This window comes from Pseudomonas sp. R9.37, from assembly GCF_963878885.1.
Taxonomy (GTDB): domain Bacteria; phylum Pseudomonadota; class Gammaproteobacteria; order Pseudomonadales; family Pseudomonadaceae; genus Aquipseudomonas.
Genome location: NZ_CAWNZA010000022.1, coordinates 225,114 through 684,087, shown reverse-complemented (window position 1 = coordinate 684,087; position 458,974 = coordinate 225,114). Strand labels below are relative to the sequence as shown.

The following is a 458,974-nucleotide window of genomic DNA, read 5'->3' as shown; positions in this document are numbered from 1 at the left end:
GGTTGCCCAAGCGATTTGGGCATTTCTCCATCGAGATTCTGGAAGAAAAAGGCTTGCAGGCATTTATGCAGGCGGCGTTTGCTTGAGCGGCGTTGCATTACCCCTCTACATGAGGATTACTGTAGGCCGTGCCTGACTCAGAGATCGCCGCCATGTTTGAACTCGCCTCCCTCGTCACCTACGTCGCCGTGGTGATCGGTCTTTTCCTGATCCCCGGCCCTTCGGTGCTGTTGGTGCTCACGCGCACGATTCAAGGCGGGCGTAAGGTGGGCATCGCCACCGGGCTGGGGGTGGCTTGCGGTGACTTGATTCACACACTGTGCGCGGCCTTGGGGTTGTCGGCGATCTTGATGACCTCGGCGGCGGCGTTTAATGCGGTGAAGTGGGCCGGTGCGGCGTATCTGATCTACCTGGGCGTGCGGGCCTTCATGGCTAAAACCGGCACGCATGCGCGCCTTGAGTTACCGGCGGTGACGCCGCGCCAGGCGTTTTTCCAGGCGATCGGGGCCGAGGTGCTGAACCCGAAAACCGCGATCTTTTTCCTGGCCTTTTTGCCGCAATTTGTTCATCCAGAATCCGGCTCGTCGCTGGTGCAGTTTGCGGTGCTGGGTTTGATTTTCTCGGTGCTCAGCGCGATTTACACGAGCTTGCTGGCGATCTCGATTCGCCCGTTGAGTCGCGGGATAAAGGGGCTGTCAAAGTTGCGGCGCTGGGAAGGCAAAATCATCGGCACGCTGTTTATGGGGCTGGGGCTCAAGGTGGCCTTTCAGCAGCGATAGGCGGGCGCGATGAAATTTCACGGTTTTGTACTCGGGCATATAGAGGTTGAGGTCGAAGGACGCGCCTGTGACCTGCACAATTTCTATGTCGCCAGCGACATCCATTACGCGCTGTCTGAGCGCACGCTGTCGCTCAGGTTTACACGACGGACCAAGGACTGGGTGCCGCCCGAAGAGCCACGGGAAATTACCATCACCTTCCATGGCGTGAGTCATTTTTCGGCCGAAGGGCGCCATGACAGCCCGATTGAGGACGACACGGTGCTTCACGCCATCGGCATTGTGGCGGCCGACGCCGAGACAGAAACGTTCTACCTCTGCGACACCTTCCCCGCCGACCATCACGTGGTTGTGTGCTTCGCATCGGGGCTGACCTTGCGGCTGCACGCCGTTGAGGCGTGGTGTGACATTCAGGTCTAAGGCCTTTCACTTTGAGCTGATGGAAACACCTGCTAACCCGTGAATACGGGCCGGATGATGTGATGACTTTTTTTGAATCTCAGGACCTTTGATGCCCCTAACCAAACGCGACACCGCCCGCCTCGAACGCCGCCTGGTCGCCACGCTGACCGAAGCCTGCGAAACCGCCAAGGCTGAAATCCCGGGCTTCGAGTGGCTGACTCACACAGTTGATTACGCCGCGTTCCCGCAAAGCCTGCGGGTGATTTGGGTGTTCGATACGCGGGCCAATAAGGAGCTGGCCCTGGCAAACGGCGCGGGCCAACGTATGCGCGAACTGACGGCTGCTGCGTTGCACGACGCCGAAGTGGCCCCCGTGAAAATCGAGCGCTGCGTGCGCTTTGATTGCGAAGAAGCCTGCAACCTCCAGCATGGCGGTGATTGGCGGGCACGCCTGGCCTGACGCGGCTCTACTGTGGGCGCTGGCTTGCCTGCGATAGCCCTGGATATCTACACAAGTTTGGAAGGTAGCCCATTTCTCCCAGTGGCGAGCAGGCTTGCCCTGCGTTGGGCTGCGAAGCAGCCCCAGTAAAGGCACTGCAATTTTCCTGAAAGAACTCAGCGTCTGGATTTGGGGCCGCTTCACAGCCCAACGCAGGGCAAGCCTGCTCGCCACAACAGCCCACTCTATGCTGCGATAGCGGTAGATCAGTGGCATAGGCTTACGCTGATACACCGTCATCGCAGGCACGCCAGCTCCCACAGTTGATCGTTGTTGCCCGCCGAAGCGCTGGGGGCGCTGATCATTCCAGTGGCCGCAATGCCGAGGCCACCAGCAAATCCCGCGTATACGCATGCTGCGGCGCCTCAAACAGCTGCTGCGTACTCCCCGCCTCCACCACCACGCCGTCCTTGACCACCATCAAGTCGTGCGCCAACGCGCGTACCACGGCCAGGTCATGGCTGATAAACAGGTAAGTCAGGCCGTGCTCCTCCTGCAACCGACGCAACAGGCTCACCACTTGTTTTTGTACGGTGCGGTCCAGCGCCGAGGTGGGTTCGTCGAGCAGGATCAGGTCGGGTTTGATCACCAGCGCGCGGGCGATGGCGATGCGTTGGCGTTGCCCGCCGGAAAACTCGTGGGGGAAACGGTGACGGGTGTCGGGGTCTAGGCCGACGTCGCGCAGTGCGCTGATGACGTCGGCTTCACGCTGGGCGGCAGTGAGGTCGGTGTGCACGCGCAGGCCTTCTTCAATGATTTGCTGCACGCTCATGCGTGGGCTGAGGCTGCCGAACGGGTCCTGGAACACCACTTGCAGCTTGCGCCGCCATGGGCGCAGCGCCTTGCCTTTAAGGGCGTCGAGGGCCTGGCCCTCAAAGCGGATACTGCCCTGGGCGTCCACCAGGCGCAGGATCGCCTGGCCCAGCGTGGACTTGCCCGAGCCCGACTCGCCGACAATGCCCAGGGTTTTGCCGCGCTGCAAACGCAGGTTGATGCCGTCCACCGCCTTGATCGGCGGCTTACGCCGCAGCAGGCCGCCTTGGGCGAACCAGACTCTCAGGCCGTCCACTTCCAGCAGGTTGCCGGCCGGCGCGCGTTCAAGCGCACGCCCGTCCGGCTCGGCTTCCAGCAACTGGCGAGTGTAGGCGTGCTGCGGCGCAGCAAACAGGGTCTGGCACTCGGCCTGTTCAACGATCTGCCCCGCGCGCATTACCGCCACGCGCTGGGCAATGCTGCGCACCACGTTGAGGTCGTGGCTGATCAACAACAGCGCCATGCCCAGGCGGTGTTGCAGGTCTTTGAGCAGCATGAGAATGCGCCGCTGCACGGTCACATCGAGCGCGGTGGTAGGCTCATCGGCGATCAAAAGAAGCGGCTCACACGCCAGCGCCATGGCAATCATCACTCGTTGACGCTGGCCGCCGGAGAGTTGATGCGGGTAGGCATTCAGGCGCTGGCGCGGCTGCTGGATGCCCACCAGTTCGAGCAATTCCAGGACGCGCGCGCGTGCGGCCGCACCGCCCAGGCCTTTGTGCAGCAGCAGGGTTTCGGATAGTTGTCGCTCGATGCTGTACAGCGGGTTGAGCGAGGTCATCGGCTCTTGAAAGATCATGGCGATGCGGTCGCCACGAATCTGGCGCAGGCGCGCAGGCGGCGCGCCGAGCAGTTCTTCGCCCAGGTAGCGAATGCTGCCCTGGGTGCGCGTGGTGTGCGCGGGCAGCAATTGCAGGATCGAATGCGCGGTCACCGACTTGCCGGAGCCCGACTCGCCCACCAGCGCCAGGCATTCGCCGGCGCGAATATCCAGGTCAATACCGCGCACCGCCTTGTGCCCCTCGAACGCCACCTGCAGGTCACGAATTTCAATCAACGCATCAGTCACGGCACGGCTCGCATATCAGGATCGAGGGTCAAAGGCATCGCGGCAGGCTTCGCCGATAAACACCAACAGGGACAGGATCAGCGCCAGCGCAAAAAAAGCCGTCAGCGCCAGCCACGGGGCTTGCAGGTTGTTTTTACCCTGCCCGATCAACTCACCCAGCGAGGCGCTGCCGGTGGGCATGCCGAAGCCGAGAAAATCCAGCGCGGTGAGCGTGGATATCGCGCCGGTGAGGATGAACGGCAGGTAGGTCAAAGTCGCCGTCACGGCATTGGGCAGGATGTGCCGCAGCATCACCGCAAAATCGCCCACACCGAGGGCGCGGGCGGCCTTCACGTATTCCAGGTTGCGCCCGCGCAGGAACTCGGCGCGCACCACGTCTACCAGGGTCAGCCAGGAAAACAGCGCCATGATCCCCAGCAACCACCAGAAGCTCGGCTCGACAAACCCGGACAGGATGATCAGCAGATACAGCACCGGCAGCCCGGACCAAATCTCGATCAAGCGCTGCCCCAACAGGTCGACCCAGCCGGCGTAATAGCCTTGCAGCGCGCCGGCGGCGATACCGATCAAGGCGCTCACCACGGTCAACGCCAACGCAAACAACAGCGACACCCGCGTGCCGAAAATCACCCGCGCCAGCACGTCCCGCGCCTGGTCGTCGGTGCCCAGCCAGTTCTGCGCGCTGGGCGGCGTGGGCGATGGCGCGGTGAGGTCGTAATTGACCGTGTCGTAGCTGAACGGCACCGGCGCGAACAGCATCCAGCCGCCCTGCCCTTCGATCAGCTCGCGCACGTAAGGGTCGCGGTAGTCCGGTTGAAACGGCAGCGTGCCGCCGAAGTCCTGTTCGGTGTAGCGCTCGAATGCCGGGAAATACAACGCGCCCTGGTAAGACACCAGCAAAGGTTTGTCATTGGCCAGCAGCTCACCGCCCAGGCAAGCGACAAACAACGCCACAAACAGCCACAGCGACCACCAGCCCCGGCGATTACGTTTGAAGTGCAGCCAACGGCGGCGTGTGGTCGGGGAAAAAGCCTGCATCAATGCGCCCTCGCAGAAAAATCCAGACGCGGGTCCAGCAGCCGGTAACACACATCACCCAGCAATTTGATCACCAGCCCCACCAAGGTGAAGATAAACAGCGTGCCGAACACCACGGGATAATCCCGCGCCACCGCCGCTTCGTAGCTCAGGCGGCCGAGGCCGTCGAGGGAAAAAATCACTTCAATCAGCAGCGAGCCACCGAACAGCATGGCCGTAAGCGCCTGGGGCAGCCCGACCACGATCAGCAGCATGGCGTTGCGAAACACGTGCTTGTACAACACCTGCTTTTCGCTGAAGCCCTTGGCCCGTGCGGTCACCACGTACTGGCGGCTGATTTCATCGAGAAAGCTGTTTTTGGTGAGGATGGTCAGGGTGGCAAAGCCGCCGATCACCAGCGCCGACACCGGCAGTACCAGGTGCCAGAAGTAGTCGACCACCTTGCCCGCCCAGGACAGCTCGGCGAAGTTTTCCGAGACCAGGCCGCGCACCGGAAACCAGTTCAACAAGCTGCCGCCGCCGAACACCACGATCAGCAGCAATGCAAACAGAAACGCCGGCATGGCATGGCCGATGATCACCGCCGCACTGCTCCACACATCAAAGCGGCTGCCATGACGCACGGCCTTGCGAATGCCCAGCGGGATCGACACCAGGTAACTGATCAGCGTGGCCCAAAAGCCCAGCGATAAGGTCACCGGCAGTTTTTGCAGGATCAGGTCGGTGACCTTGGCGCCGCGAAAGAAGCTGTCGCCAAAATCCAGCCGCGCGTAGCTGCTGAGCATCAGCCACAGGCGTGCGCCCAAGGGTTTGTCAAAGCCGTATTGGCGCTCGATATCGGCCACCAGCGCCGGGTCCAGGCCACGGGTGGTGCGTGATTCAGTGCTGCCCGTTTCCACGCGGGTGCCCGCCGCGGAGGCCTGGGTGCCGATGCCTTGCAGGCGCGCGATGGCTTGCTCCACCGGGCCACCGGGGGCGGCCTGCACGATAAAAAAATTCACCAGCAAAATGCACAGCAGGGTCGGCACGATCAGCAACAAACGGCGCGCGCTATAGGCCAGCATGTTGGCTCACCTCGGTCAGTTCACGCATTTGCGCGGTGGTCAGCGGCGTCGGGCTCAGCTCCCACCAGGTGTCGATGCCCACTTCATTGAGCGGCGCCGTGCGCGGTCGGCCGAAACGGTTCCACCACAGCGACGACGAGCCTGGCGGGTAGTAGTTGGGAATCCAATAGAAGCCCCACTGCAAAACACGATCGAGCGCGTGGGCGTAGCGCACCATGCTCGGACGGTCGTTGGCGCGCACCAGGCCATCGATCAATGCGTCTACTGCGGGGTTGCGCAGCGCCATGTAGTTGTTGGAGCCCGGGTCGTCGGCGCTTTCGGAGCCAAAATAGTTGATCAATTCGCGGCCCGGCGATGGGCTGACCGGGTAGCCCACAACAATCATGTCGTAGTCCCGGGCGCGCACGCGGTTGGTGTACTGGGCCGAGTCGATCATGCGAATGTTGAAGCCGATGCCGATCTGCGCCAGGTTGCGTTTGTACGGCAGCAGCAAACGCTCGAAACCTTTCTGGCTGTTGAGGAAGGTGAATTGCAACGGCGTGCCTTCGGCATTCACCAGTTGGTCGCCCTTGGGTGTCCAGCCCGCCGCCTCAAGCAACTTCAAGGCTTGCGCCTGCTGGGGCCGAATGCGGCCGCTGCCGTCGGTGTGCGGCGGTTGATACACCGCATCGAACACCGCATCCGGCACCTGGCCGCGCCAGGGTTCGAGGATCGCACGCTCCTGGGCGTCGGGCAGCTCACTGGCCGCCAGCGGGCTGCGCGAAAAAAAGCTGCGCTGGCGCAGGTACATGCCGTGCATGATCTGGCGGTTGCTCCAGTCGAAATCCCACAGCAAGCTCAGCGCCTCACGCACGCGGCGGTCCTGGAACTGCGGTTTTTGCAGGTTGAACACAAACCCCTGGGTGCCCTGCACCGCATTCGGGGCCAGTTGTTCGCGCTGCAGGCGCCCGTCGCGCAGGGCTTCACCGTCGTAGCCCACCGAGTAACTGGTGGCAGAAAACTCGCGGTTGAAGTCATAGCCTTGGGCTTGCAGGATCTGGCGCGACACGTCGGTGTCGGCGAAAAATTCCAGGCGCAGGCTGTCGAAGTTGTACTGCCCTTGGGTCACCGGCAGGTCTTGCCCCCACCAGTCCTTGACCCGCTCGAAGGTGACGCTGCGGCCGTTGTCCACTGCGCTGATGCGGTACGGGCCGCTGCCCAGCGGCGGTTCAAAGCCGCCGCCGTTGGCAAAGTTACGCCCGCGCCACCAATGCTCCGGCAGCACCGGCAACGAGGCGATGTCCAGCGGCAAGGTGCGGTTGTCGGCGCTTTTGAAGGTGAAGCGCACCTGAGTCGGTGATTCCACCTGCACCTCATCCACGTCGGCAAAGGTTTGGCGGTACGCGAGGCTGCCCTGGGTGGTGAACAGCTTGAAGGTGTAGGCCACGTCTTGGGCGGTGATGGGCGTGCCATCGGCAAAACGCGCCTTGGGGTTGAGGTAGAAACGTATCCACGAATGGTCGTCGGCCAGCTCCAGGGTCTGCGCCACCAATCCATACACGGTGTAGGGCTCATCCTGTGAGCGGTACGCCAGCGGGCTGTACAGCCAGCCCTGGATCTGCGTGATGCCGGTGCCTTTGTCGACATACGGGATCAGGTGATCGAACGCGCCGCCTTCCATGGACGAGCGGCGAAAACTGCCGCCCTTGGGGGCGTTCGGGTTGACGTAGTCCAGGTGCTTGAAGTTTGCCGGGTACTTGGGGGCTTCGCCGTAAACCGTTAATGCATGCACCGGTTGCGCCAGCAGTGACGGCACCCAAAGCCCCAGCAGCAGCGCTGCCAGGATGAAACGACACAGGATCACAAACGCGGCTCCTTTTTTGAAAACACTGAAGATCACGTGTGGGCGCTGGCTTGCCTGCGATGAGGCCCTGTCAGTCAGTATTTCATCGACTGATCCACCGCTATCGCCGGCAAGCCAGCGCCCACCGTTGACGTGCTTTGTTCCTGAGGCAGTACCTCACCCTCAGAAGTTGTAGGAAACCCGGCTATACAACGTGCGGCCAAACGGGTCGGAGTAACGCGGGTCGTAGCCACTCTGAAAGGTCGAGGTCTGGTTGCTGAACGGTGGTTCGCGGTCAAACACGTTCTGCACGCCCACCGTGACCTGCGCGGTGTCACGCCAGGTGTAGGTGCCGGCCAGGTCCCACACGCTCCAGGCGCCGACCTTGTCGTGGAAGGCGCGGTTGTAGTCGTTGTAGCCACTGGTGTAGCGGTTGGTCAGCGAGGCGCCGAGCGGGCCTTTGTTCCAGGTGCCGGTCAGGCTGTGACGCCAGCGGGCGACGGCGCCGGCCGAGGCAAAATCGCCGCCGCGAAAGTCGCCGGCCTTGTCGATGTAATCGCCCTTGAGCTGCTGCTGGTACACGTAGCGATCCACGTAAGTGCCTTGCAGGTTGGTGCCGAACTGGCCCAGCCGGGACTCGGGAAAGCGGTAGTCGAGGCTGACGTCGACGCCGTTGGTCTTGACCTTGCCCAGGTTGGCGAGCCCGGTGACGATGTGGTCGATGGAGCCATCGGCCTTGCGCACGATGCGGTCCGAGTACAGGTCAGGCTGTTCGAAGACCGCCGACTCCGGGAACTCGGCGATCTGATTGGCGATCTTGATCCACCAGAAATCCAGGCCCACCGACAAGTTGGTGATCGGCTGATAGACAAAGCCCAAGGTCACGTTGCGCGCGGTTTCGGGGCTCAGGCTGGTGTTACCGCCACTGCGGCTGAAAAACTGCTGCGCACAATCGCGGTTAGCCAGGCCACCGTTGCTCGGCGAGCCGCCAGCGCACAGGCGCGGGTCGTTGTAGTTGGCCACGGTAAAGCTGGTGAAGTTGGGGTTGTAGAGTTCATACAGAGACGGCGCACGGAAGCCTTCGCTGTAGGCGCCACGCACCACCAGTTCGCGGAACGGCTGGAAGCGGAACGAGTATTTGGGGTTGGTGGTGTTGCCAAAGTCACTGTATTTGTCGTGACGCAGCGCTGCCGACAGCTCGAGGCTGTCGATCACCGGCACGTTGACCTCGGCGTATTGCGCCGACACCGTGCGATCCCCCGCCACCGTCGCGGCCGGGTCGACGCCCAGGCTTTGCACGTTGGCGGCAAAGTCGGCGAAGTCCTGGTGGAAGTCTTCCTTGCGGTACTCACCGCCCAGCGCCAGGGCCGACGGGCCTGCGCCGAACCAGTCGCCGATGTCGCGGCTGATACGGCCATCGATGCTTTTGACACGGCCGACGGCAGAGCCGTAGTCGCCGTCTACCCCGCTGGCGCCGAGCAACGCACTGCCGGCCGCCGTCTGCGGACCGAACGGGTTGATCACGCCGGTGTTGATGCCGCTGGCAACCACACGGTCGTCCACATAACCGCTTTTGATCGTGTTGGTGACTTTGTTCTGGTTGTAGGCCGCGCCGACGTTGTAATCCCAGCCCGCCAGCGTGCCTTCGAAGGTCAGCAGCAGGCGCTGGCCGACGTTATCGTCTTCATGCTTGCGTGGGCCCACTTCACTTTCGCGCCAGTTCACATCGACCGGCTGCGTCGGGTCGAGGGCAAACTGGGTCGGGCCCGGTGTGATGCCGTTGCCTGGGTAGAACGGCGTGCCCGGTTGCACTTGCAGCCCTTGCAGCAAGCCGGGGCCGATCTGGGTACGGTTGAGGTTGCGTGCCCAGAAGTACTCGAGGCTGACGGTATGCTCGTCCGCCAACTTGCCGCTGGCTTTGCCGAAGAACGAAGTCTTTTCGGTTTCTGGCACCAGGTCCAGGTAGCTCCACAGCGATTGGCGGCAGATGCCGCTGCGGGAAATCAGCCCCGGTGCATTACAGCCGGACGCCGCCAACGGGTTGCTCGCGTTCGCGCCCTGGCTGTAGTTGGCCGGTGAGGCGATGCCCGATGAATAATCCAGGCCACGGCCCGGCTGGTAGTTGTAGGTGTAGTCGCGGTCTTTGGCCTTGAGGCTTTGCTGTTTGTCGTGGCTGACCACGCCGAACACGTTGAAGCGGTCTTCTTCCAGGTCGCCAAAACCCCAGCTGCCACTGAAGTTATTGGTTTCACCGCCACCGGAGCGGGTTGGCGTGCTGCCGCCCAGGGTCAGTTGGCCGTCGGTCACGCTTTTTTTGGTGATGAAGTTGATCACCCCGCCGATGGCGTCCGTGCCATACAACGCCGACGCGCCGTCGCGCAGCACTTCCACGCGGTCGATGGCGGCAAACGGGATGGTATTAAGGTCTACACCCGAGCCGTTGATTGCACTGGTGGCGTTGTTGGCCAGGCGCCTGCCGTTGAGCAGCACGAGGGTTTTGTTCGGGCCGATGCCACGCAAGTCGGCATAGGCCGCCCCCCCGCTGCTGGAACCGATCGAGCGGCCGGAGCCTACCGAGGACTGGTTGGCGGAAATACGGCTGATCAATTGCTCGGTGGTGGTGACGCCCTGTTTTTTCAGCTCTTCGGTGCGCAGGATGGTCACCGGCACGGCGGTTTCCGCATCAACCCGGCGGATCGCACTGCCGGTGACTTCGATGCGCTGCAATTGCGGGATCACCGACGGGCTTTCTACCCCGGCGGTGACCGGCGCAATCGTTGCCTCGCGCGGTGCGGCGCTCAGCACAATGCCGCTGGCGCTTTCGCTGTCTTGCAGGTCGGTGCCCTGCAGGGCGATTTGCAGGGCTTCACCGGCGCTGAGGTCACCCTTGATCGCCGGTGCATTCAGGCCACTGACCAGGCGTTGTTCGAACGCGATCGGCTTGCCGCTTTGCTGGGAAATACTCAGCAGCGTTTTGTCGAGCGACCCGGCGGGAATGTCCAACGGGCTGGCCGCCGCGCTACCGGCGACCAGCGTGGCGGCGAGGCTGAGTAAAAAACGTGTGGGGTTTGGCGTAAGCATGCGTCGAGGGCTCCCTGTCCTTTGTCTGGGTATGCAGGGTTGTGCGTCGATGCCGGTTTTTTTATAGAGCGCCGTTTAGACCGTTAACGCATGTCCTTATGCGTTAGCGACACCTCACTTGCCGAAGTGATAACTCACGTCCAGCCAGACTTGCCGACCATAGGGGTCGTAGTTGCCCACCGGGTAATACGGCCAGGCGGAATCATCATGCTTGTAGGTGTTGAGCAGGTTGTTGACGGTCAGGCCAACGCTGGCCTGGTCATTGACCTGATAACGCGCGCTGGCGTTGAAGGTGGCCCAGGGCGACAGGCGCCCGTCGCCGGCGCCATTGGTCACGCTGCCGTACCGGATGCCGGTCAGGGTGGTGGTAAAGCGTTGGTAATCCCAGGTCAGGCTGGCGTTGACCTTGCTGCGCCAGTCGTAGTTGTTGGTGCTGCTGCGCAGGTTCTGGGTTTGCGCCTCATCCGATTCCTTGAGGTAGTGGGACAGCACCAGGCTGTAGCCAATCACCGAACTGAACGCGCCGTACTCGCCTGCGCCCCAGCGGATATTGCTCTTGAGGTCCAGGCCGCTGGCGCGTTCGCTGGCGGCGTTGATGGCATTGACATACACCTGTTGCAACTTGTTCGGATCGACCGCCGCGTTGCCGGCATTACGCTGCACACGCGCCAGCACATCGGCGCAGGTGGCGGCGTCGAGCAGGCCATTGCGGCACTGGTCTTCCTGTTGCAGCAGGCGGTTGATGTCAACGGTGGTCAGCAGGTCCTTGATCTGCACGCGCCAGAAGTCAGCGGACACATCGAACTGATGCGAGGGCGACCAGACAACCCCATAAGTCCAGGATTTACCGCGCTCCGACTCAAGGTTCGGCGTGCCGCTCTGGGTGTAGTCAACGCGCCCGCGATCACAGGCGCCTTCAAGGCCTTTGCTGCAACCGTAGTAGTCGATCTGGTCCGGTTTGTAGCCTTTGCTGTCGGCCTGATAGAGGTAATTAAGGTCCGGCGCGCGAAAGCTGGTGCCGTAGCTGCCGCGAAACAGCAGGCTGGTGATCGGCCGCCACTCAAGGCCCAGGTTGTAGGTTTTCTGTTGCTCGGAACGGCCACTGAATGTGTATTGGTCCCAGCGCCCGGCGGCCGAGGCCAGCAGCGTGTCGGTGAGCGGAATGCTGAACTCGCCGCCGGCGGCATAACGGTCACGCGAGCCGCCGGAATTGGCCGCCGGCGTGGTGTTGTAGAAGGTGCCGTCATTGAGCTGGTCATCGACATGTACGCTGTAGGACTGGCGCCCGACTTCAGTCACACCGGCAAAGCCGACCGGTCCGGCCGGCAATTCGAACAGGTCACCGTTGATGTTGGCGCTGAAGGTTTGGGACACCGACTTGCTCTTCTGCACCAGGTTGCCGCGAAACTGCCGCCATTGCGCTTCAGTCAAGGGCTGGTCGAGCCGCGACGGGTCCGGGGCAAATACCGGGTGGCCGTCCTGGGTGCCCAGTTGCGGCCCCAGGTAGTAATCGCGGATGCCGCTCAACGGCGTGTAGCGGGTGTTGCGGTCGCTGGTGTACTCGGAGCGGTTGGCGGCGATCTGGTAACCCCAGTCACTGTTGGCGAACTTGTCTTCCAGGCCCAGGGTGCCGGTCCAGGACAGCTCGCGCCATTTGCTGTTGTTGGAGGTCTTGCCGCCAATTTCCTCACTGGCGAAGTTACGCGACCAGCGCTCCAGGTTGCCGGTGTTCTGGTTGATGAAGTCCGGCGAGGTAAAGCTCGGGCCGCGCGTGTTGTTCTGGGTGTGATCAAAGCCAAACATCAGGTCGGCAAATACTTTGCCGCTGTCGCTGAAATGCCAGGTGCCACGGGTGTAGCCGTCGTAGTTCTCCTTCTCGGCCTGGAGGGTCGAGTAATCGTTGTAGTACTGGTTGGTGGTGCAGCGGTTGCCGGTGTTGCCCAGTTTGCCGTTGTAGATGCCGCCATAGGCTGCGCAGCCGGGCCCCAGGTACGCGCCGCTGTCGAGGTTACGCCGGTAGCCGACGTTGACCGCCGGGCCGTCGGTCATGAAGCCGCGCTGGTTGCTCCAGATCGGCTGGCGGTTGGTCAGTTCAAGGCCGAACACACCGTCGAAATCGCCCCAACTGTCGCCGCCGCTGATCTGCAGTCGCTGGTTGTCGCCACCGCCGCGCTCGGCGTAACCGCCGCGCAGGTTAACGTCTACGCCGCTGATTTTGTCCTTGAGGATGATGTTCACCACCCCGGCAATGGCGTCGGAGCCGTACACGGCCGACGCGCCACTGCTGAGGATTTCGATGCGCTCGATCATCACCGCCGGGATATTCGCCAGGTTAGTGAAGTTGACCGCGCCGTCGTACGCCGTGGGGTAGTCGGCCACGCGCCGGCCGTTGATCAGCACCAGTGTGTGGTTGGGCCCCAACCCGCGCAGGTTGAGGGCGCTGGCGGCGGGCTGGAAGGTGTTGCCGTAGTCTTCGCCCTGGGTCATGCCGGTGTTCTGGGTTTGCGAAGCGATGGCGTCGTAGACGTTCTTGTAGCCACGGCTGGTGATTTCTTCGCCGCTGATTACCGTGACCGGCGACGGCCCTTCGACCTGGGCGCGGGCAATGCGCGAGCCGGTGACCACGACTTTTTCCAGGGCCACATCGCCAGGCACTGGTGCGAGGGCGACGGCCGCAGCAGGTGCCGCCTTGATGCTGGCGGCAGGCGCCTTGGCCGCGCGGCGCAGCACCCAGCCGCCGTCGCCGCTTGGCACCGCGTCCAGGGCCGAACCGCGCAGCGCCTGTTGCAGCGCTTGCTCGGTGGTCAGGCGCCCCCGCACCGCGGCACTGGTAAGGCCTTGCACCAGGTCTTGCTGGAAGGCGATGGTCTGCCCGCTGTTGCGCGACAGGTTCAGCAATGCCTGGTCGAGGGGACCGCTGGCGATATCGAAGTCATAGGTCTGGGCGTGCGTGGCCGCTGCCGGCGACGGCGACTGGCCGAACGCCAGGGCGCCATGCCCGGCCAGGGTCACGCCAAGGGCCAAAGACAGCGCCGCCAGCGATGAGCGATTGCGGTGTTTGAAGTGCATGGTTGAGCTTCCCCATCAGTGTTATGCAGTTGATGGGTTGAACAACCAATCAGCGGTTTTTATAGACGGGCGTTAGGCTAAAAAGGCATGGGTTTATAACAGCAAAAACGGCTGTACGCGGGCTGATAAACCTCTGCCTGCACTGGGTTGTGCAACTGCCATGGGATTTTTATAGGGCGCCGTGCAATGATTTATCGGCGCTCGATACTGACCCAGTACGGGCTGTGGTAGTCGACCTGCACCGGCAACGACTGAGCCAGCAATTGCAGGGCACGCTGGCTGTCGTCCAGCGGGAAAATCCCGCTCAAGCGCAGGCTGGCTGCCTCGGGGCTGATGCGGATAATGCCGCGCCGGTAGTCGCGCAATGCGTCCACCACTTCACCCAGTGAGCGGTCCCGCACTTCCAGCAGGCCTTGCGTCCACGCGGCCTCGCCACCGCTGGCGGCTTCCAGTTTCAAAATGCCCTGCGCGTTGAACGTGGCTTTCTGGCCGGCGTTGATCACCTGCACGGCGCCGCTGCGCGTGGTGATTTCCACTTGGGAATGCAGCATCGTGATTTGTGTCTGGCCGTCGCCCTGCTGCACCTGAAAACGCGTGCCCAAAGCGCGCATGCGGCCGTGCTCGGTCTCGACAATAAACGGGCGCAGCGGGTCCTTGACCACGTCCACCAACAGTTTGCCGTCGAGCAACGCCAGCAGCCGTTGCCGAGCGTCGAAATGCGTGATCACCTTGCTGCGCGCATCCAGGCTCAAGGCGCTGCCGTCTTCCAACGTCAGGTTCAAGCGCTCGCCCGTGCCGGTGCGCAGGCCGTCGGACGGCAGCCAGGTGTCGGACAGCCGCGTGACCAGGCTCGCACAGGAAACGAAGCCCACCAACGCCAGGGTATTGCGCAAAAAGCGGCGACGGCCCGAGGGCGCATTCAAGGTGTGCAACAGGCTCTCGCGCGGCATGCGCCGCAGGTCGTCGTTGCCCAGCGCCGACACGCCACTGCCCATCATATTGATGACCTCGGCCCGCCGTGGGTCGCCCTCGCGCCAACGGCGGAACGCGTGGTGCTCCTGGGCACTGGCATGCCCCGATTGCAGCAACGCCATCCATTGCGCCGCCTCATCGATCATCGCCTCATCGGGCGGGTTGGTGCTCATGGCTGCGCCATCGCCAGGTAGCAACGCTTGAATGCATCGGCCATGTACTGCTGCACCCGGCTCACCGACACCTGCAGCCGTTCGGCAATTTGCGCATAGGTCAGCCCATCCAGTTGGTGATACAAAAACGCTGCCTTGGCCTTGGCCGACAAGCCGTTGAGCAAGCGGTCGACTTCAAGCAATGTCTCGATCAGCAACAAGCGCTCTTCAGGCGACGGATGCACCAACTCCGGCGCCAGGGCCAGTGCTTCCAGATACGCCCGTTCCAGGTCCTGGCGGCGCCAGCCCTCATACATCAGGCGCCGCGCAATGGTGGTCAACAATGCGCGTGGTTCTCGAATGGCCGCCGGGTCCGGCAACGCCAGCACCCGCAAAAAGGTTTCCGAGGCAATATCCTGCGCCCCGTGCGGGCATCCCATCGCCCGGCCAACGCGCGCGCACAGCCAGCTGTAATCGCTCTTGAACATCTGACCAATCAGACCGAAATGCAGGTTCTGATTAACACCCATTGCATGCTCCGTGCGGATAACGGCCATTCAGCCTTGCTGTCGAGGAACGATGGAGATCCATCGCTGGAAAGGCGGACTTTGCATGAAGGCGGTATAGGTTAGGAAAGAATAAAAAATTGCAAAGGGCTTTGTAATTGGCATATGCAGAACGCGTGGCCCAACGCCGCAAGGCGAGGCCCCCGTGCCTGATGCCCATTGTTTTTTCTGCCGTCTTGGCCTCAACTACTGCCCTGCCCTCAGACGCGAGTATCAACCTTGGAACGCTATGAATCGCTGGTCATCGGCCTCGGCGCCATGGGTGCCGCCACGGTGTACCAACTGGCCAAAGCCGGTGTAAACGTTGCCGGTATCGATCGCCATCACCCGCCCCACTCGTTCGGCTCAAGCCACGGCGATACGCGTATCACGCGGCTGTCGGTGGGTGAAGGCGCGCAGTACGTGCCCATTGTGCGCAACTCGCACCGTATCTGGCGTGAGCTGGAGGCGTTGTCCGGGGAGGCGTTGTTCGAGCAGTCGGGGCTGTTGGTGCTGACCTCCCGCGATGACTTCGACCCCAGCGATGAAACCGACTTCACCCGGCGCACCATTGGCCTGGCGCAAACCTATGGCATCGAACACGAGTTGCTGGATGCGACGCAGATTCGCCAGCGCTTCGCGCAATTTTCCCAGGTGTCGGACAGCGCCATTGGCTACTACGAACCCGGCGGCGGCTTTGTGCGCCCGGAGCGGTGTATCGCTGTGCAGCTCAAGCTGGCCGAGCGGCACGGCGCCACGCTGTACAAGGGCGAGACCGTCACCCAGATCAGTTCGGACGCGCACGGCGTGACGGTGACCACCGACAAACGCACGTTGCAGGCCGACAAGCTGGTGGTGAGCGCGGGCAATTGGGCGGGCGGTTTGCTCGGGGCGCCGTTTGATCGGTTGCTCAGCGTTTACCGCCAGCAACTGTTCTGGTTCGCGCTTGAACCGGGTGCCGATCTGGTCGGCAAATCGCCCACGTATATCCTCACGCATGGCCAGGACCAGACCCACTATGGGTTCCCGGCGTTGCCCGGCGAAGGCAGTTTGAAGCTGGCCACGGCGCAATATCACACCACCTGCACGCCGCAGACGCTGGACCGCACGGTCTCGGCGGCGCAAGCGCGCGCGATGTATGAGCAGCAGGTGCAGGGCCGTATCGCCGGGGTGACGGCCGAGGTGGTGAAGTCAGCGGTGTGTGCCTACACGGTGACGCCGGACCACCATTTCATCATCGACGAGCACCCATCGCTGCAGCACACACTGGTGGTGTCGCCGTGTTCGGGGCATGGCTTCAAGCACTCGGCGGCACTGGGTGAAGCGTTCGCGCAGTGGTGCATACGGGGGTCGAGTGACCTGGATTTGTCGTCGTTTTCGTTGAAGCGCTTTGCGAACAGCTGAGAAGCCGTTCTTGGTGGGCTGTAGGGGCTAAGGCGTTGTGAAGCGCGGGCCTGATGTGGCGAGCGGGCTTGCCCCGCGTTGGGCTGCGCAGCGGCCCCAATGGAGCAGAACGCGGTGTGTCAGGCGGTACTCGGCGGCTGGTTTGGGGCTGCTTCGCAGCCCAACGCGGGGCAAGCCCGCTCGCCACATCAAGCCCGTTTGCCACACCAGGCCCGCTCGTCACACCAAGCCCGTTTGCCACACCAGGCCCGCTCGTCACACCAAGCCCGTTTGCCACACCAGGCCCGCTCGTCACACCAAGCCCGTTTGCCACACCAGGCCCGCTCGTCACACCAAGCCCGTTTGCCGCACCAGGCCCGCTCGTCACAGGGGTAACGCCTGCGCTTTTATTGGGCGAAGGCGTACTCGCCGCCCTGCTCCACTGCCTTGCGGTAGGCCGGGCGCGCCTGGAAGCGTTGCACCCACGCGGCCAGGTTCGGGTAGGCCTGCAACTTGCCTTGGGCCTTGGCGATTTCGCCGATGAAGCTCATCTGGATATCCGCGCCGCTCAGCGCGTCACCCACCAGGTATGGCGTATCCGCCAGCACGTCGTTCAGGTAGCCCAGGTAGTTGGCCAACTCCGACTCGATGCGCGGATGCAACGGTGCGCCCGCTTCACCCAGGCGGCCGACGTAGAGGTTGAGCATCAGCGGCAGCATTGCCGAGCCTTCGGCGAAGTGCAGCCATTGCACGTACTTGTCGTAGGTGGCCGTGGCCGGATCGGGCTGCAGGCGGCCTTGGCCATGACGGCGGATCAGGTAGTCGATGATCGCGGCGGACTCGATCAGCACAAGGTCGCCGTCTTCGATCACCGGGGATTTGCCCAGCGGGTTGATCGCCTTGAGTTCGGGCGGAGCTAGGTTGGTTTTCGGGTCGCGCTGGTAGCGCTTGATCTGGTAAGGCAGGCCGAGTTCTTCGAGCAGCCACAGAATGCGTTGCGAACGCGAGTTGTTGAGGTGGTGGACAGTGATCATAAGGGCTCCGCTGAACGAGAGTGGGTATCCAGGTAAGAGACTACGCTGTCGCGGGGGAGTGCCATGGATTAATTCGCAACCATCGCCCACAACGACGCGCCGACCCCGGTGATGCTCTCCCCGGCGATCAATCCGGCCGCCGCGGTAATCGCAAAACGTTCGGTGAGACTCGGCCAGCGGCAGCTCGCCAACCACGTCAGCACCGCGCCGAGGGCCATCATCAGCGACACCGAAGCCGGCAGCACGAAGGCCAGGCCCAAGGCCGCGGCGCTGGGCAGATACCGGGCGCGTCGGGCCGACAAAGTGCTGTCGAGAACGCCCAGCAACACGCCAACCGCACCCGCCAGGCCAATCGCCCAACGAATGCTCACCGACAATGAATCCAGGCCATGGGTCAGGGTTTGCGCCACGGCCTTCCAGGTGGCGACCGCAGGTGCCGGCCACTCTTCGGTGAGCAGCATGCTTTGCGGGTCGGGGATCAATGCCAGGTAGGCAAATACGCCGACGATGCTGCCCACAAAAATCCCCAGAATCTGCGCGATCACTTGCTTGCGCGGCGTGGCGCCAATCGCCTTGCCAACCTTGAAATCGTTCATCAAGTCCGTGCATTGCCCGGCCGAGCCGCCGGCGGTGTTGGCACTCATCAAGTTGATCGGCACTTGCCCCGGCGCAACGATGCCGAAGCTCAGCTGGGACAATTGCCCGATGGCGCCAATCGGCGGAATGCCAGTGGCACCCACCACGCGCGCCGCCACGGCGGCCAGGCAAATCGCCAGGGGAATGGTCAGCAAGGCCATCCACAGGTTGATGCCGAACAACAGCGCCTGCAGGCTCACCACCAGCACAATCGCCAGTGCAAAACCGGCGGCAGGCCCAACCTTGGGCACCGCCCAGGGCGTGCCGCCGCCGGCTTTGGTGGACGTGTGCAAGGCCCACAGACGGATCGCCAGCGAGGCCAGCGTCGAACACACCATCAGGCTCACGCCGGGCCACAGCAACCATTCCACCAACGCGGCAAATTGGGGGCCGCTGCTGTCTGCCGGCAGGCTGACCAGGCCTTGCGCCAACAGCCACGGCCCCAACCCGCCCCAGGCGAGCAAGGCGCCAAGCAGCAGAGTCAGGCCTACGCGAATCCCGATGATGCCGCCAAAGCCCAGCAACAGCAGCGAAGGGTCGGCGGTAAACGTCAGGCGCTCAAACGCCGCGCTGGGCGACCAGCGCGGCAAGGCCCACATAAACGTATCCACCCACTTGACCAGCCCGGACAGCAACGCGGCGCCGAGCAGCACCTTCAAGCGCGTGGCGGCTTCGCGGCCGTGGTTGTAGATGTGCAGCAGGGTTTCCAGGGTGGCCATGCCCTCGGGGAATTTCAGCGCGTTGTCGTTGAGCAGCGAGGGCCGCAGGTACCAGGCAATCCAGATCCCTAGAAAGCTCACCGAGAACACCCAGGCGATCATCGGCAAGGCGTCCAGCGTGTGGCCGGTCAGCAAGGTGTAGGCCGGGATCGGCGCCACCAGCCCGCCGGAGATAATCGAGGCGGCGGCCGAGGCAACGGTCTGGTTGATGTTGCTTTCGTGCAGTGTCCACGGCAGTTGCCCGGGGCTGCGCCTGGCCAGGCCCTGCCAGATGGCGTAGCCGACCAGCAAGGCGATGATCGACATGTTGAACGACCAGCCGATCTTGAGCCCCGCGTACACATTCGAGGGCGTGAGCAGGATGCCCAGCACGACCCCGGTAATCACCGCGCGCAGGCTGAGTTCGCGTTCCACGGGGGCGGTCAGGTCGGGTGATGGCGGGGTTGAAGGCATGCAGATTCCTTTCGGCAACGGAACAGGGTGTCTTGATAAGTGAGCCCTGTTGGCGCTGAAGGTTCATCTAACGCGCGGTGCTTTCATTCAGAGCGCACCGCGTTGAGGGGGCGCAGCAGGCTCAATTAGAGCGATGGGGTTTTTCTGATAGTCCTCGTTGTCTGGGTTTGGGGCCGCTTCGCGGCCCGACGCGGGGCAAGCCCGCTCGCCACAGGGGGGATGGTCAGTCCAGGCGAAAGCGCGCGGTGTTTTCACTCAGGGCGCGGCTGCCTTTGCTTAAGGTGTCGGCCGCCTGGTTCACCGCGCGCGCGCCGTCGAGCAAGCGCCCTGCGGCCTGATCGACCTGCTGGATATTGCCGCTGACTTCATCCGCCGTCGTCGCCTGTTCTTCCACCGCCGCCGCGATCTGCGCCAGGGTGTCGGTGACGTTTTGCACCGCGCCGGCAATTTCGCCCAGGCGTGTGCCCAGGCCGGTGACGGACTCGGCGTCAGTCAGCGCCTGGTCGCAGGCGGCGCCCATCAGCGTGACCGCCTGGCTCACCGTCGCGCGCAGGCTGTCCACCGTGCCGGCGATCTGCGCCGTCGAAGCCTGGGTGCGTTGCGACAGGCTGCGCACCTCATCCGCCACCACGGCAAACCCGCGGCCTTGCTCGCCTGCGCGGGCGGCTTCGATGGCGGCGTTGAGTGCGAGCAGGTTGGTCTGTTCGGCAATGCCGCGAATGGTGTCGACCACCGACTGAATCTGCTGGCCCTGCTGGCTGACTTGTTCCAGCGCATTCGCCGTGTCGGTCAGGCGCTGGTTGAGTTGCTGGATACTCGCCGTGGTGCGCTGGCTGTCGCGGCTGCTGTCTTCGGCGATACGCCGGGTTTGCTGGGCGCTGCCGGAAGCCTGTTCGCAGCTTTTGGCGACGCCCATCGAGGTGGCCGCCAGTTGCGTGGCGGCGGCGGCGATCTGGCTGATCTGGTGTTGCTGGTCTTCGACTTCGGTCAGGGTGCTGCCCGATTGCGCGTTGAGGGTGAGCACCGCCGAGCCCAGTTGCTGGGTCTCGTGGTTGACGCCCAGCAGGCTGGTGCGCAGCTGCACCACGGCGACGTTGAGCGCGGTGCTGATTGCCGCCAGTTCATCGCGACCTTCCACCGCCACTTCGACGCACAGGTTGCCGTCACGCAGGGACTCGGCGAGCGTGGTGATGCCACTGGCACTGCGACGAATCGAAGCCTGCAGGCAAATAAACAGGTACAACGCCGCCAACGCCAGCAGGCTGAACGTGGCCACCACCGGAATGAACTCCCTGAGCGAGCGGTCACGGTAATAACTCAAACGTTCATCCAGCGAGTGCAGCGACTGGCTGCGCAGTGCGCCCAACGCGCCGAGGATGCTGTCGACACTGCGATCAAAGCCTGCGGTGTCGAGCTTGATGGTGCCGCCAAACACGCCGTCGTCCAGGCCTTTGAGTTCGTTATCGAGCAATTGCAGGCTGGTGTCGTATTGCGCCGTCCACGGTTCCATCCCGGCGTATTGCTTGGCTTTGAGCGACGCGGCGGCCTTGACCAACTGGTCACGTGCATCGCCGATTCGGCCGCGCAGGTCGCGCATCTGCAAGCGGCTTTGCAAGGTGAATTGCCCGGAGGCAATCGAGGACTGGCCGACGCTCGCGGTGCGGCCGATACGCTCGATCAGGTCCGGCGTGTGCTGGGTGGAAATCTGCATCAGCAAGTAGGTTTCCAGCCACGGGTCGAGGATCAGGCCGGCGTCCAGGGTGATCTGCTCGCGCAAGGTTTGCATCGCAGTCAGGGCGGCGGTGAAGCGGTCATAGCCGTCCGGCCACCAGCCCACGGTGCGCAGCGATTGGGTATCCATGCCCTTGACCGTCGCCTGCAACGCCTCAAAACGGGCCAGGGTGTCGGCGCTGGCGTTGTGGGTCTTGAGCGCATCGCCCAAGGCTTGCAGGCTTTGCACAATGGCCGGGTTGCCGGCATCGACGTTGTCCATCGCCGCCTGCGCGGCGGGGGTTGGGGTGTGCAGAATATCCAGCGCTTTCCAGCGGGCAGCCAGGTTGCGTTGTGCGGTCAACTGCCCATCCAGGGTGTCCAGGGCCAGCAGTTGGCGCACGCCGGACTGCTCGCTGGAAATCACCGCTAATTTGTCGCGATAGTCCTGGCCGATCAGCCACAGGCTTCCGGCCAGGGGCAGCATGAACAGGAAAAACAGGATCTGGAACTTGCGCGCAAAACCGAAACGGCCAAGCAGGCGGATACCCGGTGATAAAAGACTGTGCATGGCCGACCCACTCCCCCAAACAACCTGGATATGACTAGAAGCAAAATGCCATGTCATTGATTGGGAAGGTACTAGCAAGATACGGGCCGTTGGTGGCGGGTCGCGAAATAGGCGGCTTGGCGAGGTGACGGCGCTGTGGCATGCGCGAAAATGGGGCAAAAGCACTCAGTGTGCAGAGTGGAACGGTAACCCGGCTTTCCAGGGAGGCTGGCTTGCCCTGGAGGGCTCTGGGCACTGACCTGCCCGACCTGGCGTGCAAGGGCATCTGAAACAGCCATGGATATCCATCGGCTGCTGAAGAAAGGGCAACTCAACGTACAAGAGCAAGTGGAATCGGTGCCGACGAGCTATTTGACCAACATGTACTGACTGAAATTATTGATGTGATCATCCAGATTGTCCTCAAGCATCATCCGGTACTGGTCACAGAAATACTTCAGCATCGCTTCCCGCGCATCGGCCATTTCGGCGCCGGACTTGAAATTGCGTGCACTGGCCCAGGCGTTGAAGCGCGTGGTGCCGAACATCATCGAGGCGCTGACCTCGCCGAGGTTTTCACAGGTTTTGAGTTGTTCGTTCGACAGTTCGATGTGTGCGTCTGCACGGTCGTAGAAGGCTTGATCGGTGGTGTCGGCCATGGCGGGGTTCCCGGGGTGAGCAAAGGGTGGCGGCTATTGGAGCATATCCGGCGGCCGGATAGGAGACGCCTCCGGGTGGAGGCGTCCTTGCACATCACGCCAACGCAAGCACCAGACGCTCAAGCCCGATGCCGAACCCGGCGCCTTCGCGGTATGCACCGCCGCCCACCACTTGTTGCTGAGCACCCAACGCGGGGCAACGCACCTCGAAGCCATTGCCTTGCAGGTAGTAACTCAACCCGCGTTTGACGGCCAGATTAAGCTCATAGTCAAGGTCCAGCGTGTCGAGAAAACCGGTGCACAGCGCTTGGCTGCGCTGCAACGCCAGCGCGGGCTCAGGGCTGAGAATTTCCAGCCCCAACTGAGTGAACTCCCGGTAGCGCCCAGCTTGCGGCCGCTCATACCGGTAACACCGCGCCACGTAGAAAAACATCGCCTCCGCGCGCGCGCCAAGCAATTGCGTGTTGCGCTCCTGGAACAGCGCGGTGGCTTCCGGGATCAGGCAACACTGACGTCCGGCCTTGTCATCGAAGGCCCACATCTGCCCGATGATTTCACTGCCGCCGGCTTTTTCGATAAACGTGTCCTGGCCCCACAGGGCCGGCACGATGACTTCTTCAGCGCCCGCGTCGATGAAGATAGCTCCGAAAACGCGCCTCGATCTCACGCATTGTCGCGGCTTCTTTGCCCGTCACTATTCGGGTACCCCGTAGCATTGTCATCTGTTGAATCTCCCTTTTTACAAGCAATAAAAAAGGCGCCATCGGCGCCTTGGGTGGTGGTTCATCGAGTGATCAGAGGTTCTGGTCAATCAGTGAGCGCAAGCAACCGCGGCACCTTGGGCAAGCTCCGTGGGGGTGATGGCGGTTGCTTTGCGAAAATTCGGTCATGGGCGATCCTTGCACAGGTGGGCGACGCGTGACAAGCCGGCGTTAAACCAGCGGCGTCAACTGACTCAATTGCTCAGGCGTTGGAAAACCCAGCGTGCGATAGCGCGCCGGGTACAGGCTCGCCGGCGCCAGCAGGTCGCCCAACTTGGCCTCAAGCTCAGCCCATTCGACCACTTGGGTCTGGGCGGTGCCATCGGGCTGGATCTGCACCAGCGCCACGCGGTCGGTCTTGGGCAGCAAGGTGTCGACGGTTTCCGTCCAGCTACAGAGCGAGAAGGTCTTGCCGTGACTGTCCTTTAACTCGAACAACGTGTAGGTCGCGACAAACACGTCGATCTTCTGCTCATCGTGAAGGATGTCGAGCTGCTCTTTCTGCGTGTGGTAGTTGCCCTGCAGCAGCATGTGTTCGAGGCTCGCCATGCGCGCCTTGAGCGCTTCATCCTGGCTGATGAAAGGCACGATCCGTTGATCGTCATAGGTGTAGACCTGGCTGGACACCGCGCGCCCGCTTTCCATGGCCTTGAAGCTGATCTCGACCATGTGCCGAATGCCCGCTTCATCCTTGTCACCGGTCACCATCAGGATGTCGCGGGTCGGGATCATGAACACGGGGCGGCCCTTGATGGCCGCACGCTGCAGGACATCCGGCAGCAGCACGCGGCTGGTGTCATAGCCGTCATTCCAGCGGCCGAGGTAGAGGCCGGGCACGATTTCGTCAAACGCGTCCTGGGTCGCTTCACGCAGATTGCTCACCGCCACCGCCAATGCCTCGTCCAGGCTCACGCCCCACTGTGGATCAGGCCCCTCGGTCAGGGTGGACGTAGTCTCGGGGTAGTCCACCGCCAGCAGGGTCACGCAGTCGGTGCCCAGCGCCTGGTGGACGGCGGTGTACGGCGCATCCCAGCCCTTGTTGCGGACGTGATGAAGGCGCACTTCTTCGAGCATCGCCAGGTTACGAATCACCGGCCGCAACAGCGGCCTGACGCCTTCGAAGGTTGGCGGGGCTGGCTTTTTGTAGCCGAGCAGGGTCGATACATACCCTTTCAATACGTCAGATTTGTGCGCTTTTTCGGCGCTCTGATAGTCATTGAATGCGTTATGCAGGTTGAAGTAGCTACCGTCGCCATGCTTGAGGCGGAACTCTTTGGGCACGTACTCAAGAGGTTCGCTGAAACCCGCTTCGCGAGCCGCCTTGATGACTTTCTCGGCGAACGCGTCTTCAGTCAGCGGGCGATTGAAAAGTTTGTCGAGCAGGGAGCCAAACATACGCAGCGTCCTCCATGGGTGCGAGCCGTCCATCATGGGCGGCGCAAGAGACCGGGTAAAGCGCCGGTCTGGGATGTGTGACCCTGTTCACTGTTGCCAGTTCAAGCCAGCAGCTGGGTGATCCAGCGCGCCTGCTGTTCAATCTCCTGCACCTTGTGCTGGGGCACCGCCTGCCGGGCCTGCTCGAAGCTGGCCAGGGTCTTGTGTTTCTGACGCAACATGCGTTGCCACTTGCCCAGGAACTGCGGGCTGCGCGCCTGCATCTGCAGCGGACCGAAGTACAGTTGTTGCGCCGTGTAGACCAGCGGCTCAGCGCGTTCGGCGACGATGATTTCGTAGTAAAACCGGTTCTCCTGCAACAGCTCCTCGCGCACGATCCGGTAGCCGTTGTCCATCAGCCATTGGCGCAAGGGTTGTTCGCCGCCATTGGGTTGCAGGATCAGGCGTTCCTGACCGCTCAAGTGCGCCCTGCCGCTGTCGAGGATGTCGCGGATGGTTTCGCCGCCCATGCCGCACAGGCTGATCGCGGTGATTGCGTCCGCCGGTTCAATGGCCGCCAAGCCATCAGCCAGCCGCACGCTGATGTGCTGCTCCAGAGCGTTGTCGCGTACCGTGCGTTCGGCCGCGTGAAAGGGCGTGGCCGCCACCTCACCCGCCACCGCCGCTGCGATCGCGCCGCGACGCATCAAGGCTACCGGCAGGTAGCCGTGGTCCGAGCCGATATCGGCCAGGCGCGCACCCGCCGGCACGTTTGCCGCCACGCGCTCCAGGCGCATGGACAATGTGTGTTCGTTCAACGGTTGTTCCTTATCAGCACAACATTACACACCCGAAAACCGATCCCGGCTGTTGGTCAGGTGCAGCACCATGGCCGCGCGCGCGGCGTCCGGGTCCTGGCGCTTGATGGCATTGAAGATCGCTTCGTGCTCCAGGTTTGCCAACTGACCGAGCTTGGCAAAATCGGCGCCGCCGCGCTCGGCGCCCTTGACCTGCGTGCGCGGGATCATCGCATTGCCCAGGTGCAGCATGATTTCAGTAAAGAAGGTGTTGCCGGTGGCCTCGGCGATCAGTTGGTGAAAGCGCTTGTCCTCCTCCACGCAACTGTCGTTGTTCGCCAGCGAAGCCTGGTAATCATCCAGCGCTTCGCGCATGCGCACGAGTTGCTCGTCACTTCTGCGCACAGCGGCCAGCGCCACCGCTTGTACCTCCAGGCCCAGGCGCAGCTCGAGCATATTGCGCACGCTGGCGACGGTGTCCACATGCAGTCGCAAGCCCTGTTGCGCAGGTTGCTCCAGTACAAAGGTGCCGATGCCGTGGCGAGTCTCTACCAGGCCTGACGCCTGCAACTTGGAAATCGCTTCGCGCACCACCGTGCGACTCACCCCATGCTCAAGCACGATGGTGGATTCGGACGGCAGTTTTTCACCGGGCTTGAGCTGGCCGAGCAGGATGCGCTGGGTCAGCGCATCAACCACGCCCTGGGCCAGGTTATTGGAACGTCTACGGACCAGGGTTGCGTTTTCAATGGGCATCGCTAGGGTCCACGGTTGGGCTGGACGGAGCTTAACACCCCGCTTGGCGGCAACGTTGAGTTGATTCAAAAAATGCCTAACTTGTATGACAACTAAACTCGCTATCCCTTAGCCCAAAGGGCGTCGGTGTCGCTTGGCGGGTGGCGCTCACACCGTCTCGACACACCCTAAACGGCGCAACAACCCAATAAACGCTGAGCAAATAACCAAAACACCTATTAAATTCTCTCGCTTATAAGAACAAATACACCCCACGCCGCATTGCGAAAAAAAGAAAGTAACTTGTATGATGTCTATCAACAAAACCCGCAAACCCGCATAAAAATAAATCAGGGGAGTTTTGAATTGTGACCAATTCAAACCATGCATCTGCCGCTTCACCCAGCGACTCAGTACTCACGCGCGCCGTGAGCAAAGTGAAGGGCCATGTGCTCCCACTGTTCGTGATCATGTTCATCCTCAACTACATCGACCGGGTCAATATCGGCTTCGTGCGCACGCACATGGAGCATGACCTGGGCATCGGCGCGGCCGCCTATGGCCTGGGCGCCGGGTTGTTCTTTATTGGCTATGCGCTGTTTGAAGTGCCCTCCAACATGCTGCTGCAAAAGGTCGGTGCGCGGATCTGGCTGACGCGCATCATGTTCACCTGGGGCATCGTTGCCACGCTGATGGCGTTCATCCAGAACGAAACACAGTTCTACATCCTGCGCTTTCTGCTGGGCGTGGCCGAAGCCGGGTTTTTCCCTGGGGTGATCTACTACTTCACTCGTTGGTTGCCGGGTGTGGAGCGCGGCAAAGCCATCGCAATCTTCCTCAGCGGTTCAGCGGTCGCCTCGCTGATTTCCGGCCCGTTGTCGGGCGCACTGTTGCAAATCGAAGGCTTTGGCTTTCACGGTTGGCAATGGATGTTCGCCATTGAAGGCCTGGCCTCGGTGGCGCTGGGGTTCTTCGTGTGGTTCTGGCTGGACTCCAAACCCCACGACGCCAAATGGCTGACCCGCGAAGAGCAGGACACACTGGTCGGCGCCATCGACCAGGAACAACGTGAGCGAGAAGCACTGACCACGGTCAAACCGACCATTGGCAAACTGCTCAAGGACCGCCAGATCCTGCTGTTCTGCGCCCTGTACTTCTGCATCCAGCTGACGATCTACGCGGCGACCTTCTGGCTGCCGAGCATCATCAAAAAAATGGGTGACCTGAGCGACATACAGGTCGGGTTCTTCAACTCGATCCCATGGCTGATCTCGATCATCGCCATGTACGCCTTCGCCTCGCTGTCGGGCAAGTTCAAGTTCCAGCAAGCCTGGGTCGCCGCCGCGCTGTTGATTGCCGCTGCGGGCATGTTCATGTCCACCACCGGCGGGCCCATCTTCGCCTTCGTGGCGATCTGCTTCGCGGCAATCGGGTTCAAGTCCGCCTCGTCGCTGTTCTGGCCCATTCCCCAGGGTTATCTGGATGTGCGCATCGCCGCGGCCGTGATCGCGTTGATCAACTCCATCGGCAACCTGGGCGGTTTCGTGGCCCCGACCACGTTTGGCTTCCTGGAACAAACCACCGGCTCGATCCAGGGCGGCCTCTACGGCCTGGCCGGCACCTCGGTGCTTGCCGCGATCCTGGTGTTTTTTGCCAAGACGTCACCCTCGGCCGTATTGACCTCTGCCAGCGCTGTGCCAACGGGCGCCGCCATCAGCAAACCTCTTTGAGCTTACTTAGGACATTGCCATGAACACTCCTGTAGTCACCCATTTGCAAGTCATCCCGGTGGCAGGCCACGACAGCATGCTGCTCAATCTGAGCGGCGCCCACGGGCCATTTTTTACCCGCAATATCGTGATTCTCAAGGACAGCGCCGGCAACACGGGCGTGGGCGAGGTGCCCGGTGGCGAGCGCATCCGTGAAACCCTTGAAGATGCGCGCAGCCTGGTGGTCGGCCAGCCGATTGGCCAATACCAACGCGTCCTTAACCAGATGCGCAGCACCTTTGCCGCTCGCGACGCCGCCGGTCGCGGCCTGCAGACCTTTGACCTGCGCATCACCATTCACGCCGTCACCGCCATGGAAGCTGCGCTGCTCGACCTGTTGGGTCAGTTCCTGGAAGTGCCGGTGGCGGCGCTGCTGGGTGAAGGGCAGCAACGTGATGCGGTAAAAATGCTCGGCTACCTGTTTTATGTCGGCGACCGCACGGCCACCTCTCTGGCCTACCGCAACGAGGCCGACGCCGATGATGATTGGTTGCGCCTGCGTCATGAGCAAGCCATGACCGCCGAGGCCGTGGTGCGCCTGGCCGAAGCCGCCAAGGCCAAATACGGTTTCAATGACTTCAAGCTCAAAGGCGGCGTGCTGAGTGGCGATGAAGAAATCGAAGCCGTCACTGCCCTGGCCGAACGCTTTCCAGATGCACGCATCACCCTTGACCCCAACGGTGCGTGGTCACTCAAAGAAGCCATCCGCCTGTGCCGTGACCAACACCACGTGCTCGCCTACGCCGAGGACCCCTGCGGTGCAGAAAACGGCTACTCGGGTCGCGAAGTCATGGCTGAATTCCGCCGTGCCACCGGGCTTAAAACCGCGACCAACATGATCGCCACCGACTGGCGCGAAATGGGCCACGCGATCCAGCTGCAATCGGTCGACATTCCGCTGGCCGACCCACACTTCTGGACGATGCAAGGCTCGGTGCGTGTGGCGCAGATGTGCAATGAATGGGGCCTGACCTGGGGTTCGCATTCCAACAACCACTTCGATATTTCCCTGGCGATGTTTACCCAGGTGGCCGCCGCCGCACCGGGAGACATCACCGCCATCGACACCCACTGGATCTGGCAGGACGGCCAGCACCTGACTAAGGCGCCACTGAAAATCGAAGGCGGCTACGTAAAAGTGCCCACCCAGCCTGGCCTGGGCGTGGAGATCGACATGGATGCAGTGGCCAAGGCCCATGAGCTGTACAAAGGCATGGGCCTTGGAGCGCGGGATGACAGTGTGGCGATGCAGTTCTTGATTCCGGGCTGGCGCTTTAATAACAAGCAGCCTTGCCTGGTGCGTTAAGACTTAAGGACAACGGCGATCGAGGTGGGAGCGGTCGAGCTTCAGCGAGGCTACGAAAGCTCGACCGCTCCCACATTTGATCGTCGTGATTCGATATCAGGGCTTACCGGCTGCCACCGGCTTAGCCCTTGTCGCCTGATTGACAGCAATCGGTTGCACAGTGAGCTCAACGCCTAACGCCAGCATCAGCTTCTGGATCGTCTCATAGCGAGTCTTCGAGCCGCCTTTGAGGGTTTTGTACAGACTCTCCCGGTTGACCCCTGCCGCCTCAGCCACCTTGTTTACGCCTTGGGCTTTGGCAACCTCGGCAAGCGCCTTCATGAATATTTGCGGATCTTGCGCCTTCATGCTTTGCGCGAGATAGGCACTGATAACTTCCGGGCTGTCGAGAAAGCGCGAAGCCTCATAAACACGGGTGCCGGACGTATCAAGATCGAGGATCGGCATGTCCTCGGGTTTGAATTTCGATTCGCTCATTTCATTAACCTCTGAGGGCATCGAGGATCTCTTTTGCCCGTGTGATTCCCCGCTTCTGGTCGGTTTTATCGCTGCCCCATAACATCAGGTAAGCGGTAATGCCCGTCCGTACAAAGTAAATTCTGTAGCCCGGCCCGACGAAAACACGCATTTCGCTCAGGCCTTCACCGACTGGCTCGCAATCGCCAAAATTGTGTTCTTCGGCGCGGTCCAGGCGCGTCAGAACAGCCGTTCTTCCCCAGACATCCTTCATGCCGTCGAGCCATGTATCGAACTGCGGCGTCCTGCCGATCAAGTTGGTCACAGATTCACATGTAGCCTACTGGCTACTCCTCGCTGATGCTAGTTAATTTTTTGTCCCGGTGCGCACCGGAATAAAAAACCTAGCCCAGCCCAGGCATAATCAGCTTGTCGATACCATTAGCGCTTATTCCCGTTACGTTTAAAGTGCCCGATCAAACAGTGGCGTCACGTCATACCGCTGCTTCAGCATCTGTGCATCCACCAGGAAATCCGCCGTGGCCTGGGCTTCGCTGACAATCGTCGGCGAGATCGGCAGTACCTTGATCGCATCACGCTTGAACCACACTTTGGCAATCTCCGGCGCCGACTGGTTGGCCTTCGACCACGCCTCGGCGTACTCATCGATATGGCTGTTGCTCCACACCCGTGCGCGGGTAAGGCGCGCGACAAAGTCTTTGATGATCGCGCCTTTCTGCGCCAGCGCCGGCTCATACGCAACGATGTAGGTCGGCGCGCTCATCAAGCCCTTGGCGTTGCGGATCAGGCGGCTGCCCTCTTTCTCCTGCAGCGACACGTAGGGTTCCCAGGTGCCGAACGCATCGATGTCGCCCTGTGTCAGCGCCAGGCTGGCCTCGGCCGGCAGCAGGTATTTGAAGGTCACGCTGTTGCGCGGCACGCCGGCTTCGTCGAGGGCTTTGTAGGCCAGTTGCTGGCTCCACGAACCGTTCCAGATCGCGATGGTTTTGCCTTTCAGATCGGCCACCGACTGGATGCCTTTGCGCGCTACGATGCCGACGCCGTCAAGGCTGGTCTGGGTGCTGGCGACCACTTTCACCGGCGCGCCATTGGCCGCCAGGCTGATCACCGGCGTGTCACCGACAATGCCCACGTCCAGCGCGCCGCTGGCGACCGCCGAAGCCACTGGGGAGCCAGTATTAAAGCGCTTGAAGTCGATTTTGTAGGGCAAGTCCTTCAACTCGCCTGACAGCTCCAGAACAATGCGATTGGAGAAAAACTGATCGCCCACGGTGAGCGTCAGCGGCTCTGCCGCCTCGACCGAAGGACCGTGCAGCGTAAGCGCGGCCAAGCCGAGCAGGGCAAGCAAGTGTCGACGATTGATCATGAATGCACTCCACACACGTGAGGGCTGACTCAACCATCTGTGGGCGTGCAGTCTGGTGATGAGAAAAGGGTTTGGAAGGTCGCCAAGAACGGCGCCCGTAGAAGCTAACGCAATAAAAGCACGGGGTTTAATACTGTTGCGCACTATCGATAGAACCGCCGCGCAGCTCCATAGCTATTTTTCGTATTAAAAACTTTGCGAACCGTGGGTTAGGGTGGCGGCACCAGACCACTGGACCCCAGCACCTGAGCCACTTTCTGCAAGGTCCATTGCATGTCGATTTGCGCGTTGAATATCTGGGGCGCTGCGCCCTCCTCCCGTTACGAACAACTGGCTGCTCCCTTTCGCCCGCTCTTTGCGCAGATCCTTGCGCAAGCCGCAGAGGCAGATCAGACACGCGCCAGCCTGGCACTTGTTATCCGCCAGCTCAACGAACTGGGACTGCCCCGCTGGCGCTTGCCTGTGAGCCACGGTGGCCAGGGCGCGACCTTTGCCGAACTGCTTGCGCTGCTCACCGAACTGTCCGCCGCCGACTCCAACATCACCCAGGCCCTGCGCGGGCATTTTGGTTTTTGCGAGGACGTCCTCTGTGCCAAAGACCTCGACTGGCGCGCCAAATGGCTGGACCGGCTCGGCCAGGGCGCGCTGCTCTCTCCCGGCAGCACCGAGGTCGGCAACCAGACCCGCGGCGACTTCGAAACCCGTCTGCACCGCGATGCCGACGGCACCCTGCGCATCAGCGGCAGAAAGTTCTACACCACCGGCGCGCTCTACAGCGACCTGATCAACACCGTCGCCACGGGTGAGGATGGCACGGTGTATTCGGTCGTCGTCGACCTCAAGGCCCCTGGCGTGCACATCGTCGATGACTGGAATGGCTTCGGCCAACGCCTCACCGCCAGCGGCACCTGTATTTTCGACAATGCCCCGGTGGAGGACGACCTGCGCCCTACCCATCAACGCTTCGGCTACGGCCAGTCGTTCTACCAGATCTACCACCTCAGCACCCTCGCCGGCATTGCTCGCCGCGCGGCGCTGAGCGGTGCGCAAGAACTCAGCCAGCGCGCCAGAACCTTCACCACCGGCAACGCCGACACCGCAGCGCAAGACGTGCAGTTGCTGCAAGTCATCGGCGAAGTTGCCAGCCAGGCCTACGCCGCGCACGCCATCACCCAGCAAGCGGCGCAGCGCCTGGAGCAGACGGCGCAGTCTGTGATCGCCCACAAGCAGGCGCTGCACGACGATGACCCGCACGTGGCATTGGCGGAGCTGGAAGTGTGCCTGGCAGTCAACCCGGTGGTGGACGCGACACTCGCGGCAACCACCGCACTGTTTGACGCGCTGGGCGCCAGTGCCACGGCCAGCAACAAAGCGCTGGACCGGCTGTGGCGCAATGCGCGCACGTTGGCCAATCATAATCCGCGGGTCTACAAGTCGCGCATTGTGGGCAACTACCTGGTGAACGGTGCGCTGCCGCCGGCGCAGTGGCGGGTGGGTGTGGCTAACGCCTGAGCAAACAACACAGAGCAAATGTGGGAGCGGGCTTGCGTGGGAGCTGGCTTGCCTGCGAAGGCATCACCTCGGTTTAACTGCAAGACCGGGGCGCCTGCATCGCGGGCAAGCCCGCTCCCACATTGGATAGGGGGTGGCCTTACTGGCTCACAAACGCCACCACCCGCTCTAACATCCGGTCACACGCCGCCAATTGTTCCAGGCTGATGAACTCGTCGGGCTTGTGGCCCTGCTCCATGCTCCCCGGTCCGCAGACCACGGTGGGAATCCCTGCCTGGTCAAACAGCCCGCCCTCAGTCCCGAAAGCCACAGTGCCGTAGTCGCGCGAGCCGCAAAATTGCGCAATCCACTCAGCCGCCTGGCTCTGCAGCGACGTCGCCAGGCCCGGGTAGCTGGATAACTCGCTGAAGCTGATCGCACACTGCGCGCTCACTGCCTGCATTGCCGGCAGCAGCGTGTGTTCGGCGTAGCGGCGTAACTGGTCCGCAACCTGCCAGGGGTTCTGATTCGGCAACGCGCGCACTTCAAAGTCAAAACTGCAATCCTGCGGCACGATGTTCAAGGCCTTCCCGCCGCTTATCACGCCGGTTTGTACGGTGGAAAATGGCGGGTCAAATCGCGCATCAAGGTGCTGCTCAGCCGTGAGCGTTTCACCGAGCCGCACCAGCTCACTGATCAACCGCGCAGCGTATTCGATAGCGTTTACGCCCGACGGCGCATAGGCCGAATGGCACGCCGCGCCGTGAATTTGGCAGCGCATGCCCAGCTTGCCCTTGTGGCCCAGCACCGGCTTGAGCTCGGTGGGCTCGCCAATCACGCACAGCAGCGGCTTGACCGGTTGCGCGTGAAACCTTTCGATCAACGAGCGCACACCCAGGCAGCCGATCTCCTCGTCATAGGACAGCGCGATATGCACCGGCATGCGCAGCGGCGCCTGCACCAGTGCCGGCACGCAGGCCAACACACAGGCGATGTAGCCCTTCATGTCCGCCGTGCCACGCCCGTACAACTTGCCGTCCTTTTCTGTCAGGTCAAACGGCGCCACCGTCCAGCGCTGACCGTCCACCGGCACCACATCGGTGTGCCCGGACAGCACAATCCCCGGCACGCCGGCCGGGCCAAGGGTTGCCAGCAGGTTGGCCTTGCTTTTTTGCGCGTTGAACACCAACTCGCAGGCCACGCCGTGGCCTTGCAAATACGTGCGCACGAAGTCGATCAAGGCCAGGTTGGATTCGCGGCTGGTGGTGTCGAAACGCACCAGTTGCGCCAGCAGGTCGCGGCTGTTGCTCATCGGTCATCTCCCGGTACCGCATAGCCCGGTGCATGTTGAGGGTTGATGGCGCGGTCAATGTAGTCCTGCAGTTGGCTGCGATAGGCCTGCCACAATTGGTCGAGGGCGCCGATCGGGTCGTCATCGGCCCAGTCCACGCGCAAATTGACGATGGGCCACAGCAGGTCATCGACCACCACGAGGGCAGCCGAATGCACCGGGCCGGCTTCACCGCCTTTAGCCTGGCCCGCCTGCATCGCGGCAAGCAATCGGTCGGCCAGGTGCCCGGAGGCATTTTCAAACGCCTGCACCATGGCCGCGATCACGCCGGGATGGGCGAGCATATTCCCCGCCGCCACGCATTGCTCACCACTCAGCGCCGCATGAAGGCCAAGGGTCTGCGCGCCGCTGAAATGCGCCGTGCGGCCTTGGTTATCGATCACCGTCACCTGGCGGTACTGGCTGTGATCCTGCCCGGCCAGCACCGTTTCCAGCGCCTCATTCGGCGCCAAGCCCTGCCCTAAGCTGTCCAGGATGTGCGGCCCCAAACTCGGCAAGGTGATGTTCTGCGACGCCACCGCGCCCACACCGGGGCGCAGCCACGGGCAGCGCGCACCGACGGCAATGCTTGAAGAGCTGATCGCAATGCCCAGCTGGCCGGTCTCGGCGCAGCGAGCGACAACGGAAAACGTCATAAAAAGCCCTCAGTCGAGTACCGAAGGGTCGGCGTCGATCATCAACTGCTTCATTTCTTCAAAGTGCTGCTGCGAAAAGTCCGCGATACCTTCCCAGCCGCGTGCGGTTTTCTCCGCCACCTCATCCGACAACACCCGCAGCGGCTGCCCGGTGGACCACGCCGTCACCAGGATCTGGCAGGCACGCTCCAGGGTCCAGATATCGTCAAAGGCCTCACCAATGGACGCGGCCGTGACCATCACGCCATGGTTGCCCATCAGCAGGCGGCTCTTGCCGTCGAGCAGCGCGGCCAGGCGCGCGCCTTCGGCTTCGGTGTCAGCCATGCCGCCGTACAGTTCGTCCACGGCCACGCGGTTGAAATAGCGCGCGGTGTTCTGGTCAATCGCCGGAATGTGCGGTGTGGCCAGGCACGCCACCGCCGTGGTGTAAACCGGGTGCAGGTGCAGCACGGCGCGGGTTTGCGGCAGCAGTCGGTGGATCTGCCCGTGGATCGACCAGGCGGTGGCGTCCACATGCGGATGGTCGGCGCAGGCCGGGTCGTCGGCGTTCAACAGCAACAGGTCGCTGGCGCGAATGCGCGAAAAATGCTTCCACTTCGGGTTAAGCAAAAACTGTTTGCCGTCGGCCGATACCGCCGCGCTGAAATGGTTGGCCACCGCCTCGTGCATGCCCAAGTGGGCAATGATGCGAAAGGTTGCCGCCAGGTCGATGCGCGCCTGTTCTTCAAGGGATAACGCCATGAATCTGTCTCCGCAAGGCGCGACCGCAGGGCTGCGGTCGCGCAATAGGCTTACTTGGGCATCAGCGCGGCGATGTCGGCATCGGTCGGCGCTTCAAAGTTGTACTTCTTGAGCAAGGCCGCGTATTCCGGGGTCGCGCGGTACTTGTCCAACCCGTCGAGCAGGGCTTTTTTCACCTCGTCGTTGCCCTTTTTCACGCCGAAGCCGTTGAGGACCGGGTAGATCAGCGTGTCGGACGAAATCACCACGCGGCTGCCGAGCTTGTCGACCACACCCCGCGCCACGGCGGCATCGGTGATCTGCGCTTCAACGGCGTGGGCCAGCAAGGCCTGGGTGGTTTGCGGGTCGGTGCTGTATTCACTGATCGCAATCGGTTTCAAGCCTTTGGCCACGCAGTACTCATCCGACAGTTTGTGCATCTGTGCCAGCCAGGACGTGGCGCCCATGGAGCCGATCTTGTGGCCGCAGAACTCTTCCGGTTTCTTGGGTTGGAACGCACTGTCCTTGAGGGTCAGGATCGACTCGCCGCTTTTCAGGTAAGGGATCATGTCGATGACTTTGACCCGCTCCGCCGTGATGTACATCGACGAGTTCGTCACATCGAACCGCCCGGCCTGCAGGCCGGTGATCAGGTTGGGGAAGCGCGTGTCGAGGGTTTCGACCTTGCGCCCCATGACCTTGCCCAGGCCGTCCATGAATTCGATATCAAAACCTGCCGGCGTGTTGTTATCCATGTACTCGTACGGGAAGAAGGTCACGTCGGAACCGGCGATGATCTTGCCTTCCTGCTGGAACGCCGAAGCCGCCAACGAGGTCAGTGCAACCGCGGCGCCCAACAGGCACACGGCAAGAGGTCGAAGACTTTTTTGAGACGCTGTCATGGTCATTACCTGCAAGGGTTTTAGGGGGGTTAGGCAGTCGCGGAGTCTTGGCCGGCCTGTTGCACAAAGAACGAGGCGCCACGGGGTTTCTGCGGCAAGCGCAGGTGGTTGTCGGTGGAACGCACCAAGCCACTTTCTTCACCGGCTACCAGCAGGCCGGCGTGTGCACTGGGCAGCGGGTTTTCGCCGAATGGCAGCGCGTCTTCAGCGGCGTAGACGCTGATGAACAGGGTGCGCGGCAGTTCGGTCTCGTTAGGGCTGGAAGCATGTAAAAGGCGCGTGTGCATAAAGCACACGGAGCCGGCCGGGCCGTAGCAGGCGACCGGTTGCCGGCAATGTTCTTGAACCACGGCATCGTCCACCGAACCGGTAAAACGCTGGTCCTGCCAGTGCGACCACAACGGGCCTTTGTGGCTGCCGGGGATCACATTCAGTGGGCCGTTTTGCGGGGTCACTTCGCTGACCATCAGCAAGGCAGTGACGATGTCGTCGTTGCTGTGCGGCGTGAACAGAAAGTCCTGGTGCCACTTCACCTGCGTCGCGGTGTGCGGCAGTTTCGAGTTGATCTTGCTGTGATGAAAACGCGCGCCGCCAGCGCCCACCAACTGCGCGGAAATCGCCGCCATCCGCGAGTGCAGTGCCACGCGCTCATACGCCGGGGAAATCTCGGTGGGCGAACTCACCCGCCGCAACGACGGGTGATCGGCGCGGTGGTCGCCTTCCAGGTCGAAACGCGCGCGGCCATCCACGGTGGCACCCCAGCCCTGGTCGTGGCTGCGGCTCTCCTCCACCCACTGGTCGAAGTCATGTTGCAACGCGGCCACTTCGTCCAGCGACAACACGCCCTCCACCACCAGGAAGCCGTCGCGCTGGAATTGTTCGATTTGAGCTTGCTCGATCATTTTTAGTGAGTCCTGAACATTGAAGAGATCACGCCAGCGAGACGTCCTTGAGGAACGCCTCCACGCGTGGGTTGTGGCCGCTGCGCAGGGCCTGGGGCGTGTCGTCGCAAACCACGCGGCCCTTTTCCATGAACACGATGCGGTCGGAGACCTTGAAGGCGAAGTTCATCTCGTGGGTAACAATCACCATGGTGATGCCCTCCCCGGCCAGGGCTTCGATGACCTGCAGCACTTCGTTGACTTTCTCGGGGTCGAGCGCCGAGGTGGGCTCGTCGAACAGCATGATCTGCGGGCGCATCATCAAGGCGCGGGCGATGGCCACACGTTGCTGCTGGCCGCCGGACAGCTGGTGCGGGTACTTCCAGGCGTGGTCGAGCATCCCAACCTTGTGCAGCAGCGCGTAAGCCTGTTGCTTGAGCTCATCGGTGCGCCCCAGGCGATGGTATTTCGGCGCCATCAGCAGGTTGTCGAGCACGCTCAAGTGCGGGAACAGGTTGAAGCTCTGGAACACCATGCCGATGTTCAGGCGGTGCTCGGCGTGCTCAATAAATTGAGGTTTCTGCGCGCCGACCTTATGCAAATGAATGAACGGCAGACCGTTGATATGAATCTCGCCGTTGTCCAGTTGCTCCAGGCCGTTGAGCAGGCGGATCAACGTGGTTTTACCCGACCCGGACGGCCCGATCACCGACACCACTTCACCCGGCTGCACCTGCAGGTTGACCGAGCCCAGCACTTCAATGTCGTTGTAAGCCTTATGCAACCGGGCAGCTTGCAGCGCGGCGACGCCGGTGTTGGCCGGGCGCGCCGGCGCCGTGCGTTGTTGGGTGGCCAGGGCCAGCACTGCGGCATCCGGTACGCGGGACACATTGCGTTGGTTGACGTCGAGAAAGCGCTCCAGGCGTTTGAGCAGAAAGTCGAACACGGTGACGATAAACACGTAGAAAAACGCCACCGCCGCCATGGTTTCGATCACCAGGAAGTTCTGCGAATACAGGCGTTGGCCGACCATCAAAATCTCGGTCAGCGAGATCACCGACACCAGCGAGGTGAGCTTGACGATGGAGATGTACTCGTTGGCCAGCGACGGCAGGGCCACACGCAACGCCTGGGGAATCACCACGCGCCACTGGGTGCCAAAGAACCTCAAGCCCAACGCCCGCGCCGCTTCCCCCTGGCCTTTGGGAATCGAGAGCAAACCACCACGGTGGATTTCGGCCACGTACGCCGTCTCGCAGATCACCAACGCCAGCAGGCCGGACCAGAACGGGTCGGCCAGCACGGCCGAGGTGCCGGGCAGCGCCTGGGGCAGGTTGTAGATAAAGATCAGCAGCACCAGCAGCGGCAGGCTGCGGAACAACCAGATATAGCCACGGGCCGGAACGCTGAGCAGCCCATGTTTGGATTGTTTGGCCAGCGCCAGCAGAAAGCCCAGGGCGATGCTCAGGACCCAGGTCAGGGTGCTGAGCTTGATTACCGTCCACGTCGCCCGCCAGAACTCGGGATCGGCGAGCAAACCAAACATGTAGTGCCAGTCGAATGTCATCGTCGCGGTGCCTTGCTGAAAAGAAATTGATCTGCATCGATGGGATGAGAGTCGTGGGGACGGGGGTTCAGGGTCAATTCGTAAAACCCGGCCCACTGGGTAGGCAGAACCTATGCAGTGATAACCGGCCAGGGGAAACCATGAAGATCAAATGTGGGGCCTTTAGTGTTTCCGGGATTGTTGGCTCCGGCCAAAAGGGTGCACCGCCGAGCAAGTGGCGCAGCCCGCGCCACCTTTTGGTGCAATCTCAGCTCACACCACTCAAGACCCGCACCGCATGCGGGTCAAAAAAGCTCGGCGGGGCCATGCCGGGGATGTACTGGTCGGACACAAACATGCGGCAGCGCTCGGCGAACGCCGACACCACTCGCGACAGCTGGGTGTTGCTCGCCGTGGCGTAGCCCAGCCGCATCGGTCGGTGCGAGCCGGCCAGGCGCAGGCGAATCACGCGTTTGCCATCCTGGGACACATTGGATTTGGGCCGCGCATTCGCGAAGGAATAGCCAATGCCATTGCCGACCATCGCGCGCACCGTTTCAAGGTTGGTGGAGCGCATGATGATGTTGGGCGTGGTGCCCGCCTGCATGAACAGGCTGAGGAAATAGTCGCGGCTCCAGGGCGTGTCGAGCAGCACCACCGGATAAGCTTCAAGGTCTTGCATGCTCACCGCAGGCGAGCTCGCCAGCGGGTGATACTCACCGACCATCACATACGGCGGCAGGTGCGCCAGGGCTTGGAAATCGATATCGGGGCTGGTCACCAGGTCGTAGGTCAGGGCGATATCCAGCTCGCCGCTGCGCAGTTTTTCCAGCAATTCCTCGTGGTTGCCTTCGGCCTGGGTCAGCCGCACGCCGGGGAATGCGCGGCCAAAACCAAACACCAGTTCGGGCGTGATCATCGGCGCCAGCGACTCCAGGCAACCCACTTGCAACGGCCCGCGCACAGAGTTCAACGACTCCGAGGCGATGGTGTAGAGGTTGGTCATCTGTTCCAGAATCAGCTTGGCTTCCTGCATCACCTGGCGCCCCACTGCCGTGAGCGAAATGCCCTGGGCGTGATGGCGGATAAACAGCTGGATGCCCAGCTCGGCTTCCATATGGGTGATGGCGGCCGAGATCGACGGCGATGACACATGAATGCGTTCAGCCGCAGCACTGATGCTGCCCGCCTCTCCCGACGCCACGAAATACTCCAGTTGACGCTGAGTAATACGACTGAGCATTACGCCTGCCCCTCAACAATGACTGTACGCGAGGTGTTGCAGGGTTCGTGCCGGGTCAGGCGCGAGCCGATGACCTGCAAGGGCTTCGGTTTTTCCTAAGCACTACCGCGCGCAAATGCTGGTTTCGCAGGCGTCTGGGCAATGTGAAGCTCAACCCATCCCGCTTCCGATGAGTTGCCCGCCATGCCCACCCACACCCGCATCCGCATGTTCAACACCAAACAGACCTACCCCAACCAGGCGCTGGACAACGACCTGTGCCAGGCCGTGCGCGCCGGCAACACCCTCTATGTGCGCGGCCAGGTCGGCACCGATTTCGACGGCAACCTGGTCGGCCTCGGCGACCCGCGTGCGCAAGCCGAGCAGGCGATGAAAAACGTCAAACAACTGCTTGAAGAGGCCGGCTCCGACCTGTCGCACATTGTGAAAACCACCACTTACCTGATCGACCCGCGTTACCGCGAGCCGGTGTATCAGGAGGTGGGCAAGTGGCTCAAAGGCGTGTTCCCGATCTCCACCGGGCTGGTGATTTCCGGCCTGGGCCAGCCGGAATGGCTGATGGAAATCGACGTAATCGCCGTTGTGCCGGATGACTGGACCGTATGAAGGCGGTGATTGCCCGTGAGCCGGGCGGGCCTGAGGTGCTGCACGGCGTGGAGCGCCCGGTGCCGACACCCGAGCCGGGCGAGGTGTTGATTCGCGTGGCGGCCGCAGGCGTCAATCGCCCGGATTTGATGCAACGCAGCGGCGCACCGATTGCGCCTGGCGTCACCGACGTGCTCGGCCTGGAAGCGGCGGGCATTGTGGTCGCCACAGGCCCTGGCGTAGACGAGTTTGCCCCTGGCGACCGCGTGATGGCGCTGCTCAACGGCGGCGGCTACGCCGAGTACTGCGTGGCCCAGGCCGCGCACTGCCTGCCGGTGCCGGCGGGGTTATCACTTCAGGAGGCCGCAGGCGTGCCGGAAGCGGCGTTTACCGTGTGGCACAACCTGTTTGAACTGGGCCGCCTGCGCAGCGGCGACAGCGTGCTGATCCACGGCGCCGCCAGTGGCGTCGGCAGCTTCGCCGTGCAGTGCGCGCACGCCGCCGGGGCGCGGGTAATCGCCACCGCCGGCGGCGCGCAGAAAGTCGCGATGCTGCAAGCGCTCGGCGTGTGGCGCGCGATGGATAGACACACTGAAGATTTTGTCGAGGTGGTGAACGACTGCACCGAAGGGCGCGGCGTGGACGTGGTACTGGATAACGTCGGCGGCCCTTATGTCGCATGCAACCTCGCAGCCATGGCAATGGGCGGGCGGCATGTGAGTTTGTCCTTCCTGCAAGGCGCAAAAATCGAGTTGGATTTACAGGTCTTGATGCGCAAAAACCTTAGCCTTACCTCTTCTACCTTGCGCCCCAAAAGCCACGCCGAAAAAGCCCGTTTGGCGGTGTGTATTCGCTCGCGTTTTTTACCCTGGCTCGCCTCCGGCCTGGTGCGTCCGCAAATCCACACGCAGTTGCCCCTGCTTCAAGCCGCCGAGGCCCATCGGCTGCTGGAGGCCAACGCCAACGTCGGCAAAGTCGTGCTGACCGTCGCGCAATAACTGGAGCGCAAGCCATGTCCCACCGCGTGTTTTTCCTCAATGGCCCTAACGCCAACCTTTACGGCCTCGACAAAGACGGCACCTATGGCAGCGAAAGCTTCGCCAGCATCGAAGCACGCTGCCAACGCCACGCCGCTGAGCTGGGCCTGAGCCTGGACTTTCGCCAGAGCAACCACGAAGGCGTGCTGGTGGACTGGATACAGGAAGCGCGACTGAACGCCGACGCCATAGTGATCAATGCCGCCGGGCTCACCTACAGCTCGGTACCGATCCTCGACGCGCTGCTGGCCTTCGACGGCCCGATCATCGAAGCGCACATGAGCAACATCTGGAAGCGTGAGAGCTTTCGGCATCACTCCTACGTGTCCAAGGCGGCTACCGGCGTCATCGCAGGGCTTGGGGCGCTGGGTTACGAGCTGGCGCTTACGGCGGTGGCCACGTTGTTGAAAACCCAATGAACCGCCTCACCGCAGATCAACGGTGGGAGCTGTCGAGCTTTAGCGAGGCTGCGAAGGGATACTGTTCAACCTGATGAACCAGCGCGGGCGGCGTATTTCTCGAAAAGATCATTAAAAAAAATAGTGCTTACGATGATCGGGTAGTCCGAACACACTTCTTTATCTACCAGTGGACGCACCGTCAGCTCGTCCTCTACAGACTCGTCCATGGGAAAGAACCACGCACCAAAATGACGAAAGTCATCCAGGGTCAGCTCATACACTTGCTTATCTAGAGTGCATCAGTGATGCATCGATAATGACGCGGCTGGCGACTGCCCCATGGGGTTTGGATTTTCCTAACCTCTGCCTTCAAAAAGCATAATTTCGCTCCTTCCACTGCGTGATCACACTGAGGCTGTCGATGCTTGCGCGTCGCCCAAACCGACCGAGGTCGTTCACTTTTAGGAAACGCACATGTCAGTGGAAACAATCAACACCCTGGTAGTGGGCGCAGGCCAGGCCGGCGTCGCCATGAGCGAGCACCTTTCCCTGATGGGTGTGCCGCACTTGGTGCTGGAGCGCAGCCGCATCGCCGAACGCTGGCGCTCGGAGCGCTGGGACTCGCTGGTCGCCAACGGCCCGGCCTGGCATGACCGCTTTCCCGGGCTGAAATTCGAGGGCATTTCCCCCGAAGCCTTCCCGCCGAAAGAGCGCATGGCCGACTACTTCGAAGCCTACGTCGAGAAGTTACAGGCCCCCGTGCGCACCGGCGTGGAAGTCCAACGCGTGGAACGCCACGTGGGCCGCCCCGGCTTCAAAGTCACCACCTCCGCGGGCATCATCGAAGCCGCGAATGTGGTGGCGGCCACCGGCCCGTTCCAGCGCCCATCGATCCCCACCATCGTCCCGGCCACCGCGCCCGTGCACCAACTGCACTCCTCCACCTACAAAAATCCCGCGCAATTGCCCGAAGGCGCCGTGCTGGTGGTAGGCGCCGGCGCGTCCGGCTCGCAAATTGCCGAAGAACTGCAAAAGGCCGGCAAAACCGTGTACCTCTCGGTGGGCGAACACTACCGCCCGCCCCGCGCCTACCGCGGCCGCGACTACTGCTGGTGGCTCGGCGCGCTGGGCCTGTGGGACGAAGTCAAAATTCAGCCGAAGAAAAAGCACGTGGCCTTTGCCGTCAGCGGCTATGAAGGCGGTAAGACCGTGGACTTCCGCCGCCTGGCGCACCAGGGCATCCACCTGGTCGGCGTCACCCGCGAGTGGAACGAGGGGGTCATGACTTTCGAACCGGGCCTGGCCGACAACGTGGCCGAAGGTGACCGCGCCTACTTTGATGTACTGCGCGACGCCGACGCCTACATCGAAGCCAACGGCTTGCCGTTCCCATTGGAGCCCGACGCCTGGAAATTGCTGCCCGACCCGGAATGCCTGGTTAACCCGACCCTCAGCCTGGACCTGGCCGAGGCCGGCGTAACCACTGTCCTTTGGGCGACTGGTTTTAAATTCGATTTCAGCTGGTTGAAAGTCGATGCGTTTGACGAAAAAGGCGAGCCATTCCACAAGCGCGGCATCTCGGCGCAGAGCGGGATTTACTTCCTGGGCCTGCCGAATCTGGTGAACCGCGCGTCGTCGTTTATCTACGGGGTTTGGCACGACGCGAAGTACGTGGCCGACCATATTGTTTTGCAGAATAAGTACATGTCCTACACCAAGCCCTGAAACAGCACAGTCCGAGGCGACGGCGCCTTGCTCCGTTGCCTACGCTTGCGTCAGAATCCGCCGGCTTGTGTGCTTGGGTGGGCGTCTCTAAGGTTGCTCGGTCGCTGAATACTCAGTGATCGGGTTTAGTAGCTCGGGGTTATTCCAGTCAGCGCACAAGCTTCATCTGTCGGACGGTCTAGTCCGTGCTCGATGGTGGCTGTGTGCAGGGCGTCCTCGGGCGCGCCGGCTTTCTTGGAATTCCCCGGTCTACTAACCTGCGCACAGCTGCCACCCCTTTGTTTAGTAGCTCAGAGGTGAAGGCCCTAAAGTGGGAAATTCCAAGATATGTTCAAAGTCACACCCAACCCTCCGAACGAGCCGGACCTGAAGCTGAATCAGACGGCGCATCGCGCGATTGATCGCTATCTCAACCCGGAAACTGACTCACCATCGCCGCCGGGCCTGTTCAGCGTTGCCGCCGACGCCAGCAACGAAGCCCTGATCACCAACAGCTATGAAACTTTTTCCTCGGTAACCGCCTTGCTGCTTGACCTGTCGGAGGACCTGACCGGGAAACAGCGCGACGTGGCGCTGGCGATTCACCAGTTGAGTGAGCTGGGGGTTTTGTTGATGGACAGGCTGATGGAGCGGGAGGCTGCTGTAGCGGGTCGCTGAGTTTTCAACTGCATGAGCCGAATAAACAACCGGGTTTACTCGCGAAGACGTCGGGCCGGCAATTATGAGATCGACTGACCCACCGCTTTCGCGGGCAAGCCCGCTCCCACAGGGGGCTCGGCGCTTCACTGATTGGTAGTGGGGAACAGGCCACCTTTAAAGGCGTGGCCTGCCGCCTGCTCTGTCTAACTCAACCGAATACACGGCAACCGATACCTCACCTCGACCAGCTGCACACCGCCCCTCTCAAGCGTGCGCTCACTGCCCGCCTCCTCAACACAGCCTGCCCGGCGATAAAAGCGGATAGCTCGTTCATTACGGGCCAACACCCACAGCGTTAACTGTTCAAACCCCTGTTCAGCCAAATACTGTAAGCCCGCGTTCCACAACGCCAGCCCGACACCCGTGTGCCAGTGCTCGGCGACAACGTAGATGGCCATCACTTCACCTACGTTCTGCGCAGCAGCATCCTCATCACGGCTGGCGCCGACGGACACCCAGCCGACTACCTGCTTGCTCACCTGCGCCACCCAGACTTTTGATTCGCCCGATTCAATCGAGGCCATCCAAAATGACTCGCGCCTGGCCAAGGTCGAGCTCAACGCACCCAAGTAGTCGGCGGGCATCAGCTCGCGATAGGCGTCCTGCCAACTGCTGATGTGCACCTGGGCAATCGCCCTGGCGTCTGCGGGTGAGGCGTGACGAATCATCGAAGCGTTCCTTGTTCGGATATCAAGTGGTCAGGGTAAGCCGGCCTCAATTACGATTTTGCGATGTTGTTGAATTTTCCATGTTCTGAGGTGCCAGGCACCTTATGAGTGCGGGGATATAAAGGAAGGACGTCATCGCCTGCATCCTCGACGGTTACTGGCGTAGCGATTCAGCCATTCGGGCCGACACTGAGGTTGGACCGCAAGTGAATGGCTATTCACTGATGTCTTCCATCCCCGGACTATTTAGGTAACCTCACGTATTTGCACGGCATACGGGGTCGCGAACATGGACATCAGCTGCCTCACGTTCCAACAAATGCTTCGCCCTGGAAGCGACTTAAAAGGTTGCACGGTGGCCGAGCGTTGTTCAATTGATTTTCTGATTAATCAGCGTTCGTTGCTCGATACGCTCGTCACCGCGGGCGGTGACCACGCAGACTATATGAGCTGTTTCGTCAAAGGCTTCTGCGTGGCAAACAGCCGGTCCTGCGCTCGCCTGCTGTTGCGCGAACCCGCCGGAACGGAAAGTGGACGTGTCCTCCTGTACGCGTGCCCCGAGTGCGGCGACATCAGTTGTGGCGGCTATTCAGTGCATGTCAGTCAAACCGATAACCGCTTTACGTGGCACGCCTTTGCTTACGAGAACGGGTATGAAGAGCCAGTCATCATCGATGGCGTTGGCCCCTATACCTTCGAGAAGCAGGCCTATGAAGCAACCCTGAACAAGGCCGAATGGCTGATGAAGGAGTAGTCGTGTGGCGCGCTTTTCTATTTAAAGCGGTCTGACTCTGGTGGCCACTCAGCACTTGAACATGGAGATCCGCCCAGGGCGATCGGTTGATTCAGCATGAGTGCCGCACAAATCACCGCGATCAGTCTGGTTTATGACTGTCTGCGCAAACGGAAGAAGGTGTAAAGACGGCGATTCGCGAGAAGCAATGCATAGGGCTCACATCATTTCACCCGACGGGCTAGGCACGCCGCGCGCCGTAAGGTGCTGACGGACATAATAATTGTCGAACTCACTGCTTTCGACGAATTGGAAACCATGGCGGGTATAAAACCGGTTCGAGGCGCTTTCTTTGAGAGCACCTACTTTGATCGGCAGTGCAGCGGCATCTGCTTCTTTGAAAATCTGAGCAAGCACCGCAGCACCTACCCCTGCCCCTTGCGCACTCGGCCTCACGTACAGGTGGTCGAGCACGAGTTGATCGGGCTCGTGCTTGACCACGACAAAGCCGACCCGGTCTCCAGCGACCTCAATGTAACGGGTGCTGTGGGCTTCGAAGCCGCTGACGAACCGCTCACGCGCCCGCACCGGATCAAATCGCCCGACACGCTCCAGACTGTCGCGCATCGCCTCGATTCGAATGGCAACCAAATCGTCCACGTCGCCGGGTTGAGCGAGGACTAACTTCACTGGGGTGGTTTGATCGCGTTTGATGGGCATGACGTTGCACTCTACTTAGGCGCAGGAGTAAGACCACGTTCATAGGTTTCCCGAAGCGTGGTCTACCTTGTTTTTCGAGCGCAGCTCAGGCTCAGGCGCGCTTGGGCAACTTCCAGTTCGGCCGGATGAAGTGGCAGGTGTAGCCATTGGGTATGCGCTCCAGATAATCCTGATGCTCCGGCTCCGCTTCCCAAAACGGCCCTGCGGGTTCTATTTCAGTCACCACACGGCCTGGCCACAACGTGGAGGCATCCACGTCGGCAGCAGTGTCTTCGGCGATGTCGCGTTGCTGTTCGCTCAGGAAGTAAATCGCTGAACGATAGCTGGGCCCAAGGTCATTGCCCTGGCGGTTAGGCGTGCTGGGGTCGTGGATCTGGAAAAAGAACTCGAGAATCTGCCGGTACGTGATCACAGCAGGATCAAACACGATCTCAATCGCTTCAGCATGATTGCCGTGGTTGCGATAGGTGGCGTTCGGCACATCGCCGCCGGTGTAGCCGACTCGCGTGCTGAGGACGCCGGGGTAGCGCCGCAACAGGTCCTGCATGCCCCAGAAGCAGCCGCCGGCGAGGATCGCGGTTTCGGTTTGGTTGGTCATGGTCTGCCCTTGTGCTGAATGAGTACTGGGATAGTTATGGGGCTGTGCTGGGCAATAGCAAGGGTGAACGTCGGGTTGCGCTCGCCTCACTGATAAAAATCCCCGGCCAGCAAAATGGCCGCACAGCGCTGCGCAGCCGTGAGGCAATGGTTCATACACCCCTGCGCGCTGACATCCGCATGACTTCAAAATGCCGCCATGGCGTCATATTTCTGCAATGAAACCATGCGATTTTTGTCGACGGAAATAGGACATAACAGTCAGTTTTAGCCCGCTAAACCGCTGTTTTTATTATGGAAAATGGATTTTAAGGAAAGTCGATGTCGATGTTTTGTCAGATTATGGATAAATCTGAGAGTGGTGGGTGCGGGTGCAAGATCCCATCCAGCGTGTTAACGAAGATTCTGTCGCAAACTGCAGCAGCCAATACGGTCTCGGATGACAAAGTGGTATTGGGCTTTGAGTCTTCTGACGATTGCGCCGTCTATGACGCAGGTGAAAAATACCTTTTATTCACCACCGATTTTTTCTCCCCGATAGTTAACGATCCTTATGTCTTCGGCCAACTGGCAGCCAGCAATGCTGTCAGCGATATCTTTGCTTCCGGCGGAAGTCCACTGATTGCCAACTCGATCATGGCATTCGACCCGGAACTGGTGTCGGCCGAGCAAGTAACGCAGATGATCCTGGGCGCCCAGTCGGTGATGAACAAGTTCAACGTCAGCATCGTCGGTGGCCACACGATCAAGAACAGCCAGCCCTTGTATGGCTTCTCGATCATTGGTGAGGTGGAAAAGCACCGCTTGAAGAAAAACAACACGGCCAAGGCCGGTGATTGGCTGGTCATGACGCGTCCGATTGGTGTCGGCATCCTCGCCAATGCCCTGAAGACCGGCGTGATTGAACACGAGGATATTGCTGCGTCGACGCTTGCCCAGATCACCGGCGACAACGCGTTTGGGCGCACGCTGAGCGAAAGCCCTGAAGTCAGCAGTTTGACTGATATCACCGGGTTCGGCCTGATCGGCCATATCAGTGAGATGGTCGGGCTGGGGCAACTGGATGTTGACCTCGATACAAGCGGTCTGGTTTTTTATGACGGTACAGAGTCATTGGCAGTGGCGGTGACGTCGGCTGACAGCGGTATTTTTTCTAACATTAAAAAGTACGCGCAGCACGTGGAGTACCTGGCTGATATTCCCTTGGCTAGAAAGTTTCTGTTGCATGACCCGCAAACGAATGGCGGGTTGCTGTTCACTGTGAGTGCCGAAGGGTTTGAAACGAACCGTCGGACGTGGCAGGCGCTTTGCCCTGATCTGATTGTTATCGGTCGGATGACGCAAGGGACCGGCAAGATCAAGGTCTGCTGAGATGGTAGCCATGACAATCTACCCGGTTATGGTCGGTGTGGGCGTGATGGCGGGTTTCATGTCAGGCCTGTTCGGTATCGGTGGGGGCATCATCGTGACGCCCCTGTTGGTGCTGGTTTACCCGATATTGTCCGGTCAGAAAATGCCAATTGAAGTCGTGACGGGGTTGTCTTCCGCGCAGGGCTTCTTTTCGTCCCTCGTGTCGTTCGCGCTGCACCGCATCAAGTTTCAGCCGGATTGGCGAGTGATCAGAAGCTTTGCCGTACCGATGGCTGTCGCCAACTTTTTTGCCTCGCTCCATGCCGATGCCTTCAGCGAAAACTTCATCCTGTTCGTCTTCGGCCTGCTGGGGTTGATGTCGTTGTTGGTCACGTACCTGTTCCGTAAACCGGTGGCCGTGTTGTGCAACCATCAATCGCTGTCGTTGCCACTGATAGGGCTGGTGCTTGGCGTACTGTGCGGGCTGGTTGGACAGGGCGGCGGGTTCATCTATCTGCCTGTACTGATCAGCTTGTTTGGTCTGCAGATAAAGCAGGCCATTTCGACCTCGGCGCTGATCGGTATCATCGGAGCAAGTGGGGCGTTATTCGGCAGAGTGGGCTCAACCATGGATTTTCTCGGCTACACCGGTGAGTTGGTACTGGGGATATTGGTGGGGGGTTTGCTCGGAGCCATGCTTTCTCATCGGCTGGATTCGAGGCATCTGAAGCAGGCGCTGAATGCTTTCGTTTTGCTGTGCTCGCTCCAGCTCATCCTGCGCGTGCTTATTTGACCTGTGAGCCTCTGTTCGCATCTGCGAGCAGCATCCTGAATGACATAAAAAGAAAACCTGGAAGTGTTTGATATGGATATTGCTGTGGATGCAGTTTATGCCGACGTCTGTGGGTCGGCTCCGGTTTCAATGGGTGTCAGCAACATGCTTCAGGCGTTGTTTTCGACCCGCCAATGCGCCAACCCCAATGCCAATCACGCCCTGGGCGTTCAGTTGCTCGAACGCGTCGAACGGGCGCGTGGCAGCATCGCCAGCCTTTTGAACGTGGACGCCGACTGCTTGATTTTCAACAGCGGCTCCAGTGAGGGCTGTGCTCAGGTGTTTCATGGTTTTTTCGAACGTTACAAACATGAGCAACCCTTGGTGTTGTACTCAGCGATCGAACACGCCTGCACCCTGCAGAACATAAACCGCTACGGCCTGGAAGGCCTGCAGGCCATAGCAATCGGGCATCAAATGAACGGACTGCTCGACACCGAACAATTGGAGCAGTTGCTGCGCGCCCATGCCGGTCGCCCGACGTTGGTTTGCGTTATGGCCGTGCATAACGAAACCGGCGTGATTCAACCGATCGAAGACATCGCCCGACACGTGAAGGCTGGAGGTGGTTGGCTGTTTTCGGACATGACCCAGGCCATCGGCAAAATCCCTGTAGACCTGCACGCATCCGGCGTTGATTTCGCCATTGCGTCAGGACACAAGTTCGGGGCGTTGCCCGGTGCAGGTTTTCTGTACGCCAGAAGCCGCTACGGGTTGTCGCCATTGATTGTTGGCGGCGGCCAGGAAGGTGGGTTGCGCGGTGGTACTCAGAACTATCCGGGCATTCTTTCGATTGAAACCGCGTTGCAGGAGAAACAACACACCTACGGCACCGGCAAAGTCGCGGTACAACAGAGCCGGGAAACGTTTGAACGTACGCTGCAAGCGATGCTGGGCGAAGTGGTCGTGATCGGTCAGCAAGCGCCGCGTGTGCCTTGTGTGAGTTTTGTTGCATTGCCAGGGGTCAATACAAAAAAACTGCAGTGGGCCTTGAACACGCAGTCGATCTACATCACCGGTGGGTCGGCGTGCTCGGACAAGCAACGGAGCCTGTCCAACACGGTTACACAACTGGGGTATTCCGACCGGATCGCCGGGGCCACGGTGCGCATTTCCATCGACGAAGCACAGTGTCAATTGGTGTATGAGCGGATTCTGGCGGGTATCGCCCAAGCGCTGAAGCTGTCTTCGACTGTCCCGGCAGCTTGCGCTGTGACCCACGTGTCATGAGGGTGGTGACCTCAGGCTCGGCGTACCTGGACATCGACGCGTATGCCTGTTGCATTGCGTACGCCGAGCTATTGAATCACCTGGGCATTGATGCTCGGGCCGTCAGTAGCGCCCCGCTCAATGTCAGCATCTCCAGGACCGTGCTCGGATGGCAATCATCGCTGGACGATTATCGGCCGAGAGCGGGTGATGAGTTCGTGTTGGTGGATGTCTCCGACTACCACCATTTCGACCCGCTGGTGGTGCTTGAACAGGTGGTGGAAGTCATTGACCATCACCCAGGCTTTGAAAACCATTGGGCGCAGAAGCTCGGACCCGCGGCAGACATCCTGCCGATCGGCGCAGCGGCAACGCTGATTTTTCAGCGCTGGGAAGCGGCAGAGTTGTTGCCGCTGATCAGCGAAACAAGTGCCGCGTTGCTGGCCACGGCCATTCTGGACAACACCCTGAATTTCACCGGGCAGTTGACCACCCACTCGGATATCCGGGCGTATGAAATCCTCGCAGAGCGGGCGAAACTGGAAGCCGATTGGCCCGAGCGGTATTTCTCCGAGTGTCAGGCCACTGTCGAATCAGACCTGATTGGCGCGTTGGCGGTTGATGTGAAGCGGCTGAAAGCCGAGAGCAACCTGCCGCAGGTTTTCGCGCAGCTGGCGGTATGGGATGCCAGTGCGCTCATCCGAACCCATCGTGCAACGATGGGACACTGGCTGGCGGCGCAGGGTGAAGACTGGCTGTTGAACGTCATCAGCATCCGCGAGTGCAAAAGCTACTTTCTGGCTGAGCCCTTGGTCAGCCAACAAAAGTTGAGCCATTTACTGTCGATCGAATGGCAGGCCGCAATGGCGGTGCTGGAGCCCGCACTGCTACGCAAGGAACTGTTGAAGTTGGGGTTGGCCGCGCCTGCGTTGTGAGTAAACCGTAGCTGGTTTTGTAGCCGCGTTGAAGGGCTGGTTTTGGCCGACTTCTGCCAGTCAGTGAGACCTCAACGTGCGCCAGCAAAATACTCGCTTTCCTCAGGGGCATTTTTCCAGGATTCAAGAGCATTGATCACGTCTTGGCTGACAAGGGTGCCATTGTCCGCGAGGCACAGCACTTCTGAAGCGACAGCCTTGTTTTGAGGGATAGTTCCGAGTTGGTAGCCTGGGAAGTAAGACCCTGCGCTTGCAAAGCGAGGACGGATGTTGACTACGATGAGTGGCGCGATCACGACGCTATTGGTCTCGTCGTGGAGAACCTCAAGCTTGATCAAGAAAAGAGATAGCCCATTAGGATCTGAGTCATAGTCAGTCTCTAGGCGGAATGTGACTCGCTCCGTCTCCTGAGGCTTCACTTCGTGGTGGACCTTTATGCGCGAAACTGTCCCTTCCTCTTTGTATATCTTCAGGTCGTACGTTGCCGAGATAGGTACAAGACTATGGTGGTGATCCGTCAACGTTTCCCAGTGCTTGAGCGTGGTTGCCCTGACTTCTTTTATAAAAGTGACTTGCGTACCGCGATTGACCAGCTTCAGTTCTAAAGAGGTGATGTAGTCGCCGTTTTCGCCGCTGCAGCTTTCAACTTCATACAAATCAACAATCTTGAGACCCGGAGCAGTATCCACCAGATGCTTTGGCACCGGGTTCAAGATTGAAGCGGCGAGCAGTTGTTTGTAAAGCCTCAACGCTTTTCGATCAATGATGTCCGCGTGCGCCATTTTATGATGTTTGTCGCAGAGAACGATTAGGTTGCTTGGATCGTTATTCTCACGGTTGTGATCGATATGGTGAATTTCCAGGTAAGTGTGCTCAGTACACTGATTAATAGCGCAGCAATGACCACTCTCAACTTTAATTGCTCTGGCAACCTCTGCCGCAATGGTGGGGCGTTTCGTTGTGTAGATGCTATCCATGCTCTTACTCGCAGATATCTGAGTTGATTTTTTTATCGAGAAATTCCAGCAAATCAGTGAGTTGCTCAAGATCGACTACCGGGTGCGGTGCACCCCAGCCAAGAAAGCTTCCCTGGTCGACCAGCAAGGCCCCTGCCATCGCAGCTCCCTTCAAAGCCGGTACGTCCTATAGCCAATTGACCTTTCGTTCCAGCTTCGAGTGAAAACCCTCTTGGTCGTCCGGACCAAGTTTGCCAACAATATCAGTTAGTTTGCTCTTTGAGAAAGGCTGCGTGAGCACCTTGCATTCAAGTAAAACGGAGAAAAACGGGGTCAGACCACAATTACTTTAACGGTGGTCTGACCCCGTTTTTTCTGGCCAAGAAAGCTTCCCTGGTCGACCAGCAAGGCCCCTGCCACCTCAGCTCCCTTCAAAGCCGGTACGTCCGATAGCCAATTGACCTTTCGTTCCAGCTTCGAGTGAAAACCCTCTTGGTCGTCCGGACCAAGTTTGCCAACAATATCAGTTAGTTTGCTCTTTGAGAAAAGCTGCGTAAGCAGCTTACATTCAAGTAAAACGGAGAAAAACGGGGCAGAAAAACGGGGTCAGACCACAATTACTTTAACTGTGGTCTGACCCCGTTTTTTCCATGGCATTTTGATTTCCCCTCGTGTACCTTCGTATCAATAAAAAAGTGCTGATGGATGAGGAGTACAAAATGGATAATTATTTTCAAGATACAATCTCAAAAATCTATGGCGATGATGATGACTTTGTCGTTATTGGATTGACCGGCCGTACTGGGAGTGGTTGTTCTACAGTGGCAAATATTCTCTCAAGCAAGAAACACGAAATTAGACACTCTCTATTTTCAGGTCACAACCCAAAAGATAATGTTCAAAGAAAGCAAAAAGTTGTATTCAATTGTTTCAAGCATAATTGGGAGCCTTTCATAACCATCCAAGCCAGCACCGTTTTGCTAATGATGCTCTCCGAAGTAAGCATCGGAGATTCGGGAGTTTTTATAGGTCGCTCAGGTGACTTGGAACCTGATGCTGCCAAAAAAACCACTGATATCCTAAAGTCTATCCGAGACCAGAAATTTGATTTTACTGATATCAGCTCATTGCGAAGTTTTTATACTGAATTTCTACCGGAGAAAAACTCCGAGCTAAAAACTGTGATGGGTGGGGCAGCATATGTAAAACTATTTCAGCTTATTGGAAATAATTTGCGAAACTCCGGCGACGTTACTTCAGGCGAGGTAGTTAGTGGCAAATTATTTTCGTTGGCAGAGCGAATCAATATAATAATCAAGGAGATTCGTAAAGCGAGAGTGGATGGTGACAAAACATTTATAGTGATCGATGCAATAAGAAACCCGTTTGAGGCTATATATTTCCAAGATAGATACTCATCATTTTATCTGATGGCTGTTTCTTGCAATGACGACGAACGTAAGCGGCGATTGCGGGGGCTCGGCTATACTGACGCTGAAATAGATGTTGTTGACAAAGAAGAGTATGGCAAGTTAGATGCGACCAATCAAAAAGCTTATGTTAAGCAAGACATCAAAGCCTGCCTGCAGCGAGCCGACTTACATGTGAGCAACCCAGACTCGGGAAATATGGTCTCGCATTTTAACTCTTTAGCTGACCAGTTGTTGACATTTGTCGCGCTAATGATTAGGCCCGGACTAGTAACGCCTACTCCTTTAGAGCGATGCATGCAAATTGCTTATACCGCAAAACTAAACTCTGGGTGTATCTCAAGGCAAGTAGGTGCTGTAGTAACCGATGTCAATTTTTCAGTGCAGTCTGTTGGTTGGAATGATACACCGTTTGGACAAGTTCCGTGCAGCCTACGTAATCGGTTTGATTTAACGAATGGACATGACCAAGATGCTTATTCAGAATATGAAAAGCTTGATGTCAAATTCATAAGTGCCGCTCTGGCGGGAAATGAAAAATTCTTAAAAGTCGCAAGTACAGGGAGAAACATTTCCTATTGCTTTAAGGATGAGTACAACCAGCTTACAGGAAAGGACAATCAAGTTCACACAAGGTCACTTCACGCAGAAGAAAATGCTTTTCTGCAAATTGCAAAGTATGGTGGAAGAGGCGTTGAAGATGGGAAATTATTCACGACAGCTAGTCCCTGTGAACTATGTTCAAAAAAAGCTTATCAATTAGGGATCAAAGAGATTTATTACATTGATCCTTATCCAGGGATTGCGATGAGTCATATTTTAATGGGAGGTAGTAAAAATCCAAAGCTCATAATATTCTCCGGCGCTATAGGCAGGGCTTTTCATAACTTATACTCTCCTAAACTCTCATTCAAAGATGAGCTTAACGCTCTCTCTCTTTGATTTGCTCTTTGATGCGAGTCGAAAGCAGACCGAGTCGAACGTCTGCTTCTGGCCGATTGCTGCCCTCCGTAAAGGGCAGCTTAGGGTCGAGAGCAGCCTATCTCGCAGCGCATAACGCCATAAAAACCGGGTCAGGCCACCCTTTATAACAGTGGTCTGACCCTATTTTCTCGAGGAGCTATCCTTGAAGACCGTCCAGCGTGTCTCTGCGTATGCTTCAAATTTATTAGCCCCCTGTTCTTCCCGTTTTCACAGTGGCGTGAAAAACTGCGCGCACTTTGCCGCTCACCTTTTTGTCTGTTTCGATGGAACTGCCGATGGACATCATGGATACCCAGCAAGAAAACAACCTCGAAAAATCACTCCGGCTGGCGGCGAATGAACCGGCCCATCGTCCAGACTTTTTCAAGACTCTGTTGAATTCCTCCGTCTACGTCCTCGGCACTGCCGGCATTGGCGAAGGTCAAGTCAACATCGAGTCTGGTAGCAACATCAGCATTGCGCACTGGCAAAAACCTGACGGCTGCGCAGTCATCCCGTTTTTTTCTTCGTTGCAAACACTCCAAAGATCCATAGATAGCAAAGAATCCTACATAGAGATCCCGGCCAGATCGCTGTTTGAAATCACACTAGGCACCCCTCTTTTCCTCAATCCAAAGTCTGCTTACGGCAAAGAGTTTTTCCCGGAGGAAGTGCGCCATCTGCTCTCTGACGGGTTCGGCCAGGAGCCCGTGCAGCGCACAGTAGAAAAAGACACCAACGTGCTGCTCGGACAGCCGTCGCACTATCCGTCGAAGATGGTCAACTCGCTTACGCAATTACTCGCCAAACATCGCAACGTAAAGCGTGCATTTCTGGCGTTGATGCATGACGCATCGTCTGATCAGAAGCCTCATCTGATCATTGGTATTGAAGCGGATGGGGATATTGAACGGGTCATGCGCGAAGCCGGTAACGTTGCCGGGGATAGCGCTCCGGATGGCGAACCCGTTGACCTCTATCGCGTTCACGCGGGGGAATCAGGCCTTAGCGATTACTTCCTCACACAAACCGCACCCTTCTATGAACGAAAGTCGGCAGGCTGGCTGCGTTCATTGCTTGGCTTTGGCAAAGCGTGACAAGGATCAACTCCTTGCTAACCGCAGAGCAGGCCTGCGAAATCGTGCTTAGCCTGTTTGACGGCGTCATGAGAGATGGCAAACCTGAGCGTTTTGTCATTCAGTCATGTGAGCTTTCCGCCAACTGTGATTACTGGGTTATTCGCAGTAACAGTGAGGATTACGTCGTCCACGGCATGACGGAGTTCTGCTACGTCGGCGTTAACGCGCACTTGATCAACGTCATGACGGGAGAGCGTGAGACGGTCATCAGTTGCATGAGTGTCGATGAATATCTGCAAGACAAATACGATCTGGAGGCAGCGTCGGGCAACAAGTATGTACTGACCCCGGCAATTGACCGAGGCGACAAACCGGCTCTGGTCAATTTGCGTCGAAAGCTGCAGTGCACTTACCCGCAAACCCTTGCGTTGCTGACGGGCAAACAACGCTATTGGCTCACAGGTAAACGCAGGCTGCTTGAAGACGCGCAGCGACTGCTTTTCGAACAAGCCATAGCCACCCAAATTGAGTTAGTGCTTGATGCCGGCGAAGCGGTCGCCATCGGCGTCGAAACCTGGCACATAGAAGCGGTATTGAGGGCTGTGCGCGAGAGGTTGTGCTGAATGATTGGCGAACAATGAGCGAGGTGAAAATTCAGCGAGTCCCATTCTTTGTCGGTGGAACATGCGTTTCGTGATTTGACCATATGGGGTCTAAAGCCGGCTATCTCGCAGCGCATACCACCATAAGCCAACAGCCCCCCGTGAAGCCAAAGCACCTCGACCAGATACCAAACGCTTCACACCTATAAAGCTGGTAAAAACACGCCAACCAAACCCCATCTTTCTCGGAACCTCGCCATGCCGCGCCTTCGCCCCCTTCTGCTCTTGCTTTTACCCAGCCTGGCCCACGCCCTCCCCGCCCTGAAAGACACCACGCTCTACACCACCACCGCCCACGACTGCGTGGACGTCAACCTGGCCACCTGGCAGCACCCCACCCGCACGTTACTGGAGAAGAACAACTTCCAGCTCGAACGCATCCAGCTGTGCAACGGCGGTCATTACCCGATTTTCCAGGTGCAAGCGCCCTACGACCCACGCGGTCAGACCAAGGATTTTTTCCTGCCGTTGTATGAGCACATGCGCAAGGCCAACGGTAAATGGCCTTACGCGTTGGTCGACAGCAGCGACGCGGTGGTGGTGTACGTCAGCTATCCGAAAGACGATGAGATCTCCCTGGATTACGAGGGTTTCGAAGCACCGTAGAAGCGCGTTTCAAGCGTTGCAGGTGACCCGGCAGGGGATGCATTGCGAGGGCATTTCAGGTAATGATGCGCCACCCACATCAAGGACGATAAAAACAATGAAAACCGCGCTGCGCGCCCTGTTGCTGCTGTGCCTGTCTACGCCCGCCTTCGCGGCCGAAAGCCCGGTGGGTTTCAAGACCGCCACGCTGCCCGATGCCACACACCAGCGCCCGCTGGAACTGGTGGTCTGGTACCCCGCTACCTCCACAGCCCAACCCAAGCTGATCGCCGACAACGCGGTGTTCATCGGCGCCCTCGCCGTGCCCGACGCGCCACCGGCTGCCGGCGAGCATCCGTTGGTGGTGCTGTCCCACGGCTACGGCGGCAATTGGGGTAAACAGGTGTGGCTGGCCAGTGCCTTGGCGCACCAGGGTTATATCGTGGCTGCGGTCAATCACCCCGGCACCACCACCAAAGACCGCAGCCCCCAAGCTGCCGCGCAACTGTGGCTGCGCCCGGCCGACCTGAGCCGCGCTATCGACGCGGTCCTGGCTCAGCCGCAGCAATTTGGCGCGGTTGCGCCTACCCGGATTGCTGCGGTGGGCCACTCCCTCGGCGGCTGGACCGTGATGGAAATCGCCGGTGCACGCTTCGACCCCGAGCTGTTCAGCCGCGACTGCGCCGAACACCCGAAGTTGGGCGGCTGCATCGGCTACCAGCAGATGAACCCCGCCGCCACGCCCGCCGGCAAGGCCCAGTTGGCCGCTGACTTGAGCGACAAACGCATCACCGCAGTTGTGTCACTGGACCTGGGCTTGTCGCGAGGCTTCACCAGCGCCAGCCTGGCCGCACTGCCGGTGCCGGCGCTGGTGATCGCCGGGGGCGTGCCAACCGAGGACATGTCGCCCGAATTGGAGTCCGCCGACATGGTCAAGCGCATGCCAACATCCTCCACGCAGTACGTGGAGATCAGCGACGCCACGCACTTCAGCTTTATGCCGATCTGCAAGCCGGGTGGCATGGCATTGATTGAAGAAAGCTCGCCGGGCGATGGCATGATTTGCCGGGATGGCGAAGGGGCGCGGCCACGGGCGGTGATTCAGCAGCAAGTGGTGGCGCTGATCAGCGGGTTTCTGGCCAGGGCAAGCACGCCGGGTCAAAAAACCACCGAACGCTGACAGGCCGATGTCGCCACGATCTTCCCGCGTTTGAGCACCATCAACCGCGTCGGTAAATCGAGAATCACATCACTGACTGCGCGCGTATCCAACAACACCAGGTCAGCAGCCTTACCCACTGCCAACCCGTAGTGCTTCAAGCCCAGCGCTTTGGCCGGGCTTGTGGTGAGCATCGACAACACCGTGGCCTGGTCGTCCGCCCCGCCCAGGTGGCAGGCAGGAATTGCCAGTTGCGCAATATTGAGCAAGTCGCCGGTGCCAAACGGGGTAAAGGCGTTGCGAATATTGTTGGTGGCCAGGCACACATTCACGCCGCCATCACGCAGGGCCCGCACCGGTGTCAGCGTGCGGCGCACGTTATGACTGTCGCCGCGCGCACCGAGGTGCAGGTCGGTGGCAGGCAGGCACATGACGCTGATGCCAGCCTCGCGGATCAGCGCAATGATCTCGTGCTGTTTGTGCGGTGGCACGGCGCCCAGGCTTGTCAGGTGGCCGACACACACGCGGCCTTGATAGCCTTCCTGAAGGGTCTTGCGCGCGAGGTACTCAATGGTCATGTGTTCGGCGTGGTCGGCGAAGTCCTGGTGCAAATCGATGTCCTTGCCGTAGCGCTTGGCCAGGGCGAACACAAAGTCGATATGTTCATGCGCCGAGTCATCGTTGTAGGGAATGCCGCCCACCACATCGGCGCCTTTTTCCATGGCCTCGACCATCATTTCCCGCATCCCTGGCAGCTTCAGGATGCCTTCCTGAGGAAAGGCGACCACCTGAATATCGATGACGTCGCGAAATTTCTCCCGCAGGTCCAGCACCGCATCAAACCCGGTGAAGCCTTGTACCGGGTCGAACTCGGCGTGGGCACGCACATGAGTAGTGCCGGCTTGCACCAGCGCACGTAAGACCTGGGTGGAGCGCTCCAGAATGTCGTCGCGGGTCAAGCTGGGTTTGAGTTCGGCGGTCACTGCAATCGCCTCTTTCAACGTGCCGGAGCGATTGGCCTTGCGGTGCATGACATGGGCTTTTTCCAGGTGCAGGTGGCCTTCGACAAAACCGGGTATCAGCACGTTGCCGTGACCCTGAATTTCCTGCTGGGCATGCGCTGAAATGCGAGGCGCAATTTCAATGATTTTGCCGTCGTGCACCGCCACATCCATCAGCGGTTGTGCGTCGTCGACGCGTACATTGCGAAAGATTAAATCCATGGGTATGGCCCTCAAGTTGCTGCCCTCAGGCGCACCGGGCGCAGCGGTAAAAAACAAACAATGGGTGGCTTAACCGTTGGAACAGCCGTTACCCATCACGTGGTATTCAAGAATGTGCTGCTGGCCCTTCGAGTCTTCATAAGTCATGCGCACAGGCACCACTGCGCAGACGTCTGCAATGTCGCTGATGGAAATGACGTGGGCGATGTCCAGGTGCTGGGCATAGCTGTATTGCTCAACCGGAAGCAGCTGGTCGGCCATCGCCGCGCTGCAAAAAACCCCAACCACCAGTGCAAGTAACGCTTTTATGCTCAGATAACCTCTTCGACATCGTGAGGAGAGTGGAGCCCGGCGACCAGGCGCCGCCGGGCCCTTTGCGGACGTGATCAGAACGGTTTGGTCGGCAGGTATTTGCCATCCAGGGTGATCACCGCGCGCGAGCCGCCGTCCGGGTCTTCAACCTTCTTGACGTCGAGCTTGAAGTTGATCGCGCTGATAATGCCGTCGCCAAACTTCTCGTGAACCAGTGCCTTGAGCGTGGTGCCGTAGACCTGAATCATTTCGTAGAAACGGTAGATGGTCGGGTCGGTCGGGATGCCGTTGCCGATGCTGCCGCGCACGGGGATGGTTTGCAGCAGCAGCACAGCGTCCACGTCGAGGCCCAGGGTGTCGGCAACGGTTTGGGCGGCGTCGGCCGGCAGCGGGTGTTGGCCGAGCAACGCAGCGGTGACGAAGGCTTCGTGCAGGCCGGTGCCCTCGGCGATCTGGGCGAACGACAGGTCTTTGCGGGCCTTGGCCAGCAGGATGACGTCGGTCAGGGCAAGGCGAGTGTTCTGGCTGATGTGTGACTGGATCATGGGGTTATCTCCGTGAGTAAAAACAATGGGTAAAACGGTTGATGGGGAAAGCGCCAACTATCAACTGTGGAAGCTGGCTTGTCGGATCGCCGCACCGCTGCGATGCAGACACCGCGGTGCATCAGGCAGGGTAATCGGCCAGTGGCACGAAGGTGCCGGTGCGGCTATCGAAGGCCTGGATACAGCCGCTTTCGATGTCGTAGACCCAGCCATGCAGGGTCACGCGCTTCTCTTCGAGTGCCAGGCGTACCGAGGGGTGCGTCTGGATATTGGCCAATTGCGCGATCACATTTTCGCGGACCATGGAGGCGACTTTGGCGGGCTGGTCGACATGCTGGCGAGCCTCGTTGACCACCCGGCCGGAGTCGGCGTAGCGCAGCCAGCTGGCCACGGCGGGCATGTGGTCCAGGCATTTGCAGGTGGCGATGGCGGTCATGGCGCCGCAGTCGGAATGCCCGCAGATCACGATGTCGCGAACCTGCAAGGCCGCGACGGCGTATTCCACTGACGCCGACACGCCGCCCGGCTCCGGGCCGTAAGAGGGCACGATATTGCCGGCGTTGCGGATGACGAACAGGTCGCCCGGCTCACGCTGCGTGACCAGCTCGGGCACCAGACGGCTGTCGGAGCAGGAGATGAACAGCGCCCGTGGGCTCTGCTGGTTGGCCAGGTCTTTGAACAAGCCGGCGCGCTCAGGGAAGGCACTGCGCTGGAATTTCAGGAAACCGTCGATGATGTCTTGCATGGGTAACTCCTTTGAATCGCGATGCGATGGAGCAAAGGTTACGGAGCCCGTGCAATAAGGTAAAAGTCTCATATATGATCCAGCACATTAGATAATCTTATGAGTACAAACATGCTGGCACGCCATATCCACTACTTCCTGGCCGTTGCAGAACACCAAGGCTTTACCAAAGCGGCGGCGGCCCTGCATGTCTCGCAGCCGGCACTGTCCCAGCAAGTGCGGCAGTTGGAGGAGAGCCTCGGTGCCCAGTTGTTTGATCGATCCGGTCGCCAGACGCGGCTGACCGATGCCGGCGAGGTGTACCTGCGTTATGCGCTGCGGGCGGCGCAGGAGCTGCAGCAAGGCAAGCGCGCGATTCATGACGTGGGCGACCTGAGCCGGGGCACGCTGAGGATTGCCGTCACGCCGACGTTCACCACCTACCTGGTGGGGCCGCTGGTGGAGGCCTTTCACGGCCGCTATCCAAACATCACGCTGAACGTGCGTGAGGTTGCCCAGGAACAGATGGAAAACCTCCTGCTGGCGGACGAACTGGACGTGGGGATCGCGTTTGATGAGGTGCACGCGCCCGACATCGACGCCACGCCCCTGCTGGTCGAAACCCTTGCACTGGTAGTCGGCAAGCAGCACCCGCGGGCTGAGGAGCGGGTTATTGGGCTGGAGGCGTTGGACGGTGAATCACTGATTTTGCTGGGCAAGGAATTCGCCACCCGCGAGCAGATTGACCGCTATTGCAGCACGCATGGCATTCGCCCACGCGTGGTGATGGAGGCCAATGTGATTGGCGCGCTGATTGAGGTGGTGCGCCGGACTACGCTGTCGACGCTGCTGCCCGCCGCGATTGCGCGGGCGCATCCAGAGTTGGTGGCCATTGAGCTGGGCCCGCAGCGGTTACAGCGCACCGCCGTGTTGATGCAGCGCAAAGGGGGTTATCAGCCTGCGGCGGCGCGGGCGTTTTTGGCGCTGGCCAAGGACGTCGCCGAGGGGCTGACCTGACAAGGCCAACGGGCCTACTTACCAGGCCCCCAAACAATGGCCTGAGCCACCACGACGTACTCGCCGTTGAAGGTGGCCGCTGGCGAGCCATATAACTGATAACCCAGCGCAAGGGCTTCCGAGACGCGGTGACAAAACGCGGCGTCATCCTTGCCCGTCAGTAGCCGGTAAACAGGTAATCCATCGGGCGGCGAGGTTTGCATGGTGTGGTTTTCCTGCTCGACATGAAAGTATCAGGCCCCAACGCATCGTACGGCCCGTGAACGAATCGACAGCAGCATCCATGATTTCCTGCTTCGGCTCAAATCTGCAATCCGATAAGCACAGCGGCGCGCGCGCTCGTCAGGAATGTTAAGGGTGCACGGCTTGATCATGGAGGGCTGCCGTTGAGTTCCGTATCACATCGCCTTGAGTAATACTGGCCCGGCCCCAACCCCGATGTATTCCCCGTGTAACCTGGTCGAGTAGCGCGAGTAGTCATGGATAGAACTAAACACAGCGCGTTCGCCTATCAGGCGGTGTACCGCTACCTGGTCGAGTTGATCGACGCCGGCCCGCCAGACGGCGAACGCAAATTGCCGTCTCTGCGCCAACTGGCCGAGCGCCTGGGTGTGTCAGTGTCGACCACCAAGTACGCCTACGCGCTGCTTGAAGATCAAGGGCGGATCTACGCCAAAGCCAAGTTCGGCTACTTCACCCGATCGCTACCGGCGCCGTTATTGACTGAAGGCACATCAAGCCTGCTCGACCAGGTGTTTGCCACGGCCCGCCAGCCCGGGATGCTGGCGCTGAGCAGCGATGCCCCGGCGATGCTGCTGTCGCTGGAAAACCCGCTGCTGATGCTCGAACGCGAACTCACCCGCCAACACCCGCGCTCGCTGGCGCCGCTGTACCTGCCGTTCGGCGAGCCCGAGTTGCGTGCCGCATTGGCCGAGCGCTACACCCAATCTGCCGAGCGTTACTGGCAGGCCGACCATGTGTTTATCGGCTCGGACTTGCACGCGGTGTTGGACGCAGCGCTCAACGCGCTGGACCTCGCCGGCACGGTGGCGTTGGTGGAGTCGCCGTGTTCGTGGGCGATCCTGCGTCAGCTGCAGGCAGCGAAGATCCGGGTGATCGAGTTGCACCTGAATGCGCACGGGCGGTTCGACCTGGCCGCGCTGGAAGGAGTACTGAAGCGGGCGCCGATTCGATTGGCGGTGCTGTCGTCGACGGTGAATATCCCCCAGGGTGGCGTGATGCCCGCGCAGGACAAACAGCAGATTTGCCGCTGGCTGGCAGAGCGGGATATCTGGCTGTTCGAAAACGACACCTACGGCGAGTTGTATTTCGAGCCGCGACCGGCGCGCTATCGCGACTTTGCCGACCCGCAGAAGCTGTTGGTGTTTTCGACCTTCGACAAAGTCATCGGCGCGGAAGCGCCTTATGGGTACGTACTGAGTCGCGGGCAAGGCTCGCAGTTGCAGCGCGAGTTTCTCAAGCGCGGGTTCCGCCTGTCGCCTATCCGTCAGAAGGCGATCGCCAAACTGTTCACGTCCAAGCGTATCGACCCACATTTGAAAGCGCTGCGGGCACTGCTGCTCAAGCGCATGACCCAACTCGACGCGCTGCTGAGCGAACACGATCAGTGGCAGGTACACCGCCCCCACGGCGGCGCGAGTTTCTGGCTTGAGGCTTCGCCCGCCGTCGACATGCGCAAGGTATTCGAGCGTCTGCGGGCCGAGCGCATCGTCATTGCGCCAGGCGAACTGTTCAGTCAGCAAGGCGCCTGGCGCCATCACCTACGCCTGAGCTACACCCTCGACTGGGGCAAGGATATCGCCCAGGCCGTAAACCTGCTGGTCCAGGCGATGCGTCAAAGCCCGTAGCAATGCCGCGCCTCGGGGAAACGCCCGTGGCGTACGTCATCGGCAAAGCGCTCGCAGGCATCGCGAATCACCGCGCCGACATCGGCGTACTGTTTGACGAAACGTGGCAGGTGCTCACCGCTCAGGCCCAGCACGTCCTCGGTGACCAACACCTGACCATCGCAGGCAGGCGAGGCGCCGATGCCGATCGTCGGCATTTTCGCGTCCTGGGTGATCTGCCGGGCCACACCTTCGGCCACGCCTTCCAGCAGCAGGCTAAAAGCGCCCGCCTCCAGGTTGGCACGCGCATCTTCAGCGATCACCGCAGCGGTTTGAATCGTGAGGCCCTGCGCCTTGAAACCGCCCATCACATTCACAAACTGCGGCATCAGCCCCACATGGGCCATCACCGGAATGCCGCGCGCCACCAGAAACTCAACCGTGCTGGCCAAGGCCTGGTTGGCTTCCAGCTTGACGGCGTCGCACCCGGTGCGCGCCAATACCTGGGCGCAGTTGCGAAACGCCTGCTCGTGGGATTCCTGGTAGCTGCCAAACGGCATGTCGGCGATGACACAGGCCAGGCGCGTGCTATCGACCACTGCGCGAGTGTGGCCGATGATTTCTTCGAGCTGCATGCTCAAGGTTGAAGGCCGGCCATAGCCGACCATGGCCGTGGAATCACCCACCAGAATGAAGTCGACCAACGGGTCGATCAGCGTGGCGATGGCGCTGGAATACGCCGTCAGGGAGACGATTTTCTGCTGGCCTTTCATCGCGACCAGTTGCGGGACGGTGATGCGTTGGGTGCGGGTATGGGTGCTCATCAAATGCCTTCCGTTTGCGCTGAATACCCGGCCTGATTATTGGCAAATCAGCCGGTGATTCAATGCACAGATCGGCGCTGAAAAGCGACCCAGATGCCAAGACGTTCCGTTGTGGCGAGGGCCGTTGCGCGTTCGCCAACAGCACCGGGGTCACGCAGAGGGGTTTATTTGCCCTCGATCAACCGCAGCGCCAACGGCGCGCTGAACGTGCCGGCCGCCGGCCCACCATGGCAGTCGGCGATGGGTGAAGAGGCGCCGTCCGAGTTGCCCGGCAGCTTGATCCACAGCGCCAGCAGGTTGGGCGTGACGGCGTGCGGCAGCATGCCCAGCTTGCGTGCAGGCGGGTTGCACCAGTCGCCAGGGACGGCGCCGTTGCCGTTGCGGCTGGTGTCGACGACCACGGCTTTTGTGTAAGCGTGATTGGCAAAGAGCCTGGCGTTGATCCGGTCGGCGTAGTCACGGGATTGATCGAGCGTGTAGAAATTGGAGACGTTCAGCGCAAAACCGTGTGCGTTTTTTATCCCGGCCGCATGCAGGGTATCGGCCATCTGCGCGGCGGGCTTCCAGTGCGCGTTACCGGCGTCCAGGTACACGTCGGCCTGGGGCGCGCGTTGCTTGAAAGCTGCGACTGTGTAGTTGAACAGCGCCAGGCGCTCGTCTCGCTGAGACTGACTGAGGCACTGCATGTCCGGCAAGGCATCGGGCTCCAGGATGATGATCGCCGGTTTGCGGCCAACGCCGTTGATCAGGTGGTCGATCCAGGCGCGATACGCTGTCGCATCGGCCGCGCCGCCTGCAGAGGCGCCGCCGCTGCAGTCACGGTGCGGCAGGTTGTAGGCGACCAGAATCGGTGTGGCGCGGGCCGTGGCGGCGGCGGATACGTAGCGCTTCACACGCGGCTCAAGCTGATCGCTGCCCTGGCTGCTGCCGGTCAGCCACAGCGCACTCGGCACCTGGGCAATGGCCACACGGATGATTGCCGCATCGGCCGCCTGCGGGTTGTGTTTTACCCACTGGGCAGCGGTCGATTCAGGATTGACGTAGAAAGCGTCGCCGGCGTGCGCAGCCGGTAGCACCGCTAACACCACCAGACTGGCAACCCCAACGATGAACCTGAGCATAGGTTGACTCCACAAGGCCGAGGCCTGACGCACTGCCTCAAGCTGATATCATGCGAACACTTACCCGCTGAGTAGCACACCATGAACCGCCAGAAAAAACTGCAGCAGCTCTTCAAGGCCAAAGCGAAAAAAGCCAGCGCCAAATTGGCCCCCAAGAGCAAAGATAAATACATCAGCAAAGCCGACCGCGCCAAACTCGAAGCCCAGGACGATCAAGCGTCAACCACCACCGACACGCCCAGCTGACGGCGTCCCCGCTTCATATTTGCCCCAGATACGCCGCAGATGCCGCGCCGAACCAAAGCCCGCGCGCTCGGCGACGGTTTCAATGTCCAGGGTCGATTCAACCAGTAATTCACGCGCCACGGTTAAACGCAGGGTGTGCAGATAATCCAGCGGACTGATGCCGACGTGTTCGTGAAACAGTCGCGCCAGGTGCCGGGTGCTGGTGCAGGCCAGGCTGGCCATACGCGCGACGGTCCACGGCTCACACGGGTCTGCGGCGACGGCGTCCTGCACCCGATGCACGGCGGGATGCAGGTGGTTGCGCCCGGCGATCCAGGCCGACAGCTGTGGATCGGCGCCGCTGCGGCGCATGTACACCACCATGTCCCGTGCAACCGCGCAGGCCAGTCGCGGCCCGGCCAGCTCGGCAACCCAATGCAGCATCAGGTCGATGCCGGCAGTGACGCCGGCACTGCAACTGATGTTGCCATCGGTGACGTACAAGCGGTTTTCCAGTACTCGAGCCTTGGGCGCCAGGGTTTGCAAAGCGGCGCACAGTGCGTGGTGCGTGGTGCATTGGCGTCCGTCCAGCAGCCCGGCGCGGGCGGCGCTCAAGGCCCCCGCACAGACGCAAACCAGCTTCTCGCCAGACGGCGCGAACACCGCCTGCAGCCACTGGGTCAGCACGCTGCTGGCCGCTTCAAATGCCTGCTGCCCCGCCTTGCTGACCTTCGATGTAGAGCCCACCAATACCACCAGCGTGCCCGGCGCCAGGGTTGGCGGAAGCGGCGCCAACCCGGTCAGGGGCAAGCCGATGGACGTTTGCAGCGTTTCAACCGGGCTGACGTATTGCAAGTCGAACTCAACGGCCGTCGAGTCCTCGACCTGAGTGGCCAGGCGCAGCACTTCGGCGGGACCGGCCAGGTCCAGCATCAGCACGTTGGGCAGCAGTACAAACAGCACCGGCACGCTCACGGGTCAATCCTCCAATGCCTGGGCGACCGTGACGATGCGCGCAAAGCGGCCTTCCAGCACCAGCTCCGTACGCTCGCGTATTTCGGCTGCGGTATAGACCCGGCCGCTGCGCACGTGGGTCATCGGGAAGGTCAACGTCGCTTCGCTGACAAACTCCACACTGAGGCCACTGTCCGACGCCTGCCGCGTGGTGGTTTCACAGCACTGTTCGGTGCGGATGCCGCTGATGATCACTGTGGTCACTCCCATTTCCGTGAGCCGCGCCGCCAAGGGCGTGCCGGCGAACGCGCTGTGAAAGCGCTTGTGAATGACCTGGTCAGGGTTGATCGACAACTCGCTCAATGCCCGAACATTGCCCGAGGCCAGCGAAAAATGCCCCTGGTCTTCCACATGGAAGACTTGTATCACCGGGATGCCCTGTTGAACACACCCATCAATGAGGGCCTGTTGCTTTTCCAGGTAACCCGGCAGGTCATTTTCGGACCAGTAGCTTGAATGGCGGAACGAATGCTGGGCATCGATAACAATAAGGGCTTTGCGGCTCATGAGGTGTCCTGTTGGCGTGCAGTTCAGCGAGTGATGCAAGCCATACTAGGCAGTGCGGCACGCGAGCGACAGGCACATGACGGACCACTTGCGGACGTATTCGGACATTCATTTTCAGCGACGCAAAGCGCCTTGGGAGGTTTCACGCAAGGTGGTCAAGGCAATCAGCGCACAGACCGCCGCGCCGGCCATGAAAAACCCCGGGATCAGCAAATTGCCGGTCGAGCCGATCAGTGATGTGACGATGTAAGGCGTGATCCCGCCGCCCAGGATGGCGCCCAGATTGATGCTGATGGCCATGCCGGTGTAACGAACCCGAGTAGGAAACTGCTCGGCATAGGTCGGGTAGCCCACCGACTGGATCACCGGCATCGGCAGCGTCGCCACAAAAAACGCCAGGACCGCGATGAACAGGCTGCTGTTGTTCATCAACACCATCATCGGAATCACCAGTACCGCATAACCGACAAAGCCGATGGCCAGGGCTTTCTTGCGCCCGATACGATCCGACAGCCCGCCCCAGAACGGCATCAGCGCGGCCATGCACAGGCTGACGCCGGCGATGACCCAATAGATCTTGGACTTCTCGAAATGCAGGTAGGTGGTCAGGTAGATGTTCATGAACACCAGGCCGATGTAGTAGCCGGCGTTCTGTGCAAAGGCGAACACCACCACGCGCAGCACCGCCGGCAGGTTCTGCGTGAGCACTTCCTTGACCGGCGCGGTGGGCGGCTTTTCCACGGCAAGAAAGGCTTTGAACTCAGGCGTCTCCTCGACGTTGTGGCGCATGATGCACGAAAAGATCACCAACGGAATCGCCAGGAAAAACGGGATACGCCAGGCCCAGGCTTGCAGCTGCTGCGCATCGACAAGGCCGGTGGTGATGCCGCAGATGATCGCTGCCATCGACCCGCCAATCGCAACCCCCACCGGCGTGAACGCACCGTAGAAGCCACGGCGGCCCTTGGGTGAAGACTCGGCCAGAAAAGCCGCAGCCCCAATCACCTCGCCGCCGGCGAAAAAGCCCTGCGCCAGCCGGATCAGCACCAGCAGGATCGGCGCGGCAATCCCCACGTGGGCGGCCGTCGGCAACAGCCCGATCATCGCGGTAGCGGTGCCCATTCCGATGACGGTGCTCAGCAATACTTTGCGCCGACCGATGCGGTCCGCCAGCCGCCCGAGCAGAATGCCGCCCAATGGCCGGATCAAGAATGCGCTGCCAAACACCGCCAGCGTGGCCAGCAATGCGGCGGCGGCGTTATCGCTGGGAAAAAACAACGGCGCGATAATCGTCGCCATAAAGCCGTACACACCGAATTCGTAATACTCCACTGCAGTGCCCGTCGCGGCAGCGATGGCTGCCCGCTTGGCGATCCTGGTGGCGCTGCTGTCAGCGGTCTTGTCGAACTCGCCCAAACGCGGCGATGGGATGGGAGTAGCGATCACGCGAGACATAAACACCTTCCACTCTGACCGTTGGTCATTTGAGTTATTGAGGTGGACAGTTCCACCCAGAAGTAAACCCGTCAGGTTGCGAGGGGTTTTAATGCTCGACAGTAAGAAATGTGAACGTGGGCTTAATCATCTAGCGCTCCTGTTTTTATTATCGGTAGCGATGGCTTTTGCTCAGTGGGCGGCCTCCAGTCGTTCCAGCGCGTGTGCACGCGCCACGAACAACGCTTGAGCCGTGGGTAAATCAATCAGCGAAAATCGAATCTCATCGCCGGGCAACAATTGCGCCAGCCTGGGTAAATCCACACTGGCCACCTGGGCGATGCGCGGGTAGCCACCGGTGGTTTGCCGGTCGGCCATCAGCACAATCGGCTGACCGCCGGCGGGCACTTGCACGGTGCCGAAGGCCACGCTTTCGGACAGCAGCTGGCGGGGCTGCGTCAGGTCCAGCGTGGCGCCGTCCAATCGATACCCCATGCGATCCGAGGCAGCGGTCAGCTGATAGGGCTCATGCAGGAAGTCATGGCGAGCTGTTTCGGTGAAGTCGGCCCATTCGCGCCCCGGCAGCACCCGAATGGACGCTGGACGTGTCGGCGCGCCAAGCCGCCAGCCCGCAGGAATATTCAACCGCACGGGGTTTGCGAACGATGAGCAAATGGGGATCACATCGCCGGCTTGCAGTGCGCGCCCCGACAGCCCGCCAAACCCTCCCCGGCTATACGTGCTGGCGCTGTTCATCACCGGCGTGAGCAGATAACCGCCGGCCACGGCCAGATAGGCCCGCGCGCCGTACTCACGCGTCTCGAAGCGAAGCATCGCGCCCGGTTTGATGCGCACGGCGTGCCCGGGTTGCAGCGCAACACCGTCCAGGCGCGCGCCCAGGTCAGCCCCGGCCAGGGCGATCAGCGCCTGTGCCTGAAAGCACAAGACCGGGCCTTGAAGGGTGATTTCCAGGGTCGCAGCGGTGGCCGGGTTGCCCACCAACAGGTTGGCCAGCGCATGCGCGTCCTGGTCCATGGCGCCGTTGACCGGCACGCCCCAATGCTGGAAGCCCACGCGGCCGGTGTCTTGAAAGGTGGAAAACAGACCGGGCCTGATCACTTTGATGGTCATCGCTGCGCTCCGGCCAGTTGTTCAAATTCACGGGCGGTGATGGGCACGAAGCGCACCTGATCGCCACCGCTCAACAGGCACGGCGGCTGATTGGCCGGCGAAAACATCGACAACGGTGTGCGGCCTACGATGTTCCAGCCACCTGGCAAATCAGTGGGGTAAATCACGCTCTGACAATTGGCCAGGCCGACGCTGCCGCGCGTGACCAGCGTGCGCGGTACGGCGCGGCGCGTCAGTTTCAACGCAGGCTCGTGCATGCCGATATAGGGATGGCCCGGTGCGAAACCGACCATCAATACGTCGACCCACTGCCCGCTGTGTGCGGCGATGACTTCGTTGGGCGTGATGGCGCAGGCGTTGGCGATGTCCAGCAGATCCGGCGCGTAGTCGCCCTCGTAGCACACCGGGATTTCCAGGCGTTTGGGTGTGATGCGTGCCAGGTTGTGCTGTTGAGTCAGGGCGTTTTCCAACACCTGGGCAATAGCGTCGTAGGGCAACAGTTCGGGGTACAGCCTGGCGATGATAGGCGGGGCATAATGCACGCCCACGGACACCATCGCCGGGATCACATCGGTCACGCCGCCAAGCAGCCCACGCGCCAACAGGTCATGCAGCGTGGCACTGAACGCCACGGCACGGCGGTTGGCCTGCGCGCTGAACAGCGATGCAAACACCACCACGATGCAGCTGTCGCCACACGGCTCGAACTGCCAGCGCTGTTCGGCACGCACAGGCCGAAAATCACAGTCAACGTCAGACATCACGTCACTTCTCTCATGCGGCAGGCATGCAGCTTCACGTCTTATTAACGCCGTCGCTCGGGTGGCGACGGTCGCGCGGGTGGCAACTACTTGGCGAACAACTGGCTCATGTCCTTGAACGCCTTGAACTCCAGCGCGTTGCCGCACGGGTCAAACAGGAACATCGTGGCTTGCTCGCCGACCTGGCCCTGAAAGCGGATGTAGGGTTCGATCACAAACCGGGTTTCACGCGCTCTGAGCCGATCGGCCAGGGCTTCCCATTGGTCCCAGTGCAGGATGATGCCGAAATGCGGGACCGGTACGTCGTGACCATCGACAGGGTTGGAGTGCGCCGATGCCTGGGATTCAGTCTTGGGGTGTTCGTGGATGACCAACTGGTGCCCGTAAAAGTCGAAATCGACCCATTGCGCGCTGGAGCGACCTTCGCGAAGGCCAAACACGTCGCCGTAAAAGTGGCGGGCGGCGGCGAGGTCGTAGACGGGAATAGCAAGATGAAAGGGCGAAAGGCTCACGGTGGCTACCTGCGGGTTCTGTTATTCAGAACTCGATTCTTCACCAGAAAGACCGAGCGATAAAGCGCATATCTTTCGTCCTGAGCCTCAATTTTTTCGATGCTCGCGCCCTACTTCGGCGCACCGAGCACTTCCATGATGCACGCCCTGAATAACGCGAAGAGCGGCAGTTGGCGCTGGGTGTACTTGGTGAGCAAGACGATTTCGCGATAGAAGGTAAGGTCGTCCAATCGCAAAACCCGCACGTCGCTGCCGTGTTCCAGCCACAAGCCGGCCAGTGGCACCAGGGACACGCCGAGGCCGCTGCGGACCATCTTGACGATGGCGTCCAACTCATCAAGCTCAAGCGCCTGCTGGGTCTGGATCTTTTGCTCCTTGAGAAACTGCGTGACCTGGCGGCCACCAAACGAGCCCCGGTCGTATCGCACAAACGGCTGCTCGCGCAGGATCTGCAACGGGTCATCGCCCGGCACGTCCTTGGCGGTGATCAGCACAAAAGGCTCGCGGGCGATGACCTCGACATTCAGGTCCTTTGGCAGGTTGAACGGCGGGTGAATCATGATCGCCAGGTCCAGTTCACCGGCATCGACCTGGCTGAGCAGGTTCAGCGAAACCCCCGGCACCAGTTTGACTTCAATAAACGGCGCCCGCTGTTTGAGGGCCACCAGCGCCTTGGGCAGGATGCCGGTCTGCACACTGCCGATGGCGCCGATGCGCAACGAACCGTGGAAGTTGTTGGCCCTGTCGGGCGTGCCCATGCGCGAGAAAATATCGAGGATTTCCTCCGCCAGCGGCACCGCACGCTGCCCTGCCGAGTTGAGGGTGGCCGAGCGGCCGGTGCGGTCGAACAGCTTCACCCCCAGCGCGTCTTCAAGGTGCTTGATCTGCGCGCTCACCGCCGATTGCGTCAGCCCCACCTGCTGACCGGCAGCGGCAAAAGTGCCGCGCCGCGCGGCGCTGACGAAAGTCCTCAGTTCTCGAATCATGCCGCATACCTCACTGGTTCGCTCAGCAGCCGCTTAACGCCACCTGCGGCCGCTCGCCCGCAAAGAAGAAGGGACGCAACCGCACGCCCACGCTGTTACCGATAAACGCCGCCACCAACCAAACCCAGCCATGCAGGCTGCCCGAAGCGATGCCGCTGAAGTACGCGCCGATATTGCAACCGTACGCCAGACGCGAACCGTAACCCAGCAGCAAGCCACCGATCACCGCCGCCACCAGCGAGCGCGCGGGGATTTTCAGGCTGGGCGCAAAACGCCCGGCCAGGCCGGCCGCCAACAAAGCGCCGAGGACAATACCGATGTCCATCACGCTGGTGATGTCTTCCCACACCGGTGCGGCCAGGGCCTTGGCATTGCCCGGCACCTGCCAGAACGCCCAGCTGGCCACGTCCACACCCAAACCGCTGGCGACCTTGGCGCCCCACAGCGCGAACGCCGAGGTAATGCCCCACGGCCGCCCAGCCAGCGCCAGGGTGGCGTAATTGAGCAGCGCCAGGCCTATCGCGCCCCATACCAAGGGCCACGGCCCGCGCAGGAAACGGCGCAGGCCGGTGTGTTCGCTGGTCACGCCCTCTTCCAGTTGGCCGTGACGGCCCTTCTCCAGGCGCACGGTGACGGCTGCAATGATCGCGAACACCGCCAGGCTCAAGAGCAGCGCCGGTACGACGCCGAAGCTTTTGACCATGGACACCGCCGGGAATGCCGGCAGTGCAAACCACCAATCGACATGGTGGGTGGCGATCAACGAACCGCAAATGAAGAAGAACAACGTCACCAACATGCGCGCATTGCCGCCGCCCACAGTGAACAACGTGCCCGAGGCACAACCGCCGCCCAGCTGCATGCCGATGCCGAAGATGAACGCGCCAAACACCACCGACACGCCGGCCGGCGCCACCAGCCCGACCACCGGCTGACCCAACAGCGTGCCCGCCCCCAGCGCCGGGAAAAACAGCACGACCGCCACCGCCAGCATCACCATCTGCGCTCGCAAGCCGGCGCCACGCCGATCATTGATGAACACGCGCCAGGCGGAGGTAAAGCCAAAGGCGGCGTGATACAGGGTCAAACCCAGTGCCGCGCCGACCACCAGCAACAGCACCTGGCGTGAGCCGACACTGCTTTGCAGGAACACGGCGCCCGCCAACAGGATGATAAAAGCCACCAGCGGCGCGATAGGCTTGCGCGCGGGGGCAAGGGAGAGAGAGGTACTCATCGGGGATCTCGGGTTGTTTGAGTTTGAAGGTTTGCAATGGGGGGCGAGTATAAACCGAGGGCCGTGGTGTGGTGCGCTCGCTTATTTTGGCCAGCGGGCTTCCTGTGGCGAGCGGGCTTGCCCCGCGCTGGGGCGCGAAGCGGCCCTAAAACCTGCCAGCGAGGTCTTACTGGAAAATCGCGTTAACCGAACTGGGGCTGCTTCGCAGCCCAACGCGGGGCAAGCCCGCTCGCCACAGGAAGCCCACTCGCCACAACAAGTAGCCTTTATGAAGAAAAATTTATACAGCCAAACTGTAGAGTTTTCCTGCACGGGTGCTACGGTTAAGGCATGACCGACTCTTCTCCTGGCACCGCCACCCTGGCCGCCGAACTGCGCATCTCACTGGGCAAGCTGATCCGCCGCCTGCGCGAACAGACTCACCCCGATGATTTCACCACCGCGCAAAAGTCGGTGTTGCTGCGCCTGGACCGCGATGGCCCGACGACCGTGTCCGCCCTCGCCCGCGCTGAAAGTGTGCGACCGCAGTCGATGCGCATCACCGTGGCCGGGCTTGAGGCAATGCAAGCTGTCAGCGGCAAGCCGGACCCATCCGATGGCCGGCAGACGCTGATCGAACTGACGCCCGCCCTGCGCAAACACCTGACCCAAAGCCGCGCCGCCAAAGACGATTGGCTGCTGCACGCGCTGCAGGAACAACTGTCGCCCCAGGAACAACACGAACTCGCCGCTGCGGTGAAACTGCTGGAGCGCCTCGCCGACTTTTGAATCACCCGATTGAGGAAATAGCATGGCTGTCACCTCGCTGGATGCAACAACCGCCCTGATCATCGTGGACCTGCAACACGGCATCGTTGGCTACCCTTTTATCCATCCCATTGGCGCGGTGATAGAGCGGTCGCGTGCACTGCTCGACGCCTTTCGCGAACGCGGGCTGCCGGTGGTGCTGGTGAATGTCAGCGGCTTTGCGCCGGGACGCACCGAGCGGCCGCGTCGCATCACTGACCTGCCACCCGATTGGGCTGATCTGATTGCCCAACTCGGCCACCAGCCCAGCGACATTCTGGTGACCAAACGCAGCTGGGGCGCCTTCGCCAACACGGACCTTGAGGCGCAGTTGAAGGCGCTCAATGTCACGCAAGTGGTGATCACGGGTGTCGTCACCGGCACCGGCGTCGAAGCCACCGCGCGGCAGGCGTACGAATTCGGCTTCAACGTGACCCTGGCCATCGATGCCATGACCGACGTCAGCCCCGAGGCCCATGCCTACAGCCTGCAGCACGTGTTCCCCAAGCTGGGCGAATCGGGCACGGCGCAAGCCATCATCGAGTTGCTCGACAACCGGGGGAACTGAAGCCGTCATGAGTTTCCTCGGCACGTTCCGTTCCCTGCGCAGCCCCAACTACCGCATCTGGGCCGCCGGCGCGCTGGTGTCCAACGTCGGCACCTGGATGCAACGCACCGCCCAGGACTGGCTGGTGCTGACTCAGCTCACGCCGCACAACGCCGCCGCGGTGGGTATCGTAATGGCGCTGCAGTTCGGGCCGCAGTTGTTGTTGCTGCCGTGGACCGGGTTTGCTGCCGATCACTACGACCAGCGCAAGCTGTTGATCTTCACTCAGGCGGTGATGGGCTTGCTGGCGCTGACGCTGGGCGTGTTCACCATCACAGGCTTCGTGCAGCTGTGGCATGTGTACGTGTTCGCGTTTTTATCCGGCTGCGCCTCGGCATTCGATGCGCCGGTGCGGCAGATTTTCGTCGCAGAACTGGTGGGCGAGAAGGACTTGTCGAACGCCATCGCACTCAACTCCACCTCGTTCAACATGGCGCGCATGATCGGCCCGGCCGTGGCCGGCGTGACCATCGCGTCGGTGGGCACCGGCTGGGCGTTCCTGCTCAATGGCTCGAGCTTTTTTGCGGTGCTGGCGTCGCTGTTTTTCCTGCGCGTCTCAAGTCAACACACCAAGGTGCGCGCGCTGCGTACCAAAGGCAGCCTTACCGAAGGCATGCGTTACGTGTGGGCGCGGCCGGACTTGAAAGCCATCCTGCTGATGCTGTTTCTGATCGGCACCTTCGGCATGAACTTCCCGATTTTCATCTCGACCATGGCCGTCACTGTGTTCCACGCCGACGCGCGCGGCTACGGGCTGCTGACCTCGACCCTGGCCATCGGCACCATCGCCGGTGCGCTGATTGCCGCGGGCAGCGAACGCCCCCGGTTCAAGTCTTTGCTGACCGGTGCGGCAGTGTTTGGATTTGGCTGCGTGCTGGCAGCCCTGGCGCCCAATTACTGGACGTTTGCGATTGCGCTGGTGGTCATCGGCGTGGGCGCCATGACCTTCAGCAACACCACCAACAGCTTGATGCAACTCACCACCGAACCCGCGATGCGCGGCCGGGTGATCGCCCTGCGCGTCGCCGTCGCCCTGGGCGGCACGCCAATTGGCGCGCCCATCGTCGGTTGGGTCGCCGACCACTTGGGCCCGCGCTGGGCGCTGGTGGTCGGCGCGGTGTCAGGCATCCTGGCGGTGGGCGTGGCGCTCTACACAATCAAGCGCCAGCTGGATCGGCCGCAGGTGATCACGTCCGACCCACCGACCCCGTGACCGGCAGATTGCCCAGCAGCTTCAGCCCGGTACTCTTCACAAACGTTTCGTAGTCCATCGGCTTCTGGATGCGCGTTTCAGCGTTGGGCAGCACATAGGCCCAGGCGCGTTTCGACGAGGCGTCGTACACCAACTTGAACAGGCGCGTCGGCACCCAGACCTTGTTGTCGCCGATGGTGCTGTAGCCCGCGTCGAACAACGGGCCGGTGAACACAAACACATCGCCGCCGGCACGCACGGCAAACTTGCGCACATCCGCCTCGACCTTGCTCCAGATCTTGCGGTTGTTGGTGGGGTCTTGCGGCACCATGTTCGACAGCGCGAAGGATTGCGCCATGGCATTCGCGCTCGGCGCGTCGGCCGCCGGAGACTGATGACCACGGTCCACGGCCGGGTGCTGGCTGCGGTAGTCGCTCAACTCGGCGCGAGCGCCTTTGGGGATGCGCGGGTCTGCGTAGAACTGGTTGGTGCGTTCCTCGCCTTTGGCGTCCTTGAGCTGGGCGGCGTTCAAGCGCTCGACCACCACCAGCGGCGTCTTGCTCGTTTGCGAGTAGAGCACCGCAAAGCTATCGGAACACAACGCCATGGGTTTCATGGTGCTGGGCACGGTGGCGGTGTTGATCGGTGTGGCACCAGGGAACAGATCGGCGCAGCTGGCGAACGAGGGCTGCTGTTGCTTGCTGGAATAAAGGTCGAGGGCCGCGCGCTGGCTGGTCGAGCCTGCGCGTGAGGTGTGTTCCTGGGCGGGTGGCTTGATAAGGTCGAGCAAACCACGGGCATCTGCCCCGGTGGAAAGCAAAACAAGGGCTGACAGCCCGACTGCAATTTTGCGCAGGTGCATGCATGACTTCTTTGAAAGGGAGTAAGGCGGCAGGCTCCGCTGGCGGAGCCAAGTGGATGATCTTGCGAGGTTTATTGACCCTCGAAAGGCATTTTAGTGCGGCCGCTTCACGCGCTTTATCGCGTCAATGTTGAATCATCGGTACAGGTAATGCGAAGGCCACCACGTAGTCGCCTTTGAGCGTGGTGGCCGAGTTGCCACCGGCGCTGATGACCAGGAACTGGCGGCCGGTCTTCGGCGAACTATACGTCATGGGTGTTGCTTCTGCGCCCACCGGCAAACGACCTTTCCACAGTTCATGGCCGGTGCGTACATCAAAGGCGCGCAGGTAGAAGTCCTGGGTGCCGGCCATGAAGACCAGGCCAGTGGCGGTCGTCACCGGGCCGCCGCGCGTTGGCATGCCGATGGGCATGGGCAGATGGGTGGCGAGCCCCAGCGGCCCGGTTTGCTCGGTGGTGCCCAGGGGCATTGACCAGAGCACTTTGCGCGTGGCCAGGTCGACCGCGCTGAGGGTTCCGTAAGGCGGCGCCTGGCATGGGATGCCCAGCGGTGACAGAAAGCGTCCTTGCTCAATGCCCCACGGCGTACCCGCCTGGGGTGCATTGCCTTCGTGCCCGCCGCCGCTGAGCGCTTTTTGATCGTAGACGGCACGCGGGATCATCCGGCTCCAGGTCGCCACGCGCGTGTCGTTGACGATCAGGTAGCCGAGGTTTTCGGCAATCGACACAGAGCCCCAGTTCATGCCGCCCAGCCAACTCGGGTATTGCAGGGTCAGGCGCTCGCTGGGCGGTGTGAACTCGCCCTCGTAACGCGCCCGGCGAAATTGAATGCGGCACATCAACTGATCCAACGGCGTGAGCCCCCACATGCGTTTTTCGCTCAACGGCTGCGTGCCAATCGAAGGCATGCCGACCGAGTACGGCTGGGTCGGCGACGTCCGGTCATCAGCCACACCACCTTGCGGGACGGGTTGTTCCTGCACCTGCGCAATCGGGCGACCCGTGCGTCGGTCAAGCATGAAGATCTGCCCGCGCTTGGTGGTCTGGATCAACGCCGGGAGCGTTCCGGCGTTGCCATCCGGCACGTCGTACAGCGCGGGCTGCGACGGGACGTCGTAATCCCACACGTCGTGGTGCACCGTCTGGAAACGCCAGCGTTCGCGGCCGGTGGCAATGTCGAGGGCAACGATAGAGGAGGAATAGCGGTCGTCGGCGTCGGTGCGATGGCCGCCCCAAAAGTCTGGCGTGGCGTTGCCCGTGGGAAGATAAATCAAGCCCAGTGCCTCATCGAACGCAGGTGTCGACCACACGTTCGGCGTGCCCGCCGTGTAGGTGTGGCCCTCGGGTGGCTCACGGGTAATCGCCGGGTTGCCCAAGTCCCAGGCCCACACCAGTGCGCCCGTACGCACGTTGAAGGCGCGCACCACACCGGAGGGCTCGCCGGTCTTCTGGTTGTCCCAGACCAGCCCGCCGACGACGACAAGATCGCGCACCACGGTGGGCGCGGCGGTGGGGAAATAAAGCGCCTGATCGGCGCTGCCCATGCCGCTGCGCAAGCTGATGCTGCCCGCGTCGCCGAACCCTGCGCACGCTTGCCCCGTGCGCGCGTCCACGGCAATCAAACGCGCGTCCACGGTGGTTGCAATGATCCGCCGCGTGCACGCTTGGTCCGTTGAGGTTGAAGCCTCAGGCGCGGCGTAATACCCCACACCCCGGCAGCGCGGGTAGACGTTGTTCGCCTGCACGTGTGGGTCGTGGTGCCAGATTTCCTGACCGGTGTCGGCATCCAGCGCGAACAATTGGCTGGACTGTGTGCAGCCATACAGCACGCCGTCCACATGCAGCGGCGTGACCACATGCCCCTGGCTGCCGCGGGGAATTTCGCCGGTGCGGTAGGTCCAGGCCACTTGCAGCCCGGCAACATTTTGCGGGGTGATTGCTTCGAGCCGCGCATGTCGGGTTCCCGAGGGGCTTTGGCCGAAGTAGCGCCAGTCGGTCGCCGGCTCCACGTTGCCGACGGCCTTTCCGGCTACCGGCGCCGGCGCGCCCGTAGCCGTTTGAATAGGCTGTGGCTGCAGGGCCAGGTAGAGCGTGGCCGCCAGGCAGAGGCTCACGAGCGCAGCCCCCGCGTAGGCGGCCGGTCGAGCCTTGACGCACAGCTGCGCAGTGGCAAGCAGCACCGGCACCGCCAGCGCCCCAAACGCCATCAAGCGGGAAAACAGCGGCCAGAAATCCAGGCCGACCTCCCACAATGACCACGCGACGGTGGCGGCTGATACGCCCAGGTAAATCACCACACCTTGCAGGCGGCGGCGCATCAACAACACCCCGCTGGCAGACAGGCCAAGGCCCGCGAGCGCGAAGTACCAGGAACCCCCGAGGGCGATCAGATAGCCGCCACCGCCCAACAGGCACGCACCTGCCAGCGCGAGCATGAGGCCGAGCCCGATGAGCATGAGCGCGGCTGTTTTGGAAGAGGCTGATGGCGGCATCGGCTCGGTACTCCTTGTGGGTAATGTCGGGCGCGGCTTGCGTGGCGTAACGCCGGTGCTAGCGCATGACAAAACCCCCGTCCACCGAAATGGACTGGCCTGTGACATAGCTGGAGGTCGAGCTGCTGAGCCAGAGCACGGCGTCGGCGATTTCTTCCGGTCGACCGTGACGCCCCATCGGTATGCTTTTGACCATGCCCGCCAGCGCGTCGCCCTGGCCGGCGGCAACCATCTGGTCAGCCATTGGCGTCCAGATCAATCCGGGGCATACCGCGTTGATGCGGATGTTTCGGGTGGCGTATTCAAGCGCCGCGCTTTTGGTCAGCCCGATCACGCCATGCTTGGCCGCGTGGTAATTGGCGCGCTGCGCCCCGCCGACCAGACCGCCCAAAGAGGAACAGTTGACGATGGTGCCGCTGCCCTGGCGACGCATGTGCTCAAGCTCGAACTTCATGCAGCTCCAGACGCCGCGCAGGTTGACCGACATGACCCGGTCGTAATCCTCAACGCTCGCATCGGCGGTTTCTGCCAGTACGTTCTGGATGCCGGCGTTATTGAATGCCGCATCAAGTCGGCCAAACGTCGCGACGGTTTCCTTGACCATGGCCTGTACCTGGTCAATGTCGCAGACGTCGCAGCCAAGACCAATCGCTTGATAACCGGCGGCCACCAACGCCTCGGCGGCCGCGCGTGCAGCCTGCGCGTTGACGTCGACAATCGCCACGGCTGCACCGGCGTGCGCGAATGCGTTGGCGGTCGCCAGACCAATGCCGGACGCCGCGCCGGTGACCAGCGCGACCTGGTGTTGGAATGAAAAACTCATGGGTATCTCCTCGCTCAAACGTAGCGTCACGCTAAGTGACGCAGCAGAGGATGAATACCGGGTGAAATCGGGATGTACTGATGAGCGCTGCTCAGCAATCACCGAGCGGCTGCACTTCCCGGATCAGGTCGATCAAAAGCCTCAGCCCCATCGGCAATTGCCGATGGCTGGCGTAATACATATGAAACCCGGGGCCCATGCTGGCCCAGTCGTCGAGCACCCGCACCGCCTCCCCGCGCGCCACCAAAGGGGCCATGGCCGGTTCCGGCGCATACATCAGGCCAGCGCCCTGGCGCATCAGCGACAGGCCGACGCGCGTTTCATCCAGGGTGATGGCGCCTGGCACTGCAATCGCCAGGTGCTCGTCGTCTTTTTCGAATTCCCAGTCGTACAGGCAACCGTTGCCCAAACGGATGCGCAGGCAGCGATGGTCGAGCAAGTCATGGGGATGGCGAGGCACGCCATACTGCTGCAGATAACTCGCCGAACCGGCCACCACCCAACGGATATCCGCGGACAACCGCTGAGCGATCATGTCTTCCGGCACCGTACCGCCGTAGCGGATACCCGCATCATGCCCTGCGCCAATGACGTCGACGAGCTGGTTGGTCACGGCCAGGTCGATCTGGATGTCCGGATAGCGCGCGTTGAACAATGGCAACACCGGGCCCAGCAGCAGGTCGGCGGCATCGCTGAGCAGGTTCAGGCGGATGCGCCCGGTGGGCTCGTCACGAAAACGATTGAGCGCTTCGACCGCCTGGCTGATGTCATCCATGGGCTGACTGATGACGCTGTGCAACTCCTCGCCCGCAGCGGTCAACGTGACGCTGCGGGTGGTGCGGTTCAACAGGCGCACGCCGAGGCGGGTTTCCAGACCTTTGATGGCATGGCTCAGCGCCGACGCACTGATGCCCACCTCCAGGCCCGCGCGGCTGAAGCTCTGGTGCCGGGCAATGGCCAGGAAGAGCACGAAGTCGGCAAGGTTGGCGCGGCTGATCTGCATGGCGGGGTCCTGGGCGGTAGTGACGACTGGCCGGAGTTTACCCCGTTACTCAGCAAAGTTAATGAGCGTCACTCAGCAACCAGTCAATGCCCCGCCACGGCGGGCTTGCCCGCCCCGCGCGCGCCGGGCTTGAACGCATGGGTGCGTGCGCGCCAGGCAATCGCAAACGACAGCGTAACCAACAGCGCCATTGCCCAGGGAAATGAGGCAACGCCCCAGGTATCGAGCAGTACGCCGCCCACCACGCCACTGCCGGCGATCGCGCTGTTCCATGCCACCACGTTCAGCGACAGCGCCACGTCTGCGCCGTCACCCGCCGCGTCCGCGAGGGCTGTTTGCAGCAAGGTTGCCGCGCCGCCAAAACTCAAACCCCACACCGCCACGCCGAGGTAAATCACCTGCGGCATATTGCCCACAAAACCGAACACCACGCTCACGGCCGCAAACGTCGCCAGGCTGACCAGCACGGTACGGCGCAACAGCGGCTCGACCAACTTGGCCGTCAGCCAGATCCCCGCCAATGCAGCACTTCCGAACACCAGCAGCACCACATCCACGCGGTCGCCCAAGCCGGCCGGCGCCACGAACGGGGCGATATAGGTGTACAGAATGTTGTGCGCCAGCATCCAACTGATCACCACCGCCAGCACGGGCCGTACACCGGGCGTGGTCAGCACCTTGGCCAGCGACACACGCTGGTGCGCGGCCTGGGGCGGATAGTCCGGGACTTTTACCAGCACCCACACAATCAACATCAGCGTCAGCGCCGACATGAGGCCGAACGTGGTACGCCAGCCCACCAGCCCGCCCAGCCACGTGCCCAGCGGTACGCCCAACGACAGCGCAATCGGCGTGCCGACCATCGCCAAGGCCAGCGCCCTGCCTTGTTGATGCGGCGCGACCATGCGGCGGGCGTAACCGGCCAGCAGGCTCCAGGCCAACCCTGCCGCCACGCCGGCGAAGAAGCGCGCCACCAGGGTCACGCCATAGTGCGACGACAGCGCAGTGATGGAATTGAACAGCAGAAACCCGACGATGGTCAGCAACAGCACATTGCGCCGGCGCCAGCCGCGGGTGGCAATGGTCATGGGGATCACCGCCAGCACCGAACCCAGCGCGTAGGCGGTGACCATCTGCCCGGCCAGCGACGGCGAAATCGCCAGGCCCTCGCTGATCAACGGCAGCAGGCCGGCGGGCAGGGTTTCGGTAACGATGCAGATGAAGCCGGTCATGGCCAGCGCGAGCAATGCGCCGGTGGGCAGGCGTTCGGACGAGGCGGATACGCTGAGTGAGGGTGTCACAGGCAACTCCTTAAAGCTGAGGCGATTTAAATACTGATCGATACAGATGTTGCGTGCAGCGTGAGCGCGTTGTCAATGACTTATGTATCGACTAGTATTTATATCGATCTGCACAGGAGAAACGAAATGGCACAAATGGGCCGCCCGCGTAACTTCGACCGTGAACAGGCCGTGGAACAGGCCATGCATCTGTTCTGGCAGCACGGCTACGACGCCACTTCCCTCGCCCAGCTCAAGGCCGGCCTGGGTGGCGGCATCTCCGCGCCGAGTTTTTATGCGGCGTTCGGCTCCAAAGAGGCGCTGTTCGATGAGTGCGTGCAGCGCTACCTGACGACCTACGCCCAGGTCACTGAATGCCTGTGGGACGAAACCCTGCCGCCGCGCCAAGCCCTCGAAACGGCGCTGCGCCAATCGGCGCGCATGCAGTGTGACAGCGCCCACCCCAAGGGCTGCATGGTCACGCTGGGGGTGATGAGTGCGCCGAGCCCGGAGAATGCACGGGTCACCGACGCATTGACCCACTCACGCGCACGGACCCGGGCAGGGATTGTGGCGTGCGTGGCGCGAGGTGTGAGTGCCGGGCAGTTGCCGGACACGATCAATGTGGCGGCAATGGCGACGGTGTATGACAGCTTTCTGCAGGGTGTTTCCATTCTGGCGCGTGACAATGCGTCGTTTGAAACCCTCAATGCAGCGATCAGCCAACTCCTGCTGACATGGGACATCGCCGCGTCTACGGCGCCGCCCACACGTCCCGATACGCCAGCAAAAAATCCACAAACGCCCGCACCCGATGCGGCACATAGCGCCCGCGGGGGTACAGCAACGTAAACGGTCGCGTGCGCCCGCCAAACGGCTTCAACACCTCCAGGAGCGTGCCGTCAGCCAGTTCGTGTTCGACGATGAACTTGTAGGTCTGAAACAGCCCCGCGCCATGCTTGGCCAAGGTCACGCCGCCCAGCACGTCATGAGAAACGCTGTAACCCGCCTCCCCGGCAAACGCCTGTTCCTGGCCTTGCACCTGGAACAACCAGGGAATGCGTCGGCCATTGCTGGGCAATTCAAACTGAATGCACTCGTGCGACGGCAGATCCTCCAACGTCTGCGGCGTGCCGGCGCGCTGCAGGTAGGCCGGCGCTGCCACCACCACCAATTCAGCGTCTTCCAGCAGCCGTGCGATCAGCGATGAATCGGGCTGGGCGCGCACGCGAATCGCCAGGTCATAGCCTTCGGCAACGAAGTCGATATTGCGGTTGCTGATATGGATGTCCACGGTCACTTGCGGGTACAGCGCGCGAAACGCGGGCAGCAACGGCAACAGCCGATGATGGGCGTAAGTGGTCGGCACGCTGATGCGCAACTGGCCGGACGGCACCGACTGCGCGCCCATGACTTCCTGCTGCGCCTCCACCAATTGCGTCAGCGCCTGGCGGCATTGCCCGAAGAATGTACGGCCGCTGTAGGTCAGGCGAATGCTGCGCGTGGTGCGCACAAACAACTGCGTACCCAGGCGTTCTTCCAGACGCGAAATGCTGCGGCTCACAGCGGCCGGGGTGACCCCGGCAATCTGTGCGGCAGCGGTGAAGCTATTGGCTTCGGCGGCCAGGCAAAACAGCTCGATGCTGCCCAGTTGCACATCTTCGAAATGGCGTTTCATGATCAATGACACCCGGTACCAGCTAGAACGGTTACCGAGCTGTTTATCAGGCTGCGCCGCATAAATACAGCTACCACACCTGCTGCGTGTAGGTGATCAGCACCCGCACCTCGTCCGCATCGCGGCTGAAAGAAGACCGATAGGTCGCATCACGCACGCGCAGCGCGAGGCTTTTGACCGCGCCACGCGGGTTAAGAAGGCTACGACGCTGTGATTCGTGTCTGCCAGACTTTGCCATCGCCACGCACGTGCCGCCAACACGCGGGTGCAAATCCTCAAAGACTGTTCACGCGCCTCTGTTCCCCGAGCAAGCATTAACGCCTGGCTCAACGGCTGAGGCGCACGCGCTCGCAGACCACCTCCCAGGCTTCAGGATTGAGCAAGTGCGGCGGCCGTTCGCCGCGCAGGATCGCGGCAATTTGCGCCGCCGAAGAGCGTGCCACATTGCGCCGCCCGCCGTGGGTGACGCCCGCCGTGTGAAAGGTCGCAACCACATTGGGCAAGCTCATCAGCGGTGCGTTCTGCGCAGGCGGCTCGCACGCCCACACGTCGAGCCCGGCGCCGCTGAGGTGGCCTTTTTGCAAGGCTTCGTACAACGCCGCTTCATCATGAATGCCGCCGCGGGCGGTGGACAAGAACACCGCGCCGGGCTTCATCGCCGCGAACTCGTGCGCGCCCATCAGGTGCCGAGTGCTGGCGTCCAACGGGCAGTGCAACGACACGAAATCACTGCGCCTCAGCAGTTCCGGCAAGGTCACGGGTGTGGCGCCGTGAGCGAGAATCTGTTGGTTGCTCAGATGCGGGTCGTAGGCCAAAACATCCAGGCCAAAACCTTGGGCAATCCGCGCCACACGCCGACCGATTTCCCCCAGGCCGACCAGTCCCATCGTTCGCCCATGAATCTCTTCGCCCATCAGGTCTTCACGGCTGTCGAGCGATACCCAGACGCTTCCCACACGACGCTAAGCAACAAAAATAGCCAGGCCTACGTAGTCAATGCCGACGGCAGTTTTGTGCTCGACTTCGATCTGGTCTCGCGCATCAATGAGGAACGCGCGATCAAGCCCAACGCGCAACGCTCGGTGAGCTTCAACCGCTCGCTGGAAACCGTGGACATCGTGGAGGCCTACACCCAGAAAGCCGACGGACGCAAAGTGCCGGTGGCTGCCGACCAGATCAAGGAACAGCAGGAGCAGGCCTCAGCCGAAGCGCCGATGTTCCAGGACTCACGCGTCAAAGTGGTGATCTTCCCTGACGTAGCCGTCGGTGACCGCATGGTCTTGCGCTACCAGCGCCATCGCACCACCGCGATGTTCCCCGGACAGTTTGAAGACCTCTACGCGCCGGACTTCTACGAGAACCAACAGATCCACTTCACCTACGACATGCCAGCCGACATGCCCTTGTTCGCTGACGTAAGGAGTTTCAAAGCCGCCGAGCCCACCACCGCCAACGGGCGAAAAATCTATCGCTGGGACCTGCAACCCACGGAGAAAAACCGCGTTGAAGTCGGCTCCGTCGCCTACACCGATTACGGGCAACGCCTCGCCGTGTCAACCTTCACTGATTACAAACAGTTTGCCCAGGCGTATGCCGCCAGGGCGCAGGTTGAGGTGACGCCCGCCATTACCCAACTGGCCAGGGAACTCACCGCCAACCTGGACTCCCCGCGCAGCAAAGCACTGGTGCTGAGTGACTGGGTGCGCAAGAACATTCGCTACGTCGCGGTTTACGTCGGCAATGGCGGCGTGGTGCCGCACGCGGCGCAGGCGGTGCTGGATAACCGTTATGGCGACTGCAAGGACCATGTTGCCTTGCTCGAAGCGCTGCTCAAGGCGGTGGCCATCGAAAGCTCGCCCGCGCTGATCAACCTCGGCGACGCCTACCTACTGCCGAAGGTGCCGACCCTGGGTTTGCTTAACCATGCGATCACCTACGTCCCGACCCTCGACCTTTATCTGGACTCCACCGCCACCCCCATCGCCGCCGGCTACTTGATGATTCCGGAACTGGGTAAACCCGTGTTACTGACCCAGAGCGGCGAACTGGCGCGTACACCTTCACACCAATTGGGCAAGGTGGACGGCACGCTGCACTTCAAGATCGACCCGAGCGGCGCGGCGGACTTCACCAACGGCACCACGGTGGAAGGCTGGGCCACGGAACTCAATCGTTTCCTGTTCAAATCCATCATGCCTGCCGACCGTGATCAACTGACCCAGAAAGTCCTCAGCATGTACGGGCAAAGCGGCAGCGGCAAGATTGAAACCGACCCCTTGGAAGGCAATGCCGCCACCTTCACGTCCACGGTCAAAGGGCGTACCGAGAACCTGGTCAACCTGCCCGGCCCCACGGGCGTACCGACGCTCAGCAGCCTCGCGGGCGGCATCGGCCAGAACGTGTTCAGCCTCATGGCGGAACAAGACCGCACGCAGGCCTTCATCTGTACCTCTGGCACGATTGAAGAAAAAGCGCGCTTCGACTTCCCCAAACAATTGAATATCCTCGCGGTGCCCAAGGCTGTAACGCTGAATACCGGTGGATTCAACTACCAGACCACTTACGTCAAGGAAGGCAACAGCGTACTCATCACCCGCAGCTATGCGTTCAGCAACCCCGACGCGCTGTGCAGCCCGCAGGATTTTGTCGCCATGAAGCCGGCGATTGAAGGCATGGTCAACGACCTGAAAAGCCAGATTATCGTGCAGACGTTGTAACCCCGCCTTGCCGAACCTCGCGTGACGGGCTATTGCACCGCCGCGCGAGGATCACAACCGTTGCCTCTAGAACTTCGCCTGCACTCCCACCCGCAGCGTACGCCCCGGCGCCGGCATGAAACTCTGCGCCAGTGGATCCAGGTAGTAGCGATCGGTCAGGTTTTGCAGCGACACGTTGAGGCTGGCGTCTTCCTGCAACTTGTAGTTAAGGAACAGATCGACCAAGGCCACTTCGCGGTAATTCAATTGCGGCGTGGTGGCGCCGGTCTGCCAGGGTTTGTCGGCGGTGACGGTGGGGCCTGAGGTGTAGGTGATGCGCGTACCGAGCGTGAGGCTCTGGTCGAAGAAGCGCAGGCCTGTGGTGAGGTTGCCTGCGAACCGTGGCGGGTTCTGGGTGTTGGTGTAAGAACCCATGAAGCTGCCCGGCGTGCAGTTCGGCGTATTACTGGTTTTCTGGTAGCTGTCACTGGTAGCGCGCAGTGTGGCCGCGAACGCCGCATCGCAGGTTTCGGTCTTCAGGTAGTAGGTGGACGACAGGTCGGCAAATACACGCCCGGCATCGTAGCGGGTTTGCAATTCCAGGCCGCTGGTCTTGTAGCTGTCGGTATTGCTGAAGCGCATCAAGCCCCACAGGCCAGGGCTGGGGTCGTAGTAGCGGGTGATGTAGTTTTTGATGGTGTTGTTGAAGTAGGCCAGCTTGATCGCCGCCGAGTCGTCATCGAACAACAGCCCCTTTTGCAGCGTGCTGGCGCCGATCTCCCAATTGCTCGAACGCTCGGGCTTCAGGCCTTTGCCGGGCACGGTCTGCAACACGCCCTGGCTGGTTTCGAACAGCGAAGGCATACGAAAGCCTTGGGTGTAAGAGGCATACACAAAGGTGTCCGGCAGCACCTCGATATTGATGCCCACCGCCGGGGCAAAGGCGCCGCCGCTGTTGCTCGCCTTGGCGGAATAGTCATAACCAGTAACCACTTCCCCGACCTGGGACGGATAGACCGTGGAATCAACCGCGCCAAAGTTGTTGTACCGAACGCCCTCGAAAGGAAAGTTAGTGTTCTGGAAGACAATGCCATTGTTCAGGCGTGGATCGGTGGCGTCGGTGTAATCGCCGTTCTGGTCAGGGAACCACATCATGTTGCCGGAATTGCCGCCGTTGTAGACGCGCAGGTAGCGCAGGTCTCGCTCCTCACGCCGCGCCGTGGCATTGGCGATGTGGTCTTTGCTGCGATAGTGGGTGTAACGCCCGCCGCCCCATAACGTGAGGCGGTCCACCGGTTTGTACTCCAGCTTGCCATTGAAGCTGAACTCTTGCCGCGACCCTTCGCGCAGCATCCGGTTGGCGTTGATATCGTCCTGATTGGTGACCACGCCTTTTTGCGGACGCAGCTCTTCGAGCTGGAACGAGCCGCCCAGGTCCAGTTTCAAGTCGCCGTAGTCGGTCGCCCAGTTCGAGGTGTTGGCCAGGCCGCCGCCAATACGCTGGTTAGCCTGACGACTCCAGGCGCGGTCCGAGCGATACGCCTGGGACGCCGGCGCGCGTACCGAGGTGAGCTGGCTGGTTTGCGCATCGGTGAGCCACAGGTCGGCAGTCAGGTCCACCAACGGGTTACCCGCAGGCAAGTAGTTGTAACGCGCGGTGTAGGTGTCGATTGTGGTGTGGCCCAAGGGGTACTGATAGATGCCGCCGGTGCCAAAGCGGAAGATATCCGAAGGCATGATCTCGCCGATGCGCCCGTCATAGCGGCGGTAACCCAGGTCGAAAGTATGGCCGTCCGCCGGACGCAGGGTGGTCTTGAGCAGCAAGGATTCGGTCCTCGACGAGGAGTTCAGCACTTCTTCGCCAGCGTTGTAGGTGGTTGCCACGCTGGTTTCTTCATCGCCCCAACGGTCGTAGGTGCGGTAGCGGTCCTGGCCCTTTTTGCCGGCGAAATAATTGCCTTGGTTGCGCTTGGCATAGGCCGCCACGACGTCGAAAAAATCATGGGTATAGGCAAATGCCGCGCTGCCGGCCTGCGCCTCTGAGCCGAACAGCCCACCGCGACTCTGGTGCGGTTCCGAGTACAGGTCTTCGGTCTTGGAATGCGGGTCTCGAGAGGCTGGAGCAACGCCGTTGTTCCACAGGTCGCCCTTGAGGCGCAGGCCGATGGTCTTGCCGTCCTTGAGGATGTCGTCGATCGTGAGGGTGCGCATTTTCACCGTGCCGCCGATGGCACTGGAGGTCAGGCTGGGGCCCTTGTCGATCGTGATGTCGCTGATCATGTCCGGGTCGATGTAACTGCGCTGCTGGGTACCGGCATAACCGCGATAGACATCCAGTGCCTGCTGCGACCCATCCACCGTGACCGCCACCCGGCTCTGGCCCTGGATGCCGCGGATATTCACATCCAGCCCGCCACCATTGCGGCTGTCGCCGACCTGCACGCCCGGCTGGCCCTTGAGCACGTCGCCCACAGAGACCACGCCAAAGCGCTGCATGTCTTCGCCGGAGATGTACACCGATGAGCGCGGCGCGCGGTAGACGTCTTCCTCGTCGAGATTTTCGCCCGTGACCTTTTGCGTCGGCAGCAGGACTGCACCTTGATGCGCACGCAAGACATAGCCGCCGTCGGCCTGGCGCTGATAGCCCAGGCCAGTGCCTGAGAGCAGTTGGGTCAGGCCCGACTCAATGTTGTACTCCCCCTGCAGCCCGTGGCTGGTCTTGTCGGCCGTAAGCAGCGCACTGCCCGCCATGCTGATGCCCGCCTCGGCACCAAAGCGCGACAGGACTTGATCCAGCGGGCCGGCGCTAATTCGGTAAGGGCGTTCGCCGGCGGCAAAAACCAGCTCGCCGTAGAGCGGCTGTAAACTCAAAAACAGCAAGCTGAATGTATGGGTACGCAAGACACGAGCGGGGGAAATCATGCAAGGCTCCTAGGGGTTGAAACCCACCTGTGCCGGTGGGTAATACCTAAAGGCCAAGCCAGATCGAAAAAACTATCGCGCCGCGAAAAAAAACTTCACGCAGGCACCACCGTCACCCAATAACGCGTTCTTCGCTCGATACGCACCGGCAACGTGTGGGCGACCAACGCGAGCGCTGCATCGGTATCGTCCAGCTGGAAACTGCCAGTGATGCGCAGGGCGGCCACCGCATCGCTGCAACGCAATAAGCCTGGGCGATAGCGCGACAACTCAGCCAACAGGTGGTCCAGGCGCATGCGCTCGGCAGGCAGGATGCCGCGCATCCAGGCCTGGGCCAGCACCCGATCGACGGGGCTCGGGCGCCCTGCTCCACGCTCGTCCACCTGCATCTGCCAGCCTGCCTGCAACGGCACCGGCGTCGGCTGACGCCGCGTGCTCACTTGCGCCAGCCCGCGTAACACCGTCACCCGGGTGCCTTGGCGATCATGACGCACCAGCAGGTGGGCGCCATGGCTGTAGAGCACCGCGTTGGGGGTCGGCAGTTCCAGCGACGCAGACCCGGCCGGGGTATCCAGGGCCAGTTCGCCCTCGACCAGCTCCACGCTGCGTTGCCCTGCGCCCAAGTCCAGGTTTACCGCACTGGCGGTGTTTAGCCACAGCGAATAGCCATCCGCCAGGGCCCAGTGCCGCCGCTCGCCCACACGCGTGCGATAGCTCGCCAATGCCGAACGCACCAAACTGGAATCCGCCGTTTGCCAGGAGATCCCACCCAGCAGCCCCAACGCCAGCAAACACTTGAGCACCTGGCGACGACGCTGCGGGTCAGCCCCGGCCGCCTGCAACGCCCGGCGCGCCGTGGCATCGGCTAATAGATCGGCGCCCGGCTGAAGCATCAACGGCAAGCTGCTTACCCGCTGCCACGCATGCTCATGCTCGGCACTCACCTGACGCCACTGCTGCAGCGCTTGATGATCACCGGCGCTCATCAACCCGGACTGGATCCGCACCAGCCAATCGATTGCACGGTCGCGCACGCGCGGGTCAACTGCAGCGCCCCTCATTCAAAGCGACTCGCGTAGCACACACTGAACGCCTTGCTCATGGCCCGCTGCACCTGGGCCACCGTCAGGCTCAATTGCGCGGCGATTTGCGGATAGGTCTGGCCATCGAGCTGGGACAAAAAGAAAATCTGCCGAACCCGCGCCGACAACCCGACCAGCAGCGAATCCAACTGCAACAAGGTCTCGATCATCAGGTGGCGCTCCTCCGGCGAAGGCTCCTCAGCCAGCGGCCGCGCCGCCAGTGCTTCCAAGTACGCCCGCTCGATCGCTTGGCGACGCCAGCGATTGATCAGCAAGCCATTGGCGATGGTGGCCAAAAACGCCATGGGTTGGCGCAACTCGCGCACATCCTCCTTGGAGCGCAACACGCGGATAAACGTGTCGTGTGCCAGGTCTTCGGCATCGGCACTGTGCCCCAGCCGCCGATGCAACCAACCCCGAAGCCAGCCATGGTGATTCGCATACAGCTTGGCGACCGGCGAGGCGATGCTGTCGTCGTGCATGTCAGATCCGCATTAAATGATAATGCTTCTCATCTTATGGCTTTGGGGTGGGCGTTGTATAGGGGTTGGGGTGGCTGCCATCAGTCAAATCCAAGGCAAAAAAAAGCCTGCATCTCTGCAGGCTTTTCTCTATCTGGCTCCACGACCTGGACTCGAACCAGGGACCCAATGATTAACAGTCATTTGCTCTACCAACTGAGCTATCGCGGAATGCGCCGTATGTTACTGATTAAAAAGAAGAAGTCAAGCACTGAGGCATATTTTCCAGAATTACTTCGGTCAACCGCTGTGAACGTCTATACCGGGCTGGCCATTTCCTTGGCCAGGTCCAGCCAGGCGCGGGCGGCGGGCGGCAGGTGCGCACTGGCGCGCCACGCCAGGGCGATGTGCCAATCAGTGTGCGCCTCGTCCAGGGCAATCAAGGCGATGCCGGATTGTTGATGTTTGTGCGCAAGCATGCGCGGCAGGAAAGCGACACCTAGCCCCGCCGCCACCAAGTCGACGATAAAGTCGATCTGGCCGCTGCGGGCCGTCACCCTCGGCGTCACGCCTTTGCGTTCACAGGCGGCAAGGATCTTGGCATTCAGGGCAAAACCCGCTTCGAACAGGATAAACGGCGAATCCGCCAAGTCGTTGAAATCAATGCGTGTGCGTTGGGCGAGTGGATGGCTCATGGGCAGCACGGCCATCAAGGGTTCGTTTCGCACCGACTGATAGTCGAAATCTTCATCCATGGGCAACAGCAGCGCCGCCAGATCGACCTCCCCGGCTTCCAGGCATTCACGCAATTTCTTGCTGCCATACTCGGTAAGCTCGATATCGATATCCGGGTACAGCCTGCGGTAAGCGGCGAACATCGCGGCAAACAACACGCCGCAGCCCACGGGCGGCAAGCCAATGCGCAATACGCCGCGCTTGAGCCCGCGCAGGTCGTTGATCTCGGCCACCAAATCGTTGCGTTCAGCGAGCAACACCAGCGCGCGGCGGTAGGCAATTTCGCCAGCGGCGGTCAGTTCGTTCCTGTGGCCCAGGCGATTGAGCAACGGCGTACCCAATTCATCCTCCAGCGTCTTGACCGCCTTGCTCACGGTGGACTGTGTCAGGGACACCACTTGGGCCGCCTGGGAGAAACCGCCCTGGCGCACCACTTCGACAAAGGCGCGCAGCGTTCTGAGGTTCATCGGTATTCCTTTAGCGACTGGCTGCTAGCGATAAAAGTTGTTTTTATCATGCCAGATATTTCCTTATGCTGAACCCACCTTGCCTTGTGGAGACACTGTTGATGATCATCTCGTCCGCTTCCGATTACCGCGCCGCCGCCAAGCGCAAGCTGCCGCGCTTTCTGTTCGACTACATCGACGGCGGCGCCTACGCCGAGCACACGATGCGCGCCAACAGTTCGGACCTGGCCGAGATCAGCCTGCGCCAGCGTATCCTGCGCAACGTCGACAACCTGAGCCTCAAGACCCACCTGTTCGGCCAGGAACTGGCCATGCCGGTGATTCTGAGCCCGGTGGGGCTTACCGGCATGTACGCGCGGCGTGGTGAGGTGCAAGCGGCAAAGGCAGCGGCGAACCAGGGCATTCCGTTTTGCCTGTCGACGGTGTCGGTGTGCTCGATTGAAGAAGTGGCATCGCAGAGCCCGCAGTCGATCTGGTTCCAGCTCTATGTGCTCAAGGACCGTGGATTTATGCGCAATGCGCTGGAGCGCGCGCAGGCTGCCGGGGTCACCACACTGGTATTCACCGTGGACATGCCGACGCCTGGCGCGCGTTACCGCGATGCCCACTCCGGCATGTCCGGGCCGTTCGCGGCGTCGCGGCGCATGCTGCAGGCGGTCACCAAACCGCAATGGGCCTTCGACGTAGGCCTGATGGGCCGCCCGCACGATCTGGGCAACATCTCAAAATACCTCGGCAAGCCGACTCATCTGGAAGATTACATCGGCTGGCTGGCGAACAATTTCGACCCGTCGATCAGCTGGAAAGACCTGGAGTGGATCCGTGAATTCTGGAAAGGCCCGATGATCATCAAAGGCATTCTCGACCCACAGGACGCCAAGGATGCGGTGAGTTTCGGCGCCGACGGTATCGTGGTCTCCAACCACGGCGGCCGTCAGCTTGATGGCGTGCTCTCTACCGCCAGAGCCTTGCCGCCGATTGCCGATGGGGTTGGCGATGACCTGACGGTACTGGTCGACTCGGGCATCCGTTCCGGGCTGGATGTGGTGCGCATGCTCGCACTGGGTGCCAAGGCCTGCCTGCTGGGACGCGCGACGGCCTATGCATTGGCTGCCGATGGCCAGCACGGCGTTGAAAACCTGCTGGACATCTTCGCCAAGGAGATGCGCGTGGCCATGACACTGACCGGCGTGACGTCGATTGATCAGATTGACAGCACTACGCTGGTTCAATCAGCCAAATAACTGACGTCAGTACCCAACGACTGTTTTTACTCTGTAAAACGGTCGTTGATTTATAAGGAGTTTTATTAAGTTAAACGAAATGGCATGAATCTCGCTCTAATCCCTTTCAAGCAGGTTAAGCGATGACAAGACGTGCGGCAGTACCCAGGGGTTATAACCCCTGGTAAAGCGGTTTAAACTGTTACCAATGTTTTACGGAACTGAAGGAACAGTAAGACGCTTGGCACTCGCCACTCTCACGCAGCCTGTAAGACAGTTAAGTGCTTAGAGGCAGATAGCTTATGAAAACACCGACCCAGACTCACGCAATTGACTTCGACAGTGCCAAATTGCAACGCCTGGGCTTTGGTCAGCCGTCTCTCCTGCCACCCCGTCGACCAGCGTCGTTCGCCCAACTTCGTCAGCAATTGAGCCAACAATTGCAAGTCAGCCTGGAGCCCCAGCGGATCCTTGGGCTGTTCTTTCGCGAGATTCAGCGCCTGGTGCCTTTGGATGCGTTGCAGTATCGCCACGAAGCCAGCGACCTGCGCCTGGAATTTGGCCATCGCGGCCACCACTCGGTGAGCTATGCCTTGAGCCATGAAGGTGAGCACTTGGGCGAGCTGATATTTCGACGCAATCAACGCCTGCTGGAAGACGAACTGGTCCAGCTTGAAGCGCTGCTGGCGACGTTGCTTTATCCGATGCGCAACGCCCTGCTCTACCGCGCCGCCACTCGCAGCGCTCTGCGTGACCCGTTGACCGAAACCGGTAATCGCGTCGCCATGGATCAGACCCTGCAACGCGAGATCGACATGGCCCGGCGGCACATGAACCCGTTGTCTCTACTGATGCTGGATATCGATCACTTCAAGAAGATCAACGACACTCACGGCCATGCAACCGGCGACACCGTACTGCGCGCTGTGGCCGGGGCGATCAAAAGCCAGCTGCGCAATGTCGACATGGTGTTTCGATTTGGCGGGGAAGAGTTTCTGATCCTGCTCTCCAACACCGGCCGGGACGCGGCAGGTATGGTCGGAGAGCGTCTGCGCAAGGCGGCACAAGCTCAGGACTATTGGGCGGATACCACACGGGTCGAGCTGACCGTGAGCCTGGGGTGCTCGACGCTGTTGGCCGCAGAGTCTGCCGAAAGCCTGTTGCGCCGTGCCGACAACGCTTTGTACGTGGCCAAGCGCGAAGGCCGCAACCGCTTGGCAATGGCGGGGTAAACACCCCGCCATCACGCTTACATCACGCCTCGCTGGCGACGCGAACCTGACGCTCGCGAGCGGCCGCAGGCGCCTTTGCTTTTTCGTTCTCCAACCGCATGCAGCTTTCCAAGAACAGATACATGTAGTCGTAGCTCTTGCATACCGCCTGGCGCAGCTCTACCTGCAGGGCTTTGCTGGGGTTCATCCCGGCCAGGGTGCAGATGATTTCCAGCGCTTCCCATGGGTGGGCGTCGTCATACTGCGCGTGCATCTTCAACCACTTCATGGCGCGCTTGCGGTCTTCCTCAGGGAAGGCTGCCGCGTACACACCGGTCGAGCACACCACCGCTGACCACTCCCCGGTTGCACCTTCGATCGCGTAGTTGGTTGCGGCAATCGCGACAATCAACGAATCGGCCGAGCTGGTATGCCAGCACCAATGACTCAGTGCGTGCAGTTCAGGCGGTACGTTCTGCGCTTGCAGCTCTTCGAGGCTGACGCCGTGGGCGCGGGCCCAATGCACCCAATAGTCGGCGTGGTTGAGCTCCACGCGAATATTGCGCATCAACCACCGGCGCGCCATATCCTCCCCAGGATGACGGGCAAACTTGGTCTTGGTCAGGTTTTGTGCCATGTACAAGGCAAACTGTTCCACCACTGGCCAGCCACCGATAAGGTAATGGCGCATGGTCTTGGCGCTGAGCGTGTTGTCACGCATGCGCTGATACAGTTCGTGTTCGACAACTCGGCGCTTGCTCTCGCTACAGTCCTGGATCAATTGCTGCGCCCAGGCGGGGTAACTCGAGGCTTCCATAAGCGGGCCGGTTCTGTTGAATGTGTCGATCACTGTAAGGCTCCTTTTTAAGTGTGATTGTACAGACCAGCAAAGTTTCAGCGGAATGTGCCGGGCGCCTTGAACAACAGAGGCTGCGGCCGCACAGGTCGACACTGCAAGCTATCAAAGGTAAACAATTGCGGGCGTTCAATCAGGTAGCCCTGAGCGTAATCCACACCTATCTCCAGTAACGCCTGTTCGATTTGCGGTGTTTCAACAAACTCGGCAATTGTGCGCTTACCCATGACATGGCCGATGTGGTTGATCACTTCGACCATAGCGCGGTTAATCGGGTCGTCCAGCATATCCTTTACGAAACTTCCATCGATCTTCAGGAAGTCTACAGGTAAATGTTTCAGATAAGCGAATGAGGACATTCCGGCACAAAAATCGTCGAGCGAAAAATGGCAACCTAAGGCTTTGAGTTCATTAATAAAGCGAATTGCACTGCCCAAATTCGCTATAGCGCTGGTTTCGGTTATTTCAAAACAAATCATTTCAGGCGGAATGCTGTAAGCCTCGAATTTTTCACGTAAAAACCCAAGAAAATCGTCATCTCCAATAGTTATCCCTGACAGATTTATCGCACACATGGCCATAGGTCGGCCTGCACGCTCGTGCATGCAACGGGCGATGATCTTGAATACGTTTTCTACCACCCAGCGGTCCAGTGAAGTCATTAAACCGTAACGTTCGGCGGCCGGGATAAAGCTGTCGGGAAGGATAATCCGGCCGGCCTCGTCGTGCAGGCGCAGCAGGATTTCAATATGGCCATTGCCGCCATCGGTTTGGCCCAGCGGTGAGATTTCCTGGGCGTAGAGGCAAAAGCGATTCTCCTCCAACGCCATGTGCAAGCGCTGCACCCAAGCCATCTCGCCAAAACGCAGGGACAACTCCGAGTCATCCGCGTGGTAGACCTGCACGCGGTTGCGGCCCTTTTCCTTGGCCATGTAGCACGCCATGTCGGCGGCTCGCAGAGAAGCTTCCAGTGTGGTCGGGGTTTGCGAAATGTGCACCAGACCAATACTGACGGTGGTCATGAAGGGCCGCCCCTTCCACACAAAATGCAGGCTTTGCACGGTGTGGCGCAGGCTCTCGGCGATCTTTTCCGCCACAGGTGCCGGGCAGTTCTCCAGCAGAATGCCGAACTCGTCCCCGCCCAGCCGCGCCAGCGTGTCGCCCTCACGCAGGTCCGATTGCAGCAGTGCGCAGATGTGGCGCAGCAATTCGTCGCCCGCCGCATGACCGCAGGTGTCGTTGACCAGCTTGAACTGGTCAAGGTCGAGGAACATCAACGCATGCCGCCCGCTTTGCTGGCGCCCTGCCGGGTGCAGCACTTGCTCAAGGCGATACTCGAATTCGCGGCGGTTGGCCAGGCCGGTCAACGCATCGTGGGTCGCTTGCCAGGAGAGGTTGGCAATGTATTGACGCTCCTGAGTCATGTCGTGCAGCACCAGCACCGCACCGCTGACCTTGCCTGCACTGCGGATCGGCGCGCCCACCAGCGTCACCGACACGGTACTGCCGTCCAGGCGCTGGATCAGCTTCGAATGTTCGCTGCCGCCACTGAGCCGGCCCTTGATGATGTGTTCCAGCAGCGTAAAGCCGTCCGGCTCGGCGTTTTCGTCCAGCAGCTTGAACAGCGCCGCCAGGGGCAGCCCCTGTGCCTGCGATGAGCGCCAGTGGGTCAGTGCCTCCGCCGCGGGGTTCATGTAGGCAATGGCGCCGTCGACGTCGGTGGTGATCACGCCGTCGCCGATCGACTCGAGGGTGATCTGCGCTCGCTCCTTCTCCACCTGCAAGGCGTCGGCGAAGGCATGGCGCTGGGTCAGCAACTTGTGGGTGCGCAGCAGGGCCAACGCGATCAGGCCCAGTGCGGTGGCCAGGTTAGTGATCAACAGCAGGCGCAGGATGACCCGCGAGCCCTCGCCCAGGGCATCACTGAAGGCTTTGGCAGCCGGCGTGACCCCGTCGTTGATGGCGTTGATGCGCGTTTTCCAGGCCTTCACGTCGGTGCTGCTGGCCTGGTCAGCGCTGATCGCCCGATGCATCGTGCGCGCCAGGTCATCCAGTTGCACCAGGTAACCATCGCCCACGGTCCACAGCTCGATGGCTTTTTCCAGATAACTGAAATGGCGGAAGTTGAGGTACAACCAGATCAGGCTGGAAACGTCATCAGGGTGGTTGCCGCCCTTGAGGATACCCAGGCGCGCGGCCGTCAGGTCGGGCGTGGGTCGGTCAAGGGCAATGCGCAATTCATGCCCGCCCTGGGGCACGGCGATGGCTTGCTGGTATTTGAGGTAAGTGGCCGGATCGCGGTTGTCGGCATAAAGGGTCAGGTAGTAGATCGCATCTTTCTGACCCTTGGACCACAGGCTTTCACCGGCCACATAACCGCGTACTGCCGAGAGCATGTAGAGGCTGACGCAACCCAGCAATGCCTGGAACAGTACTACCGCGATAAACGGCCAGACGATGCCCAACAACCGAGGCGTACTTAGCGTCGTTCCGAGAGTGCGCTTTTGCTTCATGAGGTCCCTTGCACAAGCACCACCAAAAACAGGCGAGTGATTAACGCTCCTGACAGCACAATCTTGGCTAAATTCGCTCGATCCGCTCAAGGGCGTCGGGTCGATTCAGCGCCTGAACCTCGAACGGCGCAGGAAAGCCGCTATTTCCTGGGGAGACTCTCGTACCTGCCAGAGTCAATCATTGCAAACCCAACGTTACCGAACTTGCTGCAAATGCCCGTAGAGCTTGGCGTACAGGCCACCGTCGGCGATCAACTGCTGATGATCGCCATCCTCGGCGATGTGCCCGCCATCAAACACCAGTACCCGGTCAGCCTGTTTCACCGCTGAAAGCCGGTGCGCGATGATCAGTGTAGTACGCCCACTGAGAAACCGCGCCAGCGCCTGATGCAGGTTGTATTCGGTGGCGGCGTCCAGGGCGGACGTGGCCTCATCCAGAATCACCACTTTGGGCTCGGCCAACACCATTCGCGCGATGGCCAGGCGTTGACGCTGACCGCCGGAAAACCGTACGCCGGAGCGCCCCACTACGCTGTCCAGCCCCAGCGGCAGTGCCTTGACGGTAGCATCCAACTGGGCGATTTCCAGTGCCTGCCAACAGGCCTGGTCGCTGCGGGTACGGCCCATGGTCAGGTTGGCGCGCACGGTGTCGTTGAATAACGCCGGGTGTTGCAGCACCACAGCGACGTTTTCGCGGATGGTCGCAAGCCCGATTTCCTGCTGGGTGGCGCCGCCGAAGCGAATGCTGCCGGCTTGCGGCGTATACAGCCCCAGCAACAGTTGCACCAGGGTACTTTTGCCGCCGCCGCTGGCGCCGACAATCGCGACCTTCTCACCCGGCGCAATGGCCAGGTTCAACTGATCGAGCACCAGCTCGTCGCCGTAGCCGAAATTCAGGCCGCGTACCTCGATGCCGACGGTCTCACGCCCGGTGAACGGGTCTGCGCCGCCGGCATACTGCGGCTCGTCGGCGCGCGCCAGCAGCTCGTTGATCCGCGTCAGCGCCCCGCCCGCCGCGTAGTAAGCGTATTGCAGGTTCAACAGCTGCTCCACCGGCCCGATCATGAACCACAGGTAGCTGAACACCGCGAGCATCTGGCCGATGGACAAGTCGGAAAACAGCACCGTGAGCATCGCCGCAGCGCGGAAGATGTCGATGCCAAACTGAAACAACAGGCCACTGGCACGGCTGGAGGCGTCGGTTTTCCATTGGGAGTGGATCGCATAGTCGCGCACTTCCTGGGCGCGCTGGCCGAGGCGTCCGAGGAAAAAGCCCTGGCGGTTGCCCGCACGCACTTCCTGGATCGCGTCGAGGGTTTCGGTCAATGCCTGGGTAAAGCGCGACGTGCTGTCGTTTTCAAGCTTCTTCAAGTGTTTGACGCGTTTGCCCAGCTGTACCGTGGCGTAGATCACCAACGGGTTGAATAGCAGGATCAGCAGCGCCAGCTGCCAGTGCATCCACACCAGAATCGCCGAAGTGCCGACCAGCGTGAGCATGGCCACCAGGAAGCGGCTGAGGGTCTCGCCGACAAACTTGTCCAGCGTATCCAGGTCGGTGACCAGGTGCGTGGTAACCGTGCCGCTGCCCAGGCTTTCGTATTCGCCAAGGGAAATGCGCTTGAGCCTCTCGATCAGACGCACGCGAATGCGGTAGACAATGTCCTTCGCCAGCCGCGCAAACAGCCGCGCCTGCACCACGTTGAATACCAGTGCGCCGCAACGCAGGCACAGCGTCAGCAACAGCATCAGGCCGATATAACCGGCAGCCTTCTGCCAGCCCAGGGGCAACGCGTTGTTCATCACCTTGAGCGCGGCATCGCCACGGCCCAGCAACACTTCGTCTACCAGCAAAGGCAACAGCAATGGAATCGGCACGCTGCACAAGGTCGCCAGCACAGCGACGCCGTTGGCAATCCACAGCGATTTTTTGTGGCGCAGGGCCAGGCGGCGAATCTCCGCCCAGGTCAGTCGGTCGGTACGGTCGGGCTGGTCATGCACAGGTGGCTCGCTCCAACCAGCGGGCGAGCAATGGCGACAGCTCGGACAGCGGCTGGTAGCCGTTGGTCAACAAGGCCAACTGACCGTTACGCTCAGCCAGCAGGGTCGGGAAACCGGCAATGCCCAGATCCTGCACCCAGGTGAAATCAGCGGCCGTCGCGGCGTGCTGCTCGGCGCGGTCGAACGCGCCGGCAAACTCGATACGCGGGATGCCCGCCTCCTCGGCCAGTTCTACCAGCACGCTGGCCAGGGTCACATCGCGGCCCTCGACGTAAAACGCGCGCTGGATCAGCCCCAGCAGCTTCCACGCGCAATCCGGCGCCAGGCTGCGCGCCGTGACGATGGCGCGGCACGCGGGCTCGGTGTCATAGACAAAACCATCGGGCAGCGCGCCTTCACGCGTGAACGGCTGACCGGTGGCCTCGGTGACCGCCTGCCAGTGCTCAAGGATGTAGCGCCGGGTGGTCGGCTCCAACGCCGCGCCACTGCCGGTGCGCAAACCGCCCACCACCAGGTGCAGCTCCACGCCCGCAGCCTGGGCCTGCTCGACCAACGCCTCGGCCACCGGGGCAAAGCCCCAGCACCAGGAACACATCGGGTCCATCACATAGAGCAGGCGCGCGGGCATGGGTCAGGCCTCGGAAGGGGTTTGCTTATAGTTGAAGCCAATCGGGTGCGGCATATTGCGGGCCTTGGCCAGCTCGATCTGCTTTTGCCGGTCAATTGCGCTGCGACGGGTCTTCTCCGGCAGCTTATCCCAGCAATGCGGGCAGCTGATGCCAGCCACATAGTGCTCGGACGCGCGGTCTTCGACGCTGACCGGTGTACGGCAGGCATGACATTGATCGTAGTCGCCTTCGCTCAAGTCGTGGCGCACAGTCACGCGGTTGTCGAACACAAAGCAGTCGCCCTGCCATTTGGTCTCTTCCTGCGGCACCTCTTCGAGGTACTTCAGAATGCCGCCCTTGAGGTGGTAGACCTCGTCAAAGCCTTCGCTGAGCATGTAGCTCGACGCCTTTTCGCAGCGAATGCCGCCGGTGCAAAACATGGCGACTTTCTTGTGCTTGGCCGGATCGAAGTTGGCTTTGATGTAGTCGGGAAATTCGCGAAAACTGGTGGTTTTCGGGTCAATCGCGCCTTCAAAGGTGCCAATGGACACTTCGTAATCGTTACGGGTGTCGATCAACAGCACTTGCGGGTCGCTGATCAGCGCGTTCCAGTCTTTGGGGTCGACGTAGGTGCCGACTTTTTTGTTCGGGTCGACGCCTTCGACGCCCAGGGTCACGATCTCTTTCTTGAGCTTGACCTTGGTGCGGTAGAACGGCTGTTCATCGCAGTACGACTCTTTGTGGTCGATGTCGTCCATACGTGGATCGTTCTTCAGCCAGGCCATCAGGCCGTCAATGCCTTCGCGGCTGCCGGAAACGGTGCCGTTGATGCCTTCTTCGGCGATCAGCAACGTGCCTTTGATGCCGTTGTCGACCATCGCCTGCAGCAGTGGCTCGCGCAGGGCGACGTAATCTTCGAGGGTGACGAACTTATACAGTGCCGCCACGACAATCGGTTGAGTCATGGGTGTTCTCTCCAGGTGGCTACCCTCGTAAGGGGTGAACCGGATAACGGCAGCTGCGAGTTTTTAGCCGCAAGCTGCAAGTAAAAGCAAAAAAAACGCGCCGACTGGGCGGCGCGTTGGGGATTGTAGCAAGAAGGCAGCTGCGAGGGCTCTAATCTTGTCGCTGGCAGCTGACAACGTGTGGCTGCTTCAATGCCCTCCGGCGCAGGTCGGCGAGGCCGGGGCTGCGTCGATTTTCGCCCATTCTTCAGGCGTGTAGGTATGCAGCGCCAACGCATGAAACTCGCTCATCAGGTCACCCAGCGTGGCGTAGACCGTCTGATGGCGCTTGACGCGGTTAAGCCCCTCGAACTGCTGGCTGACCAGCACGGCCTTGAAGTGGGTCTGCAACCCACGGCTGTGCATATGGCTTTCGTCCAGCACGCTTACGTGTTGCGGGCTCAGGGCGGCGAGCGCCGTTTCGATACGCTGTTGCATGTTCATTCCTGCTTACTTCTTCTTGGCCGGTGCGGCGGCTTTCGGCGTCAGCTCGTTGGTCATGTCTTCCAACAGCTTGTTGACTACCGGCACAGCGCTTTCCAGCTTGGCCTGGGTCATCTGGGCCGACTGCTGGGTCAGCTGCGGCATTTTTTCCAGGACTTTCTTGCCCAGTGGCGACTGGTAGAAGGCAACCAGGTCCTTGAGTTCGGATTCGCTGAAGTTGGTGGTGTAAAGCTTGACCATGTCCGGTTTCAGCTTCGGCCAGCCGATGGCCTGGTCCAGCGCGGCGTTGGCCTTGGCCTGGTAGCTGTCCAGTACGGACTGCTTGGCGGCAGGCGCCTTGGTCTGTTCGAAACGCTGGGCGAACATTTGCTGCACTTGCATGTACACCGGGGTACCCAGCTTGTCAGCGTGGGCCAGGGTAAGGAAGGCTTCGGCACTGGCGTTATGGCTGGCGGTATCGGCAAAGACTTGGCCGCTGGCGCAAACCAGAGCAACCGCGGTACAGATGGCACGAAGACGAGTCATCGAGTTTCCTTTTCTAGCAGGCGAGGTAAGACCCCAAGGGCGACCATTCTGCGCCTAAAAAACCTCGCGGCTCAACCCCAGGCCTTGTTCGGCCTGGATTTGCAGGGCTTGCCTGCGATGAAAAGTCTTTTATGGAACCCCCAAGGCCCATCACGGCCTAAACTGCGCAAACGAACCTGAAGGAGTGTGCCCGATGAGCCGTATCGAAACCGACAGCCTGGGAGAAGTGCATGTCCCGGATGACGCTTACTGGGGCGCGCAGACCCAACGCTCGCTGGTGAATTTCGCCATCGGCGAACAACGCATGCCATTGGCCGTGCTGCACGCCCTGGCCCTGATCAAGAAGGCAGCGGCGCGGGTCAACGACCGCAATGGCGACTTGCCTGCCGATATCTCCCGCCTGATCGAACAGGCCGCCGATGAAGTGCTCGACGGTCAGCATGACGACCAGTTCCCACTGGTGGTCTGGCAGACCGGCAGCGGCACCCAAAGCAACATGAACGCCAACGAAGTGATCGCCGGCCGCGCCAACGAGCTGTCGGGCCAGCCCCGCGGTGGCAAAAGCCCGGTGCACCCGAACGATCATGTCAACCGCTCCCAAAGCTCCAACGACTGTTTCCCCACCGCCATGAGCATCGCGACGGTGCAGGCGATCAACAAGCAACTGCTGCCGGCGATCACCAACCTGTCGGGTGGGCTGGCGGAGCTGTCGGCGCGGCACATGAAGCTGGTCAAGACCGGCCGCACCCACATGATGGACGCCACGCCGATCACTTTTGGCCAGGAAGTCTCGGCGTTTATCGCCCAGCTCGACTACGCCGAACGCGCGATCCGCAGCGCCCTGCCCCCGGTGTGCGAACTGGCCCAGGGCGGCACCGCCGTCGGCACCGGGCTCAACTCGCCCCACGGCTTTGGCGAGGCGATTGCTGCCGAGTTGGCCGCCTTGTCGGGGCTGCCCTTTGTGACCGCCCCGAACAAATTCGCCGCCCTCTCCGGCCACGAGCCGCTGGTAACCTTGCACGGCGCGCTGAAAACCCTCGCGGTGGCGCTGATGAAAATCGCCAACGATCTGCGCCTGCTGGGTTCCGGCCCGCGCGCCGGGTTGGCCGAGGTCAAGTTGCCAGCCAACGAGCCGGGCAGCTCGATCATGCCGGGCAAGGTCAACCCGACCCAGTGCGAAGCGCTGTCGATGCTGGCCTGCCAAGTGCTGGGCAATGACGTGACCATCGGCATTGCCGCCAGCCAGGGGCACTTGCAGTTGAACGTGTACAAGCCGGTGATCATCCACAACCTGCTGGAATCGATCCGCCTGCTGGCCGACGGTTGCAACAACTTCCAGGAACACTGCATTGCCGGTCTTGAGCCGGATGCCGAGCAAATGGCCGAACACCTGGAACGCGGCCTGATGCTGGTGACCGCGCTCAACCCGCACATTGGCTACGACAAGTCGGCGCAGATCGCCAAGAAGGCGTATGCCGAGGGCCTGACGCTGCGTGAAGCCGCGCTGGCGCTGGGCTTCTTGACTGATGAAGAGTTCGACCAGTGGGTACGCCCGGAAAACATGCTCGAGGCCGGCCACTAACCTCGGGCTTTTGATCTGCTTTTGATCCAAGGCGCCCCATTAACCACGCTGGCCGCACGCAGGCTTGAATCCGTGGCTAACCCGGCGGACGCCGGGTTAGCCACGCTGGGCCGAGGATGGCCCAGCGCGGCGGCCCACGGATTCAAGCCTGCGTGCGGGCACACCGAGCCTAGGCGAGGTGCCGAGTGGTGGGGGGAGGACCTTTTGCTTACTTTTGGCTGGGCCGGCATTCCGGTCCTTCCAACAGTGAACCGTGTAAGAGCGCAACCAATAGCAGCCGTTACCGCAGAAATGGATATGAACGCCGACCAATATCCCAGTCAACTGACATACCGCCATCGCAGGCAAGCCAGCTCCCACTTTTAAACCGGTTTACCACCCTAAAGCCGCGGCGGCGACTCGGCCGCCACGCCGGCATCAAGACGCCAGCCGCACCCGCCGAGCCTTGAGTCCCGCCAGCAACGACGGCGCCAGCGCCACCGTCGCCGACCCCAGCACCACCACCAGCGCCCCGACGTAGCCCAAGGCGTTGATCTCTTCGGCCTGCACAAACGCCGGCCATAGCCACGCCGCCAACGCCACCGCCACAAACGTCACCAAGGGCGTCAGCGCCAACGTCGCACTGACCCGCGAGGCCTCCCAATGCGCCAACGCTTCGGCAAACGCACCGTAAGCCACCAGCGTATTCATGCAGCACGCCAGCAACAGCCAGCCTTGCAGCGGGCTCAACTGCAGCGCCTCCAGCGGATGCGCCCACGGCGTGAGCAACGCGGCGCACGACAGGTAGATCACCATCATCACCTGCAGCGAATTCCACACCGTCAGCAACTGCTTCTGGCCCAAGGCGTAAAACACCCAGATGGTGGTGGCGAGCAGAATCGTCAGCACCCCGGCGGTGTAGGTGCCCAGGGACGTGAGCATTTCCACCAGGCGTTGATTGAAGAACAGCCCGAAGCCGATGATCAACACCACCAGGCCAACACCCTGCCCCAGGCTGAAACGCTCCTTGAACACAAACACGCTGGCGACCATCAGAAAGATCGGCCCCATCTGCACCACCAACTGGGCCGTGCCGGGGCTGAGCATTTTCAGGCCTACCAGGTACAACACGTAATTGCCCACCAGCCCGCACACCGCCATGGCTACCAGCCAACCGCCTTTTGGGCCGAGCACTTTGCGGCTGGGCAGGCGTTGGGTGACGGCCAAGTAGATAAACAAGCAGCTACCGGCGACAACCAGGCGAAACCAGGTGACGGTGACCGGGTCCATCACCAGCAACACTTGTTTGAGTTTGATCGGCAGGATGCCCCACAGGAACGCGGTCAGCAGGGTCAAGCCAAAGCCATAAACCCAGCGGCCGGAAGAGATGTGCATGAGTGCCCCGAATGCCTGAGGAAGTGGAGGCAGCATTCTAGGGGCAAGCGCACGAATTGGGATACGACACAATTTAAATGTGGGAGCGGGCTTGCTCGCGAACGCGGTGGGTCAGCCTTGCATGTGTTGACTGATACACCGCTTCCGCGAGCAAGCCCGCTCCCACATTTTTAAGCCGGGTTTCTTCAGTGGGACCTAGCGTACGGCTTCGAAGAGCCCGGTGGCGCCCATGCCGCCGCCCACGCACATGGTGACCACGCCGTAACGCAGGTTGCGTCGTTGCAGCTCGCGCACCAAATGCCCGACTTGTCGCGAACCGGTCATGCCGAACGGGTGCCCGATGGAAATCGAGCCGCCATTGACGTTGTATTTGGCGTTGTCGATCGCCAGGCGGTCGCGCGCATACAGGCACTGCGAGGCAAACGCCTCGTTGAGTTCCCACAGGTCGATATCCGCTACCTGCAAGCCCTTGGCCTTGAGCAACTTGGGCACCGAGAACACCGGGCCAATGCCCATCTCGTCCGGCTCGCAACCGGCCACGGTAAATCCGCGGAAAAACGCCTTGGGCTTGAGCCCCAGCGCCAGGGCTTTTTCCAGGCTCATCACCAGTGTCATCGACGCGCCATCGGACAGCTGCGAGGAGTTGCCAGCCGTCACCGAACCGTCTTCGGCAAACACCGGTTTGAGCCCTTGCAGACTGGCCAGCGTGGTGTCCGGGCGGTTGCAGTCATCGCGATCCACCACGCCTTCAAGGATCTGCACCGCGCCGGTGTGCTTGTCCTCGACCTTGTACGTGACCGTCATCGGCACGATTTCATCGTCGAACAACCCGTCGGCCTGGGCCTGCGCGGTGCGCTGCTGGCTCTGCAGGGCGTAACGGTCCTGCGCTTCGCGGCTGACGTTATAGCGCCGCGCGACGATTTCGGCGGTCTGGCCCATCGGGAAGTAGATGCCCGGCACCTGCTCTTGCAGCAGCGGGTTGATCAGGTTGTCGGTGTTGACGCTTTTGAGGGTCAGGCTGATCGATTCAACGCCACCGGCGACGATGATGTCGCTGCAACCCGAGGCGATCTGGTTGGCCGCGATCGCGATCGCCTGCAAGCCCGAGGAGCAGAACCGGTTGAGGGTCATGCCTGCCGTGCCCGTGCCCAATTGCGAGAGCACTGCCACATTGCGCCCGATGTTGTAGCCCTGCGCGCCTTCGTTGGAACCGGCACCGACGATGCAATCCTCGACCGTCGCCGGGTCGATGCCATTACGGCTCAGCAGTGCATTCACGCAATGGGCCGCCATGTCGTCGGGACGGGTCTGGTTGAACTTGCCACGAAAGGATTTGGCCAGGCCGGTTCGCACACTGTCGACGATCACTACTTCACGCATGGGCTACCTCGATCTTGTCGTTGTTGGGAGACCAACCGAGGATAAATCCACGCCCTCCCCACCGCGATGATCATTCACCCCGCCTATACAAAAGCATGGCGATGAGCAGGCTGGTTCTGCCAAGTGGGATGGTGTGGCGGACACGCTCACTGTGGCGAGCAGGCTTGCCCTGCGTTGGGGCGCGAAGCGGCCCTGATCCAGACGCCGCGTACTTTCATTTAGAACGCATTGACCGACTATGGGGCCGCTTCGCAGCCCAACGCAGGGCAAGCCTGCTCACCACAAAAAGCCTGCCTGCCATAGGTCAGCGCCCGCCAACGCTATTTTTTCTTTTTCTTCTTGTCGTGCTTGTCGGTCTTGTCGAACGCCTCTTCGAGCGCGCGGTTGATGGTGCGCAGCACCTTGACCCGCGCCCAGCGCTTGTCGTTGGCTTCGACCAGCGTCCAGGGCGAGATTTCAGTGCTGGTACGGTCGACCATGTCGCCCACGGCCGCACGGTAGTCATCCCACTTGTCGCGATTGCGCCAGTCGTCTTCGGTAATTTTGAAGCGCTTGAACGGGATGTTCTCGCGGGCCTGGAAGCGCTCCAGCTGGGTGTCCTTGTCAATCGCCAGCCAGAACTTGACCACGATCACACCGGCATCGCGCAACTGCTCTTCAAAGTCATTGATCTCGCCGTAGGCGCGCATCCAGTCCGCCGGGGTGCAGAAACCTTCGATGCGCTCCACCAGCACGCGCCCGTACCACGAGCGGTCGAACACCGTGAACATGCCGCGCGCCGGAATCTTCTGCCAGAACCGCCACAGGTACGGTTGGGCACGCTCGTCTTCACTCGGCGCGGCAATCGGCACGATGTGGTACTGACGCGGGTCCAGCGCCGCCGCCACACGCCGGATCGCCCCGCCCTTGCCCGCCGCATCGTTGCCTTCGAACACGGTGACCAGCGCGTGCCTGCGCATGCGTTTGTCACGCATCAGGCCGGAGAAACGCGCCTGCTCGGTGATCAGCTGTTCTTCGTAATCGTCCTTGTCCAGGCTCAAGGTCATGTCGAGGCTGTCGAGCAGGCTCTTCTGATCCACCGAGGCCAACAACGGCGCCGGGTTCATGCCGCTGGCCTTGCCCTTGGGCAACTTCAGTGCATTTTGCAGGCCCTCGAGCAGGATCTTGCCCACGGTGAGGCTGCGGTAGTGCGCATCGACCCCTTCGATCACATGCCATGGCGCGTAGTCGCGGCTGGTGCGGCGCAGGATGCGCTCACCAAAATGCACAAATTTGTCGTAGGTCTCGGACTGCTGCCAGTCCAGCGGGCTGATGCGCCAGCTGTGCAGCGGGTCATCGGCCAACGCCTTGAGCCGCGCTTTCATCTGTTTCTTGGACAGGTGAAACCAGAACTTGAAGATCAGCGCGCCTTCGTCGCAGAGCATTTTTTCCAGGCGCTCGGCACCGGCGATGGCCTGGTCCAGGCGTGCATCCTTGATCTCGCCGTGCACGCGGCTTTGCAGCATCTGGCTGTACCAATTGCCGAAAAAAATGCCCATGCGGCCTTTGGCCGGCAATTGCCGCCAGTAGCGCCAGGCCGGTGGGCGCGCCAGTTCTTCGTCGGTCTGCTGGTCAAAGGTGCGCACTTCGATCAGGCGCGGGTCCATCCATTCGTTAAGCAGCTTGACGGTCTCGCCCTTGCCGGCGCCCTCAATGCCGTTGATCAAGATAATCACCGGGAAGCGCTTCTGCTGCTGCAGCTCGTACTGCACTTCCAGCAACGCTTCGCGCAGGGCCGGCACTTCGGCTTCATAGGTGTCTTTGTCGATGGCGTGACCGATTTCGGCGGATTCGAACATGGGCAGCTCCGTTTCAAGTTGGATCAAGACTAGCGGATTGGGCAACAACGCGCGGGAGGAAATTCCACGCCAACGTGCCGTGGGTCAATTCAAAGCCCATTGATCGGCTAGAATGGCCGCCTTGCTGTTGCCTGCTGTTATTTTATGAGCCGCCCATGAACCCCATCACCCACGCCCAGCTGGACTGGGACGACCAAGGTCGCCCGCACTCGCGGGTGTTCGACGATGTGTATTTTTCCGACCAGTCGGGCCTTGAAGAAACCCGCTACGTGTTCCTCGAACAGAACCGTCTGCAGGCGCGCTTTGCCGCCCTGCCGGTGAATGGGCGGCTGGTGATTGGCGAAACGGGGTTTGGCACCGGCTTGAACTTTCTGTGCGCCTGGCAGCTGTTCGAACAGCATGCGGTGGCGGGCGCGCGCCTGCATTTTGTCAGCGTGGAAAAGTACCCGCTGAGCCACGCCGACCTGCAACGCGCCCTCGCCCTCTGGCCAGAGCTTGCGCCCTTCGCCGAGCAACTGCTGGCGCACTACATTGCCATCCACCCAGGCTTCCAGCGGCTGGTGCTGGATAACGGCCGCGTGACGCTGACCCTGTTGATCGGCGATGCCCTGGAGCAGTTGCCACAACTGGATGCCCAGGTCGATGCGTGGTTTCTCGACGGCTTCGCCCCGGCAAAAAATCCCGACATGTGGACCGCCGAACTGTTTGCCGAACTGGCCCGCCTGGCGGCACCCGGTTCGACCATCAGCACCTTCACCAGCACCGGCTGGGTACGCCGGTTGATCAACGCCGCCGGGTTCAAGATGAAACGCACGCCAGGCATCGGGCATAAGTGGGAGATCCTGCGCGGTGAATTCCTCGGTTGGCCGGCCGAAACGCCGCCACCTGCCCACAGCAAACCGTGGTTCGCCCGCCCGGCGCCGGTGCCCGGTGAGCGCAGCGCCCTGGTGATCGGCGGCGGCCTGGCCGGGTGCGCCACGGCGGCCAGCCTGGCGGCACGTGGCTGGCGTGTGAGCCTGCTGGAGCGCCACGGCGCCCTGGCACAGGAAGCCTCGGGCAACCCGCAAGGCGTGCTTTACCTCAAGCTCTCGGCTCATGGCACGGCGCTTTCGCAGCTGATCCTCAGCGGCTTCGGCCACACGCGGCGCTTGCTTGAGCACCTGCACCGCGGCGTCGATTGGGACGGTTGCGGCGTGCTGCAACTGGCCTTCAATGCCAAGGAAGCCGAGCGCCAGGCCCAGTTGGCCGCCGCGTTCGCGCCGGGCCTGCTGCACCTGCTTGATCAGGCTCAAGCTCAGGCGCGCGCCGGCGTGGCGCTCGAACACGGCGGGCTGTTTTACCCCGAGGGCGGCTGGGTGCACCCGCCGGCATTATGCCAATGGCAAGCGCAGCACCCGTTGATCGACGTGCGGCCTCATCACGAAGCCCTTGAGTTGCAGCGCGTTGACGGTCAATGGCAAGCCCTGGCCGGCGACACCCTGCTGGCGAGCGCGAGCGTGGTGGTGCTGGCAGGTGCCGCCGAGATCAAGCGGTTTGCGTTCAGTGCCGACCTGCCGCTCAAACGCATTCGCGGGCAGATCACACGGCTGGCAGAAACGACGGCGAGCCAGGCGCTGGCCACCGTGGTGTGCGCCGAAGGCTATGTCGCCCCTGCGCGCCTGGGTGAACACACCCTGGGCGCCAGCTTCGACTTCAAGAGCGACGACCTGACGCCCACTGCCGCCGAGCACGCCGGCAATCTGGCGATGCTGCGGGAAATCTCCCTCGACCTGGCCGACCGTCTCGGCGCCGATGCCTGCTCTGCCGAGCAGCTTGAAGGCCGCGCCGCATTCCGCTGCACCAGCCCCGACTACCTGCCGATTGTCGGGCCGCTGGCCGAACGCGAGGCGTTCGACCAGGCCTACGCGGTCCTGCGCAAGGACGCCCGCCACGTGCCACCCACACCCTGCCCGTGGCTGGACGGCGTGTACATCAACAGCGGCCACGGTTCACGTGGCCTGGTGACCGCGCCGCTGTGTGCCGAGCTGCTGGCGGCCTGGCTGGACGCCGAACCCTTGCCCTTGCCCAGCAGCGTGGCCGAGGCTTGCCACCCCAACCGTTTTGCCGTGCGCGCGCTGATTCGCAGCAACGCCGGCAAGCCTTAGACCTGGCTGAATCACGGCATCACACAGGGCGACAGGTCGCCGAGTTTCAGCGCCTCCTTGGTCAGGCGCTCAGCTTCGCCCTTATGCGCCGCCTGCTGCTCGCGCAGGATCTGGTTCATCTGGTCAAGGTAGTCGGCGTCGTTGAGCGCGGTGCTTTTTTCAAAGACCGCCTGCAGGCGCTGGTCATAGGGCTCGCTCAACGCCTCGAACGATTGGCTGAAGGCGACTTTCAAGTGACTGTCCCATAACGGCAGCTCCACCAGGTAGTTCAAGAGCTTGGTTGAGCGCTCTGCCGCCCGGAGTTGTTCTTCGGCAGTGTTCAGCGCTTCTACCGTGACGCCGCCCAGGCGGGCAAAGCGCATGTGCAGGGGCTGACCGGGCAAATGAAACTTGCTGGCCAGCCCTGTTCGGTAGGCCAGGCTGACCTCCAGCGGGTCAGCCTCCGGGTGCTGCTGACTGTGCGTGCGTGCGTAGCTGTCCAACTGATCCAGACGAAACAGGCCCTTGGCCAACTTCAGCAGCGGCTTGGCGGTCAGCTTGCCCCCTTCGACGCCTTTGGCAGCTTCGTGGATCTCAACCAGCACCTCAAGGTTGCTGAAGTTCAGCGCCGCGCTGTCATCGCAATTGACCGGCGTGGCGGCCCGGTCAAAAATCTCATCGCGCAGCTGCGCGTCATTTCCGGCCGCCTCCAGCACCCGCCAAACGCGTCGTTCCAGGTCCTCCCGCACCAGTTGAGCATCGCCGGTGCCGCCCAGTTCGGCCAATAACCTGAACAGGCTCTCGGACTCTGGCTCATGCTTGAGTCCCGTCCAAACCGTCTCTTTTTGCGTGTAGCGCGCAACCTCGCTATCGGCCAGCCATAACTCCCGGGCTTTCTGCTCGTTGAGGCGAGCGATGTCATCTTCCAAAAAGCCCATGCCTATGCCGGTTTGGCTCCGATAGTCGGCCAGTGTCTTTCGGCTGGCTTCATCCAGCGGGTTGTGGCGCAGGTTGATGGCTTCAGCCACAGGGCGTGGCGCGGTGGGCAACCAGCCAGGCAAAGCGAGGATATCGTTGTCGCGCAGGTCGAGGTAATGCAGGTAAGGCAAGCGCGGTACCCCAGCAGGAAACGCGCGCAGGCGACAATGACGCAGCATCAGCTCACGCAACTCGAACATATGGCCAACGGCAGGCGGATCAACCAACGGGTTGTTGCTCAGGTTCAATACCTGCAAGCCTCGCAGGTCAGCCAGCTTGGCGTGGGTGTGTTCGGTGAGTTGCAGGTGGTTGTCGTTGAGGTACAGGCGTTTGAGCGCGAGCATGTGTGACAGTACTTCCGGCAGGCGTGTCACCTCGTTGCTGCGCAGTTCCAACGCCTCGAGCTGCTTGAAGTGTTTGAGAAAATACGCCACGTCATCGTCGAGCCCCATTCTGTTCAACGACAACTGCCGGATATGGGCAAAGCTGACCGGCGCCGGCAAGGTCGGCAGTCGGCCCACGACCAAGCCATCGAGTACCAGGCTTGGGACCTTTACCCCACTGGCATCGGGCAACAGGAGCCGCTGTCGCCAGCCGTCCTCGATGGCCTGCATCGCCTGATGACGGGCCAGGCGGTAATCCGCCTGGGGATGAGGCAAACCGGCGAGGGATGTCTCGTCATTGCGCCACGCCTTGAGCGCCCGATGCAGGGCCTCGAACTGGCGCTCCAGCGCCTCCACGGCCTGGGCGCGCGCCAGGTGATCGGGGCCTTGCCCGTCCAGGAACGTTGCCACCTGCCGTTCGTCAAAACCGGGATACAGCCTGTTGACCTTGCGCACCAGCGCCACCGGGTGCCGCGTCGAACGCACCATGGCCTGCGCGCACAGCTGCGGCGCCGCCTCAGGGAGTGCACGCTCGGGCCACAGATGGCGTGACAGCACGTGGCGCTCTTGCTCGGCGCACGCCTGGAGCGCGTCGCGTAATCGACTGGCACGCTCTGCCCCCGAGAGGTTCAGTGCTGCCAATTGCGCAGCCGACAAGGTGGCAAGCAGAGCCTGGTAAAACCCTTCAGGGCCTGACGTTTTTTCACCCAGCGGCGCACCTTTATCGTCGAACGCCTGCACCCCATCGCCGGTCTCGACCAGTGTGCGCCGCCACCGTGCATGCTGGCTGCCGGAGGTGCCTATCAGCTCGCCGATCAAACTGTCCCGGCGTACCTGCACGTGCAAATCCTGCGGCCATCCCGCGACCTTCGCCAGCAGGTGCACGGCCAGCCGTCGCGAGGGGGCGCTGGCCAGCTCCGGCAGGTAAAGGCCGATCAGCGCCTGGTCTTCTTCCTGCACCGCCAACGCTTCGCGTGCCCGTTGTGCGAGCAACAGCGGCACGCGCCGGGTGCTGCGAAGTTGCCAGCGATGCACGGTTGACGTCTTGGACAGCAACTCCCAGGCGATGCGATTGGGCACGTTTGGGAAATGCGCCTTGAGCAACCCGTGATCTGAATGGGTAATGCCATCCGCGTCCTGATACAGCTGCTGGAAAACCTCTCGGTGGGTGCGTTTGAGCGAGGCCAGTAACTGGCGCGCAAGCACCGCGCCCTGCTCATCTGGCGCTACCGAGCCCCCCAGCAAGGTGTCGATCTCGTCCGGCGGCAGAACGTCGAGCAGCGTCGCCATCACTGCGCCGTCTTTGAGCGCCTGTTCAGTGATGTGGATGCTCAAGTGTCCATGCTCGAATGTGGCGCTGCCGGGAAAGCGTTCGAGCCGCGCCCCTTGGCGGTCCAGTACCTCGAAAAACCGTCCCTGCGGCCAACCTGGCATCAGCGGCAACGCCAGCAACTGAACGCGCGCGGTGCTTGCATCCGGCCGTGGCTGATGTTCCAGCTGCCAGATCAGATCGCGAACTTGCTGGTTCAAGGCGAAACGCGCCACGCAGTCGTTGAAGCGCTCCGGTAGCGGCCTGTTTTGCAGGGCCAGGGCGTGCAGGCGGGAGGGGCGCATGTCGACAATGCTCGCCACGTAGTCCAATTGCTCGGTGGGCAGCGCGGCCAGGCGCGGGTTAAGCCGAGTGAGAATGTAGGATGGGGAGCCCCACTCCTGGGGGTGTTCGAACGCAAACCGCCAACCGCCCTGGCGGTTGTGCAGCAGGCGCGGACGATAGGCCGTGGTCCGCGTCGGGTGCAGGGCGTGCCAGTAACCCGACCGCGCATCGTAGGCCACCGCGTACACCACCCCCATGATCCTGACATAGGAATGACCGCCGGCCTGGTAGATCCCACGGCTATTGGCCACCGTCAGGGCGTCGACATCCAGCGTCCGGCCGTAAGGCTTGAGCCGCCGACGCCACAAGCGAGGACCGGCATCCGGCAGCTGCACCGCTTCGACTGCCTCGAAGAACTCTGCGGGGTTGGACTTGAACCCCCTGAACACCTTGCCTGCCACCTTCACACCGTCCGCGAACACGGCCATGGCCGCCAGGTTTTCAGCCACATTGACCAAATGTTCCAGGCCCTCGGCCTGGTCGCTGTGAGTCCATTCATCCACTCCTTCGAAGACCTCGGCGAGCATCTGGCCGACGGCGACGCCCAACATCAATTGCCCGAGCACCGGCACCATCAGGCCGGCGATGTTCAGCATATTCAGGCCCGCTTCCAGATAGCCTTGTAGGCGTTTCTGCCGCGCCTCCTCATCCACTTGCGCCGTCGGCACGGCCAATGCAACGGCGTCCAGCTGGATCTTGCGGGTCAAGGCGCCGAAAAAGAACGGTTCCAGGCCGGTGTCCACCGCCACGGGCTCCACGCGTTCGAGTGTCCTGCGTTGGTCAAAACGCTGGAAAAAACCGAACCGCTCGGCCTCATCCAGGTAGCGCGTGAAGAAGCTGCGATAGGCCGGCACCTGAAGCTTGAGCGTCAGGTAGGCGATCAGGTCCCCCAGCGTGGGGTATTCGTACCACGGGCGCCCGGGCTCGCCTGGCATGTACACCAGCAAGGGCCCCTCAGCAAAGCCGTGCGTGGAACCATGGCCGAACACCAGCACGCTCCACAGGCAGGCGCCATGCACATTCATCCCTTGCCAGACCAGCGGCTTTTCATGGAACAACACATGCTGAAGGCTCCGCGCGGGCAAGCGAGCATTGAGCAGGGCTTGCAATGCGGAATAGCCGGACTCGCTGATATCGCCCTTGCCATGGGCAATCTGCAAGTCGATTTGCATGTCCTTGATCTTGCACTGGCCGACCTCGCCGACCACCGGGTTGTAGGCCCGTTCAGCGCCGTCCTCGTCGTCGCTCCCCGCGAGGTTGAACACCTCACGCAGGTGCCGCTGATAGGCCGCGCCCAGGTCCAGTTCGCGGCAGTACCGCGCAAAGGCTCCCGCGCTGAGCGTTGACACGTTCTGGCCTGCCGCACCCGTTCGAATCACCGCGCCTGCGGGCAGCCCACCCGCCTCGGCCTGGTCCAGGGTAAAATTCTGCATGGCCGCCTGCAGCAGGTGGTGCTTGTCCATGGACATCGTCTGCAGCCGTACGCCACGGCCGACGGTCAACGCGGCGAAGTGCCGATTGGGCAACTCCAGCCAGTCACGTTCGACATCCAGCCCGGCATGCCCCTTGGCCGCCAGGAGCGCCTTGAGTCGCTCGGCACAAAATGACCTGAGCGGCGTTATACGGCGCAACAGGCTCGCGGCCCGCTCGCGGGGTTGCTGACTGCTGGCGTGCGCCGCTTCCAGCGCCTGGCGCGTTGGGGCGGCGGCACTTACCAGCCATGGGGGCAGCGTATGCTGCAGCACCCTGGCCTTGTCCAGGTCGCCGGTGATTTCCAGCAGTGCAGCGGTGATTTTCTCTTGAGAGACAGGCGCGGCGGCTTGGCTTACAGCCGGTTGTTGGGTCATCGGCAACAGTCCTTATTGCGTTGAATAATGACCCGGACAATAACCCTCACGCCGGCAATGAAAGGTTCAAATAGGCGCTCGATATCGCGGCGCATCCCCCCACTTTTTGCATCCGTGATTGACCTATCTACCGACCATTGACTGGCGCCCCGGTGGCGCGCGACGTGGCTTGCGGCCACTCAAGGCTCTTTGCCTTATAACGTATTGTTCTAAAACTCCGTGAATCTGCTCGGGTCAGTCTCTGGGTACCCACCCTTTTGGTGCGGTGCCATTTTTGTCTGTCCCCAACGGAAAAACCGGTAAGGAATATATGTGCGGATTAGCTGGCGAGTTACGTTTTGATCACCAACCTGCCGACCTGGCAGCGGTAGAGCGGATCACCCATCATTTGGCACCACGCGGTCCTGACGCGTGGGGCTTCCACGCCCAAGGGCCGATTGCCCTGGGCCATCGACGCCTGAAAATCATGGACCTGTCGGACGGCTCGGCCCAACCGATGGTCGACGCCCAACTGGGGCTGTCCCTGGCCTTCAATGGCGCGATCTACAACTTCCCGGAATTGCGTGAAGAGCTGGAAGCCCTCGGCTACGCCTTCTATTCCGGTGGCGACACCGAAGTGCTGCTCAAGGGCTACCACGCGTGGGGCGAAGCACTGCTGCCCAAGCTTAATGGCATGTTTGCGTTTGCCATCTGGGAGCGCGACGCCCAGCGCCTGTTCATCGCCCGTGACCGTCTGGGTGTTAAGCCTTTGTACCTGTCGCGCACCGGCCAGTGCCTGCGCTTTGCCTCGGCACTGCCGGCATTGCTCAAGGGCGGCGACATCAACCCGATGCTTGATCCGGTCGCGCTTAATCACTACCTGAATTTTCACGCCGTGGTACCGGCACCGCGCACGTTGCTGGCAGGCATTGAAAAACTGCCGCCGGCCAGCTGGATGCGCATCGACGCCAACGGCAAGATCGCACAGAAAACCTGGTGGACGCTGCCCTACGGTCCCCATGACGATGAAAAAAACCTGACCCTGGAAGACTGGACCGACCGCGTGCTCGACAGCACCCGCGAAGCCGTGGCCATTCGCCAACGCGCCGCCGTGGATGTCGGTGTGCTGCTCTCCGGCGGTGTCGATTCGAGCATGCTCGTGGGGCTGCTGCGTGAAGTCGGCGTGCAGGACCTGTCGACCTTCTCCATCGGCTTTGAAGACGCCGGCGGCGAGCGCGGCGACGAATTCCAGTATTCGGATCTGATCGCCAAGCACTACGGCACCCGTCACCATCAACTGCGCATCGCCGAAAGCGAGATCATCGAGCAACTGCCCGCCGCGTTCCGTGCCATGAGCGAGCCGATGGTCAGCCACGACTGCATCGCCTTCTACCTGCTGTCGCGGGAAGTGGCCAAGCATTGCAAAGTGGTGCAAAGCGGCCAGGGCGCCGATGAGCTCTTCGCCGGTTACCACTGGTACCCGCAAGTGGATGGCGCCAGCGATCCCTATGCCGCCTACCGCGATGCCTTTTTCGACCGCAGCTACGACGACTACGCGGCCACCGTTGCCCCCAAATGGCTGACCGCCAACGATGCTGCCGGTGACTTCGTGCGCGAGCATTTCGCCATGCCGGGCGCCGACGCCGCCGTGGACAAGGCCCTGCGCCTGGACAGTACGGTGATGCTGGTGGACGACCCGGTCAAACGCGTCGACAACATGACCATGGCCTGGGGCCTGGAAGCACGCACGCCGTTTCTGGACTACCGCCTTGTCGAATTGTCAGCCCGTGTGCCCGGCAAATTCAAATTGCCCGACGGTGGCAAGCAAGTCTTGAAAGAAGCCGCGCGCCGCGTGATCCCGAGTGAAGTCATCGACCGCAAAAAAGGCTACTTCCCGGTGCCGGGCCTCAAGCACTTGCAGGGCGACACCCTGAACTGGGTGCGTGAACTGCTGCTGGACCCAAGCCAGGATCGCGGCCTGTTCAACCCGGCCATGCTGGATCGCCTGCTGACTGACCCACAAGGTCAACTGACGCCGCTGCGCGGTTCAAAGCTGTGGCAACTGGCGGCGCTGAACCTGTGGCTCAGCGAACAAGGAATTTGATTGATGAAACCTCTTGCAGCGGCTTACAGCCAACGCTTGCTGAAGGGCCAGGCGCCGACCTACGAGCGCCTGCAGGCCCGCCTGGCTGAAGATGGCAGCCCGTTGGGCGCCGAACCGATTGCCGTGCATTGCGGATGGGGCCGGTTGTTGATCGGCCATACCTTCCCGGACCCGGCAAGCCTGGCCCAGGAACTGCTCAAGGAACAGCCTGGCGAGCGTGACATCGCCCTGTACGTGGCAGCGCCCCAGCAGATTCTGGGGATCGACCCGCAGCAGCTGTTCCTCGACCCCTCCGACACCCTGCGCCTGTGGTTCAGCGACTATCGCCCCGCTACCCGCGTGTTTCGCGGTTTTCGGATTCGCCGGGTGCAGACCGAAGCTGATTGGGCGGCGGTCAACGTGCTCTACCAAGGGCGCGGCATGTTGCCGGTCGACGCTGAACGCCTGACCCCGCGCCATCAAGGCGGCCCGGTGTATTGGCTGGCCGAAGACGAAGACAGCGGCGCGGTGATCGGCAGCGTGATGGGCCTGAACCATCAGAAGGCTTTTCACGACCCGGAAAACGGCTGCAGCCTCTGGTGCCTGGCGGTTGATCCGCAGTGCACGCGCCCTGGCGTGGGAGAGGTGCTGGTGCGCCACTTGGTGGAGCACTTCATGAGCCGCGGCTTGAGCTATCTCGACCTGTCGGTGCTGCACGATAACCGTCAGGCCAAGAGCCTCTACGCCAAGCTGGGTTTTCGCGCGCTGACCACCTTTGCGATCAAACGCAAAAATGGCATCAACCAGCCGCTGTTTCTCGGCCCGGGCCCGCAGGCCGGCTTCAATCCCTATGCGCGCATCATTGTCGAGGAAGCCCACCGACGCGGCATCGATGTGCACGTGGATGACGCCGATGCCGGCCTGTTCACCCTCAGCCATGGCGGGCGCCGCGTGCGTTGCCGTGAATCGCTGAGCGACCTGACCAGCGCCATCAGCATGACCTTGTGCCAGGACAAGAGCCTGACCCACAAAGTGCTCAAAGCCGCTGGTTTGAACCTGCCGTCGCAGCAATTGGCGGGCAGTGCCGACGACAACCTGGAGTTTCTCGACGAACATCAGCGCATCGTGGTCAAGCCGCTGGATGGCGAGCAAGGCCAGGGCGTGGCGGTGGATCTGCAGACCATCGAGGACGTGCAGAAAGCCATTGAAACAGCGCGCCAGTTCGACAGCCGCGTGCTGCTCGAGAGCTTCCATGAAGGCCTCGACCTGCGCATTCTGGTGATCGGTTTTGAAGTGGTTGCCGCTGCGATTCGGCGCCCGGCCGAGGTGACCGGCGACGGCCAGCACTCCATCGGCGCCTTGATCGAAGCCCAAAGCCGTCGTCGCCAAGCGGCCACTGACGGTGAAAGCAAGATCCCACTGGACGCCGAAACCCAACGCACCCTGCACGCCGCCGGTTTTGACTACAGCAGCATCCTGCCGCGCGGCCAGACCCTGGCCGTGCGCCGCACCGCCAACCTGCACACCGGCGGCTGCCTGGAAGACGTCACGGCGATTTTGCACCCCACATTGGTGGACGCTGCCGTGCGTGCGGCGCGTGCGCTGGACATTCCCATGGTGGGCCTGGACCTGATGGTGCCTGCCGCCGATCAACCCGAGTATGTGTTTATCGAAGCCAACGAACGGGCCGGGCTGGCCAACCATGAGCCGCAACCGACGGCGGAGAAGTTTGTGGATTTGCTGTTTCCGCACAGTCAGCCGACCGCCCAATAACCTGTGGCGAGCAGATCTCGTAGGGCAAGCCCGCTCGCCACATCAAGCCCGCTTGCCACGACAGGCCCGCTTGCCACCACGAGCCCGCTCGCCAAAACAGGCCCGCTCGCCACACAAATCCGCTCGCCCCCCATTCATCAGGAGTCTTTATGAGCCGAACCATCCCAGAACCGGATCTCACCTACCTGCAGAAGGTGCTGCTGGAAATGCTCGCCATTCCCAGCCCTACCGGCTTCACCGACACCATCGTGCGCTACGTCGCCGAGCGCCTGGAAGAGCTGGGGATCCCCTTTGAGATGACCCGGCGCGGCACGATTCGCGCCACCCTCAAGGGCCAGAAAAACAGCCCCGACCGTGCCGTCTCGGCCCACTTGGACACCATCGGCGCCGCCGTGCGTGCGATCAAGGACAACGGCCGCCTGACCCTGGCGCCCGTCGGTTGCTGGTCCAGCCGTTTTGCCGAAGGCAGTCGCGTCAGCCTGTTCACCGACAACGGCGTGATCCGTGGCAGTGTGCTGCCGCTGATGGCCTCCGGGCATGCCTTCAACACCGCCGTGGATGAAATGCCGGTGAGTTGGGACCATGTCGAACTGCGCCTGGACGCCTACTGTGCCACCCGCGCCGACTGCGATTCGCTGGGCATCAGTATTGGTGACTACGTGGCGTTTGACCCGCTGCCCGAGTTCACCGACAGCGGCCACATCAGCGCGCGCCATCTGGACGATAAAGCCGGCGTGGCTGCACTGCTCGCCGCGCTCAAGGCGATCATCGACAGCGGCGAACCGTTGCTGATCGACTGTCACCCGCTGTTTACCATCACCGAAGAGACCGGCAGCGGCGCCGCCGCGGCATTGCCTTGGGACGTGAGTGAATTTGTCGGCATCGACATCGCTCCGGTCGCGCCCGGTCAGCATTCGAGCGAACACGCAGTGAGTGTGGCGATGCAGGATTCCGGCGGGCCGTACGACTATCACCTGTCCCGGCATTTGTTGCGCCTGGCCTCGGACAACGACCTGCCCGTGCGTCGCGACCTGTTCCGCTATTACTTCAGCGATGCGCATTCGGCGGTCACCGCCGGGCACGACATTCGCACCGCGCTGCTGGCGTTCGGTTGCGATGCAACCCACGGCTACGAGCGCACGCACATCGACAGCCTGGCGGCATTGAGTCGCCTGCTGAGCGCGTACATCCTCAGCCCGCCGGTCTTCGCCAGCGATGCGCAACCGGCGCAGGGTTCGCTGGACCGCTTCAGTCATCAGATCGAGCACGAAACGCAGATGGAGAGCGATACGCGAGTGCCCTCGGTGGACAGTCTGGTAGGTCAGAAGTCCTGAGGCTGGCACCTGATACTGGCAAGACGGGTCCCGGCGCAGTAGCATCGCCGGGATTCTACCTCTGAGGCTTTTATGCTGATTCCCTACGACGCACTTGAAGTCGACACCCTGACCCGGCTCATCGAAGACTTCGTCACCCGCGATGGCACTGACAATGGCGATGAAACGCCCTTGGAGACCCGCGTGCTGCGCGTGCGCCAGGCGCTGACCAAAGGGCAGGCGCTGATTGTGTTCGACCCTGAAAGCGAGCAATGCCAGTTGATGCTCAAGCACGACGTGCCCAAGCATCTGTTCGATTGAGGAAGCTCTAGGGGTTGGTTTCAGGTTGCGTGGCTTGGCGCTCGAGGATTTTCTGATACACCTCGGCGCGGTGCACATTGACCCCTACCGGTGCCTGGATGCCGAATTTCACCTGGGTTCCGTTCAGCTCGAGGATATGCAAGGCGATGTCATCGCCGATGGAAATGATTTCGCCTACGGCGCGGCTTAAGACCAGCATGGCGGTTGTCCTTTTGGAGTGACAGGACCTTGACCATGCGCGCTCGGAGGGGGTGCGACAATGGCTTGCCACTAAATCAGGCGAGACCTACGCGGGCTGGTAATTTGCCTGACAGACATCAGCTGCATCGGTCTGGTCGGGTACCTATCCGTTACCGGGTTGACGCCGGGTGAAGCGCCATCCAGCGGCGCCGCTACCGGCATAACGCCTAGGTACACGCCCAACACTTCAAGCCTTGACCGCCTGAGCCTTGGCCCGCATCTTGTCTGCCATGCTGGTCATCTCGTCATACAGCACCTGCGGATTTTTCTGCTTCAACGCCCAGGCCATGCGCCCCTGCTCGTGGGGCAAAATCATGAATTCGCCCTGTGCCACACGCTGGTAGATATAGTCGGCAATGTCAGCCGCCGAAATGGGCGAACTCTCCAGCAGCTTGCCCACCTGCGCCTTCATCGCCGGGGTCGGCCCGCGAAACGAATCCAGCAAGTTGGTTTGGAAAAACGACGGGCACACCACGTGCACGCCAATTTCCTGATGCTTGAGCTCGACCAGCAAGCTCTCCGACAACGCCACCACTCCCGCCTTGGCCACGTTGTAATTACTCATGGCCGGCCCCTGCATCAATGCCGCCATCGAGGCAATATTGATGATGCGGCCCCTGCTCTTCTCCAACAACGGCAGGAACGCCTTGCAGCCCTTGACCACGCCCATCAGGTTAATCGCGATCTGCCAGTCCCAATCTTCCAGCGACAATTCGGCAAAGAAGCCTCCCGACGCTACGCCGGCGTTGTTGACGATCACATCGATACCGCCCAATTTCACCTCGCACGCCTGTGCAAAAGCGGTGAGCTGGCTGTAATCACGCACATCGCAGCGCTGCACAAACCCATCGCCACCCGCCTCGCGCACCAGTTTGAGCGTTTCCTGCAGGCCCGGCTCGCTGACATCCGACAAGGCCAACTGCCAACCCTCACGGGCCCAGCGCAGCGCGATTTCGCGGCCCAGGCCGGACCCGGCGCCGGTGATCATCATGCGATTTTGCATAGGAAATAAGCCTTGTGGTTCACGTAGGAAGTGATCGGCAGTGTAGCGAAGGTTTTTCCGACACCCACGCACCATCCAATTGATGAATACCTCGGGAAAACCTGAGGCCCGGTGCGAGGATGGCTTATAGCGTAAGTTCAATAATTTTCAACTAAGCGCACGTAATTGCGAACGCATTAAAAGAAATAAGCAACTTTGCAAAATGCTTTAAAAAAGCAGGGAATTTTCTTCGAAGTGACAGAGTCGGAGTTATTAAGGCGTCCGTACTTAAACCCACGGGCCTGTCGTTAATAACCGGTCTTTTCAGAAGGCCCTATAAGGAAAAAAACCATGAGCCTCATTCTGATCATTATCTTGATCCTGCTGTTGGTCGGCGGCCTGCCGGTGTTCCCGCACTCGCGTAACTGGGGCTATGGCCCGTCGGGTATCCTGGGCGTCGTACTGGTAGTGCTGGTGGTACTGTTGTTGCTCGGTCGGATATAAATTCCGCACAAAAAAAGAGGCCTCATTGAGGCCTCTTTTTTTATGCCCGGTTAATTAATCCGGCTTGCCGTCAATCACGCCGGCAGTGTTATCCAACAGGCTCTTGGTGGCCGTCTGCAGGAACGACTCGAGTTTCTGCTTTAGCGCTGCCTCGTCCGGTGACTCGGGAATCACTTTACCGGTCGGGTTCGCGCCCAGTTCATATTCCCACAGCTTGGGTGGCATCTCCTTGGGCAGTACCAGAATGCGGTCCGCGGTAACCAGCGCCACCGTCTGATCGCTACCCGAAGGCTTGATCACGCCAAAGCCCTTGTCGCCTTCTGGCAGATTCAGCAGGTCACGGCCCCAGCACTGGTGCAGGGTGTCGCCACCGAGGCGGCCCATGATGGTCGGCACGATGTCGATCTGAGTGCCCACGGTGTGGTCACGCTCGCCGAACTTCTCCTGCATGCCCGGTGCAATCATCAGCATCGGCACGTTGAAGCGGCCCAGGTCCATTTCGGTGATCTGCTGCTCGTTGCCAAAACCATGGTCGCCCACAATCACGAACAGGGTTTCCTTGAAGTACGGCTCTTTACGGGCCTTTTCAAAGAACTGGCCCAAGGCCCAGTCGGAGTAACGCATGGCCGTCAAATGCTCGTTGAGGCTGCCACGGTCGGTGACTTTCTCGACCGGCAATGGCGTCGGCAACGCGTACGGCGTGTGGTTGGACAGGGTTTGCAGCAGTGCGTAGAACGGCTTGCCGCCTTCGCGGGCTTTCAACTCTTCCAGGCCACGGTTGAACATGTCCTGGTCGGACACGCCCCACGTCGGGTCGGAGAACACCGGGTTGACGAAGTCATTACGCCCGATGAAGTTGGTCATGCCCTGGTTGCTGAAGAAGCCCGACTGGTTGTCCCAGGCGAAATCGCCGTTGTAGACATACACGTCGTCAAACTTGCGCGCGCTGAGCAACTGCGGCAGGCCCGACAGCTTGTGGCTGCCTTCCGGGGTCTGCATCAGGTATTCGAAGCCTGGCAGGTTCGGGAAGCACGCCATGGTGGCGAACATGCCCTGGTGGGTGTGTGTGCCGTTGGAGAAGAAACGGTCGAACAGCAAGCCTTCCTTGGACAACTTGTCGAAGTACGGCGTGATGTTGCCCGGGCGGCCCAGAGCGCCCACCGAGTGACCGGCGAAGCTTTCCATCAGGATGACCACAACGTTCTTGATCGGCAGGGTCTTCTCGGCCGGTGGCGTGTAGTCACGGCGCACGGCGGCGGTGTCGGTATCCACCAGTTTCTCTTGCGGCAGCACCAGCATGTCACGCACGGTCTGGGTGGCCAGCGGCTGGTCCAGGGTGGCCTTCCAGATATTGGAGCGTTCCTCGGAGAAGCGCGCCTTGGCTGCAGCGATCAGCGACAGCGTGCCGTTGAGGCCCAACTGGTTGGCGAAGTTCGATTCGGTGGTGTAGACATCACCCCAACGCAGCGGCGGGCCTTGGCGCAAGGTGCCGCGGATGGCGACCACGGCTATCAACAGGCAGACCACAAACACGGCGATGCGGCTGTACCACGGCGCCACTTGGCGGGTACCGATGCTGCCGCCGCTGAACGGGCCGCGGGGGCGCGTTGCACGGTCGGCACCTTTGAAGGCCATGCTCAGGATCAGCGTGCCCACGGCCCAGGCCAGCAGGTAACGCACAACCGGGAAACCGTACCAGAGCATGCTCATCACGGTTTTCGGGTCTTCCTTTACATACTGGAAGACCAGGCCGTTGAGGCGCTGGTGGAATTCGCGGTAGAAGTCCATTTCCATCAGGCCCAGGAACAGGGCAATGCTGGACGCGACGGTCAACCACAAACGGAAGAACCCGCGTGCCGCCATCGCCCGTACGCTGAACAAGGCCAGCAGCAGCGGGACCAGCACGTACATCACCAGGCGTATGTCAAAACGCAGCCCGTTGGCGAACGCTTCCAGGAACGTCGAGGCCGGCGTGTCGAGGATCATCTCGCGGTTGTAGACCAGCAGCGCCAGGCGCAGCAGGGAGAACATCACCATCATGACCAATGCGCAGAGCAGCGTGTACGCCAGATGGGATTTGACGGTCGGTTGCAGCAGGCGATTTGAAGCTCGCTGCTGACTCAGGGCGTCCGGGTTTGCCATGTCGTTTCAGGACCCATTGGAAGTTTAAGTTGCGAAAAAATGCAGTGGCGTCCGTCCCTCGCCCAGGCTGGCTGGGGTAGGCGGTTAACGCGGTGGCGCAAATGGTGCCCGATCAATGGCATCAACGCTATTAATTACTGAACGTGCGCCGCGCTTGTACCTTTAACGGCACTCGAGATAGAGCCTTGGCAGCGTGATAAAGCCGGCGAATTGTCTTGGAAAAGATGTGAAAATTTCGTGCAGCGAATACTTTCGACACACAAAACGCTAAATACCCTGGAAACGAATGTGGGAGCGGGCTTGCCCGCGATAGCGATGTGTCAGCCCGCACAACTGTGGCTGATAAACCGTTAGCGCGGGCAAGCCCGCTCCCACATTTAGCGTGCCCACTCAGGATCAGAGCGGGCCCAGGCGTCGTCAGATCCGCACGTTACCGCGTGGCCCGGCGATTGCCCAGATGATCAGGCCCAAGACAGGCAGCAACAGGATCAGCAAAATCCACAGCACTTTGGCACCGGTGCTGGCGCCGCTTTTGAACACGTTGATGATCGCCCAGATATCCAGCGCCAGGATGATCAGGCCAATCAAGCCATTAAAGGTGGAACCCATGGTGTCGCTCCTAAGTGAGGGCATGCACTTGTAGGATAGTCAGCCCTGGCAGGGGTTCCGTTTTATTTCAGACGTGGACGGCAACGCGCAGGGCTTCCAGTGACGGCTCGGCCTTGATGCCGACTTCAGCGCACAGTTCCAGCACGCGCGGCAGGTCGTTGCCGTAGACCAGCACCGCCTGAATCTCGTCATCCAGCAACTGACTGAAGTTGAGCAGCACATAGCCACCGTCTTGCGGGCTCAGCGCGCTCATCTGGATCTGGATGCGGTTCAGCGCCGTCAGGTCTTCAGTCTTGGCCAACTGCTTGGGCTTGAGCGTGAACGCCACGCCCGGGCCGAACGACGCGACGATCTGTGCAAACAGGTCGCCGTAGGTGTCGGCTTGAAACAACACCGTGTCCGGCAGGCTACCGACCACGACCCACTCACCCAGAGGAATCGGGAAAGTGTCGTCGTAGTTGATATCCGGGTTGGCCGCCAGAAAAGCAGCCGGGTCCGCGTAGGCCTGGGCCGCTTCCTCGGCGATGCGTGCCACTTCGTCCTCGCCCATGACGCCGGCGCTGATTTTGCTGATGAGTTCGACGAGGGCGGTGTGCATGGGAAAGTCCTGTGGCGAGCTGGTTTTTGAGGGCGCGTAGCCTACACCAGTTTTTGCAACTGCGCCGCCGTATCCGCCGCGCCCATGGTGTGCGCCGCCGCCAGTGCGGTCGCACCCTGGGCATCGGTGGCTTTGGGGTTGGCACCCTGGCCGAGCAGGTAGTCGAGCATTTCGACACGGTTGAACATCGCGGCCATCATCAACGCCGTGCGGCCGTCCGAGGAGGCGCCGTCCACCGGCGCGCCGCCGTCGATCAGCGCCTTGACCACGGGCAGGTTGCCCTTGAACGCCGCACCGGCCATCGGCAGCTGGTTCTTGTCGTTGGCGATCAGCGGGTCAGCCTTGAATTCCAGCAGCACTTTTACTGCGTCGGCGTGACCGTGATAGGCCGCGAGCATGAGCAAGGTGTCGCCATTGTGATTGCGCAGGTTAGGCGACAAGCCTTTGGCCAGCAGTGCGGCGAGCATGGCGGCATCGCCTTTGCGGGCCACGTCGAAGACCTGCTCGGCAAATTCAGCGGCTTCGTCTTCGGTCATTTGTTTAGGCTGGTCTGACATGTGGGGCTCCTTGTCTGGTTGCTTTATAGGCGCCCAGTGTCGCGATGGAGTTCCCCACTGTCATGGCTTTTTTGCCGAAAGCGGTCATAGGCAGAATCAATAGCGCTGCTTTTAATAGCGAAAATGTCCGCCCTGGATCTGCGCCAACAAGTGGCCGGTGACCGGCACGTAGCAATCCGACCCCGGCAGCCAGGCATACACCGGGTCATTGCCGGCCTTGCCCGGGTCGAAGGCCTCCTCCTTGAGGCGCACTTTCTGATACTTGAAGGTGCCGGTGGTTTCCATCTTCACCTTGATCCGCAGGAACAACGGCACCGCGTAATGCGGCAACTGGCCGTGGGCGAATTGCAGCAATTCACGCATGTCCAGCGAGGCCAGGGATTCACTTGGGGTGATGGCGACCATGCCAGCGCGGCCGTTGGTGTTTTCGATCTCGACACCGTAGGCCACCACTTCGGCAATCTGCGGATGTTGCAGCAGCACGTTCTCCACTTCGGTGGTCGACACGTTTTCGCCCTTCCAGCGATAGGTATCGCCCAGGCGATCGACAAATTGCGCATGGCCGAAGCCAATGCTGCGCAACAAGTCGCCGGTATTGAAATAGCGGTCGCCCTTTTCGAACACGTCGGTCAGCACCACTTTGCGGTTCTTTTCCGGGTCGGTGTAGCCGTCGAACGGTGACTTTTCATCGATCCTGGCCAGTAACAACCCCTGCCCGCCTGTTTGCACCTTGCGCATGAAACCGTCGCTGCCGCGCACCGGTTCACCGCTGTCGTTGTTGTAGTCCACCAGTGCCCAATGCTGCAGGCAAAAGCCGATGGTGTTGTCGAAATTCAGTACGTTGGTGAACCCGATGTTGCCGTCACTGGCGGCATACAGTTCGCAGATATGCTCAACGCCATAACGTTGCTTGAACTGCGCCCACACGCCGGGACGCAGGCCATTACCGACCATCTTGGTCACGCGGTTATCGAGATCCTGAGCGCTGGCGGGCTGATCGAGCAGGTAGCGGCACAACTCGCCGACATAGCCCAGGGTGGTTGCGTTGAATTTGCGCGCATCGTCCCAGAACTGGCTGGCGCTGAATTTACGCCGGATGGCAAAGCCCGAAGCCCCGACAATCGCCGAGCCCCAGCACACGCACAGGCCGGTGGCGTGGTACAGCGGCAACGTGCAATAGAGGACGTCATCCGGGCCCATGTCCAGCGCAATGCTGCCGAAGCTGACGGCGGTTTTGGTCCAGCGCCCGTGCTTCATGATGCCGGCCTTGGGCAAGCCGGTGGTGCCGGAGGTGTAGATATAGAAGCAGGGGTCGTTGAAGAACACTTGTCCGGTACTGGCGGGGTTGTCCACCGAGCCGTCGGCACTGGCGGCCATCAGGTCGGTATAGCCTTCAGGAGGCGTGCTTGACTGCTGATCGGCGACAAACCAGGTCCTGTGCGCCGCGATTGTCACGTGCTCACGCACGCTCGTGTAGGCCGCTACCAACTCTGCGCCCACCACGATTGCCACCGGACTCACCAGATTCAGGCTGTGCACCAGCGCCGCCTGGGTTTGCGACGTATTGAGCATTGCACAGATACCACCCAGCTTGGCCACGGCCAGCACGCTCAACAGCAGTTCAGGGCGGTTTTCGATGAACAACGCGACCACATCCCCCTTGCCGATACCCTGCTGGTGCAGGTGATGGGCGATGCGGTTGGCACGCTGGTTGGCTTGGGCGTAGCTGAGCACACTGTCGCCATATAACAGCGCCGCGCCATCTGGGTTACGAGAGGTGGCCTGTTCGAATTGCCACCCCAGGCCGCAGGGCTGGCTGGGATCGGTGACGTTCGCGGCGCGCATGCCGCGCACCACGCGTGGCAGGGCCCGAACTATCGCCGGCACCTTACGCAGTAGCTTGCCCCAAGTGATCATGTCGTCGTGCGGATGGCTCATGGCGGAACGTCCTTTTTCTTATTCTTCGTATGATCCAGACACCGCATCGGCCCTGTAGGACGAGGACGGATGCCTTGCAGGAAAATACGCCTGCCATTCTTCAGCTGTACATGTGGGATTTGAAAAGTTTTGTATCCCATGCCGCCCAGCATCAAAAAGGGAATTGCGCGGCGCCGACGCGGTCATTAACTGTAACGAGGGAGCGAAATGCCCGGCCTCGATAGCGCAAAATGCAGGATGCACGATGGCCTTTCATGCAAATTGCACGAAAGTGAAAAATCTGAAAAATTTTAAGTGCCTGATTTATAACGATTTTTTAGACAACTCAATACTGGCACAATCACTGCACCTATCACTCCATGCTTGCCAACTTGAGCCAACGGAGCTGATAGACATGAGCCTGATCCAAGATAAATTCGCTTCTGTATTCTCCCAATACGACGTCACCACTCAGCCACGCCCAGACGGCGGGATCCTGTTGACCCTGCGCAACAGCGAAGGCAAACAGGTCAAGCGTTCGATTTCGTACCAACAACTGCACACCGCTGACCAGCTGACCTGGGTCATCAGCGCCATTCGCCGTGACCTGGCCGAACAAGCCAGCGAACTGCCACAGATCTCGATGCTGCAAAGCCAGAATCGCTTTGCCCTGCCGACCTACCATTCGGCCTGAGTAATCTGAGCAAAAAAGGCCGCGACGCCGTTGAGCGTCGCGGCCTTTTTTTGTGCCTTCAACAAAGCCCCTGTCGGGCTGCTGCATTCATCGCCTGTACGCGGTTGGTGACTTGCAGCTTGAGGTAGATGTTGCGCAGATGGAATTTAACCGTGGCTTGGGAGGTGGCGCGAATCTGGCTGATTTCCCAGACGGTCTTGCCTTCCGAGGCCCAGCGCAGGATTTCCAGCTCTGTCGGCGTCAGGGGTTTGCCGCACAGGCTCAGGCGTTTTCCAACGGCGCTCGGCACGGCAAGCGCGCGACACGGCTGCTCTGGGCCACTCATCAATCTCTCTCCTGTATCAGTGGATGCCATACCACCTTTCGGATTCCTGCGATTGACAGGTGATATAAACATTGAGTCGGCAGAGAGTTACATAACGAATGGATTGAAAGCATAAGGCGCCGCATAAACAGCTACGTCTTACATTTAATTGAGTTCCTTCCCACAACAACTTCCAACCTGCCGGGATTGAACCTTTAACTATTCGCGCTTAATCGTCCAAGCCTGGAAAACCAGCGGCACTGTCCTGGTCAGTGAACTGAGGCACACAGCCTTCGGCTGTATGGAATAAACGTAGCGCCACACAGTGCGGATTCTCGCCCACGTCGAGCCAATGCGGCATTCCGGCCGGAACCACCAGCACGTCATTTTTCTCACAACGCACGGCGTAGACATATTCGCCCACGAGCAGGCAGAACAAGCCTTGGCCCGCGATGAAGAAATGCGCGTTGTCGGCGCTGTAGCGACGCGCCTTGAGGCCTTCAGCGCGCAACTCGGCGCGCTGCGGATGGTCGCCCGTTACGTTCAATACCTGAGCAGAGCCGTAGCCGAGGGCATCGATCTGCGACTGGTACGCGGCGATCATCTCTGCGTCACTGGCGCCTTTTTCAATCGGGCTGGGCTGCCAGCGGTCAAAACTCACGCCGTGCTCAACCAGGGTCGAGACGATATCGTCGAAATGGGTCAACACCTTGTTCGGGGTATCGGGTGTGGCGAGCGGATAAACAGCGACATAACTCATTGCACGGTTCCTTTATTCGGCTCTTGCAATCGAAAGCCAATGATGAGGGCGGCGGCCAGGGCCGCGACACTGGCGATGCTGAAGGTCAGGGTCGGCCCCAACAGATTCCAGCTATAACCGGCATACAGCGCGCCCAATGCGCCGCCAGTGCCGGCCAGTGCGGCATACAGCGCCTGGCCCTGGCCTTGCTGGCGGGCGCCGAAGCTGCGTTGCACAAAGGCAATCGCCGCCGCATGAAAGCTGCCAAAGGTGGCCGCGTGCATCACCTGCGCCAGCAGCAGCACCCAGAAAAATTCGGCGAATGAGCCCAGCAGCAACCAGCGCACGGCAGCCAACAGGAAACTTGCCAGCAGCACCCGTCGCACCGAAAAGCGCGTGAGGATGCGGCTCATGGCCAGAAACATCAGCACTTCTGCGACCACGCCCAGGGCCCAGAGCATACCGATCACGCCACGGCTGTAGCCCAGATGTTCGAGGTGCAGGGTGAGGAAGGTGTAATACGGGCCGTGGCTCATTTGCATCAGCGCCACGCAGGCATAAAACGCCAGTACCCCAGGGCTGCGCAGTTGCTTGAGAAAACCGTCACCGGCCAGGCGATTGTCGTGGGTCGCGGGTTGCGCATTGGGTACCCACAGGCTGGCACCGATGATGCCGGCCATGATCACCACGACCACCACCGGGTAAATGTCCAGGCTCAGCCAGTCGAACAGGCGGCCCATGATCACCACGGTGAGGATGAAACCAATCGAGCCCCACAGGCGGATCTGGCTGTAGCGCGAGGTTTGCTTTTGCAGGTGGGCCAGGGTGATCACTTCAAACTGCGGCAACACGGCGTGCCAGAAGAACGCATGCAGGGCCATCACCAGCGCGAGCCAGGCGTAGGTCTTGCTGAAGAAAATCAGTGAAAAGCTGGCCAGCGTGCACACCGCGCCAAACCGGACGATGGCCAGGCGCCGCCCGGTGTAATCGCCGAGCCAGCCCCACAGGTTGGGCGCCACGCAGCGCATCAGCATGGGGATAGCCACCAACTCACCAATGCGTGCGCTGGAGAACCCAAGATGATCGAAGTACAGCGCCAGGAACGGCGCCGTCGCCCCGAGCAGGGCGAAGTAGAACAGGTAGAAGCTGGACAGGCGCCAGTACGGGAGGGTCGGGCTCACCATGGACGGGGCCGCTTCGCGGCCCTGCCTGAGCACGCCCGCCCGCCACAGGCTGTCACAGCTGGCCCAGCACCGGCGTATTCACGCGCACCTCGGCATTTTGCCCGCGGTTGCGCAGCAGGTGGTCCATCAACACGATGGCCATCATGGCTTCGGCAATCGGCGTGGCACGGATGCCGACACACGGGTCATGACGGCCCTTGGTGATCACATCCACCGGGTTGCCGTGTACATCAATCGAGCGGCCTGGCGTGGTGATGCTCGACGTGGCCTTGAGGGCCAGGTGCGCAACGATCGGTTGGCCCGAGGAAATACCGCCCAGGATGCCGCCCGCGTTGTTGCTGAGGAAACCCTGCGGGGTCAGTTCATCGCGGTGCTCGGTGCCACGCTGGGACACACAGGCGAAACCGGCGCCGATTTCCACGCCCTTCACCGCGTTGATGCTCATCAGCGCATGGGCCAGCTCGGCGTCGAGGCGGTCGAAGATCGGCTCGCCCAAGCCAGGTTTGACGCCTTCGGCAACCACGGTAATCTTCGCGCCGACGGAGTCCTGGTCGCGGCGCAACTGGTCCATGTAGGCTTCCAGTTCCGGCACTTTGTCCGGGTCGGGGCTGAAGAAAGCGTTGTCGTCGACGCTGTCCCAGGTCTTGAACGGGATCTCGATCGGACCCAGCTGGCTCATGTAGCCGCGGATCACGATGCCCTGGGTGGCCAGGTATTTCTTGGCGATGGCACCGGCGGCCACACGCATCGCGGTTTCGCGCGCCGAGCTGCGGCCACCGCCACGGTAGTCGCGTTCGCCGTATTTGTGATGGTAGGTGTAGTCGGCGTGGGCCGGGCGGAACAAGTCCTTGATCGCCGAGTAGTCCTTGGACTTCTGGTCGGTATTGCGAATCAGCAGGCCGATGGCGCAACCGGTGGTGCGGCCTTCGAACACGCCGGAGAGGATTTCGACTTCGTCGGGCTCCTGGCGCTGGGTGGTGTGGCGGCTGGTGCCGGGCTTGCGGCGGTCTAGGTCGCGCTGCAGGTCTTCCACAGACAGCTCGAGGCCTGGCGGGCAGCCGTCGACAATGGCGACCAACGCCGGGCCATGGCTTTCGCCCGCGGTGGTGACAGTGAACAGCTTGCCGAAGGTATTGCCGGACATGCAGGGCGCTCCGTGAAATCAGTTGAATCAAGTCAACCGTAATAACTTAAGGCGGCCAGTATACGCAGGCTAACCGACTAGTTCATCCTCGAAACCTTACCGGTAGACGTTGGTCCAACCGGCACCTTCCTGATGATGGCGCGATGATGCTGCGAGTTCTGCTTTTAACCCTCACCCTGTTTTCCAGCCTGGGCTTCGCCGCCTCCCCTGTCGTGCTGCAACGGCCGATCAGCCTGGACACCGGCAACGGCGAGCTGTTTGGCTCGCTTTTACTGCCCCAATCCGACAAGCCGGTGCCAGTGGTGTTGATCATTGCCGGCTCCGGGCCTACCGACCGTAACGGCAACAGCGCCGACGGTGCACGCAACGACAGCCTCAAGCGGCTGGCCTGGGTGCTTGCCCGACACAACATTGCCAGCGTGCGCTACGACAAGCGCGGCGTGGCCGCCAGCCTGGCGGCCACGCCGGATGAACGCAACCTGACCCTGGACGCCTACGTATCCGATGCCGTGGCCTGGGGCAAGCTGCTCAAGGCCGACAGCCGCATGGGCCCGCTGATCGTCCTGGGCCACAGCGAAGGCGCGCTGGTTGCCGCGCTCGCCGCACCGCAACTGAATCCGGCCGGCGTCATTTCTTTGTCTGGCAGTGCGCGACCGGTGGATCAGGTGATCCGCCAGCAGTTGGCCGACCACCTGCCCCCTGCCCTGTTGCTGCGCAGCAACGAGATCCTCGACCACCTCAAGGCCGGCCAAGTGGATGCCGATGTGCCGGGCCCGCTGGAAGGTATTTTCCGACCCAGCGTGCAGCCTTATCTGATCAGCCTGTTTCGCGCCGACCCGTCAGCCGCGTTCGCCAAGCTGAACATGCCGGCCCTGATCATCCAGGGCACCAACGATATTCAGGTCGGCGTCGCAGATGCACGGCAACTGAAAAACGCCAAGCCCGACGCGCACTTGACCGTGATCGAAGGCATGAACCACGTCATGCGCATCGTGCCCAAGGACGTGAAAGAGCAACTGGCCTCCTACAACGACCCGAAACTGCCGCTTGCCGCCGAGCTGGGTGAGCGCATCGTGCGCTTTATCGACGGACTTCAACCCCGTTAAGCGACTATTTACCTCCAGTCCTGAGAAAAACGGCCGATAAGCCCAGGGTCGACAGTAAAAAGACTGTCGACCCGCAGGGCTTGGACAGGATCGCGCCGCATGACAACCACAGAAGCTACACCAGAACCTATTGCCGACACCCCGGCTGAAAAAACCGAGGCCGTCGAAGCAGCGGCCCTGCCGTGGGCGGACGTGCAGGCCGAACATTTCAAGATGCTGCGCCTCGCGCCCCTGGCCACCGACCGTGCCACCGGTGCGCGGCCGTTGCGGTTCGTGCAGTTCGGCTATGCCGAACGCAATGACAAACACCACAGCCTGTTGCGCATGGTCATCCAGTTGCCGGGCCAGCGGGTGCGCCGCGAGCAGAACCACTTGGATATCTGGGTCGATCACGATAAGCACCGCGTGCACTTCGGCCCGGGCAACAGCCTGGAAATCGAACCGGCCAACCGGGGAATCGGTCGCTTCCTCGTCGCTCAAGGCGCGGCGTGGGCGAAAAAGAAGTGGTCACACTACCGCGTCGACGGCGTGGACCTGGCCAATAAAGACGCGCTGAACGAAGCCACGCGCTTGCGTCGCGATCACTTCCTGCGCAGCCAGGGTTTTGATGTGGCCTACGCCGATGTGCAACACCTCAAAGGCAACGTGCAGCCGGGCAAAGTCAGCGCAGTGCTGGACAGCTGGAACACCGAGAAGGTGCAGTTCGTGGAAATCCTCGAAGCCGCGCAGATGCTGCAACAGGCCGAGCAGAACCTGGCCGAGCAGGAAGTGAAACTGCGCAAGGAAGAGGAAAAGGTCACCAAGTTCAAGCGTGAGGACAGCGGGCTGCGCTTTACCATCACCTGTTTGGTGGCGTTTACGGTGTTTCAGGCAGGGTTGTTGATCTGGATTGCCACGCACCGCTAGCCCGTTGGAACGCAATGAAAATGTGGAAGCGGGCTTGCTCGCGAAAGCGGTGTATCAGTCACTGATAAGTTGACTGTCATACCGCATTCGCGGGCAAGCCCGCTCCCACATTCAGGGTCAGTTTCTACAGGTGGGTCGGTTTACACCCGAGCAGCAAATACCGCTTGATGCGCGCGGCACTGCTCGGCCGTCAACATGAACACACCGTGCCCACCGCGCTGGAACTCCAGCCAGGCAAAGTCGACTTCCGGGTACAACGCCTCAACGTGCACCTGGCTGTTGCCAACCTCGACAATCAACAAGCCTTTCTCGGTGAGGTGGTCCGCAGCCTCAGCCAACATCCGTCGCACCAGGTTCAAGCCATCATCGCCGCAGGCCAGGCCCAACTCCGGCTCGTGCTGGTATTCGTCGGGCATATCGGCGAAGTCTTCGGCATCCACGTACGGCGGGTTGGACACGATCAGATCAAACCGCTGACCCGGCAAGCCGTCGAAGCCGTCACCTTGCACGGTGTAGACGCGCTCGTCGACGCCATGGCGCTCGATGTTCTGGTTGGCCACCTCCAGCGCCTCGAAGGACAGGTCGCCCAGCACCACTTCGGCGTCCTGGAACTCGTAGGCGCACGCGATGCCAATGCAACCGGAGCCGGTGCACAGGTCGAGGATGCGCGCCGGTGGCTGAGCCAGCCAGGGTTCGAAGCGGTTTTCGATCAGTTCGCCAATCGGTGAACGCGGGATCAGCACACGCTCGTCGACAATGAACGACATGCCGCAGAACCAGGCTTCCTTCAACAGGTAAGCGGTGGGCACACGCTCATGGATACGGCGGTGCAGCAAGCGCTGCACGTGGGAAATTTCCTCTTCTTCCAGGTTGCAGTCCAGGTAGCTGTCGGCAATTTCCCAAGGCAGGTGCAAGGCGCCGAGCACCAATTGCCGGGCTTCGTCCCAGGCATTGTCGGTACCATGGCCGAAAAACAGGTCTTCCCCATGGAAACGGCTGACAGCCCAACGGATATGGTCGCGCAATGTGCGCAGGCGGGATGTGATCACGGGGGCAAGCTCCTGGAAAAAACGACTGGCGATTCTAACAGCCTTCGCCTGTACCGACGATGTACGAAACCCCTTCGCCATCCGTCGGATTTCATCCAATTTGCCATCGCAGGCTTAAACAAGCCGCCCACTTGACATGGCTGCACGTCAACAACGGCGTACCTTACGATGGTAGCGATTCACAGAACCGCTCAGCCAGTGGACAATGTCGCAAAAGCCCCCCTCACAGGAGCCCCAGAATGTCCGTTCCAAAGACGATGTTTCAACTCAGCGGTCGCGGTTACGCAGCAGCCAACCTGAACCATGCGACCCTCGTGATCATCGACGCCCAAAAGGAATACCTCAGCGGTCCACTCGCCCTCTCGGGCATGGACGCGGCGGTCGAAAACATCAAGCAGTTGGTTGCCGCCGCGCGCAATGCCGGGCGTCCGATCGTGCATGTACGCCACCTTGGCACCGTCGGCGGCCTGTTCGACCCGCAGGGCGAGCGCGGCGAATTCATTCCCGGCCTGGAACCGCTCGGTGACGAAACCATCATCGGCAAACTGCTGCCGAGCGCGTTTCACGGCACAGGACTGGAAAAACACCTGCAGGACCTCGGTTCCCTGGACCTCATCGTCTGCGGTTTCATGAGCCACTCCAGCGTCAGCACGACCGTGCGCGCCGCCAAGAACCTGGGCTTTCGCTGCACCCTGGTGGAAGACGCCTGCGCCACGCGCGACCTGCCTTACAAAGGCGGCATCCTGAGCGCTGAACATGTGCAACAGACCGAAATGGCCATCATGGCCGATAACTTCGCGACCCTCGCGTTGACCAAAGATCTGATCTGATCGACCTTCTGATGAGCGGCGCGGCGTGTTTATTGCCCCGCTCATCCGCAAAACCTTTTCATTTTCTGCAATTGCCTCTGGTACAGGAACAACCTGTGTATCTTCCGGTCGAAGGGCCGATACCCTGGAGGAAAGGTCGGAATGAAGATATCCGATGGTTTTGACGCTCGTCGCTTGCGCCCCAAGGGCCCGAGCAACTGGCGTCTGCGCCTGGTAGCGGGCTTTGCCGCGCTGCTGGCCATTGTAGGTTTGCTGCTGGCAGGTGCCGGCGGCGCCGGTTTTTTTGGTCATTCGCCAGCACTCGGCGAACTGAATGCCAGCCCGGGCGGCTCGGCAATTTTGTTGGTGATCGGCCTGTTGGTACTCTGGCTGGGCGTCTGGTTATGGCGTCGCAGCCGTCGGCGGATGCGTCAGCCGCTGTCGCTGAACATCGCCTCACACCTGATGAAAAAGCACGACTGATGGCGCTTGGATAGCGTTTCCTGCGCCCCGGCCGCCGCGATTTAGGTAAACTGCCCGCCCTTCGCGGAGGCTGACATGCAAGACGACGATTTTTCCCTGTTCAAAAACGAGCTGCGCGGCGTCAAGCCGATCAAGCATGACCGTGCCGACACTGGCAAACCCAAGACCGACCGGGCGCAGATCGCCAAGCTGCGCCAGGCTGCGACCGTGCGCACCGATGCCACCACCGTGGATGGCCTGTCGGACCAGTTCGTAATCGACGTAGGCCCCGAAGACGAGTTGATGTGGGCCCGCGACGGCGTGCAGGAAAGCCAGATGCGCAAGCTCAAGGCCGGCCAGATCCCGTTCGAGGGCAGCCTTGACCTGCACGGCATGAACGTCGAAAAAGCCCGCGAAACCCTCTGGGCCTTCCTGGCCGAAGCGACCAAATTCGAAATCCGCTGCGTGCGCGTCACCCATGGCAAGGCCGTGCGGTTGGATGGCAAGCGGCCGATGATCAAGAGCCACGTCAACACCTGGCTGCGCCAGCATTCCCAAGTGCTCGGCTTTACCTCCTGCCAGGCCCGCCACGGCGGCGCGGGCGCGGTGTATGTGATGCTCAAGCGCACCATGATGGAGGGGCGCGACGAGTAACAAGTGCCATCGTCAGGCTTGCAGCGATGTGTCCGCCACCGTAACCTTGCGCTTTGCGAAAATCCCACAGGTAGTTTCATGTCCCTGGAACAGAATTACACCGCGATCCTCGGCCAACTCGGCGAGGACGTTTCCCGCGAGGGCCTGCTCGACACGCCAAAGCGTGCCGCCAAGGCGATGCAGTACCTTTGCCGCGGCTATGAACAGACACTCGAAGAAGTCACCAACGGTGCCTTGTTCAGCTCCGACAACAGCGAAATGGTGCTGGTCAAGGACATCGAGCTGTACTCGCTGTGCGAACACCACCTGCTGCCGTTTATCGGTAAAGCGCATGTTGCGTATATCCCGAGCGGCAAAGTGCTGGGCCTGTCGAAAGTAGCGCGGATTGTCGACATGTATGCGCGCCGCCTGCAAATCCAGGAGAACCTCAGCCGTCAGATCGCCGATGCCGTGATGCAAGTCACCGGCGCGCTGGGCGTGGCCGTAGTGATCGAAGCCAAGCACATGTGCATGATGATGCGCGGTGTAGAGAAACAGAATTCCTCGATGATCACCTCGGTGATGCTGGGTGAGTTCCGCGAAAACGCGGCCACGCGCAGCGAGTTTCTCAGCCTGATCAAGTAACAGGCTGCGTAGGAAAAAGCCGGCGTTCATCGCCGGTTTTTTTTCGCCTGCAAATTTCAGGTAAGCTGCGGCCCCTTCTTCATGGGCAAGAGGTTTTCAGCCATGTTCGTCAAAGCACTTCGAGTGGGCCTCGGCCACGTCATCATCGCGGGCGACTTCATTACCCGCCCACGCAAAAAGCAGCGCCCCGCCGAACAACAGGCGCAGGTGAACGCTGCAGCCAAGGACCTGACCCTGTATCAGTTCCACGCCTGCCCGTTCTGCGTGAAGACCCGTCGTACATTGCACCGTCTGAATGTGCCGGTGGCGTTGAAGGATGCGAAGAACAATGCGCAAGATCGCCAGACCCTGCTGGAGGAAGGCGGCAAGATCAAAGTGCCGTGCCTGCGCATTGAAGAAAATGGCCAGACCACTTGGATGTATGACTCCAAAGTGATCATTGACTACCTCGACAAGCGGTTCGCCGCGGTCTGATAAACACCGCGGTCAATGTGGGAGCTGGCTTGCCTGCGATAGCATCCCCTCGGTGTAACTGATAAATCGAGGTGTCTGCATCGCAGGCAAGCCAGCTCCCACATTAGTTCGGCATCGCCAATTCGATAGCCAACAAGGCCGAGCCCAGGCACTTGCCGTGGGCATCCAGCGCCAGCGAGCGGGTAACGCCGCCGCGCAAGATCCCCGGCAACACAAAGTTCAGCGCCTGCACATTCGGCAGTTCATAACGCCGCACCGGCGCCGCGCCGGGTTCGCGCAAACCGGCAAAAAACTCGGCGACGCGCTCCGCCGTGAGCTGCTCGCACAGCAGCGGATAATCCTCAGCGCGATAGGCAATGATCGAGATGTTCGAGGTGTCGCCCTTATCGCCGGTGCGGGAATGGGCCAGGGTGTGCAGTTTCATGCTTCGATCCTCGGGTTGACCGCGCTTCGCGCCAGCAATAACGACGCCACCGCTACCACTTGCCGCACGCTTTTGCTCGCGCCGCCGCCGCCCGACGGGCCGTTGGTGTAAAGGGTTTCCACTTCATTGCCGACCCGCACCGCGTCGCTGCGTGCTTCACAGCGCGCGGCCACGCGCAGGCGCACTTCCCAGGGTTCGACGTTGCTGCGTGGGCCGTGCAGTGAATCCATGCCGATCAACTCGGCGCGCACCTCCTGCATGTTGACGCCCATCAACTCCAGCCGCTTGAGCACGATATCCCGCGCCAACTGCGCCCGTGCGACAGCTCCCGGACCGCCGTAGGACATCTGCCCCTCGCCGATCCAACCGTCCAAATAGCCGACGCTGACCTTCAATTGCTCAGGCCGCGCACGGCCATCGGCGCCCAGGGCGCGCACGCGGTCGAGGCCTTCCTCGACAAAACTCACGTGAGAAAAGTCGGCAGTGACGTCCGGCGTCAGGTAGGCCGCCGGGTCATGCACTTCATAGATCAGTTGCTCAGTACAGGTAGCGCGGCTGACCCGCCCGCCAGAACCCGCCACTTTGGTGATCACCGCTTCGCCGTCGGCGTTGATCTCGGCCAACGGGAAGCCCAGGCGCGCCAGGTCATCCACGTCCTTGAAACCTGGGTCGGCAAAATAACCGCCGCTGACCTGACCCGCGCATTCGAGCAAATGCCCCACCAGCGTACCGCGGCCCAGGCGTTGCCAATCGTGCGCGGCCCAGTCGAACTCGAACATCTGCGGCGCCAGAAACAGCGAGGGGTCGGCCACGCGTCCGGTGATCACCACATCGGCATCGGCGTGCAGCGCCTCCAGTATGGCGTCGACGCCCAAGTAGGCATTCGCCGAAATCAGCCGCTCGCCCAACGAGCCGAGGGTCTGGCCGTTGTCCAGCATTAGCTCGGGCTGCAAAACCTGCAGCACGTCATCGCCCACCGCAGCCACGACGTTGAGGTGCAGGCCCAATTCATCGGCAATCCGCCGCACTTCGATGGCCGCTGACACCGGGTTGGCAGCGCCCATGTTGGTGATCACCCGCAGCCGACGCTGGCCATCACGCCGGCCCACAAACGGCAGCACGCGGCGCATGCGTTCACTCAGCAACGGGTCATAACCGCCCTGTGGATCGCTGATACGCACCTGCTGCGCGAGCGCGATGGTGCGCTCGGCCAGGCATTCGAAGACCAGATAATCCAGGTCGCCCCGGCTGGCCAACTCCACGGCAGGTTCGATACGGTCGCCGGAATAGCCGGCGCCGGAACCGATGCGCAAGGTTTTCATCTCAAATCACTCCCAGGAGCAACGCGGTCAGGGTCATCAACACCGACGCGGCAAACAGAAAAGGAATGGTGAAGCGCTGGTGGTCGGCCAGTTCGACCTTGCACAGGCCTACCAACAAAAACGTCGCGGGGGTCAGCGGGCTGACTGGAAAGCCGGTGGTGTGCACGCCCAGCAATGAGGCCTGGGCCACTTGCAACGGGTCGACGCCCAGGGCCTTGCCGACTTCGGCGATCACCGGCATCACGCCGAAATAGTAGGAATCGGGGTCGAACAGCAGGCTCAGCGGCATGGAAATGAAGCCCACCACCGCCGGGATCAACTTGCCGTGGCCGGCTGGAATTTGCGCCACCGCCACTTCGGCCATGGCCTTGAGCATGCCGGTGCCTTGCATGATGCCGGTGAACACCCCGGCGGCAAGCAGAATGCTGGCCATGGTCAGGGCGGTCTTGGCATGCGCATCGATGCGTGCGCGCTGGGCGTCCACATTCGGGTAGTTGATGCACAGTGCCACCACGGTGCCGAGCATGAACATCACCACCGGGTCGACCCAGCCGGCAATCATCACCACCATCACCAGCACGGTGAGCATCAGGTTGACCCAGAACAGGCGTGGGCGACGCAACAGGCTGTCAGCGTCGCTGAGCACGCGTTGCGGCACCGCATCGACCGTGGAACCGGCACCCAGGCCCAGGCGTTTTTCTTCGCGGCGGCCCAGCCACCAGGCACAGGCGAACACAAACATCAGCCCGACGATCTGCACCGGGATCAGCGGCTGGAACAGGTCGGCCACCGGCACGTGCAAGGCGGCCGACGAGCGCAGCACGGGGCCGGTCCAGGGCAGGAAGTTGACCCCGGCAGCCATCGCGCACACGCAGGCGAGGATGCGTTTATCGATGCCCAGCCGTGTATACAACGGGAGCATCGCCGGCACGGTCACCAGAAACGTCACCGCCCCCGAGCCGTCCAGGTGCACCAGCAGCGCCAGCGTCGCGGTGCCGACGACAATGCGCGTAGGGCGCGTCCCGACTGTGCGCAGGATACGGTCGATGATGGGATCGAGCATGCCGGCGTCGGTCATGATCCCGAAAAACAGGATCGCGAACACAAACATGCCCACCACGGGGGCGACGTTCTTGATACCGGTAATGATGAAGGCGCTGGTTTGCAGGCCGAACCCGCCGAGCAAGGCGGCAATGATCGGCAAGGCGATCAGCGCCACCAGTGGCGAGAGGCGTTTGCTCATGACGGCGGCGAGCAGGCACAGGATGGTAATGACACCCAGGGTAGCGAGCATGGGTTACTCCAGAGCGGCCTTGATGGCCGGTTATTGTTTTCCCCGGAGTATTGGAAGCGGGTTAGTCTTTGTAAATTGGAATATTCAGCTGCTCACGTTCGGAAAAACAAAATGAAGCTGCTCCCATGAAAAACAGCATCCAGCATATTCAGGCATTCCTGGCCGTGGCGCGCACCGGCAGCTTCACCAAGGCCGCCAATGAACTGCATCTGTCTGCGTCAGCACTGACCGTACAAGTTCAGCAGTTGGAGGAGTGGCTCGGCGTCGCCCTGCTCGACCGCAGCCCGCGCCACGTGAGCATCACCGCCGCCGGCCAGGAAGCGCGCGGGCCCATGGAAAAACTGCTGCTGGACCTGGACAACATCGTCACCGGCTCGCGCGACCTCGCCGCGTTGCGCCGTGGTGTAGTGACTATCGCCGCCCTGCCCTCGGTATGCGCCGGTGCCCTGCCCCCGGCCTTGCGCCAGTTTCGCGAGCACTTCGCCGGCATCGAGGTCCGCCTGCATGACCTGGTGGCTCACCGTATTCATGCCGAAGTTCGCGCCGGCGAGGTGGATTTCGGTATCGGTGTGCGCGCACGGTTGAGCCATGGCCTGGCGTTCGAGCCGGTGTTGAATGATCGGCTGTGTGCGTTTGTACCGCTGGATCATCCCCTCGCCCGCCATCCTCAACTGACCCTGGAGCAATTGGCGGATCAACCGATCATTCTTACTGGACGCGACAGCAGTGTGCGTGAGCAGGTGGATGCGTTGTTCGACGAGACGCGCCTGAGCATGAACGCCGGCATGGAAGCCAACTATATGTCCACAGTGCTGGCGCTGGTGCGCCAAGGGCTGGGCATCAGTGTGTTGCCGGAGTCGGCGGCGGACAGCCTGGAGGGGTTAAAGCGCATCACCATCGATCATCCCGGGGTGAACCGGGAGATCGGCTTGATCAGGCGCAGCGGCATGGGCTTGAGCCCGGCGGCGCAGCGCTGTTTTGACTTGCTGAAGGATCAACTGTCTGCCACAAGGGACAGCTAAAGGCGGGAGCGGGCTTGTTCGCGAAAACGGTGGATCAGTCCAATCATCAGTGACTGCCCTCCCTTCGCGAGCAAGCCCGCTCCCACCTGTGGGCCTGCGTTCAGTCCAGCATCGCCACATGTTTTGGATGGCTGGCCACACGCTTGAGCCACGCCTGCACCGCCGGGTATGGCGTCAGGTCAAAACCCCCTTCGTGGGCCACGTGGGTGTAGGCATACAGCGCGATATCGGCAATCGAATATCGCTCGCCCACCAGGTAGGGCGTGGCTTGCAACTGACGCTCCATCACCCTCAAGGCCTTGTAGCCGCCCTTATGGGTAGTTTTGTATTCCTCCAGTCGATCTTCCGGCATGTTCAGGTAGAACTGGATAAACCGCGCCACCGCGATATACGGCTCATGGCTGTATTGCTCGAAAAACTGCCATTGCAGCACTTGGGTACGCAGGCGCGGCTCAGCCGGCAGAAACTCGCTGCCGTCCGCCAGGAAGTTGAGGATCGCGTTGGATTCCCACAGGCAGGTGCCATCTTCCAGTTCCAGCACCGGGATCTTGCCATTGGGGTTCTTGGCCAGGAATTCAGCGGTCTGGGTGTCGCCCTTGAGAATATCGACATCAATCCATTGGTACTCGATGCCCAACAGATTGAGCATCAACTTGACCTTGTAGCAGTTGCCCGACTTGTAATCGCCATAAACCTTGTACATGGGGCTCCCCTTATGCCGCTTGCGCGTGCTGTGCTTGACGGACCACCGCGGCCAGGCGCTTGAGACCTTCGTCCAGACGGGCCGGGTCGATATGGCTGAAATTGAGGCGCAACGAGCCGAAGTGTTGATCGGGCTCGGAAAAGAACGGTTCACCAGGCATGAACGCGACGTCCTGATCCAATGCTTGCGCCAACAAGGTGCGGGTGTCGAGCGGTTGTTTCAAGGTCAGCCAGAAGAATAATCCGCCCTGAGGCGTCTGCCAGTCAGCCAGATCGCCAAAATGACGCTCCAGCGCGGCCTGGAATGCATCGCGGCGCTCGCGGTAAAAGCGGCGCAGTTCAGCCAGGTGCTGCTGGTACTTCTGGGTGCCGATCCACTGCATGGCCTGCCACTGGCCGACGCGGTTGGTGTGCAGGTCGGCCGATTGCTTGAGCTTGAGCAGATGCGGGAACAGATCCGGGCTGGCGATCAGGTAGCCGACGCGCAGGCCCGGCAGCAGGGTCTTGGAGACAGTGCCGGTGTAGATCCAACTGGCTTTTTTCAAGCGCCCGGCGATGGGCTGCGCACTGGCGCCGTCAAAGGTCAGTTCGCGGTAGGGTTCGTCTTCGATCAGGGTGACGCCGAACTCATCGAGCATCGCGGCGACGGCAGCGCGCTTGGCCTCGCTGTAGCGTACGGCCGAAGGGTTCTGGAACGTCGGAATCAAATAGATGAACGCCGGGCGATGGCGTTCAAGGAGGGTGCGCAAGGTGCAAAGGTGGGGACCGTCGGCCTCCAGTTGCACGGTCAGGCAATCGGCGCCGAACAGTTGGAAGATCTGCAACGCCGCCAGGTAAGTCGGGCCTTCCAGCAGAACCTTGGTGCCTTTGTCGATATACAGTTTGGCGGCCAGGTCCAGGGTTTGCTGGGAACCGCTGACCACCAGCACCTGGCTCGCCTGGCACGGTACGCCCAACGCGCGGGCCTGGGCGGCGAGCAGTTCGCGCAACTGCGGCTCGCCTTCGCTCATGCCATATTGGCCGATGGTGAGCGGCATGCTGTCCCAATTCAGTGCGGGCAGCATGGCTTCGGCCGGCAGGCCACCGGCGAACGACATCACTTCCGGGCGCTGGGCCGCGGCAAGGATTTCACGGATCAAGGAGCTTTTGAGGCGCGTAACACGTTCAGAGAAGGCCATAAGGTCACCGGTGGCAAAGCGCATGAAAAATACGTCAAACTGCTTGACCGAAATTACGACGACTTGAGTAGATACGTCAATATGCTTGACCTTAAAACCCAGAACAGCCAGCAACAAGCCATGGAAGCGTTCTTTTTCGGCTACCAGGCTTTTACCGCCAAGGCCGACGAGATGCTCGAGCGCCGAGGCTTGAGCCGTGTGCACCAGCGCATCGTGTTTTTTATCGCGCGCTACCCTGCCTTGAGCGTGAAGCAACTGCTGGAGTTGCTCGGCGTGAGCAAGCAGGCGTTGAACATGCCGTTGCGACAGCTGCAGGAAATGCACTTGGTAAACAGCGTGGCCTCCGAGGCTGACAAGCGTAAACGCCTGTTGGAATTGAGCGAGGAAGGCCAGCGCTTCGAGCAGTCCTTGCGCCGTGAACAGGTGAAATTGTTGCAGCGCGCCTTCAGCGAAGCCGGCGAAGACGCTGTGGCGGGATGGCTGGCGGTGAATCAGGCGCTGAGTGCCGCGAATTAGCCTTTCATCTTGTTTCGCACACACAACCGAAAACATTATTTGCTTTATTTGTATACAAAAGCATAATTCGCTTCGTGCGAGTTCCTGACCTGTTGGTCAACAAAACCCGCCAGTACCTCAAAGCGCTGTTGCCCACACCTGTGACCGGCGCTGGAAATAACAATAAAACTCTTGAGGAGTACTCGCTGTGGAAAGCCGCAAATCCGAAGCCCCAACGCTGGACCTCTCCCCGCCGCACGGCGGCTGGCTCGAACGCCTGTTCAAACTGCGTTTGCATGGCACCACAGTGAAGACCGAACTGATCGCCGGCCTCACCACGTTCATCACCATGGCCTACATCATCTTCGTCAACCCGAACATCATGGCCGATGCCGGCATCGACCACGGTGCGGCGTTTGTCGCCACGTGCATCGCCGCTGCGCTCGGTTGCCTGTTGATGGGCCTTTACGCCAACTGGCCCGTGGGGCTGGCGCCGGGCATGGGTTTGAACGCGTTTTTCACCTACACCGTGGTCGGCACCATGGGCTATCACTGGGAAACGGCGCTGGGCGCGGTGTTTGTTTCCGGGGTGTTGTTCATGGGCCTGACCCTGTCCCGTGTGCGTGAGTGGCTGCTCAACAGTATTCCCGTCAGCCTGCGCCACGCCATGGGCGCCGGCGTCGGTCTGTTTCTGGGGGTGATCGGCCTGAAAACCGCCGGCATCATCGTCGACAGCCCGGCCACGCTGATCAAGCTGGGGTCGCTGCACCAGCCCGCGCCACTGCTGGCGGCGGTGTGCTTTTTGCTGATCGCGATCCTCAGCTACCACCGGGTGTTCGGCGCAATCCTCATCAGCATCATCGCGGTCACCCTGGCCGGTTGGGGCCTGGACCTGGTGCACTACAACGGCATCCTCTCCACCCCGCCCAGCCTGGCGCCGACCTGGATGGCCATGGACGTCAAAGGTGTATTCAATGTCAGCATGATCAGCGTCGTGTTTGCATTTCTTTTTGTACACATGTTCGACACTGCCGGTACACTGATGGGCGTTGCGCAACGCGCCGGGCTGGTGGGCGCCGATGGCAAGATTCATAACCTGTCCCGCGCGCTGAAGGCCGACAGTGCCTCCAGCGTATTTGGCGCCATGGTCGGCGTGCCGCCGGTGACCAGCTATGTGGAAAGTGCTGCCGGTGTGGCCGCGGGCGGTCGCACCGGGTTGACCGCCGTGACCGTGGGCGTGCTGTTTGTGGCGGCAATGTTTTTCGCGCCCTTGGCGGGCATGATTCCCGCCTATGCCACCGCCGGTGCGCTGATTTACGTCGCCATGCTGATGATGGCGAGCATGGCCCATATCAATTGGGACGAAGCCACCGACAGCATCCCCGCCATCGTGACCGCGATCATGATGCCGCTGACGTTCTCGGTTGCCGACGGTATCGCACTGGGCTTCATCACGTATGTGGCGCTCAAGGCCGGCACCGGCAAGTACCGCGAGATTTCCATCAGCCTGTGGGTGCTGTGCGCGATTTTCATCGCGAAGTTTATCTTCCTGTAGTTCGCAGGAAACGGCCGAAAACCGCCTCACCTTCGGGTGGGGCTTTTGTACGAATGGAGGACTGCAAATGACCCTGGAAACCTGGCTGCTGTTCAGTGGCGCTGCATTGATCGTGATCCTGATCCCCGGCCCGCTTTCGCTGTTGATGATCAGCAACAGCCTGAACTACGGCCTGCGCCGTTCCTACCCGGCGTTTCTGGGCGGCGTGTTCGCCTCGATCTGCCTGTTGAGTGCCTCGGCATTGGGGCTGGGTGCGTTGCTGTTGGCCTCGGAGCAGTTGTTCAGCGCCCTGAAGGTTGTCGGTGCGCTGTACCTGTTTTACCTCGCCTGGCAGAGCTGGCAGCAATCGCGCCAACCGGCCCAGGGCGCCGTGGTGCCCCAGGCCGTGGCCGCACCGCGTTTTCGCGCCTTGTTCGGTCGCGCATTTGTGCTGGGCGCCAGCAACCCCAAGGACATCCTGTTCTTTGCCGCCTTCTTGCCGCAGTTTCTCAGCAGCGAGCACGCGTTCCTGCCGCAATTGCTGATCATGATTGCCACCTGGACCGTACTCGACTTGCTGTGCAAGCTGGCCTACGGCCTGGGCGCCCATGGGGCAGCGCGCTACCTGCGCAGCGGCAGTGGCCAGAGCTGGTTCAACCGCGTCAGCGCCGCACTGTTCGGCGCCGCTGGCATGGTGTCGCTGATCAAGGCGAGGACGGGCTCACTTTGACAAAGTAGACGCTCGGGCGGGCCGCCGGCGTGGTGGGCCACTGAATGCCGGCAACGATCCGAGCCAGGCGATTTTCGTTCATGGCGCTCTTGACGCCCATCAAGGCAACCGACCGGGGATGTGCGTTGATTGCGGCGTCAAACCAACGGTCCGTCAGCCTGGTTTCCAGCCTCACCGAGCCTTTCTCGATCCAGTGGATGGACACGTAGTACAGCGTGTTCGAAGGCGAGGAAGGATGGGTCGCGATCAACTCATGCGTCGGCTTGCGCCCGTGCCTGAGTTGCAGCTCCTGCACGTTGAACCCCTGCTGCTCCAGCGCGCGCTTGACTGCGGCGCGCTGCGCCAAGATTCGCTGAGGCTTGACCTCACGACCGCCGGATTGCAACGCAGCGTCCAACCCCGCGGCCCGAAAGTCGACCCGCGTGAAGCCCGGGGCCTTGCCTTCGTAACCGATGTGCAGCGACCTGCCCGTCCTTTCAGTGGGCCGTAACATTCTCAGTAAATCATCGGTCTGACCCGGCCCGTTGGGGGTCGAAACCAGCCAATTGTCCAGCGTCGAGCGGATATTGAGCAGGTGCGTGGCCGTCGCCGAGCGCGAAGAGTCGGTCAGTTCAATCAGCCTTGCGGCGGCCAATGTCTGGCTGCGGCGGGTCATGCTGGGAAACGCCTGCCCCACTGACTGCTCCAGCGGCCGGTCAAACAATGGGGCATGCACCTGCCACTCACCCGATACGCTGCGTGATACAGGAATGGGCTGTTCGCCCATCGCAGTGCTGGTCCAACGTTCAATATCAACACGGGCCAGCGAAACCAGCGGCTCATTGCGGGTGATGAACGCGATGCCATTCCAGGGCGCATTGTCGCCCTGATGAAGCACCCTGTAATACCCCGCCCCCGATGCGGCGAGGCTGTCATATTGGGGCCCGATGTAGACCGCGTCGTAGGGAAAGCCCGGCGGCTCCCTGTGCACATGAAACGTGCCGAACGCCGAGAGGCCGGACACGTGCCCCGTCGCATCCTGAACACGCCACTCGAACCAATAGGGGTTGGGCGCCGGTGACCGATAAATGCGGTTTTGCGTGGCGGCGCGCACCGTGGGTGGCTGCCAGTCCGGTGGCGCCTGCACGGGCGCACGCCACGGGCTGAGCACCGTTGAGCTCGACCCCGCCACCGGCTGAGGCGCATCCGCACCCAGTAACCATTCCCTGGGCTGGTGCACGTGCACAATCAGTTCGTCTTGCCCTGGCGCCTGCCGGTTTTTCAGGCGCAACGCGTGTTCGTTGCCACGCCGGTAAAGCGGGTAATGGTGTGAGTCGTCCGCCACGAACAGCTCGCCATCCAGTACATACACGCCTTTTTCACCAACACCTTTCAATGCCACGGTCCCTTGAGGCACACCGTTGATCTTGAAACGCTCCAGCCCCTTGAGTTGAGCCACCGGTGGCGGCGCCAGGCGCTCAAGTCCGCGGGCCGTCATGCGCAGCCGATGGATACGCCCCAGCACTGCCCGCGTGGCCGGCCGCACCATTCGGGCCGCCGCCACCGGCATCCTATTGGGGCCGGGAATAAAGTTAAGCAACACATCGATCGCCAGAAACGTGCTCATAAAGCCCACATCGACCGCAGCGTGGGCGTCGCCAAAGCGGTGATAGCGCCGCGCCATAAGCAGCAGCTCATGGAATTGATTAAAGATCCCGTACAGCGGGCAGAAAAAACCCACCAGCGCCCGCGTACGTGTCTCGCTTTGCTCACCAAGGCGACGGGCCCGATAAGCCTGCAGCGCCTTGCCAGAATGGCTGGCGGCTTGCGTGCGGCGCTGCAGGTCAAGCACGCTGGCGTGGTAGAGCAATGCGCGAGCGTCGCTGTGAGAGGTGGCGACAATCGCCAGCCAGCCCTGCGGGTCACTGGCAATCTGCTCACGGGCCTGGGCTTCAATCTCCTCCAGCAACGCCGTCGGCTCCAGATGCTTGATGCTGAAGGAGCGAATAAAGCCGAGCCCCCGCCAAATCCCCTTCACCATAAAAAATGCAGGCGGCAGATCAAGTGTGCTGAACAGGTGGCCTGGGCTATCGGCGCGGTCCGGATGATGGGTGATTGCCTCAAATGCCCAGCCAGGTGCGACCTGTCGCGCGAGCACTTTGGCGTTATCCGCCGATGCGCCGACACGGTTCAATGCGGCTTGGGCCTGTTGCAGGTCGCTGTACTCGGTGAGGACCCAGGCTTGCGGGGCATCGGGCCAGTAGACCACGCAACATTCGGAGCGCTGGTCCTGCACCACCACAATGCCTGCGACATAGCGGTCGTGCTGCATCGTATGGCCCACCAGATGCACCACGTGCAGTTGCAACTCATGCTGGTTTTTCAGCAAGTCTGGCGGCATGCGGGCCGCCATGGCGGTGCTAAACACACTTTGCGCGTTCGCCGACAGCCCGCCTTGCCGCGCCAGGAACAGGTGATGGTCAACGCCTGCGTGCAACGCGCGATTCAATAAGGGCGGGATGCGTCCTTCGCTGAGCGCGCGGTCGGTGCCGGCAGGCGGATAAAAAGCACGGTTGATCAATGCGTCGTACTGCCCGCCGATGTCCAGCGAAGCGACCATCTGGATCAAATAGCCGGCATTGAGCCGGTGTCGCCATTCAGGTTGCAGAAAGCGGGCGCGGTTCAATCGCCATTGCGTCCAGGGTGCCAGTGGGTCGAGGTTGTGCAGCGCCAATTGCAGCAGACTGAAGGAGGTACGCGTCGAGGTGGCAGTGAGGACAATGCCGCGATTGCCGACCGTGCAGCCGCTTGCCCATCCACAAAAGCGGCCATGAACATCGTCAGGCATTTCAATAAAAGGCTGGTCGATCAGCCACGACGCAGGGACACCGTCCTGCTGCAAACGGGCGGTCAAGGCACGGCGGGCAAACGTGTCCAAATCGGGCAGGTGCTGCTCAAGCCGCGTCTGGAAGGCCAACGCACTGCTGAGGTAAAGACGCTGCGAACGTTTGAAGTCTTTGCGCTGGGCACGCGTGGCGCCCACCCACCCCGCCGGCAATTTTTGCGCGTCAGATGCGGCCTTGCGCAGTAATTCGATGTTCGCCTGGGCCTGGCTCAGGGCATTATTGGCCGGCACCTTGAGCTGTTGCGCCAGCGCCGCCAGCAGCAGCGCGCGACTGAACCCGACCTCCGTCACTTCGCTGAAAATACGCGTGATGTCTTCAGTGCTTTTGTGCAGGCGATCGTAGCAACCCAGCAATTTTTTCAACGCCGCCAGTGCAGGCTTGCCGTCGATGGGAACGTAGCGCACAGCCAAGGTTTCACGCAGCGCATGTGCGCGCAAATCGCTGCGCTTGTCATGCTCGACACAGCGCCACAGCACCGAGCCGTCCCGGCTGCCGAGGCTCGCCTTGACGCTTCGGGTCAAGGCCTCCAGCCCGGCAAAACCGAGTACCCCGCCCTCTTCCCCAAAGGCGTAGAGCACCACGGGGAGCTGACGGGTCGGCACCCTCAGCGCGGCCGCTGTGGTCACCAGCCACACATTATGCAGTGGATAAAAAGCATCGGGCTCACTGCCCACGGCGATTGAAAGCACCTGGGTTTGATTGCCCGGGCGCGCCGAGGGCGGAGGCGGGTCCAGCACGTCGATCATTAGGTCGCGGTGGGCGGTGCCCAGCAGCTTGAGACGGTGTTGCACCTGAACCTCGCAGCGCAGCGCCTCGGTTTGAGCATGCATGAACAACCAGGCACGCCTGGGCGTCTGCGCGCCGCCGGGGCGCGCGGCCCAGAACTTCAGGTCGAGCAGTCGGTGCTCTGCACCCTGCAGCAACGAATTCAGCGCCTGGGCATGCACCGCGAGCTGCCCCTTCAGCGTCATGAATTGCTGATAAGCGAGGGTCTCGGTGCCAGGTTCATACGGATCCAGCAAGGCCAGCAGACCTTTTTCGTAACGCTTGACCTGCTGCTGCGCGGTGCGCAAGGCCAAGCCGGGTGAGGTACTGGCAAAAATTATTTCCGCGCTGCGTCGTTGCTGGTCCCATTTGAGTAACGGCTCGGCAAGAGCGCCAAGCCGGGTGCTGCCGACCCATTGTTTTCGCTCCCCTTCCACCTGCGCGAGTAACGCTGCCACAGCCACCGGCCGAGGCGGTTGTGCCGATAAAACAAAGGGGGGATCGATCCTCACGGCACACGCCAATTCGTTGTTCCATTGCCCGCGCAACAACGCTTGCGCGCCCAGCGCCAACGCATCGTCGAGCACTTCCAGGCCGCGCACAAAACCGCTCGCCGCAGACAACTGCGCGGGCTGGCATAACCCCGTACGACGACCTGACGCCAAGCATTGCCAGAGGACATGCAACTGCGCACGGTCCAACCGCAACAGGCCCTCCTGCAGGGCGGCGAAAGACGGGTACTCGTAGAACGTGCGCGCCACACCCGGCAGGTACACCACCTGCGGCGACTGTGCGGGATCACCCTCACGATAAAGGTGCAATACGCCAGGGATTACCACCGCAGGCGTGCCGGGCCACATCAGTTGCCCTACCCGTACGCTGGCCCAATCCCCGCCTGCACGTTGGCGTGCAGGCGCGGTCGGGGCATCGATCACCGCCTGCACCAGGCGCATGCCCGCCGGTGATAGCTCATCCAGTTGCCGCGCCATGAAGGCCCGGTCAGCGAACAGTTCTGCGTGCAGCTCAACCCAGCGCTCGCGGCGTGTGAGCCAGGAGCCTTGCGCCAATGTGTCCCAATAGTGGTCTGCCGCCTGCGCCAGGCGCTCAAAAAGGCGCATCGCGATGACTCGCTGCAACGCTTGCAAAGGGGTATAGGGCAACCGACGGCTTGGCTGCCCTTTTATGCTGAGCGTGGTGAATTGATTGACATTGATAGGCACCGAGGGCCGCGCCAGCAGGGATAAGGCCCGCTCGGTCAAGCTGTTGATGATCTGCGGTGCGCCCGGGCGCTTGGGCTCGGTAAACAGCAGAGTGTCCGGTTCAATCTCAAATGCTTTGCGCAGTTGAGCACGGACCACGCGCAGGATTTTGGGCGAGCGCCCTATCAGCTGTGCCAGTGCGCGCACCGATTCGCTTAAGCGCCAATCGGCAAGAGCGAGCTGATTGATCAGACGGCTGGGATGGGTAAATCGGTTGATCCGCCGGGTCAGTTGATCTCGAATGGCCTGCAATTGGGCTTCGGCGGCGGCGACAGCGTCAACGTCTTCGGGCACGGAACTGAAAGAGGGCAAAACGCCTGGGTGATCTGGGGACGAGGCCATTTGTGTTTTCTTCTGAGGAAAACGCCAGCCTAGGCATCACCGACATTCAGAGGGGCTAGATAGTTGAACGCGCAACAGGCAAAAAAAAGCCCGCAGTGTGGGCGGGCGAAAAACCAACGAAGAGCTTTGGGGGTGTGAAGCGAGGTGACGCTCAGCTACCGCGATAGGTGGAGTAGCTGTAAGGCGAAATCAGCAGGGGCACATGGTAATGGTCCTGTTCGGCGCTGATGCCAAAACGCAGCACCACCACATCCAGGAAAGCCGGCTCGGGAAGCTGCACACCGCGGGCCCGGTAATAATCGCCGGCGCTGAATTGCACCTGGTACACACCGCTGCGGTAATCGTCACCTTGCAGCAAAGGCGCGTCGCAACGGCCGTCGCTGTTGGTCACGGCGGTGGCGACCAGTTCCAGCTGCGCGCCCTCGACGCGGTACAGTTCGACCTTGATTGCGCTGCCGGGGCAGCCATGTGCGGCGTCCAAAACGTGTGTGGTCAAGCGTCCCATGGCGTCTTTGCGCCTCCCGTAGGCAGTAGAAAAGTGATCCGCACTTTTTCAGGGCAGTGAAAAAGCCGGTGACGGCTGATTAAGACACTTTCTAAAAAAATTGTACACAATAAATTCAACAAATATCCCGCGCCTCGCTGCCGCCGGCTCGCCGACCACAGCGTTGCAGCCGATAAAACCAATTCAGACGATCGCCGGCCAGCCAGCGCCCACCGCTGCGCATCCGAGAAAATCTTTTTAGCGTTTAGCTGACCAGTCAGGCAGGTTTCTTGCAGTAGCTTGAACGCAGGCCGTTCAGAAAAAATGCAGAAATTCGGGCTTACAAAGTCGGCGATAAGTTGTATACAATCACTCATCGCTACTACGACGAACAAGAAGGAAGACTGCAGTGAGCGCTGACTACCCACGCGACCTGATCGGTTACGGCAGTAACCCTCCTCACCCCCACTGGCCGGGCAAGGCACGCATCGCGCTGTCTTTCGTACTCAATTACGAAGAAGGCGGTGAGCGCAACATTTTGCACGGCGACAAAGAGTCCGAGGCCTTCCTTTCGGAGATGGTCTCGGCCCAGCCGCTGCAAGGCGAGCGCAACATGAGCATGGAGTCGCTGTATGAATACGGCAGCCGTGCCGGCGTGTGGCGCATCCTCAAATTGTTCAAAGAATTCGACATCCCGCTGACCATCTTCGCCGTGGCCATGGCCGCCCAGCGCCACCCGGATGTGATCCGCGCGATGGTCGCCGCCGGCCATGAGATCTGCAGCCACGGCTATCGCTGGATCGACTACCAGTACATGGACGAGGCCCAGGAGCGCGAGCACATGCTCGAAGCCATCCGCATCCTCACCGAGCTGACCGGCGAGCGCCCATTGGGCTGGTACACCGGACGCACCGGCCCCAACACCCGGCGGCTGGTGATGGAGGAAGGCGGCTTTCTGTACGACTGCGACACCTATGATGACGACCTGCCCTACTGGGAACCCAACAACCCCACCGGCAAGCCGCACCTGGTGATCCCCTACACCCTGGACACCAACGACATGCGCTTCACCCAGGTGCAGGGTTTCAACAAGGGCGATGACTTTTTCGAGTACCTCAAGGATGCCTTCGACGTGCTGTATGCCGAAGGCGCCGACGCACCGAAAATGCTTTCCATCGGCCTGCATTGCCGCCTGATCGGCCGCCCGGCGCGCCTCGCCGCCCTCAAGCGGTTTCTCGAATACGCCAAGGGCCATGAGCACGTCTGGTTCACCCGCCGCGTCGACATTGCCCGCCACTGGCACGACACCCACCCGTACACGGGAGCGGCGAAATGACTGCGTTCCAGACCTTGAAACCGTCGAGCCTGAGCCGCGAGGCATTCGTGACAGCCTTCGCCGACATCTACGAACATTCGCCATGGGTGGCCGAAAAGGCCTTCGACCTGGGCCAGGACGCGTCGATCGACCAGATCGAAACCCTGCACCAGCGCATGAGCGACATCCTGTTGAGCGCCGATCATGCCAGCCAGTTGGCCCTGATCAACGCTCACCCGGACCTGGCCGGCAAAGCTGCCGTCCAGGGCCAACTGACCGAAGCCAGCACCCATGAACAGGCTGGCGCCGGTATTCACCAATGCTCGAGCGAGGAGTTTTCTCGCTTCACCGAGCTGAACGATGCCTACAAGGCCAAGTTCAAGTTTCCCTTCATCATGGCGGTAAAAGGCAGCAACCGGCACCAGATCCTCGCCGCGTTCGAAACGCGCATTCACAACTCGGTGGACGCCGAGTTCAAATGCGCCCTGGCCGAGATCAACAAAATCGCGTTGTTCCGATTACTGACCCTTTAGCAGACCTGGCCCGAGCGCTCATGACGCCCAGGGCCTGGCGAGCATCCCAAGCCACTCTATTTAAGGCAGACAAGAAGAATGAAAGCTTACGCCGTACCTTTCGAGAAGTTCGTCAACTTGGCCGACGCCCGTCTGGGCACCAAGATCCTTTCGGTGACCGATGACTGGTTCGCTGACGCCAACCGCCTGTTCCAGCCGACCCCGGCTGTGTGGAAGGAGGGCGTTTTCGATGACAACGGCAAGTGGATGGACGGCTGGGAGTCGCGCCGCAAGCGCTTCGAAGGCTACGACAGCGCGGTGATCCGCCTGGGCGTGCCCGGCTCGATCAAAGGCGTGGACATCGACACTTCATTCTTCACCGGCAACTTCCCGCCGTCGGCGTCCCTGGAGGCGTGCTTCCTGGCCTCGGGCGATCCTGATGAAAACACTCAGTGGGTGGAAGTGCTGTCGGCCGTCGAGCTGCAAGGCAACAGCCACCACTACCACGAAATCAACAACGACAAAGCGTTCAGCCACCTGCGCTTCAACATCTACCCGGATGGCGGCGTAGCCCGTCTGCGCGTCTACGGCGTGCCGTTCCGCGACTGGTCGTCGGTGGGCGACAACGAACACGTCGACCTGGCCGCTGCCTTGAACGGTGGTCGTGCGCTGGCCTGCTCCGATGAACACTTCGGCCGCATGAGCAACATCCTCAACCCTGGACGTGGCATCAACATGGGCGATGGCTGGGAAACCGCACGTCGTCGCACGCCAGGCAATGACTGGGTGATCGTCGCGCTGGGTCACCCGGGCGAGATCGAAAAAATCATCGTCGACACCCTGCACTTCAAGGGCAACTACCCGGACACATGCTCTATCCAGGGCGCGTTCGTGAAGGGCGGCACCGACAGCCAGATCGAAACCCAATCGCTGTTCTGGCGCGAACTGCTGCCGGCGCAGAAACTGGAAATGCACGCTGAACACACCTTCGCCGAGCAGATCAAGGCGCTGGGCCCGATCACTCACATTCGCCTGAATGTGTTCCCGGATGGTGGTGTGAGCCGCCTGCGGGTTTTGGGCAAAGTAGCTAAATAAGCGGTGAGCCCATCGCAGGCAAGCCTGCTCCCACATTTGAATGTATTCGCACATCAACAGGTGGGAGCGGGCTTGCTCGCGAAGGCGCCAGAACACACAACACAGAATCCGGATAAGAAGACAGCCATGCGCACACTAGTGATCGAACCCCTGACCAAAGAAGCCTTCGCCCCTTTCGGAGACGTTATCGAAACCGATGGCAGCGATCACTTCATGATCAACAACGGGTCGACCATGCGCTTTCACAAGCTGGCAACGGTAGAAACCGCGCAGCCTGAAGACAACGCGATCATCAGCATCTTCCGCGCCGACGCGCAGGACATGCCGCTGACCGTGTGCATGCTGGAGAGACACCCGCTGGGCAGCCAGGCTTTCATTCCGCTGCTCGGCAACCCTTTTCTGATCGTGGTCGCGCCACTTGGCGATGCACCTGTATCGGGCTTGGTCCGCGCCTTCGTCACCAACGGCAGGCAGGGCATTAATTACCATCGCGGCGTCTGGCACCACCCGGTGCTGACGATCGAAAAGCGGGATGACTTCCTGGTGGTTGATCGCAGTGGCACCGGCAATAACTGCGATGAGCATTTTTTCAAAGAGGATGAGCGGTTGATCCTCGCCCCCCACCAATAAGAGAAGGTCTGATCACTCGACAACAGAGTGACAGGCGAGAGGTAAAGACTGTGGAAGCACATTTGATGGAATGGCTGAACCTGAGCGTGCGCTGGGTTCACATGATCACCGGCGTCGCCTGGATCGGCGCTTCGTTCTACTTCGTCTGGCTGGAAAACAACCTCAATCGCGTCAACCCCAAGGACGGCCTCGCCGGTGACTTGTGGGCGATCCACGGTGGCGGTATCTACCACCTGGAAAAATACAAACTGGCCCCGCCGACCATGCCGGACAACCTGCACTGGTTCAAATGGGAAGCCTATTTCACCTGGATGTCCGGCATCGCGCTGCTGTGCGTGGTGTTCTACGCCAACCCGACCTTGTACCTGCTGGCCCCGGGCAGCAGCCTCAGCGGTCCGGAAGGTGTGTTGCTGGGCCTCGGCTCGCTGCTGGCCGGCTGGTTCATCTACTCCTTTCTGTGCGACTCGGCCCTGGGCAAGCGCCCTGCCCTGCTCGGCCTGATCCTGTTCGTGCTGTTGATTGGCGCTGCGTACGGCTTCAGCAAAGTGTTCAGCGGCCGTGGTGCGTACCTGCACGTGGGCGCCGTGATCGGCACCATCATGGTCGGCAACGTGTTCCGCATCATCATGCCGGCCCAGCGTGCGCTGGTGGCGGCGATTGCCGAGAACCGCACGCCGGACCCGGCCCTGCCGGCCAAGGGGTTGCTGCGCTCACGGCACAACAACTACTTCACCTTGCCGGTGCTGTTCATCATGATCAGCAACCACTTCCCGAGCACCTACGGCAGCCAATACAACTGGCTGATCCTCGCAGGTATCGCGGTGGCGGCGGTGTTGGTGCGGCACTACTTCAACACCCGTCACAACAGCCAGAAGTACGCGTGGACCTTGCCGGTGGGCGCATTGGCGATGATTTGCCTGGCGTACGTGACCGGCCCGAAACCGGTGTCGACTGCTCCGGAGGTGGCCAAGGCTCCGGCTGCCATCGAGTACCAGCCGCTGCCGGAAACGGCACTGGGTGGCGGGCTCAAACCGGCTGCGCCAGCGGCACCCGCACCGGCCCCCGCCGAAGCAGCACCGGCCCAGGCATCGATTGATTTTGACAAGGTGCATGGGGTGATTCAGGAACGCTGCGCCGTGTGCCATTCGGCCAAGCCGACCAGCCCCTTGTTCAGTACCGCGCCGGCGGGCGTGATGTTTGATACGCCGCAGCAGATCCAGCAATTGGCCCCGCGCATTCAGGCGCAAGCCGTCACCAGCCAGATCATGCCGCTGGGCAACATCACCCAGATGACTCAGCAGGAGCGCGACCTGATCGGCACCTGGATCAATCAGGGGGCGCGCACAAACTGACAGCCTGATGCACATCCAAATGGGGGAGCGGGCTTGCTCGCGAATGCGATCGTTCAGTCACTGATGAGTTGAATGACACACCGCTTTCGCGAGCAAGCCCGCTCCCACAGGGGATTTGCGCCGATTTACCGATCGCGTTCCAAATGGCAATTGAATGCCAAACAACACAAAAATAAAAAGATTCGAGGTGTTGCATGTCCCAGTTAGAACCGCAGACTCCTGCCGCGCCCGCCATGGTGCGGCTGCCCCTCTTGCAACTGATTCTGGTAGGCCTGCAACACGTCTTGCTGATGTACGGCGGCGCCGTCGCCGTGCCCCTGATCATTGGCCAAGCCGCCGGTTTGAGCCGTGAAGAAATCGCCTTTCTGATCAACGCCGACCTGCTGGTTGCCGGTATCGCCACCTTGGTGCAGTCGTTCGGCATCGGCCCGGTGGGCATCCGCATGCCGGTGATGATGGGCGCCAGTTTTGCCGCCGTCGGCAGCATGGTGGCGATGGCGGGCATGCCCGGTATCGGCTTGCAGGGGATCTTCGGCGCAACCATTGCCGCCGGGTTCTTCGGCCTGTTGATCGCGCCGTTCATGTCCAAGGTGGTGCGTTTTTTCCCGCCGTTGGTGACCGGCACCGTGATCACCGCCATCGGCCTGTCGCTGTTTCCAGTGGCCGTGAACTGGGCCGGCGGAGGCAGCGCCGCCGCCACGTTCGGCTCGCCGGTCTACCTGGCGATTGCCGCGCTGGTATTGGGCACCATCCTGCTGATCAACCGTTTCATGCGCGGCTTCTGGGTGAACATCTCGGTGCTGATCGGCATGGCGCTCGGCTATGGCCTGTGCGGCATGATCGGCATGGTTGACCTCAGCGGCCTGGCCCAGGCGCCGTGGGTGCAGGTGGTGACGCCGTTGCATTTCGGCATGCCCCGGTTCGAGCTGGCGCCAATCCTGTCGATGTGCCTGGTGGTGGTCATCATCTTTGTCGAGTCCACCGGCATGTTCCTCGCCCTGGGCAAAATCACCGGTCAGGACGTCACCCCAAAAATGCTGCGCCGTGGCCTGCTGTGTGATGCCGGCGCCTCGTTTTTTGCCGGCTTCTTCAATACGTTTACCCATTCCTCGTTCGCGCAGAACATTGGCCTGGTGCAGATGACGGGCGTGCGTTGCCGCTCGGTGACGATCATGGCCGGCGCGTTTTTGATTGTGCTCAGCCTGTTGCCCAAAGCCGCCTTTCTGGTGGCCTCGATTCCACCGGCGGTCCTCGGCGGCGCGGCAATTGCCATGTTCGGCATGGTCGCGGCGACCGGGATCAAAATCCTGCAGGAAGCCGATATCACCGACCGGCGTAACCAGTTGCTGGTGGCGGTGAGTATCGGCATGGGCCTGATCCCGGTGGTGCGTCCGGAGTTCTTCGCGCAATTGCCCTTATGGATGAGCCCGATTACCCACAGCGGAATTGCCATGGCCACCCTCAGCGCGCTGTCGCTGAATGTACTGTTCAACATTCTGGGAGGTGCTGAACGCCCCGTTGTCGCCCACACGCATTGATTCCACCTGTTTTTAAAAACAACAAAAATAATAAACAACAGGAACGACGCACATGCACGCCATCCACCCAGGGCCGGCCACACGCCGCGCCCTATTCTTGCCCCACGCGCTCTCTAACAGCGCACTTGAGCCAAGGCCTGGGAGCCAGTATTCTCCGCGCCCGCTCGAATCGACTCAAAAAAAAACAGCGAATGTAAAAGCTGACTGCAGGGCCAACTTATCCCGGCCCCGCAGTGGCTGCCAAAGTGCGCAAAAGTCCCCGGAATTCGACTGCAGTTTCTGCAGCCGACGGGGATTTTTTGGCTTTTTAAACACCTTGGCGCAGCTCTTGCTAAAAGCATTAAAGCTGACCAGACAGACGATTTTTGCAGCGAACCAAAAGGCGCCACACCAGAGCGCCTGCGTAGAAAAACAACCATAAAACTTTGACTCGGGAGCAACCGAATGAAACCTATGTTGAAAGGCCTGATGCTGGCAGGATCCCTGCTGGCCGGTGGCCAAGCCGTGGCGGGCGATCTGTTGCAGTGGCAAAACAACAGCCTGACGTATCTATGGGGCAAGAACTTCACCGTCAACCCGCAGATTCAGCAGACCGTCACGTTTGAACATGCCGATGCCTGGAAGTACGGCGACAACTTCTTGTTCGTCGACCGCATCTTTTACAACGGCAAGGAAGACGGCAACGTCGGCCCAAGTACCTACTACGGCGAGTTCAGCCCGCGTTTGTCGTTCGGCAAGATTTTCGACAAGGATTTGTCATTCGGCCCGATCAAAGATGTGTTGCTGGCCTTCACTTACGAGTTCGGCGAAGGCGATAACGAGTCGTACCTGTTGGGCCCGGGTTTTGACTTGAACATCCCGGGTTTCGACTACCTCCAGTTGAACTTCTATCAACGTCAAACCGAAGGCAATCGCCCGGGTGATGGCGTCTGGCAGATCACCCCGGTCTGGTCGTACACCCTTCCAGTGGGCAACTCCAACGTGTTGATCGACGGCTTCATGGACTGGGTCGTGGACAACGACAAGAACGCCCGTGGCACTTACCACGCCAACCTGCACTTCAACCCGCAGGTTAAATACGACCTGGGCAAGGCGCTGCACTGGGGCGAGAAACAGTTGTATGTGGGTTTTGAATACGACTACTGGAAGAACAAGTACGGGATTGAAGATTCCGGCGCGTTCAAGACCAACCAGGACACCGCAAGCTTCCTGGTCAAGTACCATTTCTAAAGGTTGACTGCGATCCCCTGTGGGAGCTGGCTTGCCTGCGATAGCGATGTGTCAGCCACTACATTTGGCACAGATATACCGCTATCGCAGGCAAGCCAGCTCCCACATTTTTAGATCGGCGACAGGCCCAAGAACCTCGACAGTTCCGCGCGCTTGGCCAACGCATCCTTCCTGCCCAACTCGATCAACTCGCTGCAATACCCCGCCTCGAACAACAGGTAACTCAGCACCCCTGCCCCGCTGGTTTTGGTCGCGCCCGGCCCGCGCAGGAACAGGCGCAACGCCGCCGGCAATTCCTGGCGATGCCGCGCGGCGATCTCGTCGATCGGCTGGCTCGGCGCAATCACCAACACCTCCACCGGGGCCAGGCCCTGGATCGCCGCATCCACCGGCAACACGTGGCTGAACTGGTTCAGACGCTCGAGCAATTCGATATCGCTCTCCAGGCTGTCAATGAACGTGCTGTTGAGCATGTGCCCACCGATCTGCGCCAGGGTGGGTTCCTGGCCGGTGTAGGTGCGTTGCGTGGAAGGCTCATTGCCGCGCGGATTGCCACTCACGCCCACCACCAGCACCCGACTGGCGCCCAGGTGCAAGGCCGGGCTGATCGGCGCGGATTGGCGCACCGCGCCATCGCCGAAATACTCCTGATCGAGTTTGACCGGAGCAAACAGCAAAGGGATCGCCGAACTGGCCAGCAAGTGTTCAACCGTGAGTTGGGTGGGTATGCCGATACGCCGATGGCGCAGCCACGCATCGATAGTGCCGCCGCCCTGATAGAACGTCACTGCCTGCCCGGACTCATAGCCGAAAGCCGTGACCGCGACCGCGCGCAGGTGGTTGTTACGGATGGCCGCATCGATGCCGTCCAGGTGCAGTTTGTCTTTGAGCAATGCGCGCAACGGCGTGCTGTCGAGCAACGCGACCGGCACCTGAGCCCCCAGGCCGAGCAAGCTGTGGATCAAGAAACGACTGGCCTGGCGGATAACCCCGGGCCAGTCGCTGCGCAGCACCCGATGGCTGCGAAAGCCCTGCCAGAAGGCCGTGAGGCGCTCGATGGCAGCGGTGAAATCAGTCGCGCCGCTGGCAAGACTCACCGCATTGATCGCCCCTGCTGACGTGCCGACGATCACCGGAAAGGGATTGGGCGCCCCTGGCGGCAGCAATTCGGCAATCGCTGCCAGAACCCCCACCTGATACGCCGCTCGCGCCCCGCCGCCGGAAAGAATCAAGCCTGTGACCGGTTCAGTTGGGCGCATTGCATCACTCCATGTGGGGCAGAAAGCGTTATCGACGGCGTTTTTCGTACAGCTTGGGTTCACCCGGTGGCCGGCTCTTGAAGCGCCGATGGGTCCACAGGTATTGCTCAGGGCATTCGCGAACCGACGCCTCGACCCACTGGTTGATGCGCAGGCAGTCGATTTCATCGGTTTCGCCCGGGAAGTCGGTCAACGGCGGGTGGATCACCAGGCGGTAACCACTGCCATCGGCCAGGCGTTCCTGGGTGAACGGCACCACCAGCGCCTTGCCCAGGCGGGCAAATTTGCTGGTGGCGGTGACGGTGGCGGCCTGAATGCCGAACAGCGGCACAAAGATACTTTGCTTGGCGCCGTAGTCCTGGTCGGGTGCGTACCAGATGGCGCGGCCGGCGCGCAGCAACTTGAGCATGCCGCGCACGTCTTCGCGTTCTACCGCCAGGGAATCGAGGTTATGCCGCTCGCGGCCACGGCGCTGGACGAAGTCGAACAGCGGGTTGCCGTGCTCGCGGTACATGCCATCGATGGTGTGTTTCTGGCCGAGCAGCGCCGCGCCGATTTCCAACGTGGTGAAGTGCAGAGCCATAAGAATCACACCCTTGCCATCCAGCTGCGCCTGCTTGAGGTGCTCCAGCCCTTCGACATGGGCCAGGCGTGCCAGGCGCTGACGTGACCACCACCAGCTCATGGCCATCTCGAAAAACGCGATGCCGGTGGAGGCGAAATTTTCCTTGAGCAGCTTCTTGCGCTCTTTGGCGGATTTTTCCGGAAAGCACAGTTCCAGGTTGCGCGCGGCGATGCGGCGGCGTTCGCCAGCCACGCGGTACATGCCCGCGCCTAATAAACGACCAATGGTCAACAACGCGCGGTATGGCAACTGGGTGATCAGCCACAGCAGGCCGAGCCCCAGCCATAGCAGCCAAAAACGCGGGTGAAAAAATACAGCTCGAAAACGCGGGCGATCCATTACAGATTCCGGTAAAGACAGGGCCGCGCATTCTACAACGTTCGACTCGGCTTGCGGCCCGTGGATGTTCTCGTTATAAGTCTCGACACTTTTCGTGACAAGCCGCTTTTGCCGACCATGAGCCAAACCGAACCGCTAGACCAAGATCCCGTGTTCCAGCTGAAAGGCAGCATGCTCGCCATCACCGTGCTGGAACTGGCCCGCAATGACCTCGATGCCCTGGACCGCCAACTGGCCGCCAAGGTCGCCCTGGCGCCGAACTTCTTCAACAATGCCCCGCTGGTATTGGCCCTGGACAAACTCCCGGCCGGCCAGGGCGCGATTGATTTGCCCGGGCTGATGCGCGTTTGCCGCTCGCATGGTTTGCGCACCCTGGCGATTCGCGCCAGCCGTATTGAAGACATCGCTGCGGCAATCGCTATTGAACTGCCAGTACTGCCGCCGTCGGGTGCCCGCGAGCGACCGCTGGACCCGAGCGAAGGTGAAGTGAAGAAAAAACCGGAGAAACCGCCGGAGCCCACCGTCAAGCCTACAAAGATCATCACCTCTCCCGTACGCGGCGGGCAGCAGATTTACGCCCAGGGCGGCGACCTGGTGGTGATCGCGCCTGTCAGTCCGGGCGCGGAACTTCTCGCCGATGGCAACATCCATGTATACGGCCCGATGCGCGGACGTGCCCTCGCCGGCATCAAGGGTGATACCAAGGCGCGTATTTTTTGCCAGCAGTTGACCGCTGAGCTAGTGTCCATCGCAGGTCAGTACAAGGTTTCAGAAGATTTGCGCCGTGATCCGCTGTGGGGGGCCGGGGTACAAGTCAGCCTGTCGGGCGATGTGTTGAACATCATCCGTCTTTAACGGATACTGCCGCATTTTCCAAGCATCTCTAGACTCTGATAGCACAGCGAAACCGGCAAGATTTGCGTAGGAATATTCGAAGTTGGCGTTTCCCCTTGGGAAACCACATCTTTTCCTACAAAGGCTGTCCGCCTGCAGCGAGTTCCAAGAGATGTTTTTCAGGGGCTGAAAAGTCCTTTTTCCTTAGGGGTGAAACACCTTGGCCAAGATTCTCGTGGTTACATCCGGCAAGGGTGGTGTGGGTAAGACCACCACCAGCGCCGCTATCGGTACCGGCCTCGCTCTGCGCGGCCACAAGACAGTCATCGTCGACTTCGACGTCGGTTTGCGTAACCTCGACCTGATCATGGGCTGCGAACGCCGCGTGGTGTACGACTTCGTCAACGTGGTGAACGGCGAAGCCAACCTGCAACAGGCTTTGATCAAGGACAAGCGCCTTGAGAACCTGTACGTACTGGCCGCCAGCCAGACCCGCGACAAAGACGCGCTGACCAAAGAAGGCGTAGGCAAAGTACTCGCCGAACTCAAAGAAACTTTCGAATACGTGGTATGTGACTCGCCGGCCGGTATCGAAACCGGTGCTCACCTGGCGATGTACTTCGCCGATGAAGCCATCGTGGTGACCAACCCGGAAGTCTCCTCGGTACGTGACTCGGACCGCATGCTGGGCCTGTTGGCCAGCAAGTCCAAGCGCGCCGAAGAAGGCCAGGACCCGATCAAGGAGCACTTGCTGCTCACCCGCTACAACCCTGAGCGCGTCAGTAACGGCGAAATGCTTGGCGTTGAAGACGTGAAGGAAATCCTCGCAGTGACCCTGCTGGGCGTGATCCCGGAATCCCAGGCCGTCCTGAAGGCTTCCAACCAGGGCGTTCCGGTGATTCTTGACGACCAGAGCGACGCCGGCCAGGCGTACAGCGATGCCGTTGATCGCTTGCTGGGCAAGACCGTGGAACATCGCTTCCTCGATGTTAAGAAGAAGGGATTCTTCGAGCGTATCTTTGGAGGCAACTAAACAATGAAATTTCTCGACTTCTTTCGCGCCAACAAAAAGCCAAGTACCGCGTCGGTAGCGAAAGAGCGTCTACAGATCATCGTGGCGCACGAACGCGGCCAACGCAGCACCCCGGACTACCTGCCAGCCTTGCAGAAGGAACTGGTCGAGGTGATCCGCAAGTACGTCAATATCGGCAACGATGACGTGCATGTCGCCCTGGAAAACGACGGCAGCTGCTCGATTCTGGAACTCAATATCACCCTGCCTGATCGTTAATCGAACAGGCGGCCGCCACGGCGGCTCGGTCACCTTGATCCCTGTTGGGGAGCCGGGTGGGCGAGCCGCCGTTGGCGTTTGTTACGAGGCTGTTTAATGCCGCTGTCCACTATCCATATCCTGCACCAGGACGACGCTGTCCTGGTGGTGAACAAGCCGACCCTGCTGCTCTCGGTGCCCGGCCGTGCCGATGACAACAAGGACTGCCTGATCACCCGACTGCAGGAAAACGGCTACCCCGAAGCCCGTATTGTCCATCGCCTGGACTGGGAAACCTCGGGGATCATCCTGCTCGCGCGGGACGCCGATAGCCACCGCGAACTGTCGCGCCAGTTTCACGACCGCGAAACCGAAAAGGCCTACACCGCCCTGGCGTGGGGCCAGCCGGCACTGGACAGCGGCAGCATCGACCTGCCCCTGCGCTACGACCCGCCGACCAAGCCACGCCACGTGGTCGACCACGAGTTCGGTAAACACGCGCTGACCTTCTGGAAGGTATTGGAGCGTTGCGGCGACTGGTGCCGCGTCGAGCTGACGCCGATCACCGGGCGTTCGCATCAGTTGCGCGTGCACATGCTGTCGATCGGGCATCCACTGCTCGGTGATGGCCTGTACGCCCACGAACAAGCGCTGGCCGCCTGGCCACGCCTGTGCCTGCACGCGAGCATGCTGAGCTTTACCCATCCGCAAAGTGGCGAGCGTTTGCGCTTCGAGTGCCCTGCACCGTTCTAAAGTTGGCAATGCATTAAATGTGGGAGCGGGCTTGCTCGCTCCCACATTTGTTATGTGCAGTTCTCGCCATCGAACGGTAAACTCCGCGCATTGCTGTCTGGAGCTATTTATGCGCGAAGCGTTGAATCAAGGCCTGATCGACTTCCTCAAGGCCTCCCCTACTCCTTTTCATGCCACTGCCGCCCTCGCCCAGCGCCTGGAAGCGGCCGGTTATCAGCGTCTCGACGAGCGCGAAACCTGGACCACCGAGGCCAACGGTCGTTACTACGTGACCCGTAACGATTCGTCGATCATCGCCTTCAAGCTCGGTCGTCATTCGCCGCTGCAAGGCGGGATTCGCCTGGTCGGCGCCCACACCGACAGCCCGTGCCTGCGCGTCAAGCCCCAGCCGGAGCTGCAACGCCAAGGCTTCTGGCAATTGGGCGTGGAAGTCTACGGCGGCGCGCTGCTGGCGCCGTGGTTCGACCGCGACCTGTCGCTGGCTGGCCGCGTGACCTTCCGCCGTGACGGCAAAGTCGAAAGCCAACTGATCGACTTCAAGCTGCCCATCGCCATCATCCCCAACCTGGCCATTCACCTGAACCGTGAAGCCAACCAGGGCTGGGCGATCAATGCGCAGACCGAGCTGCCACCGATCCTCGCGCAATTTGCCGGTGACGAACGCGTGGACTTTCGCGCCGTGCTCACCGAGCAACTGGCGCGTGAACATGGTTTGAACGCCGACGTGGTGCTCGACTACGAGCTGAGCTTCTACGACACCCAGAGCGCCGCGGTGATTGGCCTCAATGGTGACTTCATCGCCGGTGCGCGCCTGGACAACCTGCTGTCGTGCTACGCCGGCCTGCAAGCCTTGCTCACCAGCGAAACCGACGAAACCTGCGTGCTGGTGTGCAACGACCACGAAGAAGTCGGCTCCTGCTCGGCGTGCGGTGCCGATGGCCCGATGCTGGAACAGACATTGCGCCGCCTGTTGCCTGAGGGTGATGAATTCGTACGCACCATTCAGAAATCACTATTGGTGTCAGCGGACAATGCTCACGGTGTGCACCCCAACTATGCCGAGAAACACGACGCCAACCACGGCCCGAAACTCAACGCGGGTCCGGTGATCAAGGTCAACAGCAACCAGCGTTACGCCACCAACAGCGAAACCGCCGGCTTCTTCCGCCACCTGTGCATGGCCCAGGAAGTCCCGGTGCAGAGCTTCGTGGTGCGCAGCGACATGGGCTGCGGCTCGACCATCGGCCCGATCACCGCCAGCAACCTGGGCGTGCGCACTGTAGACATCGGCCTGCCGACGTTTGCCATGCACTCGATCCGTGAACTGTGCGGCAGCCACGACCTGGCGCACCTGGTGAAGGTGCTGGGCGCGTTCTATGCGAGCCGCGATCTGCCCTGATCTGACAGGCTGAACGCAGTCAAAAATGTGGGAGCGGGCTTGCTCGCGAATGCGGTACATCAGTCAACAGATTCAGTGACTGACGCTGCGCATTCGCGCGCAAGCCCGCTCCCACATTTGGTCAGGCACAAACCTGACCCATATCACGCCCACTTCTAGCAATCCGACCTAGACTTGTCAGTATTCCCACTCTGACAAGGCCGTCGCCCCATGATCTCCATGTCCTCCTTCCACGCCATGCTCATCCCGATCATCATCGGCATGATCCTGCTGACCGTCGGCTTCAACTTTCGCGACAAGCCGGTCGGCGTGTTTGGCATGTGGATTGGCATGCTGCTGATCCTCGGCACCGTGGTGTACAAGATCCTCGCCAAACTGGCGGAATGACAAATGCACTCGCATTGGGCATAACGGCCTCGTACACTCGGTCAATTCGTCGTTTTCAAGGTTGACCGCCTCGTGCTCTCGCGTCTTTTTGCTCTGCCCTCTTACTGCCTGATCGCCCTGCTGATGTTGCTGCCAATAGCGCCTGCCCAAGCCGTGGGCTTGCCCGGCCTGCTTGGCAGCGCCAACAAGACTCAACCCCAGGCCGATGTGCCGCTGGGGCAGTCGCTGGACGAAGTGATCAAGACCCTCGAAAACGACCAGCAGCGCACCCAGCTGTTGAGCGACCTGAAGAAACTGCGCGAAGCCACGCAAAAAGCCCAACCCGCCGCCGAACAAGGCGTGCTCGGGTTGATCGGCAGCACGCTGTCCGGCCTCGAGCAGCAGTTCTCCGGCGCCGACAGCCCGGTGCAACGCTGGTCCAACGAGGTCGACCTGGCCAAGGATGAACTCGGCGCCCTGATGCTGCCTGCCAGTGAATGGCTGCCAATCATTTTCGGTTTTGCCGTGATCCTGGCGGTGTGGAGCCTGCTGGCCGCGGCGCTGATCTGGCTCAGCCACCGTGTGCGCGAGCGCTTCGGGCTGCCCGAGGAACTGCCGCAACACCCGCGCACCTGGGACATGCTGCGCTTCGCCCTGCGCAAACTGGGGCCGTGGTTGATCGCGCTGGTGATCACGGTGTACCTGAGTTACGCCCTGCCATCTTCGCTGGGTAAATCCTTGGCGATGGTGCTGGCTTACGCGCTGGTGGTCGGTACCTGCTTCTCGGCCATCTGCGTGATTGCCTTTTCGGTGCTCGACGGCCCGCACCGCCACCGCGCGCTGTACATCCTGCGTCATCAGGCCTTTCGCCCGCTGTGGCTGATCGGCAGCTTTGCCGCTTTTGGCGAGGCGCTGAGCGACCCGCGGATGATGCAGGCCCTCGGTCAGCATCTCGCCCACACGGCGGCGACCATCGCCAATGTGATGGCCGCGCTGTCCACCGGCGTGTTTATCCTGCGGTTCCGCCGGCCCATCGCTCACCTGATCCGCAACCAGCCATTGTCGCGCCGCCTGACGCGTCGTGCCCTCACCGACACACTCTCGATCATCGGCAGCTTCTGGTATTTGCCGGCGCTGCTGCTGGTGGGCATCTCGCTGTTTGCCACCTTCCTGTCCGCCGGCGACACCAGCACGGCCCTGCGTCAGTCATTGTTGTGCACGGTGTTGCTGGTGTTGTGCATGGTGATCAATGGCCTGGTGCGTCGTCACGCGCTCAAGCCGCAGCGTGGGCACAAGCGCCATGCGCTGTACTCCGAGCGCCTGAAAAGCTTCGTTTATACCCTGGCCCATCTGGTGGTATGGCTGGTGTTTATCGAACTGGGCCTGCGCGTATGGGGCTTGTCGCTGATCCGGTTTACCGAAGGTGACGGCCATGAAATCAGCGTCAAGCTGTTCGGCCTCGGCGGCACGCTGCTGTTTGCCTGGCTGATCTGGATCCTCAGCGACACCGCCATCCACCATGCCCTGACCCGTTCGCGAAAAGGCCTGGCCAACGCTCGCGCGCAGACCATGATGCCGCTGATCCGCAACGTGCTGTTCGTGACCATCTTTATCATTGCCGCCATCGTCGCGCTGGCGAACATGGGCATGAACGTCACGCCCTTGCTGGCCGGTGCCGGTGTGATCGGCCTGGCCATCGGTTTCGGTGCGCAGTCGCTGGTGGCGGACTTGATCACCGGCCTGTTCATCATCATTGAGGACTCCCTGGCGATTGATGACTACGTGGACGTCGGTGGCCACCTCGGCACGGTCGAGGGCCTGACCATCCGCACCGTGCGCCTGCGCGACATCGACGGCATCGTGCACACCATCCCGTTCAGCGAAATCAAGAGCATCAAGAACTACTCGCGTGAATTCGGCTACGCGATCTTCCGCGTGGCGATCCCCTACAACATGGAAATCGACGACGCGATCAAGTTGATGCGCGATGTCGGCCAGAAAATGCGCAACGACCCACTGCAACGCCGCAACATCTGGTCGCCGCTGGAGATTCAGGGCGTGGAAAGCTTTGAATCCGGCAGCGCGATCCTGCGGGCGCGCTTCAAGACTGCGCCGATCAAGCAGTGGGAAGTCTCGCGGGCCTTCAACCTGTCGCTCAAGCGCCATCTGGACGAGGCCGGGCTGGATCTGGCCACGCCGCGCTTGAGCGTGCAGGTGGTGACCGCAGGCTCCGTGCAGGAGAAAGATCCACAACAATAAAAAGGAAGAGCTGCTTATGCGTTTGAATGGTCTGACACACCCCTGGGTTTTCGGTGCACTGTGCGCGGTCGCCAGCAGCGCCGTGATTGCCGCCAGCAGCGGCCAGGACAGTGCCCGGGAGGAAATCGCCGCCCAGGCCAAAATCCTCGAACCGGCCCTGCTGGAAACGCGCCGCGATATCCACGCCCACCCCGAACTGGGCAACACCGAAACGCGCACGGCCCAATTGGTTGCCAAGCAACTGCGCGACCTGGGCCTTGAGGTAAAAACCGGCGTGGCCCGCACCGGCGTCGTCGCCGTCATCAAAGGTGCACTGCCCGGCCCCACCGTCGCCCTGCGCGCCGACATGGACGCGCTGCCGGTCAAGGAAGTCGCCGACCTGCCCTTCGCCTCCACAGCCAAGGGCACCTACCTGGGCAAGGAAGTCGACGTGATGCACGCCTGCGGCCACGACGCCCACACCGCAATCCTGCTGAGCACGGCGAAGATTCTCACTGGCATGCGCGACCGTCTGCCGGGCACGGTGGTGTTTTACTTCCAGCCGGCCGAAGAAGGCCCAAGCGACTTTATCCCCGACGGCAAAAACACCTGGGGCGCGAAGATGATGGTGCAGGAAGGCGTGATGCAAGCGCCCAAGCCCGACGCCGTGTTCGGCCTGCATGTATGGGCCGGCGTGCCTGCCGGGCAAATCGCCTACCGCCCGGGCCCGACCCTGGCCAGCTCCGATGACCTGCGCATCAAGATCCTCGGCAAACAGACCCACGCTGGCCGCCCGTGGGACGGCATCGACCCGATCACCGTCGGCGCGCAGACCATTGTCGGCCTGCAAACCGTGGTCAGCCGTCGCACCGACATCTCGTCATTTCCATCGGTGGTGAGCATTGGCACCATCAACGGCGGCACGCGCTACAACATCATTCCCGAGTCGGTGGACATGACCGGCACCATCCGCTCCTACGACTACGGCATTCGTCAGAAGCTGCACGCCGACGTGCGCCAGACGGTGGAGAAAATCGCCGAGAGTGGCGGCGCCAAGGCCGAAGTCACGATCATCGAGAAGTACGACCCGACCATCAATAACCCGGCGCTGACCGAGCGCATGCTGCCAAGCCTGCGCTGGGCGGCCAGGGATGATGTGGTGCAGGCCCCATTGGTGGGCGGCGCAGAGGACTTTTCGTTTTATGCCAAGCAAGCGCCGGGGCTGTTTGTGTTTCTGGGGGTGACGCCGAGGGATCAGGACATGAGCAAAGCGGCGCCGAATCATAATCCGGGCTTCTTTGTGGATGAGTCGGCGCTGGTGGTGGGGGTACGGACGTTAGCGTCGTTGGCGACGGATTACCTGTACACCAACCCACCGCAATAACGCTTTATGTGGGAGCGGGCTTGCTCGCGAATGCGGCAGGCCAGTCACTGAATGGGCCAGCTGATACACCGCATACGCGAGCAAGCCCGCTCCCACATTGGATTTACAGCGGGTCAGCCCGCCAGCGCAGCGCCATCCATCTTCTGGCGCAGGCTCAGCGGGCGCATGTCGGTCCAGACTTCCTCGATGTAAGCCAGGCACTCTTTCTTCATGCCGCTCTTGCCCACGGTGCGCCAGCCTTCCGGCACGGCCTTGTAGTCGGGCCAGATGGAATACTGCTCTTCGTGGTTGACCACTACCTGAAACAGGATGTCGTCGCGGTCAAATACTGAGGTCATTGCTGTTCTCCATCGCTCATAGAACTGGCTGCGCACCACGCGCAGCGCTGATATCTGTAGAAACGTACCAAGCGTGCGAAAAATTAGAGGGTGGCGACCGCTGCCGCCAGGGCGCGGCCGAAGATCTCGGCAACGCGGTCGATTTCGGCGGCGGTAATTACCAGCGGCGGCAGGAAGCGCACCACACTGCCGTGCCGGCCGCCCAGCTCCAGAATCAGGCCACGCTTGAGGCATTCGCGCTGCACCAGCGGCGCCAGTTGGCGATGCACAGGCGGATGGCCCTGGATATCGACTGCGCCGCTCGGGTCTACCAGTTCCACGCCGAGCATCAGCCCACGCCCACGAATATCCCCCAACTGCGGGAAGTCGCGCTGCAGAATGCGCAAGTGCTCGCCCAGGCGTTCGCCCATGGCGGCGGCGTGGCCGGCCAGGTCGTGTTGCTTGAGGTAGCGCATCACCGCCGAGCCCGCCGCCATCGCCATCTGGTTGCCACGGAATGTTCCGGCGTGTGCGCCCGGCAACCAAGTGTCGAGCCAGTCGCGATACACCACCACCGCCAGTGGCAAGCTGCCGCCGATGGCTTTGGACATCACCACCACATCCGGAATGATGCCGGCGTGCTCGAAGGCAAACATCTTGCCGGTGCGCCCGAAGCCGCTCTGGATTTCATCGACGATCAGCGCCACACCGGCTTGCTCGGTGATACGGCGCAGGCCGCGCAGCCAGTCGAGATCGGCGGGGATCACGCCGCCTTCACCCTGCACCACTTCGACAATCACTGCCGCCGGCAACAACACGCCGGCTTCCGGGTCACTGAGCAGGTTTTGCAGGTAATGCAGGTTGACCCGCACGCCTTCGGCGCCGCCCAGGCCGAAGGGGCAACGGTAGTCGTAAGGGTAAGGCAGAAATTGCACGCCATTGCCGAGCAAAGCGCCCAAGGGCTTTTTCGGCCCCAGGCTGCCCATCAGGCTCAGCGCGCCTTGGCTCATGCCGTGATAACCGCCCTGGAAAGACAATACGGTGCTGCGCCCGGTGGCAGTGCGCACCAACTTCAGTGCGGCTTCGACGGCATCGGTACCGGTGGGGCCGCAGAACTGAATTTTTGCTTCACGTGCCAGTTCGGTGGGCAGCAGGCCGAACAGGTCTTGCACGAACTGGTCTTTCACCGGAGTGGTCAGGTCGAGGGTGTGCAGCGGCAGTTCGTCGCTCAGTACCTGCTGAATGGCGTCGATCACCACCGGGTGGTTGTGGCCCAACGCCAGGGTGCCAGCGCCGGCCAGGCAGTCGATAAAACTGCGGCCTTCGACATCTTCCACATAGATGCCCTTGGCGCGCTTGAGCGCCAGCGGGATACGCCGAGGGTAGCTGCGGGCGTTGGATTCCTGCTGGCGTTGGCGGGCCAGTATCGGGGTTTCTTCGAATTGGTAGAGTGTTTCTGCGGACGCCGGGCTGGCGTGCACGGGGGCGTCTTCGATACGGCTGGTAGCGACTGACATCTCTCGATCCCTCAATACGCGGGTGGGGTGACCAAACTGGCGATCCGCGCGCGCGCGGATTTCATGTTCTGGAGACGCACCAGGCGGTGGGGGATTTAGGCTTGTTATGGTTTTTTGAGGTCGGGGTATATCCGGCTTTTTGGTAATGGCGGATAGGGGTTCCGCTCTTACGGCGGCCTTGTGGTTAGATCAAAAGCGAAAGCGAGGCGGCCTGATCTTGAAGGCTGAACTCAGTCAAAAGTGGGAGCTGGCTTGCCTGCGATGGCATCAACCCGGTGTACCTGACAAACCGAGGTGCCTGCATCGCAGGCAAGCCAGCTCCCACAGAAAAGCAAAAGCACTGCGGTGCTGGCAGCTGAACTCGGTCAACTTGTGGGAGCGGGCTTGCTCGCGAAGGCGGTGGGTCAGTCAGCTCATGTGTCGCTGACACACCGCCTTCGCGAGCAAGCCCGCTCCCACATTTGGATCGCAGTGCATCAGATAGAGGTGCGTTGCTGTGCTGTTGATTCGCTTCTGCTTCAACCACTCAGGTCGGCTACTAGGCCGCCGTGCTTTGCTTTTGACTTTGATCTGACAGGCCCCGTCAACCACGCTGGCCGAACGCAGGCTTGAATCCGTGGGTAACCCGGCAGGACGCCGGGTTAGCCGTGTTGGGCCATGGATGGCCCGTCGCGGCGGCCCACGGATTCAAGCCGGAGTGAGGGCACACCGAGCCTAAGCGAGGTGCCGAGTGGTGGGGCAAAGACCTTTTGGTTACTTTTGGCTGGGCCGGCATTCCGGGCGTTTGCCAAAAGTGACCCGCTGTAAGAGCGGAACCCTAAGTGGCCGTTACCGCAGCAACGGATATGTACAACCCCCCCAAAAAAACGCACTCAAAGCCCCCGATACCGATCATTCAACGCATACAAAATCGCACACGTCTCCCCATCCAAAACCCCACCATAATCCCGACTCCGAAAGTGCATCTGAAACGCCCGCGTCCTCAGCTCAAACGCCCGGCGATTCTGGGCCGGCTTATACCCATACCGCTGAAACGCCCGCTCCACCTCAACCTCCGGCGGCAACCCAAGACAAAACCGCCGCTGATACATGCCCCGCGTCGTCTCATCAAACCAGGCCCCGACCCCAGCCTCGAACAAACGCTGCCAAGGCAACCGAGGCCCCGGATCGCTCTTGCGCCAATACGCAACATCCGAATGCCCGAGCACATCGGCAGGCCCAATCTGCGGATAGCGCCCAAGCACATCGCGAACCAACGCAATCAGCACATCAACCTGTTCTTCGCCATACGCTGGAAACGTAAACACGCCCCCCTCATCCCGCGCCAGATTAACAACCTCGACACCAATCGACCGGCTATTGAGATCATCCCGCCCACCCCAATGACTGACCCCGGCGTGCCACGCACGCTTATCCTCGTCCACCAGCCGAAACACCCGCAATTCGTCATATCCGGTGGCGCGGTAGCCAGGGTCATCCGGATCCGGCAGCAAGTAGTGAGCGCTGACACCGTCTTGCGTGAGCGTACGCAGGGATGAAGCAAAAGGCGCTGCGGTGTAATGCAAAACCACGTGCCGCACGGGCTCAGCGTTACGCTCATTGAAACCCCTGGCAGGGAAACTGCTATCGACCACCAACATAAGAACCGTCCTTTTCAGTACAGGCCGAGTCATTCAGCCCGCTCAAGCGCAAAAAAATTACCGCCATCCTGAAGGGAAGAATGTCAGGCAGGCGGTAACTATTTGGTGCTTGAAGAAAAGTACTCAGCGCCGCAACGGCATCCCCAGATCGACCCGCAAACCATCCGCCTGGCTGTCGAATTTCAGCGAGCAGGAACAGCGCTGCACGATCGCTTGAACAATCGCCAGACCCAGCCCGCAGCCCTCACTGCTGCCGTTGCGCCAGAAGCGTTGGGTTAGGTATTGCAGGTCCTCACTGGAAATCTGCTTGCCATGATCACGCACGCGGAACACCACCGTGTCGGCAGTGGTGAACACACTCAGTTCAACACGGGTATCAGCCGGCGTATGGCGCAGCGCGTTATCCAGCAGGTTGCGCAAGGCCGCGACCGCCAGGGCCACCGGCATTTCCACCGGCGTCTCGGTGAGGTTGGCCGACAGGATCAGGTCGATACGCCGGTTGTCGCCAGCGTTGGCGTCCTGGATCGCCAGCCGTGCGACTTGTTCAGCGCTCGATTGCAGGCCGTCATCAAACGACAGGCTGCCTTCCACCCGCGCCAGCAGCAGCAATTGCTCAAGGGTGCGGTGCAGGCGGTCGGCGCCCTCCTCGGCGTGGGCCAGGGATTGGTCGCGCGCCGCGCCGTCGGTCATGCGCGCCACTTGCAGGTGGGTCTTGATCGCCGTCAGCGGGCTGCGCAACTCATGCGCGGCATCACCAGTGAGGCGGCGCTCACGCTCGATGGTCTTGGCGATGCGCTGCAACAGTTGGTTCTGGGTGTCGAGCAGCGGTTTAAGCTCGCTGGGCAGGGGGTGAATCTGCAAGGGTTCGAGCGAATCGGCACTGCGGCGCATCAACGCGTCACGCATGCGGTTGAGCGGCAACAGACTCTGGCCGATACCCAGCCACAGCAGGCACAGGCAGCCCAACAAGGCCACGCCGACCGGCACCGAAGCCGCCAGCAGGATCGACAGGTTCAGCGCCTCGCGCTCCACCTGGCGGTCGGCCGTGGTGATCAACAAGTCACCCCGGGACAGGGTGAAACTGCGCCAGCCGACGCCGTCGATGACTTGATCGCGAAAGCCACTCTTGCGCGACTCCAGGCCTTCATCCGGGGTCATGTGGCTGCGCGCCAGAATTTCCCCACGCAGGGAGCTGACCTGGCAGGCCATGCCCCCCGGCACATTCAATTGCTCGGTGCGCAGGTGCGTACCGCCACTCACACTGGCCAGGCCCGGCATCTGCTCGGTCAGCCCCGCGACCATGCGCGCCGACGCCACCAGACGCTGGTCGAGGGAAAACATCATCTGGTTGCGCAGATCGTTGAGCATCCAGGCCGCCGCCAGCAGCCAGATCAGCACGAAAGCAGCGCCCAGCTTGAACGTCAGGCGCAGGCGGAGGCTCATCACGAGGCGTGTTCTCCATCATCGGCCACGCCACCGTCGGCCGTGCCCAGGCGATAACCGAGGCCGCGCACGGTCTCGACGATGCCGTTGCCCAATTTGCGCCGCAGGTGATGGATATGCACGTTGAGGGCGTTACTTTCCAGTTCGTCGTTGAAACCGTAGACGCTGTCCTTGAGCTGTTCGCTGGACAGCACCCGGCCTTTGTTATGCAACAAGGCCTGCAACAACGCTTGTTCGCGACGGGAAAGATCCACCGGCTCGCCGCCCAGGAAGGTTTCGCGGCTGCTGGGGTCGTAGGCGAGGCGGCCGTGTTCGATCAGGTTGACCCGGCGCCCCGCCACCCGCCGCAGCAGGGTTTGCAGGCGGGCGGCAAGCTCGCGCAGGTCGAAGGGCTTGAGCAGGTAATCGTCGGCACCGGCTTGCAGGCCGTCGACACGGTTGGTCACAGAATCCCGCGCCGTCAGAATCAGCACCGGAATCTCCAGTCCCTGGCTGCGCTGTTGTTGCAGCAGCTTGAGGCCGTCTTCGTCGGGCAACCCGAGGTCGAGCACCATGATGTCGAACGTGGCCGCCTTGAGCATCGCCCGCGCAGCCGCGGCCGTGGCCACGCGTTCGACGGTAAAGCCCTGGGCGCCAAGGCCGGCCACGATGCCGCTGGCGATCAGTTCGTCGTCTTCACAGACCAGTACGTGCATGGTGAACCCTTCATGAAAGATGGGGAGAATTAAAGGTGCAGCGGATTAAGCGCCGATTATGCCGTGAAAAGAGGCGCGCTCAGACACGCCCTTCACTTTAGAATAGCCCCCGGTTAATCATCGGTTAATCAACGCCACACATTGTGTCCCTAACTTGCACCAAACTAAGGCTTGACCATGCGGCATCTGTTTACCTTTCTACTGGTAATGTTCGCGGGATTCGCCCAGGCCGCGCCGGGCAACCCTTTTGAAAGCAAACCCGATTTCCTCCCGGTGGGCAAAGCCTTCACCTTTACCTCCGAACGCCTGGAGTCTGGCGAAATCCAGCTGTATTGGCAGATTGCCGACGGTTACTACCTGTACCAGCAACGCATGAAGTTCGACGGTCTGGCCGACAAACCGGCGTTACCGCCGGGCGAAGCCCACAGCGACGAGTTCTTCGGTGAGCAGCAAGTGTATCGCCAGGGCCTGGAAGTGAAGATTCCGGCCGGCGCCACCGGCCAGGTCAAACTCGGCTGGCAGGGTTGTGCCGATGCCGGCCTGTGCTACCCGCCACAGTCGATCACCGTGGACCTGGGCGGCAACCCCGCCGTCGCCGCCACCGCACAAGCCCAGGACCAGAGCCTGGCCAGCGGCCTGCAACAGCGCAGCCTGGGCTGGAGCCTGCTGGTGTTCTTTGGTCTGGGCCTGCTGCTGGCATTTGCCCCGTGTTCGCTGCCGATGCTGCCGATTCTGGCAGGCCTGGTGGTCGGCAGTGGCGCGAGCCCGCGTCGTGGTTTCGCGCTGGCCAGCAGCTACGTGATATGCATGGCGCTGGTATATGCAGCGCTGGGCGTACTGGCCGCGCTGCTCGGCGGCAACCTCGCTGCATGGCTGCAAACGCCTTGGATTCTTGGCAGTTTCGCCGCGCTGTTTGTGATCCTCGCCCTGCCAATGTTTGGTTTCTTCGAACTGCAATTACCGGCCTTCCTGCGTGATCGCCTGGACAACGTCAGCCGTCAGCAAAGCGGTGGCAGCCTGGTGGGCGCCGGCATTCTCGGTGCGCTCTCCGGCTTGCTGGTGGGGCCGTGCATGACTGCGCCACTGGCCGGCGCGCTGCTGTATATCGCCCAGAGCGGCAATGCGTTGCACGGTGGCCTGATCCTCTTCGCCATGGGCATCGGCATTGGCATCCCGCTGTTGCTGCTGGTGACGGTGGGCAACCGCTTCCTGCCGAAACCGGGCACCTGGATGAACGTGCTCAAGGGCGTCTTCGGCTTCCTGTTCCTGGGCATCGCGGTGCTGATGATTCGCCCGGTGGTCGGCGAAAGCCTGTGGCTCGGCCTGTGGGGCGTATTGGCCCTGGTGATGGCTTACTGCGGCTGGGGCCTGGCGCGCGAATACGGGCTGGCGGCCAAAGTGTTTGGCGCCGGCTCCCTGGTGCTGGGCCTGTGGGGCGCAGTGCTGGTGGTGGGCGCGGCCGGTGGCAGCGACGACCTCTGGCAACCGCTGAAGGTCTACGGTGGCTCGCGGGTTGCCGCTGCACCGAGCGCCCATGACGCGTTCATGACCATCAGTGACCCGGCCGTGCTGCAAGCCCAGCTCGACAGTGCCAAGGCCCAGGGCCAATGGGTGCTGGTGGATTACTACGCCGACTGGTGCGTGTCGTGCAAGATCATGGAAAAACAGGTATTCGGCCAACCTGAGGTGATGGACGCCCTGAAAGATGTGCGCCTGCTGCGCCTCGACGTCACCGCCGACAACGCTGCCAGCCGTGAGCTGCTCGGTCGCTACAAGGTGCCGGGGCCACCGAGCTTTGTGTGGATCGGCCCGGACGGTGAAGAACGCCGCGCCCAACGCATCACCGGCGAAGTGGATGCCGCCGCCTTCCTGCAACGCTGGACGCAAACCCGAGACGCACGCTGATGCTGACCCTGACCATCGGCACCTTCGCCATCGCCCTGAATCACATCCTACTGATCAGCGCGTTGATACTCGCCACCCTGGTGGGCTGGCGGGTGGCCAAGCGTGGCGGCGAAAACCCCGAATCGGTGCTGTTCACCCTGTTCCTGTTGGGCATGCTGGCCGCGCGCGTCAGCTTTGTCGTGATGTACTGGAGCGATTACAGCCGCGATCCCCTGCAGATGGTCGACCTGCGCGACGGCGGTTTCCTCGCCTGGCCCGGCGTGATTGCACTGGTACTCGGCGCGCTGTTATACGGCTGGCGCCGCCCTGCCCTGCGCAAACCGTTGAGCGCCGGCGTGGTCACCGGCTTAGTGTTCTGGGGCCTGACCAGTTTATCGCTGAGCCTGTACGACAAAGGCGCGCAACTGCCGGACATCACCTTGCGCAACGCCAATGGCGACGTGGTGCAACTGGCCGACTACAAAGGCGGCCCGCTGGTGATCAACCTCTGGGCCACCTGGTGCCCACCGTGCCGCCGGGAAATGCCGGTACTGGAGCGCGCCCAGCACCAGCGCCCCGACGTGACCTTCCTGTTCGTCAACCAGGCCGAAAGCATGCAAAGCGTCAGCACCTTCCTCGCGACCCAAGGCCTGACCCTCGACAACGTGCTGTTTGACGCCAGCGGCCGACTCGGCCAGGCCGTGGGCTCCATGGCCTTGCCGACCACGCTGTTCTACCAAGCCGATGGGCGCCTGATCAACAGCCACCTCGGTGAGCTGTCCCAAGCCAGCCTGGCCCGTGCCATGGAACCCTTCGACACCGCCCCTGAAAGGAAACCGACATGCCAAGCCTCCGCCACCTGCTGACCCTGCTGCCGCTGACGCTCGCGGCCACTCTGGCCCAGGCCGAAGACTGGCCGGCACCGATCAAACAGATCGAAGCCAAAGGCGCCAAGATTCTTGGCAAGTTCGATGCGCCCAGCGGCCTCACAGGCTACGCCGCGCAGTACCAGAACCGTGGCATGGCGCTGTACCTGACCGCCGACGGTAAAAGTGTGATTGCCGGCAACCTGTACGACGCCGAGGGTAAAGACCTGAGCAGCGCGCCCCTGGAAAAACTGGTGTACGCGCCGATGGCCAAGGAAGTCTGGGCCAAGATGGAACACAGCAACTGGATTCAGGACGGCGATAAAAACGCGCCACGTATCGTCTACCTGTTCAGCGACCCCAACTGCCCGTACTGCAACATGTTCTGGGAACAGGCACGGCCGTGGGTAAAAGCCGGCAAGGTGCAGTTGCGCCACATCATGGTGGGCATTATCCGTGAGGACAGCCCGGGCAAGTCAGCTGCGCTGTTCGCCGCCAAAGACCCGCAAAAAGCCCTGGAAGAACACGAAGCCGCCGGTAAAGGCAGCAAATTGCAGGCGCTGGACAAGATCCCGGCGGACATCGAAGCCAAGCTCGATGCCAACATGAAGTTGATGGAAGAGCTGGAATTGTCGGCGACGCCGGCGATTTTCTATCTGGATGACAAGGGCGGGTTGCAGCAACAGCAAGGCGCGCCGTCACCGGACAAACTGGCGAAGATTCTGGGGCCGAAGTAATCGGCGTTTCCCTGAGAATGTTTCAGGCTTGCCGCAACATAAAACGAGCAACGCAAATTCATAAAAAACTGATGAAGACTTGAGCCTTGACGCAGAAAATCCGATGCCCAAACAGGCATCGGATTCTATTTCGTAAAGCCAACGATCAGATCATAAACACAGCTGGTTGAGATCAGGCACGTCTGCCAGATATCTCTTTGCGCTACCGCCGATTGGCGACGTCGAGATCCGCCTCATCCTCACCGAGGCCAGACAGATGAGTGCCTTGGATCAACGGCCCATAACGGCGGCTGAATTCCCAGTTGTAGGGCACATGGTCTTTGCTGATCCCATTGTCCCAATTCACCGACCATGTCATCAGGCCCTTGATCGGCAACCCTTTGTCGTACAAACGCTTGAATGCATTGGTCACGGCTGCAGGGTTGATCACATAACCGGTGGCGGCTGCGTCGACGTTGGCCGGCAGACCAATGACGAACTTGTCCGCCGGGATTTTGATAAACCCTCGCGTTCCGCTCACCAGACTCTCGGTCAGGTAAAACAGGAAATCCTCTTTCATCGCGTCGTTGTTCTGGGCAATCCAGGCACCGTTGCCGTTGTTGACCTCCTGCACCCAGATCCCGTCGCCCCCCTGGTTGTAATACTGCGGGGCAATGAAGTCGTAATAGCCTTCCAGCGCCTGGATGTAACCGACGTATTTGCCGGCGGTGGTCAGGTAAGGAAACTCCGGCGCCATGCTGATAATGAAGTGTTTGCCTTCACTGGCGTAATGGTCCTTGACCAGTTTCAACGCGGCGGGCAGGACAGTCTTGTTGTCGGCGAAATCAATCGCACTCTGTTCAAGATCGATGTCCAGGCCATCAAAGCCATAGGTTTCCACCAGGCGGATAATCTCGTTGGCCAGTGGCTGTTCGTTGCCTTTATGCAGCTCGATGTGTGCATCGGCGCCGCCAAGGGAAATCAGCACCACCCTGCCCTGGCTGTTTAGCACGCCCACCTGACGGCGGAACTCGGCGTCGGAAAGGTTGTACGGCTTGAACGTCGGGATACCGTTGCCTTTCATGAAGGCCACGGCCACCACGTTGTAATCCTTCGGCACGTCCGACAGGTTCATATTGGCGAATTGGCCACGCTGGTAGCCGTCGCTCGCTCCGGCAGGCCAGTTGTGCCAGAAGCCCATGAGGATCTTTTTGCCGGCAATGCTCGGCATCAGCGAAGCGACATCGTTCAGCGGCGATTTCAATAAGGTGAAGTCAATCTTGGTCATGTTCTAATCCTTCAGAACGTATGGGTTTAACGGCGCGGGCTTATTTGAAGTCCACGTCGAAGGCTTGATAAAACGCGTTGCCGGTGTTGGCGACGATCCACATCAACACGATCACATGCTTGCCCTTTTTGTTGGCCGGCAGTTTCACTTCGTGATTGACCTTGGCCTTCAGTTCACCTGCATGGCTGAAGTACGGCACCTGGGTGTAGAAGTCTTCGGCGAACGGCTGGGTTTCCAGTTGTGCGCGGGTGATGCGCTGTTTCGGATCCCAGCCATCCTTGGTGATCAGCCAGCGATAGCCACGGGTAGTGTGCGGCGCGGTGTATTCCCAGGTGACCTTGAAGGTCTGACCCGGGTCGACATTGAGCAGCGGCCAGGTGAAGGCGCGGTTGAGTTTCTTGGCCATTTCCTCGTTGGTGAAGTTGACGCAGTCACGCGCATCGGTCTTGCCGCCGCTGAGGATGAAGCCGTCGGCTGGTGGGGTGACGCTGTCACTGTCGGTTTGATAAGGCGCCGGGAACGGACCGGCAATCAGTGCCGGAAAGTTCTTGCCGCCTTCCATTTCATTGACCTGCCAGGTAGCCAGCAGGCCGAGATCCACGGCGACGGCGCCACGGCTGGAAGGGGACGTGACACGACCATGACGAAGAGGTGTCTGGGTGTGTGGTTGGTTCATTTTTGACTCCATTGATTTGATTAAGAACTCTCCTTTCTTGAAGGAGAGAACCTCAAACTAACGAAGCTGCTTTTTTTTTCCACCGGCCCGTTTCTCGCTCATTTTCTTCTGATGAGACGACCACCCCCAAAACACTGTATATAAAAACAGTATTATGGAAATAACCTACGTAACTAGAGGGCAATTTCCTACAAATCAAGGCGCAAATAACCACACTTTCGATCAAAATCGCCTTTGCCCTCTCCTAAGGGATGCTCGTGTGCATGTGATGAGGCATTGGCCTGGCGGCGCGAAAGTTCGGTGCCCGCGCCAAGGCACCCTCGTCGATGCCGCAATTATTCATGCTCCCAACTCACCCAAGAATGCGGCAGGCCAGCGTGATCCTGAGAGGCAGCATACCCACGTGCCACCTGGCTAAAGGCCCCTATCGGCGCCGATGTGGATGCAGCGTTGAGCAATGCTGAAAGTCGTTTTCGTTTCGACTCACAGCACGCTCACCGCCAGGGGCTCCAGGTTTCCTTACAGCCCCTCCAACTCCGCCATCAAATCACTCAACCGGTCCACCTTCTCGGCGCTGATTTCATTCGCCGCCAACCCCTCGATGTACTCGGCCAACTCCGCCACCGTGCTGCACTCGAACATCGCCCGCAACGGTACATCCCGCTGCAGGCTTTTCTGCACCCGAGAGGCAATCTGTGTGGCCAGCAACGAGTGCCCACCCAGCTCGAAGAAGTTGTCCTGTACGCCCACCCTGTCGACTTTCAGCACCTCGGCCCAGATAGCCGCCAACGTGGTTTCCAGTGCGTTGCGCGGCGCCAGGTAGTCCTGGCTGTGCAACTGGCCGATCTCCAGGGTCGGCAAAGCCTTGCGGTCGAGTTTGCCGTTGGCGTTCAGCGGCAGGCGCTCGAGCCATAACCAGTGCAGTGGCACCATGTATTCCGGCAGCTCAGCACGCAGGCGTTGCTTGATGCGGTCCAGGCGATCGCTCGGGTTGAGGCTTTCATCCCCCGCCACCAGGTAACCCACCAAGTGCTTGCCGTTGACGCCCTCTTGTACCCCCACCGCGGCGTCACGCACCTGCGGCTGTTCATGCAGACGCGCTTCGATTTCACCCAGCTCGATGCGGTAGCCGCGAATCTTCACCTGGTGGTCGATACGCCCCACATATTCCAACACGCCATCGCTGCGCCGACGTGCCAGGTCGCCGGTGCGGTAGAGACGCGCGCCCGGTGCGCCAAACGGGTTGGGCACAAACACCTGCGCCGTGCGCAACGGGTCGCTGACGTAACCACGGCCCACGCCGGTACCTGCCACACACAGCTCGCCGACCGCGCCCTGTGGCACCAACTCCAGTGCGCCATCGAGCACGTATAACCGGTTGTTGTCGGTCGGGGTGCCAATCGGCAAATAAGTGCCTTGGGTTGACGCCAGATCGACGCGGAAGAACGCCACATCATCCGAACATTCCGCCGGGCCATAAGCGTTGACCAGGCCTATGTCTGGATAACGCAGCAACCATTGGTGCGCCAGCTCCGGCGGCATCGCTTCGCCCGTCGGCAGCATCCAGCGCAGGCCGTCCAGGCTCATGCGTTCCTGGACGAGCATGCCCTGGATCAGCGACGGTACGCTTTCCAGCACAGTAATACCCTGGGCCTGTACATGGGCCAGCAAACCTTGCGGGTCATGGGCAAGGGTGTTCGGCACGATATCGATCCGCGCGCCAAACAGCGGCGCAGCGAGGAACTGCCACACGGAAATATCGAAGCTTTGCGAAGCGGTCTGGGCGATCACATCCGTCGGGCTCAGGTCCAGATAAGGCACCTTGCTCAACTGGTTATTGAGCATGCCGCGCTGTTCGACCATCACGCCCTTGGGCAGGCCGGTGGAGCCCGACGTGTAGATCAAGTAGGCGAGGTTGTCCGGGCCACTGTAGACACCTGGATTTTCCCCACGCCCCGGCACTTCCTCCCACACCAACAGCTGGCAGTCGGTACCGTCCAGCAGCTCAATCGCCTGCTCGCGGCACGCCTCGGTGCACACCAGCAACGGCGTACGGCTCAAGTCGATAATCCGGCTCAAGCGCTGGCTGGGCAGGCCTGGGTCCAGCGGCAGGTAACCGGCGCCGGCCTTGAAGCTGCCGATGATCATGCCCAGCAGGTCGAGGTTACGCTCGGCCAGCAACGCCACCGGCTGGTCCAGGCCAACGCCTGCTGCGATCAGCGCGTGACCCAAACCGTTACTGCGCCGGTTCAACTCGGCATAGGTCCATTGCTGGTCAAGGCAGCTGGCGGCGATGCGCTGCGGATGCTCGGCCACCTGCGCCTCGAACAGCTCGACATAGCTGCGCTCCAGCGGGTAGTTATGCGCGCTCTGGTTACACCCCTCCAGCAGGAATTCACGCTCTTGCTCGCCGATCAGCGGCAGGTCGGCCATGTCGCCATGAAAGCCCTGCACCAGCGCCAGCAGCAAGCGCTTGAACTCGCCGAGCATGCCCTGCACGGTGCTTTCGTCGAAGTAACGCTGGTCGTAGGACAAGTGCAAACCGAGGTCATCGCCCGGGTAGCACACTGCGGTCAACGGGAAGTTGGTGTGGGTGCGGCCGGAATCCGAGGTGGCATTCAGGCTTTGCGCGCGGTCCAGCACCGAGACCTCCACCGGCGCGTTCTCGAACACGAACAGGCTGTCGAACAGCGGTTGGCCCTTGGGCAATTCGCTGTGCTCCTGAATGGTCACCAGCGGCAGGTACTCGTACTCGCGCAGCTGCATGTTGCTGTCTAGCAAGCCGCTCAACCACTGGCGCACGCTGCAGCGCTGACCGTCTTCAGGCAGTTTCACCCGCAGCGCGATGCTGTTGATGAACAGGCCGACGGTGCGTTGCATCTCGGGCATGTCCACCGGGCGCCCGGCCACGGTAACGCCGAACAACACGTCACGCTCGCCACTCAAGCGACGCAGCACCAACGCCCATGCCGCCTGGGCGAAGGTGTTGACGGTCAGTTGATGGGCCTGCGCCAGTTCACGCAGTTGCGCACCGTCGCGTGCCTCAAGGCGGGTGTAGCAGTCGCCCACCACCATGCCGCCGCTGTGGCCCGCATGTTCACGCAGGAACGGCCGGTCGCTCGGGATCGGTGTGGTGCGCTCGAAACCTTGCAGGTTGTGCTGCCACCACTGGCGTGCCTGGGCGAGGTTCTGGCGTTGCAGCCAGGCAATGTAATCGCGATAGCGCGGCGGTGTGGCCAACTGTGCTTCGCGACCTTCGCCCAAGGCCATGTAAATTTCAAAGAAGTCATTCATTAGCAGCGAACGGCACCAGGCATCGATGAGGATGTGGTGGTTGCTCATCATGAACCAGTAGCGCGCTTCACCGACGCGGATCAGGCGCAGGTGAAACGGCGCCTGGTTGAGCAGATCGAAACCGGCTTCCCGCTCGGCCTTGAGCAAGGCTTGCAGACGGGGTTCCTGTTCACTTTGCGGATCGGCGCTCCAGTCCAGGTACTCGATCGGCGTGCTGCCCGGCTTGTGGATCACTTGCAGCATGTCTTCGCCGACGTTCCAGCAGAACGATGCGCGCAAGGCTTCGTGACGCGCGATCACCGCCTGCCAGGCTTGGGCAAACCGCTGCGGGTCGAGCGCGCTGTTGATGCGGTAGCGGTCCTGCATGTAGTAAAGGCCCGTGCCGGGTTCCAGCAGGGTGTGCAGCAGCAGGCCTTCCTGCATCGGCGTCAGCGGGTACACGTCTTCGATGGCGCTGGCCGGCACCGGCAGGCTGTCGAGTTGTGGTTGGGTCAGGTGCGCCAGCGGAAAGTCCGACGGCGTGAGGCCGCCGGCAGCGTCGCTCAGGCAATGCGCGATCAGGCTTTGCAGTTCGTCCAGGTAAGCCTGGGCCAGTTCGCGAATGGTCTGTTGATCGTGGCGCTCGCGGCTGAAGGTCCAGCGCAGCACCAGTTCGCCGCCGTACACCTGGCTGTCGACGCTCAACTCATTGGGCAACGGCGCCTCTGAGTCATGCGCCAGGCCGGCGGGCTCATCCAGCGGGTGGAACAGCGCATCGGCACCGAAGCTCTGGTCGAACTGGCCGAGGTAGTTGAAGGTGATGTCGGCGCTTGGCAGTGCAGCCATGGTCTGCTTGCACAGATCGTCCGCCAGGTAACGCAGCACGCCATAGCCCAAACCTTTGTGCGGCACGCCGCGCAGTTGCTCCTTGATCGCCTTGATCGAGGCGCCCTGCTCTGCTTGCGGGGTCAGGCGCAGTGGGTAAGCACTGGTAAACCAGCCGACGCTGCGGGTCAGGTCGATGTCATCAAACAAGGTTTCACGGCCATGGCCTTCCAGCTGGATCAGCGCGCAATCGTGACCACTCCAGCGGCACAGCACACGGGCAAGAGCCGTCAGCAGCAGGTCGTTGACCTGAGTGCGATAGGCGCTTGGCGCCTGTTGCAGCAACTGGCGGGTATGTTGCGCGTCCAGGCGCACGCTGACCGTGTCGGCATCACGAGTGAGCAGCGAACCGTGTGGGCGATCCACCGGCAATACCGCCGCAGGACCGGCCAACCGGTCTTGCCAGAGGCTCAACTCTTCACGCAGGGATTCACTGCTCGCATAGGCCTGCAAACGCGCAGCCCAATCGCGCAAGGCGCTGGTCTTGGCCGGCAAGCTGACCGATTGGCCGTCGCTCAGTTGGCGATAGACCGTTTGCAGGTCTTCAAGTAATACGCGCCACGACACGCCATCCACCACCAGGTGGTGAATCGCGATCAGCAGGCGTTGCTGACCCTGCGGGCCATCTACCAGTAAAGCGCGCAGCAGCGGGCCGTGTTCGAGGTCAAGGCTGCGTTGGGTGTCGGTGAACAGCGCGGTGCACTGCGCCATATCGCGCACCTGCGCCTGCATCAGCACGCCACCTTGCGGCACGGCCATGTGCTCGGCGTGCCATTGGGCATCGCGCGGCGTAAAGCTCAAGCGCAGGGCGTCGTGGTGTTCCAGTACCGCCAACAGCGCTTGCTCCAGGCGATGAGGGTCGAGCAGTTGCAGCGGTTTGAGCAGCAACGCCTGGTTCCAGTGCTGACGATTCGGCATCGCGGTATCGAAGAACCAATGCTGGATCGGCGTCAGGCCGGAGCTGCCCGTCAGCACCCCTTGTTCGGCGCTGACCCGCTCGGACCGCGTGGCCACGGCCGCCAGGGTTTGCACGGTCTGATGCTGGAACAGGTCGCGCGGGCTGAAGTGAATCCCGGCCTGCCGCGCACGGCTGACCACCTGGATCGACAGAATCGAGTCGCCGCCCAGTTCAAAGAAATTATCGTCCAGGCCGACTTGCTGCACGTTCAACACGGCGCACCAGATCGCGGCCAGGGTGTGCTCCAGTTCGTTGCGTGGCGCCACGTAGTGTTGGCGGTTCGCCTCCGGGTCCGGTTGCGGCAAGGCGCGGCGGTCGAGTTTGCCGTTGGCGGTCAGCGGCATGCTGTCCAGCACGATCAGGTGCGCAGGCACCATGTAGTCCGGCAGTTGCGTCTTGAGGTGTGCCTTGAGCGCGTCGCGCAGCGTGGCGTGGTCGGCGTCGCTGACCAGGTAAGCCACCAGCTGTTTGCCGCTCGGCGAATCCAGTGCCAGCACCACCGCTTCGCGCACCGCTTGGTGTTCCAGCAGGCGGGTTTCGATTTCGCCCAGCTCAATGCGGAAACCGCGAATTTTCACTTGGTGGTCGATACGGCCCAGGTACTCCACCAGGCCGTCGGCGCGTTGGCGCACCAGGTCGCCGGTGCGGTACAAACGCCCGCCATTCGTAGCAAACGGGTCGGCGACAAAACGCTCTGCGGTCATGCCCGGGCGCTGGTGGTAACCCTGCGCCAGACCGGCCCCGCCGACATACAACTCGCCGGTCGCACCTTGCGGCACCAGCGCCAGGTCGGCGTCGAGAATGTAGGCCACGCGGTCGCCAATGATGCTGCCGATCGGCACGCTGCCAGCGCCCTCTTCCAACTGCTCCGGCGCCAGACTGGCCAGCGGCATGACCACGGTTTCGGTCGGGCCGTAGGCGTTGAAAAACACCTCGGGCTGGAAGGCTGCGCGGATACGCTGCAGGTGTTCGCCAGTCAGCGCCTCGCCGCCGGTGATGCACATGCGCACCGGCAAGGTTTGCTGCTGAGTCGCCAGCCACTGCGCCAACTGGCTGCCATAGCTTGGGGTGAAACCGAGGATATTGATGCGATGGGTGCGAATCAGCGCACAGATTTCTTCGGCATCCCACTGGCCCTGGGCCCGCACAACCACCTGCGCACCGCTGAGCAGCGGCACCAGCAAACGCTCGGTGGCGGCGTCGAAGTTGATCGAATAAAAGTGCAGTTCGCAATCGTCCGCACGCATGCCAAAGCGCTCGATCACCGCCTGGCAATGCATGGCGATTTCACCGTGGGACACCACCACGCCTTTCGGCTTGCCGGTGGAACCTGAGGTGTAGATCAAGTACGCCTGATGCTGCGGCAAGCTGATAAAGGGCAGCTCGTCGGCCGGGTAATTGGCGAGCACCGGCAGGTCATCTTCCAGGCACCAGCACGCCACCGTCGCCGGCAGTTCACCGAGGGCTTCGAACATCGCCGCATCACTGAGCAGCAGCCCGATGCCGCTGTCTTCGATCATGTAGTGCAAGCGGTCCAGCGGGTATTCCGGGTCCAGCGGCACGTAGGCGCCACCGGCCTTGAGGATCGCCAACAAGCCAATCACCATTTCCAGAGAACGCGGCAACGCCAGGCCGACGCGCACCTGTGGGCCGACGCCGCGCTCGCGCAGCATCCACGCCAGGCGATTGGCGCGGGCGTCCAGTTCGCGGTAGGTCAGCGTTTCTCCTGCAAAAGTCAGCGCCGGTGCATCGGCACGCTGGATCGCCTGCTGACTGAACAACTGATGGATGCACTGATCGAGGCGATGCTCCCCCGCTTCCACACCGAGGCTGTCCTGCAACACGCGCTGCTCGACGGCGGTCAGCAACGGCAGTTCGCTGAGACGCTGTTGCGGGTTGGCAATCAACGCTTCCAGCAGGTTGCGCCAATGCTCGGCCATGCGCGCAATGCGCGGCGCGTCGAACAGGTCGGTGCTGTAGGTCAGGCAGCAACCCAGGCGATGGTCGAGGTCGGTGACTTCCAGGTTGAGGTCAAACTTGGTCGCGCGCGCATCGTTGGCCAGGTACTCGACGGTCATGCCGGCCAATTGGCGGCTCTGCTGGAATTCCCAGCGCTGCACGTTGCACATCACCTGGAACAGTGGGTTGTAGGCCGCGCTGCGCGGTGGTTGCAGGGCTTCTACCAAATGATCGAACGGCAGGTCCTGATGGGACTGGCCTTCGATCACGGTGTGGCGTACCTGCTCGAACAATTCAGCGACATTCATCTGCCCATTGAGCTGGCAACGCAGCACCTGGGTGTTGAGGAACGCGCCGATCAGCCCTTCGCTTTCCGGGCGAATCCGGTTGGCCACCGGCGCGCCGATGCGCAGGTCGGTCTGGCCGCTGTAGCGGTAGAGCAACACGGCCAGGGTGGCGGTCATGGTCATGAACAGAGTCAGGCCGCGTTCGGCATTGAAGGCGCGCACGCGGGCGGCCAGTTCATCGCTCAGGTCAAAGCGGTACAGCTCGCCCTGATGGCTTTGCACCGGCGGACGCGGGCGGTCGCCGGGCAATTCGAGCAGTGGATGCTCATGTCCAAGCTGCCCGATCCAGTAGTCCAGCTGGCGCTGGCGCTCACCGGACTCCAGCCATTGGCGCTGCCACACGCTGTAGTCGAGGTACTGCACCGGCAACGGCGCCAGCGGCGAGTCGCGCTCGTCGATAAAGGCCTCGTACAGCGCGCTGAGTTCACGCGCGAAGATGTCCATCGCCCAGCCTTCGGTGACGATGTGGTGCAGGGTCAGCACCAGGTAGTGTTCCTGCTCGCCGGCCTTGACCAGACACGCGCGCAGCAATGGCCCGGTTTCCAGGTTGAAAGGCGTATGGGCTTCGTGGTCGGCCAGTTGTTGCAGGCGCAGCTGACGCTCGGCTTCATTGAGCGCCGAGAAATCCTGCCAATCCATGCGCAGTCCGGTTTGCCTGGCGACTTTTTGCTGGGCCACGCCGTCGACGCTCGGGAAGGTTGTGCGCAAGGTTTCGTGACGCATGATCAGGGCTTGCAACGCCGCCTCGAACCGCCCCACGTCCAGCACGCCACGCAGGCGCGCCATGCCGCCGACGTTGTAGGCCGGGCTGTCCGGCTCCATCTGCCAGAGGAACCACATGCGCTGCTGGGAATAGGACAGCGGCACCGGCGCGCTGCGGTCGACCTTGGCGATAGCGGTTTGCTGGTTGCGCTGGCCCGAGGCCTGGATCAGGCCGACTTGCTCGGCAAAGGCGCCCAGCTCGCTGGCTTCGAACAAGGTGCGCAGCGGCAGCTCGACGTCGCAGGCCTGGCGGGTGCGCGAGATGATTTGCGTGGCCAGCAACGAGTGGCCACCGAGGGCGAAGAAGTCGTCGCCCAGGCCAATGCGAGGCAGGCCGAGGACTTCGCGCCAGATCGCCGCAATCTGCTGCTGCAATGGGGTTTGGGGTTCGATGTGTTCACGGGTTTGCCACACCGGCGCCGGCAATGCACGGCGGTCCAGTTTGCCGCTGGGGCTCAGCGGCATCGCATCCAGACGCATCAGTTGCGCGGGCACCATGTATTCCGGCAGCTCGGCGGCCAGGGCGGTTTTTACCTGCTGCTCGTTCAGTGCGGTGCTGGCGGTGTAGTAGCCGATTAACTGCTGGTCACGCACCAGCACCACGGCTTGGGCAATGCCGTCCATGGCCAACAGGCGTGCTTCGATTTCTTCCGGTTCCACGCGAAAGCCACGCAGTTTGACCTGCTGATCGAGCCGGCCGAGGTATTCGAGTACGCCGTCAGCGCTCCAGCGCACGCGGTCACCGGTGCGGTACAGGCGTGTGCCCGCCTCGCCCGATGGGTCGGCGACGAAACGTTCGGCGGTCAGCCCGGCGCGGCCGAGGTAACCGCGCGCCAGGCCGATGCCGCCGATGCACAATTCGCCCGGCACACCGGCCGGCAATGGGTTGAGGTGTTCGTCCAGCACGCGACAGATCACATTGCCCAGCGGCCGGCCAATCGGCGAGCGTTCGCCGTCTTCGGCCTGGCACTGCCAGTGGGTGACGTTGATCGCGGTTTCCGTCGGGCCATAACGGTTGTGCAATTTCACCGCCGGCAACTGTGCCAAGACGCGGTTGCGCAGTTCGGCGGGCAAGGCTTCACCGCCTGAGAACAGGCGGCGCAAGCTGGTGCAATCGGCCACCAGCGGCTCATCGATAAACAGCTGCAACAGCGGCGGCACAAAGTGCAGGGTGGTTACGCCGTGTTCCTGCACCAACTGCGCGATGCGGTGCGGGTCGCGATGCTCGCCGGGGCCGGCCAGCACCAGGCGGCAACCGGTGATCAATGGCCAGAAGCACTCCCATACCGACACGTCGAAACTGATCGGCGCTTTTTGCATCAGCACATCGGTGTCGTTGAGTTGATACGTGGCTTGCATCCACTGCAAACGCTCGGCCAGCGCCGCATGGGTATTGCCCACGCCCTTGGGTTGGCCGGTGGAGCCGGAGGTGTAAATCACGTAGGCGAGGTTGTCGCCATGCAGATGCAAACCCGGTGCCTGGGTCGGCCAGCTGTCGAGGTGCAGGCTGTCCATGGCGATCACGCACACGCCTTCGGGTGCCGGTAGCAACTCGAGCAGTGCGGTTTGGGTCAACAGCAGGTGCACGCCGCTGTCCTGGAGCATGTAGGCCAGGCGGTCGGCGGGGTAATCCGGGTCGAGCGGCACATAGGCGCCACCGGCCTTGATGATCGCCAGCAGGCCGATCAACAGTTGCGGCGAGCGTTCGGCGGCGATGGCCACGCACACATCCGGGCCAACGCCCTTGTCGCGCAGGTAATGGGCCAGGCGATTGGCCTGGGTGTGCAGTTGGGCGAAGCTCAGGTTGCCGTCCTGCCAGACCAGCGCGATGTTGTCCGCGGTGTGTTGGCTGAGCAGCTCGGGCAGCCACTGCTGCGCCGGCGTGCACGGCGCTTCACTCCACGGCTGTTGTTCGTCGGTTTGCATCAGCTGCAAGTCGCCGATGGCCTGTTGCGGTTGCTCGCACACGGCGTGCAGCACGTTGATGAAGTGCTCGGCGAGACGCTGAATGGTTGCGCGGTCGAATAATTCGTCGGCGTAGTCGAACGACAGGCTCAAGCGCCCGTTGCGGTCTTCTTCGCTGTGCAGTTGCAGGTCGAACTTGGCCTCGCGGCTGTGCCATGGCAACTCATCGGCGAGCATGCCCGGCAGGCGGCGCAAGGCACTCAGGTCGCGTTGCTGGTGGTTGAACATGACTTGGAACAGGCCCTGTTCGCGGGCATGGGGGAAGGCTTCCAGCAGTTGCTCGAACGGCAGGTCCTGATGCGCCTGGGCGCCCAGCGCAGCCTGACGGGTGGCCGCCAATAATTGATTGAACGGCAGGCGCCCGTCCAGCTCGGCGCGCAGCACCAGGGTGTTGATGAAGAAACCGATCAGGCCTTGGGTTTCCTGGCGCGGGCGGTTGGCATTCGGCACGCCGATGCGGATATCGCGCTGGCCGCTGTAGCGGTAGAGCAGGCTTTGAAACGCCGCCAGCAGCAGCATGAACGGGGTGGCTTGGTGGTCTTGGGCGGTCTGGCGAATCGCTGCACTGAGGCCGGCATCCAGGCGCACGCTATGGCGCGACGCGCTGTGGCGTTGTTGCGCCGAGCGCGGATGGTCGGTGGCCAGGCTCAGGCTCGGATGCTCCTCGCCCAACTGGGTTTTCCAGTACGCCAGTTGCCGCTGGCCTTCGCCTTCAGCCAGCCATTGGCGCTGCCAGCTGCCGTAGTCGGCGTATTGCAGGGCCAGTGGCGGTAGCTCCAAAGTCTGGCCTTGCGTCGCGGCGGCATACAGGCGCGAGAATTCGTCGATGAGAATATTCAGCGACCAACCGTCGGCGATGATGTGGTGCAGCGTCACCAGCAATTGGTGGTCTTCATCGCCCAGGCGCACCAGGGTCACCCACAGCAATGGGCCTTTTTCCAGGTCGAACTGGGTGCGCGCTTCGTCTTCGCGGATCTGCTGCGCGCGAGCCTCACGCTCGGCGTCAGGCAGGTCGCTGAGGTCGATAATTTGCAGGTCGAATTCGACGCTTGCCTGCACACGCTGGAAGGCCTGACCGTCGCGCTCGTAGAAACGCGTACGCAGGGCTTCATGACGCTCGATCAAGTGCTGGAAGCTGGCGCGCACGGCGCCTTCGTTCAACTCGCCGCGCAAACGCAAGGCGCCAGGGATGGTGTAGGCGCTGCTCTGCGGGTCGAGTTGCCAGGTGATCCACAGGCGGTTTTGCGCCAGGGATTGCGGCAAGTCGTCCTGGCGCGACAAGGCATGAATCGCGCCTTGAGCAACGCCGCCGTCCTGCTGCAATTGCGCAACGCTTGCGGCAAAGCTCGCAAGGGTCGGCGCTTCGAACAGCATGCGCAGGTTCAGCTCCAGCCCCAGGGTTTCGCGCAGGCGCGCGACCACTTGGGTGGCGGTGATGGAGTTACCGCCGAGCAGGAAAAAGTGGTCATCGGCCGCGACGGTTGCGAGCTGTAACTGCTCGCACCAGATTGCGCCGATCTGGCTTTGCAGTTCGGATTCCAACACCGCATCGCTCACGTGCGCTTGCAGCTCGGGGAACTGCGCATAGCTGTCGAGGCTGCCGTCGGCGTGGCGGATCGCGCAGGCTGAACGCTGTACCTTGCCGCTGGACGTCTTCGGCAAGGCGCCGGGGTTGAGCAGTACCACCACGCTCGGGGCTTGTTGATACGCCTCGGCCACGGCCTGGCGGATGGCTTTGATCAGCGCCTCGGGCGGCAGGATTTTCTGCACGCTGCGGCTGATTTCGGCGGCGATGCCGATGCCTTCCAGGCCCTGGTCATTCACTGCAAAAGCGGCGACGCGGCCCTTGCGCACCACTTCCACTTCGCGCTCGATGGTGTGTTCGATGTCCTGCGGGTACAGGTTATGGCCGCGCACGATCAGCAGGTCTTTGAGGCGGCCGGTGATGTACACCTGGCCCTCACGGATAAAACCCAGGTCGCCGGTGCGCAGCCAGGTGCGGTCGGCGTGCTGTACAAACGTCTTGGCCGACGCTTGCGGGTTGCGCCAGTAGCCGTGGGCGATGCTCGGGCCGCTGGCCCACAGTTCGCCGACGTGGTTATCCGGCAGTTCGCTCAGCGTGTGCGGGTCGGCGATCAACACCGCGTGCTCCGGCTGGCTGGTGCCGCAGCTCATGATCGCGTTGCCCTGCCCCGGTTCGGCGCGGTTGGCGGCCAACGCCTGTTCATCCAGGCGCAAGGCCGGGATACCGTGGCCGCGGGTGCCGCCAGCGACGAACAGGGTCGCCTCGGCCAGACCGTAGGAGGCGAAGAAATTGTTCGGGGTGAAGCCACACGTCGCGAATTTCTCGGCGAAGCGTTCCAGGGTATCGAGGCGGATCGGTTCAGAGCCCGAATAGGCCACGCGCCAGGAGCTCAAGTCGAGGCGCTCCAGGGCTGATTCGCTGACCCGCTCGCTGCACAGGCGGTAGGCGAAATCCGGGCCACCGCTGATGGTGCCGCGGTATTCACTGATTGCCTCCAGCCAACGCAGCGGCCGACCAAGGAAGTACGCCGGCGACATCAACACGCACGGCACGCCGCTGAAGATCGGTTGCAGCAGACCGCCGATCAGGCCCATGTCGTGGTACAGCGGCAGCCAGCTGACGATGACGTCATCCGGGTTGAGGTCGATGCCGAAGCCACGACGGATCAGCACTTCGTTGGCCACCAGGTTGCCGTGGCTGACTTGCACGCCTTTGGGCAATGCGGTGGAACCGGAGGTGTATTGCAGGAAGGCGATGTCATCGGCGTGCAGTTCGGGTTCGACCCAGCGCTCGGCGAGCTGTGCCTCCAGGGTGTCGACGCTCAGCACCGGGGGTGCGTTTTCGATCTGCGCCAGGCCGTCGCCGAGGCTGGCGATGGTCAGCAGCACGCGCGGTTCGGCGTCACTGATGATCGACAACAAGCGCTCCTGATGATGCCGGCGCGTGGACTCTGGCGGATACGCCGGCACTGCGATGACCCCGGCGTACAGGCAGCCGAAAAACGCCGCAACGTAGTCCGGGCCGCTGGGGAACAACAGCACCGCGCGCTCGCCCAACGCCACATTGGCCTGCAAGGCGGCGGCGACCGTGCGGGCGCGCTGGTCCAGGTCACGGTAGCTGAGCACAACGTTTTGCTCGGCGCAGTCGGCGAGGAAGCGCAGGGCCACGTGGTCCGGGGTCTGCGCGGCGCGACGTTGAAGGGACTGGACCAGAGTGCGGGGAAGTTCGAAGGCGTCCATCATGGGGTTCCTGCCTGAAATCGGCTTACGGGAAAATCGAGAAATAGAGAGCGCTTAGCCGGCGGCCAGCTGCCGCGCCGCGCCATTGCGCCAGCGTGCGAGGTGCTCCTCGGCGTAGCGCCGCAGGCAACGCAGCACGGCGCTTTCGTGCTGCACGAGAAAGAAGTGGTGGCCGTCAAACATGTCCAGGGAGAAGCCACTGGCGGCGTCAGCCTGCCAGTCAAGCAACTGGTCGGCGCGTACGCTGTCTTGCTTGCCGCCAAACACGTGGATCGGCATGCCCAGCGGTTCGCGCTGGCCGTAGGTGAAGCTGCCGCAGAGCAGGAAGTCGGCGCGCAGTATCGGCAGCATCAACTGCATCAATTCGGGGTTGGCCAGGGCCTCTTCGGCGGTGCCCTGCAGTTCGCGCAGGCGGGCGATCAGTTGTTGGTCAGTTTTTTCAACGGCGTAGTCGCTCACATCACGGCGCGCCGGGCCGGCAGTGCCGGAGGCAAACAACGCCAGCGGCTCAGGCACACCGCGCTCGCGCAGGGCGTGGGCCAATTCGAAAGCGAGCAGGCCCCCGAGACTGTGGCCGAACAGGGCATACGGGCCGTTCAGGTCACGGCTGATTTCATCCGCCAACTGCGCTGCCAAGGCCTTGATGTCGCGCTGCAACGGCTCATCCATACGCATGCCGCGCCCCGGCAATTCCAGTGGGCACACTTGCAACCACTCCGGCAGGGCCCGACGCCAACGCGCATAGACCATGGCGCTGGCCCCCGAATAGGGCAGGCAAAACAGGCGCAGTCGGGTGGCGGCACTCATCGGTTGAGCGCTCTCATCAGGCTGAGGGCGCCCGATAGGCTAAAGGCTCCAATCTGAAACACGCTGTATGCACCGTACAAACCCATGTCGTCCTCCTGCGGGCGCTGATCCTTGGCCGTTTGTTAACGGACCTGTCACCCATGAGAACGGACGGTGCCGGCAAATAATTAGTCTGCGGGCAAGCGCGAGACCGGGTTCACACCTTTCAGAGAGGCATAAGATTAGTTCGTCTTCTCATTTGACAATCATTATCATTAAGCATAATTTGTTGCCCGATGTGTAGGAGGCCTCAGCACGGACGCCCTCCCCTAACCTCTTTTGCGACAAGGTGATTTCCATGACGGAACAAGTATCCACAGGCAGGTGCGACTCACCGCTTCTCCAGGCATTCGTCGACAATCGTTTGATTCTGGTGAAGATCGCGGCACGCATTACCGGCTGCCGCTCGCGCGCCGAAGACGTGGTTCAGGACGCCTACTTCAGACTGCAATCGGCGCCGACGATCACCTCATCGTTCAAGGCCCAACTGAGTTATCTGTTCCAGATCGTGCGCAACCTGGCGATCGATCACTACCGCAAGCAGGCCCTGGAACTCAAGTACTCCGGGACCGAGGAGGAAGGCTTGAATGTGGTCATTCACGGCGCTTCACCGGAAACCTCGCACATCAATTTCAACACCCTGGAAAACATCGCCGACGCCCTGACGCAATTGCCCCAACGCACCCGTTATGCGTTCGAGATGTATCGCCTGCACGGCGTGCCGCAAAAGGACATCGCCAAGGAACTCGGCGTCTCGCCGACCCTGGTGAACTTCATGATCCGTGATGCGCTGGTGCATTGCCGCAAGGTGTCAGGCAGCCACAGCGATACGTTTGCGCGGCGAGTCTGAGTGTGGGGAAAGGGCTCGTTGTGGTGAGCGAGCTTGTTCTGGTGAGCAGGCTTGGTGTGGCGAGCGGGCTTGTTGTGGCGAGCGGGCTTGCCCCGCGTTGGGCTGCGCAGCAGCCCTGAACCAGACACTACGGTCTGACTGAAAAACTGCGGTGGCTTTAGTGGGGCCGCTTCGCAGCCCAACGCAGGGCAAGCCTGCTCGCCACACCAAGCCTGCTCGCCACAACAGCCTCTCAACAAAAAGACTTCAGGACGCGGGCATCACATCAATGCGATACGGCTCGAAGATCTTCAACAGCTGCCCGTTATCACGCAGGCGCTTGAGCATCTCGGCAAACGCCGCCCCGGTAATCGGTGCCTTTGGCCGCAGCAACGCGTAGTGGTGGTACACCTGGTCAATCCGCTCCGAGACCAGGAACTGCCCGGCCATGTCCGCGTTGCGCACCATGAAATCACTCAAGTACGAACGCGTGACCAGCGCGATGTCCGCACGCCCGCGCGCCACCATCAGCAAGTTGCTGTCATGGGAATAGGTCAACGTGGCGTTGAAATGCTCGGTCATGTACTTGGGGTCGGGGTTGAAGTTGGCAAAGGCGTAGTGATAACCGCTGAACACGGCCAGGCGCTTGCCGTTGAGGTCGGCGAAATAGCGCTGATCGCGACCGGGCTCACGTTGGGCGACGAAAATTTCCGCGTCTTCAAGCCCCATGTCCACGGCAGTGTGGGCAATGTTCTGCCAGCCCCAGTCGGGGTTTTCGAAGATGGCCATGTCGACCCGGCCCTGCTCGAAATCGCGAAAACGCCGCGGGATAGACGTCGGCACCAGTACAAATTGGTAATCGCTTTGCGAGGCGTTCAGCGCCTCGACCAGTTGCGGCAGTAAACCGGTGTCGGCACCCTGCTCTGGGCGTACGGTGTAGGGCGGAAAATGCGCGGCGCCGATCCTCACCAATTGCGCAGCCGAAGCCGGCATCCACCCCGCGGTGCCCAGTGCCCATAAAGTTAGTCCTGCAGCCAGCCGCCATGGCGAAAACATTGAGGCACACACCGTTTAATACTCTGATGGCGATAAGCTAGGCGTTTTTGTCAGGTGAGACAACTTTCCATCGGCAAATTAATGGCTTGCGCCTCAATCGGCCTTCAGCACCATCAGCAGGGCTTCTTCGGCCAATTGCTCCAGGGTCAGGCTGCCTTGGGCGCGGAACCACGTGGTGGTCCAGGACAACGCGCCGGTGAGGAAACGCCGGGTGATAAAAACATCGCCCCTGATGTAACCGGCGGCCTTGGCCTCGCCCAGCACCTGCAACCAGATGTCTTCGTACACATCACGCAGCGCCAGCACCTGGGCCTGGCCATCGGCCGACAGCGAACGCCATTCATAAACCAGCACCGCCATGGCTTCGCCGCTGCCGCCCATGATCGACTGCAATTCACAACGAATCAGCGCCAATACGCGTTCACGCACGTTGCTCGCTTCTTCGAGTGAAGCGCGCATCAACGCAGTGTTGTAGTGGATGGTTTCCTCCATCACCGCGCGCAGGATCTCGTCCTTGCTCTTGAAGTGATGAAAGATGCTGCCGGACTGAATGCCCACCGCGCTGGCCAGGTCACGCACGGTGGTACGCTCAAAGCCTTTGTTGCGAAACAGGTGAGCTGCGGTTTGCAGCAATTTGCCCCGGGCACTGTCGGGGTCGGTCAATTGGCCGGCATCGACCATGGTGCGCATCACCCTCAGGGCTTTTTGCTCATCCATGCCTCTCTCCTTCACGTGTGCTGACGTCGTGGGCGGCAATTTAGGCCGTGGCCGCCACCCAAGCAAGCGCTTGGGCAAAACTTGTGCACGGAGTTTACAAACCAAGCGCTTGCTTGGTAGTCTCGACGCCAGCCATTCGAGGACGGATTTCTCATGAGCAAGACGGTACGTATCGGCTGCGCCAGCGCCTTCTGGGGTGACACCTGCACCGCCGCCGCCCAGCTGGTGCATGGCGGCGCGCTGGATTACCTGGTGTTCGACTATCTGGCGGAAGTCACGATGTCGATTCTCGCCGGTGCGCGGATGAAAGATCACCAAGCCGGCTACGCCACGGATTTCGTCGAAGTGCTCACGCCGCTGCTGGGCGACATCCAGCGCCAGGGCATCCGCGTGATCAGCAATGCCGGCGGCATCAACCCGCACGCTTGCGCCGCCGCCCTGCAAGCGGCCTGCGACAAGGCGCAAATCCCGCTGAAAATCGCCGTGCTGCTGGGTGATGACCTGCAACCGCAGCTCAAGCATCTGCACGGCGTCACCGATATGTTCAACGGCGCGCCGCTGCCGCCGATGTGCGTGTCGGCCAACGCCTACCTCGGCGCGCCAGGCATTGCCAAGGCACTTGAGTTGGGCGCCGACATCGTGATCACCGGCCGGGTGGTCGACAGTGCGGTGGTCAGCGCCGCACTGGTGCACGAATTTAACTGGTCATGGCAGGACTATGACCGCCTCGCCCAAGCCGCCCTCGCCGGGCACATCATCGAATGCGGCGCACAGTGCACCGGTGGCAACTTCACCGATTGGCGTGACGTGCCGGACTACGAGCACATTGGTTTTCCCATCGTCGAGGTCAGTGCCGACGGCCAGTTCACCGTCAATAAAGTCGACGGCACGGGTGGGCTGATCAGCGAACTCAGCGTGGCCGAACAGCTGCTGTATGAAATCGGCGACCCGCGCGCCTACCTGCTGCCCGATGTGATCTGCGATTTCAGCCAGGTCAAACTGCAGCAGCAAGGCAAAAACCAAGCGCGCTTGCACGGCGCCAAAGGTTTGCCGCCCACCGATCAGTACAAGGTGAGCGCCACCTACCCGGACGGTTTTCGTTGCACCGCCAGTTGCCTGATCGCCGGGATCGACGCGGTGGCCAAGGCCGAGCGCGTCAGCCAGGCGATCATCAACAAGACTTCGGAACTGTTCAGCCAGCGCGGCTGGGCGCCTTATGCCGAGGTGAATATCGAACTGCTCGGCAGCGAAGCCACCTACGGCGCCCACGCCCAGCGTCAGGACTGCCGCGAAGTGGTGATGAAACTGGCGGTGCGGCACCCGAGCAAACAGGCGCTGGTGCTGTTCGCCCGCGAGATCGCCCAGGCGGCCACTGGCATGGCGCCCGGCTTGACCGGCATCGTCGGCGGGCGGCCGACGGTGTATCCGCTGATTCGGCTGTTTTCGTTCCTGATCGATAAATCATCCTGTGAGCTGGTGATCGACTTCCAAGGCCAGCGTCACGCCATTGAACTGCCCGCCTCTGCGCCACTGGTCACCCCGGCCGCGCCGATTGACCCGCCCAAGCCCCAAGGCCGCGCCGACGCCAATGTGCCGCTGGTAAAGCTGGCCGTGGCGCGCTCCGGCGACAAGGGCAACCACAGCAATATCGGCGTGATCGCCCGCCACCCCGACTACCTGCCGTGGATCGCCGAAGCGTTGACCCGGGAAGTGATCGTCGACTGGATGAGCCACGTGCTCGACCCCCTCCACGGCCGCGTTGAACGCTGGTACTTGCCCGGCAGCCACAGCCTGAATTTTCTGCTGGAAAACGCCCTGGGCGGCGGCGGTATCGCCAGCCTGCGCATCGACCCGCAGGGCAAAGCCTTCGCCCAGCAACTGCTGGAAATTCCCATTGCCGTGCCGCAACACATCGCCGATCAACTCAAATAAAAGGAGCGTTGCCGTGGCCTTCGACTCAATCTTCAAAGTCGACCTGTTCCACGGGCAAACCGTGATCGTCACCGGTGGCGGCAGTGGCATTGGCCGCTGCACCGCGCATGAACTCGCGGCCCTGGGCGCTCAAGTGATTCTGGTGGGGCGCAAACCGGAAAAACTGCAAATGGTGGCCGCTGAAATCGCCGAAGACGGCGGCACGGCCCATTGGCAGGCTTGCGATATACGCGATGAAGAGGCGGTGAAGGCGCTGGTCACGCAGCTCCTCCACGCACACGGGCCGATTCACGGGCTGGTGAATAACGCAGGCGGCCAATACCCGTCGCCCCTGGCCTCGATCAATCAAAAGGGCTTTGAAACCGTGCTGCGCACCAACCTGGTCGGCGGTTTCCTGATGGCGCGGGAAGTGTTCAACCAGTCGATGAGCAAGCACGGCGGCGCCATCGTCAACATGCTCGCGGACATGTGGGGCGGCATGCCCGGCATGGGCCACTCAGGCGCCGCGCGTTCGGGCATGGACAACTTCACCAAGACCGCCGCCTTCGAATGGGGTTATGCCCGCGTGCGCGTCAACGCCGTGGCGCCGGGCTGGATTGCCTCCAGCGGCATGGACACCTACGAAGGCGCGTTCAAGGCGGTGATCCCGACCTTGCGCGAACACGTGCCGCTCAAGCGTATCGGCACCGAATCGGAGGTCAGCGCGGCTATCGTGTTCCTGCTCAGCCCCGCCGCCGCGTTCATCAGCGGCAGCACCTTGCGTATCGACGGCGCCGCCAGCCTGGGCAGCCGCGCCTGGCCGCTGCCCAAGGCGCAACCGCCGAGCGAGCCGTTCAATGGTTTCCACCGCGCCTACCTGCCCGATGTGCTCAAGGCGGAGCAATAAACCATGCCGGCAATTGAAAGCTTGATCGACGCCCACAGCCCGCAGTTCGCGCAAAACCGCGAGGCGATGCTGGCCGCCATCGCGCAGCTGCGCCAGCTGGAGCAGGCCCTGCTCAGCAAGGCGCAGGAAGCCAAACCCAAGTTCGACACGCGCGGCCAACTGCTGCCCCGCGAGCGCCTCAACCTGCTGCTGGACCCTGGCGCGCCGTTCCTGGAGCTGGCCAGCCTGGCCGGCTACAAACTCCACGACGACAAAGACGGCAGCGCGGCCGGCGGCGGCTTGATCGCCGGCATTGGCTACGTCAGCGGCGTGCGCATGCTGGTGGTGGCCAATAACAGCGCGATCAAGGGCGGCACCATTTCCCCCACGGGGCTGAAAAAATCCCTGCGCCTGCAACAGATCGCCATGGAAAACAAACTGCCGGTGGTGACACTCGCCGAAAGCGGCGGTGCCAACCTCAACTACGCCGCCGAGATTTTCGTCGAGGGCGCCCGCAGCTTTGCCAACCAGGCGCGCATGTCGGCCATGGGCCTGCCGCAAATCACCGTGGTGCATGGCTCGGCCACGGCCGGCGGTGCGTATCAGCCGGGGCTGTCGGATTACGTGGTGGTGGTACGCGGCAAGGCCAAGCTGTTTCTCGCCGGACCGCCGCTGCTCAAGGCCGCCACCGGCGAAGTGGCCACCGATGAGGAACTCGGCGGCGCCCAGATGCACGCGCAAACCGCCGGCACCGCCGAATACCTGGCCGAAAACGATGCCGACGGCGTGCGCATCGTGCGCGAGATCGTCAGCCTGTTGCCTTGGGATGAACGCTTGCCGCGTGCGCCAAAACGCGCTTACACAGAACCGCTGTACCCCATCGAAGAATTGCTGGGGCTGATCCCCGACGACCCGAAAAAGCCCTACGACGTGCGCGAAATCCTCGCGCGCCTGGCCGACGGTTCCAACTTCCTCGAATTCAAGGGCGAGTTCGACGCCCACACCGTCTGCGGCCATTTGCACATCCAGGGCCGCGCCGTCGGCGTGATCGGCAATAACGGCCCGATCACGCCCAAAGGCGCGAGCAAGGCCGCGCAATTTATCCAGCTGTGCGACCAGAGCCGCACGCCGCTGCTGTTCCTGCACAACACCACCGGTTTCATGGTTGGCACCGAGTCGGAGCAACACGGCGTGATCAAGCACGGCGCGAAGATGATCCAGGCGGTGGCCAATGCGCGGGTGCCTAAACTCACGGTCGTGGTCGGCGGCTCCTACGGCGCCGGCAACTACGCCATGTGCGGCCGCGGCCTGGACCCGCGCTTTATCTTCGCCTGGCCCAACAGCCGCACGGCGGTGATGGGCGGCGCGCAGGCGGGCAAGGTGCTGCGCATCGTCACCGAGGCCAAGCAATTGAAGGCGGGTTTGGTGCCCGACCCCAAGGTGCTCGACATGCTCGAACAGGTCACCGCGCAGAAGCTCGACAGCCAGTCCACCGCGCTCTATGGCAGCGCAAATCTGTGGGACGACGGGCTGATCGATCCACGCGATACCCGCACGCTGCTGGGTTACCTGCTGGATATTTGCCATGAGGCCCAGATGCGGCAGTTGCAACCCAACAGCTTCGGCGTGGCGCGTTTCTAAAGGAGAACAACCACAATGATTTTTACCCAGGAACATCAGGAACTGCGCCGCACCGTGCGCGCCTTCGTCGATCGCGAGATCAACCCGCATGTGGACGAATGGGAAAAAGCCGGGCGCTTCCCCATTCACGAAATCTTTCGCAAGGCCGGCGATCTCGGCCTGCTGGGCATTTCCAAGCCGGAGCAATTCGGCGGCATGGGCCTGGATTACAGTTATTCCATTGTGGCAGCTGAAGAATTCGGCACCATTCGCTGCGGCGGCATCCCGATGTCCATCGGCGTGCAGACCGACATGTGCACCCCCGCCCTCGCCCGCTTCGGCAGCGATGAACTGCGCGACGAGTTCCTGCGCCCGGCCATCAGCGGCGAGCAGGTCGGCTGCATCGGCGTCTCGGAAACCGGTGCCGGCTCCGACGTCGCCGGGCTGAAAACCCATGCCCGCAAGGACGGCGACGACTACGTGATCAACGGCAGCAAAATGTGGATCACCAATTCGCCCAGCGCCGACTTCATTTGCCTGCTGGCCAACACCTCCGACGACAAGCCGCATATCAACAAGTCGCTGATCATGGTGCCGATGAACACGCCAGGCATCAGCGTCAGCCCACCGCTGGAAAAGCTCGGCATGCACAGTTCCGAGACGGCCCAAGTGTTCTTCGACGGTGTGCGCGTGCCGCAGCGCAATCGCATCGGCCACGAAGGGGCGGGTTTCATGATGCAAATGCTGCAGTTCCAGGAAGAGCGTCTGTTTGGCGCGGCCAACATGATCAAGGGCCTGGAGTACTGCATCGACAGCACCATTGAGTACTGCAAAGAACGCCAGACCTTCGGCAAAGCGCTGATCGACAACCAGGTCATTCACTTTCGCCTGGCCGAGCTGGCCACTGAAATCGAATGCCTGCGCGCGCTGGTCTACCAGGCCACCGAGCAATACATCAAAGGCCAGGACGTGACCCGCCTGGCCTCCATGGCCAAGCTCAAGGCCGGGCGCCTGGGCCGCGAGGTCAGCGACAGCTGCCTGCAATACTGGGGCGGCATGGGCTTTATGTGGGACAACCCGGTGGCCCGCGCCTACCGCGACGTACGGCTGGTATCGATTGGCGGCGGCGCCGACGAAATCATGCTGGGCATCATCTGCAAATTGATGGGCACGCTGCCCGGGAAAAAATCATGAACACCTTGCTGCTCGAACCGCATAACGGTGTGCTGCACATCACCCTCAATCGCCCGGCGCATCGCAATGCCATGAGCCTGGAGATGGTCAACGAACTGCGGGCGGTGTTGGCGCAGCTCGACAGCCAGGTGCGCGCGCTGGTGATCAGCGGCGCGGGTGGGCATTTCTGCGCGGGGGCGGATGTGAAAGACATGATCACCGCCGGCGGCACGGCGCAGTTGCAGGCGCTGAACCGCGCGTTTGGCACCTTGCTGCAAGAAGTTGAAGCGGTGCCGCAAGTGGTGATCGTGGTGCTGCAAGGTGCAGTGCTGGGGGGTGGGTTTGGGCTGGCGTGTGTGAGTGACATTGCGATCGCCGATCACCAGGCGCGATTCGGCTTGCCGGAAACCAGCTTAGGCTTGTTGCCAGCGCAGATCGCGCCGTTTGTGGTCAAGCGGATCGGCCTGACCCAGGCGCGCCGGCTGGCGCTGACCGCGGCGCGGTTTGATGGGCTTGAGGCGCAGCGCTTGGGCGTGGTGCATTTTGCCGAGAGCGATGCGCAGGCATTGGCACAGCGCCTGGATGAGGTGTTGGGACAAGTGCTGCAGTGTGCGCCGGGCGCGAATGGGCGGACTAAAGCGCTGTTGCTCGCCAGTGCCGACGAGCCGCTTGAGGCGGTGCTGGATCGCGGTGCGCAGTGGTTTGCCGAGGCGGTGACGGGCATGGAAGGGATAGAGGGGACGCAGGCTTTTGTGCAAAAGCGTAAGCCAGGTTGGTGCAAATGACGCCATCGCTGGCAAGCCAGCTCCCACCGGGAGAACGCCTTTCACATGGTGAGAGCTGGTTTGCCTGCGATGGGGCCAGAACATTCACCCAGTGCGCCAAGGGATAAACCAATGCCCACATTCAGCAAAATCCTGATCGCCAACCGCGGCGAAATTGCCTGTCGCATACAGCGCACCGCCCAGGCCCTGGGCTACCGCACCGTGGCGGTCTACAGCGATGCCGACGCCCAGGCCCTGCATGTGCAGATGGCCGACGAAGCCGTCAATATCGGCCCGGCGCCCGTCCAGCAGTCGTACCTCAACATCGCCGCCATTCTCAACGCAGCCAACATCACAGGCGCCGACGCCATCCACCCCGGCTATGGCTTTCTCTCCGAAAACGCCGACTTCGCCCGGGCCTGCCAACACGCGAACATCACCTTCATCGGCCCAAGCGTTGAGGCCATCGAACTGATGGGCAGCAAACGCCTGTCCAAACTGGCCATGCTCGAGGCGGGCGTGCCGTGCATACCCGGTTACCAAGGCGGCCGCCAAGACGACGCCACCCTGCACGAGCAAGCCAAGCGCATTGGCTACCCTCTGATGATCAAGGCCAGCGCCGGCGGCGGCGGGCGCGGCATGCGCCTGGTGCACGACAGCAGCCAGCTGCTCGACTCACTGCGCACCGCCCGCTCTGAAGCGATGAACGCCTTCGGCAGCGACGAACTGATCCTCGAGCGCGCGCTGATCGACCCGCGCCATGTCGAAATTCAATTGTTCGGCGACAGCCACGGCCAGCTCATCTACCTGGGCGAACGCGATTGCTCGATCCAGCGCCGCCACCAGAAAGTCATTGAAGAAGCCCCCTGCCCCGTGATGACCCCGCAACTGCGCCAAGCCATGGGCGAAGCCGCCCTGAAAGCCGGGCGGGCGGTCAATTACGTGGGCGCCGGCACGGTGGAATTCCTGCTCGACCGCGACGGCCAATTCTATTTCCTGGAAATGAACACGCGCCTGCAAGTGGAGCACCCCGTTACCGAGCTGATCACCGGCCTCGACCTGGTGGCCTGGCAACTGCACATCGCAGCCGGTGAAGCGCTGCCACTCACACAGGCCGACGTGACCTTGAGCGGTCACGCCCTGGAAGTGCGCCTGTACGCCGAAGATCCGGCGCAGGGCTTTGTGCCGCAAACCGGTGACGTGCTGCGCTGGGAGCCTGCCGTCGGCGTGCGGACCGACCACGGCGTACTCGAAGGCCAACGCATCAGCCCGTTCTACGACGCCATGCTCGGCAAGATCATCGCTCACGGCGCCACCCGTGAAGAAGCTCGGCGCAAACTGCTGCGAGCAGTCCAAGACACGGTATTGCTGGGCGTAACGACCAACCAGCGACTGCTCGCCGATCTGCTTGAACACCCGGACTTTATCGCCGGCGATTTCAGCACCGGATTCATCGCCAAGCACTTCAGCGAGATTCCCCGTCAGGCAGCCACAGATGAACAGATCGCCCTGGCCGCCGCGCTGTTTTATCACCACAGCGCCGGTACCCACCACTCAGGTTTAACGGGCTGGCGCAACAACGCCAGCGTGCCTTGGACCTATCGCCTGGATATTAACGACGCACCCCACAAGGTCGCCGTGAGCGTGCTGCACGCCAACCACCTGCAGGCCAACGGCATCGACATTCGCAACCTCAGCACCGATGGCCGCCGGGCCACGCTGGAGATCAACGGCGTGCGCCGCCGCGTCGCCTACCACCTCGACGATGCCCAGCTCTGGCTGCCCGGCGTGCGGGTGATCAACCGTACTCAGCAGGTCGCCAGCCGCCAGGTCGATGCCGGCAGCGGCACCGTCAAGGCGCCGATGGACGGTGCCATTGTCGACATTCGGGTCAGCGCCGGTCAGCGCGTCACCCAGGGTCAATTGCTGCTGGTGCTCGAAGCGATGAAGATGGAGCATCCGCTGACGGCCGGCATCGACGGCGTGATCAAAAACGTGCAGGTGATTGCAGGCGCTCAAGTGCACAATCGCCAGGTTTTACTGGAGATCGAAAAGGCCTAGGCGGAACTACACGGCCCGGCTACGCTCTATCCCCATCAGGAAGGGACGAGTACGGGAACCTGCGCGATGCCTCATTGGCTGATTATTGACCTTGAAGCCACAACGGATGAAGGCGGCTGGCCCGTGACGGAGATGGAAGTCATCGAGATCGGCGCGAGCCTGGTGAACCGCCAAGGCCGTGAACTGGATCACTTCCAGCGCTTCGTGCGGCCGCTGCGTCGGCCGTTGCTGACGCCGTTCTGCCGACAGCTCACCCACATCACCCAGGCCAACATCGACGCCGCCGCACCGATGACCGACGTGTGGCCACTGTTCGAACGCTGGCTGGGCCAGCATCACACGCGCCTGGAAGGCTGGGCCAGCTGGGGCGACTACGATCGCAAGCAGCTTGAACTCGAATGGCAACGCCATGGCCTGGTCAGCGCGCTCGCGCAAACGCCGCATGTGAACCTCAAGCAGCGCTTCGCCAAGGCCCGGCGCCTGGATAAGCCGCTGGGTCTCAACGGCGCGCTGCAATTGGCGGGGATGCAGTTTCAGGGTCAGCAACACCGGGCGCTGGAAGATGCGCGCAACACCGCGCGCCTGCTGCCGTTGATTTTGCCGGTCTAGGCAGCGCGCAAAGGCTTGGGCATACTGGCCGGCCTTTTCCAATATCCTGCTGTTCTGTGGGAGCCGGCGTGCCGGTCATGGCGTGCGCCTGAGCGAAGCCAGGCCCAAGGGCCTCATCGCAGGCAAGCACGTCCATACAGAGCAGGAAGCCTTAATCCACTTTTCGAGGATTCACCCATGTTCAAAGTCAACGAATACTTCGACGGCACCGTCAAGTCGATCGCTTTCGGCACCGCAGAAGGTCCGGCGACCATCGGCGTGATGGCCCCGGGTGAATACGAATTCGGTACCGCCCAGCGTGAAATCATGCACGTGGTGTCCGGCGCCCTGACCGTGAAACTGCCCGACGCCGACTGGGAAACCTTCGCTGCCGGCAGCCAGTTCAACGTACCGGCCAACAGCAAGTTCCAGCTGAAGGTCGCGGTAGACACTGCTTACCTGTGCGAATACCGCGGCTAAGGGTTGCACCGGTCAAAAAAAATGCCCGTCTCGCAGGAGACGGGCATTTTTCATGCGCGAACGTGTTACTCGATGACGGTCACCGGCATGCCCACTTGCAGAAGGCCCAGGTCATCGTTGACCAGGTTCTGGCCGAACAGGGCGCCGTGTTCCGTCTTGCGATAGGCATCGAGCGTGGCGAAGGGTTCGCGATCGGCACTGCGTTCGCCGGTCGCCGGGTCAATCGTGGTGAGAATGCAACGAGCACAGGGCTTGACCACTCGGAACTCAACGTTGCCGATACGCAGGCGCTTCCAGCCATCTTCGGCGTACGCTTGACTGCCCTCGATCACCAGATTGGGGCGAAAACGCAGCATTTCCATGGGCCGGCCAACCTGCCGGGAAAGGTCGTCCAGGGACGCCTGGCCGATCAACAACAGCGGGTAGCCGTCGGCAAACGCCACCTGGTCGCCATCTTTGCCGAAACCGGCCTCGGTGGTGCGTGCACGGGCCAGTGGCATCTGCACCAGCCGCGTGGCTTTGCCGATAAAGTCACTGACCCAGGCCGCCGCCGCATCGCCGGCATCCGGCACACGCAGGGTATCGCGCCAGATCGTCACCCCGCGCAGTTCGGCGTCGCTGCCGGGCAAGGCCACCTCCAGCGGCGCCTTGCCTGGCGTACTCAGGGTCAAGCCACCGGCGCTGTTCCACAACGCCGACAACTGGCTCATCTTCGCCACCGCCCGCTGCGTCAGAAATCGCCCGCTGGCTTCGTCGACCAACATCCAGCGTCGATCCCCGTCCAGCCCGAGTTGATCCAGACCGACCTGCCGCAAGGCTTCGGCCTTGCCAGACTTCAAGGGATAACGGTACAACGCGCTGAGACGAAGCATGAGCCTGCGTTCCTGAGGGGACAAAGCGCCACCCTATAGCAGGCAGCCCCGGAATCAAAGGGCGACGCCCCCACAGTCAACAAGCAGGTGCAACGCGCAGACTCGCCGCGCCCCCAGACTTACCGTGGCGAGCGGGCTTGCCCCGCGTTCGGCTGCGAAGCAGCCCCAAAGCCAGACCCCGCAGTTCTGCTGAGACACCGCAGCGTCCTTAAGGGGCCGCTGCGCAGCCCAACGCAGGGCAAGCCTGCTCGCCACAAAGAGCCGGCTCACCCAACCCTAAGTTCCTCACAAAGAATCAGGCCGGCACTTCATCCAGCATCAGGCGTTGGCGCACCACATCCACCAGCTTGTCGGGCTGGAATTTGGACAGGAAGTTATCGCAACCGACCTTTTTCACCATCGAGTCGTTGAAGCTGCCCGACAGCGAGGTGTGCAGCACCACGTAAAGCCCTCGCAGGCGCGGATCGTTGCGAATTTCGGTGGTCAGGCGGTAGCCGTCCATCTCGGGCATTTCGGCGTCGGTAAAGATCATCAGCAGTTTGTCGGTCATCACCTGGCCGCTGTCGGCCCAGGCCTTAAGCATGTTCAGCGCCTTGAGGCCATCACTGGCGATGTGCATCTTCACCCCAAGCTGGCCAAGGGTGTCGCGCAGTTGCGACAGGGCCACATTGGAGTCGTCCACCAACAGCACTTCGCGGCCACGGGCGCGCTCCAGTACCGGGTCTTCGAGTTTCTCGCGGGAGACCTTGGCGTTGTACGGCACGATTTCGGCGAGGACTTTTTCCACGTCGATGATTTCCACCAACTGGTCATCGACCTTGCTGATGGCGGTGAGGTAATGCTGGCGACCGGCGCTGGCCGGTGGCGGCAGGATGGCTTCCCAGTTCATGTTGACGATGCGGTCCACACCGCCCACCAGGAATGCCTGCACCGAGCGGTTGTACTCGGTGACGATAATCGTGCTGTTAGGCCCCGGCACCAGCGGACGCATGCCAATCGCCTGCGACAGGTCGATCACCGGCAGGGTCTGGCCGCGCAGGTTGACCACGCCACACACAAACGGGTGACGCTGGGGCATCAGGGTCAGCTTGGGCAACTGCAGGACTTCCTGCACCTTGAACACGTTGATCGCGAACAGCTGCCGCCCGGCCAGGCGAAACATGAGAATCTCCAGGCGATTCTCACCCACCAGTTGCGTGCGTTGATCTACCGTGTCGAGAATGCCGGCCATTAAAAGCTCCTGATGTGGTGTGTGCGGCTGGTTCAAGCGGGTCGGGTATCGCGACCCTGCCGACCAACGCGCCGTCTTTGAATTGTTCGCGAGCACGCTTGCGCCTATGCTCGTTATCGGCGGCGATCGCCAGAGCTTGACCCCGGTAAAATGCCACGTAAATTCATTGATGTCACACTGACATCATGGTTTACTGCAACGGCCTCTTCAAACGGCACTCCAGCAACGTCGCGCGACCTTCAAATCGACGCGAGGTTCCGCTGCGTAAGGGAATCCCCTATGCACAATCAGGCCCAACCTGATATTCGCGATATCTAATAGCCATTAATGTGACGCCATTCTCATTGCATGAATGGAGTCACGCTTTTGTTTGCCATCCCAAGCCCTTGGCCCACGGGTCTTTCAGAGATTGCCGTGGCGGCATCCAAAGTTGTGCAAGCGACCCGAATGACCAGGGCCACTCACGGCTATCGTGATCATTCAAATAACAGTCCTACTGGAATTTCGGAAGCAGGCTACAGATTTCAGTCATATTTCAGCGGTAGGTTTACGCCATTCACCCGGTGCGGCATCTCATCACCCGAGCTTATGTTACGGAGACATGCATGATGAATAACGCAAACGAATGGCAAACTGCACTTCCCGAATTCCTGCTCGAGGCCGAGATGCTCCTGGCCAAGTCGCAAGAGTGCTTGAACCACTTGCATCTGATCCGCAACGACAGCGATGCCATCGACTGCATGAAAATCAGTTTGAGCAAACTGGCTGAAAAGGCCGAGGGCCTGGCCCTGCAGGCGATCAGCGAATTCTCTCGGCATATTCAATACCTGATTGCCAATGCCGCCTGCCCCATGGAACTGCATGATCAGGCGCTCAATGCCTTGCATGACTGCCTGACACTGCTGGCCTGGCAACTGGAATTGATCGACACCCGCACCGGCGAACTGGCCCTGGATGAAAGCGAACAAACTAAATTGATCGCGACAGTCACCCTGCAGATCCCGCAAAAAGACTTCGGTTATAAACCGCAGCAACGCTTACATCACACCTCATGAAGGGCGTAGAGGTCGTATTTAATCAGTGAGTTATCTAATAACGACAGCAACATATCAATTAGCCATCAGCGCTAGAACTCTGCCCACCCACTTCCTTAATACAACGGCCTGCTGTTTCAACTCCGGGACCCTTTAACGCGCAGATTAGGGCCCTGGGAGTTTATACGTGGTTAATAACCCATGAGGCGAGTCGCCAGGCGACCAACGGTAATAGTGGTGGTACTATGCCCCGCTCGAAGTGACTCAACTTCATGATGTATAAAAGATGTTTCGGCACCGCATTCCAAACAGAGCCCCGTCAGCCGCCGTGACCGGTCTTCCCGCAGCGAACCTTCATTGGCTCCATCCGCTATGTACGCCAGCCTAAAGTCACTCATCGCAAGAGCCGTGTCCCGCAGCAATGCCCGCCGCATCGTTCTCGCCCTGTGCCTTTGCTCCTTGCTGGTCAGCCTGTGGGCCTATACCCGTTCCGCACCGTTGCCGTTATTGATCCCTTTGCTCAACCTGGCCACGTTGCTGGTGGTGGGCGTGCAACAGTGGCGCTCGCGCAAATCGATAAAATTCCAGCCGCAGGAATTGGCCGATCGCTTGCTGCAAGTGCAAGAAAACGAACGGCATCGCCTCAGCCGCGAATTGCATGACGACATCGGCCAACTGCTCACTGCTGCCAAGCTGCAAAGCGAATGGCTCAAGCGCCGCTTGCCGCCAGACCTGCAAAGCCAGTGCACGGTGCTGTGCAACACCTTGAATGAAACCCTGGCCAAAGTGCGCGACGTCTCGGCCATTCTCAACCCGAGGCAGCTGGCCAGCCTGGGGTTGGAAGCCAGCCTGCGCGCGCACCTGCTCAAGACCCTGGAAAACACCCCGGTGCACTGGAGCCTGGAATGCCAGCAACGGCTGACCGGTATTCCTGAAGAGATGGCCGTGGCGGCCTTTCGGATCACCCAGGAAGCGGTGACCAACATGCTTCGCCATGCCCAGGCGCACAACCTGCTGGTGCGCCTGCAACGCCTGCCCGAAGGTCTGTCGCTGATGATCTGCGACGACGGCCTGGGCTTCTCGCCTGCCATCAACCCCGGCCTGGAAGGCCAACGGGGCATGGCCGGCATGTCCGAGCGGATAGATCAGTTGGGGGGCACTTTGTCCGTCAACAGCCAGCCTGGCAAAGGGACCCGGATCGACGCGCTTTTCCCCTGGGCGCCGCGCGCCCTCGAACGGGCCAGTTCCCCTAAGGTTCTCGAGTGACCTGCAATTTACTTCTGGTGGATGACCACGCACTGATTCGGGCCGGCGTGCGCGCGCTGATCCAGGATATTCCCGGCTACACCGTGATCGGTGAAGCCAGTGACGGCGCGCAGTTACTGGAAAAATTCAGCGCGCTGCAGCCGGATATCGTGCTGCTGGACCTGTCGATGAAGCACGTCGGTGGCCTGGACGCATTGCAGCAACTCAAGACGGCCTACCCCAAAAGCAAAGTACTGATCCTGTCGATGCACACCGACCCGGAGCTGATCATGCGGGCGCTGGAGTCCGGCGCCCATGGCTACCTGCTCAAGGACACCACCGCCAACGAGTTGGAACACGCCCTGCTCGCCTTGCGCAACAACGAGCGCTACCTCAGCCCGGCGATTGCCCACACCGTGATCAATCAGGCGCTGATCCGCAGCCAGGGGCCGACGTCCCCCGTCGCCCACAGCCACAACCTCACGGCGCGTCAGCTGGAAATTCTGCGCCTGATCGTGCGCGGCAAATCCACCCGGGAGATCGCCCACGGTCTGGGCCTGAGCATCAAGACCGTGGAGGCGCATCGCTCGCAAATCATGAAGCGCCTGCAGATATTCGACGTGGCAGGCCTGGTGCTATTCGCCGTTCGCGAGCAGATCATCAGCCTGGACGATTAGCGGCGAGTTCAACGGCAGGTGTACACGCAAGGCCTTGGGCAGTGCAGAGAACCGCAGGTCATCGCCTTTTAACGGTTCACCGTCCAGGTTGATATACAGCCCTTCGGCCACTTTGATCTCGACCCACGGCAGGCGCGCGCGCACGAACATGTTGTCCAGGCCCCAGCCGTCGCTCATCAGCGTCATCAGCGTGCCAACCACCTCCTGAGGCGCCGGCAGAATGCTGATATCCAGCAAGCCATCATCGGCCAACGCGCCAGGGCACAGCACATGCCCGCCGCCCGCCTGGCGACCGTTGCCGATCCCCAGCGCGAGCAGGTCGCCCTTCCAATGGAAGCCCGGCCCTTCCAGCTCGCCATAGGCAGCCTTCAGCTCACTGAAACGCGTCAACCCGGTGAACAGGTAGGCCGCGCCGCCGAGGACTTTTTTCAGGTCTTCGGAGGTGTTGGCCGTGACCTGGCTGCCAAACCCGCCGGTGGCCATATTGAGGAACATTTGCCCGCCAGCCTGGCCGAGGTCGATGGCTCTGGGCGGTACGTCCAGCAGCGCCAGCGCATGCGCAGGCTGCAGCGGCACACCGGCGGCGCGGGCAAAATCATTGGCGGTGCCCAACGGCATCAGCACCAGGCTGGCGTCGGTCTTGGCCAGCGCCATGGCTTCGGCCACATCACGCAACGTGCCGTCGCCGCCGCCGGCGATCAGGTGGGTATAGCCGTCGGCCAGGGCCTCATTGACGATGCGCTGGGCGTCGCCGCCCTCCCAAGTGACCCGTACCGCCAGCTCCCAGCCCTGCTCACGACGGGCCTGCACGGCGGCGCGCACGTCCTCGTTGAGGGCTTGCTTGCCGTGCAGGATCAACAGTGCCTTGGGGGTGGTCATGCGGGGATTCTCCTGGGTTCAAAGGTGCTTGAAGGATGTGGACCTTGGCCGGAGGAAAAAAAGCCATCGGAGACGCAAATTTATTGGCCGCCTGGAAGTTATCCATCGCGTTGCACATCGATACCTTGCCGTTGGGCACAGGTTCTACGGCATCCCATTGCTTGCCGTTGGCAGACAGCGCATGCCGCTGGATTGAACAGTCGGCGCAAATGCTCGCCTGCACTCTCTAATCCGTCCGAGGGCGAGGCACAAATGTCAGATGGCATCTATCGAGTGTGCCTCGTGTACCGAGGTATCCGCATCGCAGGCAAGCCAGCTCCCACAGCAAAGCCTGCCAGCAACGTCGGACAGGTGCAGCAACCTGCGTCAGCTTTTGTGCAACTTACTCATCAATTGCGCTTCAGCCTGGGTCAAGCCACACGACTGCGTCAGCTCATCCACGGTCGCGCCCATGCCCACCAGCTTCGCCGCCTGGGCGAACGACAGGCTCGAAGGGTCGCGTTGTTCGATCTGCGCCAGTTTGTCCGGCAGCGGCCCGAGAATCGCGCGCAGTTCATGCACCTCGTCCCCGACCTTTACCGCAGTCTGCTGGAAGTGATCCACGCGCTTGACCAGGTCAAGAATGCGCCGGTCACGCACGGCATCGCGCTCGGCCTGTTGCTGGGCCAATTCGCGTTGCTGGCGCATATAGCGCAGCAGAAACGCCAAGGTCCCGGCCCACAACAGGGCCAGGACAATCACCGCCGCTTCAAGAAACAATCAGATGTTCTCCAGGTCCTGCCATTCTTCTTCGCTCATCATCTTGTCCAGCTCAACCAGAATCAGCAGTTCGCCGTTCTTGTTGCACACGCCCTGGATGAACTTGGCCGATTCCTCGTTGCCCACGTTCGGCGCGGTTTCGACTTCCGATTGGCGCAGGTAAACCACTTCGGCCACGCTGTCGACCATGATCCCGACCACTTGCTTGTCGGCCTCGATGATGACGATGCGCGTGTTGTCGTTAACCTCGGTCGGCACCAGGCCAAAACGCTGGCGGGTGTCGATCACGGTCACCACGTTGCCGCGCAGGTTGATGATGCCCAGTACGTAGCTCGGCGCACCCGGTACCGGCGCGATCTCGGTGTAGCGCAACACTTCCTGCACGCGCATCACGTTGATGCCGTAGGACTCGTTGTCCAGTTTGAAGGTTACCCATTGCAGGATTGGATCATCGACCAAACCTTGTGCGGATGCTGACTTGTTCATTCCTCGGACCCCTTCAAATACCGTTTTCACGGCGTATGTACTTCGCTGACCGCACTTGCATGCGGGCCTTATTGTTCAATCAACTGCGTTTGTTCTGTGGCATCGCTTTTACCGCGCCGCTGGCGATCAACTCAGCCAGCTCGGCGACGTCGAGCAACGCGCACATGTGTTCAATCACGGTGCCGGCCAACCACGGCCGTTGGCCCCGGTGGCTGCGCCATTTGATTTCATTGGGGTCCAGGCGCAACGAGCGGCTGACTTGATGCACCGCCAGCCCCCACTCGTAGCCCTGAACAGAAATCACATACTGCAAACCCTGGCGAAAATCATCGCGGTAGCGGTCGGGCATGACCCAGCGTGCGGTGTCCAGCACCTTGAGGTTGCCGGCCTGGCTTGGCAGGATGCCGAGAAACCACTCCGGTTGCCCGAACAGCGGCGTCAGCTCCTGGCCTTCCAGCGAATAGATCGAGCCCAGGCACACCAGCGGCACCGCAAGGGTCAACCCGGCGACATCGAACAACAGGCATTCGAACGGCTCGGCGGCCCACGCCGGGCGGCCATCTCCGGTGACTGGCGGCGGGGTGATGCTCGGCGGCAGATGGACTTCCACCACCGGCTCGACCACCACGGGCGCCATCACCGCTGGCGCAATCGGCTCTATCGGCTCAACCACAGGCACCAGGTGCGCATCGCGGGCTTGTTCTTCGAGCACTGCCAACTGGAACTCATCCAGCGTGCTTTCGGCTTCTACCACCGGTTCAAGCAGCAGAATCGGTTCCGGCAGTTGCTCCGCGGTCGCGTCCTGCAGCAAGGCATCCAGGTAGGATTCCAGCGCCAGTTGCGGCCGGGTCTTGAGTTCAACGGGACGGTTCATCACGCCACCTGCGCCACAAGCTGTTGCGACAGCAAATGCTTGAGCAACGCGCGGTACGCCAGCACGCCACGGCTTTTGCCATCGAACTGCGAAGGCGTCAGGCCTGCGCGGCTGGCGTCGCGCAGGCGCGTGTCGACCGGGATGTAGCCATTCCAGATGGTGTCCGGGTAGGCATCGCGCAAGACCCGCAAGGTGCCAAGGGACGCCTGGGTACGACGGTCGAACAACGTCGGCACGATGCTGAACGGCAGCGCCTGCTTGCGCGAACGGTTAATCATCGCCAGCGTGCTGACCATGCGCTCCAGGCCTTTGACCGCCAGGTGCTCGGTCTGCACCGGGATCACCAACTGCTGGCTGGCCGCCAAGGCGTTGACCATCAGCACGCCCAGCAACGGTGGGCTGTCGATGATCGCGTAGTCGAAGTCTTGCCACAGCTGCGCCAGGGTCTTGGCGATCACCAGGCCCAAACCGCTCTGCCCCGGCGACTGCCGCTCCAGGGTCGCCAGCGCAGTGCTGGACGGCAGCAGGGAAATGCTTTCGTTACTGGTGGGCAGCAGCAATTGCCCCGGCAAGCCGGCGGGCACGCTGCCTTTGTGCAGGAACAGGTCGTAGCAGCTGTGTTCCAGCGCATCCGGGTCGTAGCCGAAATAGCTGGTCATCGAGCCATGCGGGTCGAGGTCGACCACGACCACACGCTTGCCCGCCTCGGCCAGCAAGCCGGCTAAGGCGATGGAGGTGGTGGTCTTGCCGACTCCACCCTTTTGATTGGCAACTGCCCAGACTCTCATTCGGTTGGTTCCTCCCGGCAGGCGATGGCGCGACCGAGACATTGCATAAGTTATTGAGCCGGTGACGGAGAATTGACGGCGCTCTGACGAACCGACGGCTTAACGGTTGGCGGTGCAGTTTGTGTGCCAGCCCGCTTCAGTGCCGCATCCGGTGTTGCATTGGCTGTGCCGGTGCCGGTCAGGCTGCGGCGGACATCCAGGTTGCGCGACACCACCAGCACCACACGACGGTTGCGCGCGCGGCCTTCGGCAGTGGCGTTATTGGCCACCGGCTGGAATTCACCGTAGCCCACCGACGCCAGCCGGCCAGGGTTCACGCCCTGCATCGCGAGCATACGCACGATGCTCGCGGCGCGCGCCGAGGACAGTTCCCAGTTGGTCGGGTACTGCGCGGTGGCAATCGGGAAATTGTCGGTAAAGCCTTCCACGTGGATCGGGTTTTCAAACGGTTTGAGGATCGCCGCCACCTTGTCGATGATGGTGAAGGCCTGGTCGCTCGGCATCGCATCGGCGCTGGCGAACAGCAGGCTGGAATTCAATTCGATTTCCACCCACAACTCGTTGCCGCGCACGGTCATCTGGTTGGATTTGATCAGGTCGCCAAACGCAGCGCTGATGTCGTCGGCAATGCTTTTGAGCGGGTCACTGGTGCCACCGATGCCGGCGGCGGTTTCGTCGCTGTCGTTGACCAGCGGCTTGGCTGGGGTCACGGTCTTGGGCCGCTCTTCACCAATGGGGATCGGCTTGAGGGCACGGTCGGCGTCGTTGAACACGCCAATCAGCGCCTGGGAAATGACTTTGTACTTGCCTTCGTTGATCGACGAGATGGAATACATCACCACGAAAAACGCGAACAGCAAGGTAATGAAGTCGGCGTAGGACACCAGCCAGCGTTCATGGTTGACGTGCTCTTCAGGCTCGCGGCGGCGACGGCTCACAAACTCCCTCCTACACAAAGCATGCCCATCAATCCATGAAGCCCTGAAGCTTCAATTCGATGGAGCGCGGGTTCTCACCCTCGGCAATCGACAAGATGCCTTCCAACAACATTTCGCGGTAACGCGACTGGCGCATGGCAATCGACTTGAGCTTGCTCGCCACCGGCAGCAACACCAGGTTGGCACTCGCCACGCCGTAGATGGTGGCGACAAACGCCACGGCAATGCCGCTGCCCAGCTGCGACGGGTCGGCCAGGTTGCCCATCACGTGGATCAAACCCATCACCGCACCGATGATGCCGATGGTCGGCGCGTAGCCGCCCATGCTTTCAAAGACTTTGGCTGCGTTGATGTCGCGGCTTTCCTGGGTGTAGAAATCCACCTCGAGGATGCTGCGGATCGCCTCCGGTTCGGCGCCGTCCACCAGCAATTGCAGGCCTTTGCGCGCGTAGCTGTCGGGCTCGGCATCGGCCACGCCTTCCAGGCCCAGCAGGCCTTCCTTGCGCGCGGTGAGGCTCCAGTTGACCACGCGGTCGATACCGCCTGGCAGGTCGACGCGTGGCGGGAAAATGATCCACACCAGAATCTGCATGGCGCGCTTGAACGAACTCAGGGGCGACTGCAGCAACGCGGCGCCCACGGTGCCGCCAATCACGATCAGTGCCGCCGGGCCATTGGCCAAGGCGCCAAGGTGGCCGCCTTCAAGGTAGTTGCCGCCGATAATCGCGACAAACGCCATGGTGATGCCAATCAGGCTCAAGACATCCATCAGAGGCAGGCCTCCACCAGATGCTTGCCGATGTCGTCCAGGCTGTAAACGGCGTCGGCCAGGTCAGCCTTGACGATGGCCATGGGCATGCCATAAATCACGCAACTGGCTTCGTCCTGGGCCCAAATGGCGCTGCCGCCCTGCTTGAGCAGGCGTGCGCCTTCACGGCCGTCGGCGCCCATGCCGGTGAGCACCACCGCCAGAACTTTGTCGCCGTAGGACTTGGCCGCCGAGCCGAAGGTGATGTCCACGCACGGCTTGTAGTTGAGGCGCTCGTCCCCCGGCAGGATTTTGATCGCGCCACGGCCATCGACCATCATCTGCTTGCCACCCGGGGCCAGCAGCGCCAGGCCAGGACGCAGGATGTCGCCATCCTCGGCTTCCTTGACGCTGATGCGGCACAGCTTGTCCAGGCGCTCGGCGAACGCTTTGGTAAAGGCCGCGGGCATGTGCTGGATCAGCACGATCGGCGCAGGGAAGTTGGCCGGCAGTTGGGTCAATACCCGCTGCAAGGCCACCGGGCCGCCGGTAGAGGTGCCGATAGCGACAAGCTTGTAGGCTTTGCGCTTGGGCGCAGGCGAATGCGCGCTCGGTGCAGCGGCGCGCACCGGCGGCGCCGCAGGGCGTGCCACGGGCGCAGGGGCCGGGCGCGCAAATGACGACGTCGGCGCAGCAGGCGCTGCCACCGGGGCCGGCGCCGGCGCACTGAACAGGCTGCGACGGTTACTGCGCGAAATGCTGTGCACCTTCTCGCACAGCATCTGCTTGACCTTCTCGGGGTTGCGCGAGATGTCTTCGAAATTCTTCGGCAGGAAGTCCACGGCACCCGCGTCCAGCGCATCCAGGGTGACCCGGGCGCCTTCGTGGGTCAGCGAGGAGAACATCAACACCGGAGTCGGGCAGCGCTGCATGATGTGCCGAACAGCCGTGATGCCATCCATCATCGGCATCTCGTAGTCCATGGTGATCACGTCCGGCTTCAACGCAATGGCTTGATCAATCGCTTCTTTGCCGTTGGTGGCCGTGCCGACCACCTGAATCGTTGGATCGGCGGAAAGAATTTCCGAGACGCGGCGGCGGAAGAAACCCGAATCGTCCACCACCAGGACCTTGACTGCCATAAACACTCCGTTAGGCGGGGCGGGCATTACCGCCCTGCCCCACCAGAATCAAATACGCCGTGCGGCGTAACGCTTGAGCATGCTCGGAACATCGAGAATCAGCGCGATCCGACCGTCACCGGTGATGGTCGCACCCGACATGCCCGGGGTTCCCTGCAGCATTTTGCCCAAAGGCTTGATGACCACTTCTTCCTGGCCAACCAGTTGATCGACAACAAAGCCGATGCGCTGGGTGCCCACGGACAAGATCACCACATGGCCTTCGCGCTGCTCTTCATGCTTGGCCGAAGCCACCAGCCAGCGCTTGAGGTAGAACAGGGGCAATGCCTTGTCGCGCACGATCACCACTTCCTGGCCGTCCACCACGTTGGTGCGCGACAGGTCGAGGTGGAAGATCTCGTTGACGTTGACCAGCGGGAAAGCGAACGCCTGGTTGCCCAGCATCACCATCAGGGTTGGCATGATCGCCAGAGTCAACGGCACCTTGATGACGATCTTCGAGCCTTGGCCCTTGGTCGAGTAAATGTTGATCGAACCATTGAGCTGGCTGATCTTGGTCTTCACCACGTCCATGCCCACGCCACGGCCGGACACGTCGGAAATCTCGGTCTTCGTCGAGAAGCCCGGGGCGAAGATCAGGTTGTAGCACTCGGTGTCGGTCAGGCGGTCGGCGGCGTCCTTGTCCATCACGCCACGCTTGACCGCGATATTGCGCAGAATCGTCGGGTCCATGCCTTTGCCGTCATCGGTGATCGACAGCAGGATATGGTCGCCTTCTTGCTCGGCCGCCAGAATCACCTTGCCGTTGCGGGACTTGCCCGCAGCTTCGCGTTCTTCCGGCGTTTCGACGCCGTGGTCGACGGCGTTGCGCACCAAGTGGACCAGCGGGTCGGCCAGGGCCTCTACCAGGTTTTTGTCGAGGTCGGTTTCTTCACCCACCAGCTCCAGGTTGATTTCTTTCTTGAGCTGACGAGCCAGGTCGCGAACCAGGCGTGGGAAGCGGCCGAAGACTTTCTTGATCGGCTGCATCCGCGTTTTCATCACGGCGGTCTGCAAGTCAGCGGTGACCACGTCGAGGTTCGACACGGCCTTTTGCATGGCTTCATCGCCGCTGTTCAGGCCCAGGCGCACCAGACGGTTACGCACCAGCACCAGTTCGCCGACCATGTTCATGATGTCGTCCAGGCGTGCGGTATCAACCCGTACGGTGGTTTCGGCTTCACTGGCAGGCTTCTCGGCCACTGGCGCCGCGGCAGCCCGTGCAGGCGCCGGGGCGGCTGCGGGGGCCGGAGCGGGTTTGGCGGCGGCCGGTGCGGCGGCTTTGGCTGGGGCAGGTTTCGCGGCTACCGGGGTGGCAGTCGCCGCGGCGGCCGGGGCCACTTCGGTGAACTTGCCTTTGCCGTGCAATTCATCCAGCAAGGCTTCGAATTCGTGATCGGAGATCAGCCCGTCGCCAGCCGGTGCTGCCGTGGCAGCAGGTGCGGCGGCGGTGGCCGCGACTTCCGGCAAGGCTTCGGCCGCAAAGGTGCCCTTGCCATGCAACTGGTCGAGCAACGCTTCGAATTCGTCGTCGGTAATGTCGGTGTTGGCAGACGCCGCTGGTGCCTGCGGCGCAGCGGCAGGTGCCACGGCGTCGGCGGCAAACTGGCCTTTGCCATGCAACTGGTCAAGCAGGGACTCGAACTCGGCGTCGGTAATGTCTTCGCTGGTCGGCGCCGCGGGCGCAATGGGCGCAATGGGCGCCTGCGGTGCTTCAGCTTCGGCCTTCACCGCACTGAGGGAGTTGAGCAACTGCTCGAACTCGCTGTCGGTCACATCCGGCTCAGCCTCGACAACCGGCTCAGGCGCCGCTGCCACAGGTGCCGCCGACGTGGCCGGTTCTGCCAGGCGTGCCAGGGCCGCCAGCAGTTCCGGCGTGGCCGCAGTGATCGGCGCACGTTCGCGCACTTCGCTGAACATGCCGTTGACCGCATCCAGTGCTTCGAGAATCACGTCCATCAGTTCCGAGTCGACGTGCCGCTCACCCTTGCGCAGGATGTCGAACACGTTCTCGGCGATGTGACAGCACTCCACCAGCTCATGGAGCTGGAGGAAGCCGGCGCCCCCTTTTACAGTGTGAAAACCGCGAAAAATTGCATTGAGCAGGTTCGCATCATCCGGTCGGCTTTCCAGCTCGACCAGTTGCTCGGACAGTTGCTCTAAAATTTCGCCGGCCTCTACAAGGAAATCCTGAAGGATTTCTTCATCGGCGCCGAAGCTCATGTGGGTGCTCCTTAGAAGCCTAAACTGGATAACAGGTCATCTACGTCATCCTGACCTGACATAACGTCTTCACGTTTATCGGCATGAATCTGCGGACCTTCACCCTTGGCGAGATGTTTTTGTGGATCTTTTTCCGAGAGGATCGCTTCGCGGTCATGTTCGATGCCGGCAAAACGGTCTACCTGGCCGGCCATGAGCACCAGTTTGAGCAGGTTGCTTTCCACTTCGGTGACCAATTGGGTCACGCGCTTGATCACCTGACCGGTGAGGTCCTGGTAATCCTGGGCCAGCAGAATGTCATTGAGGTTGCTGGAAACCGTGCGGTTTTCCTGCTCGCTGCGTGACAGAAAAGCATCAACCCGACGCGCCAACTCACGAAACTCTTCAGCCCCCACTTCACGACGCATGAAGCGGCCCCAGTCAACGCTGAGCGCCTGAGCTTCGGTGGCCATGCCATTGACCAGCGGCGTGGCGTTTTCCACCAGGTCCATGGTGCGGTTGGCCGCCGCCTCAGTCAGCCTGACCACATAGGACAGGCGTTCGGTGGCATCGGTGATTTGCGAAATTTCTTCGGCCTGGGGCATGTGCGGGTCAATCTGAAAATTGACGATCGCACTGTGCAGCTCGCGTGTGAGCTTGCCCACTTCCTGGTACAGGCCGCGGTCACGGGTCTGGTTAAGCTCATGGATTAACTGCACCGCGTCGCCGAACTGGCCTTTTTCAAGGCTTTCGACCAACTGGTGAGCATGCTTTTTCAGGGTCGACTCAAAGTCGCCCTGTGACGTTTCTTTATGCTCCATAGCTCCCCCGTGGCAGCATCAATGACCGATGCGTTCGAAGATTTTTTCGATCTTCTCTTTCAAGGCCAGTGCAGTGAATGGCTTGACCACGTAGCCGTTTACCCCGGCTTGGGCGGCTTCGATGATCTGTTCACGCTTGGCTTCGGCGGTCACCATCAATACAGGCAGGCTGCGCAGTTTTTCATCGGCGCGCACGTGACGCAGCAAGTCGATACCGGTCATGCCCGGCATGTTCCAGTCGGTTACCAGAAAGTCGATGCTCCCGCTGTTGAGGATCGGAATCGCCGTAATGCCGTCATCCGCCTCGACCGTGTTGGTGAACCCAAGGTCACGCAACAGGTTTTTTATGATCCGCCGCATCGTTGAGAAGTCATCAACGATGAGGATTTTCATGTTCTTGTCCAATTCGACCTCCAAGCAGTCTTAAACGCGCCCAGCACCTGGACGCGCCATTTCAATCAACAGGCGTTACACAAAAAGGACTGCCCAGGGCACCACGGTACGAACCCGCGAAGGCATGAAGCCTTCGCGGTAGCGTCTGCAGTGTCCCCACACTGCCTGTCAGCGCGCGCGCCACTCTCCCAATCGCCCCCGCAAGCGGGCTGCGCACTGGCTGTGCAACTGGCTGACACGCGATTCGCTGACCCCCAGGACCTCACCGATTTCCTTGAGGTTCAGCTCTTCGTCGTAGTACAGCGCCAACACCAGTCGCTCACGCTCCGGCAAATTGGCAATCGCTTCCGCCAGCGCACCCTGGAAACGTTCGTCCTCCAGGTCGCGTGACGGTTCGAGATGAGCACTCGCGCCGTCCTCGTGCAGCCCTTCGTGTTCGCCGTCCTGCAACAGGTCGTCGAAACTGAACAGGCGGCTGCCCAAGGTATCGTTCAAAATCCCGTAGTAATCGTCGAGACTCAATTGGAGTTCGGCCGCAACTTCATGATCTTTAGCGTCACGACCGGTTTTTGCTTCAATTGCGCGAATTGCGTCACTGACCATGCGCGTATTGCGGTGTACCGAACGCGGCGCCCAATCCCCTTTACGCACTTCATCGAGCATCGCGCCACGGATACGGATACCCGCATACGTCTCGAAACTCGCGCCTTTGCTCGCGTCGTATTTAGTCGACACTTCGAGCAGACCGATCATGCCGGCCTGGATCAGGTCTTCGACCTGCACGCTGGCCGGCAGGCGTGCCAGCAAGTGATAGGCAATGCGCTTGACCAGGGGCGCATAGCGCTCGATCAATTCGCCCTGGCTGTCACGTGCCGACTTTTTGTAAAGGTTGTAGCCGCTGGATGTCATAGCACAGGTCCCGCGCTCGTCTGATGCACCAATCGCTCGACGAAAAACTCCAGATGCCCCCGAGGGTTGGCGGGCAACGGCCAAGTATCGACCTTCTGGGCAATAGCCTTGAACGCCAGTGCGCACTTCGAACGAGGGAACGCTTCGTAGACCGCACGCTGCTTTTGCACAGCCTTGCGTACACACTCGTCATAGGGAACTGCGCCTACATATTGTAAGGCGACATCCAGGAAGCGATCCGTGACCTTGGTCAACTTGGCGAACAGGTTGCGCCCTTCCTGCGGGCTTTGGGCCATGTTGGCCAGCACGCGGAAGCGGTTCATGCCGTAGTCACGGTTAAGCAGTTTGATCAGGGCATAGGCGTCGGTGATCGAGGTGGGCTCGTCGCAGACCACCAGCAGCACTTCCTGGGCGGCGCGCACGAAGCTGACCACGGACTCGCCGATGCCGGCGGCGGTGTCGATCACCAGCACGTCGAGGTTATCGCCGATATCGCTGAACGCCTGGATCAGGCCGGCGTGCTGCGCCGGGCTCAGGTGCACCATGCTCTGGGTGCCCGAGGCGGCCGGCACGATGCGAATGCCACCGGGGCCTTGCAGCAGCACATCGCGCAGCTCGCAGCGGCCCTCGATCACATCGGCAAGGGTGTGTTTGGGTGTCAGCCCCAGCAGAACGTCGACGTTCGCCAGGCCCAGGTCAGCATCCAGCAGCATGACGCGACGGCCAAGCTCTGCCAGGGCCAGGGACAAATTCACTGACACGTTAGTTTTCCCGACGCCACCTTTGCCGCCGGTCACCGCGATCACCTGTACGGGATGCATGCTGCCCATTTTATTTCTTTACCTTGTCTTGCTTAGACGCAGGCTACATGGCTTGGCCGCGTGAATCGCTTGCAGACCATCGATGTAGATACATTTCATGGTGTTCATCCTGGCCTTAACCGACCCGTTTGGCGGGGTTGTGGTAAAGGTCGGCGAACATATCGGCCATCGCTTCCTCGCTAGGCTCTTCTTGCATTTGCACGCTGACAGCACGGCTGACCAACTGATGACGGCGCGGCAGATGGAGATCATCCGGGATCCGCGGCCCGTCGGTCAGGTAGGCGACCGGTAATTCATGACTGATGGCCAGGCTCAGCACTTCACCCAGGCTCGCGGTTTCATCGAGCTTGGTGAGGATGCAACCGGCCAGGCCGCAACGCTTGTAGCTGTGATATGCAGCGGTAAGAACCTGTTTCTGGCTGGTGGTTGCAAGCACCAGGTAATTTTTTGACTTGATGCCACGCCCGGCCAGGCTTTCGAGCTGCATGCGCAGCGCCGGGTCACTGGCTTGCAGGCCGGCGGTGTCGATCAGCACCACGCGCTTGCGCAGCAGCGGGTCGAGGGCATTGGCCAGCGACTGGCCCGGGTCAACGTGGGTCACTGTCACATTGAGAATGCGACCCAGGGTCTTGAGCTGCTCCTGGGCGCCAATGCGGTAGCTGTCCATGCTCACCAGCGCGATATTCTGCGCGCCGTACTTGAGCACATAACGCGCTGCCAGCTTGGCCAGGGTGGTGGTCTTGCCCATGCCGGCCGGGCCGACCATGGCAATCACACCGCCCTCTTCCAGGGGTTCGATTTCCGGGGTGACGATCATGCGTGCCAAGTGCGCCAGCAACATGCGCCAGGCCTGGCGTGGTTCTTCAACTTCGGCGGTCAGCGCCAGCAGGTCGCGGGACAACGGGCCAGACAGACCGATGCGTTGCAGGCGACGCCACAGGTTGGCTTGTTGCGGCTTGCTGCCTTGCAACTGGTTCCACGCCAGCGAGCCCAGCTGCACTTCGAGCAGCTCACGCAGGCCGTTGAGTTCAAAGCGCATCGAGTCGAACACGCGCTGGTCGACTGCGGCAGCCGGGGCCGGCGCTGCAGGACGTGGCGGTTCTTTGAAGGTCGGTTCAACCAGCGGCTCGGCAGCGGTCAGCGGCAGGCCGGCGAACAACTGGCGGTTGGTGCTGGCATCGCTGTCGCCACGCATGCTCAATTCAGCCTGGGCCGAGACAATCCGCGAGGCCGTCTTGCGCAGCTCGTCTTCGAGCTCCATGTTCGGCACACGCGGCGCCAGCGCCGAGGGGGTGTAATCCAGGGCAGCCGTCAGCTCGACACCGCCGGCAATACGACGGTTTCCGATAATCGCGGCATCGGCGCCCAGCTCATCACGTACCAGTTTCATGGCCTGACGCATATCGGCGGCGAAAAAACGCTTAACTTGCATAACCCACTACCTCAGCCGTTGTGCCCTACTGTCGCGACAATAGTCACTTGCTTGTTGTCAGGAATTTCCTGATAAGCCAAAACGTGCAAATTCGGCACTGCCAGACGTCCAAACCGCGACAACATCGCGCGGACCGGGCCCGCCACCAGCAGAATCACCGGGTGACCCGCCATTTCCTGGCGCTGCGCGGCTTCAATCAATGAACGCTGCAGTTTTTCCGCCATGCTTGGCTCCAGCAGAACGCCCTCTTCCTGGCCTTGTCCTGCCTTCTGAATACTATTGAGCAATATTTGTTCCAACCTTGGCTCCAAGGTGATCACAGGCAGCTCAGACTCAATCCCTACAATGCTTTGCACGATTGCACGGGACAATCCGACCCGCACCGCCGCCACCAGCGCGGCGGTATCTTGACTCTTGGCGGCGTTGTTCGCGATGGCCTCGGCGATGCTGCGAATGTCGCGCACCGGCACCTGTTCGGCGAGCAAGGCCTGCAACACCTTGAGCAATTGCGACAGCGAGAGCACGCCCGGCACCAGTTCTTCGGCCAGTTTTGGCGAGGCTTTGGCCAGCAAACCCATCAATTGCTGGACTTCCTCGTGGCCGATCAGCTCGTGGGAGTGCTTGTACAGAATCTGATTGAGGTGCGTGGCGACCACCGTGCTGGCGTCTACCACGGTGTAACCCAGCGATTGCGCCTGGCTGCGCTGGCTGACTTCGATCCACACCGCTTCCAGGCCAAAAGCCGGATCTTTGGCGGTGATGCCGTTGAGCGTGCCGAACACCTGGCCGGGGTTGATCGCCAGTTCGCGGTCGGGATAAATCTCGGCTTCGGCGAGGATCACGCCCATCAGGGTCAGGCGGTAGGCGCTGGGCGCCAGGTCGAGGTTGTCGCGAATGTGTACGGTGGGCATCAGGAAGCCCAAGTCCTGGGACAGCTTCTTGCGCACGCCCTTGATCCGCGCCAGCAATTGGCCGCCCTGGTTGCGGTCTACCAGCGGAATCAGGCGGTAGCCGACTTCCAGGCCGATCATGTCGATCGGGGTCACGTCATCCCAGCCCAGCTCCTTGGTTTCCTGGGCGCGGGCCGGCGACGGCAGCAGGTCCTGCTGGCGGGCGATCTCCTGCTGGGCCTGCACCTTGACCAGGTTTTGCTTGCGCCAGAACAGGTACGCGCCGCCAGCGGCCATGGCCGCCATGCTCAGGAACGAGATATGCGGCATGCCCGGCACGATGCCCATGATCGCCATGATGCCGGCGGCCACGGCCAGCGCCTTGGGCGAGGCAAACATCTGGCGGCTGATCTGTTTGCCCATGTCTTCGGAGCCCGAAGCACGGGTCACCATGATCGCGGCGGCTGTGGATAACAACAGTGATGGCAATTGCGCCACTAAACCGTCACCGATGGTCAGCAAGGCGTACACCTTGCCCGCATCGCCGAAGCTCATGCCGTGCTGGAAGATACCAACCGCCATGCCGCCGATCAGGTTGATGAACAGAATCAACAGGCCGGCGATGGCGTCACCGCGCACGAATTTGCTCGCGCCGTCCATGGAACCGTAGAACTCGGCTTCCTGCGCCACTTCCAGACGACGGGCCTTGGCCTGGCCCTGGTCGATCAGGCCGGCGTTGAGGTCGGCGTCGATCGCCATTTGTTTGCCGGGCATGGCGTCGAGGGTAAAGCGCGCGCTCACCTCGGAAATCCGCCCGGCACCCTTGGTCACCACCACGAAGTTGATGATCATCAGGATCGCGAACACCACGATACCGACCACGTAGTTACCGCCGATCACCACTTCACCGAACGCCTGGATCACCTTACCGGCGGCGGCATGGCCGTCCTGGCCGTGGAGCATCACCACCCGCGTGGACGCCACGTTCAGCGCCAGGCGCAGCAGGGTCGCAATCAGCAGGATGGTGGGGAATACCGCGAAATCCAGCGGCCGCAGGGCGTACACGCAGACCAGCAGCACGACGACGGACAGGGCAATGTTGAAGGTGAAAAACACGTCGAGCAGGAACGGCGGCATCGGCAACATCATCATTGCCAGCATCACCAGCAACAACAACGGCACACCCAGGTTGCCCCGCGACAGATCAGTCAGGGTGCCACGGGCCGTGTTGAGCATTTGAGAGCGATCTACCACCGGTATTCCTCGTGTTCCTTGAAGCAAAGTTTTGACGCTGAAGCGCGTCCTGAAGGCGGTATTGCAAGAAGCCTTCCAACTTTTGCTTTGAGGCGTAGATCACCTCACAAGCGATCGAGCCTTCCGGGTGTCAATCGATTCAGAAATGTGGGAGCGGGCTTGCTCGCGAAGGCGGTGGTTCAGTTTGAACATTGCTGAATGACACACCGCTTTCGCGAGCAAGCCCGCTCACACATTGGATTTGTGTACATCTGCTGCTATCGAGGAAATTTCCGACACGGTTGTGGGGTTGTCCTAGGAAACTCGCTCTCTAGTCTTCGTACACCGCTCCCCGACCGTATTCTTCACTCTCGCCGACAGCATCAGCACCGAAAACCTGTGCCTAAAGGACTTCAACGTGCTCAGCCTGCGGCCCTTTCGCCCCCTGGGCGACGTCGAATTTCACTTTTTTACCTTCTTCAAGCGTCTTGAACCCCTCACTGACGATGGCCGAAAAGTGAACGAACACGTCAGACCCGCCCCCATCCTGAGTAATGAAACCAAACCCCTTCTCCGCGTTAAACCACTTCACTGTGCCTGTTGCCATTGCCGCTCTCCTTGGATCGGGTTCCATGACCCGCACGGGTCGCTAGATAATCTTGATATGCGCCGCGAAGACGCCCTTGGGCCGATGGATCCTCGCAAATTGCACCCGCAGGCCCTTTTTCAACCAAACCCCGCACGAACTCTTGAGATCCACGTGCACCGGCTCATCGCCGCCATCCAGTGCAATCAAGCCTTCCCCGGTTTTCCGGCTATAGGATTTGATCGTGCCCGTTACCGCTTCCATTACCGCTCCCTCTGCATCTCTACAACGACCTGTGTGCAGTGTGCCGCCATGGAACCGCGAGCAGGCGGCGCTGGCTACTGTCAGAGTTGACAGGTAGACGGGGGTTAACGACGAGTGGTAGCCGATGGCGCGACGAACGTATCGCGGCGAGCAGAAGTTTTTGTAGCGAGCGGGTTTGCCCCGCGCGGGGCTGCGAAGCGGCCCTGAAACCGGATGCTGCAGTGGGTCTGAGGGAATGCGGTGGCCAATTGGGGCGGCTGCGCAGCCCAACGCGGGGCAAGCCCGCTTGCCACAAGAAGCCGCTCGCTAACCATTCAGAATCAGGAATCGCGGCGCAAATCCGGCGGGATCGGCAGATCCTTGAGCGGGTCAGGCCGCTTGCCCTTGCCCGCGCGGTATTGGCGGATCTGATAGACATAGGCCAACACCTGCGCCACGGCCAGGTACAAGCCCGCCGGAATTTCCTGGTCGAGGTCGGTGGAGTAGAAGATCGACCGCGCCAATTCCGGCGACTCCAGCAACAGGATGTCGTTGGCCACGGCAATTTCGCGGATTTTCAGCGCCGTAAAGTCGCTGCCCTTGGCCAACAGCATCGGCGCGCCGCCCTTCTCCGGGTCGTACTTGAGGGCCACGGCGTAGTGAGTCGGGTTGGTGATGACGACGTCGGCATCCGGCACCGCCGCCATCATCTTGCGCTGGGACATTTCGCGCTGCAGCTGGCGAATGCGCTGCTTGACCTCAGGGCGACCTTCCTGGTCCTTGTGCTCGTCACGCACCTCCTGCTTGGTCATCAGCAGTTTCTTGTGGCTTTCCCACAGCTGGATCGGCGCATCCACGGCGGCGATGATGATCAACCCGCAGGCCATCCACAGCGCGCTCCAGCCCACCACCTGCACGCTGTGGATGATCGCCGACTCCAGCGGCTCATGGGCGATGCGCAGCAAGTCGTCGATGTCGGACGACAACACCGTCAGCGCCACAAACAGAATCAGGATGAATTTGGCCAGCGCCTTGAGCAGTTCCACCAGCGCCTTGGTGGAAAACATACGCTTGAGCCCAGGCCCGGGGTTCATCCGGCTGAACTTGGGCGCCATGCTGCCGGCGGCAAAGAGCCAGCCACCGAGGGACACCGGCCCGATCAAGGCCGCCAGCAACAAGGTGATGAGCACTGGCTGCACCGCCAGAATCGCGATCTTGCCCGAGTGCAGCAGGTATTGGCCCATGGCGCCGGGGCTGAGCAGCACCTCGCGCGGCAAGGAAAAGTTGAGCTTCATCAGCTCCATCATGTCCAGTGCCAAACCACCGCCGTAAATCAACAGGCCACCGGAACCGGCAAGCATCACGGCGAGGGTATTGAGCTCTTTGGAGCGCGCAATCTCACCCTTTTCCCTGGAGTCCTTTTTGCGTTTCTCCGTGGGGTCTTCTGTTTTGTCCTGACCACTCTCGCTCTCGGCCATGGCTCAACGCGCCCGTGCCAGATCACGTAAGAACTGCAAGGCGTCGGTCGCCAGCGGTTGATACTGATTGAGAATGTCGGCCATGCCGATCCAGAAAATCCCCATGCCCAGCACCAGGGTCAGCGGGAAACCAATCGAGAAAATGTTCAGTTGCGGCGCCGCGCGCGTCATTACGCCGAACGCGATGTTGACCACCAACAGCGCGGTGATTGCCGGCAACACCAGCAACAGCGACGCGCCCAACACCCAGCTCAGGCGCCCCACCAGTTCCCAGAAGTGACTGACCACCAACCCCGAGCCCACCGGCAAGGTGGTGAAGCTTTCGGTCATGACCTCAAACACCACCAGGTGGCCGTTCATGGCCAGGAACAGCAAGGTCACCAGCATGGTCAGGAATTGCCCGATTACCGCCACCGACACGCCGTTGGTAGGGTCGACCATGGACGCAAAGCCCATGCCCATCTGGATCGAGATGATTTGCCCGGCGATTACAAACGCCTGGAAGAACAATGTCAGCGAAAAGCCCAGCAGCGCGCCAATCAATATCTGCTCGGCGATCAGCAGCAAGGCACTCAGGTCCAGCGCATTCACCGGCGGCATCGGCGGCAGGCCGGGCACGATCACGACGGTAATGGCAAAGGCGAAATACAGGCGGATACGCCGCGGAACCAGGGTGGTGCCGAACACCGGCATGGTCATCAGCACCGCCGTGACGCGGAACATCGGCAAGATGAAAGACGCCACCCAGGTGCTGATCTGGGTGTCGGTCAGTGCCAGCACAGATTGCATGCGGTCAGCCGATCAACTGCGGAATACTGCCGTACAGCTGCAGGATGTATTCCATGAAGGTTTGCACCAGCCACGGGCCGGCGACGATCAAGGTGATCAGCATCACCAGCAACCGCGGGAGGAAGCTCAAGGTTTGTTCGTTGATCTGGGTCGCGGCCTGGAACATCGCCACCAGCAGGCCGACCAACAGGCTCGGCACCACCAGCACGGCGACCATCATGGTGGTCAGCCACAGCGCTTCACGGAACAGGTCGACCGCTACTTCTGGGGTCATGGCGCTAAACTCCGCCGAAACTGCTGGCCAGCGTGCCGATAATCAGCGCCCAGCCGTCCACCAGCACAAACAGCATGATCTTGAATGGCAACGAAATAATCAGTGGCGAGAGCATCATCATGCCCATGGCCATCAGCACGCTCGCCACCACCAGGTCGATGATCAGGAACGGGATGAAGATCATGAAGCCAATCTGGAACGCGGTCTTGAGCTCGGAAGTGACAAACGCCGGCACCAGGATGGTCAGCGGCGCCTGATCCGGCGTGGCGATGTCGGTGCGCTTGGACAAGCGCATGAACAGCTCAAGGTCGCTGGAGCGGGTTTGCGACAGCATGAAGTCCTTGATCGGGCCCTGGGCCTTGTCGATCGCATCCTGGGCGCTGAGTTTTTCCGCCAGATAGGGTTGCAGGGCTTGCTGGTTCACCTTGTCGAACACCGGCGCCATGATGAACAGCGTCAAAAACAAGGCCATGCCGGTGAGGATCTGGTTCGACGGCGTCTGCTGCAGGCCCAGGGCCTGACGCAAAATCGAAAAGACGATGATGATCCGCGTAAAGCTGGTCATCAGCATGACAAACGCCGGAATAAAACTCAGCGCGGTCATGATCAGCAGGATCTGCAGGCTGACCGAGTATTCCTGAGCGCCGGCGGCGTTGGTGCCCAGCGTGATTGCCGGGATCGACAACGGGTCGGCCGCAAACGCCAGTGGCGCGGCCAGCAACAGCATGAGCGTCAATAAAACGCGCATTACTTCTTATCCTTCTGATCCTTGCCCAGCAACTCCATCAGGCGCTGGGCGAATTCTGGCGTGGCGGCCTCGGTCTTGGCCACTTCCACCGGCGACTTGAGCACATGCAACGGGGTGATACGGCCAGGCGTGATGCCGAGCAGAATCTGCTCTTCGCCGACTTGCACCAGCACCAGACGATCACGCGGGCCGAGGGCGCGCGAGCCGATCATCTCGATGACCTGGCCATTGCCCGGGCCGATACGCTGCACGCGGCGCATCAACCAGGCCAGCACGAAAATCAGACCGACCACCAGCAACAGGCCCAGCACCAACTGGGTCAATTGCCCGCCGATGCCGCTGCTGACCACGGGGGCCGCAGCCGCCGCTTGGGCAACCGGCTCAGCCGCCAGGGCGCTCAATGGCAGCGCCAGAAACAGTCCCGCCATCGAATACTTCATATCAGCGCAACTTCTTGATGCGTTCGCTTGGGCTGATCACGTCCGTCAGGCGGATGCCGAACTTCTCGTTGACCACCACCACCTCGCCGTGGGCGATCAGGGTGCCGTTGACCAGCACGTCCAGCGGCTCACCGGCCAGGCGGTCGAGTTCGATCACAGAACCCTGGTTGAGCTGCAACAGGTTGCGGATGTTGATTTCGGTGCTGCCCACTTCCATGGAAATCGACACCGGAATGTCGAGGATCACATCCAGGTTCGGACCGTCGAGGGTCACCGGGTCGTTGTTCTTCGGCACGCTGCCGAATTCTTCCATCGGCAGGCGCTTGCCGGCCGGCGCGGTGGCGGCGTCGGCGGCCAGCAGCGCGTCGATGTCGTCCTGGCCGACATCGCCGGTTTCTTCCAGCGCTGCAGCCCACTCGTCAGCCAGGGCCTGGTCTTCGGCGGAAGTGTTTTCGTGTTCGGTAGCCATTACATGTCCTCGGCGAAGCAAAAATAATTGTTGATCAGCGGCGGTTGATCGGTTCGATCACTTGCAACGCCAGGTTGCCTTTGTGCGAACCCAGCTTGACCTTGAACGACGGCACGCCGTTGGCACGCATGATCAGTTCTTCCGGCAATTCCACGGGAATCACGTCCCCCGGCTGCATGTGCAAAATATCCCGCAGACGTAGCTGGCGACGGGCCACAGTGGCGCTCAGAGGTACGTCGACGTCGAGCAGGTCTTCGCGCAGGGCCTTGACCCAACGCTCGTCCTGGTCGTCCAGGTCGGACTGGAAACCGGCGTCGAGCATTTCGCGCACCGGCTCGATCATCGAGTACGGCATGGTCACGTGCAGGTCGCCGCCGCCGCCATCGAGTTCGATGTGGAAGGTGGAGACCACAATGGCTTCGCTGGGGCCGACGATGTTGGCCATGGCCGGGTTCACTTCCGAGTTGATGTACTCGAAGTTGACTTCCATGATCGCCTGCCAGGCTTCCTTCAAGTCGATGAAGGCTTGCTCGAGCACCATGCGCACTACGCGCAATTCGGTCGGGGTGAATTCACGGCCTTCGATCTTGGCGTGACGGCCGTCGCCGCCGAAGAAGTTGTCCACCAGCTTGAACACCAGCTTGGCGTCGAGGATGAACAGCGCGGTGCCGCGCAACGGCTTGATCTTGACCAGGTTGAGGCTGGTGGGCACGTACAGCGAGTGCACGTACTCGCCAAATTTCATCACCTGCACGCCGCCCACGGCCACGTCCGCCGAACGGCGCAGCATGTTGAACATGCTGATACGGGTGTAGCGGGCGAAACGTTCATTGATCATTTCCAGCGTCGGCATGCGTCCACGGACGATGCGATCCTGGCTGGTGAGGTCATAACTTTTGACGCTGCCGGGTTCGGCAGCCATTTCGGTCTGTACCAGACCATCGTCGACGCCATGCAACAGCGCATCGATTTCATCCTGGGACAGCAGGTCTTGCACGGCCATGTCGTGATCCTACTGCAATACGAAGTTAGTGAAGAGCGCCTGCTCGACCACGACTTTGCCGAGCTCTTTCTGGGCCACTTCCTGCACGCTGGCAGTGACCTTCTGGCGCAGCATTTCCTGGCCGACCGGGGTCGCCAGGCTGTCGAAGCTCTGCCCGGAGAACAGCATCACCAGGTTGTTGCGGATCACCGGCATGTGCACTTTGAGCGCATCCAGGTCCGCCTGGTTACGCGCCAGCAAGGTGATGCTCACCTGCAGGTAGCGTTGACGGCCGTTCTGATTGAAGTTGGCAACAAAGGCCGGCAGCATCGGTTCGAAGATTGCCGGTTGCTTGACGTTACTGGCGGTTTCGGCGGCGGGTGCCGGCTTGCTTGCACTGCTGTGCATGATGAACCAGGTGCCGCCAATCGAGGCGCCGATGGCCAGGAGCAGGCCCAGCACGATCAGCAGGATAAGCTTGAGCTTGCCTTTGCCTGCGGGGGGAGTTGCTGCGTCGTCGCTCTTCGCCATGCCAATAATCCGTCACTATTCTGGGATTCATAGATCTACGGAAAGGCAAGAGCAAGTGTTATGCCAGAGTTGTCAGCTAACCCGGTAAGCGCGAACACCCCATATCAAATGTGGGAGCTGGCTTGCCTGCGATGGCGGTGGCTCAGCTCACATCTGTGTGACTGATACACCACCATCGCAGGCAAGCCAGCTCCCACATCGATCGGGTTTCAACAGGGGTCAGGCGTAGTAATCAACGGCGCTGGAGCCGATCACTGTCTGGGTCACTGGCGCGACCGCTGCCGCCACCTCAGCGTGATCACCGGCATCCCCGCCATCACCCCGCCCGCCGCTGCCACTCACGCCGCGCGCCTGGTTCTGCTGCTGTTGATCCTGGCCCTGCCCCTGCCACCCACGCGACTGATCCGAGACGTTGACGTCGACCTGCCCCATGCCTTGCTGGGCAAACATCTCGCGCAGACGGCCGGACTGGCTTTCCAGTGCTTCACGCACCACGGCGTGACCGCTCATGAACGTGACTTGGGCCTGCTGGTCCGCGGTCATGTTGACCTTGATGTCCAGGCGCCCCAACTCTGCCGGCTGCAACTGAATTTCTGCCGACTTGAGGTTGGCACTGGACAGGTACATCACGCGGTTGACCACTTCCTCGGTCCAGCCGCTCTGGTGCATGGCCAGCGGCGCATTCGCAACCGGTGGCAAGGCATTCGCGGTTTTCGGCGTGGCGGCCTGGGTCAGTGCAGCGAGGCGGTTGGCGAAATCATCCACGCGGGTGTCGCTGCTGGCGTCTTTCAAATCCTTGAGGCCACCTTCGATCAACCCGTTGAAGGCTTTGTCGCCGCCCTGGTCAGTGCTGTCCTTGGTGGCTTGCTGATCGACCATAGTCGCCAGGCCCGCAGCAAAGCTCTGCGCAGCGGTCGGCTGATCCTGCGTGGTGGTCGGTGCGGTTTTCTGCGGCGTCTGGCTACTGGCCGAGACGTGACCGCCCTGCTCCATCGCCAGGCGCACGGCAGGCATCGCGTCCAGCGGATCCGCCTCCGGGTCGAAAGCCGGCTGTTTGGCGTCATCGGTGGCTGCCACAGCGGGCGCGACGACTGGCTGGGCCTTATCGTCCTTGGCGGCTACAGGTGCCGGCGTTTCCACCGGCACCGGCACCGGCACGGGGACCGGTGTGACCGCGGCGACCACTGCCGGGTCAACCACGGGATCGACCGGAGGCTGCTGCGCCACCGCCGGGTCGGCGGTTTTGTCGTCGTCATTGCTGGCGCTGTCGTCGGATTTGGCCGGCGGCTTGGCAGGCAAGGGATTGCCGCTATCGGCAACGGCCGGCTTGCTGGCGGCAGGCTTATCGTTGCCTGCAGCCGGCCTGGATGGGGTGTCCGAGGGCTTGTCACGCGTGACTTTGGCCGGGGCATCGTCGCTCTTGAGCGTCGGTTTCGGGCTTTGGTTTGCAAACACTTGCGCGAAGCCAGGGCCCTTGCCTCGTGGGTCCGCAGCCGCTACCGAAGGGGTGGCGGCCGGCGCTTGAGGCTTGGCCGCAGCGGCAGCCTGAAGAAGCGAATTGGGGGCGACTGGCATAGGTAAGGGTCTCCACTGCACTGGGATCGGGGATGCAGTAACCAGAGGTAGAGCAAGAGTTGGGCCAGGTTTACCTCGAACCCTCAATCACAGCTGAAAACGCTGACGCTCGTGTTCGTACAAAGGCCGAACCAGCGCGAACTCCTGGTCGATTTCGTCTACCAGTTCATCCAGGTCCACGCGTGTCAGTTGCGCAGAGCCGTCTTCGAGCCGGCGGCAAAGTTCTGCCAACCGCACCGCCCCCAGGTTACCGCTGCTGCCCTTGAAGCTATGCGCGATCCGTCCCAGCGCCTTGGCATCGTCGCGAGCCTTGCGCAACGCTTCGACACGCTTCTGCGAATCGTCAAGGAAGGTATCCAGCAGTTTCGGGTACTCGCCTTCCATCACTTCCTGCAAACCCGACAACACATCGGGGTCCAGATGAATCTCAGCCACTTGTTCGCTCCTTGATCAAGAATCGGCGGATTATGCCAGAGCCCCCCAGCAAAACTCCACGCACACACTGCGCCCGCCATCGGACCAGCGTACATCGCTGCTCAACTGGCGCACCAGGCTCAAGCCGCGGCCAGACAGACGGTCGACATCCATCGGCCGCGCCAGCACCTGTTCCACGTCAAACCCCGGACCGCTGTCCTCAATGCGCAGCGTCATTTTGCCGCCCGTGGCGGTCGGCACCACCTGCACATGCACCCGCACGTAACCGCTGTTCAACTGCCCCAGCCGCTCATTGCGCTGGCGGTAATAGTCGGCGAACCCCTGGGCATCTCGCTTGAGGCGCGAATCCAACTCCAGCACACCATGCTCCAGCGCGTTGGAATACAACTCGGCCATCACACTGTAAAGCGCCCCGCTCTGCCCGCGCAGACCGTGAATCTCCAGCAGCAACTGCAGCAGATACGGCAGCGGGTTGTAGCTTTTGAGGGTCTGCGCACGGAATTCGAAACTCACCGACCAATCCAGCGGGCACGACTGCCCGCTGTCGGCGTAGACGGGCTCGGCCGCGCGCAACGGCTGGCCGGCCTGCAAGGTGATTTCCACCATGCTGACGTCATCGCGCGCCTGGCCGCGAAACGCCGCCAGCGCCCGCTCGATGTCTTCGAATAACCGGTCGGGCTCGCGGTTGGCCGCGAACACCTGCTGCAAGCGCTCGGCGCCAAACAGCTGGTCATTGGTGTCAGCCGTGTCGAGCACGCCGTCGGAGAGCAAAAACACCCGATCGCCCAGCGCCATGGGCCAGACCTCGGTGCCGTCATCGAACGCCTGTGCCGACAACACACCCAGTGGCAGGTGCCGCGACACCAGCGGCGTGCGCTTGCCCGTGGCGACTTCATGCACATAGCCTTCGGGCATCCCGCCGTTCCACACCTCCACCACGCGCCGCTGGGCGCTCAGACACAGCAGCGTGGCGCAGCAGAACATGTCCACCGGCAGGATGCGTTTGAGCTTGGCGTTCATCTCGCGCAGGGTCTGCGCCAGGCCGTAGCCCTTGGCGGTCATGCCGTAGAACACTTCCGCCAGGGGCATGGCCCCCACGGCGGCCGGCAGGCCATGGCCGGTGAAGTCGCCGAGCAAAACATGCATGTCGCCGGAGGGTGTGTACGCCGCCAGCAGCAGGTCGCCATTGAACAGGGCGTAGGGCGATTGCAGGTAACGAATGTTCGGCGCCGCATTGATGCAGCCCGAATGCGCCACCTTATCGAACACCGCCTTGGCCGCGCGCTGCTCGTGCAGCAGGTAGTCGTGGTGCCTGGCAATCTGGTCACGCTGCTGCAAGACCGTGGCCTGCAGCCGGCGCAGGCGGTCCATGGCGTTGATTTTCGCTGCCAGGATCAACTGGTTGTAGGGCTTGGGCAGGAAGTCATCGCCGCCCGCGTCCAGGCACTGGGCCAGCGCCTCGCTTTCGCGCAGCGAGGTCAGGAAGATGATCGGAACCAGCGCCTCACCGGCAAGCTGCTTGATGCGCCGCGCGGCTTCAAAGCCGTCCATCACCGGCATCAACGCGTCCATCAACACCAGTTGCGGGCGCTCGCGGGTAAACAGCTCGACCGCTTGCGCGCCGTTGGTGGCGGTGAGTACTTGATGCCCCTGACGCCGAATGATGGTCGACAGCAACAGCAAGTCGGCAGCGCTGTCTTCGGCGATCAGGATGGTCAGCGGTTCCAGGACCGGGGCCAGGCTGCTCAACTGAGATCGAACAGTTTGTCAAAGTTGGAAATGGCGAGGATCTTGCGCACATCGGAGTTGCTGTTGATCACCTGGACTTCGGCATTGTCGCCACCGGCATGGTCACGCAACAGCAGCAACATGCCCAGGGCCGAGCTGTCCATGTAGGTGGTGTCTTTGAGGTCCACCACGTAGACCTCGGGCACCTTGTAGAACCGCTCGTAGGCATCACGAAAGGCCTGGTGGCTACCGAAATCGAATCGCCCTTTGACGGTAATCGTCAATTTTTTCCCGTCCAGGGACACTTCTGACACGACTGACATGCGACTGCTTCCTTGTCATTGGCAATGTGCAACAAGGTTTAGCAGGTGATCGGGGTATGGGCAACACAGCCAATCAAATGTGGGGGGGCTGGCTTGCCTGCGATAGCATCACTGCGGTATGCCTGATCCACCTCGGTGTCTGCCTCGCGGGCAAGCCCGGCTCCCACAGTGGGCCGGTGGTGGCCGTTAGTACTGTGATTGGCGCGGTAGTCGCTGTGACAGCTCGTCGAGCAGCTTTTGTTCGCGCTTGTCTTCAATCGCCCGCGCTTCATCGATGTAGCGCTGCACCAGCTTGCGCAAACCTTCGACCCGGGCAAACGCCGCCTGCCACGCCTCGCGGGCTTTATCGAGGTTGTTCTGGTGCCAGGCCAGGCTCTGGCGCTGTTGGCCTACGGCGGTTTCCAGCTGGTTGAGGAAACCCTGGTAACCCATCAGCCATTGGCCGGAAACGCCCTTGCTGCCGCGCTCGATCCATTGCTGCTGGTATTCGCCGCGAAAGCGCTCCAGGTCGCCGAGCTTGCTTTCCGCCAGGCGCACCTGCCCCTGAAAGTAGCCCAGGCGTTGCGCGGCGGTTTTTTCGGCCTTCTCCGCCATGTCCACCACTGGCGCCAGGCGCGAGGAACGGGTGCTGGCCATGGCTTAACCGCCTGGCGCCGGGGCAAAGATCGAGCCCAGGTGCGCTTCGCTTTCGCCCATGCTGATCTTGTCGTTGAGACCCTGGCGCAGGTAGGTCACCAGCTGCGGTTGCAGGGCAATCGCCAGGTCGGTTTCGCGATCACCGCCGGCCACGTAGGCGCCCACGCTGATCAAGTCGCGGCTTTGCTGATAGCGCGACCACAGTTGCTTGAAATGCTGCGCGCGGGCCATGTGCTCCGGCGTCACCACCGCCGGCATCACCCGGCTGATCGACGCTTCGATATCGATGGCCGGGTAGTGCCCTTCTTCGGCCAAACGCCGCGACAGCACGATGTGGCCGTCGAGCACGCCGCGCGCCGAGTCGGCAATCGGGTCTTGCTGGTCATCGCCTTCGGACAACACGGTGTAGAACGCCGTGATCGAACCGCCGCCGGCCTCGGCATTACCGGCGCGTTCAACCAGCTTGGGCAGCTTGGCGAACACTGACGGCGGGTAGCCTTTGGTGGCCGGCGGTTCGCCGATGGCCAGGGCGATTTCCCGCTGGGCCTGGGCGAAGCGCGTGAGCGAGTCCATCAGCAACAGGACATTCTTGCCCTTGTCGCGAAAATATTCGGCAATGCGTGTGCAGTACATGGCCGCGCGCAAACGCATCAGCGGCGCATCGTCCGCAGGCGAGGCGACGACGACGGAACGCTTGAGGCCTTCTTCACCGAGGCTGTGCTCGATGAATTCCTTGACTTCACGGCCCCGCTCGCCGATCAGCCCGACCACGATAATGTCGGCCTCGGTAAAGCGCGTCATCATGCCGAGCAACACCGACTTACCCACGCCGGTACCGGCAAACAGGCCCAGACGCTGGCCGCGGCCGACCGTCAATAAACCGTTGATGCTGCGAATGCCCACGTCCAGCGGCACGCTGATCGGGTTGCGGTTGAGCGGGTTGATGGTCGGGCCATCCATCGGCACCCAGTCTTCGGCCTTCATGCCGCCTTTGCCGTCCAACGCGCGACCGGCGCCGTCCAGCACGCGGCCGAGCATGCTCATGCCCATCGGCAGGCGGCCGGTATCGGCCAGTGGCACCACGCGGGCGCCGGGGGCGATGCCCGCCAGGCTGCCGACCGGCATCAGGAAAATCTTGCTGCCGGAAAAGCCCATCACTTCGGCTTCGACCTGCACCGGGTGGTAGCTGTCGTCGTTGATCACCAGGCAGCGGCTGCCCATGGCGGCACGCAGGCCTTCGGCTTCAAGGGTCAGGCCGACCATGCGCAGCAGGCGCCCTTCGAGGATCGGCTGGCCGGGCAGTTCGGTGGCTTCGGTGTAGCCGCTCAGGCGCTTGGCGAAGCTGGTGCGTTCAAGGCGCATCGGCGGCGTCCAGGTCCACGCTCATATCAGGCTCGGCCGGGTGCAGGGACTGTTCATGCAATTGATCGAACATTTTCGCCATGATCTGGCTGATGCGGGTTTCCACCGTGGCATCGATGCGGCTGTGCTCGGTTTCGACACGGCAACCACCGGGCAGCAGCGCCGCGTCCTCGACAATACGCCAGGTTTCTTCATGGCGCTCGCGCAGGGCTTTGACCTGTTCGAAATCCTGCGGATTGATGTACAGCCGCACATTGCCGACGCCCAATGGCAGCAGCTTGAGGGCTTCGCGCATCACGCTTTCGATGTGGCTGGAATCAAGCACCAGCTCGCGCTGGATCACTTGGCGCGCGATGTGCTCGACCAGCCCGACCATGGATTTTTCCAACTGCGAATCCTGTTCGGCGATCGGGTCGAACAGGTTGCCCATCAAGCGCTCCAGGCTGGCGAGCTTGACGCTCAGCGCCTCCTCGGCTTCTTGGCGGACTTTGAGGGTGGTGCTGCGAAAACCGTCTTTTTCACCCGCCGCGAAGCCCTCGTTGTAGGCCTCCTGGCGGATGGCTTCCAATTCTTCGAGGGTCAGTGGCTGGACTTCATCCAGCGGCACTTCTTCCATTTCGGCCGGTGTTTCAATCACCGGCTCTGGCTCAGGTTCCGGCACATGCGGATCGAAACTGGGCAACGACCAGATGTCGAACCCGCCGACATCCCGTGCGCGAATCAGATCGCTGGGCGTCTCATCTTTGTTCGACATGGGAGGCGCCTTAGATCATTTCTTCGCCGCCCTTCCCGCCGAGAACGATTTCTCCGGCTTCGGCCATACGGCGGGCAATGGTGAGGATTTCCTTCTGGGCGGTTTCCACGTCGCTGACACGCACCGGGCCCTTGGCTTCCAGGTCGTCACGCAACAGCTCGGAGGCGCGCTTGGACATGTTCTTGAAGATCTTCTCTTTGACGTTTTCGTCCGACCCCTTGAGGGCCAGCACCAGTACGTCGGAAGACACTTCGCGCAGCAACGCCTGGATGCCACGGTCGTCGACATCGGAGAGGTTGTTGAACACGAACATGAGGTCTTCGATCTGGCCGGACAGGGTGTCGTCGATCTCGCGGATCGAGTCCATCAACTGGCCTTCGACCGAGCTGTCGAGGAAGTTCATGATATCGGCCGCGCGCTTGATGCCACCCAAGGTGGTACGCGAGGCATTCGAGTTGCCCGAGAACTGCTTCTCGAGGATGGTGTTGAGTTCTTTCAATGCCGCCGGCTGCACCGTGTTCAGCGACGACACGCGCAGGATGATGTCCAGGCGCACTTTATGGTCGAAGTGGCCGAGTACTTCACCGGCCTGATCCGGGTCCAGGTAGGCGACGACGATGGCCTGGATCTGTGGGTGCTCGTAGCGGATCACGTCGGCAACGGCGCGCGGCTCCATCCATTTGAGGCTGTCCAGGCCACTGGTGTTGCCACCCAGCAGGATGCGGTCGATCAGGCCGTTGGCCTTGTCTTCGCCCAGCGCCGAGGTGAGCATCTTGCGAATGTAGCTGTCGGAGCCGACGCCCAGGCTGGTCTGGTCGCCGACGATCTCGACGAACTCGCTCATCACCTGCTCGACTTGCTCACGGTGCACATTGCGCATTTGCGCCATGGCCACGCCTACGCGCTGAACCTCTTTGGGGCCCATGTGGCGCAGCACTTGTGCGGCGTCGGTCTCACCCAAAGACAGCAGCAACACGGCGGCTTTGTCGACTTTGGTGAGCTTGGCAACAGCGGCTCGATCATTCATCTGCGTTAATCCACTCTTTCACGACCTGAGCCACACGGCCCGGGTCTTCTGCTACCAGACTCTTGATTGCGTTCAACTGCGCGTCATAGCCTTCGCTCGGGCTTGGCAACAGGATGCTTTGCGGGCCGCCAAGGCTGACGCGGTCGTTGGCCAGTTCGCCGTCCAGGCCGCCCATGCCACCCAGCTCGACGTCACTGCCAGCCAATGCCAGCTGCTTCTTGCCATGGCCGGTGATGTTGTTGAGCACCGGGCGCAGCACGCCGAATACCAGCACCAGGATGAACAACACACCCAGCACTTGCTTGACGATGTCCCAGAACCACGGCTGCGTGTAGAACGCCGGGTCGGCGATCACTTCGCCGCGCTCGGCGGAGAACGGCATGTTGATCACACTGACGCTGTCGCCACGGCTGGCGTCGAAACCGACGGCGTCCTGCACCAGGCGGGTGAAGCGCGCCAATTCGTCGGCGCTCCATGGCGCACGGGTGACGGCGCCGTCAGCGGCATTGACCTTGACCTGATCATCGACCACCACCGACACCGACAGGCGATTGATTTTGCCCTGCTGCTGCTTGGTGTGGCTGATGGAACGGTCGAGTTCGAAGTTCTTGGTGGACTGGTTACGCTTGTCCGCCGGGTACGGCGCGAGCATCGGCTGGCCGGTGGCCGGGTCCATGATCTGCTGGCCGTTGGCGTCCAACAGTGGCTGACCAGGCTGAATCGCAGCCGCCGTCGCGGCCGCGCCACCAGTGGTTTGCGGCGCCGTGGCCGGGGCCGGTGGCTGGTTGCTCAGGGCACCCGGCACACCTTGCGGGCCATTGCTGGCGGTGCGTTGTTCGCTGGTCGATTGCTCGCTGCGCAGCGCCGGCTGGTCCGGGTTGAACTGCTCGGAGGTCGACTCGACGGCGCTGAAGTCCACGTCGGCAGACACCTCAGCTTTATAGCGGTCGTTGCCCAGCACCGGCTGCAGAATGTTATGCACACGCTGAGTGAGCATGCTTTCCATGCGGCGGCTGTAGTCGAACTGCTTGCCGGCCTGGGTCAGCGCGGAGTTCTCGGCCTGGTCGGACAGCAGGTTGCCCTTCTGGTCCACCACGGTGATTTGCGACTTGCTCAACTCAGGAACGCTGGTGGCCACCAGGTTGATGATCGCCAGGACCTGGCCAGGCTCCAGGGAGCGGCCGGAAAACAGCTCGACCAATACCGAGGCGCTTGGCTTGCGCTCGTCGCGCACGAACACCGAGCTTTTCGGAATCGCCAGGTGCACGCGGGCACCCTTGACGTTATTCAAGCTTGAGATGGTGCGTGCCAGTTCGCCTTCCAGGCCACGACGGTAGCGCGTGGCTTCCATGAACTGGCTGGTGCCCAGGCCCTGGTCCTTGTCGAGAATTTCAAAACCGATATTGCTGTCGGACGGCGTAACGCCGGCGGCCGCCAGCTTCATGCGCGCACGCGCCACGTCATCGGCCTTGACCAGCAAGGCCCCGGAATTGGGCTCCACGGTGTAGGCGATGTCGGCGGCGGCCAGGGTTTCCATGATCTGCTTGGAATCCATCCCGGCCAGGCTGCCGTACAACGGGCGGTAATCAGGTTGCTGCGACCACAGCACCACGGCAAAACCAATCGCCACGCTGGCAGCCAGGCCGACCATCAGGCCCACCTGACGCAACATGGTCATTTCGGAAAGGTTTTCCAGGAACGACAGGCCAAACAGCGGCGGCTTGCCGTCTGCCTTGGCGGGTACGTTGTCCACGACTGCTTCTGCCATGACTTAAATCTCGTCCTTAAACCGGCATCTGCATGATGTCTTGATAAGCCTGAACCAACTTGTTACGCACTTGAGTCAAGGCCTGAAAGGAAACGCTGGCCTTTTGCGAAGCGACCATCACATCGGTGAGGTCCACGCCGCTTTTGCCGATCTCGAAGGCGGTAGCCAACTGATTCGAGGCTTGCTGGGTATCACTGACTTTGTTGATTGCCTGACCGAGCATGTCGGCAAAACTGCTTTGGCCCAATTCCGGCGCTGGCGCGACGGATTTCGGTTGAGCCATGGCATCCATTTGCATGGAGCGCATATCCAACATCAACCGATTGAACTCAATACCCTGGCTCATGACCTTCTCTCTCCGACGACCCGCAATTTTTTGACACTACGCAGCGGTTACTAGGGGTGGTAGCAACAAGGGTGCCAGCTCCGTGGCTATTCGTAAGAAAAGGCGACAAACCCTGTCAGCCTGAGTATTTCTAAGACAGCGATTTGTCAGGTCGCGAACAGGTAGGCTTCGACATCCATCCCCGCATCGCGCATCTGCGCCAGCTTGTAGCGCAAGGTGCGCGGGCTGATGCCCAGGCGCTCGGCGGCTTCCTTGCGGCGGCCGCGTTCGGCACGCAGGGTGTCGATGATCATCTGGAATTCGCGGCGACGCAGGTCGTCGCCCAGGGCGCCGCCAGACTCGGCTTCAGCCACGACCACCGGTGCCGGCGCCAGGCTCGGCAACGGCGCCGCGCCACTGCCCATGGCCAGGCAGAAGTCCTGCGGCTGAATCAACCCGCCCTGCTGCAAAATCAGCGCGCGCTGGATGGCATTGTCCAGCTCCCGCACATTGCCAGGCCATGGGTAGCCGATCAGGCAGGCCTGGGCTTCGGCCGACAGCCGCGCCTGGGCATGCTTCATTTTTTTGACGTGGTTGTTCAGCAAGCGCTCGGCCAACGGAATGATGTCCGCCGGGCGCTCACGCAACGGGCGCCAGGCCAGCGGGAACACCGAGAGCCGGTAGAACAAATCTTCACGAAAGCGCCCTGCCGCCACTTCACCCGCGAGGTCGCGGTTGGTGGTGGCGACCACGCGGATGTCCAGCTGGATGGGCTTGCGCGCACCGACGCGCTCGACTTCGCGCTCCTGCAGCACCCGCAGCAGCTTGGCTTGCAGGCCCAGGGGCATTTCCGAAATTTCGTCGAGCAGGATGGTGCCACCGTCGGCCTGTTCGAACTTGCCGGCCTGCGCCGCGATAGCGCCGGTGAACGAGCCCTTTTCATGGCCGAACAGCGTGGCTTCGAGCATGTTGTCGGGAATCGCCGCGCAGTTGATCGCAATAAACGGTTGTTTGGCGCGGCCCGACTGCTGGTGAATGTAACGCGCCAACACTTCTTTACCGGTGCCGGACTCGCCGGAAATCAACACGGTCGAATCGCTGCGCGCCACCCGGGCTGCCAGTTCCAGCAACTGCGCGCTGGCCGGCTCGAAGGCAATCGGGCCTTCACCCTCGGCATTCGACACCACGCCCAGCGCATGCCGAGCGACCAGCTCGATCAGCGCCTTGGGCTCGAAGGGTTTGACCAGGTAATCCGCCGCCCCTTGGCGCATGGCGTCCACCGCCCGCTCGACGGCGCCATGCGCCGTCATCAGCAGCACCGGCAGTTGCGGCTGGCGTGCGCGCAACAGGCCAAGCAACTGGTGGCCGTCCATGCCAGGCATGTTCACATCACTGACCACCAGACTGAAGGACTCTTGTTCAACGGCCTCCAAGGCATCCTCGGCAGAACCGACCGCGCGGTAGTCATGGCCCGCCAACAGCAGCGTGTCAGCCAATGCTTCACGCAGGGCGCGGTCGTCTTCGACCAATAAAACCTTGATAGCCATAGTCCTTTTACTCCGCGCTTGCCGCGCTGGAAAACAGCGGCAAGGTCATCAATGCACAGGTGCCACGCCCCAACCGGGAGTGCAGTTGCAATTCTCCCTGATGTGCACGCGCCACTGCCTTGACCACGGTCAGGCCCAGGCCCGTCCCGTTGGTCTTGGTGGTAAAAAAGGGTTCGCCCAGGCGTTGCAGCACAACCGGGTCGATGCCGCTGCCGCTGTCGCTGATGCACAGGCGCAGGGTTTGGTCGCGGGTATAGAGGTGCACTTTGAGCCGCGCACCCGGGCCGCTGGCCTGGGTGGCGTTTTCGATCAAGTTGAGCAAGGCGCCGACCAGCGTGTCGCGGTTGCACAGCAACTCGCCCAAGTGGCTGTCGCACTGCCAGCGCACATTGACGTCCTGGATATGCGTGGCGGCTGCCGCTTGCAGCGACTGCATCAGCGCCGATGGCGTGACGCGGTCGGTCAGCGGCAATTCGCCGCGGGCAAACACCAGCATGTCGCGCACCTGATGCTCCAATTCATGCAGGCGCTCCTTGAGGCGCCCGGCAAATCGCTGGTGGGTGGCGGCTGGCAGTCGCTCATCAGTCAAATGACTGGCGTAGATCAACGCTGCCGACAATGGCGTGCGGATCTGATGCGCCAAAGAAGCGACCATCCGCCCCAGCGACGACAAACGCTCATGGCGCGCCAACTGGTCTTGCAAGTGACGGGTTTCAGTCAGGTCGTTGAGCAGCACCAGTTGGCCGGGCTCGGCGTCCAGGGAACGGGTGGCGATGGACAGGCGCCGGCCATCCTTGAGGGAAATTTCATGGCCGTCGTCTTCGCGTGGCGCAAAGCAGCGTGTAATCACGTGGCGCCACAGCTCGCCTTCCAACGGCTCGCCCAGCAAGTCACGCGCGGCCGGGTTGGCTTCGCGGACACGGCCCATTTCATCGATGACGATTACGCCGCCGGGCAACAGGTCGAGGAGGTTTTGTAGACGGTTGGCCAGACGCTCTTTCTCGGCCAGCTCTTGCATGCGCTGGGCGCTGACCACTGCCAGCTCGCCTTTAAGCTCGGAGACCCGCGCCTCCAGCAGACTGTAGGAGTCGGTCAGCTGGCTCGACATCTGGTTGAATTGCGAGAACGCCTGTTCAAGACCCTGCCGGGTCAACGGCTCTGCGCACGGAACCAGCCCAGGAATAGCAGGGGCTGAAGAAAGTTTGGCGGCGTGGGGCATCATGCTCTCTCGCTGGCTGACCGTCAGTTAAACGGAACGTTGCGAGGGCTGTAGCAATACCCGTGCCGAAAAAAATAGACCTATATATCAGTCAGTTAAAAAACAGGCGTCAATCATCCGCCTGTTCATCACCTTCGCGACGGCTCATGCCGTACTTGCGCATCTTCTCCACCAGGGTGGTGCGACGGATGCGCAGGCGCTCGGCGGCGCGCGCGACAATGCCATTGGCATCGTCCAGCGCCTGCTGGATCAGGCCTTGTTCGAGGCTACCGAGGTAGTCTTTCAAGTCCAGGCCTTCGGGCGGCAGCATGGCGGTGGAACCGAAGTCCGGCGTATGGCCGTTGATGGCCACGCGCTCTTCCAGGTCGCTGCGCAGGCTGTCGACCAACTGCTCGTCTTCGTCGTCGACGTAGCGGAATTTCTTTGGCAGCTCGACCACGCCAATCACCCCGTACGGGTGCATGATAGCCATGCGCTCGACCAGGTTGGCCAGCTCGCGGACGTTGCCCGGCCAGCCGTGACGGCACAGGGACATGATCGCGGCGGAGTTGAAGCGAATCGAGCCGCGCTTTTCGTGCTCCATGCGCGAAATCAGTTCGTTCATCAGCAGCGGGATGTCTTCCACGCGCTCGCGCAGCGGAGCCATCTCGATAGGAAATACGTTGAGGCGGTAGTACAAGTCTTCGCGGAAGCTGCCGACCTCGATCATGCTTTCGAGGTTTTTGTGCGTGGCCGCGATAATGCGCACGTCGACGCTCTGGGTCTTGTTGCTGCCCACGCGCTCGAAGGTGCGTTCCTGCAACACGCGCAACAGCTTGACCTGCATCGGCAGCGGCATGTCGCCGATTTCGTCAAGAAACAGGGTGCCGCCATTGGCCAGCTCGAAACGCCCGGCACGGCTGGTGATCGCCCCGGTAAAGGCGCCCTTCTCGTGGCCGAACAGCTCGCTTTCGAGCAATTCTGCCGGGATTGCCCCGCAGTTGACCGGCACGAAAGGCCCGTCGCGGCGTTTGGAGTGATAGTGCAGGTTGCGTGCGACCACTTCCTTGCCGGTACCGGACTCGCCGAGGATCAATACGCTGGCGTCGGTATCGGCCACTTGCTGCATCATCTGGCGCACGTGCTGGATCGCACGGCTGGTGCCGACAAGGCTGCGAAACAGGTTGGGTTCGCGATGACGACCGCGCTCGCGAGCCTGGTCATACATCTCGCGGTAGACCTGGGCACGGTGCAGGGAATCGAGCAATTTGCTGTAGCTGGGCGGCATTTCCAGGGTGGAGAGCACGCGGCGGCGCTGGTCTTCCGGAAGGTCCACGGAAGAAATATCGCCCATCAGCAACACCGGAAGGAACTCATCCCAGGTTGACAGTGTCTTTAACAAGCCCAGAACTGCGCCAGGAGCGTTTACCGTCCCGATCAACACACAGATGACTTCACGGCTCGACGATAAAGAGCTGACCGCCTGCTGCCAGTCATGGCTACCGCAGGGCAAATTTTCTTCACCAAGAAAATTCAAAATTACCGCTAAATCGCGGCGGCGGACGCTATCGTCATCAATCAGCAGAATTTTGGTTTCACGCCACATGCAATAGCAACTTCCCTAGTAAAACGCTCTGCCCCAGAGTGAGGGCAATCTAGACGTTTGTAAGATTTCTTACCCTACTAGACGTCTGAAATCTGAAAACAGCACTAGTTAAGTCAAAAATGCTGGCACAGTCAAATATATGACGCGCCGTTCGGATTAACTGAGCCCATTCAGCCGAACAGATGGTAAACCTTTGACGCGCTTTCCGCTCGGTTGATCTGCGACATCTCTTCGAAAATCGCCTGGCGTTCGCCAGTCGTCACTTCAAGCAACTGCTGATACACCGCCAGCAAGCTTTCCAGCTTTTCCCGCAGGGCACCCTCGTCCACCGGCGCATTATTAAGCGCCTCATCGATCACCGCACGACACCCCATGTCCAGTTCGCCGATAGCGTCCCAGTTACGGTGTGCCAATGCGTCAACCAGGGCTTCGCGGGTCTCGTCAATCCGTTGCAGGGCGTGGCTCATGACATCATCCTCAGGCCAAAGGCCTACAGTGTTGCAATACCGTCCCAGCCTTCCTTGAGCGTAATCATCAGGCCGGCTACTTCGTCGATCATGGCGACATCGCTTTTGCTGTTTGCTTCCAGCAAGCGTGTGGTCATGTAGGCATACAGGTTATCCAATTGCTGCAACGCGGCCGGATCATCGGTTTTTTCCGGGTTCAGGCCGTCACGCAAACCGATCAGAATGTCGATCGCCTTGCCCAGTAACAGGCCTTTTTGCGCGATATCACCACGAGCCATGGCGCCCTTGGCCTGAGCCATGCGGTCCAACGCGCCTTCCATCAGCATCTGCACCAGACGGTGCGGGCTGGCTTCGGAGATCTGGGCATGGGAATTGACCTTCTGGTATTGGCGAAGGGCTCTCATGGGATTCATGTTTCTACCTCGTGACAGGCAACAGCTAAATTGGATGGGCTCTGACTAATATGTCGACTGGGTCGCAAAAAACTTTAACCCGCAAGTCGGTCGAAGGCGGCACCCGGTGGCGGTATTCACCACCGGGCGGCTTCATCGGGATCAGCTGTCCGAGGACGACTTGTTCAGCGCGTTGAGCGTGCTCATGACACTGGAACGCTGGCTGGTGAGCTGGGCCACCAGGTTGTTCATCGTCGTGTATTTGGCGGTCAGGCTGGTTTTCAGCGCGGCCATGCGCGCGGTCAGGGTGTCCTGCTGGTTCTGCAGGTCCTTGATGTTGGCCGACAGCGTCGACGAACGCGTGGCGAGCACGCCGGTGTTGCTCAGCGCGTAGCTGTCGGTCGCGGTTTTCATGCGCGCCAACAGGCCATTGTCACCGTTGAAAATACCGCCGATGTCGGTAGGGTTGGTCAAGATGGCCGCACCGAACACCTTGTCATCAATACTCAACTTGCCGGTGCCCGAGTCAGTGTTCACTCCGAATTGGGCCAGAGACTTCAAAGTGCCCGTGCCCGTCAACGCGTTCAACTCGCTACGCAAAGCCGTCTGCAGGGAGCGCATGGTGGCATCACCTGTCAGCGCAGCGCGCGTGGTGGAACCGTCCGCGTTGTTAGTCACTGCAGTCTCGGTGTTCATCGCAGTCATCAAGGCGTTGTAGGTGTCGACAAAACCCTTTACCGAGCTTTTGAGGGTGTCGTTGCTGCGGGTGACCGTAATGGTCGAGGCCACACGCGTCATGCCGTCAGGGAGCGCCCCAGTGATCCCGGCCGGCAGAGGCGAGACAGCCGTCAACTTGATACTCACACCACTGATCGCCTCGGTCAGGGTATTACTCTTGGATTCCTGAGCCGTGCCGTCAATGGTGTATTTAGCGTTTTGCGGTGGTTCACCCACAACCGACGAACCCGCTTCCAGGCCGGAGTTACCCCCCAGGGTAATGTCCGTGCCGGCGCCGGTATTGGTCGACGTCATCACCAGGCGAGAACCGGTGGCATCAGTCAGAATGTTGGCACTCAGGCCAGCACTGCTGTATTGCGCGTTGATCGAGTCACGCACTTGCTGCAGCGTCGCGCCTGGCGGAACACTGACCCCGTAACTCTGACCTGACTGGGAAATTTCCAGGGTCGTCGCGGTGGTGCCGGTATTGACGACGGTTTTCGCGCCGGTTGGATAATTCTGGGTAGCAACCTTCGAGGCGGTCGCCAACTGGTTGACTATCAGCTGGTAGCTGCCCGCGGAGGCACCGGCACCCAGGGTAACGGTAGACACGTTGGCATCCGACGTCGTCGCGGTCAGGCCGCCGATACTGGCGTCCTTGGTCATGTTGTCCATGGCACCACGGAAGGCATCCAGCGCGGCTTGAATCTTGCCGATCGAGGACAGCTGGGCAGTCGACGTTTGCGTCTGCTTGTTGATCTGCGACTGCTTCGGCGCCTGTTCCGCGTTCACCAATGCCGTCACGATCTGCTGGGTATCAATGCCCGTAACGGGGCCGCTAACTGATATATCACCCATGATTCTTCTCCTGATCCGGGGCTGGCGCTTTATTGACGGACGACGCCTAAAGCAGCTACAGCAACAAAATTCATGCCAGCTCAGACTTTGGCGTCAAACAACACACTGCTGGCGTCGTGAAGGCTTTGTGCGAGTTTCAATGCCGTTTCCGAAGGGATTTGACGAATGACCTCGCCACTGTCGGTCGCAATGACCTTGACCACCACCTGATGGGTGGAGTCATCAATGGAAAAGTCCAGGTTGCGCTGGGCAGCCTGGACGAATTTGCGAATATCCGTTACCGCCTGTTCAAGGTCGGAGGATTTCGAGTCTTGCTTGGGTTCGCCCGTGGCAACCGTGGGGTCTACCTTGGTTTTCTGCGGGTCGGCTGTCACAGGGGCAGGCGCGCTCTGTGGCGCCGCTGCTGGATAAGACAGGTTCAACTTGACGCTCATGTCCATGTCCAATCTCCTCATCACGCAAAAGACAAAAGGGCACGTAAACGCGCCCTTCCGTCAGTCATCTACCGATGGCTATTACTGAAGCAGCTTCAGTACAGCGGATGGCAGTTGGTTGGCCTGGGACAGGATCGCAGTGGAAGCCTGTTGCAGGGTTTGTTGCTTGGTCAGCTGAGCAGTTTCTGCAGCGTAGTCAACGTCCTGGATCTGACCGCGAGCGGCGCTGGAGTTGTCCGAGATGCTCTGCAAGTTAGCAACGGTGTTGTCGAAACGGTTTTGTACAGCACCCAGGCCAGCACGCTGGGAGTCGATGTCGGAGATCGCTTGAGTGATCACGTCGATCGAGTTCTGTGCGTTGGCAGCAGTGGTGATGTCAGTGTTGTTGACGGTGGTTTTGGTGGAGTTGGCAGCTGTACCGGTAGCTGCGAACAGACCCGTCACGCCAGCGCCGCTCAGCGAGTAGCTGCTGGAGGAGTTCAGCGACACTGCACCAGTGGCGATGATCGGACCGGCATCCAGTGCAACGGCAGTGCCGGCAGTACCGGTACCATCCAGGGTGGCAACCTTGATACCAGCAACAGCACCGGCGTCGCCAGCGTTGAAGGTCAGGTTCTCACCGGTATCGGACTTGACCGACAGCGCTTGAGTGGTCGAATCGTAGTTAACGGTGATACCCAGTTTGGCAGCGTTGGACTTCAGTTGGTCAGCCAGGTCAGAAGTTTTGACCACGCCAGTGAACTGAACCGCAGCACCGCTACCGACTTTCAAGGTGAAGTTGGCGCTGGCAGGGGTTGCAGCAGCGATGGCAGCGGAGTCAACGGTGAACTGAGCAACGGTGCTGGCGGTAGCAGCCAGGCCGCCTACAGCGCCGTTCATTTGCGCAGCGATCTGCCCGGCCGAAGCACCGGCAGCGATGGTCAGGCTCTTGGACTGGCCGCCACCGGTAACGGTGAGTGCGCCGCCAGCAACGCCAGTTGCGCTTGGAGTAATGCCTTGGGATTTCAGCTGCTGCGAACCAATGTTGTTGGCTGCAACGTTACCGATGCTCATGTCGATGGTCTGGTTGGCGTTGGCGCCGACCTGGAACGAAGTGGTACCGAAAGAACCGTCCAGCAGGTTCTTGCCACCGAAAGTAGTGGTGGTAGCGATACGGGTCAATTCAGCAGTCAGTGCTGCGTATTGAGCCTGGTTCGACTTACGGTCGTCAGCGCTTGGCGAGCCGTTGGCGGATTGCAGAGCCAGGGTACGCATGCTTTGCAGGATGTTGGTGGACTGCTGCATGGCGCCTTCAGCGGTCTGAGCAATCGAGCTGCCGTCGTTGGCGTTCTTGATTGCAACGCCCAGGCCGTTGATTTGGCTGGTCAGACGGTTGGAGATTTGCAGGCCGGCCGCATCGTCTTTGGCGCTGTTGATACGCAGGCCGGAGGACAGACGCTGCATGGAAGTTTGCAGGGCGCCAGAAGCCTTGTTCAGGTTGTTCTGAACGTTCAACGAAGCAAGGTTAGTGTTTACTGTTAAAGCCATGACGAAATCCTCGTGGGTGGTGTACTGCGGCTTCCGGCCCTGGCAACCGCCGGGTGTGGCCTAGAGAACCTTCGTAATAGTTATCGTCGTGAATGCAGGTCTCTTGAGGACTTTTTTGATTTTTTTTACTAGCAACGGGCCACCCTTTGTAATTCAAGCATTTACGATAGCCCAAAGCCTCGCATTTGCTGGGTTTTCTGGCGCCAAATAAAAAACGCCCAGGCTTTTTCAAGCCTGGGCGTTTTTGTGTGCGGCGCTATCAGCAGGTCACGGACGATAGAGAATCGCCGAACCCCACGACAAACCGACACCAAAGCCACTGATCGCAACACGCTTCCAGTCGCCATCCATCATGTGCTTTTCCAGCAGCAGCGGAATGCTCGAGGACACGGTATTGCCCGTCTCGACCATGTCCTTGATGAATTTCTCCACCGGTGCGTCTTCAAAACGTCGCGCCACGGCGTCGACAATCGCCGCACTGCCCTGGTGAATGCAGAACGCATCAATCTCGTCAGCCTTAAGCTCAGACTCGTTGAGCAGCTCGTGCAAATGCGCCGGTACTTTGAGCAGGGCGAAGTTGAACACCTGGCGGCCATTCATGAAAAACACGCCGTCGCTGACCTTAAGGTGCGGCGCACCGGAACCGTCGGTGCCGAACTTCGACTTGCCGAGCAACCACGGGGCATCTTCGCCCATCCAGGTGGCGGTGGCGGCGTCGCCGAAGAGCATGGTGGTGTTGCGGTCTTCCGGATCAACGATCTTCGAATACGGGTCGGCGGTGATCAGCAGGCCGTTTTTCAGGCCGGTGGCTTCCATGAAGCCTTTCATCGCGTAGATGCCGTAGACATAGCCCGAGCAACCCAGCGAGATATCGAACGCCGCCACGTGGGTCGGCAGGCCCAGCTTGTCCTGGACGATGGCGGCCGTGTGGGGCAAGCCTTCCTCATCGCCGTTCTGGGTCACGACGATCAGCGCGTCGATGGACTCGCGCTTCAAATCAGGGTTGTTGGCAAACAAGGCGTTGACCGCCTCGACGCACAGGTCGGAGGTTTCCTGCGCAGCATCCTTGCGCGGCAGGAACGCCGAACCGATCTTGCCAATGATGAAATCCTCATCCTTGGCGAATTTGGCGCCCTGGGCGTAGTTATCAACCCCGTCTGCCGGCACGTAACTGGCGATGCTTTTTATGCCAATCATTGTGGCTTCCCAATACTAAATAGCTGGATAACACCCCTCGGGCTACGCCGGGAGCGCTGACAATAAAGGGGATAACCCCGTAAAAATATCGCTGAAAGCCCCCGCGCAAAGACCCTGCGACGACTTATCCTTTTCACACGATACAGTGAAGATGCGCTTTATGACTCACAGGTCACTCAATTTTGTGCGCTTTATGCAAAACCCTGCAACATTCCCGCCCCCAGAAACGACAACGGCCCACCCTGTTGCCAGGGTGGGCCGCTTGTACGCTCGCCGGTTACATACGGCTGAACAGGCTCAACTGGGAGATCTTCACAAACGCCAGCTGCGAAGCCTGCAGCATGGTCTGCTGCAATGTCAGATCAATGGCCGCCTGGCCCATGTCGACGTTCGCCAGCGATGACATGGTGGAGGTGTTGGCCAGCCCCAGGCTGGTATTTTCCTGGCTCTGGATATCCAGCGCGTTCTGGCGCGCACCAATCGAGCCACGCACCTGGTCAATCTGCGCCGAAGCGTTGGTCAGGTTACCGATGGAGGTATTGATCACGTCCTTGAGCTTGTTCATGGCCACCGGGTCGCCATCGGCCGGAGTTTCCAGCGCCTTGCGCAGTTGGCCCAGCGTGTCCAGGGCGTTCATGTTCTTGTTGCTGGTGGCACCCACGGAAAACTGATCACCCGCCCCCGGCGCACCGCTCACATCGAAGGTCACCCCGGCAGCCGTGATCGACGTCGCGCCAGTGGCCATGGTGCCCGTGGCAATCGACTTGCTGTTCGCCGAGTACGGCTGGGCGTACACCTCGTAGTCATTGCCGCTGGTGAACTTGATCACCGCGCCCGAGTTCGGAAAGGTGCTGGCGTAGGCTGCCTGGTCCGTGACCCGGCCACCGGTCAACTGCGCCGTAGACGGATTACTGGCTGTGCGCGAACTGCTGAACGTGTCCGGCTTGCTTTCCAGCGTAAAGGCCTTGCCCGCCACCAGCGCATCAGACGGTGCGCCCGAGGCCACGTCAGACCCAAGGTTCAGGCTGATGTCGAACTTGACCCCGCGCAGGTTGACGCTGGACGCGCCTTCCTTGGTGGAATCAAATGTGCCGTTGCCGGTGATCTCGGACGTAACGTCGTTGCCGTCCTTGTCGGTCACGCTGTATTGGGTACTGCTGGAGAAGGTCAGCTTGTATGGCTGGCCATCGGCAAAGTTCTTCGTGTAAGCGGTGCCCGAGGTGACCAGGCCCGCCGAAATTGCGACTTTGCCGTCGTTGACCGCCGGCGGCAAAATCGTCGCCTGAGTGCGCCCGGTGTTGCCGGAGCTTTCCAGCAGCGTCTTGCCGGTATCGCCCGCCGCAATCGTCAAGTTGCTCGACACTTGCAGGCTCAGCGGCGTCTCATCACCCTGGTAGGTGTAGGTGCCATCGTTGTTACGGCTGTAGGGCGGCGTGTCGGTCTTGGCCCCGGAAAACATATAGTTGCCGCTGGAATCCTTGGTGTTGAGCAGGCCCAATACCTGGTCTTCGAGCGCGCCAACCTGAGCGGCGATGGCCTTGCGGTCGTCGTTGCTGAGCTTGAGGTTACCCGCCTGCAACGCCAGGCCGCTGGCGGTTTGCATGGCCGTGTTGATGCTCGCCAACACGCTTTCCTCGTTGGTCAGCGAGTTTTGCAGGCTGGTGATGTTGCCGTTGTACTGGCCCAGCATGTCTTTTTGCTGTTGCAGCATCAGCAGTTGCGCGGCGGCTACCGGATCATCCGCAGCGGTCTGCACACGCACACCGGAGCTGGCCTGGTCCTGAGCCTTCACCACACCCGAATAGTTATCCTGATATTTGGCGGAGCTGGTGTCGAAATACTGCTGTGTAGAGATACGCATCGTTCCAGACTCCTTTAAAGGGCGTTGATCAGTGTGCTGAAGGTTTCTTGCGCGGCCTTGATGATCTGCGACGACGCGGTGTAGTACTGCTGGAACTTGATCATGTCGCCCGCCTCCTCGTCCAGGTTGACCTGGGACACGGAGTTGCTGGCCGCCTTGTTCGCGGCCAGCAAGGCGCCGGTGGCGGTGCTGTCGGTGTTGGCCTGGGCGGCCTTGGAACCGACTTGGGACACCAGCCGGCTGTTGGCGCTGACCAGGCTCACGCCCGCATTGCCATCCACCGCACCGACCGTCGCCTTGGTCTGCAAACCCAGCAATTGCTGAGCGTTGCGGCCATCGGAGGTGGCGCCACTGTTGAACGAAAAGGTCGTGCTGTCGCCGTTGGCGGGCGTGCCCGCCACGGTGGTGTCGAAACTGAAGCTCTTGCCTGGAATCAACGTACCGCTGGCATCACGCATCGGCACACTGATAGAGACCTTGTTGCCCTGGCCCGGAATGATGCTGCCGGTGCCGATCGGGTTGCCCTGGGCATCGCTCACTGTGTAGGACTGGGTGCCGTCTGCCGCCGGCTTGCCAAACACCATCTTCACCGGCATCGAGTTTTCGATCCCGGTGCGCAACTGCGCGCTGGCAGCGCCACCGTTGATATCGATCGGCAGCGTCAATGTCGGCGGCGTGAACGTGCCGGTGCCGGTGTTGGTAGTGCTGGCATTGCCGGCCAGTGGCGCCGCGAACGCGAGCTTGTTCGGGTCCTTGAGGTCGACGCTGATGTTGCTGGCCCCGGTGGCCGTCGGGCTGACCTTGAAGCTGTCACCGGCAGCCATCGGCCCTTTGCCATCGAGCGCCAACGTGAAGCCGTCGATCACGGGCGGCGGCGTGGTGGTGGTGTCGAACGAGCCCATGGCTTTGCCGTCGGAGCGCACCACGTTGTACTGGTTGCCGCTGGTGAAGGTGACTTTGTAGTCGAAGGTCGAGAGCTTGCTGCTGTCGGCAATCGTCACATTCAGGTTGCCCGAGCCGGCGCTGTTGCCCGAGGCTGCCTGGCTACGCTGGGCAATGGCCGCGGCGCTGTTGATGTCGCTGAACAACGACGAACCGAAATCGCTGTTCAGGTCCAGGCCCTGGCCCAACTGGCTGTTGACGCTGTCAGCGGTGGCAATGGCAATGCGGCCCAGGTCGTTGATGGCCGGTATCAGCGCATCACTGCGATAGCGCAACAGGCCGCCGATGCTGCCGCCGGACACCACGTTGCCGATGTCCATCGGCGTGTCGCCCATGTTGAGCTGAATGGTGTACTGGCTGTTGTCAGTTTTGCTCGGCACGGCCGAAATCGTGTTGGCCACACCGCCTTCTACCAGCGACTGGCCGGTGCCGGTGGTGATGCTGAACTGGCCGTTCTTCTCGGTGGCCGTTACGCCGATCAGCTCGTTGAGCGAACGCACCGCCTCGTTACGCGCATCCAGCAGGTTGGCCGGCGCACTAGTCGACGAGCCCTGGGCAGTTGCGATTTGCGTGTTCAGCGACGCAATCGACGACGTCAGCTTATTGACCTGATCACTCATGGTGCTCAGTTGACTGTTGATGCTTTCTTTTTGCTGGGTCAGCTGAGTCGAGATCGCGTTGAAGCGGTTGCTCAGGGTCTGGGCGCTGGTCACCAGCAGTTGGCGCGCGGACACGTCGCTCGGGGTCGCTGCCGCGGTTTGCAGGGACGCGAAAAACGCGCTGAGCACCGCAGACATGCCGGTGGACTTGTCAGACAGGGTCTTGTCAATCGCAGCCGCCTGGCCCGCGTAGGCGGTGGCGTCGCTGTTGAGGGCCGTGCTGCTCTGGTAAGCGGCGCCCAAGAAATCGTTATAGATGCGGCGCACATCCGCCAGGGTCGTGCCGCTGCCGATGTACACGCCGCCGTACTGATTGTTGGCGCTGGCGTTCTGGGTGGTCTGCTGACGCGAGTATCCCGGGGTGTTGACGTTGGCAATGTTGTTACTCAGGACCGACAACGATCCTTGAGCGGCGTTGAGCCCCGACATCCCGATATTGAGCAAACTCATGATTCAGACCTTATAAATGAGTGGATGCGCCCGCGGCAGCGTAATCCTGGTAACTGTTCATCGTTTTGGCGATCTGCGAAATCTTGCTGGCGTAGTCCGGGTCGGTTGCATATCCGGCTTTTTGCAACTCGCGCACAAACTGTTCCGGGTTGTCGGCTGACTTCACAACTTCTTTATAGCGATCATTGCTTTGCAGCAATGTCACGAGGTCGTGGAAGCTGTCCTGATAGGAGTTGTAGGAACGGAATTGCGCCGTTTCCTTGACCATCGACCCATCACGAAACTCGCTGGTAATTGCACGCGCCTGGCCGCCCTGCCAACTCTGCCCGGCCTTGATGCCGAACAGGTTGTGACTGCTGCTGCCGTCCTCGGCGCGCATGACCGATTTGCCCCAACCGGTTTCCAGCGCGGCCTGGGCCACCAGGTACTTGGGGTCGACACCGATGCGCGCGGCGGCCGCCTTGGCCATCGGCAGCATGGTGGCGACAAATTCATCCTGCGAGCTGAAGGCTTTCTTCGCCGGCGCCAGCGGTGGCTGGGCGATGGCGCGGCCATACACCTGCATGCGCCCGCTCGGTACGGCAATGCTGCGCGCGGTGCTGTTGACCACGTTGTCGGCGGCGGCGCTGTTACGCAGCGGCGCGCTCTTGGCATCGATGGCGACCGGCGCGTTCGGCACGATGCCGGCCAACAGACGGTCAGTCAGCTTGCTCGGCAAGGCGATACGGCGCTGGTTCATCAGCTCCATGTCATTGGCGTGCGCGCTCGCGCCTTCAGGCACGGCCACGCGATAGGCCCACAGCGGACGCTGGCCGTTGGAGCGGCCCAACGGCCCTTCGGCTTGGGTGCCTGCGCCGATTTCAGTCGGCACATCGACCTTCTTCGCTGGCGCTTGCGCCGCCTCCGGGCCCTGCAACGTGGCCGCCTGGGCGTCCACCGGTTTGTTCTTCTGCATCTGGCGCATCAGCACGTCGGCCAGGCCAATACCACCGCCTTCGCGAGACATCGAAACCGCCAACTGCTGGTCGTACATTTCCTGGTATTGCTTGGCCGCCGGCGTATTCAGCGGGTTGTCCTTGCCCAGCGCTTCCGTGGCCGAACGCATGGACTTGAGCATCTCGCTGAGGAACAGCGACTCGAACTCCTGCGCGACTTTGCGCATGTTGCCTTCGCTGTTCTTGTCGGCGCCGACCTTGAGCTGGTTAAGCCGGTTCAGGTCGGAGTAAGACCCCGAATCCGCCGTGCTGCTGATCCCGCTCTTGCGCATATCCATGACCATGGCTCAGATCACTATCAGGTCGGCTTGCAAGGCGCCGGCCTGTTTCAGCGCTTCGAGGATCGCCATCAAGTCGCCTGGGGCTGCGCCCACCTGGTTCACCGCGCGGACAATCTCGTCCAGCGTGGTGCCGGGGCCGAACTTGAACATCGGCTTGGCTTCTTGCTGAGCATTCACCCGCGAACGCGGCACTACCGCCGTCTGGCCGTTGGACAAAGGCCCAGGTTGACTGACGATCGGGTCTTCGGTGATGGTCACGGTCAGGCTGCCGTGGGTCACGGCCGCCGGCGATACCTTGACGTTCTGACCGATCACGATCGTGCCGGTACGCGAATTGATGATGACCTTGGCCACCGCCTGGCCTGGATCGACCTCGAGGTTTTCCAGGATCGACAGGTAATCGACACGCTGGCTTGGGTCCAGTGGCGCGGTAACGCGGATCGAGCCGCCGTCAATGGCCTGGGCCACGCCAGGGCCGAGCATGTCGTTGATCTTGTCGACCACGCGCTTGGCGGTGGTGAAGTCCGAACGGTTGAGGTTCAAGGTCAGGCTGTTGCCCTGGTTGAAGCCGCTGGGTACGGTGCGTTCCACCATGGCGCCGCCCGGGATACGCCCGGCCGATGGCACGTTAACGGTGATCTTCGAACCGTCACGGCCCTCGGCGTCAAAACCACCGACCACCAGGTTGCCCTGGGCGATGGCGTAGACGTTGCCGTCGATACCCTTGAGCGGCGTCATCAGCAACGTGCCGCCGCGCAGGCTTTTGGAGTTACCGATGGACGAGACGGTGATGTCCACCACCTGACCCGGCTTGGAGAACGCCGGCAAATCGGCACTGATGGACACGGCCGCGACGTTTTTCAGTTGCACGTTGCCCGAACCCGGCGGCACCTTGATGCCGAACTGCGAGAGCATGTTGTTGAACGTCTGCAGGGTGAACGGGGTTTGGGTGGTTTGGTCACCCGTGCCGTTAAGCCCCACCACCAGACCGTACCCGATCAGTTGGTTGGAGCGCACGCCGGAAATACTGGCGATGTCTTTCAACCGCTCAGCCAAGGCCCCTGTGCTCAAGGCCAGCAACAACGCGGCAGCCATCAGCTGTTTGAGTTTCAAAGTGGCCACCTAGAAAGGGAACAGCGGGCTAAGGAAGAAACGGTCGAACCAGCCCGGCTGACTCGCATCAGCAAACGAACCTGTACCCGAGTAGGTAATGCGCGCATCGGCAATCCGCGTCGACGGCACGGTGTTGTCGGTGGAAATATCATCGGCGCGAACCATGCCCGCAATGCGCACCAGCTCGTCGCCGGTGTTGAGGGTCATCCACTTTTCACCGCGTACGGCGATGATGCCGTTGGGCAGTACATCGGCGACGGTCACGGTGATCGAACCGGTCAGGCTGTTGCCCTGCCCCGCCGCACTTTTGCCGTTGGTGGCGCGGTCGCCGCTGTAGCCGGCGTCCAGGCTCAGGTCACCGCTGCCCAGCGGGTTATTGGTGTTGGGCACGCCACCGAACAGCGACGTCAGGCCAATGCTGGTCTTGCTGGTCTTGCCGATCTGCGAGTTGGCATTTTTGCTGGCCTGGGTTTTCTCGTTCAGGGTGATGGTGATGATGTCACCCACACGGAACGCCTTGCGGTCGCTGTACAGGTTCTGTTCGAAACCGGCCTGGTAGATCGAGCCATTGTTGGCCGCCGCCGGCAACGGCGTGCGTGGCAACACCGGCGCGTAGTACGGGTCATTGGGTTTTGGCGTCGGGGCGACACAGCCCGCGAGCACGGCGATCCCACTCAATGCCAGAACAGAAACATAGCGATTCATGACCCTTACCTCACGGTGTTGCAGGCGCCGTCGATGGCGCCCCATAGACTTGATTACAGATTCTGCGTTACGAACGAAAGCATCTGGTCGGCGGTGGAAATCACCTTGGAGTTCATCTCGTAGGCGCGCTGGGTGGTGATCATGTTGACCATCTCCTCAACCGTGCTCACGTTGGAGGTTTCCAGGGTGCTTTGCAGCGTGGTGCCAAAACCGTTCAGGCCAGGGGTGCCGATTTGCGGCGCGCCGCTGGAGGCGGTTTCCAGGAACAGGTTGTTACCCATCGCTTGCAGGCCGGCCGGGTTGATGAAGTCGGCGGTTTGCAGGTTGCCGATCACTTGCGAAGCCGGGTTGCCGGCCACGGTGATCGACACAGTGCCGTCGTTGCCGACGGTAAAGGTCTTGGCGTCGGCGGGAACCACAACAGCCGGCTCCAGGGCGAAACCGTTGGCCGTGACGATCTGGCCATTGGAGTCGAGGTGGAACGTGCCGTCACGGGTGTAGGACGTGGTGCCATCCGGTTGCAGGATCTGGAAGAAGCCGCGCCCGTTGATGGCCATGTCCAACGGCTGACCGGTTTGCTGCAGGTTACCGGCGCTGAAGTTCTTCTGCGTGCCAACGATCTGCACACCGGTACCCAGTTGCAGGCCCGACGGCAATTCGCTGTCCTGGGTCGATTGGGCGCCCGGCTGCTTCTTGATCTGATAGAGCAAGTCCTGGAACTCGGCGCGGTCACGTTTGAAGCCCGTGGTCGACACGTTCGCCAAGTTGTTGGAAATGGTGGTCAGGTTGGTGTCCTGGGCGGACAAACCTGTTTTGGCAACCCATAGAGCCGGAAGCATGCTGTTCTCCTTCATGCGCCTGTTTGTTGGCGCTGCGCTGCAAAATTAGTAGTCGGTCAGTAACGCGGCAATCAGCTCATCGCCAGAACGCGGGTCATGGCCTGGTCGTCTTCCTTGGCGCTGTTCATCATCTTGATGTGCAGCTCGAACTGCTTGGAAAGCGACAGCACCGCGGTCATTTCTTCAACGGCGTTGACGTTGCTTGCCTGCAGGAAGCCCGACGTCAGCGTGACGTTGGCGTTCGCCTGGGCCGGCTGGCCATCCTTGGTGTGGATGGTGCCGTCGAGGCCCTTGGTCATGTTCTTGAGGTCCGGCTGGACCAACTTGATGCGGTCCACTTCAGCCATTACCCGCGGGCCTTCGCCCATGGCGCGGATGCTGATGGTGCCGTCGGCACCCACTTCGATTTTCTGCTGCGGCGGCACCGCAATCGGGCCACCGTTGCCCATGATCGGCATACCGTTGCCGGCCCGCAGCACGCCCAGCGCATCCACATTCATGCTGGCGCTGCGCACGTAGGCTTCACTGCCATCGGGGGTTTGCACGGCCATCCAACCGTCGCCGCTGACCGCCACGTCGAGGTCACGACCGGTTTCGATCATGGCGCCCGGGGAGAAGTCGGTGGCTGGCCGCTCGGTCATGGCAAACGCGCGCGCCGGAAAGCTGTCACCAAACACCGGCATCGAACGCGCCTGCTCCAGGTCACGCTGAAAACCGTTGGTGGAGATGTTCGCCAGATTGTTGGCATGGGCCTTCTGCGCCAGTGCATTCTGGCTGGCGCCGGTCATTGCCACATAAAGGTACTTGTCCACGCTCTATCCTCTTTCTGACGGACGCTTGCCGCCCACCGCTGTACTGATGAGGCTTAAGCAATTTGCGAACCAACTTTTAAAAACGAGGAAAAGTCCAGGCGGGACGGGGGTTTGCGCGCAGGCATGGAGATTATGTGGCTGGGCGAGAGTCGAAAAAACGGCGGACTACTGCCGCCTGCGGCAAGCACAGGTCTTTAAGATGACAAATAACAAATGTGGGAGCGGGCTTGCTCGCGAATGCGGTGTATCAGTCTGCACATGTAGTGACTGACACGTCGCATTCGCGAGCAAGCCCGCTCCCACAGTTTTAATCGTGTGTAGACCGCCAGTTATTTATCGGCCTTGAGGATTTCATAATCACGCAGCTTATTGGCGATGGTGGTGTGCGACACGCCCAAGCGCTTGCCCAGTTGCCGGCTGCTGGAATGCTCGGCATATAAGGCTTCCAGCACCGCCTTCTCGAACCGGCCGACGATCTGCTCCAACCCTCCCTCCAACGAGAAATCGCCAAGCGGCTGACGCACCCCATAATCCGGCAAGCGAATATGCTCTGCCTTGACCGTCCCGCCTTCGCACAACGACACCGCCTGAAACAGCACGTTTTCCAGCTGGCGCACATTGCCCGGCCAGTGATAGTGGCTGAGCCGGTCCATCGCAGCCGGTGCCAGCTTGGGCAGCGGGCAACCGATCTGCCGGCTGGCTTGATCGAGGAAATGCTCAACCAACGGCGCCAACCCATCCAGGCATTCGCGCAACGGCGGGATATGCAGCGACAGCACATTGAGGCGGTGATAAAGGTCCTGGCGGAATTCGCCGCGGGCGCAAAGCTCAGACAAGTCCACCTGCGTCGCACAGATCACCCGCACATCCAGGTAGACCTCTTCATCACTGCCCACGCGGCGGAAGCATCCGTCCTGCAGAAAACGCAGCAATTTCACCTGCAGACGTGCGCTCATTTCACCGACGCCATCCAGAAACAACGTACCGCCTGCCGTCAGCTCCAACAGACCCAGCTTGCCTTCGGCCCGCGCGCCTTCAAACGCACCAGGCCCGTAGCCAAACAGCTCGGTCTCGGCCATTGACTCCGGCAAGCCTGCGCAATTGAGCGCCATCAATGGCGACTGCCCACGCGGGCTGGCCAGGTGACAAGCGCGGGCCAACAGCTCTTTGCCGGTGCCGGTTTCGCCTTCTATTAATAGAGGCGCATCCAAAGGCGCCATGCGCCGCGCCTCGCGCACCACGGCCGCCATGACCCTGGAGCTCTGGAAGATGCTGTCGAAACCACGCAGTTCCTGCTTGCGCACGTTGTAGATGCGCTCACCGACGCGGTCGGCGCGGTGCAGGGTCAGCACGGCACCCGCCATGGCTTCGCTGTCATCGTGTTCGGAGGATTGCAGCGGCGCGATGTCCGCCAGGAATACGTCGCCCTTGACCTTGACCCGCAAACCATTGATCCGCGACTTGCTCGCCCGCACCAGTTCCGGCAGGTCGAAGTCCTCGGCATAGCGCGACAGTGGAATTCCCGGCACCTCGTCCACGCGCACTCCGAGCAACTGCGCCGCCGCCCGGTTGGCGGCAACGATGGAGCCGCCCATGTCGATCGACAGCACCGGAAACTCCAGGGCGCCAAGCAGCGCATTGAGCTCCATATGCCGACGTTCGCTGGGCATCAGCCCTACCCGCTTGACACCAAACACCCCGGCAATGGCTTCAAATTGCGGGCGCAGCGCCTGGAACTGCATATTCACCAGGTTGGGGCAAAACAGGTAAATCGCATTGCCATGCTCGCCACCGACCTCGCCCTTGGCGACGTTGACGCCGTACTCCACCAACAGGTTGAGGATGTCCCGCAGGATGCCGATACGGTTTTGGCAGTGCACTTTAATACGCATGAAAAAGCCCGAAAGGTGGGAAGGCGCCGCGTCTTTTTGCCGCTGGGCGCAGATAGTCGTCAAGATTATGTGACAGCCCATGGGCATTTCACAGCCCAAGACAACGATGAGTCGGGCCATCGTAACGAATACTTTACAAAAACCGGTAACATTTCCTACAGCATTAGGCCGCAGCCCGATGGAATCCGGCGCCTTGCGGGTTATCAATAGGCTCATCGCAGGACATAACAAGAACGAATGCCTAGCAGGAGAGCCGTATGAAGCAAACGCACTACGTGGCCCGCGAGCCCGATGCGCAAGGTTTTATCCACTACCCGCCGGAAGAACACGCGGTGTGGAACACCCTGATCACGCGCCAGTTGAAAGTGATCGAGGGTCGCGCCTGCCAGGAATACCTGGACGGCATCGACAAGCTCGGCCTGCCGTTGGACCGCATTCCGCAACTGGGTGAAATCAACCAGGTGCTGGCCGAGACCACCGGCTGGCAAGTCGCCCGCGTGCCGGCGCTGATCCCCTTCCAGACCTTCTTCGAATTACTCGCCAGCAAGCAGTTTCCAGTGGCGACCTTTATTCGTACCCGCGAAGAACTGGACTACCTGCAAGAGCCGGATATTTTCCACGAGATCTTCGGCCACTGCCCGCTGCTGACCAACCCCTGGTTCGCCGAATTCACCCACACCTACGGCAAGCTCGGCCTGGCCGCGACCAAGGAACAGCGCGTGTACCTGGCGCGCCTGTACTGGATGACCATCGAGTTCGGCCTGGTGGACACCCCGCAAGGCCGGCGCATCTACGGTGGCGGCATTCTGTCGTCGCCCAAGGAAAGCGTGTATTGCCTGTCGGATGAGCCCGAGCACCAAGCCTTCGACCCACTCGAAGCGATGCGCACGCCGTATCGGATCGACATCCTGCAACCGCTGTATTTCGTCCTGCCCGAGCTCAAGCGCCTGTTCGAAGTGGCGCAGGAAGACATCATGGGCATGGTCGAGCGCGGTATGCAGTTGGGTCTGCACGCGCCGAAATTTCCGCCCAAACCCAAAGCGGCTTGAACCTTATGTTTTGAGGCCAGGTGAGTCTGTTCCCTGGCCGCGCGTTGCTTTAGGGTGACGCCACTGACGACCGTTTTTCAAACACTCGAATTCAGGACACTTCCCATGACCACCTTGAACCAAGCCCACTGCGAAGCCTGCCGTGCCGACGCCCCGCAAGTCAGCGATGAAGAGTTGCCGGTACTGATCAAGCAGATTCCCGACTGGAACATTGAAGTACGCGACGGCGTGATGCAGCTGGAAAAGGTTTTTCTGTTCAAGAACTTCAAATTTGCCCTGGCCTTTACCAATGCCGTGGGTGAAATCTCTGAAGCCGAAGGCCACCACCCAGGCCTGCTCACCGAGTGGGGCAAAGTCACCGTGACCTGGTGGAGCCACTCGATCAAAGGCTTGCACCGCAACGACTTCATCATGGCCGCGCGCACTGACGAAGTGGCCAAGGACGCCGAGGGCCGCAAGTAATGCATTTCGATGCCATTGGCCGCGTGCCCGGCGACCCGATCCTCGGGCTGATGGACCTGTATGCCCAGGACGGCAACCCGAACAAGTTCGACCTGGGCGTCGGCGTCTATAAAGACGACCAGGGCCTCACGCCGATTCCGCATTCGGTAAAACTCGCCGAACAGCGCCTGGTAGACACCCAGACCACCAAGACCTACATCGGCGGCCACGGCGATGCGGCATTCGGTGCGCTGATCAGCGAACTGGTGCTCGGCGCCGACTCGGCCTTGATCCGCGACCGCCGTGCCGGTGCAACGCAAACCCCAGGCGGCACCGGCGCCCTGCGCCTGAGCGCGGACTTTATCGCCCATAACCTGCCGGGGCGCGGCGTGTGGCTGAGCGACCCGACCTGGCCGATCCACGAAACCATCTTCGCCAAGGCCGGGCTCAAGGTCAGTCACTACCCCTACGTGGGTGCCGACAACCGCCTGGATGTGGCCGCGATGTTGGCCACACTCGCCACGGTGCCCGAGGGCGACGTGGTGTTGCTGCACGCGTGCTGCCACAACCCGACCGGTTTTGACCTGTCCCAGGACGACTGGCGCCAGGTGCTGAAGATTGTGCGCGAGCGCCAATTGCTGCCGCTGATCGACTTCGCCTATCAAGGCTTCGGCGACGGTCTGGAGCAAGACGCCTGGGCCGTGCGACTGTTTGCCGCCGAGCTGTCGGAAGTGCTGATCACCAGCTCTTGCTCGAAAAACTTTGGCCTGTACCGCGACCGTGTCGGCGCGTTGATCGTGTGCGCGGCGGATGCTGAAAAGCTCATGGATGTGCGCAGCCAGCTGGCAAACACCGCGCGTAATCTGTGGTCGACGCCGCCGGACCATGGCGCCGCCGTGGTGGCGACCATCCTTGGGGATGCCGAGCTGAAAAAGCGCTGGAGCGACGAAGTCGAAGCCATGCGTTCACGGATCGCGCAGTTGCGTTCAGGCCTGGTAGAGGCGCTGGCGCCCCACGGGCTGGCCGAACGCTTTGCGCATATCGGTGCGCAGCGCGGGATGTTTTCCTACACCGGCTTGAGTGCCGAACAGGTCAAGCAACTGCGCGAGAAGCACAGCGTGTACATGGTCAGTTCGGGACGGGCTAACGTGGCCGGGATTGATGCGACGCGCTTGACCTTGCTGGCCCAAGCCATCGCCGACGTTTCCCACTGAAGAAACCGAATCAAACTGTGGGAGCTGGCTTGCCTGCGATGGCGGTGTATCAGTCACTGAACAGGCTGACTGAACGACCGCTATCGCAGGCAAGCCAGCTCCCACATGTGAATGGTGTTGGTTTTTAGCCCGCAACCATCTCGGCTTTGATCTGCGCTTCCTTCGCCTGCGCATCCGCCAACCGATACAACTCGATATGCCCGTCCCAGTGCTCGATCAACGCCGTGCACGACTCCACCCAATCCCCGCAGTTGAGGTAATCCACCTCGCCCACCTTGCGGATTTCCGCGTGGTGAATATGCCCGCAGACCACGCCATGCAACTCGCGCTTGGTCACTTCGTGGGCGATCGCCTCCTCAAAGTCGCTGATAAAGCTCACTGCCGTTTTGACCTTGTGCTTGAGGTACGCCGACAGCGACCAGTAGCCGTAGCCATACCGCGCCCGCCAGTGATTGAGCCAGCGGTTCAGCGTGAGGGTGAATTCGTAGGCCGAGTCGCCGAGAAACGCCAGCCAGCGGTGGTACCGGGTGATCACATCAAACTGGTCGCCGTGGATCACCAGCAAGTGCCGGCCATCGGCGGTGACGTGCACCGCTTCGTCGACCAGTTGGATATTGCCCAGCATCAGCTTGGAATAGCGCCGCAGAAACTCGTCATGGTTGCCGGTGACATAGATCACCTCGGTGCCGCGCTTGGCCATGGTGAGCAGGCGGCGGATCACGTTGGTATGGGCCTGGGGCCAATACATGCCGCCGCGCATTTTCCAGCCATCAATGATGTCGCCAACCAGGTACACCTTGTCGGCGTGGTAACCCTTGAGAAACCGCGACAAGTGTTCGGCCTGACAGTCCCGCGTGCCCAGGTGCACGTCGGAAATCCACAAGGTACGAACCCGTTGTTTACGACCGGGTTTGGCGAATTCGGCACGGGTCATGGGCATCCCTCGACGGTGTTTTCGCGAGCTTGCGCCCTGGTGGTTAATAGCCCATGACAGCGGTGCGTCAGTCTGATGACAGCGCCTGGCGCCCGTGAAGCGTTGTAGACTGGCGCCCTGCACCCTCAGGAGACCGCGATGAGACCGACGCTCACGCTGCGCCACTACCTCGAAGAGCCGCTTGCCCACAGCCATGACCATGCGCAGTTGGTGTTTGGCCTGTCCGGGCACCTGGACCTGGAAGTCGATGGCCGGGGCAGCCAGGTGCACGAAAACAGCGTGATGGTGCTGCCCTTCTCCGCCCACCACGCCTGCGGCAGCCGTGATGGCAGCCGTTGCCTGGTGCTGGACGTGCCCACCGAACACTGGGTTGTGCAATCGCTGGGCGAGCATGCCGATGCCAGCCGCCGCCTGCTCGACCAATCGGCACGCCTGACCCTGGATTCGCGGCAAAGCCAACTGGTGCAATGGCTGGCGCACAGCCCGGTGGATGACCCGCTGATCGTGCAGCAAGGCGCGGTGCTGTTATTGGCCAGCCTCAATCACCCGCTGGCCCAACCGATGCCGGGACGACGCCTGCCGTATGCGGCGTTTGATGCGCATATCGAGCGACACGTTGCGCACCCATTGCAGGTCGTGGACCTTGCGCGCATTGCCGGCCTGTCGGTCGCGCGCCTGCACGCGCGCTTTATCGCCGAGTGCGGGCAGACGCCGATGGACTACATCCGCGGGCGCCGCCTGCAGATGGCCTTGAACCTGTTGCGCAACACGCCGCTGCCCATCGGCGACATTGCCGAGCGCGTCGGCTACAGCTCGCAAAGTGCGTTTGCCGCCGCGATGTTGCGCGAATTTGGCGCATCACCGGGCGCATTGCGGCGCTCATCATAGTCTTGCGACAAAAAACGCGAGCCGGACGACAGACGCCCACACCTCCAACCTCTAGACTGCGATTCTGTCACCCCGTTGGTTCAAGGATCGCAATGACTCCCCGCTCAGCCCTCGGCGCCCTGCATATCGGCGCACTGATGTTTGGCCTCACCGGCGTATTCGGCAAGCTGGCGGCGGCCTCGCCCGCCATCATCGTCTTTGGCCGGGCGGCCTTCGCCGTGGTGGCGCTCGCCGTGTTTGCGCGATTCGCCAGCAACACCACCTGGAAAACACTTCAGATGCGCGACTGGCGCCGCCTGCTGATCAGCGGCGTGCTGCTCGCGGCGCATTGGGTAACCTTCTTCATCGCGGTCAAAGTCGCTGGCGTCGCCGTCGCCACGCTCGGGTTTACCGCGTTCCCGGCGTTTACCGTGATTCTCGAAGGGCTGATCTTCCGCGAGCGCATTCGCGCCAATGAAGTGCTGCTGGTGGTACTGGTCAGTGTCGGCCTGATCCTGGTGACGCCAGACTTCAACCTTGCCAGCGCAGCCACCGGCGGCCTGCTCTGGGGCATTGCCTCGGGCCTGCTGTTTTCGCTGCTGTCGCTGAACAACCGCGCCAGTTCCGGGCGCATCCCCGCGGTGCAGGCGGCGCTGTGTCAGAACGTGGTGGTCGCGGCTTGTCTGCTGCCGGTAGCGGCACCCGGGCTGGCGGATGTACGGGCAATTGACTGGTTGTGGATCGGGCTGCTCGGGGTGTTCTGTACCGGCCTGGCCCACAGCCTGTTTGTCGCCAGCCTGGCGGTGATCAAAGCGCGCACCGCCTCGGTGGTGTTTGCCATGGAACCGGTCTACGGCATCACCGCGGCCTGGGTGCTGTTTGCCGAAACCCCGACCCTGCGCATGCTGCTGGGCGGCGCGCTGATCATCGTCGCCATCGTGCTTTCCGGGCTGATGGGCAGCACCAGCCAAGCCAAGGCGCCTGCGGCGGCCTGATGCTCAGGCTGTGCGGTCGTTGTGGCCCAGATCCCGCTGTGGGTCGATCTGGTCACGTACGCGCTGCTTGAGCACCTTGGCTTCGGGGAAGCCGCCGTCGGCCTTGCGCTCCCAGATCTGCACGCCATCGCAGGTGATGCGAAACGCGCCGCCGGTGGCCGGCTCCAGCGCCACACGGCCCAGGTCATCGGCAAACGTACTCAACAATTCCTGGGCCAGCCACGCGGCGCGCAACAGCCACTGGCACTGGGTGCAATAGGTGATGACGATCTCGGGTTTGCTCAGCGACATAATTTGAGAGGTTCCTGGCATAACGGGCTGGGTGAATCGGGTGGCTATAATACCGGCCTTTATTGCCCAGCCTCGAGATTCATGATGCGCCGCCTGTTGTCTTGCCTGTTTCTGTGTTTGCTTCCATTGCTCGCCGACGCCGTTGAAACACCCCGTCCCAAAATCGGCCTCGTGCTGTCCGGCGGCGCCGCGCGTGGCCTGGCGCATATCGGTGTACTCAAGGCCCTGGAGGAGCAAGGGATCCAGATCGATGCGATTGCCGGCACCAGCATGGGCGCGGTGATTGGCGGGCTGTACGCCTCGGGCTACAAGATTGATGAGCTGGAAAAGCTCGCGCTGAATATCGACTGGCAACAAGCGCTGTCCGACGCACCGCCGCGCGAAGACGTGCCGTTTCGACGCAAGCAGGACGACCGCGACTTTTTGGTCAAACAGAAGCTCAGTTTCCGTGACGACGGCAGCCTCGGCCTGCCACTCGGAGTGATTCAGGGTCAGAACCTGGCACTGCTGCTGGAAAGCATGTTCGCCCACAGCAGCAACACGCGTAACTTCGACAAGCTGCCGATCCCGTTCCGCGCGGTGGCTACCGACATCACCACCGGCGAAAAAGTCGTGTTCAACAAAGGCCACTTGCCCCAGGTGATCCGCGCGAGCATGTCGATCCCGGCGGTGTTCGCCCCGGTGGAAATCGACGGCCGGCTGCTGGTGGACGGCGGCATGACCGACAACATCCCGCTGGACGTGGCACGCGAGATGGGCGTCGACATTGCCATCGTGGTCGACATCGGCACCCCGCTGCGTTCGCGCAAGCAACTTGCCACTGTCGTCGATGTGCTCAACCAGTCGATCACCCTGATGACCCGGCGCAACTCTGAAGAGCAACTCAAGGCGCTGCACCCCAAGGATGTGCTGATCCAACCGCCGCTGGCGGCCTTCGGCGTGACGGACTTCGGCCGTGCCAGGGACATGATCGACGCCGGCTACCGCGCCACCCGCGCGCTTGATATACGCCTGGCGCATCTGCGCCCTGCTGAGCCTGTCGACCCGCAACTGATCGCGGCCCGCACGCCCGGCGAGCGCACGCCCGTGATCACCGCCATCAAGGTGGAGAACGACTCGAAGGTCAGCGATGACGTGATCCGCTATTACATCCGCCAAAACCTGGGCGAGCCTTTGAACCTGGGCCGTCTGCAAACCGACATGGGCACCCTGTACGGCCTGGACTACTTCGAGCAGGTGCAATACCGCGTGGTGAAAAAGGGCCAGGACAATACCCTGGTGATCAGTGCTCGCGGCAAACGCAGCGGCACCGACTACTTGCGCCTGGGCCTGAACCTGTCGGATGACATGCGCGGCGACAGCGCCTTCAACCTCGGCGCCAGCTACCGCATGAATGGCATCAATCGCCTCGGTGCCGAATGGCTGACGCGGGTGCAGATCGGTGATCGCCAAGAGCTGTACAGCGAGTTCTACCAGCCACTGGATGTCGGTTCACGCTACTTCGTCGCGCCCTATATCAGTGCCCAGGCGCAGAACGTTGAACTGATTCTGGACAACGATCCCATCTCCGAATACCGTCTGGAGCGCTATGGCTTTGGCTTGAACGTCGGTCGCCAGATCGGCAACAGCGGCGAGATCCGCTTCGGCGTCGGCGAAGCCTGGGGCAAAGCGGACGTGCGCATCGGCGACCGCGACCTGCCGAGCGTGAGCTTCAGCGAGGGCTTCTATGAACTGAAGTACTCGTTCGACTCGCTCGATAACGTGTACTTCCCACACACCGGCGAAGACATCGGCCTGGCGTTCCGCGAATTCGAGCCCGGGTTAGGCTCGGACCAGCGCTATCGACAATGGGAGTTCAAACTGGACAAGGCCATGAGCCGCGGCCCGGACACGCTCATACTGGGCGGCCGTTACGGGCGCACTCTGGATAAATCCGACGTGGTGGTGTCCAGCTTCCTGCTGGGCGGTGCGCGGCAATTGTCCGGCTTTCGCGAAGATGCGATCTCGGGGCAGAACATCGCTCTGATGCGCGCGGTGTACTACCGCCGCCTGACGCCGCGCTCGTACCTGCCGCTGGATTTCCCGCTGTACCTGGGGGCCTCGGTGGAACGCGGCCGGGCGTGGAACAACGACAATCAATTCGATAGCGGTTACATCAACGCTGCGAGTATTTTCCTGGGGTTCGATACCCCGCTGGGGCCGCTGAATTTCAGCTACGGGTTCAATGATGACAATCAGCAGGCGGTGTACCTGAACCTCGGCCAGACGTTCTAGGCACAAAAAAAGTGGGAGCTGGCAAGCCAGCTCCCACTTTTTGATCCCTGGCGAATCCCAGATCAGGACTTTTCCAGATTCGCCAGGATGTGCCCATGCACACGCATGCACACGCGCAGATCCTCTTCATCCACGCCTACAAACAGCTCATGGCGCAACGCTGTGGCAATGGTTTCAATCTGATCGATCAACGGGCGGGCGGTGTCGCACAGCAATATGCGTTTGGCACGACGGTCTTCAAGCACCGCCTGGCGTTGCACCAGACCCTGACCTTCAAGGCTGTCGAGCAGGCGGGCCAGCGTCGGCCCTTCGACGCCAACACTTTGAGCCAGCTCGCGCTGAGTGGGCGCTTCCGCAAAACGGGCCAGGTGCAACAGCACCAGCCAACGCGCCTGGGACAAACCCAGCCCCGCCAAGCGGCGGTCCAGTTCGGCGCGCCAACCTCGGGACATTTGCGCCAACTGCATGCCAAAGCGGTGTTGATCGGTTAAAGGCATAAAAAACTCATGGTTTAGACTGAAAATAAAGTGTGGCTAATTATTAGTCAGCTAAGCATGAGCCATGCCAGGAGGCAAGCGCCGCTCTGTACTGATTCGTTACATTGGCGCAATTGGCACACTAAATTTCGAATTCCGACTGCAAAGCAGCCCGCACACAATACAAAACACCTTCAGGCACACGACCGGTAAACAGTGGCGCGATCTCCGCAACCGGTGGCAATTCGCCCTCTCCGTCGAGGAATGCATCCTGGATTTCACCGAGCAGATCTTCCGGCAAATCAAGGGCCTGCTCCAACGACAACTGCTGCTTGCCGATGGATTCGGCCAGCAGGGTATAGACGTTTTTTTCCGAACATTGCAGTTGGCCGGCAATCTGGATCGGGGTCATGCCGGCACGCGCCAGGCTGATCAATTCGTGGCGAATATCGGCGACTTCCTTCGGCGCCTCGGCCTGGCCGCCGAGCACTTCGAGGAACGCTTGCCCGTAGCGTTCCAGCTTGCGCGCGCCGACGCCGCTGACCCGGGCCATTTCGGCCATGGTGGTCGGCTGCTCGCGCAGCATCTCCAGCAACGTGGAGTCGGGGAAAATAACGTAAGGCGGCACGCTGTGTTCCTGCGCAAGTTTGCGTCGCAGGGTGCGCAAGGCTTCCCATTGCTCGCGCTCTTCGCCACGGACCAACTGGCTGGCCTGGCTGGTGCTGCTCTTGGCCGTGGTCTGCGGTTTGAGGTCGCGACGCAGCTCCAGGCTCACTTCGCCCTTGAGCAATGGCCGGCAACTGTCGTTCAGGCGCAGGCCGCCATACCCTTCCAGGTCGATGTCCACCAGGCCGCGGGCGACCATCTGCCGGAACAGTGAGCGCCACTCGCCTTCAGCGCGGGCTTTGCCGACGCCATAGACGGAGAGTTTTTCGTGGCCGAAGCTGCGCACTTTTTCGTTGTCCTTGCCCAGCAACACATCCACCAGATGGCCCACGCCGTAACGCTGGCCGGTGCGATAGATGGCCGACAACGCCTGGCGCGCCGGCTCGGTGGCGTCCCAGGTCTGCACGCCGTCCACGCAGTTGTCGCAGTGGCCGCACGGCTCGGGCATGTCTTCGTCGAAGTACGCCAGCAGCGTTTGGCGGCGGCAGCGCGTCTCTTCACACAGCGACAGCATTGCGTCGAGCTTGTGTTGCTCCAGTCGCTTGTGACGCTCGTCGCCCTCGGAGTTCTGCAGCATCTGCTTGAGCATCACCACGTCTTGCAGGCCGTAGACCATCCAGGCATCCGCCGGCAGGCCATCACGGCCGGCGCGACCGGTTTCCTGGTAATACGCCTCGAGAGACTTGGGCAGGTCCATGTGCGCGACAAAGCGCACGTTGGATTTGTCGATACCCATGCCGAACGCGATGGTCGCCACCATGATCAGGCCTTCCTCGTTGAGAAAGCGCTTCTGGTGGGCAGAGCGCGTTTCATTGGGCAGGCCCGCGTGGTACGGCAGCGCCGGGTAGCCTTGCTCGCAGAGGAACGCGGCCACTTCATCGACCTTCTTGCGCGACAGGCAATAGACGATGCCCGCATCGCTGCGCCGCTCGGACAGGAACGCCAGCAACTGCTTGCGCGGCTGCTCCTTGGGCACAATGCGGTAGAAGATGTTCGGCCGGTCGAAACTCGACAGGAAGCGCTCAGCGTTCTGCAAATGCAGGCGCTCGACGATTTCTTCACGGGTGCGTTTGTCGGCAGTGGCCGTCAACGCGATGCGCGGGACGTCGGGAAACAATTCCGCCAATTGGCCCAGCTGCAAATATTCGCGACGAAAATCGTGGCCCCATTGCGATACGCAGTGGGCTTCATCGATGGCGAACAGGGCGATTTCCAGGCTCTGCAAAAACGCCAGCATGCGCGGCTGCACCAGACGCTCAGGGGCCAGGTAAAGCATCTTCACTTCACCGCGCTTGATGCGCGCGGCCAGGTCGCGCTGCTGCTCGGCGCTGAGGGTGGAGTTCAAGGAGGCGGCGGCGACACCAAGCTCTTCAAGGGTGGCGACCTGGTCGTCCATCAACGCGATCAGCGGCGACACCACCACGGCCAGGCCGTTACGCAACAGCGCCGGCACCTGGAAGCACAACGACTTGCCGCCGCCGGTAGGCATCAGCACCAGAGCATCACCGCCACTGGCCACGCGCTCAATGATCGCACCCTGGCGGCCACGAAAACTGTCGTAGCCGAAGATGTCCTTGAGGACGCGTTGAGCCTGCTCGAGCATGTAAAACTCCAAAATGGTGCCGAAATCCCTCTGTACAGGCTGGCCGAAAAACCCCGGCTTCACGGGAAATAATCCGTAAGCGAAGTTTTCGCGGGTTGGCGCTTGGCCTGCAGGGGCATCACAAAACGCGGCAGTATACCCGAGCGTCGGTCCGCAAAGGGCGCCACTGACGAACAGCGACTGCTATCTAAAACCTGGCAAATATGCCTTGCAGCTGGCCTGGGGGCTCAAGAAAGCCTAGAATTGCGCATCGTTTATTCCCAAGGTATGCCGTAATGTCCTTCGCTGAGCAACTAACCCGCCTGCAAGCCTTCCTCGACGCCGATGAGCTGCATGACGAGGCGCTGGACTACGTGGCCGCCCACGGCTACCTGACCGCCCTGTCGATCTCTTCCGACATCGTGCCGGACCGTGAATGGATCGACGCCTTGTTCGCCGAAGAGCCGCATTACGCCGATGCCGCCCAACGCGAAGAAATCGAATCCACCCTGCTGGCCCTCAAGGCCCACATCGGTCGCCAACTGGCTTCCGACGAGGAATTCGAGCTGCCTTGCGAGCTGGACCTGGGCGAAGACCCGGATGACTCCGACCTGCGCGGCTGGTGCATCGGTTTCATGGAAGGCGTGTTCCTGCGCGAAGCCGCCTGGTTCGAAACCGCCGAGGAAGAAGTCAGCGAAATGCTGCTGCCGATCATGGTCGGTTCGGGTCTGTTCGACGACCAGCCGGAATTCTCCGACATCGCTTCCGACGCCAACCTGATGGACGACATGATCGTACAGATCCCGGAAGCCCTGACCGCCCTGTACCTGTTGTGCAACGCCCCTGACGAAAAACCGGCGATCCTCAAGCCCCGTCACCACTGAGTCGTTTGCCCGTGTCCCCCATGGGCAATCGCTCGCTACTCCTGCGTTACGCACTGCTGGCCATCGGCTGGTTGAGCGTGGCGCTGGGAGTGATCGGCATCTTCCTTCCAGTACTGCCGACCACGCCCTTCCTGCTACTCGCCGCCGCCTGCTTCGCTCGAAGCTCCCCGCGTTTCTACCACTGGCTGGTGGAACACCCGCGCCTGGGCCCGTGGATCAAAGACTACCTGGACGGCAATGGCATTCCGCTCAAGGGCAAGGTCTACGCACTCGGCTTGATGTGGCTGAGCACTGGTTTCTCCTGCTACCTGGTGCCGCTGCCGTGGGCACGCGGTTTTATGCTGACCAGTGCCGTGCTCGTGACTGTCTATATTCTGCGCCAGAAAACCCTGCCGCCCCGCGAACGGTAGCCGCGGGCCTGGGTGGTAGCCGGGCTTGCCCGCGATAGCGTCGCCACGGTGCAACTGTCACACGGCAGTGCCTGAATCGCAGGCAAGCCAGCTCCCACACTTGCCAGCAGGTACATGAGCCAGATCCTGCACACGACCTTGGTCGACACTGACTAACCCCAAGCATCATGCGAGACTGTCCCACCGGGCCCGGAATGCCTGGGTGTTCTTATGCTCGGAGTTACCATGACGCTGTCCAGCGGGCTGATCGCCGCCGTTGCCCTGGCCTATATGGCCATTATGTTTGCCATCGCCTTTTACGGTGACCGCCGCCATGCGCCGTTGCCGCCGAAAGTACGCGCCTGGGTGTACAGCCTGTCGCTGGCCGTCTACTGCACCAGTTGGACCTTCTTCGGCGCGGTAGGCCAGGCCGCCGAACAGCTGTGGGCATTTTTACCGATCTATCTAGGACCGGTACTGCTGCTTGTGTTGGCACCCTGGGTGCTGCAGAAGATGATTCTGATCAGCAAGCAGGAAAACATCACCTCCATCGCCGACTTTATCGCCGCGCGCTACGGAAAATCCCAGTCGCTGGCGGTGGTAGTGGCGCTGATCTGCCTGGTCGGCGTGTTGCCCTACATCGCCCTGCAGCTCAAAGGTATCGTGCTGGGCGTGAACCTGTTGATCGGCTCCGGCCCCGACACCACTGGCACGCGCGCCCAGGACACGGCCCTTATCGTGTCGCTGGTGCTGGCGCTGTTCACCATCGTGTTTGGTACGCGCAACCTTGACGCCACCGAGCACCACCGTGGCATGGTGCTGGCGATTGCCTTTGAATCCTTGGTCAAGCTGTTCGCCTTTCTCGCTGTCGGCGCGTTTGTGACCTACGGCTTGTATGACGGTTTCGGCGACCTGTTCAGCCAAGCGATGCTGGCCCCGCGCCTTGAGGAATACTGGAAAGAAACCATCAACTGGCCGTCGATGGTGGTGCAAACCGGCGTGGCGATGATGGCGATTATTTGCCTGCCCCGGCAGTTTCACGTCACCGTCGTGGAAAACATCGACCCGCAGGATTTACGCCTGGCCAAGTGGGTGTTCCCGGCCTACCTGATCCTCGCCGCGCTGTTCGTCATCCCCATCGCGCTTGGCGGCAAAATGCTGCTGCCCGGCTCGGTATTGCCGGACTCCTACGTGATCAGCCTGCCCATGGCCGAGGCGCACCCGGCCCTCGCCGTGCTGGCGTTCATTGGCGGCGCGTCGGCGGCGACCGGCATGGTGATCGTGGCCAGCATCGCCCTGTCGACCATGGTGTCCAACGACATGTTGCTGCCATGGCTGCTGCGACGCTCCAGTGCCGAGCGGCCGTTCGAAGTGTTCCGCCACTGGATGCTCTCGGTACGCCGGGTCAGCATTGTGATCATCCTGCTGCTGGCCTACGTGAGTTACCGGCTGCTCGGCTCCACCGCGAGCCTGGCGACCATCGGCCAGATCGCCTTCGCGGCAGTCACCCAGCTGGCCCCGGCGATGCTGGGCGCGCTGTACTGGAAGCAGGCGAACCGGCGCGGCGTGTTCGCTGGGTTGGCGGCGGGCACGTTTTTGTGGTTCTACACGTTGGTCCTACCGGTCACGGCGAAAAGTCTGGGCTGGTCGCTGAGCCTTTTCCCCGGGCTGACGTGGATGCATTCACACCCGTTTGGCTTCTCCGTGACCTCGCTGACCTTGGGCACTGTGTTCTCGCTGGCGGGTAACTTCACGCTGTTTGTGTGGGTCTCGATGCTGTCGCGCACACGGGTCTCGGAACATTGGCAGGCTGGACGCTTTATCGGCCAGGAAATCAGCCAACGCGCCAGCGCGCGCTCGATGTTGTCGGTGCAGATCAGCGACCTGCTCAGCCTGGCGGCGCGCTTTGTCGGTGAAGAACGTGCCCAGCAGAGTTTTATCCGCTTCGCCTATCGCCAGGGCAAAGGCTTCAACCCCAACCAGAATGCCGACAACGATTGGATTGCCCATACCGAACGCCTGCTGGCGGGCGTGCTCGGCGCCTCTTCGACACGCGCTGTGGTAAAAGCCGCAATTGAAGGGCGGGAAATGCAACTGGAGGACGTCGTACGCATCGCCGACGAAGCCTCCGAAGTGCTGCAGTTCAACCGCGCGCTGCTGCAAGGCGCCATCGAAAACATCACCCAGGGCATCAGCGTGGTCGACCAGTCGCTGAAGCTGGTGGCCTGGAACCGGCGCTATCTGGAGCTGTTCAACTACCCGGACGGTTTGATCAGTGTGGGCCGGCCGATTGCCGACATCATTCGCTACAACGCCGAGCGCGGCCTTTGCGGGCCAGGGGAAGCCGAAGTGCACGTCGCGCGGCGCCTGCACTGGATGCGCCAGGGCCGTGCGCATACGTCCGAGCGCCTGTTTCCGAATGGGCGCGTGATCGAGCTGATCGGCAACCCAATGCCCGGCGGCGGGTTCGTCATGAGCTTCACCGACATCACCGCGTTCCGTGAAGCCGAACAAGCCCTGACCGAGGCCAACGAGGGCCTGGAACAACGGGTGACCGAACGCACCCATGAACTGTCGCAACTGAATGTGGCGCTCACCGACGCCAAAGGCGTGGCCGAATCCGCCAGCCAATCGAAGACGCGCTTTCTGGCGGCAGTGAGCCACGACCTGATGCAACCGTTGAACGCGGCACGATTGTTCTCCGCCGCCCTCTCCCACCAGAACGACGGCCTGTCTGCCGAAGCCCGCCAGTTGGTACAGCACCTGGACAGCTCGCTGCGCTCCGCCGAAGACCTGATCAGCGACCTGCTGGATATCTCGCGCCTGGAAAACGGCAAGATCAATCCACAGCGACAGCCCTTCGTCCTTAACGAGTTGTTCGACACCCTGGGAGCAGAATTCAAGGCACTGGCCCACGAGCAAGGCCTGCGTTTTCGCCTGCGCGGCAGCCGTCTGCGGGTGGACAGCGACATCAAGTTACTGCGGCGGATCCTGCAGAACTTTCTTACTAACGCATTCCGCTATGCCGACGGCCCGGTGCTACTTGGCGTACGCCGACGCAAGGGCGAACTGTGCCTGGAAGTGTGGGATCGCGGCCCTGGCATCCCGCTGGATAAACAACAGGTGATCTTCGAAGAGTTCAAGCGCCTGGACAGCCACCAGACCCGCGCCGAAAAAGGCCTGGGCCTGGGCCTGGCAATCGCCGACGGCCTGTGCCGAGTGCTCGGCCATCGTTTGAGCGTGCGTTCGTGGCCGGGCAAAGGCAGCGTGTTCAGCGTGCGTGTGCCGTTGGCGCGTAACCAGACCAGCCCCAAGGTGAAGACTACGCAGGATAACGGGCTGCCGTTGAGCGGTGCCCAGGTGCTGTGTGTGGACAATGAAGAAAGCATCCTGATCGGCATGCGCAGCCTGCTCACGCGCTGGGGTTGCGAGGTGTGGACCGCTACCGACCAGGCGCAATGTGCGGTGTTGCTGGCCGAGGGCGTGCGCCCGCAACTGGCGCTGATGGACTACCACCTGGACCACGGCGAGACAGGCACTGAGTTGATGGGCTGGCTGCGCGCGCAACTGGCGGAGCCGATTCCCGGGGTGGTGATCAGCGCCGATGGGCGCCCGGAAATGGTGGCCGAGGTGCATGCCGCAGGGCTGGATTACTTGGCCAAGCCGGTGAAGCCTGCGGCGTTGCGGGCATTGATCAGTCGGCATTTGCCATTGTAGTAATGACCGAACTCAATCTCCCTGTGGGAGCTGGCTTGCCTGCGATAGCGGTGGATCAGTCACCAAAGCTATCGCAGGCAAGCCAGCTCCCACATTGACCACGTGCTACTCCGGTAAGTGTGCGACGCCGTCCGAGTCGGTCATCGCCCGCTCGAGCAAGTCCGCCGGCAGGCTTTTGCTCGCACGCGCACCCAGCAACCTTAACTGCTCGGTTCGGCTGACCAGATTTCCACGGCCATCCGTCAGCTTGTTTCGCGCCGCGCTGTAGGCCTTATCCAGCTGCTGCAGGCGGTTGCCGACTTCATCCAGGTCCTGGATAAACAGCACGAACTTGTCATACAGCCAGCCGGCGCGCTCGGCAATTTCCCGCGCGTTCTGGCTCTGGCGTTCCTGCTTCCACAGGCTGTCGATCACCCGCAGGGTGGCCAGCAAGGTGGTGGGGCTGACAATCACGATATGGCGGTCGAACGCCTCCTGGAACAGGTTCGGCTCGGCCTGCAACGCGGCGGAAAACGCAGCTTCTATCGGCACGAACAACAGCACGAAATCCAGGCTGTGCAGACCTTCGAGGCGCTTGTAATCCTTACCGGCCAAGCCTTTGACGTGATTGCGCAAGGACAGCACGTGCTGTTTCAGCGCCGCCTGGCCGATCACATCGTCATCCGCGGCAACGTATTGTTGATAGGCGGTGAGGCTGACCTTGGAGTCGACCACCACCTGCTTGTCGCCGGGCAGCATGATCAACACGTCCGGCTGGAAGCGCTCGCCGTCCGGGCCTTTGAGGCTGACCTGAGTCTGATACTCGCGGCCCTTCTCCAGGCCGGCATGTTCAAGCACGCGCTCAAGAATCAGCTCGCCCCAGTTGCCCTGGGTTTTCTGGCCCTTGAGCGCGCGCGTGAGGTTAGTGGCCTCGTCTGACAGTCGCAGGTTCAGTTGCTGCAGGCGCTCAAGCTCCTTGGCCAGGGAGAAGCGCTCGCGCGCCTCATTCTGGTAGCTTTCTTCCACGCGCTTTTCAAACGACTGGATGCGTTCCTTGAGCGGGTCGAGCAACTGGCCCAGGCGCTCCTGGCTGGTTTCGGCAAACCGTTGCTCACGTTCATCGAAGATCTTGCCGGCAAGCTCGGCGAACTGCGCACGCAGCTCGTCCCGCGAGCCTTGCAGGTCAGCAAGGCGTTGTTGATGGCTTTCCTGTTGTTCGCGCAGTTCGGCGCGCAACGCCGAGGACAGCGCATCGAGGCGGCGCAGCTCGGTTTCCTTGGCACTGCGGTCGAGGTTCCAGGCGTGGGCGGCGTCGCGGGCGTTATCGCGGTCGACCTGGAGCAACTCGACTTCACGGCGAACGGCGGCCAGGTCAGCTTGTTTGGCGGCGTTGGCCTGGCTCAAGTCACTGATCTCGTCGCGGCTGGCGTCGAGTTGCGCGGCCAGCCCTTCCTGGGCCAATTGCGCGGTGGCCAGGCGCTCTTCGAGCAGTTCCCAGCCGGTCACGCGCGCGCTCAGCCGCCGTTGAATCTGCCAGCACACAGCCAATAAAGGCACTGCAGCGCCAGCCAGGCCCAAGGCAATACTGGTCCAGTCAAAAGCCATCGCCATTTCTGCCATCACCGAAAAAGAGCAAGGTTAACCAAGCCTAGGGCTTGAGGACAGCTCAGTCTTCGACCTGCCCCAGTTCGCGCTGGGCGCGGCGGTCGCCGGCACGGGCGGCCAGGCGCAACAGGTCATGGCCGATGCGGCGGTCGCGGGCATTGCCGCACTCCCGGCACATCAGCTGGCCCAGGCGACTCTGCGCGGCAACCACACCTTCACGGGCCGGCTGCTTGAGCAAGCGCCCGGCGAAGTGCTTGACGTTGGTACTGTGCCCCAGGCGCGGGCTGTCGAGCAGCCACAAGGCAACTTTCAAGGAGAAACGCTTGGGTGCGGTAACAGTCTGAGGGGTGTCGGTAACAGAAGGTGATACTGAGCGAAACTTCATAAAGCACTGCGGGACAGAACGGAAGGCGCGCCACTCTACTCTTTTTTTCCTACAGGTAAAGCTGAAAAATCCCTGCACGCCCGTTCTAGAGCAAGCGCTTGGGACAATCCACAGAAGCTGTGGATAACTCAGTGGACAACCCACCTTTAACGCGCGCAAAGGCCCATGGAACGGGGGCCGCAGTCAAACTGACGATTTTTTCACCAATAAAAAAAAGCGATATTTTTCATTGACTTAAATTTTCATTGCAGGCAAATGGCGGCGCTTCCAGGCCATAGACAGACTGGTTACATACCCCGCAACTAATGTGCACAAGTACCCACCCACTGGTTATATGGCTGAGGTTTTTTGCTTCGACACGTCCGAAAAATGTTACCGACAGGCCAAGCCAGGCACTTTTCAAATCCGCGCCGGCTCGCCACACTGACCGACTCCCCCACGCAACCTCCTAAGGCTCGATGAAAGGAATCCTCTTATTCGCCGTGTTGCTGCTGGCCATCTGTGTAACCTCATTGGCGGTCAATGCCGCGCTGCCCTCCCCCGACGGTGCGCTGTTTGCCATCGCCATCCTGGTATCAGCCGCGTTTACTGCCGTAACGCTGTGCATAGAGTTGTGTGAAGGCAGAATCAACGACATGCGCGAGGTAATGAACGTGATCGAGACCGGGCGGTCCTGGCGCTTGACCCTGGCGGCCTACGGGCTCGGCTGCTCACTGGCCGCGGCGGCTACCGTGCTGGTCTACCGCGGTTTGTTGGGCAGTTGAATGAAGTTTTTTGGCTAGCACACTTCCCTTCCGTGTTTCAATCCGTTACTATCCGCGGCGTTAGTACCAAGCTGAAAGTCAATTCTGGTCGAACAACTCCCCTGAACAACACGGGATCGACCACCTCGATGGTTTCCAGGTATTCCTTGCGACGACACTGCCTTTGAACAAGCAAAGGGTGTCGCGAAGTTTCAATACTCTGACCGAACCAGCCTGCAAATTGATCAGGATCTTCACCCCGGGCCCAGAACCTTTGCCCCTGTTGTGTTGCCTGCCCTCCTAAGTACCTACCTGCCAGCCCAAGCGCGCCTAACTTATTAGCGCTTCAAACTGGCTGCTTTGTTCCAGTCGGGTTCTTCGTTTGATCAATGGTGATCAACGTTACTGGAACGTTTTAACGTTGCACGGTTCTTAACCGTGTCATTTGTAGGAACACCAATAATATGTCCGCTCAAATCCACACTCAGGATGCCATTCGCACCCTCACCAACGCTTTTGCACCAATGAACTGCCTGATCATGGCCGCTCGCAAAGGCTGCTTCAGCTTCACCCTGGTCAACGAACACGGCATCGCTCGTCACAGCGAACGCCTGTACCCCGATCAATACTCCAGCGCAGAGCCGCTGCAGGCCGTGATCGAGCGTACCCGTCAGGCATTGATTGCCTGATCGACCCGAGTCGCTGAAACCCAAAAAACCCTGCTTGAAACGCAGGGTTTTTTATTGCCCAAAATTCGGCTTTTGAGTACTTGCACTAAGTTCGAATAGGTATAAACGTTATAACTAAATGAAGAAGATGTTTTAAAAACAGTCCTTTACATCACAAATATGACACTACACTTCAACTCAAGCGGCATGATCCGCTTGCGACGAGCCTGAGGTCCGATTCACTGCTGCCAAGCTCCCCTCTCAGGCTTCGTCGACCACTTTCATGGACTGAGGCTCGTATGGGTATCGCCGCCAGCGAATTGTGTCGTTATGTGATCAGGCCGACGTTGATTTACCTCGGCCGCCATAACCCGACAGCCGAATCCCTGTTGCTGGGCATTGCCGCCAGCCAATCGGAACTCGGCTCCGCCCTGCATGATCGGCGCGGCCACGGCCTGTACAGCATCACCGAACCTCGTCATCGCGCGCTGTGGGACGACTACCTCGCCCAGGACCCCGAGCGCGCCAGCCTGGTACGTGGGCTGGCCAGTCAACATGCCTTCCTCAGCGCGCCCCAGCTGGAGCTGACGGTCAACCTGCGCTACGCCACCGCCATCGCCTGGCTGCTGGTAGAACAGCATCGTCCTGCCCTGCCGCCACCGGGTGACGTACTGGCCATGGCGCGTATCTGGAAAGAAATATTTCACCCTCAAGGTCGGCTGCGGGATTTCACCCAAGCCTGGCAAACCTGTGTTTTACCCATGAATCAGGCCATATGTTGATCAGGCGTTTTGCAAGATTCGGCTAAAACCTTCGAATCTGGTCGGATTGTCCTACAAAACCGCTCTATCTCCGACATTACAGCCTATAGCGCTAACTTAAATTTATTGTTACTTTCCGCAGCGGTGATCACCACGGAGTTCTAATAATGAAAAAAGTAATGCTCAAGACCACACTTAGCCTCACCGTTGCCATGGCATCCTCCCAACTGTTCGCAAGCGGCTTTGCCCTGAACGAACAAGACGTCGCCGGAATGGGTACGGGTTTCGCAGGCCGCTCTTCTTCTGCCGATAACGCCAGCACTGTCTACGGTAACCCTGCCGGTATGGCTCGCCTCGAAGGCCAGCAGATTACGGGTGGTGTTGCCGCTATCGATGCCTCGACTGACATCAAAAACGCCAGCGGCCGTTCTTTCGGCAGCAACAAAGGCGACATGGTGCCATTCACGGCGGTCCCGTTTGGTTTCTACACCAACAAACTCAATGATCAGTGGGCCGTCGGCGTTGGTGTCTATGCACCTTTCGGCCTGGTGACCGATTATGAGAGGGGCTTCCAGGGTCGCTCGTTCGGCAGCTACAGCAAAGTGTCGGTTATCACCTTGCAGCCAACCGTCAGCTACGCCTTCAACGACCGGGTTTCCATCGGTTTCGGCCCGACCATCAACCGTATTTCCGGCAAGCTGGAATCGGAGCTGGCCCTGTCGACCAACCCTGCCGTCCCGAATAGCAACGTCACAATCAAAGGTGACGATACGGCTGTTGGCTTCAACGTCGGCGTGCTGGTACAAGCCACCGATACCACGCGCGTGGGCCTGACTTACCACTCCAAAGTCAGCTACAAGCTTGATGGCCACACCGAAGTCACGGCACCGACCCCGACGGCTCCACTGCTGGCAAGCGGCCGCTACGATGCGTCGTTGAGCATTGATACGCCAGAGTCTTACGACCTGTCCGTGACACAGGACCTGAGCGATGCCTGGAAACTCTACGCCGGTTCCACCTGGACTCGCTGGAGCCGCCTGAAAGACATCACTGTCGACAACCAGGGCGTTACCCGAGCCGGCGGCCTTGCCGCTCCGCAGATCGTGGGTACCATCAGCGAGCCACAGAACTGGCATGACACCTGGGCCTATGCCTTGGGTACTTCGTACCAAGTCACCAAACAAGTGGTACTGCGTACCGGCCTGACTTTCGACCAGTCGCCAACCAACAACACTGACCGTTCGCCACGCATCCCTACCGGCGACCGGACCATTTTCAGTGTTGGCCTGGGCTACGAAGTAATGCCGAACATGATCGTCGACGTGGCTTACTCCTACCTGAAGGAAGAGCCAGTCAAGGTCAACAAGGCCAACGCGCTGGGTTCGTCCTACAGCGCCAAGTACGAAAACAGCGCCAACGGCTTCGGCCTGGGCGTGACGTACAAGTTCTGATCCAACGCGTATAAAAAAGCCCCGCTCTCCTGCACAGGAGGCGGGGCTTTTTAATGACCTGCGATCAGGGCTTCGAGGCCAGTGCAGCCTCCACCGCCTTGATCAGGTCCGGGCTGTCCGGCTTGGTCAAACTGGAAAAGTTGGCAATCACCTTACCCTGGCGATCCACCACGTACTTATAGAAATTCCACTTCGGCGCGCTGGTCTGCTGCGCCAGAATCTTGAACAGGTGCACCGCATCCGGCCCCTTGACCGTCTGCGGCTCGGTCATCGTGAAGGTCACGCCGTAATTCACGTAGCAGACTTTGGCGGTCTCTTCACCGGTCTTGGCTTCCTGCTTGAAGTCATCGGACGGCACGCCGATCACTTCAAGACCCTGGCTCTTGTAGCGCTGATACAACGCTTCGAGGCCCTTGAATTGCGGCGCGAAACCACAAAAGCTCGCGGTATTGACGATGACCAGGGGTTTGCCGGCAAAGCGCTGGCACAAATCGATGGATTCCTTGGCCCGTAACTTGGGCAATTGCCCCTCCAGCAAGGGCGGACAGCTGGCGGCCACGGCCACACTGCCTACAGCCATCAGGACGGGTACAGCGAGCCAGCGCATCAGCATGTCGAAAGTCCTTGAGTCAGATCAGACACAGAACTTAACAGATCGACATACCCAGTTGCATCAATGCCAGCCCGCCATGCTGCCAGCCCCACCAGGCCAGCAGCAACAGCACCAGGCCTGCCGAGATCACCAACCCTCTTGCCGTCAAACTCATGCCGCCTCCATCTGCGCCTGCAAGCGCGCCACCGGCCGCTCGCGCACCGGCCAGTTGAGGGCCGCAGCGAGCAGGCTCAACAGAATCGCCACCTGCCAGATCAAATCGTAGTTGCCGGTTCGATCATAGACCACCCCGCCCAGCCAGCCCCCGAGGAACGAACCGAGTTGGTGGAACAGAAACACAATCCCACCGAGCATCGAGAGGTTTCGCACGCCGAACAGCGTCGCGACAGTGCCGTTTGTCAGCGGCACGGTGGACAGCCACAAAAAGCCCATGGCCATGCCGAACAGGTAGGCCGTGACTTCGGTCACCGGCGCCCACAGGAACAGCACAATCACCACCGCGCGCAACAGGTACAGGGCGGTGAGCAAACGCGGCTTGGACATGCGCCCGCCGAGCCAGCCAGCGGTGTAGGTACCAAACACGTTAAACAGGCCGATCAACGCCAGCACCGTGGTACCCACCGTGGCCGGCAGATGCTGGTCCACCAGGTACGCCGGCAAGTGCACGCCGATAAACACCACCTGGAAACCGCAGACAAAAAAGCCGAAGGCCAGCAGCCAGAAGCCGGAGTGCGAGCAGGCCTCTTTCAGAGCTTCACGCAGGGTTTGCTGGCCGACCATCGCCGGCAGCGGTTTGTCCTTGAGCATCGCCACCAACGGCAGGATCAGCGCCACCATCAGGCCCAACGCCAACAAGGCGGCCGACCAGCCCAGCCAGCCGATCAGGCCCAAAGTGCCCGGCACCATCGCAAACTGGCCGAACGAACCTGCGGCGCTGGCAATGCCCATGGCCATGCTGCGTTTTTCCGGCGGCACTGCGCGGCCGACCACACCGAGAATCACCGAGAACGAAGTGCCCGACAGGCCAATCCCAATCAGCAAACCCGCACTGAGCGACAGCGACCACGCCGAATCCGACATGCCCATCAACACCAGCCCCACGGCGTACAGCACCCCACCGACAAACACCGCCTTGGTCGCGCCGAAGCGGTCGGCCAAGGCGCCGGTAAACGGCTGTGCCAGGCCCCAGATCAGGTTTTGCAGGGCGATGGCGAAGGCAAAGGTCTCACGGCCCCAGCCAAATTCCATGCTCATCGGCGTCAGGAACAGACCAAAGCCGTGCCGCACGCCCAACGACAACGCCAGGATCAGCGCACTCCCCACAAGAACCCAGCCACTGGTGCGCCACATCGAGGTCATTTCTTATTCTCCGCTCGCGGGTATATACCCGCTTGTAGTCGAACAAACCCGCGCTCAGGCGAGTTCGTCCAGCAAGGCCAACAAGGTTTCGCGCTTTTCAGCGCCCAACTGATCTATCAATTTCTGCTGCGCCGCCTCCCAAGCCGGCAACGCGGCAGCCAGGCGTTCTTCGCCGGCGACGGTCAACACCACCAAGCGGTTACGCAGGTCATCGCCCTCGACCAACTGCACCAAGCCCTCGCCCTCCAATACCCGCAGGTTGCGCCCCAGGGTACTGCGGTCCAGGCCCATGGCTTCGGCCAGGCTGGAAATGCTCGGTTGATCGAGGCGCTGCAGGTTACACAGCAAAGAATACTGGGCAACGTTGATCCCGAAGCCGTCGAGAGCGCCGTCGTAATGCCTGCTGACGCCACGGGCGGCACGTCGCAGGTTGGTGCATAAACATTGGGAGGCAAGCATGGAGCGTGTATATACCCGCGATTGTGAAAATGCAAGAAAGTGTTACAGCGCCAAGCCGACCAAAACCGCGACTTCCAGCAACTCCAACAATGCGCCGGCCGTGTCACCCGTGGTGCCACCCAGCCGGTCGACCATCAACTGACGCAGCCCGATAAAGCACAGCGCAGCGAGTAAAACAGCGATCCCGCCACTGAAACCGCCGATCAGGACGCAGGCCAGACCGCTGAGGATCAGCACCTGTTGGCCGACGATCCTGGGTAAATGATCCGACAGTGCCTGGCCCAAACCGCCTGCACGCACGTAACGCGTAGTAAGGAACAGCGCCAGCATCGACGCACGCCCGATCAGCGGCGCCAGAATCAGCGCCGTGCCGTTGTGCTGCTCGATCAAGGCCACCAGTGCGGTGAATTTGAGCAACAACACCAGCCCCAGAGTGACCACGGCAATCGGCCCGCTACGCGGGTCTTTCATGATGGTCAGCGTGCGCTCGCGGTCGCCAAAGCCACCAAGCCAGGCATCGGCGCTGTCCGCCAGGCCATCCAGATGCAGGCCACCACTGAGCAACACCCAGGCGGTCAGCACCAGCGCAGCATGCAGCAATAACGGTGCGCCCATCAGGGCTGTGCTCAGGGCCCACAACAGCAGCCCGAACAGCAACCCCACCACCGGGTAAAACAGCAACGAACGCCCCAATTCCTGAGGCTGCGGCATGCCGGGCAGGCGAATTGGCAGGCTGCTGAGAAATTGCAGGGCGATCCAGAACACCAGCATCTTCAGACTCCTTCCTTCAACACACCATCGGCCGTCACCTGCAGGCTGAACAGCCCACCGTGGCCGACCTCGACATTCAGTAGCTGCTCACGCGGCAAACCGCGCGCCTGCGCCAGCAGCAGCCGCATCACGCCACCGTGGCTGATCAACAGCACGCGCTGTGTGGCATATGCCTGATGCAACCGTGAGACGGCGCCGAGAACGCGCGCAGAAAAGTCGCTGACGCGCTCGCCTTCAGGCGGTGTAAAGCTGTAAGGATCGGCCCAGAACCGGCCCAAGCCTTCGGCATCGGTTTCCATCAGCGCCGCCGCGCTCTGCCCTTCCCAGGCGCCGAAGTGCAGCTCCTGCAGATCCTTTTCCAAGCTCACCGGCACCCGCAGCCGTGCGCCCAGCTCGTGGGCGAACAGCGCACAGCGTTGCAGTGGCGAACTGACCAACCGGTCCCACGGCCCCTGCTCTGCCACGGCGGCACGCATCTGCTCCCAGCCTTTGGCGGTGAGCGCGTCGTCCAGGCTGCCGCGCAGGCCGCCGCCCAGTTCGGTTTCGCCGTGGCGCAGCAGGTCCAGGTGCAAGGTCATGCCGGACGGTCTGCCACGGCGGCTTCGGCGAACGTCGCCATCTGCCCGTGCAGCGCGCACGCCAGGCGCAACAACGGCACCGCCAGCGCCGCACCGCTGCCCTCACCCAGGCGCAGGCCCAGTTCCAGCAGCGGTTGCGCGTCAAGGCTGTGCAGCACGTGACGATGACCGGGCTCAGCGCCGCGGTGGCCGAACACCAACCACTCACGGCTCGCCGGATTCAGGCGTGTAGCCACCAGCGCCGCGACCGTGCAGATAAACCCGTCCACCAGCACCACGATGCCTTCCTGGGCGCAGGCCAGATAAGCCCCCACCAACGCGGCAATTTCGAAACCACCCAGGTTGAACAACGTGTTCAATGCGTCGTCACGTTGCGCTGCATGCAAGGCCAGCGCACGTTCAATCACCGCCACTTTGTGGCTGACGCCCTGGGCGTTCAAGCCGGTGCCCGGGCCGGTCAGGTCGCTCACCTGGCAATCGAGCAAGGCGCACGCCAAGGCACTGGCGGCAGTGGTGTTGCCGATGCCCATCTCGCCGCCGATAAACAGCTGTGCGCCGCTTTGCAACGCACGGTGCGCACTGTCACGCCCGGCTTGCAGGGCAAGTCGCCCTTGCGCTGCGGTCATCGCCGGGCCGTTGACGAAGTTGGCCGTGCCGGCGCCGATATTCAAATGACGCACGCCCGGCAGATCCAACGACGGCGTGATGGTCCCGAGGTCGACCACTTCCAGCTGCGCATTCAACTGCCGCGCCAATACACTGATGGCCGCGCCACCGGTGACAAAGTTGTGCAACATCTGGCCGGTCACTTCCTGTGGAAATGCCGATACGCCTTCTGCAACCACGCCGTGGTCACCGGCAAAGATGGCGATCCACACCTGATCCACCGCAGGTTTGACCTGGCCTTGCAAGCCGGCCAATTGCACCGCTATGGCTTCGAGCTGGCCGAGCGAGCCGGCTGGCTTGGTCAGTTGCTGCTGACGAGCCAGCGCGTGTTCATGCGCCGAAGGGTCGACGGCCTTGCAGGGATTGAGCCACCAGGAGTCAGTCATAACGCAGTACCTTTCAAAGTCAGGGGCAGGCCGGCGACGGTCAGGACCACACGCTGACACCGCTCGGCCAAGGCTTGATGCAGCCAACCGGCTTCATCCACATAGCGGCGAGTCAATTCGCCCAGCGGCACGACACCCATTCCGGTTTCGTTGCTGACAAAAATGATTTCACCCGGCAGCGAGGCCAGGGTTTGCAGCAGTTGATCGCGCTCGAACGCCAGGCGTGCCGGGTTCTCCAGCATCAACAAATTGGTGAGCCACAGGGTCAGGCAATCCACCAGCAGGCAGCGGTCGGCGGCGGCGCTTTCGCGCAATACACGCGCCAGCTCGATGGGTTCTTCGATCAGCCCCCAGTGATCGGGACGGCGCTGGCGATGCAGTGCGACGCGCTCGTTCATCTCGCCGTCCAGCGGCTGGCTGGTGGCGATGTAGGTGACAAGCAAGCCACAGTCACTCGCCAGCTTTTCGGCGAGGCGGCTCTTGCCGGAACGGGCGCCGCCGAGGATCAGTTGATACATGGGAAGGCACCTGTGTTGGCCGGCTGACAGTGTGAGGCGGGCACTGGCCCGTGTGGGAGCGGGCTTGCTCGCAAACGCGGTGTGTCAGTCAGCCGATTTGTCACCCAAGCACCGCATTCGCGAGCCAGCCCGCTCCCACCTTTAAGGCGAGGTGCAACAGTTGAACCGGGGTTGGCTGGCCGGGCGCCCTGGCAGGCGAGCCGGCAGCTGATGGGGGATTGGGTGTACACCGTCAGATCCCGCATAGCTTGCGCAACAGTTCAGTGTCCAGATGGTTCTCCACCAGGTCCGCGAGGCGCTCAATGTCGCGCTCGCGCAGGGCGTGATAATCCACCTCTTGTACATCCTGCAGCCCGGCCCAACGCAGTAAAGCACTGCACGCCGCCGGGGTTTCGAACACGCCGTGCAGATAGGTGCCAAGAATCTGACCGTCTTCACTCAGGGCACCGTCACGGCGGCCGTCATCCAACAGCACGGCAGCGTTCGACAAGGCACTGCCGGAGGTCACGCCGGCATGGATTTCATAACCACTGACCTCGGCGTCCTCCAGCAGCAACCGTCCGCGCACATTGCGCAATTGTTTCTCTTGTTCCAGCGTCGTGCTGAACTCCAGTAAGCCCAGAGCCTCGCTGGAACCGGCCAAGCCTTCCAGGCCGAGCGGGTCATGCACCTGCTCGCCGAGCATCTGCAGGCCGCCGCAAATCCCCAGCACCTTGCCGCCATAGCGCAAGTGCCGCGCAATGGCAGTGTCCCAGCCGTTGGCGCGCAAATAGGCCAGATCGCTGCGCACGCTTTTGGAGCCCGGCAGGATAATCAGGTCGGCAGCCGGAATGGCCTGGCCTGGGCCGATAAACTGTAAATCCACCTGGGGATGTAAACGCAGCGGGTCAAAATCCGTGTGGTTGCTGATGCGCGGCAACACCGGTACCACCACCTTGAGTACTTGGGCGGCCTTGTCGATCTGGCGCTGGTCAATGCCGTCTTCGGCTTCCAGGTGCAGGTCCATCACGTAGGGCAGCACGCCCACCACCGGCTTGCCGGTGCGCGCTTCGAGCCAATCGAGCCCCGGCTGCAACAGCGCGATATCACCGCGAAAGCGATTGATAATGAAGCCTTTGACCCGTGCCTGCTCGGTCGGCGACAGCAATTGGAGGGTGCCGACCAGATGCGCAAACACGCCGCCGCGATTGATATCGGCGATCAACAACACCGGGCAGTCCACCGCCTCGGCGAAGCCCATATTGGCGATGTCATTGGCGCGCAGATTGATCTCCGCCGGGGAGCCCGCGCCTTCCACCATCACCACCGGGTAGGCCTCGCTCAACCGTGCATGAGAGGCGAGCACCGCCTGCATCGCGATGGCCTTGTAGTCGTGATAGGCCACGGCGTTCATGCTGGTCACGGCACGGCCATGGATAATCACTTGGGAGCCGGTGTCACTGTTGGGCTTGAGCAGCACCGGGTTCATGTCGGTGTGCGGCGCCAGATTGGCGGCCTGGGCCTGCACGGCCTGGGCGCGGCCGATTTCGCCGCCCTCAGCGGTGACGGCGCTGTTGAGTGCCATGTTCTGTGGTTTGAACGGCACCACGCCAATGCCTTGGCGTACCAACCAACGGCACAGCGCGGTCACCAGCGTGCTTTTACCGGCGTCAGACGTGGTGCCTTGCACCATCAACGTACTCATGCGGCGTCCTTGTAAGCGGCCAGGGCCTCATCGAGTCGCAACCAATCGGCCTCAGTGTCGGGCAGACCAAAGCGCAGGCTGCTGTCGTGGACAAACAGGCGCAGCAGGATGCCGCGCTGGGCCATGAATTCGTGCAGGCGTTCAGCGTGCGGGGTGATCAGCCATTGGAACAACGCGCAGCCGCCCTGGGGCTCAAAGCCGTGCCGCTCAAGCAGCGCGAACAAGCGCTGGCCGGCTTCGATACAGCGATGACGCTGCTCGGCATGCCCGGCCGTATCGCGCAGGCACACCTGGCCAAGCACCCGCGTCGGCCCACTGACTGCCCACGGGCCAAGCTGTTCGGCCAACAGCTTGAGCAGCTTGCGTTCCGCCAGCACAAAGCCCAGGCGCACACCGGCCAGGCCAAAGAACTTGCCGAATGAGCGCAACACAATCAGGCCGACTTGATGGGCCTGGCTGGCGAGGCTCAATTGCGGGGTCACGTCCATGAACGCTTCGTCCACCACCAGCCAGCCGCCGCGCTGGGCCAGCCGTGAGTGCCAGTCGAGCAGGCGCTGCGGCGGCAGACTCAGGCCGGTGGGGTTATTCGGATTGACCACCACCAGCACGTCGAGGCCGTCGAGAAAAAAGTCGACTTCCTGCTCCTGCACTTCGCGCACCACGTAACCGGCGCGGCGCCAGGCTTCGGCGTGTTCGGCATAACACGGCGACAACACGCCGACCTTGCCGGAGCGACGCAAGCGCGGCAGCAACTGAATCGCCGCCTGGGAACCCGCCACCGGCAACACGTGAGCGGCGCCGTAGTACTCGCTGGCGGCCTTTTCCAGGCCGTCGTCGGTTTCCGGCAATCGCGCCCAGGCCCGCAGCGGAATCTCGGGAATCGGCCACGGCCAGGGCGCCAGGCCGCTGGACAGGTCGAGCCAGTCCGCCTCGGCAATCCCGTACTCAATCACTGCCTTACGCAGCCGGCCACCGTGCTCAAGCATAAAATTGCGCCCCCGCGCACAGGATCAACAGCCATAACCATACGCCGCGCTGCACCAGTTGCCAGCCACGCTCGATGGCGTCGGCATCGGCCGCCGGGCCTTCGCCCAACTGCCCACGCTGATGCAGCTCGCCGTGATAAATCGCCGCCCCGCCCAATTCAACACCCAGAGCGCCCGCACCGGCCGCCATCACCGGCCCGGCGTTGGGGCTGTCCCAGGCCGGCGCCTGGGCGCGCCAGCATTTAAGCGCCAGGCGGGTTTTGCCGAGTACCGCGTAGGTCAACGCCACCAGACGCGCAGGAATGTAGTTGAGCACATCGTCGATTTTTGCCGCCGCCCAGCCGAAACGCTCAAAGCGCTCGTTGCGATAACCCCACATGGCATCGAGGGTGTTGCTCAGGCGATAAAGCACCACGCCGGGCACGCCGGCCACGACAAACCAGAACAGCGCGGCGAACACCGCATCGCTGCCGTTCTCGAGCACCGATTCAGTCGCAGCGCGCGCGACTTCAGTGCTGTCCAGTTCGCTGGTCTGACGGCTGACGAGGTAGCTCACGCGTTTACGCGCTTCATCCAGGTCATCGCTGCGCAACGCCTGGGCGACTGGAAGCACGTGCTCGCCAAGGCTGCGCATGCCCAGCGCCATGTACAGCGCCAGAATCTCCAACACCCAGCCGATATACGGCGCCCACGACAGCACGGTGGCCAGCAACGTCAGCGGCACCACCGCGATAAACCAGGCGGTCACGCCATGGCTGCGCCACCCGCGGCCGCCGCTGTTGAAACGTTGCTCGATACGCCCGGCAAAGTTGCCGAACGCCACCAGCGGATGCCAGCGCCTGGGCTCGCCCAGCAGCGCATCCAGCGCCACCGCAGCGACACACAGCAAGGCCACACTCATTGACTCACTCCCCACACATTCTCATACACCATGTCACTCAGCGGCCGAGGTTCGGTCCAGCCTTCGAGTTGCAACATTGGTGCCGGGTAGAACTCGGCCACCGGGCCCAGGCACAACACCGCCAAGGGCTTTGCACCCGCCGGCAGCCGCAGTAGGTCGGCCAGGGCCTGGGGTTCGAACAACGAAACCCAGCCCATCCCAAGGCCTTCGACGCGGGCGGCCAACCACAGGTTCTGGATTGCACAGGATAACGAGGCCATGTCCATTTCCGGCAAGGTGCGCCGGCCAAAGATGTGGCGCTCGCGATCATCCATCAGCGCGGCCACCAGCACTTCGGCGCAGTCATGGATGCCTTCGACCTTGAGCTTCATGAAGTCGTCGGAGCGCTGGCCCAGGGCCTCGGCGGTGCGCACGCGCTCTTCTTCCACCAACTGTTGGATTTGGCCGCGCAGCGCGCGGTCGCTGATTCGGATGAATCGCCACGGTTGCATCAAGCCGACGCTGGGCGCCTGGTGTGCGGCCTGGAGCAGGCGTTGCAGCAACTCGGGGGCCACGCTGCCGCCGATGAAATGGCGCATGTCGCGGCGTTCGGCGATGGCGCGGTAGACGGCGTCGCGTTCGGCTTGGGGGAAGGCGTTGTCCGTCATGGCCTCTTCGCGAGCAAGCCCGCTCCCACATTGGATTGAGTTTCAACTCGGTCAGTTGTGGGAACGGGATTGCCCGCGATAGCGGTCTCAGGGCCAGGCGCAAACAATGCAGCCACCGCCGCCGGATTGGAGGGGAAATAAAAGTGCACGTAGGAAGCCGTCATCCGCCCCTGCCTGTAAACCGCTTCGGCGCCACGCCCGCCATTAGGGCTCAAGCCTCGGGCGATCGGCGCCCATTCGGTGCTGGTCAGCGAATGATGATAGGTATGGCCGCGCAGCACGCCTTCCGGCAACTCGACACTTTGCAAAGCCAGCGCCGCGAGCTTCTTTTGCATCACCGCGTCGCCCTGCAGCAGGCCAACCAATTCGGCACGGGTGCCGTCGACATCGGTCAGCGAGTCCAGCAGGTAGAGCATGCCGCCGCACTCGGCGAGCAACGGCTTGCCTGCCGCGTGATGCGCGCGAATGGCGTTAAGCATCGGGGTGTTTTCCGACAGCGCCTGGTGGTGCAATTCCGGGTAGCCACCGGGCAGGTAGAGGCTGTCGGCCTCAGGCAATTGGCTATCGTGAATCGGCGAGAAGAAGCGCAATTCGGCGCCCATCGCGCGCAGCAGGTCGAGGCTGGCGCCGTAGGTAAACGCAAAGGCTTCGTCGCGGGCCACGGCGATGCGCACGCCCGCCAGCAGCGGCTCGGCCTCGATCACTTCGGGCGCGGCGAACGTCACCGGTGGCGGCACGGCGACTTCGCAGCTGCTGCCCAGGGCTTGGGCGGCGGCGTCCAGGCGCATATCGAGGTCATTCAATTCGCTGGCTTGCACCAGGCCCAAGTGGCGGCTGGGCAACTCGATGCCGGTTTCACGCGACAACGCGCCGTACCAGCGCAGGCCTTCAGTGAGGCTGCCTTCAAGCAATTGCGCATGGCGCAGGGTGCCAACGCGGTTGGCCAGCACGCCGGCGAACGGCAGGTCCGGCTGATAGCGCGCCAGGCCCAAGGCCAGCGCGCCGAAGGTCTGGGCCATGGCGGTGCCGTCGATCACGCCCAGCACCGGCACACCAAAGTGCCGCGCCAGGTCGGCGCTGGAGGGCGTGCCGTCGAACAGGCCCATCACGCCTTCGATGAGGATCAGGTCAGCCTCGCCCGCCGCTTCCCACAGCAAACGGCGACTTTCCTGCTCGCCGACCATCCACATGTCCAACTGGTACACCGGCGCACCGCTGGCGCGCTCGTGAATCATCGGGTCGAGAAAGTCCGGCCCGCACTTGAACACGCGCACCTTGCGTCCCAGGTTGCGGTGCAAACGCGCCAGCGCCGCGGTGACGGTGGTTTTGCCCTGGCCGGATGCCGGTGCGGCGATCAGTACGGCCGGGCAATGACGGGGCTGGTTCAAAGTTCGACGCCCTTCTGTGCCTTGATACCGGCCTGGAACGCGTGCTTGAGCATGCCCATTTCGGTGACGGTGTCGCCCATTTCGATCAACTCGGGCTTGGCGCCACGGCCGGTGACCACCACGTGCTGCATCGGCGGGCGGGCTTGCAGGTCGCTGAGTACCTGGTCCAGATCAAGGTAGCCGTGCTTGAGGGCGATGTTCAGCTCATCCAGCACGACCAGGCCGATCGACGGGTCTTGCAGCAATTGGCGCGAAACTGCCCAGGCGGCTTCGGCGGCGGCGATGTCGCGCTGGCGGTCCTGGGTTTCCCAGGTAAAGCCTTCGCCCATCACATGAAAGCGCACTTGCTCGGGGAAGCGACGGAAGAACAACTCCTCGCCGGTGCTGTTGCGCCCCTTGATGAACTGCACCACGCCGCACTGCATGCCATGGCCCATGGCGCGGGCGAGCATGCCAAACGCCGAGCTGCTTTTGCCTTTACCGTTGCCGGTCAATACCAGCAACAAGCCGCATTCGTTCGGGGAATTGGCGATGCGTTCATCGATCACGGCTTTTTTGCGCAGCATGCGCGCCAGGTGGCGTTCGTCGCGGTCGGGGGAATCGGTCATGGCAGCTCTCCGTTGGGGCTGGACAAAAAACGGCGGGCAGGAAAATAGACACACAGACAGCCAAGCATCGCCCACCGTGATGCTGTTGGATGATCCAGGCCGGTCTCCGGACTCATGAGTGGCGCTTGCTCAGCGGAGCGAGCAGGCCGACGGCGCGCCTTCCCATATCACGCGGATACAGTGGCAAAAGGCACCGTCTTGACTCATTTACCGTTGCGGGGGCAGCGCCGGAATCGCGGCAGCACTGTGTACAAGTGCGCTCACTCACCGGCTTCCCTGTTTCACTCTGTCGACCCACAGGTCACAGAGCACCTGGAACAAGCCGCGAAGGTTAGTGGGTTGGGGGTGGAGCGTCAATTAAAGCCGGCCTTGCACTTGAACGATCGGACCGGCAAACGCCTCTACCCTTACAGGTATCAAGGAGAAAACCATGCATAAAACCAGACTTGCCTTACTGATCATGCTCGCAGGCACCCTCGCCGCCTGCGGTGAAAGCTCTACTCTGCAGGTGTCCGACGGCACCGGGCCTTCACCCAAGCTGCCGGAGCCGAACAAAACCCTGATCCCCACGGTGAACATCGCCCCGGCGATTGGCTGGCCAGACGGCGCGAAGCCGACAGCTGCCGCCGGCACTCAGGTCGCGGCGTTTGCAGAAGGCCTGGATCACCCGCGCTGGCTGTATGTATTGCCCAACGGCGACGTGCTGGTGGCGGAAACCAACGCGCCGCCCAAGCCGGATGACGCCAAGGGTATTCGCGGCTGGGTGATGGAGAAGGTCATGGGGCGCGCCGGTGCCGCCGTGCCGAGCCCGAACCGCATCACCCTGCTGCGCGATGCCGACCACGATGGCGTGGCCGAGACCCGCACCGTGTTCCTGGAGAACCTCAACTCGCCGTTCGGCATGACCCTGGTCGGCAACGACCTGTACGTGGCGGACTCGGACAAACTGCTGCGCTTCCCTTATCAGCCGGGCGAAACCGCGATCAAGGCCGCCGGCACCAAGGTGGTCGACCTGCCGGGTGGCAGCATCAACCACCACTGGACGAAAAACGTGGTGGCCAGCAAGGACGGCAGCAAGCTGTACGTGAGTGTCGGCTCCAACAGCAACGTCGGCGAAAACGGCCTGGCAGCCGAGGAAGGCCGCGCTGCGATCTGGGAAGTCGACCGTGCCACAGGCCAGCACCGTATTTTCGCCTCCGGCCTGCGCAACCCCAACGGCATGGCGTGGGAACCGCAGAGCGGCAAGCTGTGGACGGCGGTCAACGAGCGCGACGAGATCGGCAGCGACCTGGTGCCGGACTACATCACGTCGGTCAAGGATGGCGCGTTTTATGGCTGGCCATTCAGCTACTACGGGCAACACGTGGATGTGCGCGTCACGCCGCAGAACCTGGACTTGGTCGCCAAGGCCATCGCTCCGGACTATGCCGTGGGGCCGCACACCGCGTCATTGGGCCTGACCTTCGCCGAGGGCAGCAAACTGCCGGCGCAGTTCAGCAACGGCGCGTTTATCGGCCAGCACGGTTCGTGGAACCGCAAACCGCACAGTGGCTACAAGGTGATCTTCGTGCCGTTCGAAGGCGGCCAACCCAAAGGCCAGCCGGTGGATGTGCTGACCGGGTTTCTCAACAGCGATGAGAAAGCCATGGGCCGACCGGTCGGCGTGGTGATTGATCAGCAGGGAGATTTGCTGGTGGCCGATGACGTGGGGAATAAGGTGTGGCGGGTGTCGGCAGCCAAATAGCCGATCTCGGGTACAGCGCAAACCAATGTGGGAGCGGGCTTGCTCGCGCAAGCGGAGTGTCAGCCATCAGGCGTATCGACTGATCCACCGCCTTTGCGAGCAAGCCCGCTCCCACATCGGGATCTGCACTCGCCTTACGGGTTGCGCGCCAGATTCGCCGGCAACACGCGCTTGGCGCTCAGGTAGGCATTTTGCCAATAGGCTTTGGACAGCGTATCCAGCTTCACCGTGCCGCCGGTCTGCGGTGCATGCACGAATCGCCCTTCGCCCACGTAGATACCCGCGTGGCTCACTTGTGAACCGCCGCCAGTGGCAAAGAAGATCAGGTCGCCGGTCTGCAGGTTATTTTCGCTCACGTCCTGGGCACGCATCACGATCAATTCACGGGTGGTGCGCGGCAGGCTGATGCCCGCAGCGTCACGGTAGACAAACCCGATCAGGCCGCTGCAATCAAACCCGGAGTCCGGCGTGTTGCCGCCCCAGCGATAAGGCGTACCGACCAGGCCCAGCGCACGGAAGAGCACGTCTTCGGCGGCCGGCGAGAAATTTTGCGTGGAGTAATTGAACACCGGCTTAGGCTTGACCACTACGGGAGCGGGCGGCGGTGGACGGCTTGCGCAGGCGCTGAGGAGCGCGGCGCAAACAAGAAGAATGAGGCGGGCTGAGGTCGACATGGGCAGAACAATCCTGGTCTGGATGCGGCTTTTCGCTGCCGAACGCTGAAAACCAGAACGCGCAAGCAAAGCTCGCGCGAACGGATTACAACAATATCCAGGGATTCTAGCGCTTACACGTCAAACTTCAAGTATCACTTTAACTTTACTTGCTAGCGGTAACTGTCGTCGGGGCCATGGCCAGTGCACGCTTGGCTTCGATGAAGGTTTTGCTCCAGTAACTGTCACCCAGGTTGTCGACGCGGACACCGCCACTGCGACGGCTGCTGGAGTGAATAAACTGGTTATCGCCCAAGTAGATACCGGCGTGGCTGACACGACCACGGCCCGCCGTACTAAAGAAAAGCAGATCACCGGGCTTGAGGTTGTTGCGTGCGACCAACGGTGCATCCACGTTGATCATTTCGCGGGTCGAGCGAGGCAGGTTCATGCCGGCTTCTTCACGAAACAGGTAGCCGATGAAGCCGCTGCAGTCGAAACCGGCTTCAGAGGTACCGCCGAAACGGTAACGGGTACCGATCAGGGACATGCCGCGTTCAAGAATGCTGTCGGCCAGAACTGGAAGCTGGTAAGGCTTGCTCCCGGCGAAGTCGGCGAGTTCTTTTTCAGTTGCAACTTCTTCCTCGTAAACAGTGGAAGACTGCGTTGCAACGAATTTTGCCTGGGACTGTTGTGCTGGTTTTTGCTGCTCAGCCACGTTTTGAGTGTGGGTGGCGCAACCAAACAACAGGGTAACGAGTGCGAGAGGCACGAGGGGTGCGAAGCGATTTAGCATGGGCACGACCGTGGCTGGTATGTAAAGAAGTCGAGACTATGCCCACTATCACATCGATTTGCAAATTCAATCGTGATCTATGTGACTTCTTGTTTGAACGATGACATCTAACCGCTTAACACCCATTACACGCCTTTTGCGTGGCCAAAGCGGCCCAAACGCAGGTTTTCTGGCGCCTGAAATTTGCCGGAAGCCGCGCAATACAAGGGCTGGCTACCAGCCGAGGGTTTCCTTGAGGAAGGGTATGGTCAGCTTGCGCTGAGCCTGCAGCGAGGCCTGATCGAGCTGTTCGAGCAAATCGAACAATGCGCTCATGCTGCGGGTGCCGCGGGTGAGAATAAAATGCCCGACTTCGTCGGTCAGGTGCAGGCCGCGACGGGATGCGCGCAGTTGCAGGGCGCGCAATTTGTCCTCGTCGGACAATGGGCGCATCTGGAAGATCAGTGCCAGGGTCAGGCGCGACTTGAGGTCGGCCAGCTTCACCGGCAGTTCACGCGGCGAGGTAGACGCGGCGATCAACAGGCGCCGGCCACTGTCACGCAGCCGATTGAACAGGTGGAACAGCGCCTCTTCCCAATCCGCCTTGCCGGCGATGGCCTGCAAATCATCCAGGCACACCAGTTCGTATTGCTCCAGGTGATCGAAGATGCCGATACCACGGTCCATCAACTCCGCCAACGGCAGGTAAACCGCCGGCTCGCCCATTTGCTCGAAGCGCAGGCACGCTGCCTGCAACAGGTGGGTACGCCCCACGCCGTGCTTGCCCCACAGATAGATCAGGCTTTCAGTCCACCCGGCGTCGGCTTCGCAAAGCCGCTCGACATAGCCGAGTGCAGCGGCATTGGCGCCTGGGTAGTAATTGATAAAGGTGGCGTCGTCACGCAGACGCACACCCAAGGGCAGCTGAATCGGTTTCATGCTGACTGAACGGCTCCAAACGAACCGTTAGTGGCCTCTGTGTAAAGTTTGCAAAGTTTATACCCGTGACGCCGGGCGCACAATGCAGCAGACCACAAGCAAAATCAAAGGTTTGCGTTAACTTGGGCGATTTGCGCAAATTGTTTGACACCCCGCCCGTAGAAACAACAAACCCGGCCTGGGCCGGGTTTGTGACGAAGCGGTTACAGATCGGGGTCTTCGACCCCGGTGTACACATCCGAATCCTTGTACAGATCATGCACATGGCGCACCAGCACCATGATCACCGCCGCCACCGGCAGCGCCAGCAGGATACCCGTAAAGCCAAACAGCTCACCGCCTGCCAGGATCGCAAAGATCACCGCCACCGGGTGCAGGCCGATCCGGTCGCCCACCAGCAAGGGCGTCAACACCATCCCTTCAAGGGCTTGGCCGACCATAAACACTGCAACAATCCCGAGCATCGGGTACAGGTCGCCGCCAAACTGGAACAACCCCGCCACCAGCGCCGCGCCAATCCCGATCACAAAGCCCATGTACGGCACGATGGCAGCCAGACCGGCAATCAAGCCGATCAACAGGCCCAGCTCCAGGCCGATCGCCATCAACCCCGCGGCGTAGATGATTCCCAGCGCGAGCATCACCAGCAACTGGCCACGCACGAACGCGCCCAGCACCTCATGGCACTCCTCCGCCAGCGAGACGATGCGCTCCTCGTTGTTGCGCGGCAACAGGCTGCGGATCTTGGCCATCATGATGTCCCAGTCACGCAGCAAGTAGAACGCCACCACCGGAATCAGCACCAGGTTGGTCAACCAACCGATCAACGCCAAACTGGACGCCGTGGCCTGACTGAGCACGACACCGACGATGTCGGTGGTCTGGCCCATGTGGTCACTGATGGCCGCCTTGACCTTGTCGAACTTCCAGAAGCCGTCCGCCAACCCCAGCTTGGCCTGCGCCCACGGCATTGCCGTGTGCTGCAGCCAGTCAAGCATCTGCGGCGCCAGTTCATACAGGCGAAACAGTTGCTTGGCCAGCATCGGCACCAGCACCAATACCAGCGCGGTGATGATCAACGTGAACAAGGCAAACACCGCCACCACCCCCAAGGTGCGCGACAGGCCGGCCTTCTCCAGGCGATCCACCACGGGATCGAACAGGTAAGCCAGCAGCAGCGCGACCAGGAACGGCGTCAGGATCGAATGCAGCAAGAACACAAAAACGCACAGCAGGACAATCCCGCCAAGCCACACCCAACGACGCGTATCCGCCATAAACCACTCCATTATTTGCTTCTATCTATATAGGAAGAACAGTTACCACCGAAAACGCAGCTGCGCCTGAGGTTCAGGTGCTGCGGGCGCCTGCGCACCCTCCGCCACCGGCGGCTGAACAGCAGCTTCGCCCGCAGGCACTTCCTGCAACTTGGCCAGGCTCAACTGGGTACGCAATTGATCAGCACTGCCGTTGACGCGGTACACAATGCGAGTGCCGTCGACCAACTGCGGCTGACCACCAAAAGGTTCGAGCAGATGGCCCAGTGCAGCGTAGCGCTCCAGGTTCATGCCCTGCACTTCGAGCAATTGTTCACTGCTCACACCGGGCTTGACCGCAAAGCGTGGCGCCAGCTTTTGGCTGACAGCCAGCAATACGGCGTCGGCCACGGCAGCGGTGTCGGCGCCCTGCGCGGTGCCTTGCTCAGTTTTGTCGCCCAGCCACAGGCGCCATTTGGCCTGCCACTGGTTGCCTTCCTGACGGGCGTGCACCGCGAGCAACGCGTCGGCACCGTAGCGCTCGGAGGCTGCACGCAGTGGCGTGGCATCGGCGCTTTCCAGATTCGGCGCGGTGGCGACGACCTGCTCATCCAGATCACCCAGCGGCAGGCGCAACGGCAAACCCCGGTGTTGCGCCGCACGGCGCAAGGCACCGGCAACAGCTTGACCATCACCCACCAGGCTGCTGCCTTCGGTGGAGTCGTTCAGCCACCAGCCGAGAATCGACGGCCGATTGCTGCCCCAGATCGACAGGCCCGCTGCACGCAGGGCGCGATCGGTGCTCACCGGGTCGAAATCCACTTGCAGGCTCTCTGGTGGGCCAGCGTCGTAGCCATACTGGCTGATGATTTGCTGCGGATCTTTGCGAATCGCCGCCAGGCCCGGGCCTTCGGCAGCTTTGGCGTCGCCAGTCAAACGGATCACCAGGGTTTGCACGGCACGCTGGGTGGCCTGGTCGCGCTCTTGGGGCGACTGGCTGCTGACCGGTTCAAGTACTTGATACAGGCCATTGAGGGTTTCGGCATGACTCGCCAGGCTGACCAACGACAAGCAGCCTACAAAGAAGAATTTACACAGACGCATGGAAGATTCCCGAACGACAAATTTAGCGGCTGGAACAGACCGCGTGAACCCGGCTTGCCAGGCTGTGACCACAGCAGCCGGTAAAACATTCACAGGGTCGCGGTAAGTTTTCGTACTGTCATAACGATAGCGGGTTAAAGGCTATACCTTAATACGCGCCATCACCGAGACGATTAGCAATTTTTTAACCGCGCTTTTTAACCTTTATGGCCCTGCCCGTCGGCCCGAGGATGGCCGCTGCCCCTCAAGCCTGATAAAATCGCGCGCCTTCGCAGACCGTCAACGGCTGGGCCTCTTCACGAAAGCCTTCGCCAGCTCGGTCGTTACCCAGAAATCCCCCCTAAAGGCCTGGATCATGAGCAAGCAACCCTCCCTGAGCTACAAGGACGCCGGTGTAGACATCGACGCCGGTGAAGCATTGGTCGAACGCATCAAGAGCGTCGCCAAGCGCACTGCGCGCCCCGAAGTCATGGGCGGCCTGGGCGGTTTTGGCGCCCTCTGCGAAATCCCGGCCGGCTACAAACAGCCTGTGCTGGTCTCCGGCACCGACGGCGTGGGCACCAAGCTGCGCCTGGCGTTGAACCTGAACAAGCACGACAGCATCGGCATCGACCTGGTTGCCATGTGCGTCAACGACCTGGTGGTGTGCGGGGCCGAGCCACTGTTCTTCCTCGACTACTACGCCACCGGCAAGCTCAACGTCGAGACCGCGACCCAGGTCGTGACCGGCATTGGCGCGGGCTGCGAACTGTCGGGTTGCTCCCTGGTCGGCGGCGAAACCGCTGAAATGCCAGGCATGTACGAAGGCGAAGACTACGACCTGGCCGGCTTCTGCGTTGGCGTTGTCGAAAAATCCGAAATCATCGACGGCTCCAAAGTCGCTGCCGGTGACGCCCTGCTCGCGCTGCCATCCTCGGGCCCGCACTCCAACGGCTACTCGCTGATCCGCAAGATCATCGAAGTGTCCGGTGCCGACATCGAGAACATTCAACTCGACGGCAAGCCGCTGACCGACCTGCTGATGGCCCCGACACGCATCTACGTCAAACCACTGCTCAAGCTGATCAAGGACACCGGCGCTGTCAAAGCCATGGCCCACATCACCGGCGGCGGCCTGCTGGACAACATCCCGCGCGTTCTGCCAAAAGGCGCCCAGGCGATCGTCGACGTGGCCAGCTGGCAGCGTCCTGCGGTGTTCGACTGGCTGCAAGAGAAAGGCAACGTCAACGAGACCGAAATGCACCGCGTGCTGAACTGCGGCGTCGGCATGGTCATCTGCGTGGCTCAAGAGCATGTTGAAACGGCGCTGAACGTTCTGCGTGAAGCGGGCGAGCAGCCTTGGGTCATCGGCCAGATCGCGACTGCCCCGGAAGGCGCAGCTCAGGTTGAACTGAAGAACCTCAAGGCCCATTGATGTCTCAGACCTGTGATGTCGTGGTGCTGCTTTCCGGCACCGGCAGTAACTTGCAGGCCTTGATCGACAGCACGCGCACCGGCGACAGTCCGGTGCGCATCGCTGCGGTGATCTCCAATCGCAGCGACGCCTACGGCCTGCAACGCGCCAGGGACGCGGGCATTGAAACCCGCTCCCTGGATCACAAGGCCTTTGACGGCCGCGAGGCCTTCGACGGCGCCTTGATCGAACTGATCGACGCCTTTAACCCCAAACTCGTGGTCCTCGCCGGCTTCATGCGCATTCTGAGCGCCAATTTCGTGCGGCACTACGAAGGGCGCCTGCTCAATATCCACCCTTCCCTGCTCCCCAAGTACAAAGGCATGCACACGCATCAACGTGCACTTGAGGCCGGCGACAGCGAGCACGGCTGCAGCGTGCACTTTGTGACCGAGGAACTCGATGGCGGCCCTCTGGTCGTACAGGCAGTGGTTCCGGTAGAGTCTGCAGATTCAGCGCAGACACTTGCGCAACGGGTTCACACCCAGGAACACAGGATTTACCCGCTGGCTGTTCGCTGGTTTGCCGAGGGGCGGTTGATTCTTGGCGATCACGGTGCATTATTGGACGGCCAATTACTTGCGGCCAGCGGCCACTTGATTCGAACCTAGGAGATTTTATGCGTCGCGCCTTGCTCTTCGCTTTTGCGCTGTTCGCCTTGCCTGCCGTGCAAGCAGCAGACCTTCACCCTTTCTCCGCCAGCTACACCGCCGACTGGAAACAGTTGCCCATGAGTGGTTCGGCCGAACGCAGCCTGACCAAGAATGACAATGGCACCTGGACCTTGAACTTCAAGGCTTCCATGATGATCGCCAGCCTCACCGAAACCAGCGTGATCCTGTTCGACAAGGACGCACTGCAACCCAAGAGCTACAGCTTCGAACGCGGCGGCCTGGGCAAGGCGAAGAAGATCAACCTGGATTTCGACCACGCGGCCAACAAGGTCACCGGTTTCGAAAACAAGGACCCGGTCAACGTGACGCTCGAAAGCGGCATGCTCGACAAATCGACTTATCAGCTTGCCCTGCAGCGCGACGTCGCCGCCGGCAAAAAAAGCATGAGCTACCGCGTGGTCGAGGGCACCGACGTCGATACCTATGACTTCCGCGTGATCGGCCCGGAAAAGGTCCAGACCAAAGCCGGCGCCATTGATGCGATCAAGGTTGAGCGCGTGCGCGACCCCTCCCAGAGCAAGCGCATCACCCAGATGTGGTTTGCCAAGGACTGGGGCGGCATCCTGGTTGCCCTGCGTCAGGTGGAAACCGACGGTAAGGAATACAACATCATGCTGCTGGACGGCACCGTTGACGGCAAGGCTGTCAAAGGGAGCTGATCGGCTGATGAGCTGAAAAACAAGCCTCGCTGAATGCGGGGCTTTTTTTCGCCTGCAGTTTGTGTGCTGGGCGTTCTACCGCTATCGCAGGCAAGCCAGCTCCCACATTGGAATGCGTTTCCATGTGGGAGCTGGCTTGCCTGCGCTAGCTTTGGAGCAAGCACTACAAGACTAAAGCCTAAGAGGAACATGAAACTTTTGTCATAAAACTCAGGCGCCTGCGACGCAATGTCGCGGATTACACGGCCTGCGGGACAGTTGCAGTTTGTGCAATGAATTGTTGCGTGCAAAATCGGTTTACTTAGCAAGCTAACAAAACATATAAAAGAGGCCTGCGACGACTTGCCGCAGATCAACCAGAGATTGGAGCAAGCAGATGACTGTAAAAGTAACTGAACGCGACGATGCACACATGTCTCACGAAGCACTGGGCCATGGGATTCACATCTGGGATGTCCATCAACAAGACCAACTGGTCGGCATGTTCCACAACGAGAGCGAAGCCCACAATTATAAAAACGAGCTCGAATCTCTAGAGATGAAACGCCAGGCAGAAAGCTCCTGAATACTGAAATCCACTAGGCTCCCCAGCCCCACGCAGCCAGGGTGCCTATAAACACAAACCCCGCCTTTTGAGCGGGGTTTGTGTTTATAGGCTTTGGCGTTGGGCGCGCCTGGCACGCCCGAGTGTTTTAACGCCTTACCACATCAGATCATCCGGGATCTGGTAGGCCGCGTAAGGATCATCCTCATCCGGCACCTGGCTTTCGGTAAGGATATTGAGCTGCACGATACGCTCTGGCGCACGCTCCTGAATCTTCAGCGCTGCCTCACGCGGGATCACCTCGTAACCGCCGCCATGGTGCACGATTGCCAGGGAGCCGTTGCTCAGCTTGTTGCGCATCAGCGTGTTGACCGACAGGCGCTTGACCTTCTTGTCATCGACGAAGTTGTAGTAGTCCTCGGTGGTCAGCTTGGGCAGGCGCGAGGTCTCGATCAATTGTTTGACCTGGGCTGTGCGGGCCTTGGCCTCGGCTTTTTCCTGCTGCTGGCGGTTCAGCTCCTGGTCGCGCTTGACCTTCTCGGCGTGCGCCTCGGCGGCCAGGCGTGCCTGGGTGTCATCCACCTCGGCTTGGCCCTTGTGGACCAGGCGCTGCTGCTTCTGTTTCTCTTTGCCGACCTGCTTGGCCTGCTTTTGGTTGACCAGACCTGCTTTAAGCAACTGGTCGCGAAGGGAAAGGCTCATGGTGCTCACTCACTTAGGCAACTGCTTAACCGCAGCTGGACAGATTCTTTTCCTGGCGTTTGGCTTCACCCCACAGGGCGTCCAACGCTTCGAGGGTGCAATCTTCTATGGATTGGTGCGTATCGCGCAATGCCTGTTCGATAAATCGGAAACGTCGTTCGAACTTGGCATTGGCGCCACGCAACGCAGCTTCCGGGTCAACCTTCAGATGCCGCGCCAGGTTGACCGCTGCAAACAGCAGGTCACCGACTTCATCGGCAATCGCCACCGGGTCGTTATCGGCCATGGCTTCGAGCACTTCATCCAGCTCTTCGCGCACGTTGTCCACCACCGGCAAGGCGGCGGGCCAGTCGAAGCCGACCTGGCTGGCGCGCTTTTGCAATTTGGCAGCGCGCGACAGCGACGGCAGCGCCGTGGGCACGTCATCGAGCAGGGACAGCTGCTGTGGCGCGTCGGACTTCTCCGCGCGCTCCTCAGCCTTGATCTGCTCCCAACGCTCCTTGACCTGCTCTTCGCTCAGCTGAGGAATATCCAGCGGCGCATACAGATCACCCGTGGGAAACACGTGAGGATGGCGGCGAATCAACTTGCGGGTGATGCTGTCGACCACACCGGCAAACTCAAAACGCCCCTCCTCCCGCGCCAACTGGCTGTAATACACCACCTGAAACAACAGGTCGCCCAGCTCACCTTGCAGGTGATCAAAGTCGCCGCGCTCGATGGCGTCGGCAACTTCATAGGCCTCTTCGAGGGTGTGCGGGACGATGGTTGCGTAGGTTTGCTTGATGTCCCACGGGCACCCGTACTTTGGGTCGCGCAGGCGGTTCATCAGGTGCAGCAGGTCTTCAAGTGAATACATCAGTCTCTTTCCGCCGAGGTGAGAACGCTGAAGATCAAATGTGGGAGCGGGCTTGCTCGCGAATGCGGTAGGTCAGCCAATGCACCCGGCACTGACACACCGCTTTCGCGAGCAAGCCCGCTCCCACATTTCAGTCCGCGCTCATCCAGCTGCTCATGGTGTGCGATTCCGCCGCGTTTCAATGATGTTCGGCAACTGAGAAATCCGCCCCAGCAACCGACCCAACGCGTCCAGGCCCGGAATCTCGATGGTCAGGGACATCAACGCCGTGTTGTCCTCTTTGTTCGAGCGGGTATTGACCGCCAGCACGTTGATCCGCTCATTGAGCAGCACTTGCGACACGTCACGCAGCAAGCCGGAACGGTCGTAGGCGCGAATGATGATGTCCACCGGGTAAGTGAGCACCGGCACCGGGCCCCAGCTGACCTGGATGATCCGCTCCGGCTCGCGCCCGCCCAGTTGCAGCACCGAGGCGCAATCCTGGCGGTGAATGCTCACGCCACGGCCCTGGGTGATGTAACCGACAATCGCGTCGCCCGGCAACGGCTGGCAGCAGCCGGCCATTTGCGTCATCAGGTTGCCCACGCCCTGAATCTGGATATCGCCGCGCTTGCCCGGTTTGTAGCCGGTGGCTTTGCGAGGGATCAGCTCCAGCTGCTCGCTGCCGCGCTCCGGCTCGACCAGTTGCTGCGCCAGATTGACCAGTTGCGCCAGCCGCAAGTCGCCGGCGCCAAGGGCTGCGAACATGTCCTCGGCGATCTTCATGTTGGCTTTTTCGGCCAACTTGTCGAAGTCCACCTGCGGCAGGCCCAGGCGCGCCAGCTCGCGTTCGAGCAAGGTTTTACCGGCCGCGACGTTCTGGTCGCGTGCCTGCAATTTGAACCAGTGAACAATCTTCGCCCGTGCCCGCGACGTGGTGATGTAGCCCAGGTTCGGGTTCAGCCAGTCGCGGCTCGGTGTGCCGTGCTTGCTGGTGATGATCTCGACCTGTTCACCGGTCTGCAGGCTGTAGTTGAGCGGCACGATGCGCCCGTTGATCTTGGCGCCCCGGCAGTTGTGACCGATTTCGGTGTGCACGCGGTAGGCAAAGTCCAGCGGCGTGGCGCCCTTGGGCAAGTCGATGGCGTGGCCGTCGGGGGTGAAGATATAAACGCGGTCGGGCTCGATATCCACCCGCAGCTGTTCGGCAAGGCCGCCGATGTCGCCGAGTTCTTCGTGCCACTCAAGCACTTGGCGAAGCCAGGAGATTTTCTCTTCGTACTGGTTGGACCCGGCTTTGACGTCGGTGCCCTTGTAGCGCCAGTGCGCGCACACCCCAAGTTCAGCCTCTTCGTGCATGGCGTGGGTGCGGATCTGCACCTCCAGCACCTTGCCCTCGGGGCCGATCACCGCAGTGTGCAGGGAGCGATAGCCGTTTTCCTTGGGGTTGGCGATGTAGTCGTCGAACTCCTTGGGAATGTGCCGCCACAAGGTGTGGACGATACCCAGCGCGGTGTAGCAGTCGCGCATTTCCGGCACCAGCACGCGCACGGCGCGTACGTCGTAGATCTGGCTGAAGGCCAGGCCCTTGCGCTGCATTTTGCGCCAGATCGAATAGATGTGTTTGGCTCGGCCGCTGATGTCGGCGTCCACGCCGGTGGCCTGCAACTCGGAACGCAGCTGGCCCATCACGTCGGTGATAAAGCGCTCACGGTCGAGCCGCCGCTCATGCAGCAGCGTCGCAATCTGTTTGTATTGATCGGGCTCGAGGTAGCGAAAGGACAAGTCCTCCAGCTCCCACTTGATATGGCCGATGCCCAAGCGATGCGCCAGCGGCGCGTAGATGTCGAAGACTTCGCGGGCTACCCGGTTGCGCTTTTCGTCGTCGGCGGTCTTCACCGCACGGATCGCGCAGGTGCGTTCAGCCAGCTTGATCAGCGCAACGCGCACGTCGTCGACCATCGCCACCAGCATTTTGCGCAGGTTCTCGACCTGGCCCTGGGTGCCCAGCACCATCGACTGGCGCGGGCTGAGGCTGGCACTGATAGCCGCCATGCGCAGCACGCCGTCGATCAGTTTGGCTACCACCGCGCCGAAACGCTGGCTGACCGTCGGCAACGGAATGTGCCCTTCGCGCACGCCGCGATAGAGCACGGCGGCGATCAGCGAATCCTGGTCCAGCTTGAGATCGGCAAGGATCTCGGCGATTTCCAACCCGGTGCGAAAGCTTGACGTGCCCTCCGCCCACAGGTTTTTGGCCGCATTGTCTTGTTGTTCAGACTCACGAGCGAACTCGCAGGCTGCTTTCAAGGCTTCACGGTCCAGTGCCGGGTCGACACTGACGGCATGATCCAGCCATGCCTCGAGATTGATACTGCCGTCGGTGTTGATCGGCTGGTGTGCTCTCACCTGTACCATCTTGCTTACCTTCCCTACGACGCACCTTTAATGCGCCAAAAATCATCGCTGACCTGCTTTACCTGAATAAAGCTTACACACACTCCCTGGCAGGTCACGGCCCTGGAGAATGCAGGCCAGTCGGATTAAACGGGCATCCTAGCCCGCTTCAAATAACGCCATGGCCTCGACATGCGCGGTTTGCGGAAACATGTCGAGGATCCCGGCACGTTTTAGCCGGTAGCCTTGCTTGACCAACTCAACCGTGTCCCGCGCCAGCGTGGCCGGGTTGCAGGACACATACACCAGACGCTTGGCCTTAAGGGTCGCGAGCTTGCGCACAACCTCCAGGGCTCCATCACGGGGTGGGTCCAAGAGTACCGCAGAAAAGCCCTGTTTGGCCCACTCCGCGTCAGTCAAAGGCTGGGATAAATCGGCCTGAAAAAACTGCACATTATGCAAATTGTTGCTGACGGCATTCTGCGCCGCCCGGTCCACCATGGTCTGCACGCCTTCTACCGCGACCACTTCACGCACCTGCCGGGCCAGTGGCAAGGCAAAGTTGCCGAGCCCGCAGAACAAGTCCAGTACCCGCTCGTCGGGCTGTGGCGCCAGCCATTCCAGGGATTGGGCGACCATCGCGGCGTTGACGCCGGCGTTGACCTGCACAAAATCCCCGGGCCGATAAGCCAGCTCCAAATCCCATTGTTCCAACCGATAACCCAAGGCCGAATCCGTCTCGACCGGCTCCGGCTGGCCTTCGCCATGCAGCCACAACTGCGCGTCATGGAAGGTGCAGAATTCTTGCAGGATCAGCAGGTCCGCCTCGGACAACGGCGCCATGTGCCGCAGCAGCACGGCAATCGACGAGCCGCTGAACAACTCCACATGCCCCAGCGCCTGCGGCTTGCTCAGGCGGCGCAGCATGTTCGGCAAACGCTGCATGATCGGTTGCAAGGCTTGTACCAGCACCGGGCAATCATCAATGGCGACAATGTCCTGGCTGGCCACCGCGCGAAAACCCACTTCAAGGTTTTTCGCCTTGGCATCCCAGCGTACGGCCACGCGGGCGCGTCGGCGGTAGCCAAATTCCGGGCCACTCAACGGTGCGGCCCACACCTGCGGCTCGACACCGGCGACGCGAGACAGTTGTTCGGCGAGCATGCGCTGTTTCAGGGCAAGTTGTTCGGCGTGGGGCAAGTGCTGCACGCTGCAACCACCGCAGCGGCCAAAATGGGCGCACGGTGCCGGACGGCGCAGCTCGCTGGCCGTGAACACGCGCTCGGTGCGCGCCTCGACCACTTTGCCGTGGGCGCCCAATACGCGTGCTTCGACCTCTTCGCCGGCCAGCGCGCCATTTACAAACCAGGTGCGGCCTTCAAAGAACACAATGCCGCGGCCGTCGTTGGCCAGGCGCTCGATGGTCAGACGCAGCTTCTTGCCTACCGGAATTTGCGGGGCTCGGCTGCCGCCCGTCGGTTGAAAGCGCAGGCCTCTCTCGTGCTTGGCCATCAGTTGGGTTCGTCGAAAATGCCGGTCGACAAGTAACGGTCGCCTCGGTCACAGATGATCGCGACGATCACTGCGTTTTCCACTTCCCTGGACAAACGCAACATACCGGCCACGGCGCCACCGGAGGACACGCCGCAGAAAATGCCTTCTTCACGCGCCAGACGGCGGGTGGTGTCTTCGGCTTCGCGCTGGGCCATATCGATGATGCGGTCCACACGCGTCGCGTTGTAGATCTTCGGCAGATATTCTTGGGGCCAACGGCGAATGCCCGGGATGGCCGCGCCTTCCATCGGTTGCAGACCCACGATCTGGATCGCCGGGTTCTGCTCCTTGAGGTAGCGCGAATTGCCCATGATGGTGCCGGTGGTGCCCATCGAGCTGACGAAATGGGTGATGGTGCCCTGGGTCTGACGCCAGATTTCCGGACCGGTGGTGGTGTAGTGCGCCTCCGGATTATCACCGTTGGCAAATTGGTCGAGCACCACGCCACGGCCTTCGGCGGCCATGCGCTCGGCGAGGTCGCGCGCGCCTTCCATGCCTTCTTCCTGGGTGACCAGGATCAGCTGGGCACCATAGGCGGTCATTGCCGCCTTGCGTTCGGCGCTGCCGTTGTCGGGCATGATCAATACCATCTTGTAACCCTTGATGGCCGCGGCCATGGCCAAGGCGATGCCGGTGTTACCCGAGGTGGCTTCGATCAGGGTGTCGCCGGGCTTGATCTGCCCGCGCAGTTCGGCGCGGGCAATCATCGACAGCGCCGGGCGGTCCTTGACGGAGCCGGCCGGGTTGTTTCCTTCGAGCTTGAGCAACAGGGTATTGCTGGTTTCACCCGCCATGCGTTGCAAGCGGACCAGGGGCGTGTTGCCGACGCAATCGGCGATTGTAGGGTACTGCAAGGTCATGGCGTATTCGCAATCCAGACTGCGGGGGCGGACATCATACCGGGAAAGGCTGGCGGGCCATATCACGCAAAGTATGGTGCTTATGGCTTATAGGAATAAGTAAACAAGATGTGTCCTGCAACGGCGCTATCGCGGGCAAGCCCGCGCCCGCAGGTAGCCGGAGGTCGGCGCAGAATCTGCGGCGAATGCAGATCAATGTGGGAGCTGGCTTGCCTGCGAAGGCCACGCGTCGGTCACGCTGTTACCCCAACTGCCCGTTGCCATGATTTTTACGAAACACCTCTTCGCCCATCGCAGAAATCTGTCCCTCAATAAGCGCCTCAAACGGTGTGAGCAATGCATCAAAAGACGCCGGCGCCTCCAGCACCTGCAATGCCTGCACAATCGCCTCCACCGTCGACAGCGCCCCCGGCCCTGGCGCCTTGCGCAGCCGGTAGCGGGACACCGCACCCTCGGCCAGGGTGACTCGAGGCAACGCCGCCAGTAATGGATTGAGGTGCAACAATTTGCGCGCCTTGCGCCAAGTACCGTCAGGCACCACCAGCAACATAGGTTCGTCAGTCGATGTGTAGGCCTGCAAAGGCTGCGCATCCTCAGCGGGAAACAACAACCGCGCCTGGTAGCCGGGCGGGTTTAATAAGGTCGGCAAATCCTCAAATACCTCACCCACCACCAATTGCGCATTGTTCAACCCCAACGCCGCCAGCCGCGCAGTATTGAGCGCGTGGCTGACCTCGCTCGGGTGCTGCAGCAGCAACACGCGGGTGCGGCTGTCGAGGCTGGGGATCAGCGCGCACAGGCAATGGGTGACAGGCCGCAGGCAGCGGGAGCATTGGGGTCTGGACATGGTTTCAGGCCTGGTTGAGCTGGGCTTTGAGTAAATCGCGGAAGGTCTGGATCAACGGCTCGCGGCTACGCCCCCGGCGCATGATCATCGAAAATGGTGCCTGATAGCCGAAGGTCGCCGGCAGCAATACGCGCAGGTCGCCCTTGTCGGCCCAGGCCTGGGCGTAATGCTCGGGCAGGTAGCCGATGTAGGCGCCGGACAGCACCAGAATCAACTGGGCTTCCATACTTTCCACCGTTGCCGCGCTGTGTTTGAAGCCGTGGCGCGCCAGTTCGGCCTGGCTCCAGTAGCCGCGCCCGACCATGCGCTGTTGGGTGATCACTTGTTCGGGGATGCGCCGTTCGTTGAACAACGGATGGCGGGTGCTGCAATACAACCAGTGTTGCTCGCGGTACAGCGGCATGTAGATCAGCCCGCTCATGCGGTTGGAAAAGGCGCCAATGGCCAGATCCAGGCGATTGTCCTGCACACCCAGTTGCAATTCGTAAGGGCTCATCACCGAGAGGTGCAAATGCACGGCCGGGTGTTCCTGGCTGTAGGCGCCAATCACCTCAGCGAACGGCAGCGCCTTGTCGCTGACGGTGGAGTCGAGCACGCCCAGCTTCAATGTGCCGCGCAACTCGCCCTTGAGCGCTGCGGCGTATTGCTCGAAGCCTTCCAATTCGCCCAAGAGGCGCAGGGTTTCCTGATGGAACAGCTCGCCCTTGCTGGTCAGGCTGAACCCGCCGCGCCCGCGATGGCACAGCACCAGACCCAACGCCGACTCCAGCTGACTCATATAAGTGCTGATGGCCGACGTCGACAGGTTGAGTTCGTGCTGGGCGTTGGCGAACCCCTGATGGCGCACGACGCTGACGAAGATGCGCAGGAGTTTCAGGTCGGGCAAGGCGTTGGCCATGGGTTCTCCAGAAGCAAACATAAAACCTGTGGGAGCGGGCTTGCTCGCGAATGCGGTGGATCAATCGAAACCGCCGTGACTGACACACCGAATTGGCGGGCAAGCCCGCTCCCACATTTGAGCCGAGTTTACCCCAGGCGTTAGTTTAGAAAAATCTGAACTAAGTATTTGCCCCTGCCGATTCTTCCCGCCCTGGGCTTTTCGCAGAATCGGCCCCTAATAACCACAACAACGATGAGGCACTCCTGTGGACAAGATTTTTCACCAACCACTGGGCGGCAACGAAATGCCGCGCTTCGCCGGCATCGCCACCATGATGCGACTTCCCCACCTGCAAACGGCCAAAGGCCTGGATGCCGCCTTCGTCGGCGTGCCCCTGGACATCGGCACCTCGCTGCGCGCCGGCACCCGTTTCGGGCCGCGGGAAATCCGCGCCGAATCGGTGATGATCCGCCCCTACAACATGGCCACCGGCGCCGCACCGTTCGACTCCCTGTCGGTTGCCGACATCGGCGACGTGGCGATCAACACCTTCAACCTGCTCGACGCCGTGCGCATCATCGAGCAAGCCTACGATGAAATCCTCGAGCACAACGTGATCCCGATGACGCTGGGCGGCGACCACACCATCACCCTGCCGATCCTGCGGGCGATCCACAAGAAACACGGCAAGGTCGGGCTGGTGCACATCGATGCCCACGCTGACGTCAACGACCATATGTTCGGCGAGAAAATCGCCCACGGCACCACCTTCCGCCGCGCAGTCGAAGAGGGCTTGCTCGATTGCGACCGCGTGGTGCAGATCGGTCTGCGCGCCCAGGGCTACACCGCCGAAGACTTCAACTGGAGCCGTAAACAGGGCTTTCGCGTGGTTCAGGCTGAAGAATGCTGGCACCACTCCCTCGCGCCGCTGATGGCCGAAGTGCGTGAAAAAGTCGGCGGCGGCCCGGTGTACCTGAGCTTCGACATCGACGGTATCGATCCGGCCTGGGCACCAGGCACCGGCACGCCGGAAATCGGCGGGCTGACCACTATCCAGGCGATCGAGATCATCCGTGGCTGCCAGGGCCTCGACCTGATTGGTTGCGATCTGGTAGAAGTTTCGCCGCCTTACGACACCACCGGCAACACCTCGCTGCTCGGCGCCAACCTGCTGTACGAAATGCTCTGCGTACTGCCCGGCGTGGCGCATCGCTGATGAGCACGCGCGAGGTGCTGCACGCCGCGGCCGAACTGGTCTCGGCCTTCGCCCGCAATGACCGCGCCGCCTACTTCGGCGCGTTCACGGCCGATGCCAGCTTTGTGTTTTACACCCTCCCCCAGCCGCTGCTCAGCCGCGATGCCTACCAGGCATTGTGGGACAGCTGGCGCCGGGACGAGGGGTTTGAGGTGCTGTCCTGCGCGTCAAGCAACGCCTTTGTCAGCCTGCAAGGTGACGTGGCGATTTTTATTCATGACGTGGCCAGCGAGCTGCGCGTGAACGGGGAGCAATTTTTTAGCCAGGAGCGCGAGACCATTGTCTTCAAACGGCAAGGGTCTGGCACACAACAAAAACAAGGCCTGTGGCTGGCCTGTCACGAACATTTGTCCGCTATGCCGGAAGGGCTGCCGCCCCCTTAGCCAATGTGATCGGAGCTGATCATGAATAATAAAAACAACGATAAAAGTATTCGAACGATAGAAACCAACGGGGTCGAGCAGATCCCGGACCACGAACGTACTGCCGGGCCCAAGGATCTGTTCCGACTGATCTTCGGCGGTGCCAATACCTTTGCCACCGCCGTGCTGGGTTCGTTTCCGGTGCTGTTCGGCTTGTCGTTCCAGGCCGGCGTCTGGGCGATTGTGCTGGGCGTGCTGGTGGGCGCGCTGATCCTGGCGCCCATGGGCCTGTTCGGGCCGATCAATGGCACTAACAATGCCGTGTCGTCCGGCGCGCACTTTGGTGTGCACGGGCGCATTGTCGGCTCGTTTCTGTCGCTGCTGACGGCGATTGCCTTCTTCTCACTGTCGGTGTGGAGTTCAGGCGATGCGTTGGTCGGTGGTGCGAAACGGCTGATCGGCCTGCCGGAAACCGACCTGACGCTGGGCCTGGCCTACGGCCTGTTCGCCTTGCTTGTACTCACCGTGTGCATCTATGGCTTTCGCTTCATGCTGTGGGTCAACCGCATCGCGGTGTGGGCGGCGAGCCTGCTGTTCCTGCTGGGCATCTTCGCGTTTGCGCCAGCCTTTGACAGCCACTTCGCCGGCACCGTCGGCCTCGGCCAGAGCGACTTTTGGGCGGCCTTCATCGGCGCTGCGCTGGTGGCGATGAGCAATCCGATTTCCTTTGGTGCATTCCTCGGTGACTGGTCGCGCTACATCCCGCGTGAGACGCCGAAAATGCGCATCATGCTGGCAGTCGTCCTGGCTCAGATCGCTACGTTGATTCCGTTTCTGTTTGGCCTGGCCACGGCGACCATCGTGGCGATCAAGGCCCCGGACTACATCGCCACCAATAACTATGTCGGCGGTCTGCTGGCGGTGGCGCCTACCTGGTTCTTCCTGCCGGTGTGCCTGATCGCGGTGATCGGCGGCATGTCCACTGGCACCACCTCGCTGTATGGCACCGGCCTGGACATGTCCAGCGTGTTCCCGCGCCTGCTGTCACGGGTCAAGGCCACGCTGCTGATCGGCGTAATGTCGATTGCCTTCATCTTTATCGGACGCTTCGCCGCCAACCTGGTGCAAAGCGTGTCGACTTTCGCCGTGCTGATCATCACCTGCACCACGCCCTGGATGGTGATGATGATCATCGGCCTGATTGTGCGCCGCGGCTTCTACTGCCCGGACGACTTGCAGGTGTTCACTCGCGGTGAAACCGGCGGGCGCTACTGGTTCAGCCATGGCTGGAACTGGCGCGGACTCGGGGCCTGGATCCCGAGTGCGCTGGTGGGTTTGTGCTTCGTCAATTTGCCGGGGCAGTTTGTCGGGCCGCTTGGCAACCTGGCCGACGGCATCGATATCAGCCTGCCGGTGACGCTGGGGTTGGCCTCGGTGGTGTACCTGAGCTTGCTTCGCCTGTTCCCGGAACCGGCGGCTGTTTATGGCCCCCAGGGGCCGCTTCGCAGCCCAACGGGAGCAAATTCCCTGGCCACAAAAAGCGCCTCAATAGCCTAAAAAAATAATCGGAGACCCGCCGTCATGGCTTTGGATTTATTCGTCGTACTCATCTACGCCGCCGGCATGCTCGTGCTCGGCTATTACGGCATGCGCCGCGCCAAGACCCACGAAGATTACCTGGTGGCCGGCCGCAACCTGGGCCCGTCGCTGTACATGGGCACCATGGCCGCCACGGTATTGGGCGGTGCATCCACCGTCGGCACCGTGCGCCTGGGTTATGTGCACGGCATCTCCGGCTTCTGGCTGTGTGCTGCGCTGGGCGCCGGGATCATCGCGCTGAACCTGTTCCTGGCCAAACCGCTGCTGAAATTGAAGATCTTCACCGTCACCCAGGTCCTGGAAAAGCGCTACAACCCGATGGCCCGCCAAGCGAGTGCGGTGATCATGCTGGCCTACGCGTTGATGATTGGCGTGACCTCGATCCTGGCCATCGGCACCGTGCTGCAAGTGCTGTTCGGCCTGCCGTTCTGGGTCTCGGTGCTGTTGGGCGGTGGCGTGGTGGTGGTGTACTCGACCATCGGCGGCATGTGGTCGCTGACGCTTACCGACATTGTGCAGTTTGTGATCAAGACCGTCGGGCTGATGTTTATCCTGCTGCCGATCTGCCTGTACCGCGTCGGCGGTTGGGATCAACTGGTGGCCAAGTTGCCAGCGTCGAATTTCAGCTTCACCGAAATCGGCTGGGACACGATCATCACCTACTTCATGATCTACTTTTTCGGCATCCTGATCGGTCAGGACATCTGGCAACGGGTGTTCACTGCCCGCGACGAAAAGGTCGCGCAGTACGCAGGCACCTTCGCCGGCTTCTACTGCATTCTTTACGGCCTGGCCTGCGCGCTGATCGGCATGGCTGCTCATGTGCTGTTGCCGAATCTGGACAACGTCAACAATGCCTTCGCCGCTATCGTCAAAGCTTCATTGCCGGACGGCATTCGCGGGCTGGTGATCGCCGCCGCACTGGCCGCGATGATGTCCACCGCCAGCGCCGGTTTACTCGCCGCCTCCACCGTATTGACCGAAGACCTGCTGCCGCGTTTGCGCGGTGGCAAACAATCGAGCCTGAACATCAACCGCTTGTTCACGATGCTGACGGGCATTGCCGTGCTGGGTATCGCCCTGGTGGTCAACGATGTGATCAGCGCCTTGACCCTCGCCTACAACTTGTTGGTGGGTGGCATGCTGATCCCATTGATGGGGGCGATTTTCTGGAAGCGGGCAACCACCTCGGGGGCGATCGCATCCATGGCCCTGGGCTTCGTGACGGCATTGGTCTTCATGTTCAAGGACGGCTTGGACGCGAACACGCCGATCTATTACAGCCTGGCGGTTGGGCTGGTGAGTTTTGTTGGGGTGAGTCTGTTGTCGCGACGCCCGCAGGCTGCGGCGGCTAGGGCAATTTAAGGCAGCACCGGCATCAGAGCGGTTTCTTCAGCGGGTGCGACGTCGGATGTCGCACCCGTTTTTTTACCTGCCACAAACAACGATGGGAGCGGGCTTGCTGACGAAGGCGGTGTGTGAGCCAACATGTGCGTTGACTAACAGACCCCCTTCGCGAGCAAGCCCGCTCCCATCTGTTGAATTCTGCTGGAACCCGAGCTTATCTGCGACGGGGCCGGCGCTGCTCGTCATCCGTGCGAATCGGCACCGGTTGCAACGGAGGCTCGATCAGTCCGAGCGCGACGCCAACGTCATGGAGCCAGTTTTGGATTTTCTCTTTCATGGTTGCCCCCTTTGCGGGTAATGCGGGTCGGCGCGAGTTTTGTCGCCTTTTCCTACAGTGATAGTAGTCCTAAGTCCTACGTAATGCTTGAACGAAACCACAACGAACTATTACTGAATTGATTCAAATCCTGACGGATCGTTCAAGCAATCGCGCGCGTGTCCTGCAATAACTCGGCTTTGCCTGCCTGCTGAAGGTCAATCCATGCATTGAGGTTAGCGCCGAGCATACCCTTTCGCCACATCAGCCAGGTCGTTGCGGTCGCAAAAGGCCCCGTCAGGGGATGAACGGACACGCTGTCCTTGCCTGGCAGGCTCTCCAGCATGGATTCAGACATCAATGCCACACCGGAACCGGCGATCACGCAGGCGAGCATGCCCTGATAGGACTCAATCTCGATGGCCCGGCCCATGGCCACGCGCTCGTGGGAGAACCAGGTCTCCAGCCGCGTGCGGTACGCGCAACTGCGGCGAAAGGTGAACACCGAGCGCCCCGCTACATCCTGCGGCCCGCGCACGGGCGGGTGATCAGCCTCGCAGATCAACACCAGGCGCTCTTCGCACAGTGGCACACCGTCCAAGGTCGCGATGGTCAGCGGGCCATCCACCAATGCCGCATCCAGTCGCCCAGTGATCAAGCCTTCCAACAGTTCACCGCTGGGCGCCGACTGCACCTGCAGGTTCACCATCGGATAAGCCTTGTGATAGCGCGCCAACAACCTCGGCAAATGAATCGCGGCAGTGCTGTACATGCTGCCCAACACAAAATCGCCGGCCGGTTGCCCGCCCTGGACGGCGCCGTGGGCTTCATCGTGCAACGCAATCAGGCGAGTGCTGTAGTCCAGCAGCACCTTGCCGGCGGGAGAAAGCTGCAAGCGTTGACGCTCGCGCACAAACAATTCCACCCCCAGTTGCTCTTCCATCTGCTTGAGCCGTGTCGACAGGTTCGACGGCACACGGTGCAGGCGCTCGGCTGCGCGGGTGATGGAGCCCTCTTCTGCCACGGCCTGGAAAATCCGCAATTGACTGAACTCCATACCTTTCTCCAAAACTGAACAAGTTACTCACTATTATTCATTTTTACAGAAAGTCAATTCGCTTTAGCCTGAAGGTCTTCGCTTGCTTGCAGGAAACCAGAACATGTCACCGCTGATTCGCTTACTCGCCAGCTTTGTCGCCCTGATGATGGCCATGGGCATTGGACGCTTCGCCCTCACGCCACAGATGCCGCATCTGCTCAGCGAAGGGCAGATCGACCTGACCGGCGCAGGCCTGATCGCTGCCGCCAATTATTTGGGTTACTTCGTTGGCGCGGTGGATTCGATCTTCGCCCGCAGCCATCACCACGTGCGGGGGCGGATGTACGGCGGTTTGTGGTTGTGCGTACTGCTGACGCTGGCCTCGTACTGGGCGCAAGGGTTTTGGCCGCACCTGCTGCTGCGCTTCGGCACGGGTGTCGCAAGTGCCTGGGCGTTGGTGATGATCACCAGTTTGAGCCAACCGCTGGCAATATCCGCCGGCCGTCCACGCTTGGGAGCCTTGGTTTTCGCAGGGCCGGGGCTGGGGATTTTGCTGACCGGTCTGCTGGCTTTGGGCTCTAACCTGCTGGGACAAAGCTCGGCCACGCTGTGGCTGGTGTATGGCCTGGTGGGGTTGGTCATGCTGCTGGCAATCCTGCCGTTCTTGCCTCAGCCGATGCCCGCCGTCGCACACACTGCCCGTGCCGGCAACAATCAAAGCATCACGCACCTGTGCTGGATCTACTTTCTGTACGGTCTGGGCTACATCATTCCGGCCACCTTTCTGTCGCAGATGGCCAGCGCGCAATTCAACGGCGCCTGGCAGGCGGATCTGTTCTGGCCATGCTTTGGTCTGGCGGCTGCCATTGGCGTGGTAGGCGTGAGCTTGCGCCGCAACAACACGCACACCACCCGCCGCTGGCTGATGACCACCTTGTGGCTGCAAGCGACCGGCGTGTTTGCCTGCTTGCTGGGCAACGGCTGGGGCCTGGCGCTGGGCGTTTTGCTCTGCGGTACGCCGTTCCTGGCGTGCATGATGCTGGTGATGCAGCGCCTGCGCGAGGTCGCGCCCCACGGCTATCAGCGCAGCACCGGGTTGCTGACCGCCAGCTTCGCCATCGGTCAATTGAGCGGCCCGCTGCTGGCCTCGGTGAGCAGCCACCTGAGTGGCGGCCTGCAACCGGCCCTGGTGATTGCCGGCGCGGGCCTGCTGGTAGCCGGCGCGCTGCTGCTGCGCCCTACTGCCGCGGTCAGCCAGCCACCAGCGGCGCCGGTACGCGAACCTGTTCTCGCCGCGCCAGCACCAGGAAGAACAGCCCACCCAGCAAGCACCCGGTAAACCAGGCGAAGTTGGCCATGCCCTGCAACGCCGGGGTGAAGGTGATCGCGACGCCCGCCAGCGTCGCAGGCACCAAGGCTTTGACCGCGGTCCAGTTCACGCCGCCGTCGAAGTAATAGCGCCCGTTTGGGCTGTCATCAAACAAGGCGTCCACATCGATCTTCTGTTTTTTGATCAGGTAGAAGTCCACCAACAGGATGCCGAACAACGGCCCGATAAACGCCGCGAGAATATCCAGCGTGTAGTGAATCATCAGTGGGTTGTTGAACAGGTTCCACGGGGTGATGAAGATCGACGCCACCGCTGCAATCATCCCACCGGCGCGCCAGCTGATTTTGCTCGGCGCGACGTTGGCGAAATCAAACGCAGGCGACACGAAGTTGGCGACGATATTGATGCCGATGGTGGCGGTCACGAAGGCAAAGGCGCCGAGCAGCACGGCCATGCTGTTGTCGATACGTGAAACGGTGGCAATCGGGTCATGCAGCATTTCACCAAACACTGGCAAGGTGCCCGACACAATAACGACGGTGACCAGCGAGAACGCCAGGAAATTCACCGGCAGCCCCCAGAAATTACCGCGGCGCACGTCGTGCATGCTGCGGCAGTAGCGGCTGAAATCGCCGAAATTCAGCGTTGGCCCCGAGAAGTAGGACACCACCAGCGCCGTCGCCACGATCACCTGCCCAAAAGCCTGCCAGCCCGAGAGGGATTTTTCCGCCAGGGTAAAGCTGATATTTGCCCAGCCGGCCTTCCACACAATCCAGCCGGCCAGGGCAAACATCACTGCGTAGACCACCGGCCCCGCCCAGTCGATAAAGCGCCGGATGGATTCCATGCCCGCCCAGAATACGGCCGCTTGCAATACCCATAAGCTAAGGAAACCGAACCAGCCCAGGTAGGACAGGCCTGCAAAATGCGGCTCTGCATATACCGCCATCTGTGGGAAAAAACGCAGCACCACGATGATCAAGGCACTCGACGCCAGGTACGTTTGAATCCCGTACCAGGCCACGGCAATCAGGCCGCGAATCACCGCCGGAATATTTGCTCCGAACACGCCAAAGGCCAGCCTGCAGATGACCGGATACGGCACCGCCGCTTGCTGGCTCGGCCTGGCGACAAGATTGGCAATCAACTGCACGATACAAATACCCGCGAGCAAGGCGATCAGCACCTGCCAACTGGCCAGCCCAAGCGCGAACAGGCTGGCGGCGAACACGTAGCCGCCGACGCTGTGCACGTCACTCATCCAAAAGGCGAAGATGTTGTACCAGGTCCACTTTTGCGGCAGTGGGCCCAGGTCCTGGTTGTACAGGCGCGGGCTGTAGCCTTTGGGCAATTGTTCGGTCATCGCTTGGCTCCTCGAAATACCGGCCTGCGCTGCCGTAGCAGTGTGCATACGGGAGGCGGCGGGGTTTGTATACGAGGTGTTCAGCAGAATGCGTGCCAATGGCACACAATCCCTCTGGAACGGTGTTCCAAAGGGATTTAGGAAGCGCTAGAGGATGGGGCTCCGCTCAGCAACGGTGCACATGAATCGTGTACACAATCATCGTTGCACCCGATGTGCACACAAGTACCCGAGCGTGCAACAAATGCCAGTGAGGACGGTACCCCAGGCCATGTCCATGAGCGCCAACCCAGCAGACCAGCCCTGCAGCGTCGCCCAATTGCTCAGGTCATACGTGCCGTAGGCCACCAGGCCAAGCAGGGCTCCCAGCCGCGCTGCGCGCTGCCAACTGCCGCTTGGCAGGACCACAAACACCACACAACCGATCGCATACAGCAGGTAGAACACCACGGCAGGGAACAGGCGCGGCTGATCAAGCATCAGCGAGCCGAGCAGGGATTTGTAGGTCGGGCCCATGAGGACGCCGAGCCAGAGGCCGTCGAGCACCAGAAACGCAAGCAAGGTGCCGAGGTAAGCGAACAGGGTTTTCTTGGACATTGAAGCGACCTCTGCGAGAGCTGGCTTGCCAGCGATGGCATCCAACAGGACACCACGAAAACCACTGGCCTCGTCGCCGGCGAGCCGGCTCCTACAGAAGAACAAAGCGCACTCAGCTTAGTTCAATGCGATCCGCGTGAATCACAATCTGACCTTGCTTGTAGAGCGCACCGATGGCCTTTTTGAAGTTGCCTTTGCTGACACCGAACAAGTTGCTGATCACCGCCGGGTCGCTTTTGTCGCTGACCGGCAGAGTGCCGTTGTTGTCACGCAACTTGGCGAGAATCTTCGAGTTCAGGCTGGACGCCGCTTCTTGCCCAACCGGCTGCAGGCTCAGGCTGATGTTGCCATCGGCGCGAATCTCTTTGATAAAGCCTTTCTCTTCCTTGCCCGGGCGCAGGAACTTGAACACTTCGTTTTTGTGGATCAGGCCCCAATGCTTGTTGTTGATGATTGCCTTGAAGCCCATGTCCGTGGCTTCGGCCACCAGCAAGTCGACTTCCTGGCCCACCTGGTAGTTGGCCGGTGTCTTGTCCAGGTAGCGATCCAGCCGCGCGGTGGCGGTGATGCGCTTGGTGTGCTTGTCGAGGTAGACGTGCACCACGCAGTATTCGCCCGCGGTCAGTTGACGTTTTTCTTCCGAATACGGCAGCAACAGATCCTTGGGCAAACCCCAATCGAGGAATACACCGATGCTGTTGACTTCAACGACTTTCAAACTGGCGAATTCGCCGACTTGAACTTTCGGCTTTTCAGTCGTTGCGATAAGTTTGTCGTCACTGTCCAAGTAAATGAAAACGTTAAGCCAGTCTTCATCTTCACTGGGAATATCTTTGGGGATATACCGATTAGGCAAGAGGATTTCGCCATCTTGCGCACCGTCCAGGTACAAACCAAAGTTAGTGTGTTTAACCACTTGCAAGCTGTTGTAGCGCCCGACTAAAGCCATTTCCAAATACCCTCGTTACGTGGGCGGCATTCTACCTGAGTTGCGCCCGGCACGCGCGCGCACCTGAAAAATCACGGGCTGGCGTGGCGCTCCAATGGCACTGCCCCACTCGTCAGATCAGATCCTTGAATTTTGCCGCCCGTCAGGTACTGACTCCTCAAGTGGTTTCGAATTAAAACAGTAAGTTAGGCGCCTATTTCACTGGCAAACTTCGACAATTACCGCCTGACCCAACAATTCCCGGAGGATATTTGCCAAGCAATTGTCAAGTATTTCCTGTACGATGCCTGGCCAAGTTAATTTTCTACAGGTTAGTGGCCGCCATGCGCGTAAAAGCATCCAACAGCAAAGCAAAGCCAGCTCCAGCCGTTGAAACCAGCGAATCGATCAACAGCCAGATTGCTGCGTTCCTCAAGTCCGGCGGCGAAATCCAGCAAATTGCCAAGGGCGTCAGCGGCCAGACTTTCGGCCCGTCCAAGCAAATCAGCCTGGGCAAAAAGTAAAACTCGCGCAACATCCGCCTGCGTTGCACCTAGTCCCTAAGCGTCTTGCCCTCAAGGCGCCAGGACTAGAGCTCGAAACACCCTCTGTGCATCACTCTGTAGTGCGTTAATCGACGAACGGGCCTCACCTTCAGGCGTTCGCCGGTATGCTTGCACACGTCTAGAACGGGCATCTGCCCGATTTCCTCTGTCACTGCTCCTCGCTTTTCATGGAGTGAAGCATGCTCAAGCCCTGCTTTTTTCTGATAGCTGCCCTTGCGGCAACCCCTTTAGCGCAAGCGCAGGTTTTCCAGCGTGAACTGGGCGATTTCGACCTGAAACTGGGCACGACGCCCAGCCGTAGCATGGCCCAAGGCCTGGTAAAGCCGACCGCCCCAGGCAGCGGCTCATTTCACGGCGGGTTGGACCTGAGCCATGACAGCGGCCTGTATGTTGGCCAATTCTCACCCAATATGGGGCTGTCGTCGGCCGATAACCTTGAAGTCGATTCTTACCTGGGTTTCAAACGCCCCTTCGACAAAACGCTGGGCTATGAAGTCGGCTTGATTCACTACAGCTATCCCAAGCTCAGCCCTCTGGACAGCCAGGAGTTCTACGGTGGCCTGAACCTGCTGGGCAACCGCTTCGGCGTCTCCTTCAGCAACGACCCTGATCGCCAGGACAGCACGTTGTTTGCCGACCTCGGCGGCACGCAGCCTTTCGGCATCGGCGTCAGCATGAAGTACACCACCCATCAACTGGGCACTCCTGCTTCGGTGGAAGGCGGCTCGATCAGCAGCTTCAGCGATTGGTCGGTGCAGTTCTCGCGTGCGTGGAAAGGCATCGACCTGGACCTGATCTACAGCGATTCCAGCCTCAGCGGTGGCGACTGCTCGGCCTACTCCGGACACAATTCGCAATGCGACGGCCTGTTGACCTTGAAGGCGGCGCGGTCGTTTTATTGACGGGCTGAACTGTCGCACCTCGCTCAGGTTCACATGCATTAACCCCCTCTGCGCAAGGACTTGCCCATGCTGCGTCGGCTTAAATTTCTGGTGGTATTGCTGACCCTCAGCCTAGTGCTCGCCGGCTGCAATCGGGTAGGCCTGGCCTACCGCAATCTGGATGTCATTATTCCCTGGACCCTCAACGACTACCTGGACATGAACGCCGGGCAGAAGAGCTGGTTCAACGACACACTCAAGGAACACCTGGCCTGGCATTGCACCACCCAATTGCCTGGCTATCTGGATTGGCTCGATCGCCTGCAACAGATGGTCGACAACAATCAGGTCACCGACGCCGCACTGCAGGCCCGTACTGTCGAGGCCAAACAGGCGATAGCCGAGATCGCGCGGGAAATCACGCCGTCAGCCATCCAACTGCTGCAAGGGCTGGATGACCAGCAGGTCAAGGACATGAGCGACGCCCTGGCCAAAGACCTGCGTAAACGCCAGGACGAATACCTCAAGCCGCCCTTGGCGCAGCAGATCAAGGAGCGCGCGCAACGCATGAGCAAACGCCTGGACGCCTGGATCGGCCCGCTCAGTGACAGCCAGCAGAACCGTGTGACGGCCTGGTCTATCGCTTTGGGCGAACAGAATCAGGAATGGATCGGCAACCGCGCCCGCTGGCAGGCGCAATTCATCGCCGCGGTGCAGCAGCGCCACAGCGCGGACTTCCCGCAGAAGATGCAGCAATTATTGGTGGATCGCGAAAGTCTGTGGACCCCGGAATACAAGGCTGCCTATGCGCGGACGGAAACAGCGGCGCGCAGTCTGATTGTCGACCTGATGGCGGAAAGTACGCCGCAGCAGCGCATGAAGCTGACGCAAAAAATTGACGGTGTGCGCAGCGACTTCAAGGCCCTCAAATGCCTGAAAGCTACCGCCAACTGAGGTTGGCAAGGGGGACAAGTCCCCCTCGCTCAATTGATCGACGGATTGCCTGTCAGGCAATCTGCGCCTTCGACGCCACTTCATCAAACGTCGCCGGCTCCAGAGCATCCGCCTGGTCATCGAGCACCTGACGCGGGTGGTCATTGCCGGGGATGGAGCTGTCAATCAGCGCCAGCAGTTGCGCGCCGCGCGCGGTCAGGATGAAGTTCTCACCGTTTCCGCCCTCTTCTTCTGGCCGCGACTCAATAAACCCACGCTTGAACAACAGTGCCTCATAGTCCGCGGCGGTCTTTTTCAGCGTGTCCAGGTTACCGGTGGCTTCACCGGCCGTGGCCTTCTCGGCAGCTTCCTGCTCGGCATACTTGCGCGGGGCAAAGCTGCCTTCGCCGTTCTGCACTTCATGCAGCAAACGTTCGATCAAATCCCAATTGTAAGTCGTCATCCTGATGCCTCCTGCAGGCCGGTAGAAAGTAGCCCGTCTACAGGTGTGACATGCCCCGTCACTGGCCGTTCAGCCGGATAGACCGCCGTCATTTCTCTGAACTTTCCAGACGTTCGCCACCTCAACTGAACACACTGCCAAGGAGGTCCGACCATGAAAACCCTGATGAACCTGGCCATCGCCGCCACGCTGCTGACTGCCCTGCCCGCTTGGGCCTGTACGCCTGAAGAAGCCACGGCGAAACGTGAGCAACTGGCGCAGGAAGTGACCAAGCTCACCCAGCAGAACCCCACCAAAGCCAAGGAAATGAATGCAGAGCTGCAGAAAATGGATATGGATACAACCTCTGCCGACCTGCCTGACAAATGCCAATTGATCGATCAGCGCCTCAAAGACCTGGATAAAGCAGCCGCCGAGACAAAAAACTGAAGACCAAAAAAACCGGACATCGTCCGGTTTTTTTATATCGGTGCAGCCTTACTCGGCAGCCGGCGCTTCTGGCTTGCGGCGCTTGAGCGGCGCCATGCCGTCCTTGCTGACGAGCGACAGGTTGTCGGTCTTCGGCCGGTTGGCAATTTTGCGCTTGGTCGGCGACTTGGCACCGGCTTTCTTCTTGTCGCCCTTGGCGTCGACTTTTTTCTTCTTAACGCCAACCGCCTTGCCCGACGCCTTGACCTTCTTCGGCCCGGTGTAGGTGCCTTTGACTTCCTTGATAGTGCGGCGCTCGAACGACTGCTTGAGGTAGCGCTCGATGCTCGACATCAGGTTCCAGTCGCCATGGCAGATCAGCGAGATTGCCAGGCCATCATTGCCCGCACGCCCGGTACGACCGATACGGTGCACGTATTCGTCGCCGCTGCGCGGCATGTCGAAGTTGATGACCATGTCCAGGCCATCAACGTCCAGACCGCGCGCTGCCACGTCGGTGGCCACCAGGATCTTCACGCCGCCAGCCTTCAGCCGGTCGATGGCCAGCTTGCGGTCCTTCTGGTCTTTCTCGCCGTGCAGCACGAACGCTTTGTAATCCTGTGCCACCAGGCGACCGTAGATACGGTCCGCCGCAGCCCGGGTGTTGGTGAACACGATGGCCTTCTGATAGGTCTCGTTGGCCAACAGCCAGTTGAGGATCTGTTCTTTGTGCACGTTGTGGTCGGCGGTAACGATCTGCTGACGCGTGGTGGCGTTCAGGTCGCTGACGTTGTTGACCTGCAAGTGCTCAGGGTTGTTCAGGACCTTGGCGACCATGTCACGCAGGGTCGAGCCGCCGGTGGTGGCGGAGAACAGCATGGTCTGCTGACGATTGACGCATTCAGCCACCAGGCGCTGCACGTCATCGGCAAAGCCCATGTCGAGCATGCGGTCGGCTTCGTCGAGCACCAGCACTTCAACTTCCTTGAGGTCAAGGTTGCCGGCGTTGAGTTGCTCGATCATCCGGCCGGGTGTGCCGATCAGAATGTCCGGGACCTTGCGCAGCATGGCGGCCTGGACCTTGAAGTCTTCGCCACCGGTGATCAGGCCGGATTTGATGAAGGTGAACTGCGAAAAGCGCTCCACTTCCTTCAAAGTCTGCTGGGCCAGCTCGCGGGTCGGCAGCAGAATCAGGGTCTTGATGCTGACGCGGACTTTGGCCGGGCCAATCAAACGGTGCAGAATCGGCAGGACGAAAGCGGCGGTTTTGCCACTCCCGGTTTGAGCCGTCACCCGCAGGTCACGCCCTTGGAGCGCGAGCGGGATGGCCGCTGCTTGCACAGGCGTAGGCTCGACAAATTTAAGCTCGGCCACGGCTTTGAGCAGGCGTTCGTGCAGGGCGAATTGGGAAAACACGGGTGCTACCTCGAAGAAATACAAAATATCAGCTGCATAGGGTAACGGTTTCGGGCGTCCAAACCGAGTTTCTTTACGCGAACGGGGCTAATCAGCTGCTTTTTTGTCAGCTCTTTTGTCTACAACGTCAACTTTGTCGCACTTAAATGCTCTAATCGGCCCGTGTTGTCTTACAGAAGAATCGGTTTCACCCATGGATATCAAACAGTTCTGGCTCAACGTCCAAGACCTTTGGGGCGCCCTCGATCAACACCCGCTGCTGCATGCGAGCCTGGTTTTACTGGTGTTGCTGGTAGTCGCCCTGCTGCTCGGACGGGTCGCGCGCTACCTCATCCTCCACGCCGTCAAATTGCTTGGCCGGCAACCGGCGCTGCACTGGCTCAATGACCTGCGGCACAACAAAGTCTTCCACCGCCTGGCACAGATGACGCCGTCCCTGGTGATTCAGTTCGGCCTGTACCTGGTACCGGACCTGAGCAAAACCGCCACGCTGTTTATCGGCAATGTCGCCCTGGCGTTCACCATCCTGTTCATGACGCTGGCCGTGAGCGCCCTGCTCAACGCGCTGCTGAATATCTACGCACGCACCGAACATGCCCGCACCCGCTCGATCAAGGGCTATGTGCAACTGGCGAAAATGGTGCTGTTCGTGTTCGCCGCAATCATTATTGTCGCCACGCTGATCGACCGTTCGCCGCTGTTGCTGCTGTCGGGGTTGGGTGCGATGTCGGCGGTGATTCTGTTGGTGTACAAGGACACGCTGCTCTCGTTCGTCGCCAGTGTGCAATTGACCAGCAACGACATGCTGCGGGTCGGCGACTGGATCGAGATGCCTCAAGTCGGCGCCGACGGTGACGTGGTGGACATCACGCTGCACACGGTCAAGGTGCAGAATTTCGACAAGACCATCGTCTCCATTCCTACCTGGCGCTTGATGTCAGAGTCGTTCAAGAACTGGCGCGGCATGCAGGCGTCCGGCGGTCGCCGCATCAAGCGCAGCCTGTACATCGACGCCAGCGGCGTGCGGTTTTTGCGTGACGATGAAGAAGTGCGCATGACCCAGGTGCACCTGCTCACCGACTACATCAGCCGCAAGCAGGCTGAGCTCAAGGCGTGGAACGAGGCCCAGGGCAATAGCGCGCAACTCTCTGCCAACCGCCGCCGCATGACCAACCTCGGCACCTTCCGCGCCTATGCACTGGCCTACCTGAAAAGCCACCCGGACATTCAGCCGAACATGACCTGCATGGTGCGCCAGATGCAAACCACCGCTCAGGGCGTGCCGCTGGAAATCTACTGCTTCACGCGCACCACGGCGTGGGCGGATTACGAGCGCATCCAGGGGGATATTTTTGATTACCTGCTGGCGGTGCTGCCGGAGTTCGGCTTGAGCCTGTATCAACAGCCGAGCGGTAATGACTTGCGTGCCGGGATGTTGCCGGCGGTGCTGGGGGCCAGTCATTTGCCGACCCTGGAACCCAGCGCGGTATAACGCCACCGACCTTCTGTGGAAGCGGGCGTGCTCGCGAGAGCGCAGGATCAGTCAACCCATCAATGACTGACCCACCGTCTTCGCGAGCAAGCCCGCTCCCACAAAGGTGTTCAAGATTGGGCTAGCTGTTTACGCACGCCCAACCGGCTGATCCACACCGCCCCCAAAATCACCAACCCGCCCAACGCCAGCCGCCCCAGCGGCTCATGCTGATTCCAGATCAGCAAGTTCAGCAACAACCCCACGGGCACATGCAGGTTGTTCATCACCGCCAAGGTGCCGCCGTTGACCAGGCACGCGCCCTTGTTCCACCAGTTCATGCCCAGCGCGGTGCTGACCAACCCAAGGAACACCAGCACGCCCCACTGCAGCGGCGCTTGCGGCAGAAAGTCGGCCTTGCCGAACAGCAGGAATGCCGGCAACACCACGATCAAGGCGCCCAGGTAGAAATAGCCGAAACGTCGGTAATGCGGCAGATCGCTTGGATAACGCGCCACCAGATGTTTGTACATCACCTGCCCGGCGGCGTAGGTGAAGTTGGCCAGTTGCAACAGCAAAAAGCCGCCGAGAAAGTGCGGCGTGATCTGGTCAAAGCGAATCACTGCCGCACCGCCCACCGCCACCAACGCCGCAATCAGCGCCCAGGGATTGAAGCGACGGTTAAGCGCGTCTTCGATGAGTGTCACGTGCAACGGCGTGAGGATTGTGAACAGCAACACCTCCGGCACCGTGAGCACCCGAAAGCTCAGGTACAGGCACACGTAGGTCACACCAAACTGCAGCGCGCCGATCACCAGCATGCCACGCATGAACCGTGGCTCTACCGAGCGCCAGCGGGTCAGCGGGATGAACACCAGCCCGGCCAGCACCACGCGCACCAGCACGGCGAAATAGCTGTCGACGTGACCGGCGAGGTATTCGCCGATCAAGCTGAAGGAAAAAGCCTGAATCAGGGTGACAACCAGTAGATAGCCCATGCGCGCCTCGTTTCGAATGGGCGCGACTTTAAGGGTTTTCGGAGTTTGAAGAAACTCGAGGCAAAAAAAACCCGACCTCGCTAAAGCGGCAGTCGGGCAGGAGCACTCAGGAGCAACAAGTGCAAAGGGAGGTTCGATACGCGTACTTGAAGGGTTTGCGTGGAGCGATATAAACACCGCGCGATTATGTGACGATTAAACGATCAAGCGACCTGTGCCAGCAGCGCCTTGGCGTGGTTAATGCCTTTTTCCTGGAAGTCCCCGCTCAGGTTCACCCCTTCAGCGTGGATGAAGGTCACGTCGTGAATGCCGATAAAGGCCATGACCTGACGCAGGTACGGTTCCTGGTGATCGGAGCTGGCGCCGGTGTGGATACCGCCGCGTGCGGTCAACACAATGGCGCGTTTGCCAGTGAGCAAACCCTGAGGGCCGGTGGCGGTGTACTTGAAGGTCACACCGGCGCGCAACACGTGGTCCAGCCAGGCTTTGAGGGTGCTGGGGATCGCGAAGTTGTACATCGGCGCAGCCATCACCAGCACATCGGCGGCGAGCAGTTCGTCGGTCAATTCGTTGGAGCGGTCCAGGGAGGCCTGTTCGATGCCGCTGCGCTTTTCGGCGGGTTTCATCCAGCCGCCGAGCAAATTGGCGTCCAGGTGCGGAACCGGGTTAAGCGCCACGTCACGCAGGGTGATCTGATCGGTCGGATGAGCGACCTTCCATTGGCTGATGAACTGTTGGGTCAGCTGACGGGAGATCGAATCCTGTTGGCGTGCGCTGCTTTCGATGATCAGAACATTGGACATGGCTAGGTAGGCTCCATCTGTAAATGCTGTAAGGCGATGGAGAAAAGATTAACCAGGGCTCATTCGATAAAAAAGCGCAAAAAACTGCTACAACCCATCTAGAAATTTGTTTATAAGCGGAGTATTGCTGTGAGCATGCTCCGCTGCTGCTTTATTTTGGGGCACATGCCAGCGCGATACGCATCTTGATAATGGCGCGACTGAACTTGACCGTGGTGTTGGTGCTTTTGCCCGCCGCCACCGTGACCTTGCGATTACGCGGCGATTCCGGGCCGTTGGTGAAGGTTACCGAACACACTGCGTCGTTGGTGCCGTAGTTGTTTAGCCGGATCGAACTGATGTCGCCGTCCACGTCGGACGCGGTGTAGTCCACTTGCACGCCGTCGATCTTTTTCGTGACATCGATAGGGTAGGCAAATGCGCTCATCGGCAGCAGCGCCAGCAACACACAACAGAATTTTCTCATTCGGCAGTCTCCAATAAGGACCGCCAGCTTAGGACAAGAGGAGCTCATCTTGAAAGCGCCCCGCGTTACCCTCGATCAATGGCGCACGCTGCAAGCCGTGGTCGACCACGGCGGCTTCGCCCAGGCGGCTGAAGCGTTGCACCGTTCGCAGTCTTCGGTGAGTTACACCGTCGCTCGCATGCAAGACCAACTCGGTGTGCCGCTGCTGCGCATCGACGGGCGCAAGGCGGTGCTCACCGACGCCGGTGAAGTGTTGCTGCGCCGCTCGCGGCAACTGGTGAAAAACGCCAGCCAACTGGAAGACCTTGCCCACCACATGGAACAGGGTTGGGAGGCTGAAGTGCGGTTGGTCGTGGACGCCGCCTACCCCAATGCACGCCTGGTGCGCGCCCTCACCGCCTTTATGCCGCAAAGCCGTGGCTGCCGCGTGCGCCTGCGTGAAGAAGTGCTGTCGGGCGTCGAAGAGTTGCTGATGGATGGCATGGCCGACCTGGCGATCAGCGGGTTCATTATCCCCGGCTACCTGGGCACGGAAATGAGCGATGTGGAATTTATCGCCGTGGCCCACCCGGACCATTCGCTGCATCGCTTGAACCGTGAACTGAGCTTCCAGGACCTGGAAAGCCAGATGCAGGTGGTGATCCGCGACTCCGGCCGCCAGCAACCGCGAGACGTGGGCTGGCTTGGTGCCGAACAGCGCTGGACCGTCGGCAGCCTGCCCACCGCCGCGACATTCGTCAGCAGCGGCCTGGGCTTTGCCTGGCTGCCCCGACACATGATTGAGCGCGAACTCAAGGATGGCCTGCTCAAGCAGCTACCCTTGGAAAAAGGCGGCAGCCGCAACCCGACGTTTTATCTGTACGCGAACAAGGACAAACCCCTGGGCCCAGCCACACAGATCCTCGTGGAATTGCTGCGCACCTTTGACACCGCCCCCCTGGACGCGCCTTACGCCGCTCCCCAGCAAGCCTGAAACGGAGTTCATGCATGGCCTGGTTCGACCATGAAGGCTGCAGCCTGCATTACGAGGAATACGGCCACGGCAGCCCGTTGATCCTGATCCACGGCCTGGGCTCCAGCAGCCAGGACTGGGAACTGCAGATTCCGGTGCTGGCCCGCCATTACCGCCTGATCGTGGTGGATGTGCGCGGCCACGGGCGCTCCGACAAACCTCGCGAGCGCTACAGCATCAAGGGGTTCACCATCGACCTGCTTGCCTTGATCGAACACCTGAACCTGCCGCCTGCTCATGTCGTGGGCCTGTCCATGGGCGGCATGATCGCCTTCCAGTTGGCGGTGGACGAACCTGGCCGGGTCAAGAGCCTGTGTATCGTCAACAGTGCGCCTGAAGTCAAAGTGCGCAGCGCCGATGATTATTGGCAGTGGGCCAAGCGCTGGAGCCTGGCGCGAGTGCTGAGCCTGGCCACCATCGGCAAGGCCTTGGGTGATCGGCTATTCCCCCAACCGCACCAGGGCGACCTGCGGCGCAAGATGGCCGAACGCTGGGCAAAAAACGACAAACGTGCTTATCTCGCCAGTTTCGACGCGATTGTGGGCTGGGGCGTACAGGAACAACTTTCCCGGATCACCTGTCCAACGCTGGTCATCAGCGCCGACCACGACTACACACCTGTGGCGCAAAAAGAAATCTATGTAAAACTGCTGCCCGATGCGCGACTGGTGGTGATCGAGGATTCCCGCCATGCCACGCCTTTGGATCAACCCGAAGTCTTTAACGCTACCCTGCTCGATTTTCTAAAGACAGTCGAAACCACTACCCAGGATCACTGACCCATGTTGAAAAAAATCGCCTTCTTTGCCGGTTCTGTTTTGTTCGCCGCCAACCTGATGGCCGCCGAGCCCGCCAAGGCGCCTCACGTCCTGATCACCACCACCAATGGCGACATTGAAATCGAACTGGACCCGGTCAAGGCGCCGATCAGCACCAAGAACTTCCTGGCCTATGTCGACAAAGGCTTCTACACCAACACGATTTTCCACCGCGTGATCCCGGGCTTCATGGTCCAGGGCGGCGGATTCACCGCGCAGATGTCGCAAAAACCAACCGAAGCACCGATCAAGAACGAAGCCAGCAACGGCCTGCACAACGTACGCGGCACCCTGTCGATGGCCCGCACCAATGACCCGAACTCGGCCACCAGCCAGTTCTTCATCAACGTCGCCGACAATGCTTTCCTCGATCCGGGCCGTGACGCCGGTTACGCCGTGTTCGCCAAAGTGGTCAAAGGCATGGACGTGGTCGATATCATCGTCAACTCGCAGACCACCACCAAGCAGGGCATGCAGAACGTGCCTATCGATCCTGTTCTGATCAAGTCGGCCAAGCGCATCGACTGAGGTCTGCAGGTAGCTCCGCGCATGGCCCACAAGGCCACGCGCGCATTTGAACAGGAGAGCCCGCCAGGCGGGCGTCAACCTAATGCTCTATCGTCGTTTTGAACAACTGATCGATATTTTCCGCGCTGCCCCCAGCGACGCCCCGCCCGACAAAGTCCTGCCCTTCTACCTCTATTACCTGCGCCAGGTGTGGCCAAGCTTTGCCGCCTTGCTGGTGGTAGGCCTGATCGGTGCGTTGATCGAAGTGGCGTTGTTCAGCTACCTGAGCCGCATCATCGATCTGGCCCAAGGCACACCGCCCGCCAACTTCTTCCAGATTCACAGCGCCGAGCTGATCTGGATGGCCGTGGTCGCCCTGCTGTTGCGCCCGATCTTCAACGGCTTGCATGACTTGCTGGTGCACCAGACCATCAACCCCGGCATGACCAGCCTGATTCGCTGGCAAAACCACAGCTACGTGCTCAAGCAGAGCCTGAATTTCTTTCAAAACGATTTCGCCGGGCGTATCGCCCAGCGCATCATGCAAACCGGCAACTCCTTGCGTGACTCGGCGGTGGCGACGGCGGAGGCCATCTGGCACGTGTCGATCTATGCGATCAGCGCCCTGGTGCTGTTTGCCGAGGCCGACTGGCGGCTGATGATCCCGCTGATCACCTGGATCATCTGCTACAGCCTGGCCTTGCGTTACTTCGTGCCGCGCGTGAAAGAGCGCTCGGTAATCTCCTCTGAAGCGCGCTCCAAACTGATGGGCCGCATCGTCGACGGCTACACCAACATCACCACCTTGAAGCTGTTCGCCCATACGCAGAATGAGCAGGAATACGCCAAGGAAGCGATCATCGAGCAGACCGAAAAAACCCAGCTGGCCGCCCGCGTGCTGACCAGCATGGACGTGACGATTGCCATCTTGAATGGCCTGCTGATCGTCACCACCACCGGCCTGGCCCTGTGGCTGTGGACCCAGTCGCTGATTTCCGTGGGCGCGATTGCCCTGGCCACCGGCCTGGTGATTCGTATCGTCAACATGTCCGGCTGGATCATGTGGGTGGTCAACGGCATTTTCGAAAACATCGGCATGGTGCAGGACGGGCTGAAAACCATCGCAGCACCGCTGGCGGTCACCGACCGCGAGAATGCCCCGCGCCTGAACGTGCCCCATGGCGAAGTACGCTTTGAGCAGGTGGATTTTCACTACGGCAAAAAGAGCGGGATCATTGGCGGCTTGAACCTGACGATCAAGGCCGGGGAAAAGATCGGCCTGATCGGCCCGTCCGGTGCAGGCAAGTCGACTCTGGTCAACCTGCTGCTGCGCCTGTACGACCTGCAAGGCGGGCGCATCCTGATCGACGGGCAGAACATCGCCGAGGTCGCCCAGGAAAGCCTGCGCGCACAGATCGGCATGATCACCCAGGACACTTCGCTGCTGCACCGCTCGATCCGTGACAACTTGCTGTACGGCAAGCCGGATGCGACCGATGAAGAACTGACGGCCGCCATCCACAAGGCCCGCGCCGATGAATTCATTCCGCTGCTGTCGGACGCCGAAGGGCGTACCGGGCTGGACGCCCATGTGGGTGAGCGCGGGGTCAAACTCTCCGGTGGGCAGCGCCAGCGCATTGCCATCGCGCGGGTGCTGCTCAAGGACGCGCCGATTCTGATCATGGACGAGGCCACCTCGGCGCTGGACTCGGAAGTGGAAGCGGCGATCCAGGAGAGCCTGGAAACCTTGATGCAAGGCAAGACGGTGATAGCGATTGCGCACCGGTTGTCGACCATTGCGCGGATGGACCGGTTGGTGGTGCTGGAGAAAGGGCAAATCGCCGAGACCGGCAGCCATGCTGAATTGCTGGCCCACGGCGGGCTGTATGCCAGGTTGTGGCAGCATCAAACCGGAGGCTTCGTCGGCATCGACTGACCGCTTCCGGGGAAAACACCCTCCCACAGTTGATCGCATTGCATCGCAGCATTGGCCCATCGCGCCAGCACCCAAAGGGTTCTGGCGCTTTTTTATGGCCTGGATTTGCCACAAAAGCCTGCTTCAATCAAAGCAGTGCCCAGACGGGCGCTGAAGTAAATCTGCAGGGAGCATCATTGATTTACTGATTGGGTAGAGCGATCTATCAAGGACGTGTTGCATGTCTTTGTTCAAACGTTCAATCACAGAGGGATTGGGTACGTTTTGGCTGGTGTTGGGCGGTTGCGGGAGTGCGGTGTTGGCCGCAGCGTTTCCCGCCGTCGGGATAGGGCTGTTGGGCGTAGCCCTGGCGTTCGGGCTCACGGTGTTGACCATGGCGTTTGCCATCGGGCACATCAGCGGCTGCCATCTCAACCCGGCCGTATCAGTAGGCTTGGTAGTGGGCGGGAGGTTCCCGGCCAGGGAGTTACCGGCTTATATCATCTCGCAGGTTATCGGCGGCACGGTCGCCGCTGCGCTGTTGTACTTCATTGCCAGCGGCAAGCCCGGGTTCGAACTGGCATCGGGCCTGGCTTCCAATGGCTACGGCGAGCATTCGCCGGGCAGTTACTCAATGGCAACGGGGTTTGTCTGTGAGCTGGTGATGACGGCGATGTTCGTGCTGATCATCCTTGGCGCCACTGACCGTCGTGCCCCAGCGGGCCTCGCGCCTATCGCCATTGGCCTGGCGTTGACCCTGATCCACTTGATCTCCATCCCCGTGACCAACACCTCGGTCAACCCGGCCCGCAGTACCGGCCCGGCACTGATCGTCGGCGGGTGGGCGCTCCAGCAGTTGTGGATGTTCTGGCTGGCGCCCATTTTCGGTGCGGTGATCGGCGGCGCGACCTATCGATGGCTGGGCGAGGAGGACCCAGCCTGAGGTCAAGGGTTCAGCCCTGCCGATAAGGCAGGGCTGTCCTCGCCTCTTCGGCATACGCCAGAATCCCTACGCGCTCGCGCTCGAGGAAATCTTCCACGGCATTTTTCAGACCTGGATGGCGCAGGTAGTGCCACGACCGGGTGATCACCGGTTCAAACCCGCGAATCAACTTGTGCTCGCCTTGGGCGCCGGCGTCGAAGCGCTGCAAACCGTGAGCAATGGCGTAATCCATGCCTTGGTAGAAGCAGGTTTCGAAATGCAGGCGGTCGAATTCCGCCAGGCAGCCCCAATAACGCCCGTAGAAGCTGTCGCCACCGATCAGGCTGAAGGCCATGGCAACCGGGCGTGTGCCCTGTTTAGCCAGCACCACGCGAATCGCTTCGGGCATGCGCTCGGCCAGCAGGCTGAAAAACGCCCGCGTCAGGTACGGCGACTGGCGGCGCACGGCGTAGGTGTTGGCGTAGCAGGCGTAGACAAAATCCCATTGCGCCTCGCTCAACTCATGGCCTTGCAGCCATTCGAACTCGATGCCCTGCCCCGCCACTTGCTCACGCTCTTTGCGCATTTGTTTGCGCTTGCGTGAGCTCAAGGCGTCGAGGAAATCCTGGAAGTCGCGATAGCCGCGATTTTGCCAATGAAACTGACAGCCCAAACGCTGCAACCAACCTGGATGCTGCGCCAAGGCTTGGTCGGCCAAGGGGTCAGTGAAGTTGATGTGGGCGCTGGAGAGCCCTTCGATTTCCAAATAGCCCGGCAGGCTGTTCAGCAGCTCGAAAGCGTCTTCGGCGCTCCTGGCCAGCAAGCGCGGCCCGCTGACCGGGCTGAACGGCACTGCCGTCAGCAACTTTGGGTAGTAATCAATGCCTGCCCGCTCACACGCATCGGCCCAACCGTGATCAAACACGTATTCGCCGTAGGAATGCCATTTGCGGTAGCTGGGCATTGCCGCCACCAGGCGATCGCCTTCCCAGTGCAGCAAATGCTCAGGTTGCCAGCCCGATTGCGGCCCCAGGCTGGCGCTGTCTTCCAGCGCGCTCAGGAATGCATGCCGTACAAAAGGTTGGGCCTGCGGCACGAGGGCATCCCATACCTGCGGGGCGATTTCGGACAGGGCGTCCAGGCGTTGCAACGGCATCGGCATCCTCACTACTTCAGGGCGTGAAAGCCTGGCGAGTATCGCTTATCGGTGGCTTTCGCACACGCCCAAATGGCACGACAAAGGCCAACTCAAATAGTTCCTTATTAAATATTTTGTCATCTACATGACATCACTTAGCCACTGTCCCGTCATAAGTGATCGTGATACTGACGCCTGTTTTTTAGAGCGCCTGGTTCTAGCAGGCGGCTATTTTCCGTCCGTCATCGGTCGGTTGTGTCCTGGATGGTTTGCCATCCCTCCTCACTTTCGGAGATTGATATGCGTCTTGCTTCCACTAAAACTGCGGCGGCCCTGTGTGGCGGCCTGTTGCTGGCCCTGAGCGTTCCGGCCAGCGCTGCAGTCGACGCTAAATTGCTCGACATGCTCAAGGCCAACGGCCAGATCACCGCTGCGCAGTACACCGAACTGCAGGCGGAATTAGCCAAGGACCAGAAAGAAAAGCAGATCGCACAGCAAGCTCAACAAGAGACCAACGAGCAGATCGCGGCCACCGCGAAAAAAACCAATGACCTGAGTGTGTTCGACCAGAAACTGGCCTGGGCCGCGCGCACTCAGCTCAAGGGTGACGTGCGCTTCCGTCAGGAAACCGTGAAGATCCAGGGCGAATCCAACAACGGCGGGCGTGACAAGGACCGTCAGCGCATCCGTGCCCGCCTGGGCGCCTACACCGAAGTCAACTCGCAGGTCGACACCGGCATTCGCATTGCCACCGGCAGCAGCGACGACGCGCGCTCCACCAACCAGGACCAGGACAACTACTTCGACAAGAAGTCGATCTGGCTGGACCTGGGCTACATCGACTACCACCCGGACCAGATCAAAAACCTGCACGTGATCGGCGGCAAGATGTTGCAGCCGTGGGTCAACATGGGCGACGTGATCTGGGACAGCGACATCAACCCGGAAGGCCTGGCCCTGACCTACAAATACCCACTGGGCAGCAGCGCCGAGTTGTTCGGCAGCATCGGCAACTACAACCTCAAGGACAACGTCGACGGCGACGGCGTGCAATTTCGTCACGACCTGCGCCTGACGTCCGGCCAGCTGGGCACGCGGTTCTCGCTGACTGACAACTTGAAAATGACCCTGGGCGGCAGCGTCTACGCCTACCAGAACGACAAGGACAGCCGTTGCACGACCACCACCACGCCTTGCGCATTGGCGGTCAACGGCAACTCGGCCGACAACCAGTTCCGCCTGTACGAAGGCTTCGCCCAGGCCGACATCGGCGGCCTGGCAGTGCCGTTGGCGTTCTATGGCCAGTACGTGAAAAACAACGACGCGGTGACCGATCAGGACACTGCCTGGTTGATCGGTGCCAAGTCCAAAGTGTTCGGCTTGAACCTGGACTACAACTACCGCGATATCCAGCGTAACGCCGTGGTGGGTGCCTTCACCGACTCGGACTTCGCCAACGGCACCACCGGCTCACGCGGCCACAAGATGAAGGTCAGCTACGACATCGACAAGAACTTCGCCCTCGGCGCCACGTACTTCCTGACCAAGGCGGACTACGCCAGCCGCACGCAGCGTGATGCCAACACCAACACCCTGCAGTTGGATGCTGAAGCCAAGTTCTAATGGGTGTGCAATAAACCTTGGGCCAGGACGGCCCGAGGTCGTTTCAACAGCCTTGCGTGGGTGGGTCGCCCCTCATCATCCGTTCGCCCCACCCACGCGAGTCTGCATTGTTCGCGCTTTTACTGATCTTTCAGCCGCTCGGCTACCAGCCGGTCAGCCAATGCATCCACGTCCTTTACCGGTTCTTCCGGCATGATTTTCAAAGTCGCCTGCATCAGGCGCATCTGACGGATAAATCGCCGGCAGTTAGGGCAAAACATCAAGTGATGACGCACCAGCAAACGTTCGCGAAAGGTCAATTGCCCATCGAGGTAGTCACTGGAACGTGCCACTTGTTCTTTGCAGGTCAACATTCGCCCGTTTCCTCAAAATGCTCCACCGTGGCGAAGACTTTAAGCCGTGCCCGATGCAACAGCACACGGACATTGGAGAGCGAGAGCGTCAGAAGATTACAAATCTCTTCCAACTCCAGGCCTTGGCGCTCACGCAGCACCAGCACGCTGCTTTGCAGCTCCGACAAACTCAGCAACGTATGCTCCAGGCACTTGCGCAACTCATCCTCGGTCAGCAACGCTTCCGGGGTGTCCTGGTGCCAGGCGTACGGGGCCACGGCCCAGTGGCCATCGTCGGGAACGAAGCGATCGTCACCGATGGTGCCGTGAGGTGAGGGCAAATCGTCGAGCAACACTTCCCGGCGATTTTGTTTATAGCGGCCCTTGGCGGAGTTGGCGGTGATGGTCAGCAGCCAGGTCTTGAGGCTGGAACGCCCTTCGAACCTGGCCAGGTTGCGCACCACCGACAACCACGCGTCCTGCACCACTTCGTCGGCGTGGCGCTGGCCGACAATGGCATAGGCCACTGCCCGCATGGCGCTCTGGTAGGTGGTGACCAATTCCTTGTAGGCCCGCTGCTCGCCCTTGAGCAGCCGTTCCAGCAGGTGCGCGTCGTCGGCTGCTGCCATCGTTTACCTCAATCCTGCTGTGGAAATCCGATACCGGTGGGAGCTGGCTTGCCTGCGATAGCGGCGGTGGCTCCACTATCGTCATCGCAAGCAGCCAGCTACCACATTGACCGCATTCTGCCTCGAGATTAGCGCTTGCGCAGGATTACGCTGCCGATCGAATAACCGGCACCGAACGAACTGAGCACCGCCACGGCTCCTTTTGGCAAGTCGTCCTGGTAGGTGTGAAACGCGATCACCGAACCCGCCGAACTGGTGTTGGCGTAGGTGTCGAGAATCACCGGTGCTTCTTCCACCGAGGCTTCGCGGCCCAGCAGTTTTTTCACGATCAGGTGGTTCATGCTCAGGTTGGCCTGGTGCAGCCAGAAACGCTTCACATCGGCCACATTCAGTTGGTTTTCGTCCAGATGCACGCCGATCAGTTCGGCAACCATCGGGCAGACATCACGGAAGACCTTGCGACCTTCCTGTACGAACAGCTTGTCCGGCGCGCCGATGCCTTCTTCCGCCGTGCGGTTGAGGAAGCCGAAGTTGTTGCGGATGTTGTTGGAAAACTTGGTCAGCAGTTTGGTGCTCACCACATCGAACTGGTGCTCGGAAGTCGCCAGGTCGGCGCGCTCGAGAATCACGGCCGTGGCCGCATCACCGAAGATGAAGTGGCTGTCGCGGTCACGGAAATTCAGGTGGCCGGTGCAGACTTCCGGGTTGACCATCAGGATCGCCCGCGCCTGGCCCAGCTGGATGCTGTTGGCGGCGTTCTGGATACCAAAGGTCGCCGACGAGCACGCCACGTTCATGTCGAAACCGAAACCTTCGATACCCAGCGCTTCCTGGACTTCGATGGCGATGGCCGGGTAGGCGCGCTGCAGGTTGGAGCAGGCCACGATCACGCCGTCGATGTCGGCGGCAGTCTTGCCCGCGCGCTGCAGGGCCTGTTCGGCCGCGCCAACGGCCATCTGGCACAGCACCGACCACTCGTCATTGCTGCGCTCGGGCAAACGCGGAGCCATGCGCTGCGGGTCGAGAATACCGTCCTTGTCCATGACAAAACGGCTCTTGATGCCCGATGCTTTCTCGATAAAGGCTGCGCTGGACTCAGTCAGTGCCTGGACCTCGCCGCGCTCGATGGCGGCGGCGTTGTCAGTGTTGAACTGCTGAACATAGGCATTGAAAGACTGCACCAGCTCTTCGTTGGAGATGCTGTTGGCCGGGGTGTACAGGCCAGTGCCGCTGATGACGACGTTATGCACGGTCGTTCCTCTAAATCTGTCAGGCAGAAGATATTGGTACCGTCGTACCAAACTTTAAGTCGTTCGATTCCGTCCAGCGGGCATCAAACTGGCAACGCTTTATTCCATTGCGCCGCGGCTGCACACCAGCCCATCACGACGATCCCGGCATTTATGACCGCGAAGTTTGCCACAACCTCGGGGATTTGGCGCCATTTCCGGATAAACCCCATGCTGACGGTGGGAGCTGGCTTGCCTGCGACGCAGACACCGCGGTGTATCAGTCAAATCACTGGGATGCCATCGCAGGCAAGCCAGCTCCCACAACCTCGGTAGCCGAGAGGGCTTCAGGCCTCCACCTGGCTCCATTGCTTGCTCAAACGCTTATCGGAAATCGGCACTTTGGTGCCCAACTGCTGGGCAAACAACGACACGCGATATTCCTCCAGCCACCAGCGATACAGCTCCAGCTGAGGGTCGCGCTTGCCTTCCTGGGCATGTTTGTTCAGGCGGTTCTGGTACTGCGCCCACAGGCCGCTCAGCTCAGTGCTCCACACTCGGTCCTTTTGCACCTGGCTGGGCAGTTTCTCCAGGCGCAGCTCAATGGCCTTGAGGAAACGTGGCAGTTCCTTGAACCACTGCGCCGGTGTTTCCCGCACAAAACCTGGGTACACCAGATGGCTCAGCTGCTGCTTGATGTCATTCAAGGCCACCGCCTGGGCCAGGTCGATCTTGCCCTTGAAGCGCTTTTGCAAGCCATGCCACAGCTTCAGCACTTCCAGCGTCAGGCGGGCCAGGCGCTCGGCGTGATCGGTCCAGCTGCCGCGCTTGCGTTCAGCCAGGGCCGCCAAACCTGCACCGTCACGCGGCAAGCTGGCTTCGCCTTCCAGTACGCAGGTGTCGAGACTGGCCAACAGAATGTCTTCAACCAATGCATCGACGCGCCCCAGTTCGCGGTACATCAGGCCCAATTCGGTCAGGCCGGGCAATTTGCCGCGCAGGAATTTCGCCGGCTCGGCCAATTGCTGCAGCAGCAGGCGCTGCAACGCGCGACGATGCTGGAACTCCGCCTCGGCGGCCGTCGAGAACCGCCCTTCCTTGACCGTGCCATTTTCTTCGACCAACGCCGGGTAGACCGTCATCGACAGCCCCGCGATCTTTTGCTGGGTCTTCTCGGCCACCGCCGCAAACACCTTGGCTTGCACCGGTTGCTGGCTTTTGGCGGTTTGCGGCACGGCCAACGCGGCTTGGCTGGCCTCGGCAAAACGCGCGGTCAGCTCGGCCAGGTCGCGCCCTTCGCCGAGGAACTTGCCTTGGCCGTCGACCACTTCCAGGTTCATCTTCAGGTGGTTCTCCACCTGCTGCGCCGCCTCGGCCCAGGCTTCATCGCTGACCCGTGCGCCGGTCATGCGCAGCAGTTCGCGCCCCAGCGCCTGGGGCAGCGAGCCCTGGCCGAATTCGATGCGTTGCAGCGCCGCCTTGACGAAATCCGGCACCGGTACAAAGTTTTTGCGCAGCGCCTTGGGCAGGTTGCGCACCAGGGCAATGCACTTGGCTTCGATCACCCCCGGCACCAGCCATTCCAGGCGCTCCGGCGGCAATGCCGGCAGCAGTGGCGCCGGTACGCGCAGGGTCACACCGTCGCGGGGGTGGTTGGGTTCGAAGTGATAACTCAGCGCCAACTCCAGATCGCCCAGGTGCAAGGTGTCCGGATAATGCAGGGCCGTGACTTCACTGGCCTCGCGGGCCAGCACGTCTTCCTCGCGCATGATCAGCAGTTGCGGGTCTTTCTGGCTGTTGACCTTGTACCAGCTGTCGAACGTCGCGGTCTGGTGGATCTCCGCCGGCAAGCGCGCATCGTAGAAGGCGTACAGGGTTTCTTCGTCCGCCAGGATGTCGCGACGCCGCGCCTTGGCCTCCAGTTCGTCGAGCTGCTCGAGCAGTTGCTGGTTGGCCGCCAGGCACTTGGCCCGCGACTGAATCTCGCCGCGCACCAGGCCTTCGCGGATAAACAGCTCACGCGACACCACCGGATCAATCGGCCCGTAATGCACCGGTCGGCGCCCAACCACAATCAGCCCGAACAGGGTGATTTGCTCAAAGGCCACCACTTGGCCGCGCTTCTTCTCCCAATGCGGCTCGAAGTGGTTTTTCTTGATCAGGTGCCCGGCCAGCGGCTCGATCCAGTCGGCATCGATCTTTGCCACCATGCGCGCGTACAGCTTGGTGGTTTCCACCAGTTCGGCGGTCATCAGCCATTGCGGGCGCTTCTTGCCGATGCCCGAGGACGGGTGAATCCAGAAACGCCGCTGACGCGCGCCGAGGTAATCGCCGTCTTCGGTCTTCTGGCCGATCTGGCTCAGCAGGCCAGACAACACGGCCTTGTGCAGCTTGGCAAAGTCCGCCGGCTCTTTATTGACGGTCAACTGCATGTCGCGACAGATCAGGCTGAGCTGGCGATGGGAATCGCGCCACTCGCGCAGGCGCAGGTAATTCAAGAAGTTCTTGCGGCACCAGTTGCGCAACGGGCTGGCGGTCAGCGCCTGGCGCTGTTCCTCAAAACTGCGCCACAGGTTTACCAACCCGGCAAAGTCAGAATCGGCGTCCTTCCACTGGGCGTGGGCTTGGTCGGCCGCTTGCTGACGCTCTGGCGGGCGTTCACGCGGGTCCTGGATCGACATGGCACTGGCGACGATCAGCACTTCCTGCAAACTGCCGAGCTTGGCGGCTTCGAGCAGCATGCGGCCCATGCGCGGGTCCACTGGCAGGCGCGCCAGTTGGCGGCCCAGCGGCGTGAGCTGGCTGTTGCGGTCGACCGCCGAGAGCTCTTGCAGCAGGTTGAAACCGTCGCTGATGGCTTTGCCGTCCGGCGGCTCGATAAACGGAAAATCGGTGATTTCGCCGAGGCGCAGGTGCAGCATCTGCAGGATTACGGCGGCAAGGTTGGTGCGCAGGATTTCCGGGTCGGTGAATTCCGGACGGCCGATAAAGTCCTCTTCGCTGTACAAGCGGATGCAAATACCGGGCTCGACCCGACCGCAACGGCCTTTACGCTGGTTGGCGCTGGCCTGGGAAATTGCCTCGATCGGCAGGCGCTGCACCTTGGCGCGGTAGCTGTAACGGCTGATGCGCGCGGTGCCGCTGTCGATCACATACCGAATGCCAGGCACGGTCAATGAGGTTTCCGCGACGTTGGTCGCCAGCACCACACGGCGGCCCGGGTGGGATTGGAAAATGCGCTGTTGTTCAGCCGGTGACAGGCGCGCATACAGCGGCAGAATTTCGGTGTGCTTGAGCTGGGCCTTGCGCAGCATTTCGGCGGCGTCACGAATCTCGCGCTCGCCCGGCAAGAACACCAGCACATCGCCAGGGCTGCGCCGCTCGCTGCGTTCATAGGCGGCGATTTCATCCAGGGTAGCGAGGATCGCCTGGTCGACGGTCAAGTCGTCCTCGACGCGGTTGCCCTCCTCGTCCTGCTCCAGGGTCAGCGGGCGATACCAGGTGTCCACCGGGAAGGTACGGCCCGAGACCTCGACAATCGGTGCATCGTCGAAGTGCTTGGAAAAACGCTCCAGGTCGATGGTCGCCGAGGTGATGATGACTTTCAGGTCGGGGCGACGCGGCAACAGGGTTTTCAGGTAGCCGAGCAGGAAGTCGATGTTCAGGCTGCGTTCGTGGGCTTCGTCGACGATGATCGTGTCGTAGCGTTCCAGGTAGCGGTCGTTCTGGGTTTCCGCCAGCAGGATGCCGTCGGTCATCAACTTGATCAGGGTGTTGGAGTCACTCTGGTCTTCGAAACGCACCTGATAGCCGACCAGCGCGCCCAACGGCGTGGCCAGTTCTTCGGCGACGCGGCTGGCGACGCTGCGCGCGGCGATTCGGCGCGGCTGGGTGTGGCCGATCAGGCCGTACTGGCCACGGCCGATTTCCAGGCAGATTTTCGGCAGTTGAGTGGTTTTACCCGAGCCGGTTTCACCGGCGATGATCAACACCTGATGCTTTTGCAGCGCCTCTTTGATCTCGTCGCGCTTGGCGGCAATCGGCAGGCTGTCGTCGTAGCGAATCACCGGCAGGCTGGCACGCCGCGCCGTGACCTGTGCGCAGGACGCCTGCATGCGCGTGACCCACTGCGCCAGCTTGTCCTCGTCGGGCTTCTTGCGCAGCTCGAGCAACTGGCGCCGCAAGCGGTGGCGGTCGGCGAGCATGGCGTGATCGAGGTTTTTGAGCAGTTGGTCGATAGCGGGCGCTTGGTCAGTCATCAGGTACTTTGAAGGTCGTCATTTATGCACGGCCGGCAAGTGTGGCAGAAAAGCCGCTATCAGCGTCAAGCTTCAAGCGGCAAGTAGACGCAAAACCGCTTACCCGTGGCTTGCCGCTTGAGGCTTACAGCTGCTCTTTTCTACGGTACGGGAACACATCGATGACCTTGCCGGCGCGAATCGCTTCCTGCAGGCCTTTCCAGTAGTCGGCGTTGTACAGCTCGCCGTGCAGCTCGTCGAACAGCTTGCGCTGGCCGGCGTCGGCAAACAGGAACGGCGGGAATTCTTCGGGGAACACATCCAGCGGCCCAATGGAGTACCAGGGCTCCGAGGCCATTTCGTCCTCGGGCGTGCGCGGTGCCGGGATGTGGCGAAAGTTGGCTTCGGTGAGAAAGCAGATTTCGTCGTAGTCATAGAACACCACGCGACCGTGGCGGGTGACGCCGAAGTTTTTCAACAGCATGTCGCCGGGAAAGATGTTCGCCGCCGCCAGTTGCTTGATGGCCAGGCCGTAGTCTTCCAGCGCTTCGCGCACTTGGGCGTCGTTGGCGTTGTCGAGGTAGAGGTTGAGTGGGGTCATGCGCCGTTCGGTCCAGCAGTGGCGGATCAACACGGTGTCGCCTTCGACCTCCACGGTGCCCGCAGCGACCTCCAACAGCTCGGCCAGGCATTCAGGCTCGAACTTGCTCAAGGGGAAACGGAAATCGGCGAACTCCTGGGTGTCGGCCATGCGCCCCACGCGGTCGACGCTTTTTACCAGACGGTACTTCTCGATGACGGTGGCGCGATTGACGTTTTTCGACGGTGAAAAGCGGTCCTTGATGATCTTGAACACCGTGTTGAAGCCCGGCAGCGTGAACACGCTCATGACCATGCCGCGCACGCCGGGCGCCATGATAAAGCGGTCATCGGTGGTGGCCAGGTGGTTGATCAGCGCGCGGTAGAACTCCGACTTGCCGTGTTTGTAGAAACCGATTGAGGTGTACAGCTCGGCGATGTGCTTGCCGGGCAGGATGCGTTTGAGAAACCCGATGAATTCCGCTGGCACCGGCACGTCGACCATGAAATACGAGCGCGTGAACGAGAAGATGATCGACACGTCGGCTTCGTCCGTGATCAGCGCGTCGATCTGAATGCCGCGCCCTTCGCGGTGCAGCAGCGGAATCACCAGCGGCCATTGTTCGTCACGGGTGTAGATGCGTCCTACGAGGTAGGCGCCTTTATTGCGGTAGAGCACCGAGGAAAACAGCTCAACATTGAGGTCCGGATCTTTGCACACCCAGTCCGGCAGGTTTTCGCGCAATTGCGCTTCGAGCCGGCGCAGGTCGGTCGCAAGGTCTGCGTAGGGTTCGCTGAACGCGTAATCGGCGAAGACCTGCGCCAGCATCGCCGTCAGGTCGCCCGCCGGCTGATAAACGCGGGTTTGCGCCGCACGCGCACGGCGCAGGCTCGGCCGCGTGGTGTGGATGAACATGCAGGCATCGCTGATCAGGTCGTGACTGAACAGGCTGCAGAAGATCGAGTTGTACCAGGTCTCGGACAATTCATCGTCAAAGCGCAGGTCGATCAGGCCGATGTAGGCACGCTTCACCAGCGGCCACGCGTCCACTTCCAGCAGCGTGGCCTCGTCGAACTGGGCACGCAGGCGCGCCGTTACTTCAGCGACTTTCTCTTCGTACAAGTTGATCCGCGCCGCCGAAGCCGCCTGCCCTTGCTGCCACTGGGCCTTCTCGAAACGTTCACGGGCGCCGTCAGTGATCTGGCGGAAGTGCTCACGGTAATCGTCGAAGCCATCGAGGATCATGCGGGCGATGGCAAGCGCGGACTGCGGCATACGGGAAACCTCGAACGGGCGTCTGGAAGACCTGAGCTTAGCCAGTGAACGGGGGCACGAGAAGGATGATTTTTTGGGTCACGCTGTACAACTGTCGACACATTGTAGGATTTTTTCAAATTTCATAATTCGACCGTGTGGTCAGTAAACGCAGCCAAAGGCGCCAGCACCGTTGGCTACAGGCCTGCAATGCCGTGGCTTGCCGCCTGCCAGGGTAAACAGCAGCGCGCTTGCGCTTCACAACTTATGTAACCGAATTGATACACCGTAAGGGAAACCCTGATTACCTCCTTAGTGGCACTTTGATATATAGCGCGCCCTCTCCCAGCCTAACAAGGTCTGAAGACCGATCCGGGAACAGGTTCTAATCGCCTAAGGAGCATTGAGATGTCATTGAGGAACATGAGGATCGGATTGCGCGCCAGTCTGAGTTTTGCGCTGTTGGCCGGTTTGCTGGTGATTGTCGGCCTGTTTGGCCTGGGCCAGATGGCCAAACTGCGAGAAAGCGCGCTGGTTATCGAAGAGTCATGGATGCCGAGCATCGAGAATATCCACGACAGCGCGGCCTATGTGGCCAGTATCCGCTTGGAGGCCTTGCGCCTGGCGACCACCGACGAATCGCGGATTCGCGACAACAGCAAAAGCCTGATCACCCGCCAGAGCACTGAGCTGCAAACGCTGCTGACCCATCACGAAACCCTGACCAGCGGCGACGAAGAAGCCGCTCTGCTGAAAAAACTCAAAGCCGATGTGGGCACCTATCTCGGCATCGTCGGGCAGATGGTGGCCCTGGTGGACAAGGATCAACAGCAAGATGCCATCGACCTGCTGACCAGCCGCCTGGCACCCCAAGGTACGGTCCTCAACAAGAGCCTGGAGGACATGATCACCTTCAATCAGAAAGGCGTCGAAGACGCGGCCAACGCTGCCGCGCAGATGTATTCCAGCGCGCAGTGGGTGGTCGGCCTGATCATCGTGTGCGCGTTGATCGCCACCTTATTGCTCGCCTGGCTGCTGACCCGCAGTATCACCGCCCCCCTCGGCCAGGCCCTGGCCGTGGCACGCACCATCGCGGGCGGCGATTTGAGCCAGCCTGTGGTGGTGAAAGGCACCGACGAACCGGCGCAATTGCTGACGGCCCTGGCCACCATGCAGGACCAGTTGCGAACCACTATCCATGGCATCAGCGAATCGGCGCAGCAACTGGCCTCCGCCGCCGAGGAAATGAGCTCGGTGATGGAACAGAGCACCCGTGGCCTGCAGGCGCAAAACGATGAAATTGAACAGGCTGCGACCGCCGTCAACGAGATGAGCGCGGCCGTGGACGAAGTGGCGGGCAACGCGGTGTCCAGCGCCGAAGCGTCCAAGGCCTCCGATGAAGACAGCAAGCACGGCCACTACCAGATCAGCGAAACCATCAGCTCGATCCAGAACCTGGTGGACGAAGTGCTTGGCGCTTCGAACAAAGCCGAAGGCCTGGCCGTGCAAGCTCAGGACATCAGCAAAGTGCTCGAAGTGATCCGCGGCATCGCCGGGCAAACCAACCTGCTGGCGCTCAATGCCGCCATCGAAGCAGCGCGCGCAGGCGAAGCCGGCCGAGGCTTTGCGGTAGTGGCCGACGAGGTGCGCTCGCTGGCGCAACGCACCCACGATTCAACCGAGGAGATCGAACAGATGATCACCGGTATCCAGCAAGGTACCCAGGACACCGTCGAAGCCCTCAACAGCAGCGCCGAACACGCCGGCCAGACCCTGCAACGCGCCAACAGCGCCGGCAGCGCGCTGGAAAAAATCACCGCGGCCATCTCGCAGATCAGCGAGCGCAACCTGGTGATCGCCAGCGCCGCTGAGCAGCAGGCACTGGTGGCCCGTGACGTCGACCGCAGCCTGGTGAACATTCGCGACCTGTCCACCCAAACCGCTGCCGGCGCGACCCAGACCTCCGCCGCCAGCCAGGAACTGTCGCGCCTGGCCGTGGACCTTAACGGCATGGTGACGCGGTTTGTCCTGTAATTAGCCATTGTGTCGGCCAGGCCTCTAGGCAACACTCGCCGCCTTATTGAGGTAGGAGTGTTCCGTGAGACCTGTCGACACCCTGTATTTGCTGGGGCTGGCTGCCATATGGGGCGCGAGTTTCCTGTTCATGCGCATCATCGCGCCGGAAATCGGCACCGTGCCGACCGCGTTCTTTCGCGTGTCGATTGCCGCCGCCGGCTTGCTGGTGATACTCGCAGCGATGCGCGTCAACTGGGACTTCCAGGGCAAGTTCAAGACCGTGCTGCTGCTGGGCGTGATCAACTCCGGCATCCCCGCGACCATGTACTCGGTGGCCGCGCAGGTGCTGCCGGCCGGCTACTCGGCGATCTTCAACGCCACCACGCCACTGATGGGCGTGTTGATTGGCGGGTTGTTCTTCAGTGAACGCCTGACGCCGTCGAAAATCGCCGGCGTCAGCCTGGGCCTGCTCGGCGTAGCCGTGCTGACGCGCGCCGGGCCGGTGGCGTTTGACCTGGAATTATTGATGGGGGCGCTGGCCTGCCTGTTAGCCACCACCTGCTACGGCTTCGCCGGGTTCCTCGCACGGCGTTGGCTGGACCAACGCGGCGGCCTGGACAGCCGACTCGCCGCGCTGGGCAGCATGCTCGGCGCCACCCTGTTTTTGCTGCCGTTTTTTGCCTACAGCGCCATCAACCACCCGCCCGCGAGTTGGGGTGGCTGGCAGGTTTGGTCATCACTGCTAGGTCTGGGCCTTGTGTGCACGGCGTTTGCCTACATTCTGTACTTCCGCCTGCTGTCGTCCATCGGGCCGGTGAAGTCGATGACCGTGACCTTCATGATTCCGCCGTTTGGGGTGTTGTGGGGCGCGTTGTTGCTGGATGAGCCGCTGTCGATGGCGCATGTGTATGGCGGCGTGTTGATTGCGGGGGCGTTGTGGTTGGTGTTGCGGGTGGGGAGCGCTAAGTAACTCATGGGATCACTGCAAGCTTCGAAGGCAATGCGCCCTTAAGGATATGAAAAGATATGCGTGGTAAAGGATTCCACTTAAAGGCGGTCGCGTATGGGACACTCAAAAGAACTTAAAATTAAGTGAGTGGTAATTCCTTTCTGATACCCGCCATTGATGGCATGCGAACATGCACGCGAATACTTTCTACTGCGCAACGCCTACTTTGCCACTGGCTGATTATAACAAGCGTGCGCCATTCGTGTGAACACTTGCGCCGCGAGAGTGCATACTCATCTGCATTTAATGAGACGCTCAATCCAGCGGATGCAGGGAAACCATCAATCGCATAAGTTTGGCCAGCATATAGCAATTCAAAACAGGGAATGAAACTTCAAGCGCAAGCGCCGGACATACCATTCAAACAAAAGTGCCTTTGCTCACCCTTGTTCATTATAGCCCTAGACAGTAGCTTTTATTACTGAAAGCAAATTACTTAGTACCCATCAACTGCTAAGCACTCGGAAACCGGGATCACTCTAGTGCTTTTTCCTTAATTTGATTTGCAACTGGCATCATGATCTTTACAGTTATTATCGCACGCTTCAACAGTTAACACAGCTCACACATCGACCCACATGATTATAAACACCTGTCCCACTACCTACTATTACCACAGCCCTAACAGCAATAGATCGGGCTATGGCTTAGAATCGATAATCGCTAGCTTGTATTTTATACACACGACCATTCTCGCCATCACATCTAAGCGTGTCTTCGCCATTCAACACCAGCCTCTTGTAGGATCCATCGCCTTAATCTTTCGCTAGACGGAGCTAGTATCCAACAGCCAATAACCGGCGTAGGCATGGCGTGCCAACTGGCTACATCTGCTCAGCAGCTAACTACCACTTTGCTCAAAGTGTCGTGGGGCGATTTGGGATGGGATTCGATCTCGGCAAAGTGTTTGCGCGGCGATGCTCGTCGTATCCGAAATATTCGTTGCGGGCTTCATATGCCGTGAATATACGAGAGCAGTTGCGCCTGCCGACGAATGCCGATTTTGGCAACCAAGTTTTATGTGCTTCCGCTGCGCAGTGGCCGCGAGAGTAGTTGAGACTCATCACGACGGGTAGCGCCCCGAATTGGTTCGCTACCAGGACCAATCAATACTAATCAGCTCGCTTTAGAAACAACAATTTAGACAGTATAAAAGTCATAGGCACCGTAATGGCTATAGCGACTAATGGAGCGAGACGATCATCAAAGCCGAGTTGCTCTACCCAGACCCAAAGAATCAACAGACTTACAACATATTGCGCCAAGTAAATCAGCGGAAACAACAGAATAGATTTGATACCGTTATGACTTTTGAAAACAAAAAATCGATTTAGAATATACGCAAGTAAAATACCGCTAATGTACGCTATCGTATAACTTATTTTGTAAGGCACCACGTTCAAAAGAAGCAAATAAACTCCATATGTCAGGGCGGTATTGAAACCACCCGACACGAGGAATCTAGCAAAATCTTTTTTAAAGATTTTATCTAAAGCCCGTTGAGCTACAGGACTTATCACGAATTAGCAACCAAGGATTTAAACTCGTCGTAGTTACGAATATAATCGGCTGAATCATAGTAGTGCGAGGCAAATACCATCAACACCGCGTCGTGGGAGTAGCGATATTGAATACCCCACGTCATCGGAGGCAAGTAAATACCCTTGTTTGGTTTATTCAACACAAACTCCTCTCGGTTTTTTCCATCATCCGCGACCACATGAACCGAGCCTTTCACAGCAACCAAGAATTGGTGACAGATGCGATGAGCGTGTTCACCACGGGTTTCCGCAGTAGGCACATCGTAAACCAGAAAGTAACGCTCTGATTTAAACGGGACGGTGCGCTCAAATTCACCGGCAGATAAACTGCCGCGAATGTCTGCGACTTCAGTCATCGTATGCAACGTAACACCGCGAATGGACGTTTCGACTACGCTTGGCGAAGCCGCTGCCTTGTCGGCAGCGTCCTGCTTGGCGCTGACAGGCTTTGCGTCAACGTACCCAATAATCTTCGCAGGGTTCCCTACAACTATGGCATTCGGTGGAATAGAGCGTGTCACGACCGCACCGGCACCGACCATTGCATTAATGCCAACTGTCAGACCAGGCAGAATAGTGCAATTAGCACCAAGCGATGCACCCTTACGAATAATAGTGCGTGCAAACGCTTGCGGGTAAACCTTGCTACGTGGAAAAAGGTCATTGGTAAACGTCACATTGGGCCCAATGAATACGTCATCTTCGATAGTGATGCCATCCCATACTTGAACACCACATTTGAGCGTGACACGGTCACCAATAATTACATCATTTTCGATGAATACGTTGTCGCAAACGTTGCATTCTCCGCCCAGCTTGGCACCAGGCAAGACGTGCGCGAAAGCCCATATACGGGTGTCTTTGCCAATATTTTCGGATTCACACAGCGCATGACTGTGGACGAAATAGTTCTTAGCGCTGCTCATTGTGATCTCCAAAATCTTCTACTCGCATTGGTATAGCTAATGGCCGATTTTTCGTATTTTCGTAGGTTCGCCATGCGTATGAGCCCACTATCCCCAACCCCAAGAGATTCAAACATCCCAGGAAAGTCAGGGTGAGCATAATCATCGCGTAACCGGGCACTTCGATCATGCCATTCAGCTTTGCCAACAACGTAAAAACGCCAAATATAGCTGCCAGCACAGATCCGAACGCGCCTACTCTGGTCAGCAACCGGATGGGCAAGTCGGTGAACGAGAACACGCTATCCATCAAGTAATTGACTTTCTTACGCAAAGTCCACGCGGACTTTCCGTGGATCCTCTCCTGACGCGAATACGTAACAACTTCTCGTCGGTAGCCCAACCAAAAAATCTGTGCAATCAAAGAGCTGTGCCGCTCCTCCAGAGTCAGCAGTGTGTCTCTGAAAGCCTTATTACAGGCAAACATATCGACACCGCCTGGCGGTATCTCTGGGATGACATAACGGCGATACAGCCCCCAAAAAATCCTCGATGCGGTACGGCTCGCCCAAGGATCCTGACGCCCTTCTCGCACACCGACAACCACATCAATGTCCTGGCGCAGTAGCACACGGTTCATTTCGAGCACCAATTCGGGGGGCTCTTGCAAGTCCGCAGCCATCACCGCAAATCGATCACCACTCCCGTTTTCCAACCCTGTACGGATTGCCATGAACGATCCAAAGTTTCTGGACAGCAGTACGAGTTTCGACTGGAAAGGCTGCGAAGGCAGTTTATCTCGAAGTATTTCGTAGCAGCGATCCGGACTACCGTCAACAACGAACACAACTTCTAGGTCGTTCTGAAGTTGTGTATTCAACCCGATAATGGCTTGCAGCAGATCCGGAAGATTGCTTTCGTTGCGATAAACGGGGATGACCAACGTCAGCAAAATTATTGCTCCTTTGAAAAGTAAGCAGTGACTGCCTCAATGACGCGATCAACTTCTTTGTCTGTCAGGCCGGGGAAGCAAGGTAGCGAAATTACAGTCTCACAAGCGCGTTCCGTGACGTCCAGGGAACCCAGTTGATCGACTGCGTATGCAGGCTGTTTATGGTCTGCAATTGGATAATGGATATCTGTGCTGACCGATTTCTCTTTGAGCGATGCGGCAAACTCGGCTCTTGCTTTCACACGTACGACGTAAAGGTGAGCGACGTAATCTTCGTCAGTGGAATACGGCAATTGCATGTCGAGTGTGGCGAACGCCTCACTGTAACGCTTGGCAATGGAGCGACGAGCCTCGTTCCATGCGTCCAAGTGTGGAAGCTTGACACGTAGAATCGCGGCCTGCATTTCATCCAGTCGACTATTACGCCCACCCGGAATCGACACTTGGTACTTTTGTGTCCAACCATACTGCCGCAACTGACGGATACGCTTGGCCAGCTCGTCGTCATTGGTGACAACCGCACCACCATCTCCTAATGCGCCTAGGTTTTTGGTAGGGTAAAAGCTGAAACATGCAATGGTGCCGAAACTGCCCGCCTGCTTACCATTACGGCGAGCACCATGTGATTGGGCGCAATCTTCTAATACAGGTACACCGGCAGCGGAGGCAATACGAACAATCTCTTCGATGTTCGCAAGCTGACCATACAGGTGAGTCACAATGACAGCTGACGGCTTGCTCTCAATGACTGCCGCAAGCGCCTTGGGACAGATCGTGAGGGTGTCTGAATCGACATCAACGTAAAGTGGCTCTGCACCCACCGCGTGGATAGCTGTGCTGCCATAAAAACCGGCATTGGCTACAGCGACTACTTGGTCACCACTCTCAACACCTAGCCCCTTAAGCGCAAGCTCCAGCGCATCAGACCCGTTAGCAACGCTGACGCAGTGGTTGACACCTACATAGCTTGCGAACTCTTCTTCAAACAACTTTACTTCGTTTCCAAGCACGTACCAATGACTATCCAGTACACCACTAATGGCAGTGATAAAGTCTAGCCGAGCATTTACAACCGCAGCAGAAAAAAGTGGTATTTGACTAAAGGACATACTATATACCTTGCTTTAAATTATTTACTCTTAAAATACGAACGGCAACGGACTTCAAGATCTTTGATACTTATTTTTTGATTAGCCGTGACTGGGTCAAATCTGAGCTCAGATTCGAAGCCCTCAGCATTGCTAATAGTAAGGTTCAAGATCTGCGGCTCTTTGGAAGGAGATACAGAAATTGTAGTCGACCGATCTTCGCTGTAGCCAAGGTGCCCCGGTGTCATATAAAACAACTGCGCGATGCTCGCCTCTTCAACCGTCATGGCAGCCACCAAATCAATCGTTCCGCAATGCGCCAGGTCGGATGTAGGCGAAAAAGCCAGGATCAGCCCTGGATCGTTATCCGTCTTGAGATCCAATGTATTTGCCGAGCCTTGTTCACGCGTCGCATTATTGATCTTCACGACGTCTAAGTGTTCTGATAACCGATAAAGCGGAGCAGGATTATTAGTGCCGAGTGCGATAGGCAGAACCGGAAGAATTCTGGCAAAAGAAGCATTCGCCGCTCGTCCATTCTTGATACCTTCAGCTATGTCACCAAGGTCAATATTCGAGCACGTCACTGCACCCGGCTCTTGAATCCTTGCTACGACACATGCAACACCTTCAGAGCGATGTTTCATGGTTGTTTCAAAAAAAGTAGCGTTGCCCATAATAGTTGTAACCATTATAGCGACCGACCATAGCGCAACTGCCATCAGTGTTATAAGCATCGCCACAGATTTCGACGGCTTGCGGTTTTGTAGAGCTTTCAGGCACAACAATATCAGCCACGGCCAAAGCAGTGTCACCCAAAAAAAGTGAAACCTGTAGAAGCCGTAGATAAAAATATCACGTGCGCTAGTTACGTTATCGGGGCGTAGATTAGTACGTCCCGCAGAGATAAGCAGCAGGTATACGAAAATCACCCCAGAAAGGGCCAAAAATATAATGATGGCTTTTTTAGTAGAATCGCTTGCATTAGCGCTGAGCTTAAAAAGACCAACAACAACTAGTATAACTATCATCATCACAGCTAATGCTGTGATCACTAGAGAGAACGTCGGGTGAGACATCGGCAGCATCAACGATCGGCCAATTTTTCCCAACATGAAATACCAAAAATCGGATTCCCAAGGGTATGCCATCGGCGCATCCGCCCGGTGCGTACCATGCTGAACACCTACAATGACCCATAACTGGGCCATCGTTGAGGCCAGTGCGGGCAGTGAAATCGCTAGCCCGGTACTCACAAGATTTTTGCTGTACGGTGACTTGTACATCAGCCCAACAAAGACAAATATAAAACAAAGTGCCAACGCGGAAAACGCACCGCTTATATAAGTCAACCCCGACACCAAGGTGAGAAAGATTACAGCAGCGCAGGTAAGTCTTGAGTTAGGTTTGTCTCGCAATGTAAGTGAGAGTATTCCTAAAAGACAAAGCAGCGGCACGGCTTGGTGGTAAGCAAGATTTTGCCACCCCCAATAAGTATCGGGCTGTAACATCAACAATGTAAATGAGAACGCAACTGCCAGATAGCTTTTATTCGTGATGCAACTGCTCAAAAGCTTCCACTGCAATATCAGCAGTCCGCCGAGAAGCGCAACCATGCTGATAAATTGGTAGGCAACTGTATTACCATCTAGAAAACGAAAAGCAAGCGAATCTAGCAGTAAGCCAACAGTATATAAGGTGTCATTGTGCGGCGTCATCAAATAACGTAAATCAAGCCTGCCCATATCATTTGCATTGTATTGACGCCAATCATCATAAACAGGTATATCAACGCCGTACCTTAGCCACGACCATGCACTTATTACAAGACTGATCACCGGAAGCGCAATGAGCAGCAGGCGAAATAAGTCCTTCAGAGTAGGGGAGAAATGAGCCTTAGGGAGCGCTATTCCTTCGCCACGTGTTTCCTCTGAGCCGTTCTCAACCTCATTCGTCGAATTCATCTTATAACTTAACTCTAGGTGGCCAGGCCAAACCGAAATCTTCATGCTCTAAAGTTAGGTTCGGATTATAGGTATAGTCTTCTTCAATGTTTGGCCAGCGCGACTGCACATAAAGCACTTCGTTGGAAAAACGTTCTTTTTTCTCAGGCGTATCTTCCAATCCACGAGTTGCCGACTCGTGGTGATACAGTTCGGCAAAAGGTGTCCACACGTTGATGTAACCTGCCTCCTGTACTCTCATGCAGAAGTCGACATCGTTGAAGGCAATTTTAAGGTTCTCTTCATCCAAACCACCGACCTGCTCGAACGTTGACTTTTTGATGATCAAGCAAGCAGCTGTAACCGCTGAGAACTCTTGAATCAACGCTGCTCTGCCGAAGTAGCCATAGTCACCTTTTGGCAGATACTTGTGCGAATGGCCTGCTACTCCGCCTACTCCGAGCACCACACCACCGTGTTGCAAGCGGTCATCCGGATACCAAAGGCGCGCACCCACAGCACCTACATTTGGTTGCAGCGCAATAGACACCATCTCACTCAGCCATTCTGGTGTAATGACTTCGATGTCGTTGTTAATCAACCCGATCAGATCACCGCGAGCAATTCCAACAGCACCATTATTCAGCGCGGAGTAATTGAACGGCCCGTCGTCGCGCATCACTCGGATATTGTGTTGTTGATCAAGCCGCGCGAAATACTCAAGTGATTCGGGATCGTCCGACCCATTATCAATCAAAATAATTTCGTAATGCTTGTACGTGGTCAGTCGTTGAATGCTCTCGATGCATTGTTTCACCAAAGCGTAAGCGTTACGCGTAGGGATAATCAACGTGACCAACGGAGCTTTAGCTGGGAGCGTGTAGTGGACTCGGTACAAGCCCATAGGCAGCAGCTCTGTACGGCCTATGTCACCTTTGCGTAGCAAATGCTCGTCCAGCGCCTTAACACCAGCGAGGGCGGCATAGGGCTTTTCATCCCCTGCCATGGCTGTGCTGCCAGCGTGCATGCGCCAGTGGTAGAGAACCCGAGGAATGTGCACGATTTGTGCGCGCTCAAGTTTTTCGGCGCAGCGCAGTGCGAGATCGTAATCTTGCGAGCCTTCAAAGCCTACGCGGAAACCGCCGACTTCCTTGACCAGGTCGGAGCGATACACACCCAGGTGACAAACCATATTCTGCGAACGGAACAGAAACTCGTTCCAGTCCGATTTGAAATAAGGCGAGCTACGCTTCCCCGAGGAATCAATCTTGTCCTCGTCGGAATAGATCATACCGACGTCCGGGTTGTCATGGATTGCGCGAGCAACCCAATACAGTGCGTGTTCCGGAATGAGGTCGTCATTATCCATCAGCGCAATGTACTGACCCGAAGCCAGTTCCAACGCCGAATTACTGGCCTTGGAAATATGACCGTTTTCTTTGCGGAACATGACTTTGAAGCGCTTGTCCTGACTCGACAGCGTCTTGAGATAAGCGATGACTTCTTTATCCGTGGAAGCATCGTCGGCGATGCACAACTCCCAATTCTTGTAGAGTTGGGATTTAACACTGTCAATGGCTTCACGCAGCAAATCGAGCGGTGGATTGTAGACAGGCATGATGATCGAAATCAGCGGCTTGGTTTTCCACGTGCGAATTTCTTCGCTCAGCTTCCAACGGCCGTTGTCATCCAAAGTGTCGTAATACTCGACCCACTTGGAATAATCAAAGCGATCAGATACTTCTCGAGCTTCCTGACCGATGGCGGAAAGACTGCTCGAGGTGGCCACGTACACAACGCGTGCTCTTAAACCGGCCAATCCTTGCTGCCGAGCAACCGTAATGGCTTTGCCCACGGTGCTGCTCAGGCCGCCGCCACGACGAATCACCGCCGGCAACAGACGCACACCCTTTTTTACTTGCCCGACACGTTTCACAAGCTTGCGAAATGGCGCAGTCACCTTCCAGCTGGAAGTGGATTGCATGGCAATTATGTGCAGGTTCAAATTGTGGATATGAGTGTCTTTTTGAACTTGCTGAACACGCATTTGCTCTTCGAGGTTGGCGATGTGAACATCTTTATCCCTCAACGATTCCTGCCAAGTGGCCAGCGTGTTGTGCAACGCTTCGTCTTTAAGCGTGATTTGCTGATTCAGTGTTTCAATTATCTTGAGACGCTCGGCTTCGGAATGTGCGTTTTCCAGTGCCACCGCGGCGATAAACTCACTGATCTGAATGTCCTTTTCATCTAACTCGAGATTTTTCTGTTCGGTCAGAAGCTGAAGGGCAGACTGATGCTCTTCGGTCGCCAACTGCAACTGCTCAACCACCGCCTGAACTTCTTTATCTTTCTCGCGAACAGCTTGAGCGATCATCTCAGCATGCGTGGAGGTGATCGAGGCCTTCAACAGTTCCAGCACATCGCTGATTTCTCTGTTCGAATCAACGAGCTGCTCAAGCTTGACGCTCGAATCAAGTATCTGATCAAGTTTGCTGTTTGAATCGAGAATCTGATCCAGTTTGCTGTTCGAATCGAGAATCTGATCCAGCTTGCTGTTTGAATCAAGAATCTGGTCCAGCTTGCTGTTCGCGTCAAGAATCTGATCCAATTTAGCATTCGAATCGAGAAGTTGATCCAGCTTGCTATTTGAATCGAGAATCTGGTCCAGCTTGCTGTTTGAATCGAGAATCTGATCCAGCTTGTCTTGCAATTCGGAGTTGGGGCGTGTCAGCCCGGATTGATTCAGCACATTAATCTCTTGAGCGAGTTGCTCTTCCGTGAATAAAGTAAGGCTTACTTCCAGCTCAAGCAGGTCGGCGCCACTAAGCATGTCGTCTTTTATAGGAATCGTTACGCTTGGGTCGTCACTCAGCGCTAGATAAAGCGTGTTGCGACCGATCTGGGAAATCCGCATGGCGGAGGCGATGACCAGCGGGTCACTGATGTCATCCTGCCACTCCCAAATCGTTTCGGCGCTAGAGTACACCTTGATAGTGTCAATCGAGAAGCTCTGACGACGATTGATGGGGTCGAAACGCAACACCACACCCTCGGGCAATCCATCGGGCAGGCGAAACTTGATGACTTGGTGCCCGTCATTGACCACCTGGAGCAACGTTGACTCTTCGGAAAAATTTCCCGCCGCATCACTCATATAGAGTTTGGCGTGCGTGGAAGGCAGGTGCACCGCGCCTATCTTGTGAATCATGGCTTCAGGAGACCAGTTGAGAAACTGGTCTGCATCGGCCCCGGTTACCCGTTCTTGAAAGGCTGCTTCAGTCGCAATGTAGCGCGTCAGGTCATCTGCGCTGATATCCATGCCTGCGCTAGCCAACAGCTGAGTCACGAACTCTTGGCGGCTCACCGACGAGCTGCTTGGATAGAAGGGGTTCGCAGCCGCCATAAGCAGCAGCAGGGCTCGCATCATCAGATAACCGAGCTCCACACCCTCATTCATCTCCCACTCGACATCGATAAACTTGGGGATGTTGCTGGCGTCGACGACGATATTTTGCGGAACGGCGTCAATGTAACGACCGGGGAGCAGTGTTTTGGCTGAAAGAAGCTTGATGCCAGCGCCCTCTCCGTCCAACAGGCTCTGCAAACACGCCAGGTATTTCTGCAAAAACGGGGTAAAGCCCTCAATACTCCAATCGCGGCGGGCCGCAACATCGAGGAACTCAAGGCTCAGTACGCTACCTTTCGCGTAGGCATCCACACGCGGAAGCACGTATTTGAAACCGTCGTCAGCAATGGCACTCGACTCATCGACAGCCACATTGCCCAGCTTTCTATACTGAACCTGAATCCCTTCCTCGGTGTTGACGAACAACGATTCCTTGCAGTACCGAGTCTTTCTGCCTGTGCTGTAGTGGTACGCCAGAACGTCACTGTCCAGCGGTTGATCATCGGCACAAGAAGCCACGATCAAAAACGAGTTGGCCAGCTCCATACCCAGGCGGTTGTTGATAACCACCGACCAGGCCTTCTCCAGATTGAAGGTCGTCTGCTCAGGAAGTTGCGGGTCTTTCTTGACGTTCTGCCACGCCAGCGCGGCGGCGTCGAAACCGTCGCACGCAAAACCGCTCTCGGTAATGATCGAATTGGGAAGTTTGTAATCCGGGCTCGGCGCCAGAAAGCTGGACGAGGTGAAACCTGCGCGCGCTATGAGGTCTTCGAGCTCTTTCTTGCCGTAGGTTTTGGGCTGTCCATGCTCGTACCGACCTTCGATACCGTACATGGTGATGCCAACGTGATCTTCTGGCGCGCCGGCGAAGTACTTCAGACCCAGCTGGTTTTCGATGGCGATAAAAAGATGGCCATCAGGCTTCAACAATTGGCGAACGCGCATGAGCATCGCTAAGGCGGGGTCTGCTGCGTTACTGAACATACTGGCGTACTCCAGCACACCAATAAGCGTGACCACGTCGAACTGCTCTTCGATTTTGAAGTCGTCGAAGCGCTCGGCCAACACCGTCACGTTATCCAGGTCCCGTGTACGGCTCGCAGCCATGGCTGCTCGGCGAGGACTTCCTTCCAGACACAATAGATCGGCGCCACATTCGCCGAGGTAGCGGCTGATAGCGCCACAGCCGGCACCAATTTCCAGCACGCGGGATTTGAACAGATGCTCAAAGGGACGCAGGATGTTCGCGCGCGTCGCGCTCAAGTGGTAGAGCTTGGCCCAGTCGGTGCAGTATTGCGGCAGCTCGTCTGATAACACAGAAACGTCGCTGGCGTTACTGATGATCTGGGCGAGTTCGTTTTCTGCATTATCTCCGTCGCTGTACGCGATGCCTTGGAAGTCGGCGCGCACCCAAACACCCGTATCGCTATCCTTGGAATAACCATATTGATCAAGTTTAAACATTAAGGTCTACCGGATCGATGCTCATAGTCGCGGCGAGGTCAATCAACCCCAATAGCTTGGGCGTGGGTTCGACAACAAAGTGAATGGAGTCATAACGCCTGTCATGGGGAATGATGTGCTCGCCCTCTCTGGACGCGATCCCTAGGGATATAAAATAATCGCCAGTGGCCAACTTGTTAGTGAATTTCACACTGGCAGTGGCAACAGTCCCGGATTCGCCCATCGAACGGGTCTCAACACAACCGAGCAAATAAGAATTTGTGCCGTATACCGTGACACCTTCCTTGGTTTTGATAGTGAACCCAAGAATGGGGTTTATGACCGAACGGTTAAATTTAAGCGACAAACCCAGTACGATTTCCTCACCTGGTTCCAGGCTGGTTGGGTACTCTCGACCGCTTGCGCTCAGATGAAAATCCATCAACGTTGCAGCACCGTCACCCCATCGATACTCGTGCGGGTTATAGCCCACGCGCGACGCGTAAACATCGCTTTCCAGCGACAGTTGCACGGTTTGTACGAGGGGCTCGGCCGCTTTATCCGCCTGCACCGGAATGTCTTGCGCTTCGGTGCTTGCGTCGGAATTGCGGCCAAACAGGATGTCGGTGTAACGATTTATAACCGGACGTGACTCTCCGATCATTTCTATTCGACTTTGTTCCAACAGGATCGCGCGCGAGCAATGGGTGACCACTTGCTCACTGGAATGGGTCACCAACAGAATGCTGGTGCCATTTTCCTTAAGCTGACGCAGGCGTTCGAAGCACTTGGCTTGAAAGCGTGCATCACCCACCGAGAGTGCTTCATCCACCACAAGGATTTCAGGATCGACCTGGGCCTGTACCGCAAATGCGAGCCTTACCGCCATGCCACTGGAGTAAGTCTTGACCGGGTGATCCAGGAACTCACCGATATCGGCGAAGCTTGCGATTGCATCAAAGCGATCATTCACTTCGTCGTGCGTCAGCCCGAGGACCGCCGCGTTCAGATAGACATTCTCCCGACCGGTAAACTCCGGGTTAAAACCCGAGCCCAACTCAAGCAGCGCAGCGATGCGGCCGCGCGTCTCGATCTCGCCGATGGTCGGTGTCAGCGTGCCGCAGATAATCTGCAGCAGCGTGGACTTACCCGATCCATTGCGACCGACAATACCGACGGTTTCACCTTTATTGACTTCAAAACTGATGTCACGCAGCGCCCAGAACTCCTTGCCATAGGTGGTGACCTTGTCACCCGCCCATCGCTGGAAACGCGGCACGATCGCCTGCTTTAAACGGTCTCTAGGCTTGTCGTAAGTGTAAAAACATTTGGAGACATTCCGAACGCTGATTACGGCTTGATCAGATGACATCAGCGAACCCTTTACGTGTTTTTTGGAAGAACCAATAGCCGACGGAGGCAATGATTGCTCCAACGATGACAGCAACGCCCAGACTCTCCCAATTGGGTAGATGGCCGAAAAGCAAGACGCTTCGACTCTCCTCAATAATGTAGGTCAGCGGGTTGAGCTTTAACCAAGGCTTATAAACATCAGGCAGCGCCGCTACCGGGTAAAGCACGGGCGAAAGAAAGAGCAGTACCGTGGTGAGCACCGTGATTACGTGTCCCACGTCCCGCAGGTAAACCCCCAGCGACGCCAAAAACCAACTGACCCCCAGCGTGGCCAGAATCAATGGCACGAGAATCAAGGGGAACAGCAGCGCCGTCCAATGCAGTTGTCCCAGGATAAGAAACTGGGCGCCCAACAATACAACCAGGCTGATGCAACTGTGGAACAGCGCGGAACCCAAGGTAATCACCGGCAGGATCTCGAGCGGGAACACCACCTTTTTTACATAGTTACTGTTGGCCATCACCAAGGTCGGCGCACGATTGGCGCACTCGGCAAATAACCCATGCACGATCATGCCGACAAACAGCAGGATCGCGAACCCACCCTTGCCTGTATCGACACCGATCCATCGGGATTTGAAAATTTCTGAAAACACGAAGGTGTATACCGCGAGCATCAGAATCGGGTTGAAGAACGACCATGTCAGGCCCATCACCGATCCACGGTAACGCCCAATGACTTCACGTTTGGTCATTTGTGAAATCAATGAACGGTATTTCCAGAGATTGACCACAAGACTGATTGGACCTGCTGAAGGTCTGCTATGAGGATCCACTAGGCGAACTTCTCAGCGTTGATCAAACTTACGGCATTCGCATCTTTGGCAGAGAGCGTAGGCGGCTCGGTGATCGGCCATTCGATTGCGACGTCTGCGTCATCCCACGCAAGACTGCGCTCATGCTCAGGTGCCCAATAATCGGTGGTCTTGTAGAGGAACTCGGCACTTTCCGAGAGCACCACAAAACCGTGGGCAAAGCCTGGCGGAATCCAGAGCTGCGCTCGGTTGCTGGCACTAAGGTGCACGCCGACCCATTTGCCGAATGTCGACGAGCTTTCACGCAGGTCTACGGCAACGTCAAAGACCTCACCGTGTGTCACGCGCACCAGCTTGCCCTGGGCCTGTTTGATCTGATAATGCAGCCCGCGAAGCACGCCCTTGACTGATTTGGAGTGGTTGTCTTGCACGAAATGAACAGGTCTTCCAACGGCCTCCTCGAAAACTTTTTGATTGAAGCTTTCGTAGAAAAAACCGCGTTCATCCCCGAACACCTTCGGCTCAAACAGAATTACGTCCGGGATGGCAAGTGAGCTGGATCGCATTATTACAATATCTCCAAAGTGTTATCAGGGCCGGCTTCGCGGCGCTACAGATCAAATTATTCTTCAGGCAACAGCTCCGAATACCGCACCGGGCATCGCACTATCAAAAAATCTTTTCGTGCAGCAAACGCTTGAGATACTGACCGTAGCCATTCTTGGAAAGCGGCGCGGCGAGTTTCTCCAACTGCTGCGCATCAATCCACTTTTGCCGAAACGCGATCTCTTCAGGGCAGGCCACTTTAAGCCCCTGACGGTGCTCAAGCGTGGCGATGAAACTACTGGCTTCCAGCAGCGAGTCGTGGGTGCCGGTATCCAACCACGCATAGCCTCGGCCCATGATCTCTACCGACAGCTTGCCCCGCTCCATGTAGATACGGTTAAGGTCGGTAATCTCAAGCTCGCCTCGTGGCGATGGCTTGATGCTTTTGGCGATGTCCACTACGTCCTGGTCATAGAAGTAAAGACCGGTCACCGCGTAGTTCGACTTAGGCTCAAGAGGCTTCTCTTCGAGGCTGATCGCCTTGCCCTGTGCATCGAACTCTACAACGCCGTAACGCTCAGGATCGTTTACGTGATAGGCGAAAACACTCGCACCATCCTGACGCAGCATCGCGCTTGCCAGCAGCTCATTGAAATGATGGCCGTGATAGATGTTATCGCCCAGCACCAAGGCCGACAGGTCGTTGCCGATGAACTCTTCGCCGATGATGAATGCCTGCGCCAGGCCATCCGGGGATGCCTGTACGGCATACGAGATATTCAAACCCCAGCTACTGCCATCGCCCAACAGCTGCTCGAAACGCGGGGTGTCCTGCGGCGTTGAAATGATCAGGATGTCGCGAATACCCGCCAGCATCAGCGTGGTCAGCGGGTAGTAGATCATTGGCTTATCGTAAACCGGCAGCAATTGCTTGGAGATAGCCAAGGTTGCAGGGTGCAGACGCGTGCCTGAGCCGCCAGCCAGGATGATTCCTTTACGTTTGAGCATGTTCATTTCTCTAGTGTTTCTATGAGCATCCGTGCCACACCGTCTTGCCATTCAGGCAAGCGCAATGAGAAGGCATTCTGCAGTTTTTGGGTGTTGAGTCGGGAGTTGCCGGGGCGCTTGGCCGGTGTTGGGTAAGCGGCCGTAGTCAGCGCACCCACGGCATCCGGGGCAACCTTGAGGTGCACACCGGCAGTCTGAGCGTGTTCAAGCACGAAGCGGGCATAGCGATACCATGTGGTCTCGCCAGCTGCCGCCAAGTGATAAACCCCACTCAGTTGGGGGTTCGAATGCATCGTGCGGATGGCATGTGCGGTAACGTCGGCCAACAGATCCGCCCCAGTGGGCGTACCAAACTGATCGTCGATCACGTTAAGGCTGTCGCGCTCTTGCGCCAGACGCAGCATGGTCTTGGCGAAGTTATTACCTCGCGCGGCATAGACCCAACTGGTGCGCAAGATCAGATGCGCGCAGCCGCTGGCCTGGATCGCTTGCTCGCCCTGGAGTTTGGTCGCGCCGTAAACGCTCAGCGGCCCTACCGGATCGCTTTCCTGCCAGGGCGTCTGACCATCACCGGCGAACACGTAGTCAGTGGAGTAGTGAACCAGCAGGGCATTGAGCTTTTGCGCCTCTGCCGCCAGCACGGCCGGGGCCTGCGCATTCACACGCAGAGCCTGGTCCGGTTCGCTTTCGGCTTTGTCGACAGCCGTATAGGCCGCCGCATTGACGATGACGTCAGGCGCAAAGCGCTGCACGGTGGCCGCCAACCCTTGCAGGTCGTTCAGATCACCGCAGTAGTCCTGGCTTTTCGAGTCGAGCGCAAGCACTTGGCCCAGCGGGGCCAAACTGCGTTGCAACTCCCACCCCACTTGGCCATTTTTGCCAAGTAGAAGGATCTTCATGCTGAACGCTCGGCGTAGTTCTTCTCTACCCACTCGCGGTAAGCACCCGATTGGATATTGCTGACCCAATCCTGGTTATCCAGGTACCACTCCACGGTCTTGCGGATGCCGGTCTCGAAGGTTTCGGCCGGCTTCCAGCCCAACTCGCGCTCCAGTTTGCGCGCGTCGATGGCGTAACGGCGGTCATGGCCAGGGCGATCGGTCACGTATGCAATCTGGTCACTGTACGGCGTGCCATTCGCCTGAGGGCGCAGCTCATCGAGCAGGGCGCAAACGGTGTGGACGATGTCCAGGTTTGGCTTCTCGTTCCAGCCGCCGACGTTGTAAACCTCGCCCACGGTGCCGGCTTCCAGTACACGACGGATGGCACTGCAGTGGTCTTTTACGTACAGCCAGTCACGAATTTGCTGACCATCGCCATACACCGGCAGCGCCTTGCCTGCCAACGCGTTGACGATCATCAATGGGATTAATTTTTCCGGGAAATGGTACGGCCCGTAGTTGTTCGAGCAGTTGGTGGTCAGTACCGGCAAGCCATAGGTGTGATGGTAGGCACGCACCAAATGGTCGCTGGCCGCCTTACTGGCCGAGTACGGGCTGTTAGGCTCGTACTGATGGTGTTCGGTGAACGCCGGATCGTCCTTGGCCAAGGAGCCGTAGACTTCGTCAGTCGACACATGCAGGAAACGGAAGGATTGCTGAGCATCGGCGTCCAGCCCTTTCCAGTAGGCACGCACCGCCTCCAGCAGGCGGAAGGTACCGACGACGTTAGTCTCGATGAAGTCTTCCGGGCCATGGATAGAACGGTCTACGTGCGACTCGGCAGCGAAGTTCAGGATAGCGCGCGGCTGATGTTCAGCGAGCAAACGCTGGACCAGCTGGGTATCTGCGATGTCGCCCTGTACGAATACGTGGCGCTCGTTGCCCTCGAGCGAGCTGAGGTTCTCCAGGTTGCCGGCATACGTCAGCTTATCCAGATTAATGACCGGCTCATCCGCCTGGGCTACCCAGTCCAATACAAAGTTTGCACCGATAAAGCCAGCACCGCCGGTTACTAAGATAGTCATTGAGTCAGATCTTTTTCAGTAGTGTTGCAAGAATTAGCCCGAGGTTCCCCATTAAAGTCTGCCGATACAAACCGGCCGACCGGAACCCCAACACTCGTCTAAGTAACGTTTGCCTGCGCGCATGCTTGAAGCGCATAAGAGTCAGTCGTTGCTCTTCGCAAAGACGGTGGGACATCGCTTCGAGGGCACAGATGTTCTGTTCGTTCCATTCGAAGAACCGTCCTTGGAAAATCATTTTCAGCCGTACCAGGCGAGCGGCCCAACTGGAGTTGCTACCAATAAGATTTTCATCGTGCTGGCGGTATAACATTCTCGGCTGGTGATCATAGTGCACGGCGCCTCCGGCCCCCGTTACAAGCTGGTAGATCCACCAGTCGTGCGAGGGCACCTTGACGTTCAAACCCGCCTCGACGATCAATTCACGTGCAGCCCGATTAAAAACCATCGTGTTGCCACCCGCAATACTTTGAACGAGCGCGTTTGAGAAGTGCGGAGGGCGTGGGAAAAGCGGAGAAAAGCCAAGCTTTGCACCCGACTCACTGACTAACTGAGTACGGCCACAGTATAGAGCAGGGATGTGCTCAGGAATGGTCTGCAACCAAGACTGCGCCACCGCCAGCTTATCGTCGTTCCAGATATCGTCCTGATCACACCAGGCAAAATAATCGGCGACGATGTCAGGACGGCAAGTTAACGAGAGAAAATTGGCGACAAACCCTCTTCCGGGACCTGCCACAACCTTGAGACGGTCGCGTCCCCAACGCTGAGCATAGTCTTGGAGAATCGCTGACGTACTATCTCGAGAGCCGTCATCGGAAACGACTAATGACCAGTTGCGATGGCTCTGTCGCTCAATGGAGTCGAGTTGATCCCTGAGGAACGCCTCACCATTGTACGAGCACATCAAAACCGCAACCTTTGCTAAGCAAACGTCGTGCGGTTGGACATTGGATAGACTGCGCGATGCGAAAATAGACACAACATCCCTTTTGCGAGCAAACTGCATACCCTGTAAATACGTAGGATATAGGCCACAATAAGGTCGGAATTATTACAGCATTACTCTGTAAGCACAATCGTACTGAATGCCAGCGGTCGGCTGCCATGAACGTACCGAGTGCTCTGCAATGCGGCATCACGCCACTATCTGAGCGTCTGCCTTAATAGCATGAGTATGGCGCAGACTGTAAATCCTGCGCGAACCCACATTAAACAATGCTTTGACTGGAGCACCCTCATGCGCGTGCTCCAGTCAGCATTGATTCAACAGCTCGCCACGCACTCAGCTGTTACGAAACACAAACCCCAAGCCAACAATGATCAACGCCATCCCCAACACGCTTAACAGCGCAAGCCGATTGCCGAAGATCAGGTAATCCATCACCGCTGTCACCGCCGGCACCAGGTAAAACAGACTGGTGACATTCACCAGATTGCCACGCGCGATCAGACGGTACAGCAGCAGCGTGGCCAGTAACGACACCACCAGCCCCATCCATAGCACCGGCAGGTAAAAGCTGGCGCTTTGTTGAAAGTGGAAAGGTTGGAACGGCACAAATACCGAGCACAGCAGCAACCCGGCGAGGTATTGCACCGGCAGCGTACCCAATGGGTTATCGGTGATGCGCTTCTGCATGATCGAGCCAAACGTCATGCTCGCCAGTGCCAACAGGCCATACAGCATGCCCGCCATCGACATGCCGGACAGACCGATGCCCTGGTAGACCACCATGATCAACCCCGCCAATCCCAGGCCCAGGCCAAACATCCGGCGCCAGGAACGCTGGCGCTCCATCAGCACCACCGTGAGTATCGGCTGCACCCCCATGATGGTGGCCATCACGCCGGGAGTGACTTTAAGGTCCAGCGCCAGCAGATAGAAAATCTGATACGCGCCCAACAGCACGCAGCCGGTCGCCGCCGCATACAGCATGGGCTTGCCAGGACGTGGCGGTTTCAGTTTGAGGACCGGCACCAGGATCACCAGCCCCACGAGAGCGATGGCGAAGCGAATCAGCAGAAAGGCAAAAGGCGAAGCATGGGCCAGGCCCAACTTGGAGAAAATCGCCCCGCTGCTCCACAACAGAACAAACAGGCTCGTCGAGGCCGCCGCGGCCACGGATTGTTTCGAAAAAACAGACATGGATACCACCTGTAATCAGGCAAAAAAGCCGATTCAGCCAAAGCTGAAACTCAGTAGGTTTTTTTCAGGCAGGCAAAAGGGAACAGCGATTCGCTGATCAGCCCGAAATGCCGACACCCGGCGGTGATACGACTGCGTACACCGGCGTGCTACTGACAGGTGGGGGGTAGTGACTGATCTGCACAGGCTGTTTCTTCCCACACGGCACGACCACAGCGCTGACCGCTGAATCGACTACCGCTATGCGCTGGGAAGCTGGCATGTGCTGATCTTTTTTGAAGGGATAACGACGCGCCGACTATAACCAGCCGCCTTTCTGTTTTGCAATCACTTCACCCACGCACCGTGCATAGAAGAGTTTTCATGCCGACGCAGAAAGCCCGTCGCTATAATGCCGGCCAGTTTTTTCCAAGGATTTCACATGATCGCTCTGCCCTGGCTGTACCTGGTGCTTCTTTCGATTGGCTACGGACTGGCCCTGACCTACGGTCAACTGGGCGCTCTGGCGGCCGTGTCGGTGGCCATGCTGCTGATCGCCGGGTACGCCGTGCGCCAGCAACGCAGCCCTTGGGCGCGCTACCTCGGCCACGGCCTGTTCATTGTCCTGGCCCTGGGCCTGGCGATGCACTGGCTGCCGGGTTTCTACAACGGCCGCGGTATTGCGCCGCAGCGTTTTACCCCTGACTCGGTACCGTTCTCGATGTACCTGAACCAGGACAAACCGCTGATTGGCTTCTGGCTGTTGCTGGCCTGCCCATGGATCGTGGCGCGTCGCGCGCTGCGCCTGTCGCTTTGCGTCGCGGCCCTGGCATTGACGCTGACGGCGGTCGCTGCGCTGGGCGGCGCCACATTGCTGGGGATGATCGACTGGGCACCCAAATGGCCGGAACAGACATGGCTGTGGGTACTGAACAACCTGCTGCTGGTGACGCTGGTGGAAGAGGCGCTGTTTCGTGGCTATATCCAGGGCGGCCTGAGCCAACGCTTCAAACACCTGCCCTACGGCGAGCACCTTGCACTGCTGCTGGCCTCGCTGCTGTTCGGCCTGGTGCACCTCGGCGCGGGCTGGCATTGGGTGCTGCTGGCGAGCATTGCAGGCATCGGTTATGGCCTGGCGTACCGCTTCGGCGGGTTGGGTGCCGCGATTGCCACGCACTTTGGCTTGAATCTGCTTCACTTCGGGTTGTTTACCTACCCGATGCTGGCCGGATGATTGTTGCAAAAAATAAGTTAAATAAATGCCTGCAACGGCCGACAACCCATCAAAGCCTTGCGGATTGAACAATCATGCGTAATAACCAACCCGTTACCCAGCGCGAACGTACCTTCCCCGCTCAGCAACGGTTGATCTCCACCACAGATGCCAAAGGTGTGATCACCTACTGCAACGACGCCTTTGTCGAAATCAGTGGGTTCACCCGTGACGAGTTGATCCGTGCCCCGCACAACCTGGTGCGTCACCCGGATGTGCCGTCGGCCGTGTTCGCGCACATGTGGTCCACGCTCAAACAAGGCTTGCCATGGATGGGCATCGTCAAGAACCGCTGCAAGACCGGCGATCATTACTGGGTTAACGCCTATGTAACGCCGGTCTTCGATGGCAACCAGGTGATCGGCTACGAATCGGTGCGCATCAAGCCCACCGCCGAGCAGATTCGCCGGGCCGAAGCGCTCTACCAACGCATCAACCAGGGCAAGTCGGCCGTGCCTCAGCGCGACAAATGGCTGCCGGTGCTGCAAGACTGGCTGCCCTTTATTCTGGTCAGCCAGCTCAGCTTCATGATCGGTGCGTCGCTCAACTCCCACTGGGGCTTTGCCCTGGCGGCGGGGCTGTCGGTGCCGCTGGGCCTGCTGGGCCTGAGCTGGCAGCAACGCGGCCTCAAGCGTCTGCTGCGCCTGGCGGAGCAGACCACGTCCGACCCGCTGATCGCGCAGATGTACACCGACAGCCGTGGCGCACAAGCGCGGCTGGAGATGTCGATTCTCAGCCAGGAGGCGCGTCTGAAGACGTGCCTTACTCGCTTGCAGGATACGGCCGAGCACCTCAACGATCAGGCAGCGCAGTCCAACACCCTGGCGCACAACAGCTCCAGCGGCCTGGAACGCCAGCGCGTGGAAACCGAGCAGGTCGCCACCGCCGTCAACCAGATGGCAGCAACGACCCAGGAGGTGGCCAGCCACGTACAGCGCACGGCGGACGCTACCCAGGAAGCCAATCGCCTGACCGGTCGCGGTCGCGACATCGCCGGGGAAACCCGCGAAGCGATCCAGCGCCTGTCGGTCGCCGTGGGTGAAACCGGTGTAACCGTCACCCAGCTGGCCAAGGACAGTGATGAGATCGGCGGCGTGGTGGACGTGATCAAAGGCATCGCCGACCAGACCAACCTGCTGGCATTGAACGCCGCCATCGAAGCCGCCCGTGCCGGCGAAATGGGCCGTGGCTTTGCAGTGGTGGCTGACGAAGTCCGTCAACTGGCGCAGCGTACCGCCGAGTCCACCGGGCAGATCCATGCCCTGATCGCCAAACTGCAGCAGACCGCCGCCGCCGCCGTGCAAACCATGGACGCCGGGCATCGCCAGGCCGAAGAAGGCGTGGCACGCGTGATGGAGGCGGATCAGGCGCTGGTGGGCATCAGTGAAGCGGTGGCCAACATCACCGACATGACCACGCAGATTGCCGCCGCCACCGAAGAGCAAAGCGCCGTGGCTGAAGAGATCAGCCGCAATATCAGCACGATTGCGCTGTTGGCGGACCAGACCTCGGAGCAGGCGATGAACTCGGCGCAGTTGAGTGAAGAGCTGACGCATACCGCAAATACCCAGTATTCGCTGGTGGAGCGTTTTAACCGTTAAATCGCTTTCGCGAGCAAGCCCGCTCCCACATTGGATGGGGTTCACATATTTCTATTTGTGAATACATTCAAATGTGGGAGCTGGCTTGCCGGCGATGGGGCCCTAAAGGCCGGCAAGAAAGCTTGAAACCTTCAGCGCCGCAGCCCCCAAATGCTGTTCATGACTAAACCCCGAAGCCTTCAACGGCTTCAAATCATGATCCCCCGCCACCAGCCACATCACTTCGATGCTCGGCGACAACGCATACCCCTCCACCGCCGCCCGATTGCCCAGCGCATCGCGCTCGCCCTGCACAATCAACGTCGGCGTCTTCAGACCGGCCAGATGCTCAGTGCGGGGTTTCTCCGGTTTGCCCACCGCGTAAAACGGATAACCCAGGCACACCAACCCGTCTGCACCCAATTCATCCGCCAGCAAACTGGCCATTCGCCCGCCCATGGACTTGCCGCCAACGGCCAGTGGGCCAGCGACATGGCGTCGCACCTCGGCATACACCTCGCGCCAGGCTTGCAATAGTTTCGGCGCCGGATTCGGCGGACGTTTGCCGCCGTCCAGGCGGCGCTGGGCCATGTAGGGGAATTCAAAGCGCAATACGTTCACGCCGTGCCCGGCAAGGCGGGCAGCCACGTCGTTCATAAACCCCGAGTCCATGGGCGCACCGGCACCGTGGGCCAGGATCAGCGTCACCGGCGCACGCGCGCTGGTACCCGTTGCCGCATCCCACAACCAGCCGCGCTCGCGCACACACTGCGCCCATTGATCCCCGTCAATACTGGCCTTGTGCTCTTTGCCCATGCTTGCCTCGCTTTTTAGTCTGCCTATAACTCCAGCCCAAGTGCCGCATTGGCTTGGGTTGAACCGTGGATGGGGAACCATGAACACTACTTTAAGTACCGCCTATAACTACAAGGTGGTCCGCCAATTCACCATTATGACGGTGGTGTGGGGCATCGTCGGCATGGGGCTCGGGGTTTTTCTCGCCGCTCAATTGGTTTGGCCTGCACTCAACTTCGATTTGCCCTGGACCAGCTTCGGCCGCTTGCGCCCGCTGCACACCAACGCGGTAATCTTTGCCTTCGGCGGCTGCGCGCTGTTCGCCAGCTCGTTTTACTCGGTGCAGCGCACCTGCCAGACACAGCTGTTCGCGCCGAAAATCGCCGCGTTCTGCTTCTGGGGCTGGCAGCTCGTCATTCTATTGGCCGCGATCAGCTTGCCGCTGGGCTACACCAGCTCCAAGGAATACGCCGAGCTGGAATGGCCAATCGACATTCTGATCACCATCGTCTGGGTGGCCTACGCCATCGTGTTCTTCGGCACGATCATGAAGCGCAACACCAAGCACATCTATGTCGGCAACTGGTTCTTCGGTGCGTTCATCATCACCGTGGCCATTCTGCACATCGTCAACAACCTGGAAATCCCGGTCAGCCTGACCAAGTCCTACTCCCTCTACGGCGGTGCGACGGATGCCATGGTGCAGTGGTGGTATGGGCATAACGCGGTAGGCTTTTTCCTCACCGCCGGTTTCCTCGGGATGATGTATTACTTCGTGCCCAAGCAAGCCGAACGTCCGGTGTATTCCTATCGCCTGTCCATCGTGCACTTCTGGGCGCTGATCACCCTGTACATCTGGGCCGGCCCGCACCACTTGCACTACACCGCGTTGCCGGATTGGGCACAGTCACTGGGCATGGTGATGTCGCTGGTACTGCTGGCCCCGAGCTGGGGCGGCATGATCAACGGCATGATGACGCTGTCGGGCGCCTGGCATAAGTTGCGCAGCGACCCGATCCTGCGCTTTTTGGTGGTGTCGCTGGCGTTCTACGGCATGTCGACCTTCGAAGGGCCGATGATGGCCATCAAGACGGTCAACGCCCTCTCCCACTACACCGACTGGACCATCGGCCACGTACACGCCGGCGCACTGGGCTGGGTGGCGATGATTTCCATCGGCGCGCTGTACCACATGATCCCCAAAGTGTTTGGCCGCGAGCAGATGTACAGCCTCGGCCTGATCAATGCGCACTTCTGGCTGGCCACCATCGGCACCGTGCTCTACATCGCCTCGATGTGGGTCAACGGCATCGCCCAGGGCCTGATGTGGCGTGCGGTCAACGAAGACGGCACCTTGACCTACTCCTTCGTCGAAACCCTGGTGGCCAGCCACCCTGGCTACATCGTGCGACTGGTGGGCGGTGCAGTGTTCCTCAGCGGCATGTTCCTGATGGCTTACAACACGTGGCGCACCGTGCGCTCGGCGCCATCGCTGCAAGCCGCCGAACCCGCCACCGCCGCGCAAATGGCCTGAGGAGTCCGTGATGAAACACGAAACGATTGAAAAGAACGTCGGCCTGCTGATGCTGCTGATGGTGCTGGCCGTGAGCATCGGCGGCCTGACCCAGATCGTCCCGCTGTTCTTCCAGGACGTGACCAACAAGCCGGTCGAAGGCATGAAGCCCTACACCGCGCTGCAATTGGAAGGCCGCGACATCTACATCCGCGAAGGCTGCGTGCAGTGCCACTCGCAGATGATCCGCCCGTTCCGTGCCGAAACCGAACGCTACGGCCACTACTCGGTGGCAGGCGAAAGCGTGTGGGACCACCCGTTCCTGTGGGGCTCCAAGCGCACCGGTCCGGACCTGGCCCGCGTCGGCGCGCGCTACTCGGACGACTGGCACCGCGCGCACCTGTACAACCCGCGCAACGTGGTGCCGGAGTCAAAAATGCCGGCCTACCCATGGCTGGTCACGGCACCGGTCGACAGCAGCCACACCGAAACCAAGTTGAACGTGATGCGCACCCTCGGCGTGCCCTATACCGACGACGACATCAGTGGCGCCGTTGCCAGCCTCAAGGGCAAGACCGAGATGGACGCGCTGATTGCGTACCTGCAAGTGCTCGGCACTGCCATCAAGAGCAAGAGGTGAGCCATGGGATTTGAATTTGACGCGGGCACCATCCGCGGCCTTGGCACGCTGGTGGTCGCCATCGCTTTTATCGGCCTGTCGCTGTGGGTGTTCAACAACCGGCGCAACGCGGAATTCGAGCAGGCCCGCCTGCTGCCATTTGCCGATGAACCTACTCCATCCGACGCTCAAGAAGAGCCTGCAACAAGGAGCACTCGCCCATGACGACCTTCTGGAGTACATGGATCTGCGTATTGACCCTCGGCAGCCTGATCGGCCTGACCTGGCTATTGATCGGCACCCGCAAGGGCGAAACCAAGGGCAGCGTCGACCAGACCATGGGCCACGCCTTCGACGGCATCGAGGAATACGACAACCCGCTGCCGCAGTGGTGGTTCATGCTGTTCGCCGGCACCCTGGTGTTTGCGGTCGGTTACCTGATCCTCTACCCAGGCCTGGGTAACTGGAAAGGCGTGCTGCCGGGCTATGAAGGCGGCTGGACCCAGACCAAGGAATGGGACAAGGAAATGGCCAAGGCCGACGCCAGGTTCGGGCCGATCTTCGCCAAATTCGCGGCCATGCCGGTGGAAGAAGTCGCCAAGGACCCACAGGCACTGAAAATGGGCGGCCGCCTGTTCGCTTCCAACTGCGCGGTGTGCCACGGCTCGGATGCCAAGGGCGCGTATGGCTTCCCCAACCTGGCGGACAACCTCTGGCGCTGGGGCGGCTCGGCGGAGGCGATCAAAGCGACGATCATGAATGGTCGCCACGCGGCGATGCCGGCCTGGGGTGAAGTGCTGGGCGAAGACGGTGTGAAGAACGTCGCCGCCTATGTGCGCCACGACCTGGCCGGGCTGCCCTTGCCGGCAAACAGCACCGCCGACCTCGCCGCCGGGCAAGCGGCGTTCAGCACCACCTGTGTCGCCTGCCACGGTCCGCAAGGCCACGGCGTGGAAGCCATGGGCGCGCCGAACCTGACCGAGCCTGCCGGCTTCATTTACGGCACCAGCCTGGCGCAGCTGCAGCAGACCATCCGCCACGGCCGCCAAGGCCAGATGCCCGCGCAGGACGTGCTGCAAGGCAATGACAAAGTGCACCTGCTCGCGGCCTATGTGTACAGCTTGTCCCATAACGCTGATGGCGCAACGCCAGAAAGCCCAGCCGAGTAACCGCAGACTGCCGCCCCAACCCGGGGCGGCAGCCCTGTGTCTCTAAGCGACCAAGTGTCGCACCCCTCCCCACCCCAACTTTCCCCTGCTGCCATTCGGGTCTACGCTTGCCCAACAGTGACCGGTTTTGGCGTATCAGGCGACTGCCGTTGCGACCTGAAAAAATTCCTGTCCACTCGATCAGCTTTCGATTTCTGATTTTGTCCTTACGCCAAACATGGAAAGGGCGCAGAATCTGGCCCGGAACGCATTGATACAGGTCAGCCATTGCGTTGCAATGGCCCCTCGGTTTGTCCATACTTGCGGCCGATTTCAACTATAAAAAAACCTAAACCGTGGAACCTTAGAATGAGCACAGCAATCAGTCCGACTGCTTATAACTATAAGGTAGTCCGCCAGTTCGCCATCATGACGGTGGTCTGGGGGATCCTTGGCATGGGGCTCGGGGTGTTCATCGCCTCGCAACTGGTTTGGCCGGAATTGAATTTCGGTTTGCCATGGACGACCTTTGGCCGCCTGCGCCCGCTGCACACCAACCTGGTGATTTTCGCCTTCGGCGGATGTGCATTGTTTGCCACCTCCTACTATGTCGTGCAGCGAACCTGCCAGACGCGACTGATCTCCGACGGCCTCGCCGCCTTCACCTTTTGGGGCTGGCAAGCCGTGATCCTCGGCGCCATCATCACCCTGCCGCTGGGCTACACCACCACCAAGGAATACGCCGAGCTGGAATGGCCCATTGCCATTTTGCTGGCCATCGTCTGGGTGACCTACGCCGTGGTGTTCTTCGGCACCATCGTCAAGCGCAAGACCAAGCACATTTATGTGGGTAACTGGTTCTACGGTGCCTTCATTCTGGTCACGGCGATGCTGCACATCGTCAACCACGCGTCCTTGCCGGTGAGCTGGTTCAAGTCCTATTCGGCCTACGCCGGGGCGACGGACGCGATGATCCAGTGGTGGTACGGCCACAATGCCGTGGGCTTCTTCCTCACCACCGGCTTCCTGGGGATGATGTATTACTTCGTGCCCAAACAGGCCGAGCGTCCGATCTACTCGTACCGCCTGTCCATCGTGCACTTCTGGGCGCTGATCACCCTGTACATCTGGGCCGGCCCGCACCACCTGCACTACACCGCGCTGCCGGACTGGGCGCAGTCGCTGGGCATGGCGATGTCGATCATCCTGCTGGCCCCCAGCTGGGGCGGCATGATCAACGGCATGATGACGCTCTCGGGCGCCTGGCATAAATTGCGCACCGACCCGATCCTGCGCTTTTTGGTGGTGTCGCTGGCGTTCTACGGCATGTCGACCTTCGAGGGGCCGATGATGGCGATCAAGACCGTCAACTCGCTGTCCCACTACACCGACTGGACCATCGGCCACGTCCACGCCGGCGCGTTGGGCTGGGTGGCGATGATCTCCATCGGCGCGCTGTACCACATGATCCCCAAACTGTTCGGCCGTGCGCAGATGCACAGCGTCGGGCTGATCAACGCGCACTTCTGGCTGGCCACCATCGGCACCGTGCTCTACATCGCCTCGATGTGGGTCAACGGCATCACCCAGGGCCTGATGTGGCGTGCGATCAACGATGACGGCACGCTCACCTACTCCTTCGTCGAAGCGCTGCAAGCCAGCCATCCGGGCTACATCGTCCGCGCCCTGGGCGGTGCGTTCTTTGCCAGCGGCATGCTGTTGATGGCCTACAACGTCTGGCGCACCGTGCGTGCCTCCGACCCTGTAGAGGCTGAAGCCGCCGCCAAGATCGCCGTTGTGGGAGCTCACTGATGAAGCATGAAGTAGTCGAGAAGAATATCGGCCTGCTGGCCTTCTTCATGGTCATCGCCGTGAGTATCGGCGGCCTGACCCAGATCGTTCCGCTGTTTTTCCAGGACGTGACCAACAAGCCGGTCGAAGGCATGAAGCCGCGCACCGCGCTTGAACTGGAAGGTCGCGACGTCTACATCGCCAACGGTTGCGTGGGCTGCCACTCGCAGATGATCCGCCCGTTCCGCGCCGAAACCGAACGCTACGGCCACTACTCGGTGGCCGGTGAAAGCGTGTGGGACCACCCGTTCCTGTGGGGCTCCAAGCGCACCGGCCCGGACCTGGCCCGCGTCGGCGCACGTTACTCGGACGACTGGCACCGCGCGCACTTGTATAACCCGCGCAACGTGGTACCGGAGTCGAAAATGCCGGCCTACCCGTTCCTCGTGGAAAACAAGCTCGACGGCAAGGACACCGCGAAGAAGATGGAAGTCTTGCGCACCCTGGGCGTGCCCTACACCGATGAAGACATCGCCGGTGCAGCCGCAGCCGTGAAGGGCAAGACCGAAATGGACGCACTGGTGGCCTACCTGCAAGGCCTTGGCACCATCATCAAAAGCAAACGGTGATCTGCATGGATATCGGGATGATTCGTGGCCTGGGCACCGTTGTGGTGATGGTGGCCTTTATCGGCCTGGCGTTGTGGGTGTTCAGCCCCCGCCGCAAGTCGGAGTTTGACGACGCAACCATGTTGCCTTTTGCGGATGATCCCGAAGCCATCAAGCACGTCGAGCAAGCGTCTAGGAGTAACAAAGAATGACTACGTTCTGGAGTCTGTACGTCACAGTCCTCAGTCTGGGTACCATCTTCGCCCTGACCTGGCTGCTGCTGTCGACCCGCAAGGGCCAGCGCACCGAGCAGACGGACGAGACTGTCGGCCACTCGTTCGATGGCATCGAGGAATACGACAACCCGCTGCCCAAGTGGTGGTTCATGCTGTTTGTCGGCACCATCATCTTCGCCCTCGGCTACCTGGCGTTGTACCCCGGCCTTGGCAATTGGAAAGGCCTGCTGCCGGGCTACAACTACCTCGACAACGACAAGCAAACCCCTTTCGCCAACGGCCAGACCGGCTGGACCGGCGTGCACGAATGGGAAAAGGAAATGGCCAGGTCGGACGCCAAGTTCGGCCCGATCTTCGCCAAATTCGCCGCGATGCCGATTGAAGACGTTGCCAAGGACCCGCAAGCCTTGAAGATGGGCGGCCGCCTGTTCGCCTCCAACTGCTCGGTGTGCCACGGCTCCGATGCCAAGGGCGCCTACGGGTTTCCCAACCTGACCGACGCCGATTGGCGCTGGGGCGGCGAGCCGGCGACCATCAAGGAAACCATCATGAAAGGCCGCCACGCGGTGATGCCAGCGTGGGCCGAAGTCATTGGCGAGCAAGGCGTGGCTGACGTGGCGGGTTTTGTGGTGACCAACCTCGACGGTCGCAAACTGCCGGAAGGCGCGAAGGCCGATGTGGCCAACGGCGCGAAACTCTTCGCCGCCAACTGCGTGGCCTGCCACGGTCCTGCCGGTAAAGGCACGCCGGCGATGGGCGCGCCGGACCTGACGCACCCGGGTGCATTCATCTACGGTTCGAGCTTCGCGCAGCTGCAGCAGACCATTCGTTATGGCCGTCAAGGCCAGATGCCAGCGCAGGAGTTGCTGCAAGGCAACGACAAGGTGCACTTGCTGGCAGCCTATGTTTACAGCCTGTCCCATGGCGACAAGCCGGCTGAAGAGCAGTAAGACACACAAGCAAATGGTACGAGGGGCTTGCCCCCGATAGCGGTGGTTGAGTGACAGTTGTATCAACTGACATGCCGCAATCGGGGGCAAGCCCCCTCCCACATTTGGAGCGCACTGCACTGCCTGCAAATCTGCAACACAGCCAAAACCGACCATACTTCACAAGTCAATTGATCCAGATCACTTACACCATCAATTGATTTCCCCCAACGCGACCAAAGGTCGCACCCGTGCAGCACTGCCGCAGGCGTATCATTACGCCACTGCAAGAGCCTATTTTTGACCCCGGTTGGCACGTACTGGCCGAGGCAAATCTCCACCGCCGTGGGATGCAATGATGAGCAACCAAATACCGGTACATGACGTTACCCCGCCTGCCAAAAACGCCAGTCAGTCCGTCGACCTGTATGCGTCGCGAGAGAAAATCTACACCCGCGCCTTCACCGGCTTGTTCCGCAACTTGCGCATGCTCGGCGGCGCTGGTTTGTTCCTGCTGTACTTCGGCACCGTGTGGCTGAACTGGGGCGGGCACCAGGCGGTTTGGTGGAACTTGCCGGAGCGTAAATTCTTCATTTTTGGCGCGACTTTCTGGCCCCAGGATTTCATTCTGCTGTCGGGCATTCTGATCGTGGCCGCCTTTGGCCTGTTCTTTATCACCGTGTACGCCGGTCGTGTGTGGTGTGGCTATACCTGCCCGCAAAGCGTGTGGACCTGGATCTTCATGTGGTGTGAAAAGGTCACCGAAGGCGACCGCAACCAGCGCATCAAGCTCGACAAAGCGCCGATGGGCGCCAACAAGTTCCTGCGCAAATTCAGCAAGCACACGCTGTGGCTGTTGATCGGCTTTGTCACCGGCATGACGTTCGTTGGCTATTTCTCGCCGATCCGCGAACTGGTGTTCGACTTCTTTACCGGCCAGGCCGATGGCTGGTCGTATTTCTGGGTCGGCTTTTTCACCCTGGCCACCTATGGCAATGCCGGCTGGCTGCGCGAACAGGTGTGCATCTACATGTGCCCGTACGCGCGCTTTCAAAGCGTGATGTTCGACAAAGACACCCTGATCGTTTCCTACGATCCACGCCGTGGCGAAGTGCGTGGCCCGCGCAAAAAAGGCACCGACTACAAGGCCCAGGGCCTGGGCGACTGCATCGATTGCACGATGTGCGTGCAGGTGTGCCCCACCGGCATCGACATCCGCGACGGCCTGCAAATCGAGTGCATCGGCTGCGCTGCGTGTATCGACGCCTGCGACAACATCATGGACAAAATGGAGTACCCGCGCGGCCTGATCAGCTACACCACCGAGCACAACCTGTCGGGGCAGAAAACCCATAAATTGCGCCCGCGCCTGATCGGTTACGCGCTGGTATTGCTGGCAATGATCAGCCTGTTGGTCGGGGCATTTTTCATGCGCTCGCTGGTCGGTTTCGACGTCAGCAAAGACCGTGTGCTGTTCCGTGAAAACGCCGAAGGCCGCATCGAAAACGTCTACAGCCTGAAGATCATGAACAAGGACCAGCGCGACCACACCTACGTGCTCGACGCTTCGGGCCTGCCGGACCTCAAGCTGCAGGGTCGACGCGAGATCAAAGTGGCGGCCGGGGAAATCCTCAGCCTGCCGGTCGAGCTGTCCAGCGCACCAGAGCAACTGCCGTCGAGCACCAACGAGGTGACCTTCATCCTCAAGGATGCCGATGACGACAGCGTCCACATTGAAGCCAAGAGCCGATTCATCGGCCCACAAGTTCGTTAACTAGAGAGCACGACAATGCCCGCAGCTACTGCCGCAAGCCCTTGGTACAAGCACCTCTGGCCGTGGATCATCATTGGGATCCTGACCTGTTCGGTGACCTTGACCTTGTCCATGGTGACCATTGCGGTGAAGAACCCGGACAACCTGGTCAACGACAACTACTACGAGGCCGGCAAAGGCATCAACCGCTCCCTGGACCGCGAACTGCTGGCCCAGACCCTGCAACTGCGCGCCGCGGTGCACCTGGACGAACTGACCGGTGAAGTCGACCTGCACCTGACCGGCAACAGCAACCCGACCACGCTGGAGCTGAACCTGATTTCTCCGACCCAGCCGGAGAAGGATCGCAAGATCAATCTGGCCCGCAGCGACAGTGAGCCGGGCCGCTACATTGGCCAGGTCACCGACAAGGTCGAAGGCCGGCGCTTTGTGGAATTGCTCGGTGTCGAGGGCGACAGGACCTGGCGCCTGTTCGAAGAGGAACAGGTCAGCCACGACAAGGACTTGCTGCTCGGTGATGAGCCGTTGCAGGGCGCTGAAGACCTGAAGAAGTAATAAGCCTGCGCTTCGCGCATCGCGGGCAAGCCCGCTCCCCCACTGGATCGCGATTCCTTGTGGGGGCCGGGCTTGCCCGCGATGAGGCCCTCTCAGCCGACTAAGATCTAAACCCATGAGCACCCCAACCCCCTGCTACCACTGCGCCCTGCCCGTCCCGTCCGGCAGCCGGTTCACCGCCGTGATCCTCGGCGAGCGCCGCGAACTGTGCTGCCCGGGCTGCCAGGCGGTGGCCGAAGCCATTGTGGCCGGCGGGCTGGAAAGCTATTACCAGCACCGCAGCGAAGCCTCGGCCAACCCCGAAGCGCTGCCGGTGCAACTGGTGGACGAGTTGGCCCTGTACGACCGCGCCGACGTGCAAAAACCCTTTGTGCGCCATGACGGTGACCTCGCCGAAACCACCTTGTTGATGGAAGGCATCAGCTGCGCGGCCTGTGGCTGGCTGATCGAAAAACACCTGCGCAGCCTGCCCGCGGTGGCCGAGGCTCGGCTGAACCTGTCCAACCACCGCCTGCACGTGCGCTGGGCCGACGCGCAATTGCCGCTGAGCCAGCTGCTCAGCGAGCTGCGCCATATCGGCTACGCCGCCCACCCTTATCAGGCTGACCGCGCCGCCGAGCAGTTGGCCGGCGAAAACCGTCTGGCCTTGCGCCAATTGGGGGTCGCGGGGTTGCTGTGGTTCCAGGCGATGATGGCGACCATGGCCACTTGGCCCGAATTCAATATCGACCTGAGCCCGGAGCTGCACGTGATCCTGCGCTGGGTGGCGATGTTTCTGACCACGCCCATCGTGTTCTACAGCTGCGCGCCCTTCTTCAAAGGTGCGCTGCGCGACCTGCGCACGCGCCACCTGACGATGGACGTGTCGGTGTCCCTGGCGATAGGCGGCGCGTATCTGGCTGGCATTTGGACCGCCATCACCGGCGTCGGCGAGCTGTATTTCGACGCGGTGGGCATGTTCGCGCTGTTCCTGCTGGCCGGCCGCTACCTGGAGCGCCGAGCGCGGGAACGTACGGCCGCCGCCACCGCTCAACTGGTCAACCTGTTGCCCGCCTCGTGCCTGCGCCTGAAAGCTGACGGCCAGAGCGAACGCATTCTGCTCAGCGAATTGGCCGTGGGTGACCGCGTGCTGGTACACCCCGGCGCGGTGCTGCCGGCAGACGGCGTCATCCTCGACGGCCAGTCAAGCATCGATGAAGCCCTGCTCACCGGCGAATACCTGCCGCAGCCACGCCACGTGGGCGATGTGGTGACTGCCGGCACACTCAACGTCGAAGGTGTGCTGAGCGTTGAGGTCCGCGCCCTGGGCCATGACACGCGCCTGTCCGCCATCGTGCGCCTGCTGGAGCGCGCCCAGGCCGAGAAACCGCGCCTGGCACAAATCGCCGACCGTGCCGCGCAATGGTTTCTGCTGTGCTCGCTGATCGCCGCGGCGTTGATCGGCCTGCTGTGGTGGGAATTGGATCCCTCGCGGGCGTTCTGGATTGTATTGGCGATGCTGGTGGCGACCTGCCCGTGCGCGCTCTCTTTGGCCACGCCAACCGCCCTCACCGCCGCCACGGGTACGCTGCATAAACTCGGGCTGTTACTGACCCGCGGGCATGTGCTGGAAGGCCTGAACCAGATCGACACGGTGATTTTCGACAAGACCGGCACCCTGACCGAAGGCCGCCTGGCGTTGCGTGCGACCCACCCTTTGAGCGTGCTGAACAGCGATGATTGCCTGAGCCTCGCCGCAGCCCTGGAAAACCGCTCCGAACACCCGATTGCACGGGCTTTTGGCCGTGCGCCGCTGGCCGCCGAAGAAGTCCTGAGTTTCCCCGGCCTGGGCCTGGAAGGCCGTGTGGGTGAGCGCCAACTGCGTATCGGCCAACCGGGGTTTGTCTGCGACTTGAGCGGCTGCCCGACTCCCGCCTCGCCGGACGACGCGGGCCAGTGGCTGCTGCTGGGCGATCGTGACGGCGCGCTCGCCTGGTTCGTGCTGGATGACCGTCTGCGCAGCGACGCGCCAGCCCTGTTGGCGGCATGCAAAGCGCGCGGCTGGCGCACGTTGCTGCTGTCAGGTGACAGCTCGCCGATGGTGGCAAGCGTTGCCTGCGAACTGGGCATCGACGAAGCCCATGGCGGCCTGCGCCCCGACGACAAACTGCAGATGCTGCAACAGTTGCACAAGGAAGGCCGCAAGGTGCTGATGCTCGGCGATGGCGTCAACGATGTGCCGGTGCTCGCTGCAGCCGATATCAGTGTGGCAATGGGCTCGGCCACGGACCTGGCAAAAACCAGCGCCGATGCCGTGCTGTTGTCCAATCGACTCGACGCGTTGGTGCAGGCCTTTACCCTCGCGCGGCGCACCCGTCGGGTAATCCTCGAAAACCTGCTGTGGGCCGGGCTGTACAATGGCCTTATGCTGCCGTTTGCCGCGCTCGGCTGGATCACGCCGATCTGGGCGGCGATCGGCATGTCCCTCAGCTCGTTGACTGTGGTGCTCAACGCCTTGCGCCTGACTCGCCTGCCGAGCGCGCCGACTGCCAGTGCCCCCTTAGTAACCCGCCCGCTGCCGGCTTGAGCCGCGTGGGCATGGAGTGCAGATGCCAGCTCTATACGTGATGATTCCAGCGGCGCTGCTGTTAGTCGGCGTCGCTATCTACATCTTCTTCTGGGCGGTGGACAGCGGCCAGTACGACGACCTCGACGGCCCGGCCCACAGCGTGCTGTTCGATGACCAGGACCCAAACCACCTGGCGGCCGTCGACGAAGCCAACGGGCCCGAGCAACCGCCCAAAGACCCGCCCCATGCTTGAACTGGCGCCGCTGCTGGTCTCCGCGCTCATCCTTGGCCTGCTCGGCGGCGGCCATTGCCTGGGCATGTGCGGCGGGTTGATGGGCGCACTGACGCTGGCGATCCCCACAGCGCAACGCAGCCGGCGCTTTCGCCTGCTGCTGGCGTACAACCTGGGGCGCATCCTCAGCTATGCCGCCGCCGGCTTATTGATCGGCCTGGCCGGCTGGGCGGTGGCCAACAGCCCGGCGGCGATGTTCATGCGTGTGCTGGCAGGCTTGTTGCTGATCAGCATGGGCCTGTACCTGGCCGGTTGGTGGAGCGGCCTTACGCGCATCGAAAGCCTCGGTCGCGGCCTGTGGCGCTACCTACAGCCCGTCGCCAACCGTTTGCTGCCGGTGTCCAGCCTGCCGCGCGCGTTGCTGTTGGGCGCGCTGTGGGGCTGGCTGCCGTGCGGCTTGGTCTACAGCACGCTGCTGTGGGCGGCAAGCCAGGGCAATGCGGCGGACAGCGCGTTGCTGATGCTGGCGTTCGGGCTCGGCACCTGGCCGGTGTTGCTGGCGACCGGGCTGGCCGCTGAACGCGTCACCGCCGTGCTGCGCAAACGCAGTGTGCGTGTCGCTGGAGGCCTGCTGGTGATTCTATTCGGCCTGTGGACCTTGCCCGGTCCGCATCAGCATTGGCTAATGGGCCATTAAATCGCCATGTGGCATAGCGCCGCTCCCCGTTGATGCAAATCAACATGCCCTGCCCGGCGCGCCCCTAGACTCGGCCCACTAGCCAATCCGGGGGACCGCCCGCATGCTCGACGCCATTCGTTGGGACACAGATCTGATTCACCGTTACGACTTGGCGGGGCCGCGCTACACGTCCTACCCCACCGCCGTACAATTCGACAGCCAGGTCGGCACTTTCGACCTGCTCCACGCCCTGCGCGACAGCCGCAAGGCCGTGCGCCCCTTGTCGCTGTATGTGCATGTGCCGTTCTGCGCGAACATTTGCTACTACTGCGCCTGCAACAAGGTCATCACCAAGGACCGTGGCCGCGCCCAGGCTTACCTGCAACGCCTGGAGCAGGAAATCCAGCTGGTGGCCTGCCACCTCGACCCGAAACAGCCGGTCGAGCAGTTGCACTTTGGCGGCGGCACACCAACGTTTCTGAGCCACGACGAACTGCGCCAGGTCATGGCACGCCTGCGCCAGCACTTCAATGTGCTCGACGATGATTCTGGCGACTACGGCATTGAAATCGACCCGCGTGAAGCCGACTGGGCGACCATGGGCCTGCTGCGTGAACTGGGTTTCAACCGTGTGAGCATCGGCCTGCAAGACCTCGACCCCGAGGTGCAGCGTGCGGTCAATCGCCTGCAGAGCCTGGAAGAAACCCGCGCCGTGATCGATGCGGCGCGCACCCTGCAATTTCGCTCGATCAATATCGACCTGATCTACGGGCTGCCCAAGCAAACGCCGATCAACTTCGCGCGTACCGTGGAGGAAGTGATCAGCCTGCAACCGGATCGCCTGTCGGTGTTCAACTACGCGCATTTGCCGGAGCGTTTCATGCCGCAACGGCGGATCAACACTGACGAGCTGCCCTCCCCGGCGGAAAAACTGCTGATGCTGCAAACCACCATCGAACAGTTGACCCGCGCGGGCTATCGCTACATCGGCATGGACCACTTCGCCCTGCCGGATGACGAACTGGCCGTCGCCCAGGAAGAAGGGACGTTGCAGCGTAACTTTCAGGGCTACACCACCCATGGGCATTGCGACCTGATCGGGCTGGGCGTATCGGCGATCAGCCAGATCGGCGACCTGTACTGCCAGAACAGCAGTGACCTCAATCACTACCAGAACGCCCTGGCCGGTGCGCAACTGGCTACCAGCCGTGGCTTGGTGTGCACCACGGATGATCGGTTGCGGCGCGAGGTGATTCAGCAGTTGATCTGCACCTTCAGCCTGAAATTCGAGCAGATCGAACAGGCCTTCAACATCGATTTTCGCGGCTATTTCGACGAGCTATGGCCGCAGCTGCAGACGATGGCCGCCGATGGCCTGATCGAGCTTGATGCTCAGGGCATTCGCGTATTGCCCGCCGGGCGCTTGCTGGTGCGCTCGGTGTGCATGGTGTTCGACGCCTACCTGGAGCACCAGAACAGGCAACGATTCTCGCGGGTCATCTAGGCCTGAATTATTTCGACAGCAGCGTCATTGCTTCCATTTGAGCCTCAGGCGATTCATCTTTCAGCGACTTGGCCAGTTGCCCCTGAGCGGTCATCAACCCGGACTGAATTGAAGCAATATCCCCCTGCAAACCGGCGACTTTCGCCTGGCGTGCCTCCGGGCTCAGGGCCGTATCATTCATGGCTGCTGAAAGCTGAGCCATCTTCTCGGCAAGCTGCTTCCTGAGTTCGCGGATCATTTTCAGCAGCTGTTTGATGTTGTCTTTCAGGTTGCTGTCGTCGATGTCCTTGTTGGGGTTGCTACCGGCTTGAGAAGCCTCCATCCCTGCCCCGGATATCGTGACCACCACACCTTCACCGGGCGTGGGTGGCGGCGCAGGTTTGTCATCGACCTTTTTGCCCGCAAGCGCATCAGCGGCCGTCAGCACCTGAGGGGCTTTCGTAGCAATGACAGGGTTATTGAAAGGGATTACCGACATGACCTGAGCTCCAGCTCATAGGGATTCACCTGTGTATCGGCATCGATACAAAAACCTTTATCCACGTGCCGCTTTTTTGTACACGCTGGCCTGATCCACCCTCGGTGCGTTACCCTTACGTCTTATGTGTGTTTTCCCACAAGGATTTAAGAAATGTCCGAGCCAGTCAAACTGCGCGCTCACAGCCAGGCTCACTGCAAGGATTGCAGCCTGGCCCCCCTCTGCCTGCCACTTTCGTTGAATCTGGAAGACATGGAAGCGCTGGACGAAATCGTTAAACGCGGCCGCCCGCTGAAAAAGGGCGAGTTTCTGTTTCGCCAAGGCGACAAATTCGATTCCGTTTATGCAGTACGTTCAGGCGCGCTGAAGACATTCAGCCTCAGCGACAGCGGCGAAGAGCAGATCACCGGCTTCCACCTGCCCAGCGAACTGGTCGGGTTGTCCGGCATGGACACCGAGATTCACCCGGTGTCGGCCCAGGCGCTGGAGACCACATCGGTGTGCGAAATCCCCTTCGAACGCCTGGATGAACTGGCCCTGCAATTGCCGCAGCTGCGTCGCCAATTGATGCGTGTGATGAGCCGCGAGATTCGCGACGACCAGCAGATGATGCTGTTGCTGTCGAAGAAAACCGCCGACGAGCGGATTGCCACGTTCCTGGTCAACCTGTCGGCGCGTTTCCGTGCCCGTGGGTTCTCGGCCAATCAGTTCCGCCTGAGCATGTCGCGCAATGAAATCGGCAACTACCTGGGCCTGGCGGTGGAAACCGTGTCCCGCGTGTTCACGCGCTTCCAGCAAAACGAGCTGATTGCCGCTGAAGGCAAGGAAGTGCATATCCTCGACCCGATCCAGCTGTGCGCGCTGGCCGGCGGCTCCCTGGAAGGTTGATCCAGCCGCTTGCGGCCGCGCCAATCGGCGAGGCCGCAGGTATACTTCGAGTCCGTTTTCCGCTCCCAGGACTCTTCGACGATGACCTTCGATTCGTTCGACATCAAATCCCTGATCCGCCCTGTCATCGACTTCCCCAAGCCTGGGGTTATCTTTCGTGACATCACCCCGCTGTTCCAATCGCCCCGTGCCCTGCGCCTGGTTGCCGACAGCTTTGCCCAGCGTTATGTCGAGGCCGATTTCACCCACATCGGTGCGATGGATGCGCGGGGCTTTCTGATCGGTTCGATCATCGCCTACCAACTGAACAAACCGCTGATTCTGTTCCGCAAACAGGGCAAGCTGCCGGCGGACGTGCTGGCCGAGGGTTATCAGACCGAGTACGGCGAAGCTTTTCTTGAAGTGCACGCAGACAGCCTGTGCGAAGGCGACTCGGTGCTGATGTTCGATGACCTGATCGCCACCGGCGGCACCCTGATCGCGGCGGCCAACCTGGTGCGGCGCATGGGCGCGAGGATTTTCGAAGCGGCGGCGATTATCGACCTGCCGGAACTGGGCGGCTCGCAACGCCTGCAAGACATGGGCATTCCGACATTTTGCCTGACGCAGTTTGGACTGACGGAGCGTTAAGAGGCGTCTGTTATTAGGGCCTCATCGCGGGCAAGCCCGGCTCCCACAAGTGACCGCGTTCCAATGTGGGAGCTGGCTTGCTTGCGAGGCGTGGGAAAGACCACCACCAATCAAAGCCCTATTTGCTTGCTGATGATTTCATTCATCACCTCGCGCGTCCCCCCGCCGATGGACAGGATGCGATTGTCGCGGTACAGCCGCTCCACTAAATTGCCACGCATGTAACCCTGGCCGCCCAGGATCTGCACCGCGTCATAAGTCACGCGGTCGGCGGTGTCGGTCGCCAGGTTCTTGGCCATGGAAATCTCCTTGATCACACTTTTGCCGGCCGCCATCTTCGCCGCCTGGCGGTAGGTGAATTCCCGCGAAACCTCCACCGCCGTGGCCATTTCCGCCAGCCGGTGCTTGAGCACCTGGAATTTGCCGATGGGTTTGCCGAACGCTTCGCGCTGGGTGGCCCATTTGAGGCTCTCCTCCAATGCAAGCTGCGCGGTCATATTGGCCATCAGCGCCAGGGCCAGGCGCTCACTCTGAAAGTTGCCCATGATGCAGGCAAACCCCATGTTCTCGACGCCAATCAGGTTGCCCACCGGCACACGGCAATCGTCGAAGAACAACTCAGCCGTGTCCGACGCCCACCAACCCATTTTCTTCAGCGGCTGGCCGACCGTGAAACCGGGCGTGTCTTTCTCGATGAGCAATAAGCTGATGCCGCCAAAGCCCGGCCCACCCGTGCGCACCGCGACCGTGTAAAAGTCGGCACGCACGCCACTGGTGATAAAGGTTTTGCTGCCGCTCACGCGGTAATGCTCGCCATCGCGGATGGCGCGGGTTTGCAGGTTGGCGACATCGGAGCCGCCACCCGGCTCGGTGACCGCCAGCGCGCTGATCTTCTCACCGGCCAATACCTGAGGCGCAACGCGCTCGCGCACCTCGGGTCGCGCCCATTTGACGACCGGTGGCAGGCCGATATCCAGCGAACCCAGGCCGGCCACCACACCACCGGAGCCGCAGCGCATCAGCTCTTCGCTGGCGGCGACCTTGGCGAACAGGTCACCTTCGTGACTGCCGCCCAGGCTTTCGGGGTAACCGATGCCCAGGATTCCCGCCGCGCCGGCCTTGAGGTACAGCTCACGAGGAAAGCTCTGCGCTTCCTCCCATTGCTCAATGCCCGGCAACATCTCGCGCTCGACAAAACGGCGCACGCTGTCGCGGACCAATTGGTGGCTGGGGTCGAAGTAGTCCTGATAGGCAGGCATCGGCAAGCTCCACAGTGGGGTGGAGCGAACTTACCAAGCGCTTGCTTGGTTTTCAAGATCCCACTTACACCACAAAACCACTGTGGGAGCTGGCTTGCCTGCGATGGCGTTGGATCAGAGACGTCGATGTCGCCTGACACTCCACCATCGCAGGCAAGCCAGCTCCCACATTTTGAACAGCAGTGTGGCTTAGAGGGCGATCGGCTTGCGGCCTGCAAACGAATGCGCCAGCGTCCCGCCGTCCACCAATTCCAGCTCGCCGCCCAACGGCACACCATGGGCAATGCGCGAGGTGATCAAGCCTTTATTGGTCAGCAGCTGGGCGATGTAATGCGCGGTGGCTTCGCCTTCCACCGTCGGGTTGGTCGCCAGGATCACCTCGGTGAATGTGCCCTGCTCTTCGATGCGCGCCACCAGCTGCGGAATGCCGATGGCTTCCGGGCCCAGGCCATCGAGCGGCGACAAGTGGCCCTTGAGCACGAAGTAGCGACCGCGATAACCGGTCTGCTCCACCGCGTACACATCCATCGGCCCTTCCACCACGCACAGCAGCGTGTCGTCGCGACGCAGGTCGGCGCATTGCGGGCACAAGTCTTCTTCGGTGAGGGTGCGGCACTGGCGACAATGGCCCACACCGGTCATGGCCTGGCTCAAGGCCTGGGCCAACCGGGTGCCACCGCTGCGATCACGCTCCAGCAGTTGCAGCGCCATACGCTGGGCGGTTTTCTGACCGACACCCGGCAAGGTGCGCAGGGCGTCGATCAGTTGGCGAATCAGGGGGCTGAAGCTCATGAGCGAATGGTCCGACAAAACAACGAGACGCGGTTTATACCCGCGCCCCGGATTAGCGTCAAATGGTCAATCCTGCGCGACGCGTACCACCAACTTGCCGAAGTTGCGTCCCTCAAGCAAACCGATAAAGGCTTCGGGCGCCTGCTCCAGGCCCTCTACCACGTCTTCGCGGAACTTGATCTTGCCGTCCCGCACCCACGGTGCCATGGCGCTGAGGAATTCGGGCTGGCGATCGCCGTAGTCGTCAAACACGATAAAACCCTGGATGCGCACGCGTTTGGTCAGCAACGTGCGTTGCAACGCGGGCAGGCGGTCGGGGCCGCTTGGGGCTTCATGGGCGTTGTAGCCGGCAATCAGGCCGCACAAGGGAATCCGCGCCTTGGGATTGAGCAGCGGCAACACCGCGTCGAAGACCTTGCCACCGACGTTTTCATAATAGATGTCCACGCCGTTGAAGCACGCCAGCGCCAGCTCATGGGCAAAGTTGGCGCTCTTGTGATCGATGCAGGCGTCAAAGCCCAGTTCGTCCACCACGTAGCGACACTTGTCCGCGCCACCGGCGATGCCCACCACGCGCAAGCCCTTGAGCTTGGCCACCTGGCCCACCACTGAGCCGACTGCGCCGGATGCCGCCGCGACCACCAGGGTTTCGCCGGCCTGGGGCTGACCGATGTCCATCAACCCCATGTACGCCGTCATGCCCGGCATCCCCAGCACACCCAGCGCCATCGACGGGCTGGCCAGGCCATTGGGCACCGGCATCAGGTTGCTCCCGTCGCAGATGCTGTGGCTCTGCCAGCCCGTGGAACCGACGACCAGGTCGCCCACTTCAAATTTTGGATTACGCGACTGCTCGATACGGCTGACAGCGCCACCGGTCATTACCTCGTCGATTCCCACCGGCGCGGCGTAGGACGGTGCGTCGCTCATGCGGCCGCGCATGTACGGGTCGAGCGACAGGTACAGCGTTTTCAAGAGCACCTGGCCGTCTGCCAGCTCCGGCAGGTTCACGCGCTCCAGGCGAAAGTTTTCCGGGGTTGGCGCACCTTGCGGGCGCGAGACCAGAACGATGCGCTGGTTAAGAATAGGTTCTTGAGGCATGAGGGGGGTCCTTTATCGAATGCGTCGGTATAGGGTGCAGACCATGCTTGCCACGCCAGGGTTCGATTGGATCGGCACAAACAAAAATGCCAGGCACTGGGCCTGGCATTTGATGCTAGCCAAGGCTAGACCATCAGAACGGCATCTTCATGCCCGGCGGCAGTTGCATGCCAGCGGTCACGCCGGACATTTTGTCCTGGCTGTTGGCTTCGATCTTGCGCACGGCGTCGTTGACGGCCGCGGCGAACAGCGCTTCAAGCATTTCCAGGTCATCTTCGCTGGTGCCTGGCAATACGCTTGGGTCGATGCTCACGCGCTTGATGTCGTGACGACCGGTCATCACCACGCTAACCATATCGCCACCGGCTTTACCGGTGACTTCGGCGTTGGCCAGTTCTTCCTGCATCTTGGCCATCTTTTCCTGCATCTGCTGTGCCTGCTTCATCAGGCCGGCCATGCCACCTTTCATCATGGGAATCACCTCAAAAGTACGTGGATCAATTAATAGCCCGGTGTCATGACGCTTGGGGCACCGGGGCTTCGACAGGTTCAATAGTATCGTGACGCACGACCGCACCGAACTGTTGCATCATTTGCTGGATGAGCGGATCAGCCTGGATCGAGTGCTCGGCATCACGCTGACGGTTGATGCGTCGGCGTGTCGCGGCCTGGGCGGGGGTTTCCTGCTCGGGCTTGATCAACTCGATGGTGATGGTCAGCGTGCGCTCATGGTACTGGTTCAATGCATCGTTGAGCCGGCGTTGCTGGGTGGCGTTGAACAGCGCGCTGTGCGCCGGGTCCAGGTGCAACAGCCAGTGATCGCCATCGATGGCAATCAAGGTGCAGTTGGCGGCGATGCTGCCGGTCATGCCGGAGATCGGCAACTTCGGAAACAACTCCAGCCATTGCAGCGCCAGGCCGGTGGCCGGGGCCGCAGCGGGTTCCGCCTCGGGCTCGGGTGCAGGCTCAGCGGTGTGTTCGCTGGCCAGGTCATCGAGGTAGCTGTAGGCCGAATCCATGTCCGGTTCGATGTAATCTTCGTCCAGCGGCGGTTCGTCATCGAGGTCGATGCCGGGTGTCGCGGCCTCAACCTGGGCGACGGTCGGCTCTGGAACCGGAGCAGACACCCACTCGGGTGCGTCCGGCACCGCGCTGTCGGGGGTGGGCGTCGGCATCGGCGTCAGTTCGGGCTGCTCACCGCTGGTTTCCAGCACGGGCTCCACGGCAGGTTGCAATTCGACGTCGGGTTCGGCGTCTACCGGGTCATTCCACGGCAGGTCGACCACGGCTTCGGGCTCGGGCTCAGTCACCGGCGCGATGGCCGGCGCAGCCGCCACCGGCTCGGGCGCAGCCACTACGGGCTCAGGCGCGGGAGCCACGGGCGCAGGCGCAGCAACGACTGGCGCGACCACTGCCGCACCAGCCACTGGTTTGGCGGAATCAACTGTGGCCTGGCTGATCCCCACTGGCTTTAGCGGCTGTCTCGGCGCGTCGGCCGAATCCGCCGGTCGGAACGCCAGCATCCGCAGCAGGACCATTTCAAAGCCACCGCGCGGGTCCGGCGCCAGCGGCAGGTCGCGGCGCCCGATCAGGCCCATCTGGTAGTAGAACTGCACATCTTCGGCCGGCAAAGCCTGGGCCAGCGCCAATACGCGGTCGCGGTCGCCATGGCCGTTGTCGACACCTTCAGGCAACGCCTGGGCGATCGCAACGCGGTGCAAGACATTAAGGATTTCCGACAGCACGCCGTTCCAGTCCGGACCTTGTTCCGACAAGTGGCGCACCGCTTCAAGCAACGCCTTGGCGTCGCCCTCGATCAGCGCGTGCAGCACGTCGAACACCTGGCCATGGTCGAGGGTACCGAGCATGGCGCGCACGTCGGCGGCCATCACCTTGCCTTCGCCAAAGGCGATGGCCTGGTCGGTGAGGCTCATGGCATCGCGCATCGAACCATCGGCCGCGCGGCCAAGCAGCCACAGCGCGTCGTCTTCGAACGGTACGTTCTCGACACCCAGCACGTGGGTCAAATGCTCGACCACACGCTCAGGGGTCATGTTTTTCAGGGAAAACTGCAGGCACCGCGACAGGATCGTTGCAGGAAGTTTCTGCGGGTCGGTGGTGGCCAGGATGAATTTGACGTAAGGCGGCGGCTCTTCCAGGGTTTTCAACAGCGCGTTGAAGGAATGGCTGGAAAGCATGTGCACTTCGTCGATCAGGTAGACCTTGAAGCGGCCACGGCTCGGTGCGTACTGCACGTTATCGAGCAACTCGCGGGTGTCTTCGACCTTGGTGCGGCTGGCGGCGTCGATCTCGATCAGGTCGACAAAACGCCCTTCATCGATCTCGCGGCACACCGAACACGTGCCGCAAGGCGTCGAAGTAATACCGGTTTCACAGTTCAGGCATTTGGCGATAATGCGCGCAATGGTGGTCTTGCCCACCCCTCGCGTGCCGGTGAACAGGTAGGCGTGGTGCAGCCGTTGGCTGTCCAAGGCATTGATCAGAGCCTTGAGCACATGGGTCTGGCCGACCATTTCGCGGAACGAGCGCGGACGCCATTTACGTGCAAGAACCTGATAACTCATCGAAAACCGTCGCAACTGGGAAGCGGAAGCCGGTAATGCTAGCGGAGCAAGGGGGAAATTGCATCCGGCACGCTCGTCTAATCTGACTAAGCTCTGCTCAATGGCCCCGCAAAGGCCTGAACCCGGAGTGTGTATGCGCGTAGTCCTGGGCGCCTTATGGATGATTTCCCTTGCCAGCCTCGCGGCACCTGCGCCGTTGCGTTTCTCGGTTTCCGACAGCTGGGCGATGCCCATGGCCCAGGTGGAGGACAGCCAGCCCACCCAGGGTATTTTGTATGACTTGATGGTAAGCCTGGCCACCCAGGTCGGGCGCCCGGCCGAGTTTCACGTGCTGGCGCGGGCACGCATCGCCAACGCCATGGCGCATGGCGACATCGATGTGCGCTGTTATGTCGCCCAAACCTGGGTCGACAGCCTGTCCGGCGACTACACCTGGAGCGTGCCGCTGATGGTGCAACGCAATGTGCTGGTAGGCCGCCACACGGCGCCGCAGCCTGCAGACGTGGGCACGCTGACGCCTCAGCCGATCGGCACGGTGCTCAACTACCGCTACGCTGTCCTCGACCCACTGTTTGCCACAGGCCAGCTCACCCGTGACGACTCGCGCAGCGAAGCCTTGGTGCTGCAAAAGCTGGTCGCCGGGCGTTTTGAATACGCCGTCATTAACGAATGGATACTCGAGCGCTTCAATTTGAACCTGGCGCCGAACGAGCGGCTGCAAAAGGTCGCAATCATCGACGAGCAAAGCCTGGGTTGCATCGTGCGCAACGACCCGAACGTGCCGGTACAGCGGATCTTGCGTACGCTGCTGCAGATGAAGATGTCGGGGGAAATCGACGACATCATCAGCCTGTACACCGGCGAAGGTGCGCGATCACCGCTCACTCCTGACAAGAACTGACAGGGCATCCCCTTAGACTGGGCGCACTTGACCGCCCATTTCCAAGGAGCCTGCATGCCCACCGTCGCCCATTACTTCCTGCTCTACGTCGACAGCCCGGCCACCAGTGCCAACTTCTATAGCCGCCTGCTGGATAGGCCGCCGCTTGAACTGAACCCCACCTTTGCCCTGTTCATGCTCGACAACGGCGTAAAGCTGGGGCTGTGGTCGCGCCACACGGTGGAGCCAGGGGCCCGGATGACCGGCGGCGGCGGCGAAGTGGGCTTTTGCCTGCCAGACCAGGCCGCCGTAGAAACCCTGCACGCTCAGTGGGTGGCGCGTGGCGCAACCATCATTCAGTCACCGACCCCTTTGGATTTCGGCTACACCTTTGTCGCCCAGGACCTCGACGGCCACCGGCTGCGCGCGTTCTGCCTGAGCGACTGACCGCCAGCGGCCCTCCAGGCCGATGGCCGCCACGCTGGCCAGTACCATCACACCGCCCAGCATCACCTGCATGGCAATGTGCTCGCCCAGCAGCGTCGCGGCCATCATCATGGCGACCGGCGGGATCAGGTACATCGCCACCGACGCTCGGCTGACCTCGACGTGTTTCAACACATAGGCCCAGGCAAGGTACGCCAGGGCGCTGGGGAAAATGCCAAGTATCAGCACCGCGAGGTTTTCCGGCGCCGGTGCCTGCTGCACGGCATCAGCCAGGCCTGGCAGGTTCACGCACAGCATCAGGGTGCCCGCCCACACCATGTAACACGCCATGGTCAGCGGGCTGTAGCGATGGGCATAGTGCTTCTGGATGGCGAAATACACACTCCATGACACCGCCGCCAGCACAATCAGCAAACCGCGCGGGTCAATATCGCCCACGCCATGATCGCCCCAGATCACCACCAGCACGCCAAGCAAGCCCAGCAACACACAACCCCAGCGCCAGGCACTGACGCGTTCTTTCAAACACAAACTCGCGATCAGCACGCTGAACAGTGGCGCCGACTGCGCCAGCACGCTCGACGCCGCCGCCGTCACCCATTGCTGCCCATAATTGAGGCTGGTGTGGTGCAAAAACACGCCGAAGAACCCCAGCACCAGTAACCACGGCAGGTCGCGCAAACGCGGCCGGCCAATGCCCACCGCCCATGCCACACCGCCCATGAACACCGACGCAATCAGAAAGCGCAGCAACGCCAACTGGCCGGGGCTGTAGCTGTGCAACCCCATGTGCACGCCAATCGGCGAATAGGCCCAACAGAGGATGACGCCGGCGATGACTAGCGTAAGCTTTGCGGGTGACGGGGTATTCATCGGCGACGTCCGGCAACTGAGTGGGATGCCGTCAGTCTTGGCCCAGGCAAGGCGCAGGACAATTAAGCGTTTCTGACTTCTGAAATCACTGGAACTGAGCAATGGAACTGGCCCAACTGAAAATGGTGCGAGCCGTGGCGCAAACCGGCAGCGTGGCCCAGGCCGCCCTGCAATTGCATTGCGTGCCGTCCAACATCACTACGCGGATCAAGCAGTTGGAAAGCGAGTTGGGCACGCCCTTGTTTATCCGTGCCGGGCGTGGGCTGGCGATCAGTGCCGCCGGGGAAATCTTCCTGGACTACTGCGAACGCATTCTGGCGCTGGTAGACGAATCCAAACGTGCGGTGGATGCCGACGCCATCCCCCGCGGCACCTTGCGCATCGGCGCAGTGGAATCCAGCGCCAGCGGCCGCCTGCCGCCCTTGCTGGCGGAATACCATCGGCGCTACCCGGACGTCTCGCTCGAACTGGTCACCGGCGCCTGGGCGCAGTTGCTGGACGACCTGCAACACCATCGCCTCGATGTGGCGCTGGTGGCCTGTGGTGGCAAACGCGCCAAGCTTGAACACAGCGTGGTCTACAGCGAACGCCTGGTGCTGATCGCCAGCGCATCCAGCGCCCCGATCACCAGCGCCGAAGACCTGGCCGGTCGAACGCTGCTGGTATGGCCAGCGGGTTGCCCGTATCGGGCGGCGCTGGAGAACTGGGTCAAACCGCATGCTTTCAAACCGAGCATCGCCAGCTACGCCAGCTGGGGCACGATCATCGGTTGTGTCAGTGCGGGAATTGGCGTGGCATTGGCGCCGGAAGGCATCCTGGCCCGTTATGAGCAGGCCAATCAGTTGGCCTCCTACCGGTTTGAAGAGCTGCAGGCCGTGGACAACCTGCTGTTCTGGCACAAGGACACCCAGCGGCACTTGGCGCGGGACGCGTTTGCCGGGCTGCTGCGCGAGACTTTTGGCTGACCCGGGCAGCGAATTTCAGTATTCTTCCGCGAAATTAATTCAAAATGTAAGGGACTACCATGAATTACTTCCGCGCGTTGATGGCGGCGGCTGCACTGAGCCTGTCTGCCCTACCTGCCTTTGCTGCCCCTGCGCCCGCGCCCGCCGAAGCCAGCGCGCCGGCTGAAACGGCTGAACACTTCCTCGCCTCACTCAAGCAGAAGACCGGCACGGTCACGCTGCCCAGTGGCATTGCCACGCTCAAGCTCAACGACGAGTTCTACTACCTCGATCCCGCCGACACCGAGCGCCTGTTGACCGATGGCTGGGGCAACCCACCCGGCTTCAAGACCCTGGGCATGATCGTGCCAAAAGCAGTCAGCCCGTTGTCGGAACGCGGCTGGGGCGTGATCGTCAGCTACAAGGCTGACGGGCACGTTTCCGACGAGGATGCGGCGAAAATCGACTACGCCGAACTGCTCAAGCAGATGCAGGAAGAAGACGAGGAAGACAACCAGCAACGCCAGAAACAAGGCTACGCCGGCCTGCACCTGCTGGGCTGGGCCGAACCGCCGCGCTACGACGATACCACTCACAAAATGTACTGGGCCCGCGAGCTGAAAGCCGACGACGCCCAGCAGACCACCCTCAACTACAGCATCCGCGTGCTGGGCCGTGAAGGCGTACTGGAACTCAACGCCGTCGCCGCCATGGCCGACCTGCCCACCATCAAGCAGGAAATGCCCAAGGTGTTGGCCTTTACCAACTTTACCGACGGCAACCTGTACACCGACTTCAACCCCAAGACCGACAAGCTGGCCACTTACGGCCTGGCGGCCCTGGTGGCCGGCGGGATAGCGGCCAAGGCCGGGTTGTTTGCCAAGATCGGCATCTTTCTGCTGGCGGCGAAGAAGTTCCTGGTGGTCGGCGTTGTGGCGCTGTTTGCCGTGATCCGCAAGCTGTTCAACCGCAACAAGGCCTGAACCCCGGGCGTAAAAATGCCGCAACGTGCATGACACGTTGCGGCGCAGGGGTTGGCTCAGTGCTGCGCAGCAGGCTCTGGCTGCTGCGCGCCGAGGCACGGGTTGACGATCGCAAACTCATCCACAGCCGCCATCCCTGGTTTGTAGCCCGGCACCGTTACATAGCGCAGCACCCGATTGCCGGTGAGCTTCACAAATGAGCCCTCGATACCGGTGAACACCTTCTGCTGATGGCTCAACAGGTAATCGAAGATCTTGTCCTTCATCGGGACGTTGATTGCGCCACGCGGGGTGATCGGGGCAAGCATGAAGGCATCATCGTGGGTAAACACGTAGAAGGTTTCGGGTTTGCCGCGCCCATCCGTCACTTTTGCGCACATCACCTCATCGACACGCAGGGTCCTGACTGGCAGGTAGGACTTGTCCTGGTAAAGGCTGAGAATAAAGCCCTTTTTCGTCAGAACTCCCAAGCCCTGGACGGGATGGCAGATCTCCGCAATCCCGTAGGTGTAATAGCACCAGTTGGTCTCGGTGATCCCGATGATATCGGCCGGTGCGATGCCCAGGTCGTGTTCGATCCTGGCTCGGGCTTCAGGGCTTTCATAAGGGATCATCACGCAGCCGGGCAAACAAAACGCCAGCTCGGACAACCAGGCGACGGCAGGAAAACGCATACGGGACCTCCATGTCTACGGGGGGCGCATGCTACCTCAACAGCCGCCTTTGCGTGAGCGTAGAGGGTCGCGGATCAGCTTTTGGGCGCGGTCAGGCGGCTGTATTGATCCTGGCGGATCCAGCCGGTGAACGAGCGGTCCTTGGCATTGGTGAATTCAACCTGGGCCCAGCCATCCTTGTAAGCCAGTACGCCGACCACATCGTCCTTGACGATATACGGATGCTTGCCCGCGTTGTCGCCAGGGGTTTTGAGCAGGTAAGCCTTGTCGGCAGTGACCGTCACCAGGCCGATCCACTGTTTGCGGGCGGTTTGGGTCAGGTCCAGCCCGGTAGCGATTTCCGGCATCAGCACGCTGAGACAACCGGGGTGCTGGCGGCCTTGTTCCACGGTCAGCGTCACGCCGTCGGACGAGGCCGTCACGCTGCCAGGGTAGGCGTCATCGACCCAGGTCGTCAGCGCGTCGGGCGCGCCTTGCAGGTAAAACGTACAGGTGCGGGTTACGCCCTCACCCAACTCCTCCGAGTAGAAACCTTCGACTTGATGCTCAGGGGTGACCGCCAGCATCAGCCCTTCGTACTTGCCTGAGTGCAAGGCTGTTTCGTTTGCACATGCAGGCGCGATAGCGCACAACGACAAAACACCCACTGCCAGAAAACGCATCATCTTATTTCTTCCCTTCCAGTGCTTCGTAGGCCTTCTTGATACGGCGGTCATAGTCGCCGTAATCCTCGCCGTTATAGTTGCGCGCCATGGCCACATAGTCTTTGTCTTTCATGGCTTTGATCAACGCCGGGCTTTTACTGCAAAAACCGAGGAACGCCTTTAATTGGTTGCCGGCATTGATCTTTAATGCCGCGGCGAATTCAAACACGGTCTTGTAACCACAGGAGGCGTAGTTGAACCCCATGATCTGGAACATGCCCCAGGACGCTGACATCAACGCCGCTTCCTGATCCAGCGCAAAGGCGGTGGCCATGGTTTCCCAGGCCTTGGCCTGGTCCTTGTTGTTGACTTGCCACTGTGGCCCGGCCTTCCTCACGTAGATATACGACAGCAGTGGGTGTGCCTGGTCATAGATGTGCTTGGTGTACTTGCGAAACAGGTGCCCTTCAAAAGCGATCACCGGCAACTTGGCCGGCCCGAAACCGGAACGCCCGCCGGACTCCACAGTGGCGAACGCCTTGATGATATTCACCGAAATACCGCTGCCCAACTGCGTGGCGGCGTTCTGGAAGTCGGTTTCGGTGAGCGTCATGCCGCCGTCGCACGTGGGCTGGAGCATCAATTGCCGGTTGCGTCGCTCGGCCTCGACCATCGCACGCATGCGGTCCAGGTACACATTGACCGTAGCCTGCACCGCATCGGCGTTGTTATTGCCGAACGCGTTGAGAAAGCTTGGAATGCGCATCGTCGGAAACGCCTTCACCGGCACTTTCATCGCTTCTTCGATCAAGCTGTTGAACGTACGGCCGGTGGGGTCGATCACCCCATCGGGGTGCGCGTATTTAAGGTGGCGAAACTGATACTGGCTGATGCACTGCACCAACTGGCCATCGCACTTGCCGTTTTCGGCCAGCGGAAAACCCATCTTGGGAATGATCAAATTGAATAAATACTGGATGCACTGAACATCGGCAGGCAAGTTGCGCGCTTTACCCGGCGCGCCCACCGAAGCACTGATAAGACGGGGCAACCCTTGCAGGCTTTTCATCACTGACATCCTTGTAAGTTAAAGAAGTGGTGGCACTTCAATATCAATGCAGCGCTCTTGTTACACCTTGAAACAAGCGGCTGGCGGAAACTAACAAGATGGTTTTGGGTTGTCCAGTGGGCGCTTTGCACGTTGTGAAACAACCGTCATGCACGGCTACTTTTTCCTCTCCAGCGCCTCAAAGGCTTTCTGGATTCGCTTGTCGTAATCGCCATAATCCGCCCCATTGTATTGGGCGGCCATGCCCGCGAAGTCCTTGTTCTTCATGGCCTTGAACAACGTCGGGTTCTTGCGGCAAAAGCCGACGAACGCCATCAGTTGCTGGCCGGCGTTGAGTTTCATCGCGCTGACAAAATCGAAGACGCTCTTGTAACCGCAAGCGGCGAAGTTGAAGCCCATGATCTGAAACATGCCGTACGACGCCGACATCAACGCCGCCTCCTGATTTAACTTGAACGCATCGGCCAGGGTCTGCCACGCCACCGCCTGGGTTTTGTTGTTGGCTTTCCATTGCGGGCCGGCTTTCTCCCGGTAGGCGTATGACAGCAACGGATAGGCCTTGTCGTACTTCTGCTGGGTGTATTTGCGAAAGATGTGGCCTTCATACGCGATCACCGGCATCTGGGCCGGGCCGAAGCCGGATCGCCCACCCGATTCCACAGTGGCGAAGGCCTTGATGATGTTCACCGAAATACCGCTGCCCAGTGCTGTCGCGGCGCTTTGAAAGTCAGCGTCGGTCAGCGTCACACGTCCATCACAGGTGGCTTTTGTAACCAACTGCAGTGTGTCTGCTGGGGCGGGAGCAGGCGCCGGAGGGCGTGGCGGGGTTGGGGCGGCAGCGGCACCGGCCGAGTCGTTGGCCGGGGTCACGGGAATTGCCTGGCGCGCGTCTTCGAGCAGGGTGCTGAACGTTCGGCCTGCCGGGTCAATCACGCCGTCGGGGGTGGCGACCTTCAGACGACTGGATTGATAGTCCCTGATGCGCTGGACCAGCAGCGGGCCGCACTTGCCATCCACCAGCAAAGGCGACGTGGGTTTGGGGGTGATCAGGTTGAATAGATTCTGAATGGATCGAACATCATCAGAATCATTGCGGGCCTTGCCGGGGGTGCCGACGGAACCGCTGATACGACTGGGTAAACCTTGGAGGCTGTGCATGGCAATCATCCTTTCTGATTGAAGGAGTGCCATCACTTCTTTACTACTCCAGCACCACGGTCATTTTTTGAAAAAAACGCATGATTGACGCTAGCAGACGGTCGAAGGTTGTCCAGCAAAAAGCCGTCATCGCTGCACACTACAGATGGGCAGATGACTGAAGAGACATTTTTTGATTTGAAACAGAGGGTGTTGCGGGAGAGCGTTATGGAGGCAACCCCACCAGCCACACCCCGGCACACAATGTTCCCGCTGTGGCTGCTGCCTTCCGGCTCTGACCAGGTTCACGGGTAATCGTTGCGGGGGGACCGATGGGGTCACCATAACGACGCTCGCCTCTCGGCAAGCCGCGCCATTGTACCGATCTCATCGGAAGTTACAACCGTTGGTTCAGGATTAAAAAATCAAGGGGCTCAAGCACTTGTGCCGCTACAGAATCACGGCTTCATCTGCCTTGCCGCCCTCTTCCTGGATGACCAGGTGAATAAAGTGCAGCTTGGCGATCACTGCCGGCGGCAGCACAAAGGGATAAAAATCCGGCTGGCCCATGCTGCGCGACAGTTCGTTGAGCATGCCGGCCAGTTCGATCCAGGCGTTGACGAACGACAGGAACGCCGCACCGCCTGGGTGCTCAGGGTCGTAAAGGGTGCTGAGGGGAAACGGCTGGTAATCCAGGTCCATCTCACGGGCACTCATGCCAAAGCCCAGGGCGGTGTCGACGGCGTCCATCATGTGCAGGTAGTGGGCCCAGGTTTCGGCCCAGTCTTCCCAGGGGTGCATGGTGGCGTAGGCGCTGACGCAGGTTTGCTGCCAGTCGGGGCGCGGGCCGTTCTGGTAATGATGGTCGAGGGCATCGGCGTAGCTGGCGCGTTCGTCGCCGAACAAGGCGCGAAAGGGTTCGAGCCAGTGGGTATCGGCGATCAGGCGGTCCCAGTAGTAATGGCCGACCTCATGACGAAAGTGCCCAAGCAGCGTGCGGTAAGGCTCGCGCATTTGTACGCGGACTTTCTCACGGTGGGCGTCGTCGGCTTCCTTGATGTCGAGGGTAATCAGACCGTTGGCGTGGCCCGTCATGGGAGCATTGCCTTCCAGGTCGACGCCGACAAAATCGAAGGCCAGGCCGTTGTCTTCATCGACGCTCTTGGGCACCACTTGCAGGCCGAGGCTGATCAATTGCGCGACCAAGCGGCGCTTGGCGTTTTCGACTTTGCGCCAGCGCTCATGATTTTGCGCAATCGACAGGTCGGGAATGGTGCGGTTCAGACTGCACGCCACGCACAGCGGCGCCGTACTGTGCGCCGGGATCAGCCAGTTGCAGGCGGCGGGAGTGTCGAGGTTGGCACAGCGACGGAAGGCGCCGGCGTCAAGGTTGTCGTCTTGCAGCCAGGTCCCGACAACCGGGCCCGGCTGTAAAGACGATAGGCGGCTTTGCTGCGGCTGATAACCGAGCAGCGCCTGGCACGCCAGGCACTGGCTGTTGCGAAAGAACAGGGACTGGCCACAGCGGCACTGCCAGACTTTGCTGTTACGAGATGCGCCCGCCGTGAAGGGTGCTGCGATGCGTGAACTGAGTTGCTCAAAGTAGCGGAACATGGCGATCTCTCCCTGGGTGACCAAGACTAGATCATTTCCCGTGAGAGATCGTTCCACAGGCGAGGCGGCTGCGCAGCCCGACGCGGGGCAAGCCCGCTCGCCACAACAAAAGGCTCACTCCCCACACGCGCCATCAGACCGTGATGTTGTGCTTGGCCAGGAATGCCACGAACGCTTCTTCGTCCAACACCTTCAAGCCCAGCTCGCTGGCCTTGGCCAATTTCGAGCCGGCGCCCGGCCCGGCCACCACGCAGTGGGTTTTCGCCGAGACCGAACCGGCCACCTTGGCGCCCAGACTTTCGAGTTTGTCCTTGGCCACATCGCGGCTCATCAGCTCCAGAGAGCCGGTGAGTACCCAGGTGTGCCCTGCTTCGGGCAAGCCTTCGACGACCTTCTTCTCGCTCTGCCAGTGCATGCCGAAGTCCTTGAGCTGCTGCTCAATGGCCAGGGCATGGTTGGCATTGTCCTGGTTATCAAAAAACTCGCGCACGGCCTTGGCCTGCTTTTCAGGCAGTGCCTGACGCATGTCCAGCCAGTCAGCCTCGATCACGCCTTCCAGAGAGCCGAATTTATCCGCCAGTTTCTGCGCAGCGCCCGGCCCAACGCTGGGCACGTGCAGCTTGTCGAGCAAGCCGCCCAAGGTGGTGCTGGCGGCGAACTCGGCACTCAGGTCGCCCTGATCCTGCAATTGCAGGCCGCATTGCTCCGGCGACAGCAGCGCGCCAATCACCTCCTGGTTATGGCTGTCTTCAAAGAAGCTGTGAATCTCGTGCGCCACTTCCAGGCCCACGTCCGGCAAGTACGTCAGCACTTCCGGCAAGGCCTTCTGCACACGCTCCAGAGACGCCAGGGAGCGCGCCAGCACCTTGGCAGTCTCCTCGCCCACATCCGGGATGCCCAAGGCGTAGATAAAGCGCGCCAGGGTCGGGGTCTTGCTGTTTTCGATGGCGGTGATCAGCTTCTTGCTGGAAATATCGGCAAAGCCTTCCAGGTCGATGATCTGCTCGTATTTGAGTGTGTAGAGGTCGGCCGGCGAACCGATGAGTTTTTCGTCCACCAGCTGCTCGATGGTTTTGTCGCCCAGGCCATCGATGTCCATGGCACGGCGCGAGACGAAATGGATAATCGCCTGCTTGAGCTGCGCGCCACAGGCCAGACGCCCGACGCAACGGTACACCGCGCCTTCGCTGACGGTTTCCTTGCCCTTGCTGCGCTTGACCAGTTGCGTGCGCTCCACGTGGGAACCACACACCGGGCAGCTTTCGGGGACCTGCACCGCGCGGGCGTTTTCCGGGCGGCGTTCGGTGACCACCGAGACGACTTGCGGGATCACGTCACCGGCGCGGCGGATGATCACCGTATCGCCGATCATCAGGCCCAGGCGCGCGACTTCATCCATGTTGTGCAAGGTGGCGTTGGACACGGTCACACCCGCGACCTTGACCGGCTTGAGGCGTGCAACGGGAGTGACGGCGCCGGTACGACCGACCTGAAATTCGACGTCGAGCAGTTCAGTCAGCTCTTCCATGGCCGGAAATTTATGCGCGATGGCCCAGCGCGGTTCACGCGCGCGAAAACCCAGCTCACGCTGGGCCGCAATGCTGTTGACCTTGAACACCACGCCGTCGATCTCATAAGCCAGGCCGTTACGCCGCTCGCCGATATCGCGGTAGTAGTCCAGGCATTCCTGGATACCCTTGGCCAGCTTCAGTTCGTGGCTGATCGGCATGCCCCACTTCTGCAACTGCTTCAAGTTGCCGATATGGGTGTCACTGATGTCTGCGGTGACCTGGCCAATGCCGTAGCAGCAGAACTCCAGCGGGCGGCTGGCGGTAATCTTCGAGTCCAGCTGGCGCAGGCTGCCAGCCGCCGCGTTGCGCGGGTTGGCGAAGGTCTTGCCGCCGACTTCCAGCTGCGAGGCATTCAGGCGCTCGAAACCGGCCTTGGACATGAACACTTCGCCGCGCACTTCCAGGGTCGCCGGCCAGCCGCTGCCGTGCAGCTTCAGCGGGATATTGCGCACAGTGCGCACGTTGACGCTGATGTCTTCGCCCGTCGTGCCATCGCCACGGGTGGCGCCGCGCACCAGTTCGCCCTCCTGATACAGCAGGCTGACCGCCAGGCCATCCAGTTTGGGCTCACAGCTGTATTCCACCGCCGCGCCACCGCCGAACAGATCGCCCACCGGCAGGTCGAGGCCTTCGGTGACCCGGCGATCAAACTCGAGCATGGTGGTTTCGTCAAAAGCGTTACCGAGGCTGAGCATCGGTATTTCGTGCTTGACCTGAGTGAACGCCGACAACGCCGCACTGCCGACCCGCTGCGTCGGTGAATCACGCGTTACCAAATCCGGATGCTCGGCCTCCAGGGCTTTGAGCTCGTGGAACAGCCGGTCGTACTCGGCGTCCGGAATGCTTGGCTCGTCGAGCACGTGGTAACGGTAGTTGTGCTGATCCAGTTCAGCGCGCAATTGGAGGATGCGGGTATGGGCGGCGGTCATGGGTGTTCTCTCAGAAAGCAAAAGAGCAGCCGAAGCTGCTCAATATGTTAGTGCGCTTATTCTACTGACAACGCTGAAGACCAATCCTCAGCGTTTCTGTGTCAGGGCGCGACGCTCGAACTCGACGATGCGCTGACGGTAGTGTTCGATGGTCTGGGCGGTCAGGACGCTGCGTTGGTCGTCCTTGAGCTCGCCGTTGAGTTCCTGAGACAGCTTGCGGGCCGCGGCCACCATCACGTCGAACGCTTGTTTGGGGTGACGCGGGCCTGGCAGGCCGAGGAAGAAGCTCACCGCCGGGGTGCTGAACAGGTCGATATCGTCCAGATCGAAAGTGCCCGGCTTGACCGCGTTGGCCATGGAGAACAGCACTTCGCCGTTACCGGCCATGCTTTCGTGACGGTGGAAAATATCCATCTCGCCAAAACGCAAGCCGCTTTCCAGGATGTTCTGCAACAGCGCCGGGCCTTTGAAACCGGCGGCGTCGCGGCAGATCACGCTGATCACCAAGACTTCTTCCGCGGCCGGCTGGTCATTGACTGACTGGCGTGGCGCGCTTTTGGTTGGGGTCTCGTCGGGGAAATCATCATCACGGCTGCTGAAACTCGGGCCATCATCGACGTCAAGGTTCAGGTCGCCCTGATGCGGCTCGGCAACTGCGGCGCTGCCGCGTTTGCCGCGTTTGGAAGACGGTTCACGGGCTTCACGCACCGGCGCGCTCATCGACGGCAAGTCGTGTTCGTCCAGTTGCGGCTCTTTATGGGTATCCAGCACGCGAGGCGGCCCCAGCAGTTCGGCGCTGCCATCATCGTCAGGCAAGTTGGACAGGTTGCGGTCCAGACGGAACTTAAGCTTGCCCTTGCCACCGCGCATGCGGCGCCAGCCATCAAAAAGAATACCGGCAATGACAATAATGCCGATGACGATCAGCCACTCGCGCAGACCGATTTCCATGTAATCCCGTGCCTCTAATAAAAAATGCTGAAAAATAAGGGGTTTAGCAACATCCAAACCGCTTTAAAACGTGGCGCCAACTCTATGTTCTGACTGACGTTTTGCCCACGCATACGAGGAATTGACAATAAACTAGCACGACCTTCGATAACTTTACACAGTTGGCGCGAAATGTGTCGATTTGCCATGTTTTGGCCACATGGAAGAACTCTTGCGCCAGCCGTCAACCGTGAGCCTCAAGCTGCAAGCTTTAAGCCTCAAGCACTTGTAACTAGCAACTCGCCGCTAGGCGTCCACCAGCGCCATCGCCTCTTCCACATCCACCGCCACCAAACGCGAACAGCCGGGTTCGTGCATCGTTACACCCATCAATTGATCGGCCATTTCCATGGCGATCTTATTGTGGGTGATATAGATGAACTGCACGGTCTGGGACATCTCTTTAACCAACCGAGCGTAGCGTCCAACGTTAGCGTCATCCAGCGGGGCGTCAACTTCGTCGAGCATGCAAAACGGCGCCGGGTTCAACTTGAAGATCGCAAATACCAGTGCCAATGCCGTCAGTGCCTTTTCGCCACCGGACAACAAATGGATGGTGCTGTTCTTCTTGCCCGGAGGCCGCGCCATGATCGTTACCCCTGTATCGAGTAGATCTTCGCCCGTCAGTTCCAAGTAAGCGCTGCCACCACCGAAAACTTTCGGGAATAACGCCTGTAAACCGCCATTAATCTGATCAAAGGTATCTTTGAAGCGATTACGAGTTTCCTTGTCGATCTTGCGGATCACATTTTCCAGGGTGTCCAGGGCTTCCACCAGATCGGCGTCCTGGGCATCCAGATAACGTTTGCGCTCGGACTGCTGCTGGTACTCGTCGATGGCCGCAAGGTTGATCGCGCCGAGTCGCTGAATACGCGCGGCGATCCGTTCAAGTTCTTCTTCGGCTTCTTTCTCGTTGGCCTGGGCGGTCAACGTATTAAGCACGCCGTGCAGGTCGTAGCCGTCTTCCAGCAACTGGTCCTGCAGGGTCTTGCGGCGAACCGTCAGGGCCTGCCATTCCATGCGCTGCTGTTCGAGCTGGCCGCGAATCAACTGGGATTGCTGCTCGGCCTGGGTCCGGCGTTTTTCCGCATCGCGCAGTTCGCGGTCGGCGTCTTCCAGGGCGATTTGCGCAGTCTTGAGTTCTTCATCGACGGTCATGCGCTTGTCGAGCAATTCTTCGAGCTTGAGCCGCAACTCTTCCAGCGGCGCTTCGCCCTCCTCCAGGTTGAGGCTCAGTTGCTCGCGCTTTTCGGTGAGGCGTTCGGATTGCATTTCCAGGCGCTCAAGGGCCTGACGCGTGGACGCGTGCTGAGCCTGCAATGAACCGAGGCGCACCGCCAATTGGTGAGCGTGATCTTTGTGCTGGCGCGCTTCCTGGCGCACGCGGTCAAGGCGTTCGCGCAGGCTGTCGCGCTGGGCCAGCAGCAGTTCGCGCTGCTCGGTGTCCAGCGCCATGCTGTCGAGGGCTTCCTGCAGTTGCAGGCGCGCCTCACCGATCTGTTCGTGCTCGAGGGCGCGTTGCTCGCCCATCTCCGCCACTTCTTCGTCAAGACGGGTGCGGCGCAGGGTCAACTGCTCGACCTTGGCCTTGCTCGCCGACAGCTGGGCCTTGAGTTCACCTTGCTGGCGCGCTTCGTCCTGCAACAGGCGGCGCAGGTGTTCGCGGCCGGTCTCTTGCTGGCGCTGGGTGGCGCGCAGGGTTTGCAGTTCGGTTTCCAGGCGTTCGAGGGTGGCTTCGCGTTCCTCGCGCTCGGCGCTCAGGTTGACGATTTCCTGGCCACGGGCCAATACGCCGCTTTCCGCTTCGCTGGCACGGCGCACACGCAGGAAGTGGCGGCCGACCCAGTAGCCGTCGCGGCTGATCAGGCTTTCGCCCGCGCCCAGTTGGCCGCGCTGCGCCAGGGCTTGCTCCAGGGAATCCACCGGTTTGACCTGCCCCAGCCAGGGCGACAGGTCAATCGCCGCCTCAACCTTGTCCAGCAGACTGCCCGGCACGCGCGTGCCATCGGCCGCCGGGCTGAGCAAACGCAGGTCGCCCTGAGTAAAGCCGGCCAGGTCAAAGCCACCAAAATCGTCGACCAGCACAGCCTGCAGGTCGGCGCCGAGCACGGTCTCTACCGCCAGCTCCCAACCCGCTTCAACTTTTAACCCTTCAGCCAGGCGCGGGCGCTCGGCCAGATGCTGGTCGCGCAGCCACTCGGCAGTGCCGGTGCCGGGGTCCAGCGCGGCTTGCTGCAAGGCCTCCAGCGACGCCAGTCGGCCGTTCAACCGCTGCAAATCGCCCTGGGCCTGCTGCTGCGACTGGGTCGCCTGTTGCAGTTGCTGACGCAATTGCTCCAGGCGCTCCACTTGTTGTTCTTCGCTGGCCTCCAGCTCTTCCAGCGTCATCTCGCTTTCGGCCAGTTGCTCGCTCAGCTCCATGATCGCCGCGTCTTCCGGGTCGGCGGCGAGCAACACGCGCTCTTCCTGCAGACGCCGTTGACGCTCGGCCAAACGCTCCATGCTGGTTTCCAACTGCTGGATGCGCGACTGCTGCACCTCAGCCTGGCGGCGCGGCTCGGCGGATTGCAGGTTGAAAGCGTCCCACTGCTCCTGCCAGCCGTGCATGGTGGTTTCGGCTTCTTCCAGGGCGGCGGCGGCTTCTTCGGCGGCGGCGCTGGTGATTTCCTGCTCGGGGGTGAGCATGTCCAGCTCTTCGCCGAGGGTCAGCAGCAAGGTGCGGTCATGGCCCAGGTGCGATTCGGTCTCCAGGCGGGCGCGCTCGGCTTCCTTCAGATCATCTTGCAGCTGGCGCAGACGCTGCTGGCCATGCTGAATGCTCTGCTCGACACGGGCAATGTCGCCGCCCACCGAATAGAAGCGCCCCTGCACCAGATTGAAGCGCTCGGACAGGTCATGGTGACCGTCACGCAGACGCTCGATGCTGGCGTCGGCATTGCGCTGTTCGGCCACCAGCGCTTCAAAGCTGATTTCCTGGGTGCCGATGATCGCTTCGCGCTGGCCGACCTGATCGTTCAGCGCCTGCCAGCGCAGGGCCGAGAGTTGCGCCTTGAGCTGGCGTTCTTCGCCCTTGTATTCCTGATACTTCTCGGCGGCCTGGGCCTGGCGGTGCAGGCGCTCCAACTGGCGCTCCAGCTCTTCGCGCAGGTCGGTCAGGCGGGCGAGGTTTTCGTGGGTGCGGCGGATACGGTTTTCGGTCTCGCGGCGGCGCTCCTTGTACTTGGAGATGCCGGCCGCTTCTTCAATGAAATTACGCAGGTCTTCGGGCTTGGCTTCGATCAGCTTGGAGATCATGCCCTGCTCGATGATCGAGTAGCTGCGCGGGCCTAAGCCGGTGCCGAGGAAAATGTCGGTGATGTCCCGGCGCCGGCACTTGGTGCCGTTGAGGAAGTAGCTGTTCTGGCTGTCGCGCGTCACTTTGCGGCGAATGGAAATTTCCGCGTACGCCGCGTATTCGCCGATCAGGGTGCCGTCGGAGTTGTCGAACACCAGCTCGATGCTGGCCTGGCTCACCGGTTTACGGCTGGTGGAGCCATTGAAGATGACGTCGGTCATCGATTCGCCGCGCAGGTTTTTTGCCGAACTCTCGCCCATCACCCAGCGAACGGCGTCGATGATGTTCGACTTGCCGCACCCATTGGGCCCCACCACCGCCGCCATGTTACTGGGGAAGTTCACCGTGGTCGGGTCGACGAAGGATTTGAACCCCGCCAGTTTGATGCACTTGAGCCGCACGTTTAGGCGTCCGCCAACGCAGCGATGACCAATGAACAACTGCGCTGGCCATAGGCGGACAGCACCAGGCGAATCTGCGCCAGGTCACGCGCCAGCACGGCAGCGAGCAGTTGCTCGAACAGCGCCAGGTACTCGCTCATGGACGCCTTGCGTTGATCCAGCGCCAGGTAATAGGCGCGGTTCATCGCCGGCTGCAGGTTCTCGACGGTTTCCTGCAAATACGGGTTGTTGGCAAAAGGGTACGCGGCGCGCATCACGTTGAAGCTTTCTTCGACGAAGGCGCGGATGTCCTGACGCTCAAAACTATTCACCAGACGCTGCTGGATCTGCAGGAACGGCGCCATGTCGGCCTGCACCTTCCAGCCCTCGGCCACCGCATTGCCGAGCAGAATGTACAACTCGCCCATCAGCGTGCACAGGCTCTGCACCTTGTGCGCGGTGAGCTCGGTGACGTGGGCGCCACGGCGCGGCAGGATCGCGATCAGGTGACGGCGCTCGAGGATCAATAAGGCTTCACGCACGGAACCACGGCTGACATTGAGCGCCAGCGTGACTTTCTGTTCCTGGATCCGCTCCCCAGGCTTGAGATCGCCGCGAATGATACGTTCGGCGAGGTGGTGAGCAATTTGCTCGGCGAGACTGTCCGGCGCCTTGAACGTCATGTTTTCCCTTCAGAATCTTCTATCAGTACAAGCGCGGCAGTGTAGCGCATTGGCCCGCTGATGGCGCTACGCCCACGGTGGCGAATTTGGCATGAAATAAGCAGCGATGAAAAGCCAGAAGCCGTCAAAAACAACGGTTCCAGAAGACTGGACCATAATTGAAAGTGTTGTGACCGCAATTTCTTGACCTTCTGGTCAGAAAATCGTTGACCGAAAAGTCAGACATGACTAGATTCGGCGCAAAGCGGTTAACAACAATAATGAGTCTGCGAGGCCTTCCGTGATCCAGTTTTTACTCAACCAGGAACTCCGTAGTGAGCACGCCCTGGACCCCAACCTGACCGTGCTCAACTATCTGCGTGAGCACCTGGGCAAATCCGGTACCAAGGAAGGCTGCGCCAGCGGCGATTGCGGGGCATGCACCGTGGTGGTCGGCGAATTGCACCACGATGAACAAGGTGCCGAGCAGATTCGTTATCGCAGCCTCAACTCGTGCCTGACCTTTGTGTCGTCGCTGCACGGTAAACAGCTGATCAGCGTTGAAGATCTCAAGCACCAAGGCCAATTGCACAGCGTGCAAAAAGCCATGGTCGAGTGCCACGGCTCGCAATGTGGCTTTTGCACACCGGGCTTTGTGATGTCGTTGTTTGCCCTGCAAAAGAACAGCGACGCGCCCGACAGCCAAAAAGCCCACGAAGCGCTGGCCGGCAATTTGTGCCGTTGCACCGGCTACCGCCCGATCCTGGCCGCCGCCGAACAGGCCTGCTGCAACAAACCCGTAGACCAGTTCGACAGCCGCCAGGCCGAGACCATCGCCCGCCTCAAAGCCATCGCGCCAACGCAGACCGGCGAACTCAACAGTGGCGACAAACGCTGCCTGGTGCCGCTGACCGTCGCCGACCTCGCCGACCTCTACGACGCCTACCCGCAAGCCCGGCTGCTGGCCGGCGGCACTGACCTGGCGCTGGAAGTCACGCAGTTTCATCGCACACTGCCGGTGATGATCTACGTCGGCAATATCGACGAAATGAAGCGCATCGAACGCTTCGATGACCGCCTGGAAATCGGTGCCGCCACCGCCCTCTCCGACTGCTACACCGCGCTGCACCACGAGTACCCGGACTTCGGCGACTTGCTGCACCGCTTCGCCTCCCTGCAAATCCGCAACCAGGGCACCTTGGGCGGCAACATCGGCAACGCCTCGCCGATTGGCGATTCACCGCCGCTGCTGATCGCCCTGGGTGCACAGATCGTGCTGTGCAAAGGCAACGTGCGCCGCACCCTGGCGCTGGAAGACTACTTCATCGACTACCGCGTCACCGCGCGCCAGGACAGCGAGTTCATCGAGAAAATCATCGTGCCCAAGGGCCACACACTGTTCCGTGCCTACAAGGTGTCCAAGCGCCTGGACGATGATATTTCTGCGGTGTGCGCCGCCTTCAACCTGAAGATCGAGAACGGCGTGATCAACGAGGCCCGCGTCGCCTTCGGCGGTATGGCAGCCACGCCCAAACGCGCGAAAAGCTGCGAAGCCGTGCTGGTTGGCGCCACCTGGAACGCCGCGACGGTGGAGAAAGCCTGCGCCGCCCTGGCCGCGGATTTCACCCCGCTGTCGGACTTTCGCGCCAGCAAGGAATACCGCCTGCTGAGCGCGCAAAACCTGCTGCGCAAATACTTCATCGAACTGCAAACGCCGCACATCGAGACTCGGGTGACCGCTTATGTCTAACCATCACGCCGTCGTTAAAACCCAGGCCGAACTCGCCGAGCTGTTCGCCCAGGACCTGACCTCCGGGGTCGGCCGCAGCGTCAAGCACGACAGCGCCGCCAAGCATGTGTCCGGCGAGGCGCAGTACATCGATGACCGCCTGGAATTCCCCAACCAACTGCACCTGTATGCGCGCATGTCCGACCGCGCCCACGCCCGCATCCTCAGCATCGACACCGCGCCTTGCTACGCCTTTGACGGCGTGCGCATCGCGATCACCCACGAAGACGTGCCGGGCCTGAAAGACATCGGCCCGCTGATGCCCGGCGACCCGCTGCTGGCCATCGACACGGTGCAGTTTGTCGGCCAGGTGGTGTTGGCCGTCGCCGCCCGCGACCTGGAAACCGCACGCAAAGCGGCCATGGCGGCGGTGATCGAATACGAAGACCTGGAGCCGGTGCTGGACGTGGTCGAGGCCTTTCGCAACAAGCATTTCGTGCTCGACAGCCACACTCACCAGCGCGGCGACTCGGCGGGCGCGCTGGCCACGGCGAAACACCGTATCCAGGGCACGCTGCACATCGGCGGCCAGGAACACTTCTACCTGGAAACCCAGATCTCGTCGGTGATGCCCACCGAAGACGGCGGCATGATTGTCTACTGCTCCACGCAAAACCCCACCGAAGTGCAGAAGCTGGTGGCTGAAGTGCTGGACGTGTCGATGAACAAAATCGTCGTCGACATGCGCCGCATGGGCGGCGGTTTCGGCGGCAAGGAAACCCAGGCCGCCAGCCCCGCGTGCCTGTGCGCGGTGGTTGCGCGCCTCACCGGCCAGCCGACCAAAATGCGCCTGCCGCGCGTCGAAGACATGCTGATGACCGGCAAGCGCCACCCCTTCTATATCGAATACGACGTGGGCTTTGACGACACGGGTCGCCTGCACGGGATCAATCTGGAACTGGCGGGTAACTGTGGCTGCTCGCCGGACTTGTCGAACTCGATTGTCGACCGCGCGATGTTCCACGCCGACAATTCGTATTACCTGGGCGACGCCACCGTTAATGGTCATCGTTGCAAGACCAACACAGCTTCCAACACCGCGTATCGCGGCTTCGGTGGGCCACAAGGTATGGTCGCCATCGAGGAAGTGATGGACGCCATCGCTCGGCACCTGGGTCTGGACCCCTTGGCGGTGCGCAAGGTCAATTACTACGGCAAGACCGAGCGCAACGTCACGCACTACTACCAGACCGTCGAGCACAACATGCTCGAAGAGATGACCGCCGAACTTGAAGCCAGCAGCCAATACGCCGAGCGCCGCGAAGCCATCCGCCTGTACAACGCCCACAGCCCGATCCTGAAAAAAGGCCTGGCGCTGACGCCGGTGAAGTTCGGTATTTCGTTTACCGCCAGCTTCCTGAACCAGGCCGGTGCGCTGATCCACATCTACACCGACGGCAGCATCCATTTGAACCACGGCGGCACCGAGATGGGCCAGGGCTTGAACACCAAGGTCGCGCAAGTGGTGGCCGAAGTGTTCCAGGTCGACATCGACCGCGTGCAGATCACCGCCACCAACACCGATAAAGTGCCCAACACCTCGCCCACCGCCGCGTCCAGCGGTGCCGACCTGAACGGCAAGGCTGCGCAGAACGCCGCCGAAACCATCAAGCAGCGCCTGGTGGAATTTGCCGCACGCAAGTACGACGTGAGTGAAGCCGATGTGGAATTTCACAATGGTCACGTGCGCGTACGCGACCAAATCCTGACCTTTGAGAGCCTGATCCAGCAGGCGTATTTCGCCCAGGTCTCGCTGTCGAGCACCGGTTTCTACAAGACCCCCAAAATCTTCTACGACCGCAGCCAGGCGCGGGGCCGGCCGTTCTATTACTTCGCGTTCGGCGCAGCCTGCTGCGAAGTGATCGTCGACACCCTCACTGGCGAATACAAAATGTTGCGCACCGACATCCTGCACGACGTGGGCGCCTCGCTGAACCCGGCCATCGACATCGGCCAGGTGGAAGGCGGCTTTATCCAGGGCATGGGCTGGCTGACGATGGAAGAGCTGGTGTGGAACAACAAAGGCAAGCTGATGACCAACGGCCCGGCCAGTTACAAGATCCCGGCAGTGGCTGACATGCCCCTGGACTTACGCGTGAAGCTGGTGGAAAACCGCAAGAACCCGGAGGACACGGTGTTCCATTCCAAGGCCGTGGGTGAGCCGCCGTTCATGCTCGGGATTGCCTCGTGGTGCGCCATCAAGGATGCCGTGGCGAGTGTGGGTGAGTATCGCCATCAGCCCAGGATTGATGCACCGGCCACACCCGAGCGGGTGTTGTGGGGGTGCGAGCAGATGCGGCAGTTGCAGGCGGCAAAGGCTGTTGAGGCTGAAACCGAGATGGCTTCGCTCTAGGACCGAGGTGCTGCCATCGCAGGCAAGCCAGCTCCCACATTTGATGGTGTTCACACATCAAAATGTGGGAGAGGGCTTGCCCCCGATAGCGGCCTGACAGACGCCACAAGAGGTGACTATGAACAACTGGATCAGCGCCCTCGCCGACCTGCAGAACCAGGGTGAACCCTGCGTGCTGGTGACCATCATCGAAGAGCTCGGCTCCACGCCGCGCAATGCCGGCTCGAAGATGGTGATCAGCGCCGCGCAGACCTTCGACACCATTGGTGGCGGGCACCTGGAATACAAGGCGATGCAGATCGCCCGCGACATGCTCGTGCGCGGCCAGCAAAACACCCATCTGGAGCGCTTCAGCCTTGGTGCAAGCCTGGGCCAGTGCTGCGGCGGTGTGACGGTGCTGCTGTTCGAACCCATGGGCCAGGTGCAGGCGCACATTGCAGTGTTCGGCGCCGGCCATGTCGGCCGCGCCTTGGTGCCGCTGTTGGCAAGCCTGCCGTGCCGAGTGCGCTGGATCGATTCCCGCGACCAGGAGTTTCCGGAACACATTCCCCAGGGCGTGCGTAAAATCGTCAGCGAGGAGCCAGTCGACGAAATTGCCGACCTGCCAGTGGGCAGTTACTGCATCGTCATGACACACAATCACGCGCTGGACCTGGAACTGACCGCCGCGCTGCTCAAACGCAACGACTTTGCCTACTTCGGCCTGATCGGCTCGAAAACCAAACGGGTCAAGTTCGAACACCGCCTGCGTGATCGCGGCTTCGACACCGCGCAACTGCAACGCATGCGCTGCCCGATGGGCCTCACCGAGGTGAAGGGCAAACTGCCGGTGGAGATCGCCATCTCCATCGCCGGCGAAATCATCGCCACCTATAACGCCAATTTCGGCCAGCACACCGCGAGCGCCGAACCCATTGCCAAACTGCTGCCGGCCTCGCGCCGCAGCCAAGCTATCAATTGAGATGAACATGCCTTTGACTCGCAAAGCCTACCGTGCCGCCATCCTGCACAGCATCGCCGACCCTGCTGAAGTGGGGATCGAAGCTTCCTATGAGTATTTCGAAGACGGCCTGCTGGTGATCGATAACGGCCAGATCAGCGCCCTGGGCCACGCCAGTGATTTGCTCCCGACACTGCCCGCCGATATCGACATTACTCATTATCAGGATGCGCTGATCACGCCAGGCCTGATCGACACCCATATCCACCTGCCGCAAACCGGCATGGTCGGCGCCTATGGCGAGCAGTTACTGGATTGGCTCAACACCTACACCTTCCCGTGCGAAAGCCAGTTCGCCGACAAGGCTCACGCCGAAGAAGTCGCGGATATCTTCATCAAGGAACTGCTGCGCAACGGCACGACCACGGCGCTGGTGTTCGGCAGCGTGCACCCGCAATCAGTCAATTCATTCTTTGAAGCGGCCGAAAAACTCGACCTGCGCATGATCGCCGGCAAGGTGATGATGGACCGCAACGCGCCGGACTATCTGACCGACACCGCCGAATCCGGCTACCGGGAAAGCAAGGCGCTGATCGAACGCTGGCACGGCAAGGGCCGTTTGCACTATGCGGTCACGCCACGTTTTGCCCCGACCAGCACCCCGGAGCAACTGACGCTGGCCGGGCAACTGCTGGGCGAATACCCAGACCTGTACATGCAGACGCACATCAGTGAAAACCTGCAGGAAGTGGCATGGGTAAAAGAGCTGTTCCCGGAGCGCAAGGGCTACCTGGACGTGTATGACCACTACAAATTGCTGGGTGAGCGCTCGGTGTTTGCCCACGGCGTGCACCTGTGTGATGACGAGTGCGCACGGTTGGCGGAGACGGGTTCGGCGGTGGCGTTCTGCCCGACGTCGAACTTCTTCCTCGGCAGTGGGTTGTTCAACTTGCCGATGGCCGAAAAGCACAAATTGAATGTCGGCTTGGGCACCGACGTGGGCGGCGGTACCAGCTTCTCGCTGCTGCAAACGTTGAACGAAGCCTACAAGGTCATGCAGTTGCAGGGCGCGCGGTTGAGCCCGTTCAAGTCGCTGTACCTGGCCACTTTGGGCGGCGCGCGGGCGCTGCGTCTGGAAGACAAGATCGGCACGTTGCAGCCGGGTACCGATGCGGACTTTTTGGTGCTGGATTACAACGCCACGCCGCTGCTCAGCTATCGCTTGAAGCAGGCCAATAACATTGCCGAAACGCTGTTTGTGTTGATGACGCTGGGGGATGATCGGGCGGTTCTGCAGACCTACGCAGCCGGCAATCTCGTGCACCAACGCTGATCTAACAAACGCCACAAAACAAATGTGGGAGCGGGCTTGCTCGCGAATGCGGTGTGTCAGTCAACAGATACTTAGACTGAACCACCGCCTTCGCGAGCAAGCCCGCTCCCACATTTTTGATCGGGTTTACAGTTTTACGGACGAGCGACCCGGCTTTTTCGTCTGCAACAAATGCGAGAACACCGCATGCAAATCATCCGACGCGCTTTCCTCATCGAGGTTGAGCTTGCTGTCGATGTGATCCATGTGGTGCATCATCAGGTTCACCGCCAACGTTGCATCGCGTGCTTCGATCGCATCGATCAGCTGCGTGTGCTCATCGTAGGAACAGTGCGAGCGGTTGCCGCTTTCGTACTGGGCGATGATCAACGAGGTCTGCGACACCAGGCTGCGCTGAAAGCTGATCAGCGGCGCGTTCTTCGCCGCCTCGGCCAGCTTGAGGTGGAATTCGCCGGAGAGGCGGATACCGGCACCGCGGTCGCCGCGGGAGAAACTGTCACGCTCGTCGTTGACCATCTGGCGCAGCTCGGCCAGCTGTTCGGCCGTGGCGTGCTGCACTGCCAATTCCGTGATCGCCCGTTCGACCAGACGCCGGGCCAGGAACACCTGGCGCGCTTCTTCTACACTCGGGCTCGCCACCACCGCACCACGATTGGGCCGCAGCAGTACCACACCTTCATGGGCCAAACGCGAGAGCGCGCGGCGAATGATGGTGCGGCTGACGCCGAAGATTTCGCCCAGTGCCTCTTCACTCAACTTGGTTCCGGGCGCCAGGCGTTGTTCAAGGATGGCCTCGAAGATATGCGCGTAGACAATATCGTCCTGGGTTCCGCTGCGACCGGCCTTGCCGGCTCGCGGTTGTTTCTTGAGAGGTTGCAACTGTTCGTTCATGGGCACTCGGGTTTGGAGAACGGCGGCGAATTAACGGTAATACGGCAAGCGCGGGTTGCTGGCAAGTATCACCTAAAAACAGGGCACATTGTACACAACCCAATGCGCCAACACACTGTACGGCTGTTTGCTGCGTTGGCTGTATTGCAACGAGTAGTTCCGTTTGAGTTTAGGCTTGAATCTGCGCCTTCACCGGCAAATACCCAGGTAAAAGGAACGCCTCTCCATGAACGACGCCACCCAAGCGCCTTTGCGCCCGTTGGCCGACACTTCTGCGTCGGCCGTCGTCGCCGGCTTCATTGCCATGATGACCGGCTACACCAGCTCGCTGGTCCTGATGTTCCAGGCCGGACAAGCCGCCGGGTTGACCACGGCGCAGATTTCTTCGTGGATCTGGGCCATCTCCATCGGCATGGCGGTGTGCAGCATCGGCCTGTCCTTGCGCTATCGCACGCCCATCACCATTGCTTGGTCCACACCCGGCGCGGCGTTGTTGATCACCAGCCTGGGCGGCGTAAGTTACGGCGAGGCCATTGGTGCCTACATCACCTGCGCCGTACTGGTGACGCTGTGCGGGCTGACCGGCAGCTTCGAGAAACTGGTCAAGCGCATCCCGGCGTCGCTGGCGGCGGCCTTGCTGGCGGGGATTCTGTTCAAGATCGGCAGCGAGATTTTCGTCGCCGCGCAGCATCGCACCGGCCTGGTCCTGGGGATGTTTTTCACGTACCTGATCATCAAGCGCCTGTCGCCCCGCTATGCTGTACTCGCCGCGCTGGTGCTCGGCACTGTGCTGTCGGGGCTGATGGGGTTGCTGGATTTCAGTGGCTTTCACCTGGAAGTGGCAACGCCGGTATGGACCACGCCGCATTTCTCGCTGGCGGCGACCATCAGTATCGGCATCCCGCTGTTCGTGGTGGCGATGACTTCGCAGAACATGCCCGGCGTGGCCGTGTTGCGCGCCGACGGCTACACCGTGCCCGCCTCGCCTTTGATCACCGCAACCGGCCTGGCCTCGCTGGTGCTCGCGCCCTTCGGCTCCCACGGCATCAACCTGGCGGCCATCAGCGCGGCCATCTGCACCGGGCCGCATGCCCATGAAGATCGCAACAAGCGCTATACCGCTGCGGTGTGGTGCGGCGTGTTCTACGGGATTGCCGGGGTATTTGGCGCGACCTTGGCGGCACTCTTCGCAGCATTGCCAAAGGAACTGGTGCTGTCGATTGCAGCGTTGGCGTTGTTTGGCTCGATCATCAACGGCTTGAGCATCGCCATGAATGAGCCGAAGGAACGCGAAGCGGCGCTGATCACCTTTATGGTCACCGCGTCAGGCTTGACGTTGTTTTCCATCGGTTCGGCGTTCTGGGGGATTGTGGCGGGGGTGTTGACGCTGCTGATTCTGAACGGGCGCAAGGCATAAAAAAACGGCGACCCGAAGGTCGCCGTTTTTTCAGTATCACTTAGCCGCGTTGATCGGCTTTTCCGGATACCACACGTCCAGCAACGGGCTGACTTCAGCCTTGGTCAGCTCGGAACGGGTTTTCAGCCAGGCTTCAACGGCAGCACGCTGCTCTTCGGAGACCGAGCCACGCTTCTGCAGGCAAACCAGACCGTAGTCATCGCCGCCGACATAGCCCAGACCGTTGGCTTCCATGGCTTCTTTGATGAATGCTTCGAGGAAAGCGTCGATAGCTTCTTCACTCAGGCCTTCGTTGAAGTCCAGGTTCAGTTCGAAACCCAGCTCTTGAAATTCATCAACGCACAGTTTTTTGCGCAGACGCTGGGAACGGTTAGTCGCCATTGGAACAATCCTCATAAGTAATAACGGGCGGCACTTTAGCAGTTTAAGGCAAGGATTGCCCGACTCTCTGGGACAGGCGGCTATCTGTCTGCAAAAAAACGCGCAATACCAGCTATCGTTCAGCTACAACTGGATCCACCTTGGGGCATAATGCCGACACTTTCGTGACCAATGAGGGATTTTCTTCCATACCCCTCGCCTTTTTCACCCTTCTCAGCAGTAGGGTTTTATTCCTTATGATCAAATCTTTTCGTTGCGTGTTATTGGCCGGCTTTCTTCTTCCACTGGCCTTCTCCGCCGCTGCCGCCCCAATCAACAACACCCTGCCACCCAACGTTGCGCAGGCCCTGCAGAAAGCCAAGCTACAAAATACCGCGTTGTCGCTGGTGATGCTGCCCCTCACCGGCCCCGGTACCCCTACCGTGTTCAACGCCGACGTGTCGGTGAACCCGGCCTCCACCATGAAGCTGGTCACCACTTACGCGGCCCTGGAAATGCTCGGCCCCAACCATCAGTGGAAGACCGAGTTCTACACCGACGGCACGCTCAGCGGTGGCGTCCTGCACGGCAACCTCTACCTCAAGGGCGGCGGCGACCCCAAGCTGAACATGGAAAAACTCTGGCTGCTGATGCGCGACCTGCGTGCCAATGGCGTGCAGCAAGTGACCGGCGACCTGGTGCTCGACCGCAGCTTCTTCAACCAGCCGCAATTGCCCGAATTCAATGACGACGGTAATGACGAGAACAAGCCGTTCCTGGTCAAGCCCGACGCCCTGCTGGTCAACCTCAAGGCCCTGCGCTTCGTGACCCGCAACGATTCGGGCCGCGTGATCGTATCGGTCGAGCCGCCGATTGCCAGCATTCGCATCGACAACCAGGTGAAAGTCTCCAACGCCAAGCAATGCACCGGCGACGTGCGCTACAGCCCGGTCACCGCCGCCGACGGCAGTGTCACCGTGACGGTCAGCGGCCAACTGGGCGATGGCTGCAGTTCGCAGACTTACCTGTCGCTGCTCGACCACGCCACCTACACCGCCGGCGCTGTGCGTGCGATCTGGCAGGAATTGGGCGGCACCATCCAGGGCCGCGATATCCAGGCGCCCGTGCCCAAGGATGCCAAAGTACTCGCCCGTGCCTTCTCGCCGGACCTGGCGGAAATCATCCGCGACATCAACAAATACAGTAACAACACCATGGCCCAGCAGCTGTTCCTGAGCCTGGGCGCGCAATTTCGCAACGATGCCGACGGCGACGACGCCAAGGCTGCGCAACGTGTGGTCCGTCAGTGGCTGGCGAAGAAGGGCATCACCGCGCCGCACCTCGTCATGGAGAACGGCTCCGGCCTGTCGCGCGCCGAACGTGTCAGCGCCCGCGAGATGGCGGCCATGCTGCAAGCCGCCTGGAAAAGCCCGTACGCGGCGGAATACATCAGCTCGCTGCCGATTGCCGGCACCGACGGCACCATGCGTAAACGCCTGAAGACCACCGCCATGCGCGGCGAAGCCCACGTCAAGACTGGCACCCTGAACACCGTGCGTGCCATCGCCGGGTTCAGCCGCGACAACAATGGCAACACCTGGGTGGTGGTGGCGATCCTCAACGATTCGAAACCGTGGGGCGCCTCATCAGTGCTGGACCAGGTGCTGCTGGACCTGTATCGCCAGCCGAAGCTGGCGGCGGCTGCGCCGGTGCTCTAAAAGGCAACACAGATCAAATGTGGGAGCGGGGTTGCCTGTGATAGCGGTGCATAAGTCTCCAATTCGCTGACTGACACGCTGCAATCGCAGGCAAGCCATCTCCCACATGAATGCGCGACGTCTGGAAAAACCTGTCAATCAAGCCCTAAGTCGCTCGGCCTCCACCCGGTCCCTGCCCGCCTGCTTGGCCACATACACCGCCGAGTCCGCCCGCAGCAGCAGCCCATCAATGCCCTCGTCGATCCGCCAGCTGGCCACACCGAAGCTGGCAGTCACGATGCCCACCGTGTCCATCGGCGCACTGCGCAACGACTGCCACAACTCCATCGCCAGGCTGTACGCCTGCTCGCAATCAGTGTGCGGGCACAGCACCACGAACTCTTCGCCGCCCAGTCGGCAAAACACATCCGTGCGCCGCAGGCGCTGACTGATGCGCTTGCACACCTCCTGCAAAACCCCATCGCCTACCGCGTGACCGTACTGGTCGTTGATGCGCTTGAAGTGGTCGATATCCAGCATGATCAACGACAGCGCCCCACAGGCGCGGTTGAGCCTGAGCATCTCGGCCTTGAGGCGATCCTGGAAATAACGCCGGTTATGAATGCCCGTCAGCGAATCGGTGATGGACAGCGCGCGCAGCTCTTCCTCTACCCGCTTGAGGTCGGAAATATCCGACACGTAGCCATGCCACAGCGTACCGCCGCCCGGCAGTTCTTCAGGCGTGGCTTCGCCGCGAATCCAGCGCAGCCCGCGTTGTGGCAACAGCACGCGGTACTCTTCGCGCCAATGGCTCAGCTGCAACGCCGACAAGCGTATCGACAGGCGGACCCGCTCGACGTCCTGGGGATGAATGCGTTCGAAGACCTTGCCCGCGTCCTGGTGCAACACGCCGGTTTCGATTTCATAAATGTCGCGCATGCCATCGCTGGCATAGATGAAACGCCCGTTGCCCTTGGGCTCCAGGGTGAACTGGAAGATCCCGCCGGGCACATGGGCACTGAGTTTTTTCAGCAAACGATCGCGCGCCGCCAACGCCTCGTAGGCGCGTTTCTGCTCGGTGACATCCAGGTAAATCGCCAGATGCCCGATCCACAGGCCATGGTCATCCAGCAATACGGTGCCGAGCATGTTCACCGTCAAGGGGCTGCCATTTTCGCGTAACAGGGTCCACTCGCGCGCCTGGTGCAGGTGGTCCGGGCTCTCCACCAGCATCGCCTGGCTTGGCGGGATACGCTTGCCCATGGCCGCGCTCAAACGGGTGGCGCGCGCCTCGAGTTCAGCGGCCAGGTGCAGGCTTTCCAGGGTCATGCGCCCCAGCACCTGGTCGGATGTGTACCCCAGCATTTGCTCGGCCCCGGCATTGAACGTGTTGATTACCCCGCGCAGGTCAGTGGCGATGATCGCGACTTGGGTGGCCGCATTCAGCACGCTGCGCAATTGCCCGTGCGCACCGCGCAACTCCTGTTCACGCAGGCGCAACTGCACGGTGCGCTGCTCCACCAGTTTCAGCGCGCGCTGGCGTTGGCTGACCACCACATACAACAAGGCACTGAGCAGCAAGCTGAGCAACCCGCCCATGGTCAGGATGGTGCTCATCGAGGAATGGTTGGCCTGATCGAAGACCTGGCTGGCACGCAACGTGAGGGCATACACATGGTCGCCCAGGGTCAGACGGCGCGCGGCGCTAAGGTCGCTGGCGCCCACCGCATTGCTGGAGGCATACAGCACGCGCTGCTGGGTGTCGGAGGTATCGACGATCTGCATCACCAGGTTGTCGCGGTTCGGCTTGGGCAAACCGTCGGCCACCAGCTGTCGCATGCTGATCACCGCCATCACAAAGCCGCTGGGCTCGGCCTCAGCCAGCTTGCTCACCGGCGCCACCAGCAAAACCCCGGCCGCATAGGCTGGCTCCACACCCACCAATTGCATCGGCTGGGATACCGCGGGCGCACCGCTTTTTTGCGCACGCTCAAGAACCGAGCGTCGAAGCGGCTGGGCCAACAGGTCGAAACCGAGCGGCGAGCCCAGCAGGCTTTGGGTTTGGCTATACAACACCGGCACGTATTCATCGCGCTCGGCGGCAGGCGCCAACTCCCCTGACGAATTCAGTTCACGGATGGCAAAGGGCGTGCCGCGCTGGCGCGAGATCTCCTGTTCAAACGGCTTGCGCTGATCGCGAAAAATCCGCGGTGCCCAGGCATAGGCGCGGGCGCGCAACAGCAAGGGTTGAGCAAACCCATCGAACTCGGCGCGGGACACGTCACTTGAGTTGACGAAGAAGCGCTGCAGGCTGGCCAGGCGTTGCTCCTGGTCTTCGAAGCGCTCCTGCAGGCGGCTGTAGCGTTCATTGACCAGCAGCTGAAAACGCTGGCGAACCTGTTGCTGATAGAGATCGGCGGCGGCCCAGGCAACAATCACCGTCAGCGCGCAACCTGCCAATAACACCACCAATGCCACCAGCCAAGCCGACGCCTGCTCACTGATAAAGCCTAGGATTTTGGGGCGTACGGCATGCATCGGCATAGGCAACACTCACAACGCCAGCGTGCGGGGCTGTCACTTTGGCTAGGGCTTAAGTTATAGCCATGAGGCCACTGTTTGACCAGCGCAAAAAAGCCGCAAGCCCGGAATACGCCAGGCTTGCGGCTTTTTTGTTCCAACTGTGTGCAGCAATCAGCGCGCGGTGATTTTCCACGCCCGGTGAATCTTCGCGTTACGTGCAAAATCCGGGTCGAGGGTCTTGTCGCTGATCTCCTCGACCGCATAGCGTTCGCTGAGGTTGCCCTCGAGCACGAACTTGCGGAAGTTGTTCGAGAAGTACAACACGCCGCCCGGTGCCAGACGCGCCATGGCCAGGTCGAGCAACTGCACGTGGTCACGTTGCACGTCGAAGATGCCTTCCATGCGCTTGGAGTTGGAGAAGGTCGGCGGATCAATGAAGATCAAGTCGAACTCATCGCGGCTGGCTTCCAGCCACGCCATGACGTCGCCCTGCTCCAGACGGTTCTTGTCGGAGAAACCGTTGAGCGAGAAGTTGCGACGTGCCCAGTCCAGGTAGGTCTTGGACAAGTCAACGCTGGTGGTGCTGCGCGCACCACCCTTGGCCGCGTGCACACTGGCGGTAGCGGTGTAGCAATACAGGTTGAGGAAGCGCTTGCCGGCCGCCTCCTTCTGGATGCGCATGCGCATCGGGCGGTGGTCGAGGAACAGGCCGGTGTCCAGGTAATCGGTGAGGTTGACCAGCAGCTTCACGCCGCCTTCGTTGACCTCGGTGAACTTGCCCTGGGCACTCTGGCGCTCGTACTGCTTGGTGCCGCTTTGACGCTCGCGGCGCTTGACCACCACGCGGCTCTTGTCGACGTTCAGCGCCTGGGGAATCGCGGCCAGGGCGTCAAACATCCGGGCGGAAGCTTTTTCCGGGTCGATGGATTTCGGCGCGGCGTATTCCTGCACGTGCACCCAGTCGTGGTAGAGGTCGATGGCCATGGAGTATTCCGGCATATCGGCGTCGTACACACGGTAGCAGTCCACGCCTTCGCGCTTGGCCCACTTGCCCAGCTGCTTGAGGTTTTTCTGCAGGCGGTTGGCGAACATTTGCCCGCCTTCGCTCAGGCGCGCCTGCTCAACCACCGGGGCCGGGGCTGGCTTGATCGGGTTACCGTTCTTGTTGTACTGGCGTTCTACCGGCTCGGTCGGGGCCTGATCGTAAGCGGCTTGCTCACGTTCGGCCTGACGCTGTTCCGGGGTGCGGCGCTCGCCAGTGACGAACTGGTCCGGGTTAACCTTGATCAGCAGCAGTTTGCACGGCAAGGCGCCGTTCCAGAACGAATACTGTTTGTGGCTGCGGATGCCCATGCGCTTGCCCAGGTCCGGCGCGCCGGTGAACACCGCCGCTTCCCAACCCATGCAGGCCTGACGCAGACGCTCGCCGAGGTTCTGGTAGAGATACAACAGACTGGCTTCGTCACCCAAACGCTCGCCGTACGGCGGGTTGCAGATCACCAGGCCTTTCTGGTTCTGGTCCGGGCGCGGCTCGAAAGTGCCGACTTCGCCCTGGTACACCTTGATCCAGTGGCTCAAGCCGGCGCGCTCGATGTTATTGCGCGCAGGTTGAATCAAGCGTGGGTCGGCTTCATAGCCTCGCACCCACAACGGCGGCTTGTTCATGCCGATGGCAGCCCGCTCGGTCGCTTCGGTGTGCAGCTTCTTCCACAGCGCCGGAACGTGGCCGAGCCACGTGGTGAAGCCCCACAGTTCGCGATTGAGGTTGGGGGCCATGTCGGCGGCGATCATCGCGCCTTCGACCAGGAAGGTACCCACGCCACACATCGGGTCCGTCAGCGCGCCGCCTTCGGCCGCAATGCGTGGCCAGCCGGCGCGAATCAAAATCGCCGCCGCCAGGTTTTCCTTCAACGGTGCCGCGCCCTGCTGCAGGCGGTAACCGCGCTGGTGCAGGCTGTGGCCCGACAGGTCGAGCGAAAGGATCGCTTCGCCGCGGTCCAGGCGCAGGTGAATACGCAGGTCCGGGTTGATCTTGTCGATGGAGGGGCGTTCGCCGGTCGGGGTGCGCAGTTTGTCGACAATCGCATCCTTGACCTTCAGCGCGCCGAAGTGAGTGTTGTCGATGCCCGAACCATGGCCGCTGAATTCCACCGCCAGGGTGCCATCCGGGACCATGTGGTCGGCCCATTCGATGTCCAGCACGCCATGGTAAAGGTCTTCAGCGTCCTTCATCGGGAAGCGCTTGAGCACCAGCAACACTCGGTTGGCCAGGCGCGACCAGAGGCACAAGCGGTAGGCGGTTTCCATGTCGGCCATGCCGCGCACGGCCGAGGTGTGCTCGCGTGCGTCCTCAAGGCCAAGCCCGACGGCTTCCTCGATCAGCAGGCCTTCGAGGCCCTTGGGGCAAGTGAGGAAGAGTTCAAAACGGTCCGACATGGGGCATTCCAGGCTTTTCAGCAATAAATGAACAGGCGACGCATCGCCGGCTCGGTTTTTAATCAAGCACTTTTCTCGAAGAGTGCTCGCGTGGCACGAATGTGCCGTCCCACCCCGGCTGCCGGGCCTTTGGGCCAGAATTTCCGGGGCAGAGAAATAATTGATTGCAACAAAAAGAAATATTCCGACCCTTCGTCGAATAATAACCGACTGCAACGGGCGGACATTCTCACTAAAGGATTAAACCCATCCTCTATGCAGGGCACATCATAGCTGGCTTTGCCCAATAAAAGGGGCGAAAAGCCATCCCAGCTTATGGCTATAGCATCGTTATCGTTACGTGCTTATGACAAAACGATCATTGAATCCATGTGACCTATTGGTTAGAACTCAACACAGGTTGGCGCCGTAACGACGCCGACACATTGGCTCGCCACGCCGGCAGCGAGCCCACCAACGGCAGAAAAACTCTGCCCGGCCTCAGACGAGGCCGAAGGATATCAAGACAGTCAACAAGTGAGGGAAACACCCTATGAGAAGACTTAAGCGTGATCCGTTGGAAAGAGCATTTTTACGCGGATATCAATATGGCGTTCATGGCAAATCCCGTGAGCTTTGCCCATTTACTCTACCGTCGGTACGCCAAGCCTGGATCAACGGCTGGCGAGAAGGACGCGGCGACAACTGGGACGGTATGACTGGCACTGCGGGAATCCACAGACTCAACGAACTTCACGCCGTCGGCTAACACAGGGCACTTAATCCGACACACCACCTTGAATATGTAACGACTTAACCACGCACGCCCCATCAGGGCGGCGGGCTTCGGCCCAGGGGCTCCTTTAGGGAGCCCTTTTTATTGCTCCGACGGCGACATGGCCTACGCACTCACAGGTGTACTTTTGGCCTGCCATCGCCAACAAGCCGGGCCTACCTTTTTGGCAAAGCCGCTATCGCATCCACCGACTCGCGAATCAGCGACGGTCCCTTATAGATAAAACCGGAATACAACTGCACCAGGCTTGCACCGGCGGCGATCTTCTCGGCCGCGTGCTTGCCTTCGGTGATGCCGCCCACGGCGATGATCGGCAAGCGCCCGGCCAACTCAGCCGCCAGCACCTTGACGATGTGAGTGCTTTTGTCGCGCACTGGTGCGCCCGACAGCCCACCCGCTTCATCACCATGCGCCAGCCCTTCGACACCCACACGGCTGAGGGTGGTGTTGGTGGCGATCACCGCATCCATGCCCGAATCCACCAGCGCCTGAGCGACCAGCACGGTTTCTTCATCGCTCATGTCCGGCGCAATCTTGATGGCCAACGGCACACGTTTGCCATGACGTACGGCCAGGTCTTCCTGGCGCTGACGCAAGGCTTCGAGCAGTTGCTTGAGCGAATCACCGAACTGCAGGCTACGCAGACCCGGCGTATTCGGTGAGCTGACGTTGACGGTGACGTAGCTGGCGTGGGCGTAGACCTTGTCCAGGCAAATCAGGTAATCATCGACGGCGCGCTCTACGGGCGTGTCGAAGTTCTTGCCGATATTGATGCCGAGGATGCCCTTGTATTTCGCGGCTTGAACCCGTGACAGCAGATGATCGACGCCCAGGTTGTTAAAGCCCATGCGATTGATGATCGCCTCGGCTTCCGGCAGGCGGAAGATCCGGGGTTTTGGGTTGCCCGGTTGCGGGCGTGGCGTCACGGTGCCAATTTCGACAAAACCGAAACCCAGTTGCGCAAACCCGTCGATGGCCGCGCCGTTCTTGTCGAGGCCGGCAGCCAGCCCGACCGGGTTGGGGAAGTCGAGTCCCATCACCGATACCGGCATTTTTGCCGGTGCCTTGCATACCAGGCCATTGAGCCCCAGACGACCACCGGCACCGATCAGGTCCAGGGACAGATCGTGGGAGGTTTCCGGAGAGAGTTTGAACAACAGCTGGCGGGCCAGGGTATACATGGGCGGGCTAGACTCGGATGGCGGCGAAAGGTGGCGCCGATTATAGCCGGGGTGGCGCGCCAGGTGCGAGGTGCGCCGTCCAATCGTCAATGACGTTGTGCCACCAACGCCTCATACCGCGCCCATATTTTTTCTGCGTAACGCAAACGCAACGCTTCACGCTCAGGTGCTGCGCCGGCGTTGTAGGAGCCCACGGCTGTCCAGTTGTAACCGAAACGCTGGACAAACCCGGCAAGAATCGAAGCGCCCACCTCGACCGACAAACAGGGCTCACTCAACAACCTCTCTTCGGTAATGCCCTGCTTGGCCAGGCGAGGCAAGTGCATGCTGTTGATCTGCATCAGGCCAATATCCCGGGAGCCATCGCTGTTGAGCGCGTTCACGGCGTGCGCACGGTAACCCGATTCCACGGCGGCGATGGCCTGCAAAAGCTCAGGTTCGAGGTCATAGCGGCTAGCCACCTCTTCCCAGCAATCGGCCCAGGCCTGATGGCTGCCCATCAACAGGCTCAACACCAACGCTTTGCCCAATCGATTAATCATGTGTCACCTGCCCACAAGCCGAGCAGATGCGTTGCACGCGCCCTGGCCCCGTCTGGAGAATTGCGCGCTGCTCGGCTTTCACGGCACAGGTAAAGCGATACCCCCTGCCGTAAATTGTTTTGATAAAGCCCTTGTCCTTCTTAAGCTGCTTGCGCAATGCGTAGATACAGCGCGTCAGCGATTCCTCTGCCACCTCCCCTCGGGGCCAGACCAACTCAAGCAGACGATCCTTGGTCATCAATGCTCCGTCAGACGCCAACAGCAGCCGCAGCACGTGCCACTCCTTGGGCGGCAACTGAATATCCGCGCCCTCGCCGATCAATCGGCCATCGCCCTGCAAGGTCCACCCGGCAAACACCCAGGCAGCCGTCAGCCCATCATTCACGAGGGTCATGCACACCTCTGCACCCGACTACTGACATTGAATTCCTTGTTTCCAGAAACGGCCGATACGCCAACATCACGACTATAAAAACCTGAGCCGCGAACAACGTTAGGAAAAAGCCCATGTAATCGAGGCTTTCGGCGGGCGCCACGTAGGACTTTTCGCAGTCGCCGACCACAAAGCGTTTCAGGGCTCTGACCAACGGGTTATGTCACTCAAGGACTTCACGGCTTTCGCGCACAAACGCACGCTGTACGCGCTCAGATTGGCTAGGGGTCAGCGGCGGCGGGCCGACAGCACCGGCCAACATCCGCGGCTCACTGCCGACCGCCCGCGCCTGGATCACAAAGAGCCGTACCTGCGCGCGTCGACCATGGCGGGGCGCCTCGCCCTCACGGTGGAAACCACCCAGCCACAAGCGTCTGCCTTGAGGTACACGCACCACAGAGCTGACGGCCATTCGCCCCACCGCCCCTGCCGAGCCTGGCTTGAATTGGCTGTCCATCTGACGGCCATCCTCAAGGTTCACCAGCATCTCGATCTGATGCGCTCCGGCAAAGCGCGGGAGCACACTGGCTTCAACGCCATAACGCACGGGCTGCCAATCACCCTTATCGTCGCCAGGCCGTGGCAGGTAAAACGTATGGTTATCCTGGAAAACCGCAGGCACGTTTTCCTGGGTAAGGATGATGGGAAACGCGACGACCCTGGCCTTGCGTCGGCGCTCCAGCACACCGAGCTGTGCCATCAAGCGGTTGTCTTCCAAAGGTTCCAGTACGCGCGTCACGAAAGCCCCGGTATCGGTTTGCTGAGCCCAGGCTGCGCCCATCTTGGCGAATTCACTGCGCTCCACATCCACTTGCCACAGCGACACCTCAATCGGCCGCTTGGGCTTGTCGAGCTCCGCCACCAGTTCCTCGAGCACCTTCACCTGGGCAGGTTTGCCCTTGATCAACAGGCTGTTTGAATCCGGATAGGCCATCACCACCAGGCTCTTGTCGGCCAGTAAACCCGGGGGGCGTTGCGTGTCGTTCTTTTGCTCGCTGGCCAGCACGGCTTCGATCATCGAGGCCATACCCGGAAGGTTGACCTGGTCGTCGCCCATCGAATACGTGCGATCCGCCACGTGGGTGTTGTACACCTGCACCACGCCGAAGGTTTGTGCGCCGACGCGTACCTCAGTGCGCTGCTTGTCCATCAATTGAGTCAGGTGCAATACCTGGTCGACATAGTTAGGTGGCCCGGACACATAGAACATTCGCCCGCCGCTTTCCCTCAGGGGAAAACGCGATTCATCGAGCCCGGAACGGCGCATGAACCCGCGCAGCCTGTCGACCGAGATATGCCGCAGCGCTACTGCCGAGCTTTTTGCTTCACCGGCGTCGTACAGGTACAGCACCTGCCCGTCGCTATACCAGATCAGGCCTTGCTGCTCGGCGACTGTTTCCAGCGTGTGCTGCGCCGCCCCCAGGTCGAATCGGCCGGTGATGGTTTTACGCGCCACCTCGCGGCTGACAACGACAGGCAAGCCCAAGGGCACCGACAGCGCGGTAAAAAAGGTATGCAGGCTTTCATCCCGCGCCTGATAGCTATCCCCCAGGGCGCACGCGTTTGCCAACAGCAATGCACCGCCCACCAGCCAACGGCATAACCTGCGGTAACGGCTCATGGTTGGGGAATTGATAGACACCGTGGATGTTCCTCGCCGCCTGGCGCAAAGAGGCGGCCATACTGGAAGGCGGCTGAGTTTCAATCTTGATGGAAAGCTGACGGCGGACTGCGCCTGGATCTCCGTGGCATGTGCCTTGCTACGGGCTCTGTATCAAAGCCTGCACCAACGTCGGAGCAGGCTTACGGACAATGGCGTCGTTTCCCTGCAATGACTTGCGCTGCCACCCGCGCAACCCTCAAGGGTTACGACGCTTTTTTTTGAGCAAAGGTGAGTGTTGATGAACGATTCGGTCGGCAACAACCCGGTGAACCATTCGCTGGCCTGGGTAAACGGCAGTGACGCCCCGGAAAAGAGCAGCCTCGACCTGGGCTTCATGGCACTGACCGATTGCGCCTCGCTGGTGGTCGCCGCCACCCAGGGTTTCGCGCAACCCTACGGCCTGACGCTGAACCTCAAGCGCCAATCGTCCTGGGCCAACCTGCGCGACAAACTGGTCAGCGGCGAACTGGATGCTGCCCATAGCCTCTATGGGCTGATCTATGCCGTGCACCTGGGCATCGGTGGCGTAGCGCCGACCGACATGGCCGTTCTGATGGGGCTCAACCAGAACGGGCAGAGCATCAACCTGTCCCACGGCCTGCAACAGCAAGGCGTGATCACTCCTGAGGCACTGGACCGCCACGTGCACCAAAGCCGCACAAAACTGACCTTTGCACAGACATTTCCCACAGGCACTCACGCCATGTGGCTGTATTACTGGCTGGCGAGCCAAGGCATTCATCCGTTGCACGACGTCGACAGCGTGGTGGTACCGCCGCCGCAGATGGTCGCGCACCTGCAAGCCGGGCGCATCGACGGGTTCTGTGTCGGCGAGCCCTGGTGTGCCAGCGCGGTCAAGCAAAACCAGGGGTTCACCCTGGCGACCACCCAGGCGATCTGGCCGAATCATCCGGAAAAGGTTCTAGGTTGCACCCAGGCGTTTGTCGATCAATACCCGAACACTGCGCGCATCCTGGTGATGGCGATTCTCGAGGCCAGCCGCTTTATCGAGCAAAGCCAGGAAAACCGCCGCTCCACCGCACAATTACTCAGTGCTCGCGACTACCTCGATGCACCGCTCGACTGCATCGAGCCACGCCTGCTGGGTGCTTATGACGACGGCCTCGGCCACCAGTGGCAAGACCCACATGCCCTGCGGTTTTTCGGCGATGGCGAGGTGAACCTGCCGTACCTTTGCGACGGCATGTGGTTCATGACCCAGTTTCGGCGCTGGGGCTTGCTGCGCGAAGATCCGGACTACCTGGGCGTGGCCCGCCACGTGCAGCAACTGGCTTTATACCGTCAGGCCGCTGCCGCCGTCGGCGTCAATGCAAACGCAGCGGACATGCGCAGCAGCCAACTGATCGACGGCAAAATCTGGGACGGCTCCGACCCCGCCGCCTACGCGCGCAGCTTTCGACTGCACGCCATGGCAGACCACTCCAGCCACCAAGCGCAGCGCTGACAGGACGACCTTTATGTTACGCATCCTGTTGATCAACGATACGCCGCGCAAGGTCGGGCGCCTCAAGGCCGCATTGATCGAAGCCGGGTTCGAGGTGATCGATGAGTCCGGCCTGACCATCGACCTGCCCGCGCGCGTCGAAACGGTGCGCCCGGACGTGATCCTGATCGATACCGAGTCACCTGGCCGAGATGTAATGGAGCAGGTGGTACTGGTCAGCCGCGATCAGCCCCGGCCAATCGTGATGTTTACCGACGAGCACGACCCGAACGTGATGCGCCAGGCCATCAAATCCGGGGTCAGCGCTTATATCGTCGAAGGCATTCAGGCCCAGCGCCTGCAGCCGATTCTGGACGTGGCCATGGCCCGTTTTGAAAGCGATCAGGCCTTGCGCGCCCAGCTCCAGGCGCGCGACCAGCAACTGGCCGAGCGTAAACGCATCGAGCTGGCCAAAGGCATGCTGATGAAAATGAAGCATTGCAACGAGGAAGAGGCCTACACCCTGATGCGCCGCCAAGCCATGAGCCGCCAACAGAAACTGATCCAGGTGGCGGAGCAGATTATCGCCATGAGCGAGTTGCTCGGCTGATCTGGCGCAGCTCTTGCTAAGCATTCACCACAGGTAACCAACGGCGGTTGCCCCTTCCACGACAAAGACGTCGCACATCCGGTTTGCCCTCGCGAGCCCGGTGGCGGCGTTTTTTCGTTTTGGCCCCAGAGCCTGGGGCCGGTGGGGTGGCCTTTAGCCGGCGGCCCCATCACTTGGCCTTCTTACAAGACCCCAACCGTTGAGGTGCGTGATGAAATCAAGCTTCTGGAAATCCGGGCACACCCCGACCCTGTTTGCCGCGTTCCTGTATTTCGACCTGAGTTTCATGGTCTGGTACCTGTTGGGACCGCTGGCGGTGCAGATCGCCGCCGACCTGCACTTGACCACTCAACAGCGCGGACTGGTAGTGGCCACGCCGATCCTGGCCGGCGCGGTGCTGCGTTTTCTGATGGGCATGCTGGCCGACAAACTGTCGCCTAAAACTGCCGGGCTGATCGGCCAGGTCATTGTGATTGCCGCACTGTTCGGCGCCTGGCAACTGGGCATTCACAGTTACGAGCAGGCCCTGCTGCTGGGCATGTTCCTGGGCATGGCGGGCGCCTCGTTTGCGGTCGCCCTGCCGCTGGCCTCTCAGTGGTATCCCGCTGAACACCAGGGCAAGGCCATGGGCATCGCCGGTGCCGGCAACTCCGGCACCGTGTTTGCTGCATTGCTGGCACCGGTACTCGCCGCCGCGTTTGGCTGGAGCAATGTGTTCGGCTTCGCGCTGATTCCATTGGTCATCACGTTGGTTGTCTTCGCCTGGCTTGCGCGCAATGCCCCGGAACGCCCGAAGGCCAAATCCATGGCCGACTACTTTAAAGCCCTGGGCGACCGCGACAGCTGGTGGTTCATGTTCTTTTACAGCGTGACGTTCGGCGGCTTTATCGGCCTGGCCAGCGCCCTGCCCGGCTACTTTAACGACCAATACGGCTTGAGCCCGGTGACTGCTGGCTACTACACCGCGGCCTGTGTGTTTGGCGGCAGCCTGATGCGCCCGTTGGGTGGCGCCCTGGCGGACCGTTTCGGCGGGATTCGCACCCTGCTCGGCATGTACAGCGTGGCGGCGATCTGCATCGCAGCGGTGGGTTTCAACCTGCCAAGTTCTTACGCTGCGTTGGCACTTTTCGTCTGCACCATGCTCGGCCTCGGCGCAGGCAATGGCGCGGTGTTTCAACTGGTACCCCAGCGTTTTCGCCGCGAGATCGGCGTGATGACCGGCCTGATCGGCATGGCCGGCGGGATCGGCGGCTTCGCCCTCGCGGCAGGCATGGGCGCGATCAAGCAAAGCACCGGCAGCTATCAAATGGCCCTGTGGCTGTTCGCCAGCCTCGGCGTGCTGGCCTGGTTCGGCCTGCACGGGGTCAAACGTCGCTGGAGAACCTCCTGGGGTTCGGCTGCCGTGACCGCCGCACGCGTCTGATGGGCTTGCAACTGAGTGTCGCGCAGGCCAGCGCCATTGGCCCTCGGGCCGAAAACCAGGACGCCCTGCGCGTCGTCACCCCCGTGGCGGAGCTGGCGGCGAGTAAAGGTTACCTGTGCGCCATCGCCGATGGCGTCAGCCAATGCGCCGATGGCGGCCTGGCGGCGCGCTCGACCTTGCAGGCGCTGGCGCTGGACTACTACGCCACGCCGCAAACCTGGGGCGTGGCCCAGGCGCTCGAGCGTCTGTTGCTGGCGCAGAATCGCTGGTTGCAGGCCAACGGCGGCGGCCAGCCGCTGCTGACCACCTTGAGTGCACTGGTGTTTCGCGGCCAACGTTTCACCCTCGCGCATGTCGGCGATTGCCGGGTGTATCGCTGGCTGGACGGCGAGTTGCAGCGCATCAGCGAAGACCATGTGTGGGAACAACCGGGCATGCAGCACGTGCTCAAGCGCGCGCTCGGTCTGGACCAGCACCTGGTGCTGGATTTTCTCGACGGTGAACTGCGCGCAGGCGAATGTTTTTTATTGCTCAGCGACGGTGTGTGGGCCGCCTTGGGTGAGCACAGCATCAGTGCGATCCTGCGCGAGCAAACTGACCTCGATGTGGCGGTCAACACGCTGGTCAACGCCGCGCACCTGGCCGCCAGCCAGGACAATGCCAGCGCCCTGCTGGTGCGCATCGACCAGCTCGGCGCCGCCACCCTTGGCGATGCGCTGGTGCAGTTGCAGCAATGGCCGCTGCCCCCTTCGCTCAAACCTGGGCAACGCTTTGAAGGCTGGCAGGTTGAAAGCCTGCTGGCGCAGAGTCGACAGTCGTTGCTGTACCGGGTACATGATGCCCAGCAACAACCCTGGCTGCTGAAAACCTTGCCGCTCAACCGCGACGATGACAGCGATGCCGGCCAAGCGCTGCTATCTGAAGAGTGGTTTTTGCGGCGGGTTGCCGGGCGCGCGTTTCCTGAAGTTCACGCGGCCAGTGGGCGCCAGCACCTGTACTACGTGATGCGCGAATACCCGGGGCAAACCCTTGCTGAACTGTTCCGGCAACAGGGCCCATTGCCCCTGGCGCAGTGGCAGTTCATCGCCGAGCGGCTGCTGCGGGCGATGGGCCTGCTGCATCGGCGACAAATCCTGCACCGCGATATCAAGCCGGAAAACCTGCTGCTGGGCGACGATGGCGAACTGCGCGTGCTGGATTTTGGCCTGGCCTATTGCCCGGGGCTCTCCGAAGACCGCGCTCATTTGCTGCCCGGCACGCCAAGTTTTATCGCACCCGAAGCGTTCAGCGGCGAGCGGCCTACGCCGCAGCAGGATTTATACAGTGTTGGCGTTACCTTGTATTACCTGCTGACCGGGCATTATCCCTACGGCGAAATCGAAGCTTTCCAACGGCCGCGTTTCGCCCAGCCCGTCAGCGCCAGCCGCTACCGTCCCGACCTGCCTGACGGGTTGCCACTGAGTCTGGAACGCGCCGTGGCGGCCTCACCCGCGCAACGTTATGAAACCGCCGAAGAATGGCTGCTGGTGCTGGAGCAGGCCGACCGCCGTGAATTGAGCGTGCGACCACGGCCCTTGCTGGAGCGCGAACCGCTCAAGGTCTGGCAAAGCCTGGCCGCCGTGTCGCTGCTGGTCAATCTGGTGCTGCTGTACTGGCTGTTGCACCACTAGAGGGCAAATCCCCAGGCGGCTTTGACTCAAAGCCCCAATAAACCTGCAGGCTGGCCAACTTGGCACAGCCACTGCATTAGCCTCCCCAACAACACACATACAGCCGCCCCTTCAACGTCGAAGGGCGAGCTTCCCGAGAGAACGGGACCAGGACAAAGGCGTCCTCGCTAGATCACTAGCGGGGACGCCTTTTTTTGTTTGCGCGTAATTGGTCGAGCCATTGCGGAGAACGACATGAAAAAACTCAAATTGGTGATGATCGGCAACGGCATGGCCGGGGTTCGCACCCTTGAAGAATTGCTCAAACTGAGCAGCGACCTGTACGACATCACCGTGTTCGGCGCCGAGCCCCACACCAACTACAACCGCATTCTGCTGTCGCCGGTGCTGGCCGGCGAGCAAACGTTCGAAGAGATCGTGCTCAACGATCTCGACTGGTACCTGGATAACCACATCAAGCTGTTGCTCAACCGCAAAGTGGTGCAGATCGACCGTGTCAAACGCCTGGTCATCGCCGAAGACGGCACCACAGCCGAATACGATCGCCTGCTGATCGCCACCGGTTCGACGCCGTTTATCCTGCCGATCCCCGGTAACACCTTGCAGGGCGTGATCGGCTACCGCGACATCGCCGACACTCAGGCCATGATCGACACCGCCAAGACCCACACGCATGCTGTTGTGATCGGCGGTGGCCTGCTCGGCCTGGAGGCCGCCAACGGCCTGATGCTACGCGGCATGCACGTGACCGTGGTGCATATCGGCGAATGGCTGTTGGAGCGGCAACTGGACAAGACCAGCGGCCAATTGCTGCAAACCGAACTGGAAAGCCGTGGCCTGGTGTTTCGTCTGCGTGAACAGACCCAGGCACTGCACGACGCCGGCAACGGCCGCGTCGGCTCGGTGCAATTCAAGAATGGCGACGTCATCCCCGCTGACCTGGTGGTGATGGCTGCCGGCATTCGCCCCAACACCGAACTCGCAGAAAAATCCGGCATCCCGTGCAACCGCGGGATTCTGGTCAACGACACCTTGCAGACCTACGACCCACGCATTTATGCCATCGGCGAATGCGCCAGCCATCGTGGCATCGCCTATGGCCTGGTTGCGCCACTGTTCGAGCAAGCCAAAGTCTGCGCCAATCACCTGGCGCAGCTGGGCTTTGCCACCTACAAGGGCTCGGTCACCTCAACCAAATTGAAGGTCACCGGTATCGACCTGTTCTCCGCCGGCGACTTTATGGGCGGCGAAGGCACCGAAACCATCACCCTCAGCGACCCAATTGGCGGCGTGTACAAAAAACTGGTGATCAAGGACGACATCCTGGTCGGTGCCTGCCTGTACGGCGATACCGCTGACGGCGGCTGGTATTTCCGTCAGATCCGTGAGAACCATGCGATAGGCGAGATCCGCGACCACCTGATGTTCGGCGAAAACGCATTAGGCGATGTCGGCCATCAAGGCCAGGACAAGGCCATGAGCATGGCCGACAACGCCGAAGTCTGCGGTTGCAACGGCGTATGCAAGGGCACCATCGTCAAGGCCATCCAGGCACACGGGCTGTTCAGCGTTGACGAGGTCAAGAAGCACACCAAGGCCGCCAGCTCCTGTGGCTCCTGCGCCGGGCTGGTGGAACAGATCCTGATCAATACCGTTGGCGGTGCCGCGGACGTCAAACCGAAGAGCGAAAAAGCGATCTGCGGTTGCAGCGACCTCAACCACGGGCAAATCCGCCAGGCCATCCGCGATCAGCACTTGCTGACCATCGCCGGCACCATGAGGTACTTGAACTGGCGCACGCCCAACGGCTGCGCCACCTGCCGCCCGGCCCTCAACTACTACCTGATTTCCACCTGGCCGGGCGAAGCCAGGGATGATCCGCAATCGCGCCTGATCAACGAACGTGCCCACGCCAATATTCAGAAAGACGGCACCTACTCCGTAGTACCGAGGATGTGGGGCGGTGTGACCAATCCGTCAGAGCTGCGGCGTATTGCCGACGTGGCCGACAAGTACAACGTGCCGATGGTCAAGGTCACCGGCGGTCAACGCATCGACCTGCTGGGTATCAAGAAACAGGACCTGCCAGGGGTTTGGAAGGACCTCGACATGCCTTCCGGTCACGCCTATGGCAAATCCATCCGCACCGTGAAGACCTGCGTCGGCAGTGAGTTCTGCCGTTTTGGCACGCAGAATTCGACGCAGCTGGGCATTGAGCTGGAGCATGACCTGTTCAATATGTGGTCGCCGCACAAGGTCAAGTTGGCGGTGTCCGGTTGCCCACGCAATTGCTCGGAAGCCGGCATCAAGGACGTGGGCATCATCGGCGTGGACTCCGGCTGGGAGATGTACATCGGCGGCAACGGCGGGATCAAAACCGAAGTCGCGGAGTTCTTCGTCAAGCTGAAAACCGCCGAAGAAGTCCGTGAATACAACGGCGCCTTCCTACAGCTTTACCGCGAAGAAGCCTTCTACCTCGAGCGCACCGTGCATTACCTGCAACGCGTGGGCATGGAGCACATCAAGAAGGCCGTACTGGAAGACCCGGCTCGCCGCCAAGCCCTCAACGAGCGTCTGCAGTTTTCGCTGTCGTTCGAACAAGACCCTTGGAAAGAACGCCTGGAACAGCCGCTGCTGAAAAAGGAATTCGAGGTCATCCCCGTCAAACAGCTGGAGGTCTCGGTATGAACTGGCTGGATATCTGCGCACTCGATGAAATCAACGCCCTGGGCTCGCGAATCATCAATGGGCCCAAAGGTGATATCGCGATTTTTCGCACCAGTGATGACGAAGTGTTCGCCCTCGATGACCGCTGCCCGCACAAGGGCGGTCCGTTGTCCCAAGGCCTGATCTACGGCAAGCGCGTGGCCTGCCCGCTGCACAACTGGCAGATTGATCTGGCATCCGGCGAAGCCCAGGCACCGGACATCGGCTGCGCGCACCATCACCCCGCCCGCGTGGAAAACGGCCGGGTCATGTTGGCCCTGCGGGACGCGGGTTGATGAACCGCCAGGTCACCGCGTCCACCTGCTGTTATTGCGGGGTGGGTTGCGGCGTGCTGATCGAGCACGACGGCGCGCAGATCCTCGGCGTACAAGGCGACCCGAACCACCCGGCGAACTTCGGCAAGTTGTGCAGCAAAGGCTCAAGTCTGCACCTGACCGGCGACCTGGCGGCCCGCGCGTTGTACCCGGAGCTGCGTCTGGGCAAAGGCTTGGCGCGAGCACGCACCGACTGGGAAACCGCACTGGAGCACGCGGCCAACGTGTTCGCCGAGACCATCAGCGAACACGGGCCGGACAGCGTGGCGTTCTACATTTCCGGGCAATTGCTGACCGAGGACTACTACAGCTTCAACAAGCTCGCGCGCGCGCTGGTCGGCACCAACAACATCGACAGCAACTCGCGGCTGTGCATGTCCTCGGCAGTGGTGGGCTACAAGCGCAGCCTGGGCGCCGATGCGCCGCCGTGCAGTTATGAAGACCTGGAGTGCAGCGACTGCGTAATGATCGTCGGCAGCAACATGGCCTACGCCCACCCGGTATTGTTCCGACGCCTTGAGGAAGCCAAAGCGCGGCGCCCGCAGATGAAAGTGCTGGTGATCGACCCACGCCGCACGGACACCTGCGATTTGGCTGACCTGCACCTGGCCATCCTGCCTGGGACGGATGTGGCGTTATTCCACGGGATTTTGCATCTGTTGTTGTGGGAAGACTGGATCGACCGAGACTTCATCCAGGCGCATACCGATGGGCTGGCCGAGCTGAAACGGCTGGTGCATGACTACACGCCGCAAATGGTCACGCAGCTGTGCGGAATCAGCGTCGAACAGCTGCGCCTGTGCGCCGAATGGGTCGGCACCTCCAGCAGTTTTCTGTCGCTGTGGTGCATGGGGCTCAACCAATCCACCGCCGGCAGCGCCAAGAACAGCGCGCTGATCAACTTGCACCTGGCCACCGGCACGCTTGGCCGAGCGGGTTGCGGGCCGTTTTCCCTGACGGGCCAGCCGAATGCGATGGGTGGGCGCGAGACCGGCAGCTTGTCGAATTTGCTACCCGGCCATCGCGAGGCGGCCAACCCGGAACATCGGGCCGAAGTGGCCGCGTATTGGGGTGTTGAACAACTGCCAGCCAGCACCGGGCTGACAGCCATCGAACTGTTTGAACAGGTACAGGCCGGCAAGATCAAGGCCTTGTGGATCGCCTGCACCAACCCGGCCCAATCTTTGCCCGACCAGAACACCGTGCGCATGGCCTTGGATACGTGCCCTTTCGTGGTGCTACAGGAGGCTTTTCGTACAACCGAGACGGCCCGTTTCGCTGACCTGCTGTTGCCAGCGGCCAGTTGGGGCGAGAAAGAAGGCACGGTGACCAACTCTGAACGGCGCATTTCCCACGTTCGACGGGCCATCGCCCCACCTGGGGAGGCGCGTCCGGATTGGGCAATCACTGTGGATTTTGCCCAGCGCCTGGAGAGACGTCTTTGTCCCGGAAAACCGGGTCTTTTCGCCTTTGAACACCCCTCGCAGATCTTTGATGAGTACAAACTGCTGACCCGCAACCGCGACCTTGACCTGACGGGCATCAGCCATGCCCTGCTCGATCAGATGGGTCCGCAGCAATGGCCGTTTCCCACAGGCGCGCAATCTGGAACTGCGCGCCTGTACACCGACGGCGTGTTCCCCACCGAGAGCGGCCGCGCGCACTTTGTTGCCGACCCCTACCGCGCCGCCAAAGAGCAGCGCGACGCACGCTTCCCGCTGACGCTGATCACCGGCCGCCTGCGTGATCAATGGCACGGCATGAGTCGCACAGGTACTGCAGCCCAGTTGTTTGGGCATGTGAACGAAGCACTGCTGAGCCTGCACCCGGATGAGTTGCGCCGCCATCGCTTCAAGGACGGTGACCTGGTCAACCTCAAGAGCCGTCGCGGCAGCGTGATTGTTGCCATCAACAGTGATGACAGCGTGCGCCCCGGGCAAGCGTTCCTGCCAATGCATTGGGGTGACCGTTTTCTCAAGGGGGGCGTAAATACGTTGACCCAGCCAGCCTTCGACCCTTTGTCGAAACAACCGGAACTCAAACACAGCGGTGTGCGACTGGAGGCTGTGCAACTGCCGTGGCAGCTGTTTGCGTTGATCGAAGGCGATGTGCAGCAACACGTCGAGGCACTGCGCCCACTGTGCGAGGGCTTTGCCTACGTGAGCCTCAGCCTGGCAGGGCGCGAACGGCCGGCACTGGTGGTGCGCGCGGCACACACCGAGGCGCCCGACCTGCAACTGCTGACGCGTATCGACGCCTTGCTGGGGCTCAACGACGGTCCTGTGATGGCGTATGACGACCCGCGCCGCTCGATCGGTAAACGCGTAAAAATCGAACAAGGCCGGATTACCGCGTTGCGCTTGGCCGGCGAAACCCTGGCTCGGCATTGGCTGCAAAGCCTTTGGCTGGAAGGCCGCACTGACGATCAATTGCGACGCTGGCTGCTGGCACCGCTCAGCGCGCCACCGGGCGGTGCGGCAGCCAGCGGCAAGATTGTGTGCAACTGCAAGAACGTCAGCGAAAACGCCGTGTGCGCAGGCATCACTCGCGGCCTGGACCTTAACGGGCTCAAACAGGCGCTGGGCTGCGGCACGCAATGCGGCTCGTGCGTACCGGAAATCAAACGTCTTTTGGCCAGCAACCCGCAGCCAATCGCAATCAGTGTGTGAGGGAAAAACATGAGCGCAAAAGTCTGGCTGGTGGGTGCGGGGCCCGGTGATCCTGAACTGCTGACCCTGAAGGCGGTGCGGGCGCTCCATGAGGCCGACGTGGTGTTGATTGATGACCTGGTCAACCCGGCTGTGCTGGAACACTGCCTTGACGCGCGGATTATCAGCGTAGGCAAACGCGGTGGCTGCCGTTCGACGCCACAGGATTTTATCCATCGCCTGATGCTGCGTTATGCCCGGCAAGGCAAATGCGTGGTGCGATTAAAAGGTGGTGACCCGTGCATTTTCGGGCGTGGCGGCGAAGAAGCGATGTGGTTGCGCGAACGTGGCGTGGACGTGGAGTTGGTCAACGGGATCACGGCGGGCCTGGCCGGTGCGACAAACTGCGATATCCCGCTGACGTTGCGCGGGGTCAGTCGCGGTGTAACGCTGGTTACGGCGCATACCCAGGACAACAGCAGCCTGAACTGGCGTGCACTGGCCGAAAGCGGGACGACGTTGGTGGTGTACATGGGCGTGGCGAAGCTGGAGGAGATCCGTCAGCAGCTGCTGGAGGGCGCCATGGCAGAGGATATGCCGGTGGCGATGATCGAAAACGCATCGCTGCCTCAACAGCGAGAATGCCGTAGCACGTTGGGGCAAATGCACAAGGATGCGCGGGCGTTCGACTTGAAGAGCCCGGCAATCCTGGTCATCGGCAGTGTCGCCGCGGCTGCACAGGCGGCATGCGTGGCCGTATCCGCCAGCGCTTGAAGCAAACGCCAGACGAAAAAAAGCCCGGCCTAAGCCGGGCTTTTTTTTACCACTCAGTAATTACTGAGCAGCTTGAGCTTCTACCGAGGCTTCTACGCGACGGTTGATAGCACGGCCAGCTTCAGTTGCGTTGTCAGCAACTGGGCGGGATTTGCCATAACCAACCGAGCTTACACGGTTAGGAGCAATACCGTCTTTGACCAGAACTTGCTTGACCGCGTCAGCACGACGCTGGGACAGCTTCTGGTTGTAAGCGTCAGGACCGACGGAGTCAGTGTGACCTTCAACAACGGTGGTGGTTTGTGGGTACTGTTTCATGAAGTCAGCGAGGTTTTTCACGTCGCCGTAGCTGTTAGGCTTAACAACCGACTTGTCGAAGTCGAACTTCACGTCCAGCTCAACACGAACAACCTGAGCAACTGGAGCTTCTGGCTCTGGAGTTGGCTCTGGAGCTGGTGCTGGGGTAGGAGCTGGAGCTACTGCGCCAGCGTTACCGCCGAAGTTTACGCCCAGGCCAACCAGTGCGGAGTAATCCCACTTGCCGTTGTCCAGGTTGTAGTCGGACTCAACACCGGCACGTGCGAACAGGTTGTTGGTGAAGTAGTACTTCACACCAGCGCCAGCGATAGCCAGAGTGGACTGGTCGCGACCTTTGTGGCCGTCAACTTCAACGTTGGTACGGCTCTGGTGACCGAAACCACCTTCAACGTATGGACGCAGGGAGTCAACACCAGCCTGACCGAAGTGGTACTGAGCAGTCACGCTGCCAGTGTCACCTTTGATCTTCTGGCTGCCAGTACCGTCGTTCGAACGGGTGTGGTTGGTGGTGTCGTAGTTCAGGTTGATCGACACGTCGTCGGTCAAGAAGTAACCGATGCTTGCGCCAGGGTTGAAGCCGTCTTCGATGTGCTTAACGCTATCGTTGTACTGCTTCTTGTAGAACAGCTGGCCTTCAACTGCGCCTTGGCCTTGTGCCAGAGCGCCGAAAGAAGTGGCAGCAATAAGAGAACCAATGGCAAAGCCCAAGGTGTTTTTCAGTTTCATCCGTTAAATCCCCATCTGGTGATTGTAAAGCAGTCCCACAAACCGGGGGACAACTCGGCGACAAGTCTAACAGAACTTGCCTACACGTAAGAGATATTTGCCACGCACTAAGTTTCAGTCTCGCCCGCAAATTTCTCACGTAATTTATCAAGAGCACGCTTGTAACGCATTTTTGTAGCACTCAAACCCATGTGCATGATGTCAGCAATTTCCTGAAACTCCAGCTCTGCGACAAATCGTAGCACCAAAATTTCGCGGTCAATTGGGTTCACATGCACCAACCAGCGATCAAGTCCGCCCTTTTCCTCGGGTGCTGGCGCCTTTTCTTCAGACGCTTCCTCAAGGGGGTCCAGACTCAAAGCGTCCATCAACCGACGCTTTCGCCGCTCCTTACGATACTGCGTGATGCACTCGTTGTACGTGATGCTGTAGAGCCATGTCTTGAACTTCGATTTGCCCTCGAAGTTCTTCAGGCCATACAGCACCTTGAGCATCACTTCCTGACAGACATCGTCCGCATCTCTATCGTTCCCTAAATACCTTGAACAAACGTTGAACAGAGTGCGTTGATATCTGCGCATCAATTCTTCGTACGCGCGTGTTACGTGAAACAGCTCCGTGTGTGCGCGCGCGACCAACTCCTCATCAGAGAGCTCACGGGGGTCATAGCGCGTGGACAGCGTTTGGGCTTTATTCAAAACAAGTCGTGCCGGCAGTCAGGTCAATGTCCGCTGCAGCCCGGTTACCCGGGTTTGCGGCGGCGTACATTAGCAGGGTTTGCCGGATTAGCGGCTACTGACCTGCTGCTCCAGGAGAATCCGATTGGACAGCGATACCAGCTCACCGTCATCGGTCAGCACGGTCGTCTTGACTGTGCCGATCTCCTCGATTTGCCCTTCGACCTCGCCCACACGCACCTGTTGCCCCACCTGATACAGCTCACGCACATAGATTCCCGCAAGAATCTGACCGGCAATTTCCCGGCTTCCCAACCCCATGGCCAGCGCAACGGCCAGACCAACGGTAATCAAAACAATCACAATCACATGGTTGAGCAGGTCAGTTTTGACCTCGAGCTGGCTGATCGCAACGGAAATACTGATGATGATCACCAGCCCCTGAGCGATCCGCCCCAGGCCCGCAGCATAGTCCAGCCCCACGCCTTCAGCGGCGCCGCGCACCAGCCCATTGGCCAGTTGTGCCAGTAAAACGCCTACGAGCAGCACCAGCGCGCCACCGAAAACTTTCGGCAAATACAGCGCCAGCATGTCGAGCGTAGCTGAAACTCGCTCAAGTCCAAGGGACTGAGCAGCAGAAACCAGAAAAATAAGTAAAACGAACCAGTAAACGATCTTCCCGATGAGGGTCGAGATCGGCACTTGCAGCCCCGCACGACCCAACAGCTTGGTCAGGCCCGTGCCTGCCATCAAGCGGTCCAGGCCCAGTTTTGCAAGCAATTTGGACAGCAGGGTGTCGAGCAGCTTGGCCACGACAAAGCCCAGCAAGACCAAAACCAGAGCACCAAACAGGTTGGGAATGAAATTCGCCACCTTGGTCCACAATGCAGTCATCGCAGTGACCAGGCTCTGGGTCCAGAGATCAAGTTCCATATTCAATCAGCCTTATCAGCAGTGCGAGCAAGAGGTTTTCGACGGGAAACCGGCGATACATGGGCCGAACCATTGTTCAGAGCCATCATCAGCGCCGGCAGCCAGCGACCGAGCAGCCCGAACAGATCTCCCGCACCGACCTGACGGTTGGCGGTTTTCAACACGCGACCCAGGCAGGCGTCGTCGTCACGGTTGGACGGCGAAGCATTAAGCATGTCACGCAAAGACTGTTCGAACGGATCGTGCATAAAGACCTCTCGCAAGTGATTTAAAAGACGAGGGTTAATTTCCTGGGGTCACATATACCCCCTACTACGTTCAGGTCATATTCAGGTCAAACCCAGCGCAATCGTCGAAACAGCCACCATTGTCCCAACGCGACGGCCACCATCATCAGGCACGCAATCATGAATCCGTAGGGGCTGGCGGAGAACGGAATACCGCCCACATTTATACCCAGCAAACCGGTGAGAAAACTCATCGGCAAAAAAATCCCGGTGATGATACCGAAGCGGTACATGGTGCGATTCATCCGCAGGCTCAATCGCCGGTCTTCGGTCTCAAGCACAAGCCCCACGCGCTCTCGAGCCAATTCGAGCTCTTCCAGGTAACGCGTGAGGCTGTTGTGTAATTCGTTCCAGTAGTCAGCATCGTCATCACAAAACCATGGCAATTTGGTTCGCGTCAGTTGGGCAAAAATATCTCGCTGAGGGGCGAGAAAACGTTTGAGCCCTGCCGCGCGCCGACGGATCTGCAGGACGCTGCCATGTTCCGGAGTATACCGTTCGTCGGCATCCAGTTTTTCTTCTTCGATATCGACAACTTCAGACAGGTCGGTAACCAGATCCTGCACTTTGTTGGTCAGGTACTGCGCCATATAAAGGATGAGTTCCGAAGCGGTTTTCGGCCCTTTCCCCTCCGCCAGTTGCACCAGCAACTCATCCGTGGCGCGCAGCGGACGCAGGCGCAAGGAAATCACGCGATCGGCCGCTGCGAAGATACGCACCGACACCATGTCTTCCGGTTCGGCGCCCGGGTTCAGGTTGACCCCGCGCAGAAACAGCAGCAATTGGGCTTCGGGGAGCGGCAACAGGCGCGGACGGGTATTTTCCTCCAGCAGCAAGTCGCAGGCAAACTCGCTCAAGCCGCTGGATTTACGCAGCCAGGTCTGGGTCTGCGGATGGCTGCGATCCCAATGCAGCCACAGGCTTTCCTGAGGCTGCAGTTGCAAGTCGTCGAGCTCAGTCCGGGCAATCGAACGCGCACCGCCTTTACCGTCCAGCACCAGGGCATGCACCAGCCCCCATTGCGCGTTTTCTTCCTCGAACATCCTCACCCCTATCGGCTACAGCAGTTTATTCAGGCATTGTCAGCGGGCTGGGCGAGACGATCACGCCGTTATTGTCCGCATAGATGTACTCACCGGGGCGGAACGTCACGCCGGCGAAGGTCACTGCCACGTTCAGGTCGCCAATGCCGCGCTTGTCGGTCTTCATCGGGTGAGTTGCCAGCGCCTGCACGCCCAGATCGGTTTGGGCAATGACATCGACATCCCGGATGCAGCCATAGATCACCAGCCCTTCCCACCCGTTCTTTGCGGCTTTCTCGGCAATCATGTCACCGAGCAACGCGCGACGCAGCGAACCACCACCGTCGACCACCAGCACCTTGCCGGCGCCCGGCTGATCGGCCTGTTCCTTGACCAGGGAGTTGTCCTCGAAGCATTTGATGGTGACGATCTCGCCGCCAAAGGAATCCCGGCCACCGAAATTACTGAACATCGGCTCAACCACCTGCACCAGCTCCGGGTAGGCATCGCACAGATCGGGCGTCACGTAATGGTTCATCGAGAAACTCCTGTCATCAAAGAAGAGGTCGAACATCCCACGGTGTACATCAGAAAAACGTGTCGCAACAGGCAATCTTTAACGGTTCACCGGTTGGCGGCGGCCATGATCGGACTCACTTCGTCGCAACGCAATAGCGACTGCGCGACTGAATATGACCAGAAGCGTTTAACGCGTCATATCTTAGCCGCAACCGCACACGAGTGAAACGCCCTTGGCAGAGCGCTTGATCAAACAGCCGCCAGTACCTGCGGGTGCGCCCCGGCCAAGGGTGTCAGTGGATCGTTCAACCACCGCGCTACCATTGGCCATACCTCGGCTTGAGCGGCTTTGCTGACCAACATCTCGACATGCCCGAAATCCCCGCTGAAGCCTTGCTGGCGACCCAGACACAAGTATTGGCGGTGCTCGGAGCCGACTTGCTCGAACAACTTGCGGCACGCCCAATCCGGGTCCTGCTGGTCACCGGCGGCACTCACCGCCAACAACGGCACATCGACTTCCGCGAGGCCCTTCCACCAATCCTGTTTCCCATCGCCAAAGCGACCGAACAGGCCGTTCCAACGCATGGCTTCGATCATCACGCCCGCAGGCTCATCCTCCGGACCACGCTTAAGCCGCGCGCCGGACACCTCGCCAAAACGTTTCAGGAGCACACGAGCGGTCCACTCCACCGGGGGAATTTTCAACGGCCAGTGGGTACGGCTGACCTGGCAACCAAACAACGCCACCGAGGCCACCGCTGGCGCCCCCAGGTACTGCCCGCCTAGGGCTGCAGCCAGTGCGGTACCGCCCAGGGAATGCCCGATCCAGTGCGGGATTTGTGCACATTGCTCACGCACAAACGCGCCGATGGCCGGCAAATCGTAACGCGCGTAGTCGGCAACGCGATTGCTCGCGTAGTCATGGTTGCGCTTGGACAAGCCATGCCCGCGCATTTCCGCAATCCACACATCAAAGCCCTGGCGCGCCAGATAGGCGCCCAAACCGATGCCTTTGGGCGAGTACCAGAAACGCCGGTTGGAAAAACTACCGTGCAATAAAATTACCGGCGTGCCCCGGTTTTCCGGGACATCGGCCAGGCCCAAACGCGTTACGGCCAGCTCGACGGTACCGTCGGGGCTGTTGCCGGGTTTGAGGCGGTACACGTCTTCACTCAGGTCGCCGCGACGTTCAGCACTGATCAGGGCGACGGGAAACAGGTTGCTGCTGCTTTGCATAATGCTCTTGCACAAAAAAGGGCGGCGTCCGGAAGGAGTTCCGCCCTGCACAGATAAGAATGCCGGTCACCCTTTGGGAGTGACCGGCACTTTTTAAGTCACGACCTTAGGCGGACGCTTGCCCTTCCGCCAGGAAGAACCAGGTTTCCAACACGGAATCGGGGTTCAGCGAGACGCTCTCGATACCCTGTTCCATCAGCCATTTGGCCAGGTCCGGGTGGTCGGAAGGGCCCTGGCCGCAGATGCCGATGTACTTGCCGGCCTTGTTACAGGCCTGGATGGCGTTGGCCAGCAGCTTCTTGACCGCAGGGTTACGCTCATCGAACAGGTGGGCGATGATCCCCGAGTCACGGTCCAGGCCCAGGGTCAGCTGAGTCAGATCGTTGGAGCCAATGGAGAAACCGTCGAAGAACTCCAGGAACTCTTCGGCCAAAATGGCGTTGGACGGCAGCTCGCACATCATGATGACACGCAGGCCGTTTTCACCACGGCTCAGGCCGTTTTCTGCGAGCAGGTCGACCACTTGGCTCGCTTCGCCCAAGGTACGCACGAACGGCACCATGATCTCGACGTTGGTCAGGCCCATCTCATTGCGCACGCGCTTGAGAGCACGGCACTCAAGCTCGAAGCAATCGCGGAAGGCCTCGCTGATGTAGCGCGAGGCACCACGGAAGCCCAGCATCGGGTTTTCTTCTTCCGGCTCGTAGAGCTTGCCGCCGATCAGGTTGGCGTATTCGTTGGACTTGAAGTCCGACAGCCGCACGATCACCTTTTTCGGGTAGAACGCCGCCGCCAGGGTGCTGATGCCTTCCACCAGTTTCTCGACGTAGAAGCCCACCGGATCGTTGTAGCCGGCGATGCGCTTGTCGACGCTTTCCTTGATGTCCAGCGGCAGGCCGTCGTAGTTCAGCAGAGCCTTGGGGTGCACGCCGATCATGCGGTTGATGATGAATTCCAGGCGGGCCAGGCCCACACCGGCGTTCGGCAACTGCGCAAAATCAAAGGCGCGGTCCGGGTTGCCGACGTTCATCATGATCTTGAACGGCAGGTCCGGCATGGCATCGATGGAGTTTTGCTTGATGTCGAAGCCCAGCTCACCTTCAAAGATGAAACCAGTGTCGCCTTCAGCGCAGGATACGGTCACGCCCTGGCCGTCTTTCAACAGTTGGGTCGCGTTGCCGCAGCCCACCACTGCCGGAATACCCAGCTCGCGGGCGATGATCGCCGCGTGGCAAGTGCGCCCGCCACGGTTGGTGACGATGGCGCTGGCGCGCTTCATCACCGGCTCCCAGTCCGGGTCGGTCATGTCGGACACCAGCACGTCGCCCGGCTGGACTTTGTCCATCTCGGACACGTCCTTGATGATCCGCACCTTGCCGGCGCCGATGCGCTGGCCGATGGCACGACCTTCCACCAGCACGGTGCCGGTTTCTTTCAGCAGATAGCGTTCCATAACGTTGGCAGAGGTGCGGCTTTTCACGGTTTCAGGACGCGCCTGCACGATGTACAGCTTGCCGTCATCACCGTCTTTGGCCCACTCGATGTCCATCGGGCACTTGTAGTGCTTTTCGATGATCATCGCTTGTTTGGCCAACTCGCTGACCTCAGCGTCGGTCAGGCAGAAACGCGCGCGCTCGGCCTTGTCCACTTCAACGGTTTTTACCGAGCGACCGGCCTTGGCCTCGTCGCCGTAGATCATCTTGATGGCCTTGCTGCCCAGGTTGCGGCGCAGGATCGCCGGGCGACCGGCCTCAAGCGTGTGTTTGTGTACGTAAAATTCGTCCGGGTTCACCGCGCCTTGAACGACGGTTTCGCCCAGGCCGTAGGCGCCGGTGATGAACACCACGTCACGGAAACCGGATTCGGTGTCCAGGGTGAACATCACGCCGGCGGTGCCGGTTTCCGAACGCACCATGCGCTGCACACCGGCAGACAGGGCCACCAGCTTGTGGTCGAAACCCTGGTGTACGCGGTAGGAAATGGCGCGATCGTTAAAGAGGGAGGCAAATACTTCCTTGGCCGCGCGGATCACGTTTTCGACGCCGCGGATATTCAGGAAGGTTTCCTGCTGACCGGCAAAGGAGGCGTCTGGCAAATCTTCGGCGGTGGCCGAAGAGCGCACGGCGACGGCCATGTCCGGGTTGCCGGCCGACAATGTAGCGAAGGCGGTACGGATTTCTTCGTTGAGCTTCTCGGGGAACTCGGCGTCCATGATCCATTGACGGATCTGGGCACCGGTCTTGGCCAGGGCGTTGACGTCATCGACGTCCAGGGCGTCCAGCGCGGCGTGGATCTGGGCGTTGAGGCCGCTCAGCTCGAGGAAGTCGCGGTAAGCCTGGGCCGTGGTGGCGAAACCACCGGGCACCGAGACACCAGCGCCTGCAAGATTACTGATCATCTCGCCGAGGGATGCGTTCTTGCCCCCCACATGCTCTACATCATGGACGCCGAGCTTATCGAGGGAAACTACGTACTCTACCAAGGTGATCTCTCCACTTTCTGTGTTGGAAAAGCTCAGGACGCCGGCGGCTCAGTAGGAGCAAACGCCAGCGCTTGTGGCCTGGACCTGGAAAATAAGTGAGAATGCGGCCCACTGCGGGACGGCAAAATCGCGCCTATCATATCCAAGATTCGCCATCAGCTTAAGGCCCAGGGCTCAAATGAAACGATCTGCTTTCTTTATCTCCGACGGCACCGGCATCACAGCCGAAACATTGGGTCAGAGCCTGCTCGCGCAGTTCGAAAACATTACCTTCGCCAAATTCACGCGGCCCTATATCGACAGCGTGGATAAAGCGCGGGCCATGGTACAACAAATCAATCTGGCGGCTGAAAAAGACGGTTTTCGCCCGATCATTTTCGACACCATCGTCAATCAAGACATCCGTGAGATCCTCGCCACCTCCAATGGTTTCATGATCGACATCTTCTCCACGTTCCTGGCGCCCCTGGAACAGGAGTTGAGTGAACACTCCTCCTATTCAGTAGGAAAGTCCCATTCCATTGGCCACAACTCCAACTATATGGAGCGTATCGAGGCGGTAAACTTTGCCCTCGACAACGATGACGGCGCCCGCACTCATTATTATGACAAGGCCGATTTGATCCTGGTGGGTGTGTCCCGCTGCGGTAAAACCCCGACGTGCCTGTATATGGCCATGCAGTTCGGTATCCGCGCGGCCAATTACCCGCTGACCGAAGACGACATGGAACACCTGACGCTGCCGGCCGCCCTGCGCGCGCACCAGCACAAGCTGTTCGGTCTGACCATCGACCCGGACCGCCTCACGGCGATTCGTAACGAACGCAAGCCCAATAGCCGCTATTCCAGCTACGCACAGTGCGAATTCGAAGTGCGCGAGGTGGAAAATCTGTTCCGCCGCGAGAATATTGCGCACATCAATTCCACGCATTTTTCGGTGGAAGAGATTTCGGCGAAGATTCTGGTGGAAAAAGGCGTGGAGCGCCGATTCAAATAACTGGGTTGCCTGGGCCGGCCCCTTTGCAGGCAAGCCAGCTCCCACATTTGCATGCATTCCCGTGTGGGGGCTGGCTTGCCTGCGATGAACGATAACGCGGTAAACCGGCCTACAGGTGAAACCGGCCACCCCCCTGCCCCAACGCCGTCGCCAGCGCATCAAACCCCGCCCGCAACAATTGATCGTCACCCGACGTATTACAGATACTCGCCCGAATAAACTGCGGCACCGCCGTTTGCCCTACGGCAAAGGCCTCGGCCGTGGCGATCAGGTAATTATTCTGCTTGAGTTCCGCTTCGATTTCCGACGCGCGCCATGGCTCCGGCACTTCAATCCAAAAATGCGGACTGTTGAGGTGGGTGCGGTACTCAAGGCCGGTCAGCAGGTCGCGCACCAGGGCTTTGCGGCGGCTGATCTCGTTGATCTGCTGACGTAGCAGGTATTCCGCCGTGCCGTTTTCGATCCACTGGGTCGCCAGCTCCAGGGTGACTGGCGTGGCCATCCAGCACGTCGAGCGCAAGGCCGCCGAAATACGGCTGACCAGCGCCGGTGGCGCGTGCACATAGCCCACCCGCAAACCTGCGGACACCGCCTTGCTCAGGCTACTGATCAAAATCGTACGTTCAGGCGCGAAATGGCTGAGGGGCGGCGGCCGATCTTCTACCAATACGCCGTGGGCTTCGTCTTCCAGAATCAGCAGATTGTGCTCGCGACACACCTTGACCAACGCTTCCCGGCGCGCGACCGACAATACCGCCGTGGTCGGGTTCTGGATGGTGGGCGTGCAATACAACGCCGACACCCGGTGATTACGACAGACTTCATCCAGCGCGCCCGGCAG

At 60.8% G+C, this 458,974-nt stretch carries 405 protein-coding genes, 1 tRNA gene, 1 other RNA gene, 1 pseudogene and 1 riboswitch (2 of these 409 only partly in view); of the genes and pseudogenes, 156 read left to right on the top strand and 252 right to left on the bottom strand.

Annotated features, from left to right (window positions below):
• The 4 genes from AACU78_RS15330 to AACU78_RS15315 all read left to right on the top strand — a co-directional run.
• On the top strand, window positions 1–86 hold the end of the coding sequence (locus tag AACU78_RS15330) for a VOC family protein (RefSeq protein WP_106576646.1). The gene continues 370 nt to the left of window position 1, outside the view; only the last 86 of its 456 coding nucleotides appear in the window; its start codon lies beyond the left edge, outside the window; its stop codon occupies window positions 84–86.
• A gap of 66 nt (window positions 87–152) precedes the next feature.
• Window positions 153–779 carry a LysE family translocator gene (locus AACU78_RS15325; RefSeq protein WP_106576645.1) on the top strand — a complete coding sequence of 209 codons (627 nt, stop codon included), beginning with the start codon at window positions 153–155 and terminating at the stop codon, window positions 777–779.
• 9 nt (window positions 780–788) lie between these two features.
• On the top strand, window positions 789–1,199 hold the full coding sequence (locus AACU78_RS15320; protein WP_106576644.1) for a hypothetical protein: 411 nt from the start codon (window positions 789–791) through the stop codon (window positions 1,197–1,199).
• Between the two features lie 91 nt (window positions 1,200–1,290).
• On the top strand, window positions 1,291–1,641 hold the full coding sequence (locus AACU78_RS15315) for a hypothetical protein (protein WP_106576643.1): 351 nt from the start codon (window positions 1,291–1,293) through the stop codon (window positions 1,639–1,641).
• A 340-nt stretch (window positions 1,642–1,981) separates the two neighbouring features.
• Here AACU78_RS15315 and AACU78_RS15310 read toward each other — a convergent pair whose 3' ends face one another.
• The 8 genes from AACU78_RS15310 to AACU78_RS15275 form a co-directional block, all read right to left on the bottom strand.
• Window positions 1,982–3,562, bottom strand: a complete 1,581-nt coding sequence (locus tag AACU78_RS15310) for an ABC transporter ATP-binding protein (protein WP_106576642.1) — start codon at window positions 3,560–3,562, stop codon at window positions 1,982–1,984.
• A 15-nt stretch (window positions 3,563–3,577) separates the two neighbouring features.
• On the bottom strand, window positions 3,578–4,600 hold the full coding sequence (locus tag AACU78_RS15305; protein WP_177410069.1) for an ABC transporter permease: 1,023 nt from the start codon (window positions 4,598–4,600) through the stop codon (window positions 3,578–3,580).
• The gene (locus AACU78_RS15300; RefSeq protein ID WP_106576640.1) at window positions 4,600–5,664 is read right to left on the bottom strand and encodes a microcin C ABC transporter permease YejB; all 1,065 of its coding nucleotides are present in this window, start codon (window positions 5,662–5,664) and stop codon (window positions 4,600–4,602) included. The genes AACU78_RS15305 and AACU78_RS15300 overlap by 1 nt, the downstream gene beginning before the upstream one ends.
• Window positions 5,651–7,507 carry an extracellular solute-binding protein gene (locus tag AACU78_RS15295; RefSeq protein ID WP_106576639.1) on the bottom strand — a complete coding sequence of 619 codons (1,857 nt, stop codon included), beginning with the start codon at window positions 7,505–7,507 and terminating at the stop codon, window positions 5,651–5,653. The genes AACU78_RS15300 and AACU78_RS15295 overlap by 14 nt, the downstream gene beginning before the upstream one ends.
• A 162-nt stretch (window positions 7,508–7,669) precedes the next feature.
• Window positions 7,670–10,567, bottom strand: a complete 2,898-nt coding sequence (locus tag AACU78_RS15290; RefSeq protein ID WP_256586921.1) for a TonB-dependent receptor — start codon at window positions 10,565–10,567, stop codon at window positions 7,670–7,672.
• A gap of 114 nt (window positions 10,568–10,681) precedes the next feature.
• Window positions 10,682–13,636: a TonB-dependent receptor gene (locus tag AACU78_RS15285; RefSeq protein ID WP_106576638.1), complete on the bottom strand. Its 2,955-nt coding sequence runs from the start codon at window positions 13,634–13,636 to the stop codon at window positions 10,682–10,684.
• Between the two features lie 191 nt (window positions 13,637–13,827).
• Complete coding sequence (locus tag AACU78_RS15280; RefSeq protein WP_106576637.1) at window positions 13,828–14,781, bottom strand: FecR domain-containing protein; 954 nt, start codon at window positions 14,779–14,781, stop codon at window positions 13,828–13,830.
• Complete coding sequence (locus AACU78_RS15275; RefSeq protein ID WP_106576636.1) at window positions 14,778–15,290, bottom strand: sigma-70 family RNA polymerase sigma factor; 513 nt, start codon at window positions 15,288–15,290, stop codon at window positions 14,778–14,780. The genes AACU78_RS15280 and AACU78_RS15275 overlap by 4 nt, the downstream gene beginning before the upstream one ends.
• A gap of 255 nt (window positions 15,291–15,545) precedes the next feature.
• Between AACU78_RS15275 and solA the strand changes: the two genes are divergently transcribed.
• Complete coding sequence (gene solA / locus AACU78_RS15270; protein WP_106576635.1) at window positions 15,546–16,709, top strand: N-methyl-L-tryptophan oxidase; 1,164 nt, start codon at window positions 15,546–15,548, stop codon at window positions 16,707–16,709.
• Window positions 16,710–17,095: 386 nt separating this feature from the next.
• On the opposite strand, the gene AACU78_RS15265 is transcribed toward solA, so the two are convergent.
• From AACU78_RS15265 to AACU78_RS15230, 8 genes are all read right to left on the bottom strand, one after another.
• On the bottom strand, window positions 17,096–17,722 hold the full coding sequence (locus AACU78_RS15265; RefSeq protein WP_106576634.1) for a glutathione S-transferase family protein: 627 nt from the start codon (window positions 17,720–17,722) through the stop codon (window positions 17,096–17,098).
• A 68-nt stretch (window positions 17,723–17,790) separates the two neighbouring features.
• Window positions 17,791–19,530, bottom strand: coding sequence for an OPT family oligopeptide transporter (locus AACU78_RS15260; protein ID WP_106576633.1), 1,740 nt, complete (start codon window positions 19,528–19,530; stop codon window positions 17,791–17,793).
• 223 nt (window positions 19,531–19,753) lie between these two features.
• Entirely contained in the window at window positions 19,754–21,811 is a 2,058-nt protein-coding gene (locus tag AACU78_RS15255) for a methyl-accepting chemotaxis protein (protein ID WP_106576632.1), read from the bottom strand.
• A 347-nt stretch (window positions 21,812–22,158) separates the two neighbouring features.
• On the bottom strand, window positions 22,159–22,449 hold the full coding sequence (locus AACU78_RS15250; protein ID WP_106576631.1) for a DUF3144 domain-containing protein: 291 nt from the start codon (window positions 22,447–22,449) through the stop codon (window positions 22,159–22,161).
• A 94-nt stretch (window positions 22,450–22,543) separates the two neighbouring features.
• On the bottom strand, window positions 22,544–23,116 hold the full coding sequence (locus tag AACU78_RS15245; protein ID WP_106576630.1) for an ATP phosphoribosyltransferase regulatory subunit: 573 nt from the start codon (window positions 23,114–23,116) through the stop codon (window positions 22,544–22,546).
• Between the two features lie 265 nt (window positions 23,117–23,381).
• A complete protein-coding gene (locus AACU78_RS15240) occupies window positions 23,382–24,605 on the bottom strand; it encodes a DUF1444 family protein (protein WP_106576629.1) in 1,224 nt (407 codons plus the stop codon).
• Between the two features lie 101 nt (window positions 24,606–24,706).
• Window positions 24,707–25,402, bottom strand: a complete 696-nt coding sequence (locus AACU78_RS15235; protein ID WP_106576628.1) for a tRNA (adenine(22)-N(1))-methyltransferase — start codon at window positions 25,400–25,402, stop codon at window positions 24,707–24,709.
• Between the two features lie 24 nt (window positions 25,403–25,426).
• Window positions 25,427–26,137 (bottom strand): FadR/GntR family transcriptional regulator, encoded by a 711-nt coding sequence (locus AACU78_RS15230; RefSeq protein WP_106576627.1) that lies wholly within the window; start codon window positions 26,135–26,137, stop codon window positions 25,427–25,429.
• Between the two features lie 347 nt (window positions 26,138–26,484).
• On the opposite strand from AACU78_RS15230, the gene AACU78_RS15225 reads away from it, so the two are divergent.
• Together AACU78_RS15225 and gudD are read left to right on the top strand one after the other, a co-directional pair.
• Window positions 26,485–27,846, top strand: coding sequence for an MFS transporter (locus AACU78_RS15225; protein ID WP_106576626.1), 1,362 nt, complete (start codon window positions 26,485–26,487; stop codon window positions 27,844–27,846).
• 19 nt (window positions 27,847–27,865) lie between these two features.
• Entirely contained in the window at window positions 27,866–29,191 is a 1,326-nt protein-coding gene (gudD, locus tag AACU78_RS15220) for a glucarate dehydratase (protein WP_106576625.1), read from the top strand.
• A 96-nt stretch (window positions 29,192–29,287) separates the two neighbouring features.
• On the opposite strand, the gene AACU78_RS15215 is transcribed toward gudD, so the two are convergent.
• From AACU78_RS15215 to AACU78_RS15205, 3 genes are all read right to left on the bottom strand, one after another.
• Window positions 29,288–29,668 carry an addiction module antidote protein gene (locus AACU78_RS15215; RefSeq protein ID WP_106576718.1) on the bottom strand — a complete coding sequence of 127 codons (381 nt, stop codon included), beginning with the start codon at window positions 29,666–29,668 and terminating at the stop codon, window positions 29,288–29,290.
• A 4-nt stretch (window positions 29,669–29,672) separates the two neighbouring features.
• A complete protein-coding gene (locus AACU78_RS15210) occupies window positions 29,673–29,972 on the bottom strand; it encodes a type II toxin-antitoxin system RelE/ParE family toxin (RefSeq protein WP_106576624.1) in 300 nt (99 codons plus the stop codon).
• Between the two features lie 138 nt (window positions 29,973–30,110).
• Window positions 30,111–31,034, bottom strand: a complete 924-nt coding sequence (locus AACU78_RS15205; protein ID WP_106576623.1) for an ABC transporter substrate-binding protein — start codon at window positions 31,032–31,034, stop codon at window positions 30,111–30,113.
• A 273-nt stretch (window positions 31,035–31,307) separates the two neighbouring features.
• Here AACU78_RS15205 and AACU78_RS15200 point away from each other — a divergent pair, with 273 nt between their 5' ends.
• Window positions 31,308–32,546 (top strand): acyl-CoA dehydrogenase family protein, encoded by a 1,239-nt coding sequence (locus AACU78_RS15200; RefSeq protein ID WP_106576622.1) that lies wholly within the window; start codon window positions 31,308–31,310, stop codon window positions 32,544–32,546.
• 139 nt (window positions 32,547–32,685) lie between these two features.
• Here the strand turns inward: AACU78_RS15200 and argE are convergent, their stop codons facing one another.
• The 7 genes from argE to AACU78_RS15165 form a co-directional block, all read right to left on the bottom strand.
• Window positions 32,686–33,837 carry an acetylornithine deacetylase gene (argE, locus tag AACU78_RS15195; protein ID WP_106576621.1) on the bottom strand — a complete coding sequence of 384 codons (1,152 nt, stop codon included), beginning with the start codon at window positions 33,835–33,837 and terminating at the stop codon, window positions 32,686–32,688.
• Window positions 33,834–34,511 carry a DUF1028 domain-containing protein gene (locus AACU78_RS15190; RefSeq protein WP_106576620.1) on the bottom strand — a complete coding sequence of 226 codons (678 nt, stop codon included), beginning with the start codon at window positions 34,509–34,511 and terminating at the stop codon, window positions 33,834–33,836. The genes argE and AACU78_RS15190 overlap by 4 nt, the downstream gene beginning before the upstream one ends.
• A 9-nt stretch (window positions 34,512–34,520) precedes the next feature.
• Window positions 34,521–35,252, bottom strand: coding sequence for a class II aldolase and adducin N-terminal domain-containing protein (locus AACU78_RS15185; RefSeq protein WP_106576619.1), 732 nt, complete (start codon window positions 35,250–35,252; stop codon window positions 34,521–34,523).
• A gap of 50 nt (window positions 35,253–35,302) precedes the next feature.
• Window positions 35,303–36,133, bottom strand: coding sequence for an ABC transporter substrate-binding protein (locus AACU78_RS15180; RefSeq protein ID WP_106576618.1), 831 nt, complete (start codon window positions 36,131–36,133; stop codon window positions 35,303–35,305).
• A 29-nt stretch (window positions 36,134–36,162) separates the two neighbouring features.
• Window positions 36,163–37,035, bottom strand: coding sequence for a phytanoyl-CoA dioxygenase family protein (locus tag AACU78_RS15175; protein WP_106576617.1), 873 nt, complete (start codon window positions 37,033–37,035; stop codon window positions 36,163–36,165).
• Between the two features lie 28 nt (window positions 37,036–37,063).
• Window positions 37,064–38,581 (bottom strand): amino acid ABC transporter permease/ATP-binding protein, encoded by a 1,518-nt coding sequence (locus AACU78_RS15170; RefSeq protein WP_106576616.1) that lies wholly within the window; start codon window positions 38,579–38,581, stop codon window positions 37,064–37,066.
• A 247-nt stretch (window positions 38,582–38,828) separates the two neighbouring features.
• Entirely contained in the window at window positions 38,829–39,803 is a 975-nt protein-coding gene (locus AACU78_RS15165) for a LysR family transcriptional regulator (RefSeq protein ID WP_106576615.1), read from the bottom strand.
• A gap of 183 nt (window positions 39,804–39,986) precedes the next feature.
• Between AACU78_RS15165 and AACU78_RS15160 the strand changes: the two genes are divergently transcribed.
• The 3 genes from AACU78_RS15160 to AACU78_RS15150 are packed head-to-tail and all read left to right on the top strand — an operon-like array spanning window position 39,987 to window position 41,844.
• A complete protein-coding gene (locus AACU78_RS15160) occupies window positions 39,987–40,409 on the top strand; it encodes a RidA family protein (protein ID WP_106576614.1) in 423 nt (140 codons plus the stop codon).
• The gene (locus tag AACU78_RS15155) at window positions 40,406–41,386 is read left to right on the top strand and encodes an NAD(P)H-quinone oxidoreductase (protein ID WP_106576613.1); all 981 of its coding nucleotides are present in this window, start codon (window positions 40,406–40,408) and stop codon (window positions 41,384–41,386) included. Before AACU78_RS15160 ends, AACU78_RS15155 begins: the two co-directional genes overlap by 4 nt.
• Window positions 41,387–41,400: 14 nt before the next feature.
• Entirely contained in the window at window positions 41,401–41,844 is a 444-nt protein-coding gene (locus tag AACU78_RS15150; protein ID WP_106576612.1) for a type II 3-dehydroquinate dehydratase, read from the top strand.
• A 65-nt stretch (window positions 41,845–41,909) separates the two neighbouring features.
• On the opposite strand, the gene AACU78_RS15145 is transcribed toward AACU78_RS15150, so the two are convergent.
• Window positions 41,910–42,107: a hypothetical protein gene (locus AACU78_RS15145; RefSeq protein WP_106576611.1), complete on the bottom strand. Its 198-nt coding sequence runs from the start codon at window positions 42,105–42,107 to the stop codon at window positions 41,910–41,912.
• Window positions 42,108–42,300: 193 nt separating this feature from the next.
• Between AACU78_RS15145 and AACU78_RS15140 the strand changes: the two genes are divergently transcribed.
• Together AACU78_RS15140 and AACU78_RS15135 are read left to right on the top strand one after the other, a co-directional pair.
• Window positions 42,301–43,551: a flavin-containing monooxygenase gene (locus AACU78_RS15140; protein ID WP_106576610.1), complete on the top strand. Its 1,251-nt coding sequence runs from the start codon at window positions 42,301–42,303 to the stop codon at window positions 43,549–43,551.
• 327 nt (window positions 43,552–43,878) lie between these two features.
• Complete coding sequence (locus AACU78_RS15135) at window positions 43,879–44,208, top strand: DUF6124 family protein (RefSeq protein ID WP_106576609.1); 330 nt, start codon at window positions 43,879–43,881, stop codon at window positions 44,206–44,208.
• A 185-nt stretch (window positions 44,209–44,393) separates the two neighbouring features.
• On the opposite strand, the gene AACU78_RS15130 is transcribed toward AACU78_RS15135, so the two are convergent.
• Window positions 44,394–44,918: a GNAT family N-acetyltransferase gene (locus tag AACU78_RS15130; RefSeq protein WP_106576608.1), complete on the bottom strand. Its 525-nt coding sequence runs from the start codon at window positions 44,916–44,918 to the stop codon at window positions 44,394–44,396.
• A 289-nt stretch (window positions 44,919–45,207) separates the two neighbouring features.
• Here AACU78_RS15130 and AACU78_RS15125 point away from each other — a divergent pair, with 289 nt between their 5' ends.
• Window positions 45,208–45,672, top strand: a complete 465-nt coding sequence (locus AACU78_RS15125; protein ID WP_106576607.1) for a hypothetical protein — start codon at window positions 45,208–45,210, stop codon at window positions 45,670–45,672.
• A gap of 198 nt (window positions 45,673–45,870) precedes the next feature.
• Here AACU78_RS15125 and AACU78_RS15120 read toward each other — a convergent pair whose 3' ends face one another.
• Together AACU78_RS15120 and msrA are read right to left on the bottom strand one after the other, a co-directional pair.
• Window positions 45,871–46,371, bottom strand: coding sequence for a GNAT family N-acetyltransferase (locus AACU78_RS15120; protein WP_106576606.1), 501 nt, complete (start codon window positions 46,369–46,371; stop codon window positions 45,871–45,873).
• 91 nt (window positions 46,372–46,462) lie between these two features.
• Window positions 46,463–46,969, bottom strand: a complete 507-nt coding sequence (gene msrA, locus AACU78_RS15115; RefSeq protein ID WP_106576605.1) for a peptide-methionine (S)-S-oxide reductase MsrA — start codon at window positions 46,967–46,969, stop codon at window positions 46,463–46,465.
• A 320-nt stretch (window positions 46,970–47,289) separates the two neighbouring features.
• On the opposite strand from msrA, the gene selD reads away from it, so the two are divergent.
• From selD to AACU78_RS15095, 4 genes are all read left to right on the top strand, one after another.
• The gene (gene selD, locus AACU78_RS15110) at window positions 47,290–48,339 is read left to right on the top strand and encodes a selenide, water dikinase SelD (RefSeq protein WP_106576604.1); all 1,050 of its coding nucleotides are present in this window, start codon (window positions 47,290–47,292) and stop codon (window positions 48,337–48,339) included.
• Between the two features lie 10 nt (window positions 48,340–48,349).
• The gene (locus AACU78_RS15105; protein ID WP_256586919.1) at window positions 48,350–49,111 is read left to right on the top strand and encodes a sulfite exporter TauE/SafE family protein; all 762 of its coding nucleotides are present in this window, start codon (window positions 48,350–48,352) and stop codon (window positions 49,109–49,111) included.
• A 72-nt stretch (window positions 49,112–49,183) separates the two neighbouring features.
• A complete protein-coding gene (locus AACU78_RS15100) occupies window positions 49,184–50,380 on the top strand; it encodes a cysteine desulfurase family protein (protein ID WP_106576602.1) in 1,197 nt (398 codons plus the stop codon).
• Window positions 50,377–51,294: a DHH family phosphoesterase gene (locus AACU78_RS15095; RefSeq protein ID WP_106576601.1), complete on the top strand. Its 918-nt coding sequence runs from the start codon at window positions 50,377–50,379 to the stop codon at window positions 51,292–51,294. Before AACU78_RS15100 ends, AACU78_RS15095 begins: the two co-directional genes overlap by 4 nt.
• A gap of 71 nt (window positions 51,295–51,365) precedes the next feature.
• Here the strand turns inward: AACU78_RS15095 and AACU78_RS15090 are convergent, their stop codons facing one another.
• Together AACU78_RS15090 and AACU78_RS15085 are read right to left on the bottom strand one after the other, a co-directional pair.
• Complete coding sequence (locus AACU78_RS15090; RefSeq protein WP_106576600.1) at window positions 51,366–52,271, bottom strand: HNH endonuclease signature motif containing protein; 906 nt, start codon at window positions 52,269–52,271, stop codon at window positions 51,366–51,368.
• 4 nt (window positions 52,272–52,275) lie between these two features.
• Window positions 52,276–52,410, bottom strand: a complete 135-nt coding sequence (locus tag AACU78_RS15085) for a hypothetical protein (protein ID WP_256586918.1) — start codon at window positions 52,408–52,410, stop codon at window positions 52,276–52,278.
• A 511-nt stretch (window positions 52,411–52,921) separates the two neighbouring features.
• Here AACU78_RS15085 and AACU78_RS15080 point away from each other — a divergent pair.
• From AACU78_RS15080 to AACU78_RS15060, 5 genes are all read left to right on the top strand, one after another.
• Entirely contained in the window at window positions 52,922–54,622 is a 1,701-nt protein-coding gene (locus tag AACU78_RS15080) for a hypothetical protein (protein WP_339382652.1), read from the top strand.
• A gap of 317 nt (window positions 54,623–54,939) precedes the next feature.
• Window positions 54,940–55,740: an enhanced serine sensitivity protein SseB gene (gene sseB, locus AACU78_RS15075; protein WP_106576599.1), complete on the top strand. Its 801-nt coding sequence runs from the start codon at window positions 54,940–54,942 to the stop codon at window positions 55,738–55,740.
• Window positions 55,741–55,754: 14 nt separating this feature from the next.
• Window positions 55,755–56,345: a hypothetical protein gene (locus AACU78_RS15070; RefSeq protein ID WP_256586917.1), complete on the top strand. Its 591-nt coding sequence runs from the start codon at window positions 55,755–55,757 to the stop codon at window positions 56,343–56,345.
• 237 nt (window positions 56,346–56,582) lie between these two features.
• Window positions 56,583–56,990, top strand: a complete 408-nt coding sequence (locus tag AACU78_RS15065; protein WP_106576597.1) for a hypothetical protein — start codon at window positions 56,583–56,585, stop codon at window positions 56,988–56,990.
• A gap of 97 nt (window positions 56,991–57,087) precedes the next feature.
• Complete coding sequence (locus AACU78_RS15060; RefSeq protein ID WP_106576596.1) at window positions 57,088–58,149, top strand: alpha/beta hydrolase family protein; 1,062 nt, start codon at window positions 57,088–57,090, stop codon at window positions 58,147–58,149.
• Here the strand turns inward: AACU78_RS15060 and AACU78_RS15055 are convergent.
• The 4 genes from AACU78_RS15055 to AACU78_RS15040 all read right to left on the bottom strand — a co-directional run bounded on the left by AACU78_RS15055 (window position 58,128) and on the right by AACU78_RS15040 (window position 60,953).
• Window positions 58,128–59,351, bottom strand: coding sequence for an amidohydrolase family protein (locus tag AACU78_RS15055; protein WP_106576595.1), 1,224 nt, complete (start codon window positions 59,349–59,351; stop codon window positions 58,128–58,130). The genes AACU78_RS15060 and AACU78_RS15055 overlap by 22 nt on opposite strands.
• A 69-nt stretch (window positions 59,352–59,420) precedes the next feature.
• Window positions 59,421–59,660, bottom strand: coding sequence for a DUF2790 domain-containing protein (locus tag AACU78_RS15050; RefSeq protein WP_106576594.1), 240 nt, complete (start codon window positions 59,658–59,660; stop codon window positions 59,421–59,423).
• Window positions 59,661–59,737: 77 nt separating this feature from the next.
• A complete protein-coding gene (cynS, locus tag AACU78_RS15045) occupies window positions 59,738–60,208 on the bottom strand; it encodes a cyanase (RefSeq protein WP_106576593.1) in 471 nt (156 codons plus the stop codon).
• A gap of 121 nt (window positions 60,209–60,329) precedes the next feature.
• Window positions 60,330–60,953 (bottom strand): carbonic anhydrase, encoded by a 624-nt coding sequence (locus AACU78_RS15040; RefSeq protein ID WP_106576592.1) that lies wholly within the window; start codon window positions 60,951–60,953, stop codon window positions 60,330–60,332.
• Window positions 60,954–61,064: 111 nt separating this feature from the next.
• Between AACU78_RS15040 and cynR the strand changes: the two genes are divergently transcribed.
• Complete coding sequence (cynR, locus tag AACU78_RS15035; protein WP_106576591.1) at window positions 61,065–61,949, top strand: transcriptional regulator CynR; 885 nt, start codon at window positions 61,065–61,067, stop codon at window positions 61,947–61,949.
• 14 nt (window positions 61,950–61,963) lie between these two features.
• On the opposite strand, the gene AACU78_RS15030 is transcribed toward cynR, so the two are convergent.
• A complete protein-coding gene (locus tag AACU78_RS15030) occupies window positions 61,964–62,152 on the bottom strand; it encodes a DUF1737 domain-containing protein (protein ID WP_106576590.1) in 189 nt (62 codons plus the stop codon).
• Between the two features lie 276 nt (window positions 62,153–62,428).
• Here AACU78_RS15030 and AACU78_RS15025 point away from each other — a divergent pair, with 276 nt between their 5' ends.
• Window positions 62,429–63,817, top strand: a complete 1,389-nt coding sequence (locus AACU78_RS15025) for an aminotransferase-like domain-containing protein (protein ID WP_106576589.1) — start codon at window positions 62,429–62,431, stop codon at window positions 63,815–63,817.
• Here the strand turns inward: AACU78_RS15025 and panB are convergent.
• Together panB and AACU78_RS15015 are read right to left on the bottom strand one after the other, a co-directional pair.
• Complete coding sequence (panB, locus tag AACU78_RS15020) at window positions 63,805–64,620, bottom strand: 3-methyl-2-oxobutanoate hydroxymethyltransferase (RefSeq protein WP_106576588.1); 816 nt, start codon at window positions 64,618–64,620, stop codon at window positions 63,805–63,807. The two genes, AACU78_RS15025 and panB, sit on opposite strands and share 13 nt — an antisense overlap.
• Before the next feature lie 164 nt (window positions 64,621–64,784).
• Window positions 64,785–65,741 (bottom strand): glycoside hydrolase family 6 protein, encoded by a 957-nt coding sequence (locus tag AACU78_RS15015; protein ID WP_106576587.1) that lies wholly within the window; start codon window positions 65,739–65,741, stop codon window positions 64,785–64,787.
• An 81-nt stretch (window positions 65,742–65,822) separates the two neighbouring features.
• Between AACU78_RS15015 and AACU78_RS15010 the strand changes: the two genes are divergently transcribed.
• On the top strand, window positions 65,823–65,987 hold the full coding sequence (locus AACU78_RS15010) for a DUF2986 domain-containing protein (protein WP_106576586.1): 165 nt from the start codon (window positions 65,823–65,825) through the stop codon (window positions 65,985–65,987).
• Here AACU78_RS15010 and AACU78_RS15005 read toward each other — a convergent pair.
• The 8 genes from AACU78_RS15005 to AACU78_RS14970 all read right to left on the bottom strand — a co-directional run bounded on the left by AACU78_RS15005 (window position 65,961) and on the right by AACU78_RS14970 (window position 73,545).
• A complete protein-coding gene (locus tag AACU78_RS15005; protein ID WP_106576585.1) occupies window positions 65,961–66,941 on the bottom strand; it encodes a GlxA family transcriptional regulator in 981 nt (326 codons plus the stop codon). The genes AACU78_RS15010 and AACU78_RS15005 overlap by 27 nt on opposite strands.
• Window positions 66,942–66,944: 3 nt before the next feature.
• Window positions 66,945–67,487, bottom strand: coding sequence for a cysteine hydrolase family protein (locus AACU78_RS15000; protein WP_106576584.1), 543 nt, complete (start codon window positions 67,485–67,487; stop codon window positions 66,945–66,947).
• 114 nt (window positions 67,488–67,601) lie between these two features.
• Entirely contained in the window at window positions 67,602–68,942 is a 1,341-nt protein-coding gene (locus tag AACU78_RS14995; RefSeq protein ID WP_106576583.1) for an MFS transporter, read from the bottom strand.
• Between the two features lie 171 nt (window positions 68,943–69,113).
• Window positions 69,114–70,052 carry a 5-oxoprolinase subunit C family protein gene (locus AACU78_RS14990; protein ID WP_106576582.1) on the bottom strand — a complete coding sequence of 313 codons (939 nt, stop codon included), beginning with the start codon at window positions 70,050–70,052 and terminating at the stop codon, window positions 69,114–69,116.
• On the bottom strand, window positions 70,049–70,813 hold the full coding sequence (gene pxpB, locus AACU78_RS14985) for a 5-oxoprolinase subunit PxpB (protein ID WP_106576581.1): 765 nt from the start codon (window positions 70,811–70,813) through the stop codon (window positions 70,049–70,051). Before pxpB ends, AACU78_RS14990 begins: the two co-directional genes overlap by 4 nt.
• Window positions 70,814–70,899: 86 nt before the next feature.
• The gene (locus tag AACU78_RS14980; RefSeq protein WP_106576580.1) at window positions 70,900–71,325 is read right to left on the bottom strand and encodes a VOC family protein; all 426 of its coding nucleotides are present in this window, start codon (window positions 71,323–71,325) and stop codon (window positions 70,900–70,902) included.
• A 110-nt stretch (window positions 71,326–71,435) separates the two neighbouring features.
• Entirely contained in the window at window positions 71,436–72,311 is an 876-nt protein-coding gene (locus tag AACU78_RS14975; RefSeq protein ID WP_106576579.1) for a LysR family transcriptional regulator, read from the bottom strand.
• A gap of 22 nt (window positions 72,312–72,333) precedes the next feature.
• Window positions 72,334–73,545 (bottom strand): YeeE/YedE family protein, encoded by a 1,212-nt coding sequence (locus AACU78_RS14970; protein WP_106576578.1) that lies wholly within the window; start codon window positions 73,543–73,545, stop codon window positions 72,334–72,336.
• Window positions 73,546–73,875: 330 nt separating this feature from the next.
• Here AACU78_RS14970 and AACU78_RS14965 point away from each other — a divergent pair, with 330 nt between their 5' ends.
• Genes AACU78_RS14965 through AACU78_RS14955 form a run of 3 tightly spaced genes read left to right on the top strand, consistent with a single transcriptional unit; the run spans window position 73,876 to window position 76,151 of the window.
• Entirely contained in the window at window positions 73,876–74,313 is a 438-nt protein-coding gene (locus tag AACU78_RS14965; protein WP_106576577.1) for a MarR family winged helix-turn-helix transcriptional regulator, read from the top strand.
• A 22-nt stretch (window positions 74,314–74,335) separates the two neighbouring features.
• A complete protein-coding gene (locus AACU78_RS14960; RefSeq protein WP_106576576.1) occupies window positions 74,336–74,899 on the top strand; it encodes an isochorismatase family protein in 564 nt (187 codons plus the stop codon).
• 7 nt (window positions 74,900–74,906) lie between these two features.
• Window positions 74,907–76,151, top strand: coding sequence for an MFS transporter (locus AACU78_RS14955; RefSeq protein WP_106576575.1), 1,245 nt, complete (start codon window positions 74,907–74,909; stop codon window positions 76,149–76,151).
• Here AACU78_RS14955 and AACU78_RS14950 read toward each other — a convergent pair.
• The 5 genes from AACU78_RS14950 to AACU78_RS14930 form a co-directional block, all read right to left on the bottom strand.
• Window positions 76,126–76,992, bottom strand: a complete 867-nt coding sequence (locus AACU78_RS14950) for a DNA/RNA non-specific endonuclease (RefSeq protein ID WP_106576574.1) — start codon at window positions 76,990–76,992, stop codon at window positions 76,126–76,128. The genes AACU78_RS14955 and AACU78_RS14950 overlap by 26 nt on opposite strands.
• A gap of 124 nt (window positions 76,993–77,116) precedes the next feature.
• A complete protein-coding gene (locus AACU78_RS14945; RefSeq protein WP_106576716.1) occupies window positions 77,117–79,447 on the bottom strand; it encodes a membrane-bound PQQ-dependent dehydrogenase, glucose/quinate/shikimate family in 2,331 nt (776 codons plus the stop codon).
• A 94-nt stretch (window positions 79,448–79,541) separates the two neighbouring features.
• Window positions 79,542–80,306 carry an SDR family NAD(P)-dependent oxidoreductase gene (locus tag AACU78_RS14940; protein ID WP_106576573.1) on the bottom strand — a complete coding sequence of 255 codons (765 nt, stop codon included), beginning with the start codon at window positions 80,304–80,306 and terminating at the stop codon, window positions 79,542–79,544.
• A 91-nt stretch (window positions 80,307–80,397) separates the two neighbouring features.
• A complete protein-coding gene (locus AACU78_RS14935; RefSeq protein WP_106576572.1) occupies window positions 80,398–81,309 on the bottom strand; it encodes a LysR family transcriptional regulator in 912 nt (303 codons plus the stop codon).
• 83 nt (window positions 81,310–81,392) lie between these two features.
• Window positions 81,393–82,610 carry an MFS transporter gene (locus tag AACU78_RS14930; protein ID WP_106576571.1) on the bottom strand — a complete coding sequence of 406 codons (1,218 nt, stop codon included), beginning with the start codon at window positions 82,608–82,610 and terminating at the stop codon, window positions 81,393–81,395.
• 126 nt (window positions 82,611–82,736) lie between these two features.
• On the opposite strand from AACU78_RS14930, the gene AACU78_RS14925 reads away from it, so the two are divergent.
• A complete protein-coding gene (locus AACU78_RS14925) occupies window positions 82,737–83,441 on the top strand; it encodes a TetR/AcrR family transcriptional regulator (RefSeq protein WP_106576570.1) in 705 nt (234 codons plus the stop codon).
• Here the strand turns inward: AACU78_RS14925 and AACU78_RS14920 are convergent.
• Window positions 83,344–84,267, bottom strand: a complete 924-nt coding sequence (locus tag AACU78_RS14920) for a LysR family transcriptional regulator (protein WP_106576569.1) — start codon at window positions 84,265–84,267, stop codon at window positions 83,344–83,346. The genes AACU78_RS14925 and AACU78_RS14920 overlap by 98 nt on opposite strands.
• A 326-nt stretch (window positions 84,268–84,593) precedes the next feature.
• Complete coding sequence (locus tag AACU78_RS14915) at window positions 84,594–85,181, bottom strand: NAD(P)-dependent oxidoreductase (protein WP_256586915.1); 588 nt, start codon at window positions 85,179–85,181, stop codon at window positions 84,594–84,596.
• Here AACU78_RS14915 and AACU78_RS14910 point away from each other — a divergent pair.
• Window positions 85,164–86,984, top strand: coding sequence for a DUF3857 domain-containing transglutaminase family protein (locus AACU78_RS14910; protein WP_106576568.1), 1,821 nt, complete (start codon window positions 85,164–85,166; stop codon window positions 86,982–86,984). The two genes, AACU78_RS14915 and AACU78_RS14910, sit on opposite strands and share 18 nt — an antisense overlap.
• A gap of 66 nt (window positions 86,985–87,050) precedes the next feature.
• Here AACU78_RS14910 and AACU78_RS14905 read toward each other — a convergent pair whose 3' ends face one another.
• The 5 genes from AACU78_RS14905 to AACU78_RS14885 form a co-directional block, all read right to left on the bottom strand.
• Window positions 87,051–89,885, bottom strand: a complete 2,835-nt coding sequence (locus AACU78_RS14905) for a TonB-dependent receptor (RefSeq protein WP_106576567.1) — start codon at window positions 89,883–89,885, stop codon at window positions 87,051–87,053.
• 95 nt (window positions 89,886–89,980) lie between these two features.
• Window positions 89,981–90,946, bottom strand: a complete 966-nt coding sequence (locus AACU78_RS14900) for a FecR domain-containing protein (protein ID WP_106576566.1) — start codon at window positions 90,944–90,946, stop codon at window positions 89,981–89,983.
• Window positions 90,943–91,449, bottom strand: coding sequence for a sigma-70 family RNA polymerase sigma factor (locus AACU78_RS14895; protein WP_106576565.1), 507 nt, complete (start codon window positions 91,447–91,449; stop codon window positions 90,943–90,945). The genes AACU78_RS14900 and AACU78_RS14895 overlap by 4 nt, the downstream gene beginning before the upstream one ends.
• Window positions 91,450–91,583: 134 nt before the next feature.
• Window positions 91,584–91,659, bottom strand: a tRNA-Asn gene (locus AACU78_RS14890).
• An 86-nt stretch (window positions 91,660–91,745) separates the two neighbouring features.
• Complete coding sequence (locus AACU78_RS14885; protein WP_106576564.1) at window positions 91,746–92,630, bottom strand: LysR family transcriptional regulator; 885 nt, start codon at window positions 92,628–92,630, stop codon at window positions 91,746–91,748.
• A 101-nt stretch (window positions 92,631–92,731) separates the two neighbouring features.
• On the opposite strand from AACU78_RS14885, the gene lldD reads away from it, so the two are divergent.
• Window positions 92,732–93,874: an FMN-dependent L-lactate dehydrogenase LldD gene (gene lldD, locus AACU78_RS14880; RefSeq protein WP_106576563.1), complete on the top strand. Its 1,143-nt coding sequence runs from the start codon at window positions 92,732–92,734 to the stop codon at window positions 93,872–93,874.
• Window positions 93,875–94,155: 281 nt separating this feature from the next.
• Window positions 94,156–95,085, top strand: coding sequence for a GGDEF domain-containing protein (locus tag AACU78_RS14875; protein ID WP_106576562.1), 930 nt, complete (start codon window positions 94,156–94,158; stop codon window positions 95,083–95,085).
• 22 nt (window positions 95,086–95,107) lie between these two features.
• Here the strand turns inward: AACU78_RS14875 and AACU78_RS14870 are convergent, their stop codons facing one another.
• The 7 genes from AACU78_RS14870 to AACU78_RS14840 all read right to left on the bottom strand — a co-directional run bounded on the left by AACU78_RS14870 (window position 95,108) and on the right by AACU78_RS14840 (window position 103,012).
• Window positions 95,108–95,881 carry a TenA family transcriptional regulator gene (locus AACU78_RS14870; RefSeq protein WP_234452688.1) on the bottom strand — a complete coding sequence of 258 codons (774 nt, stop codon included), beginning with the start codon at window positions 95,879–95,881 and terminating at the stop codon, window positions 95,108–95,110.
• A 77-nt stretch (window positions 95,882–95,958) separates the two neighbouring features.
• Window positions 95,959–98,433: an EAL domain-containing protein gene (locus tag AACU78_RS14865; RefSeq protein WP_106576560.1), complete on the bottom strand. Its 2,475-nt coding sequence runs from the start codon at window positions 98,431–98,433 to the stop codon at window positions 95,959–95,961.
• A gap of 195 nt (window positions 98,434–98,628) precedes the next feature.
• A complete protein-coding gene (locus tag AACU78_RS14860) occupies window positions 98,629–100,431 on the bottom strand; it encodes an ABC transporter ATP-binding protein (RefSeq protein ID WP_106576559.1) in 1,803 nt (600 codons plus the stop codon).
• Window positions 100,424–101,026 (bottom strand): DsbA family protein, encoded by a 603-nt coding sequence (locus AACU78_RS14855; protein WP_177410076.1) that lies wholly within the window; start codon window positions 101,024–101,026, stop codon window positions 100,424–100,426. Before AACU78_RS14855 ends, AACU78_RS14860 begins: the two co-directional genes overlap by 8 nt.
• A gap of 36 nt (window positions 101,027–101,062) precedes the next feature.
• Window positions 101,063–102,004 carry an oxygen-dependent tRNA uridine(34) hydroxylase TrhO gene (gene trhO / locus AACU78_RS14850; RefSeq protein ID WP_106576557.1) on the bottom strand — a complete coding sequence of 314 codons (942 nt, stop codon included), beginning with the start codon at window positions 102,002–102,004 and terminating at the stop codon, window positions 101,063–101,065.
• A 189-nt stretch (window positions 102,005–102,193) separates the two neighbouring features.
• On the bottom strand, window positions 102,194–102,487 hold the full coding sequence (locus AACU78_RS14845; RefSeq protein ID WP_106576556.1) for a BolA family protein: 294 nt from the start codon (window positions 102,485–102,487) through the stop codon (window positions 102,194–102,196).
• A gap of 6 nt (window positions 102,488–102,493) precedes the next feature.
• Entirely contained in the window at window positions 102,494–103,012 is a 519-nt protein-coding gene (locus tag AACU78_RS14840) for a DUF2059 domain-containing protein (RefSeq protein WP_003236690.1), read from the bottom strand.
• 193 nt (window positions 103,013–103,205) lie between these two features.
• Between AACU78_RS14840 and AACU78_RS14835 the strand changes: the two genes are divergently transcribed.
• Complete coding sequence (locus tag AACU78_RS14835; protein ID WP_106576555.1) at window positions 103,206–104,594, top strand: class II fumarate hydratase; 1,389 nt, start codon at window positions 103,206–103,208, stop codon at window positions 104,592–104,594.
• A gap of 417 nt (window positions 104,595–105,011) precedes the next feature.
• Here AACU78_RS14835 and AACU78_RS14830 read toward each other — a convergent pair whose 3' ends face one another.
• From AACU78_RS14830 to pap, 3 genes are all read right to left on the bottom strand, one after another.
• Window positions 105,012–105,968, bottom strand: coding sequence for a DMT family transporter (locus AACU78_RS14830; RefSeq protein WP_106576553.1), 957 nt, complete (start codon window positions 105,966–105,968; stop codon window positions 105,012–105,014).
• Window positions 105,969–106,163: 195 nt separating this feature from the next.
• Window positions 106,164–107,348 (bottom strand): thiolase family protein, encoded by a 1,185-nt coding sequence (locus AACU78_RS14825; RefSeq protein WP_106576552.1) that lies wholly within the window; start codon window positions 107,346–107,348, stop codon window positions 106,164–106,166.
• A 320-nt stretch (window positions 107,349–107,668) separates the two neighbouring features.
• Window positions 107,669–109,186: a polyphosphate:AMP phosphotransferase gene (gene pap / locus AACU78_RS14820; RefSeq protein ID WP_106576551.1), complete on the bottom strand. Its 1,518-nt coding sequence runs from the start codon at window positions 109,184–109,186 to the stop codon at window positions 107,669–107,671.
• 155 nt (window positions 109,187–109,341) lie between these two features.
• Here pap and mnmC point away from each other — a divergent pair, with 155 nt between their 5' ends.
• Complete coding sequence (gene mnmC, locus AACU78_RS14815; protein ID WP_106576550.1) at window positions 109,342–111,330, top strand: bifunctional tRNA (5-methylaminomethyl-2-thiouridine)(34)-methyltransferase MnmD/FAD-dependent 5-carboxymethylaminomethyl-2-thiouridine(34) oxidoreductase MnmC; 1,989 nt, start codon at window positions 109,342–109,344, stop codon at window positions 111,328–111,330.
• An 11-nt stretch (window positions 111,331–111,341) separates the two neighbouring features.
• Here mnmC and AACU78_RS14810 read toward each other — a convergent pair whose 3' ends face one another.
• Window positions 111,342–116,171, bottom strand: a complete 4,830-nt coding sequence (locus AACU78_RS14810) for an NEL-type E3 ubiquitin ligase domain-containing protein (protein ID WP_106576549.1) — start codon at window positions 116,169–116,171, stop codon at window positions 111,342–111,344.
• A 310-nt stretch (window positions 116,172–116,481) separates the two neighbouring features.
• Here AACU78_RS14810 and AACU78_RS14805 point away from each other — a divergent pair, with 310 nt between their 5' ends.
• The 4 genes from AACU78_RS14805 (at window position 116,482) to AACU78_RS14790 (ending at window position 121,640) form a co-directional block, all read left to right on the top strand.
• Window positions 116,482–118,254 carry an N-acetylglutaminylglutamine amidotransferase gene (locus AACU78_RS14805; protein WP_106576548.1) on the top strand — a complete coding sequence of 591 codons (1,773 nt, stop codon included), beginning with the start codon at window positions 116,482–116,484 and terminating at the stop codon, window positions 118,252–118,254.
• A gap of 3 nt (window positions 118,255–118,257) precedes the next feature.
• Entirely contained in the window at window positions 118,258–120,006 is a 1,749-nt protein-coding gene (gene ngg, locus AACU78_RS14800) for an N-acetylglutaminylglutamine synthetase (protein ID WP_106576547.1), read from the top strand.
• Window positions 120,007–120,155: 149 nt separating this feature from the next.
• Complete coding sequence (locus AACU78_RS14795) at window positions 120,156–121,340, top strand: osmoprotectant NAGGN system M42 family peptidase (protein ID WP_106576546.1); 1,185 nt, start codon at window positions 120,156–120,158, stop codon at window positions 121,338–121,340.
• A 72-nt stretch (window positions 121,341–121,412) separates the two neighbouring features.
• Window positions 121,413–121,640, top strand: a complete 228-nt coding sequence (locus AACU78_RS14790) for a YheU family protein (protein ID WP_064453367.1) — start codon at window positions 121,413–121,415, stop codon at window positions 121,638–121,640.
• A 7-nt stretch (window positions 121,641–121,647) separates the two neighbouring features.
• On the opposite strand, the gene csrA is transcribed toward AACU78_RS14790, so the two are convergent.
• Window positions 121,648–121,839, bottom strand: coding sequence for a carbon storage regulator CsrA (csrA, locus tag AACU78_RS14785; protein ID WP_106576545.1), 192 nt, complete (start codon window positions 121,837–121,839; stop codon window positions 121,648–121,650).
• Window positions 121,840–122,067: 228 nt separating this feature from the next.
• Window positions 122,068–122,883, bottom strand: coding sequence for an SDR family oxidoreductase (locus AACU78_RS14780; protein WP_106576544.1), 816 nt, complete (start codon window positions 122,881–122,883; stop codon window positions 122,068–122,070).
• Between the two features lie 330 nt (window positions 122,884–123,213).
• Here AACU78_RS14780 and AACU78_RS14775 point away from each other — a divergent pair, with 330 nt between their 5' ends.
• Window positions 123,214–123,366 carry a DUF3309 family protein gene (locus AACU78_RS14775; protein WP_003236711.1) on the top strand — a complete coding sequence of 51 codons (153 nt, stop codon included), beginning with the start codon at window positions 123,214–123,216 and terminating at the stop codon, window positions 123,364–123,366.
• 54 nt (window positions 123,367–123,420) lie between these two features.
• Here AACU78_RS14775 and AACU78_RS14770 read toward each other — a convergent pair whose 3' ends face one another.
• The 5 genes from AACU78_RS14770 to AACU78_RS14750 all read right to left on the bottom strand — a co-directional run bounded on the left by AACU78_RS14770 (window position 123,421) and on the right by AACU78_RS14750 (window position 129,210).
• Complete coding sequence (locus AACU78_RS14770) at window positions 123,421–125,508, bottom strand: LTA synthase family protein (protein WP_106576543.1); 2,088 nt, start codon at window positions 125,506–125,508, stop codon at window positions 123,421–123,423.
• A gap of 417 nt (window positions 125,509–125,925) precedes the next feature.
• On the bottom strand, window positions 125,926–126,117 hold the full coding sequence (locus AACU78_RS14765; RefSeq protein ID WP_003172956.1) for a PLDc N-terminal domain-containing protein: 192 nt from the start codon (window positions 126,115–126,117) through the stop codon (window positions 125,926–125,928).
• A gap of 67 nt (window positions 126,118–126,184) precedes the next feature.
• Complete coding sequence (locus AACU78_RS14760; protein WP_106576542.1) at window positions 126,185–126,715, bottom strand: hypothetical protein; 531 nt, start codon at window positions 126,713–126,715, stop codon at window positions 126,185–126,187.
• 41 nt (window positions 126,716–126,756) lie between these two features.
• Window positions 126,757–127,272, bottom strand: a complete 516-nt coding sequence (locus AACU78_RS14755; protein ID WP_106576541.1) for an ankyrin repeat domain-containing protein — start codon at window positions 127,270–127,272, stop codon at window positions 126,757–126,759.
• A gap of 111 nt (window positions 127,273–127,383) precedes the next feature.
• Window positions 127,384–129,210, bottom strand: a complete 1,827-nt coding sequence (locus tag AACU78_RS14750; protein WP_106576540.1) for a long-chain-acyl-CoA synthetase — start codon at window positions 129,208–129,210, stop codon at window positions 127,384–127,386.
• A 394-nt stretch (window positions 129,211–129,604) separates the two neighbouring features.
• On the opposite strand from AACU78_RS14750, the gene AACU78_RS14745 reads away from it, so the two are divergent.
• Entirely contained in the window at window positions 129,605–129,883 is a 279-nt protein-coding gene (locus AACU78_RS14745; protein WP_016970113.1) for a DUF3509 domain-containing protein, read from the top strand.
• A gap of 58 nt (window positions 129,884–129,941) precedes the next feature.
• Here AACU78_RS14745 and AACU78_RS14740 read toward each other — a convergent pair whose 3' ends face one another.
• The 4 genes from AACU78_RS14740 to aroC form a co-directional block, all read right to left on the bottom strand.
• Window positions 129,942–130,208 carry a response regulator transcription factor gene (locus AACU78_RS14740; protein WP_106576539.1) on the bottom strand — a complete coding sequence of 89 codons (267 nt, stop codon included), beginning with the start codon at window positions 130,206–130,208 and terminating at the stop codon, window positions 129,942–129,944.
• A gap of 208 nt (window positions 130,209–130,416) precedes the next feature.
• Window positions 130,417–130,947, bottom strand: coding sequence for an acireductone dioxygenase (locus AACU78_RS14735; protein WP_106576538.1), 531 nt, complete (start codon window positions 130,945–130,947; stop codon window positions 130,417–130,419).
• Window positions 130,944–132,110, bottom strand: coding sequence for an MFS transporter (locus AACU78_RS14730; RefSeq protein WP_106576537.1), 1,167 nt, complete (start codon window positions 132,108–132,110; stop codon window positions 130,944–130,946). The genes AACU78_RS14735 and AACU78_RS14730 overlap by 4 nt, the downstream gene beginning before the upstream one ends.
• Before the next feature lie 52 nt (window positions 132,111–132,162).
• Window positions 132,163–133,254 (bottom strand): chorismate synthase, encoded by a 1,092-nt coding sequence (gene aroC, locus AACU78_RS14725; protein ID WP_106576536.1) that lies wholly within the window; start codon window positions 133,252–133,254, stop codon window positions 132,163–132,165.
• Window positions 133,255–133,397: 143 nt separating this feature from the next.
• On the opposite strand from aroC, the gene AACU78_RS14720 reads away from it, so the two are divergent.
• Together AACU78_RS14720 and AACU78_RS14715 are read left to right on the top strand one after the other, a co-directional pair.
• Entirely contained in the window at window positions 133,398–134,360 is a 963-nt protein-coding gene (locus tag AACU78_RS14720) for an alpha/beta hydrolase (RefSeq protein WP_106576535.1), read from the top strand.
• Window positions 134,361–134,459: 99 nt separating this feature from the next.
• Window positions 134,460–135,266 carry a hypothetical protein gene (locus tag AACU78_RS14715; RefSeq protein ID WP_106576534.1) on the top strand — a complete coding sequence of 269 codons (807 nt, stop codon included), beginning with the start codon at window positions 134,460–134,462 and terminating at the stop codon, window positions 135,264–135,266.
• Window positions 135,267–135,406: 140 nt separating this feature from the next.
• Here AACU78_RS14715 and prmB read toward each other — a convergent pair whose 3' ends face one another.
• Window positions 135,407–136,315, bottom strand: a complete 909-nt coding sequence (prmB, locus tag AACU78_RS14710) for a 50S ribosomal protein L3 N(5)-glutamine methyltransferase (RefSeq protein WP_106576533.1) — start codon at window positions 136,313–136,315, stop codon at window positions 135,407–135,409.
• A gap of 239 nt (window positions 136,316–136,554) precedes the next feature.
• Here prmB and AACU78_RS14705 point away from each other — a divergent pair, with 239 nt between their 5' ends.
• The 5 genes from AACU78_RS14705 (at window position 136,555) to AACU78_RS14685 (ending at window position 139,338) form a co-directional block, all read left to right on the top strand.
• Entirely contained in the window at window positions 136,555–137,145 is a 591-nt protein-coding gene (locus AACU78_RS14705; protein ID WP_106576532.1) for a cysteine hydrolase family protein, read from the top strand.
• A 141-nt stretch (window positions 137,146–137,286) separates the two neighbouring features.
• Window positions 137,287–137,607 (top strand): hypothetical protein, encoded by a 321-nt coding sequence (locus AACU78_RS14700; protein WP_106576531.1) that lies wholly within the window; start codon window positions 137,287–137,289, stop codon window positions 137,605–137,607.
• A 75-nt stretch (window positions 137,608–137,682) separates the two neighbouring features.
• Entirely contained in the window at window positions 137,683–138,240 is a 558-nt protein-coding gene (locus tag AACU78_RS14695; protein WP_106576530.1) for a Smr/MutS family protein, read from the top strand.
• A gap of 78 nt (window positions 138,241–138,318) precedes the next feature.
• Window positions 138,319–138,864 carry a GTP cyclohydrolase I FolE gene (gene folE / locus AACU78_RS14690; RefSeq protein WP_003442011.1) on the top strand — a complete coding sequence of 182 codons (546 nt, stop codon included), beginning with the start codon at window positions 138,319–138,321 and terminating at the stop codon, window positions 138,862–138,864.
• A gap of 102 nt (window positions 138,865–138,966) precedes the next feature.
• Window positions 138,967–139,338, top strand: a complete 372-nt coding sequence (locus AACU78_RS14685) for a glutathione S-transferase N-terminal domain-containing protein (protein WP_106576529.1) — start codon at window positions 138,967–138,969, stop codon at window positions 139,336–139,338.
• 103 nt (window positions 139,339–139,441) lie between these two features.
• On the opposite strand, the gene AACU78_RS14680 is transcribed toward AACU78_RS14685, so the two are convergent.
• The 3 genes from AACU78_RS14680 to AACU78_RS14670 are packed head-to-tail and all read right to left on the bottom strand — an operon-like array spanning window position 139,442 to window position 142,378.
• Window positions 139,442–139,762, bottom strand: coding sequence for an AtuA-related protein (locus tag AACU78_RS14680; protein ID WP_106576528.1), 321 nt, complete (start codon window positions 139,760–139,762; stop codon window positions 139,442–139,444).
• Window positions 139,759–141,084, bottom strand: a complete 1,326-nt coding sequence (locus AACU78_RS14675) for an acyclic terpene utilization AtuA family protein (protein WP_106576527.1) — start codon at window positions 141,082–141,084, stop codon at window positions 139,759–139,761. Before AACU78_RS14675 ends, AACU78_RS14680 begins: the two co-directional genes overlap by 4 nt.
• Window position 141,085: 1 nt before the next feature.
• Window positions 141,086–142,378: a CitMHS family transporter gene (locus AACU78_RS14670; protein ID WP_106576526.1), complete on the bottom strand. Its 1,293-nt coding sequence runs from the start codon at window positions 142,376–142,378 to the stop codon at window positions 141,086–141,088.
• Window positions 142,379–142,503: 125 nt separating this feature from the next.
• On the opposite strand from AACU78_RS14670, the gene AACU78_RS14665 reads away from it, so the two are divergent.
• Complete coding sequence (locus AACU78_RS14665; RefSeq protein WP_106576525.1) at window positions 142,504–143,400, top strand: LysR family transcriptional regulator; 897 nt, start codon at window positions 142,504–142,506, stop codon at window positions 143,398–143,400.
• A gap of 100 nt (window positions 143,401–143,500) precedes the next feature.
• Here the strand turns inward: AACU78_RS14665 and AACU78_RS14660 are convergent, their stop codons facing one another.
• Window positions 143,501–144,103, bottom strand: coding sequence for a glutathione S-transferase family protein (locus tag AACU78_RS14660; protein ID WP_106576524.1), 603 nt, complete (start codon window positions 144,101–144,103; stop codon window positions 143,501–143,503).
• Window positions 144,104–144,113: 10 nt separating this feature from the next.
• Entirely contained in the window at window positions 144,114–145,280 is a 1,167-nt protein-coding gene (locus AACU78_RS14655) for an aminotransferase-like domain-containing protein (protein ID WP_106576715.1), read from the bottom strand.
• A gap of 81 nt (window positions 145,281–145,361) precedes the next feature.
• Here AACU78_RS14655 and AACU78_RS14650 point away from each other — a divergent pair, with 81 nt between their 5' ends.
• From AACU78_RS14650 to AACU78_RS14640, 3 genes are all read left to right on the top strand, one after another.
• Window positions 145,362–145,796: a MarR family winged helix-turn-helix transcriptional regulator gene (locus tag AACU78_RS14650; RefSeq protein WP_106576523.1), complete on the top strand. Its 435-nt coding sequence runs from the start codon at window positions 145,362–145,364 to the stop codon at window positions 145,794–145,796.
• Window positions 145,797–145,983: 187 nt separating this feature from the next.
• A complete protein-coding gene (locus tag AACU78_RS14645) occupies window positions 145,984–147,330 on the top strand; it encodes an NCS2 family permease (protein WP_106576522.1) in 1,347 nt (448 codons plus the stop codon).
• 67 nt (window positions 147,331–147,397) lie between these two features.
• The gene (locus AACU78_RS14640) at window positions 147,398–148,039 is read left to right on the top strand and encodes a LysE family translocator (protein ID WP_106576521.1); all 642 of its coding nucleotides are present in this window, start codon (window positions 147,398–147,400) and stop codon (window positions 148,037–148,039) included.
• Here AACU78_RS14640 and AACU78_RS14635 read toward each other — a convergent pair.
• A complete protein-coding gene (locus tag AACU78_RS14635; RefSeq protein WP_106576520.1) occupies window positions 148,014–153,290 on the bottom strand; it encodes a dermonecrotic toxin domain-containing protein in 5,277 nt (1,758 codons plus the stop codon). The two genes, AACU78_RS14640 and AACU78_RS14635, sit on opposite strands and share 26 nt — an antisense overlap.
• Before the next feature lie 151 nt (window positions 153,291–153,441).
• Window positions 153,442–153,795, bottom strand: coding sequence for a hydroxyisourate hydrolase (gene uraH / locus AACU78_RS14630; RefSeq protein WP_106576519.1), 354 nt, complete (start codon window positions 153,793–153,795; stop codon window positions 153,442–153,444).
• Window positions 153,796–154,183: 388 nt separating this feature from the next.
• Here uraH and puuE point away from each other — a divergent pair, with 388 nt between their 5' ends.
• The 7 genes from puuE to AACU78_RS14595 all read left to right on the top strand — a co-directional run bounded on the left by puuE (window position 154,184) and on the right by AACU78_RS14595 (window position 161,446).
• Complete coding sequence (gene puuE, locus AACU78_RS14625; protein WP_106576518.1) at window positions 154,184–155,110, top strand: allantoinase PuuE; 927 nt, start codon at window positions 154,184–154,186, stop codon at window positions 155,108–155,110.
• Window positions 155,107–155,622 carry a 2-oxo-4-hydroxy-4-carboxy-5-ureidoimidazoline decarboxylase gene (uraD, locus tag AACU78_RS14620; RefSeq protein ID WP_106576517.1) on the top strand — a complete coding sequence of 172 codons (516 nt, stop codon included), beginning with the start codon at window positions 155,107–155,109 and terminating at the stop codon, window positions 155,620–155,622. The genes puuE and uraD overlap by 4 nt, the downstream gene beginning before the upstream one ends.
• Window positions 155,623–155,700: 78 nt before the next feature.
• On the top strand, window positions 155,701–156,696 hold the full coding sequence (gene alc / locus AACU78_RS14615; RefSeq protein ID WP_106576516.1) for an allantoicase: 996 nt from the start codon (window positions 155,701–155,703) through the stop codon (window positions 156,694–156,696).
• A gap of 126 nt (window positions 156,697–156,822) precedes the next feature.
• A complete protein-coding gene (locus AACU78_RS14610) occupies window positions 156,823–157,326 on the top strand; it encodes an ureidoglycolate lyase (RefSeq protein WP_106576515.1) in 504 nt (167 codons plus the stop codon).
• A 50-nt stretch (window positions 157,327–157,376) separates the two neighbouring features.
• The gene (locus AACU78_RS14605; RefSeq protein WP_106576514.1) at window positions 157,377–158,678 is read left to right on the top strand and encodes a urate hydroxylase PuuD; all 1,302 of its coding nucleotides are present in this window, start codon (window positions 157,377–157,379) and stop codon (window positions 158,676–158,678) included.
• A 194-nt stretch (window positions 158,679–158,872) separates the two neighbouring features.
• On the top strand, window positions 158,873–160,216 hold the full coding sequence (locus tag AACU78_RS14600) for a nucleobase:cation symporter-2 family protein (protein WP_106576513.1): 1,344 nt from the start codon (window positions 158,873–158,875) through the stop codon (window positions 160,214–160,216).
• Window positions 160,217–160,660: 444 nt separating this feature from the next.
• Complete coding sequence (locus tag AACU78_RS14595) at window positions 160,661–161,446, top strand: outer membrane protein OmpK (RefSeq protein WP_106576512.1); 786 nt, start codon at window positions 160,661–160,663, stop codon at window positions 161,444–161,446.
• Between the two features lie 110 nt (window positions 161,447–161,556).
• On the opposite strand, the gene AACU78_RS14590 is transcribed toward AACU78_RS14595, so the two are convergent.
• On the bottom strand, window positions 161,557–162,705 hold the full coding sequence (locus tag AACU78_RS14590) for a patatin-like phospholipase family protein (protein WP_106576511.1): 1,149 nt from the start codon (window positions 162,703–162,705) through the stop codon (window positions 161,557–161,559).
• 28 nt (window positions 162,706–162,733) lie between these two features.
• Complete coding sequence (locus AACU78_RS14585) at window positions 162,734–163,669, bottom strand: lipid A biosynthesis lauroyl acyltransferase (RefSeq protein ID WP_106576510.1); 936 nt, start codon at window positions 163,667–163,669, stop codon at window positions 162,734–162,736.
• Window positions 163,670–163,786: 117 nt separating this feature from the next.
• On the opposite strand from AACU78_RS14585, the gene minC reads away from it, so the two are divergent.
• The 8 genes from minC to AACU78_RS14545 all read left to right on the top strand — a co-directional run bounded on the left by minC (window position 163,787) and on the right by AACU78_RS14545 (window position 171,913).
• A complete protein-coding gene (gene minC / locus AACU78_RS14580; RefSeq protein ID WP_106576509.1) occupies window positions 163,787–164,524 on the top strand; it encodes a septum site-determining protein MinC in 738 nt (245 codons plus the stop codon).
• A gap of 199 nt (window positions 164,525–164,723) precedes the next feature.
• On the top strand, window positions 164,724–165,536 hold the full coding sequence (gene minD, locus AACU78_RS14575) for a septum site-determining protein MinD (protein ID WP_003175251.1): 813 nt from the start codon (window positions 164,724–164,726) through the stop codon (window positions 165,534–165,536).
• A 3-nt stretch (window positions 165,537–165,539) separates the two neighbouring features.
• Window positions 165,540–165,794 (top strand): cell division topological specificity factor MinE, encoded by a 255-nt coding sequence (gene minE / locus AACU78_RS14570; RefSeq protein ID WP_003175252.1) that lies wholly within the window; start codon window positions 165,540–165,542, stop codon window positions 165,792–165,794.
• A 96-nt stretch (window positions 165,795–165,890) separates the two neighbouring features.
• Window positions 165,891–166,526: an RluA family pseudouridine synthase gene (locus AACU78_RS14565; RefSeq protein ID WP_106576508.1), complete on the top strand. Its 636-nt coding sequence runs from the start codon at window positions 165,891–165,893 to the stop codon at window positions 166,524–166,526.
• 109 nt (window positions 166,527–166,635) lie between these two features.
• The gene (locus AACU78_RS14560; protein ID WP_106576507.1) at window positions 166,636–167,925 is read left to right on the top strand and encodes a M18 family aminopeptidase; all 1,290 of its coding nucleotides are present in this window, start codon (window positions 166,636–166,638) and stop codon (window positions 167,923–167,925) included.
• Window positions 167,926–168,135: 210 nt separating this feature from the next.
• Window positions 168,136–168,312: a hypothetical protein gene (locus AACU78_RS14555; protein ID WP_164487957.1), complete on the top strand. Its 177-nt coding sequence runs from the start codon at window positions 168,136–168,138 to the stop codon at window positions 168,310–168,312.
• Window positions 168,313–168,384: 72 nt separating this feature from the next.
• The gene (locus AACU78_RS14550; protein ID WP_106576506.1) at window positions 168,385–170,550 is read left to right on the top strand and encodes a mechanosensitive ion channel family protein; all 2,166 of its coding nucleotides are present in this window, start codon (window positions 168,385–168,387) and stop codon (window positions 170,548–170,550) included.
• A gap of 16 nt (window positions 170,551–170,566) precedes the next feature.
• On the top strand, window positions 170,567–171,913 hold the full coding sequence (locus tag AACU78_RS14545; protein ID WP_106576505.1) for an amidohydrolase: 1,347 nt from the start codon (window positions 170,567–170,569) through the stop codon (window positions 171,911–171,913).
• 113 nt (window positions 171,914–172,026) lie between these two features.
• Here the strand turns inward: AACU78_RS14545 and AACU78_RS14540 are convergent, their stop codons facing one another.
• The 5 genes from AACU78_RS14540 to AACU78_RS14520 form a co-directional block, all read right to left on the bottom strand.
• Window positions 172,027–172,251 (bottom strand): MbtH family protein, encoded by a 225-nt coding sequence (locus AACU78_RS14540; protein WP_028617283.1) that lies wholly within the window; start codon window positions 172,249–172,251, stop codon window positions 172,027–172,029.
• Window positions 172,252–172,334: 83 nt separating this feature from the next.
• On the bottom strand, window positions 172,335–173,747 hold the full coding sequence (locus AACU78_RS14535) for an aspartate aminotransferase family protein (RefSeq protein ID WP_106576504.1): 1,413 nt from the start codon (window positions 173,745–173,747) through the stop codon (window positions 172,335–172,337).
• Between the two features lie 872 nt (window positions 173,748–174,619).
• Window positions 174,620–175,387, bottom strand: coding sequence for an N-acetylmuramoyl-L-alanine amidase (locus AACU78_RS14530; RefSeq protein ID WP_106576503.1), 768 nt, complete (start codon window positions 175,385–175,387; stop codon window positions 174,620–174,622).
• Between the two features lie 123 nt (window positions 175,388–175,510).
• Window positions 175,511–176,830 (bottom strand): ATP-binding protein, encoded by a 1,320-nt coding sequence (locus tag AACU78_RS14525; RefSeq protein ID WP_106576502.1) that lies wholly within the window; start codon window positions 176,828–176,830, stop codon window positions 175,511–175,513.
• Complete coding sequence (locus tag AACU78_RS14520; RefSeq protein ID WP_106576501.1) at window positions 176,830–177,525, bottom strand: response regulator; 696 nt, start codon at window positions 177,523–177,525, stop codon at window positions 176,830–176,832. The genes AACU78_RS14525 and AACU78_RS14520 overlap by 1 nt, the downstream gene beginning before the upstream one ends.
• Window positions 177,526–177,702: 177 nt before the next feature.
• Between AACU78_RS14520 and dsbD the strand changes: the two genes are divergently transcribed.
• Genes dsbD through dsbG form a run of 3 tightly spaced genes read left to right on the top strand, consistent with a single transcriptional unit; the run spans window position 177,703 to window position 181,012 of the window.
• Window positions 177,703–179,430 (top strand): protein-disulfide reductase DsbD, encoded by a 1,728-nt coding sequence (gene dsbD, locus AACU78_RS14515; RefSeq protein WP_106576500.1) that lies wholly within the window; start codon window positions 177,703–177,705, stop codon window positions 179,428–179,430.
• The gene (locus AACU78_RS14510; RefSeq protein ID WP_106576499.1) at window positions 179,430–180,275 is read left to right on the top strand and encodes a TlpA disulfide reductase family protein; all 846 of its coding nucleotides are present in this window, start codon (window positions 179,430–179,432) and stop codon (window positions 180,273–180,275) included. Before dsbD ends, AACU78_RS14510 begins: the two co-directional genes overlap by 1 nt.
• Window positions 180,251–181,012 (top strand): thiol:disulfide interchange protein DsbG, encoded by a 762-nt coding sequence (gene dsbG / locus AACU78_RS14505; protein WP_106576498.1) that lies wholly within the window; start codon window positions 180,251–180,253, stop codon window positions 181,010–181,012. Before AACU78_RS14510 ends, dsbG begins: the two co-directional genes overlap by 25 nt.
• A 268-nt stretch (window positions 181,013–181,280) precedes the next feature.
• On the opposite strand, the pseudogene AACU78_RS14500 reads toward dsbG, so the two are convergent.
• From AACU78_RS14500 to AACU78_RS14485, 4 genes and pseudogenes are all read right to left on the bottom strand, one after another.
• Window positions 181,281–182,279: pseudogene (locus AACU78_RS14500) on the bottom strand (chitinase); the annotation flags it as partial.
• A gap of 40 nt (window positions 182,280–182,319) precedes the next feature.
• Window positions 182,320–182,955: a lytic polysaccharide monooxygenase auxiliary activity family 9 protein gene (locus AACU78_RS14495; RefSeq protein WP_106576496.1), complete on the bottom strand. Its 636-nt coding sequence runs from the start codon at window positions 182,953–182,955 to the stop codon at window positions 182,320–182,322.
• A gap of 519 nt (window positions 182,956–183,474) precedes the next feature.
• Complete coding sequence (locus AACU78_RS14490; RefSeq protein ID WP_106576495.1) at window positions 183,475–196,371, bottom strand: non-ribosomal peptide synthetase; 12,897 nt, start codon at window positions 196,369–196,371, stop codon at window positions 183,475–183,477.
• A gap of 51 nt (window positions 196,372–196,422) precedes the next feature.
• The gene (locus AACU78_RS14485) at window positions 196,423–197,175 is read right to left on the bottom strand and encodes a thioesterase II family protein (protein WP_106576494.1); all 753 of its coding nucleotides are present in this window, start codon (window positions 197,173–197,175) and stop codon (window positions 196,423–196,425) included.
• Between the two features lie 337 nt (window positions 197,176–197,512).
• On the opposite strand from AACU78_RS14485, the gene AACU78_RS14480 reads away from it, so the two are divergent.
• Window positions 197,513–198,064 carry an RNA polymerase factor sigma-70 gene (locus tag AACU78_RS14480; RefSeq protein WP_032904207.1) on the top strand — a complete coding sequence of 184 codons (552 nt, stop codon included), beginning with the start codon at window positions 197,513–197,515 and terminating at the stop codon, window positions 198,062–198,064.
• Window positions 198,065–198,310: 246 nt separating this feature from the next.
• Here the strand turns inward: AACU78_RS14480 and AACU78_RS14475 are convergent, their stop codons facing one another.
• Window positions 198,311–199,099, bottom strand: a complete 789-nt coding sequence (locus tag AACU78_RS14475) for a substrate-binding periplasmic protein (protein ID WP_106576493.1) — start codon at window positions 199,097–199,099, stop codon at window positions 198,311–198,313.
• Window positions 199,100–199,192: 93 nt separating this feature from the next.
• Complete coding sequence (locus tag AACU78_RS14470) at window positions 199,193–199,816, bottom strand: TetR/AcrR family transcriptional regulator (RefSeq protein WP_106576492.1); 624 nt, start codon at window positions 199,814–199,816, stop codon at window positions 199,193–199,195.
• A 153-nt stretch (window positions 199,817–199,969) separates the two neighbouring features.
• Here AACU78_RS14470 and AACU78_RS14465 point away from each other — a divergent pair, with 153 nt between their 5' ends.
• The 8 genes from AACU78_RS14465 to ppnP all read left to right on the top strand — a co-directional run bounded on the left by AACU78_RS14465 (window position 199,970) and on the right by ppnP (window position 209,299).
• The gene (locus AACU78_RS14465) at window positions 199,970–201,748 is read left to right on the top strand and encodes an acyclic terpene utilization AtuA family protein (RefSeq protein WP_106576491.1); all 1,779 of its coding nucleotides are present in this window, start codon (window positions 199,970–199,972) and stop codon (window positions 201,746–201,748) included.
• Between the two features lie 13 nt (window positions 201,749–201,761).
• Complete coding sequence (locus AACU78_RS14460; protein ID WP_106576490.1) at window positions 201,762–202,634, top strand: SDR family oxidoreductase; 873 nt, start codon at window positions 201,762–201,764, stop codon at window positions 202,632–202,634.
• 3 nt (window positions 202,635–202,637) lie between these two features.
• The gene (gene atuC, locus AACU78_RS14455; RefSeq protein WP_106576489.1) at window positions 202,638–204,254 is read left to right on the top strand and encodes a geranyl-CoA carboxylase subunit beta; all 1,617 of its coding nucleotides are present in this window, start codon (window positions 202,638–202,640) and stop codon (window positions 204,252–204,254) included.
• 15 nt (window positions 204,255–204,269) lie between these two features.
• Window positions 204,270–205,427: a citronellyl-CoA dehydrogenase gene (gene atuD, locus AACU78_RS14450; protein WP_106576488.1), complete on the top strand. Its 1,158-nt coding sequence runs from the start codon at window positions 204,270–204,272 to the stop codon at window positions 205,425–205,427.
• A complete protein-coding gene (locus AACU78_RS14445) occupies window positions 205,424–206,191 on the top strand; it encodes an enoyl-CoA hydratase/isomerase family protein (protein ID WP_106576487.1) in 768 nt (255 codons plus the stop codon). The genes atuD and AACU78_RS14445 overlap by 4 nt, the downstream gene beginning before the upstream one ends.
• A gap of 111 nt (window positions 206,192–206,302) precedes the next feature.
• The gene (locus AACU78_RS14440) at window positions 206,303–208,231 is read left to right on the top strand and encodes an acetyl/propionyl/methylcrotonyl-CoA carboxylase subunit alpha (RefSeq protein WP_106576486.1); all 1,929 of its coding nucleotides are present in this window, start codon (window positions 206,303–206,305) and stop codon (window positions 208,229–208,231) included.
• A 66-nt stretch (window positions 208,232–208,297) separates the two neighbouring features.
• On the top strand, window positions 208,298–208,840 hold the full coding sequence (locus AACU78_RS14435; RefSeq protein WP_106576485.1) for an exonuclease domain-containing protein: 543 nt from the start codon (window positions 208,298–208,300) through the stop codon (window positions 208,838–208,840).
• A 177-nt stretch (window positions 208,841–209,017) separates the two neighbouring features.
• Window positions 209,018–209,299, top strand: a complete 282-nt coding sequence (gene ppnP, locus AACU78_RS14430; protein ID WP_106576484.1) for a pyrimidine/purine nucleoside phosphorylase — start codon at window positions 209,018–209,020, stop codon at window positions 209,297–209,299.
• 65 nt (window positions 209,300–209,364) lie between these two features.
• Here ppnP and AACU78_RS14425 read toward each other — a convergent pair whose 3' ends face one another.
• A complete protein-coding gene (locus tag AACU78_RS14425) occupies window positions 209,365–210,171 on the bottom strand; it encodes an MOSC domain-containing protein (RefSeq protein ID WP_106576483.1) in 807 nt (268 codons plus the stop codon).
• 295 nt (window positions 210,172–210,466) lie between these two features.
• On the bottom strand, window positions 210,467–211,402 hold the full coding sequence (locus AACU78_RS14420) for a chemotaxis protein CheV (RefSeq protein ID WP_017134971.1): 936 nt from the start codon (window positions 211,400–211,402) through the stop codon (window positions 210,467–210,469).
• A gap of 605 nt (window positions 211,403–212,007) precedes the next feature.
• On the opposite strand from AACU78_RS14420, the gene AACU78_RS14415 reads away from it, so the two are divergent.
• The 3 genes from AACU78_RS14415 to AACU78_RS14405 all read left to right on the top strand — a co-directional run bounded on the left by AACU78_RS14415 (window position 212,008) and on the right by AACU78_RS14405 (window position 214,358).
• Window positions 212,008–212,457: a hypothetical protein gene (locus AACU78_RS14415; protein ID WP_177410068.1), complete on the top strand. Its 450-nt coding sequence runs from the start codon at window positions 212,008–212,010 to the stop codon at window positions 212,455–212,457.
• Between the two features lie 351 nt (window positions 212,458–212,808).
• On the top strand, window positions 212,809–213,702 hold the full coding sequence (locus tag AACU78_RS14410; protein ID WP_106576482.1) for a sensor histidine kinase: 894 nt from the start codon (window positions 212,809–212,811) through the stop codon (window positions 213,700–213,702).
• Entirely contained in the window at window positions 213,699–214,358 is a 660-nt protein-coding gene (locus AACU78_RS14405) for a response regulator transcription factor (RefSeq protein ID WP_106576481.1), read from the top strand. Before AACU78_RS14410 ends, AACU78_RS14405 begins: the two co-directional genes overlap by 4 nt.
• Here AACU78_RS14405 and yegS read toward each other — a convergent pair.
• From yegS to AACU78_RS14145, 52 genes are all read right to left on the bottom strand, one after another.
• A complete protein-coding gene (yegS, locus tag AACU78_RS14400) occupies window positions 214,317–215,237 on the bottom strand; it encodes a lipid kinase YegS (RefSeq protein ID WP_106576480.1) in 921 nt (306 codons plus the stop codon). The two genes, AACU78_RS14405 and yegS, sit on opposite strands and share 42 nt — an antisense overlap.
• A gap of 366 nt (window positions 215,238–215,603) precedes the next feature.
• A complete protein-coding gene (locus AACU78_RS14395) occupies window positions 215,604–215,996 on the bottom strand; it encodes a DUF2802 domain-containing protein (protein ID WP_106576478.1) in 393 nt (130 codons plus the stop codon).
• On the bottom strand, window positions 215,997–216,482 hold the full coding sequence (locus AACU78_RS14390) for a chemotaxis protein CheW (protein WP_106576477.1): 486 nt from the start codon (window positions 216,480–216,482) through the stop codon (window positions 215,997–215,999).
• A 79-nt stretch (window positions 216,483–216,561) separates the two neighbouring features.
• Window positions 216,562–217,356 (bottom strand): CheW domain-containing protein, encoded by a 795-nt coding sequence (locus AACU78_RS14385; RefSeq protein ID WP_106576476.1) that lies wholly within the window; start codon window positions 217,354–217,356, stop codon window positions 216,562–216,564.
• On the bottom strand, window positions 217,356–218,144 hold the full coding sequence (locus tag AACU78_RS14380) for a ParA family protein (protein WP_106576475.1): 789 nt from the start codon (window positions 218,142–218,144) through the stop codon (window positions 217,356–217,358). The genes AACU78_RS14385 and AACU78_RS14380 overlap by 1 nt, the downstream gene beginning before the upstream one ends.
• 50 nt (window positions 218,145–218,194) lie before the next feature.
• Complete coding sequence (gene motD, locus AACU78_RS14375) at window positions 218,195–219,082, bottom strand: flagellar motor protein MotD (RefSeq protein WP_106576474.1); 888 nt, start codon at window positions 219,080–219,082, stop codon at window positions 218,195–218,197.
• Between the two features lie 28 nt (window positions 219,083–219,110).
• Complete coding sequence (locus tag AACU78_RS14370; protein ID WP_005790033.1) at window positions 219,111–219,851, bottom strand: flagellar motor protein; 741 nt, start codon at window positions 219,849–219,851, stop codon at window positions 219,111–219,113.
• A complete protein-coding gene (locus AACU78_RS14365) occupies window positions 219,851–220,972 on the bottom strand; it encodes a protein-glutamate methylesterase/protein-glutamine glutaminase (protein ID WP_106576473.1) in 1,122 nt (373 codons plus the stop codon). The genes AACU78_RS14370 and AACU78_RS14365 overlap by 1 nt, the downstream gene beginning before the upstream one ends.
• A 48-nt stretch (window positions 220,973–221,020) precedes the next feature.
• The gene (locus tag AACU78_RS14360) at window positions 221,021–223,234 is read right to left on the bottom strand and encodes a chemotaxis protein CheA (RefSeq protein ID WP_106576472.1); all 2,214 of its coding nucleotides are present in this window, start codon (window positions 223,232–223,234) and stop codon (window positions 221,021–221,023) included.
• An 11-nt stretch (window positions 223,235–223,245) separates the two neighbouring features.
• The gene (locus AACU78_RS14355; protein ID WP_106576471.1) at window positions 223,246–224,034 is read right to left on the bottom strand and encodes a protein phosphatase CheZ; all 789 of its coding nucleotides are present in this window, start codon (window positions 224,032–224,034) and stop codon (window positions 223,246–223,248) included.
• A gap of 18 nt (window positions 224,035–224,052) precedes the next feature.
• Window positions 224,053–224,427 carry a chemotaxis response regulator CheY gene (locus AACU78_RS14350; protein WP_005790040.1) on the bottom strand — a complete coding sequence of 125 codons (375 nt, stop codon included), beginning with the start codon at window positions 224,425–224,427 and terminating at the stop codon, window positions 224,053–224,055.
• Window positions 224,428–224,595: 168 nt separating this feature from the next.
• Window positions 224,596–225,336 (bottom strand): RNA polymerase sigma factor FliA, encoded by a 741-nt coding sequence (fliA, locus tag AACU78_RS14345; protein WP_016973417.1) that lies wholly within the window; start codon window positions 225,334–225,336, stop codon window positions 224,596–224,598.
• Window positions 225,333–226,166, bottom strand: coding sequence for a flagellar synthesis regulator FleN (gene fleN / locus AACU78_RS14340; protein ID WP_003192912.1), 834 nt, complete (start codon window positions 226,164–226,166; stop codon window positions 225,333–225,335). Before fleN ends, fliA begins: the two co-directional genes overlap by 4 nt.
• Before the next feature lie 106 nt (window positions 226,167–226,272).
• The gene (gene flhF, locus AACU78_RS14335; RefSeq protein WP_106576470.1) at window positions 226,273–227,589 is read right to left on the bottom strand and encodes a flagellar biosynthesis protein FlhF; all 1,317 of its coding nucleotides are present in this window, start codon (window positions 227,587–227,589) and stop codon (window positions 226,273–226,275) included.
• An 11-nt stretch (window positions 227,590–227,600) separates the two neighbouring features.
• Window positions 227,601–229,715, bottom strand: a complete 2,115-nt coding sequence (gene flhA, locus AACU78_RS14330; RefSeq protein ID WP_106576469.1) for a flagellar biosynthesis protein FlhA — start codon at window positions 229,713–229,715, stop codon at window positions 227,601–227,603.
• A gap of 400 nt (window positions 229,716–230,115) precedes the next feature.
• Window positions 230,116–230,319, bottom strand: a complete 204-nt coding sequence (locus tag AACU78_RS14325; RefSeq protein ID WP_106576468.1) for a cold-shock protein — start codon at window positions 230,317–230,319, stop codon at window positions 230,116–230,118.
• 42 nt (window positions 230,320–230,361) lie between these two features.
• On the bottom strand, window positions 230,362–230,562 hold the full coding sequence (locus AACU78_RS14320; RefSeq protein WP_106576467.1) for a cold shock domain-containing protein: 201 nt from the start codon (window positions 230,560–230,562) through the stop codon (window positions 230,362–230,364).
• 320 nt (window positions 230,563–230,882) lie between these two features.
• Window positions 230,883–232,019, bottom strand: coding sequence for a flagellar biosynthesis protein FlhB (gene flhB, locus AACU78_RS14315; protein ID WP_106576466.1), 1,137 nt, complete (start codon window positions 232,017–232,019; stop codon window positions 230,883–230,885).
• Between the two features lie 3 nt (window positions 232,020–232,022).
• Window positions 232,023–232,808: a flagellar biosynthetic protein FliR gene (gene fliR, locus AACU78_RS14310; protein WP_064453451.1), complete on the bottom strand. Its 786-nt coding sequence runs from the start codon at window positions 232,806–232,808 to the stop codon at window positions 232,023–232,025.
• A gap of 4 nt (window positions 232,809–232,812) precedes the next feature.
• The gene (gene fliQ, locus AACU78_RS14305; protein WP_003214552.1) at window positions 232,813–233,082 is read right to left on the bottom strand and encodes a flagellar biosynthesis protein FliQ; all 270 of its coding nucleotides are present in this window, start codon (window positions 233,080–233,082) and stop codon (window positions 232,813–232,815) included.
• 4 nt (window positions 233,083–233,086) lie between these two features.
• Window positions 233,087–233,830 carry a flagellar type III secretion system pore protein FliP gene (fliP, locus tag AACU78_RS14300; protein ID WP_106576465.1) on the bottom strand — a complete coding sequence of 248 codons (744 nt, stop codon included), beginning with the start codon at window positions 233,828–233,830 and terminating at the stop codon, window positions 233,087–233,089.
• Entirely contained in the window at window positions 233,830–234,270 is a 441-nt protein-coding gene (fliO, locus tag AACU78_RS14295) for a flagellar biosynthetic protein FliO (protein WP_106576464.1), read from the bottom strand. The genes fliP and fliO overlap by 1 nt, the downstream gene beginning before the upstream one ends.
• Before the next feature lies 1 nt (window position 234,271).
• A complete protein-coding gene (gene fliN / locus AACU78_RS14290; RefSeq protein WP_057700902.1) occupies window positions 234,272–234,739 on the bottom strand; it encodes a flagellar motor switch protein FliN in 468 nt (155 codons plus the stop codon).
• Window positions 234,740–234,773: 34 nt separating this feature from the next.
• Window positions 234,774–235,742 (bottom strand): flagellar motor switch protein FliM, encoded by a 969-nt coding sequence (fliM, locus tag AACU78_RS14285; protein ID WP_010166091.1) that lies wholly within the window; start codon window positions 235,740–235,742, stop codon window positions 234,774–234,776.
• Window positions 235,743–235,751: 9 nt separating this feature from the next.
• Window positions 235,752–236,252 (bottom strand): flagellar basal body-associated protein FliL, encoded by a 501-nt coding sequence (gene fliL, locus AACU78_RS14280; protein ID WP_106576463.1) that lies wholly within the window; start codon window positions 236,250–236,252, stop codon window positions 235,752–235,754.
• 219 nt (window positions 236,253–236,471) lie between these two features.
• Window positions 236,472–237,827 carry a flagellar hook-length control protein FliK gene (locus AACU78_RS14275; protein ID WP_106576462.1) on the bottom strand — a complete coding sequence of 452 codons (1,356 nt, stop codon included), beginning with the start codon at window positions 237,825–237,827 and terminating at the stop codon, window positions 236,472–236,474.
• 87 nt (window positions 237,828–237,914) lie between these two features.
• Window positions 237,915–238,262 (bottom strand): Hpt domain-containing protein, encoded by a 348-nt coding sequence (locus tag AACU78_RS14270; RefSeq protein ID WP_106576461.1) that lies wholly within the window; start codon window positions 238,260–238,262, stop codon window positions 237,915–237,917.
• A gap of 30 nt (window positions 238,263–238,292) precedes the next feature.
• Window positions 238,293–240,011 carry an ATP-binding SpoIIE family protein phosphatase gene (locus AACU78_RS14265; RefSeq protein ID WP_106576460.1) on the bottom strand — a complete coding sequence of 573 codons (1,719 nt, stop codon included), beginning with the start codon at window positions 240,009–240,011 and terminating at the stop codon, window positions 238,293–238,295.
• Window positions 240,008–240,313 (bottom strand): STAS domain-containing protein, encoded by a 306-nt coding sequence (locus AACU78_RS14260; protein WP_106576459.1) that lies wholly within the window; start codon window positions 240,311–240,313, stop codon window positions 240,008–240,010. The genes AACU78_RS14265 and AACU78_RS14260 overlap by 4 nt, the downstream gene beginning before the upstream one ends.
• A gap of 186 nt (window positions 240,314–240,499) precedes the next feature.
• Entirely contained in the window at window positions 240,500–240,949 is a 450-nt protein-coding gene (gene fliJ, locus AACU78_RS14255; RefSeq protein WP_106576458.1) for a flagellar export protein FliJ, read from the bottom strand.
• Window positions 240,950–240,952: 3 nt separating this feature from the next.
• Complete coding sequence (gene fliI, locus AACU78_RS14250; RefSeq protein WP_106576457.1) at window positions 240,953–242,311, bottom strand: flagellar protein export ATPase FliI; 1,359 nt, start codon at window positions 242,309–242,311, stop codon at window positions 240,953–240,955.
• The gene (gene fliH, locus AACU78_RS14245) at window positions 242,301–243,065 is read right to left on the bottom strand and encodes a flagellar assembly protein FliH (protein ID WP_106576456.1); all 765 of its coding nucleotides are present in this window, start codon (window positions 243,063–243,065) and stop codon (window positions 242,301–242,303) included. The genes fliI and fliH overlap by 11 nt, the downstream gene beginning before the upstream one ends.
• 10 nt (window positions 243,066–243,075) lie before the next feature.
• Entirely contained in the window at window positions 243,076–244,092 is a 1,017-nt protein-coding gene (gene fliG, locus AACU78_RS14240; RefSeq protein WP_106576455.1) for a flagellar motor switch protein FliG, read from the bottom strand.
• On the bottom strand, window positions 244,085–245,860 hold the full coding sequence (gene fliF / locus AACU78_RS14235; RefSeq protein ID WP_106576454.1) for a flagellar basal-body MS-ring/collar protein FliF: 1,776 nt from the start codon (window positions 245,858–245,860) through the stop codon (window positions 244,085–244,087). The genes fliG and fliF overlap by 8 nt, the downstream gene beginning before the upstream one ends.
• Before the next feature lie 16 nt (window positions 245,861–245,876).
• A complete protein-coding gene (gene fliE, locus AACU78_RS14230; protein ID WP_016972029.1) occupies window positions 245,877–246,206 on the bottom strand; it encodes a flagellar hook-basal body complex protein FliE in 330 nt (109 codons plus the stop codon).
• 146 nt (window positions 246,207–246,352) lie between these two features.
• Window positions 246,353–247,732, bottom strand: coding sequence for a sigma-54-dependent transcriptional regulator (locus tag AACU78_RS14225; protein WP_106576453.1), 1,380 nt, complete (start codon window positions 247,730–247,732; stop codon window positions 246,353–246,355).
• 7 nt (window positions 247,733–247,739) lie between these two features.
• Window positions 247,740–248,951, bottom strand: coding sequence for a sensor histidine kinase (locus tag AACU78_RS14220; protein WP_106576452.1), 1,212 nt, complete (start codon window positions 248,949–248,951; stop codon window positions 247,740–247,742).
• Between the two features lie 109 nt (window positions 248,952–249,060).
• Window positions 249,061–250,536 carry a sigma-54 dependent transcriptional regulator gene (locus tag AACU78_RS14215; protein ID WP_071483261.1) on the bottom strand — a complete coding sequence of 492 codons (1,476 nt, stop codon included), beginning with the start codon at window positions 250,534–250,536 and terminating at the stop codon, window positions 249,061–249,063.
• 170 nt (window positions 250,537–250,706) lie between these two features.
• Window positions 250,707–251,003: a flagellar protein FliT gene (locus tag AACU78_RS14210; protein ID WP_106576451.1), complete on the bottom strand. Its 297-nt coding sequence runs from the start codon at window positions 251,001–251,003 to the stop codon at window positions 250,707–250,709.
• A gap of 23 nt (window positions 251,004–251,026) precedes the next feature.
• Window positions 251,027–251,416: a flagellar export chaperone FliS gene (fliS, locus tag AACU78_RS14205; RefSeq protein WP_106576450.1), complete on the bottom strand. Its 390-nt coding sequence runs from the start codon at window positions 251,414–251,416 to the stop codon at window positions 251,027–251,029.
• 141 nt (window positions 251,417–251,557) lie between these two features.
• On the bottom strand, window positions 251,558–252,970 hold the full coding sequence (gene fliD, locus AACU78_RS14200) for a flagellar filament capping protein FliD (RefSeq protein ID WP_106576449.1): 1,413 nt from the start codon (window positions 252,968–252,970) through the stop codon (window positions 251,558–251,560).
• A gap of 80 nt (window positions 252,971–253,050) precedes the next feature.
• Complete coding sequence (locus AACU78_RS14195; RefSeq protein ID WP_106576448.1) at window positions 253,051–253,410, bottom strand: flagellar protein FlaG; 360 nt, start codon at window positions 253,408–253,410, stop codon at window positions 253,051–253,053.
• A 75-nt stretch (window positions 253,411–253,485) separates the two neighbouring features.
• Window positions 253,486–254,931: a flagellin N-terminal helical domain-containing protein gene (locus AACU78_RS14190; protein WP_106576447.1), complete on the bottom strand. Its 1,446-nt coding sequence runs from the start codon at window positions 254,929–254,931 to the stop codon at window positions 253,486–253,488.
• A 267-nt stretch (window positions 254,932–255,198) separates the two neighbouring features.
• Window positions 255,199–256,128: a ketoacyl-ACP synthase III gene (locus AACU78_RS14185; RefSeq protein ID WP_106576446.1), complete on the bottom strand. Its 930-nt coding sequence runs from the start codon at window positions 256,126–256,128 to the stop codon at window positions 255,199–255,201.
• A gap of 277 nt (window positions 256,129–256,405) precedes the next feature.
• Complete coding sequence (locus AACU78_RS14180) at window positions 256,406–257,989, bottom strand: flagellar hook-associated protein 3 (protein WP_106576445.1); 1,584 nt, start codon at window positions 257,987–257,989, stop codon at window positions 256,406–256,408.
• A gap of 14 nt (window positions 257,990–258,003) precedes the next feature.
• Window positions 258,004–260,040, bottom strand: a complete 2,037-nt coding sequence (gene flgK, locus AACU78_RS14175) for a flagellar hook-associated protein FlgK (protein WP_106576444.1) — start codon at window positions 260,038–260,040, stop codon at window positions 258,004–258,006.
• 10 nt (window positions 260,041–260,050) lie between these two features.
• Entirely contained in the window at window positions 260,051–261,319 is a 1,269-nt protein-coding gene (gene flgJ / locus AACU78_RS14170; RefSeq protein ID WP_106576443.1) for a flagellar assembly peptidoglycan hydrolase FlgJ, read from the bottom strand.
• Between the two features lie 3 nt (window positions 261,320–261,322).
• Window positions 261,323–262,411, bottom strand: a complete 1,089-nt coding sequence (locus AACU78_RS14165; protein ID WP_106576713.1) for a flagellar basal body P-ring protein FlgI — start codon at window positions 262,409–262,411, stop codon at window positions 261,323–261,325.
• Window positions 262,412–262,438: 27 nt separating this feature from the next.
• Window positions 262,439–263,134, bottom strand: a complete 696-nt coding sequence (flgH, locus tag AACU78_RS14160) for a flagellar basal body L-ring protein FlgH (RefSeq protein ID WP_003214607.1) — start codon at window positions 263,132–263,134, stop codon at window positions 262,439–262,441.
• Window positions 263,135–263,187: 53 nt separating this feature from the next.
• Window positions 263,188–263,973, bottom strand: coding sequence for a flagellar basal-body rod protein FlgG (gene flgG, locus AACU78_RS14155; protein ID WP_005790105.1), 786 nt, complete (start codon window positions 263,971–263,973; stop codon window positions 263,188–263,190).
• A gap of 71 nt (window positions 263,974–264,044) precedes the next feature.
• Window positions 264,045–264,785 carry a flagellar basal body rod protein FlgF gene (locus tag AACU78_RS14150; protein WP_106576442.1) on the bottom strand — a complete coding sequence of 247 codons (741 nt, stop codon included), beginning with the start codon at window positions 264,783–264,785 and terminating at the stop codon, window positions 264,045–264,047.
• Window positions 264,786–265,114: 329 nt separating this feature from the next.
• A complete protein-coding gene (locus AACU78_RS14145; RefSeq protein ID WP_106576441.1) occupies window positions 265,115–266,677 on the bottom strand; it encodes a sigma-54-dependent transcriptional regulator in 1,563 nt (520 codons plus the stop codon).
• A gap of 257 nt (window positions 266,678–266,934) precedes the next feature.
• On the opposite strand from AACU78_RS14145, the gene phhA reads away from it, so the two are divergent.
• The 3 genes from phhA (at window position 266,935) to AACU78_RS14130 (ending at window position 269,381) form a co-directional block, all read left to right on the top strand.
• The gene (phhA, locus tag AACU78_RS14140) at window positions 266,935–267,726 is read left to right on the top strand and encodes a phenylalanine 4-monooxygenase (RefSeq protein ID WP_106576440.1); all 792 of its coding nucleotides are present in this window, start codon (window positions 266,935–266,937) and stop codon (window positions 267,724–267,726) included.
• Window positions 267,727–267,831: 105 nt separating this feature from the next.
• Window positions 267,832–268,188, top strand: a complete 357-nt coding sequence (locus AACU78_RS14135; RefSeq protein ID WP_106576439.1) for a 4a-hydroxytetrahydrobiopterin dehydratase — start codon at window positions 267,832–267,834, stop codon at window positions 268,186–268,188.
• Window positions 268,188–269,381, top strand: a complete 1,194-nt coding sequence (locus AACU78_RS14130; RefSeq protein ID WP_106576438.1) for an amino acid aminotransferase — start codon at window positions 268,188–268,190, stop codon at window positions 269,379–269,381. Before AACU78_RS14135 ends, AACU78_RS14130 begins: the two co-directional genes overlap by 1 nt.
• A 124-nt stretch (window positions 269,382–269,505) precedes the next feature.
• On the opposite strand, the gene AACU78_RS14125 is transcribed toward AACU78_RS14130, so the two are convergent.
• Window positions 269,506–270,315 carry a UDP-2,3-diacylglucosamine diphosphatase gene (locus AACU78_RS14125; RefSeq protein WP_106576437.1) on the bottom strand — a complete coding sequence of 270 codons (810 nt, stop codon included), beginning with the start codon at window positions 270,313–270,315 and terminating at the stop codon, window positions 269,506–269,508.
• 138 nt (window positions 270,316–270,453) lie between these two features.
• Between AACU78_RS14125 and AACU78_RS14120 the strand changes: the two genes are divergently transcribed.
• Together AACU78_RS14120 and AACU78_RS14115 are read left to right on the top strand one after the other, a co-directional pair.
• Entirely contained in the window at window positions 270,454–271,203 is a 750-nt protein-coding gene (locus tag AACU78_RS14120) for an AraC family transcriptional regulator (RefSeq protein ID WP_106576436.1), read from the top strand.
• Window positions 271,204–271,295: 92 nt separating this feature from the next.
• The gene (locus AACU78_RS14115; RefSeq protein ID WP_106576435.1) at window positions 271,296–272,177 is read left to right on the top strand and encodes a DMT family transporter; all 882 of its coding nucleotides are present in this window, start codon (window positions 271,296–271,298) and stop codon (window positions 272,175–272,177) included.
• 3 nt (window positions 272,178–272,180) lie between these two features.
• Here the strand turns inward: AACU78_RS14115 and AACU78_RS14110 are convergent, their stop codons facing one another.
• Window positions 272,181–272,468, bottom strand: a complete 288-nt coding sequence (locus tag AACU78_RS14110; protein WP_106576434.1) for a SelT/SelW/SelH family protein — start codon at window positions 272,466–272,468, stop codon at window positions 272,181–272,183.
• A gap of 84 nt (window positions 272,469–272,552) precedes the next feature.
• Here AACU78_RS14110 and AACU78_RS14105 point away from each other — a divergent pair, with 84 nt between their 5' ends.
• Window positions 272,553–274,742: a patatin-like phospholipase family protein gene (locus tag AACU78_RS14105; RefSeq protein WP_106576433.1), complete on the top strand. Its 2,190-nt coding sequence runs from the start codon at window positions 272,553–272,555 to the stop codon at window positions 274,740–274,742.
• Window positions 274,743–274,804: 62 nt separating this feature from the next.
• On the opposite strand, the gene AACU78_RS14100 is transcribed toward AACU78_RS14105, so the two are convergent.
• Both AACU78_RS14100 and recQ read right to left on the bottom strand, forming a co-directional pair.
• Window positions 274,805–275,239, bottom strand: a complete 435-nt coding sequence (locus AACU78_RS14100) for a MarR family transcriptional regulator (RefSeq protein ID WP_106576432.1) — start codon at window positions 275,237–275,239, stop codon at window positions 274,805–274,807.
• Window positions 275,240–275,360: 121 nt separating this feature from the next.
• A complete protein-coding gene (gene recQ, locus AACU78_RS14095; RefSeq protein WP_053258024.1) occupies window positions 275,361–277,487 on the bottom strand; it encodes a DNA helicase RecQ in 2,127 nt (708 codons plus the stop codon).
• A gap of 275 nt (window positions 277,488–277,762) precedes the next feature.
• On the opposite strand from recQ, the gene AACU78_RS14090 reads away from it, so the two are divergent.
• The 3 genes from AACU78_RS14090 to AACU78_RS14080 all read left to right on the top strand — a co-directional run bounded on the left by AACU78_RS14090 (window position 277,763) and on the right by AACU78_RS14080 (window position 282,456).
• A complete protein-coding gene (locus AACU78_RS14090) occupies window positions 277,763–278,350 on the top strand; it encodes a UPF0149 family protein (protein ID WP_106576431.1) in 588 nt (195 codons plus the stop codon).
• A gap of 20 nt (window positions 278,351–278,370) precedes the next feature.
• Entirely contained in the window at window positions 278,371–278,760 is a 390-nt protein-coding gene (locus tag AACU78_RS14085) for a YbaN family protein (protein ID WP_106576430.1), read from the top strand.
• 225 nt (window positions 278,761–278,985) lie between these two features.
• Window positions 278,986–282,456 carry a hybrid sensor histidine kinase/response regulator gene (locus AACU78_RS14080; protein WP_106576429.1) on the top strand — a complete coding sequence of 1,157 codons (3,471 nt, stop codon included), beginning with the start codon at window positions 278,986–278,988 and terminating at the stop codon, window positions 282,454–282,456.
• A 105-nt stretch (window positions 282,457–282,561) separates the two neighbouring features.
• Here the strand turns inward: AACU78_RS14080 and rmuC are convergent, their stop codons facing one another.
• Together rmuC and AACU78_RS14070 are read right to left on the bottom strand one after the other, a co-directional pair.
• Window positions 282,562–283,926 carry a DNA recombination protein RmuC gene (gene rmuC, locus AACU78_RS14075; RefSeq protein ID WP_177410074.1) on the bottom strand — a complete coding sequence of 455 codons (1,365 nt, stop codon included), beginning with the start codon at window positions 283,924–283,926 and terminating at the stop codon, window positions 282,562–282,564.
• Window positions 283,927–284,101: 175 nt separating this feature from the next.
• Window positions 284,102–284,425 carry a hypothetical protein gene (locus AACU78_RS14070; protein WP_043293316.1) on the bottom strand — a complete coding sequence of 108 codons (324 nt, stop codon included), beginning with the start codon at window positions 284,423–284,425 and terminating at the stop codon, window positions 284,102–284,104.
• A 458-nt stretch (window positions 284,426–284,883) separates the two neighbouring features.
• Here AACU78_RS14070 and AACU78_RS14065 point away from each other — a divergent pair, with 458 nt between their 5' ends.
• The 4 genes from AACU78_RS14065 (at window position 284,884) to AACU78_RS14050 (ending at window position 288,048) form a co-directional block, all read left to right on the top strand.
• Window positions 284,884–285,189, top strand: coding sequence for a hypothetical protein (locus tag AACU78_RS14065; protein WP_106576427.1), 306 nt, complete (start codon window positions 284,884–284,886; stop codon window positions 285,187–285,189).
• A 443-nt stretch (window positions 285,190–285,632) separates the two neighbouring features.
• Window positions 285,633–285,857, top strand: a complete 225-nt coding sequence (locus tag AACU78_RS14060; protein WP_106576426.1) for a hypothetical protein — start codon at window positions 285,633–285,635, stop codon at window positions 285,855–285,857.
• A 278-nt stretch (window positions 285,858–286,135) separates the two neighbouring features.
• Window positions 286,136–286,618, top strand: a complete 483-nt coding sequence (locus AACU78_RS14055; RefSeq protein WP_106576425.1) for a hypothetical protein — start codon at window positions 286,136–286,138, stop codon at window positions 286,616–286,618.
• 146 nt (window positions 286,619–286,764) lie between these two features.
• On the top strand, window positions 286,765–288,048 hold the full coding sequence (locus AACU78_RS14050) for an OmpP1/FadL family transporter (RefSeq protein ID WP_106576424.1): 1,284 nt from the start codon (window positions 286,765–286,767) through the stop codon (window positions 288,046–288,048).
• A 64-nt stretch (window positions 288,049–288,112) separates the two neighbouring features.
• Here AACU78_RS14050 and AACU78_RS14045 read toward each other — a convergent pair whose 3' ends face one another.
• The 13 genes from AACU78_RS14045 to cobO all read right to left on the bottom strand — a co-directional run bounded on the left by AACU78_RS14045 (window position 288,113) and on the right by cobO (window position 299,612).
• Window positions 288,113–288,661: a glutathione peroxidase gene (locus AACU78_RS14045; RefSeq protein WP_106576423.1), complete on the bottom strand. Its 549-nt coding sequence runs from the start codon at window positions 288,659–288,661 to the stop codon at window positions 288,113–288,115.
• Window positions 288,662–288,811: 150 nt separating this feature from the next.
• Window positions 288,812–290,020 carry an MFS transporter gene (locus AACU78_RS14040; protein ID WP_106576422.1) on the bottom strand — a complete coding sequence of 403 codons (1,209 nt, stop codon included), beginning with the start codon at window positions 290,018–290,020 and terminating at the stop codon, window positions 288,812–288,814.
• A 54-nt stretch (window positions 290,021–290,074) separates the two neighbouring features.
• Window positions 290,075–290,479, bottom strand: a complete 405-nt coding sequence (locus tag AACU78_RS14035) for a MarR family winged helix-turn-helix transcriptional regulator (RefSeq protein WP_106576421.1) — start codon at window positions 290,477–290,479, stop codon at window positions 290,075–290,077.
• 42 nt (window positions 290,480–290,521) lie between these two features.
• Window positions 290,522–291,250 carry an adenosylcobinamide-GDP ribazoletransferase gene (locus tag AACU78_RS14030; protein WP_106576420.1) on the bottom strand — a complete coding sequence of 243 codons (729 nt, stop codon included), beginning with the start codon at window positions 291,248–291,250 and terminating at the stop codon, window positions 290,522–290,524.
• Between the two features lie 2 nt (window positions 291,251–291,252).
• Window positions 291,253–291,828, bottom strand: coding sequence for an alpha-ribazole phosphatase family protein (cobC, locus tag AACU78_RS14025; protein WP_106576419.1), 576 nt, complete (start codon window positions 291,826–291,828; stop codon window positions 291,253–291,255).
• A complete protein-coding gene (gene cobT / locus AACU78_RS14020; RefSeq protein WP_106576418.1) occupies window positions 291,825–292,880 on the bottom strand; it encodes a nicotinate-nucleotide--dimethylbenzimidazole phosphoribosyltransferase in 1,056 nt (351 codons plus the stop codon). Before cobT ends, cobC begins: the two co-directional genes overlap by 4 nt.
• Window positions 292,877–293,398: a bifunctional adenosylcobinamide kinase/adenosylcobinamide-phosphate guanylyltransferase gene (cobU, locus tag AACU78_RS14015; protein WP_106576417.1), complete on the bottom strand. Its 522-nt coding sequence runs from the start codon at window positions 293,396–293,398 to the stop codon at window positions 292,877–292,879. Before cobU ends, cobT begins: the two co-directional genes overlap by 4 nt.
• A 232-nt stretch (window positions 293,399–293,630) precedes the next feature.
• Window positions 293,631–295,082: a cobyric acid synthase gene (locus AACU78_RS14010; protein WP_106576416.1), complete on the bottom strand. Its 1,452-nt coding sequence runs from the start codon at window positions 295,080–295,082 to the stop codon at window positions 293,631–293,633.
• Entirely contained in the window at window positions 295,079–296,068 is a 990-nt protein-coding gene (cobD, locus tag AACU78_RS14005; RefSeq protein WP_106576415.1) for a threonine-phosphate decarboxylase CobD, read from the bottom strand. The genes AACU78_RS14010 and cobD overlap by 4 nt, the downstream gene beginning before the upstream one ends.
• On the bottom strand, window positions 296,061–296,969 hold the full coding sequence (gene cbiB, locus AACU78_RS14000; protein ID WP_106576414.1) for an adenosylcobinamide-phosphate synthase CbiB: 909 nt from the start codon (window positions 296,967–296,969) through the stop codon (window positions 296,061–296,063). Before cbiB ends, cobD begins: the two co-directional genes overlap by 8 nt.
• Window positions 296,966–297,616, bottom strand: coding sequence for a 5,6-dimethylbenzimidazole synthase (gene bluB, locus AACU78_RS13995; protein ID WP_106576413.1), 651 nt, complete (start codon window positions 297,614–297,616; stop codon window positions 296,966–296,968). The genes cbiB and bluB overlap by 4 nt, the downstream gene beginning before the upstream one ends.
• Window positions 297,613–299,004, bottom strand: a complete 1,392-nt coding sequence (locus AACU78_RS13990) for a cobyrinate a,c-diamide synthase (RefSeq protein ID WP_106576412.1) — start codon at window positions 299,002–299,004, stop codon at window positions 297,613–297,615. The genes bluB and AACU78_RS13990 overlap by 4 nt, the downstream gene beginning before the upstream one ends.
• Window positions 299,001–299,612 (bottom strand): cob(I)yrinic acid a,c-diamide adenosyltransferase, encoded by a 612-nt coding sequence (gene cobO / locus AACU78_RS13985; RefSeq protein WP_106576411.1) that lies wholly within the window; start codon window positions 299,610–299,612, stop codon window positions 299,001–299,003. The genes AACU78_RS13990 and cobO overlap by 4 nt, the downstream gene beginning before the upstream one ends.
• An 80-nt stretch (window positions 299,613–299,692) precedes the next feature.
• Window positions 299,693–299,943, bottom strand: a riboswitch (cobalamin riboswitch).
• Between the two features lie 99 nt (window positions 299,944–300,042).
• On the opposite strand from cobO, the gene AACU78_RS13980 reads away from it, so the two are divergent.
• Window positions 300,043–301,356 (top strand): PQQ-dependent sugar dehydrogenase, encoded by a 1,314-nt coding sequence (locus tag AACU78_RS13980; protein ID WP_106576410.1) that lies wholly within the window; start codon window positions 300,043–300,045, stop codon window positions 301,354–301,356.
• A gap of 134 nt (window positions 301,357–301,490) precedes the next feature.
• Here AACU78_RS13980 and AACU78_RS13975 read toward each other — a convergent pair whose 3' ends face one another.
• The 5 genes from AACU78_RS13975 to AACU78_RS13955 form a co-directional block, all read right to left on the bottom strand.
• On the bottom strand, window positions 301,491–302,030 hold the full coding sequence (locus tag AACU78_RS13975; protein WP_106576409.1) for a C40 family peptidase: 540 nt from the start codon (window positions 302,028–302,030) through the stop codon (window positions 301,491–301,493).
• Window positions 302,031–302,175: 145 nt separating this feature from the next.
• Window positions 302,176–302,805 carry a C40 family peptidase gene (locus AACU78_RS13970; protein WP_106576408.1) on the bottom strand — a complete coding sequence of 210 codons (630 nt, stop codon included), beginning with the start codon at window positions 302,803–302,805 and terminating at the stop codon, window positions 302,176–302,178.
• Between the two features lie 213 nt (window positions 302,806–303,018).
• A complete protein-coding gene (gene hda, locus AACU78_RS13965) occupies window positions 303,019–303,723 on the bottom strand; it encodes a DnaA regulatory inactivator Hda (protein WP_017134884.1) in 705 nt (234 codons plus the stop codon).
• A gap of 203 nt (window positions 303,724–303,926) precedes the next feature.
• Entirely contained in the window at window positions 303,927–305,000 is a 1,074-nt protein-coding gene (locus AACU78_RS13960; RefSeq protein WP_106576407.1) for an AI-2E family transporter, read from the bottom strand.
• A gap of 42 nt (window positions 305,001–305,042) precedes the next feature.
• Window positions 305,043–306,083 (bottom strand): DUF2066 domain-containing protein, encoded by a 1,041-nt coding sequence (locus AACU78_RS13955; RefSeq protein ID WP_106576406.1) that lies wholly within the window; start codon window positions 306,081–306,083, stop codon window positions 305,043–305,045.
• 355 nt (window positions 306,084–306,438) lie between these two features.
• On the opposite strand from AACU78_RS13955, the gene purM reads away from it, so the two are divergent.
• The 4 genes from purM to AACU78_RS13935 all read left to right on the top strand — a co-directional run bounded on the left by purM (window position 306,439) and on the right by AACU78_RS13935 (window position 309,434).
• Window positions 306,439–307,497 carry a phosphoribosylformylglycinamidine cyclo-ligase gene (gene purM / locus AACU78_RS13950; protein ID WP_020295613.1) on the top strand — a complete coding sequence of 353 codons (1,059 nt, stop codon included), beginning with the start codon at window positions 306,439–306,441 and terminating at the stop codon, window positions 307,495–307,497.
• On the top strand, window positions 307,497–308,147 hold the full coding sequence (gene purN / locus AACU78_RS13945; RefSeq protein ID WP_106576405.1) for a phosphoribosylglycinamide formyltransferase: 651 nt from the start codon (window positions 307,497–307,499) through the stop codon (window positions 308,145–308,147). Before purM ends, purN begins: the two co-directional genes overlap by 1 nt.
• Window positions 308,148–308,155: 8 nt before the next feature.
• A complete protein-coding gene (locus AACU78_RS13940; protein ID WP_106576404.1) occupies window positions 308,156–308,869 on the top strand; it encodes a DUF3108 domain-containing protein in 714 nt (237 codons plus the stop codon).
• Between the two features lie 376 nt (window positions 308,870–309,245).
• Complete coding sequence (locus tag AACU78_RS13935) at window positions 309,246–309,434, top strand: hypothetical protein (protein ID WP_106576403.1); 189 nt, start codon at window positions 309,246–309,248, stop codon at window positions 309,432–309,434.
• Between the two features lie 135 nt (window positions 309,435–309,569).
• Here AACU78_RS13935 and AACU78_RS13930 read toward each other — a convergent pair whose 3' ends face one another.
• The 7 genes from AACU78_RS13930 to AACU78_RS13900 all read right to left on the bottom strand — a co-directional run bounded on the left by AACU78_RS13930 (window position 309,570) and on the right by AACU78_RS13900 (window position 317,509).
• The gene (locus tag AACU78_RS13930) at window positions 309,570–310,115 is read right to left on the bottom strand and encodes a DUF2058 domain-containing protein (protein ID WP_014719402.1); all 546 of its coding nucleotides are present in this window, start codon (window positions 310,113–310,115) and stop codon (window positions 309,570–309,572) included.
• A 25-nt stretch (window positions 310,116–310,140) separates the two neighbouring features.
• A complete protein-coding gene (gene mazG, locus AACU78_RS13925; RefSeq protein WP_106576402.1) occupies window positions 310,141–310,974 on the bottom strand; it encodes a nucleoside triphosphate pyrophosphohydrolase in 834 nt (277 codons plus the stop codon).
• A gap of 153 nt (window positions 310,975–311,127) precedes the next feature.
• Window positions 311,128–313,371, bottom strand: a complete 2,244-nt coding sequence (gene relA / locus AACU78_RS13920; protein WP_017134872.1) for a GTP diphosphokinase — start codon at window positions 313,369–313,371, stop codon at window positions 311,128–311,130.
• 138 nt (window positions 313,372–313,509) lie between these two features.
• Window positions 313,510–314,862: a 23S rRNA (uracil(1939)-C(5))-methyltransferase RlmD gene (gene rlmD / locus AACU78_RS13915; RefSeq protein ID WP_106576401.1), complete on the bottom strand. Its 1,353-nt coding sequence runs from the start codon at window positions 314,860–314,862 to the stop codon at window positions 313,510–313,512.
• Window positions 314,862–315,764 carry a cysteine synthase CysM gene (gene cysM, locus AACU78_RS13910; RefSeq protein ID WP_106576400.1) on the bottom strand — a complete coding sequence of 301 codons (903 nt, stop codon included), beginning with the start codon at window positions 315,762–315,764 and terminating at the stop codon, window positions 314,862–314,864. The genes rlmD and cysM overlap by 1 nt, the downstream gene beginning before the upstream one ends.
• Window positions 315,765–316,005: 241 nt before the next feature.
• On the bottom strand, window positions 316,006–316,611 hold the full coding sequence (locus AACU78_RS13905) for a tRNA-uridine aminocarboxypropyltransferase (RefSeq protein WP_106576399.1): 606 nt from the start codon (window positions 316,609–316,611) through the stop codon (window positions 316,006–316,008).
• 4 nt (window positions 316,612–316,615) lie between these two features.
• Entirely contained in the window at window positions 316,616–317,509 is an 894-nt protein-coding gene (locus tag AACU78_RS13900) for a LysR family transcriptional regulator (RefSeq protein WP_049712094.1), read from the bottom strand.
• 247 nt (window positions 317,510–317,756) lie between these two features.
• Between AACU78_RS13900 and speB the strand changes: the two genes are divergently transcribed.
• The 4 genes from speB to AACU78_RS13880 are packed head-to-tail and all read left to right on the top strand — an operon-like array spanning window position 317,757 to window position 322,072.
• On the top strand, window positions 317,757–318,707 hold the full coding sequence (gene speB / locus AACU78_RS13895) for an agmatinase (RefSeq protein ID WP_106576398.1): 951 nt from the start codon (window positions 317,757–317,759) through the stop codon (window positions 318,705–318,707).
• Complete coding sequence (locus tag AACU78_RS13890; RefSeq protein WP_106576397.1) at window positions 318,707–319,129, top strand: YybH family protein; 423 nt, start codon at window positions 318,707–318,709, stop codon at window positions 319,127–319,129. The genes speB and AACU78_RS13890 overlap by 1 nt, the downstream gene beginning before the upstream one ends.
• A gap of 21 nt (window positions 319,130–319,150) precedes the next feature.
• The gene (locus AACU78_RS13885; RefSeq protein ID WP_106576396.1) at window positions 319,151–320,665 is read left to right on the top strand and encodes a purine-cytosine permease family protein; all 1,515 of its coding nucleotides are present in this window, start codon (window positions 319,151–319,153) and stop codon (window positions 320,663–320,665) included.
• 24 nt (window positions 320,666–320,689) lie between these two features.
• A complete protein-coding gene (locus AACU78_RS13880; protein ID WP_106576395.1) occupies window positions 320,690–322,072 on the top strand; it encodes a sodium:solute symporter in 1,383 nt (460 codons plus the stop codon).
• A gap of 196 nt (window positions 322,073–322,268) precedes the next feature.
• On the opposite strand, the gene AACU78_RS13875 is transcribed toward AACU78_RS13880, so the two are convergent.
• Both AACU78_RS13875 and ptrR read right to left on the bottom strand, forming a co-directional pair.
• Window positions 322,269–322,391 (bottom strand): PA1414 family protein, encoded by a 123-nt coding sequence (locus tag AACU78_RS13875; RefSeq protein ID WP_256347311.1) that lies wholly within the window; start codon window positions 322,389–322,391, stop codon window positions 322,269–322,271.
• Between the two features lie 142 nt (window positions 322,392–322,533).
• Window positions 322,534–323,427, bottom strand: coding sequence for a putrescine utilization regulator PtrR (gene ptrR / locus AACU78_RS13870; RefSeq protein WP_106576394.1), 894 nt, complete (start codon window positions 323,425–323,427; stop codon window positions 322,534–322,536).
• Window positions 323,428–323,530: 103 nt separating this feature from the next.
• Between ptrR and AACU78_RS13865 the strand changes: the two genes are divergently transcribed.
• Window positions 323,531–324,748, top strand: coding sequence for a YbfB/YjiJ family MFS transporter (locus tag AACU78_RS13865; protein ID WP_106576393.1), 1,218 nt, complete (start codon window positions 323,531–323,533; stop codon window positions 324,746–324,748).
• On the opposite strand, the gene AACU78_RS13860 is transcribed toward AACU78_RS13865, so the two are convergent.
• From AACU78_RS13860 to AACU78_RS13850, 3 genes are all read right to left on the bottom strand, one after another.
• A complete protein-coding gene (locus AACU78_RS13860; RefSeq protein WP_106576392.1) occupies window positions 324,660–326,102 on the bottom strand; it encodes an NCS1 family nucleobase:cation symporter-1 in 1,443 nt (480 codons plus the stop codon). The genes AACU78_RS13865 and AACU78_RS13860 overlap by 89 nt on opposite strands.
• 198 nt (window positions 326,103–326,300) lie before the next feature.
• Complete coding sequence (locus tag AACU78_RS13855; protein ID WP_106576391.1) at window positions 326,301–326,699, bottom strand: DUF2177 family protein; 399 nt, start codon at window positions 326,697–326,699, stop codon at window positions 326,301–326,303.
• 112 nt (window positions 326,700–326,811) lie between these two features.
• The gene (locus AACU78_RS13850; RefSeq protein WP_019820451.1) at window positions 326,812–327,648 is read right to left on the bottom strand and encodes a CvfB family protein; all 837 of its coding nucleotides are present in this window, start codon (window positions 327,646–327,648) and stop codon (window positions 326,812–326,814) included.
• 323 nt (window positions 327,649–327,971) lie between these two features.
• On the opposite strand from AACU78_RS13850, the gene AACU78_RS13845 reads away from it, so the two are divergent.
• The 3 genes from AACU78_RS13845 (at window position 327,972) to AACU78_RS13835 (ending at window position 330,028) form a co-directional block, all read left to right on the top strand.
• Entirely contained in the window at window positions 327,972–328,151 is a 180-nt protein-coding gene (locus AACU78_RS13845; RefSeq protein WP_003193095.1) for a hypothetical protein, read from the top strand.
• Between the two features lie 221 nt (window positions 328,152–328,372).
• Window positions 328,373–329,095, top strand: coding sequence for a TorF family putative porin (locus tag AACU78_RS13840; RefSeq protein WP_106576390.1), 723 nt, complete (start codon window positions 328,373–328,375; stop codon window positions 329,093–329,095).
• A 66-nt stretch (window positions 329,096–329,161) separates the two neighbouring features.
• Window positions 329,162–330,028 carry a DUF6279 family lipoprotein gene (locus AACU78_RS13835; RefSeq protein ID WP_106576389.1) on the top strand — a complete coding sequence of 289 codons (867 nt, stop codon included), beginning with the start codon at window positions 329,162–329,164 and terminating at the stop codon, window positions 330,026–330,028.
• 52 nt (window positions 330,029–330,080) lie between these two features.
• Here the strand turns inward: AACU78_RS13835 and AACU78_RS13830 are convergent, their stop codons facing one another.
• Complete coding sequence (locus AACU78_RS13830) at window positions 330,081–330,470, bottom strand: transcriptional regulator (protein WP_106576388.1); 390 nt, start codon at window positions 330,468–330,470, stop codon at window positions 330,081–330,083.
• 153 nt (window positions 330,471–330,623) lie between these two features.
• On the opposite strand from AACU78_RS13830, the gene AACU78_RS13825 reads away from it, so the two are divergent.
• Window positions 330,624–330,899 (top strand): hypothetical protein, encoded by a 276-nt coding sequence (locus AACU78_RS13825; RefSeq protein ID WP_106576387.1) that lies wholly within the window; start codon window positions 330,624–330,626, stop codon window positions 330,897–330,899.
• A gap of 48 nt (window positions 330,900–330,947) precedes the next feature.
• Here the strand turns inward: AACU78_RS13825 and AACU78_RS13820 are convergent, their stop codons facing one another.
• Window positions 330,948–332,294: a DEAD/DEAH box helicase gene (locus AACU78_RS13820; RefSeq protein WP_106576386.1), complete on the bottom strand. Its 1,347-nt coding sequence runs from the start codon at window positions 332,292–332,294 to the stop codon at window positions 330,948–330,950.
• 193 nt (window positions 332,295–332,487) lie between these two features.
• Between AACU78_RS13820 and AACU78_RS13815 the strand changes: the two genes are divergently transcribed.
• Window positions 332,488–333,786, top strand: coding sequence for a mechanosensitive ion channel family protein (locus AACU78_RS13815; protein WP_106576385.1), 1,299 nt, complete (start codon window positions 332,488–332,490; stop codon window positions 333,784–333,786).
• 110 nt (window positions 333,787–333,896) lie between these two features.
• On the opposite strand, the gene AACU78_RS13810 is transcribed toward AACU78_RS13815, so the two are convergent.
• The 3 genes from AACU78_RS13810 to AACU78_RS13800 form a co-directional block, all read right to left on the bottom strand.
• A complete protein-coding gene (locus AACU78_RS13810) occupies window positions 333,897–334,763 on the bottom strand; it encodes a carboxylate/amino acid/amine transporter (protein ID WP_106576384.1) in 867 nt (288 codons plus the stop codon).
• A gap of 203 nt (window positions 334,764–334,966) precedes the next feature.
• Window positions 334,967–335,566, bottom strand: a complete 600-nt coding sequence (locus tag AACU78_RS13805; protein WP_106576383.1) for an FMN-dependent NADH-azoreductase — start codon at window positions 335,564–335,566, stop codon at window positions 334,967–334,969.
• A gap of 151 nt (window positions 335,567–335,717) precedes the next feature.
• Window positions 335,718–336,032 carry a 3-phosphoglycerate kinase gene (locus AACU78_RS13800; RefSeq protein ID WP_106576382.1) on the bottom strand — a complete coding sequence of 105 codons (315 nt, stop codon included), beginning with the start codon at window positions 336,030–336,032 and terminating at the stop codon, window positions 335,718–335,720.
• Window positions 336,033–336,081: 49 nt separating this feature from the next.
• Here AACU78_RS13800 and AACU78_RS13795 point away from each other — a divergent pair, with 49 nt between their 5' ends.
• The 5 genes from AACU78_RS13795 (at window position 336,082) to aqpZ (ending at window position 341,227) form a co-directional block, all read left to right on the top strand.
• A complete protein-coding gene (locus AACU78_RS13795) occupies window positions 336,082–337,005 on the top strand; it encodes a LysR family transcriptional regulator (protein WP_106576381.1) in 924 nt (307 codons plus the stop codon).
• Between the two features lie 14 nt (window positions 337,006–337,019).
• Window positions 337,020–337,823, top strand: coding sequence for an alpha/beta fold hydrolase (locus tag AACU78_RS13790; protein WP_106576380.1), 804 nt, complete (start codon window positions 337,020–337,022; stop codon window positions 337,821–337,823).
• Window positions 337,824–337,826: 3 nt separating this feature from the next.
• Window positions 337,827–338,390 (top strand): peptidylprolyl isomerase, encoded by a 564-nt coding sequence (locus AACU78_RS13785; RefSeq protein WP_106576379.1) that lies wholly within the window; start codon window positions 337,827–337,829, stop codon window positions 338,388–338,390.
• A gap of 82 nt (window positions 338,391–338,472) precedes the next feature.
• Window positions 338,473–340,305, top strand: coding sequence for an ABC transporter ATP-binding protein (locus AACU78_RS13780; RefSeq protein WP_106576378.1), 1,833 nt, complete (start codon window positions 338,473–338,475; stop codon window positions 340,303–340,305).
• 220 nt (window positions 340,306–340,525) lie between these two features.
• Window positions 340,526–341,227, top strand: coding sequence for an aquaporin Z (gene aqpZ, locus AACU78_RS13775; protein ID WP_106576377.1), 702 nt, complete (start codon window positions 340,526–340,528; stop codon window positions 341,225–341,227).
• Window positions 341,228–341,237: 10 nt separating this feature from the next.
• On the opposite strand, the gene AACU78_RS13770 is transcribed toward aqpZ, so the two are convergent.
• On the bottom strand, window positions 341,238–342,362 hold the full coding sequence (locus AACU78_RS13770; RefSeq protein WP_106576376.1) for a GNAT family N-acetyltransferase: 1,125 nt from the start codon (window positions 342,360–342,362) through the stop codon (window positions 341,238–341,240).
• Window positions 342,363–342,644: 282 nt separating this feature from the next.
• Between AACU78_RS13770 and AACU78_RS13765 the strand changes: the two genes are divergently transcribed.
• Window positions 342,645–343,967, top strand: a complete 1,323-nt coding sequence (locus tag AACU78_RS13765) for a putative porin (protein ID WP_106576375.1) — start codon at window positions 342,645–342,647, stop codon at window positions 343,965–343,967.
• Between the two features lie 119 nt (window positions 343,968–344,086).
• Here AACU78_RS13765 and AACU78_RS13760 read toward each other — a convergent pair whose 3' ends face one another.
• The 5 genes from AACU78_RS13760 to aceK form a co-directional block, all read right to left on the bottom strand.
• Window positions 344,087–344,320: an anti-sigma factor family protein gene (locus AACU78_RS13760; RefSeq protein ID WP_106576374.1), complete on the bottom strand. Its 234-nt coding sequence runs from the start codon at window positions 344,318–344,320 to the stop codon at window positions 344,087–344,089.
• Window positions 344,314–344,928: an RNA polymerase sigma factor gene (locus AACU78_RS13755; protein ID WP_106576373.1), complete on the bottom strand. Its 615-nt coding sequence runs from the start codon at window positions 344,926–344,928 to the stop codon at window positions 344,314–344,316. The genes AACU78_RS13760 and AACU78_RS13755 overlap by 7 nt, the downstream gene beginning before the upstream one ends.
• A gap of 128 nt (window positions 344,929–345,056) precedes the next feature.
• On the bottom strand, window positions 345,057–346,178 hold the full coding sequence (locus AACU78_RS13750; protein ID WP_106576372.1) for a beta-ketoacyl-ACP synthase III: 1,122 nt from the start codon (window positions 346,176–346,178) through the stop codon (window positions 345,057–345,059).
• 326 nt (window positions 346,179–346,504) lie between these two features.
• Window positions 346,505–350,416 (bottom strand): ATP-dependent RNA helicase HrpA, encoded by a 3,912-nt coding sequence (gene hrpA, locus AACU78_RS13745; protein ID WP_106576371.1) that lies wholly within the window; start codon window positions 350,414–350,416, stop codon window positions 346,505–346,507.
• A gap of 124 nt (window positions 350,417–350,540) precedes the next feature.
• Window positions 350,541–352,250 carry a bifunctional isocitrate dehydrogenase kinase/phosphatase gene (gene aceK / locus AACU78_RS13740; RefSeq protein ID WP_106576370.1) on the bottom strand — a complete coding sequence of 570 codons (1,710 nt, stop codon included), beginning with the start codon at window positions 352,248–352,250 and terminating at the stop codon, window positions 350,541–350,543.
• A 387-nt stretch (window positions 352,251–352,637) separates the two neighbouring features.
• On the opposite strand from aceK, the gene AACU78_RS13735 reads away from it, so the two are divergent.
• Together AACU78_RS13735 and AACU78_RS13730 are read left to right on the top strand one after the other, a co-directional pair.
• Window positions 352,638–354,263 carry a methyl-accepting chemotaxis protein gene (locus tag AACU78_RS13735; RefSeq protein WP_106576369.1) on the top strand — a complete coding sequence of 542 codons (1,626 nt, stop codon included), beginning with the start codon at window positions 352,638–352,640 and terminating at the stop codon, window positions 354,261–354,263.
• Between the two features lie 64 nt (window positions 354,264–354,327).
• Window positions 354,328–355,215, top strand: a complete 888-nt coding sequence (locus tag AACU78_RS13730; protein ID WP_106576368.1) for a DMT family transporter — start codon at window positions 354,328–354,330, stop codon at window positions 355,213–355,215.
• A 1,151-nt stretch (window positions 355,216–356,366) separates the two neighbouring features.
• Here AACU78_RS13730 and AACU78_RS13725 read toward each other — a convergent pair.
• The 14 genes from AACU78_RS13725 to AACU78_RS13660 all read right to left on the bottom strand — a co-directional run bounded on the left by AACU78_RS13725 (window position 356,367) and on the right by AACU78_RS13660 (window position 374,363).
• Window positions 356,367–356,708: a GtrA family protein gene (locus AACU78_RS13725; protein WP_106576712.1), complete on the bottom strand. Its 342-nt coding sequence runs from the start codon at window positions 356,706–356,708 to the stop codon at window positions 356,367–356,369.
• 62 nt (window positions 356,709–356,770) lie between these two features.
• Complete coding sequence (locus AACU78_RS13720; RefSeq protein WP_106576367.1) at window positions 356,771–357,721, bottom strand: WxcM-like domain-containing protein; 951 nt, start codon at window positions 357,719–357,721, stop codon at window positions 356,771–356,773.
• A complete protein-coding gene (locus AACU78_RS13715) occupies window positions 357,708–358,658 on the bottom strand; it encodes a glycosyltransferase family 2 protein (RefSeq protein WP_106576366.1) in 951 nt (316 codons plus the stop codon). The genes AACU78_RS13720 and AACU78_RS13715 overlap by 14 nt, the downstream gene beginning before the upstream one ends.
• Window positions 358,655–359,761 carry a DegT/DnrJ/EryC1/StrS family aminotransferase gene (locus AACU78_RS13710; RefSeq protein WP_106576365.1) on the bottom strand — a complete coding sequence of 369 codons (1,107 nt, stop codon included), beginning with the start codon at window positions 359,759–359,761 and terminating at the stop codon, window positions 358,655–358,657. The genes AACU78_RS13715 and AACU78_RS13710 overlap by 4 nt, the downstream gene beginning before the upstream one ends.
• Window positions 359,762–359,781: 20 nt before the next feature.
• On the bottom strand, window positions 359,782–361,704 hold the full coding sequence (locus AACU78_RS13705; protein ID WP_106576364.1) for a hypothetical protein: 1,923 nt from the start codon (window positions 361,702–361,704) through the stop codon (window positions 359,782–359,784).
• A gap of 1 nt (window position 361,705) precedes the next feature.
• Window positions 361,706–366,553: a glycosyltransferase gene (locus AACU78_RS13700; RefSeq protein WP_106576363.1), complete on the bottom strand. Its 4,848-nt coding sequence runs from the start codon at window positions 366,551–366,553 to the stop codon at window positions 361,706–361,708.
• On the bottom strand, window positions 366,546–367,904 hold the full coding sequence (locus tag AACU78_RS13695) for an ABC transporter ATP-binding protein (protein WP_106576362.1): 1,359 nt from the start codon (window positions 367,902–367,904) through the stop codon (window positions 366,546–366,548). The genes AACU78_RS13700 and AACU78_RS13695 overlap by 8 nt, the downstream gene beginning before the upstream one ends.
• Window positions 367,894–368,721 carry an ABC transporter permease gene (locus tag AACU78_RS13690; RefSeq protein WP_106576361.1) on the bottom strand — a complete coding sequence of 276 codons (828 nt, stop codon included), beginning with the start codon at window positions 368,719–368,721 and terminating at the stop codon, window positions 367,894–367,896. The genes AACU78_RS13695 and AACU78_RS13690 overlap by 11 nt, the downstream gene beginning before the upstream one ends.
• Complete coding sequence (rfbC, locus tag AACU78_RS13685; protein WP_106576360.1) at window positions 368,721–369,266, bottom strand: dTDP-4-dehydrorhamnose 3,5-epimerase; 546 nt, start codon at window positions 369,264–369,266, stop codon at window positions 368,721–368,723. Before rfbC ends, AACU78_RS13690 begins: the two co-directional genes overlap by 1 nt.
• 103 nt (window positions 369,267–369,369) lie before the next feature.
• On the bottom strand, window positions 369,370–370,254 hold the full coding sequence (rfbA, locus tag AACU78_RS13680; protein WP_106576359.1) for a glucose-1-phosphate thymidylyltransferase RfbA: 885 nt from the start codon (window positions 370,252–370,254) through the stop codon (window positions 369,370–369,372).
• A gap of 2 nt (window positions 370,255–370,256) precedes the next feature.
• Complete coding sequence (gene rfbD, locus AACU78_RS13675) at window positions 370,257–371,153, bottom strand: dTDP-4-dehydrorhamnose reductase (protein ID WP_106576358.1); 897 nt, start codon at window positions 371,151–371,153, stop codon at window positions 370,257–370,259.
• Window positions 371,150–372,220: a dTDP-glucose 4,6-dehydratase gene (gene rfbB / locus AACU78_RS13670; protein WP_106576357.1), complete on the bottom strand. Its 1,071-nt coding sequence runs from the start codon at window positions 372,218–372,220 to the stop codon at window positions 371,150–371,152. The genes rfbD and rfbB overlap by 4 nt, the downstream gene beginning before the upstream one ends.
• A 4-nt stretch (window positions 372,221–372,224) precedes the next feature.
• Window positions 372,225–373,124, bottom strand: a complete 900-nt coding sequence (locus AACU78_RS13665; protein WP_177410067.1) for a glycosyltransferase family 2 protein — start codon at window positions 373,122–373,124, stop codon at window positions 372,225–372,227.
• Window positions 373,125–373,502: 378 nt separating this feature from the next.
• The gene (locus AACU78_RS13660; protein ID WP_106576356.1) at window positions 373,503–374,363 is read right to left on the bottom strand and encodes a DMT family transporter; all 861 of its coding nucleotides are present in this window, start codon (window positions 374,361–374,363) and stop codon (window positions 373,503–373,505) included.
• Window positions 374,364–374,784: 421 nt separating this feature from the next.
• Here AACU78_RS13660 and AACU78_RS13655 point away from each other — a divergent pair, with 421 nt between their 5' ends.
• Both AACU78_RS13655 and AACU78_RS13650 read left to right on the top strand, forming a co-directional pair.
• Complete coding sequence (locus AACU78_RS13655; protein WP_106576355.1) at window positions 374,785–375,576, top strand: CPBP family intramembrane glutamic endopeptidase; 792 nt, start codon at window positions 374,785–374,787, stop codon at window positions 375,574–375,576.
• A gap of 74 nt (window positions 375,577–375,650) precedes the next feature.
• On the top strand, window positions 375,651–377,216 hold the full coding sequence (locus AACU78_RS13650) for a methyl-accepting chemotaxis protein (RefSeq protein ID WP_106576354.1): 1,566 nt from the start codon (window positions 375,651–375,653) through the stop codon (window positions 377,214–377,216).
• A gap of 102 nt (window positions 377,217–377,318) precedes the next feature.
• Here the strand turns inward: AACU78_RS13650 and AACU78_RS13645 are convergent, their stop codons facing one another.
• The gene (locus tag AACU78_RS13645) at window positions 377,319–378,011 is read right to left on the bottom strand and encodes an alpha/beta family hydrolase (protein ID WP_106576353.1); all 693 of its coding nucleotides are present in this window, start codon (window positions 378,009–378,011) and stop codon (window positions 377,319–377,321) included.
• Between the two features lie 79 nt (window positions 378,012–378,090).
• Here AACU78_RS13645 and ccoN (AACU78_RS13640) point away from each other — a divergent pair, with 79 nt between their 5' ends.
• The 14 genes from ccoN (AACU78_RS13640) to hemN all read left to right on the top strand — a co-directional run bounded on the left by ccoN (AACU78_RS13640) (window position 378,091) and on the right by hemN (window position 392,126).
• Window positions 378,091–379,524, top strand: a complete 1,434-nt coding sequence (ccoN, locus tag AACU78_RS13640) for a cytochrome-c oxidase, cbb3-type subunit I (protein WP_106576352.1) — start codon at window positions 378,091–378,093, stop codon at window positions 379,522–379,524.
• Between the two features lie 10 nt (window positions 379,525–379,534).
• Window positions 379,535–380,143 (top strand): cytochrome-c oxidase, cbb3-type subunit II, encoded by a 609-nt coding sequence (gene ccoO / locus AACU78_RS13635; protein WP_106576351.1) that lies wholly within the window; start codon window positions 379,535–379,537, stop codon window positions 380,141–380,143.
• A gap of 3 nt (window positions 380,144–380,146) precedes the next feature.
• Window positions 380,147–380,347, top strand: a complete 201-nt coding sequence (locus AACU78_RS13630; RefSeq protein ID WP_106576350.1) for a cbb3-type cytochrome oxidase subunit 3 — start codon at window positions 380,147–380,149, stop codon at window positions 380,345–380,347.
• Window positions 380,344–381,291: a cytochrome-c oxidase, cbb3-type subunit III gene (gene ccoP, locus AACU78_RS13625; RefSeq protein WP_106576349.1), complete on the top strand. Its 948-nt coding sequence runs from the start codon at window positions 380,344–380,346 to the stop codon at window positions 381,289–381,291. Before AACU78_RS13630 ends, ccoP (AACU78_RS13625) begins: the two co-directional genes overlap by 4 nt.
• A 348-nt stretch (window positions 381,292–381,639) precedes the next feature.
• Window positions 381,640–383,082 (top strand): cytochrome-c oxidase, cbb3-type subunit I, encoded by a 1,443-nt coding sequence (gene ccoN / locus AACU78_RS13620; protein ID WP_106576348.1) that lies wholly within the window; start codon window positions 381,640–381,642, stop codon window positions 383,080–383,082.
• On the top strand, window positions 383,082–383,690 hold the full coding sequence (ccoO, locus tag AACU78_RS13615; RefSeq protein ID WP_078738505.1) for a cytochrome-c oxidase, cbb3-type subunit II: 609 nt from the start codon (window positions 383,082–383,084) through the stop codon (window positions 383,688–383,690). Before ccoN (AACU78_RS13620) ends, ccoO (AACU78_RS13615) begins: the two co-directional genes overlap by 1 nt.
• A 5-nt stretch (window positions 383,691–383,695) precedes the next feature.
• A complete protein-coding gene (locus tag AACU78_RS13610) occupies window positions 383,696–383,881 on the top strand; it encodes a CcoQ/FixQ family Cbb3-type cytochrome c oxidase assembly chaperone (protein WP_003193169.1) in 186 nt (61 codons plus the stop codon).
• On the top strand, window positions 383,878–384,855 hold the full coding sequence (gene ccoP / locus AACU78_RS13605; RefSeq protein WP_106576347.1) for a cytochrome-c oxidase, cbb3-type subunit III: 978 nt from the start codon (window positions 383,878–383,880) through the stop codon (window positions 384,853–384,855). Before AACU78_RS13610 ends, ccoP (AACU78_RS13605) begins: the two co-directional genes overlap by 4 nt.
• A gap of 337 nt (window positions 384,856–385,192) precedes the next feature.
• Window positions 385,193–386,608: a cytochrome c oxidase accessory protein CcoG gene (gene ccoG, locus AACU78_RS13600; protein WP_106576346.1), complete on the top strand. Its 1,416-nt coding sequence runs from the start codon at window positions 385,193–385,195 to the stop codon at window positions 386,606–386,608.
• 15 nt (window positions 386,609–386,623) lie between these two features.
• Window positions 386,624–387,163 (top strand): FixH family protein, encoded by a 540-nt coding sequence (locus tag AACU78_RS13595; protein WP_106576345.1) that lies wholly within the window; start codon window positions 386,624–386,626, stop codon window positions 387,161–387,163.
• A gap of 115 nt (window positions 387,164–387,278) precedes the next feature.
• Window positions 387,279–389,729 (top strand): heavy metal translocating P-type ATPase, encoded by a 2,451-nt coding sequence (locus AACU78_RS13590; RefSeq protein WP_106576344.1) that lies wholly within the window; start codon window positions 387,279–387,281, stop codon window positions 389,727–389,729.
• Window positions 389,730–389,751: 22 nt separating this feature from the next.
• Complete coding sequence (ccoS, locus tag AACU78_RS13585; protein ID WP_017735332.1) at window positions 389,752–389,964, top strand: cbb3-type cytochrome oxidase assembly protein CcoS; 213 nt, start codon at window positions 389,752–389,754, stop codon at window positions 389,962–389,964.
• Complete coding sequence (locus AACU78_RS13580) at window positions 389,957–390,640, top strand: sulfite exporter TauE/SafE family protein (RefSeq protein WP_106576343.1); 684 nt, start codon at window positions 389,957–389,959, stop codon at window positions 390,638–390,640. The genes ccoS and AACU78_RS13580 overlap by 8 nt, the downstream gene beginning before the upstream one ends.
• Before the next feature lie 103 nt (window positions 390,641–390,743).
• Window positions 390,744–392,126 carry an oxygen-independent coproporphyrinogen III oxidase gene (gene hemN, locus AACU78_RS13575; RefSeq protein ID WP_106576342.1) on the top strand — a complete coding sequence of 461 codons (1,383 nt, stop codon included), beginning with the start codon at window positions 390,744–390,746 and terminating at the stop codon, window positions 392,124–392,126.
• A 7-nt stretch (window positions 392,127–392,133) separates the two neighbouring features.
• On the opposite strand, the gene AACU78_RS13570 is transcribed toward hemN, so the two are convergent.
• Window positions 392,134–392,604, bottom strand: a complete 471-nt coding sequence (locus AACU78_RS13570) for a hypothetical protein (RefSeq protein WP_106576341.1) — start codon at window positions 392,602–392,604, stop codon at window positions 392,134–392,136.
• 153 nt (window positions 392,605–392,757) lie between these two features.
• On the opposite strand from AACU78_RS13570, the gene fnr reads away from it, so the two are divergent.
• A complete protein-coding gene (gene fnr, locus AACU78_RS13565; protein ID WP_106576340.1) occupies window positions 392,758–393,492 on the top strand; it encodes a fumarate/nitrate reduction transcriptional regulator Fnr in 735 nt (244 codons plus the stop codon).
• Between the two features lie 81 nt (window positions 393,493–393,573).
• The gene (locus AACU78_RS13560) at window positions 393,574–394,122 is read left to right on the top strand and encodes an adenine phosphoribosyltransferase (protein WP_106576339.1); all 549 of its coding nucleotides are present in this window, start codon (window positions 393,574–393,576) and stop codon (window positions 394,120–394,122) included.
• A 110-nt stretch (window positions 394,123–394,232) separates the two neighbouring features.
• Here AACU78_RS13560 and AACU78_RS13555 read toward each other — a convergent pair whose 3' ends face one another.
• The 5 genes from AACU78_RS13555 to dnaX all read right to left on the bottom strand — a co-directional run bounded on the left by AACU78_RS13555 (window position 394,233) and on the right by dnaX (window position 399,859).
• Complete coding sequence (locus AACU78_RS13555) at window positions 394,233–395,381, bottom strand: acyl-CoA dehydrogenase family protein (protein ID WP_106576338.1); 1,149 nt, start codon at window positions 395,379–395,381, stop codon at window positions 394,233–394,235.
• 189 nt (window positions 395,382–395,570) lie between these two features.
• The gene (recR, locus tag AACU78_RS13550) at window positions 395,571–396,173 is read right to left on the bottom strand and encodes a recombination mediator RecR (protein WP_106576337.1); all 603 of its coding nucleotides are present in this window, start codon (window positions 396,171–396,173) and stop codon (window positions 395,571–395,573) included.
• Between the two features lie 66 nt (window positions 396,174–396,239).
• Entirely contained in the window at window positions 396,240–397,274 is a 1,035-nt protein-coding gene (locus AACU78_RS13545; RefSeq protein ID WP_106576336.1) for an NADP-dependent oxidoreductase, read from the bottom strand.
• 133 nt (window positions 397,275–397,407) lie between these two features.
• Entirely contained in the window at window positions 397,408–397,746 is a 339-nt protein-coding gene (locus AACU78_RS13540) for a YbaB/EbfC family nucleoid-associated protein (protein ID WP_083357362.1), read from the bottom strand.
• Between the two features lie 43 nt (window positions 397,747–397,789).
• Window positions 397,790–399,859 (bottom strand): DNA polymerase III subunit gamma/tau, encoded by a 2,070-nt coding sequence (gene dnaX, locus AACU78_RS13535; protein WP_106576335.1) that lies wholly within the window; start codon window positions 399,857–399,859, stop codon window positions 397,790–397,792.
• A 133-nt stretch (window positions 399,860–399,992) separates the two neighbouring features.
• Here dnaX and AACU78_RS13530 point away from each other — a divergent pair, with 133 nt between their 5' ends.
• Together AACU78_RS13530 and AACU78_RS13525 are read left to right on the top strand one after the other, a co-directional pair.
• Entirely contained in the window at window positions 399,993–400,760 is a 768-nt protein-coding gene (locus AACU78_RS13530) for a substrate-binding periplasmic protein (protein ID WP_106576334.1), read from the top strand.
• Window positions 400,761–400,814: 54 nt separating this feature from the next.
• Window positions 400,815–401,186: a VOC family protein gene (locus AACU78_RS13525; RefSeq protein WP_106576333.1), complete on the top strand. Its 372-nt coding sequence runs from the start codon at window positions 400,815–400,817 to the stop codon at window positions 401,184–401,186.
• Here the strand turns inward: AACU78_RS13525 and AACU78_RS13520 are convergent.
• The gene (locus AACU78_RS13520; protein WP_106576332.1) at window positions 401,100–402,059 is read right to left on the bottom strand and encodes a DMT family transporter; all 960 of its coding nucleotides are present in this window, start codon (window positions 402,057–402,059) and stop codon (window positions 401,100–401,102) included. The genes AACU78_RS13525 and AACU78_RS13520 overlap by 87 nt on opposite strands.
• A 101-nt stretch (window positions 402,060–402,160) precedes the next feature.
• Here AACU78_RS13520 and AACU78_RS13515 point away from each other — a divergent pair, with 101 nt between their 5' ends.
• Both AACU78_RS13515 and AACU78_RS13510 read left to right on the top strand, forming a co-directional pair.
• Window positions 402,161–403,024 (top strand): LysR family transcriptional regulator, encoded by an 864-nt coding sequence (locus AACU78_RS13515; protein ID WP_106576331.1) that lies wholly within the window; start codon window positions 402,161–402,163, stop codon window positions 403,022–403,024.
• A gap of 59 nt (window positions 403,025–403,083) precedes the next feature.
• Window positions 403,084–403,986: a DUF2167 domain-containing protein gene (locus tag AACU78_RS13510; RefSeq protein WP_106576330.1), complete on the top strand. Its 903-nt coding sequence runs from the start codon at window positions 403,084–403,086 to the stop codon at window positions 403,984–403,986.
• Window positions 403,987–404,042: 56 nt separating this feature from the next.
• Here the strand turns inward: AACU78_RS13510 and AACU78_RS13505 are convergent, their stop codons facing one another.
• From AACU78_RS13505 to AACU78_RS13460, 10 genes are all read right to left on the bottom strand, one after another.
• On the bottom strand, window positions 404,043–404,660 hold the full coding sequence (locus AACU78_RS13505; protein ID WP_106576329.1) for a hypothetical protein: 618 nt from the start codon (window positions 404,658–404,660) through the stop codon (window positions 404,043–404,045).
• A gap of 74 nt (window positions 404,661–404,734) precedes the next feature.
• Entirely contained in the window at window positions 404,735–405,325 is a 591-nt protein-coding gene (locus AACU78_RS13500; protein ID WP_106576328.1) for a hypothetical protein, read from the bottom strand.
• A gap of 1 nt (window position 405,326) precedes the next feature.
• On the bottom strand, window positions 405,327–406,373 hold the full coding sequence (locus tag AACU78_RS13495) for an N-acetylmuramidase family protein (RefSeq protein WP_106576327.1): 1,047 nt from the start codon (window positions 406,371–406,373) through the stop codon (window positions 405,327–405,329).
• Between the two features lie 156 nt (window positions 406,374–406,529).
• Window positions 406,530–407,531 carry an N-acetylmuramidase family protein gene (locus AACU78_RS13490; RefSeq protein ID WP_106576326.1) on the bottom strand — a complete coding sequence of 334 codons (1,002 nt, stop codon included), beginning with the start codon at window positions 407,529–407,531 and terminating at the stop codon, window positions 406,530–406,532.
• Window positions 407,532–407,748: 217 nt separating this feature from the next.
• An RNA gene (ffs, locus tag AACU78_RS13485) (signal recognition particle sRNA small type) lies at window positions 407,749–407,845 on the bottom strand.
• 115 nt (window positions 407,846–407,960) lie between these two features.
• Window positions 407,961–409,124, bottom strand: a complete 1,164-nt coding sequence (locus tag AACU78_RS13480; protein WP_106576325.1) for a zinc-binding metallopeptidase family protein — start codon at window positions 409,122–409,124, stop codon at window positions 407,961–407,963.
• Between the two features lie 133 nt (window positions 409,125–409,257).
• Window positions 409,258–411,624, bottom strand: coding sequence for an NAD-dependent DNA ligase LigA (gene ligA, locus AACU78_RS13475; protein WP_106576324.1), 2,367 nt, complete (start codon window positions 411,622–411,624; stop codon window positions 409,258–409,260).
• 87 nt (window positions 411,625–411,711) lie between these two features.
• On the bottom strand, window positions 411,712–412,575 hold the full coding sequence (gene zipA, locus AACU78_RS13470) for a cell division protein ZipA (protein WP_034119293.1): 864 nt from the start codon (window positions 412,573–412,575) through the stop codon (window positions 411,712–411,714).
• 285 nt (window positions 412,576–412,860) lie between these two features.
• Window positions 412,861–416,349 carry a chromosome segregation protein SMC gene (gene smc / locus AACU78_RS13465; protein WP_106576323.1) on the bottom strand — a complete coding sequence of 1,163 codons (3,489 nt, stop codon included), beginning with the start codon at window positions 416,347–416,349 and terminating at the stop codon, window positions 412,861–412,863.
• A 2-nt stretch (window positions 416,350–416,351) separates the two neighbouring features.
• On the bottom strand, window positions 416,352–417,011 hold the full coding sequence (locus AACU78_RS13460) for a GntR family transcriptional regulator (RefSeq protein WP_106576322.1): 660 nt from the start codon (window positions 417,009–417,011) through the stop codon (window positions 416,352–416,354).
• 280 nt (window positions 417,012–417,291) lie between these two features.
• On the opposite strand from AACU78_RS13460, the gene xdhA reads away from it, so the two are divergent.
• From xdhA to guaD, 4 genes are all read left to right on the top strand, one after another.
• Complete coding sequence (xdhA, locus tag AACU78_RS13455; protein ID WP_106576321.1) at window positions 417,292–418,740, top strand: xanthine dehydrogenase small subunit; 1,449 nt, start codon at window positions 417,292–417,294, stop codon at window positions 418,738–418,740.
• Window positions 418,733–421,132 (top strand): xanthine dehydrogenase molybdopterin binding subunit, encoded by a 2,400-nt coding sequence (gene xdhB, locus AACU78_RS13450; RefSeq protein WP_106576320.1) that lies wholly within the window; start codon window positions 418,733–418,735, stop codon window positions 421,130–421,132. The genes xdhA and xdhB overlap by 8 nt, the downstream gene beginning before the upstream one ends.
• A gap of 118 nt (window positions 421,133–421,250) precedes the next feature.
• Window positions 421,251–422,093 carry a xanthine dehydrogenase accessory protein XdhC gene (gene xdhC, locus AACU78_RS13445; RefSeq protein WP_106576319.1) on the top strand — a complete coding sequence of 281 codons (843 nt, stop codon included), beginning with the start codon at window positions 421,251–421,253 and terminating at the stop codon, window positions 422,091–422,093.
• Window positions 422,094–422,100: 7 nt separating this feature from the next.
• Window positions 422,101–423,405 (top strand): guanine deaminase, encoded by a 1,305-nt coding sequence (gene guaD, locus AACU78_RS13440; RefSeq protein WP_106576710.1) that lies wholly within the window; start codon window positions 422,101–422,103, stop codon window positions 423,403–423,405.
• A 126-nt stretch (window positions 423,406–423,531) separates the two neighbouring features.
• Here guaD and AACU78_RS13435 read toward each other — a convergent pair whose 3' ends face one another.
• Window positions 423,532–424,296 (bottom strand): GntR family transcriptional regulator, encoded by a 765-nt coding sequence (locus tag AACU78_RS13435; RefSeq protein WP_017134778.1) that lies wholly within the window; start codon window positions 424,294–424,296, stop codon window positions 423,532–423,534.
• A gap of 226 nt (window positions 424,297–424,522) precedes the next feature.
• On the opposite strand from AACU78_RS13435, the gene AACU78_RS13430 reads away from it, so the two are divergent.
• The gene (locus AACU78_RS13430; RefSeq protein WP_106576318.1) at window positions 424,523–425,713 is read left to right on the top strand and encodes a benzoate/H(+) symporter BenE family transporter; all 1,191 of its coding nucleotides are present in this window, start codon (window positions 424,523–424,525) and stop codon (window positions 425,711–425,713) included.
• A 36-nt stretch (window positions 425,714–425,749) separates the two neighbouring features.
• Here the strand turns inward: AACU78_RS13430 and AACU78_RS13425 are convergent, their stop codons facing one another.
• On the bottom strand, window positions 425,750–426,094 hold the full coding sequence (locus AACU78_RS13425) for a YggL family protein (RefSeq protein WP_003193255.1): 345 nt from the start codon (window positions 426,092–426,094) through the stop codon (window positions 425,750–425,752).
• A gap of 236 nt (window positions 426,095–426,330) precedes the next feature.
• On the opposite strand from AACU78_RS13425, the gene dacB reads away from it, so the two are divergent.
• Window positions 426,331–427,791, top strand: coding sequence for a D-alanyl-D-alanine carboxypeptidase/D-alanyl-D-alanine endopeptidase (dacB, locus tag AACU78_RS13420; protein ID WP_106576317.1), 1,461 nt, complete (start codon window positions 426,331–426,333; stop codon window positions 427,789–427,791).
• Window positions 427,792–427,929: 138 nt separating this feature from the next.
• On the opposite strand, the gene AACU78_RS13415 is transcribed toward dacB, so the two are convergent.
• Window positions 427,930–430,314, bottom strand: coding sequence for a sensor domain-containing diguanylate cyclase (locus AACU78_RS13415; protein WP_106576316.1), 2,385 nt, complete (start codon window positions 430,312–430,314; stop codon window positions 427,930–427,932).
• A 150-nt stretch (window positions 430,315–430,464) separates the two neighbouring features.
• A complete protein-coding gene (gene rlmKL / locus AACU78_RS13410) occupies window positions 430,465–432,729 on the bottom strand; it encodes a bifunctional 23S rRNA (guanine(2069)-N(7))-methyltransferase RlmK/23S rRNA (guanine(2445)-N(2))-methyltransferase RlmL (RefSeq protein WP_106576315.1) in 2,265 nt (754 codons plus the stop codon).
• A 532-nt stretch (window positions 432,730–433,261) separates the two neighbouring features.
• Between rlmKL and rmf the strand changes: the two genes are divergently transcribed.
• Window positions 433,262–433,477: a ribosome modulation factor gene (gene rmf / locus AACU78_RS13405; protein ID WP_002553055.1), complete on the top strand. Its 216-nt coding sequence runs from the start codon at window positions 433,262–433,264 to the stop codon at window positions 433,475–433,477.
• Between the two features lie 182 nt (window positions 433,478–433,659).
• Here rmf and AACU78_RS13400 read toward each other — a convergent pair whose 3' ends face one another.
• The 4 genes from AACU78_RS13400 to sctC all read right to left on the bottom strand — a co-directional run bounded on the left by AACU78_RS13400 (window position 433,660) and on the right by sctC (window position 437,302).
• Entirely contained in the window at window positions 433,660–434,685 is a 1,026-nt protein-coding gene (locus AACU78_RS13400) for a quinone-dependent dihydroorotate dehydrogenase (protein WP_106576314.1), read from the bottom strand.
• Between the two features lie 86 nt (window positions 434,686–434,771).
• Complete coding sequence (locus AACU78_RS13395) at window positions 434,772–435,227, bottom strand: transglycosylase SLT domain-containing protein (protein ID WP_106576313.1); 456 nt, start codon at window positions 435,225–435,227, stop codon at window positions 434,772–434,774.
• Window positions 435,220–435,621 (bottom strand): winged helix-turn-helix domain-containing protein, encoded by a 402-nt coding sequence (locus tag AACU78_RS13390; protein ID WP_106576312.1) that lies wholly within the window; start codon window positions 435,619–435,621, stop codon window positions 435,220–435,222. Before AACU78_RS13390 ends, AACU78_RS13395 begins: the two co-directional genes overlap by 8 nt.
• A 202-nt stretch (window positions 435,622–435,823) precedes the next feature.
• Complete coding sequence (sctC, locus tag AACU78_RS13385) at window positions 435,824–437,302, bottom strand: type III secretion system outer membrane ring subunit SctC (RefSeq protein ID WP_106576311.1); 1,479 nt, start codon at window positions 437,300–437,302, stop codon at window positions 435,824–435,826.
• Between the two features lie 259 nt (window positions 437,303–437,561).
• Between sctC and AACU78_RS13380 the strand changes: the two genes are divergently transcribed.
• The 8 genes from AACU78_RS13380 (at window position 437,562) to cobA (ending at window position 448,933) form a co-directional block, all read left to right on the top strand.
• Window positions 437,562–438,788, top strand: coding sequence for a CmpA/NrtA family ABC transporter substrate-binding protein (locus AACU78_RS13380; RefSeq protein WP_106576310.1), 1,227 nt, complete (start codon window positions 437,562–437,564; stop codon window positions 438,786–438,788).
• Between the two features lie 13 nt (window positions 438,789–438,801).
• On the top strand, window positions 438,802–439,377 hold the full coding sequence (locus tag AACU78_RS13375; protein WP_083357333.1) for an ANTAR domain-containing response regulator: 576 nt from the start codon (window positions 438,802–438,804) through the stop codon (window positions 439,375–439,377).
• Between the two features lie 211 nt (window positions 439,378–439,588).
• Window positions 439,589–440,800: a nitrate/nitrite transporter gene (locus AACU78_RS13370; RefSeq protein ID WP_106576309.1), complete on the top strand. Its 1,212-nt coding sequence runs from the start codon at window positions 439,589–439,591 to the stop codon at window positions 440,798–440,800.
• Window positions 440,800–442,470, top strand: coding sequence for a bifunctional protein-serine/threonine kinase/phosphatase (locus AACU78_RS13365; RefSeq protein WP_106576308.1), 1,671 nt, complete (start codon window positions 440,800–440,802; stop codon window positions 442,468–442,470). The genes AACU78_RS13370 and AACU78_RS13365 overlap by 1 nt, the downstream gene beginning before the upstream one ends.
• A 234-nt stretch (window positions 442,471–442,704) precedes the next feature.
• Window positions 442,705–445,158: a nitrite reductase large subunit NirB gene (nirB, locus tag AACU78_RS13360; protein ID WP_106576307.1), complete on the top strand. Its 2,454-nt coding sequence runs from the start codon at window positions 442,705–442,707 to the stop codon at window positions 445,156–445,158.
• Window positions 445,155–445,472, top strand: a complete 318-nt coding sequence (gene nirD, locus AACU78_RS13355; protein WP_017134764.1) for a nitrite reductase small subunit NirD — start codon at window positions 445,155–445,157, stop codon at window positions 445,470–445,472. The genes nirB and nirD overlap by 4 nt, the downstream gene beginning before the upstream one ends.
• On the top strand, window positions 445,472–448,180 hold the full coding sequence (locus tag AACU78_RS13350) for a nitrate reductase (RefSeq protein ID WP_106576306.1): 2,709 nt from the start codon (window positions 445,472–445,474) through the stop codon (window positions 448,178–448,180). Before nirD ends, AACU78_RS13350 begins: the two co-directional genes overlap by 1 nt.
• Window positions 448,181–448,189: 9 nt before the next feature.
• Window positions 448,190–448,933 carry a uroporphyrinogen-III C-methyltransferase gene (gene cobA / locus AACU78_RS13345; RefSeq protein WP_106576305.1) on the top strand — a complete coding sequence of 248 codons (744 nt, stop codon included), beginning with the start codon at window positions 448,190–448,192 and terminating at the stop codon, window positions 448,931–448,933.
• 60 nt (window positions 448,934–448,993) lie between these two features.
• Here the strand turns inward: cobA and AACU78_RS13340 are convergent, their stop codons facing one another.
• The 8 genes from AACU78_RS13340 to ppsA form a co-directional block, all read right to left on the bottom strand.
• Window positions 448,994–449,977, bottom strand: coding sequence for an OmpA family protein (locus AACU78_RS13340; protein ID WP_106576304.1), 984 nt, complete (start codon window positions 449,975–449,977; stop codon window positions 448,994–448,996).
• Window positions 449,978–450,084: 107 nt separating this feature from the next.
• Window positions 450,085–450,675, bottom strand: a complete 591-nt coding sequence (gene sigX, locus AACU78_RS13335) for an RNA polymerase sigma factor SigX (protein ID WP_034120675.1) — start codon at window positions 450,673–450,675, stop codon at window positions 450,085–450,087.
• An 87-nt stretch (window positions 450,676–450,762) separates the two neighbouring features.
• Window positions 450,763–451,587: a mechanosensitive ion channel family protein gene (locus tag AACU78_RS13330; protein ID WP_003193288.1), complete on the bottom strand. Its 825-nt coding sequence runs from the start codon at window positions 451,585–451,587 to the stop codon at window positions 450,763–450,765.
• A 2-nt stretch (window positions 451,588–451,589) separates the two neighbouring features.
• Window positions 451,590–451,835: a hypothetical protein gene (locus AACU78_RS13325; RefSeq protein WP_005790375.1), complete on the bottom strand. Its 246-nt coding sequence runs from the start codon at window positions 451,833–451,835 to the stop codon at window positions 451,590–451,592.
• Between the two features lie 86 nt (window positions 451,836–451,921).
• Window positions 451,922–452,917: a zinc transporter ZntB gene (locus AACU78_RS13320; RefSeq protein ID WP_106576303.1), complete on the bottom strand. Its 996-nt coding sequence runs from the start codon at window positions 452,915–452,917 to the stop codon at window positions 451,922–451,924.
• Window positions 452,918–452,942: 25 nt separating this feature from the next.
• The gene (rraA, locus tag AACU78_RS13315; RefSeq protein WP_106576302.1) at window positions 452,943–453,434 is read right to left on the bottom strand and encodes a ribonuclease E activity regulator RraA; all 492 of its coding nucleotides are present in this window, start codon (window positions 453,432–453,434) and stop codon (window positions 452,943–452,945) included.
• 230 nt (window positions 453,435–453,664) lie between these two features.
• Window positions 453,665–454,654, bottom strand: coding sequence for an alpha/beta fold hydrolase (locus tag AACU78_RS13310; RefSeq protein WP_106576301.1), 990 nt, complete (start codon window positions 454,652–454,654; stop codon window positions 453,665–453,667).
• A 106-nt stretch (window positions 454,655–454,760) separates the two neighbouring features.
• Complete coding sequence (gene ppsA / locus AACU78_RS13305; RefSeq protein ID WP_106576300.1) at window positions 454,761–457,136, bottom strand: phosphoenolpyruvate synthase; 2,376 nt, start codon at window positions 457,134–457,136, stop codon at window positions 454,761–454,763.
• 178 nt (window positions 457,137–457,314) lie between these two features.
• On the opposite strand from ppsA, the gene ppsR reads away from it, so the two are divergent.
• Window positions 457,315–458,133 (top strand): posphoenolpyruvate synthetase regulatory kinase/phosphorylase PpsR, encoded by an 819-nt coding sequence (ppsR, locus tag AACU78_RS13300; protein ID WP_058412273.1) that lies wholly within the window; start codon window positions 457,315–457,317, stop codon window positions 458,131–458,133.
• 109 nt (window positions 458,134–458,242) lie between these two features.
• Here the strand turns inward: ppsR and AACU78_RS13295 are convergent, their stop codons facing one another.
• Window positions 458,243–458,974: the 3' portion of an aminotransferase-like domain-containing protein gene (locus AACU78_RS13295; RefSeq protein WP_106576709.1), read on the bottom strand. Its footprint extends 693 nt past the window's final position; only the last 732 of its 1,425 coding nucleotides appear in the window; its start codon lies beyond the right edge, outside the window — the gene reads right to left on this strand; the stop codon is at window positions 458,243–458,245.

Excerpts from the sequence above, each read along its gene's own strand:
- AACU78_RS15325 (WP_106576645.1), top strand. The coding sequence starts at position 153 with ATGTTTGAACTCGCCTCCCTCGTCACCTACGTCGCCGTGGTGATCGGT.
- AACU78_RS15320 (WP_106576644.1), top strand. The coding sequence starts at position 789 with ATGAAATTTCACGGTTTTGTACTCGGGCATATAGAGGTTGAGGTCGAA.
- AACU78_RS15315 (WP_106576643.1), top strand. The coding sequence starts at position 1,291 with ATGCCCCTAACCAAACGCGACACCGCCCGCCTCGAACGCCGCCTGGTC.
- AACU78_RS15305 (WP_177410069.1), bottom strand. The coding sequence starts at position 4,600 with ATGCAGGCTTTTTCCCCGACCACACGCCGCCGTTGGCTGCACTTCAAA.
- AACU78_RS15300 (WP_106576640.1), bottom strand. The coding sequence starts at position 5,664 with ATGCTGGCCTATAGCGCGCGCCGTTTGTTGCTGATCGTGCCGACCCTG.
- AACU78_RS15290 (WP_256586921.1), bottom strand. The coding sequence starts at position 10,567 with ATGCTTACGCCAAACCCCACACGTTTTTTACTCAGCCTCGCCGCCACG.
- AACU78_RS15285 (WP_106576638.1), bottom strand. The coding sequence starts at position 13,636 with ATGCACTTCAAACACCGCAATCGCTCATCGCTGGCGGCGCTGTCTTTG.
- AACU78_RS15280 (WP_106576637.1), bottom strand. The coding sequence starts at position 14,781 with ATGAGCACCAACCCGCCCGATGAGGCGATGATCGATGAGGCGGCGCAA.
- AACU78_RS15275 (WP_106576636.1), bottom strand. The coding sequence starts at position 15,290 with ATGGGTGTTAATCAGAACCTGCATTTCGGTCTGATTGGTCAGATGTTC.
- AACU78_RS15265 (WP_106576634.1), bottom strand. The coding sequence starts at position 17,722 with ATGATCACTGTCCACCACCTCAACAACTCGCGTTCGCAACGCATTCTG.
- AACU78_RS15260 (WP_106576633.1), bottom strand. The coding sequence starts at position 19,530 with ATGCCTTCAACCCCGCCATCACCCGACCTGACCGCCCCCGTGGAACGC.
- AACU78_RS15255 (WP_106576632.1), bottom strand. The coding sequence starts at position 21,811 with ATGCACAGTCTTTTATCACCGGGTATCCGCCTGCTTGGCCGTTTCGGT.
- AACU78_RS15250 (WP_106576631.1), bottom strand. The coding sequence starts at position 22,449 with ATGGCCGACACCACCGATCAAGCCTTCTACGACCGTGCAGACGCACAC.
- AACU78_RS15240 (WP_106576629.1), bottom strand. The coding sequence starts at position 24,605 with ATGTTTGGCTCCCTGCTCGACAAACTTTTCAATCGCCCGCTGACTGAA.
- AACU78_RS15230 (WP_106576627.1), bottom strand. The coding sequence starts at position 26,137 with ATGCCCATTGAAAACGCAACCCTGGTCCGTAGACGTTCCAATAACCTG.
- gudD (WP_106576625.1), top strand. The coding sequence starts at position 27,866 with ATGAACACTCCTGTAGTCACCCATTTGCAAGTCATCCCGGTGGCAGGC.
- AACU78_RS15215 (WP_106576718.1), bottom strand. The coding sequence starts at position 29,668 with ATGAGCGAATCGAAATTCAAACCCGAGGACATGCCGATCCTCGATCTT.
- AACU78_RS15205 (WP_106576623.1), bottom strand. The coding sequence starts at position 31,034 with ATGATCAATCGTCGACACTTGCTTGCCCTGCTCGGCTTGGCCGCGCTT.
- AACU78_RS15200 (WP_106576622.1), top strand. The coding sequence starts at position 31,308 with ATGTCGATTTGCGCGTTGAATATCTGGGGCGCTGCGCCCTCCTCCCGT.
- argE (WP_106576621.1), bottom strand. The coding sequence starts at position 33,837 with ATGAGCAACAGCCGCGACCTGCTGGCGCAACTGGTGCGTTTCGACACC.
- AACU78_RS15190 (WP_106576620.1), bottom strand. The coding sequence starts at position 34,511 with ATGACGTTTTCCGTTGTCGCTCGCTGCGCCGAGACCGGCCAGCTGGGC.
- AACU78_RS15185 (WP_106576619.1), bottom strand. The coding sequence starts at position 35,252 with ATGGCGTTATCCCTTGAAGAACAGGCGCGCATCGACCTGGCGGCAACC.
- AACU78_RS15180 (WP_106576618.1), bottom strand. The coding sequence starts at position 36,133 with ATGACAGCGTCTCAAAAAAGTCTTCGACCTCTTGCCGTGTGCCTGTTG.
- AACU78_RS15175 (WP_106576617.1), bottom strand. The coding sequence starts at position 37,035 with ATGATCGAGCAAGCTCAAATCGAACAATTCCAGCGCGACGGCTTCCTG.
- AACU78_RS15170 (WP_106576616.1), bottom strand. The coding sequence starts at position 38,581 with ATGACATTCGACTGGCACTACATGTTTGGTTTGCTCGCCGATCCCGAG.
- AACU78_RS15165 (WP_106576615.1), bottom strand. The coding sequence starts at position 39,803 with ATGCTCAGTCGTATTACTCAGCGTCAACTGGAGTATTTCGTGGCGTCG.
- AACU78_RS15160 (WP_106576614.1), top strand. The coding sequence starts at position 39,987 with ATGCCCACCCACACCCGCATCCGCATGTTCAACACCAAACAGACCTAC.
- AACU78_RS15155 (WP_106576613.1), top strand. The coding sequence starts at position 40,406 with ATGAAGGCGGTGATTGCCCGTGAGCCGGGCGGGCCTGAGGTGCTGCAC.
- AACU78_RS15150 (WP_106576612.1), top strand. The coding sequence starts at position 41,401 with ATGTCCCACCGCGTGTTTTTCCTCAATGGCCCTAACGCCAACCTTTAC.
- AACU78_RS15140 (WP_106576610.1), top strand. The coding sequence starts at position 42,301 with ATGTCAGTGGAAACAATCAACACCCTGGTAGTGGGCGCAGGCCAGGCC.
- AACU78_RS15135 (WP_106576609.1), top strand. The coding sequence starts at position 43,879 with ATGTTCAAAGTCACACCCAACCCTCCGAACGAGCCGGACCTGAAGCTG.
- AACU78_RS15130 (WP_106576608.1), bottom strand. The coding sequence starts at position 44,918 with ATGATTCGTCACGCCTCACCCGCAGACGCCAGGGCGATTGCCCAGGTG.
- AACU78_RS15125 (WP_106576607.1), top strand. The coding sequence starts at position 45,208 with ATGGACATCAGCTGCCTCACGTTCCAACAAATGCTTCGCCCTGGAAGC.
- AACU78_RS15120 (WP_106576606.1), bottom strand. The coding sequence starts at position 46,371 with ATGCCCATCAAACGCGATCAAACCACCCCAGTGAAGTTAGTCCTCGCT.
- msrA (WP_106576605.1), bottom strand. The coding sequence starts at position 46,969 with ATGACCAACCAAACCGAAACCGCGATCCTCGCCGGCGGCTGCTTCTGG.
- selD (WP_106576604.1), top strand. The coding sequence starts at position 47,290 with ATGTCGATGTTTTGTCAGATTATGGATAAATCTGAGAGTGGTGGGTGC.
- AACU78_RS15105 (WP_256586919.1), top strand. The coding sequence starts at position 48,350 with ATGACAATCTACCCGGTTATGGTCGGTGTGGGCGTGATGGCGGGTTTC.
- AACU78_RS15100 (WP_106576602.1), top strand. The coding sequence starts at position 49,184 with ATGGATATTGCTGTGGATGCAGTTTATGCCGACGTCTGTGGGTCGGCT.
- AACU78_RS15095 (WP_106576601.1), top strand. The coding sequence starts at position 50,377 with ATGAGGGTGGTGACCTCAGGCTCGGCGTACCTGGACATCGACGCGTAT.
- AACU78_RS15090 (WP_106576600.1), bottom strand. The coding sequence starts at position 52,271 with ATGGATAGCATCTACACAACGAAACGCCCCACCATTGCGGCAGAGGTT.
- AACU78_RS15085 (WP_256586918.1), bottom strand. The coding sequence starts at position 52,410 with ATGGCAGGGGCCTTGCTGGTCGACCAGGGAAGCTTTCTTGGCTGGGGT.
- sseB (WP_106576599.1), top strand. The coding sequence starts at position 54,940 with ATGGACATCATGGATACCCAGCAAGAAAACAACCTCGAAAAATCACTC.
- AACU78_RS15065 (WP_106576597.1), top strand. The coding sequence starts at position 56,583 with ATGCCGCGCCTTCGCCCCCTTCTGCTCTTGCTTTTACCCAGCCTGGCC.
- AACU78_RS15060 (WP_106576596.1), top strand. The coding sequence starts at position 57,088 with ATGAAAACCGCGCTGCGCGCCCTGTTGCTGCTGTGCCTGTCTACGCCC.
- AACU78_RS15055 (WP_106576595.1), bottom strand. The coding sequence starts at position 59,351 with ATGGATTTAATCTTTCGCAATGTACGCGTCGACGACGCACAACCGCTG.
- cynS (WP_106576593.1), bottom strand. The coding sequence starts at position 60,208 with ATGATCCAGTCACACATCAGCCAGAACACTCGCCTTGCCCTGACCGAC.
- AACU78_RS15040 (WP_106576592.1), bottom strand. The coding sequence starts at position 60,953 with ATGCAAGACATCATCGACGGTTTCCTGAAATTCCAGCGCAGTGCCTTC.
- cynR (WP_106576591.1), top strand. The coding sequence starts at position 61,065 with ATGCTGGCACGCCATATCCACTACTTCCTGGCCGTTGCAGAACACCAA.
- AACU78_RS15030 (WP_106576590.1), bottom strand. The coding sequence starts at position 62,152 with ATGCAAACCTCGCCGCCCGATGGATTACCTGTTTACCGGCTACTGACG.
- AACU78_RS15025 (WP_106576589.1), top strand. The coding sequence starts at position 62,429 with ATGGATAGAACTAAACACAGCGCGTTCGCCTATCAGGCGGTGTACCGC.
- panB (WP_106576588.1), bottom strand. The coding sequence starts at position 64,620 with ATGAGCACCCATACCCGCACCCAACGCATCACCGTCCCGCAACTGGTC.
- AACU78_RS15015 (WP_106576587.1), bottom strand. The coding sequence starts at position 65,741 with ATGCTCAGGTTCATCGTTGGGGTTGCCAGTCTGGTGGTGTTAGCGGTG.
- AACU78_RS15010 (WP_106576586.1), top strand. The coding sequence starts at position 65,823 with ATGAACCGCCAGAAAAAACTGCAGCAGCTCTTCAAGGCCAAAGCGAAA.
- AACU78_RS15000 (WP_106576584.1), bottom strand. The coding sequence starts at position 67,487 with ATGAGCCGCAAAGCCCTTATTGTTATCGATGCCCAGCATTCGTTCCGC.
- AACU78_RS14995 (WP_106576583.1), bottom strand. The coding sequence starts at position 68,942 with ATGTCTCGCGTGATCGCTACTCCCATCCCATCGCCGCGTTTGGGCGAG.
- AACU78_RS14990 (WP_106576582.1), bottom strand. The coding sequence starts at position 70,052 with ATGACCATCAAAGTGATCAGGCCCGGTCTGTTTTCCACCTTTCAAGAC.
- pxpB (WP_106576581.1), bottom strand. The coding sequence starts at position 70,813 with ATGTCTGACGTTGACTGTGATTTTCGGCCTGTGCGTGCCGAACAGCGC.
- AACU78_RS14975 (WP_106576579.1), bottom strand. The coding sequence starts at position 72,311 with ATGATTCGAGAACTGAGGACTTTCGTCAGCGCCGCGCGGCGCGGCACT.
- AACU78_RS14970 (WP_106576578.1), bottom strand. The coding sequence starts at position 73,545 with ATGAGTACCTCTCTCTCCCTTGCCCCCGCGCGCAAGCCTATCGCGCCG.
- AACU78_RS14965 (WP_106576577.1), top strand. The coding sequence starts at position 73,876 with ATGACCGACTCTTCTCCTGGCACCGCCACCCTGGCCGCCGAACTGCGC.
- AACU78_RS14960 (WP_106576576.1), top strand. The coding sequence starts at position 74,336 with ATGGCTGTCACCTCGCTGGATGCAACAACCGCCCTGATCATCGTGGAC.
- AACU78_RS14955 (WP_106576575.1), top strand. The coding sequence starts at position 74,907 with ATGAGTTTCCTCGGCACGTTCCGTTCCCTGCGCAGCCCCAACTACCGC.
- AACU78_RS14950 (WP_106576574.1), bottom strand. The coding sequence starts at position 76,992 with ATGCACCTGCGCAAAATTGCAGTCGGGCTGTCAGCCCTTGTTTTGCTT.
- AACU78_RS14945 (WP_106576716.1), bottom strand. The coding sequence starts at position 79,447 with ATGCTCATCGGGCTCGGCCTCATGCTCGCGCTGGCAGGTGCGTGCCTG.
- AACU78_RS14940 (WP_106576573.1), bottom strand. The coding sequence starts at position 80,306 with ATGAGTTTTTCATTCCAACACCAGGTCGCGCTGGTCACCGGCGCGGCG.
- AACU78_RS14935 (WP_106576572.1), bottom strand. The coding sequence starts at position 81,309 with ATGCAGATCAGCCGCGCCAACCTTGCCGACTTCGTGCTCTTCCTGGCC.
- AACU78_RS14925 (WP_106576570.1), top strand. The coding sequence starts at position 82,737 with ATGGCACAAATGGGCCGCCCGCGTAACTTCGACCGTGAACAGGCCGTG.
- AACU78_RS14920 (WP_106576569.1), bottom strand. The coding sequence starts at position 84,267 with ATGAAACGCCATTTCGAAGATGTGCAACTGGGCAGCATCGAGCTGTTT.
- AACU78_RS14910 (WP_106576568.1), top strand. The coding sequence starts at position 85,164 with ATGAATCTCTTCGCCCATCAGGTCTTCACGGCTGTCGAGCGATACCCA.
- AACU78_RS14915 (WP_256586915.1), bottom strand. The coding sequence starts at position 85,181 with ATGGGCGAAGAGATTCATGGGCGAACGATGGGACTGGTCGGCCTGGGG.
- AACU78_RS14905 (WP_106576567.1), bottom strand. The coding sequence starts at position 89,885 with ATGATTTCCCCCGCTCGTGTCTTGCGTACCCATACATTCAGCTTGCTG.
- AACU78_RS14900 (WP_106576566.1), bottom strand. The coding sequence starts at position 90,946 with ATGAGGGGCGCTGCAGTTGACCCGCGCGTGCGCGACCGTGCAATCGAT.
- AACU78_RS14895 (WP_106576565.1), bottom strand. The coding sequence starts at position 91,449 with ATGCACGACGACAGCATCGCCTCGCCGGTCGCCAAGCTGTATGCGAAT.
- AACU78_RS14885 (WP_106576564.1), bottom strand. The coding sequence starts at position 92,630 with ATGAACCTCAGAACGCTGCGCGCCTTTGTCGAAGTGGTGCGCCAGGGC.
- lldD (WP_106576563.1), top strand. The coding sequence starts at position 92,732 with ATGATCATCTCGTCCGCTTCCGATTACCGCGCCGCCGCCAAGCGCAAG.
- AACU78_RS14875 (WP_106576562.1), top strand. The coding sequence starts at position 94,156 with ATGAAAACACCGACCCAGACTCACGCAATTGACTTCGACAGTGCCAAA.
- AACU78_RS14870 (WP_234452688.1), bottom strand. The coding sequence starts at position 95,881 with ATGGAAGCCTCGAGTTACCCCGCCTGGGCGCAGCAATTGATCCAGGAC.
- AACU78_RS14865 (WP_106576560.1), bottom strand. The coding sequence starts at position 98,433 with ATGAAGCAAAAGCGCACTCTCGGAACGACGCTAAGTACGCCTCGGTTG.
- AACU78_RS14855 (WP_177410076.1), bottom strand. The coding sequence starts at position 101,026 with ATGTGTTCCTGGTGCTGGGGCTTTGCCCCGGTGGCCGAGGCGTTGGTC.
- trhO (WP_106576557.1), bottom strand. The coding sequence starts at position 102,004 with ATGACTCAACCGATTGTCGTGGCGGCACTGTATAAGTTCGTCACCCTC.
- AACU78_RS14845 (WP_106576556.1), bottom strand. The coding sequence starts at position 102,487 with ATGAACATGCAACAGCGTATCGAAACGGCGCTCGCCGCCCTGAGCCCG.
- AACU78_RS14840 (WP_003236690.1), bottom strand. The coding sequence starts at position 103,012 with ATGACTCGTCTTCGTGCCATCTGTACCGCGGTTGCTCTGGTTTGCGCC.
- AACU78_RS14835 (WP_106576555.1), top strand. The coding sequence starts at position 103,206 with ATGAGCCGTATCGAAACCGACAGCCTGGGAGAAGTGCATGTCCCGGAT.
- AACU78_RS14830 (WP_106576553.1), bottom strand. The coding sequence starts at position 105,968 with ATGCACATCTCTTCCGGCCGCTGGGTTTATGGCTTTGGCTTGACCCTG.
- AACU78_RS14825 (WP_106576552.1), bottom strand. The coding sequence starts at position 107,348 with ATGCGTGAAGTAGTGATCGTCGACAGTGTGCGAACCGGCCTGGCCAAA.
- pap (WP_106576551.1), bottom strand. The coding sequence starts at position 109,186 with ATGTTCGAATCCGCCGAAATCGGTCACGCCATCGACAAAGACACCTAT.
- mnmC (WP_106576550.1), top strand. The coding sequence starts at position 109,342 with ATGAACCCCATCACCCACGCCCAGCTGGACTGGGACGACCAAGGTCGC.
- AACU78_RS14810 (WP_106576549.1), bottom strand. The coding sequence starts at position 116,171 with ATGACCCAACAACCGGCTGTAAGCCAAGCCGCCGCGCCTGTCTCTCAA.
- AACU78_RS14805 (WP_106576548.1), top strand. The coding sequence starts at position 116,482 with ATGTGCGGATTAGCTGGCGAGTTACGTTTTGATCACCAACCTGCCGAC.
- ngg (WP_106576547.1), top strand. The coding sequence starts at position 118,258 with ATGAAACCTCTTGCAGCGGCTTACAGCCAACGCTTGCTGAAGGGCCAG.
- AACU78_RS14795 (WP_106576546.1), top strand. The coding sequence starts at position 120,156 with ATGAGCCGAACCATCCCAGAACCGGATCTCACCTACCTGCAGAAGGTG.
- AACU78_RS14790 (WP_064453367.1), top strand. The coding sequence starts at position 121,413 with ATGCTGATTCCCTACGACGCACTTGAAGTCGACACCCTGACCCGGCTC.
- csrA (WP_106576545.1), bottom strand. The coding sequence starts at position 121,839 with ATGCTGGTCTTAAGCCGCGCCGTAGGCGAAATCATTTCCATCGGCGAT.
- AACU78_RS14780 (WP_106576544.1), bottom strand. The coding sequence starts at position 122,883 with ATGCAAAATCGCATGATGATCACCGGCGCCGGGTCCGGCCTGGGCCGC.
- AACU78_RS14775 (WP_003236711.1), top strand. The coding sequence starts at position 123,214 with ATGAGCCTCATTCTGATCATTATCTTGATCCTGCTGTTGGTCGGCGGC.
- AACU78_RS14770 (WP_106576543.1), bottom strand. The coding sequence starts at position 125,508 with ATGGCAAACCCGGACGCCCTGAGTCAGCAGCGAGCTTCAAATCGCCTG.
- AACU78_RS14765 (WP_003172956.1), bottom strand. The coding sequence starts at position 126,117 with ATGGGTTCCACCTTTAATGGCTTGATTGGCCTGATCATCCTGGCGCTG.
- AACU78_RS14760 (WP_106576542.1), bottom strand. The coding sequence starts at position 126,715 with ATGCACACCGCCCTCGTCGAACTCATCAGCAAAATCAGCGCCGGCGTC.
- AACU78_RS14755 (WP_106576541.1), bottom strand. The coding sequence starts at position 127,272 with ATGTCAGACCAGCCTAAACAAATGACCGAAGACGAAGCCGCTGAATTT.
- AACU78_RS14750 (WP_106576540.1), bottom strand. The coding sequence starts at position 129,210 with ATGAGCCATCCGCACGACGACATGATCACTTGGGGCAAGCTACTGCGT.
- AACU78_RS14745 (WP_016970113.1), top strand. The coding sequence starts at position 129,605 with ATGAGCCTGATCCAAGATAAATTCGCTTCTGTATTCTCCCAATACGAC.
- AACU78_RS14740 (WP_106576539.1), bottom strand. The coding sequence starts at position 130,208 with ATGAGTGGCCCAGAGCAGCCGTGTCGCGCGCTTGCCGTGCCGAGCGCC.
- AACU78_RS14735 (WP_106576538.1), bottom strand. The coding sequence starts at position 130,947 with ATGAGTTATGTCGCTGTTTATCCGCTCGCCACACCCGATACCCCGAAC.
- AACU78_RS14730 (WP_106576537.1), bottom strand. The coding sequence starts at position 132,110 with ATGGTGAGCCCGACCCTCCCGTACTGGCGCCTGTCCAGCTTCTACCTG.
- aroC (WP_106576536.1), bottom strand. The coding sequence starts at position 133,254 with ATGTCCGGCAATACCTTCGGCAAGCTGTTCACTGTCACCACCGCGGGC.
- AACU78_RS14720 (WP_106576535.1), top strand. The coding sequence starts at position 133,398 with ATGATGCTGCGAGTTCTGCTTTTAACCCTCACCCTGTTTTCCAGCCTG.
- AACU78_RS14715 (WP_106576534.1), top strand. The coding sequence starts at position 134,460 with ATGACAACCACAGAAGCTACACCAGAACCTATTGCCGACACCCCGGCT.
- AACU78_RS14705 (WP_106576532.1), top strand. The coding sequence starts at position 136,555 with ATGTCCGTTCCAAAGACGATGTTTCAACTCAGCGGTCGCGGTTACGCA.
- AACU78_RS14700 (WP_106576531.1), top strand. The coding sequence starts at position 137,287 with ATGAAGATATCCGATGGTTTTGACGCTCGTCGCTTGCGCCCCAAGGGC.
- AACU78_RS14695 (WP_106576530.1), top strand. The coding sequence starts at position 137,683 with ATGCAAGACGACGATTTTTCCCTGTTCAAAAACGAGCTGCGCGGCGTC.
- folE (WP_003442011.1), top strand. The coding sequence starts at position 138,319 with ATGTCCCTGGAACAGAATTACACCGCGATCCTCGGCCAACTCGGCGAG.
- AACU78_RS14685 (WP_106576529.1), top strand. The coding sequence starts at position 138,967 with ATGTTCGTCAAAGCACTTCGAGTGGGCCTCGGCCACGTCATCATCGCG.
- AACU78_RS14680 (WP_106576528.1), bottom strand. The coding sequence starts at position 139,762 with ATGAAACTGCACACCCTGGCCCATTCCCGCACCGGCGATAAGGGCGAC.
- AACU78_RS14675 (WP_106576527.1), bottom strand. The coding sequence starts at position 141,084 with ATGAAAACCTTGCGCATCGGTTCCGGCGCCGGCTATTCCGGCGACCGT.
- AACU78_RS14670 (WP_106576526.1), bottom strand. The coding sequence starts at position 142,378 with ATGCTCGCTACCCTGGGTGTCATTACCATCCTGTGCCTGCTCGCCGCC.
- AACU78_RS14665 (WP_106576525.1), top strand. The coding sequence starts at position 142,504 with ATGAAAAACAGCATCCAGCATATTCAGGCATTCCTGGCCGTGGCGCGC.
- AACU78_RS14660 (WP_106576524.1), bottom strand. The coding sequence starts at position 144,103 with ATGTACAAGGTTTATGGCGATTACAAGTCGGGCAACTGCTACAAGGTC.
- AACU78_RS14655 (WP_106576715.1), bottom strand. The coding sequence starts at position 145,280 with ATGGCCTTCTCTGAACGTGTTACGCGCCTCAAAAGCTCCTTGATCCGT.
- AACU78_RS14650 (WP_106576523.1), top strand. The coding sequence starts at position 145,362 with ATGCTTGACCTTAAAACCCAGAACAGCCAGCAACAAGCCATGGAAGCG.
- AACU78_RS14640 (WP_106576521.1), top strand. The coding sequence starts at position 147,398 with ATGACCCTGGAAACCTGGCTGCTGTTCAGTGGCGCTGCATTGATCGTG.
- AACU78_RS14635 (WP_106576520.1), bottom strand. The coding sequence starts at position 153,290 with ATGGCCTCGTCCCCAGATCACCCAGGCGTTTTGCCCTCTTTCAGTTCC.
- uraH (WP_106576519.1), bottom strand. The coding sequence starts at position 153,795 with ATGGGACGCTTGACCACACACGTTTTGGACGCCGCACATGGCTGCCCC.
- uraD (WP_106576517.1), top strand. The coding sequence starts at position 155,107 with ATGACTGCGTTCCAGACCTTGAAACCGTCGAGCCTGAGCCGCGAGGCA.
- alc (WP_106576516.1), top strand. The coding sequence starts at position 155,701 with ATGAAAGCTTACGCCGTACCTTTCGAGAAGTTCGTCAACTTGGCCGAC.
- AACU78_RS14610 (WP_106576515.1), top strand. The coding sequence starts at position 156,823 with ATGCGCACACTAGTGATCGAACCCCTGACCAAAGAAGCCTTCGCCCCT.
- AACU78_RS14600 (WP_106576513.1), top strand. The coding sequence starts at position 158,873 with ATGTCCCAGTTAGAACCGCAGACTCCTGCCGCGCCCGCCATGGTGCGG.
- AACU78_RS14595 (WP_106576512.1), top strand. The coding sequence starts at position 160,661 with ATGAAACCTATGTTGAAAGGCCTGATGCTGGCAGGATCCCTGCTGGCC.
- AACU78_RS14590 (WP_106576511.1), bottom strand. The coding sequence starts at position 162,705 with ATGCGCCCAACTGAACCGGTCACAGGCTTGATTCTTTCCGGCGGCGGG.
- AACU78_RS14585 (WP_106576510.1), bottom strand. The coding sequence starts at position 163,669 with ATGGATCGCCCGCGTTTTCGAGCTGTATTTTTTCACCCGCGTTTTTGG.
- minC (WP_106576509.1), top strand. The coding sequence starts at position 163,787 with ATGAGCCAAACCGAACCGCTAGACCAAGATCCCGTGTTCCAGCTGAAA.
- minE (WP_003175252.1), top strand. The coding sequence starts at position 165,540 with ATGAAATTTCTCGACTTCTTTCGCGCCAACAAAAAGCCAAGTACCGCG.
- AACU78_RS14565 (WP_106576508.1), top strand. The coding sequence starts at position 165,891 with ATGCCGCTGTCCACTATCCATATCCTGCACCAGGACGACGCTGTCCTG.
- AACU78_RS14560 (WP_106576507.1), top strand. The coding sequence starts at position 166,636 with ATGCGCGAAGCGTTGAATCAAGGCCTGATCGACTTCCTCAAGGCCTCC.
- AACU78_RS14555 (WP_164487957.1), top strand. The coding sequence starts at position 168,136 with ATGATCTCCATGTCCTCCTTCCACGCCATGCTCATCCCGATCATCATC.
- AACU78_RS14545 (WP_106576505.1), top strand. The coding sequence starts at position 170,567 with ATGCGTTTGAATGGTCTGACACACCCCTGGGTTTTCGGTGCACTGTGC.
- AACU78_RS14540 (WP_028617283.1), bottom strand. The coding sequence starts at position 172,251 with ATGACCTCAGTATTTGACCGCGACGACATCCTGTTTCAGGTAGTGGTC.
- AACU78_RS14535 (WP_106576504.1), bottom strand. The coding sequence starts at position 173,747 with ATGTCAGTCGCTACCAGCCGTATCGAAGACGCCCCCGTGCACGCCAGC.
- AACU78_RS14530 (WP_106576503.1), bottom strand. The coding sequence starts at position 175,387 with ATGTTGGTGGTCGATAGCAGTTTCCCTGCCAGGGGTTTCAATGAGCGT.
- AACU78_RS14525 (WP_106576502.1), bottom strand. The coding sequence starts at position 176,830 with ATGAGCCTCCGCCTGCGCCTGACGTTCAAGCTGGGCGCTGCTTTCGTG.
- AACU78_RS14520 (WP_106576501.1), bottom strand. The coding sequence starts at position 177,525 with ATGCACGTACTGGTCTGTGAAGACGACGAACTGATCGCCAGCGGCATC.
- dsbD (WP_106576500.1), top strand. The coding sequence starts at position 177,703 with ATGCGGCATCTGTTTACCTTTCTACTGGTAATGTTCGCGGGATTCGCC.
- AACU78_RS14510 (WP_106576499.1), top strand. The coding sequence starts at position 179,430 with ATGCTGACCCTGACCATCGGCACCTTCGCCATCGCCCTGAATCACATC.
- dsbG (WP_106576498.1), top strand. The coding sequence starts at position 180,251 with ATGCCAAGCCTCCGCCACCTGCTGACCCTGCTGCCGCTGACGCTCGCG.
- AACU78_RS14495 (WP_106576496.1), bottom strand. The coding sequence starts at position 182,955 with ATGAACCAACCACACACCCAGACACCTCTTCGTCATGGTCGTGTCACG.
- AACU78_RS14490 (WP_106576495.1), bottom strand. The coding sequence starts at position 196,371 with ATGATGGACGCCTTCGAACTTCCCCGCACTCTGGTCCAGTCCCTTCAA.
- AACU78_RS14485 (WP_106576494.1), bottom strand. The coding sequence starts at position 197,175 with ATGAGTGCCGCCACCCGACTGCGCCTGTTTTGCCTGCCCTATTCGGGG.
- AACU78_RS14480 (WP_032904207.1), top strand. The coding sequence starts at position 197,513 with ATGACGGAACAAGTATCCACAGGCAGGTGCGACTCACCGCTTCTCCAG.
- AACU78_RS14475 (WP_106576493.1), bottom strand. The coding sequence starts at position 199,099 with ATGTTTTCGCCATGGCGGCTGGCTGCAGGACTAACTTTATGGGCACTG.
- AACU78_RS14470 (WP_106576492.1), bottom strand. The coding sequence starts at position 199,816 with ATGGATGAGCAAAAAGCCCTGAGGGTGATGCGCACCATGGTCGATGCC.
- AACU78_RS14465 (WP_106576491.1), top strand. The coding sequence starts at position 199,970 with ATGAGCAAGACGGTACGTATCGGCTGCGCCAGCGCCTTCTGGGGTGAC.
- atuC (WP_106576489.1), top strand. The coding sequence starts at position 202,638 with ATGCCGGCAATTGAAAGCTTGATCGACGCCCACAGCCCGCAGTTCGCG.
- atuD (WP_106576488.1), top strand. The coding sequence starts at position 204,270 with ATGATTTTTACCCAGGAACATCAGGAACTGCGCCGCACCGTGCGCGCC.
- AACU78_RS14445 (WP_106576487.1), top strand. The coding sequence starts at position 205,424 with ATGAACACCTTGCTGCTCGAACCGCATAACGGTGTGCTGCACATCACC.
- AACU78_RS14440 (WP_106576486.1), top strand. The coding sequence starts at position 206,303 with ATGCCCACATTCAGCAAAATCCTGATCGCCAACCGCGGCGAAATTGCC.
- AACU78_RS14435 (WP_106576485.1), top strand. The coding sequence starts at position 208,298 with ATGCCTCATTGGCTGATTATTGACCTTGAAGCCACAACGGATGAAGGC.
- ppnP (WP_106576484.1), top strand. The coding sequence starts at position 209,018 with ATGTTCAAAGTCAACGAATACTTCGACGGCACCGTCAAGTCGATCGCT.
- AACU78_RS14425 (WP_106576483.1), bottom strand. The coding sequence starts at position 210,171 with ATGCTTCGTCTCAGCGCGTTGTACCGTTATCCCTTGAAGTCTGGCAAG.
- AACU78_RS14420 (WP_017134971.1), bottom strand. The coding sequence starts at position 211,402 with ATGGCCGGCATTCTCGACACGGTAGATCAACGCACGCAACTGGTGGGT.
- AACU78_RS14415 (WP_177410068.1), top strand. The coding sequence starts at position 212,008 with ATGATGAATAACGCAAACGAATGGCAAACTGCACTTCCCGAATTCCTG.
- AACU78_RS14410 (WP_106576482.1), top strand. The coding sequence starts at position 212,809 with ATGTACGCCAGCCTAAAGTCACTCATCGCAAGAGCCGTGTCCCGCAGC.
- yegS (WP_106576480.1), bottom strand. The coding sequence starts at position 215,237 with ATGACCACCCCCAAGGCACTGTTGATCCTGCACGGCAAGCAAGCCCTC.
- AACU78_RS14390 (WP_106576477.1), bottom strand. The coding sequence starts at position 216,482 with ATGAACAAGTCAGCATCCGCACAAGGTTTGGTCGATGATCCAATCCTG.
- AACU78_RS14385 (WP_106576476.1), bottom strand. The coding sequence starts at position 217,356 with ATGAACCGTCCCGTTGAACTCAAGACCCGGCCGCAACTGGCGCTGGAA.
- AACU78_RS14380 (WP_106576475.1), bottom strand. The coding sequence starts at position 218,144 with ATGAGAGTCTGGGCAGTTGCCAATCAAAAGGGTGGAGTCGGCAAGACC.
- AACU78_RS14370 (WP_005790033.1), bottom strand. The coding sequence starts at position 219,851 with ATGGATGTCTTGAGCCTGATTGGCATCACCATGGCGTTTGTCGCGATT.
- AACU78_RS14365 (WP_106576473.1), bottom strand. The coding sequence starts at position 220,972 with ATGGCAGTCAAGGTCCTGGTGGTGGACGATTCGGGTTTCTTCCGCCGC.
- AACU78_RS14360 (WP_106576472.1), bottom strand. The coding sequence starts at position 223,234 with ATGAGCTTCGGCGCCGATGAAGAAATCCTTCAGGATTTCCTTGTAGAG.
- AACU78_RS14355 (WP_106576471.1), bottom strand. The coding sequence starts at position 224,034 with ATGGAGCATAAAGAAACGTCACAGGGCGACTTTGAGTCGACCCTGAAA.
- AACU78_RS14350 (WP_005790040.1), bottom strand. The coding sequence starts at position 224,427 with ATGAAAATCCTCATCGTTGATGACTTCTCAACGATGCGGCGGATCATA.
- fliA (WP_016973417.1), bottom strand. The coding sequence starts at position 225,336 with ATGACATCCAGCGGCTACAACCTTTACAAAAAGTCGGCACGTGACAGC.
- fleN (WP_003192912.1), bottom strand. The coding sequence starts at position 226,166 with ATGGGCAGCATGCATCCCGTACAGGTGATCGCGGTGACCGGCGGCAAA.
- flhF (WP_106576470.1), bottom strand. The coding sequence starts at position 227,589 with ATGCAAGTTAAGCGTTTTTTCGCCGCCGATATGCGTCAGGCCATGAAA.
- flhA (WP_106576469.1), bottom strand. The coding sequence starts at position 229,715 with ATGCTCAACACGGCCCGTGGCACCCTGACTGATCTGTCGCGGGGCAAC.
- AACU78_RS14325 (WP_106576468.1), bottom strand. The coding sequence starts at position 230,319 with ATGGCAACAGGCACAGTGAAGTGGTTTAACGCGGAGAAGGGGTTTGGT.
- AACU78_RS14320 (WP_106576467.1), bottom strand. The coding sequence starts at position 230,562 with ATGGAAGCGGTAACGGGCACGATCAAATCCTATAGCCGGAAAACCGGG.
- flhB (WP_106576466.1), bottom strand. The coding sequence starts at position 232,019 with ATGGCCGAGAGCGAGAGTGGTCAGGACAAAACAGAAGACCCCACGGAG.
- fliR (WP_064453451.1), bottom strand. The coding sequence starts at position 232,808 with ATGCAATCTGTGCTGGCACTGACCGACACCCAGATCAGCACCTGGGTG.
- fliQ (WP_003214552.1), bottom strand. The coding sequence starts at position 233,082 with ATGACCCCAGAAGTAGCGGTCGACCTGTTCCGTGAAGCGCTGTGGCTG.
- fliP (WP_106576465.1), bottom strand. The coding sequence starts at position 233,830 with ATGCGCGTTTTATTGACGCTCATGCTGTTGCTGGCCGCGCCACTGGCG.
- fliO (WP_106576464.1), bottom strand. The coding sequence starts at position 234,270 with ATGAAGTATTCGATGGCGGGACTGTTTCTGGCGCTGCCATTGAGCGCC.
- fliN (WP_057700902.1), bottom strand. The coding sequence starts at position 234,739 with ATGGCTACCGAACACGAAAACACTTCCGCCGAAGACCAGGCCCTGGCT.
- fliM (WP_010166091.1), bottom strand. The coding sequence starts at position 235,742 with ATGGCCGTGCAAGACCTGCTGTCCCAGGATGAAATCGATGCGCTGTTG.
- fliL (WP_106576463.1), bottom strand. The coding sequence starts at position 236,252 with ATGGCGAAGAGCGACGACGCAGCAACTCCCCCCGCAGGCAAAGGCAAG.
- AACU78_RS14275 (WP_106576462.1), bottom strand. The coding sequence starts at position 237,827 with ATGCCAGTCGCCCCCAATTCGCTTCTTCAGGCTGCCGCTGCGGCCAAG.
- AACU78_RS14260 (WP_106576459.1), bottom strand. The coding sequence starts at position 240,313 with ATGTCAGTCGTGTCAGAAGTGTCCCTGGACGGGAAAAAATTGACGATT.
- fliJ (WP_106576458.1), bottom strand. The coding sequence starts at position 240,949 with ATGGCCAGCACCCGTTCCTCGCGCCTGGCGCCAGTGGTGGACATGGCG.
- fliI (WP_106576457.1), bottom strand. The coding sequence starts at position 242,311 with ATGCGCCTTGAACGCACCAGCTTCGCCAAGCGCCTGAGCGGCTACACC.
- fliH (WP_106576456.1), bottom strand. The coding sequence starts at position 243,065 with ATGTCGAACAAAGATGAGACGCCCAGCGATCTGATTCGCGCACGGGAT.
- fliG (WP_106576455.1), bottom strand. The coding sequence starts at position 244,092 with ATGAATGATCGAGCCGCTGTTGCCAAGCTCACCAAAGTCGACAAAGCC.
- fliF (WP_106576454.1), bottom strand. The coding sequence starts at position 245,860 with ATGGCAGAAGCAGTCGTGGACAACGTACCCGCCAAGGCAGACGGCAAG.
- fliE (WP_016972029.1), bottom strand. The coding sequence starts at position 246,206 with ATGAGCCAGGGTATTGAGTTCAATCGGTTGATGTTGGATATGCGCTCC.
- AACU78_RS14225 (WP_106576453.1), bottom strand. The coding sequence starts at position 247,732 with ATGGCTATCAAGGTTTTATTGGTCGAAGACGACCGCGCCCTGCGTGAA.
- AACU78_RS14220 (WP_106576452.1), bottom strand. The coding sequence starts at position 248,951 with ATGCCCCACGCCGCCAAACTTTCTTCAGCCCCTGCTATTCCTGGGCTG.
- AACU78_RS14215 (WP_071483261.1), bottom strand. The coding sequence starts at position 250,536 with ATGTGGCGTGAAACCAAAATTCTGCTGATTGATGACGATAGCGTCCGC.
- AACU78_RS14210 (WP_106576451.1), bottom strand. The coding sequence starts at position 251,003 with ATGAGCCACGCCCTGCAACGGATTGACGAGACCCGCGAAGCCCTGGTT.
- fliS (WP_106576450.1), bottom strand. The coding sequence starts at position 251,416 with ATGAATCCCATGAGAGCCCTTCGCCAATACCAGAAGGTCAATTCCCAT.
- fliD (WP_106576449.1), bottom strand. The coding sequence starts at position 252,970 with ATGGGTGATATATCAGTTAGCGGCCCCGTTACGGGCATTGATACCCAG.
- AACU78_RS14195 (WP_106576448.1), bottom strand. The coding sequence starts at position 253,410 with ATGGACATGAGCGTCAAGTTGAACCTGTCTTATCCAGCAGCGGCGCCA.
- AACU78_RS14190 (WP_106576447.1), bottom strand. The coding sequence starts at position 254,931 with ATGGCTTTAACAGTAAACACTAACCTTGCTTCGTTGAACGTTCAGAAC.
- AACU78_RS14185 (WP_106576446.1), bottom strand. The coding sequence starts at position 256,128 with ATGATTGGCATAAAAAGCATCGCCAGTTACGTGCCGGCAGACGGGGTT.
- AACU78_RS14180 (WP_106576445.1), bottom strand. The coding sequence starts at position 257,989 with ATGCGTATCTCTACACAGCAGTATTTCGACACCAGCTCCGCCAAATAT.
- flgK (WP_106576444.1), bottom strand. The coding sequence starts at position 260,040 with ATGAGTTTGCTCAATATCGGGATGTCGGGGCTCAACGCCGCTCAAGGA.
- flgJ (WP_106576443.1), bottom strand. The coding sequence starts at position 261,319 with ATGGTCATGGATATGCGCAAGAGCGGGATCAGCAGCACGGCGGATTCG.
- AACU78_RS14165 (WP_106576713.1), bottom strand. The coding sequence starts at position 262,411 with ATGGCTGCCGCGTTGTTGCTGGCCTTGAGCACAGGGGCCTTGGCTGAG.
- flgH (WP_003214607.1), bottom strand. The coding sequence starts at position 263,134 with ATGAATCGCTATGTTTCTGTTCTGGCATTGAGTGGGATCGCCGTGCTC.
- flgG (WP_005790105.1), bottom strand. The coding sequence starts at position 263,973 with ATGCTTCCGGCTCTATGGGTTGCCAAAACAGGTTTGTCCGCCCAGGAC.
- AACU78_RS14145 (WP_106576441.1), bottom strand. The coding sequence starts at position 266,677 with ATGCGTATTAAAGTGCACTGCCAAAACCGTATCGGCATCCTGCGGGAC.
- phhA (WP_106576440.1), top strand. The coding sequence starts at position 266,935 with ATGAAGCAAACGCACTACGTGGCCCGCGAGCCCGATGCGCAAGGTTTT.
- AACU78_RS14135 (WP_106576439.1), top strand. The coding sequence starts at position 267,832 with ATGACCACCTTGAACCAAGCCCACTGCGAAGCCTGCCGTGCCGACGCC.
- AACU78_RS14130 (WP_106576438.1), top strand. The coding sequence starts at position 268,188 with ATGCATTTCGATGCCATTGGCCGCGTGCCCGGCGACCCGATCCTCGGG.
- AACU78_RS14125 (WP_106576437.1), bottom strand. The coding sequence starts at position 270,315 with ATGACCCGTGCCGAATTCGCCAAACCCGGTCGTAAACAACGGGTTCGT.
- AACU78_RS14120 (WP_106576436.1), top strand. The coding sequence starts at position 270,454 with ATGAGACCGACGCTCACGCTGCGCCACTACCTCGAAGAGCCGCTTGCC.
- AACU78_RS14115 (WP_106576435.1), top strand. The coding sequence starts at position 271,296 with ATGACTCCCCGCTCAGCCCTCGGCGCCCTGCATATCGGCGCACTGATG.
- AACU78_RS14110 (WP_106576434.1), bottom strand. The coding sequence starts at position 272,468 with ATGTCGCTGAGCAAACCCGAGATCGTCATCACCTATTGCACCCAGTGC.
- AACU78_RS14105 (WP_106576433.1), top strand. The coding sequence starts at position 272,553 with ATGCGCCGCCTGTTGTCTTGCCTGTTTCTGTGTTTGCTTCCATTGCTC.
- AACU78_RS14100 (WP_106576432.1), bottom strand. The coding sequence starts at position 275,239 with ATGCCTTTAACCGATCAACACCGCTTTGGCATGCAGTTGGCGCAAATG.
- recQ (WP_053258024.1), bottom strand. The coding sequence starts at position 277,487 with ATGCTCGAGCAGGCTCAACGCGTCCTCAAGGACATCTTCGGCTACGAC.
- AACU78_RS14090 (WP_106576431.1), top strand. The coding sequence starts at position 277,763 with ATGTCCTTCGCTGAGCAACTAACCCGCCTGCAAGCCTTCCTCGACGCC.
- AACU78_RS14085 (WP_106576430.1), top strand. The coding sequence starts at position 278,371 with ATGGGCAATCGCTCGCTACTCCTGCGTTACGCACTGCTGGCCATCGGC.
- AACU78_RS14080 (WP_106576429.1), top strand. The coding sequence starts at position 278,986 with ATGACGCTGTCCAGCGGGCTGATCGCCGCCGTTGCCCTGGCCTATATG.
- AACU78_RS14070 (WP_043293316.1), bottom strand. The coding sequence starts at position 284,425 with ATGAAGTTTCGCTCAGTATCACCTTCTGTTACCGACACCCCTCAGACT.
- AACU78_RS14065 (WP_106576427.1), top strand. The coding sequence starts at position 284,884 with ATGAAAGGAATCCTCTTATTCGCCGTGTTGCTGCTGGCCATCTGTGTA.
- AACU78_RS14060 (WP_106576426.1), top strand. The coding sequence starts at position 285,633 with ATGTCCGCTCAAATCCACACTCAGGATGCCATTCGCACCCTCACCAAC.
- AACU78_RS14055 (WP_106576425.1), top strand. The coding sequence starts at position 286,136 with ATGGGTATCGCCGCCAGCGAATTGTGTCGTTATGTGATCAGGCCGACG.
- AACU78_RS14050 (WP_106576424.1), top strand. The coding sequence starts at position 286,765 with ATGAAAAAAGTAATGCTCAAGACCACACTTAGCCTCACCGTTGCCATG.
- AACU78_RS14045 (WP_106576423.1), bottom strand. The coding sequence starts at position 288,661 with ATGCTGATGCGCTGGCTCGCTGTACCCGTCCTGATGGCTGTAGGCAGT.
- AACU78_RS14040 (WP_106576422.1), bottom strand. The coding sequence starts at position 290,020 with ATGACCTCGATGTGGCGCACCAGTGGCTGGGTTCTTGTGGGGAGTGCG.
- AACU78_RS14035 (WP_106576421.1), bottom strand. The coding sequence starts at position 290,479 with ATGCTTGCCTCCCAATGTTTATGCACCAACCTGCGACGTGCCGCCCGT.
- AACU78_RS14030 (WP_106576420.1), bottom strand. The coding sequence starts at position 291,250 with ATGCTGGTGTTCTGGATCGCCCTGCAATTTCTCAGCAGCCTGCCAATT.
- cobC (WP_106576419.1), bottom strand. The coding sequence starts at position 291,828 with ATGACCTTGCACCTGGACCTGCTGCGCCACGGCGAAACCGAACTGGGC.
- cobT (WP_106576418.1), bottom strand. The coding sequence starts at position 292,880 with ATGACTGACTCCTGGTGGCTCAATCCCTGCAAGGCCGTCGACCCTTCG.
- cobU (WP_106576417.1), bottom strand. The coding sequence starts at position 293,398 with ATGTATCAACTGATCCTCGGCGGCGCCCGTTCCGGCAAGAGCCGCCTC.
- AACU78_RS14010 (WP_106576416.1), bottom strand. The coding sequence starts at position 295,082 with ATGAGTACGTTGATGGTGCAAGGCACCACGTCTGACGCCGGTAAAAGC.
- cobD (WP_106576415.1), bottom strand. The coding sequence starts at position 296,068 with ATGCTTGAGCACGGTGGCCGGCTGCGTAAGGCAGTGATTGAGTACGGG.
- cbiB (WP_106576414.1), bottom strand. The coding sequence starts at position 296,969 with ATGAGTGTGGCCTTGCTGTGTGTCGCTGCGGTGGCGCTGGATGCGCTG.
- bluB (WP_106576413.1), bottom strand. The coding sequence starts at position 297,616 with ATGACGGACAACGCCTTCCCCCAAGCCGAACGCGACGCCGTCTACCGC.
- cobO (WP_106576411.1), bottom strand. The coding sequence starts at position 299,612 with ATGACCGATTCCCCCGACCGCGACGAACGCCACCTGGCGCGCATGCTG.
- AACU78_RS13980 (WP_106576410.1), top strand. The coding sequence starts at position 300,043 with ATGCATAAAACCAGACTTGCCTTACTGATCATGCTCGCAGGCACCCTC.
- AACU78_RS13975 (WP_106576409.1), bottom strand. The coding sequence starts at position 302,030 with ATGTCGACCTCAGCCCGCCTCATTCTTCTTGTTTGCGCCGCGCTCCTC.
- AACU78_RS13970 (WP_106576408.1), bottom strand. The coding sequence starts at position 302,805 with ATGCTAAATCGCTTCGCACCCCTCGTGCCTCTCGCACTCGTTACCCTG.
- hda (WP_017134884.1), bottom strand. The coding sequence starts at position 303,723 with ATGAAACCGATTCAGCTGCCCTTGGGTGTGCGTCTGCGTGACGACGCC.
- AACU78_RS13960 (WP_106576407.1), bottom strand. The coding sequence starts at position 305,000 with ATGGCGGATACGCGTCGTTGGGTGTGGCTTGGCGGGATTGTCCTGCTG.
- AACU78_RS13955 (WP_106576406.1), bottom strand. The coding sequence starts at position 306,083 with ATGCGTCTGTGTAAATTCTTCTTTGTAGGCTGCTTGTCGTTGGTCAGC.
- purM (WP_020295613.1), top strand. The coding sequence starts at position 306,439 with ATGAGCAAGCAACCCTCCCTGAGCTACAAGGACGCCGGTGTAGACATC.
- purN (WP_106576405.1), top strand. The coding sequence starts at position 307,497 with ATGTCTCAGACCTGTGATGTCGTGGTGCTGCTTTCCGGCACCGGCAGT.
- AACU78_RS13940 (WP_106576404.1), top strand. The coding sequence starts at position 308,156 with ATGCGTCGCGCCTTGCTCTTCGCTTTTGCGCTGTTCGCCTTGCCTGCC.
- AACU78_RS13935 (WP_106576403.1), top strand. The coding sequence starts at position 309,246 with ATGACTGTAAAAGTAACTGAACGCGACGATGCACACATGTCTCACGAA.
- AACU78_RS13930 (WP_014719402.1), bottom strand. The coding sequence starts at position 310,115 with ATGAGCCTTTCCCTTCGCGACCAGTTGCTTAAAGCAGGTCTGGTCAAC.
- mazG (WP_106576402.1), bottom strand. The coding sequence starts at position 310,974 with ATGTATTCACTTGAAGACCTGCTGCACCTGATGAACCGCCTGCGCGAC.
- relA (WP_017134872.1), bottom strand. The coding sequence starts at position 313,371 with ATGGTACAGGTGAGAGCACACCAGCCGATCAACACCGACGGCAGTATC.
- rlmD (WP_106576401.1), bottom strand. The coding sequence starts at position 314,862 with ATGGCCAAGCACGAGAGAGGCCTGCGCTTTCAACCGACGGGCGGCAGC.
- cysM (WP_106576400.1), bottom strand. The coding sequence starts at position 315,764 with ATGACCTTGCAGTACCCTACAATCGCCGATTGCGTCGGCAACACGCCC.
- AACU78_RS13905 (WP_106576399.1), bottom strand. The coding sequence starts at position 316,611 with ATGTCCAGACCCCAATGCTCCCGCTGCCTGCGGCCTGTCACCCATTGC.
- AACU78_RS13900 (WP_049712094.1), bottom strand. The coding sequence starts at position 317,509 with ATGGCCAACGCCTTGCCCGACCTGAAACTCCTGCGCATCTTCGTCAGC.
- AACU78_RS13890 (WP_106576397.1), top strand. The coding sequence starts at position 318,707 with ATGAGCACGCGCGAGGTGCTGCACGCCGCGGCCGAACTGGTCTCGGCC.
- AACU78_RS13885 (WP_106576396.1), top strand. The coding sequence starts at position 319,151 with ATGAATAATAAAAACAACGATAAAAGTATTCGAACGATAGAAACCAAC.
- AACU78_RS13880 (WP_106576395.1), top strand. The coding sequence starts at position 320,690 with ATGGCTTTGGATTTATTCGTCGTACTCATCTACGCCGCCGGCATGCTC.
- AACU78_RS13875 (WP_256347311.1), bottom strand. The coding sequence starts at position 322,391 with ATGAAAGAGAAAATCCAAAACTGGCTCCATGACGTTGGCGTCGCGCTC.
- ptrR (WP_106576394.1), bottom strand. The coding sequence starts at position 323,427 with ATGGAGTTCAGTCAATTGCGGATTTTCCAGGCCGTGGCAGAAGAGGGC.
- AACU78_RS13865 (WP_106576393.1), top strand. The coding sequence starts at position 323,531 with ATGTCACCGCTGATTCGCTTACTCGCCAGCTTTGTCGCCCTGATGATG.
- AACU78_RS13860 (WP_106576392.1), bottom strand. The coding sequence starts at position 326,102 with ATGACCGAACAATTGCCCAAAGGCTACAGCCCGCGCCTGTACAACCAG.
- AACU78_RS13855 (WP_106576391.1), bottom strand. The coding sequence starts at position 326,699 with ATGTCCAAGAAAACCCTGTTCGCTTACCTCGGCACCTTGCTTGCGTTT.
- AACU78_RS13850 (WP_019820451.1), bottom strand. The coding sequence starts at position 327,648 with ATGGCTTTAGTCGGGCGCTACAACAGCTTGCAAGTGGTTAAACACACT.
- AACU78_RS13845 (WP_003193095.1), top strand. The coding sequence starts at position 327,972 with ATGCGCGTAAAAGCATCCAACAGCAAAGCAAAGCCAGCTCCAGCCGTT.
- AACU78_RS13840 (WP_106576390.1), top strand. The coding sequence starts at position 328,373 with ATGCTCAAGCCCTGCTTTTTTCTGATAGCTGCCCTTGCGGCAACCCCT.
- AACU78_RS13835 (WP_106576389.1), top strand. The coding sequence starts at position 329,162 with ATGCTGCGTCGGCTTAAATTTCTGGTGGTATTGCTGACCCTCAGCCTA.
- AACU78_RS13830 (WP_106576388.1), bottom strand. The coding sequence starts at position 330,470 with ATGACGACTTACAATTGGGATTTGATCGAACGTTTGCTGCATGAAGTG.
- AACU78_RS13825 (WP_106576387.1), top strand. The coding sequence starts at position 330,624 with ATGAAAACCCTGATGAACCTGGCCATCGCCGCCACGCTGCTGACTGCC.
- AACU78_RS13815 (WP_106576385.1), top strand. The coding sequence starts at position 332,488 with ATGGATATCAAACAGTTCTGGCTCAACGTCCAAGACCTTTGGGGCGCC.
- AACU78_RS13810 (WP_106576384.1), bottom strand. The coding sequence starts at position 334,763 with ATGGGCTATCTACTGGTTGTCACCCTGATTCAGGCTTTTTCCTTCAGC.
- AACU78_RS13805 (WP_106576383.1), bottom strand. The coding sequence starts at position 335,566 with ATGTCCAATGTTCTGATCATCGAAAGCAGCGCACGCCAACAGGATTCG.
- AACU78_RS13800 (WP_106576382.1), bottom strand. The coding sequence starts at position 336,032 with ATGAGAAAATTCTGTTGTGTGTTGCTGGCGCTGCTGCCGATGAGCGCA.
- AACU78_RS13790 (WP_106576380.1), top strand. The coding sequence starts at position 337,020 with ATGGCCTGGTTCGACCATGAAGGCTGCAGCCTGCATTACGAGGAATAC.
- AACU78_RS13785 (WP_106576379.1), top strand. The coding sequence starts at position 337,827 with ATGTTGAAAAAAATCGCCTTCTTTGCCGGTTCTGTTTTGTTCGCCGCC.
- AACU78_RS13780 (WP_106576378.1), top strand. The coding sequence starts at position 338,473 with ATGCTCTATCGTCGTTTTGAACAACTGATCGATATTTTCCGCGCTGCC.
- aqpZ (WP_106576377.1), top strand. The coding sequence starts at position 340,526 with ATGTCTTTGTTCAAACGTTCAATCACAGAGGGATTGGGTACGTTTTGG.
- AACU78_RS13770 (WP_106576376.1), bottom strand. The coding sequence starts at position 342,362 with ATGCCGTTGCAACGCCTGGACGCCCTGTCCGAAATCGCCCCGCAGGTA.
- AACU78_RS13765 (WP_106576375.1), top strand. The coding sequence starts at position 342,645 with ATGCGTCTTGCTTCCACTAAAACTGCGGCGGCCCTGTGTGGCGGCCTG.
- AACU78_RS13760 (WP_106576374.1), bottom strand. The coding sequence starts at position 344,320 with ATGTTGACCTGCAAAGAACAAGTGGCACGTTCCAGTGACTACCTCGAT.
- AACU78_RS13755 (WP_106576373.1), bottom strand. The coding sequence starts at position 344,928 with ATGGCAGCAGCCGACGACGCGCACCTGCTGGAACGGCTGCTCAAGGGC.
- hrpA (WP_106576371.1), bottom strand. The coding sequence starts at position 350,416 with ATGACTGACCAAGCGCCCGCTATCGACCAACTGCTCAAAAACCTCGAT.
- aceK (WP_106576370.1), bottom strand. The coding sequence starts at position 352,250 with ATGCCGCAGTCCGCGCTTGCCATCGCCCGCATGATCCTCGATGGCTTC.
- AACU78_RS13735 (WP_106576369.1), top strand. The coding sequence starts at position 352,638 with ATGTCATTGAGGAACATGAGGATCGGATTGCGCGCCAGTCTGAGTTTT.
- AACU78_RS13720 (WP_106576367.1), bottom strand. The coding sequence starts at position 357,721 with ATGAGCAGCGCTAAGAACTATTTCGTCCACAGTCATGCGCTGTGTGAA.
- AACU78_RS13710 (WP_106576365.1), bottom strand. The coding sequence starts at position 359,761 with ATGTCCTTTAGTCAAATACCACTTTTTTCTGCTGCGGTTGTAAATGCT.
- AACU78_RS13705 (WP_106576364.1), bottom strand. The coding sequence starts at position 361,704 with ATGAATTCGACGAATGAGGTTGAGAACGGCTCAGAGGAAACACGTGGC.
- AACU78_RS13700 (WP_106576363.1), bottom strand. The coding sequence starts at position 366,553 with ATGTTTAAACTTGATCAATATGGTTATTCCAAGGATAGCGATACGGGT.
- AACU78_RS13695 (WP_106576362.1), bottom strand. The coding sequence starts at position 367,904 with ATGTCATCTGATCAAGCCGTAATCAGCGTTCGGAATGTCTCCAAATGT.
- rfbC (WP_106576360.1), bottom strand. The coding sequence starts at position 369,266 with ATGCGATCCAGCTCACTTGCCATCCCGGACGTAATTCTGTTTGAGCCG.
- rfbA (WP_106576359.1), bottom strand. The coding sequence starts at position 370,254 with ATGCTCAAACGTAAAGGAATCATCCTGGCTGGCGGCTCAGGCACGCGT.
- rfbD (WP_106576358.1), bottom strand. The coding sequence starts at position 371,153 with ATGAAGATCCTTCTACTTGGCAAAAATGGCCAAGTGGGGTGGGAGTTG.
- rfbB (WP_106576357.1), bottom strand. The coding sequence starts at position 372,220 with ATGACTATCTTAGTAACCGGCGGTGCTGGCTTTATCGGTGCAAACTTT.
- AACU78_RS13665 (WP_177410067.1), bottom strand. The coding sequence starts at position 373,124 with ATGTGCTCGTACAATGGTGAGGCGTTCCTCAGGGATCAACTCGACTCC.
- AACU78_RS13660 (WP_106576356.1), bottom strand. The coding sequence starts at position 374,363 with ATGTCTGTTTTTTCGAAACAATCCGTGGCCGCGGCGGCCTCGACGAGC.
- AACU78_RS13655 (WP_106576355.1), top strand. The coding sequence starts at position 374,785 with ATGATCGCTCTGCCCTGGCTGTACCTGGTGCTTCTTTCGATTGGCTAC.
- AACU78_RS13650 (WP_106576354.1), top strand. The coding sequence starts at position 375,651 with ATGCGTAATAACCAACCCGTTACCCAGCGCGAACGTACCTTCCCCGCT.
- AACU78_RS13645 (WP_106576353.1), bottom strand. The coding sequence starts at position 378,011 with ATGGGCAAAGAGCACAAGGCCAGTATTGACGGGGATCAATGGGCGCAG.
- ccoN (WP_106576352.1), top strand. The coding sequence starts at position 378,091 with ATGAACACTACTTTAAGTACCGCCTATAACTACAAGGTGGTCCGCCAA.
- ccoO (WP_106576351.1), top strand. The coding sequence starts at position 379,535 with ATGAAACACGAAACGATTGAAAAGAACGTCGGCCTGCTGATGCTGCTG.
- AACU78_RS13630 (WP_106576350.1), top strand. The coding sequence starts at position 380,147 with ATGGGATTTGAATTTGACGCGGGCACCATCCGCGGCCTTGGCACGCTG.
- ccoP (WP_106576349.1), top strand. The coding sequence starts at position 380,344 with ATGACGACCTTCTGGAGTACATGGATCTGCGTATTGACCCTCGGCAGC.
- ccoN (WP_106576348.1), top strand. The coding sequence starts at position 381,640 with ATGAGCACAGCAATCAGTCCGACTGCTTATAACTATAAGGTAGTCCGC.
- ccoO (WP_078738505.1), top strand. The coding sequence starts at position 383,082 with ATGAAGCATGAAGTAGTCGAGAAGAATATCGGCCTGCTGGCCTTCTTC.
- AACU78_RS13610 (WP_003193169.1), top strand. The coding sequence starts at position 383,696 with ATGGATATCGGGATGATTCGTGGCCTGGGCACCGTTGTGGTGATGGTG.
- ccoP (WP_106576347.1), top strand. The coding sequence starts at position 383,878 with ATGACTACGTTCTGGAGTCTGTACGTCACAGTCCTCAGTCTGGGTACC.
- ccoG (WP_106576346.1), top strand. The coding sequence starts at position 385,193 with ATGAGCAACCAAATACCGGTACATGACGTTACCCCGCCTGCCAAAAAC.
- AACU78_RS13595 (WP_106576345.1), top strand. The coding sequence starts at position 386,624 with ATGCCCGCAGCTACTGCCGCAAGCCCTTGGTACAAGCACCTCTGGCCG.
- AACU78_RS13590 (WP_106576344.1), top strand. The coding sequence starts at position 387,279 with ATGAGCACCCCAACCCCCTGCTACCACTGCGCCCTGCCCGTCCCGTCC.
- ccoS (WP_017735332.1), top strand. The coding sequence starts at position 389,752 with ATGCCAGCTCTATACGTGATGATTCCAGCGGCGCTGCTGTTAGTCGGC.
- AACU78_RS13580 (WP_106576343.1), top strand. The coding sequence starts at position 389,957 with ATGCTTGAACTGGCGCCGCTGCTGGTCTCCGCGCTCATCCTTGGCCTG.
- hemN (WP_106576342.1), top strand. The coding sequence starts at position 390,744 with ATGCTCGACGCCATTCGTTGGGACACAGATCTGATTCACCGTTACGAC.
- AACU78_RS13570 (WP_106576341.1), bottom strand. The coding sequence starts at position 392,604 with ATGTCGGTAATCCCTTTCAATAACCCTGTCATTGCTACGAAAGCCCCT.
- fnr (WP_106576340.1), top strand. The coding sequence starts at position 392,758 with ATGTCCGAGCCAGTCAAACTGCGCGCTCACAGCCAGGCTCACTGCAAG.
- AACU78_RS13560 (WP_106576339.1), top strand. The coding sequence starts at position 393,574 with ATGACCTTCGATTCGTTCGACATCAAATCCCTGATCCGCCCTGTCATC.
- AACU78_RS13555 (WP_106576338.1), bottom strand. The coding sequence starts at position 395,381 with ATGCCTGCCTATCAGGACTACTTCGACCCCAGCCACCAATTGGTCCGC.
- recR (WP_106576337.1), bottom strand. The coding sequence starts at position 396,173 with ATGAGCTTCAGCCCCCTGATTCGCCAACTGATCGACGCCCTGCGCACC.
- AACU78_RS13545 (WP_106576336.1), bottom strand. The coding sequence starts at position 397,274 with ATGCCTCAAGAACCTATTCTTAACCAGCGCATCGTTCTGGTCTCGCGC.
- AACU78_RS13540 (WP_083357362.1), bottom strand. The coding sequence starts at position 397,746 with ATGATGAAAGGTGGCATGGCCGGCCTGATGAAGCAGGCACAGCAGATG.
- dnaX (WP_106576335.1), bottom strand. The coding sequence starts at position 399,859 with ATGAGTTATCAGGTTCTTGCACGTAAATGGCGTCCGCGCTCGTTCCGC.
- AACU78_RS13530 (WP_106576334.1), top strand. The coding sequence starts at position 399,993 with ATGCGCGTAGTCCTGGGCGCCTTATGGATGATTTCCCTTGCCAGCCTC.
- AACU78_RS13525 (WP_106576333.1), top strand. The coding sequence starts at position 400,815 with ATGCCCACCGTCGCCCATTACTTCCTGCTCTACGTCGACAGCCCGGCC.
- AACU78_RS13520 (WP_106576332.1), bottom strand. The coding sequence starts at position 402,059 with ATGAATACCCCGTCACCCGCAAAGCTTACGCTAGTCATCGCCGGCGTC.
- AACU78_RS13515 (WP_106576331.1), top strand. The coding sequence starts at position 402,161 with ATGGAACTGGCCCAACTGAAAATGGTGCGAGCCGTGGCGCAAACCGGC.
- AACU78_RS13510 (WP_106576330.1), top strand. The coding sequence starts at position 403,084 with ATGAATTACTTCCGCGCGTTGATGGCGGCGGCTGCACTGAGCCTGTCT.
- AACU78_RS13505 (WP_106576329.1), bottom strand. The coding sequence starts at position 404,660 with ATGCGTTTTCCTGCCGTCGCCTGGTTGTCCGAGCTGGCGTTTTGTTTG.
- AACU78_RS13500 (WP_106576328.1), bottom strand. The coding sequence starts at position 405,325 with ATGATGCGTTTTCTGGCAGTGGGTGTTTTGTCGTTGTGCGCTATCGCG.
- AACU78_RS13495 (WP_106576327.1), bottom strand. The coding sequence starts at position 406,373 with ATGAAAAGCCTGCAAGGGTTGCCCCGTCTTATCAGTGCTTCGGTGGGC.
- AACU78_RS13490 (WP_106576326.1), bottom strand. The coding sequence starts at position 407,531 with ATGCACAGCCTCCAAGGTTTACCCAGTCGTATCAGCGGTTCCGTCGGC.
- AACU78_RS13480 (WP_106576325.1), bottom strand. The coding sequence starts at position 409,124 with ATGTTCCGCTACTTTGAGCAACTCAGTTCACGCATCGCAGCACCCTTC.
- ligA (WP_106576324.1), bottom strand. The coding sequence starts at position 411,624 with ATGACCGCCGCCCATACCCGCATCCTCCAATTGCGCGCTGAACTGGAT.
- zipA (WP_034119293.1), bottom strand. The coding sequence starts at position 412,575 with ATGGAAATCGGTCTGCGCGAGTGGCTGATCGTCATCGGCATTATTGTC.
- AACU78_RS13460 (WP_106576322.1), bottom strand. The coding sequence starts at position 417,011 with ATGACGTTCAAGGCGCCGGACAGTCTCGCCGAGCAAATTGCTCACCAC.
- xdhB (WP_106576320.1), top strand. The coding sequence starts at position 418,733 with ATGTCTAACCATCACGCCGTCGTTAAAACCCAGGCCGAACTCGCCGAG.
- xdhC (WP_106576319.1), top strand. The coding sequence starts at position 421,251 with ATGAACAACTGGATCAGCGCCCTCGCCGACCTGCAGAACCAGGGTGAA.
- guaD (WP_106576710.1), top strand. The coding sequence starts at position 422,101 with ATGCCTTTGACTCGCAAAGCCTACCGTGCCGCCATCCTGCACAGCATC.
- AACU78_RS13435 (WP_017134778.1), bottom strand. The coding sequence starts at position 424,296 with ATGAACGAACAGTTGCAACCTCTCAAGAAACAACCGCGAGCCGGCAAG.
- AACU78_RS13430 (WP_106576318.1), top strand. The coding sequence starts at position 424,523 with ATGAACGACGCCACCCAAGCGCCTTTGCGCCCGTTGGCCGACACTTCT.
- AACU78_RS13425 (WP_003193255.1), bottom strand. The coding sequence starts at position 426,094 with ATGGCGACTAACCGTTCCCAGCGTCTGCGCAAAAAACTGTGCGTTGAT.
- dacB (WP_106576317.1), top strand. The coding sequence starts at position 426,331 with ATGATCAAATCTTTTCGTTGCGTGTTATTGGCCGGCTTTCTTCTTCCA.
- AACU78_RS13415 (WP_106576316.1), bottom strand. The coding sequence starts at position 430,314 with ATGCCGATGCATGCCGTACGCCCCAAAATCCTAGGCTTTATCAGTGAG.
- rlmKL (WP_106576315.1), bottom strand. The coding sequence starts at position 432,729 with ATGTCGGACCGTTTTGAACTCTTCCTCACTTGCCCCAAGGGCCTCGAA.
- rmf (WP_002553055.1), top strand. The coding sequence starts at position 433,262 with ATGAGAAGACTTAAGCGTGATCCGTTGGAAAGAGCATTTTTACGCGGA.
- AACU78_RS13400 (WP_106576314.1), bottom strand. The coding sequence starts at position 434,685 with ATGTATACCCTGGCCCGCCAGCTGTTGTTCAAACTCTCTCCGGAAACC.
- AACU78_RS13395 (WP_106576313.1), bottom strand. The coding sequence starts at position 435,227 with ATGATTAATCGATTGGGCAAAGCGTTGGTGTTGAGCCTGTTGATGGGC.
- AACU78_RS13390 (WP_106576312.1), bottom strand. The coding sequence starts at position 435,621 with ATGACCCTCGTGAATGATGGGCTGACGGCTGCCTGGGTGTTTGCCGGG.
- AACU78_RS13380 (WP_106576310.1), top strand. The coding sequence starts at position 437,562 with ATGAACGATTCGGTCGGCAACAACCCGGTGAACCATTCGCTGGCCTGG.
- AACU78_RS13375 (WP_083357333.1), top strand. The coding sequence starts at position 438,802 with ATGTTACGCATCCTGTTGATCAACGATACGCCGCGCAAGGTCGGGCGC.
- AACU78_RS13370 (WP_106576309.1), top strand. The coding sequence starts at position 439,589 with ATGAAATCAAGCTTCTGGAAATCCGGGCACACCCCGACCCTGTTTGCC.
- AACU78_RS13365 (WP_106576308.1), top strand. The coding sequence starts at position 440,800 with ATGGGCTTGCAACTGAGTGTCGCGCAGGCCAGCGCCATTGGCCCTCGG.
- nirB (WP_106576307.1), top strand. The coding sequence starts at position 442,705 with ATGAAAAAACTCAAATTGGTGATGATCGGCAACGGCATGGCCGGGGTT.
- nirD (WP_017134764.1), top strand. The coding sequence starts at position 445,155 with ATGAACTGGCTGGATATCTGCGCACTCGATGAAATCAACGCCCTGGGC.
- AACU78_RS13350 (WP_106576306.1), top strand. The coding sequence starts at position 445,472 with ATGAACCGCCAGGTCACCGCGTCCACCTGCTGTTATTGCGGGGTGGGT.
- cobA (WP_106576305.1), top strand. The coding sequence starts at position 448,190 with ATGAGCGCAAAAGTCTGGCTGGTGGGTGCGGGGCCCGGTGATCCTGAA.
- AACU78_RS13340 (WP_106576304.1), bottom strand. The coding sequence starts at position 449,977 with ATGAAACTGAAAAACACCTTGGGCTTTGCCATTGGTTCTCTTATTGCT.
- AACU78_RS13330 (WP_003193288.1), bottom strand. The coding sequence starts at position 451,587 with ATGGAACTTGATCTCTGGACCCAGAGCCTGGTCACTGCGATGACTGCA.
- AACU78_RS13325 (WP_005790375.1), bottom strand. The coding sequence starts at position 451,835 with ATGCACGATCCGTTCGAACAGTCTTTGCGTGACATGCTTAATGCTTCG.
- AACU78_RS13320 (WP_106576303.1), bottom strand. The coding sequence starts at position 452,917 with ATGTTCGAGGAAGAAAACGCGCAATGGGGGCTGGTGCATGCCCTGGTG.
- rraA (WP_106576302.1), bottom strand. The coding sequence starts at position 453,434 with ATGAACCATTACGTGACGCCCGATCTGTGCGATGCCTACCCGGAGCTG.
- AACU78_RS13310 (WP_106576301.1), bottom strand. The coding sequence starts at position 454,654 with ATGCAAAGCAGCAGCAACCTGTTTCCCGTCGCCCTGATCAGTGCTGAA.
- ppsR (WP_058412273.1), top strand. The coding sequence starts at position 457,315 with ATGAAACGATCTGCTTTCTTTATCTCCGACGGCACCGGCATCACAGCC.